At 71.4% G+C, this 450290-nt stretch carries 428 protein-coding genes, 4 tRNA genes, 5 pseudogenes and 1 riboswitch (1 of these 438 running past the window's edge); of the genes and pseudogenes, 163 read left to right on the top strand and 274 right to left on the bottom strand.

Going from position 1 to position 450290, the window contains the following annotated elements; all coding sequences use genetic code 11:
- A protein-coding gene (locus ACQUQD_RS24765; protein ID WP_428954320.1) for a bifunctional glycosyltransferase/CDP-glycerol:glycerophosphate glycerophosphotransferase crosses the window boundary here: on the top strand, positions 1-3353 show its 3' portion. It extends 112 nt beyond the left edge of the window; 3353 of the gene's 3465 nt are visible here — the last part of the coding sequence; its start codon lies off the left edge, out of view; the stop codon is at positions 3351-3353.
- Positions 3350-4897 (top strand): hypothetical protein, encoded by a 1548-nt coding sequence (locus tag ACQUQD_RS24760; protein WP_428954319.1) that lies wholly within the window; start codon positions 3350-3352, stop codon positions 4895-4897. The genes ACQUQD_RS24765 and ACQUQD_RS24760 overlap by 4 nt, the downstream gene beginning before the upstream one ends.
- Before the next feature lie 3 nt (positions 4898-4900).
- Here ACQUQD_RS24760 and ACQUQD_RS24755 read toward each other — a convergent pair whose 3' ends face one another.
- Positions 4901-5314, bottom strand: coding sequence for an organic hydroperoxide resistance protein (locus tag ACQUQD_RS24755; protein ID WP_428954318.1), 414 nt, complete (start codon positions 5312-5314; stop codon positions 4901-4903).
- Positions 5315-5446: 132 nt separating this feature from the next.
- On the opposite strand from ACQUQD_RS24755, the gene ACQUQD_RS24750 reads away from it, so the two are divergent.
- From ACQUQD_RS24750 to galE, 4 genes are all read left to right on the top strand, one after another.
- Positions 5447-5905 (top strand): MarR family winged helix-turn-helix transcriptional regulator, encoded by a 459-nt coding sequence (locus tag ACQUQD_RS24750; protein WP_428954317.1) that lies wholly within the window; start codon positions 5447-5449, stop codon positions 5903-5905.
- A 70-nt stretch (positions 5906-5975) separates the two neighbouring features.
- Positions 5976-7205 (top strand): glycosyltransferase 87 family protein, encoded by a 1230-nt coding sequence (locus tag ACQUQD_RS24745; RefSeq protein ID WP_428954316.1) that lies wholly within the window; start codon positions 5976-5978, stop codon positions 7203-7205.
- A 48-nt stretch (positions 7206-7253) separates the two neighbouring features.
- Positions 7254-8858, top strand: coding sequence for a glycosyltransferase family 2 protein (locus ACQUQD_RS24740; protein WP_428954315.1), 1605 nt, complete (start codon positions 7254-7256; stop codon positions 8856-8858).
- Between the two features lie 65 nt (positions 8859-8923).
- Positions 8924-9901, top strand: coding sequence for a UDP-glucose 4-epimerase GalE (gene galE / locus ACQUQD_RS24735; protein WP_428954314.1), 978 nt, complete (start codon positions 8924-8926; stop codon positions 9899-9901).
- A 77-nt stretch (positions 9902-9978) separates the two neighbouring features.
- On the opposite strand, the gene ACQUQD_RS24730 is transcribed toward galE, so the two are convergent.
- From ACQUQD_RS24730 to ACQUQD_RS24705, 6 genes are all read right to left on the bottom strand, one after another.
- Positions 9979-11379 carry a threonine/serine ThrE exporter family protein gene (locus tag ACQUQD_RS24730; protein ID WP_428954313.1) on the bottom strand — a complete coding sequence of 467 codons (1401 nt, stop codon included), beginning with the start codon at positions 11377-11379 and terminating at the stop codon, positions 9979-9981.
- A gap of 68 nt (positions 11380-11447) precedes the next feature.
- Positions 11448-12251: a phosphotransferase gene (locus tag ACQUQD_RS24725; protein ID WP_428954312.1), complete on the bottom strand. Its 804-nt coding sequence runs from the start codon at positions 12249-12251 to the stop codon at positions 11448-11450.
- Between the two features lies 1 nt (position 12252).
- On the bottom strand, positions 12253-12897 hold the full coding sequence (locus ACQUQD_RS24720; protein ID WP_428957645.1) for a LysE family translocator: 645 nt from the start codon (positions 12895-12897) through the stop codon (positions 12253-12255).
- 2 nt (positions 12898-12899) lie between these two features.
- Positions 12900-13718 (bottom strand): hypothetical protein, encoded by an 819-nt coding sequence (locus ACQUQD_RS24715; protein WP_428954311.1) that lies wholly within the window; start codon positions 13716-13718, stop codon positions 12900-12902.
- 288 nt (positions 13719-14006) lie between these two features.
- Positions 14007-14213: a DUF397 domain-containing protein gene (locus tag ACQUQD_RS24710; RefSeq protein WP_428954310.1), complete on the bottom strand. Its 207-nt coding sequence runs from the start codon at positions 14211-14213 to the stop codon at positions 14007-14009.
- Positions 14210-15016 (bottom strand): Scr1 family TA system antitoxin-like transcriptional regulator, encoded by an 807-nt coding sequence (locus ACQUQD_RS24705; RefSeq protein ID WP_428954309.1) that lies wholly within the window; start codon positions 15014-15016, stop codon positions 14210-14212. The genes ACQUQD_RS24710 and ACQUQD_RS24705 overlap by 4 nt, the downstream gene beginning before the upstream one ends.
- A 98-nt stretch (positions 15017-15114) precedes the next feature.
- On the opposite strand from ACQUQD_RS24705, the gene ACQUQD_RS24700 reads away from it, so the two are divergent.
- Positions 15115-15573, top strand: a complete 459-nt coding sequence (locus ACQUQD_RS24700; RefSeq protein ID WP_428954308.1) for an ATP-binding protein — start codon at positions 15115-15117, stop codon at positions 15571-15573.
- Here the strand turns inward: ACQUQD_RS24700 and ACQUQD_RS24695 are convergent.
- From ACQUQD_RS24695 to ACQUQD_RS24685, 3 genes are read right to left on the bottom strand one after another with little or no spacing between them, the layout of a single operon-like run.
- Positions 15570-15932: a hypothetical protein gene (locus ACQUQD_RS24695; RefSeq protein ID WP_428954307.1), complete on the bottom strand. Its 363-nt coding sequence runs from the start codon at positions 15930-15932 to the stop codon at positions 15570-15572. The genes ACQUQD_RS24700 and ACQUQD_RS24695 overlap by 4 nt on opposite strands.
- A 2-nt stretch (positions 15933-15934) precedes the next feature.
- Positions 15935-16627: a LuxR C-terminal-related transcriptional regulator gene (locus ACQUQD_RS24690; RefSeq protein WP_428954306.1), complete on the bottom strand. Its 693-nt coding sequence runs from the start codon at positions 16625-16627 to the stop codon at positions 15935-15937.
- Positions 16624-17919 carry a PspC domain-containing protein gene (locus ACQUQD_RS24685; protein WP_428954305.1) on the bottom strand — a complete coding sequence of 432 codons (1296 nt, stop codon included), beginning with the start codon at positions 17917-17919 and terminating at the stop codon, positions 16624-16626. The genes ACQUQD_RS24690 and ACQUQD_RS24685 overlap by 4 nt, the downstream gene beginning before the upstream one ends.
- A gap of 164 nt (positions 17920-18083) precedes the next feature.
- Here ACQUQD_RS24685 and ACQUQD_RS24680 point away from each other — a divergent pair, with 164 nt between their 5' ends.
- Both ACQUQD_RS24680 and ACQUQD_RS24675 read left to right on the top strand, forming a co-directional pair.
- The gene (locus ACQUQD_RS24680; RefSeq protein ID WP_428954304.1) at positions 18084-19382 is read left to right on the top strand and encodes a PspC domain-containing protein; all 1299 of its coding nucleotides are present in this window, start codon (positions 18084-18086) and stop codon (positions 19380-19382) included.
- Complete coding sequence (locus tag ACQUQD_RS24675) at positions 19372-19575, top strand: hypothetical protein (RefSeq protein WP_428954303.1); 204 nt, start codon at positions 19372-19374, stop codon at positions 19573-19575. Before ACQUQD_RS24680 ends, ACQUQD_RS24675 begins: the two co-directional genes overlap by 11 nt.
- A 366-nt stretch (positions 19576-19941) precedes the next feature.
- Here the strand turns inward: ACQUQD_RS24675 and ACQUQD_RS24670 are convergent, their stop codons facing one another.
- Both ACQUQD_RS24670 and ACQUQD_RS24665 read right to left on the bottom strand, forming a co-directional pair.
- Positions 19942-20454, bottom strand: a complete 513-nt coding sequence (locus ACQUQD_RS24670; protein WP_428954302.1) for a DoxX family protein — start codon at positions 20452-20454, stop codon at positions 19942-19944.
- 93 nt (positions 20455-20547) lie between these two features.
- A complete protein-coding gene (locus ACQUQD_RS24665) occupies positions 20548-21819 on the bottom strand; it encodes a hypothetical protein (protein ID WP_428954301.1) in 1272 nt (423 codons plus the stop codon).
- Positions 21820-21985: 166 nt separating this feature from the next.
- Here ACQUQD_RS24665 and ACQUQD_RS24660 point away from each other — a divergent pair, with 166 nt between their 5' ends.
- The gene (locus tag ACQUQD_RS24660) at positions 21986-22849 is read left to right on the top strand and encodes a DUF4429 domain-containing protein (protein ID WP_428954300.1); all 864 of its coding nucleotides are present in this window, start codon (positions 21986-21988) and stop codon (positions 22847-22849) included.
- A gap of 24 nt (positions 22850-22873) precedes the next feature.
- Here ACQUQD_RS24660 and ACQUQD_RS24655 read toward each other — a convergent pair whose 3' ends face one another.
- A complete protein-coding gene (locus ACQUQD_RS24655; protein WP_428954299.1) occupies positions 22874-23665 on the bottom strand; it encodes a class II aldolase/adducin family protein in 792 nt (263 codons plus the stop codon).
- Positions 23666-23783: 118 nt separating this feature from the next.
- On the opposite strand from ACQUQD_RS24655, the gene ACQUQD_RS24650 reads away from it, so the two are divergent.
- A complete protein-coding gene (locus ACQUQD_RS24650) occupies positions 23784-24272 on the top strand; it encodes a pyridoxamine 5'-phosphate oxidase family protein (protein WP_428954298.1) in 489 nt (162 codons plus the stop codon).
- A gap of 66 nt (positions 24273-24338) precedes the next feature.
- Here the strand turns inward: ACQUQD_RS24650 and guaA are convergent, their stop codons facing one another.
- Complete coding sequence (gene guaA / locus ACQUQD_RS24645; protein ID WP_428954297.1) at positions 24339-25919, bottom strand: glutamine-hydrolyzing GMP synthase; 1581 nt, start codon at positions 25917-25919, stop codon at positions 24339-24341.
- A 330-nt stretch (positions 25920-26249) separates the two neighbouring features.
- Between guaA and ACQUQD_RS24640 the strand changes: the two genes are divergently transcribed.
- Positions 26250-26537 (top strand): chorismate mutase, encoded by a 288-nt coding sequence (locus ACQUQD_RS24640; protein ID WP_428954296.1) that lies wholly within the window; start codon positions 26250-26252, stop codon positions 26535-26537.
- 523 nt (positions 26538-27060) lie between these two features.
- Here the strand turns inward: ACQUQD_RS24640 and ACQUQD_RS24635 are convergent.
- Positions 27061-27768 carry a hypothetical protein gene (locus tag ACQUQD_RS24635; RefSeq protein ID WP_428954295.1) on the bottom strand — a complete coding sequence of 236 codons (708 nt, stop codon included), beginning with the start codon at positions 27766-27768 and terminating at the stop codon, positions 27061-27063.
- 204 nt (positions 27769-27972) lie between these two features.
- Between ACQUQD_RS24635 and ACQUQD_RS24630 the strand changes: the two genes are divergently transcribed.
- Positions 27973-29040, top strand: a complete 1068-nt coding sequence (locus tag ACQUQD_RS24630; protein WP_428954294.1) for an LAETG motif-containing sortase-dependent surface protein — start codon at positions 27973-27975, stop codon at positions 29038-29040.
- Between the two features lie 76 nt (positions 29041-29116).
- Here the strand turns inward: ACQUQD_RS24630 and ACQUQD_RS24625 are convergent, their stop codons facing one another.
- The 9 genes from ACQUQD_RS24625 to ACQUQD_RS24585 all read right to left on the bottom strand — a co-directional run bounded on the left by ACQUQD_RS24625 (position 29117) and on the right by ACQUQD_RS24585 (position 46130).
- Positions 29117-30907: a GMC oxidoreductase gene (locus ACQUQD_RS24625; RefSeq protein WP_428954293.1), complete on the bottom strand. Its 1791-nt coding sequence runs from the start codon at positions 30905-30907 to the stop codon at positions 29117-29119.
- A gap of 63 nt (positions 30908-30970) precedes the next feature.
- Positions 30971-32605 (bottom strand): succinic semialdehyde dehydrogenase, encoded by a 1635-nt coding sequence (locus tag ACQUQD_RS24620; protein WP_428954292.1) that lies wholly within the window; start codon positions 32603-32605, stop codon positions 30971-30973.
- Positions 32606-32726: 121 nt separating this feature from the next.
- On the bottom strand, positions 32727-34412 hold the full coding sequence (locus ACQUQD_RS24615) for a serine/threonine-protein kinase (protein WP_428954291.1): 1686 nt from the start codon (positions 34410-34412) through the stop codon (positions 32727-32729).
- Between the two features lies 1 nt (position 34413).
- Entirely contained in the window at positions 34414-36078 is a 1665-nt protein-coding gene (locus tag ACQUQD_RS24610; protein WP_428954290.1) for a serine/threonine-protein kinase, read from the bottom strand.
- Between the two features lie 80 nt (positions 36079-36158).
- Complete coding sequence (locus ACQUQD_RS24605) at positions 36159-37727, bottom strand: serine/threonine-protein kinase (RefSeq protein ID WP_428954289.1); 1569 nt, start codon at positions 37725-37727, stop codon at positions 36159-36161.
- Between the two features lie 64 nt (positions 37728-37791).
- The gene (locus ACQUQD_RS24600) at positions 37792-39363 is read right to left on the bottom strand and encodes a protein kinase domain-containing protein (RefSeq protein ID WP_428954288.1); all 1572 of its coding nucleotides are present in this window, start codon (positions 39361-39363) and stop codon (positions 37792-37794) included.
- Positions 39364-39487: 124 nt separating this feature from the next.
- Entirely contained in the window at positions 39488-41824 is a 2337-nt protein-coding gene (locus ACQUQD_RS24595) for a protein kinase (protein WP_428954287.1), read from the bottom strand.
- 155 nt (positions 41825-41979) lie between these two features.
- Complete coding sequence (locus ACQUQD_RS24590; RefSeq protein ID WP_428954286.1) at positions 41980-44016, bottom strand: serine/threonine-protein kinase; 2037 nt, start codon at positions 44014-44016, stop codon at positions 41980-41982.
- A gap of 407 nt (positions 44017-44423) precedes the next feature.
- Positions 44424-46130, bottom strand: coding sequence for a glycerol-3-phosphate dehydrogenase/oxidase (locus tag ACQUQD_RS24585; RefSeq protein WP_428954285.1), 1707 nt, complete (start codon positions 46128-46130; stop codon positions 44424-44426).
- A 294-nt stretch (positions 46131-46424) separates the two neighbouring features.
- On the opposite strand from ACQUQD_RS24585, the gene ACQUQD_RS24580 reads away from it, so the two are divergent.
- The gene (locus ACQUQD_RS24580) at positions 46425-47678 is read left to right on the top strand and encodes a nucleotide sugar dehydrogenase (RefSeq protein ID WP_428954284.1); all 1254 of its coding nucleotides are present in this window, start codon (positions 46425-46427) and stop codon (positions 47676-47678) included.
- Positions 47679-47739: 61 nt separating this feature from the next.
- Positions 47740-48327: a hypothetical protein gene (locus tag ACQUQD_RS24575; RefSeq protein ID WP_428954283.1), complete on the top strand. Its 588-nt coding sequence runs from the start codon at positions 47740-47742 to the stop codon at positions 48325-48327.
- A 76-nt stretch (positions 48328-48403) separates the two neighbouring features.
- On the opposite strand, the gene ACQUQD_RS24570 is transcribed toward ACQUQD_RS24575, so the two are convergent.
- The 4 genes from ACQUQD_RS24570 to ACQUQD_RS24555 form a co-directional block, all read right to left on the bottom strand.
- Positions 48404-49528: a GuaB3 family IMP dehydrogenase-related protein gene (locus ACQUQD_RS24570; RefSeq protein WP_428954282.1), complete on the bottom strand. Its 1125-nt coding sequence runs from the start codon at positions 49526-49528 to the stop codon at positions 48404-48406.
- Positions 49529-49645: 117 nt separating this feature from the next.
- The gene (guaB, locus tag ACQUQD_RS24565) at positions 49646-51151 is read right to left on the bottom strand and encodes an IMP dehydrogenase (protein ID WP_428954281.1); all 1506 of its coding nucleotides are present in this window, start codon (positions 51149-51151) and stop codon (positions 49646-49648) included.
- A gap of 128 nt (positions 51152-51279) precedes the next feature.
- Positions 51280-51867, bottom strand: a complete 588-nt coding sequence (locus ACQUQD_RS24560; RefSeq protein WP_428954280.1) for a sigma-70 family RNA polymerase sigma factor — start codon at positions 51865-51867, stop codon at positions 51280-51282.
- Between the two features lie 285 nt (positions 51868-52152).
- On the bottom strand, positions 52153-52764 hold the full coding sequence (locus ACQUQD_RS24555; protein ID WP_003948568.1) for a response regulator transcription factor: 612 nt from the start codon (positions 52762-52764) through the stop codon (positions 52153-52155).
- Positions 52765-53145: 381 nt separating this feature from the next.
- On the opposite strand from ACQUQD_RS24555, the gene ACQUQD_RS24550 reads away from it, so the two are divergent.
- Positions 53146-53487 (top strand): WhiB family transcriptional regulator, encoded by a 342-nt coding sequence (locus tag ACQUQD_RS24550; RefSeq protein WP_428954279.1) that lies wholly within the window; start codon positions 53146-53148, stop codon positions 53485-53487.
- Between the two features lie 59 nt (positions 53488-53546).
- Here ACQUQD_RS24550 and ACQUQD_RS24545 read toward each other — a convergent pair whose 3' ends face one another.
- Positions 53547-54443 carry a LysR family transcriptional regulator gene (locus ACQUQD_RS24545; RefSeq protein WP_428954278.1) on the bottom strand — a complete coding sequence of 299 codons (897 nt, stop codon included), beginning with the start codon at positions 54441-54443 and terminating at the stop codon, positions 53547-53549.
- A gap of 81 nt (positions 54444-54524) precedes the next feature.
- On the opposite strand from ACQUQD_RS24545, the gene ACQUQD_RS24540 reads away from it, so the two are divergent.
- The 3 genes from ACQUQD_RS24540 to ACQUQD_RS24530 all read left to right on the top strand — a co-directional run bounded on the left by ACQUQD_RS24540 (position 54525) and on the right by ACQUQD_RS24530 (position 57638).
- Entirely contained in the window at positions 54525-55199 is a 675-nt protein-coding gene (locus ACQUQD_RS24540) for an MOSC domain-containing protein (protein WP_428954277.1), read from the top strand.
- Positions 55200-55293: 94 nt separating this feature from the next.
- Positions 55294-56844 carry a multicopper oxidase family protein gene (locus ACQUQD_RS24535; protein ID WP_428954276.1) on the top strand — a complete coding sequence of 517 codons (1551 nt, stop codon included), beginning with the start codon at positions 55294-55296 and terminating at the stop codon, positions 56842-56844.
- Positions 56845-56864: 20 nt separating this feature from the next.
- Positions 56865-57638, top strand: coding sequence for an SDR family NAD(P)-dependent oxidoreductase (locus tag ACQUQD_RS24530; protein WP_428954275.1), 774 nt, complete (start codon positions 56865-56867; stop codon positions 57636-57638).
- Between the two features lie 127 nt (positions 57639-57765).
- Here the strand turns inward: ACQUQD_RS24530 and groL (ACQUQD_RS24525) are convergent, their stop codons facing one another.
- A complete protein-coding gene (gene groL / locus ACQUQD_RS24525) occupies positions 57766-59388 on the bottom strand; it encodes a chaperonin GroEL (protein ID WP_428954274.1) in 1623 nt (540 codons plus the stop codon).
- A gap of 112 nt (positions 59389-59500) precedes the next feature.
- A complete protein-coding gene (gene groES / locus ACQUQD_RS24520; RefSeq protein WP_016434667.1) occupies positions 59501-59809 on the bottom strand; it encodes a co-chaperone GroES in 309 nt (102 codons plus the stop codon).
- Positions 59810-60177: 368 nt separating this feature from the next.
- On the opposite strand from groES, the gene ACQUQD_RS24515 reads away from it, so the two are divergent.
- Together ACQUQD_RS24515 and ACQUQD_RS24510 are read left to right on the top strand one after the other, a co-directional pair.
- Entirely contained in the window at positions 60178-60465 is a 288-nt protein-coding gene (locus ACQUQD_RS24515; protein ID WP_428954273.1) for a hypothetical protein, read from the top strand.
- Positions 60462-60797: a hypothetical protein gene (locus tag ACQUQD_RS24510; protein WP_428954272.1), complete on the top strand. Its 336-nt coding sequence runs from the start codon at positions 60462-60464 to the stop codon at positions 60795-60797. The genes ACQUQD_RS24515 and ACQUQD_RS24510 overlap by 4 nt, the downstream gene beginning before the upstream one ends.
- Here ACQUQD_RS24510 and ACQUQD_RS24505 read toward each other — a convergent pair.
- Together ACQUQD_RS24505 and ACQUQD_RS24500 are read right to left on the bottom strand one after the other, a co-directional pair.
- On the bottom strand, positions 60788-61663 hold the full coding sequence (locus ACQUQD_RS24505) for a polysaccharide deacetylase family protein (RefSeq protein WP_428954271.1): 876 nt from the start codon (positions 61661-61663) through the stop codon (positions 60788-60790). The two genes, ACQUQD_RS24510 and ACQUQD_RS24505, sit on opposite strands and share 10 nt — an antisense overlap.
- Positions 61660-62613: a polysaccharide deacetylase family protein gene (locus ACQUQD_RS24500; protein WP_428954270.1), complete on the bottom strand. Its 954-nt coding sequence runs from the start codon at positions 62611-62613 to the stop codon at positions 61660-61662. The genes ACQUQD_RS24505 and ACQUQD_RS24500 overlap by 4 nt, the downstream gene beginning before the upstream one ends.
- Positions 62614-62704: 91 nt before the next feature.
- On the opposite strand from ACQUQD_RS24500, the gene ACQUQD_RS24495 reads away from it, so the two are divergent.
- Positions 62705-63910, top strand: a complete 1206-nt coding sequence (locus tag ACQUQD_RS24495) for a class I SAM-dependent methyltransferase (RefSeq protein WP_428954269.1) — start codon at positions 62705-62707, stop codon at positions 63908-63910.
- 39 nt (positions 63911-63949) lie between these two features.
- Here the strand turns inward: ACQUQD_RS24495 and ACQUQD_RS24490 are convergent, their stop codons facing one another.
- Both ACQUQD_RS24490 and ACQUQD_RS24485 read right to left on the bottom strand, forming a co-directional pair.
- The gene (locus ACQUQD_RS24490) at positions 63950-65218 is read right to left on the bottom strand and encodes an RNA polymerase sigma factor (protein WP_428954268.1); all 1269 of its coding nucleotides are present in this window, start codon (positions 65216-65218) and stop codon (positions 63950-63952) included.
- A 40-nt stretch (positions 65219-65258) separates the two neighbouring features.
- Positions 65259-65615 carry a YciI family protein gene (locus ACQUQD_RS24485; RefSeq protein ID WP_428954267.1) on the bottom strand — a complete coding sequence of 119 codons (357 nt, stop codon included), beginning with the start codon at positions 65613-65615 and terminating at the stop codon, positions 65259-65261.
- 190 nt (positions 65616-65805) lie between these two features.
- Here ACQUQD_RS24485 and ACQUQD_RS24480 point away from each other — a divergent pair, with 190 nt between their 5' ends.
- Entirely contained in the window at positions 65806-66390 is a 585-nt protein-coding gene (locus tag ACQUQD_RS24480; RefSeq protein WP_428954266.1) for a class I SAM-dependent methyltransferase, read from the top strand.
- A 31-nt stretch (positions 66391-66421) separates the two neighbouring features.
- Here ACQUQD_RS24480 and ACQUQD_RS24475 read toward each other — a convergent pair whose 3' ends face one another.
- From ACQUQD_RS24475 to tsaB, 5 genes are all read right to left on the bottom strand, one after another.
- Positions 66422-67477 carry an LCP family protein gene (locus ACQUQD_RS24475; RefSeq protein WP_428954265.1) on the bottom strand — a complete coding sequence of 352 codons (1056 nt, stop codon included), beginning with the start codon at positions 67475-67477 and terminating at the stop codon, positions 66422-66424.
- Between the two features lie 107 nt (positions 67478-67584).
- Complete coding sequence (locus tag ACQUQD_RS24470; RefSeq protein ID WP_428954264.1) at positions 67585-67833, bottom strand: hypothetical protein; 249 nt, start codon at positions 67831-67833, stop codon at positions 67585-67587.
- The gene (gene tsaD, locus ACQUQD_RS24465) at positions 67830-68927 is read right to left on the bottom strand and encodes a tRNA (adenosine(37)-N6)-threonylcarbamoyltransferase complex transferase subunit TsaD (RefSeq protein ID WP_428954263.1); all 1098 of its coding nucleotides are present in this window, start codon (positions 68925-68927) and stop codon (positions 67830-67832) included. The genes ACQUQD_RS24470 and tsaD overlap by 4 nt, the downstream gene beginning before the upstream one ends.
- Positions 68920-69411: a ribosomal protein S18-alanine N-acetyltransferase gene (gene rimI / locus ACQUQD_RS24460; protein WP_428957644.1), complete on the bottom strand. Its 492-nt coding sequence runs from the start codon at positions 69409-69411 to the stop codon at positions 68920-68922. Before rimI ends, tsaD begins: the two co-directional genes overlap by 8 nt.
- Before the next feature lie 26 nt (positions 69412-69437).
- Positions 69438-70091, bottom strand: a complete 654-nt coding sequence (tsaB, locus tag ACQUQD_RS24455; protein ID WP_428954262.1) for a tRNA (adenosine(37)-N6)-threonylcarbamoyltransferase complex dimerization subunit type 1 TsaB — start codon at positions 70089-70091, stop codon at positions 69438-69440.
- A 115-nt stretch (positions 70092-70206) separates the two neighbouring features.
- On the opposite strand from tsaB, the gene ACQUQD_RS24450 reads away from it, so the two are divergent.
- A complete protein-coding gene (locus tag ACQUQD_RS24450) occupies positions 70207-70779 on the top strand; it encodes a hypothetical protein (RefSeq protein ID WP_428954261.1) in 573 nt (190 codons plus the stop codon).
- A 29-nt stretch (positions 70780-70808) separates the two neighbouring features.
- Here the strand turns inward: ACQUQD_RS24450 and ACQUQD_RS24445 are convergent, their stop codons facing one another.
- The 5 genes from ACQUQD_RS24445 to ACQUQD_RS24425 form a co-directional block, all read right to left on the bottom strand.
- Entirely contained in the window at positions 70809-70988 is a 180-nt protein-coding gene (locus ACQUQD_RS24445) for a hypothetical protein (protein ID WP_428954260.1), read from the bottom strand.
- Between the two features lie 126 nt (positions 70989-71114).
- On the bottom strand, positions 71115-71651 hold the full coding sequence (tsaE, locus tag ACQUQD_RS24440) for a tRNA (adenosine(37)-N6)-threonylcarbamoyltransferase complex ATPase subunit type 1 TsaE (protein WP_428954259.1): 537 nt from the start codon (positions 71649-71651) through the stop codon (positions 71115-71117).
- Positions 71614-72855, bottom strand: coding sequence for an alpha/beta fold hydrolase (locus ACQUQD_RS24435; RefSeq protein ID WP_428954258.1), 1242 nt, complete (start codon positions 72853-72855; stop codon positions 71614-71616). Before ACQUQD_RS24435 ends, tsaE begins: the two co-directional genes overlap by 38 nt.
- 48 nt (positions 72856-72903) lie before the next feature.
- On the bottom strand, positions 72904-74052 hold the full coding sequence (alr, locus tag ACQUQD_RS24430) for an alanine racemase (protein ID WP_428954257.1): 1149 nt from the start codon (positions 74050-74052) through the stop codon (positions 72904-72906).
- Positions 74053-74088: 36 nt separating this feature from the next.
- Positions 74089-75003: a L,D-transpeptidase family protein gene (locus tag ACQUQD_RS24425; protein WP_428954256.1), complete on the bottom strand. Its 915-nt coding sequence runs from the start codon at positions 75001-75003 to the stop codon at positions 74089-74091.
- A gap of 178 nt (positions 75004-75181) precedes the next feature.
- Here ACQUQD_RS24425 and ACQUQD_RS24420 point away from each other — a divergent pair, with 178 nt between their 5' ends.
- The 3 genes from ACQUQD_RS24420 to ACQUQD_RS24410 are packed head-to-tail and all read left to right on the top strand — an operon-like array spanning position 75182 to position 78043.
- Positions 75182-75763, top strand: a complete 582-nt coding sequence (locus tag ACQUQD_RS24420; RefSeq protein WP_428957643.1) for a TetR/AcrR family transcriptional regulator — start codon at positions 75182-75184, stop codon at positions 75761-75763.
- Complete coding sequence (locus ACQUQD_RS24415; protein ID WP_428954255.1) at positions 75760-76599, top strand: alpha/beta fold hydrolase; 840 nt, start codon at positions 75760-75762, stop codon at positions 76597-76599. The genes ACQUQD_RS24420 and ACQUQD_RS24415 overlap by 4 nt, the downstream gene beginning before the upstream one ends.
- Before the next feature lies 1 nt (position 76600).
- On the top strand, positions 76601-78043 hold the full coding sequence (locus tag ACQUQD_RS24410) for an NAD(P)H-hydrate dehydratase (protein ID WP_428954254.1): 1443 nt from the start codon (positions 76601-76603) through the stop codon (positions 78041-78043).
- Between the two features lie 265 nt (positions 78044-78308).
- On the opposite strand, the gene ACQUQD_RS24405 is transcribed toward ACQUQD_RS24410, so the two are convergent.
- The 3 genes from ACQUQD_RS24405 to ACQUQD_RS24395 are packed head-to-tail and all read right to left on the bottom strand — an operon-like array spanning position 78309 to position 80824.
- Entirely contained in the window at positions 78309-78680 is a 372-nt protein-coding gene (locus ACQUQD_RS24405) for a holo-ACP synthase (protein ID WP_428954253.1), read from the bottom strand.
- A 34-nt stretch (positions 78681-78714) separates the two neighbouring features.
- A complete protein-coding gene (glmS, locus tag ACQUQD_RS24400; protein ID WP_428954252.1) occupies positions 78715-80562 on the bottom strand; it encodes a glutamine--fructose-6-phosphate transaminase (isomerizing) in 1848 nt (615 codons plus the stop codon).
- A 10-nt stretch (positions 80563-80572) separates the two neighbouring features.
- Positions 80573-80824, bottom strand: a complete 252-nt coding sequence (locus tag ACQUQD_RS24395) for a hypothetical protein (protein WP_428954251.1) — start codon at positions 80822-80824, stop codon at positions 80573-80575.
- Between the two features lie 183 nt (positions 80825-81007).
- On the opposite strand from ACQUQD_RS24395, the gene coaA reads away from it, so the two are divergent.
- Positions 81008-82018 (top strand): type I pantothenate kinase, encoded by a 1011-nt coding sequence (gene coaA, locus ACQUQD_RS24390; RefSeq protein ID WP_428954250.1) that lies wholly within the window; start codon positions 81008-81010, stop codon positions 82016-82018.
- 20 nt (positions 82019-82038) lie between these two features.
- Complete coding sequence (locus tag ACQUQD_RS24385) at positions 82039-82989, top strand: DUF389 domain-containing protein (RefSeq protein WP_428954249.1); 951 nt, start codon at positions 82039-82041, stop codon at positions 82987-82989.
- Here ACQUQD_RS24385 and glmM read toward each other — a convergent pair.
- The 4 genes from glmM to ACQUQD_RS24365 all read right to left on the bottom strand — a co-directional run bounded on the left by glmM (position 82986) and on the right by ACQUQD_RS24365 (position 86850).
- A complete protein-coding gene (glmM, locus tag ACQUQD_RS24380; protein ID WP_428954248.1) occupies positions 82986-84344 on the bottom strand; it encodes a phosphoglucosamine mutase in 1359 nt (452 codons plus the stop codon). The genes ACQUQD_RS24385 and glmM overlap by 4 nt on opposite strands.
- 97 nt (positions 84345-84441) lie before the next feature.
- Complete coding sequence (gene rpsI, locus ACQUQD_RS24375; RefSeq protein ID WP_428954247.1) at positions 84442-84957, bottom strand: 30S ribosomal protein S9; 516 nt, start codon at positions 84955-84957, stop codon at positions 84442-84444.
- A gap of 44 nt (positions 84958-85001) precedes the next feature.
- On the bottom strand, positions 85002-85445 hold the full coding sequence (rplM, locus tag ACQUQD_RS24370; protein WP_428954246.1) for a 50S ribosomal protein L13: 444 nt from the start codon (positions 85443-85445) through the stop codon (positions 85002-85004).
- Between the two features lie 175 nt (positions 85446-85620).
- The gene (locus tag ACQUQD_RS24365; RefSeq protein ID WP_428954245.1) at positions 85621-86850 is read right to left on the bottom strand and encodes a glycosyltransferase family 87 protein; all 1230 of its coding nucleotides are present in this window, start codon (positions 86848-86850) and stop codon (positions 85621-85623) included.
- 75 nt (positions 86851-86925) lie between these two features.
- Between ACQUQD_RS24365 and ACQUQD_RS24360 the strand changes: the two genes are divergently transcribed.
- Positions 86926-87771, top strand: a complete 846-nt coding sequence (locus tag ACQUQD_RS24360; RefSeq protein ID WP_428954244.1) for a hypothetical protein — start codon at positions 86926-86928, stop codon at positions 87769-87771.
- On the opposite strand, the gene ACQUQD_RS24355 is transcribed toward ACQUQD_RS24360, so the two are convergent.
- From ACQUQD_RS24355 to rpsJ, 33 genes and pseudogenes are all read right to left on the bottom strand, one after another.
- Entirely contained in the window at positions 87725-88039 is a 315-nt protein-coding gene (locus ACQUQD_RS24355; protein WP_428954243.1) for a hypothetical protein, read from the bottom strand. The two genes, ACQUQD_RS24360 and ACQUQD_RS24355, sit on opposite strands and share 47 nt — an antisense overlap.
- 5 nt (positions 88040-88044) lie before the next feature.
- Positions 88045-88242: pseudogene (locus ACQUQD_RS24350) on the bottom strand (polyprenol monophosphomannose synthase); the annotation flags it as partial.
- Between the two features lie 75 nt (positions 88243-88317).
- Positions 88318-89172 carry a tRNA pseudouridine(38-40) synthase TruA gene (gene truA, locus ACQUQD_RS24345; protein ID WP_428954242.1) on the bottom strand — a complete coding sequence of 285 codons (855 nt, stop codon included), beginning with the start codon at positions 89170-89172 and terminating at the stop codon, positions 88318-88320.
- A gap of 87 nt (positions 89173-89259) precedes the next feature.
- Positions 89260-89757 carry a 50S ribosomal protein L17 gene (gene rplQ, locus ACQUQD_RS24340; protein WP_018528369.1) on the bottom strand — a complete coding sequence of 166 codons (498 nt, stop codon included), beginning with the start codon at positions 89755-89757 and terminating at the stop codon, positions 89260-89262.
- Positions 89758-89943: 186 nt separating this feature from the next.
- Positions 89944-90966 (bottom strand): DNA-directed RNA polymerase subunit alpha, encoded by a 1023-nt coding sequence (locus ACQUQD_RS24335; RefSeq protein WP_003966937.1) that lies wholly within the window; start codon positions 90964-90966, stop codon positions 89944-89946.
- A gap of 132 nt (positions 90967-91098) precedes the next feature.
- Entirely contained in the window at positions 91099-91503 is a 405-nt protein-coding gene (gene rpsK, locus ACQUQD_RS24330) for a 30S ribosomal protein S11 (RefSeq protein WP_003948617.1), read from the bottom strand.
- Positions 91504-91567: 64 nt separating this feature from the next.
- Positions 91568-91948, bottom strand: a complete 381-nt coding sequence (gene rpsM, locus ACQUQD_RS24325; RefSeq protein ID WP_428954241.1) for a 30S ribosomal protein S13 — start codon at positions 91946-91948, stop codon at positions 91568-91570.
- A gap of 212 nt (positions 91949-92160) precedes the next feature.
- Entirely contained in the window at positions 92161-92274 is a 114-nt protein-coding gene (rpmJ, locus tag ACQUQD_RS24320) for a 50S ribosomal protein L36 (protein WP_003974245.1), read from the bottom strand.
- Between the two features lie 59 nt (positions 92275-92333).
- On the bottom strand, positions 92334-92555 hold the full coding sequence (gene infA / locus ACQUQD_RS24315) for a translation initiation factor IF-1 (RefSeq protein WP_003948620.1): 222 nt from the start codon (positions 92553-92555) through the stop codon (positions 92334-92336).
- A gap of 152 nt (positions 92556-92707) precedes the next feature.
- On the bottom strand, positions 92708-93544 hold the full coding sequence (map, locus tag ACQUQD_RS24310) for a type I methionyl aminopeptidase (protein WP_428954240.1): 837 nt from the start codon (positions 93542-93544) through the stop codon (positions 92708-92710).
- A 130-nt stretch (positions 93545-93674) separates the two neighbouring features.
- Positions 93675-94322: an adenylate kinase gene (locus ACQUQD_RS24305; RefSeq protein WP_428954239.1), complete on the bottom strand. Its 648-nt coding sequence runs from the start codon at positions 94320-94322 to the stop codon at positions 93675-93677.
- The gene (secY, locus tag ACQUQD_RS24300; protein ID WP_428954238.1) at positions 94322-95635 is read right to left on the bottom strand and encodes a preprotein translocase subunit SecY; all 1314 of its coding nucleotides are present in this window, start codon (positions 95633-95635) and stop codon (positions 94322-94324) included. The genes ACQUQD_RS24305 and secY overlap by 1 nt, the downstream gene beginning before the upstream one ends.
- A gap of 235 nt (positions 95636-95870) precedes the next feature.
- Entirely contained in the window at positions 95871-96326 is a 456-nt protein-coding gene (rplO, locus tag ACQUQD_RS24295) for a 50S ribosomal protein L15 (RefSeq protein WP_093824865.1), read from the bottom strand.
- A 2-nt stretch (positions 96327-96328) separates the two neighbouring features.
- Positions 96329-96511, bottom strand: a complete 183-nt coding sequence (gene rpmD / locus ACQUQD_RS24290) for a 50S ribosomal protein L30 (RefSeq protein ID WP_005481207.1) — start codon at positions 96509-96511, stop codon at positions 96329-96331.
- Entirely contained in the window at positions 96511-97113 is a 603-nt protein-coding gene (gene rpsE / locus ACQUQD_RS24285) for a 30S ribosomal protein S5 (protein WP_221353022.1), read from the bottom strand. Before rpsE ends, rpmD begins: the two co-directional genes overlap by 1 nt.
- Positions 97114-97178: 65 nt before the next feature.
- On the bottom strand, positions 97179-97562 hold the full coding sequence (gene rplR, locus ACQUQD_RS24280; RefSeq protein WP_207824965.1) for a 50S ribosomal protein L18: 384 nt from the start codon (positions 97560-97562) through the stop codon (positions 97179-97181).
- A gap of 3 nt (positions 97563-97565) precedes the next feature.
- On the bottom strand, positions 97566-98105 hold the full coding sequence (gene rplF / locus ACQUQD_RS24275) for a 50S ribosomal protein L6 (protein WP_018528361.1): 540 nt from the start codon (positions 98103-98105) through the stop codon (positions 97566-97568).
- A gap of 24 nt (positions 98106-98129) precedes the next feature.
- Positions 98130-98528 carry a 30S ribosomal protein S8 gene (gene rpsH, locus ACQUQD_RS24270; protein ID WP_028812365.1) on the bottom strand — a complete coding sequence of 133 codons (399 nt, stop codon included), beginning with the start codon at positions 98526-98528 and terminating at the stop codon, positions 98130-98132.
- Between the two features lie 211 nt (positions 98529-98739).
- Positions 98740-98925 (bottom strand): type Z 30S ribosomal protein S14, encoded by a 186-nt coding sequence (locus tag ACQUQD_RS24265; RefSeq protein WP_003948630.1) that lies wholly within the window; start codon positions 98923-98925, stop codon positions 98740-98742.
- A 5-nt stretch (positions 98926-98930) separates the two neighbouring features.
- Positions 98931-99488: a 50S ribosomal protein L5 gene (gene rplE, locus ACQUQD_RS24260; protein ID WP_161304257.1), complete on the bottom strand. Its 558-nt coding sequence runs from the start codon at positions 99486-99488 to the stop codon at positions 98931-98933.
- Entirely contained in the window at positions 99488-99811 is a 324-nt protein-coding gene (gene rplX, locus ACQUQD_RS24255) for a 50S ribosomal protein L24 (protein WP_018543913.1), read from the bottom strand. Before rplX ends, rplE begins: the two co-directional genes overlap by 1 nt.
- Positions 99812-99813: 2 nt before the next feature.
- Positions 99814-100182 (bottom strand): 50S ribosomal protein L14, encoded by a 369-nt coding sequence (gene rplN, locus ACQUQD_RS24250; protein ID WP_003974257.1) that lies wholly within the window; start codon positions 100180-100182, stop codon positions 99814-99816.
- Between the two features lie 106 nt (positions 100183-100288).
- Entirely contained in the window at positions 100289-100573 is a 285-nt protein-coding gene (gene rpsQ / locus ACQUQD_RS24245) for a 30S ribosomal protein S17 (protein WP_428954237.1), read from the bottom strand.
- Positions 100573-100797, bottom strand: coding sequence for a 50S ribosomal protein L29 (gene rpmC / locus ACQUQD_RS24240; RefSeq protein WP_052580777.1), 225 nt, complete (start codon positions 100795-100797; stop codon positions 100573-100575). The genes rpsQ and rpmC overlap by 1 nt, the downstream gene beginning before the upstream one ends.
- Positions 100797-101216 (bottom strand): 50S ribosomal protein L16, encoded by a 420-nt coding sequence (gene rplP, locus ACQUQD_RS24235; protein ID WP_059424836.1) that lies wholly within the window; start codon positions 101214-101216, stop codon positions 100797-100799. Before rplP ends, rpmC begins: the two co-directional genes overlap by 1 nt.
- Positions 101217-101221: 5 nt before the next feature.
- A complete protein-coding gene (rpsC, locus tag ACQUQD_RS24230; protein WP_207824960.1) occupies positions 101222-102061 on the bottom strand; it encodes a 30S ribosomal protein S3 in 840 nt (279 codons plus the stop codon).
- Positions 102061-102408 carry a 50S ribosomal protein L22 gene (gene rplV, locus ACQUQD_RS24225; RefSeq protein WP_009997296.1) on the bottom strand — a complete coding sequence of 116 codons (348 nt, stop codon included), beginning with the start codon at positions 102406-102408 and terminating at the stop codon, positions 102061-102063. The genes rpsC and rplV overlap by 1 nt, the downstream gene beginning before the upstream one ends.
- Positions 102409-102450: 42 nt before the next feature.
- Positions 102451-102732 carry a 30S ribosomal protein S19 gene (rpsS, locus tag ACQUQD_RS24220; RefSeq protein WP_030788278.1) on the bottom strand — a complete coding sequence of 94 codons (282 nt, stop codon included), beginning with the start codon at positions 102730-102732 and terminating at the stop codon, positions 102451-102453.
- Between the two features lie 12 nt (positions 102733-102744).
- Positions 102745-103581 carry a 50S ribosomal protein L2 gene (rplB, locus tag ACQUQD_RS24215; protein ID WP_428954236.1) on the bottom strand — a complete coding sequence of 279 codons (837 nt, stop codon included), beginning with the start codon at positions 103579-103581 and terminating at the stop codon, positions 102745-102747.
- A gap of 39 nt (positions 103582-103620) precedes the next feature.
- A complete protein-coding gene (rplW, locus tag ACQUQD_RS24210; RefSeq protein WP_164304029.1) occupies positions 103621-104037 on the bottom strand; it encodes a 50S ribosomal protein L23 in 417 nt (138 codons plus the stop codon).
- Complete coding sequence (rplD, locus tag ACQUQD_RS24205; protein WP_338697305.1) at positions 104037-104690, bottom strand: 50S ribosomal protein L4; 654 nt, start codon at positions 104688-104690, stop codon at positions 104037-104039. The genes rplW and rplD overlap by 1 nt, the downstream gene beginning before the upstream one ends.
- 5 nt (positions 104691-104695) lie before the next feature.
- Entirely contained in the window at positions 104696-105340 is a 645-nt protein-coding gene (gene rplC, locus ACQUQD_RS24200) for a 50S ribosomal protein L3 (RefSeq protein ID WP_428954235.1), read from the bottom strand.
- Between the two features lie 18 nt (positions 105341-105358).
- Positions 105359-105667: a 30S ribosomal protein S10 gene (gene rpsJ / locus ACQUQD_RS24195; RefSeq protein WP_003948644.1), complete on the bottom strand. Its 309-nt coding sequence runs from the start codon at positions 105665-105667 to the stop codon at positions 105359-105361.
- 563 nt (positions 105668-106230) lie between these two features.
- Between rpsJ and ACQUQD_RS24190 the strand changes: the two genes are divergently transcribed.
- From ACQUQD_RS24190 to ACQUQD_RS24165, 6 genes are all read left to right on the top strand, one after another.
- On the top strand, positions 106231-106542 hold the full coding sequence (locus tag ACQUQD_RS24190) for a hypothetical protein (RefSeq protein ID WP_428954234.1): 312 nt from the start codon (positions 106231-106233) through the stop codon (positions 106540-106542).
- A complete protein-coding gene (locus tag ACQUQD_RS24185) occupies positions 106539-107270 on the top strand; it encodes a hypothetical protein (protein WP_428954233.1) in 732 nt (243 codons plus the stop codon). The genes ACQUQD_RS24190 and ACQUQD_RS24185 overlap by 4 nt, the downstream gene beginning before the upstream one ends.
- Before the next feature lie 28 nt (positions 107271-107298).
- A complete protein-coding gene (locus ACQUQD_RS24180; protein WP_428954232.1) occupies positions 107299-108813 on the top strand; it encodes a hypothetical protein in 1515 nt (504 codons plus the stop codon).
- A 39-nt stretch (positions 108814-108852) separates the two neighbouring features.
- Positions 108853-109371 (top strand): hypothetical protein, encoded by a 519-nt coding sequence (locus ACQUQD_RS24175; protein ID WP_428954231.1) that lies wholly within the window; start codon positions 108853-108855, stop codon positions 109369-109371.
- Positions 109372-109614: 243 nt separating this feature from the next.
- On the top strand, positions 109615-111588 hold the full coding sequence (locus tag ACQUQD_RS24170) for a PIG-L family deacetylase (protein ID WP_428954230.1): 1974 nt from the start codon (positions 109615-109617) through the stop codon (positions 111586-111588).
- Between the two features lie 55 nt (positions 111589-111643).
- Positions 111644-111958: a hypothetical protein gene (locus ACQUQD_RS24165; protein ID WP_428954229.1), complete on the top strand. Its 315-nt coding sequence runs from the start codon at positions 111644-111646 to the stop codon at positions 111956-111958.
- Between the two features lie 97 nt (positions 111959-112055).
- Here ACQUQD_RS24165 and tuf read toward each other — a convergent pair whose 3' ends face one another.
- From tuf to ACQUQD_RS24085, 16 genes are all read right to left on the bottom strand, one after another.
- The gene (gene tuf, locus ACQUQD_RS24160; protein WP_428954228.1) at positions 112056-113249 is read right to left on the bottom strand and encodes an elongation factor Tu; all 1194 of its coding nucleotides are present in this window, start codon (positions 113247-113249) and stop codon (positions 112056-112058) included.
- 153 nt (positions 113250-113402) lie between these two features.
- Entirely contained in the window at positions 113403-115529 is a 2127-nt protein-coding gene (fusA, locus tag ACQUQD_RS24155; protein ID WP_428954227.1) for an elongation factor G, read from the bottom strand.
- Positions 115530-115568: 39 nt separating this feature from the next.
- Positions 115569-116039 carry a 30S ribosomal protein S7 gene (rpsG, locus tag ACQUQD_RS24150; protein WP_428954226.1) on the bottom strand — a complete coding sequence of 157 codons (471 nt, stop codon included), beginning with the start codon at positions 116037-116039 and terminating at the stop codon, positions 115569-115571.
- Between the two features lie 2 nt (positions 116040-116041).
- A complete protein-coding gene (gene rpsL / locus ACQUQD_RS24145) occupies positions 116042-116413 on the bottom strand; it encodes a 30S ribosomal protein S12 (RefSeq protein WP_003948652.1) in 372 nt (123 codons plus the stop codon).
- A gap of 272 nt (positions 116414-116685) precedes the next feature.
- On the bottom strand, positions 116686-117162 hold the full coding sequence (locus ACQUQD_RS24140) for a DUF1707 and DUF4190 domain-containing protein (protein ID WP_428957642.1): 477 nt from the start codon (positions 117160-117162) through the stop codon (positions 116686-116688).
- A gap of 178 nt (positions 117163-117340) precedes the next feature.
- Positions 117341-121240: a DNA-directed RNA polymerase subunit beta' gene (locus tag ACQUQD_RS24135; protein WP_428954225.1), complete on the bottom strand. Its 3900-nt coding sequence runs from the start codon at positions 121238-121240 to the stop codon at positions 117341-117343.
- Between the two features lie 97 nt (positions 121241-121337).
- The gene (rpoB, locus tag ACQUQD_RS24130; RefSeq protein ID WP_428954224.1) at positions 121338-124823 is read right to left on the bottom strand and encodes a DNA-directed RNA polymerase subunit beta; all 3486 of its coding nucleotides are present in this window, start codon (positions 124821-124823) and stop codon (positions 121338-121340) included.
- Between the two features lie 586 nt (positions 124824-125409).
- A complete protein-coding gene (gene rplL / locus ACQUQD_RS24125) occupies positions 125410-125799 on the bottom strand; it encodes a 50S ribosomal protein L7/L12 (RefSeq protein WP_428954223.1) in 390 nt (129 codons plus the stop codon).
- 113 nt (positions 125800-125912) lie between these two features.
- Positions 125913-126443, bottom strand: a complete 531-nt coding sequence (gene rplJ, locus ACQUQD_RS24120; RefSeq protein ID WP_428954222.1) for a 50S ribosomal protein L10 — start codon at positions 126441-126443, stop codon at positions 125913-125915.
- 265 nt (positions 126444-126708) lie between these two features.
- On the bottom strand, positions 126709-127662 hold the full coding sequence (locus tag ACQUQD_RS24115) for a hypothetical protein (RefSeq protein WP_428954221.1): 954 nt from the start codon (positions 127660-127662) through the stop codon (positions 126709-126711).
- Between the two features lie 71 nt (positions 127663-127733).
- Complete coding sequence (locus ACQUQD_RS24110) at positions 127734-128417, bottom strand: hypothetical protein (RefSeq protein ID WP_428954220.1); 684 nt, start codon at positions 128415-128417, stop codon at positions 127734-127736.
- A gap of 129 nt (positions 128418-128546) precedes the next feature.
- Positions 128547-129278, bottom strand: coding sequence for a 50S ribosomal protein L1 (rplA, locus tag ACQUQD_RS24105; protein ID WP_428954219.1), 732 nt, complete (start codon positions 129276-129278; stop codon positions 128547-128549).
- Positions 129279-129355: 77 nt separating this feature from the next.
- Positions 129356-129790, bottom strand: a complete 435-nt coding sequence (rplK, locus tag ACQUQD_RS24100; RefSeq protein ID WP_016645192.1) for a 50S ribosomal protein L11 — start codon at positions 129788-129790, stop codon at positions 129356-129358.
- A 198-nt stretch (positions 129791-129988) separates the two neighbouring features.
- Complete coding sequence (gene nusG / locus ACQUQD_RS24095; protein WP_428954218.1) at positions 129989-130855, bottom strand: transcription termination/antitermination protein NusG; 867 nt, start codon at positions 130853-130855, stop codon at positions 129989-129991.
- Positions 130856-130932: 77 nt separating this feature from the next.
- On the bottom strand, positions 130933-131220 hold the full coding sequence (gene secE, locus ACQUQD_RS24090) for a preprotein translocase subunit SecE (protein ID WP_428954217.1): 288 nt from the start codon (positions 131218-131220) through the stop codon (positions 130933-130935).
- A 108-nt stretch (positions 131221-131328) separates the two neighbouring features.
- Positions 131329-131401, bottom strand: a tRNA-Trp gene (locus ACQUQD_RS24085).
- Positions 131402-131432: 31 nt separating this feature from the next.
- On the opposite strand from ACQUQD_RS24085, the gene ACQUQD_RS24080 reads away from it, so the two are divergent.
- Positions 131433-132851 (top strand): pyridoxal phosphate-dependent aminotransferase, encoded by a 1419-nt coding sequence (locus ACQUQD_RS24080; protein ID WP_428954216.1) that lies wholly within the window; start codon positions 131433-131435, stop codon positions 132849-132851.
- Between the two features lie 124 nt (positions 132852-132975).
- Complete coding sequence (locus ACQUQD_RS24075; RefSeq protein WP_428954215.1) at positions 132976-133998, top strand: adenosine deaminase; 1023 nt, start codon at positions 132976-132978, stop codon at positions 133996-133998.
- A 4-nt stretch (positions 133999-134002) separates the two neighbouring features.
- On the opposite strand, the gene ACQUQD_RS24070 is transcribed toward ACQUQD_RS24075, so the two are convergent.
- Positions 134003-134608, bottom strand: a complete 606-nt coding sequence (locus ACQUQD_RS24070) for a TetR/AcrR family transcriptional regulator (RefSeq protein ID WP_428954214.1) — start codon at positions 134606-134608, stop codon at positions 134003-134005.
- A 108-nt stretch (positions 134609-134716) separates the two neighbouring features.
- Here ACQUQD_RS24070 and ACQUQD_RS24065 point away from each other — a divergent pair, with 108 nt between their 5' ends.
- Complete coding sequence (locus ACQUQD_RS24065; protein ID WP_428954213.1) at positions 134717-135349, top strand: NAD(P)-dependent oxidoreductase; 633 nt, start codon at positions 134717-134719, stop codon at positions 135347-135349.
- Here the strand turns inward: ACQUQD_RS24065 and ACQUQD_RS24060 are convergent.
- The 10 genes from ACQUQD_RS24060 to ACQUQD_RS24015 all read right to left on the bottom strand — a co-directional run bounded on the left by ACQUQD_RS24060 (position 135346) and on the right by ACQUQD_RS24015 (position 141963).
- A complete protein-coding gene (locus ACQUQD_RS24060; protein WP_428954212.1) occupies positions 135346-136743 on the bottom strand; it encodes a tetratricopeptide repeat protein in 1398 nt (465 codons plus the stop codon). The two genes, ACQUQD_RS24065 and ACQUQD_RS24060, sit on opposite strands and share 4 nt — an antisense overlap.
- A 91-nt stretch (positions 136744-136834) precedes the next feature.
- A complete protein-coding gene (locus ACQUQD_RS24055) occupies positions 136835-137890 on the bottom strand; it encodes a UDP-N-acetylmuramate dehydrogenase (protein WP_428954211.1) in 1056 nt (351 codons plus the stop codon).
- Between the two features lie 59 nt (positions 137891-137949).
- Positions 137950-138330 carry a DUF3291 domain-containing protein gene (locus ACQUQD_RS24050; protein WP_428954210.1) on the bottom strand — a complete coding sequence of 127 codons (381 nt, stop codon included), beginning with the start codon at positions 138328-138330 and terminating at the stop codon, positions 137950-137952.
- A gap of 29 nt (positions 138331-138359) precedes the next feature.
- Positions 138360-139799 (bottom strand): DHA2 family efflux MFS transporter permease subunit, encoded by a 1440-nt coding sequence (locus tag ACQUQD_RS24045; RefSeq protein ID WP_428954209.1) that lies wholly within the window; start codon positions 139797-139799, stop codon positions 138360-138362.
- Positions 139800-139886: 87 nt separating this feature from the next.
- Positions 139887-140441 (bottom strand): TetR/AcrR family transcriptional regulator, encoded by a 555-nt coding sequence (locus ACQUQD_RS24040; protein ID WP_428954208.1) that lies wholly within the window; start codon positions 140439-140441, stop codon positions 139887-139889.
- A 115-nt stretch (positions 140442-140556) separates the two neighbouring features.
- The gene (locus tag ACQUQD_RS24035) at positions 140557-140985 is read right to left on the bottom strand and encodes a MaoC family dehydratase (RefSeq protein WP_428954207.1); all 429 of its coding nucleotides are present in this window, start codon (positions 140983-140985) and stop codon (positions 140557-140559) included.
- Positions 140986-140987: 2 nt separating this feature from the next.
- Positions 140988-141440 carry an FAS1-like dehydratase domain-containing protein gene (locus tag ACQUQD_RS24030; RefSeq protein WP_428954206.1) on the bottom strand — a complete coding sequence of 151 codons (453 nt, stop codon included), beginning with the start codon at positions 141438-141440 and terminating at the stop codon, positions 140988-140990.
- A gap of 76 nt (positions 141441-141516) precedes the next feature.
- On the bottom strand, positions 141517-141681 hold the full coding sequence (rpmG, locus tag ACQUQD_RS24025) for a 50S ribosomal protein L33 (RefSeq protein ID WP_004571794.1): 165 nt from the start codon (positions 141679-141681) through the stop codon (positions 141517-141519).
- A 90-nt stretch (positions 141682-141771) separates the two neighbouring features.
- Positions 141772-141844: transfer RNA gene (locus ACQUQD_RS24020), tRNA-Met, on the bottom strand.
- 46 nt (positions 141845-141890) lie between these two features.
- Positions 141891-141963: transfer RNA gene (locus ACQUQD_RS24015), tRNA-Thr, on the bottom strand.
- Positions 141964-142157: 194 nt separating this feature from the next.
- Here ACQUQD_RS24015 and ACQUQD_RS24010 point away from each other — a divergent pair.
- Complete coding sequence (locus ACQUQD_RS24010) at positions 142158-143420, top strand: amidohydrolase family protein (RefSeq protein ID WP_428954205.1); 1263 nt, start codon at positions 142158-142160, stop codon at positions 143418-143420.
- 145 nt (positions 143421-143565) lie between these two features.
- Here the strand turns inward: ACQUQD_RS24010 and ACQUQD_RS24005 are convergent, their stop codons facing one another.
- Positions 143566-144705: a hypothetical protein gene (locus tag ACQUQD_RS24005; protein WP_428954204.1), complete on the bottom strand. Its 1140-nt coding sequence runs from the start codon at positions 144703-144705 to the stop codon at positions 143566-143568.
- A gap of 65 nt (positions 144706-144770) precedes the next feature.
- Between ACQUQD_RS24005 and ACQUQD_RS24000 the strand changes: the two genes are divergently transcribed.
- Positions 144771-145427, top strand: a complete 657-nt coding sequence (locus ACQUQD_RS24000) for an SDR family oxidoreductase (RefSeq protein WP_428954203.1) — start codon at positions 144771-144773, stop codon at positions 145425-145427.
- 31 nt (positions 145428-145458) lie between these two features.
- On the opposite strand, the gene ACQUQD_RS23995 is transcribed toward ACQUQD_RS24000, so the two are convergent.
- Together ACQUQD_RS23995 and ACQUQD_RS23990 are read right to left on the bottom strand one after the other, a co-directional pair.
- Positions 145459-145695: a hypothetical protein gene (locus ACQUQD_RS23995; RefSeq protein WP_428954202.1), complete on the bottom strand. Its 237-nt coding sequence runs from the start codon at positions 145693-145695 to the stop codon at positions 145459-145461.
- A gap of 94 nt (positions 145696-145789) precedes the next feature.
- A complete protein-coding gene (locus ACQUQD_RS23990; protein ID WP_428954201.1) occupies positions 145790-147319 on the bottom strand; it encodes an MFS transporter in 1530 nt (509 codons plus the stop codon).
- A gap of 167 nt (positions 147320-147486) precedes the next feature.
- Here ACQUQD_RS23990 and ACQUQD_RS23985 point away from each other — a divergent pair, with 167 nt between their 5' ends.
- The gene (locus tag ACQUQD_RS23985) at positions 147487-148224 is read left to right on the top strand and encodes a TetR/AcrR family transcriptional regulator (RefSeq protein ID WP_428954200.1); all 738 of its coding nucleotides are present in this window, start codon (positions 147487-147489) and stop codon (positions 148222-148224) included.
- A 7-nt stretch (positions 148225-148231) separates the two neighbouring features.
- On the opposite strand, the gene ACQUQD_RS23980 is transcribed toward ACQUQD_RS23985, so the two are convergent.
- The 3 genes from ACQUQD_RS23980 to ACQUQD_RS23970 are packed head-to-tail and all read right to left on the bottom strand — an operon-like array spanning position 148232 to position 152130.
- Positions 148232-149488 carry an MFS transporter gene (locus ACQUQD_RS23980; RefSeq protein ID WP_428954199.1) on the bottom strand — a complete coding sequence of 419 codons (1257 nt, stop codon included), beginning with the start codon at positions 149486-149488 and terminating at the stop codon, positions 148232-148234.
- A gap of 3 nt (positions 149489-149491) precedes the next feature.
- Positions 149492-150085, bottom strand: coding sequence for a DUF5825 family protein (locus ACQUQD_RS23975; protein ID WP_428954198.1), 594 nt, complete (start codon positions 150083-150085; stop codon positions 149492-149494).
- On the bottom strand, positions 150082-152130 hold the full coding sequence (locus ACQUQD_RS23970) for a RiPP maturation radical SAM C-methyltransferase (protein ID WP_428954197.1): 2049 nt from the start codon (positions 152128-152130) through the stop codon (positions 150082-150084). Before ACQUQD_RS23970 ends, ACQUQD_RS23975 begins: the two co-directional genes overlap by 4 nt.
- A gap of 258 nt (positions 152131-152388) precedes the next feature.
- Between ACQUQD_RS23970 and ACQUQD_RS23965 the strand changes: the two genes are divergently transcribed.
- Complete coding sequence (locus ACQUQD_RS23965) at positions 152389-153144, top strand: nucleotidyltransferase domain-containing protein (protein ID WP_428954196.1); 756 nt, start codon at positions 152389-152391, stop codon at positions 153142-153144.
- A 55-nt stretch (positions 153145-153199) separates the two neighbouring features.
- On the opposite strand, the gene ACQUQD_RS23960 is transcribed toward ACQUQD_RS23965, so the two are convergent.
- Positions 153200-153281: transfer RNA gene (locus ACQUQD_RS23960), tRNA-Tyr, on the bottom strand.
- Positions 153282-153493: 212 nt separating this feature from the next.
- Here ACQUQD_RS23960 and ACQUQD_RS23955 point away from each other — a divergent pair.
- Positions 153494-153982, top strand: a complete 489-nt coding sequence (locus tag ACQUQD_RS23955) for a YajQ family cyclic di-GMP-binding protein (RefSeq protein WP_428954195.1) — start codon at positions 153494-153496, stop codon at positions 153980-153982.
- Positions 153983-154107: 125 nt separating this feature from the next.
- Here the strand turns inward: ACQUQD_RS23955 and ACQUQD_RS23950 are convergent, their stop codons facing one another.
- The 14 genes from ACQUQD_RS23950 to ACQUQD_RS23885 form a co-directional block, all read right to left on the bottom strand.
- A complete protein-coding gene (locus tag ACQUQD_RS23950) occupies positions 154108-154380 on the bottom strand; it encodes a GlsB/YeaQ/YmgE family stress response membrane protein (RefSeq protein ID WP_428954194.1) in 273 nt (90 codons plus the stop codon).
- A 339-nt stretch (positions 154381-154719) separates the two neighbouring features.
- A complete protein-coding gene (locus ACQUQD_RS23945; protein WP_428954193.1) occupies positions 154720-155112 on the bottom strand; it encodes a YccF domain-containing protein in 393 nt (130 codons plus the stop codon).
- Positions 155109-155972 carry a zinc metalloprotease HtpX gene (htpX, locus tag ACQUQD_RS23940; protein WP_428954192.1) on the bottom strand — a complete coding sequence of 288 codons (864 nt, stop codon included), beginning with the start codon at positions 155970-155972 and terminating at the stop codon, positions 155109-155111. The genes ACQUQD_RS23945 and htpX overlap by 4 nt, the downstream gene beginning before the upstream one ends.
- A 195-nt stretch (positions 155973-156167) precedes the next feature.
- The gene (gene mscL, locus ACQUQD_RS23935; RefSeq protein ID WP_428954191.1) at positions 156168-156626 is read right to left on the bottom strand and encodes a large conductance mechanosensitive channel protein MscL; all 459 of its coding nucleotides are present in this window, start codon (positions 156624-156626) and stop codon (positions 156168-156170) included.
- Between the two features lie 92 nt (positions 156627-156718).
- Positions 156719-158257 carry an NADH-quinone oxidoreductase subunit N gene (locus ACQUQD_RS23930; RefSeq protein ID WP_428954190.1) on the bottom strand — a complete coding sequence of 513 codons (1539 nt, stop codon included), beginning with the start codon at positions 158255-158257 and terminating at the stop codon, positions 156719-156721.
- A complete protein-coding gene (locus ACQUQD_RS23925) occupies positions 158254-159828 on the bottom strand; it encodes a complex I subunit 4 family protein (protein WP_428954189.1) in 1575 nt (524 codons plus the stop codon). The genes ACQUQD_RS23930 and ACQUQD_RS23925 overlap by 4 nt, the downstream gene beginning before the upstream one ends.
- A 6-nt stretch (positions 159829-159834) precedes the next feature.
- Complete coding sequence (locus tag ACQUQD_RS23920; RefSeq protein ID WP_428954188.1) at positions 159835-161853, bottom strand: NADH-quinone oxidoreductase subunit L; 2019 nt, start codon at positions 161851-161853, stop codon at positions 159835-159837.
- On the bottom strand, positions 161850-162242 hold the full coding sequence (nuoK, locus tag ACQUQD_RS23915; protein ID WP_428954187.1) for an NADH-quinone oxidoreductase subunit NuoK: 393 nt from the start codon (positions 162240-162242) through the stop codon (positions 161850-161852). Before nuoK (ACQUQD_RS23915) ends, ACQUQD_RS23920 begins: the two co-directional genes overlap by 4 nt.
- The gene (locus tag ACQUQD_RS23910) at positions 162242-162868 is read right to left on the bottom strand and encodes an NADH-quinone oxidoreductase subunit J family protein (protein ID WP_428954186.1); all 627 of its coding nucleotides are present in this window, start codon (positions 162866-162868) and stop codon (positions 162242-162244) included. Before ACQUQD_RS23910 ends, nuoK (ACQUQD_RS23915) begins: the two co-directional genes overlap by 1 nt.
- Positions 162865-163554 carry a 4Fe-4S binding protein gene (locus tag ACQUQD_RS23905; RefSeq protein WP_428954185.1) on the bottom strand — a complete coding sequence of 230 codons (690 nt, stop codon included), beginning with the start codon at positions 163552-163554 and terminating at the stop codon, positions 162865-162867. The genes ACQUQD_RS23910 and ACQUQD_RS23905 overlap by 4 nt, the downstream gene beginning before the upstream one ends.
- Positions 163554-164522, bottom strand: coding sequence for a complex I subunit 1/NuoH family protein (locus ACQUQD_RS23900; RefSeq protein WP_428954184.1), 969 nt, complete (start codon positions 164520-164522; stop codon positions 163554-163556). The genes ACQUQD_RS23905 and ACQUQD_RS23900 overlap by 1 nt, the downstream gene beginning before the upstream one ends.
- Positions 164519-165853 (bottom strand): NADH-quinone oxidoreductase subunit C, encoded by a 1335-nt coding sequence (locus ACQUQD_RS23895; RefSeq protein WP_428954183.1) that lies wholly within the window; start codon positions 165851-165853, stop codon positions 164519-164521. The genes ACQUQD_RS23900 and ACQUQD_RS23895 overlap by 4 nt, the downstream gene beginning before the upstream one ends.
- Entirely contained in the window at positions 165850-166467 is a 618-nt protein-coding gene (locus tag ACQUQD_RS23890) for an NADH-quinone oxidoreductase subunit B (protein WP_428954182.1), read from the bottom strand. The genes ACQUQD_RS23895 and ACQUQD_RS23890 overlap by 4 nt, the downstream gene beginning before the upstream one ends.
- Positions 166458-166880, bottom strand: coding sequence for an NADH-quinone oxidoreductase subunit A (locus ACQUQD_RS23885; protein ID WP_428954181.1), 423 nt, complete (start codon positions 166878-166880; stop codon positions 166458-166460). The genes ACQUQD_RS23890 and ACQUQD_RS23885 overlap by 10 nt, the downstream gene beginning before the upstream one ends.
- 194 nt (positions 166881-167074) lie before the next feature.
- On the opposite strand from ACQUQD_RS23885, the gene ACQUQD_RS23880 reads away from it, so the two are divergent.
- The 6 genes from ACQUQD_RS23880 to ACQUQD_RS23855 all read left to right on the top strand — a co-directional run bounded on the left by ACQUQD_RS23880 (position 167075) and on the right by ACQUQD_RS23855 (position 174450).
- The gene (locus ACQUQD_RS23880) at positions 167075-168262 is read left to right on the top strand and encodes a sensor histidine kinase (protein ID WP_428954180.1); all 1188 of its coding nucleotides are present in this window, start codon (positions 167075-167077) and stop codon (positions 168260-168262) included.
- A gap of 138 nt (positions 168263-168400) precedes the next feature.
- Positions 168401-169756, top strand: a complete 1356-nt coding sequence (locus ACQUQD_RS23875; RefSeq protein WP_428954179.1) for a sensor histidine kinase — start codon at positions 168401-168403, stop codon at positions 169754-169756.
- A 177-nt stretch (positions 169757-169933) separates the two neighbouring features.
- Positions 169934-170605, top strand: coding sequence for a LuxR C-terminal-related transcriptional regulator (locus ACQUQD_RS23870; protein ID WP_428954178.1), 672 nt, complete (start codon positions 169934-169936; stop codon positions 170603-170605).
- Between the two features lie 264 nt (positions 170606-170869).
- On the top strand, positions 170870-172816 hold the full coding sequence (locus tag ACQUQD_RS23865) for a 2-oxoacid:acceptor oxidoreductase subunit alpha (protein WP_428954177.1): 1947 nt from the start codon (positions 170870-170872) through the stop codon (positions 172814-172816).
- Positions 172809-173897, top strand: coding sequence for a 2-oxoacid:ferredoxin oxidoreductase subunit beta (locus tag ACQUQD_RS23860; RefSeq protein WP_428954176.1), 1089 nt, complete (start codon positions 172809-172811; stop codon positions 173895-173897). The genes ACQUQD_RS23865 and ACQUQD_RS23860 overlap by 8 nt, the downstream gene beginning before the upstream one ends.
- A 316-nt stretch (positions 173898-174213) precedes the next feature.
- Positions 174214-174450, top strand: coding sequence for a hypothetical protein (locus ACQUQD_RS23855; RefSeq protein ID WP_428954175.1), 237 nt, complete (start codon positions 174214-174216; stop codon positions 174448-174450).
- Positions 174451-174477: 27 nt separating this feature from the next.
- Here ACQUQD_RS23855 and ACQUQD_RS23850 read toward each other — a convergent pair whose 3' ends face one another.
- Both ACQUQD_RS23850 and ACQUQD_RS23845 read right to left on the bottom strand, forming a co-directional pair.
- Positions 174478-174987, bottom strand: a complete 510-nt coding sequence (locus ACQUQD_RS23850) for a DUF6082 family protein (RefSeq protein WP_428954174.1) — start codon at positions 174985-174987, stop codon at positions 174478-174480.
- A gap of 220 nt (positions 174988-175207) precedes the next feature.
- Positions 175208-175600 (bottom strand): winged helix-turn-helix transcriptional regulator, encoded by a 393-nt coding sequence (locus ACQUQD_RS23845; RefSeq protein WP_428954173.1) that lies wholly within the window; start codon positions 175598-175600, stop codon positions 175208-175210.
- A gap of 102 nt (positions 175601-175702) precedes the next feature.
- Between ACQUQD_RS23845 and ACQUQD_RS23840 the strand changes: the two genes are divergently transcribed.
- The 3 genes from ACQUQD_RS23840 to ACQUQD_RS23830 all read left to right on the top strand — a co-directional run bounded on the left by ACQUQD_RS23840 (position 175703) and on the right by ACQUQD_RS23830 (position 178206).
- Complete coding sequence (locus ACQUQD_RS23840) at positions 175703-176560, top strand: SDR family oxidoreductase (protein ID WP_428954172.1); 858 nt, start codon at positions 175703-175705, stop codon at positions 176558-176560.
- 192 nt (positions 176561-176752) lie between these two features.
- The gene (rarD, locus tag ACQUQD_RS23835) at positions 176753-177664 is read left to right on the top strand and encodes an EamA family transporter RarD (RefSeq protein ID WP_428957641.1); all 912 of its coding nucleotides are present in this window, start codon (positions 176753-176755) and stop codon (positions 177662-177664) included.
- Positions 177665-177756: 92 nt separating this feature from the next.
- Positions 177757-178206: a VOC family protein gene (locus ACQUQD_RS23830; RefSeq protein ID WP_428954171.1), complete on the top strand. Its 450-nt coding sequence runs from the start codon at positions 177757-177759 to the stop codon at positions 178204-178206.
- Positions 178207-178276: 70 nt separating this feature from the next.
- On the opposite strand, the gene ACQUQD_RS23825 is transcribed toward ACQUQD_RS23830, so the two are convergent.
- On the bottom strand, positions 178277-179122 hold the full coding sequence (locus ACQUQD_RS23825) for an oxidoreductase (RefSeq protein WP_428954170.1): 846 nt from the start codon (positions 179120-179122) through the stop codon (positions 178277-178279).
- 156 nt (positions 179123-179278) lie between these two features.
- Between ACQUQD_RS23825 and ACQUQD_RS23820 the strand changes: the two genes are divergently transcribed.
- From ACQUQD_RS23820 to ACQUQD_RS23810, 3 genes are all read left to right on the top strand, one after another.
- Entirely contained in the window at positions 179279-180196 is a 918-nt protein-coding gene (locus ACQUQD_RS23820) for a LysR substrate-binding domain-containing protein (RefSeq protein WP_428954169.1), read from the top strand.
- A gap of 472 nt (positions 180197-180668) precedes the next feature.
- Positions 180669-181610 carry a M28 family metallopeptidase gene (locus tag ACQUQD_RS23815; RefSeq protein ID WP_428954168.1) on the top strand — a complete coding sequence of 314 codons (942 nt, stop codon included), beginning with the start codon at positions 180669-180671 and terminating at the stop codon, positions 181608-181610.
- A 97-nt stretch (positions 181611-181707) separates the two neighbouring features.
- Positions 181708-182295 (top strand): flavodoxin family protein, encoded by a 588-nt coding sequence (locus tag ACQUQD_RS23810; protein ID WP_428954167.1) that lies wholly within the window; start codon positions 181708-181710, stop codon positions 182293-182295.
- Here the strand turns inward: ACQUQD_RS23810 and ACQUQD_RS23805 are convergent, their stop codons facing one another.
- The 4 genes from ACQUQD_RS23805 to ACQUQD_RS23790 all read right to left on the bottom strand — a co-directional run bounded on the left by ACQUQD_RS23805 (position 182296) and on the right by ACQUQD_RS23790 (position 186761).
- Positions 182296-183183, bottom strand: coding sequence for an ABC transporter permease (locus tag ACQUQD_RS23805; RefSeq protein WP_428954166.1), 888 nt, complete (start codon positions 183181-183183; stop codon positions 182296-182298).
- Positions 183170-184117, bottom strand: a complete 948-nt coding sequence (locus ACQUQD_RS23800; protein WP_428954165.1) for an ABC transporter ATP-binding protein — start codon at positions 184115-184117, stop codon at positions 183170-183172. The genes ACQUQD_RS23805 and ACQUQD_RS23800 overlap by 14 nt, the downstream gene beginning before the upstream one ends.
- An 80-nt stretch (positions 184118-184197) precedes the next feature.
- On the bottom strand, positions 184198-185397 hold the full coding sequence (locus tag ACQUQD_RS23795; protein WP_428954164.1) for a LolA family protein: 1200 nt from the start codon (positions 185395-185397) through the stop codon (positions 184198-184200).
- 353 nt (positions 185398-185750) lie between these two features.
- Positions 185751-186761 carry a polyprenyl synthetase family protein gene (locus ACQUQD_RS23790; protein WP_428954163.1) on the bottom strand — a complete coding sequence of 337 codons (1011 nt, stop codon included), beginning with the start codon at positions 186759-186761 and terminating at the stop codon, positions 185751-185753.
- 224 nt (positions 186762-186985) lie between these two features.
- On the opposite strand from ACQUQD_RS23790, the gene ACQUQD_RS23785 reads away from it, so the two are divergent.
- A complete protein-coding gene (locus tag ACQUQD_RS23785) occupies positions 186986-188488 on the top strand; it encodes a peptide MFS transporter (RefSeq protein WP_428954162.1) in 1503 nt (500 codons plus the stop codon).
- Between the two features lie 27 nt (positions 188489-188515).
- A complete protein-coding gene (locus ACQUQD_RS23780) occupies positions 188516-190519 on the top strand; it encodes a CocE/NonD family hydrolase (RefSeq protein ID WP_428954161.1) in 2004 nt (667 codons plus the stop codon).
- Between the two features lie 40 nt (positions 190520-190559).
- Here the strand turns inward: ACQUQD_RS23780 and ACQUQD_RS23775 are convergent, their stop codons facing one another.
- The 3 genes from ACQUQD_RS23775 to ACQUQD_RS23765 all read right to left on the bottom strand — a co-directional run bounded on the left by ACQUQD_RS23775 (position 190560) and on the right by ACQUQD_RS23765 (position 194155).
- Entirely contained in the window at positions 190560-191369 is an 810-nt protein-coding gene (locus ACQUQD_RS23775) for an HAD family hydrolase (RefSeq protein ID WP_428954160.1), read from the bottom strand.
- A 277-nt stretch (positions 191370-191646) separates the two neighbouring features.
- Positions 191647-192849, bottom strand: coding sequence for an FAD-dependent oxidoreductase (locus ACQUQD_RS23770; RefSeq protein WP_428954159.1), 1203 nt, complete (start codon positions 192847-192849; stop codon positions 191647-191649).
- Between the two features lie 55 nt (positions 192850-192904).
- Positions 192905-194155 carry an ATP-grasp domain-containing protein gene (locus tag ACQUQD_RS23765; RefSeq protein ID WP_428954158.1) on the bottom strand — a complete coding sequence of 417 codons (1251 nt, stop codon included), beginning with the start codon at positions 194153-194155 and terminating at the stop codon, positions 192905-192907.
- Positions 194156-194391: 236 nt separating this feature from the next.
- On the opposite strand from ACQUQD_RS23765, the gene fahA reads away from it, so the two are divergent.
- On the top strand, positions 194392-195630 hold the full coding sequence (fahA, locus tag ACQUQD_RS23760; RefSeq protein WP_428954157.1) for a fumarylacetoacetase: 1239 nt from the start codon (positions 194392-194394) through the stop codon (positions 195628-195630).
- Between the two features lie 161 nt (positions 195631-195791).
- Here fahA and recQ read toward each other — a convergent pair whose 3' ends face one another.
- Positions 195792-197747 (bottom strand): DNA helicase RecQ, encoded by a 1956-nt coding sequence (recQ, locus tag ACQUQD_RS23755; protein ID WP_428954156.1) that lies wholly within the window; start codon positions 197745-197747, stop codon positions 195792-195794.
- Positions 197748-197944: 197 nt separating this feature from the next.
- Between recQ and ACQUQD_RS23750 the strand changes: the two are divergent.
- Positions 197945-198302 (top strand): annotated as a pseudogene (locus ACQUQD_RS23750) (hypothetical protein).
- A gap of 65 nt (positions 198303-198367) precedes the next feature.
- On the opposite strand, the gene nuoN reads toward ACQUQD_RS23750, so the two are convergent.
- From nuoN to ACQUQD_RS23680, 14 genes are read right to left on the bottom strand one after another with little or no spacing between them, the layout of a single operon-like run.
- Positions 198368-200017 (bottom strand): NADH-quinone oxidoreductase subunit NuoN, encoded by a 1650-nt coding sequence (nuoN, locus tag ACQUQD_RS23745; protein WP_428954155.1) that lies wholly within the window; start codon positions 200015-200017, stop codon positions 198368-198370.
- Positions 200018-200037: 20 nt separating this feature from the next.
- A complete protein-coding gene (locus ACQUQD_RS23740) occupies positions 200038-201612 on the bottom strand; it encodes an NADH-quinone oxidoreductase subunit M (RefSeq protein ID WP_428954154.1) in 1575 nt (524 codons plus the stop codon).
- A gap of 5 nt (positions 201613-201617) precedes the next feature.
- Complete coding sequence (nuoL, locus tag ACQUQD_RS23735) at positions 201618-203519, bottom strand: NADH-quinone oxidoreductase subunit L (RefSeq protein WP_428954153.1); 1902 nt, start codon at positions 203517-203519, stop codon at positions 201618-201620.
- 16 nt (positions 203520-203535) lie between these two features.
- The gene (gene nuoK / locus ACQUQD_RS23730; protein WP_003974374.1) at positions 203536-203835 is read right to left on the bottom strand and encodes an NADH-quinone oxidoreductase subunit NuoK; all 300 of its coding nucleotides are present in this window, start codon (positions 203833-203835) and stop codon (positions 203536-203538) included.
- Complete coding sequence (locus ACQUQD_RS23725; RefSeq protein WP_428954152.1) at positions 203832-204668, bottom strand: NADH-quinone oxidoreductase subunit J; 837 nt, start codon at positions 204666-204668, stop codon at positions 203832-203834. Before ACQUQD_RS23725 ends, nuoK (ACQUQD_RS23730) begins: the two co-directional genes overlap by 4 nt.
- Complete coding sequence (nuoI, locus tag ACQUQD_RS23720; RefSeq protein ID WP_428954151.1) at positions 204665-205282, bottom strand: NADH-quinone oxidoreductase subunit NuoI; 618 nt, start codon at positions 205280-205282, stop codon at positions 204665-204667. Before nuoI ends, ACQUQD_RS23725 begins: the two co-directional genes overlap by 4 nt.
- Positions 205275-206645 (bottom strand): NADH-quinone oxidoreductase subunit NuoH, encoded by a 1371-nt coding sequence (nuoH, locus tag ACQUQD_RS23715; RefSeq protein ID WP_428957640.1) that lies wholly within the window; start codon positions 206643-206645, stop codon positions 205275-205277. Before nuoH ends, nuoI begins: the two co-directional genes overlap by 8 nt.
- Positions 206646-206656: 11 nt before the next feature.
- Positions 206657-209155, bottom strand: a complete 2499-nt coding sequence (locus ACQUQD_RS23710; protein WP_428954150.1) for an NADH-quinone oxidoreductase subunit G — start codon at positions 209153-209155, stop codon at positions 206657-206659.
- Positions 209152-210510, bottom strand: a complete 1359-nt coding sequence (nuoF, locus tag ACQUQD_RS23705; RefSeq protein ID WP_428954149.1) for an NADH-quinone oxidoreductase subunit NuoF — start codon at positions 210508-210510, stop codon at positions 209152-209154. The genes ACQUQD_RS23710 and nuoF overlap by 4 nt, the downstream gene beginning before the upstream one ends.
- On the bottom strand, positions 210510-211370 hold the full coding sequence (gene nuoE, locus ACQUQD_RS23700) for an NADH-quinone oxidoreductase subunit NuoE (RefSeq protein WP_428954148.1): 861 nt from the start codon (positions 211368-211370) through the stop codon (positions 210510-210512). The genes nuoF and nuoE overlap by 1 nt, the downstream gene beginning before the upstream one ends.
- The gene (locus ACQUQD_RS23695) at positions 211367-212689 is read right to left on the bottom strand and encodes an NADH-quinone oxidoreductase subunit D (RefSeq protein ID WP_428954147.1); all 1323 of its coding nucleotides are present in this window, start codon (positions 212687-212689) and stop codon (positions 211367-211369) included. The genes nuoE and ACQUQD_RS23695 overlap by 4 nt, the downstream gene beginning before the upstream one ends.
- On the bottom strand, positions 212689-213411 hold the full coding sequence (locus tag ACQUQD_RS23690; protein WP_428954146.1) for an NADH-quinone oxidoreductase subunit C: 723 nt from the start codon (positions 213409-213411) through the stop codon (positions 212689-212691). The genes ACQUQD_RS23695 and ACQUQD_RS23690 overlap by 1 nt, the downstream gene beginning before the upstream one ends.
- Entirely contained in the window at positions 213408-213962 is a 555-nt protein-coding gene (locus ACQUQD_RS23685; protein WP_006133126.1) for a NuoB/complex I 20 kDa subunit family protein, read from the bottom strand. The genes ACQUQD_RS23690 and ACQUQD_RS23685 overlap by 4 nt, the downstream gene beginning before the upstream one ends.
- Before the next feature lie 34 nt (positions 213963-213996).
- Positions 213997-214356 carry an NADH-quinone oxidoreductase subunit A gene (locus ACQUQD_RS23680; RefSeq protein ID WP_007383963.1) on the bottom strand — a complete coding sequence of 120 codons (360 nt, stop codon included), beginning with the start codon at positions 214354-214356 and terminating at the stop codon, positions 213997-213999.
- Positions 214357-215038: 682 nt separating this feature from the next.
- Here ACQUQD_RS23680 and ACQUQD_RS23675 point away from each other — a divergent pair.
- Positions 215039-215848: a C40 family peptidase gene (locus tag ACQUQD_RS23675; protein ID WP_428954145.1), complete on the top strand. Its 810-nt coding sequence runs from the start codon at positions 215039-215041 to the stop codon at positions 215846-215848.
- 146 nt (positions 215849-215994) lie between these two features.
- Here ACQUQD_RS23675 and ACQUQD_RS23670 read toward each other — a convergent pair whose 3' ends face one another.
- Positions 215995-216321 carry a putative quinol monooxygenase gene (locus tag ACQUQD_RS23670; protein WP_428954144.1) on the bottom strand — a complete coding sequence of 109 codons (327 nt, stop codon included), beginning with the start codon at positions 216319-216321 and terminating at the stop codon, positions 215995-215997.
- A gap of 85 nt (positions 216322-216406) precedes the next feature.
- Entirely contained in the window at positions 216407-217699 is a 1293-nt protein-coding gene (locus ACQUQD_RS23665; RefSeq protein WP_428954143.1) for a geranylgeranyl reductase family protein, read from the bottom strand.
- 97 nt (positions 217700-217796) lie between these two features.
- On the opposite strand from ACQUQD_RS23665, the gene ACQUQD_RS23660 reads away from it, so the two are divergent.
- Together ACQUQD_RS23660 and ACQUQD_RS23655 are read left to right on the top strand one after the other, a co-directional pair.
- Complete coding sequence (locus tag ACQUQD_RS23660) at positions 217797-218306, top strand: GNAT family N-acetyltransferase (RefSeq protein WP_428954142.1); 510 nt, start codon at positions 217797-217799, stop codon at positions 218304-218306.
- 120 nt (positions 218307-218426) lie between these two features.
- Positions 218427-218771 carry a PASTA domain-containing protein gene (locus ACQUQD_RS23655; RefSeq protein ID WP_428954141.1) on the top strand — a complete coding sequence of 115 codons (345 nt, stop codon included), beginning with the start codon at positions 218427-218429 and terminating at the stop codon, positions 218769-218771.
- On the opposite strand, the gene ACQUQD_RS23650 is transcribed toward ACQUQD_RS23655, so the two are convergent.
- The 8 genes from ACQUQD_RS23650 to ACQUQD_RS23615 all read right to left on the bottom strand — a co-directional run bounded on the left by ACQUQD_RS23650 (position 218755) and on the right by ACQUQD_RS23615 (position 227920).
- Complete coding sequence (locus ACQUQD_RS23650; RefSeq protein WP_428954140.1) at positions 218755-221118, bottom strand: zinc-ribbon domain-containing protein; 2364 nt, start codon at positions 221116-221118, stop codon at positions 218755-218757. The genes ACQUQD_RS23655 and ACQUQD_RS23650 overlap by 17 nt on opposite strands.
- A gap of 125 nt (positions 221119-221243) precedes the next feature.
- Entirely contained in the window at positions 221244-221933 is a 690-nt protein-coding gene (locus tag ACQUQD_RS23645; protein WP_428954139.1) for a demethylmenaquinone methyltransferase, read from the bottom strand.
- A 210-nt stretch (positions 221934-222143) separates the two neighbouring features.
- Positions 222144-222737, bottom strand: coding sequence for an imidazolonepropionase-like domain-containing protein (locus ACQUQD_RS23640; protein WP_428954138.1), 594 nt, complete (start codon positions 222735-222737; stop codon positions 222144-222146).
- 7 nt (positions 222738-222744) lie between these two features.
- Complete coding sequence (mqnC, locus tag ACQUQD_RS23635) at positions 222745-223944, bottom strand: cyclic dehypoxanthinyl futalosine synthase (RefSeq protein ID WP_428954137.1); 1200 nt, start codon at positions 223942-223944, stop codon at positions 222745-222747.
- 46 nt (positions 223945-223990) lie between these two features.
- Positions 223991-224668, bottom strand: coding sequence for a prepilin peptidase (locus ACQUQD_RS23630; protein ID WP_428954136.1), 678 nt, complete (start codon positions 224666-224668; stop codon positions 223991-223993).
- Positions 224669-224679: 11 nt separating this feature from the next.
- Positions 224680-225108, bottom strand: coding sequence for a hypothetical protein (locus ACQUQD_RS23625; RefSeq protein WP_428954135.1), 429 nt, complete (start codon positions 225106-225108; stop codon positions 224680-224682).
- A gap of 106 nt (positions 225109-225214) precedes the next feature.
- Positions 225215-226846, bottom strand: coding sequence for a protein kinase domain-containing protein (locus tag ACQUQD_RS23620; RefSeq protein WP_428954134.1), 1632 nt, complete (start codon positions 226844-226846; stop codon positions 225215-225217).
- A 180-nt stretch (positions 226847-227026) separates the two neighbouring features.
- Positions 227027-227920, bottom strand: coding sequence for a menaquinone biosynthetic enzyme MqnA/MqnD family protein (locus ACQUQD_RS23615; protein ID WP_428954133.1), 894 nt, complete (start codon positions 227918-227920; stop codon positions 227027-227029).
- A 271-nt stretch (positions 227921-228191) separates the two neighbouring features.
- On the opposite strand from ACQUQD_RS23615, the gene ACQUQD_RS23610 reads away from it, so the two are divergent.
- Positions 228192-228395 carry a cold-shock protein gene (locus ACQUQD_RS23610; RefSeq protein ID WP_003998944.1) on the top strand — a complete coding sequence of 68 codons (204 nt, stop codon included), beginning with the start codon at positions 228192-228194 and terminating at the stop codon, positions 228393-228395.
- A gap of 138 nt (positions 228396-228533) precedes the next feature.
- Here ACQUQD_RS23610 and ACQUQD_RS23605 read toward each other — a convergent pair whose 3' ends face one another.
- Positions 228534-229106, bottom strand: a complete 573-nt coding sequence (locus ACQUQD_RS23605) for a helix-turn-helix domain-containing protein (protein ID WP_428954132.1) — start codon at positions 229104-229106, stop codon at positions 228534-228536.
- An 83-nt stretch (positions 229107-229189) separates the two neighbouring features.
- Between ACQUQD_RS23605 and ACQUQD_RS23600 the strand changes: the two genes are divergently transcribed.
- Both ACQUQD_RS23600 and ACQUQD_RS23595 read left to right on the top strand, forming a co-directional pair.
- A complete protein-coding gene (locus tag ACQUQD_RS23600) occupies positions 229190-229918 on the top strand; it encodes an AzlC family ABC transporter permease (RefSeq protein WP_428954131.1) in 729 nt (242 codons plus the stop codon).
- Positions 229915-230229, top strand: a complete 315-nt coding sequence (locus ACQUQD_RS23595) for an AzlD domain-containing protein (protein ID WP_428954130.1) — start codon at positions 229915-229917, stop codon at positions 230227-230229. Before ACQUQD_RS23600 ends, ACQUQD_RS23595 begins: the two co-directional genes overlap by 4 nt.
- Positions 230230-230286: 57 nt before the next feature.
- Here ACQUQD_RS23595 and ACQUQD_RS23590 read toward each other — a convergent pair whose 3' ends face one another.
- A complete protein-coding gene (locus ACQUQD_RS23590) occupies positions 230287-231507 on the bottom strand; it encodes an MFS transporter (protein ID WP_428954129.1) in 1221 nt (406 codons plus the stop codon).
- Positions 231508-231618: 111 nt separating this feature from the next.
- Positions 231619-232113 (bottom strand): DUF2000 family protein, encoded by a 495-nt coding sequence (locus ACQUQD_RS23585; protein WP_428954128.1) that lies wholly within the window; start codon positions 232111-232113, stop codon positions 231619-231621.
- Here ACQUQD_RS23585 and ACQUQD_RS23580 point away from each other — a divergent pair.
- On the top strand, positions 232112-232951 hold the full coding sequence (locus tag ACQUQD_RS23580) for a helix-turn-helix domain-containing protein (protein WP_428954126.1): 840 nt from the start codon (positions 232112-232114) through the stop codon (positions 232949-232951). The two genes, ACQUQD_RS23585 and ACQUQD_RS23580, sit on opposite strands and share 2 nt — an antisense overlap.
- Before the next feature lie 7 nt (positions 232952-232958).
- On the opposite strand, the gene ACQUQD_RS23575 is transcribed toward ACQUQD_RS23580, so the two are convergent.
- On the bottom strand, positions 232959-234371 hold the full coding sequence (locus ACQUQD_RS23575) for an MFS transporter (protein WP_428954125.1): 1413 nt from the start codon (positions 234369-234371) through the stop codon (positions 232959-232961).
- Positions 234372-234593: 222 nt separating this feature from the next.
- Here ACQUQD_RS23575 and ACQUQD_RS23570 point away from each other — a divergent pair, with 222 nt between their 5' ends.
- Positions 234594-235463 carry a helix-turn-helix transcriptional regulator gene (locus ACQUQD_RS23570; RefSeq protein ID WP_428954124.1) on the top strand — a complete coding sequence of 290 codons (870 nt, stop codon included), beginning with the start codon at positions 234594-234596 and terminating at the stop codon, positions 235461-235463.
- Between the two features lie 31 nt (positions 235464-235494).
- Here ACQUQD_RS23570 and ACQUQD_RS23565 read toward each other — a convergent pair whose 3' ends face one another.
- Complete coding sequence (locus ACQUQD_RS23565; protein WP_428954123.1) at positions 235495-236796, bottom strand: acetyl-CoA C-acetyltransferase; 1302 nt, start codon at positions 236794-236796, stop codon at positions 235495-235497.
- A gap of 69 nt (positions 236797-236865) precedes the next feature.
- On the opposite strand from ACQUQD_RS23565, the gene ACQUQD_RS23560 reads away from it, so the two are divergent.
- Entirely contained in the window at positions 236866-238209 is a 1344-nt protein-coding gene (locus tag ACQUQD_RS23560; RefSeq protein ID WP_428954122.1) for a 3-oxoacyl-ACP reductase, read from the top strand.
- A gap of 65 nt (positions 238210-238274) precedes the next feature.
- The gene (locus ACQUQD_RS23555) at positions 238275-239159 is read left to right on the top strand and encodes a MaoC/PaaZ C-terminal domain-containing protein (RefSeq protein WP_428954121.1); all 885 of its coding nucleotides are present in this window, start codon (positions 238275-238277) and stop codon (positions 239157-239159) included.
- On the opposite strand, the gene ACQUQD_RS23550 is transcribed toward ACQUQD_RS23555, so the two are convergent.
- From ACQUQD_RS23550 to ACQUQD_RS23540, 3 genes are all read right to left on the bottom strand, one after another.
- Entirely contained in the window at positions 239156-239770 is a 615-nt protein-coding gene (locus tag ACQUQD_RS23550) for a TetR/AcrR family transcriptional regulator (protein ID WP_428954120.1), read from the bottom strand. The two genes, ACQUQD_RS23555 and ACQUQD_RS23550, sit on opposite strands and share 4 nt — an antisense overlap.
- Positions 239771-240021: 251 nt before the next feature.
- Positions 240022-241356 (bottom strand): dicarboxylate/amino acid:cation symporter, encoded by a 1335-nt coding sequence (locus ACQUQD_RS23545; RefSeq protein ID WP_428954119.1) that lies wholly within the window; start codon positions 241354-241356, stop codon positions 240022-240024.
- 378 nt (positions 241357-241734) lie between these two features.
- Positions 241735-242028 (bottom strand): DUF4229 domain-containing protein, encoded by a 294-nt coding sequence (locus tag ACQUQD_RS23540; protein WP_428954118.1) that lies wholly within the window; start codon positions 242026-242028, stop codon positions 241735-241737.
- A 98-nt stretch (positions 242029-242126) separates the two neighbouring features.
- Here ACQUQD_RS23540 and ACQUQD_RS23535 point away from each other — a divergent pair, with 98 nt between their 5' ends.
- Positions 242127-242648: an N-acetyltransferase family protein gene (locus ACQUQD_RS23535; protein ID WP_428954117.1), complete on the top strand. Its 522-nt coding sequence runs from the start codon at positions 242127-242129 to the stop codon at positions 242646-242648.
- Between the two features lie 104 nt (positions 242649-242752).
- On the opposite strand, the gene mqnE is transcribed toward ACQUQD_RS23535, so the two are convergent.
- A complete protein-coding gene (mqnE, locus tag ACQUQD_RS23530; protein WP_428954116.1) occupies positions 242753-243916 on the bottom strand; it encodes an aminofutalosine synthase MqnE in 1164 nt (387 codons plus the stop codon).
- A 71-nt stretch (positions 243917-243987) separates the two neighbouring features.
- Entirely contained in the window at positions 243988-244443 is a 456-nt protein-coding gene (locus tag ACQUQD_RS23525; RefSeq protein WP_164301061.1) for an Lrp/AsnC family transcriptional regulator, read from the bottom strand.
- A 140-nt stretch (positions 244444-244583) separates the two neighbouring features.
- On the opposite strand from ACQUQD_RS23525, the gene ACQUQD_RS23520 reads away from it, so the two are divergent.
- The gene (locus tag ACQUQD_RS23520; protein WP_428954115.1) at positions 244584-244718 is read left to right on the top strand and encodes a hypothetical protein; all 135 of its coding nucleotides are present in this window, start codon (positions 244584-244586) and stop codon (positions 244716-244718) included.
- On the opposite strand, the gene ACQUQD_RS23515 is transcribed toward ACQUQD_RS23520, so the two are convergent.
- Positions 244715-245395, bottom strand: a complete 681-nt coding sequence (locus tag ACQUQD_RS23515) for a UbiX family flavin prenyltransferase (protein WP_428954114.1) — start codon at positions 245393-245395, stop codon at positions 244715-244717. The two genes, ACQUQD_RS23520 and ACQUQD_RS23515, sit on opposite strands and share 4 nt — an antisense overlap.
- A 93-nt stretch (positions 245396-245488) precedes the next feature.
- Here ACQUQD_RS23515 and ACQUQD_RS23510 point away from each other — a divergent pair, with 93 nt between their 5' ends.
- Together ACQUQD_RS23510 and ACQUQD_RS23505 are read left to right on the top strand one after the other, a co-directional pair.
- Positions 245489-246106 carry a rhomboid family intramembrane serine protease gene (locus ACQUQD_RS23510; RefSeq protein ID WP_428954113.1) on the top strand — a complete coding sequence of 206 codons (618 nt, stop codon included), beginning with the start codon at positions 245489-245491 and terminating at the stop codon, positions 246104-246106.
- A 60-nt stretch (positions 246107-246166) separates the two neighbouring features.
- Complete coding sequence (locus ACQUQD_RS23505; protein ID WP_428954112.1) at positions 246167-246922, top strand: hypothetical protein; 756 nt, start codon at positions 246167-246169, stop codon at positions 246920-246922.
- Between the two features lie 36 nt (positions 246923-246958).
- Here the strand turns inward: ACQUQD_RS23505 and mqnP are convergent, their stop codons facing one another.
- Both mqnP and ACQUQD_RS23495 read right to left on the bottom strand, forming a co-directional pair.
- Complete coding sequence (gene mqnP, locus ACQUQD_RS23500; protein ID WP_428954111.1) at positions 246959-247864, bottom strand: menaquinone biosynthesis prenyltransferase MqnP; 906 nt, start codon at positions 247862-247864, stop codon at positions 246959-246961.
- Positions 247864-249315, bottom strand: coding sequence for a menaquinone biosynthesis decarboxylase (locus tag ACQUQD_RS23495; protein WP_428954110.1), 1452 nt, complete (start codon positions 249313-249315; stop codon positions 247864-247866). The genes mqnP and ACQUQD_RS23495 overlap by 1 nt, the downstream gene beginning before the upstream one ends.
- A 101-nt stretch (positions 249316-249416) precedes the next feature.
- Between ACQUQD_RS23495 and ACQUQD_RS23490 the strand changes: the two genes are divergently transcribed.
- The 7 genes and pseudogenes from ACQUQD_RS23490 to ACQUQD_RS23460 all read left to right on the top strand — a co-directional run bounded on the left by ACQUQD_RS23490 (position 249417) and on the right by ACQUQD_RS23460 (position 255820).
- On the top strand, positions 249417-249821 hold the full coding sequence (locus ACQUQD_RS23490; RefSeq protein ID WP_428954109.1) for a PLD nuclease N-terminal domain-containing protein: 405 nt from the start codon (positions 249417-249419) through the stop codon (positions 249819-249821).
- Positions 249822-249909: 88 nt separating this feature from the next.
- Positions 249910-251304: a purine-cytosine permease family protein gene (locus ACQUQD_RS23485; RefSeq protein WP_428954108.1), complete on the top strand. Its 1395-nt coding sequence runs from the start codon at positions 249910-249912 to the stop codon at positions 251302-251304.
- A 15-nt stretch (positions 251305-251319) separates the two neighbouring features.
- Positions 251320-251787, top strand: a complete 468-nt coding sequence (locus ACQUQD_RS23480; RefSeq protein WP_428954107.1) for a nucleoside deaminase — start codon at positions 251320-251322, stop codon at positions 251785-251787.
- Between the two features lie 93 nt (positions 251788-251880).
- A pseudogene (locus ACQUQD_RS23475) lies at positions 251881-252554 on the top strand (cytosine permease); the annotation flags it as partial.
- 280 nt (positions 252555-252834) lie between these two features.
- Positions 252835-253920: pseudogene (locus ACQUQD_RS23470) on the top strand (purine-cytosine permease family protein); the annotation flags it as partial.
- A 48-nt stretch (positions 253921-253968) separates the two neighbouring features.
- Positions 253969-254937 (top strand): quinone oxidoreductase family protein, encoded by a 969-nt coding sequence (locus tag ACQUQD_RS23465; RefSeq protein WP_428954106.1) that lies wholly within the window; start codon positions 253969-253971, stop codon positions 254935-254937.
- A gap of 289 nt (positions 254938-255226) precedes the next feature.
- Positions 255227-255820 carry a TetR/AcrR family transcriptional regulator gene (locus ACQUQD_RS23460; RefSeq protein WP_428954105.1) on the top strand — a complete coding sequence of 198 codons (594 nt, stop codon included), beginning with the start codon at positions 255227-255229 and terminating at the stop codon, positions 255818-255820.
- On the opposite strand, the gene ACQUQD_RS23455 is transcribed toward ACQUQD_RS23460, so the two are convergent.
- Complete coding sequence (locus tag ACQUQD_RS23455) at positions 255769-257049, bottom strand: PucR family transcriptional regulator (protein WP_428954104.1); 1281 nt, start codon at positions 257047-257049, stop codon at positions 255769-255771. The two genes, ACQUQD_RS23460 and ACQUQD_RS23455, sit on opposite strands and share 52 nt — an antisense overlap.
- Before the next feature lie 110 nt (positions 257050-257159).
- Here ACQUQD_RS23455 and ACQUQD_RS23450 point away from each other — a divergent pair, with 110 nt between their 5' ends.
- Positions 257160-258137 carry an isopenicillin N synthase family dioxygenase gene (locus ACQUQD_RS23450; protein WP_428954103.1) on the top strand — a complete coding sequence of 326 codons (978 nt, stop codon included), beginning with the start codon at positions 257160-257162 and terminating at the stop codon, positions 258135-258137.
- On the opposite strand, the gene ACQUQD_RS23445 is transcribed toward ACQUQD_RS23450, so the two are convergent.
- From ACQUQD_RS23445 to hemL, 8 genes are all read right to left on the bottom strand, one after another.
- Positions 258124-258630: an SRPBCC domain-containing protein gene (locus tag ACQUQD_RS23445; RefSeq protein WP_428954102.1), complete on the bottom strand. Its 507-nt coding sequence runs from the start codon at positions 258628-258630 to the stop codon at positions 258124-258126. The genes ACQUQD_RS23450 and ACQUQD_RS23445 overlap by 14 nt on opposite strands.
- Positions 258631-258756: 126 nt before the next feature.
- A complete protein-coding gene (gene ccsB / locus ACQUQD_RS23440; RefSeq protein ID WP_428954101.1) occupies positions 258757-259848 on the bottom strand; it encodes a c-type cytochrome biogenesis protein CcsB in 1092 nt (363 codons plus the stop codon).
- The gene (resB, locus tag ACQUQD_RS23435; protein WP_428954100.1) at positions 259845-261566 is read right to left on the bottom strand and encodes a cytochrome c biogenesis protein ResB; all 1722 of its coding nucleotides are present in this window, start codon (positions 261564-261566) and stop codon (positions 259845-259847) included. The genes ccsB and resB overlap by 4 nt, the downstream gene beginning before the upstream one ends.
- Positions 261567-261569: 3 nt before the next feature.
- Positions 261570-262334 (bottom strand): cytochrome c biogenesis CcdA family protein, encoded by a 765-nt coding sequence (locus ACQUQD_RS23430; protein WP_428954099.1) that lies wholly within the window; start codon positions 262332-262334, stop codon positions 261570-261572.
- Between the two features lie 6 nt (positions 262335-262340).
- Entirely contained in the window at positions 262341-262961 is a 621-nt protein-coding gene (locus ACQUQD_RS23425; RefSeq protein ID WP_428954098.1) for a TlpA family protein disulfide reductase, read from the bottom strand.
- A gap of 66 nt (positions 262962-263027) precedes the next feature.
- Positions 263028-264278, bottom strand: coding sequence for a hypothetical protein (locus tag ACQUQD_RS23420; protein WP_428954097.1), 1251 nt, complete (start codon positions 264276-264278; stop codon positions 263028-263030).
- A 164-nt stretch (positions 264279-264442) separates the two neighbouring features.
- Positions 264443-265150: a histidine phosphatase family protein gene (locus ACQUQD_RS23415; protein WP_428954096.1), complete on the bottom strand. Its 708-nt coding sequence runs from the start codon at positions 265148-265150 to the stop codon at positions 264443-264445.
- The gene (hemL, locus tag ACQUQD_RS23410; RefSeq protein WP_428954095.1) at positions 265147-266472 is read right to left on the bottom strand and encodes a glutamate-1-semialdehyde 2,1-aminomutase; all 1326 of its coding nucleotides are present in this window, start codon (positions 266470-266472) and stop codon (positions 265147-265149) included. The genes ACQUQD_RS23415 and hemL overlap by 4 nt, the downstream gene beginning before the upstream one ends.
- Before the next feature lie 250 nt (positions 266473-266722).
- On the opposite strand from hemL, the gene ACQUQD_RS23405 reads away from it, so the two are divergent.
- Both ACQUQD_RS23405 and ACQUQD_RS23400 read left to right on the top strand, forming a co-directional pair.
- Complete coding sequence (locus ACQUQD_RS23405; RefSeq protein ID WP_428954094.1) at positions 266723-267313, top strand: hypothetical protein; 591 nt, start codon at positions 266723-266725, stop codon at positions 267311-267313.
- A 149-nt stretch (positions 267314-267462) separates the two neighbouring features.
- The gene (locus ACQUQD_RS23400; protein WP_428954093.1) at positions 267463-270972 is read left to right on the top strand and encodes a glycosyltransferase; all 3510 of its coding nucleotides are present in this window, start codon (positions 267463-267465) and stop codon (positions 270970-270972) included.
- On the opposite strand, the gene ACQUQD_RS23395 is transcribed toward ACQUQD_RS23400, so the two are convergent.
- From ACQUQD_RS23395 to ACQUQD_RS23380, 4 genes are all read right to left on the bottom strand, one after another.
- Positions 270941-271639 carry a hypothetical protein gene (locus ACQUQD_RS23395; protein WP_428954092.1) on the bottom strand — a complete coding sequence of 233 codons (699 nt, stop codon included), beginning with the start codon at positions 271637-271639 and terminating at the stop codon, positions 270941-270943. The genes ACQUQD_RS23400 and ACQUQD_RS23395 overlap by 32 nt on opposite strands.
- A 161-nt stretch (positions 271640-271800) precedes the next feature.
- Positions 271801-272667, bottom strand: coding sequence for an LLM class flavin-dependent oxidoreductase (locus tag ACQUQD_RS23390; protein ID WP_428954091.1), 867 nt, complete (start codon positions 272665-272667; stop codon positions 271801-271803).
- 54 nt (positions 272668-272721) lie between these two features.
- The gene (locus tag ACQUQD_RS23385) at positions 272722-274179 is read right to left on the bottom strand and encodes a HAMP domain-containing sensor histidine kinase (protein WP_428954090.1); all 1458 of its coding nucleotides are present in this window, start codon (positions 274177-274179) and stop codon (positions 272722-272724) included.
- On the bottom strand, positions 274176-274904 hold the full coding sequence (locus tag ACQUQD_RS23380) for a response regulator transcription factor (RefSeq protein WP_428954089.1): 729 nt from the start codon (positions 274902-274904) through the stop codon (positions 274176-274178). Before ACQUQD_RS23380 ends, ACQUQD_RS23385 begins: the two co-directional genes overlap by 4 nt.
- 178 nt (positions 274905-275082) lie before the next feature.
- On the opposite strand from ACQUQD_RS23380, the gene ACQUQD_RS23375 reads away from it, so the two are divergent.
- The 3 genes from ACQUQD_RS23375 to ACQUQD_RS23365 all read left to right on the top strand — a co-directional run bounded on the left by ACQUQD_RS23375 (position 275083) and on the right by ACQUQD_RS23365 (position 278781).
- Positions 275083-276390: a glycosyltransferase family 4 protein gene (locus ACQUQD_RS23375; RefSeq protein ID WP_428954088.1), complete on the top strand. Its 1308-nt coding sequence runs from the start codon at positions 275083-275085 to the stop codon at positions 276388-276390.
- Between the two features lie 10 nt (positions 276391-276400).
- Positions 276401-277894 carry a hypothetical protein gene (locus tag ACQUQD_RS23370; protein WP_428954087.1) on the top strand — a complete coding sequence of 498 codons (1494 nt, stop codon included), beginning with the start codon at positions 276401-276403 and terminating at the stop codon, positions 277892-277894.
- A 92-nt stretch (positions 277895-277986) separates the two neighbouring features.
- Positions 277987-278781, top strand: a complete 795-nt coding sequence (locus ACQUQD_RS23365) for an SDR family oxidoreductase (RefSeq protein ID WP_428954086.1) — start codon at positions 277987-277989, stop codon at positions 278779-278781.
- 26 nt (positions 278782-278807) lie between these two features.
- Here ACQUQD_RS23365 and ACQUQD_RS23360 read toward each other — a convergent pair whose 3' ends face one another.
- From ACQUQD_RS23360 to ACQUQD_RS23350, 3 genes are all read right to left on the bottom strand, one after another.
- The gene (locus ACQUQD_RS23360; RefSeq protein WP_428954085.1) at positions 278808-279461 is read right to left on the bottom strand and encodes a CE1759 family FMN reductase; all 654 of its coding nucleotides are present in this window, start codon (positions 279459-279461) and stop codon (positions 278808-278810) included.
- Entirely contained in the window at positions 279458-280555 is a 1098-nt protein-coding gene (locus tag ACQUQD_RS23355) for an LLM class flavin-dependent oxidoreductase (RefSeq protein WP_428954084.1), read from the bottom strand. Before ACQUQD_RS23355 ends, ACQUQD_RS23360 begins: the two co-directional genes overlap by 4 nt.
- 181 nt (positions 280556-280736) lie before the next feature.
- On the bottom strand, positions 280737-281333 hold the full coding sequence (locus ACQUQD_RS23350; RefSeq protein WP_428954083.1) for a TIGR03086 family metal-binding protein: 597 nt from the start codon (positions 281331-281333) through the stop codon (positions 280737-280739).
- Between the two features lie 79 nt (positions 281334-281412).
- On the opposite strand from ACQUQD_RS23350, the gene ACQUQD_RS23345 reads away from it, so the two are divergent.
- The gene (locus tag ACQUQD_RS23345) at positions 281413-282240 is read left to right on the top strand and encodes an AraC family transcriptional regulator (protein ID WP_428954082.1); all 828 of its coding nucleotides are present in this window, start codon (positions 281413-281415) and stop codon (positions 282238-282240) included.
- Here the strand turns inward: ACQUQD_RS23345 and ACQUQD_RS23340 are convergent.
- Genes ACQUQD_RS23340 through ACQUQD_RS23325 form a run of 4 tightly spaced genes read right to left on the bottom strand, consistent with a single transcriptional unit; the run spans position 282237 to position 284010 of the window.
- Positions 282237-282668 carry a GNAT family N-acetyltransferase gene (locus ACQUQD_RS23340; protein ID WP_428954081.1) on the bottom strand — a complete coding sequence of 144 codons (432 nt, stop codon included), beginning with the start codon at positions 282666-282668 and terminating at the stop codon, positions 282237-282239. The two genes, ACQUQD_RS23345 and ACQUQD_RS23340, sit on opposite strands and share 4 nt — an antisense overlap.
- 20 nt (positions 282669-282688) lie before the next feature.
- Complete coding sequence (locus ACQUQD_RS23335; protein WP_428954080.1) at positions 282689-282862, bottom strand: hypothetical protein; 174 nt, start codon at positions 282860-282862, stop codon at positions 282689-282691.
- Complete coding sequence (locus ACQUQD_RS23330) at positions 282852-283619, bottom strand: SDR family NAD(P)-dependent oxidoreductase (RefSeq protein ID WP_428954079.1); 768 nt, start codon at positions 283617-283619, stop codon at positions 282852-282854. The genes ACQUQD_RS23335 and ACQUQD_RS23330 overlap by 11 nt, the downstream gene beginning before the upstream one ends.
- Before the next feature lie 55 nt (positions 283620-283674).
- Positions 283675-284010, bottom strand: a complete 336-nt coding sequence (locus ACQUQD_RS23325; RefSeq protein WP_428954078.1) for a YnfA family protein — start codon at positions 284008-284010, stop codon at positions 283675-283677.
- An 82-nt stretch (positions 284011-284092) separates the two neighbouring features.
- Between ACQUQD_RS23325 and ACQUQD_RS23320 the strand changes: the two genes are divergently transcribed.
- A complete protein-coding gene (locus ACQUQD_RS23320) occupies positions 284093-284548 on the top strand; it encodes a hypothetical protein (protein WP_428954077.1) in 456 nt (151 codons plus the stop codon).
- A gap of 31 nt (positions 284549-284579) precedes the next feature.
- On the opposite strand, the gene ACQUQD_RS23315 is transcribed toward ACQUQD_RS23320, so the two are convergent.
- Positions 284580-284996 (bottom strand): winged helix-turn-helix transcriptional regulator, encoded by a 417-nt coding sequence (locus ACQUQD_RS23315; RefSeq protein WP_428954076.1) that lies wholly within the window; start codon positions 284994-284996, stop codon positions 284580-284582.
- A 148-nt stretch (positions 284997-285144) separates the two neighbouring features.
- On the opposite strand from ACQUQD_RS23315, the gene ACQUQD_RS23310 reads away from it, so the two are divergent.
- On the top strand, positions 285145-286038 hold the full coding sequence (locus ACQUQD_RS23310) for an NADP-dependent oxidoreductase (protein ID WP_428954075.1): 894 nt from the start codon (positions 285145-285147) through the stop codon (positions 286036-286038).
- Positions 286039-286063: 25 nt separating this feature from the next.
- Positions 286064-286627 carry a hypothetical protein gene (locus tag ACQUQD_RS23305; protein ID WP_428954074.1) on the top strand — a complete coding sequence of 188 codons (564 nt, stop codon included), beginning with the start codon at positions 286064-286066 and terminating at the stop codon, positions 286625-286627.
- Positions 286628-286671: 44 nt separating this feature from the next.
- Here ACQUQD_RS23305 and ACQUQD_RS23300 read toward each other — a convergent pair whose 3' ends face one another.
- A complete protein-coding gene (locus ACQUQD_RS23300; protein WP_428954073.1) occupies positions 286672-287865 on the bottom strand; it encodes an RtcB family protein in 1194 nt (397 codons plus the stop codon).
- Between the two features lie 220 nt (positions 287866-288085).
- Here ACQUQD_RS23300 and ACQUQD_RS23295 point away from each other — a divergent pair, with 220 nt between their 5' ends.
- From ACQUQD_RS23295 to ACQUQD_RS23285, 3 genes are all read left to right on the top strand, one after another.
- Positions 288086-288916, top strand: a complete 831-nt coding sequence (locus tag ACQUQD_RS23295) for a DUF3558 domain-containing protein (RefSeq protein WP_428954072.1) — start codon at positions 288086-288088, stop codon at positions 288914-288916.
- Positions 288917-289074: 158 nt separating this feature from the next.
- Entirely contained in the window at positions 289075-289908 is an 834-nt protein-coding gene (locus tag ACQUQD_RS23290; RefSeq protein ID WP_428954071.1) for a DUF3558 domain-containing protein, read from the top strand.
- 132 nt (positions 289909-290040) lie between these two features.
- On the top strand, positions 290041-291327 hold the full coding sequence (locus ACQUQD_RS23285) for a DUF2637 domain-containing protein (protein ID WP_428954070.1): 1287 nt from the start codon (positions 290041-290043) through the stop codon (positions 291325-291327).
- Positions 291328-291398: 71 nt separating this feature from the next.
- On the opposite strand, the gene lysS is transcribed toward ACQUQD_RS23285, so the two are convergent.
- The gene (gene lysS, locus ACQUQD_RS23280; protein WP_428954069.1) at positions 291399-293141 is read right to left on the bottom strand and encodes a lysine--tRNA ligase; all 1743 of its coding nucleotides are present in this window, start codon (positions 293139-293141) and stop codon (positions 291399-291401) included.
- Between the two features lie 151 nt (positions 293142-293292).
- Here lysS and ACQUQD_RS23275 point away from each other — a divergent pair, with 151 nt between their 5' ends.
- Together ACQUQD_RS23275 and argS are read left to right on the top strand one after the other, a co-directional pair.
- Entirely contained in the window at positions 293293-295602 is a 2310-nt protein-coding gene (locus ACQUQD_RS23275) for a PA14 domain-containing protein (RefSeq protein WP_428954068.1), read from the top strand.
- Positions 295603-295714: 112 nt separating this feature from the next.
- Entirely contained in the window at positions 295715-297475 is a 1761-nt protein-coding gene (gene argS, locus ACQUQD_RS23270; RefSeq protein WP_428954067.1) for an arginine--tRNA ligase, read from the top strand.
- A 57-nt stretch (positions 297476-297532) separates the two neighbouring features.
- On the opposite strand, the gene ACQUQD_RS23265 is transcribed toward argS, so the two are convergent.
- From ACQUQD_RS23265 to ACQUQD_RS23255, 3 genes are all read right to left on the bottom strand, one after another.
- Complete coding sequence (locus tag ACQUQD_RS23265; protein ID WP_428954066.1) at positions 297533-298477, bottom strand: hypothetical protein; 945 nt, start codon at positions 298475-298477, stop codon at positions 297533-297535.
- A 153-nt stretch (positions 298478-298630) separates the two neighbouring features.
- Entirely contained in the window at positions 298631-299827 is a 1197-nt protein-coding gene (locus tag ACQUQD_RS23260; protein ID WP_428954065.1) for a PLP-dependent aminotransferase family protein, read from the bottom strand.
- Between the two features lie 115 nt (positions 299828-299942).
- A complete protein-coding gene (locus tag ACQUQD_RS23255; protein ID WP_428954064.1) occupies positions 299943-301232 on the bottom strand; it encodes a helix-turn-helix domain-containing protein in 1290 nt (429 codons plus the stop codon).
- A gap of 187 nt (positions 301233-301419) precedes the next feature.
- Between ACQUQD_RS23255 and ACQUQD_RS23250 the strand changes: the two genes are divergently transcribed.
- Complete coding sequence (locus tag ACQUQD_RS23250) at positions 301420-302163, top strand: DUF4232 domain-containing protein (protein WP_428954062.1); 744 nt, start codon at positions 301420-301422, stop codon at positions 302161-302163.
- Positions 302164-302209: 46 nt separating this feature from the next.
- On the top strand, positions 302210-302878 hold the full coding sequence (locus tag ACQUQD_RS23245) for a nucleoside/nucleotide kinase family protein (RefSeq protein ID WP_428954061.1): 669 nt from the start codon (positions 302210-302212) through the stop codon (positions 302876-302878).
- On the opposite strand, the gene ACQUQD_RS23240 is transcribed toward ACQUQD_RS23245, so the two are convergent.
- Positions 302850-303449 carry a TetR/AcrR family transcriptional regulator gene (locus ACQUQD_RS23240; protein ID WP_428954060.1) on the bottom strand — a complete coding sequence of 200 codons (600 nt, stop codon included), beginning with the start codon at positions 303447-303449 and terminating at the stop codon, positions 302850-302852. The genes ACQUQD_RS23245 and ACQUQD_RS23240 overlap by 29 nt on opposite strands.
- 115 nt (positions 303450-303564) lie before the next feature.
- Between ACQUQD_RS23240 and ACQUQD_RS23235 the strand changes: the two genes are divergently transcribed.
- Complete coding sequence (locus ACQUQD_RS23235; RefSeq protein ID WP_428954059.1) at positions 303565-305016, top strand: MFS transporter; 1452 nt, start codon at positions 303565-303567, stop codon at positions 305014-305016.
- Positions 305017-305065: 49 nt separating this feature from the next.
- Here ACQUQD_RS23235 and ACQUQD_RS23230 read toward each other — a convergent pair whose 3' ends face one another.
- Positions 305066-306640: a FadD3 family acyl-CoA ligase gene (locus ACQUQD_RS23230; RefSeq protein ID WP_428954058.1), complete on the bottom strand. Its 1575-nt coding sequence runs from the start codon at positions 306638-306640 to the stop codon at positions 305066-305068.
- Between the two features lie 92 nt (positions 306641-306732).
- Between ACQUQD_RS23230 and ACQUQD_RS23225 the strand changes: the two genes are divergently transcribed.
- The 3 genes from ACQUQD_RS23225 to ACQUQD_RS23215 are packed head-to-tail and all read left to right on the top strand — an operon-like array spanning position 306733 to position 309171.
- Positions 306733-307884: a lipid-transfer protein gene (locus tag ACQUQD_RS23225; protein ID WP_428954057.1), complete on the top strand. Its 1152-nt coding sequence runs from the start codon at positions 306733-306735 to the stop codon at positions 307882-307884.
- 58 nt (positions 307885-307942) lie between these two features.
- On the top strand, positions 307943-308401 hold the full coding sequence (locus tag ACQUQD_RS23220) for a Zn-ribbon domain-containing OB-fold protein (protein WP_428954056.1): 459 nt from the start codon (positions 307943-307945) through the stop codon (positions 308399-308401).
- Positions 308398-309171, top strand: coding sequence for an enoyl-CoA hydratase/isomerase family protein (locus ACQUQD_RS23215; protein ID WP_428954055.1), 774 nt, complete (start codon positions 308398-308400; stop codon positions 309169-309171). Before ACQUQD_RS23220 ends, ACQUQD_RS23215 begins: the two co-directional genes overlap by 4 nt.
- Positions 309172-309174: 3 nt before the next feature.
- Here ACQUQD_RS23215 and ACQUQD_RS23210 read toward each other — a convergent pair whose 3' ends face one another.
- The 3 genes from ACQUQD_RS23210 to ACQUQD_RS23200 all read right to left on the bottom strand — a co-directional run bounded on the left by ACQUQD_RS23210 (position 309175) and on the right by ACQUQD_RS23200 (position 313144).
- Positions 309175-309762: a hypothetical protein gene (locus ACQUQD_RS23210; protein WP_428957639.1), complete on the bottom strand. Its 588-nt coding sequence runs from the start codon at positions 309760-309762 to the stop codon at positions 309175-309177.
- 92 nt (positions 309763-309854) lie between these two features.
- Positions 309855-312218: a PQQ-binding-like beta-propeller repeat protein gene (locus ACQUQD_RS23205; protein ID WP_428954054.1), complete on the bottom strand. Its 2364-nt coding sequence runs from the start codon at positions 312216-312218 to the stop codon at positions 309855-309857.
- Positions 312219-312400: 182 nt separating this feature from the next.
- Positions 312401-313144: a VOC family protein gene (locus ACQUQD_RS23200; protein WP_428954053.1), complete on the bottom strand. Its 744-nt coding sequence runs from the start codon at positions 313142-313144 to the stop codon at positions 312401-312403.
- A gap of 207 nt (positions 313145-313351) precedes the next feature.
- On the opposite strand from ACQUQD_RS23200, the gene ACQUQD_RS23195 reads away from it, so the two are divergent.
- Positions 313352-313999, top strand: a complete 648-nt coding sequence (locus ACQUQD_RS23195) for a TetR family transcriptional regulator (protein WP_428954052.1) — start codon at positions 313352-313354, stop codon at positions 313997-313999.
- Positions 314000-314080: 81 nt separating this feature from the next.
- On the opposite strand, the gene ACQUQD_RS23190 is transcribed toward ACQUQD_RS23195, so the two are convergent.
- Together ACQUQD_RS23190 and ACQUQD_RS23185 are read right to left on the bottom strand one after the other, a co-directional pair.
- Entirely contained in the window at positions 314081-314560 is a 480-nt protein-coding gene (locus tag ACQUQD_RS23190) for a nitroreductase family deazaflavin-dependent oxidoreductase (RefSeq protein WP_428954051.1), read from the bottom strand.
- A complete protein-coding gene (locus ACQUQD_RS23185; RefSeq protein ID WP_428954050.1) occupies positions 314560-315753 on the bottom strand; it encodes an acyl-CoA dehydrogenase family protein in 1194 nt (397 codons plus the stop codon). The genes ACQUQD_RS23190 and ACQUQD_RS23185 overlap by 1 nt, the downstream gene beginning before the upstream one ends.
- Positions 315754-315858: 105 nt before the next feature.
- Here ACQUQD_RS23185 and ACQUQD_RS23180 point away from each other — a divergent pair, with 105 nt between their 5' ends.
- From ACQUQD_RS23180 to ACQUQD_RS23170, 3 genes are all read left to right on the top strand, one after another.
- Entirely contained in the window at positions 315859-317028 is a 1170-nt protein-coding gene (locus ACQUQD_RS23180; RefSeq protein ID WP_428954049.1) for a thiolase C-terminal domain-containing protein, read from the top strand.
- A 258-nt stretch (positions 317029-317286) separates the two neighbouring features.
- Positions 317287-317943, top strand: coding sequence for a pyridoxine/pyridoxamine 5'-phosphate oxidase (locus ACQUQD_RS23175; RefSeq protein ID WP_428957638.1), 657 nt, complete (start codon positions 317287-317289; stop codon positions 317941-317943).
- Positions 317934-318098, top strand: a complete 165-nt coding sequence (locus tag ACQUQD_RS23170) for a hypothetical protein (RefSeq protein ID WP_428954048.1) — start codon at positions 317934-317936, stop codon at positions 318096-318098. Before ACQUQD_RS23175 ends, ACQUQD_RS23170 begins: the two co-directional genes overlap by 10 nt.
- Positions 318099-318203: 105 nt before the next feature.
- On the opposite strand, the gene ACQUQD_RS23165 is transcribed toward ACQUQD_RS23170, so the two are convergent.
- Genes ACQUQD_RS23165 through ACQUQD_RS23155 form a run of 3 tightly spaced genes read right to left on the bottom strand, consistent with a single transcriptional unit; the run spans position 318204 to position 319253 of the window.
- Positions 318204-318338 (bottom strand): hypothetical protein, encoded by a 135-nt coding sequence (locus ACQUQD_RS23165; protein WP_428954047.1) that lies wholly within the window; start codon positions 318336-318338, stop codon positions 318204-318206.
- A gap of 40 nt (positions 318339-318378) precedes the next feature.
- A complete protein-coding gene (locus ACQUQD_RS23160) occupies positions 318379-318804 on the bottom strand; it encodes a Zn-ribbon domain-containing OB-fold protein (RefSeq protein WP_428954046.1) in 426 nt (141 codons plus the stop codon).
- Positions 318801-319253 carry a DoxX family protein gene (locus tag ACQUQD_RS23155; protein WP_428954045.1) on the bottom strand — a complete coding sequence of 151 codons (453 nt, stop codon included), beginning with the start codon at positions 319251-319253 and terminating at the stop codon, positions 318801-318803. The genes ACQUQD_RS23160 and ACQUQD_RS23155 overlap by 4 nt, the downstream gene beginning before the upstream one ends.
- Before the next feature lie 177 nt (positions 319254-319430).
- On the opposite strand from ACQUQD_RS23155, the gene ACQUQD_RS23150 reads away from it, so the two are divergent.
- From ACQUQD_RS23150 to ACQUQD_RS23130, 5 genes are all read left to right on the top strand, one after another.
- Positions 319431-320600: a flavin-containing monooxygenase gene (locus ACQUQD_RS23150; protein WP_428954044.1), complete on the top strand. Its 1170-nt coding sequence runs from the start codon at positions 319431-319433 to the stop codon at positions 320598-320600.
- 315 nt (positions 320601-320915) lie between these two features.
- Complete coding sequence (locus ACQUQD_RS23145) at positions 320916-322457, top strand: flavin monoamine oxidase family protein (protein WP_428954043.1); 1542 nt, start codon at positions 320916-320918, stop codon at positions 322455-322457.
- Between the two features lie 214 nt (positions 322458-322671).
- Positions 322672-324894 (top strand): acetate--CoA ligase family protein, encoded by a 2223-nt coding sequence (locus tag ACQUQD_RS23140; RefSeq protein ID WP_428954042.1) that lies wholly within the window; start codon positions 322672-322674, stop codon positions 324892-324894.
- Positions 324895-324931: 37 nt separating this feature from the next.
- Positions 324932-325765: an enoyl-CoA hydratase/isomerase family protein gene (locus ACQUQD_RS23135; RefSeq protein WP_428954041.1), complete on the top strand. Its 834-nt coding sequence runs from the start codon at positions 324932-324934 to the stop codon at positions 325763-325765.
- 72 nt (positions 325766-325837) lie between these two features.
- Positions 325838-326458, top strand: a complete 621-nt coding sequence (locus tag ACQUQD_RS23130) for a flavin reductase family protein (RefSeq protein WP_428954040.1) — start codon at positions 325838-325840, stop codon at positions 326456-326458.
- Between the two features lie 7 nt (positions 326459-326465).
- On the opposite strand, the gene ACQUQD_RS23125 is transcribed toward ACQUQD_RS23130, so the two are convergent.
- Both ACQUQD_RS23125 and ACQUQD_RS23120 read right to left on the bottom strand, forming a co-directional pair.
- The gene (locus ACQUQD_RS23125) at positions 326466-327053 is read right to left on the bottom strand and encodes a hypothetical protein (RefSeq protein WP_428954039.1); all 588 of its coding nucleotides are present in this window, start codon (positions 327051-327053) and stop codon (positions 326466-326468) included.
- Between the two features lie 45 nt (positions 327054-327098).
- On the bottom strand, positions 327099-328415 hold the full coding sequence (locus tag ACQUQD_RS23120) for an MFS transporter (protein WP_428954038.1): 1317 nt from the start codon (positions 328413-328415) through the stop codon (positions 327099-327101).
- A gap of 71 nt (positions 328416-328486) precedes the next feature.
- Here ACQUQD_RS23120 and ACQUQD_RS23115 point away from each other — a divergent pair, with 71 nt between their 5' ends.
- Entirely contained in the window at positions 328487-329464 is a 978-nt protein-coding gene (locus ACQUQD_RS23115) for a GlxA family transcriptional regulator (protein WP_428954037.1), read from the top strand.
- 151 nt (positions 329465-329615) lie between these two features.
- On the opposite strand, the gene ACQUQD_RS23110 is transcribed toward ACQUQD_RS23115, so the two are convergent.
- From ACQUQD_RS23110 to ACQUQD_RS23100, 3 genes are all read right to left on the bottom strand, one after another.
- A complete protein-coding gene (locus ACQUQD_RS23110) occupies positions 329616-330665 on the bottom strand; it encodes an alcohol dehydrogenase catalytic domain-containing protein (RefSeq protein WP_428954036.1) in 1050 nt (349 codons plus the stop codon).
- Positions 330666-330677: 12 nt separating this feature from the next.
- Positions 330678-331868, bottom strand: coding sequence for an acyl-CoA dehydrogenase family protein (locus ACQUQD_RS23105; protein WP_428954035.1), 1191 nt, complete (start codon positions 331866-331868; stop codon positions 330678-330680).
- Positions 331869-331945: 77 nt separating this feature from the next.
- Positions 331946-332857 (bottom strand): SDR family oxidoreductase, encoded by a 912-nt coding sequence (locus ACQUQD_RS23100; RefSeq protein WP_428954034.1) that lies wholly within the window; start codon positions 332855-332857, stop codon positions 331946-331948.
- Between the two features lie 101 nt (positions 332858-332958).
- Between ACQUQD_RS23100 and ACQUQD_RS23095 the strand changes: the two genes are divergently transcribed.
- A complete protein-coding gene (locus ACQUQD_RS23095) occupies positions 332959-333885 on the top strand; it encodes a cyclase family protein (RefSeq protein ID WP_428954033.1) in 927 nt (308 codons plus the stop codon).
- Positions 333886-334210: 325 nt separating this feature from the next.
- Here ACQUQD_RS23095 and ACQUQD_RS23090 read toward each other — a convergent pair whose 3' ends face one another.
- The 4 genes from ACQUQD_RS23090 to ACQUQD_RS23075 form a co-directional block, all read right to left on the bottom strand.
- Entirely contained in the window at positions 334211-334672 is a 462-nt protein-coding gene (locus ACQUQD_RS23090; protein ID WP_428954032.1) for an ATP-binding protein, read from the bottom strand.
- A gap of 432 nt (positions 334673-335104) precedes the next feature.
- Positions 335105-335965, bottom strand: a complete 861-nt coding sequence (locus ACQUQD_RS23085) for an acyl-CoA dehydrogenase family protein (RefSeq protein WP_428954031.1) — start codon at positions 335963-335965, stop codon at positions 335105-335107.
- Positions 335966-335967: 2 nt separating this feature from the next.
- Positions 335968-337149 carry an acyl-CoA dehydrogenase family protein gene (locus ACQUQD_RS23080; protein WP_428954030.1) on the bottom strand — a complete coding sequence of 394 codons (1182 nt, stop codon included), beginning with the start codon at positions 337147-337149 and terminating at the stop codon, positions 335968-335970.
- Positions 337150-337159: 10 nt separating this feature from the next.
- Positions 337160-338362, bottom strand: a complete 1203-nt coding sequence (locus ACQUQD_RS23075; protein WP_428954029.1) for an amidohydrolase family protein — start codon at positions 338360-338362, stop codon at positions 337160-337162.
- Between the two features lie 147 nt (positions 338363-338509).
- Between ACQUQD_RS23075 and ACQUQD_RS23070 the strand changes: the two genes are divergently transcribed.
- Positions 338510-340057, top strand: coding sequence for a class I adenylate-forming enzyme family protein (locus ACQUQD_RS23070; protein ID WP_428954028.1), 1548 nt, complete (start codon positions 338510-338512; stop codon positions 340055-340057).
- Positions 340058-340078: 21 nt separating this feature from the next.
- On the opposite strand, the gene ACQUQD_RS23065 is transcribed toward ACQUQD_RS23070, so the two are convergent.
- Both ACQUQD_RS23065 and ACQUQD_RS23060 read right to left on the bottom strand, forming a co-directional pair.
- Positions 340079-340576 carry an EF-hand domain-containing protein gene (locus tag ACQUQD_RS23065; RefSeq protein ID WP_428954027.1) on the bottom strand — a complete coding sequence of 166 codons (498 nt, stop codon included), beginning with the start codon at positions 340574-340576 and terminating at the stop codon, positions 340079-340081.
- A gap of 174 nt (positions 340577-340750) precedes the next feature.
- Positions 340751-341125 (bottom strand): STAS domain-containing protein, encoded by a 375-nt coding sequence (locus ACQUQD_RS23060; RefSeq protein WP_428954026.1) that lies wholly within the window; start codon positions 341123-341125, stop codon positions 340751-340753.
- 311 nt (positions 341126-341436) lie between these two features.
- Here ACQUQD_RS23060 and ACQUQD_RS23055 point away from each other — a divergent pair, with 311 nt between their 5' ends.
- Positions 341437-342009, top strand: a complete 573-nt coding sequence (locus ACQUQD_RS23055) for a sigma-70 family RNA polymerase sigma factor (protein WP_428954025.1) — start codon at positions 341437-341439, stop codon at positions 342007-342009.
- The gene (locus tag ACQUQD_RS23050) at positions 342006-343289 is read left to right on the top strand and encodes an MDMPI N domain containing protein (RefSeq protein ID WP_428954024.1); all 1284 of its coding nucleotides are present in this window, start codon (positions 342006-342008) and stop codon (positions 343287-343289) included. The genes ACQUQD_RS23055 and ACQUQD_RS23050 overlap by 4 nt, the downstream gene beginning before the upstream one ends.
- Positions 343290-343544: 255 nt before the next feature.
- Here the strand turns inward: ACQUQD_RS23050 and purU are convergent, their stop codons facing one another.
- The gene (gene purU / locus ACQUQD_RS23045; RefSeq protein ID WP_428954023.1) at positions 343545-344423 is read right to left on the bottom strand and encodes a formyltetrahydrofolate deformylase; all 879 of its coding nucleotides are present in this window, start codon (positions 344421-344423) and stop codon (positions 343545-343547) included.
- A gap of 56 nt (positions 344424-344479) precedes the next feature.
- Positions 344480-344980: an SCO4402 family protein gene (locus ACQUQD_RS23040; protein WP_428954022.1), complete on the bottom strand. Its 501-nt coding sequence runs from the start codon at positions 344978-344980 to the stop codon at positions 344480-344482.
- A 117-nt stretch (positions 344981-345097) separates the two neighbouring features.
- On the opposite strand from ACQUQD_RS23040, the gene ACQUQD_RS23035 reads away from it, so the two are divergent.
- Positions 345098-346366, top strand: a complete 1269-nt coding sequence (locus ACQUQD_RS23035; RefSeq protein ID WP_428954021.1) for an ABC transporter substrate-binding protein — start codon at positions 345098-345100, stop codon at positions 346364-346366.
- Between the two features lie 34 nt (positions 346367-346400).
- Here ACQUQD_RS23035 and ACQUQD_RS23030 read toward each other — a convergent pair whose 3' ends face one another.
- Positions 346401-347852, bottom strand: coding sequence for a hypothetical protein (locus tag ACQUQD_RS23030; RefSeq protein WP_428954020.1), 1452 nt, complete (start codon positions 347850-347852; stop codon positions 346401-346403).
- A gap of 166 nt (positions 347853-348018) precedes the next feature.
- Positions 348019-349407, bottom strand: coding sequence for a transcriptional regulator (locus ACQUQD_RS23025; protein ID WP_428954019.1), 1389 nt, complete (start codon positions 349405-349407; stop codon positions 348019-348021).
- A gap of 303 nt (positions 349408-349710) precedes the next feature.
- Between ACQUQD_RS23025 and ACQUQD_RS23020 the strand changes: the two genes are divergently transcribed.
- The 4 genes from ACQUQD_RS23020 to ACQUQD_RS23005 all read left to right on the top strand — a co-directional run bounded on the left by ACQUQD_RS23020 (position 349711) and on the right by ACQUQD_RS23005 (position 354812).
- Positions 349711-350397, top strand: coding sequence for a bifunctional DNA primase/polymerase (locus ACQUQD_RS23020; protein WP_428954018.1), 687 nt, complete (start codon positions 349711-349713; stop codon positions 350395-350397).
- A gap of 80 nt (positions 350398-350477) precedes the next feature.
- On the top strand, positions 350478-351260 hold the full coding sequence (locus ACQUQD_RS23015) for an ABC transporter ATP-binding protein (RefSeq protein ID WP_428954017.1): 783 nt from the start codon (positions 350478-350480) through the stop codon (positions 351258-351260).
- Positions 351257-352840 carry a transporter gene (locus tag ACQUQD_RS23010; RefSeq protein ID WP_428954016.1) on the top strand — a complete coding sequence of 528 codons (1584 nt, stop codon included), beginning with the start codon at positions 351257-351259 and terminating at the stop codon, positions 352838-352840. The genes ACQUQD_RS23015 and ACQUQD_RS23010 overlap by 4 nt, the downstream gene beginning before the upstream one ends.
- 580 nt (positions 352841-353420) lie before the next feature.
- Complete coding sequence (locus ACQUQD_RS23005) at positions 353421-354812, top strand: PAS domain-containing protein (protein ID WP_428954015.1); 1392 nt, start codon at positions 353421-353423, stop codon at positions 354810-354812.
- A gap of 11 nt (positions 354813-354823) precedes the next feature.
- Here ACQUQD_RS23005 and ACQUQD_RS23000 read toward each other — a convergent pair whose 3' ends face one another.
- Positions 354824-355588, bottom strand: coding sequence for an SIS domain-containing protein (locus ACQUQD_RS23000; protein WP_428954014.1), 765 nt, complete (start codon positions 355586-355588; stop codon positions 354824-354826).
- Positions 355589-355801: 213 nt separating this feature from the next.
- Between ACQUQD_RS23000 and ACQUQD_RS22995 the strand changes: the two genes are divergently transcribed.
- The 3 genes from ACQUQD_RS22995 (at position 355802) to ACQUQD_RS22985 (ending at position 358099) form a co-directional block, all read left to right on the top strand.
- Positions 355802-356494: a metal-dependent transcriptional regulator gene (locus ACQUQD_RS22995; RefSeq protein ID WP_428954013.1), complete on the top strand. Its 693-nt coding sequence runs from the start codon at positions 355802-355804 to the stop codon at positions 356492-356494.
- A 490-nt stretch (positions 356495-356984) separates the two neighbouring features.
- Positions 356985-357848 carry an alpha/beta fold hydrolase gene (locus ACQUQD_RS22990; protein WP_428954012.1) on the top strand — a complete coding sequence of 288 codons (864 nt, stop codon included), beginning with the start codon at positions 356985-356987 and terminating at the stop codon, positions 357846-357848.
- A gap of 122 nt (positions 357849-357970) precedes the next feature.
- A complete protein-coding gene (locus ACQUQD_RS22985) occupies positions 357971-358099 on the top strand; it encodes a hypothetical protein (protein WP_428954011.1) in 129 nt (42 codons plus the stop codon).
- Here the strand turns inward: ACQUQD_RS22985 and pdxH are convergent.
- Positions 358089-358727 carry a pyridoxamine 5'-phosphate oxidase gene (pdxH, locus tag ACQUQD_RS22980; RefSeq protein WP_428957637.1) on the bottom strand — a complete coding sequence of 213 codons (639 nt, stop codon included), beginning with the start codon at positions 358725-358727 and terminating at the stop codon, positions 358089-358091. The two genes, ACQUQD_RS22985 and pdxH, sit on opposite strands and share 11 nt — an antisense overlap.
- A gap of 330 nt (positions 358728-359057) precedes the next feature.
- On the opposite strand from pdxH, the gene ACQUQD_RS22975 reads away from it, so the two are divergent.
- Entirely contained in the window at positions 359058-360170 is a 1113-nt protein-coding gene (locus tag ACQUQD_RS22975) for a citrate synthase 2 (protein WP_428954010.1), read from the top strand.
- A gap of 131 nt (positions 360171-360301) precedes the next feature.
- On the opposite strand, the gene ACQUQD_RS22970 is transcribed toward ACQUQD_RS22975, so the two are convergent.
- The 10 genes and pseudogenes from ACQUQD_RS22970 to ACQUQD_RS22925 form a co-directional block, all read right to left on the bottom strand.
- The gene (locus ACQUQD_RS22970) at positions 360302-360895 is read right to left on the bottom strand and encodes a TetR/AcrR family transcriptional regulator (RefSeq protein ID WP_428954009.1); all 594 of its coding nucleotides are present in this window, start codon (positions 360893-360895) and stop codon (positions 360302-360304) included.
- Positions 360883-361635 (bottom strand): enoyl-CoA hydratase family protein, encoded by a 753-nt coding sequence (locus ACQUQD_RS22965; protein ID WP_428954008.1) that lies wholly within the window; start codon positions 361633-361635, stop codon positions 360883-360885. Before ACQUQD_RS22965 ends, ACQUQD_RS22970 begins: the two co-directional genes overlap by 13 nt.
- A complete protein-coding gene (locus ACQUQD_RS22960) occupies positions 361635-363197 on the bottom strand; it encodes a 4-coumarate--CoA ligase family protein (protein WP_428957636.1) in 1563 nt (520 codons plus the stop codon). The genes ACQUQD_RS22965 and ACQUQD_RS22960 overlap by 1 nt, the downstream gene beginning before the upstream one ends.
- Before the next feature lie 36 nt (positions 363198-363233).
- Positions 363234-364406: an acyl-CoA dehydrogenase family protein gene (locus tag ACQUQD_RS22955; protein WP_428954007.1), complete on the bottom strand. Its 1173-nt coding sequence runs from the start codon at positions 364404-364406 to the stop codon at positions 363234-363236.
- The gene (locus ACQUQD_RS22950) at positions 364403-366268 is read right to left on the bottom strand and encodes an acetyl/propionyl/methylcrotonyl-CoA carboxylase subunit alpha (protein WP_428954006.1); all 1866 of its coding nucleotides are present in this window, start codon (positions 366266-366268) and stop codon (positions 364403-364405) included. Before ACQUQD_RS22950 ends, ACQUQD_RS22955 begins: the two co-directional genes overlap by 4 nt.
- An 8-nt stretch (positions 366269-366276) precedes the next feature.
- A complete protein-coding gene (locus ACQUQD_RS22945; RefSeq protein WP_428954005.1) occupies positions 366277-367875 on the bottom strand; it encodes an acyl-CoA carboxylase subunit beta in 1599 nt (532 codons plus the stop codon).
- Complete coding sequence (locus tag ACQUQD_RS22940) at positions 367872-369521, bottom strand: acyclic terpene utilization AtuA family protein (protein ID WP_428957635.1); 1650 nt, start codon at positions 369519-369521, stop codon at positions 367872-367874. Before ACQUQD_RS22940 ends, ACQUQD_RS22945 begins: the two co-directional genes overlap by 4 nt.
- A gap of 59 nt (positions 369522-369580) precedes the next feature.
- Positions 369581-370393, bottom strand: coding sequence for a TIGR03084 family metal-binding protein (locus tag ACQUQD_RS22935; protein WP_428954004.1), 813 nt, complete (start codon positions 370391-370393; stop codon positions 369581-369583).
- A gap of 66 nt (positions 370394-370459) precedes the next feature.
- Positions 370460-370774 (bottom strand): annotated as a pseudogene (locus ACQUQD_RS22930) (MerR family DNA-binding protein); the annotation flags it as partial.
- A gap of 117 nt (positions 370775-370891) precedes the next feature.
- A complete protein-coding gene (locus ACQUQD_RS22925; RefSeq protein ID WP_428957634.1) occupies positions 370892-371812 on the bottom strand; it encodes an EamA family transporter in 921 nt (306 codons plus the stop codon).
- A 176-nt stretch (positions 371813-371988) separates the two neighbouring features.
- On the opposite strand from ACQUQD_RS22925, the gene ACQUQD_RS22920 reads away from it, so the two are divergent.
- On the top strand, positions 371989-372897 hold the full coding sequence (locus tag ACQUQD_RS22920) for a LysR family transcriptional regulator (protein WP_428954003.1): 909 nt from the start codon (positions 371989-371991) through the stop codon (positions 372895-372897).
- Here ACQUQD_RS22920 and ACQUQD_RS22915 read toward each other — a convergent pair.
- Entirely contained in the window at positions 372887-375766 is a 2880-nt protein-coding gene (locus tag ACQUQD_RS22915; RefSeq protein WP_428954002.1) for an FAD-binding and (Fe-S)-binding domain-containing protein, read from the bottom strand. The genes ACQUQD_RS22920 and ACQUQD_RS22915 overlap by 11 nt on opposite strands.
- A 189-nt stretch (positions 375767-375955) precedes the next feature.
- Between ACQUQD_RS22915 and ACQUQD_RS22910 the strand changes: the two genes are divergently transcribed.
- Both ACQUQD_RS22910 and serC read left to right on the top strand, forming a co-directional pair.
- Positions 375956-377236: a cytochrome P450 family protein gene (locus ACQUQD_RS22910; protein WP_428954001.1), complete on the top strand. Its 1281-nt coding sequence runs from the start codon at positions 375956-375958 to the stop codon at positions 377234-377236.
- 87 nt (positions 377237-377323) lie between these two features.
- Entirely contained in the window at positions 377324-378442 is a 1119-nt protein-coding gene (serC, locus tag ACQUQD_RS22905) for a phosphoserine transaminase (RefSeq protein WP_428954000.1), read from the top strand.
- A gap of 127 nt (positions 378443-378569) precedes the next feature.
- Here serC and ACQUQD_RS22900 read toward each other — a convergent pair whose 3' ends face one another.
- Positions 378570-379574: a WD40 repeat domain-containing protein gene (locus ACQUQD_RS22900; RefSeq protein ID WP_428953999.1), complete on the bottom strand. Its 1005-nt coding sequence runs from the start codon at positions 379572-379574 to the stop codon at positions 378570-378572.
- A gap of 68 nt (positions 379575-379642) precedes the next feature.
- Here ACQUQD_RS22900 and ACQUQD_RS22895 point away from each other — a divergent pair, with 68 nt between their 5' ends.
- A complete protein-coding gene (locus ACQUQD_RS22895; protein ID WP_428953998.1) occupies positions 379643-380311 on the top strand; it encodes a GDSL-type esterase/lipase family protein in 669 nt (222 codons plus the stop codon).
- On the opposite strand, the gene ACQUQD_RS22890 is transcribed toward ACQUQD_RS22895, so the two are convergent.
- Positions 380292-381185 (bottom strand): MBL fold metallo-hydrolase, encoded by an 894-nt coding sequence (locus ACQUQD_RS22890; RefSeq protein ID WP_428953997.1) that lies wholly within the window; start codon positions 381183-381185, stop codon positions 380292-380294. The two genes, ACQUQD_RS22895 and ACQUQD_RS22890, sit on opposite strands and share 20 nt — an antisense overlap.
- A 115-nt stretch (positions 381186-381300) precedes the next feature.
- On the opposite strand from ACQUQD_RS22890, the gene ACQUQD_RS22885 reads away from it, so the two are divergent.
- From ACQUQD_RS22885 to ACQUQD_RS22875, 3 genes are all read left to right on the top strand, one after another.
- Complete coding sequence (locus ACQUQD_RS22885) at positions 381301-382233, top strand: AraC family transcriptional regulator (protein ID WP_428953996.1); 933 nt, start codon at positions 381301-381303, stop codon at positions 382231-382233.
- Positions 382234-382321: 88 nt separating this feature from the next.
- Positions 382322-382900, top strand: coding sequence for a Uma2 family endonuclease (locus ACQUQD_RS22880; protein ID WP_428953995.1), 579 nt, complete (start codon positions 382322-382324; stop codon positions 382898-382900).
- Between the two features lie 46 nt (positions 382901-382946).
- Positions 382947-383936: an aldo/keto reductase gene (locus ACQUQD_RS22875; protein ID WP_428953994.1), complete on the top strand. Its 990-nt coding sequence runs from the start codon at positions 382947-382949 to the stop codon at positions 383934-383936.
- A 132-nt stretch (positions 383937-384068) separates the two neighbouring features.
- Here the strand turns inward: ACQUQD_RS22875 and thpR are convergent, their stop codons facing one another.
- The 3 genes from thpR to ACQUQD_RS22860 form a co-directional block, all read right to left on the bottom strand.
- Positions 384069-384626 carry an RNA 2',3'-cyclic phosphodiesterase gene (thpR, locus tag ACQUQD_RS22870; RefSeq protein WP_428953993.1) on the bottom strand — a complete coding sequence of 186 codons (558 nt, stop codon included), beginning with the start codon at positions 384624-384626 and terminating at the stop codon, positions 384069-384071.
- Between the two features lie 70 nt (positions 384627-384696).
- Positions 384697-386046, bottom strand: coding sequence for an MFS transporter (locus ACQUQD_RS22865; protein ID WP_428953992.1), 1350 nt, complete (start codon positions 386044-386046; stop codon positions 384697-384699).
- A gap of 43 nt (positions 386047-386089) precedes the next feature.
- Complete coding sequence (locus ACQUQD_RS22860; protein ID WP_428953991.1) at positions 386090-386527, bottom strand: MarR family winged helix-turn-helix transcriptional regulator; 438 nt, start codon at positions 386525-386527, stop codon at positions 386090-386092.
- Between the two features lie 154 nt (positions 386528-386681).
- Here ACQUQD_RS22860 and ACQUQD_RS22855 point away from each other — a divergent pair, with 154 nt between their 5' ends.
- Positions 386682-386864, top strand: coding sequence for a ribbon-helix-helix protein, CopG family (locus ACQUQD_RS22855; protein ID WP_428953990.1), 183 nt, complete (start codon positions 386682-386684; stop codon positions 386862-386864).
- 19 nt (positions 386865-386883) lie between these two features.
- Here the strand turns inward: ACQUQD_RS22855 and ACQUQD_RS22850 are convergent, their stop codons facing one another.
- Positions 386884-388332: an NCS2 family permease gene (locus tag ACQUQD_RS22850; RefSeq protein ID WP_428953989.1), complete on the bottom strand. Its 1449-nt coding sequence runs from the start codon at positions 388330-388332 to the stop codon at positions 386884-386886.
- A gap of 255 nt (positions 388333-388587) precedes the next feature.
- Here ACQUQD_RS22850 and ACQUQD_RS22845 point away from each other — a divergent pair, with 255 nt between their 5' ends.
- Positions 388588-388851 carry a DUF2530 domain-containing protein gene (locus ACQUQD_RS22845; RefSeq protein ID WP_428953988.1) on the top strand — a complete coding sequence of 88 codons (264 nt, stop codon included), beginning with the start codon at positions 388588-388590 and terminating at the stop codon, positions 388849-388851.
- A 101-nt stretch (positions 388852-388952) separates the two neighbouring features.
- Positions 388953-391352 carry an HAD-IC family P-type ATPase gene (locus ACQUQD_RS22840; protein ID WP_428953987.1) on the top strand — a complete coding sequence of 800 codons (2400 nt, stop codon included), beginning with the start codon at positions 388953-388955 and terminating at the stop codon, positions 391350-391352.
- Between the two features lie 7 nt (positions 391353-391359).
- On the opposite strand, the gene ACQUQD_RS22835 is transcribed toward ACQUQD_RS22840, so the two are convergent.
- The 4 genes from ACQUQD_RS22835 to ACQUQD_RS22820 form a co-directional block, all read right to left on the bottom strand.
- Complete coding sequence (locus ACQUQD_RS22835; RefSeq protein ID WP_428953986.1) at positions 391360-391722, bottom strand: hypothetical protein; 363 nt, start codon at positions 391720-391722, stop codon at positions 391360-391362.
- 389 nt (positions 391723-392111) lie between these two features.
- Positions 392112-393002, bottom strand: a complete 891-nt coding sequence (locus tag ACQUQD_RS22830; protein ID WP_428953985.1) for a DUF5707 domain-containing protein — start codon at positions 393000-393002, stop codon at positions 392112-392114.
- A 161-nt stretch (positions 393003-393163) separates the two neighbouring features.
- Positions 393164-396259 carry a sacsin N-terminal ATP-binding-like domain-containing protein gene (locus tag ACQUQD_RS22825; protein ID WP_428957633.1) on the bottom strand — a complete coding sequence of 1032 codons (3096 nt, stop codon included), beginning with the start codon at positions 396257-396259 and terminating at the stop codon, positions 393164-393166.
- A gap of 223 nt (positions 396260-396482) precedes the next feature.
- A complete protein-coding gene (locus ACQUQD_RS22820) occupies positions 396483-397409 on the bottom strand; it encodes a DUF3027 domain-containing protein (RefSeq protein ID WP_428953984.1) in 927 nt (308 codons plus the stop codon).
- A gap of 380 nt (positions 397410-397789) precedes the next feature.
- Between ACQUQD_RS22820 and ACQUQD_RS22815 the strand changes: the two genes are divergently transcribed.
- The 4 genes from ACQUQD_RS22815 to ACQUQD_RS22800 all read left to right on the top strand — a co-directional run bounded on the left by ACQUQD_RS22815 (position 397790) and on the right by ACQUQD_RS22800 (position 401466).
- Positions 397790-399130 carry an MFS transporter gene (locus ACQUQD_RS22815; protein ID WP_428957632.1) on the top strand — a complete coding sequence of 447 codons (1341 nt, stop codon included), beginning with the start codon at positions 397790-397792 and terminating at the stop codon, positions 399128-399130.
- A gap of 346 nt (positions 399131-399476) precedes the next feature.
- On the top strand, positions 399477-399953 hold the full coding sequence (locus ACQUQD_RS22810; protein ID WP_428953983.1) for a DUF2771 domain-containing protein: 477 nt from the start codon (positions 399477-399479) through the stop codon (positions 399951-399953).
- Complete coding sequence (locus ACQUQD_RS22805; RefSeq protein ID WP_428953982.1) at positions 399923-400615, top strand: futalosine hydrolase; 693 nt, start codon at positions 399923-399925, stop codon at positions 400613-400615. Before ACQUQD_RS22810 ends, ACQUQD_RS22805 begins: the two co-directional genes overlap by 31 nt.
- Complete coding sequence (locus ACQUQD_RS22800) at positions 400612-401466, top strand: 1,4-dihydroxy-6-naphthoate synthase (RefSeq protein WP_428953981.1); 855 nt, start codon at positions 400612-400614, stop codon at positions 401464-401466. Before ACQUQD_RS22805 ends, ACQUQD_RS22800 begins: the two co-directional genes overlap by 4 nt.
- 12 nt (positions 401467-401478) lie before the next feature.
- Here ACQUQD_RS22800 and ACQUQD_RS22795 read toward each other — a convergent pair whose 3' ends face one another.
- On the bottom strand, positions 401479-401862 hold the full coding sequence (locus ACQUQD_RS22795) for a cold-shock protein (RefSeq protein WP_338697769.1): 384 nt from the start codon (positions 401860-401862) through the stop codon (positions 401479-401481).
- Positions 401863-402015: 153 nt separating this feature from the next.
- On the opposite strand from ACQUQD_RS22795, the gene ACQUQD_RS22790 reads away from it, so the two are divergent.
- The gene (locus tag ACQUQD_RS22790; protein ID WP_428953980.1) at positions 402016-402273 is read left to right on the top strand and encodes a hypothetical protein; all 258 of its coding nucleotides are present in this window, start codon (positions 402016-402018) and stop codon (positions 402271-402273) included.
- Here the strand turns inward: ACQUQD_RS22790 and ACQUQD_RS22785 are convergent.
- Entirely contained in the window at positions 402246-402911 is a 666-nt protein-coding gene (locus tag ACQUQD_RS22785; protein ID WP_428953979.1) for an HAD family hydrolase, read from the bottom strand. The genes ACQUQD_RS22790 and ACQUQD_RS22785 overlap by 28 nt on opposite strands.
- A 74-nt stretch (positions 402912-402985) precedes the next feature.
- Here ACQUQD_RS22785 and ACQUQD_RS22780 point away from each other — a divergent pair, with 74 nt between their 5' ends.
- The 4 genes from ACQUQD_RS22780 to ACQUQD_RS22765 all read left to right on the top strand — a co-directional run bounded on the left by ACQUQD_RS22780 (position 402986) and on the right by ACQUQD_RS22765 (position 407150).
- A complete protein-coding gene (locus tag ACQUQD_RS22780; protein ID WP_428953978.1) occupies positions 402986-403990 on the top strand; it encodes a FecCD family ABC transporter permease in 1005 nt (334 codons plus the stop codon).
- Positions 403987-405057 (top strand): FecCD family ABC transporter permease, encoded by a 1071-nt coding sequence (locus tag ACQUQD_RS22775; RefSeq protein ID WP_428953977.1) that lies wholly within the window; start codon positions 403987-403989, stop codon positions 405055-405057. Before ACQUQD_RS22780 ends, ACQUQD_RS22775 begins: the two co-directional genes overlap by 4 nt.
- On the top strand, positions 405054-405848 hold the full coding sequence (locus tag ACQUQD_RS22770) for an ABC transporter ATP-binding protein (protein ID WP_428953976.1): 795 nt from the start codon (positions 405054-405056) through the stop codon (positions 405846-405848). The genes ACQUQD_RS22775 and ACQUQD_RS22770 overlap by 4 nt, the downstream gene beginning before the upstream one ends.
- 324 nt (positions 405849-406172) lie before the next feature.
- On the top strand, positions 406173-407150 hold the full coding sequence (locus ACQUQD_RS22765; protein WP_428953975.1) for an ABC transporter substrate-binding protein: 978 nt from the start codon (positions 406173-406175) through the stop codon (positions 407148-407150).
- A 68-nt stretch (positions 407151-407218) separates the two neighbouring features.
- Here ACQUQD_RS22765 and ACQUQD_RS22760 read toward each other — a convergent pair whose 3' ends face one another.
- A complete protein-coding gene (locus tag ACQUQD_RS22760) occupies positions 407219-408292 on the bottom strand; it encodes a hypothetical protein (protein WP_428953974.1) in 1074 nt (357 codons plus the stop codon).
- A 156-nt stretch (positions 408293-408448) separates the two neighbouring features.
- Between ACQUQD_RS22760 and ACQUQD_RS22755 the strand changes: the two genes are divergently transcribed.
- Together ACQUQD_RS22755 and ACQUQD_RS22750 are read left to right on the top strand one after the other, a co-directional pair.
- Positions 408449-410887 carry a helicase-associated domain-containing protein gene (locus ACQUQD_RS22755; protein ID WP_428953973.1) on the top strand — a complete coding sequence of 813 codons (2439 nt, stop codon included), beginning with the start codon at positions 408449-408451 and terminating at the stop codon, positions 410885-410887.
- Positions 410888-410990: 103 nt separating this feature from the next.
- Positions 410991-412634 (top strand): DNA repair helicase XPB, encoded by a 1644-nt coding sequence (locus ACQUQD_RS22750; protein WP_428953972.1) that lies wholly within the window; start codon positions 410991-410993, stop codon positions 412632-412634.
- On the opposite strand, the gene ACQUQD_RS22745 is transcribed toward ACQUQD_RS22750, so the two are convergent.
- Both ACQUQD_RS22745 and ACQUQD_RS22740 read right to left on the bottom strand, forming a co-directional pair.
- Entirely contained in the window at positions 412586-413725 is a 1140-nt protein-coding gene (locus tag ACQUQD_RS22745; RefSeq protein WP_428953971.1) for a glycosyltransferase 87 family protein, read from the bottom strand. The genes ACQUQD_RS22750 and ACQUQD_RS22745 overlap by 49 nt on opposite strands.
- A gap of 93 nt (positions 413726-413818) precedes the next feature.
- Positions 413819-416080, bottom strand: coding sequence for a heavy metal translocating P-type ATPase (locus ACQUQD_RS22740; protein ID WP_428953970.1), 2262 nt, complete (start codon positions 416078-416080; stop codon positions 413819-413821).
- 168 nt (positions 416081-416248) lie between these two features.
- On the opposite strand from ACQUQD_RS22740, the gene ACQUQD_RS22735 reads away from it, so the two are divergent.
- Entirely contained in the window at positions 416249-417121 is an 873-nt protein-coding gene (locus ACQUQD_RS22735; protein WP_428953969.1) for a hypothetical protein, read from the top strand.
- A 66-nt stretch (positions 417122-417187) separates the two neighbouring features.
- Positions 417188-417892 carry a copper homeostasis protein CutC gene (locus tag ACQUQD_RS22730; RefSeq protein ID WP_428953968.1) on the top strand — a complete coding sequence of 235 codons (705 nt, stop codon included), beginning with the start codon at positions 417188-417190 and terminating at the stop codon, positions 417890-417892.
- 68 nt (positions 417893-417960) lie between these two features.
- Here ACQUQD_RS22730 and ACQUQD_RS22725 read toward each other — a convergent pair whose 3' ends face one another.
- Both ACQUQD_RS22725 and ACQUQD_RS22720 read right to left on the bottom strand, forming a co-directional pair.
- Entirely contained in the window at positions 417961-418671 is a 711-nt protein-coding gene (locus ACQUQD_RS22725; RefSeq protein ID WP_428953967.1) for a MerR family DNA-binding transcriptional regulator, read from the bottom strand.
- 7 nt (positions 418672-418678) lie between these two features.
- Positions 418679-420655 carry a HelD family protein gene (locus ACQUQD_RS22720; RefSeq protein ID WP_428957631.1) on the bottom strand — a complete coding sequence of 659 codons (1977 nt, stop codon included), beginning with the start codon at positions 420653-420655 and terminating at the stop codon, positions 418679-418681.
- Positions 420656-421020: 365 nt separating this feature from the next.
- Between ACQUQD_RS22720 and ACQUQD_RS22715 the strand changes: the two genes are divergently transcribed.
- A complete protein-coding gene (locus ACQUQD_RS22715) occupies positions 421021-421209 on the top strand; it encodes a hypothetical protein (RefSeq protein ID WP_428953966.1) in 189 nt (62 codons plus the stop codon).
- Between the two features lie 54 nt (positions 421210-421263).
- Here the strand turns inward: ACQUQD_RS22715 and ACQUQD_RS22710 are convergent, their stop codons facing one another.
- On the bottom strand, positions 421264-421938 hold the full coding sequence (locus ACQUQD_RS22710) for a maleylpyruvate isomerase family mycothiol-dependent enzyme (protein WP_428953965.1): 675 nt from the start codon (positions 421936-421938) through the stop codon (positions 421264-421266).
- Positions 421939-421968: 30 nt separating this feature from the next.
- Between ACQUQD_RS22710 and ACQUQD_RS22705 the strand changes: the two genes are divergently transcribed.
- From ACQUQD_RS22705 to ACQUQD_RS22690, 4 genes are all read left to right on the top strand, one after another.
- Complete coding sequence (locus tag ACQUQD_RS22705) at positions 421969-422622, top strand: HD domain-containing protein (RefSeq protein WP_428953964.1); 654 nt, start codon at positions 421969-421971, stop codon at positions 422620-422622.
- An 86-nt stretch (positions 422623-422708) separates the two neighbouring features.
- A complete protein-coding gene (locus ACQUQD_RS22700; protein WP_428957630.1) occupies positions 422709-423926 on the top strand; it encodes a Cmx/CmrA family chloramphenicol efflux MFS transporter in 1218 nt (405 codons plus the stop codon).
- A 100-nt stretch (positions 423927-424026) separates the two neighbouring features.
- Positions 424027-424404 carry a Pepco domain-containing protein gene (locus ACQUQD_RS22695; protein WP_428953963.1) on the top strand — a complete coding sequence of 126 codons (378 nt, stop codon included), beginning with the start codon at positions 424027-424029 and terminating at the stop codon, positions 424402-424404.
- 18 nt (positions 424405-424422) lie between these two features.
- Positions 424423-429159: an HD domain-containing protein gene (locus tag ACQUQD_RS22690; RefSeq protein WP_428953962.1), complete on the top strand. Its 4737-nt coding sequence runs from the start codon at positions 424423-424425 to the stop codon at positions 429157-429159.
- Here ACQUQD_RS22690 and ACQUQD_RS22685 read toward each other — a convergent pair.
- Both ACQUQD_RS22685 and ACQUQD_RS22680 read right to left on the bottom strand, forming a co-directional pair.
- Positions 429110-429382 carry a DUF4031 domain-containing protein gene (locus ACQUQD_RS22685; RefSeq protein WP_428953961.1) on the bottom strand — a complete coding sequence of 91 codons (273 nt, stop codon included), beginning with the start codon at positions 429380-429382 and terminating at the stop codon, positions 429110-429112. The genes ACQUQD_RS22690 and ACQUQD_RS22685 overlap by 50 nt on opposite strands.
- Positions 429379-429759 carry a hypothetical protein gene (locus ACQUQD_RS22680; protein WP_428953960.1) on the bottom strand — a complete coding sequence of 127 codons (381 nt, stop codon included), beginning with the start codon at positions 429757-429759 and terminating at the stop codon, positions 429379-429381. The genes ACQUQD_RS22685 and ACQUQD_RS22680 overlap by 4 nt, the downstream gene beginning before the upstream one ends.
- Before the next feature lie 109 nt (positions 429760-429868).
- On the opposite strand from ACQUQD_RS22680, the gene ACQUQD_RS22675 reads away from it, so the two are divergent.
- The 3 genes from ACQUQD_RS22675 (at position 429869) to ACQUQD_RS22665 (ending at position 433636) form a co-directional block, all read left to right on the top strand.
- Positions 429869-430798, top strand: a complete 930-nt coding sequence (locus ACQUQD_RS22675) for a MurR/RpiR family transcriptional regulator (protein ID WP_428953959.1) — start codon at positions 429869-429871, stop codon at positions 430796-430798.
- Positions 430799-431096: 298 nt separating this feature from the next.
- Positions 431097-432074: an N-acetylmuramic acid 6-phosphate etherase gene (gene murQ, locus ACQUQD_RS22670; RefSeq protein ID WP_428953958.1), complete on the top strand. Its 978-nt coding sequence runs from the start codon at positions 431097-431099 to the stop codon at positions 432072-432074.
- Positions 432075-432121: 47 nt separating this feature from the next.
- The gene (locus ACQUQD_RS22665) at positions 432122-433636 is read left to right on the top strand and encodes a PTS transporter subunit EIIC (protein ID WP_428953957.1); all 1515 of its coding nucleotides are present in this window, start codon (positions 432122-432124) and stop codon (positions 433634-433636) included.
- A gap of 89 nt (positions 433637-433725) precedes the next feature.
- On the opposite strand, the gene ACQUQD_RS22660 is transcribed toward ACQUQD_RS22665, so the two are convergent.
- Positions 433726-434775: a hypothetical protein gene (locus tag ACQUQD_RS22660; protein WP_428953956.1), complete on the bottom strand. Its 1050-nt coding sequence runs from the start codon at positions 434773-434775 to the stop codon at positions 433726-433728.
- A 64-nt stretch (positions 434776-434839) separates the two neighbouring features.
- On the opposite strand from ACQUQD_RS22660, the gene ACQUQD_RS22655 reads away from it, so the two are divergent.
- Both ACQUQD_RS22655 and ACQUQD_RS22650 read left to right on the top strand, forming a co-directional pair.
- Positions 434840-435016, top strand: coding sequence for a hypothetical protein (locus ACQUQD_RS22655; protein ID WP_428953955.1), 177 nt, complete (start codon positions 434840-434842; stop codon positions 435014-435016).
- 135 nt (positions 435017-435151) lie between these two features.
- Positions 435152-435439 carry a hypothetical protein gene (locus tag ACQUQD_RS22650; RefSeq protein WP_428953954.1) on the top strand — a complete coding sequence of 96 codons (288 nt, stop codon included), beginning with the start codon at positions 435152-435154 and terminating at the stop codon, positions 435437-435439.
- Here the strand turns inward: ACQUQD_RS22650 and ACQUQD_RS22645 are convergent.
- The 5 genes from ACQUQD_RS22645 to thrC form a co-directional block, all read right to left on the bottom strand.
- Positions 435418-436152: a DUF6215 domain-containing protein gene (locus ACQUQD_RS22645; RefSeq protein ID WP_428953953.1), complete on the bottom strand. Its 735-nt coding sequence runs from the start codon at positions 436150-436152 to the stop codon at positions 435418-435420. The two genes, ACQUQD_RS22650 and ACQUQD_RS22645, sit on opposite strands and share 22 nt — an antisense overlap.
- A gap of 189 nt (positions 436153-436341) precedes the next feature.
- Positions 436342-437967 carry a chaperonin GroEL gene (groL, locus tag ACQUQD_RS22640; RefSeq protein ID WP_428953952.1) on the bottom strand — a complete coding sequence of 542 codons (1626 nt, stop codon included), beginning with the start codon at positions 437965-437967 and terminating at the stop codon, positions 436342-436344.
- Positions 437968-438275: 308 nt separating this feature from the next.
- Complete coding sequence (locus ACQUQD_RS22635; RefSeq protein ID WP_005486335.1) at positions 438276-438482, bottom strand: cold-shock protein; 207 nt, start codon at positions 438480-438482, stop codon at positions 438276-438278.
- Positions 438483-438914: 432 nt separating this feature from the next.
- The gene (locus ACQUQD_RS22630; RefSeq protein ID WP_428953951.1) at positions 438915-439190 is read right to left on the bottom strand and encodes a MoaD/ThiS family protein; all 276 of its coding nucleotides are present in this window, start codon (positions 439188-439190) and stop codon (positions 438915-438917) included.
- A 38-nt stretch (positions 439191-439228) separates the two neighbouring features.
- Positions 439229-440527 carry a threonine synthase gene (gene thrC, locus ACQUQD_RS22625; protein WP_428953950.1) on the bottom strand — a complete coding sequence of 433 codons (1299 nt, stop codon included), beginning with the start codon at positions 440525-440527 and terminating at the stop codon, positions 439229-439231.
- 18 nt (positions 440528-440545) lie between these two features.
- Positions 440546-440701, bottom strand: a riboswitch (SAM riboswitch).
- 179 nt (positions 440702-440880) lie between these two features.
- Here thrC and ACQUQD_RS22620 point away from each other — a divergent pair.
- The 3 genes from ACQUQD_RS22620 (at position 440881) to ACQUQD_RS22610 (ending at position 445456) form a co-directional block, all read left to right on the top strand.
- Positions 440881-441828, top strand: a complete 948-nt coding sequence (locus ACQUQD_RS22620; protein ID WP_428953949.1) for a glucosyl-3-phosphoglycerate synthase — start codon at positions 440881-440883, stop codon at positions 441826-441828.
- A 38-nt stretch (positions 441829-441866) separates the two neighbouring features.
- Positions 441867-443984 (top strand): DUF11 domain-containing protein, encoded by a 2118-nt coding sequence (locus tag ACQUQD_RS22615; RefSeq protein WP_428953948.1) that lies wholly within the window; start codon positions 441867-441869, stop codon positions 443982-443984.
- An 89-nt stretch (positions 443985-444073) separates the two neighbouring features.
- Entirely contained in the window at positions 444074-445456 is a 1383-nt protein-coding gene (locus tag ACQUQD_RS22610; RefSeq protein WP_428953947.1) for an alpha,alpha-trehalose-phosphate synthase (UDP-forming), read from the top strand.
- A 58-nt stretch (positions 445457-445514) separates the two neighbouring features.
- Here ACQUQD_RS22610 and otsB read toward each other — a convergent pair whose 3' ends face one another.
- Genes otsB through ACQUQD_RS22595 form a run of 3 tightly spaced genes read right to left on the bottom strand, consistent with a single transcriptional unit; the run spans position 445515 to position 447888 of the window.
- On the bottom strand, positions 445515-446369 hold the full coding sequence (gene otsB, locus ACQUQD_RS22605; protein ID WP_428953946.1) for a trehalose-phosphatase: 855 nt from the start codon (positions 446367-446369) through the stop codon (positions 445515-445517).
- A 54-nt stretch (positions 446370-446423) separates the two neighbouring features.
- Positions 446424-446660, bottom strand: a complete 237-nt coding sequence (locus ACQUQD_RS22600; protein ID WP_428953945.1) for a DUF3263 domain-containing protein — start codon at positions 446658-446660, stop codon at positions 446424-446426.
- A gap of 10 nt (positions 446661-446670) precedes the next feature.
- Positions 446671-447888, bottom strand: coding sequence for an ABC transporter substrate-binding protein (locus ACQUQD_RS22595; protein ID WP_428957629.1), 1218 nt, complete (start codon positions 447886-447888; stop codon positions 446671-446673).
- 227 nt (positions 447889-448115) lie between these two features.
- On the opposite strand from ACQUQD_RS22595, the gene ACQUQD_RS22590 reads away from it, so the two are divergent.
- Together ACQUQD_RS22590 and nagA are read left to right on the top strand one after the other, a co-directional pair.
- On the top strand, positions 448116-449084 hold the full coding sequence (locus ACQUQD_RS22590) for an ROK family protein (protein WP_428953944.1): 969 nt from the start codon (positions 448116-448118) through the stop codon (positions 449082-449084).
- Positions 449084-450229 (top strand): N-acetylglucosamine-6-phosphate deacetylase, encoded by a 1146-nt coding sequence (gene nagA, locus ACQUQD_RS22585; protein WP_428953943.1) that lies wholly within the window; start codon positions 449084-449086, stop codon positions 450227-450229. The genes ACQUQD_RS22590 and nagA overlap by 1 nt, the downstream gene beginning before the upstream one ends.
- Positions 450230-450290 lie beyond the last annotated feature (61 nt).

Below are 450290 nucleotides of genomic sequence, written 5' to 3'. Positions count from 1 at the left end.
TCGAGGTGGTCCTCGTGGACGACGGGTCCACCGACGACAGCCCGCGGATCGCCCGCGCCTTCGCGGCCCGCGACCCCCGCTTCCGCTACGTCCGGCAGGACAACGCCGGGCTGAGCGCCGCCCGCAACACCGGCGTGCGGCACGCCGACCCGGCCGCCGTGTACCTCACGTTCGTCGACAGCGACGACGTCGTGCCGCACGACGCGTACGAGCGGATGATCGCCAGCCTGCAGCGCACCGGCTCCGACTTCGCGACCGGCAACGTGTGGCGGCTGAACGAGCGCGGCCGGCAGCAGGCCTGGCAGTACAAGTGGCTGACGCGGCGGCGCGAGCGGACCCACATCACCCGCGACCGGCAGCTCCTGTCCGACCGGGTCGCCTGGAACAAGGTGTTCCGCCGCGCGTTCTGGGACAGGCACGCATTCACCTTCCCCGAGGGGAAGTTGTACGAGGACACGCCCGTCATGATCCCGGCGCACTTCCTCGCCGAGTCCGTCGACGTGCTCGACGACCACGTCTACTACTGGCGGGTGCGCGAGGGCTCCATCACCCGGCGGCGCACCGACGTGAAGGGCGTCCGCGACCGGATCGCGGCCTGCGACCACGTCAGCCGCTTCCTCGCCGAGCGCTTCCCCGACCGGCCCGAACTGAAGAGGACGTACGACACGTCCTGCCTGCGGGACGACTTCGTGTACTTCCTCGACGGGCTGCCGATGGGCGGGCCCGAGTACCGGCAGGCGTTCTGCGACGACACGGCGGCGTTCCTGCGCCGCGCGGACCCGGCGGTCGCCGACGGCCTCCCCCTCGACCTGCGGGTGAAGTGGCATCTCGTGCGCGAGCGCCGTCTGGACGACCTGGTGCGCCTGCTCTCCTTCGAGCGCCGCAACGGCACCGCCTTCCAGGTCCGCGGATCGCTGCGGCGCAGCGCCGCCTACCCGGGCCTGACCCGGCTGCCCGAGCGGCTCGTGAAGGTCGGCAAGCGCGAGATGCCGGTGGTGGCGCGGGTCCGCGAGACGGTGTGGGGCACCGACGGGAAGCTGCGCGTCAGCGGCTACGCGTACGTGAAGAACCTGGCGGCCGACCGGCCCGGCCACTCGGTGAGGACGGGTCTGCTCAAGGCGGCGGGCAGCCGTACGCAGCTGCGGCGGGTGCCGACCCGCACCGTCCCGGACCCGCTGGCCACCGCCGACTCCGGTCAGGAGCTGCACAGTTACGACCACTCCGGGTTCACCATGACGATCGACCCGGAGAAGCTGAAGGTGAAGGGGCGGTGGCGGCCCGGCACCTGGAACCTGGGCGTCGTGGTCGCCGGGCACGGGCAGCTGCGCCGGGCGGCGCTGCGCGCGCTCGACGGTTCGGCGCAGCAGCACCTGGTGCGCGACCTCGGCGACGGGGCGCGGCTGGTCCTCGGCTACGCCAAGGGGCGGCTCGTGCTGAAGGTGGTGGAGTACGCGGCGCTCGCCGACGACCACCGCGCCGAGGACGGCGCCATGGTGCTGGCGGGCCGTCTGCGCGGCGGCGTCGAGCCGCGCACCCTGCGCCTGACCCACAAGCACTCGGGCACCGAGTGCGCGTACCCGGTGACGTGCGCGGGCGGCCGGTTCCTGGTGCGGGTGCCGCTCGCCGACCTGGCGGCGGTGGAGCAGCCGCCGCACCGCGCGCCCAAGGAGGTCGAGCCCGCGCACGGCGACCGCTGGCAGGTGAACTTCGTCCTGCCCGACGGGAAGTCGCGTTCGGTGGCGGCGGCGCTCGATCTGCCGCCGGGCCGGTACGCGGCCGGGGGGCGCGAGCTGTGCGCGTCCGCCAACGACCAGGGCCAGCTCGTGGTCGAGCTGACCCGGCAGCCGGTCGCCGACCTGGTGAGCTGGGCCGGCGACGGCTCGTTCGTCGTGGAGGGCACGGCCTGCGAAGCCTCGTGGCAGCGGCCGGAGTTCGTGCTGCGGCACAGCTCGACCAACGAGGAGGTCAGCACGCCCGCCGAGCACGACAGGGACCGCTTCCGGGCGGTCGTCGCGCCCTCGGAGCTGTTGGAGGGGCGCTGGTACGCGTTCCTGCGGGAGGCCGAGGACCGGCTCGGCGACGGGGTCCCGGTACGGGTCCTGACGTCGGTCGGCACCGAGCTGCCGCGCCACCGCCCCTCCTCTGAGAGGGAGTTCACGCTGGACCGGCGCTTCGGCGACCGGCTGCTCGTGGAGGCGGGCCCCTCTCTCTCCCCCGCCGACCGCGGCCCTTACCGCCGCCACCGGCTGCGCACCGTGCACTATCCGGCCCAGCGGCAGCTCCCGCTGCGCGACGCGGTCCTGTACGTCGACGGGGACTCGCCGCGCGCGGTCCACGCGGAGCTGGTGCGGCGCGGCGCGGACGTCGAGCACCTGTGGGTGACGCGTGACGGCCGCACCCGGGTGCCGGAGTCGGCGCGCGGTGTCGAGGAGTTCTCGGCCGACTGGTACGCGGCCCTGGCGCGCTGCCGCCGGATCGTCACCGCCCATCAGCTGCCCGACTTCTTCGAGCGCCGGGCGGGCCAGACGGTCGTGCAGACCTGGGACGGCACCCCGCTCAAGCGGATCGGTGCCGACCTCACCGACACCCTGTACGCCGACCACGACCATCTGGCGCTGCTGCCGAAGCTGGCTCGCCAGTGGGACGTCCTGGCCGTGCCGTCCCGCTGGTCGGCCCCGCACCTGTCGCGCGCCCTCGCCTACGACGGGGAGGTCCTGCAGGCCGGCTCGCCGCGCAACGACATCCTGTTCGGCGCGCCCGCCGACCGCGCGGAGCGGGCCGGGCGGCTGCGCCGCGACCTCGGCATCGACGCGGACAAGCGGATCGTGCTCTACGCGCCGACGTACCGCGACCACCTCGCGCACTCCCCGGGCCGCTTCCGCCACGAGCCGGCCTTCGACTTCGCGGCGGCCGAACGCGAACTCGCCGCGGATCACGTGCTGCTGGTCCGCAAGCACCCGCAGGCGACGGGCCGCCTCACCGGAGCGCGTGCCCCGTTCGTCCGGGACGTCACGGACCATCCCAGCGCGGCCGAGCTGCTGCTGCTCGCCGACGTGCTGGTGACGGACTACTCGTCGCTGATGTTCGACTTCGCGCACACCGGCCGCCCGATGCTCTTCCACACCTACGACCTCGACCACTACCGGGACACGGTGCGCGGCTTCTACCTCGACTTCGAGGACCACGCGCCGGGCCCGCTGCTGTCCTCCACCGACGACGTCGTGTCCGCGCTGCGGGAGTTGGACACGCTCACGGACCGGCACGCGGCCGCGTACGAGGCGTTCCGCTCGGCGTTCTGCGACCTGGACGACGGGCGCGCGGCGGAGCGGGTGGCGGAACGGCTGATGCGATGACCGTCCCGGTCCTCACCCGGCGGGTGGTGCGCGGCGCGACCGCCCTGCGGGGCGGCCGCTTCTGGCGCCCCACGCCGTTCTTCGTCGTCGGCGGCCTGTTCTGGCTGGTGATGACGCTGGCGTACTGGCGGGTGCCGATGTGCTGCGACTTCGGCCAGCACGCGGCGGTCGTCGAACGGCTCAGGGCGTCCCTGCTCCACCCCCGCCACCCCATGGCGGACCTGCCGGGCGCGGGCAGCCCCTACTACTCCCCGTACGCGGTCGCGGAGGGCGCCTTCGCCCGGCTGACGGGCCTGGCGGGCTGGGAGGTCGTGAAGCTGGCGGGCCCGCTGAACCTGCTGGTGCTGCTGACCGGCCTGAACCGCTTCGTGCGCGGCCTGACGTCCCGCCAGTGGGCGCCGGTGCTGGCCCTGCTCGCGATGACCCTGCTGTGGGGCACGCGGACGGCCTGGTGGAGCGGTTACCTCGGCCTGATGTCGATGACGGGCAATCTCGGCTACCCGTCGACGTGCGCGATCGGCCTGGCGTTCTGGGCGTGGGCGTGGACGGGCCGGCTGCGGCCGGGCGGTTCGTGGTGGGGGTACGCGGGGCTGGGGGCCCTGGTGGGCGTCATCCTGCTGATCCACCCGATCTCATCGGTGGCGGCGGTGATCGGAGTGGCGGGGATCGGACTGGCCAGGGGCGCGGGGAAGTGCGCGACCAACCCCCACTCAGCCGCACCCGGAACACTCGCCAGATGGACAGCGGCGGGACTGGCCGCGACGGCGGTCACCCTGGTCTGGCCCTACTACGACGTCCTGTCCCTGGTCGGAGACACCCGCGTGGACGCGATCCACCAGCAGCTCTACACCGACCTGCCGGGCCGGTTCTGGCTGGCCCTCATCGGCCTGCCGGTGCTGTGGCGACGGTTCCGCCGCGACCGTCTGGACCCGCTCGCCCTGATGTTCGCGCTCGACGTCCTGGTGGTCGCCTACGGCTGGGCGACCGGCCATTACACGTACGGCCGGATCATGGGCCTGGCCCTGGTCCCGCTCCAGTTCTCCCTGGCGATCGCGCTGGCGGCGCCCCGCCCCTGGACGTGGCCCCGGCGCGCCCTGGGCGCGATCACCGCGGCGGGCGCGGCGCTCGGCTTCCTCACGGTGCAGGGCGGCGCGGTCGTGCCGTGGGGTCTGCCCCAGCCGTTGATGTGGCCGACGTACACCTGGGCGGCGCAGCACGTGCCGCCCGGTGACGTGGTGCTGACGAACGACTCCCGGGCGGCCCGTTCGCTGCCCGGGTTCGGCCCGAACCTGCTCGCGCCGCCCTGGCCGGACCCGTCCCTGGACGAGCGGGAGCGGCAGCGGCGCCTGGCCTCCGTGCGCGCGTACCTCTCCCCCGGCTCGACCCGCTCGGAGCGGACGGCGATCGCCCGGCGCTACGGCGTGCACTGGCTGCTGCTCGACAAGAACCAGAGGCTGCCCGCGGAGGCGGTGGTGGTGGCGTGGAGCCCCCGGACCGGCGAGGTGCTCGCGCGGGTCAACGGGGGCTCGCCCAGGCTGCGTTGAGCCTTACTCGACGACGAGCTCGACGTCGATGTTGCCGCGGGTCGCGTTCGAGTACGGGCACACCTGGTGGGCCTGCTCGACGAGCTTGCGGCCGGTCTCGGCGTCGACCGAGTCGGGCAGCTCGACGCGGAGCACGACCGCGAGGCCGAAGCCCTCGCCCTGCTTGCCGATGGAGACCTCGGCGGTGACGGCCGCGTCGGCGACGTCGACCTTGGCGGAGCGGCCGACCAGCCCGAGCGCGCTGCCGAAACAGGCCGCGTAACCGGCGGCGAAGAGCTGCTCCGGGTTGGAGCCCTGGCCGTTGCCGCCCATCGCCGTGGGGATGCCGAGCTGGAGGTCGATCACACCGTCGGAGGAGACGGCGCGTCCGTCGCGTCCGTGGGTGGCGGTGGCGACGGCGGTGTAGATGGCGTCCATGGGAAGACCCTGCCTCTCGAATGACCTGGGGCGTTCATGACCTGCTGCGCGCAGGAACAACAACAGGACCCAGTAGAGCACGCAATTCAATTGTGCACAACTCAATCGCGTGGGGTCGGCTACCCTGGACCCATGACCACCACCGGGAACCACGAGGACTATCTGCTGCTCGACCGGCAGATCTGCTTCTCACTGAACGCGGCGTCGCGCGCGTTCGGCGGCGTCTACCGCACCCTCCTCAAGGACCTCGGTCTCACCTATCCCCAGTACCTGGTCATGCTGGCCCTCTGGGAGGACGGCGAGCTCCCGGTCAAGCGCCTCGGCGAGCGGCTGCGCCTCGACTCGGGCACGCTCTCGCCACTGCTCAAGCGCCTGGAGGCGAACGGCCTCGTGCGTCGCGAGCGCAGCGCGCGGGACGAGCGCTCGGTGAACGTGACGCTCACGGAGGCGGGCGCCGCGCTGCGGGAGCGCGCGGTGGAGGTCCCGGTCAGGATCGCGCAGGCGACGGGCTTCGAGCTGGAGGAGATCGAGGACCTGCGGGAGCGCCTGAACCGGCTGACCGAGGCACTGGACCGCTCGGCGCTCGACTAGCCCCCTCCAGGACCCGGGGCGCGACGCAGATGCGAGACAGACGCCGATACGGGACATACGCTCCCGAATCGTGACAGTCGACACGCAGAACCGCCCGACCGCCCTCGCCCCGGTCCATGCCACCTGGGTCCGCCCGAGCCGGACCGCCCGCGTCGCCCTCCCCGTCACCTGGCTGCTCACCCGCGCCGCGATGCTCCTGCTGCTCGTCCGGGACGACGCGCACCCGCTCGGGGTCGGCGGCGTCGCCCGCGAGGTCCACGGGCTGTACGCGCGGTGGGCCGCGACGCTCGCCCACGGCTCGTTCCCGGCCGGCGACCCGATGTGGCAGTACCCGCCGGGAGCGGGACCGGTGCTCCTCGCGCCCGGTCTGCTGCCGGGCCTGACGTACTTCCAGGCGTTCGTGGCGCTCACCCTCGCCGCGGACGCGCTCGTCACGTACGTGCTGGTGCGCGGCGACCGCGACCCGCGCGGCGGCTGGCTCTGGACGGCGGGCCTCCCTCTGCTCCTGCACATCCCGCTCGCCCGCTACGACGTCCAGGTCACCGCGCTCGCCGTCCTCGCGCTGCTCGCCGTCCACGAGGCGCCCCGCCTCTCCGGGGCCCTCGCCGCGGTCGGCGCCCTGGTGAAGGTGTGGCCCGCGCTGACCCTGCTGGGCGCGCCGCGGGGCCGTACGACACGGGAGGCGTGGGGCGCGGCCCTCGCCGCCGGGGCCGCGCTGCTGCTGGTGCTGGCGGTGGCCTTCCGCTCGCCGTTCTCGTTCCTGGGCGGGCAGGGCGGGCGCGGGGTGCAGATCGAGTCGCTCGGCGGGACGCTGCTCGCGTTCGCGCGGCTCGCCGGATGGCCGGGCCAGGTCCGCTACCAGTACGGGGCGATGGAGTTCGTCGGGCCGCACGTGGGGATCGTCGCGGGCGCCTCGCTCGCGCTGACGGCCGCGGCCTTCGGGCTGCTGCTGTGGTGGCGGGTGCGGGCCCGGCAGTACTCGGCGGCGACGCCGTACGACGCCGCGCTGTGCGCCGTGCTGATGTTCACCGTCACCAGCCGGGTGATCAGCCCGCAGTACCTGATCTGGCTGCTCGGCCTCTCCGCGGTCTGCCTCACCTCGCGCCGGACCACCCAGCGCACGGTCGCGCTGCTGGTCCTCGCGGCGGCGGCGGTGAGCGCGCTCGCGTACCCGGTGCTGTACGAGGACGTGATGGCCGGGACATGGACGGGCGTCGCCGTGATGACGGTGCGCAACGCCCTTCTCCTCGGAGGGGTTTTCGTGTCGTTCCGTTCCCTTTGGAGGGCCACAAAAGAGTAAAAGTTCCGGCTTACCGGACAATTACCTGAAACCCCTAAGATTCCCCCTGTGAACGTCCCGCACTCCCCGGCCCCCACCGTCTCGGTGGTCGTCATCGGTTACGACGACGCCGCCCATGTCTCCGACGCGGTGCGCTCCGCTCTCGCGCAGGGGCCGGCGGTGCGCGAGGTGATCGCGGTCGACGACTGCTCCACGGACGGCAGCGGCGCCCTGCTCGACTCGCTCGCCGCCCACGAGCCGCGGCTGACCGTGGTGCACCGCGAGGTCAACAGCGGCGGCTGCGGCACGCCCCGCAACGACGGGATCGCCCGCGCCTCCTCCTCGTACGTGATGTTCCTCGACAGCGACGACGTGCTGCCGCCGGGCGCGGTGGACGCGCTGCTCGGCGCGGCCGTGACGCACGACGCGCAGGTCGCCGCCGGGCTGTGCGTCCGGCGCGAGATCCCGTCCGGGCACGAGACGCCCTGGCAGCCGGAGCTCTACGCGAAGCCGTCCGTGGTCGTCCATCCGACCCGGCGCCCGCGCCTCGTCCACGACACGCTCTGCGTCAACAAGCTGTACCGCACGGATTTCCTGCGCGCGCACGCGATCCGTTTCCCGGACGGCCGGTTCGTCTACGAGGACTTCGTGTTCACGGCGCGCGTGCTCGCCGCGGCCCCGCGCATGGCGCTGGTCCCCGACCGGGTCTACGTGTGGCACGTGCGCCGCGCCGCCGAGAGGCTCTCGCTCTCCCTTGACCGGTCCGGCATCGACAACTGGCAGGCCCGCCTCGACGCCCACCGCCAGGCCGTCGACATCCTCCTCGGCGCCTCGCAGAAGCGTCTCGCCCGGGCGGCGCGCTCCGCCTTCCTCGACCATTCCTTGCGGATGTACGCGCGCGAACTCGATCTGCGCGGGCCCGAGTACCGCGCCGAGTGGTGGACCCGGACCCGCGCCCATCTGGAGTCCTTCGACACCGCCGACTTCGAGGCGGCGCCGGCCCCGGGCCGCGTCGTCGGCCGTGTCGTCCTCGCCTCTCCGACACCCCGCGACCTGCCCCGCGTCAAGGAGGTCGCCTCCCGTCCGGCGCGGCTGCTCCCGCCGTACGCGCGTGCCGCCGACGGCACGCCCGTCTGGTCGTCGGACCTGCCCCAGGTCACCCTGGAGCATCTGCTGCACCGCCCGATGAGCCTGCTGCCGCTGGCCGTCGACGGCGAGCTGCGGCCGAGCGCCCGCGGCACCCGGCTCCGGCTCCGGCTGCACGAGCTGTACGGGCGGGTCGCGGACGCGGGGCCGCGCACGGTCGACGTGGAGCTGGTCGACCGGCGGCGCGGCACGGTCCTGCAGCGCCGCACGGCGGCCTTCACGGCGCTGTCCGAGGACGAGATGTGGGTGGCGGCGGTCCGGCTCGACCTGTCCGCGCTCGGCCGCCCCGGCACCTGCGACATCCGGCTCCGGCTGCACTTCGCGGACGGCAGCCACCGGGACACCACGGCGCACGCCGTCCGCGGCCGCCGCCTGCTGCGCCGTGCCGTGGTGCCGAGCCGCCGCCACGGGGTGCTGCTCGCCCAGCCGTACGCCACCCACTCCGGCGCCCTCGCGCTGCGCACGGCGCCGGGGCTGCGCGGGGTGGCGTCGGTGGTGCGGCGCCGGGCGGCCCGGCTGCTTCACTGACTTCCGGGCCGCGGGCTCCGGGGGTGCACGTTCACCGCTTTCGACGACGAGGGGACCTCACCGACATGACCTGGCTGATCACCGGCGGGGCCGGCTACATCGGCGCGCACGTGGTGCACGCGCTGCGCGCGGCGGGCGAGAGCGCCGTCGTCTACGACGACCTGTCCACGGGCGTGGCCGAGCGGGTCCCGTCCGATGTGCCGCTGGTGACCGCCTCGACGCTGGACCGCGCCGCGCTGGACCGCACGCTCGCCGGGCACGCGGTCACCGGCGTCATCCATCTGGCGGCGAAGAAGCAGGTCGGCGAGTCGGTGGAGCGGCCGCTGCACTACTACCGCGAGAACGTCGAGGGCCTGCGGGTCCTGCTGGAGGCGGTGACGGCGGCCGGTGTGCGCTCCTTCGTGTTCTCGTCGTCGGCCGCGGTGTACGGCATGCCGGACGTGGAGCTGGTCACCGAGGACACCCCGTGCGTGCCCATGTCCCCCTACGGCGAGACGAAGCTGGCGGGCGAGTGGCTGGTCCGGGCGACGGGCCGCGCCACGGGCCTGGCGACGGCGTCCCTGCGCTACTTCAACGTGGCCGGGGCGGCCTCCCCCGAACTCGCCGACACCGGCGTCTTCAACCTCGTCCCGATGGTCTTCGAGAAGCTGACCGCGGGCGAGGCGCCTTGTGTCTTCGGCGACGACTACCCCACCCCGGACGGCACCTGCGTCCGCGACTACATCCACGTCGCCGATCTGGCCGAGGCCCACGTCGCGGCGGCGCACCGCCTGGCCGGCGCGGCACCCGGCACCGGCCTGACCCTCAACATCGGCCGCGGCGTCGGCGTCTCGGTCCGCGAGATGATCGACCTCATCAACGAGGAGACGGGCCACGCCCTGGCCCCCGAGGTCACCCCGCGCCGCCCCGGCGACCCGGCGCGGGTCGTGGCGTCGGCGGACCGGATCGCGACGGAGCTGGGCTGGACCGCGAAGCGGGACGTGCGGGAGATGGTGGCGTCGGCCTGGGCGGGCTGGCCCGAATCAAGCCCCTCCGGCGATTGAGGAGCGGGGTCCGGGGCAGAGCCCCGAGGCCTCAGCCCGATCGCCGGGCCACGGTTCACAGGACCCCGCACAGACCCTCACCCCCGCCCAGGCGCACCCCCACGAACCCTCCGCACCAGCTGGCCGACCTCCCCCGAAAGCCCCACCCCCACCGCCAACGCCAGTGTCACCGCGGCGACATTGACCAGCCCCCCGACCCCCAGGGTCGTCCGCCCGGAGGCCAGCGCGCTGAGGGCGACGTAGAGCGCCCCGCCCGGCAGCAGCGGGGCGATCCCGGGGACGACGAGCGGCAGCGCCGACTCGCGGCGGCGCCGGGCCACCCAGTGCCCGGCACCGCCGACCACGGCCGCCACCAGCGCCGTACCGACCAGCGACGAGAATCCCAGCGCCCGGAACTCGACCGCCACCACGAACGCGCCGAGCCCGAGCGCCGCCGCGGGCAGCCAGTCGCGGCGCGGCGTACGGGCCCGCGCCGCCACGGCCACCGCGAACACGACGGCGCCCGCGGCGGGCGATCCGAGGTAATCGACCCGCGCGGCGGACGGCACGATCGGCACCCCGAACCCCAGCAGATCGCCCACCCCGAGCACCACCACGACCCCCGTGACGACCGCGGCGAACACGAGCAGCGCGTCGGAGAGCCGCCCCAGCGCGGTCAGATAGTGCCCGGTCAGCGCGTCCTGCACGGCGCTCACGAACGTCACCGTGGGCAGCAGCCCGAGCACCCCCGCCACCACGATGGCCTGCACGGCGAACGGCGGCGCGCTCCCGCTGACGGCCAGCGCGAGCGCGGCGGCCGGCATCGACGCGACGGCGTACCGGTAGAACGCGGGCACCCCGTGCCGCGCCAGCCACCCGCACAGCTGCGCGCCGAGCAGCCCGGCCACGAACGAGCACAGCGAGGTGAGCGGCCCGCCGCCGAAGACGACGGCGGCGCCTGCGGCCACGGCACCGGTCTGCACCGGCACCCGCCACCGCGCCCACCGCCCGCGCTCCGCGGGCGCGTCGAGGATCCGCGCGGTCCGCGCCCGCGCCTCCTCCAGGGAGAGCTGCCGCGCGCTGATGTCGTCCACAAGGCTGTGGATACGGCTGAGGGTCCGGAAGTCGGTCGCGTGCTTGCGGATGACGCGGCTCGCGTGCAGCGGCGTGAGCTCGCCGGGCGCGTACCCGGACAGCGACACGGAGGCGAGGGTGACGCTCGGCTCGCAGTAGCTGAGTCCGTACGTCTCGGCGGTGACCAGCATCCCGGCGACCGCCTCCTCGGCGGAGGCACCGTACGACAACAGCGCCTCCCCGAGCCGGATCGCGAGATCGGCGACGCGCGCCCCGTAGGCCTCCATGTCGGCCCGCCCGTCATCGTGCAGCAGCTCACCGCCGTACCCGTAACTCCGGGTCGGTTCGAGCCCCCGCAATCGCGGCAGGGCCTGCGTCAGCCAGGGAGGGGTGGGCGGGGTGCTGGTCTCGGGCCTCACAGACATATAGATGGAGCGTAACGGACATAACGCCCATTTGGCCTATCGGTCCGGAGTCGTCACCGGGCGCGCGCTCACCGCGTCAGCGCCGCCTCGAACTCCCCGCGTCTGCTTGCCTGCCACTCCTGCAGCCGGTCCCAGCCGGACCAGCCGCCGCGCTGTGCCAGTGCGGCGGTGAAGGCCGGGTCGCCGGCCGTCACCCGGCGGGCGACGAAGGCGCGGCAGACCGTGGTGGCCTGTTCGATGACGGTGGGGAGGGCGGCGCGGTCGGCGGCCGGGAGGCCGTAGGCGTCGGCGAGGACGGTCAGGCGTGCCGCCACGTCGAGGCCTTCCGGGTAGGTCCCGGCGGCCGAGAGCGGGTCGCGCATCGGGATCCAGTAGCGGGCCGTCATGGCGACGTCCCAGACCGGGCGGCCGGGCGCCGCCGCGTCGAAGTCGATGAGGGCGACCGCGTGGCCGTCCCGGAAGACGACGTTCTCGGGGCAGACGTCGTTGTGGCAGAGGACGGGTCCGCCCGCCGGGTCGGCGAAGTCGCGGGACCAGTCGGCGTCCGCGGGGATCTCCGTCGCCGCGTCGTGCATCCGGCGCAGCAGCACGCCGACCGACCGCAGCGCGTCGTCGGTCATCGCCCAGGCCGGGAAGGGCGGCAGCGCGACATCCCCTGGTACGTACGTGAGTTGCTCGCGCCGCCCGTCCGCGCCGCGGCCCACGGGGAGCGGCGCCCCGTCGAAGCCCCGGCGCCGCAGCGCGGCGAGGTGGGCGTGCAACGCGTCCGCGTGCGGGGGCGCCGGGCGGTCCACGACCTGGCCCCGCCGGTACACGGCCCCCGCGTTGGCCAGGCCCCCGGCGAGCGGCTCCACGTCCTCGGGCGCGGCCACGTCAGTCCTTCCGGCCCGTGACGGCCACCGTGACGCCGAGCCCCACCATCGCGAGGCCGCCCGTCCCGCCGACCATCGCGAGCCGTCGCGGCGAGCGCGCGAACCAGGACCGGGCCGTCGACGCCACCAGGCCCCACAGGCTGTCCGAGGTGATCGCGATGGCGTTGAAGACCAGCCCCAGCAGCAGCATCTGCAGCGTGGCGTGCCCGGCCTCGCGGTCGACGAACTGGGGCAGGACCGCCGCGAAGAAGACGATCGTCTTGGGGTTGGCGACCCCGACGGCGAATCCTTCCCCGAGGGTGCGCAGGGTTCCGGTGTGCCGGGTGTCGTCCTCGGCCTCGAACGCGGCGCGCAGCGAGCCCCGTTGCCGTATCGCCTTGATCCCCAGGTGGATCAGGTACGCGGCACCCAACAGCTTCAGCGTGGTGAAGACGACGATCGAGCGCTCCACGATCGTCCCGACGCCGAGCGCCACGGCGACGACGAGGACGTACGCCCCGAGGGTGTTGCCCGCGACGGTCGTGAGCGCCGCGCGCCGCCCCTGGGCGAGGGCGCGGCCGACGACGAACAGGACGCTGGGTCCCGGGATCACGATGAGGAGGAAGGACATCGCCGCGAAGGCGAGCAGGCGGTCGGTCGACAGCAGAGTCATGGACCCCATGGAGCCACGAACCCGTTCGCGGCTCCACTCATATTCCGTGCCCCTGCCGCCCGCCGCGGACGGCAGGACCGGCACAGGCCGTCCGGGACCGCCTCCGGGCGGCCGGGCACGCCGCAGTCCGTGCACTCGACGAGGTTGCGGGCCCGGGTGACGGGAGGCGCGTCCGGTACGGACCGCACGGCGCGTTCCGGGGGCAGCTTGTCGCGCAGCCGGTGGGCGACGAACGCGCGCGGCGACTGGACCACGTCCGGCAGCCCTGCCGTCAGCGCCCGGGTGAGCAGGTACGGGTCCGGGTCCCGGGCGAGCCAGGTGGCGGCGAGCCCTTCGAGGGCGGCGCAGTCCGCGGCGGAGAGGACCAGGCGCGGCTCACGGAGGCCGAGCCGGGCGAGTGTGCGGTACGCGTCGGAGCGGGCGGGCGGCGCCTCGGGGGCGGCCGGGGGTTCGGGGTCCGCGTCGGGTACGTCACCGTCGAGATGGCGCGTCCACCACTCGTTGCTCCGTGCGGTACGCGACCAGTACGTGCGGAACACCCACCGGGTCACCCCGTCCGGCCCCGCGTCCGCGCGGCGGCGTACGCGGCGCAGGTGTCCGGCGGCGGAGAGTTCGTTGAGCGCCGAGCGGACCGCCATCTGACCGTAGAGGGGCTGGGCCTTCGCGAGGGTCTTGGCGTCCATCGCGGCGTTCTCGGGCAGCGCGTCGATGAACCCGGCCAAGTAGCGGGCGCGGAGCGGGAGGTGCGCGAAGGAGTCCCGGCGGAGGGGGTCCTGGTCCGGGGTGCGGCGTTTCCCGTATCCCGGGTTGGCCATGGGATGTGCGGGGGACGGCAGGGCGGGGCTAAGGTCGGCAGTAGCCACGAGATCGCTCGATTCGATCTTGGAGGTCAGACCCCGGCGGGTGTTCGCAGCACTCGACCGGGGTCGTTTGTTGCCGCGAACGCTAGAGGGTCGCGACCCTCCGTCGCAAGCCGGTCACGAAAAGTCATCTCCACTGGCAGCGGCGGCAGTTGGACCGCCACGCAAGGGAGGGCGGGAGGGTGGGTCAAGACCCCACCACCCATTCCTTGAAAGCGCGGCTCGGCTCTTGCGGCTCGAAGCTCAGGTGGTGCGGGCGTGCGCGATGAAGGCCGTCCAGGCGGGTGCGGCCGCGGTGAACGTCGGGCCCTGGGGGCCTAGCTTCGAGTCGCGGATGTGGATGGCTCGGGGGGCAGCTTCTGCGCAGGCGACGTCGAGAGCGACTTCGAGGCACTCTCCGCCCTGACTGTCGCTGTAGCTGGACTTGATCCACGTCAGACGGGCGCTCACGGGGCCTCCGCCACCTTTCTGATGAACTCGGCCGAATCCTCGGGGCTCAGAGCGTGCATCCGGATCATGCCATGGGCACGGGTGAGCGAACTGACCTTGTCCGCACCGGCGTACAGCGTGCTCGTCTCCGGGCCTTCCACGTACGCGTAGTGCTCATGGTCGACCGTCTCCAGCAGCGCGATGGCCCCGTTGAGCGCGACACCGTACGCCCTCCCGAACGGCAGCACCTGAATCGAGACGTTCCGCAACTCCCCGACTTTCAGGAGATGCTGAAGCTGTTGCCTCATGACGTCACATCCGCCCACCGCCGTTCGCAGCGCCGCCTCGAACACCACGAAGCTGAACATGACGCCCGTACGCGCAGCCAGCGCCTCCTGCCGCCTGAGGCGTCCAGTGACGCGCTCCTCGACCGTCTCGTCATCCAGCGGTGGGGAGCTGGCGCCGATCAGCGCCTTCGCGTACTCCCTCGCCTGCAGCAGCCCAGGAATGAGCAGAGGCTGGTAGAAGCTGACGGCGATGGCGTCCTTCTCCAGCGCCATGTACTCCTGCGAGCGCTGCGGATGCGGCTCCGGTTTCAGGTACTCCTGCGCGGCGACGATCTTCCCGCCGGCTCCGCACAACTGGTCCGCGACCTGGAGCAGTCGCAGAGTGGGCTTGCGGCGGCCGTTCTCCATGGACTTGACGTACTCACAGCCGTACCCGGCCTCCCTGGCCAGGGCCTCGCGCGCCACACCGGCCTCGGTGCGCCACAGCTTGATCTGACTGCCGCAGTAGCGCCATGCGAGATTCGCGTCATTCGACATCGGCACGCATCCTCCACCGGGGGCCACGACGGGTACAACTACCCGTTGTACCCGCGCCGTTACTCCTGAGGCTACTCGGCGACCGGAACGGTAGGGGCATGCAGACGACAGGCCGCCCCGCGACGGCCCTCCCCCAGGACATCGAATGGCGCCTGCCGCGTCACGCCCGCAGTGTCGGGCGCGTACGGAAGCTCTTCCGGGAACAGGCCGCGTCCTGGGCGCTGCCCGAAGACATCAAGGATGCCGCCGAGCTGCTGCTGAGCGAGCTGGCGACGAACGCGTACCGGCACGCGAAGGTGCCGGGGCGGGAGATCCGGGCGCGGGCGGTACTGGACCGGGAGGGCGGCCGGCTGCGCCTCATCGTGACGGACGCCGACGGGACTCCCCCGGCGCCGCTGCCCCAAGCGCCCGCCCCCGGAGCCGAGTCGGGGAGGGGCCTCGCGCTCGTCGAGGCGCTGGCGGACACCTGGGGCTCGGAGCCGCGTCCGTGCGGGCCCGGCAAGACGGTGTGGTGCGAACTCCGCCTGGACCAGGGCCCTTCGACGACCGGCACCTAGTGGGAGCTGTGCCCGCACATGCCTTCTTCCAGCTCGTGGATGTCCCGGTCGCCGGAGGCCACACAGGTCCAGCGGACCGGATCCTCGTACTCCCAGCTGGTGGGGTCGGCGAGGAGAGCGTCCAGGTCCTTGCCCGTCACCTCTTCGCTGGTGTGGTCAGCGGGCCACTCGTCGGACTGGAACACCTTGATGAAGCCGAGGCGCTGCCAGCAGGTGATGAGGCGGGTGAAACGCGGGATGTGCGTCCTCCACTCCTCCTCGTCCTCCGTGTCGGACCAGTCGGCGAGCAGGGCCCAGAGGTCCGCCCCCTCCCCTCCGTTGATGAAGAGGCAGTACTCGTCGTCCGCCCACTCCTTCACCGTCAGACCAGGCGGCGCGCGGTCGCCCACCGCGTCAGCTCGTGCCGGTTCGACAGCTGGAGCTTCCGCAGGACCGCCGAGACGTGCGACTCGACCGTCTTCACGGAGATGAAGAGCTGCTTCGCGATCTCCTTGTAGGCGTAACCGCGGGCGATCAGGCGGAGCACCTCCCGCTCGCGCTGCGTGAGGCGGTCCAGGTCCTCGTCGACCGGCGGCGCGTCCGTCGAGGCGAAGGCGTCGAGGACGAAACCGGCGAGGCGCGGCGAGAACACCGCGTCGCCCTCCTGGACACGGAAGATGGAGTTCACGAGGTCCGTGCCGGTGATCGTCTTGGTGACGTAGCCGCGCGCGCCTCCCCTGATCACGCCGATGACGTCCTCCGCCGCGTCCGAGACGGACAGGGCGAGGAAGCGGACCGGGTTCTCCGCGTCGGCCATCATCTGGGCGCTGCGGCGCAGGACTTCGACCCCGCCGCCGCCCGGGAGGTGGACGTCCAGCAGGACGACCTCCGGGCGGGTCGCCGTGATGACGGTGACGGCCTGGTCGACGTCGGCCGCCTCGCCGACGACCTCGACCCCCGTCTCGTCGGTGCGGCCGATCTCCGCCTGGACGCCCGTGCGGAACATCCGGTGGTCGTCGACCAGGACCACGCGGACGTGCCGGCCCGGACCGGTTTCCTCGATCGGTTCCGTCATGACGTCTTCTCCGCCCTCTTCATGGTCAGTTCGACCTCGGTGCCGCCGTCCGGGACCGCCCGCAGCCGGGCCGTCCCGCCGTTGCGCTCCATCCGGCCGATGATCGATTCTCTTACGCCCATGCGGTCCGCGGGGATCGCGTCGAGATCGAAGCCGGGGCCCCGGTCCCGTACGGACACGAACACCTCGTCCCCCTCGACCTCCGCGAAGACCTGGACCGCGCCGCCCTCGCCACCGTACTTGGCGGCGTTCACCATCGCTTCCCTCGCGGCCTGCATCTGTGCGCTCAGGCCGTCGTCGAGCGGGCAGTCGCCGACGACCACGACCTCCAGGGGGACGCCGTGCTTGTCCTCGACCTCGGCCGCGTTGCGCTTGACCGCCTCGGCGACCGTCTCGGGCTCCTGCGGGTTCTCGGCGGCGGCCGGCTTGTAGAGCCAGGCGCGCAGGTCGCGTTCCTGGGCGCGGGCCAGGCGGCGCACCTCCGCGGGGCTGTCGGCGTTGCGCTGGATCAGGGTGAGGGTGTGCAGGACCGAGTCGTGGACGTGGGCGGCGACCTCGGCGCGCTCCTGGGCGCGGATGCGCATCAGGCGTTCCTCGGACAGGTCCTGCGTCATCCGGATCAGGTAGGGGCCGGACAGCAGCGCGATGCCGACCAGGACCGCCAGCGCAGCCTGGAGGATCGAGCCGAGGTGCTCGGTGGCGCCCTGCGTGACGAAGATGCCGGTGACGCCCGCGCCGACGAGCACGACGCCCGCGGCGGAGCGGGCCAGGCTCAGGGTGCGCTTGCGGCGGCCGACCTCGGCCCAGCGGGCCCGGCGCGCGTTGTCGGCCTGGCGCCACACGAGGGCGACGCCCGCGCCGACCAGGACCGTGGGGATCAGGTATGCCTTGGTGTTGCCGGTGAGGTTCACGTTCTGCACGAAGATCATCGCGACGACGACCATCAGCAGCAGCGCGAGGATCTGTCCTTTGTCGGGGCGGCGCGCGACCAGCCTGCGGCGCCCGTCGGAGGACGTCTCGGTGGTGAGGACGGACGGCCGGTCGGTGCCGACGCCGCCGACGCCCAGCGGCACGAAGAACCAGAACGCCGCGTAGAGCAGCGCCCCGAGCCCGTCGGCCATGAACAGGCCCACGAAGACCAGCCGCACCCAGATCACCGGCAGGCCGAGATGCCCGGCGAGCCCCCGCGCGACCCCGCCCAGCCAGCGTCCGTCGCTGCTGCGGTAGAGCTTGCGCGGCGGCCGCGGGTCTCGCGCGTCTTCGCTGAGAGGGACGGTCGCTGCTTCCGGCATGCCACCGATCGTCACACGGCGGACCAGGTCCGGGCATCAGGGTCGGCCCCGGATACGCCCCTGATCTCCGGGCCGGTACGGGGACGGGTGTCAGGGACGATCTCAGGGTCCGGCCAGGGTCGTCCCGACTGCCGCCGGGGGCGCGGGCCCGTCACCATGGACGTATGACCGAGCAGCCTCACGACGCGGTGCCCACCGCCGAGAAGGAACCGCCCGCCCCGCTGCGCCGTTTCCGCAGGGACCGGCGGCACAAGACGCTGGGCGGCGTGTGCGCGGGCCTGGGCCGGCACTGCGACATGGACCCGGTGATCTTCCGGATCGGCCTGTCGGTGCTCGCCGTGACCGGCGGCGTCGGCCTGATCTTCTACGGCTTCGCCTGGCTCTTCGTCCCGTACGACGACGAGGACGAGAACGAGTTCCGCAAGCTGCTCACCGGGCGGGTCGACGGGCCTGGGCTCGCCGCCATCGTCACCGCGCTGGTCGGCTGCGGCGTCTTCCTGTCGATGCTGAACAACGGCGGGGCGCTCACCTTCGCCGCCGTCCTCGCGCTGCTGCTCGCGGGCGCCGGCTACTGGTCGCAGCAGCGCCGCACCGCCGACCCCGACCCCGTCGCCGCGCAGGCCGTGGCCGACGCCCCGCCGGAGGCGCAGGCGCCGCCGGTGTCCCCGGCCCCGTCCTGGTGGCGCGACCCGATCGTCAAGGACGGCACGTACGTCGGCGGCACCGGCTACTTCTGGGGCCCGGCCGGCAGCGAGGACCTCGCGGCGGAACGGGCCGGGGCGCACCGCACCGCGGCCGGACGGCGGCCCGCCGCGCCGCCGCGGCCGCCCGGGCCCCGGGGCATCGGCGCCCTCACGTTCCTGGCGGCGCTCGTCGCGGGCGCCATCGGCACCGGCGCGTCCTGGGAGTCCCGCACGTTCAGCGCCAGCCTGCAGACCGGGCTCGCCTGCGCGCTCGGCGTCTTCGGTCTCGGCATCGCGATCAGCGCGTTCCGCGGGCGGACCGGGGCGGGCTCGATCGTCCTCGCCGTGATCACAGCGGGCCTGCTCGCCGCGTCGGCCGCGCTGCCGTCGAACATCAGCACCGAGTGGGTCCGCACGGACTGGACCCCGGCGAGCGCGGCGGACGTGCGGCCGCACTACGAACTGGGCTCGGGGGTGGGCACGCTGGACCTGTCGAAGGTGGACGTGGCCGCGGGCGAGACGCTGGCCACGCACGTGGAGGTCGGGGCGGGGCGGGCGAAGGTCGTGCTGCCGAAGAACGACACGGTGAAACTGCGCATCGAGGTCGGCGTCGGGGACGTCCGGCTGCCCGGCGACGCGTCGGACGACGTGGACGTGCAGCCCGACATCGAGAAGACGGTCACGCTCGAACCGCCGGCCGGCACGAAGGCCTCCGGCGGTGTGCTGGAGCTGAATCTCGAGGTCGGTCTCGGACAGGCGGAGGTGTCCCGTGCGGCATGACTTCCATCCCGGGCGGCTGATCGCGGGCCTGGCGCTCATCGTGACGGCCGTCGTGTACTTCGGCGACGCGGGGGGTGTGTGGGACACGCCGTGGTTCATCGTGGTCCCGCTGGTGTGCGGGGGGCTGGGGCTGGCGGGGGCGGTGGGGACGGTGACCCGGGCGGTCCGCCTACGACGGGGCCGAACCGGCTGACCCTCCCCGTCGCCGGCCGCGCCCACGCATCTGCCGAGCAGCGCAGATCTGGCGCCTGCGAGCCGGTGGGACTCCTCGCGCAGTTCCCCGCGCCCCTGGAGGCTGCGGCTTCGCCGCGCCTCCCCCTACGAGACGCGCCCCTGAGATGGCGCACGCAGTGCGCATCTCAGGGGCGCGGGGAACTGCGCGAGAAGCCCCACCGAACCCGCACCCGCCAACGCACCACCAACCCGGCAGACGAAAAGGCACGAGGCCGCCGCAGGCAGGCCTCTCAGGGGCGCGGGGAACTGCGCGAGAAACCCCACCGAACCCGCACCCGCCAACGCACCATCAACGCGGCAGACGAGAAGGCACGACCGCCCCGGGTCAGTCCAGTTTCCGGCCCCGCCACCACGCGTCCACGGACCACACCGCCGCCCCGGCCAGAACCAACGGCAGCCACGCCATCAGGTAGGCCAGATCGTTGCCCAGGTAATACGGCTCGGTCGCCCAGCTCACCGTCAGCCACAGGCTCAGCGAGATCAGCGCACCCCCGACCGCCGCAATACGCGCCAGAAGCCCGAGCAGCGTCCCGATCCCGACCGCCAGCTCGCCGAAGGCAATCGCGTAGCCGAAGCCCGTCGGCGACTTCAGGGCGAGATCGACGAGCCCCGGGATCGCGGAGATGTCGCGCACCCCGCGCATCTGGTCCCCGATGGACCCGGCCCCGCTCGCCTTGAAGAACGCGCTGTCGGTGAGCTTGTCGAACGCCGCGTAGATGAAGGTGACACCGAGGAAGACACGCAGCGGGACGAGGGCGTAACGCTGCGCGGTCTCGCGCCAGCCCCCGCCTCCCCGGACGTAACTGGTGTGCAGATCCGATCTCATCCCGTGCGCCATAGCTGATCCGCCGCCTCTCGCGCCTGGTGCCCTTTACCCGACCATACGTACGAGACGGCGCCCCGGCTCAGTTCCGCGGCCGATCAGCCGGTTTCAGTCCATGACGTCGATGGCGCAGCTGTTCGTCTCGACGCCCGTCGCGGTGATCACCTGCACATCGACCCGGCCGGGCTCGACGTCCACCGGGACCGGCACCGTCAGCAGCGCGTCCGTGGGGTTGGTGAAGCCGCCGGGGACGGGCACGAGCGGCACATGGACGTGCACGGCGCCGATGCGCACGGCGACCCGGGCCAGCTGGTCGGCGGTGCCCGCGCCCGGCGGCACGAACCCGGCACCGCGGATCTCGATGTCGTCGCCGGTGCGGATCGGCGCGTCCAGGTCACCGGGCTCGCGGGCCCGCACGACGGAGAGGACGACCGGGCGGCCGCCCTCCGCGTACTTGCCGCACAGGTACGTCGCCGCCGACACCGCCACCAGGACGGCGAGGCCCCACGGCAGGTCGGGCAGCTGGTCGGGGCGGCGGGCGAGGCGGGCCGCGGCCCACACGAGCGCGGCCGCGCACACGGCGACGTACTGGATGTCGGTGAAACTGCCGCGCCCGGAGTCGTCGGTGAGCAGGTCGGCGGCGCGGGGGCGGGCGGCGCGCACCTTCTGCAGGCGCTGGGCGAGCACCCGCACCCCGATGACCCGGCGCACCAGCACCGCGACCGCGCACACCACGGCCAGCACGGTCAGCAGGCCCGCGCCACGGGCGAGTTCGAGCCCTTCGATGAGGTCGTCGCGGGCCGCCGGGCCGGACGCCGAGGCCAGCTCACCGGCCAGCACCAGTACCGAGTAGACCGCGAACAGCACCACGGAGCCCGCCACCGCGCGCGACGTCGACAGCCGGTTGTCCTCGCCGATCACCGGCGCGAGAACACCGCCGCGGGTCCGGTGCACGGACGCGGCGCCGCTCAGCAGCCCGCCGGCCACGACCGCGGCGACGAGACCCGCCGTGCGCGCGGCGCTCCAGCCCGCGCCGATCGCGGTGAGCGCCTGGACGAGCAGCAGCACCCCGACGCCGCCCCACACCACGTACAGGGTGCGCGGCCACAGCCCGGCGAGCCAGACGGCACCCTCCTCGCGGCCCCGGTCGGCGACCGCCCTGGCGGACTGGGTCAGTTCGTCGGAGATCCACTGCCGGGAGGCCCCGGCCGAGTGCGCGACAGCGGGCGGCAGACCGCCGCCGGACGCCAACTCGTCGCGCTTCGCGAGGAATTCGGCCACAGCCTTGCGGTGCCCCGCGCGCGCCCCGTGCGGGCAGTCGCCGCACGTGCACCCGCCCCCGTGCGTGCCCTGCCCCTGCCGCGCTTCCTGCACCGCCACCGCGACGCCCCCGCCCTCAGCCTCTGTCCCGCCCGTGAACTTCCTTGCGATGAAAGGGAATTGTGCCCCACACGGCGCATGCTCCGGCGCACGGGTCCGGCCCCGGAGAGTGAACGGCATTCGTCCGCATTGACCGGAGTGTTGACGACGCTGCGAGAATTTCCGTATGGCCGAGATCATCCAGCGTGACGGGACCTGGGCCTTCGACGGGACCACCGTCCGCATCACCCCAGGTCTGCACCGCACCGTGGCCCTGCTGCGGCAGACGTACGGCGAGATCAGCGTGCCGCTCACGGCCGTCTCCGGAGTCGCCTACGAGCCCGAGCGCAGGCGCGGCCGGCTCCGCCTCACCCTGCGCGAGGCCGCCGACCCGCTGCTCCAGGCCACCGGCGGCCGCCTCCCGGACCCCGCCGACCCCTACCGGCTCGCGGTCGACGCGGACCGCTCCGGGGTCGCCGAGTACATCGCCGAGGAGATCCGCCAGGCGCTGCTGCTCGAACAGCTCCCGGACGGACCCGCCGAGTCGTACCTCGTGTCGGGCCCCGCGGTCCCGGTCTCCGTCCGCTCCAGCGACGGCACCGTCTCCTTCGACGGCAGCCGGGTCCGGATCGACTGGAGCGACACCTCGGACCGGGTGAAGCGGGCGACGGGCCCGCGCGTCATCGCGCTCGGCGACCTCGACGGCGTCGACTGGGTCCCCAACTCCGGTTACGAGGACGGGGTGCTGCGCTTCGTCCTGAAGGGCTCGGCGTACGCGAAACTGCCGCCGGAGAAGGACCCGTACGCCCTCGACCTGTGGGGCAACGCCCGCAAGGACCTGCTCACGGCCCTCGTCGCGGCCGCCGTCACGGCCCGCCTGCCGCACCCCTCGACGCCGCCGGGCACCGCGGAGCGGTCGGCGACGCGCCACCCGGACCACGACGTCCTCCTGCGCCGCCTGCGGGAGCTGGGCGAGCTGCACCGGCAGGGCGTGCTCACGGACGACGAGTTCCTGATGACGAAAGGGGTCGTGCTGCGCGACTTCCGGTAGCGGGGAGCCGCGCCCGGCGAGCGGCTACGCCAGCAGATCCGGCTCGCTGCGCGTGATGTCCTGCCACAGGGACTGGTAGTTGATCCATGCCACGAGGTCCCCGCCCGTCCGGTCCCGCGTCGCGACGGCCTGCCGCCGGTCGATCAGGACGGGCCGCCCGGCCGCCCGCGCCGCGAGCTGCACCTGGCAGCACCGCTCCAGGGCGATGAACCACCAGGCCGCCGCGTCCACCGAGTCGCCGACGGTCAGTACACCGTGATTGCGCAGGACCAGCGCCTTGTACGCGCCCAGCGCGACGGCGATCCGCTTGCCCTCCCCCGCGTCGACGGAGACCCCCGTGTACTCGTCGAGCAGCGCGTGGTCCTCGTAGAAGGCGCAGGCCTCCTGGGTGATCGGCTCGATCAGCTCGCCGAGCGCGGACAGCGCGCGCCCGTACGTGGCATGGCAGTGCGCCACGGCGACCAGCTCGGGCCGGGCCCGGTGCACCTCGGCGTGCACCGTGAACGCGGCCTGGTTGACGTGATGGCGGCCCTCGACGACCTGCCCGTCCCCGTTGGCCAGCACGAGGTCCCCGACGGTGATGTGCCGGAAGGGCATCCCGAACGGGTTCACCCAGTAGCAGTCCTCGAACTCCGGGTCCCGGGCGGTGATGTGCCCCGACACCCCGTCCTCGTACCCGAGCCGCCCGAAGATGCGCAGGGCGCCCGCGAGCCGCTCCTTGCGGTGGCGCCGCTCGTCGGCCGGGTTCGTGTGCACCGGGGGCATCGCGAACTGCAGCTGGTCGGGAGGTATCGGGGCGGGGTTCTGCGTCGACATGCAGCGGAAGGTACCTCCGGGGCGGCGAAGGCGACAGAGGTCCGCTGTGAAGAGAATGCGGCGAAACGCCCGTGGATACCCGACAGGAGATGACGGGTATGGGCGCCACACTCGACGCATGACGTCGAACGTGACCTCCTGGGCAACCTTCACCGCCGCCGAGCCGGACCTCGCCAAGACCGTCGAGGAGCGCTTCGGCCGGCACACCCACCATGTCCTCGCGACCCTGCGCAAGGACGGCTCGCCCCGCACCTCCGGGCTCGAAGTGCGCTTCCTGGACGGCGAGTTCTGGCTCGGCATGATGCCGGGCTCGCTCAAGGCCCGCGACCTGCTGCGCGACCCGCGCTGCACGGTCCAGGCCAACCCGGGCGACGGCACGACGATGGACGGCGGCGACGTCCGGATCAGCGGCCGCGCCCGCCTCGTCGAGGACCCGGCGGACATCGCCCGGTACACCGGCCAGGTCCAGGTGCCGAACCCGGACGACTTCCACCTGTTCCGCGTCGAGCCCACCGAGGTCACCCGGACCTCGATCGAGGACGACACGTACCTCGTCGTGCAGGTGTGGAAGCCGGGCGAGGCCGTACGCACGATGAAGCGGACGTGACGGGCCCGGACGTGCGAAAGTGCCGCCCACCCGGAGGCGGACGGCACTCTCACCGGACTGTGGGGACTACTCCCACTCGATGGTGCCCGGCGGCTTCGACGTCACGTCGAGCACGACGCGGTTGACGTCCGCCACCTCGTTCGTGATCCGCGTCGAGATCTTCGCGAGCACCTCGTACGGCATCCGCGTCCAGTCCGCCGTCATGGCGTCCTCGGACGAGACCGGGCGCAGCACGATCGGGTGGCCGTAGGTGCGGCCGTCGCCCTGGACGCCGACCGAGCGGACGTCCGCGAGCAGGACCACCGGGCACTGCCAGATCTCACGGTCCAGGCCGGCCGCGGTCAGCTCCTCGCGGGCGATGGCGTCGGCCTCGCGCAGCAGGTCCAGGCGCTCCTTGGTGACCTCGCCGACGATCCGGATACCGAGGCCCGGGCCGGGGAACGGCTGGCGCTGGACGATCTCGTCCGGCAGGCCCAGCTCGGCGCCGACCATGCGGACCTCGTCCTTGAACAGCTTGCGCAGCGGCTCGACGAGCTGGAACTCGATGTCGTCGGGGAGCCCGCCGACGTTGTGGTGCGACTTGATGTTCGCGGTGCCGGTGCCGCCGCCGGACTCGACGACGTCCGGGTAGAGCGTGCCCTGCACGAGGAAGGCGACCTCGGGGCCGTTCTCCTGGAGGATCTCCAGCTGGGCCTGCTCGAAGACGCGGATGAACTCACGGCCGATGATCTTGCGCTTGGTCTCCGGGTCGGAGACCCCGGCCAGGGCGGTCAGGAACCGCTCGCTGGCGTCGACGACCTTCAGGTTCGCGCCGGTAGCGGCGACGAAGTCCTTCTCGACCTGCTCGGTCTCGCCCTTGCGCATCAGGCCGTGGTCGACGTACACGCAGGTCAGCTGCGAACCGATGGCCTTCTGGACCAGGGCCGCGGCCACCGCCGAGTCGACGCCGCCGGACAGACCGCAGATGGCGCGCTTGTCGCCGACCTGCTCGCGGATCGCGGCGACCTGCTCCTCGATCACGTTGCCGGTCGTCCAGTCGGGCTTGAGGCCCGCGCCGCGGTACAGGAAGTGCTCCAGCACCTGCTGGCCGTGCGTGGAGTGCATCACCTCGGGGTGGTACTGGACCCCGTACAGCTTCTTCTCGTCGTTCTCGAAGGCGGCGACCGGGACGACCTCGGTGGACGCGGTCACGGTGAAGCCCTCGGGGGCGGCGGAGCAGGCGTCGCCGTGCGACATCCACACCGGCTGCTCGGCCGGGGTGCCCTCGAAGAGGGTCGAGTCGGCCTTGGAGACGGCGAGCGGGGTGCGGCCGTACTCGCGGGCGCCGGTGTTGTCGACGGTGCCGCCGAGGGCCGTCGCCATCAGCTGGAAGCCGTAGCACATACCGAAGACGGGGACACCCGCCTCGAAGATCGCGCGGTCCAGGCGCGGGGCGCCCTCCGCGTAGACCGACGAGGGGCCGCCGGAGAGGATGATCGCCGCCGGGTTCTTGGCGAGCATCTCCTCGACCGGCATGGTCGACGGGACGATCTCGCTGTAGACCCGGGCCTCACGGACTCGGCGGGCGATGAGCTGGGCGTACTGCGCACCGAAGTCGACGACCAGGACGGTGTCGGGGGCGGCGGCAGCGGAAGTCGCTGATGACACGGGTTGCCTTCCGGCGGCTTAGCAGGGGGTCGTACCGGTGATTCTACCGGCTCGGCCGGGCCGCCCTTCAGGCCACGGGGCTCGACCCCGGACCCCGCTCCTCGATCGCCAAGGGGGCGTGAAGGTGCCGCGCTATACTCGGGGCCATGTTCTCGCAGACGACCTTCGTCTTTACCTATGGCAGCCGGCCCGCCGGATGCCATGGTGGTGCTGCTTGAGCTACTGACAAGCGACTTCCCAGGCGCCCCGGGCCGACAAGGCCCGGGGCGTCTGGCGTTTCCGGGTCCTGCCGATCCGGGGCTCCCGACACCGACCGTGAGGAGCCCCACCATGACCGCCACCACCACCGAGCAGACCGGCGCCCGCACCCCCGAGGCCGCCGACGTGATCACCGGCGCCCGCGAGCGCATCGACGCCCTCGACGACCGGATCATCGGCCTCGTCCAGGAACGCATGGCCGTCTCCGCCGTCGTGCAGGAGGCACGCATCGCCTCCGGCGGGCGGCGCGTGAACCTCTCCCGCGAGATGGAGGTGCTCGGCCACTACAGCGACGCCCTCGGCAAGCCCGGCACCTCGCTCGCGATGACGCTGCTCGAACTGTGCCGGGGCCGGATCTGACCCCGCCCGACCGACGCCGTATCCGAGTTCGAATCCGCACTCACCCGTACGGCGCGTGACCGGTCGGCGCGGGCTTCGTTGGTCCCGGTGTCCGTGCCAGCCAGGGGCGGGCCGAACAAAACCACGCGTGGCTTCGCTGGAGCGATGAGACGTCACGGTCACGCCGTACGTCGTGGGACCTCGCTTCAGTGCAGTGACCGGACGGCAGGGGACAGCAGCCCGGTCACCCAAGAGAACGGTCGGTCCCGGGGACGCCCGGGGCCGGCCGGCCTCCCGGCTTCCTCCCTCCCCGGCATCGAGCACGATGCGCAGGAAACCCCACACCTGCGCGTCACGTCCCCTGCTCACCCAGTGAACCGACCACCACGGCCGCACAAGAGCCAGCGGCGCTACCCCCCGGCGCCGCTCCGCGGCACCGACGCTGCCCTGACGTCGGAGCCGACACCGAAGGGCCCCGCAGATCCGTCCTGCGGGGCCCTTCGCCCATGCCGCTGCCCATACGGCAGATCGTCCTGATGTCTCGTCAGGATGCTTTGTTCGCGGTCGACTTCTCCAGCTTGGCCAGCTGCGCCCGGATGATCTCTCCCGGGACCTCGGCCTGCTTCGCGTCCAGGATGTTCATGGCGTAGAAGGAGGCGACGGTGGAGCCGGTGCGCACGACCGTGTACGTCATCGGGATCGTCTCGCCGTCGATCTTTCCGGTCATCTCGTACGAGACGGCCTCGTCGCCCAGGTCGGGCGCCTTGCGGGGCTTGACGCCGCTGTACTTGTAGCCCGTGTGCTCGTACGCCTCGCACTTCTCGCTCGCCGTGCGCAGCCCCGCGAGCACCTTCTTGGCGTCCGCCTCCTCGTGCGCGAGCAGGCCCAGCTGGATCACCGTGGTGTCCGTCTCGGTGAGGCTGGTCACCGACCGGGCCACGATGGCGGCGGCGTCCGGCTCGGTGCCGAGCAGGAACAGATCGGCGATCGGCTGGCAGGCGGCCGGCTTCGCGGGCACGCTCACCTCGGCGATGTCGCCCTTGCCCAGGGCGCCGACGCGGTAGCCCTTCACATCCGCCTCGGTGATCACGGCCTGCTTCAACTGTGCCTCACTGAGCGGCTTCAGCGCGGCCTTCGCGGCGGGCCTGTCCGCGCTCTTGGCGTCGTCCGCTCCCGAACCGCACGCCGCCGTGGCCGCGAGTGCCGCCGTCGCACAGACACCGGCCAGCACGCGCCCCAGACCTGACTTCATGTTCGTTCCCCACCCCATGTGTACGCGGGCGCGTCCGCCCATCCGGTCGCACCGAGCCGCAATCAAAGCCCGGACCTGCGGTGTTTGCCAGCCCTTTAAGCCCGCCGCGCGTAACGATCAGGGATCGGCACACCGGCTGGTGATCCACTTCACATAAAGATCCTGTGAGAACCCGGACAACCATTACCGGCCATCACGGGTCACATGTGCAGAACCGACGGCCACACCCGCGACCGCCACCGCGGCGGCCTCCACTCCGCACCGATCGAGGTCCTGATGAAGCTTCGCCGCGCACTGGTGACGGCGGCCGCGACGGCCGCCATTGCCCCGATCGCGCTCCTGTCCGCGCCGGCCGCGTTCGCGGACGAGACGCCGAGCACCACCCCCGGAGCCGTGGAGACGACCCCGTCGTCCACCGAGGCCACGCCGGGCGAGACGCCCCCGACGACCACGCCGGCCCCGGCCGAGACCGAGACCGTCCCGGCGCCCGAGACCTCCTCGCCGTCGACCGACACGACCACGACGCCGCCGGCCGTCACGACCACGCCGCCGAGCGAGACGACCGAGCCGGGCGACGAGCCGGGCGACGACGAGTGCACCGACTACGAGGACAGCCCCGGCACCCTCGCCGAGCTGCGCGGTCTGCCGTCGAAGGTCGTGGCCGGCTCGGGCTGGCACGGCTTCACGTTCCGCGTCTCGAACTACACCGGCAAGGCCTTCGAGTCGGTCTCCGCGGAGCTGTACGCCTTCGCGTACGCCTACGACGAGGACACCACGGAGATCACCCGCTTCGTGCACGTCCAGTGGTTCGACGGGTCCGCCTGGAAGGACATCGACACCAGCATCGAGAGCGAGGACTACCTGCCGTTCGCCGACGCGGGCGCCCTCGCGCCGGGCGAGCACGCCGACATCAAGCTGCGCCTCAAGGTGGACGCCAAGGCCCCCACCGGGATCGGCGGCTCGATGGCCTTCGCCACCAGCGTGGACGCGGACGGCGTCTGCGGCTTCAGCGTCCCCGAGGACCAGGAGTACCGCTTCGAGATCCTGGCCGCGGACAGCGAGCCGGGCAAGGTCCCGCCGGCCAAGCCCGAGCCGAAGCCCAGCAACACCCCGGCCCCGCAGTCCAGCAGCACCCCGCTCGCCGGCTCGCTCGCCTCGACCGGTGCCGACTCGATGCTGCCGACCGTCGGCCTCGTCGGCGGTGTCGCCGTCCTCGCCGGTGCCGGTGTCGTCTACTCCGTGCGTCGCCGCTCGGTGAGCGACGAGGCGTAAGCGCCCCGCACGTCTCGCGAGAAGGACCCGCACTCGGAGGGGGGTGCGGGTCCTTTCGCGTGCAACTGCCGTACGGCTACTGCTCCTTGGGCGGCACCGCCGGTATGCCCAGGAACGGCAGCTTCAGCGCGCCGAACGCCTCCGCCGGGACCGCCGGGCTCTTCGGCTCGACGGGCGCGAGCCGCGTGTACACCGTGCCGATCTCCGGACGCGGGTCCTCCTCGCCCTTGTTCGGCCAGTACGACATCGCGCGCTCGGCCTGCGCCGTGATCGTCAGCGACGGGTTCACGCCCAGGTTCGCGGAGACCGCGGCGCCGTCGACGACGGAGATGCCCGGGTGGCCGTAGACCCGGTGGTACGGGTCGATCACACCGGTCTCGGCGCTGTCGCCGATGGGGCAGCCGCCGAGGAAGTGCGCGGTCAGCGGGGTGCCCATCAGCTCGCCGACGTTCGACCCCGCGAAGCCGTTGATCTCGGCGGCGATCGCGGACGCGCCGCGCGAGGCCGCCTCGATCTGCTTGGGGTTGGGGGCGCCGTGCCCCTGCTCGGCGGTGAGCAGCCCCTTGCCGACACCGTCCGGCTTCAGGTACGTGGTCAGCGAGTTGTCCAGGGACTGCATGACCAGGCCGATGATGGTCCGCTCCGACCAGCGGCGGTTGGACAGCGAGCGGGCCAGCAGCGTCGGGTGCTTGGCCACGTTCGCCAGCCACCCGGCGACCCTGGACGAGCCCTCCGCGTACGGCACTTGGAGGATGGACATGCCGCCCATCGCGTTCGAGCCCTTGCCGTAGCGGACCGGCTCGATGTGCGTGTCCGCGTCCGGGTGGATCGACGAGGTGATCGCGACACCCTTGGTGAAGTCGGCCTTCGCGGTGCCGTGCCGCTTGCGGTAGCGCCGGTCGGTCGTCTGCGCACCCACCAGAGCCTCGGAGTTGGTGCGGGTCAGCTCCCCCAGCCGCTTGGACAGATACGGGAGTTGGCCACTGGCCTTCATCCGGTGCAGCAGCGTCTGCGTGCCGTACGTGCCCGCCGCGACGACGACCTTGCCGGCCGTGAAGACGCGCCCGGCCGACTTCTTCTTGTCGGTGGGCAGCGTCGAGACCGCGTACCCGCCCTGCGAGTCGTCGGTCACGGAGACCACGGTCGTCATCGGGTGGACGACCGCGCCCGCCTTCTCGGCGAGGTACAGATAGTTCTCGTTGAGGGTGTTCTTCGCGCCGTGCCGGCAGCCCGTCATGCACTCGCCGCACTCGGTGCACGCCTTGCGCGCCGGGCCCGCGCCCCCGAAGTACGGGTCCTCGACCTGCTGTCCCGGCCGGGCCCTGGTGGTCCCGTCGGCGTCGTCACCGTCGCCGAAGAAGACGCCGACCGGCGCCATGTGGAAGGTGTCGCCGATGCCCATGGACTGGGCGGCCGCCTTCAGATGGACGTCGGCCGGGGTCATCGTCGGGTTGAGCCGCACGCCCAGCATGCGCCGCGCCTGGTCGTAGTACGGCTTCAGCTCCTCCTCCCAGTCCGTGATGTCCTTCCACTGCGGGTCCTCGAAGAAGGGCTTCGGCGGTACGTAGAGGGTGTTGGCGTAGTTCAGCGAGCCGCCGCCGACCCCGGCACCGGCCAGGACCATGACGTTGCCCAGCAGGTGGATGCGCTGGATCCCGTACATGCCGAGCCGGGGCGCCCACAGATAGTTCTTCACGTCCCAGGAGTTCTTGGGCAGCGTGCCCGGCGCGAACCGGCGGCCCGCCTCCAGGACGCCGACCCGGTAGCCCTTCTCGGTCAGGCGCAGAGCGGTGACGCTGCCGCCGAACCCGGAGCCGATGACCAGGACGTCGTAGTCGTACGCGGGGCCGTCTTCGCCCATCGCCATTGATGGTTCTCCCTGTGTGCGTGTGCGGGCTGTGGGTGGCTGGTCGCGCGGTTCCCCGCGCTCCTAGCGCAGCCGGAACTTCTTCATCACGCTCAGGCTGGTGGACATGAACTTCGCGTACTTCTCGTCGTCCATCCCGAACGACGGCGCCATCGGCATCACCCGCTGGTGCGCCACCGTCTGCGCCTCGGTGTACTTGAGGATGCCCTCGGAGCCGTGGCGGCGGCCGAGCCCGGACTCCTTCATGCCGCCCATGGGCGCCTGCACGCTGCCGTACGCGGGCGCGTAGCCCTCGTTGATGTTCACGGTGCCGGTGCGCAGCCGGGCCGCGACCTCGTGGCCGCGCTTGGCGTCCTTCGTCCACACCGACGAATTGAGTCCGTACGGCGTCGAGTTGGCCAGCGCGATGACCTCGTCCTCGTCGCTGAAGCGGTAGATGGACACGACCGGGCCGAAGGTCTCCTCGGTGCAGACCGCCATCGGCGCCTCCACCCCGTCCAGGATGGTCGGCTCGAAGAAGTACGGGCCGATGTCGGGGCGCGCGACACCACCGGCGACGAGCGTGGCGCCCTTCGCGACGGCCTCCTCGACGTGCCGGGACACGGTCGTCAGCTGCCGCTCGCCCACGAGCGAGCCCATGTCGGCGCCGTACGCGAGGGACTTGCCGAGCCGCATCGCCTTGGTGCGGGCGGCGAACCGCGCCACGAAGGCGTCGGCGACCGACTCGTGGACGTACAACCGCTCGATGGAGATGCACAGTTGGCCCGCCGAGGAGAAGCAGGCCCGCACCGCGCCGGCCGCCGCCTTCTCCACGTCGGCGTCCTTGAGCACCAGCATGGCGTTCTTGCCGCCGAGTTCGAGGGACACGCCGACCAGGCGGGCGGCGGCGCCCTGCGCGACCTCGCGGCCCGTACGGGTGGAGCCGGTGAACGAGACGTAGTCGGCGTGCTTGACCAACTCGGGCCCCACGACCGGGCCTTCGCCGAGGACGACCTGGAAGACCTCGGCGGGCAGCCCCGCCTCGATGAGCAGGTCCCGCGCCCACAGGGCGGTCAGGCACGTCTCCGTGTCGGGCTTCATGACGACGGCGTTGCCCGCGACGAAGGCGGGGAGCGCGTCGCCGACGGACAGCTCCAGCGGGTAGTTCCAGGGCGCGATCTGGCCGACGACGCCGCGCGGCTGGCGCAGCTCGGTCACCTTGGTGAGCGTCGGGACGGCGCCGGTGTGCCGCTTGGGCTTCAGGTACGCGGGGGCCTTGCGGCCGTAGTGCCGGGCCGCGACGGCGACGGCCTGCACCTCCTCGTGGGCGTGCAGGCGGGCCTTGCCGGTCTCCAGCTGGATCAGGTCGAGCACCTCGGCCTGCCGGGCGAGGACCAGGTCGTGGAAGCGCAGCAGCACGGCGGCCCGCTGCCGCGCCGGCGTCTTCGCCCAGACCTCCTGGGCGGCGCGGGCCCGCTCGAAGGCGCTCGCCACGTCCTCGGGCGTCGACTCCGGCAGGTCGGCCAGCTTCTCACCGGTGAAGGGCGTGTGGTTCGCCGTCCGCCCCGAACCGACCACGCCCCGGGTGAGCTGGGCGACCAGCTCGGGCGTGACCACGTCGGAAGCCGTGCGCGCGCCCTCGGGGGCGGCGGCCTGCGGATTCGTACCGGTCTTCGCTGCGGTCTCTGCGTTCTCGGGGGTGGCCTGCGACTCCGTCATGTGGGGGAGGGTATGCCGAAGCCGACGCTTTCGGTACCCATCAGTAATCGGCTTTCACCGAGTACACACACTGCGCCAGTGATCGCTGGCAGCAAAGCCGCTGATCAGCGGCTTTGTCGGCCTACCCGCTGCTCTCCTCGCCGCCGGAGAAGTCTTTGCCGAGTTCGATCCGATCCCGCGCCTGCTTGAACAGCGTGGTGCCCTGCTTCTCGTGCGCCTTCACGCCCTTCGGCATGCTCACGGCCAGGTCGTAGCGGGCGTGCTCGTCGACGACGTACAGGTGCATCTCCCGCTCGACATAGCTCCCGTCCGCGTTCGTGAACGTGACGTCGAGCTGGGCGGCGTCCTTGCCGTGGAAGCTGGTCCTGGTGACCGTCCGGTGGATGTCGCTGTAGCCCTTGTCGTCGTAGGAGTCGCCGACGCCGGTCGCCCAGGCGAGCGCCGTCGAGCCGCCCGCGGTGACGGCCCAGCGCTTCAGGCTCAGCGTCACGTCGCTCTTGGGGTCGGTGTACTGGACGCCGTCGTCGGACGGGTCGTGGTAGACGTCGGTGAGTTCGTCCGGGACGGAGATCAGGGCGCGGAGCCCGGACTCCTTGCGGACGGTCCAGCCCTCGTCCGACGCGGACGGGGAGACGGGCCGGGTGGGCGTCGCCCCGCCGCTCCAGGTCTCGCTCCCGCCCTTGCCCTCGCCGTGCGGGACGCTCGGGTCACCGCCCGCCCCCTCGCTCAGCGACGTACCGAGCCAGACCCCGCCGCCGACCATCAGCGCCCCGACGACCGCGGCGATCACCAGGGCGGGGCCGCGCCGCGCGCCGCGCCGCTTCGCCCCCGACTCCGCGCCGCCCTCGGGTTCCGCGACGGTCCCGGTCCCCGGACGCCCGGTGAGCCGCACCGTGCCCACGTCGTCGCCCAGCTCCCGCAGCCCGGCGGGGTCCTGCGCGGGCACGTCGCCGAACGGTTCGGGCAGCGGCCGCCCGGACACCGCGGCGTCGAGCCCCGCCTCGGCCACCGCCGCGTCCGGCCGCCCCGCCGGGTCCTTGACCAGCAGCCGGTCGATCAACGGCCGCAGCGCGCCCGCCCGTTCGGGCACGGGCGGATCGGCGGAGAGGATCGCGGCGAGCGTGGACTCCAGCGTCGTACGGCGGAACGGCGACCAGCCCTCCACGGCCGCGTACAGCAGAACCCCCAGCGACCACAGGTCACTTGCCGGTCCGGCGCCGTCGCCCGACATCCGCTCGGGCGCGATGCACTCCAGCGAGCCGACGAACTCGCCGCTGACCGTGAGCGACTCCTCGCCCTGGATGTGCGCGATGCCGAAGTCGGTGAGCACGACCCGGCCGTGCGGGCCGAGCAGCACGTTCGCCGGTTTCACGTCGCGGTGCACGATGCCCTTGGCGTGCGCGGCCCGCAGCGCGCCGAGGACGGCGAGCCCGATGCGGGCCGCTTCCTGCGGGGCCAGCGGGCCGCGCTTGAGCACCTCGTGCAGCGACTCGCCCCGCACCAGCTCCATGACGATCCACGGCAGTTGGTCCTCCAGGACCACGTCGTGAATGGCGACCGCGGACGGGTGCTCGACCCGCGCCGCGGCCCGTGCCTCCCGGTGCAGCCGCGCGTAGGCGCGCCGCTGGGACTCGCCGTGCGGGTCGCCGGGCAGCCGCGGCTGCTTCACCGCGACGTCCCGCCCGACGAGTTCGTCGACGGCACGCCACACGGTGCCCATGCCGCCGGCGCCGATCCGCTCGACGAGCCGGTACCGGCCGCCCACCAGACGGCCCGCTCCGGTGTCCGTTCCCCCGTGACCGCTCACTTCAGAGGTTCTCGATGTCCAGGTTGGCGACGGCGGTCTCCGCGACCTCGCGTCCGCGCTCGGTGAAGTCGCCCTTGGCCGGATAGTCGATCCAGAGCTGGTACATGTCGCCCTTCGAGGTCTTGAAGTAGAAGACCTTGGCCTCGCGCGGCTTGACGGCGTCGGAGTCCGAGTCGTCGACGTAGGTGATCGTGTTCTCGGCGGAGGCCTTGTCCCGGTACGTGGTCTCGGCGGTCCTGCTCGTCGGCTCCGGCTTGTCCGCCATGCCGGTGGCGTCGCCCTTGTTGATCTCCTCCGAGTCCTTGTTGGCCTGCGCGCTCGCCGAGCTGGCGATCTCGTTCAGCGAGTCCTCGGACTTCTTCTTGAGGTTGAGCGTGATGGAGACGGCGTAGCTCGGATCGGTGTACGAGACCCAGTGCCTGGTCCTGTCGATGCTGTTGTCCGCCTCGGCGCGGACGTACGACGCCGGCGTCCCGAACGAGGCGCCCAGCAGCTTCGCCTCATCCTGCTGCTTCCACCCGTCGGGCAGCGGCCCCGCGAACGGGTTCGCGATCACCAGGTACGCCGCGACCGCCGCGGCCACGACGCCCGCGCCGATCCCGGTCAACGCCTTGCGGCCGAGCCGGAACCCGCCCTGGCCGGAGCCGGTCCGCACGACCTGCGTGGGCGGCTGGACGGGCGGCTCGGCGGCGCGCTCCAGCAGGGCGCGGACCTGCGCGGCGTTCGGCCGGCGCGCCGGATCCTTCTGCAGCAGCCCGTTGATGGCGTCGGCCAGCGGGCCCTGCGCGGAGGCGGGCGCGGCCGGGGTCGCGTTCAGCACGGACTGGAGCGTCGCGGGGGTGTTGGTGCGGCGGAACGGCGAGACGCCCTCCGTCGCCGCGTACAGGACGACGCCCAGCGACCACAGGTCGGAGGCGGGGCCCGGCCGCTGCCCCAACACCCGCTCCGGCGCGATGAACTCGGGCGAACCGACGAAGCCGCCGGTGTCCGTCAGGTTCGTCTCGCCCTCGATCTGGGCGATGCCGAAGTCGGTGAGGACCACCCGGTCGTGCCGGCCGAGCATGACGTTGTCCGGCTTCACGTCGCGGTGCAGGATCCCGGCGGCATGCGCGGCCTCCAGGGCGCCGAGCACCTCGAGGCCGACGCGGGCGGCGTCCCGCACGCCGAGTGTGCCCTCCTGGAGCGCGGCGCCGAGCGAGCGGCCCTGTACGAACTCCATGACGATCCACGGCTGGCCGTCCTCGACGGCGACGTCATGGACGTTCACCACCGCCGGGTGGTCGAGCCGGGCCGCGGCCCGCGCCTCGCGCCGCATCCGCTCGAAGACGGTGGCCCGCTCCCGGTCCGGCAGATGGTCGGGCACCCGGGGTTCCTTGACGGCGACCTCACGGTCCACCGTCTCGTCCTTGGCCCGCCACACGGTGCCCATGCCGCCGTGCCCGAGCTTGCTCAGCAGCCGGTAGCGCCCGGCCACCAGCCGCCCGGCGCCCGGGTCCGACTGCGGCGGCACGGCCTGCGCGGGCTCCGGCCGGGGCTGCTGCTGCGGAGTGGTGCGGGCGTACGGGTTCCCCTCGTGCGGCACGTGCGCGGGCCCCGGCCGCGGCGGCTGCAGCCCGAAGCTGGTTGGTTCGTTCGGGCCGTAAGAGGCTCCCCCGTTGTCACTCATGGACCCATGACTACCGCGAGGCACGCCCCCGGTTCCACTCAGGTCACGGACTTGTGACCGCGCTGATGCCTCACCTGCCGTCATTCCGTCGCAGATGGGGCGAACGTGTCGACGGCGGCGTCGAAGTACGCGCGTGCCTGATCGATTCTGCCGACCGGCCCCGACACCCACACGTCGTACATCCGGCGGCCCTCCCGCCAGCACAGATCGAGGGTGTGCCGGGCGCCCTCGGCCGCGCTGAACCCGTTCCAGGTGAACTCCCACAGCGCGGCGTCGTGCCCGTCGTGCGAGGTGTCGGTGACCTTCCCGTCCCGGTAACCGGGGTTGGTGCGCGGCCCGTCGGCGGCCGCCCGCCGCTGCGCCGCGCCGGGCCCGCCGGCCGGCACCGCGGAGAGCTTGATCCCGATGCGGAAGGTCCTGCCCGGCGACGTGTAGAGCACCCGCGGCCCGTCGAGCGAGCGCGTGAACCCCTCCGGCACCGCGAGGCTGAACCCCTTCCGGTCCGCCACGGTCCGGTACCCGGGCGGCGCGGTGGGGGTGCGGGTCTCCTGCCGGGTGACGGTGACGGTCGGGGTGGGCGAAGGGGACGCCGTCGCGGTGCGGGACACACCGGGCGCCGAACTCGTCGGCCCCGAGGGAGCGTTGTCGTCCCGGTGGGCCAGGAGCAGCGCCACGGCGAGCGCGGCCCCGGCGAGCGCCGCGACGAGCGCCGCCGCCACGAGCAGCACCCGCGTGGAGATCCTTCGACCGCGCAAGCCCGGCACCTCGCGCCGGATCGGCGCGTACGGCATCCGCGACAGGGCGGGCCGCGGGGTCGTGCCCGTGGCGAGGTACGCGAGCAGCAGCCGCTCGGCCTCGTCGAGCCCCATCCGCCGGGCGGGCTCGCGCTCCAGCAGGCCCCGGATCACCGGGAGCAGCGGGGCGGCCTCGGCGGGCGGGCGCACCTCCTCGTACACGACGGCGTGCAGGATGCCGCCCAACGAGTCGCGGCGGAACGGGGATTCGCCGCTCAGCGCGGCACACAGCAGCGCCCCGAGCGACCACAGGTCGGCGCCCGCGCCGGCCCGGTCCCCCGCCATCCGCTCCGGCGCGGTGTACTCCGGCGATCCGACGAAGCCGCCGGTCTCGGTGAGCGTGGTGGCGCCCTCGACCTGCGCGATCCCGAAGTCGGTGAGCACGACGCGGCCGGTGCCCGGCTCCAGCAGGACGTTCGCGGGCTTGAGGTCGCGGTGCAGCACCCCGGCGGCGTGCGCCACCCGTAGCGCGGCGAGCAGCGCGAGCCCGATCCGCGCGGCCTCGACGGCGTCGACGGGCCCGTCCCGGGCCGTCCGGTCGGCGAGCGAGCCGCCGCCGATCAACTCCATGACGATGCAGGGGTGTTCGTCGTGCAGCACCACGTCGTGCACGACGATGATGTTCGGGTGCCGCAGCCGGGCGACGGCCCGCGCCTCGCGCAGCATCCGCTCGCGCTGCTGGCGCGCCTCGTCCTCGGAGAGCGTCTCGTCGACCCCGAGTTCCTTGACAGCGACCTGTCGCGCGAGCAATGTGTCGGAGGCCCGCCAGACGACCCCCATGCCGCCCCGCCCGATCCTGGCCTCCAGCCGGTAACGGCCGCCGACCACCCGGACGTTGCCCCCCTCGGTCCCCATGCGCCCCATCATGCCGCACGGTTGCGGGCGGTAGTCCTCCGGTTCCGGTCAGCTCTTTCAGGCCTTAAGCGGGCTGCCAGCCCCGCAGAATCGCGTCGAACTGTTCCCGCGCGCCGTCCCAGTCCGCGGCCGGCACGGACAGATAGATCGCGTACTCCCTCCCGTCGGCGGCCCGGTAGGTCTGCTCGATGGCGTGCCGCGGACCGGACGTCGCGTCCTGCGTCCCGGCGGTCCAGGTGAACTCCCACAGCGACCCCGGCCGGCCCCGGAACATGTTCGACTGCAACGCCACCCGCTTGTAGTGCGGCAGCTTGGGCTGCAGCCCCTGCTCCAGCTCCAGCTGGTGCTGGTAGGAGTCCGGCCACTCGGAGCCCTGGTCGATGGCGATGCGGACGAACCGCTGGCCGCCGTCGGGCGTGTAGTCGATCTGCGAGCCGTCCTGCTGCCGCTTCCATCCGGGCGGCAGCTTCAGGCTGAAGCCCTCGACGTCGTCGTACGGCACCCAGTTGTCGGGAATGGCGCCGGACTTACCCCCGGACCCGGACCCCTGCTGGCCCCCGGTGTTCTGCTGTGCCGAGTCGCCGCTGCCGGCGTCCCGGTGGTCGACGTAGTACATCGCCCCGGCCGCGCCGCCGCCCCCGACGAGCAGGGCCGCGACCACGACACCCAGCACCCGGGGCCAGCGCCGCCGGGGCCCCAGGACGACCGGCGGCTGCGCGGGCGGCGCCACCGACGTGGCCGTCTCCGGGCGCGGGGCCGGCGGGGGCGTCGGCGTCGGTACGTGGACCTGGGTCGGCACATACGCCTGCGCCGCGCTGGACCGCCGGCCCTCCGCGGCCTCGGCGAGCATCATCTCGGCCTCGTCGGCGCTGGGCCGGGTGGCCGGGTCCTTGCGCAGCAGCGCGCTGATGACCGGCCCCATCGCCCCGGCGTGCTCCAGGGGTTCGGGCTCGTCCTCGACGACCGCCTGCATGGTGCTCAGCGGCGAGGTGCGCCGGAACGGCGAGATCCCCTCGATGGCCGTGTACAGGGTGGCGCCGAGCGCCCACAGGTCGGAGGCGGGCCCGGGCTCGGAGCCGCTGACCCGCTCCGGGGCGAGGTAGTCGACGGACCCGACGATCTCGCCGGTCCGCGTGATGGTCGAGTCGCCCTCCAGCTGCGCGATGCCGAAGTCGGTCAGCTTGACCTGCCCGTTGCGGGCGAGCAGGACGTTGCCCGGCTTCACGTCGCGGTGCAGCACCCCGGCGTTGTGCGCGGCGCGCAGCGCCCGCAGCGTCCACAGGCCGATGCGGGCGGCCTCGGCGGGCACGATACGGCCGTGCTCCTTGACGGCGTCGGCCAGCGAGGGCCCCTCGACCAGCTCCATGACGATCCACGGCCGGTCGTCGTGCTCCAGCACGTCGTGCACGGTCACGCACGCGGGGTGATTGATCCGCGCGGCGGCCCGCGCCTCCGTCTGCGTTCGGGCGAGCAGCACCGCACGATCGGCTTCGGCGACCCACTGAGCGGCCGTCAACTCCTTCACCGCGACGGCCCGGTGCAGCACTTCGTCATGGGCGCGCCACACGCGGCCCATGCCGCCGCGTCCGATCGATTCACCGAGCCGGTAGCGGCCCGCGAGGAGCTGGCCCTGCATCTGATTCACGTTCCCCCGCAAAGGTCTTGACGGGGCCACACTAGGGAGCGGGCGACACTCAAGGAACAGGCGGGGTGCCATGGAAACAGCACTGTGACGCGCGTCGCGTCCGAAACCTCCCGGTTCAGCCGCCGTACTGGTAGGTGGACGACGCCTGTTCGTACAGCCGCGTCACCTCGTCGCGCTCCGCCTCCGGACCCCGGACCTGCACGACGTGGTACTTCCCGCCGACGACCATGGCCAGATTCCGCACGTACACCTCGCGCCCGTCGGAGCCCTGCCAGGTGAACTGCCCCTCGGCCATGGACCGCCCGCCGACGTCGATGGTCTTCATGCCGCTGGAGGTCGCCCAGGTCGAGTCGCGGAACGGCTGCAGCTCGCGCTCGTCCTCCCGCTGGTACTTCATGGGGTCACTGCCGTACGAGGACGTGGAGTCCCGCCCGGGGACGAGCAGCAGCTCGAACTTCCCGTGGGTGTAGAGGACCTGCCCCCGGCCGTTCTTCCCCTGCCGCTGCCAGCCCTTGGCGACGGCGACCTCGAAGCCCTCGGGGTCCTTGCGGAGGGTGAACCCTGCGGCAACATCGGACTGCGGCTGTGTGCTGGACGGGGTGGAACTGCTCTTGCCGTCCGGCGTCTTCGAGGCGTCCGGGGCCGACGGCCTGCCGTCGCCCTTCCCGTCCGCCGCGGACGGGGAGCGCTCGGGCGCCTCGCCCACCGAGTTGGCGTTCTCCTGCGCGCCCTCGCCGGGCTCGGCCTTCGGCATGAACACCATCGCGTACGCCACCGCGCCGACGAGCCCGACCAGGACCAGCACGACCAGCCACCGGCCCAGCGACCTGGGCCCGCGCTCGCGCCGCTCCCTCGGTGCCCGCTGCGGCCTGGACGCCCGCTGCGGCCTGGACGCCCGCTGCGGCTTCGGCGCCCGCTCGGCGCGGCCCCGCTTGTGCCTCGCGTGACCGGCGGCCGCGGCACGACGCCTGCGGACCAGCTCGCCGCGGCGGCGCACGACGGGCAGCCGGGCGGCGTCGAACGGGGGCGCGGGCACCACGTTCGCCCCGGCCTCCGGCTCGGGCGCGGAGCGCACCAACGACCGCAGCCAGCCGCGCAGTTCCTCGAAGTCGAGCCGCTCGGTGGGGTCCTGCCGCAGCAGCGACTCGACGACGGGCCGCAGCGGCCCGCACTCCTCGGCGAACGCGGGCGGCTCGGCGCACACCATCTGCACGAGCTCCGGCGTGGACTCCTCCGGGTAGGGCGCGTGCCCCTGCACGGCCCGGAAGAGCAGGGCCCCCAGGGCCCACAGATCGGTGGCGGGCCCCACCGGAGCGGCCAACTGCCAGCTCTCCTGCACGGGATAGGCCTGCTCGGGCGCCCACCGCTCGGTGACGGGCCCGACCACGGTCATCCGCACCTGCCGGGCCCGCTCGGCGGCGACCCCGCCCAATTGGCGGCCGTCCGCGGCGGCTGCGTCCCGGGATTCGGCTCCGGCCGGCGCCTCTCCAGCCCCTCCGGCGCTTTTGGGGCGGAGCTCCGAGTCCTCGGCGCCGGGGATCAGCTCGTTCCACCGGGTCGGCCGCACCCCGGTGTCCACGGCGGCCTCGACAGAGCGCCCGGGCCGGGGCGCGGCCCCGTGCCAGGACTCCCCCACCCCGTACGGATCATCGATACGTCCCCCGGCGGCGGCCGCCCGCGCTCCCGCCCGGTACGCGGCGATCGCCCCGGCCCGAGCGGCCCGGTAGTCCCCGGGGTCCGGTGCGGCGGCGGGCGCGGGCACCGGCGCGGACTGCGAGGGCGGCGGCGCCGCGGCCGGCTGCGGCGCGGCGCTCCCGGTGCCCGACCCGAACCCGTCCTCGTCCTCCGGCGACCGGGGCGGCCGGGGGTCGTACCCGCACAGGGCCTCCTCGGCGGCCCCGGCGGCCAGCCCGGTCAGCACGATCCGCCCGTCGTCGCAGACCAGCACGGTCCGGGCGGTGATGTTCCGGTGCACCCACCCGTGCGCGTGCAGCGCCCGGAGCGCGGTCAGCACGTCGGAGGCGACCTCGGCGGCCCGGTACGGGCTCAGCGGCGCCTCGGCCAGCACCGAGGCCAGCGGCCGCGCCCGGACGGCCTCGCTCACGACCCACAGCGACCCGCCCTCGGCGAACACGTCGAAGACCTGGTCGAGCCGGGGATGGTCGGGTATCTGCGCGGCGGCCTGGGCGGCCTCTATGGCCCGCGCCACGGCGGGCTCGGCGGACCCCCGGGCGGCGGCCGCCCCGGGCCGGAACCCCTCCGGCAGCCCGTCCGCGTCGAGCACCTCGGCCTCGACGGTCTCCGGCAGCGGCACCTGCCGGACGAGGACTTCCTGACCGCTGTAGGTGTCGAAGGCGCGGGTCTCGGCGGACTCGGCGGACTCGTACGCGTCAGAGGACGGAACGGGCAGCCGGTACCGGTCGGCGAGCACCCGTCCCGCGTACTCGTCCACGACGACACCCCCTGCTCCACCCGGCGGTCAAATCCGTTCGTTCTGTGCCCAGTTGTACGCACTGTCGCGTCACGACGCCTCCTGATACGGCTGCGTACGGTCCGCAAGCACTCACGATACGTGCCGAACGGCTCCGGAGTTGAGGACTTGGGTTTTCAACTCTTGGGCTTGAAGGACTCCGTGAACGTCTTCCAGGTCGCCTTGCGCTTCGCCCCGTCCCAGCCGGCGTCCTTCGCGGTGTACATCAGCGCATACCCCTGCGAGCCGTTCACCACGAACCCCCGGTCTATCGAGCGGTACTTGGTGCCCCCGTCGACATAGGTGAACTCCCAGTCGGCCGTGTTCCAGCCGCGGTAGTCCACCGCGGCTATGCGTATGCGGTCGTACTGGGAGCGGCGCATGTAGTTCTCCTGGCTGCGCCAGTCCGCGACCGGGTCGGACTTCGGCGTGCTGGTCCAGCCGACCAGCAGCTTCTGTCCGTCGGGGCCGGTGAAGCGCGCCCCGGCGGCGCTGGTGGAGCCGTACTTCCACCCCTTGGGGAGATCGATCGAGAAGCCCTGGGAGTGCTTGTACGGGGTGGCCGAGGTGTCGGCGCCGGAGCCGGAGTCGTCATTGCCGGGCGAGGCGCCCTGGCCGGGGTCGGACGAGCCGCCCTCGTTCTCGTCCGGCTCGTTCTCGTCGGGCTCGTTCTCGTCCGGCTCGTCCTCGCCGGACCCCTTGCCCTGCTCCTGCCCCTGGGCCTCTTCCCCGCCCTTGCCCGTGTCCTTGCCGCCGGACCCGGTGGACCCGGCGGACGAGGCCTTGTCGCCGCCGTTCTTGGCGCCGCCGCCGTTGCCGTCACCGCCGTTGAGGGAGACGGCCAGGACGACACCGATGACGACGAGCGCGACGACGGCCGCGATGATCGCGAGGGTGCGGCGCGGCACGACATCGGTGATCGACGCCTTGCCGGCCGGGGTGCGCGGCGGTCCCCCGGGCTGCGCCGGGATCCGGCCGGACGCCACCGGCGCCGAGGCGGAGGCGGCGGACCCGGCGGGCTTCTCCCGGGCGGCCGTGGCGGCGGCCGCCGCCTTGCGCACCGACTTGAGGGCGCCGCGCAGCTTCTCCGCGGCCTCCTCGCTCCGGGCGGCGACGGACGAACCGGCCTTGCCCGCGGGCTTGTCGAGGGGCGGCGCGGGCGGCAGCGGCACGACCTTGGTGGCCTCGACCGGCTCCGGCTCGGCGACCGCCTTGGGCGCGGGCGCGTGGATGACGTCGTTCAGCAGCGCCCGGGCGCCCGCGTCGTCGAGCCGCTGCGCGGGGTCCTTGGCGAGCAGTCCGTAGATGACCTGCTCCAGCGCCCCGGCGTTCTTGGGCGGATCGACCGGCTCGGTCATCACCGCGGTCAGCGTGGCGATCGCCGACCCCTTGTCGTACGGGGGCACGCCCTCGACGGCGGCGTACAGCAGACCGCCCAGCGACCACATGTCGGCGGCGGGACCGGGCTTGTGCCCGCGGGCGCGCTCGGGCGAGATGTAGGAGGGCGCGCCGACGAGCATGCCGGTGGAGGTGATCGAGGGGTCGCCCTCCACCTGGGCGATGCCGAAGTCGGTCAGCACGACCCGCCCGTCCTCGGCGATCAGCACGTTGGACGGCTTCACGTCGCGGTGCAGGATGCCTTCCCGGTGGGCCGAGCGCAGCACGTCGAGGACGGCGAGCCCGACCTCGGCGGCGCGCCGCGGTTCGAGGAGTCCGTCCTCGCGGATGGCCTCGGCGAGCGACTTGCCCTCGACGAGCTCCATGACGATCCACGGCCGGTCGTCCTCGTCGACGACGTCGAAGACGGTGACGGCGCCGTTGTTGCGGATCCGGGCGATCGCCTTCGCCTCACGCAGCGTGCGCGTGATGAGGCGTCGCTTCTCCTCCTCGTCGATGCTCGACGGGAAGCGCAGCTCCTTGACCGCGACCGTGCGTCCGAGGGTCTCGTCCTTGGCCCGCCACACGGTGCCCATGCCGCCGCGGCCGAGCACGTCGCCGAGGCGGTACCGCCCGGCGAGCAGCCGGCCGGTCGCATCCTGGCCGGAAGCGGACTTGCCACCGGTGGACGACGCCTCGTCCGGGCCGTCGTGAACGTCCTGTGCGTCCTGCAAGGACGAGTCCTGACGAGCGCTCTTGTCCTGACGGGCCTCGCCCGCCCGCTCCGACTCCGACATGCGTCCCCTCTGCAACCCGCCCTGACAGAGCCTTCATTGTCCCTCACGCGACGACCGCCCTACGCCCAGGGTCGGTCCTCCGGCACCCTTGCCGAGAACGTCCCGAAGGGACCGTCATGCCCGTACTCCGGACACTCCCGGCCATTCCTCCGGCCGTGGCTCTGCTCTGCCTGGATCCGGGCAGCACGCCACCCGTTGATCCTTCTGTGAAGGTCACTCTTCCGCTGCTCGTCACCAAGAGCAAGGCCCGGGGGAAGCCCTGCTGACCACTGGCGATCCCCCAACTGACAACGGAACAGCGCCTCGACCCCGCCCCCGCGCACGGCAACCCGGACGCGGCGGGCGCCCCGGCTCCCGAACACCGTGTGCCGGGAGCCGAGTTGTGCGCCACGCGAACGGCGGACCGCCTACAGCGGCGCGATGTCCGGCGCCCCCAGCCGGGCCGCGTCGGCCGTGAGGTCGTCGGGCTGCAACTGCGACTCCCGCTCCGCCTCGACCCGCTTCTCGTAGTGCTCGACCTCGCGCTCCACCTGGTCCTTGTCCCAGCCGAGCACCGGAGCCATCAGTTCGGCGGCCTCCCGGGCGGACCGCGTCCCCCGGTCGAAGGTCTCGATGGAGATCCGGGTCCGCCGGGTCAGCACGTCGTCGAGATGCCGCGCCCCTTCGTGCGACGCCGCGTACACGACCTCGGCCCGCAGATAGTCCTCGGCTCCGCCCAGCGGCGCCCCGAGACCGGGATCCGCGGTGATCAGCTCCAGCACTTCCTGGGCCAGCGCCCCGTACCGGTTGAGCAGGTGCTCCACCCGCACCACATGCAGCCCGGTGCGCGCGGCGATCCTGGCCCGCGCGTTCCACAGCGCCCGGTACCCCTCGGCGCCCACCAGCGGCACGTCCTCGGTCACGCACTCGGCGACCCGCTGGTCGAGCGCGTGCACCGCCTCGTCCACGGCGTCCTTCGCCATGACCCGGTACGTCGTGTACTTGCCGCCGGCGACCACGACGAGCCCGGGCACGGGGTGCGCGACGGTGTGCTCCCGCGACAGCTTGCTGGTGGCGTCGGACTCCCCGGCGAGCAGCGGCCGCAGACCGGCGTAGACGCCCTGCACGTCGTCCCGCGAGAGCGGCACGCCGAGCACGGAGTTCACATGTTCCAGCAGGTAGTCGATGTCGGCGCTGGACGCCGCCGGATGGGCCTTGTCGAGGTCCCACTCGGTGTCCGTGGTCCCCACGATCCAGTGCCGGCCCCACGGGATCACGAACAGCACGCTCTTCTCGGTCCGCAGGATGAGCCCGGTGGTGGAGTTGATCCGGTCCTTCGGCACGACGAGGTGGATGCCCTTGGAGGCGCGCACGTGGAACTGGCCGCGCTCGCCCACCATGGCCTGCGTGTCGTCGGTCCACACCCCGGTCGCGTTGACGACCTGCTTGGCGCGGATCTCGTACTCGCCGCCGCCCTCCACGTCCTGCACCCGCGCGCCGACGACCCGCTCGCCCTCGCGGAGGAAGCCGGTGACCCGCGCCCGGTTGGCGGCCTTCGCGCCGTACATGGCGGCGGTCCGCACCAGGGTCGCCACGTACCGCGCGTCGTCCATCTGCGCGTCGTAGTACTGCAGGGCGCCGACCAGCGCGTCCTTCTTCAGGCAGGGCGCGACCCGCAGCGCGTGGCGCCGCGACAGATGCCGGTGCATCGGCAGCCCGCGCCCGTGTCCGCGGGCCATCGACATGGCGTCGTAGAGGGCGACACCCGATCCCGCGTACAGCCGCTCCCACCCCTTGTGCTGCAAGGGGTACAGGAAGGGCACGGGCTTCACGAGGTGCGGTGCGAGCCGCTCGATCAGCAGGCCCCGCTCCTTCAGCGCCTCCCGTACGAGCGCGAAGTCCAGCATCTCCAGATACCGCAGCCCGCCGTGGATCAGCTTGCTGGACCGGCTCGACGTGCCCGAGGCCCAGTCCCGCGCCTCGACGATCCCGGTGGACAGGCCCCGGGTCACCGCGTCCAGCGCGGTTCCCGCACCGACCACCCCGGCGCCCACGACAAGAATGTCCAGCTCGCCCTCGGCCATGGCCGCGAGCGCCTCCGCGCGCTGCTCGGGTCCCAGTGTCGCTGCCTTCACTGCTGCCTCCCGCTGTCGTCGGCGCCGGCCTCACCGGCAGGTGTACCCGGGCTCGCGGGACGCAAGCAGGGGCACCGAATGCGGCATGTTCCCGATTCTGGCCCTCCCGCCCGATTCCGGCCACCACGAAGCCGCCCCGGCAACACTCCCTAACCCATGGCGGCGCAATGCCGCATATCGGTCATATTTACTCCTAGTCTGACATTGCGCTCGCCCGTCCTGTCCACAGGGCTTGCACACTCGTCCCGCCCCGGCTAGAAGCCGGGTTCGCCTCCGGGAAGGACGGCAAACGCCATGCCCGCAGACCTCGCCGTCGTCGGCCTCGGCCACCTCGGCCTGCCGCTCGCCCAGGCCGCCGTCGCCGCAAGGATCGCGACCGTCGGCCACGACCCGGCCCGCGCCCAGGACCTCGCCGCGGGCCGCCTCCCCGGCGACGGCGACGACGCGGCCCTGACCGCCGCCGACGTCCGCCGGATGCTCGCCGGCGGCTTCCGCCCCACCGCGAACCCCGCCGAACTGGGCCGCGTCCGCACCGCCGTCATCTGCGCGCCCACCCCGCCCGGGGCGGACGGCACCCCGTCCCTCCACCCCGTCATCGAGGCGACCCGCACCCTGGCCGCCCACCTGCGCCCGCACACCACGGTGATCATCGAGTCACCGGTCCCGCCGGGCACCACGGAGACCGTCCTGCTCCCCCTCCTCGAAGAGGGCTCGGGCCTGCGCGCGGGCCGCGACTTCCACCTGGCCCACGCCCCCGGCCGCCTCGACCCCGGCAACCGCACCCAGCCCTACGCGGCGATCCCCAAGGTCATCGGCGGCCACACCCCCGCCTGCACCGAGTCGGCGGCGACCTTCTACAGCCGCCTCACCGACAAGGTCGTCCGCGCCCGCGGCCCCCGGGAGGCGGAGACGGTCCACCTCCTGGAGACGAACTACCGCCACGTCAACATCGCCCTGGTCAACGAGATGGCCGTCCTCTGCCACGACCTCGGCGTCGACCTCTGGGACGTCATCCGCTGCGCCGAGACCAAGCCCTTCGGCTTCCAGGCCTTCCGCCCGGGCCCCGGCGTCGGCGGCCACGCCCTCCCCCAGGACCTGACCTCGCCCCACCTGCCCACCCGCCCGCTGCGCATGGTGGAACTGGCCCGCCAGGTCAACGACCACATGCCGGCGTACGTCGTCCAGCGCGCGGCCACGCTCCTCAACGAGCACGGCAAGTCGGCCCGCGGCGCCCGCGTCCTGCTCCTCGGCATCACGTACAAGCCCGACCTCGCCGACCAACAGGCCGCCCCCGCCCAGGAGATCGCCACCCGCCTCATGCAACTGGGCGCCGCGGTCAGCTACCACGACCCGTACGTCCCGTCCTGGAACGTGCTGGACCGCCCGGTCCCGCGCGCCGACTCCCTCTACGAGGCCGCGGCCGACGCCGACCTGACGATCCTGCTCCAGCACCACCGCACGTACGACCTCCAGGGCCTCGCGGTGAAGGCCCAGCTCCTCCTGGACACCAGAGGAGCGACTCCGGCGGGCGCGGCCCACCGGCTCTGACTGCTACTGTGCGGCCCCTCTGCGCACACACGTGCCAGCGTTCACACTTCAGGGGGACCGCATGACCCAGCCGCCGCAGCCACATCCGCAGGACGGAAACCCGTACGCCCAGCAGCAGCCCCCGGCGCCGCAGCCGGGCTACGGCTACCCGCAGCAGCAGCCGCCCCAGGGCCAGCAGCCGTACGCCCCGTTCCCGCAGCAGCAGGGCCATCCCGGCGGCTTCGCGCCCCCGATGCCGCCGGCCCGCAGCGGGAACGCCGCCCTCGGCATCGTCGCCGCCGTGGTCCTGGCCCTCGTCACGGCCTGGATCTACGGCGCCGTCATGAAGGCCACCGAGCACGAGATCGGCTACGCGGCCGTGGCGGTCGGCGCCGTCATCGGCTTCGCCGCGGGCAAGATCGGCGGCCGCAACCAGGTCCTGCCGTTCGTCTGCGCGGTGCTGGCGCTCGGCGCGGTGTACCTGGGCCAGCTCACCGGGTACGCGATGGCCATCGCCGAGATCGGGAACGTCTCGTTCATCGACATCCTCACCGACCACTTCGGCGACCTCAACGAGGGCTGGAAGCACGAGGCCGACTTCCTGACGTACCTCTTCCTCGTCATCGGCGCCGTCGCCGCGTTCGGCAGCTCGAAGAAGGCGGCCCTCTGACCGAGGCCGCACACGAAAAGGGGTGGGGCCCCGCCGATCCGGCGGGGCCCCACCCCTTTCCTGCTACGACACAGCGTCAGCGCCGGTGCTGGGAGTCGGCCACCGTGACCTCGACCCGCTGGAACTCCTTGAGCTCGCTGTAGCCCGTCGTGGCCATGGCCCGCTTCAGCGCGCCGAAGATGTTCATCGAGCCGTCGGGCGTGTGCGACGGTCCGGTCAGGACCTCTTCCGTGGTGCCCACGGTCCCGAGGTCGACCTTCTTGCCGCGCGGCACGTCCTCGTGGACGGCCTCCATGCCCCAGTGGTGACCGCGGCCGGGCGCGTCCGTGGCGCGGGCCAGCGGCGAGCCCATCATGACGGCGTCGGCACCGCACGCGATGGCCTTGGGCAGGTCACCGGACCAGCCCACGCCACCGTCGGCGATGACGTGCACGTACCGGCCGCCGGACTCGTCCATGTAGTCCCGGCGCGCGGCGGCGACATCGGCGACCGCGGTGGCCATCGGCACCTGGATGCCCAGCACGTTCCGCGTCGTGTGGGCGGCGCCGCCGCCGAACCCGACGAGCACACCGGCGGCGCCGGTCCGCATCAGGTGCAGCGCGGCGGTGTACGTGGCGCAGCCGCCGACGATCACCGGCACGTCGAGCTCGTAGATGAACTGCTTCAGGTTCAGCGGCTCGGCGGCACCCGACACGTGCTCGGCGGACACGGTGGTGCCCCGGATCACGAAGATGTCGACGCCCGCGTCCACCACGGCCTTGGAGAACTCGGCGGTGCGCTGCGGCGAGAGCGCGGCGGCGGTGACGACACCGGAGTCGCGCACCTCCTTGATGCGCTGCCCGATCAGGTCGGCCTGGATGGGAGCGGAGTAGATCTCCTGCAGACGCCGCGTGGCGACATCCGCGTCCAGCTCGGCGATCTCGTCGAGCAGCGGCTGCGGGTCCTCGTACCGGGTCCACAGACCTTCGAGGTTCAGTACGCCGAGGCCACCCAGCTCACCGATGCGGATCGCGGTCGCCGGCGAGACGACGGAGTCCATGGGAGCGGCCAGGAACGGCAGCTCGAACCGATAGGCATCGATCTGCCAGGCGATCGAGACCTCCTTCGGGTCGCGGGTGCGCCGACTCGGCACGACGGCGATGTCGTCGAAGGCGTACGCGCGGCGGCCGCGCTTGCCGCGCCCGATCTCGATCTCAGTCACGTTGTGTGGGCCTTTCCCTCTTGGTCTGCCTGTCCAGTATCCCCGACACACGAGTGAGGGGCGGCCCCAGGCAATCCCGGGGCCGCCCCTCACCGCATGGCCTGCGGCTACCGGCGACTACTTACGGCTGTAGTTCGGCGCCTCGACCGTCATCTGGATGTCGTGCGGGTGGCTCTCCTTGAGACCCGCCGACGTGATGCGCACGAAGCGGCCGTTCTCCTGCAGCTCCGGCACGGTCCGCCCGCCGACGTAGAACATCGACTGGCGCAGACCACCGGTGAGCTGGTGCACCACGGAGGCCAGCGGGCCCCGGTACGGGACCTGCCCCTCGATGCCCTCGGGAATCAGCGCGTCGTCGGAGGCGACGCCCTCCTGGAAGTACCGGTCCTTGGAGAAGGACTTGCGGTCGCCGCGCGTCTGCATGGCGCCGAGCGACCCCATGCCCCGGTACGACTTGAACTGCTTGCCGTTGATGAACAGCAGCTCGCCCGGCGACTCCTCGCAGCCCGCGAGCAGCGAGCCGAGCATCACGGTGTCGGCACCGGCGACGAGCGCCTTGGCGATGTCACCGGAGTACTGCAGACCGCCGTCGCCGATGACCGGGACCCCGGCCTCCTTCGCGGCGAGCGAGGCCTCGTAGATGGCGGTGACCTGCGGGACGCCGATACCGGCGACGACGCGCGTGGTGCAGATGGAGCCCGGTCCGACGCCGACCTTGATGCCGTCGACACCGGCGTCGATCAGCGACTTGGCGCCGTCCCGCGTCGCGATGTTGCCGCCGATGACGTCGACGCCGCTCGCGTTGGACTTGATCTTGGCGACCATGTCGCCGACGAGCCGCGAGTGCCCGTGCGCGGTGTCGACGACGATGAAGTCGACGCCCGCCTCGACCAGCGCCTGCGCGCGCTCGAAGGAGTCACCGGCCACGCCGACCGCCGCACCGACGAGCAGCCGGCCCCCGGCGTCCTTCGCCGCGTTCGGGTACTTCTCCGCCTTCACGAAGTCCTTGACGGTGATGAGCCCCTTGAGCACACCGGCGTCGTCGACCAGCGGAAGCTTCTCGATCTTGTGGCGGCGCAGCAGCTCCATGGCGTCGACGCCGGAGATGCCGACCTTGCCGGTCACCAGCGGCATCGGCGTCATGACCTCGCGCACCTGACGGCTGCGGTCGGACTCGAAGGCCATGTCGCGGTTGGTGACGATGCCCAGCAGCTTGCCCGCCGGGTCGGTCACCGGGACGCCGGAGATACGGAACTTGGCGCAAATCGCATCGGCCTCGGCGAGCGTCGCGTCCGGGTGCACCGTGATCGGGTCGGTCACCATGCCGGACTCGGAGCGCTTCACGAGGTCGACCTGGTTGGCCTGGTCGGCGATGGAGAGGTTGCGGTGCAGCACACCGACACCGCCCTGCCGCGCCATGGCGATCGCCATCCGCGACTCGGTGACCTTGTCCATCGCGGCGGACAGCAGCGGGATGTTGACCCGCACGTTCTTCGATACGTACGAGGCGGTGTCGATCTGGTCGGGCGCCATGTCCGACGAGCCCGGCAGCAGCAGCACGTCGTCGTAGGTCAGCCCGAGTGTCGCGAATTTCTCGGGCACTCCGTCGACGTTTGCAGTCATGACACCTTCCCCAAATGGCCTTGATCGGTGCGGATGTCCATGCTAACGGGAACAAGACGTGTCTCATTCCACGATCAAGATCATCGGCCTTATTTGTACGTTCGCACGTACCCGGCCCCGCCCCTGTGCTACTGCTCGGCGAGCGCCCGCAGGCGGCTCAGCGCCCGGTGCTGCGCGACGCGCACGGCTCCGGGTGACATCCCCAACATCTGCCCGGTCTCCTCGGCGGTGAGGCCGACGGCGATCCGCAGGAGCAGCAGCTCCCGCTGGTTCTCCGGCAGGTTGGCGAGCAGCTTCTTGGCCCAGGCGGCGTCACTGCTCAGCAGCGCCCGCTCCTCGGGCCCGAGGGAATCGTCCGGCCGCTCCGGCATCTCGTCGGACGGCACGGCCGTCGAACCGGGGCCGCGCATGGCCGCGCGCTGCAGATCGGCGACCTTGTGAGCGGCGATGGCGAAGACGAACGCCTCGAAGGGCCGCCCGGTGTCCTTGTAGCGCGGCAGCGCGAGCAGCACCGCGACACAGACTTCCTGGGCCAGGTCCTCCACGAAGTGCCGCGCGTCACCCGGAAGCCGGGACAGCCGCGTGCGGCAGTAGCGGATGGCCAGGGGATGGACGTGCGCGAGCAGATCGTGCGTGGCCTGCTCGTCACCGTCGACGGCGCGGCCGACGAGCGTACCGATGACCCCTTGCGGGGTCACTGCCTCGTCGTCGCGCATCGGTCCATGGTGCCTTGCCGACACCTGGTCCGTGGCACCGTGCCCTTGGTTGTGCACCGAAGCGTTATGAGCAGGTGCGCCGGAACTCATCTCCTGCGCCCTCCCCTCTCGCTGACCCTGCTCGCCCGACTCGTCGTCCCCGAGGAACTCCACACCTCAAGGATGCGGCATCACTCGCGAAGCGTCGAAAAGCCGCGGCGCGGCGGGCTGGATCGGTGCCCCTAGCAGCCCCGTCCGTCCGGTGACGGACGGGGTTCAGGGTCCCCCCGCGCTGGCGCACCGGTCCTAGCGCACCAGGCCCCAGCGGAAGCCGAGCGCCACGGCGTGCGCACGGTCCGAGGCGCCGAGCTTCTTGAACAGACGTCGTGCGTGCGTCTTGACCGTGTCCTCGGAGAGGAACAGCTCGCGCCCGATCTCGGCGTTGGACCGGCCGTGGCTCATGCCCTCGAGCACCTGGATCTCCCGCGCGGTGAGGGTGGGCGCGGCACCCATCTCGGCCGAGCGCAGTCTGCGCGGGGCGAGCCGCCAGGTCGGGTCGGCGAGCGCCTGCGTCACGGTGGCCCGCAGCTCGGCGCGCGAGGCGTCCTTGTGCAGGTATCCGCGGGCGCCGGCGGCGACCGCGAGCGCGACCCCGTCCAGGTCCTCGGCCACGGTGAGCATGATGATGCGCGCACCGGGGTCGGCGGACAGCAGCCGCCGAACGGTCTCGACGCCGCCCAGACCGGGCATGCGTACGTCCATCAGAATCAGGTCCGAGCGATCGGCGCCCCAGCGGCGGAGGACTTCCTCGCCGTTGGCCGCGGTCGTCACGCGCTCGACGCCGGGCACGGTCGCGACCGCGCGGCGGAGCGCCTCTCGGGCAAGCGGGGAGTCGTCGCAGACGAGGACGGATGTCATGACCGTCCTCCGCAGCTGATGCGCGTCACCTTGGGCCTCCAGGCTGGTACGAATCGTCACCTGTGCGGTCGACGCTCTCGGACAGATGCCCGAGCGCTTGTTGTTTCAACCGCCTCCGCACTCTCAACGACGGTCACTCGAAAGAGTTACGGGTCGGACGGCCTAGTTCGGCACTCTACGTGAGGGGCCGCACACAGCCGAGATGGCGCAACGGACCCTCAAGGATTCATCACAAGCTATGCCCCATTTAGCGGCTTTTCTTCCCTTTTGCTGGTGTCTGTAGCTAGATTCTCAATGAGTCATATTTTCATCTCCTTAGACAGTAGATGTACGGTCATGGGCACCGTATCCGCGTCACAACGGCTACAAGGGGACAACGCAATGGCAGATTTCTCCCGCCTTCCCGGACCGAACGCAGATCTCTGGGACTGGCAGCTCCTCGCGGCCTGCCGCGGGGTCGACAGCTCGCTCTTCTTCCACCCGGAGGGCGAGCGAGGAGCGGCGCGCAGCGCCCGCGAGAACTCGGCCAAAGAGGTCTGCATGAGGTGCCCGGTGCGCGCGGAGTGCGCTGCTCACGCCCTACAAGTGCGCGAGCCGTACGGCGTGTGGGGAGGGCTCACCGAGGACGAGCGCGAAGAGCTGATGGGACGGGCCCGCAACCGGCTCGTCACGGCGTCGACAGCGGGGGGCGCAGCGGCCACGGCTGCCGCCGCACGCAATTGAAGGAACGTTTCTGCTGACGCGGCGGCCGCGGGCGCACTCGGGCGGGCCCGCGCCCGTGCTCAGCGCGTGGCGGCCTTCGCCAGATGGTCGAGGGTCGCGGCGACCGCCGGCACCTGGGCCAGATCGGGCAGTGTCAGCGCGACGATCTCGCGCTGCACGGCCGGTTCAACGGTTACTGTCCGTGCACCCTTGGGGCGAACGGACTCGATGGCCAGTTCGGGCAGCACGGCAACACCGAGCCCCGCGCCGACCAGGCCGACCACCGCCGGATAGTCGTCCGTGGCGAAGTCGATGCGCGGCGCGAACCCGGCGCCCCGGCACACCTCGACCAGCTGGCGGCGGCAGCGCGGACACCCCGCGATCCAGGGGTCGTCGGCGAATGCGTCGATGGTCACCGAGCCCGCCTCCGCGAGCCGGTGCCCTTCGGGGACCAGGCCCACGAGCCGGTCGGCGAGCAGGGGACGGACGACGAGGTCGTCCCACTCCTGCGCCGCGTGCGCGCCTTCGTACCGGAAGGCGAGGGCCACGTCGCAGTCGCCCTCGCGCAGCATCTCCACCGAGCGCGGGGGCTCCGCCTCCACCAGGGACACCCGGGTGCCCGGGTGTTCGGCACGCAGGGCGGCCAGGGCCGTCGGGACCAGCGTCGAACTGCCGCTGGGGAACGAGACGAGGCGGACGCGGCCGGCGCGCAGGCCCGCGATCGCGGCGACCTCCTCCTCGGCGGCGGTGAGCCCGGCGAGGATGCCCGCCGCGTGCCGGACGAGGGCCTCGCCGGCCTGGGTCAGGCGCATCTCGCGGCCGGTGCGGATGAGGAGCGGGGTGCCCGCCGAGGTCTCCAGGGCCTTCATCTGCTGGCTGACCGCGGGCTGGGTGCAGCCCAGCTCGCGGGCGGCCGCCGAGAAGGACCCGGTGGCGGCCACGGCGCGCAGGACACGGAGATGACGGGCCTCGATCATGCCCCAAGCATAAGCGGAGCTTGGAGATCGCGCCGATTAATGCATGGCGACTTTGGTCACGGGTCTCGTAACGTCGGTGTCATGAGACTTCTGTCGCTGAACCTGGGCCGGCCCGAGACCGTCGAGTACACCGATCAGCCCGAGGGCGTGACCGGCATCGACAAGCAGCCGGTCGACGGGCCCGTGCGGGTCACCGCGCCCGGCCCCAAGGGGACCGGCGGCAGCGGCCTCGCCGGGGACGCCGTGTGCGACAAGCGGCACCACGGCGGGAACGACCAGGCGGTGTACGCGTTCGCGCGCGAGGACCTGGACGCGTGGGAGGCCACCCTCGGCCGGGCGCTGCCCAGCGGGTCCTTCGGGGAGAACCTCACCACCGAGGGCGTCGACATCACGGGCGCCAAGGTCGGCGAGCGCTGGCGGATCGGCCCCGACCTGCTGCTGGAGGTGACCTCCAGCCGGATCCCGTGCCGGACCTTCCAGGGGCACCTGGGCGAGAAGGGCTGGGTCAAGCGGTACACGCAGGACCGCAGGCCCGGCGCGTACCTGCGGGTGATCGAGCCCGGTGAGATCCGGGCCGGGGACCCGATCGAGGTCGTGCACCGGCCCGACCACGAGGTGACCGTCGCCTTCGTGTTCCGCGCGGTGACCACCGAGCGCGAGCTGCTGCCGCGGGTGCTCGCCGCCGGGGACGCGCTGCGCCCCGAGGAGCTGAAGGCCGCGCGGGCGTACGTCGAGAAGTACGGCTCGTCCGCGTAGGGGGGAACCCTGGTGGCGTACGGGGGTTGAGTCGGGGGGCGCGTCAGGGGCCGCCCCCGATGTGCCGCGGCGGGGCCGGCGGGACGCTCGACGCATGACCCGAGCTGCCGGAAAGTCCCGCCTCAAGCGCGTCCTCGTCGCCCTCGGCGCGTTCGTCACCGTCCTCGTCCTCGCGGTCGGCGGCGGTGTGCTGTGGCTCTGGAACGACGCGCGGGTGAGCACCGTCGGCACGACGGACTTCCGCAACGAGCTGGCGGTGCCGCCGCTCGCCGCGTCCCGGCTGGACGAGAGGAGCGGCCGTCGCGTCTTCGACCTGCGGATGCGGGCGGGCGAGAAGGAGTTCGAGCCCGGCCGCACGACCAGGACGTGGGGCTTCAACGGCGACTACCTGGGTCCCACGCTGCGCGCGAAGCGCGGCGAGAAGGTCGAGGTCCGTGTCCACAACGGGCTCGACGAGCCCTCCACCGTGCACTGGCACGGCATGCATCTGCCCGCCCGGATGGACGGCGGCCCGCACCGGATGACCGGGCCGGGCGAGGAGTGGACGCCCCGCTGGACCGTCGACCAGCCCGCCGCGACGCTCTGGTACCACCCGCATCCGCACGGGCGGACGGAGCGGCACGTGCAGCGCGGGCTCGCCGGGATGTTCCTGCTCGACGACGAGAGGAGCGCGCGGCTCGCGCTGCCGAAGACGTACGGCGTGGACGATCTGCCGGTGATCGTGCAGGACGTGAAGTTCGACGGGGCGGCCTTCGACCACGGGCACAAGATGATGCGGTCCGTCGGCTTCCTCGGCGACCGCACCATGGTGAACGGCACCCTCGATCCGTACCGGGTCGTGCGTGACGAGCGGGTACGGCTGCGGCTGCTGAACGCGTCCACGGCCCGGACGTACGACTTCGGGTTCTCGGACGGGCGGGGCTTCGCGCTCGTCGGGACGGACGGCGGTCTGCTGGAGCGGCCCGCGGCGATGCAGCGGGTACGGCTGTCGCCGGGTGAGCGGGCCGAGGTCGTGGTGCGGATGGAGCCGGGTGAGCGCACGGTGCTGCGCAGTGACGCGCACGACGGCTACGGGGACGCGTGGCAGCGCCGGTTCGGCGGCGGGGACGACTCGTTCGACGTACTGCAGCTGCGGGCGGCGGGCACCCTGCGACCGTCCCCCGAAGTGCCGCACGTCCTGGGCGAGTTGGAGCTCCCGGAGGCCGCCGACGCGGTGCGTTCGCGCTCCTTCGACCTGAAGATGAGCGGGATCAACGGGCGGGCGATGGCCATGGACCGCGTCGACGAGATCGTCACGCGCGGCAGCACCGAGGTGTGGACCGTGCACAACGGCAACGGGATGCCGCACAACTTCCATGTCCACGATGTGCAGTTCAGGGTGCTGGAGATCAACGGCGGGACGCCGCCGCCCGAGCTGCGCGGGCGCAAGGACACGGTGTTCCTGCCGAACGGGACGACGGTCAAGCTGGCGCTGCGGTTCGACGGAGGGCCCGATTTCGCCGATCCGGACGTCCCGTTCATGTACCACTGCCATCTGCTGTACCACGAGGACGGCGGGATGATGGGGCAGTTCGTGGTCGTCGACAAGGGGCAGCGGGCACACACCCCGGCCGGAGCAGGACCCGGTGATCACGAGCACCACTGAACCGTCACTAACCTTGGCCCATGACTACGGCACTGATCACGGGATCCACCGCGGGCATCGGCGCCGCGTTCGCCCGGCGCCTCGCCGCCGACGGCCACAACCTGGTGCTCGTCGCGCGCGACACCAAGCGGCTTCAGGAGCAGGCGACCGAACTGCACGACCGGCACGGCATCGAGGCCGAGGTACTGACGGCCGACCTCGCCACGGACGAGGGCATCGCGGCGGTCGAGGAGCGGCTGAAGGACCGTAAGGCCGCGGTCGATCTGCTCGTCAACAACGCCGGGTTCGGCAACAAGGGCCGCTACCTGGAAGTCCCCATGGCCGACGAGCTGACCATGCTGAAGGTGCACTGCGAGGCGGTGCTGCGGCTGACGTCGGCGGCGACGGAGGTGATGCGCGAGCGCGGCCGCGGCGGCGTGATCAACGTCGCGTCGGTCGCGGCGTTCGTGCCGCGCGGCACGTACGGGGCGTCGAAGGCGTGGGTCGTGCAGTTCACCCAGGGCGCGGCGAAGGACCTGGCGGGCAGCGGGGTACGGCTGATGGCGCTGTGCCCGGGCTTCGTCCGTACGGAGTTCCACCAGCGGGCCGGGATGGGCACGGGCAACATCCCGAAGTGGATGTGGCTGGACGCCGACAAGCTGGTGGCGGCGGCGCTCACCGATCTGTCCCGCGGCAGGTCCCTGTCGATCCCGGATCCGCGGTACAAGGCGCTGATGGGCGTGGTGAAGGTGACGCCGCGCGCGCTGCTGGGCGGGATCACGTCGAAGACGGGGCGCAAGTACGGGCCGCAGTAGTCGCCGGGTGCGGGTCCGCTGTGGCCGGTCGCGCCGTTCCCGTCGAAACCGCATCAGGAAAACGCCGAGGCCCGGCTCCCTGCGACAGGGAGCCGGGCCTCGGTTCAGGTCAGCTCGGCGGAGCGCCTCAGTGCGAGTGACCGTGGCCGTGACCGGCCTCGGGCTCCTCCTCGGCCGGCTTCTCGACGACCAGGGTCTCGGTCGTCAGGAGCAGGGAGGCGATGGACGCGGCGTTCTCCAGGGCGGAGCGCGTGACCTTGACCGGGTCGATGACGCCGGCCTTGACCAGGTCGCCGTACTCACCGGTCGCGGCGTTGTAGCCGGAGCCCTTCTCGAGCTCGGCGACCTTGGAGACGATCACGTAGCCCTCGAGGCCCGCGTTCTCGGCGATCCAGCGCAGCGGCTCGACGGCGGCGCGGCGGACGACGGCGACACCGGTGGCCTCGTCGCCCTCCTTGCCGAGGGAGCCCTCCAGGACCTTGACGGCGTGGACGAGCGCGGAGCCACCACCGGAGACGATGCCCTCCTCGACCGCGGCGCGGGTCGCGGAGATGGCGTCCTCCAGACGGTGCTTCTTCTCCTTGAGCTCGACCTCGGTCGCGGCACCGACCTTGATGACGCAGACGCCGCCGGCGAGCTTCGCGAGGCGCTCCTGGAGCTTCTCGCGGTCCCAGTCGGAGTCCGTGTTCTCGATCTCGGCCTTGATCTGGTTGACGCGGCCGTCGACGTCGGCCTTGTTGCCGCCACCGTCGACGATCGTGGTGTCGTCCTTGGTGATGGTCACGCGGCGCGCGGAGCCGAGGACGTCCAGACCGGCCTGGTCGAGCTTGAGGCCGACCTCTTCGGCGATGACGGTGGCACCGGTGAGGGTGGCCATGTCCTGGAGCATCGCCTTGCGGCGGTCACCGAAGCCGGGGGCCTTCACGGCGACGGCGTTGAACGTGCCGCGGATCTTGTTCACGACCAGGGTCGACAGGGCCTCGCCCTCGACGTCCTCGGCGATGATCAGCAGCGGCTTCGAGCCACCGGCCTGGATGACCTTCTCCAGGAGCGGGAGCAGGTCCTGGATGGACCCGATCTTGCCCTGGTGGATCAGGATGTACGGGTCGTCGAGGACGGCCTCCATACGCTCCTGGTCGGTGACGAAGTACGGGGACAGGTAGCCCTTGTCGAAGGCCATGCCCTCGGTGAAGTCGAGCTCCAGGCCGAAGGTGTTGGACTCCTCGACGGTGATGACACCGTCCTTGCCGACCTTGTCCATCGCCTCGGCGATGAGCTCGCCGACCTGGGCGTCCTGGGCGGACAGACCGGCGACGGCGGCGATGTCGGACTTCTCGTCGATCGGGCGGGCGGTCGCGAGGAGGTCCTCGGACACGGCCTTCACCGCGGCGTCGATGCCCTTCTTCAGGGCGGCCGGGGAGGCGCCGGCGGCGACGTTGCGCAGGCCTTCCTTGACGAGGGCCTGGGCCAGCACGGTGGCGGTGGTCGTACCGTCACCCGCGATGTCGTTGGTCTTGGTCGCCACCTCCTTCACCAGCTGGGCGCCGAGGTTCTCGTACGGGTCCTCGACCTCGACCTCACGGGCGATGGTCACACCGTCGTTGGTGATGGTGGGGGCGCCGAACTTCTTGTCGATGACGACGTTGCGGCCCTTGGGGCCGATCGTCACCTTGACCGTGTCGGCAAGCTTGTTGACGCCGCGCTCGAGGGCGCGACGGGCGTCCTCGTCGAACTTCAGGATCTTCGCCATGGGAGCGGTTCAGCCCTCTCGAAAACTGGAGTAATGACACTGCGCCCCTCGCCGCCCGGCTTGAGCAGGGTGACCAGGGGCGCAGCTCTTCAAAGCATTCGCTTCGAGGTGATTACTTCTCGACGATCGCGAGCACGTCGCGAGCCGAGAGGACGAGGTACTCCTCGCCGTTGTACTTGACCTCGGTGCCGCCGTACTTGCTGTACAGCACGATGTCGCCGGTCTTCACGTCGAGCGGCAGGCGCTCGCCGTTCTCGAAGCGGCCCGGGCCCACGGCGAGGACGACGCCCTCCTGGGGCTTCTCCTTCGCGGTGTCCGGGATGACCAGGCCAGAGGCCGTGGTCTGCTCGGCGTCGAGCGGCTGGACCACAATGCGGTCCTCGAGCGGCTTGATGGCAACCTTGGAGCTGGCGGTCGTCACGATCCGACCTCCCCCTTCGGAGATCTCACGGGGTTAACTGTCTGAGGTGGCGACCAGGTGGATCCGTCGTCGCGGGTGCCGGACCTGCCCGTCGCTGTTGGCACTCTCCGGTGGGGAGTGCCAGAGCCGAGACTATGACCGCGATTAGCACTCGGTCAAGCGGACTGCTAATCGGCTCCGGCGCGGCGGGGGATTTCGAACGGAGCTGCGCCCCGATCCGGCCATGCGCCGCGGGGGATTCCCCGCGTTGCCGAGTGCGGCTCCGCCGTGACCGCTCGCGCCGTTCCCCGCGCTCCTTCGGGGCACGGGTCGGTCTCGATTGGGGAACGCGGGCGGTGGAGTCGCCGGTTCCGTACGAGGGTGCGGGCATGGCCGGTCAGCATCGCAAATCCCTCGTGGGCGACATCGCCCTGGCTGTCTTCGTGCTGTTCGTGGACGCGCTCGCGTACGCCGTCACCACGATCTGGCAGTTCGCCGCCCACGTCCGCCCCGCCCAGGAGGCGTGGTCGTGGACCTACCTGGGTCTCGCCGTCCTGATCGCGGCGTCGGCCTTCGCCTTCGGCGGGCGCGCGGGGCTGCCGGTCACCGCGGGGGCGCAGCTCCTCGCGGGCGCCTTCCTGGGCCTCGCGGCACTGGCCCGGCTGGCCTCGGCGTGAGCGCGCAGGCGCGGCAGGACGACGACGCGTTCACCGGTGGCTGCGTGGTGGCCTTCGTGGTGTTCCTGGAGATCGGCTACGCCCTGCTCGCGGGCTTCTCCCTGATGCTGCACGGGATGGCCCGGTCGTCCTACGACCCGAAGTCGGGGGGCCCGCCGCCGGCCACGGACTGGACCGAGGTGTGGTGGTGGGGCGGCGGCGCCGCCATGACCCTGCTGTTCGGCGCCGCGCTGCTGTGGCTGCGGCGCCCGTACGCCGGCGCGGTCCAGCTGTTCGCCGCCGCCTGGACGGTGACCCTGGCGGTCGCCGCCTGGCAGCGGGCTCAGACGTAGTCCTCCAGCCGTCCCACGGTGAACCCCTGCTCCTGGATGCGCCGCAGCATCCGCGTCGTCATCTCGGTCAGCGTCGTGCCCTTGAGGTCGGACGGGCCGCGGAAGTGGGTCAGGATGATGTCGCCGGGGCGCAGGCGGTCGCCGTCGGCGTAGCGCAGGTCGTTGATCTGCATCGAGGCGCGCCACAGGACGATCGCGTCGATGCCGCACGCGCCGGCCGCCCGCAGCGTGTCCGCGTCGTAGTTGCCGTAGGGCGGGCGGAGCAGGCGCGGGGCGGTGCCGAAGCGGCCCTTGAGGCGGTCCTGCTGGCCGCAGATCTCCGCGTGCTGCTCCACGTAGCCGAGGCCGGGCAGGAAGGGGTGCGTGAGGGTGTGGTTCTCCACCCCCGCGCCGAGCGCCCGCAGTTGGCCGAAGTGGTCGTAGCCGGGGCCCGCGACGGAGTGCGTGAGGAACATCGAGATCGGCAGCCGCAGGTCACGGACCATGTCGACGAAGCGGGAGTCCTTCTCCGCGCCGTCGTCGAAGGTGAGGAAGACGACCTTGTCCTTGGTCGGGACGCGGTCGATGACCGGGGGGACCTTTCCCGGCGCCCGGGGCGGGAGCACCCGCTGGGCGGGGGGTCCCGGCGCCGGGGCCAGCGGGGCCGGCAGGCCCCAGCGGCGATGGGCGCCCGGGGCCGCCGGGCCTGCGGCGCCGGCCGCCGGACGCGGATGGTGCCGGACCTTCTGCGCGGCCTTCCTGCCCATCCGCTCGATCGGGTCGACGGACTGCGCGCACCCGGTGAGCAGCGCGGCGGCCAGGGCGCAGGCGATGGCCCGCCGCACCCCGGCCGCCCGAACGGCCGCCCCCGCCCAGGGAGTTGTCACAGGTAGTCCTCCAGGCGGGCCACCGCGTACCCCTTGTCGGTGACGTACTTCAGGAACTTGCGGATCATGTCGGGCATGGTGCCCTTCCAGTCCGAGCGTCCCCGGAAATGCGTGAGGATGATGTCGCCCGGATGGATGTCCCGGTCCCACTCGCGGTAGTCCATCCGGTCCACGAACGCCTCGGCGTTCCAGATCGGCGCGTACGTGATGCCACAGGCCTTGGCGGCCTTCAGGGTGTCCTGGTTGTAGTTGCCGAACGGGGGCCGGAAGAGGGTGGGCCGCTTGCCGTACTTCTTCTCGATGACGTCCTGCATGCCGCAGATCTCGTGCTTCTGCCGCGCGTAGGACAGGCCCGGCAGGTACGGGTGGTGCAGCGTGTGGTTGTTGAGGGTGACACCCAGGCTCTGGGCCCGCTTGAAGTAGGCGTAGTCGGGCTTGACCTCGGCATCGGTCAGGAAGGCCGTGTACGGGATCTTGAGGTCGCTCATCATCTTCAGGAACTGCGGGTCCTTGTCGGCCCCGTCGTCGATGGTGAGGAAGACGACCTTGTCCTTGGTGGGGATCGTGGTGAAGACGGGGGGCAGGCCGAGCTCGGCCTGGTCGTCGACCTCGAAGCCCTTGCGCGGCTTGATGACGGGCTTCTTCGCGGGCGGCTTCGGCGCGGCGAGCGGCACCTTCGCCACGCCCCAGCGCCTGGCCGCGGCGGCCCGCTGCGCCTGCTGGACCTTGAGCTTGGTGGCGTACGAGTCGAGGGCGCGGGCCGGCGGCGCGTTCAGGCCCTGCTGCCCGGGCGCCGGCCGCACCGCCTCGCCGCCCGAACCGGAGGCACAGCCGGTGGCCAGCGCGGCGGCGGCGAGAGCGGCGGCCGTGACGCGGAACGCCGCCCGCTTCCCGGGTCGCGCGGGGGTCACCTTTGCGGCGGTTTCTTCGTTTTGTCGTACTAGTTGCATGGCGCCGGATCTTTGCAGCTCAAGGCCCTGATCAGGGGCCGACACCGCCGCCGGGCGCGCACCGTCCTCCGACTGGCCCACAATGGGCCGGGTGAGCTCCTTCTCGACCCCCGACGACTTCTCCGCCCTCCTGTCCCCCGAGGGCCGGGCCCTGCTCGAAGAACTGCGCGACCACGACCCGGCGCAGGAGCTCGCGCTCGCCACCCGGCTGCGCCGCGAGCACCCGGCGGCGCTCGTCTCGGCGGCGCTCGCCCAGGCCCGGCTGCGGCAGCGCGCGGTGGCGAAGTTCGGGCCCGAGGACGCGGCCCGCATGTACTTCACGGCGAACGGGGTCGAGCAGGCGACCCGGACCGGCGTCGCCACGCACCGGGCCGAGTCCTTCCGGGCCCTCGGCGTCCGGTCCGTCGCCGACCTGTGCTGCGGCATCGGCGGCGACGCGATCGCGCTGGCCCGCGCGGGGATCGCGGTGCTCGCCGTCGACCGGGACCCGGGGACGTGCGCCGTGGCCCGGGCCAACGCCGAGGCGCTCGGGCTCGCCGGCCTCATCGAGGTGCGCGAGGCGGATGTGACACAGGTCGACACCTCCGCGTACGACGCCGTGTTCGTGGACCCCGCGCGCCGCTCCACGAAGCGGGGGCGCATCTTCGACCCCGAGGCCTACTCCCCTCCGCTGTCCTGGGCCGTCACCGCCGCGCTCTCGGCCCCGCGCGCCGCGCTGAAGATCGCCCCCGGCATCCCGCACGAGGCGATCCCGGCCGAGGCCGACGCCGAGTGGATCTCGGACCGGGGTGACGTGAAGGAGGCCGTGCTGTGGTTCGGCACGGAGCCCGGGAGAATGCGGGCCACTCTGCTCCCCGGGCCGCGGGAGCTGGCCGGGAGCGGGCTGCCGGACCCCGAAGTGCGTGCCGTGGGGCGGTACTTGTACGAACCCGACGGCGCCGTCATCCGCGCGCATCTCGTCGCCGAGGTGGCGAAGGAGGTCGGCGGCGGGCTCATCGACGAGACCATCGCGTACGTCACCGCGGACGAGCTGCACCCGACGCCGTACGCCACCGCGTACGAGATCACCGACCGGCTTCCCTTCAACGTGAAGAAGTTGAAGGCGCTGCTGCGGGAGCGGGAGGTCGGGGTGCTGACCGTGAAGAAGCGCGGGTCGGCCGTCGAGCCGGAGGAACTGCGGCGCAAGGCGATGCCGAAGCCCTTCGGGAAGCGGGCGGCGACGGTGTTCCTGACCCGCGTCGCCGGGGCCCCCACCATGCTGGTGGGGCAGCCGGGAACGAGCCCCTCCGGCGAATGAGGAGCGGGTCCGGGCCAGAGCCCCCGCGCCCGCAGCGGATCAGCCGTCGGCACGGCCGAGCAAGAACTCCCGCTCCCGTTCGTTGCGGGCCAGCCCGGCCGCCCGCAGGAACTCCGCCCGCGCCTCCTCCCCCCGCCCCAGCCGCTCCAGCAGATCGCCCCGCACACTCGGCAACAAGTGGTAGTCCCGCAGCGCCGGTTCACCGGCGATCGCGTCCACGATCGCCAGTCCCGCCGCCGGGCCCTGTGCCATGGACACCGCCACCGCCCGGTTCAGCTCGACCACCGGTGACGGGGCGCGGACCGCGAGGAGGGCGTAGAGGGCCGCGATCTGGGCCCAGTCGGTCTCCTCGTACGCGTGGGCCCGGGCGTGGCACGCGGCGATCGCGGCCTGCAGCGCGTACGGGCCGGGACCGCCGGAGGCCGCCGCGTCCGCCCGGCCGAGCGCGGCGAACCCGCGCCGGATCAGCGTCATGTCCCAGCGCGACCGGTTCTGGTCCTTGAGCAGCACGGGCCCCCCGTCGGCCGCCGTCCGGGCGGCCGCGCGGGAGGACTGCAGCTCCAACAGGGCCGCCAGACCGTGCACTTCGGGCTCCTTGGGCATCAGCGACTGGAGCACCCGGGCCAGCCGCAGCGCGTCCTCGCACAGCCCCGGCCGCAGATGGTCCTCCCCGGCCGTGGCCGCGTACCCCTCGTTGAAGATGAGGTAGATGACCTCCAGGACCGAGCCGAGCCGGGCCTCGCGGTCGGGGCCGTAGGGCACCTCGAAGGCGACGTTGCGGGTGGCGAGGGTGCGCTTGGCGCGGACGATGCGCTGGGCCACGGTCGGCTCGGGGGCGAGGACCGCGCGGGCGATCTCGGCGGTGGTCAGACCGCCGAGCAGGCGCAGCGTGAGCGCGACCCGGGCCTCGGCGGACAGCACCGGGTGGCAGCTCATGAAGACGAGGCGCAGCAGGTCGTCGTCGATGTCGTCCGGGTCGGCGGCGGCCGGTGCCTCGTACGCGAACTCCGTCGCCCGGCCGACCTCTTCGAGCTTGCGCGCGTAGTTCTCGCGGCGGCGCACCAGGTCGACGGCGCGGCGCCTGGCGACGGCGGTGAGCCAGGCGCCGGGGCGGTCCGGGACGCCGGTGTCCGGCCACTGCTCCAGGGCGGCGACCAGCGCGTCCTGCGCCAGCTCCTCCGCTATGCCGACGTCGCGCACGACGCGGGTGACGGCGGCGATGATGCGCGGCGCCTCCATGCGGAAGACCGTCTCGATGGCGCGGGTCGCGGCGGCGTCCGGGCGGGCCGTGGAGCGTTGCTCTGTCACAGCCCACCATCAGACACCGGCCGGGGCCCGCGGCCAAGGCTCAGCCGCCGACGATCTCCCGGACCTCGGAGGTGACGGTCCAGTGCTCCTCGTGGACCCGCAGGAACCGCTTGGTCCACTCCAGGACCTCGGCCTCGTCCTTCGCCTGGATGATCGCGTAGCCGCCGATGACCTCCTTGGACTCGGTGAAGGGGCCGTCGGTGACGGTGATGTCGCCCTTCTCGTAGTGCACGCGCTTGCCCTGCGCGGTCGGCGCCAGACCCGCCGTGTCGAGCAGCACGCCGGCCTTCGTCATCTCCTCGATGAGCGCGCCCATGCGCTGCATGAGCTCGTCGCTGGGGCCCTCGGCGGGGGCGTTGTTCTCGTCGATGCGGACCATCGTCAGGTAGCGGGGCATCGTCTTCTCCTCGTGGTGAACGGGTGGCCGCTGCCGGCCTCTCACCCTTGCGTCGAACAGGGGACGGCCGGATCGACACGGCCGCCGGATTTCTTCGAAGATTCTTTTCGGCCGTACGTTCCCGCAGGCCGGCGGGGTTGTCCAGGGCGCTTACGCCCCGCTCACCCCCGGCCTGCCAGGGTGCTCCCCCATGCCGTTCGACCACAACGACCACTACCACCGCCTGCTGCTGCGCCATCTGCCCCCGCGCGGCGGCACCGCGCTCGACGCCGGCTGCGGCACGGGCCGCTTCGCGCGCCGCCTCGTCGCGCACGGCTACCGGGTCGACGCGCTCGACGCGGACCCGGCGACGCTGGCCGCGGCGGAGGCGACCGGCGGCGGCCCGCGCTACCGCCTGGCGGACGCCGCCACGACCGCCCTGCCGACGGCCCACTACGACGTGATCGCCTGCCTGGCCGGCCTCCACCACATGCCGTTCGACACGGTGACCCGCTTCCGCGACGCCCTCGCGCCCGGCGGCCGCCTCCTCGTCCTCGGCTGCTCCGCGGGTGCCACGCCCCGGGACCTGGCCGCGGTCCCGGCGAACGCGGTGGCCCGGGCCGCGGTGTACGGCGCCGAGCGCGTCCGCGGCGTCCGCACACGCCCGCCCGGGGCCCCGGTCCGGCAGCCGGAGATGACACTGCCGCAGATCCGCACGGAGTCGGCCCGCCTGCTGCCCGGCAGCGAGGTGCGTCAACTGCTGTTCTGGCGGTACCTGTTGACGTACACGCACTGACGCACGCGGGCAGATCCGTACGGGACGGCCCTCAGCGCAGCGACTCCCACAGCTTCCCCGCCTCCGGCTCGTCCGCCACCACCCGGTTCACGTCCGACGGCGCGCGCACGACCGGCATCATCACCGTCTTCACGGAGTCGGCCGGCAGATCGCCCAGACTGCGTGCCAGGCCGGTCAGTTCGGAGAGCGAGTCGAGTCCGGTGTCCGCGGTGAGGCTGCCGGTGGCCGCGTCGGCGACGTTGTAGAGGCGGGCCGGATCGGTCAGCAGGCCGCTGTCCGAGACCTGGCCCATCAGCGACTTCACCAGCTGCTGCTGGAGCTTGATGCGGCCCAGGTCGCTGCCGCCGCCGACGCCGTACCGGGTGCGCGCGAAGGCGAGCGCGTCCTTGCCGTCGAGGTGGTGGTGGCCCGCCTCCAGGTGCAGCCGGCTGCGGTCGTCGTCGATGTCCTCGGTCGTCGTGACGTTCACCCCGCCGAGCGCGTCGACGAGCTTCGCGAAGCCCGCGAAGTCGATCTCCAGATAGTGGTCCATGCGCACCCCGGTGAGGTGCTCGACGGTCTTCACCGCGCAGACCGGACCGCCCACCGCATAGGCGCTGTTGAACATGACGTTGTACGCGACCGAGGTCGTGCCGCCGGACTCCGTCGGGCAGGAGGGGCGCTCGACGAGGGTGTCGCGGGGGATGCTCACCACCGTCGCCTCGGTGCGGCCGGCGTCGAGGTGCACGACCATCGCGGTGTCGGAGCGGGCCCCGCCGCTGTCGCCGCCGCCGAGCGCCTTGTTCGCCTTGCCGGTCCGGGAATCGGAGCCCAGGACCAGGATGTTGAGGACGCCCCTCTCGACCGGCTCGACCGGCTCGACCGACGGCGACGCCGACGCCGACGCGGACTCTGTGGGCGAGGCGACGGCCACCGGCTTGGCCGGGCGGTCGTCGCCGAGGGCACTGTCGATGTCGACGCTGCGTATGTTGTGGTCGAAGTGCCAGTAGAGCCACCCCGCGCCCGCCCCGCCGAGCACGAGGACGCAGCCGACGGCGATCGCCACCACCTTCACCGCACGCGCACGGAACCGTTTCTGCTCAGTCACAGAGGGAACATAAGTCCGAATTATTACAGCGGTAAACCAGTTGGCACGCGATTTCGGAAATCTTCAGTCAGTTCTCAGACTCTCCCGCCCGCCCGCCGGGCCGTGCGTCAGGCCGTCTCGAACCGCCACCGGTGCACCGCGCGCGTCACCAACTCGGCGTCGGGCTCGGGGAGTTCGGGCAGCTCGGCGTCGAACTCCGCGTCCCACCAGGTGATCACGAGGACCCGGTCGGCGGGCGCCCGGAACGTCTCGCGACGCTCCGGCTCCCGCTCCAGGCCCTGCGCCTTCGCCCAGGCCAGCAGCTCCTCGCCGTGGCCCTCGACGGCCCGGGCCTCCCACATCAGCGCGACGGTCACGAGTAGAGGTTCTCCTTGCTGACCTCGTGCACGTGATCGTGGCCGTGGTCGTGGCCGGGCACGTGCGGCTCCGTCACCGGCAGCGAGGAGTCCGCCGACAGGTCCCAGGACGACGGCTGCCGGTTCCTGGCCACCATCTCGGCGCCCAGCGCGGCGACCATCGCGCCGTTGTCCGTGCACAGCTTGGGGCGCGGCACGCGCAGCCGGATCCCGGCCCGCTCGCAGCGCTCCTCGGCCAGCGCCCGCAGCCGCGAGTTGGCGGCCACCCCGCCGCCGATCATGAGGTGGTCGACGCCCTCGTCCTTGCAGGCCCGCACCGCCTTGCGGGTCAGCACGTCGACGACGGCCTCCTGGAAGGACGCCGACACGTCGCGCACCGGCACGTCCTCGCCGGCTGCCCGCTTGGCCTCGATCCAGCGGGCCACGGCGGTCTTCAGGCCGGAGAAGGAGAAGTCGTACGCGGGGTCGCGCGGCCCGGTGAGCCCGCGGGGGAAGGAGATGGCGTTCGGATCGCCCTCCTTGGCGTACCGGTCGATGACGGGGCCGCCCGGGAAGCCGAGGTTCAGCACCCGCGCGATCTTGTCGAAGGCCTCGCCGGCCGCGTCGTCGATGGTCGCGCCGAGGGGCCGTACGTCCGAGGTGATGTCGGTGGACAGCAGCAGCGACGAGTGACCGCCGGAGACGAGCAGCGCCATCGTCGGCTCGGGCAGCGAGCCGTGCTCCAGCTGGTCGACGCAGATGTGCGAGGCGAGGTGGTTGACGCCGTAGAGCGGCTTGCCGAGCGCGTACGCGTACGCCTTCGCGGCCGAGACGCCGACGAGCAGCGCACCGGCGAGGCCGGGCCCGGCGGTGACGGAGATCCCGTCGAGGTCCTTCGCGGTGACGCCCGCGTCCTTCAGGGCGCGCTGGATCGTCGGGACCATCGCCTCCAGGTGCGCGCGGGAGGCGACCTCGGGCACGACGCCGCCGTAGCGGGCGTGCTCGTCGACGCTGGAGGCGACGGCGTCGGCGAGCAGCGTGGTGCCGCGGACGATGCCGACGCCGGTCTCGTCGCAGGAGGTCTCGATGCCGAGGACGAGCGGTTCGTCAGCCATGGTTCTTCTCTTCACTCACGGTGTTGGTGTTCAGGCGCATCACGAGGGCGTCCACGTTGCCGGGCTGGTAGTAGCCGCGGCGGAAGCCGATCGGTTCGAAGCCGAAGCGCTCGTAGAGCCGCTGCGCGCGCGTGTTGTCGACGCGTACTTCGAGCAGCACCTCGGCGGCCTCGAAGGCGGTGGCGTGCCGCAGGAGCTCGGTGAGCAGCCGGGCGCCGAGCCCGGTGCCCCAGTGGTCGCGGGCGACGGCGATGGTCTGCACGTCGGCCCCCTCGGCGGAGCCGCCGTCGGACGCGGTCCCGGAGGCGGCGAGCCCGCCGTACCCGACGAGCCGGTCGCCGTCGTACGCGACGACGTAGCGCCGCGTCGAACCGACCCCGCGCGCGTGCGCGAGCTCGGACCAGAACATGCCGCGCGACCAGGCGTCGTCCGGGAAGAGGTCCTTCTCCAGGGCGAGCACGGGATCGATGTCCCACCAGCGCATCTCGCGCAGTTCGGCCGTCACGGTGGTCACTTGGGGGTGACCACCTTGTAGTTCTTGGGGACCTGGGCGTCGGGGCGGCGCAGGTACAGCGGCCGGGGCTCCAGGAGCTCCTCGCCCGCGGCCAGCTTCTCGGCGGCCAGGGCGGCGAGCGCGGCGGCGGACACGTGCTCGGGGCCGCGCGGGTCCGCGAAGGTGTCGGGGTAGAGCAGCGCGCCCGCGCCGACCGCGGGCAGTCCGGCGACGGCTTCGGCGATGTCGGCGGGCCGGTCGACGGCGGCCTCGGTGACCCGGGTGCGCGGGTTGTCGAAGCGCGCCCAGTACACCTCCTTGCGCCGCGCGTCGGTGGCGACCACGAAGGGGCCCTCGACGTCGGCGGCGTACGCGAGGCCGTCCAGCGTGCACACGCCGTGCACGGGGACGCCGAGCGCGAGCCCGAAGGTGTCGGCGGTCATCAGGCCGACGCGCAGTCCGGTGTACGGTCCCGGGCCCACGCCCACGACGATCCCGGTCACGGCGTCGAGCTTCACCCCGGCCTCGGCGAGCACCCGGTCGACGGCGGGCAGCAGCAGCTCCCCGTGTCTGCGGGCGTCGACCTGACTCGACTCGGCGACGGGGGCCGTGCCGTCGTGCAGGGCGACGGTGACGGCAGGGGTGGCGGTATCCAGGGCGAGCAGCAGCACGCAAACAGCCTACGGCTCCGCGGAGCCGGACACGTCCGCCCTCCGGCAACCCGGGCCCGCCGGGCCCCTGCTGCTAACGTCACTCAGAGCCGTCACTGGCGTCGTACATGCGTACATGAGAGGCAGGCACCTGGTGGCACGGAGCAGCACCGGATTCGTGACCGCGCTGACCGCGGGAGCGCTCGCCGTGGTCGGCTTCCTCACGTACCAGGCCTCGGCGAACGCACCGTCCCACCTCGGCAAGCCGAAGGACGGCACCTCCCCCTCCTCGACGGCGTCCCGCTCCCCCAAGGACAAGGCCGACCCGACGGCGCTGCCCGCGCAGTCCGGGGCCGGCGAACGCGTCGTCTACGCGCTGGGCTCCGACCGGGTCTGGCTGGTCGGGGCGAACGGCAAGGCGCAGCGCACGTACAAGGTGACGCCCGGCACGGTGGACCCGGCGCCCGGCAAGTACGCGGTGACCTCCCGCTCCGGGACGATCACCGGCACCGACGGGGTGCCGATCGAGCACGTCGTGCGGTTCGCGAACACGGGCGGGGTCGCGGTCGGGTTCAGCGCGGCCGTCGACGGTTCCACGCCGGAGCCGGACCCCTCGAAGCAGACCGGCGGCATCCGGGAGTCGCGGGCGGACGGCAAGGCGATGTGGGAGTTCGCGACGTTCGGCCGGAAGATCGTCGTCGTTCCGTAGCCACCGCCCGCGCGGGCCGGTCGGGCGGATCAGGCCGCGTCGGCGGGCCGCTCCCGCGGCACGGACACCGGGACCTCCGCGGCCGGCGGGGTGGAGACCGCCCTGGCCGCCGCGCACGACGCCAGCAGTTCGCTCATCGACACCTCGCGCGCCCGGTCACGCCCCGCGACCGGCGCAGCACACCGCACGTCACGTTCTGAAGCCGACATGGACGCCTCCCGAGCAGACGTGGTTAGGTAAACCTAACCAGGGCCGGTCTCCATGTGACCACGCCGAACGGGCGTCGCGCAACATTTTGCCGACGCCCTGTCGGGAACGTTCGGGGAACGTGCGGATCAGCCGCCGAGCGAGCCCAGGTCCGCCTCGGCCCAGCGGCCGCCGATGCCGTTCAGCGTCACGACGCGCACCTCGTCCGTGGTGTCGCCCGTCGCCCGGTCGATGAGCACGTGCAGCCGGTCGTCGGCGAGCTCCTCGACCTTGCCGTCGCCCCACTCCACGACCACCACCGAGTCCGGCAGGGACACGTCGAGGTCGAGGTCCTCCATCTCGTCGAGGCCGCCGCCGAGCCGGTACGCGTCGACGTGCACCAGGGCGGGCCCCTCGCCGAGCGGCGGGTGCACGCGGGCGATCACGAACGTGGGCGAGGTCACCGCGCCGCGCACGCCGAGCCCCTCGCCGAGCCCGCGGGTCAGCGTCGTCTTGCCCGCGCCCAGCTCGCCGGTGAGCATGACGAGGTCGCCGGGGCGCAGTTGCTTGGCCAGGGTCAGGCCCAACTCCCGCATCTCGTCCGGGGAGTTGACGGTGACCGTGACGGTCGTGACGGGGGTGGCGGGATCAGCCGCCGGGCTGTGCGGTGCTGCCGGTGTCTCCATGGCTCCCCACGGTAGCGGCTGCGCCCAGCACTCCGGCGCGGGCCAGCAGGTCCGCGAGGCGGTCCGTGACGGCCTCCGGGTGCTCCAGCATCACCAGATGCCCGGCGTCGGGCACCAGCACGAACTCGGCGTCCGGCAGCACCGCCGCGATCGCCTCGCTGTGCTCGCTCGGCGTCACGAGGTCCTGCTCCCCGGCCAGCACCAGGACCGGCAGCTCCGCGAAACGCTTCAGGGCGTCCGCCTTGTCGTGGTCCTGGAACGCCGGGTAGAACTCGGCGACCACGTCGATCGGCGTGCCCTCGATCATCCGCTCGGCGAACCGGGCGACCGACGGGTCCACGTCGCGCGTCGCGAACGAGTACCGCTTGATGATCCCGGCGAACAGGTCCGCCGTCGCGCGCCGCCCCTTCTCGACGAGGTCGGCCCGCTGCCCCAGCACCTTCAGCACGCCGGGCAGCACCCGCCGCACCGCGTTCACCCCGGCCACCGGCAGTCCGTAGTTGACCTCGCCGAGCCTGCCCGACGACGTGCCCACCAAGGCCACCCCGACGACGCGGTCGCGGACCAGCTCGGGGTACCGGTCGGCCAGCGCCATGACGGTCATGCCGCCCATGGAATGGCCGACGAGCACGATCGGGCCCTCGGGCGCCGCCGCGTCGAGGACCGCCTTGAGGTCGTCGCCGAGCCGGTCGATGGAGACGGGCGTGCCGTCCCCCGTCCGCACGTCCTGCTCCATGCCGCGCCCGGAGCGGCCGTGGCTGCGCTGGTCCCAGTACACGCAGCGCACGACACCGCGCAGGGCCGCGCGCTGGAAGTGCCAGGAGTCCTGGTTGAGGCAGTAGCCGTGGCTGAAGACGACGGTGACCGGGGCCGGGGTCCTGCGGCCGAACAGGCGGCGCCTGCGCGTGCCCGTGCCGCTGTCCGGCTCGACCTCGTCGACCTCGTAGTACAGCTCCGTGCCGTCGGCGGCGCGGGCCCGGCCGGGGACGCCGCGCAGCGAGCCGTAGGGGCCGGACGCGTCGAGGGCCAGCCGGGCCTTGCGGCGCATGCCCCGCCCGACCGTCAGCCGCTCGATGGCGACACCGGCGGCGGCGCCCGCGGCGACCACGCCTATCGCGGCACCGGCGAGACCGGCCCGTCGCCAGCTCGCCGAAGCCGCGGCTTCGGCGACGGCCGCCGTGGCCTGTGCGCTGCTCTCGCTCACGTGCCGCTCCTCCTACGGGATGCCGTTCGGTGTCTCAGGTCGTCCGGGTCATTCTTCGTCCACGTACACGCGCGGAACTCGAGAACCGATGCGCGTCACGATCTCGTACGCGATGGTGCCCGACGCGGCCGCCCAGTCCTCGGCGGTCGGCTCGCCCGCGTCGCCGGGGCCGAACAGCACCGCCTCGTCGCCCGCGGCCGGCTCGTCGCCGCCGAGGTCGACGACGAACTGGTCCATCGCGACCCGCCCGGCGACCGTGCGCCGCTTGCCGCCGATCAGGACCGGGCCGGTGCCGGAGGCGTGCCGCGGGATGCCGTCCGCGTAGCCGAGCGGGACCAGTCCGAGGGTGGTCGCGCCCGGCGTGACGTAGTGATGCCCGTAACTGACGCCGAGTCCACCCGGCGCGTGCTTCACCAGCGCGAGCGACGCCTTGAGGGACATCACGGGGCGCAGCCCGAAGTCGGCGGGCGTGCCCAGCTGCGGACTCGGCGAGATGCCGTACATCGCGATGCCGGGACGGACGAGGTCGAAGTGGGTCTCGGGGAGGGTGAGCGTGCCCGGCGAGTTGGCGATGTGCCGCACTTCCGGGGTGACGCCCTGCTCCTGCGCGTACCCGACCATCTCGCGGAAGCAGGTCAGCTGCGCCGCGATGGACGGGTGGCCCGGCTCGTCGGCGCAGGCGAAGTGCGACCACAGGCCGGTGACCGTGACGAGGCCGGCGGCCTGCGCGGCGAGCGCCTCGCGGACCAGCTCGGGCCAGTCGGCGGGCAGGCACCCGCCCCGCCCGAGCCCGGTGTCGGCCTTCAGCTGGATCCGGGCGGGGCGCCCCAAGTCGCGTGCGGCGTCCGTGACTTCCCGCAGGGCCCACAGGCCGCTCACCGACATGTCCAGGTCGGCCTCGATGCCCTCGCGCCAGGGCCCGCCGGGCACCCACAGCCAGCACATGATGCGGCCGGGCAGCCCGGCGGCGCGCAGGTCCAGGGCCTCCTCGGCGGTGGCGGTGCCGATCCAGTCGGCGCCCGCCTCCTTGGCGGCGCGGGCCACCGGGATCATGCCGTGCCCGTACGCGTCCGCCTTGACGACGGCCATGAACGCGGCCCCCGGCGCATGGGCGCGCAGGGACCGCACATTGGCCTTCAGTGCGCCGAGGTCGATCTCGGCGCGGGCGCGGAGCGGGGCAGTCACGTTCTCGTTCATCGTGCGCCCAGTCTCTCAGAGCTCTCCGACAAGCCCTCAGGTACCGGGCTTTCGTCCCCACACGTAAACCCGGTCGTTCTTCTTCAGAACGCCCCACAGCTTCTTGGCGTCGGCGAGCCGCATGTTCACGCAGCCGCGCGAGCCGGGCGGGTTGTGGACATTGCCGTAGATGGCGTGGAAGGCCTGCCCGCCGCTGAAGAACTGGCTGTACGGCATGGGGGTGTTGTAGATCGACGACCAGTGGTTCTTGTGCTTCCAGTAGACCTTGTGCCAGCCGGTGCGGGTCACGTACCCGGCGCGCCCGCTGCGGATCGGGACGGGGCCGAAGACGATCTTCTTGCCCTTGCTGACCCACATCAGCTGGCGCGGCAGGTCGACGCAGGCGAGGCGGTACGCGCGCGTGGGGCACTTCTTCGCCGCGTTCGGGTTCTTGCGGGCGGACAGCCACTGCATCCGGGCCCAGGTGACGGGCCCGGCGTAGCCGATGTTCGGGCGGATGCCCTGCTTGGTCTGGAAGGCGCGGACGGCCTTGCAGTCGGCGGGCGACTGCTTGCCGTCGACCTTGAGCTTCAGCCACCGCTCGACCTGCCGCTGGTGGCTGCCGGTCTTCTTCGTACAGGTGGCGGCCGCGGGCGCGCCGAGGCTCCCCGGCGCCGCCTGCACCTCGCTCGGCGGCACGTACTCGATGAGGTCGTCGGCCGCGGCGGGCGGCGCGGCGGGCTCGATCGCGTCCTCGGCGGCGCTCGGCCGGTACACGTGCGGCGCCAGGGTCTGGTCCGGGGTGTCCTGCTGCCAGGGCTGGGACGGTGCGGGCCGGATGCCGGGGACGAGCGCCGGGGCGGGGGCCGCCGGCCGGGGCGGTTCCGGGTCCGCGAAGGCCGGGCCGGCCGGCAGGACGGCGGCGAGGGCGAGCAGCGCGGCGAGGCCGCCGCGCACGGTGGGGCTGGTCATGGGCCGAGGGAATCCGGCCGGGCGCCGGATCAGGGGCCGCCGCGCGGCGAGGTCACCCGAAAATCCGTTGATCAGCCCAGTCCGCCTAGGTACCGTAAGCAAAAACCTAGGGGCCCTAGGAAAAGGGTCCGCGGGGAAGACGGGGAAGAAGAGCGGAAGAGGAGTTGAGTCGCCCATGATGGCCAGGGCAGGCCTGACCAGGGAGCGGGTGGTGGCGGCCGCCGCCGACCTCGCGGACGCCGTCGGCTTCGAGCACATCACCGTCGCGGCGCTCGCCCGCGGCTTCGGCGTGAAGGACGCGAGCCTGTACGCCCACGTCAGGAGCCTCTCCGACCTGCGCACCGGGGTCGCGATCCTGGCCGGTCTCGATCTCGCCGACCGGATCGCGGACGCGCTCGCGGGCCGGGCGGGCCGCGACGCGCTCATCGCCTTCGCGGACGCCTACCGCGACTTCGCCCTCGCCCACCCCGGCCGGTACGCGGCCACCCAGCGCCAGGAGCTGGACCCGTCGGTGTACGACGACCACCCGGGCCTGCGCCGCAATCTCACCTGCACGTACGCGCTGCTCCAGGGCTACGACCTGGCCGAGCCCGACCTGACCGACGCGGGCCGGCTGCTGCGCAGCACGTTCCACGGCTTCGTCAGCCTCGAACTCGCGGGCGGCTTCCGGCACGAGCGCGAGGCGGCCGCGAGCTGGGCGCGCGCCGTGCGGGCCCTGCATGTCGCGCTCACCGACTGGCCCGAAGGGGACGACAGTTGATCACCGCACACCGGCTCCGCGTACCCGGCGCGACGCTGTACCACGAAACCCGGGGCGAGGGCCCGCCGCTCCTGCTGCTGCCCGGCGCGGGCGGTGACGCGGCGGCCCTCGACCCGGTCGCCGACGCGCTGTCCGGCACCTTCACCGTCCTCACGCACGACCCGCGCGGATACTCGCGCAGCACGCTGGACGGCCCCCGCGCCGAGCAGCGGGTCGACGTCCACGCGGACGACGCCCTGCGCCTGCTGGACGCGGTCGCGCCCGGCGAACCGGCCTACGTGGCGGGGGCGTCCAGCGGCGCGATCGTCACCCTCGACCTACTGGCCCGCCACCCGGAGCGGCTGCGCCGGGTCCTCGCGCACGAGCCGCCGTCGTGGAGCGTGCTGCCGGACGCGGCCGAGCAGCTGGCCTTCTTCCAGGAGGTGCACGACACGCTCGTCGCCGAGGGGCTGGCGGCGGCCGGCGAGCGCTTTTTGAAGGGCGTGGGACCGGTACTGCTGCCGCGGCCGCGGCGTGACGGCGACTCGGTCGCGCCGCGCGCCCGGGAGGCGGCGGAGCGCATGCTGGCGAACGCGCCGCTGGCGATCCGGTTCGAGCACCGCAGCTTCGCGGCGTACGTCCCCGATCCCGACGCCCTCGCGGCCGTCTCGGACCGGCTGGTCCTGGCGGCGGGCACAGCGACGCGGGGCCATCTCCCGTACCGCCCGGCGGCGCTGCTGGCCGGCCGGCTCGGTCTGGACCTGGCGGATTTCCCCGGTGCGCACAACGGCTGGTCCACCCACCCCGCCGAGACGGCCGACCTGCTCCGCGCCCACCTCCTGGGGGACACTCGGTGACATGCGCACTGCCTACGACGTGGAGACGATCAGGGCCGCCGAACGCGCGCTGATGGCGCGGCTGCCCGACGGAGCACTGATGCAGCGGGCGGCAGCGGGCCTCGCCGCGGCCTGCGCGGACCTGCTCGGCAAGGTGTACGGAGCGCGGGTCGCCCTGCTGGCCGGCTCCGGGGACAACGGCGGCGACGCCCTGTACGCGGGCGCCCGCCTGGCCCGGCGCGGCGCGGGCGTGACGGCCCTGCTGCTGTCGCCGGAGCGGGCGCACGCGGGCGGCCTCGCGGCGCTGCGGGCGGCGGGCGGCTCGGTGCTCGACGGGGAGTCCGGCGCAGCCGTGGACGCGGTGTCCCGGGCCGACCTGGTCATGGACGGCATCGTGGGCATCGGCGGCAAGGGCGGCCTGCGCCCGCGCGCGGCCCGGCTGGCCGCGGCGGCGACGGAGTCGGGGGGCACGGTCGTGGCCGTGGACCTGCCCAGCGGGGTCGACGCGGACACGGGCGAGGTGCGCGGCGAGGCCGTGCGGGCGGACGTGACGGTCACGTTCGGCGCGTACAAGCCGGGGCTGCTCGTCGACCCGGCGCACGCGTACGCGGGGGCGCTCCGCCTGGTCGACATCGGCCTCGAACTCCCCGCGAAGGAAGCCGAGTTGGAGGCTCTCCAGTACGACGACACGGCGCGGCTGCTGCCCCGGCCCACCGGTGAGAGCGACAAGTACCGGCGGGGCGTGGTCGGGATCGTCGCGGGCTCGGCCCGCTACCCGGGGGCGGCCGTCCTGGCCGTGGCCGGGGCGCTGCACGGCGGCGCGGGCGCGGTCCGCTACGTCGGCCCGGCCGCGGACGCGGTCCTGGCCCGCTTCCCGGAGACCCTGGTGTCGGCGGGCCCCCCGGCCAAGGCGGGCCGGGTCCAGGCGTGGGTGATCGGGCCGGGCCTGGGCGACGACACGGCGGGACTTTCGGACGTCCTGGCGTCCGACGTGCCGGTACTGATCGACGCGGACGGCCTGCGCCTGGCGGACGCGGCGACGGTCCGCGCCCGCACCGCCCCGACGCTCCTGACCCCGCACGCCGGCGAGGCTGCGGCGCTGCTGGGCTCCGCCCGGGACCAGGTCGAGGAGCAACGCCTCTTTTCCGTACGGGAGTTGGCGGCGCGGTACGGGGCGACGGTGCTGCTGAAGGGCTCGACGACGCTGATCGCGTCGCCGGAGGGCGGACCGGTGCGGGTGAATCCGACGGGTACGCCGTGGCTGGCCACCGCGGGCAGCGGCGACGTCCTGTCCGGCCTGACGGGCTCCCTCCTCTCCGCCGGCCTCCACCCCGCGGAGGCGGCCTCGGTGGGCGCCTATCTGCACGGCTTGGCCGCGCGGCATGCGGCGCAGGGGGCGCCCGTGTCTGCGCAGGACGTGGCGTCGGCGGTACCCGTGGTGTGGCGGGACGTCATGGGGGCCTAGCCGTTCGTTGCCGTCCGTTGCCGTTCGTTGCCGACTGCGGGCCGGTGGGGGCTGGTCGCGCAGTTCCCCGCGCCCCTGAGATGCGCACTGCGTGCGGCACCTCATCGATGAGGCAGCAGCGAAGCTGCATGCCTCAGGGGCGCGGGGCTGCATAGATCAGCGGCTCCGTCGCGGGGCGCGACCCGCCACGACGAAGCCCGCACCCGGCACCGCACACCACACCCCGACGGCGCCCGGCCGGACCCGCGCCCGGCCCCCGCCCCGCCTATCCCTCGGCCACAACCACCGCGGACGCGACCCCCGCGTCATGGCTCAGCGACACATGAAACCCGGTGACACCCAGCGCCGCCGCCCGCGCAGCCACCGTCCCGGTCACCCGGAACCGCGGCTGCCCCGTCTCCTCGACCCACACCTCCGCGTCGGTCCACCGCAGCCCGCCCGGCGCGCCGAGCGCCTTCGCGATGGCCTCCTTCGCCGCGAACCGCGCGGCGAGCGACGCGACCCCGCGCCGCTCGCCGCCGGGCAGCAGCAGCTCGCCCGGCAGGAACAGCCGTTCGGCCATCCCCGGCGTCCGCTCCAGCGACGCCGCGAACCGCTCGATCTCGGCCACGTCGATACCGACCCCGATGATGCTCATGCCGAGCACCTTAGAGCGACCGGCCGGGACCGGCTCACTCCACCGTCACGGACTTCGCCAGGTTCCGCGGCTGATCCACCTCGTTGCCCCGCGCCGTCGCCAGCTCGCACGCGAACACCTGCAGCGGCACCGTCGCGACCAGCGGCTGCAGCAGCGTCGGCGTGACCGGTACCCGGACCAGGTGGTCGGCGTAGGGCACGACGGCCTCGTCGCCCTCCTCCGCGATCACGATGGTCCGCGCCCCGCGCGCCCTGATCTCCTGGATGTTCGACACGATCTTGTCGTGGAGCACCGACCGTCCCCGCGGCGAAGGCACCACCACGACCACCGGCATGCCCTCCTCGATGAGGGCGATCGGCCCGTGCTTCAGCTCACCGGCCGCGAAGCCCTCGGCGTGCATGTACGCCAGTTCCTTGAGCTTCAGGGCGCCTTCCAGAGCCACCGGGTATCCGACGTGCCGCCCCAGGAACAGCACGGTGTCGTGCCCGGCCAGCGAACGCGCCAGCTCCCGCACCGGCTCCATGGTCTCCAGGACCCGTTCGACCTCCTCGCCGATGCGGGACAGGTCCCGTACGACGGCGAGGATCTCGTCGGCCCACTTGGTGCCGCGCACCTGGCCGAGATACAGCGCGACCAGATAGCAGGCCACCAGCTGCGTCAGGAACGCCTTCGTCGACGCGACCGCGACCTCGGGACCGGCGTGCGTGTACAGCACCGCGTCCGACTCGCGCGGGATCGTCGAACCGTTCGTGTTGCAGATGGCGAGGACCGTGGCGCCCTGCTCGCGCGCGTGCCGCAGCGCCATCAGGGTGTCCATCGTCTCGCCGGACTGCGAGATCGCGATGACCAGCGAGCGGGCGTCCAGGATCGGGTCCCGGTAGCGGAACTCGCTGGCCAGCTCCACCTCGCACGGGATCCGCGTCCAGTGCTCGATGGCGTACTTGGCGATCAGGCCCGCGTGGAAGGCCGTGCCGCACGCCACGATGACGACCTTGTCGACCATCTTCAGGACCTGCGGCGGGATGCGCAGCTCGTCCAGCGTCAGCTGGCCCTCCGCGCCGATCCGCCCGAGCAGCGTGTCGGCGACGGCCTTCGGCTGCTCGGCGATCTCCTTGAGCATGAAGTAGTCGTAGCCGCCCTTCTCGGCGGCGGAGGCGTCCCAGTCGACGTGGTAGTGCCGCACGTCCGCGGCCCGCCCGTCGAAGTCGGTGACGACGACACCGTCCCGGCGCAGCTCCACGACCTGGTCCTGGCCCAGCTCGATCGCGGAGCGGGTGTGCGCGATGAAGGCCGCCACGTCCGAGGCGAGGAACGCCTCGCCCTCCCCCACGCCCACCACCAGCGGCGAGTTCCGGCGCGCGCCCACGACCACGTCCGGGGCGTCCGCATGCGCCGCGACGAGCGTGAACGCGCCTTCCAGGCGCCGGCACACCAGTCTCATCGCCTCGGCGAGGTCCGCACACACCGAGTACTCCTCGGCCAGCAGATGCGCCACGACCTCGGTGTCCGTCTCGGAGGACAGGACATGGCCCCGCTCGGCCAGCTCGGCCCGCAGCGCCGCGAAGTTCTCGATGATGCCGTTGTGGACGACGGCGACCCGGCCCGCGTTGTCCAGATGCGGGTGCGCGTTGGCGTCCGTGGGGCCGCCGTGGGTGGCCCAGCGGGTGTGCCCGATACCGGTGGCGCCGGCCGGCAGCGGCCGGTCCACGAGTTCCTTCTCCAGATTGGCGAGCTTCCCGGCCTTCTTCGCGGAAGCGAGCGAGCCGTCCGCGAGCACGGCCACACCGGCCGAGTCGTAGCCCCGGTACTCCAACCGCTTCAGCCCCGCCAGGACGACGTCGAGAGCCGACTGTGAACCTACGTAACCCACGATTCCGCACATGAAGCGCAGCCTAGGGCCGGTTTTCGCGCCCCCACAGGAGCCGGTCCCGCGCGTCCTGCACGAGCCCCAGGTACTCGACCTCCTCGCAGCGCGGCTTGCTGCCCATCTCGTAGAAGTCGAGGCAGTCGTCGAGGTCCTCGCCGATGTCCTCGTCGGGCAGCTCCAGCGCCAGCTCACTGCGGACGTGGCCGGCCCAGTCGTCGGGGTCCTGCGCGGCGCCGGTCCGCCGTCGCACGAAGCCGGGCACGCGAAGTAAGGACATCACGGTTCCCCTCCCGCCCCGCGGAGGCGGCTCTGCCCCACGGGTCTGGGGACCGTACCGCCGCCTCCACCGCAGGTCCATACCTGTGCACGAGCCGTGACGAGCCGCGGGAGGCGGGGCGGGCGCTGCGCCGCGTGACGCACCCCACCCCCCGCCCCGTCCGTACAGCCGTAACAATGGACTGTGATCTCTCCGGTCTCCGAGCCCCTGCACTCGACCTCCCGGAGCGCCCACCGGCACAAGCCGGAGGCGACTCCCTACGTCGACCTCACCCGCACCGAGTGGAGCGCCCTGCGTGACAAGACGCCCCTGCCGCTGACCGCCGAGGAGGTGGAGCAGCTCCGCGGCCTCGGCGATGTGATCGACCTCGACGAGGTCCGCGACATCTACCTGCCGCTCTCCCGCCTTCTGAACCTGTACGTCGGCGCGACCGACGGCCTGCGCAGCGCCGTGAACACCTTCCTCGGCGACACCGTCCAGAAGGCCTCCCAGTCCGGCACCCCCTTCGTCATAGGGGTCGCGGGCTCGGTGGCGGTCGGCAAGTCGACGGTCGCCCGCCTCCTGCAGGCCCTGCTCTCCCGCTGGCCCGAGCACCCGCGCGTCGAGCGCGTCACCACCGACGGCTTCCTGCTGCCGACCAAGGAGCTGGAGGCCCGCGGCCTGATGTCGCGCAAGGGCTTCCCCGAGTCGTACGACCGCCGGGCCCTGACCCGCTTCGTCGCCGACATCAAGGCGGGCAAGGACGAGGTGACGGCCCCCGTCTACTCGCACCTGATCTACGACATCGTGCCGGACCAGAAGCTCACGGTCCGCCGCCCCGACATCCTCATCGTCGAGGGCATCAACGTGCTGCAGCCCGCCCTGCCCGGCAAGGACGGCCGCACCCGCGTCGGTCTCGCCGACTACTTCGACTTCAGCGTGTACGTGGACGCGCGCGCCGAGGACATCGAGCGCTGGTACCTCAACCGCTTCCGCAAGCTGCGCGCGACCGCCTTCCAGGACCCGTCGTCGTACTTCCGCAAGTACACGCAGGTGTCCGAGGAGGAGGCACTCGACTACGCGCGCACGACCTGGCGCACCATCAACAAGGTGAACCTGCTGGAGAACGTGGCGCCCACCCGCGGCCGCGCGGGCCTCGTCATCCAGAAGGGCCCCGACCACAAGGTGCAGCGGCTGCGGCTCCGCAAACTCTGAGAGCCCGTTACCGTACGCGCATGCTGCATCTGCGACTGATCACCCCGGCCGACACGACGGACGACGTGGTGGACCTGATCGAGAAGACGGTCGGCACCACGCACGTCACGGTGCTGCCGGGTGCGGCCCGGGTCCCGGCGGGCGATGTCGTCACCTGCGACGTCGCCCGCGAGGCGGGGGACGAACTCCTCGGCGCGCTGCGCGGTCTCGGCCTCGACCGGACCGGGTCGATCGCCGTCGAGAACATCGATCTGTCGCTGTCCGAACGGGCCGACAAGGCCGAGGACGACGCCCCGGGCGAGGGTGCGGACGCGGTGCTGTGGGAGCAGCTGACGGACGCCACCCACGAGGAGTCGACGCTCTCGGTGACCTACGTGGCCTTCATGGTGATCGCCACCATGATCGCGGCCTGCGGCGTCGTGCTCGACAACGCCATTCTGATCGTCGGCGCCATGGCCGTCGGCCCCGACTTCGGCCCGGTGGCCGGGGTGTGCACGTCGCTGGTCCGCCGGGCACCGCGGCTGGCCGCCCGCTCCCTGACCGCGCTCCTGGTGGGGTTCGCGGCGGCGATGGTGGTGACGGCCGGGTTCAGCTGGTTCATGGACGCGGTGGGGCTGTTCAGCGATGAACTGCTGCAGGGCGACCGGCGCCCCAACACCAGCTTCATCTACAACCCGGACTGGTTCTCGTTCGTCGTCGCGGTCCTCGCGGGCGCCGCGGGCACCCTCTCGCTCACCTCGGCGAAGTCCGGCGCGCTGGTCGGTGTCGCCATCTCGGTGACGACGGTCCCCGCCGCGGCGAACGCGGCGGTCGCCTTCAGCTACAGCGAGTACCGGCAGGCCTGGGGCTCGACGGAACAGCTCCTGCTGAACCTGCTGGGGATCGTCCTCGCGGGCACCCTGACGCTCCTCGCCCAGAAGCTGTTCTGGGCGAGGACGCGGGTGACGCCGCGGACGAGCCGGCGCCCTTAGCCGAGCGCCGACTTCACGACGTCGGCGAGGCGTCCGGCGACGGTCCGGGCCTGCTCGATGTCGGCGGCCTCGACCATCACGCGCACCAGCGGCTCGGTGCCGGAGGAACGCAGCAGCACCCGCCCGGTCTCGCCCAGCTCACGCTCGGCGTCGGCCACGGCCGCGGTCAGCTCGGGCGAGGTGGTGACCCGGGACTTGTCGACGTCCGGCACGTTGATGAGCACCTGCGGGAGCCGCTCCATGACGGACGCGAGGTCCTTGAGGCTCCGGCCGGTCTGCGCGACGCGCGCCGCGAGCAGCAGCCCGGTCAGCGTGCCGTCACCGGTCGTCGCGTGGTCGAGCACGATGACGTGCCCGGACTGCTCACCGCCCAGCGCGTAGCCGTGCTGCTTCATGGACTCCAGGACGTACCGGTCGCCGACCGCGGTCTGCACGAACGTGATGCCCGCGCGCTCCATGGCCAGCTTGAAGCCGAGGTTCGACATGACGGTCGCGACAACGGTGTCCTTCCGCAGGGCACCACGCTCGCTCATCGCGAGGGCGAGGACGGCCATGATCTGGTCGCCGTCGACCTCGGACCCGGTGTGGTCCACGGCCAGGCACCGGTCGGCGTCGCCGTCGTGCGCGATGCCGAAGTCGGCCTTGTGCTCGACGACGGCGGCCTTCAGCAGGTCGAGGTGGGTCGAGCCGCAGCCGTCGTTGATGTTGAGCCCGTCCGGCTCGGCGCCGATCGTGACGACCTCGGCACCGGCGCGCGTGAACGCCTCCGGCGAGACACGGGACGCGGCGCCGTGCGCCTCGTCGAGGACGATCCGCAGACCCTCCAGCCGGTTGGGCAGGACACCGACGAGGTGGGCGACGTACTGGTCGAGCCCTTCGTCGTACGACTTCACGCGGCCGACGCCGGCCCCGGTCGGACGGTCCCACGGCGCACCGGTGCGGTGCTGCTCGTAGACGTCCTCGATGCGGTCCTCCAGGGCGTCGTCGAGCTTGTGGCCGCCGCGCGCGAGGAACTTGATGCCGTTGTCCGGCATGGCGTTGTGGCTCGCGGAGAGCATCACGCCGAGGTCGGCTCCCAGCGCACTGGTGAGATACGCCACCGCGGGGGTGGGCAGCACACCGACGCGCAGGACGTCGACGCCCGCGCTGGCCAGACCCGCGACGACCGCGGCCTCCAGGAACTCGCCCGAAGCACGCGGGTCACGGCCGACGACCGCCACCGGACGGTGCCCCTCGAAGCTGCCCGCCTCACCGAGCACATGCGCCGCGGCAACCGAGAGACCGAGCGCCAGCTCGGCCGTGAGATCCGCGTTGGCGACACCGCGCACGCCGTCCGTGCCGAAGAGTCGTCCCACTTGTGTCCTCCGAACTTCAAGTCGTCCATAAGCCGAACGCCCCGGCGGCACGGAAGGTGCCGCCGGGGCGAACGGGAAAAACAAGCAGGCAGCAGATTTAGCGCTTGCTGTACTGCGGGGCCTTGCGGGCCTTCTTGAGACCGGCCTTCTTGCGCTCGACCGCACGGTCGTCACGCTTGAGGTAACCGGCCTTCTTGAGCGCCGGACGGTTGTTGTCCACGTCGGCCTCGTTCAGCGCGCGGGCCACGCCCAGGCGCAGGGCGCCGGCCTGACCGGAGACGCCGCCACCCGAGATGCGGGCGATGACGTCGTAGCGGCCGTCGAGCTCGAGCACCTTGAAGGGCTCGTTGACTTCCTGCTGGTGGACCTTGTTCGGGAAGTAGTCCTCGAGCGTGCGCCCGTTGACCTTCCACTTGCCGGTGCCGGGCACGATGCGAACGCGCGCGATGGCGTTCTTGCGACGGCCCAGGCCGGCGGCCGGCTGCGGGTCACCGAAGCGGGCGGGGTTGGACTCCGAGGTGTACTCGCCCTCGACGGGCGCGTCCGACTCGGTGGTGTAGCTCTCGACGTCCACGATCTCTTCGACCGGCGTCTCAGGGGTGGTCTCGGCCACGATGCTCCTCAGATTCTTTTCTGTCTTTGGGGGTGTGGCCGGAACTACTGCGCGACCTGGGTGATCTCGAACGGCACCGGCTGCTGGGCAGCGTGCGGGTGCTGGTCGCCCGAGTAGACCTTCAGCTTCGAGAGCATCTGACGGCCGAGCGAGTTCTTCGGGAGCATGCCCTTGATGGCCTTCTCGACGGCCTTCTCCGGGGTCTTCGCGAGAAGCTCGTCGTAGCGGACGGAACGCAGACCACCCGGGTAACCGGAGTGGCGGTACGCCATCTTCTGGGTCTTCTTGTTGCCGGACAGGTGAACCTTGTCGGCGTTGATGATGACGACGAAGTCGCCCATGTCCATGTGCGGGGCATAGGTCGGCTTGTGCTTGCCACGGAGGAGGTTCGCAGCAGTGGTTGCCAGACGGCCCAGGACGATGTCCTGCGCGTCGATGACGTGCCACTGGCGAGTCACATCGCCGGGCTTAGGGCTGTACGTACGCACTTAGCAGCCTTCTTCTTCAGTGGATGGGTGCTGAAAATGGCATCACTGAAGCGATCGTGCAGCTGGGGACGACAGTGCCGGGTTCAGCGCCCGTATGCCGCCCACTGGTAACTGCTCCAGGGAACCCGTGCAAGGGCCTCTCACATGAGAATGAGCAAGCCGATACACATAACGACTAGGCAGAATACCCGCGGCGCCCCGGATGGGTCAAAACGCTGTCCGACCTCGACTCCGGGACCGTGGTCCGCCCGGTCACTTCCAGCCTAACGGCCCGCCGGAGCGAACAGCTCCGTGCGACCGTGACGGCCAGCACACACAGCGTCGCGCAGTCGAGGAAGGCCCTGCGCACTCCCGTGTCGAGGTACGGCCAGGAAAGGCCGGGCAGCTGCGGCAGCAGCGCCGCCCAGAGCCAGGGGGCACGGGCGGCGGCGCCCGCCTCCAGAGCCCCGGCCAGCAGCAGGGGCACGACGACCAGGAGGTAGTGGTCGTAGCTGGGCCGGGAGACGAGAAAGGCCGAGAGCATCAGCATCACGGCGGTCTCGGACACCCGCCGCGCCCCCGCGTCCCCCCTCCTCCAGCGCCGCCACGCGCACCACACCCCGGCCGCCGCCCCCGCCGCGGCGAGCGCCGTCGCCGCGGCCGCCGGGACGCCGAGCCGCGCGAGGACCGCCCCGGGCGAGGCCTCGTAGAGCCGTACGAAGCCGTCGTCGCCGCGCAGCAGGAAGGGCAGGGTGCGGGTGAAGAAGCCGGCCGGGTCCGGCATCGCCAGGGCCGCGGCCGCCGAGGCGCCCGCGGGCACGAGGACCAGGGCCGCGAGCCCCCGCCACTGCCGTGCGAGGACGAAGAGGAGGGCGACCGGGGCGAGCAGCGGTTTGAGCGCGAGGGCCGCACCGAGCACGACGCCCGCCGCGAGCCAGCGCCCCCTGGCGGCGAGCAGCAGGGCCCAGGGCAGCGCGGCGACGGCCGTCACCGTCCAGTTCCCGAGGGCGACCAGGTGCGCGAAGGGCGCGAAGCCGACGGCGAGCGCGAGCAGCCCGTACGCGGCGAACCGGCTGCGCCACGGCACCCCGTGCACCCGCAGGGCGCCCGCCCAGCCGGCTACGAGGCCGCCCGTCACGAGCACCGGAACGGCCAGGCGCAGCACGGCGGTTGGCGTCAGGGCCTGCGGCACGGCGGCGAGCACGGCGCTCGGGAAGTAGAGGAAGTGCCGGTCGGCGTACGGGGATCCGCCGTCCAGCCACACCCGGGCGGCGCGCACGACGATCCCGTTGTCCATGCCGCCGCCGGGCGCCTTGAGCGCGACGTGAGCGGCGAGCACGGCGAGCACGACGCACAGAGCGGCCCGGACGGAACGGGGCGCGGGCCGCAACAACCAACTGGTTAGGGGCGATTTGGCGGCTTTCATGCGGTTTACGTTAGGTGGTGCCGGACCGCATCAGGCGTATCCCCCGCCCCATCCGGGCCGTCTAAGATGCGCCCCATGAGTTTCGGGCAGGGGGGACCCCAGTGGGGGTCCGGTGACAGCGGGGGCGCTCCGGACTGGGCGGCACTCGCCGAGGCCTCAGAGGCACGGGCGCGCAAGAAGCGCTGGATGATGATCGGCGGCGCCGTCGTCGCCACGCTCGCCGTCGGGTCGGTCGTGGCCTGGGGCATCGTCTCCGCCAACAAGAACAGCACGGCCGGGAACAAGCCGTCCGACCAGCTGCCGAGCACCGCGGACATCCCCAGCGAGGGGAAGACGCCGGGCCCCTCCTTCGCGGAGACGACCCCGCCGCCGCCGCTCGACCCGAACGACTTCATCGACAGCGCGGCCAAGGACAAGGCGCCGCTCACCGCCGACACCCTGTACCCCGGCAAGACGCTCACCTTCGGCGGCCAGGTGTACAGGAAGGGCGCGACGGCCCGGACGACGGACTGCTCCTCGGTGGGCACCAAGGGCCTGCCCGGCGTCCTGAAGAAGAACGGCTGCACCCAGGTCATCCGCGCGACCTACTACAAGGGCGGCTCCGCGGTCACCATCGGCGTCGCGGTCTTCGACACGAAGGCGGCGGCGACCCGGGCCAAGGAGCAGTACGACTTCGACGGCGCGATCGTCTCCCTGCCCGGCTCCGGCGTGCCCACGTTCTGCCGCACGACGGTGTGCCGCCAGACCGCGAACTCCGTCGGCCGCTACGCGTACTTCACCAACGGCGGCCGCACCAACGGCACGGACGCCACCAAGCAGGACACCACGGTGTACAACCTGGGCGACGACCTCCAGGAGTTCACGTTCCAGCAGATCAAACGACGCGGCGAGGCGCAGGCCTCGGCGGCGGCGACGCGCTGACCGGGCGGAGCGTCAGCGTCTCCTCCACCGACTCGACGAATCCCGCCGTGTCGAAGCCGTGGCGGGCCACCGGCACCTGCGGCGCCCTCTTGAACACCCAGGTGCGGTACGACCAGAAGCGGAACAGGGTCGCGACGCCGATGCCGGTGAACTTATTGAACGCCGCGAGGTTCACGACGATGCCGCACAGGCCGACCACGCCGAACTTGGCGATCTCGGCGTACAGCCTGCTCACCGCGGACGGGGCGCCACCGTGCCTGCCGCTCACCGCCCTCACACCCCGCGGTATCGGCGGCGCAGCCGCAACGGGATCACCGCGGACTCGATCTGCGTACCGAGGCTCATCTTGGAGACGCCCTCGGTCCGCTCCTCGAACCGGATCGGGATCTCGACGACCTCGCACCCCCCGCGCACGGCCTTGTACTTGAGCTCCACCTGGAAGCTGTAGCCCGCGCTGTCCAGCGACTGCAAACGCGTGTTACCTGAGGGTTTCGTCTCTTCTCGCCCCAGCCGTACAACCATCGCCCCGTTTCGGCTCTCTGCGCCTCAGCAGCAGCCCGCCCCGGGAAGCGTCCGCTTGTTCCGCGCTTCCTTGTTCCGCGCGGCCAGCAACTCATCGGCGGGATAGCCGACTTCCTCCAGCGTCAGCCCGTGCGGCCGCACCACGTGCACGGCGGAATCCCGCACTCCGGCGGCCAGCACCTTCCCCGGCCAGTCGGCGCCGCGGTGCCCGTCGCCCACGAACAACAGCGCCCCGATCAGCGAACGCACCATGTTGTGGCAGAACGCGTCGGCCCGCACGGTCGCGGTGATGATCCCGTCGTCCCCGCGCACGAGGCTCAGCGCCTGCAGGGTCCGGATGGTCGTGGCCCCTTCGCGCCGCTTGCAGTACGCGGCGAAGTCGTGCTCCCCCAGCAGCCGCTCGGCCGCCTCGTTCATGGCGTCGACGTCCAACGGCCAGTCGTGCCACAGCACATGCCCCCGCAGCAGCGGATCGACCCCGCCCGGGTGATCGGTCACGCGGTACGCGTACCGCCGCCAGACCGCCGAGAACCGGGCGTTGAACCCGCTCGGCGCCTCGGCCACCGACCACACCCGCACATCCTTCGGCAGCCGCCCGGCGAGCCGCTTCAGCAGCTTCTCCCGGTGCTCCTCCCACACGCTCTCCGGCAGATCGACGTGCGAGACCTGCCCGCGCGCGTGCACCCCGGCATCCGTCCGCCCCGCCACGGTCAGCTCGTACGTCTGCGCGGACCGCGTCACGGTCCGCAGCGCGTCCTCGATCTCCCCCTGGACGGTCCGCCGCCCGCCGGCCTGCTTGGCCCACCCGGAGAAGTCGGTCCCGTCGTACGACAGGTCGAGCCGTACGCGCACGAACCCGTCCGCCACTTCGTCACTCACACCCAGTTCCTTTCCACACCCACGCGAACGCGAAAGCGGGCCCGCCCGAAGGGGCGGACCCGCTCACACAACACTCGAGGCAGAGCCTCAGGCGTCCTTGGACTCCTCGGCGGCCTCGGCCGGCTTGGCGTCCTCGACGACCTCGGCGGCCGGAGCGGCAGCCTCGGCGTCCTTGGCGGCACGCTTGGTGGCGGCCTCGGCCTCACCAGTGGCCTGCTGCGCGACCGTCAGGGCCTCGACCAGCTCGATGACAGCCATGGGCGCGTTGTCGCCACGACGGTTACCGATCTTGGTGATACGGGTGTAACCACCCGGACGGTTCTCGTAGCGCGGGGCGATCTCGGTGAAGAGCGTGTGGACGACGCTCTTGTCCGTGATGACCGTGAGCACCTGACGGCGGTTGTGAAGGTCGCCCTTCTTCGCCTTGGTGACCAGACGCTCCGCGTACGGGCGCAGACGACGGGCCTTGGCCTCGGTCGTCGTGATCTTGCCGTGCTCGAAGAGCGACTTCGCGAGGTTCGCGAGGAGCAGCTTCTCGTGCGCGGCGCTGCCGCCCAGACGGGCACCCTTGGTGGGCTTCGGCATGGTGTTTCTCCTAGGTGTCTGCCCCGGCCGTATCAGGTACCGAGGTCAGTGTCCGAGCGAGCAGGTTTGCCCGTCGGAGACCCCGCGCCCCAAAAAAAGGGGCGCGGGGAGGTGTCTGTCTGCGGCTCCGCCGCGTGGGCGCGACCAGCCGAAGCCGGCCCGCAGCCGAGATCGAACAGCGAGCTCTTAGTACTGCTCGGTCTCGACGAAGCCCGCGTCCGCGTCGTCGTCGGCGCCGAAGGCGTCGGCGGCAGCGGTCGGGTCGAACCCGGGAGGCGAGTCCTTCAGCGCGAGGCCCATACCGGCCAGCTTCGCCTTGACCTCGTCGATCGACTTCGCACCGAAGTTGCGGATGTCGAGCAGGTCCGCCTCGGAACGGGCCACGAGCTCACCCACGGAGTGGATGCCCTCGCGCTTGAGGCAGTTGTACGACCGAACGGTGAGCTCGAGCTCCTCGATCGGCAGCGCCAGGTCGGCAGCCAGGGCGGCGTCCGTCGGGGACGGACCCATGTCGATGCCCTCGGCGTCGATGTTCAGCTCGCGGGCGAGACCGAACAGCTCGACCAGCGTCTTACCGGCCGACGCCATGGCGTCACGCGGACGCATGGCCTGCTTGGTCTCGACGTCGACGATCAGCTTGTCGAAGTCGGTGCGCTGCTCGACACGCGTGGCCTCGACCTTGTACGTGACCTTGAGGACCGGCGAGTAGATCGAGTCGACCGGGATGCGCCCGATCTCCTGACCGACCTGCTTGTTCTGCACGGCGGAGACGTAGCCGCGACCGCGCTCGACGGTCAGCTCCATCTCCAGCTTGCCCTTGCCGTTCAGCGTGGCGAGGACCAGGTCGGGGTTGTGCACCTCGACACCGGCCGGCGGCGCGATGTCGGCGGCGGTGACCAGACCCGGGCCCTGCTTGCGCAGGTACATCACGACGGGCTCGTCGTGCTCCGAGGAGACGACCAGCTGCTTGATGTTGAGGATCAGGTCGGTGACGTCTTCCTTGACGCCCGGCACGGTGGTGAACTCGTGCAGGACACCGTCGATCCGGATCGACGTGACGGCCGCACCCGGGATCGAGGACAGAAGGGTCCGGCGGAGCGAGTTGCCGAGGGTGTAACCGAAGCCCGGCTCCAGCGGCTCGATCACGAACCGGGAGCGGAACTCGTCGACGACCTCTTCGGTCAACGAGGGACGCTGAGCGATCAGCATGAAGTGATTCCTTCAGTCAGGGGCACCCACTATTTGATGCCCTGAGGTAGTACAAGGGTACGGGCGGCACGACCCGAAAGAGCCGTACCGCCCGAAAACCTCAGACCAAGCGGCCTGCGTTACTGACCGAGATCAGACGCGGCGACGCTTGGGGGGACGGCAGCCGTTGTGCGGGGTCGGCGTGACGTCCTGGATCGAGCCGACCTCGAGGCCGGTCGCCTGCAGGGAGCGGATGGCGGTCTCACGACCGGAACCCGGGCCCTTGACGAAGACGTCGACCTTGCGCATGCCGTGCTCCTGCGCGCGACGGGCGGCCGACTCGGCAGCCATCTGCGCGGCGAACGGCGTGGACTTGCGCGAGCCCTTGAAGCCGACGTGGCCGGCGGAGGCCCACGAGATCACGTTGCCGGTCGGGTCCGTGATGGACACGATCGTGTTGTTGAACGTGCTCTTGATGTGAGCGTGCCCGTGGGCGACGTTCTTCTTTTCCTTGCGGCGCACCTTCTTGGCAGCGCCCTGACGACCCTTGGGGGGCATGTCGTTCTCCTACGGGAGGTGGTCGGTCCTACAGCGAAGACCGCTGGTGAGCGTCCGCTGAGGACTACTTCTTGCCCGGCTTCTTCTTACCGGCGATGGCGCGACGCGGGCCCTTGCGGGTACGAGCGTTCGTGCTGGTGCGCTGACCGCGGACCGGCAGACCACGACGGTGGCGCAGACCCTGGTAGCAGCCGATCTCGACCTTGCGGCGGATGTCGGCCTGGATCTCGCGACGGAGGTCACCCTCGGTCTGGAAGTTCTGGTCCACGTACTCGCGGATCTTGACGAGGTCTTCCTCGCTCAGGTCGCGAACACGGATGTTGCGGTCGATACCGGCGGCGTCCAGCGTCTGCTGGGCGCGCGTACGCCCGATGCCGAACACGTAGGTGAGGGCGACCTCGATGCGCTTGTCGCGCGGGAGGTCAACGCCTTCAACGCGTGCCATTCATGGCTCCTGTTTATCTTCGGAGGTCTGCAGCAGAGCCGCTCCCGGCCGCCGTTCCCTTTGTGCTCAAAGAGTCGGTACGCGCCAGGTCCCCGGCCTCCGACCGAAGGTGTCGCCACGGTGGAAACCACCGCCGGCGGGCCCTGCATATGTACTCAATGTGTTGCGTGCGTCGCGCGAAACTCTGCGAACGAACTGCAGTAAGTCGTGCGTCAGCCCTGGCGCTGCTTGTGGCGCGGGTTGTCGCAGATCACCATGACCCGACCGTGACGGCGGATCACCCTGCACTTGTCGCAGATCTTCTTGACGCTCGGCTTGACCTTCATGGGTGAGGTTCTCCGGGTCAGTTGCCGGCAGCCCGCGGGAAGCGGGACTTGGGCAAGATCTACTTGTACCGGTAGACGATCCGGCCACGCGTCAGGTCGTACGGAGACAACTCCACCACGACCCGGTCGTCAGGGAGGATACGGATGTAGTGCATACGCATCTTGCCGCTGATGTGAGCCAGGACCTGGTGGCCGTTCTGGAGCTCCACCTTGAACATGGCGTTCGGAAGAGACTCGACGACAGTGCCTTCGATCTCGATGGCACCTTGCTTCTTGGCCACGCTTCGCCCTTCGAATCGACTACCTTGATCGACTCCCGATTCGCATGCGGACATGCAGATACACGAGAGCCGACGAGTCAGTCTACGTCAGTACCCCCGGAAAGACGAATCCGAGAATTCTGCCCTATCCGGGAGATCACTAAGCCCCCGAATCAGCCCAACGGGTCAGGAGCCGCCGTCACGCCCAGCTCCGCCAGCTTCGCCCTGCCGCCATCCGGAGCAGTCAGCACCAGCGGACCCTCCTCCGTCAGCGCCACCGAGTGCTCCCAGTGCGAGGACCAGGTGCCGTCCGTGGTGATGACCGTCCAGTCGTCCTCCAGGACCTCGGTCCTGGGAGTGCCGAGGGAGACCATGGGCTCGATGGCCAGGCAGAAGCCGGGGACGAGCTTGGGGCCCTTGCCGCGGCGGCGCTCGACGTAGTTCAGCAGGTGCGGGTCCATGTGCATCTCGGTACCGATGCCGTGGCCGCCGTAGTCCTCGACGATCCCGTACTTGCCGCCGCCCGGCTTGGGCTGGCGGCGGATGTACGTCTCGATCGCGCGGGAGATGTCCACCAGCCGGTTGCCCGCCTTCATCGCGGCGATCCCGGCCCACATCGACTCCTCGGTCACCCGGGACAGCTCGATGAGCTCCGGAGCGTGACCGGAACCGACGAACGCGGTGTACGCGGCGTCCCCGTGCCAGCCGTCGATGATCGCGCCCGCGTCGATGGAGATGATGTCGCCGTCCTCGAGCACGACCTTGTCGCTCGGGATGCCGTGCACCACCACCTCGTTCTTCGAGGTGCAGATCGTGGCGGGGAAGCCGCCGTACCCCAGGAAGTTCGGCTTCGCCCCGTGCTCGGCGATGACCTTGCGGGCGACCTCGTCCAGGTCCTTGGTCGTCGCGCCCGGCACGGCCGCCTCACGGGTCGCGGCGTGGATCGCCGCGACGACAAGCCCCGCCTCCCGCATCTTGCGAATCTGGTCGGGGGTCTTGATCTGCACCATGAGGGCCTGCGCTCTCCGTCATCCGGCCGGTAAGGCAACTGTGGAACACCTGGGACTACACAACAACACTAAGGCCGCGGCCCCCCAGTCGGGGAACCGCGGCCTCAGGTACGTACGGAATGCGGCGGGACTAGCGCCCCAGGGCCTCCATGGCCCGTGCCGTGACCTCTTCCACCTTGCCGAGCGCGGAGATCGTCTTCACGAGCCCCTGCTCCCGGTAGTAGTCGATGATCGGCTCGGTCTGCGTGTGGTAGACCTCGAGCCGCTTGCGCACGGTCTCTTCCTTGTCGTCGTCGCGCTGGTACAGCTCGCCGCCGCAGACGTCACAGACGCCCTCGGTCTCGGGCTGCTTGTACGCGACGTGGAACACGTGCGCCGATTCGTTACGGCAGATGCGGCGGCCGGCGATGCGCTTGACCACCTCGTCCTCGGGGACCTCCAGGTCCAGGACCGCGTCCAGCTTCACGTCGTCGGCCTTGAGGGCGACGTCGAGCGCCTCGGCCTGCGAGACGTTGCGGGGGAAGCCGTCGAGCAGGAAGCCGTTCACGGCGTCCGGCTGCTCCATGCGGTCCTTGGCCATCCCGATGGTGACCTCGTCCGGAACCAGCTGACCGGCGTCCATGTAGGACTTCGCCTGCTTGCCCAGCTCCGTGCCCTGGCTGATGTTGGCACGGAAGAGGTCGCCCGTGGAGATGTGCGGGATCGACAGGTTCTGGGCAAGGAACGCGGCCTGCGTTCCCTTGCCGGCACCAGGCGGCCCGACGAGGACGATTCGCATCAGCGGAGGAACCCTTCGTAATTGCGCTGCTGGAGCTGGCTCTCGATCTGCTTCACCGTCTCCAGACCAACACCCACGATGATCAGGATGCTGGTGCCGCCGAACGGGAAGTTCTGGTTTGCCCCGAAACCAACCAACGCCATCGTCGGTACGAGAGCGATCAGACCCAAGTACAGCGAACCCGGCCAGGTGATCCGGTTGAGCACGTACGAGAGGTACTCAGCGGTCGGTCGGCCAGCCCGGATGCCCGGGATGAAGCCACCATACTTCTTCATGTTGTCCGCGACTTCCTCGGGGTTGAACGAGATCGCCACGTAGAAGAAGGCGAAGAACACGATCAGGAGGAAGTACGTAACGATGTAGATCGGGTGATTTCCCTTGGTCAGGTGGTCGTCGATCCACAGCTTCCACGACGAGTCACCACCCGCGAACTGGGCGACGAGGGCCGGGATGTACAGCAGCGACGAGGCGAAGATGACAGGGATCACACCCGCCTGGTTCACCTTGAGCGGGATGTACGTGGACGTGCCGCCGTAGGAACGACGGCCGATCATGCGCTTCGCGTACTGCACCGGGATACGGCGCTGGGCCTGCTCGACGAAGACCACCAGGCCGACCATGACCAGGCCGACGAGGATGACGGTGCCGAACTCGATCCAGCCGTCGGCCAGCGAGCCCGACTCCTTGATGGCCCACAGGGCGGACGGGAAGGTCGCGGCGATCGAGATGAACATCAGGATCGACATGCCGTTGCCGATGCCGCGGTCGGTGATCAGCTCGCCGAGCCACATCATCACGCAGGTACCGGCGGTCATCGTGATGACCATCGTGATGGTGATGAAGATCGACTGGTCCGGCACGATCTGGCTCGCGACGGGGCAGCCCTGGAAGAGGGCGCCGGTGCGGGCGGTGGCGACCAGGCCCGTGCCCTGAAGGATGGCGAGCGCCACGGTCAGGTAGCGGGTGTACTGCGTGATCTTCGCCGTACCCGCCTGACCCTCCTTCTTGAGGGCTTCGAGGCGCGGGATCACCACGGTGAGCAGCTGCAGAATGATGCTCGCGGTGATGTACGGCATGATGCCGAGCGCGAAGACCGTGATCTGCAGCAGCGCGCCACCGCTGAACATGTTGACCAGCCCGAAGAGACCGGTGCTGGAGTTGGCCACATCCATGCACGTCTGGACGTTCGAGTAATCCACACCGGGGATCGGGATATGCGCGCCGAGCCGGTAGATCACGATGATGCCCAGCGTGAAGAGCAGCTTCTTGCGCAGGTCGGGCGTCTTGAACGCCCGGGCGAACGCGGTGAGCACGGTGCCTCCTGCGACCCCCGCGCGCGTGCGTAGAGGTGACGGTCTTGAGGATTCGACGAATGGGTAACGGTCAAAGTCCGGGATTGGTGCCGGGGGCACACAACTAGCCCGGAAATTAACAGCGGACGCCACCTTACCGGCGTACCCGCCCCCCTAGGAACGACCAACCGGGGATACCCCATTTGTGGGGTATCCCCGGTCGGGATCGCTCATGTCATCGAGACGGCGTCTGAGATCAGACGAGCTCGGTGACCGTACCGCCGGCGGCGGTGATCTTCTCCTTGGCGGAGCCGGAGACGGCGTCGACCGTCACCTGCAGCGCCACGGAGATCTCGCCCTGGCCCAGGACCTTGACGAGGCTGTTCTTGCGCACGGCACCCTTGGCCACCAGGCCCTCGACCGTGACCTCGCCACCCTCGGGGTAGAGCGAAGCCAGCTTGTCCAGGTTCACGACCTGGAACTCGGTCTTGAACGGGTTCTTGAAGCCCTTGAGCTTCGGAAGACGCATGTGGAGGGGCATCTGGCCACCCTCGAAGCGCTCCGGAACCTGGTAACGGGCCTTCGTGCCCTTGGTACCACGACCGGCCGTCTTACCCTTCGACGCCTCACCACGACCGACACGGGTCTTGGCGGTCTTGGCGCCGGGGGCCGGACGGAGGTTGTGGATCTTGAGCGGGTTGTTCTCCGCCATGATCAGTCGACCTCCTCGACCGTCACGAGGTGGCGGACGGTGTGCACCATGCCGCGGAACTCGGGGCGGTCCTCCTTGACGACCTGCGTGTTGATGCCCTTGAGACCAAGGGAGCGCAGGGTGTCACGGTGGTTCTGCTTGCTGCCGATGTACGACTTCGTCTGCGTGATCTTGAGCTGCGCCATTACGCACCAGCCCCGGCACGCGCCCGGAGAAGAGCCGCGGGAGCAACGTCCTCGAGGGGCAGACCACGGCGAGCCGCGATCTCCTCGGGGCGCTGCAGACCCTTCAGGGCCTCCACGGTCGCGTGCACGATGTTGATCGCGTTCGACGAACCGAGCGACTTCGACAGGATGTCGTGAACGCCGGCGCACTCGAGCACTGCACGCACCGGGCCACCGGCGATAACACCGGTACCGGGGGAAGCAGGCTTGAGCAGGACGACGCCCGCGGCCTTCTCGCCCGTGATCGGGTGCGGGATGGTGCCCTGGATACGGGGGACCTTGAAGAAGTGCTTCTTGGCCTCCTCAACACCCTTGGCGATGGCGGCCGGCACCTCCTTGGCCTTGCCGTAACCGACACCTACGGTGCCGTCACCGTCGCCCACCACGACGAGCGCGGTGAAGCTGAAGCGACGACCACCCTTGACAACCTTGGCGACACGGTTGATCGCGACAACGCGCTCAACGTATGCGGTCTTCTCGGCGGCAGCGCCACCGTCGCGACCCTTCCGGTCCCGCCGCTCGCCGCCACCGGCACCGCTTCCGCGGCGCTGGGGTCCAGCCATTGGAATTACCTCTCTCTTTTTCCGCTAGCTACGCAGCGTGCAAAAGCCACTGCGTGGCGGGCGACTCAGAACTTGAGTCCGGCTTCGCGGGCGGCGTCCGCCAGGGCGGCGATGCGCCCGGCGTACTGGTTACCACCACGGTCGAACACGACGGCCTCGACACCGGCAGCCTTGGCGCGCTCGGCAACCAGGGCACCGACCGACTTGGCCTGCGCGGACTTGTCGCCCTCGCCGCCACGGATCGAGCTGTCCAGGGTGGACGCCGACGCGAGGGTGTGACCCTTCACGTCGTCGATCACCTGGGCCACGATGTTGCGGTTCGAGCGCGTCACGACCAGGCGCGGACGCTCAGCCGTACCCGAGATGTGCTTACGGATACGGATGTGGCGCCGCTTGATGGCAGCACGCTTGTAAGCGTCGCCCTTAGCGATCTTCTGACCGTATGCCATGGCTTACTTACCCGCCTTTCCGACCTTGCGGCGGATGACTTCGCCTTCGTACTTGACGCCCTTGGCCTTGTACGGGTCGGGCTTGCGCAGCTTGCGGATGTTGGCCGCAACCTCGCCGACCTTCTGCTTGTCGATGCCCTCGACCGAGAACTTGGTCGCCGATTCGACCTTGAACGAGATGCCCTCGGGCGCCTCGACCAGGATCGGGTGGCTGTAGCCGAGCGAGAACTCCAGGTTGGAGCCCTTCGCCAGGACGCGGTAACCGACACCGCTGATCTCGAGCTTCTTCACGTAACCCGTGGTCACGCCGGTGATCATGTTCGCCACCAGCGTGCGGGACAGGCCGTGCAGGGCCTTGTTCTGACGCTCGTCGTTGGGGCGGGTGACGTTCAGGACGCCGTCCTCACCCTTGGCGATGTCGATCGGCGCGACGATGGTGTGGCTCAGGGTGCCCTTGGAACCCTTCACCGTGACCGTGCGGCCATCGATGGTGACGTCCACGCCGGCGGGAACCGTGATGGGGAGCTTGCCAATACGCGACATAGCTGTTTCCTCCGTTCCCTTCCGCTACCAGACGTAGGCGAGGACTTCCCCACCCACGCCCTTCTTGCCTGCCTGCTGGCCGGTCAGGAGACCGTGCGACGTGGAGATGATCGCCACGCCGAGGCCGCCGAGAACCTTCGGCAGGTTGGTGGACTTCGCGTAAACGCGCAGACCCGGCTTGGAGATGCGCTTGATGCCGGCGATCGAACGCTCACGGTTCGGGCCGAACTTCAGCTCCAGGACGAGGGACTTGCCGACCTCGGCGTCCTCGACCTTCCAGCCGGTGATGAAACCCTCCTGCTGGAGGATCTCCGCGATGTGCGACTTGATCTTGCTGTGCGGCATGGCCACGGTGTCGTGGTATGCCGAGTTCGCGTTCCGCAGACGCGTAAGCATGTCTGCGATCGGATCAGTCATGGTCATGAATTGGCCTTCGGCCTCTCTCGCCGGGGTTTCCTGTATGCGCCATCCCTCTCCCCACACAGGGGCGGGACGGGTGCGGCGCGGGGACCTACGGCGTAGTAAGTCGGTCAGGGCGGCAGAAGCGCCCAACCCTCCTAGCGTAAGCCATGAGAGCTGGGGCCTCTGCCGACCCTTTGCTTACCGAGAGATCCGGGTCATCCCAACTGGGGGATTACCAGGAGCTCTTGGTCACGCCCGGCAGCTCGCCACGGTGAGCCATCTCACGAAGGCACACGCGGCACAGGCCGAACTTGCGGTACACGGAGTGCGGGCGGCCACAACGCTGGCAGCGGGTGTAGCCACGCACACCGAACTTGGGCTTACGAGCAGCCTTGGCAATAAGAGCCTTCTTCGCCATCTCGCTTACGCCTCCTTGAACGGGAAGCCGAGGTGACGAAGGAGCGCGCGGCCCTCAGCGTCGTTGGTCGCCGTGGTGACCACGGTGATGTCCATACCCCGGACGCGGTCGATCTTGTCCTGGTCGATCTCGTGGAACATGACCTGCTCGGTGAGACCGAAGGTGTAGTTGCCACGGCCGTCGAACTGCTTGGGGGACAGACCACGGAAGTCGCGGATGCGCGGGAGCGCGAGCGACAGGGTGCGGTCCAGGAACTCCCACATGCGGTCGCCACGGAGCGTGACGTGGGCACCGATCGGCTGGCCCTCGCGCAGCTTGAACTGCGCGATGGACTTACGGGCCTTGGTGATGGCCGGCTTCTGACCCGTGATGGTGGTCAGGTCGCGGACGGCACCGTCCATGAGCTTCGAGTCACGCGCAGCGTCACCGACACCCATGTTGACCACGATCTTGACCAGACCGGGGATCTGCATGACGTTCTCGTACGAGAACTCCTCCTGCAGCTTGCCCTTGATCTCGTCGCGGTACTTCTGCTTCAGACGCGGGTTCGTGGTGGTAGTCATCAGATGTCCTCACCCGTCCGCTTGGCAACGCGGATCTTGTTGCCCTCGTCGTCGAAGCGGTAACCGACGCGCGTGACGACCTTGTTGCCGTCCTTCTCCACGACCAGCTGGACGTTGGAAACGTGGATCGGGGCCTCGGTGGTCACAATGCCGCCGGCCTGCGAGCCGGAAGCCGTGGGACCGGCCTTGGTGTGCTTCTTGACCCGGTTGACACCCTCGACCAGGACACGCTCGTCGCGCGGGTAAGCGGCAATGACCTTGCCCTGCTTGCCCTTGTCCTTGCCGGTGATGACCTGGACCAGGTCACCCTTCTTGATCTTCATGCTTACAGCACCTCCGGCGCGAGCGAGATGATCTTCATGAACTTCTTCTCGCGCAGCTCACGGCCCACCGGGCCGAAGATACGGGTGCCGCGAGGGTCGCCGTCGTTCTTCAGAATGACGGCGGCGTTCTCGTCGAAGCGGATGTACGAGCCGTCCGGACGGCGGCGCTCCTTGACGGTGCGAACGATGACGGCCTTGACGACGTCACCCTTCTTCACGTTGCCACCGGGGATCGCGTCCTTGACGGTGGCGACGATGACGTCACCGATGCCCGCGTAGCGGCGACCCGAGCCACCGAGAACACGGATGGTGAGGATTTCCTTCGCACCCGTGTTGTCGGCGACGCGAAGTCGCGACTCCTGCTGGATCACGTCTATCTCCTGTTTGTCTGCCGGTTCCCGGCAGGGGCTCGCCTCTTACGAGGCAGGCCCCTGCCGAGCCTGGCGGAACGAACCCTGAGGGATACCCCTCAGAGAATTACTTGGCCTTCTCGAGGATCTCGACGATGCGCCAGCGCTTGGTCGCCGACAGCGGACGCGTCTCCATCAGGAGGACGCGGTCGCCGACGCCGGCAGCGTTCTGCTCGTCGTGCGCCTTGAGCTTGTTCGTACGGCGGATGACCTTGCCGTACAGCGCGTGCTTGACGCGGTCCTCGACGGCGACGACGACGGTCTTGTCCATCTTGTCGCTGACGACGAGACCCTCACGGGTCTTGCGGAAACCGCGCGCCTCAGTGTTCTCAGTCACGTTCTTCTCGCTCATCAGGCGTTCTCCACCGTCTCGATGCCGAGCTCACGCTCACGCATGAGGGTGTAGATCCGGGCGATGTCCTTGCGGACGGCCTTGAGCCGGCCGTGGTTCTCGAGCTGACCCGTCGCCGCCTGGAAGCGGAGGTTGAACAGCTCTTCCTTGGCCTCGCGGAGCTTGCCGACAAGCTCCTCGTTGCCCAGCTCGCGCAGCTCGGACGCCTTGGTACCGGTCGACATCACGCTTCACCTGCCTCGCGCTTGACGATCTTGCACTTCATCGGCAGCTTGTGGGCCGCGCGAGTCAGCGCCTCACGCGCGATCTTCTCGTTGGGGTACGACAGCTCGAACATCACGCGTCCGGGCTTGACGTTGGCGACCCACCACTCCGGGGAACCCTTACCGGAACCCATGCGGGTCTCGGCAGGCTTCTTGGTGAGGGGGCGGTCCGGGTAGATGTTGATCCAGACCTTGCCGCCACGCTTGATGTGACGCGTCATGGCGATACGAGCGGCCTCGATCTGACGGTTCGTCACGTACGCCGGGGTGAGGGCCTGAATGCCGTACTCACCGAACGCAACCTGCGTGCCACCCTTGGACATACCGCTGCGCTTCGGGTGGTGCTGCTTGCGGTGCTTGACCCTACGGGGGATCAGCATTTCGGTCAGGCCTCCGTTCCGGTGCTCTCAGCAGCCGGAGCGGCAGCGGCGGGAGCGTCGGCCTTGGGGGCCTCGGCAGCCGGCGCGGACTGCTGCTGCGGCTTGCGACCGCGACCGCCACGCTCGCCACCACGGCCACCACGGGCCGGGCGGTCGTTGCCGCCACGGGCCGGACGGTTGCCGGCGCGGGCTGCGGCGTTCTCGGCGCGAACCTCGGCGATGTTCTTGACGTCGCCCTTGTAGATCCAGACCTTCACACCGATGCGGCCGAAGGTCGTCTTGGCCTCGAAGAAGCCGTAGTCCACGTTGGCGCGGAGCGTGTGCAGGGGCACACGGCCCTCGCGGTAGAACTCCGAACGGGACATCTCGGCACCGCCGAGACGACCGCCACACTGGATCTTGATGCCCTTGGCGCCCGCCTTCATCGCCGACTGCATGCTCTTACGCATGGCGCGACGGAAGGAGACGCGGGAGGACAGCTGCTCCGCGACGGCCTGGGCCACGAGCTGAGCGTCCGTCTCGGGGTTCTTGACCTCGAGGATGTTCAGCTGGACCTGCTTGCCCGTGAGCTTCTCGAGGTCACCGCGGATGCGGTCGGCCTCGGCGCCACGGCGGCCGATGACGATGCCGGGACGAGCGGTGTGGATGTCCACCCGCACGCGGTCACGGGTGCGCTCGATCTCCACCTTCGAGATGCCGGCGCGCTCCATGCCGGACGTCATCATCCGACGGATGGCGACGTCTTCCTTGACGTAGTCCTTGTACAGCTTGTCGGCGTACCAACGCGACTTGAAGTCGGTCGTGACACCGAGCCGGAACCCGTGCGGGTTTACCTTCTGGCCCATTACCGGGTTCCTTCCTTGCTGCTGACGACCACGGTGATGTGGCTGGTCCGCTTACGGATCCGGTAGGCACGGCCCTGGGCACGCGGACGGAACCGCTTCAGGGTCGGGCCCTCGTCCACGTACGCCTCGCTGATGACCAGCGTGGAGGCGTCGGTGTGGTCGTAGTTGTGCGCGGCGTTGGCAATGGCGCTGTCCAGCACCTTGCCGACCGGCACGCTCGCGGCCTGCGGGGCGAATCGCAGGACCGCCTGAGCCTCCGTGGCATCCATGCCACGGATGAGGTCCACCACGCGGCGGGCCTTCATGGGCGTGACGCGGATGTACCGCGCCTGGGCCCTGGCTTCCATGGTTGTCCCTTCGGTGTTAGTCATAGTCGATTCCACCCCGCCTTAGCGGCGCTTCGACTTCCGGTCGTCCTTGACGTGACCCCGGAAGGTGCGCGTCGGCGAGAACTCGCCGAGCTTGTGGCCGACCATCGACTCGGTGACGAACACCGGGATGTGGGTCTTGCCGTTGTGCACCGCGATCGTGTGGCCCAGCATGCTGGGGATGATCATCGAGCGGCGGGACCAGGTCTTGATGACGTTCTTGGTACCGGCTTCGTTCTGAGCGTCCACCTTCTTTACGAGGTGTCCGTCGACGAAGGGTCCCTTCTTGAGACTGCGCGGCATCTAAACCCGCTCCTAGCGCTTCTTGTTCGTCTTGCGGCGGCGGACGATGTACTTGTTCGAAGCCTTCTTCGGCGAACGAGTACGACCCTCCTTCTGACCCCACGGCGAGACCGGGTGGCGACCACCGGAAGTCTTGCCTTCACCACCACCGTGCGGGTGGTCAACCGGGTTCATCGCCACACCGCGAACGGTCGGACGGACGCCGAGCCAGCGCTTGCGGCCGGCCTTGCCCCAGTTGATGTTCGACTGCTCGGCGTTGCCGACCTCGCCGATCGTGGCGCGGCAGCGCACGTCGACCAGACGGATCTCACCGGACGGCATACGAAGGTGGGCCATCGAGCCCTCCTTCGCGAGCAGCTGCACGGAGGCACCGGCGGAGCGGGCGAACTTGGCGCCGCCGCCCGGACGGAGCTCGATCGCGTGGATCGTGGTACCGACCGGGATGTTGCGCAGCGCAAGGTTGTTGCCCGGCTTGATGTCGGCCGCGGGGCCGTTCTCAACCCGGTCACCCTGCGACAGGCCACGCGGAGCGATGATGTAGCGCTTCTCGCCGTCTGCGTAGTGCAGAAGCGCGATGCGCGCGGTGCGGTTCGGGTCGTACTCGATGTGCGCGACCTTCGCCGGCACGCCGTCCTTGTCGTGACGACGGAAGTCGATCACGCGGTAGGCGCGCTTGTGTCCGCCACCCTGGTGGCGAACGGTCACACGACCGGCGTTGTTACGGCCGCCCTTGCTGTGCAGCGGGCGGACCAGCGACTTCTCCGGCGTGGACCGCGTGACCTCGACGAAGTCGGCGACGCTGGAGCCGCGACGGCCCGGCGTAGTCGGCTTGTACTTGCGGATTCCCATTTCTCAGTCCTCGTCCGATATTCGGACCAGGGCGCTCCGTTAGGAGGCCTGGCCGAAGATGTCGATACGGTCGCCCTCAACGAGGGTCACGATCGCGCGCTTGGTGTTCGCACGCTGGCCGAAGCCGGTGCGGGTCCGCTTGCGCTTGCCCTGACGGTTGATCGTGTTGACCCCGGAGACCTTGACCGAGAAGACCGCCTCGACGGCCTGCTTGATCTGGGTCTTGTTGGCACGCGGGTCGACGATGAAGGTGTACTTGCCCTCGTCGAGGAGCGCGTAGCTCTTCTCCGAGACGACCGGCTTGACGAGGACGTCACGGGGGTCCGTGAAGCTCTTGCTCAGCGGCGTCTCAACGGTGTTCTTGCCCTCGGTGGCGTGGCGCTTCGCCTTGGCGACGCGCGCGGCCTTGGCGGCCTTGGCGGCCTTCGAGGCGATGCTCGGGTGACGCGTAGCCATCAGGCTTCGCTCCCTTCGGTGTCAGCGGCCTTGGGGCCAGACACGAAGGACTCGAAAGCGGCCTGGGTGAAGACCACGTCGTCCGAGACGAGAACGTCGTACGTGTTCAGCTGGCCCGGCTCCAGGATGTGGACCTGGGGCAGGTTGCGAGCGGAGAGCAGCGAGGCCTCGTCGGCACGGTCGATCACGAGGAGCAGGTTCTTGCGCTCCGAGATCTTGCCGAGCAGCGACTTGGCGGCCTTCGTGGAGACTCCGCCGTCGACCACGCCGGTGACGACGTGGATGCGAGCGTTGCGGGCCCGGTCGGTGAGGGCGTGGCGCAGGGCCGCGGCCTTCATCTTCTTCGGGGTCCGCTGCGAGTAGTCACGCGGCGTGGGGCCGTGGACGACGCCACCGCCGGCGAACTGCGGCGCACGGGTCGAACCCTGGCGCGCGCGGCCGGTGCCCTTCTGGCGGTAAGGCTTCTTACCGCCACCACGGACCTCGCCACGGCGCTTGACCTTGTGCGTGCCCTGACGGGCGGCAGCCAGCTGCGCGACGACGACCTGGTGAAGCAGCGGAACGCTGATCTTCTCCACGTCGAAGATCTCGGCCGGGAGCTCAACGGTCCCGGTCTTGTCGCCGGAGGGCGACAGAATGTCAATGGTGCTCATAGTCCTCAGGCCCCCTTGGCCGCGGTGCGGACCAGGACGAGGCCGCCGTTCGGACCAGGAACCGCGCCCTTGATGAGGAGCAGGCCCTTCTCCGCGTCAACGGCGTGAACGGTCAGGTTCTGGGTGGTGACCCGCTCGTTGCCCATACGGCCCGCCATGCGGAGGCCCTTGAACACACGACCCGGGGTGGCGCAGCCACCGATCGAGCCCGGCGAGCGGTGCTTGCGCTGGGTGCCGTGACCGGCGCCGAGGCCCTTGAAGTTGTGACGCTTCATGACACCGGCGAAGCCCTTGCCCTTGCTCTTGCCGGTCACGTCCACCTTGACGCCGGACTCGAAGGTCTCAGCGGTGATCTCCTGGCCGAGGGTGTACTCGCTGGCGTCAGCGGTACGGATCTCGACGAGGTGACGACGGGGGGTGACGTCGGCCTTGGCGAAGTGGCCCTTGAGGGGCTTGTTCACCTTGCGCGGGTCGATCTCGCCGAACGCGATCTGGACGGACTCGTAGCCGTCGGCGTCGTTCGTGCGGACCTGGGTCACGACGTTGGGGCCGGCCTTGACGACGGTGACCGGAACAACACGGTTGTTCTCGTCCCACACCTGCGTCATGCCGAGCTTCTCGCCCAGGATGCCCTTGATCTGCTTAGCCATCTCTCAGATCACCGGCCCTCAGAGCTTGATCTCGATGTCGACACCGGCCGGGAGGTCGAGTCGCATCAGGGAGTCAACGGTCTTGGGCGTCGGGTCGAGGATGTCGATCAGGCGCTTGTGCGTGCGCATCTCGAAGTGCTCGCGCGAGTCCTTGTACTTGTGCGGCGACTTGATGACGCAGTACACGTTCTTCTCGGTAGGCAGCGGCACCGGGCCCGCGACCGACGCACCAGTGCGAGTCACCGTCTCGACGATCTTCTTCGCCGAGGAGTCGATGACCTCGTGGTCGTAGGCCTTGAGCCGGATGCGGATCTTCTGTCCCGCCATGGCTACTTAGTAGTCCTGTCTCTCGTAACGCTCTGGAACCCGGGGGTCCTGTTTCACACTTCCTCCGACCCACGCGGTCGGGCGTGTCGCAGTCCCGCTGACAGAAATATCCGTACGGATTTCCCTGCTAAGGGGGCTGCGGCCCGAGGCCGCATGTACCGGGGGAAGAAACCCACCGGGTGCCTGGCAGAGGGACCGCACCGCACTTCCCGGAAGATTCCCGTACGTCCGCCCCAGCGCTGCCGCAAGCGACAGATAAGGCGACGAGTACTGTGGGACTCGCTTCCGGTCCTCCCGGCGGGAGGCGCGCAGCATCGGCACTCAACCGAGCAACCCCGACAGTCTGCCATACGGGGCATGTCCGGGGCCAATCGAGCCGTAGAGATTACCCCCTGTGTGACTGAGGTCAAACCCTCGGCAGCGTCCGCCGTCGCGGACGGCGTGCCGGTGGACGTCTCGTGGCCGCTTCGTGCGGGCCACGTGACGCTTGCCGAGGCCCTTGGCATTGCCACGTATCCCGTGTGAAAGAGTCGCAGGACCGCAGATCACAGGGGGTCAAGGCCATGTCCGGCCACTGCAAGGCCGAGTTCGAAGCACTCGCCGGGCTCATCACCGATCTCAGCACGTGTGCCGACGGCATGCGTTCCGCGATGCGCGAGCTGAAGGACATCGGCCCCAAGGGGTCCGGGTACGACGACCTGGAAGACGCCTGCGACGACTTCCAGGACAAGTGGGGCTACGGGATCAAGCTGATCGCCGACGCCACCGGCGGGATCACCGACAAGGTGGCCAAGGCCGGCAAGGAGTTCCAGCACCTGGAGGACCTGGTCCGCAAGAAGGTCGAGGCCGTCGAGGCCAAGGACGCCCACCGGTGACGACAGCGCCCGAGACCGGCCACGGACCGGCCTTCCGCTTCGAGGTGCAGCCCGAGTTCCACGAGATCCCGCTCGGCCTCGACGCCGACGCCGCGGCCCTCGACGAGCGGCTGCGGCAGTTCGCCCGTGACTACTGGGGCGAGGGCGAGGAGCGGGAGCCACTGCGCAGGCTGACCGCCGTCCTGTACGGCGTCACCGCGCAGGACCTCACGGCGGGCGGCGCGGTCTACAGCGCCCTGGGCATCTTCCCCATCGGCGGCACCGCGGACGGATCCGAGCCGCCCGAGCGCATCAGCCGCGCCACGCTCACCGTCAGCGTGCGGGACCTGGAGAACCCGGATCCGCACATCAGCGCCGCCGGGATCGCCGAGGTCCTGGACAAGTCCGCCGAGAGCGGCGAGGTCCAGTCGATCGTGCTGCCCGCCGGGCCCGCGGTCGTGCACATCGCGGGCACACGCGCCGTGTGGGACCTGCCGACGCCGTCCGAGGAGCCCGATGGCGCCGCCGGCCCCGGCGAGCAGGAGCGCTTCTTCGTACGCATCGAGATCTGGCTGCCGTTCCCCGACGAGGACCGGCTGCTGCTCCTGTGCCTGAGCACGCCGGACACCCAGGATCTCTTCCACTACCAGGCGGTCCTCGCGGACATCGCCGACACGATCGCCTTCGGGGAGCAGGCACCGGCGTCCGCCGAGGCCGGCGCCGCGCACTCCCCCCTCGCCGCGTACTGACCGCGCAGCGTCAGCAGAGGACACCTCCATGACCACGCAGACCTACGACGCACTCGGCTTCGACCCGGCCCCGGGAGTGCCCGCTTCCGTGCAGAAGCTGGTCGCCTCGCTGGAGACGGCGGGCAAGCGGCTGGGGGACGCGCACGGGACGCTGTCCAAGCTGGGGAAGGGGAACGCCGCCTGGGAGGGCGTGGCCGCCGAGGCCTTCACCAAGAAGCTCGGCGATCTGCCCAAGTACCTTGCGGACGGCCACAGTTCGGTGGCGGACGCCACGCATGCGCTGAACGGCTGGCACACCCGGCTGACGGAGTTCCAGACCCTCGCGGGCCGCTACGAGCGCGAGGCCGAGGCGGCCCGGCGCACCCTCACGGAGGCACAGGGCAACCCCGACCTCAAGCTGGCGGGCAGGACCTTCGACACCGATGCGGCCCTGCACGACGCACAGCGGCGCCTGGACCACGCGACGCGGCGGGTGAACGAGGCGCAGGGCGACCTCGACGCCGTCATCAAGAAGGCCCGGTCCCTCCTGGAGCACCACGACGAGGCGGCCCGCGCCGCGGCCCGCGTCATCCGCGAGGCGGCCGGCATCGCGCCCGACCAGAGCCTGCTCGACAAGTTCGTGGACACGCTCAAGGACATCGGCAACAAGATCAAGGAGATCGCCGGCGACATCTGGAAGTGGATCCAGAAGCACGCGGACACGATCTACAAGATCGGCGACTGGCTGGGGTACGCGAGCGCGGCCTGCGACGTACTGGCGGTGGTCTTCTCGGAGACCGTCATCGGCGCGGCCGTCTTCGAGGGCATCGGCATGGCACTCAACGGCGGAGCGCTGGCCTTCCACGCGCTCGGGTGGGCCGCCGGTTCGAAGAAGGGGAACTGGACCGACATCGGCCTGGACATCATCGGCTTCGTCCCGTTCGGCGATCTCGCCCGCGCCGGGAAGGTCGCCAAGGGTGCCTTCAAGGGCGTCAAGATCCCGACGAACCTGCTGGAGGCGGGTTCCAAGGCAGCCGACGCGTTCAAGCGCGCGGACGACATCGTCGCGGCGGTCGGCGGCAGCGCCACGCGCAGCGTCGAGCAGGCCGGGATGCGCTCCCTGGGCATCGTCGGCAACCGGATCGACGCGCTCAAGATCACGGCCGACACCTTCGGCGAGCGCTTCAAGGTCGCCGTCGCCAAGGAGTTCGGCGACAGCACCCTGTACCGCGCGGCCGCCGGGCGGCTCGGCGGCCCCCTCGACCAGGTCGTGCCCAAGCTCGTCGAGCACACGCCGCTGGGCCGGATCCCTGCCATCGCCGACTCGGTCAAGCCGATCGTGGACGACGCGGGGAACACGGTCCGGCACTACGTCGATCCCCGGTCGTGGACCGCGCGCGGCTACGAGGCGGTCACCGGGGCCAAGGGCCTGTACACCGAAGGCGCCCGACTGATCCATGAGAACGTCGAATACGGTTCCGAGAAGGTGCACGAAGGGCTCGACAGGGCGCGCGAGACAGCCGGTGAGCTGGTGGACGGCGTCAAGAGCCTGAACCCCTTCTGACGGGCGGGACCAGGGGCAGGACAGTGACAGGACAGTGAGATGAACGTTATGCACCCCGAACCGCAGGCCGGCGGCAGGGCCCCCAAGTCGCTCACGGCTGCGCGCGTGCGGTACACGATGCAGTGGCTGTGGTTCCCGCTGCTCTGGGCGCTGTGGCTGGTGCCCTGGCTGGTCCTGGTGTTCCTGTACTTCGTCTTCCTTCCCTTCACCTTCCTGTGGGACCTCGACCTGCCGGGCATGCCCGGCACCGGCCGCCGGTTCCGCTGGCGCCGTCGCATGTGGCTGAACCGCAAGCGGATGCGCCGGGAGTGCTCCGCCGACCTGCCCTGGCTGGAGGACCAGCTGCGGGCCCTGTTCGACAACCGGTCCCCGGTTCTCGAAGGCCGCCAGAGCAGCGGCACCACCTGGCGGCACCGCGACGGCCGCATCGAGGTCGACGACAGCCACTACCGGCAGCTGGGTGTGGCACGCGCCGTCCAGATCGCCCAGGAGAACGGCTACGAGGCCGATGTGAGGGACGCACCGACGTGGCTGGTGTTCCGCTACCGCGGCGCCTGACTGGCTCGTCCCCGCCGCGTACATGGCCCTGCGGGCGTCCGGCGAGTGGCCGCCGACGCGCTGATCCCCGTCCGGGTGAACAGAACATGTACGCGCATGGAACCTGATCCCCATGGCGACCCTCTAGCCAGGTGAACAACCTGAACAGAGGCGAGCGCCCCACCCACCGCTGCCTCCACAGCGGACGGAGTGAGCGCCCCCGTGCGGAACCCACCTGCGACAGCCCTGCCCGGAATACGTGGAATGTCGCGCCGTGGGCTCCTGGCCGGCGGCGCCGCGCTCGCCGCCGCCGGCGCACTCACCGCCTGCTCCCGCACCGCCCCCGCTCCCCCGCCGCACACCACCGCCCCCTCCCCCGCGACCGGCCTCCCCGCCGCCCAGGCCGAGCGCGCCCTGCTGCTCCAGGTCCTCGCCCACCCCGACGACGACCTGTACTTCATGAACCCGGACACGCAGCACGCGCTCGACGCGGGCACCCCGCTGGTCTGCGTGTACGTCACGGCCGGCGAGGCCGACGGCATGAACAAGACGCCGGCCGACCGCGCCCCCGCCCCGAACAAGGCCGCCTACTCCGCGGCCCGCCACCAGGGCCTGCGCCAGTCGTACGCGACCCAGCTCGGCCTGCCCGTCTTCACCCGCTGGAACACCACCGTCACCCGCTTCCGGAACGGATTCCAGGCCGAGGTCAGCACCCTCGAACACCGGGGCCGCCGCGTCGAGTTGGTCCATCTCGACCTCGCGATGCACACCCCGGCCGGGCACATGGGCGTACCCGCTCTGTGGCGCGACCGCGGCCTGCTCCTGCGCACCCTCGTCCCGGAGGGGTCACCCCTGCGCACGGTCCAGACGTACGACTACGAGTCCCTGATCGGGGTCCTCGTCGAGCTGTACGAGCGCTACCGCCCCACCCTCGTGCAGACCCTCGACCCGGACCCCGACATCCAGCTGAGCGACCGGATCACCCAGATCCGCGACAGCGAGCAGCCCGGCTACTCCGATCACGCCGACCACACCGCCGTCGCCTGCTTCAGCTGGGCCGCGCTGATCCGCTGGGCGCAGACGGCCAAGGGCGGCCCGCCCGCGTTCGTGGCCACCGCGTTCCGCGGCTACTACAACCACCACTGGCCGAAGAACCTCCCGCCGCAGGTACTCGACCAGAAGGCCGCGCACCTGATCCCGTACGGCGCCGCCCCCGACTGGCAGTGCGGCAACCCGGCGGGCTGCGGCGACTACAACGTCGGCGGCGACCGCCCCCTCACCAACCGCAAGGGCTGGGTCCGCGCCACCCACTACCGCTACCCCGGCCCCCGCCTGGCCCTCGCGCAGAACGCCGACGGGCGGGTCACCGCGTACGGCGTGCTCGGCCTGCGCGCGGTCCGCTACGACGAGCGGGACGGGGCGGCCGGGGGGTTCGGCGCCCCCGCCGACCTCGGCGGCGGCCCGCTCGCCCCCGTGCTCGGCAGCGCCACGCTCCCCGACGGCCGCCACCTGGTGTTCGGCCTGCGGCTCGCCGCGATCGAGGGCAGGGGCGCGCCAGATGTGCGCGAGATCGTGGTCCTGGAGCAGCGCGGCCCGCGCAGATACGGCCCCTGGACCAGCCTCGGCAACCCGGAGAGCGACGCCGACCGCGGCCGCCGCACAGGCGTCCCCGTGGCGGTCACCGCCCCCGACGGCCGCGTCCACCTCTTCGTGCGCAACGCGGACCAGGGCATCAGCACCCGCGTCCGCGACACGGCGGGCACCTGGTCGCCCTGGCGCGACCTCGGCGGCGGCCCGGTCCAGGACGGCCTCACGGCGGTCGTCGGCGACGACGGGCAGGTGCACGTCTACGCCCCCGGCCACTACACCGTCCACCACTGGACCCCGGACGGCCCCGACCCGCTCACCGGCCTGCCCACCCCCGCGGACGCGATAGCCGCGGCGGGCAGCCGCCTCTACTTCCGCCCGCCCGCTTCCGACCGGCTGCTGTCCCCGGGCGGCCCGGCCGTGCACTTCCCCGGCTACGGCCCGGTGACGGCCGCCGGCCCCTACCTCCTCGGCCGCGACACCACCGGCCGCGTCCAGCTCCTCCACGCCGGCCGCATCACCCGCCCGGCCACCGCCCCGGTCACCCTGGACGGCCCGACCCTGACCACGAGCAGCCGCGGCCCCACAGCCGCGGGCCTGTCCCCGGACGCCCGACCGTGGCTGTGGCGACCGGCACAGGCGAAGGCCTGACCCCTCTCCCCGGAACACGGGCCACGGACCACGGACCACGGGCCGCACTGGCCCGATGCCCGACCTCTCCCCCGAGCCCGACGACATCGGCTGCGTCCGCACGGTCCTCGCCGTCCCGCTGACCCTCCTCACCCTGCCCGCCGCCTGGTTCTGCTGGACGGCCCTGACGATCCGCCCCGGATACCCCGAGGACGACGACGCCTACCGCGGCATCGAGGCCTCCTGCCTGGTCACCGTCTTTCTCGCCGGCGCGGCCGCCCTGCTGTGGCTTCTGCCCTCGGTGCGCCGCGTCCTGGGGTGGCCCTGGGTGGCCCCGGCCGCGGTGCTGCTGGTGGTCGCCGTGGTGCGCTGGGTGACCGTCCCCCAGTAGATGCGCGCATGCGAAAGGGCCCGTACGACCGAAGTCGTACGGGCCCTTTCGGAGCTCTAGGAGCTACCAGGCATCAAGCCCAACAGGCAAGCGGAGCTTACTTGTTGATCTTGGTGACCTGGCCGGCGCCCACGGTCCGGCCACCCTCACGGATGGCGAACTTCAGGCCCTCTTCCATGGCGACGGGCTGGATGAGCTCAACGGTCATCTCAGTGTTGTCACCCGGCATGACCATCTCGGTGCCCTCGGGGAGGGTCACGACGCCGGTCACGTCCGTGGTACGGAAGTAGAACTGCGGGCGGTAGTTGTTGAAGAACGGGGTGTGACGGCCACCCTCGTCCTTCGACAGGATGTACGCCTGCGCCTCGAACTCGGTGTGCGGCGTGACCGAACCCGGCTTGATGATGACCTGGCCGCGCTCGACGTCCTCGCGCTTGATGCCACGGAGGAGGAGACCGACGTTCTCACCGGCCTGGCCCTCGTCGAGCAGCTTGCGGAACATCTCGATGCCGGTGACCGTGGTGGTGGTCTTCTCGGTCTTGATGCCGATGATGTCGACGGTCTCGTTGACCTTGAGGATACCGCGCTCGATACGACCGGTGACGACGGTGCCACGACCGGTGATCGTGAAGACGTCCTCGATCGGCATCAGGAACGGCTTGTCGACGTCGCGCTCGGGCTCCGGGATGGACTCGTCCACGGCCTTCATGAGCTCGAGGACCGAGTTGCCCCACTCCTTGTCGCCCTCGAGGGCCTTCAGAGCGGAGACCTTGACGACCGGAACGTCGTCGCCCGGGAACTCGTACTCGGAGAGGAGCTCACGGACCTCGAGCTCGACGAGCTCCAGGATCTCCTCGTCGTCCACCATGTCGGCCTTGTTCAGGGCGACAACGATGTACGGAACGCCGACCTGGCGGGCCAGGAGCACGTGCTCCTTGGTCTGCGGCATCGGGCCGTCGGTGGCGGCGACCACGAGGATGGCGCCGTCCATCTGCGCGGCACCCGTGATCATGTTCTTGATGTAGTCCGCGTGACCGGGGCAGTCGACGTGCGCGTAGTGACGCGTCTCCGTCTGGTACTCGACGTGCGCGATCGAGATGGTGATACCGCGCTGGCGCTCCTCAGGAGCCTTGTCGATCTGGTCGAACGCCGAGGCCTCGTTGAGCTCCGGGTACGCGTCGTGCAGCACCTTGGTAATGGCGGCCGTGAGGGTCGTCTTACCGTGGTCAATGTGACCGATGGTGCCGATGTTGACGTGCGGCTTAGTCCGCTCGAACTTCGCCTTCGCCACTGGGTCCTCCTGTGGAGTGGTTCTGTACGCCTTGCTTCATCGGCGCCAGGTGATCTTTGCTGGAAAGCCCGGGCCCCGGGGCATTTCACGACGGTTGCCGCGAAATACCCCGAGAGACTCCGGAGTCAAGCCTAAAGCGTGAACTCGAGTGAGTTACTCGCCCTTGGCCTTCGCGATGATCTCCTCGGCGACGTTCCGCGGAACCTCGGCGTAGGAGTCGAACTGCATTGAGTAGCTTGCGCGACCCGACGTCTTGCTGCGGAGGTCGCCGACGTAGCCGAACATCTCCGAGAGGGGCACGAGGCCCTTCACGACGCGAGCGCCGCTGCGCTCCTCCATGGCCTGGATCTGGCCACGGCGGGAGTTGATGTCACCGATGACGTCACCCATGTAGTCCTCGGGCGTGGTGACCTCGACGGCCATCATCGGCTCGAGCAGCACGGGCTTCGCCTGACGCGCGGCCTCCTTGAAGGCCTGCGAACCGGCGATCTTGAACGCGAGCTCGGAGGAGTCGACCTCGTGGTAGGCACCGTCGAGAAGCGTGACGCGGACGCCCGTCATCTCGTAGCCGGCCAGGATGCCGAACTGCATGGCCTCCTGCGCACCGGCGTCCACCGACGGGATGTACTCCCGCGGGATACGGCCACCGGTGACCTTGTTCACGAACTCGTACGACGCCTCGCCGCCCTCGATGGGCTCGATCGCGATCTGCACCTTGGCGAACTGACCGGTACCACCGGTCTGCTTCTTGTGGGTGAAGTCCACGCGCTCGACGGCCCGACGGATCGTCTCGCGGTACGCGACCTGCGGCTTGCCGACGTTCGCCTCGACGCGGAACTCGCGCTTCATGCGGTCGACGAGCACCTCGAGGTGAAGCTCGCCCATACCACCGATGATGGTCTGGCCGGTCTCCTCGTCCGAGTGAACCTGGAAGGAGGGGTCCTCCTCCGAGAGACGCTGGATGGCGACACCCAGCTTCTCCTGGTCACCCTTGGACTTCGGCTCAATGGCGACCTGGATGACAGGCGCCGGGAAGTCCATGGACTCCAGGATGACCTGCTGCTTGTCGTCACAGAGCGTCTCGCCCGTGGTGGTCTGCTTCAGACCCATGACGGCGACGATGTCACCGGCGCCCACCGACTCGATCTCCTCACGCTTGTTCGCGTGCATGCGGTAGATCTTGCCGATGCGCTCCTTCTTGCCCTTGACGGGGTTCAGCACCGCGGTGCCGGACTCCAGGCGGCCCGAGTAGACCCGGACGAAGGTGAGCTTGCCCAGGTGCGGGTCGCTCATGATCTTGAACGCGAGGGCAGCCAGCGGCTCGTCGTCCGACGGCTTGCGCTTGACGACGACCTCGGGGTCCTTGACGTCGTGGCCCTCGATGGCCTCGACGTCGAGCGGGGTCGGCAGGTAGCGCACGACGGCGTCGAGCAGGGGCTGAACGCCCTTGTTCTTGAACGCGGTGCCGCAGAACACGGGGGTGACGGTGGTGTCGCCGCCCTTGCCGGAGGCGATGGTGATGCGACGCACGGCCGCGTACAGCTGCTCCACGGTGGGCTCGGTGCCCTCCAGGAACAGCTCCATCATCTCTTCGTCGTTCTCCGCGACGGCCTCGAGCAGCTTGCCGCGGTACTCCTCGGCAGCCTCGGTGTGCGTGGCGGGGATGTCGACGATGTCGTACGCCTCGCCCTTCGCGGCCTCGGCCGACCAGACGAACGCCTTCATCGTGACGAGGTCGACGACACCCTGGAAGTCGGCCTCGGCACCGATGGGCAGCTGCATGACCAGCGGGGTCGCACCGAGGCGGTCGACGATCATGTCGACGCAGCGGTGGAACTCGGCACCGGTACGGTCCAGCTTGTTCACGAAGCAGATGCGCGGCACGCCGTAACGGTCGGCCTGACGCCACACCGTCTCGGACTGCGGCTCAACGCCGGCGACGCCGTCGAACACCGTCACAGCACCATCGAGAACACGCAGGGAGCGCTCCACCTCAACGGTGAAGTCGACGTGCCCAGGCGTGTCGATGATGTTGATCGTGTAGTCGTCGTTCTCGAGCGGCCAGTGACAGGTGGTGGCAGCAGAGGTGATCGTGATGCCACGCTCCTGCTCCTGCTCCATCCAGTCCATCGTGGCAGCGCCGTCGTGGACCTCACCGATCTTGTACGAGACACCGGTGTAGAACAGGATCCGCTCGGTCGTCGTCGTCTTGCCCGCGTCGATGTGAGCCATGATCCCGATGTTGCGGACCTTGGCCAGGTCAAGTGAAGTGGTAGCCATAAGGCTTCAGTCTTCTCTCGGTCTCGATGTGGGTAGCGACTACCAGCGGTAGTGCGCGAAGGCCTTGTTGGACTCGGCCATCTTGTGCGTGTCCTCGCGCTTCTTCACGGCAGCGCCGAGGCCGTTGGAGGCGTCGAGCAGCTCGTTCATCAGACGCTCGGTCATCGTCTTCTCGCGACGGGCGCGGGAGTAACCGACGAGCCAGCGGAGCGCGAGGGTGCTGGCGCGGCCGGGCTTGACCTCGACCGGAACCTGGTAGGTCGCGCCACCGACACGGCGGGACTTGACCTCGAGGGTCGGCTTGATGTTCTCGAGCGCGCGCTTCAGCGTGATGACCGGGTCGGCGCCCGACTTCTCACGCAGGCCCTCCATGGCGCCGTACACGATGCGCTCGGCGGTGGAGCGCTTGCCGTTCAGCAGCACCTTGTTGATGAGGGAGGTCACCAGAGGAGAACCGTAGACCGGGTCGATGATGACCGGGCGCTTCGGGGCGGGGCCCTTACGAGGCATTCTTACTTCTCCTTCTTGGCGCCGTAGCGGCTGCGGGCCTGCTTGCGGTTCTTGACACCCTGGGTGTCGAGCGAACCGCGGATGATCTTGTAACGAACACCGGGCAGGTCCTTCACACGGCCGCCACGCACGAGCACGATGGAGTGCTCCTGCAGGTTGTGTCCCTCACCCGGAATGTAGGCCGTGACCTCGATGCCGCTGGTCAGACGCACACGCGCGACCTTACGGAGGGCCGAGTTCGGCTTCTTCGGGGTGGTCGTGAACACACGCGTGCAGACGCCACGGCGCTGGGGCGAACCCTCGAGTGCGGGCGTCTTGTTCTTCTCGACCTTGTCCTGCCGGCCCTTCCGGACCAGCTGCTGGATCGTAGGCACTACTTCTCCGGTTTCTGTGTGCCGAGTAGTAAAGCTAACCTGGAACGTTGCCGACCCACGCGGTCGGGTGTGTCGAATACTGCAGACCCCCGCTCGAAGGCGGGAAGGCGGCAGATTGCGGTGGCCTTGATCGGAATCGATCGGGACTCGCCGTGCGGCTGAAGACACGCACACGAGCCCAGGCACACCCCAGGCACAAGGTCTGAGCGTACCTATCTCATACGCTGCGGTCAAAACAAATGCCCCGCAGCCGGGACACGCCGGACGCCTGCTCAGGCGCCCGAGGAGCTCGCCATCGCGATCACGAACGTGAGGAACAGCACCCAGCCCGCGATCGAGAGCCAGCCGAGCACCAGCCCGGCCACGGCCATACCGTCGCCCTGCTCCCCGCTCCGCTTGATCTCGCCGCGGGCCATGTGCCCGAGGATCACCGCGGGAAGCCCGGTCAGACCCCCCGAGAAGAACGTCGACACCCCGCACACCAGCGCCCCGATGGCCTTGCCGTTGGTCGGCACGGGCAGCGGCGGAGCCGGCAGGAACGTCCGCGGCACCGGCGGCATCAGCTGCGGCTGCTGCGGTACGGGCCCCTGCGGAAGATCGGCGACGAGAACGCTCAGCTCCCCCACGGTGCGCGCCTGATACGCCCGCTCGACCCGCTTCTCGTACTCCCCCTGCGGCAGCCGCCCCTCGGCGAACCCGGCCCGCAGCACGTCCACGGCGCGCTCCCGGTCGGCGTGCGCGGCCAGCATCGACGGCTGCTGACCGTGCTGCGGCGGCCACGGCGCCGGCTGCCACGAAGAATTCGACACGAGACCACTCCCCCGGGACCCGGACACGTTGTGCCCTCCATCATGCGTCAACGCGCCGCAGGGCGGCCACCCCGGCATTCCCCGGGATGACCGCCCTGCGGTTCAAGCAGCTGCTCGCTTACTGGTTGTACGGACCGTAGTCGTAGTCCTCCAGCGGAACGGCCTGGCCGGAGCCGGTGCCGAACGGCGAGTAGTCGATGTCGTCGTAGCCGACGGCCGAGTACATCGCGGCCTTGGCCTCCTCGGTGGGCTCCACCCGGATGTTGCGGTAGCGGGACAGACCCGTACCGGCCGGGATGAGCTTACCGATGATGACGTTCTCCTTGAGGCCGATGAGGCTGTCGGACTTGGCGTTGATCGCCGCATCCGTCAGGACTCGGGTCGTCTCCTGGAAGGAGGCGGCCGACAGCCAGGACTCCGTCGCCAGCGAGGCCTTGGTGATACCCATCAGCTGCGGACGGCCGGAGGCGGGGTGACCGCCCTCGGTGACCACACGACGGTTCTCGGTCTCGAACTTCGAGCGCTCGACGAGCTCGCCCGGCAGCAGCTCCGCGTCGCCGGACTCGATGATCGTCACGCGGCGCAGCATCTGCCGGATGATGATCTCGATGTGCTTGTCGTGGATCGACACACCCTGCGAGTTGTAGACCTTCTGGACCTCGCCGACCAGGTGGACCTGGACCGCGCGCTGACCAAGAATGCGCAGCACGTCGTGCGGGTTGGTGGCACCCACGGTCAGCTTCTGGCCGACCTCGACGTGGTCGCCCTCGCCCACGAGCAGACGGGCACGCTTCGAGATCGGGAACGCCGTCTCGTCGCTGCCGTCGTCCGGGGTGACGACGAGCTTCTTGGTCTTCTCGGTCTCCTCGATGCGGACACGGCCCGCGGCCTCGGAGATCGGGGCGACACCCTTCGGCGTACGAGCCTCGAAGAGCTCGACGACACGGGGCAGACCCTGGGTGATGTCGTCACCGGCCACACCACCGGTGTGGAAGGTACGCATCGTCAGCTGGGTACCGGGCTCACCGATGGACTGGGCGGCGATGATGCCGACCGCCTCACCGATGTCGACCAGCTTGCCGGTGGCCAGCGAGCGGCCGTAGCAGAAGGCACAGGTGCCGACCGCCGACTCGCAGGTGAGCACCGAGCGGGTCTTGACGACCTCGACACCGTGCGCGACCAGCGCGTCGATGAGCACGTCGCCCAGGTCGACGTTGGCCGGCGCGATGACCTTGCCGTCGACGACGATGTCCTCGGCGAGCATACGGGCGTACACGCTGGTCTCGACGTCGTCGGCCTTGCGCAGGACGCCGTCGGCGCCGCGCTCGGCGATCGTGAGCTTGAGGCCACGGTCGGTGCCGCAGTCCTCCTCGCGAATGATGACGTCCTGCGAGACGTCGACCAGACGACGGGTGAGGTAACCCGAGTCGGCGGTACGCAGAGCGGTGTCCGCCAGACCCTTACGAGCACCGTGCGTCGAGATGAAGTACTCCAGCACCGACAGGCCCTCACGGAAGGAGGCCTTGATCGGACGCGGGATCGTCTCGTTCTTGGCGTTCGACACCAGACCACGCATACCGGCGATCTGACGCATCTGCATCATGTTTCCTCGGGCACCCGAGTCAACCATCATGAAGATGGGGTTGGTCTTCGGGAAGTTCGCGTTCATCGCCTCGGCAACCTCGTTGGTCGCCTTGGTCCAGATCGCGATGAGCTCCTGAGTGCGCTCTTCCTTCGTGATGAGACCGCGCTCGTACTGCTTCTGGACCTTCTCGTCCTGCGCCTCGTAGCCCGCGACGATCTCCTTCTTCGCCTCGGGAACGACGACGTCGGAGATGGCCACGGTGACACCGGAACGGGTCGCCCAGAAGAAGCCCGCCGCCTTCAGGTTGTCGAGCGTCGCCGCCACGATGACCTTGGGGTAGCGCTCGGCCAGGTCGTTGACGATCTCGGAGAGCTGCTTCTTGCCCACCGAGTAGTCGACGAACGGGTAGTCCTCGGGCAGCAGCTCGTTGAAGAGCGCGCGGCCCAGGGACGTACGCAGCCGGAAGCTGTCGCCCGTCTGGTACTCGGGCTCGCCCTCCTCGGCAGCCGGCGGGGTCCAGCCGCGCGGCGGGATGGTGCCCACCGGGAAGCGGATGTCGATCTGCGACTGCAGCGCCAGCTCGCCGGCGTCGAACGCCATGATCGCCTCGGCCGTGGAGCCGAACGCGCGGCCCTCGCCCTTGGTGTCACGCAGCTCGCCGTCGGTGGTGAGGAAGAACAGACCGAGGACCATGTCCTGGGTCGGCATCGTCACCGGGCGGCCGTCGGCCGGCTTGAGGATGTTGTTCGAGGACAGCATCAGGATGCGGGCCTCGGCCTGCGCCTCCGCGGACAGCGGCAGGTGCACGGCCATCTGGTCACCGTCGAAGTCCGCGTTGAACGCGGTGCAGACGAGCGGGTGGATCTGGATGGCCTTGCCCTCGACCAGCTGCGGCTCGAAGGCCTGGATACCGAGGCGGTGCAGGGTGGGAGCACGGTTCAGCAGAACCGGGTGCTCGGCGATGACCTCTTCGAGGACGTCGTACACGACCGTGCGGCCGCGCTCCACCATGCGCTTGGCACTCTTGATGTTCTGCGCGTGGTTCAGGTCGACCAGACGCTTCATCACGAACGGCTTGAAGAGCTCCAGCGCCATGGCCTTGGGCAGACCGCACTGGTGCAGCTTCAGCTGCGGGCCGACGACGATGACGGAACGCGCCGAGTAGTCGACTCGCTTACCGAGCAGGTTCTGACGGAAACGACCCTGCTTGCCCTTCAGCATGTCGCTGAGGGACTTGAGCGGGCGGTTACCGGGACCGGTCACCGGGCGACCACGACGACCGTTGTCGAAGAGGGCGTCCACGGCCTCCTGGAGCATGCGCTTCTCGTTGTTCACGATGATCTCGGGCGCACCGAGGTCGAGAAGGCGCTTCAGGCGGTTGTTGCGGTTGATGACACGGCGGTACAGGTCGTTCAGGTCGGAGGTCGCGAAGCGGCCACCGTCCAGCTGCACCATCGGACGCAGGTCCGGCGGGATGACCGGCACGCAGTCGAGCACCATGCCCTTGGGGCTGTTGCTGGTCTGCAGGAACGCGGAGACGACCTTGAGGCGCTTGAGCGCACGGGTCTTCTTCTGGCCCTTGCCGGTACGGATGATCTCGCGGAGGCGCTCGGCCTCCTCCTCGAGGTCGAAGGACTCCAGGCGCTTCTGCAGCGCCGCGGCACCCATCGAACCGTCGAAGTACGTGCCGAAGCGGTCGCGCAGCTCGCGGTAGAGCAGCTCGTCGCCCTCGAGGTCCTGGACCTTGAGGTTCTTGAAGCGGCTCCACACCTCGTCGAGACGGTCGATCTCGCGCTGCGCACGGTCGCGCAGCTGCTTCATCTCACGCTCGGCGCCCTCGCGCACCTTGCGGCGCACGTCGGCCTTGGCACCCTCGGCCTCGAGCTCGGCCAGGTCGGTCTCGAGCTTCTTGGCCCGGCCTTCCAGGTCGGAGTCGCGACGGTTCTCGATCTGCTGACGCTCGACCTGGACGTGCGCCTCGAGGGAGGGCAGGTCGCGGGTACGGCGCTCCTCGTCGACGAACGTGATCATGTACGCCGCGAAGTAGATGACCTTCTCGAGGTCCTTGGGCGCCAGGTCCAGCAGGTAGCCGAGGCGCGACGGGACACCCTTGAAGTACCAGATGTGCGTGACGGGAGCGGCCAGCTCGATGTGGCCCATCCGCTCACGGCGCACCTTGGCGCGAGTCACCTCGACGCCGCAGCGCTCACAGATGATGCCCTTGAAGCGGACACGCTTGTACTTGCCGCAGTAGCACTCCCAGTCCCGGGTCGGACCGAAGATCTTCTCGCAGAAGAGTCCGTCCTTTTCGGGCTTGAGTGTGCGGTAGTTGATGGTCTCGGGCTTCTTGACCTCGCCGTGGCTCCACTGACGGATGTCGTCAGCGGTGGCCAGACCGATCCGGAGCTCATCGAAGAAGTTGACGTCGAGCACTATGCGTCAATCCCTCTCAGGGTTGTAAGTCTGTGGTCTGAAACGGGGGTCGCGGGGTCGGTAGGGGCCCATTCCTGGGCCCCTACCGGAACTCCCGTCAGACCTCTTCGACGCTGCTCGGCTCGCGCCGGGACAGGTCGATGCCGAGCTCCTCCGCAGCGCGGAAGACGTCCTCGTCGGTGTCGCGCATCTCGATGGACATGCCGTCCGAGGACAGCACCTCCACGTTGAGGCACAGGGACTGCATTTCCTTGATGAGCACCTTGAAGGACTCGGGAATGCCGGGCTCGGGGATGTTCTCGCCCTTGACGATGGCCTCGTAGACCTTCACGCGGCCGGTGACGTCGTCGGACTTGATGGTCAGCAGCTCCTGGAGGGCGTAAGCGGCGCCGTACGCCTCCAGCGCCCACACCTCCATCTCACCGAAGCGCTGGCCACCGAACTGGGCCTTACCACCCAGCGGCTGCTGGGTGATCATCGAGTACGGACCGGTCGACCGGGCGTGCAGCTTGTCGTCGACCAGGTGGTGGAGCTTGAGGATGTACATGTACCCGATGGAGATCGGGTCCGGGAACGGCTCGCCGGAGCGGCCGTCGAACAGCCTCGCCTTACCGGTCGGCTGCACCATGCGCTCGCCGTCGCGGTTCGGGATGGTGTGCTGCAGCAGACCCGCGAGCTCGTCCTCACGCGCACCGTCGAAGACCGGGGTGGCGACGTTCGTGCCCGGGGCGACCTGGTCGGCACCGATGGCCTGCAGGCGCTGCGCCCAGTCGTCCGCGAGGCCGGAGACGTCCCAGCCGCGGCTGGCGAGCCAGCCGAGGTGGATCTCCAGGACCTGTCCCGGGTTCATTCGGGACGGCACACCCAGCGGGTTCAGGATGATGTCGACCGGAGTTCCGTCCTCGAGGAACGGCATGTCCTCGATCGGAAGGATCTTCGAGATAACACCCTTGTTGCCGTGGCGGCCGGCGAGCTTGTCACCGTCCGTGATCTTGCGCTTCTGCGCCACGTAGACACGAACCAGCTGGTTCACGCCCGGCGGCAGCTCGTCGCCCTCTTCACGGTCGAAGACGCGGACGCCGATGACCTTGCCGATCTCACCGTGCGGCACCTTCAGGGAGGTGTCGCGCACCTCGCGCGCCTTCTCACCGAAGATCGCGCGGAGCAGGCGCTCCTCCGGGGTCAGCTCGGTCTCACCCTTGGGCGTGACCTTGCCGACGAGGATGTCGCCGGCGACGACCTCGGCACCGATCCGGATGATGCCGCGCTCGTCGAGGTCGGCGAGGACCTCCTCGGAGACGTTCGGGATGTCCCGGGTGATCTCCTCCGGGCCGAGCTTGGTGTCACGGGCGTCGACCTCGTGCTCCTCGATGTGGATCGAGGAGAGGACGTCGTCCTGCACGAGGCGCTGCGACAGGATGATCGCGTCCTCGTAGTTGTGACCCTCCCACGGCATGAACGCCACGAGCAGGTTCTTGCCGAGGGCCATCTCGCCCTCTTCGGTCGCGGGACCGTCGGCCAGGACCTGGCCCTCGATCACGCGGGCGCCCTCGTCCACGACAACCTTCTGGTTGACCGAGGTGCCCTGGTTCGACCGGGAGAACTTGTGCAGGCGGTACGTGGTGTACGTGCCGTCGTCGTTGGCGGTGGTGATGTAGTCCGCGGAGACCTCCTGGACCACACCGTCCTTCTCGGCCTTGAGCACGTCGCCGGCGTCGGTGGCGCAGCGGTACTCCATGCCGGTGCCGACGAGCGGCGCCTCGGACTTAATCAGCGGCACGGCCTGACGCATCATGTTCGCGCCCATGAGCGCGCGGTTGGCGTCGTCGTGCTCGAGGAACGGGATCATGGCGGTCGCGACCGACACCATCTGGCGCGGCGAGACGTCCATGTAGTCGACGTCGTCACCGGGGACGTAGTCGACCTCACCGCCACGACGGCGGACCAGGACGCGGGACTCCTCGAACCGGAACTCGTCGCTCAGCGGGGCGTTGGCCTGCGCGATGACGAAGCGGTCCTCCTCGTCGGCGGTCAGGTAGTCGACCTCGTCGCCGACGACACCGTCGGTGACCTTGCGGTACGGCGTCTCGATGAAGCCGAACGCGTTGATCCGGCCGTACGAGGCGAGCGAACCGATCAGACCGATGTTCGGGCCTTCGGGCGTCTCGATCGGGCACATGCGGCCGTAGTGCGACGGGTGAACGTCACGGACCTCGAAGCCGGCCCGCTCACGGGAGAGACCACCCGGGCCGAGGGCGTTCAGACGACGCTTGTGCGTCAGCCCCGACAGCGGGTTGTTCTGGTCCATGAACTGGGACAGCTGCGACGTACCGAAGAACTCCTTGATCGACGCCACGACCGGGCGAATGTTGATCAGGGTCTGCGGCGTGATCGCCTCGACGTCCTGGGTAGTCATGCGCTCGCGCACGACGCGCTCCATACGGGCGAGACCCGTACGGACCTGGTTCTGGATCAGCTCGCCGACGTTACGGATACGACGGTTGCCGAAGTGGTCGATGTCGTCGGTCTCGACGATGATCGAACGACCGGACTCGCCGACCGTCTCGGTCTCACCGGCGTGCAGCTTCACCAGGTACTTGATGGTGGCGATGACGTCGTCGGTGGTGAGCACGCCGGCGTCCAGCGGCTCGTCCGCGCCGAGCTTCTTGTTCACCTTGTAGCGGCCGACCTTCGCGAGGTCGTAGCGCTTCGGGTTGAAGTAGAGGTTCTCGAGCAGCGTCTGAGCGGCCTCACGGGTCGGGGGCTCGCCCGGACGCAGCTTGCGGTAGATGTCGAGCAGCGCGTCGTCCTGGCCCTGGGTGTGGTCCTTCTCCAGGGTGGCGCGCATGGACTCGTACTCGCCGAACTCCTCCAGGATCTGCTCGGTCGTCCAACCGAGAGCCTTGAGCAGGACGGTGACGGACTGCTTGCGCTTGCGGTCGATGCGCACACCGACCATGTCGCGCTTGTCGATCTCCATCTCCAGCCAGGCACCCCGGGACGGGATCACCTTGGCGGAGAAGATGTCCTTGTCGGACGTCTTGTCGATGGAGGAGTCGAAGTAGACACCCGGCGAACGGACCAGCTGGGACACCACGACACGCTCGGTGCCGTTGATGACGAAGGTGCCCTTGTTGGTCATGAGCGGGAAGTCGCCCATGAAGACCGTCTGGGACTTGATCTCGCCGGTCTCGTTGTTGGTGAACTCGGCGGTGACGAAGAGCGGGGCGGCGAAGGTGAAGTCGCGCTCCTTGCACTCGTCGATCGAGTTCTTCGGAGGCTCGAAGCGGTGGTCGCGGAACGTCAGAGACATCGACCCGGAGAAGTCCTCGATCGGGGAGATCTCCTCGAAGATCTCTTCCAGACCGGACTTGGTGGGGACGTTCTGTCCGCTTTCGAGAGCCGCCTCGACACGAGCCTTCCACGCGTCGTTGCCGAGCAGCCAGTCGAAGCTCTCGGTTTGCAGCGCAAGAAGGTTCGGAACCTCGAGGGGCTCCTTGATCTTTGCAAAGGAGATGCGCAGCGGGGCAGTGCTGGCGCCATTGTTCGTATTCGCGGTCGAGGCGTTGCGCGAGGCGGCCAAGAGGGGGTCCTTCCGAGGGCTCGGACTCACTACGCGCGTACCGGTCCCAAGCCGGGCAGAGAGACAGAATCCCGCCCGGCTCGGCCATAAGGCCAGGTCAGGGCTGGTTCAGTCCACTGTGCTCAAGCGAGGGCATGCCCCTGGTGACGGGCAGGGAGCAGCTAACAGGCAGCGCAAAGGGACAGTGTAGCCAGAAGGCCCACTGATGTCCAGTGCGGGTTTTTTGAGACCCTCGTTGTTCTCAACCGTTCACCGTCTGCGGCGTACCTTGTGCGCTGAGCGCACATCCTTACTGCCCTCTTCGTCGTCGATCCATGCCTCGGATCCGGATCGTTGTGACGACGCGTCCTGAGAATTGCGCGCTGCGTGCGGTTCGTCAAGGCCCCCTCTTGGCCGAACAGGAGTGGCCCCAGGCACAACGAAGATCACCATACTCTGCGGGACCAGCAGTGCAAGGCACCGTCGGCGCGCGAGCCAGCGAACGCCGAAGGGCGACCACCCAGTTGGGTGATCGCCCTTCGGTACGTCAGCGTTACAGCCCCCGGGGGAGCAGTTTCACCGAAGAAGAGTCAGCAGACTCGCGAGGTCACTTGACCTCGACGGAGGCGCCGGCGCCCTCGAGGGCCTCCTTGGCCTTCTCCGCGGCGTCCTTGGCGACCTTCTCGAGGACCGGCTTCGGGGTGCCGTCGACGAGGTCCTTGGCCTCCTTCAGACCCAGGGAGGTCAGCTCACGCACGACCTTGATGACCTGGATCTTCTTCTCGCCGGCGCCGGTGAGGATGACGTCGAACTCGTCCTGCTCCTCGGCGGCCTCAGCGGCACCGGCGCCACCAGCGGCACCCGGGGCGGCAACGGCGACGGCCGCGGCGGCGGTGACGTCGAACTTCTCCTCGAAGGCCTTCACGAACTCGGAGAGCTCGATGAGGGTCATCTCCTCGAACTGGGCGAGCAGGTCTTCCTGGCTGAGCTTCGCCATGATGGGCGATCCTTCCACTAATTCGGCTGGTGCCGGATGTACATGTGAGGCGGGCGTACGTTCGGCCCGCTACGACCTCCGCCTATGCGGCGAGGGTCAATGCGCGAGCCGAATTACTCGGCACCGCCCTGCTCGGCCTGCTTGGCACGAAGCGCCTCCGCGGTGCGGACGAACTTCGAGGGCAGCGCCTGGAAGAGCTGAGCAGCCTGGGACTGCTTGCCCTTGAAGGCACCGGCCAGCTTGCTGAGCAGAACCTCGCGGGACTCGAGGTCCGCAAGCTTCTTGATCTCGTCGGCGGACAGCGCCTTGCCGTCAAGGACACCGCCCTTGATGACGAGGTTGGGGTTGTCCTTGGCGAAGTCACGAAGACCCTTCGCCGACTCCACCGGGTCACCGGTGACGAAGGCAACCGCCGTCGGACCCGTGAAGAGGTCGTCCAGCGTGTTGATCCCGGCCTCGTTGGCCGCGATCTTGGTCAGCGTGTTCTTCACCACGGCGTACTCGGAGTTCTCACCGAGGGAGCGGCGCAGCTGCTTGAGCTGGGCCACGGTGAGACCCCGGTACTCGGTCAGCACGGCGGCGTTCGAGCTGCGGAACTTGTCCGTGAGCTCGGCTACCGCGGCAGCCTTGTCGGGCGTCGGCATAGAGCGTCGGCCTCCTTCCGGGTGATGAGGACCGCTCAGAAGGAGACTGGGAAAACGAAACGCCCCGGCGCAGGCGCACGGGGCGTGAGCTCGACCAGAATCCTGAACGGAGTCCGGGAGCACTTCCACAGTCACCTGCGCGGGTCGTCCGCAGTTACAGCGGATCCTTCGGCCACCGAACCCTCTTGCGAGCGCACGGCAACGACCAGCGGTCTTTGGCTTCTGTGGAAGGTTACGTGAAAGGTCCGGCGTCGAGCAAATCCGCTCAGACGCTGCCGTCCAGACCGGTGTCGGACGAGCCGGTGCCCGAGCCGGAGCCCGCCGCGGCGCCGATCTTCTTCAGCATGTCCATGAGGTCGAAGGTCTGACCGGCGGGCGGCACGTCGACCTTCACCGCGGCCCCGTAGTCGGAGTACCGCATCGACATGTCGACGGCGCCCTGGGAGCTGTCCATGGTGACGTCCATACGGACCGGCAGGTCGTCCTCGTTGACCCACAGCTCGGTGTCGTAGTCCTTGATGCCGGCCTTCTTGACGTTCTTCAGGAGCTCGCCGCGCTCGGACTTGCTGAGGAGCTTCAGCGAGTCGTTCTTCGCCATCATCTCGTCGACGGTCAGCTTGCCCTTGTAGTGCTGGGTCTTCGCGCCGTCGATCTCGGCGGAGCCGACGTGCTTGAGGTTCGGCGAGTCGAGCAGGAGGGCGATCTGCTGGGCCGGGTCCTGGTTCATGCTGTCGAGGCTGCCGGTCATCTGGCGCGTGAGCTTCTCGTCGCCGGACTGCTTCGCGACGGCGCCCAGGTCCATCTTCATCCAGCGCTTGCCGTCCATGTCCTTGGCCGCCGCGGCGCCCATGTCCATGTACATCACGTTGTCCTGCCAGACCATGCGGACGCTCTCGGGGGCGTCCGGGCCGCCGGCCGTGAGCGCGGAGCCGGTCATCGTCATATCCATGACGGTCGGGTCCCAGCCCATGGTGCCGGACATCTTCATGGTGCCGCCGGCGCCGAGTGCGGCCGGGGTCTTCATCGTCATCTCGACCTTGGCGGACTTGGCCTCCGCGGTCTTCTTGAACGCGGCCGTCAGCACCTGCGTCATCTGCGAGTGGGACTGCACCTGCTCGCTGCCGGCCTTGTCCGATCCACTCCCGCAGGCCACGGCCCCGGTACACAGCAGCGCGGTCGCGGCGGCTGCACCGACCGTGCGTCGTACGACAACAGTCATCTCGATCCCACCCCTTGGAACACGTGTACTAGGCGCACCATATCGGACGCCTCGGACAACGGGCCCGATTATCAACCGTCCCCCGTCACGTCCTCGAAGTCGACAGTGTCGTGCGTGGGCGGGCGCTCGGCGGCGGCCGAGGTGCCGTAGTCGCGGTAGTGGACGGTGCTGGTGAAGTCGCCCGCGCGCTGGGTGCGCCGCACCAGAAGGTGGCGGGCGTCGATCCAGACGTCGATGTGCTGCCCGTCGGAGGTGCCCCGGTAGTGGCTGGCCCGGGTGCCGCGCACGGTCTCCTCCCCCACCCTGCGGACGTCCTCCGCCGCGACGAGCGCCTTGAGGGAGTCGACCGGGGTGAGGTCGGTGCCGGCGTCGTACGGGTGCCGGATCCAGTGCCGGCCGCCCTGCCGCGCGGCGAACGCGTCGGTCATCCGCGTGTAGTAGGCGTCCGGCAGAAAGCGGGTCTGGGACGGGTCACCGCCCAACTTGCGGGTGGCGGAGGCCAGTTCACCGCCGGTGACGCGCACCGTGAGCGTGCCCTCGACGCCGTCGGACCAGCTGAGCGTGCCCGCGCTGCGGGAGGCGAGCCGGTCGCCGGTGCCCATCGTCGCGTCCACCCGCGCCGAGCCAGCGGCGGCGACCTTGTGCTGGGCGGTGCGCAGCGCGTCGACGGCGCCCGGGTCCCTGGTCCGCCCGTCGCAGGCCACGAGCAGCGCGCACGCCGCCGTGACGCCCAGGACGTGTCGTACGTACGTCATCCGCTCCCCCCGGTAGGTCACGGCGACGCTAGCGCAGGGCCGAGCCCGTACGAGGCGGAAAAGAGGAACGGGCCCCGCACCTCGGAAGGTGCGGGGCCCGTCGCCGACTTCAGCGAGCTAGGTAGCAGCTCAGACCGCGGCCGGGTCCTCCTCGACGAGGAGGTTGCGAGTGCGGTTCGGGTCGACCGGAACGCCGGGGCCGATCGTGGTGCTGATCGCGGCCTTCTTGATGTAGCGACCCTTGGCGGCGGACGGCTTCAGGCGGAGGATCTCCTCCAGGGCCGCGCCGTAGTTCTCCACCAGCTGGGTGTCGTCGAAGGACGCCTTGCCGATGATGAAGTGCAGGTTCGAGTGCTTGTCGACGCGGAACTCGATCTTGCCGCCCTTGATCTCGTTCACGGCCTTGGCCACGTCCGGGGTCACGGTGCCGGTCTTCGGGTTCGGCATGAGGCCACGGGGACCGAGCACGCGGCCGAGGCGGCCGACCTTGCCCATGAGGTCCGGGGTGGCGACGACGGCGTCGAACTCGTTCAGGCGGTTGCCCTTGGAGATCTCGTCGATGAGCTCGTCGGAGCCGACGATGTCGGCGCCAGCGGCTTCCGCGGCCGCAGCACGGTCACCGGTCGCGAAGACCAGGACCCGGGCGGTCTTGCCGGTGCCGTGCGGGAGGTTCACGGTGCCACGGACCATCTGGTCGGCCTTGCGCGGGTCAACGCCCAGGCGGAAGGCGACCTCGACGGTGCCGTCGAACTTCGACGCGGAGGTCTCCTTGGCGAGACGGACGGCCTCGAGCGGGGCGTAGAGCTTGTCCCGGTCGATCTTGGCGTCCGCAGCGCGGAGAGTCTTGCTGCGCTTGCTCACTACTGCTCCTGTGTGTTCTGAGGAGTCGTGGTCCGGGCCGAGCAGGCCCTTCCACGGTCTTTCCTACGGGGGTGAGGTCAGCCCTCGACCGTGATGCCCATGGAACGGGCGGTGCCGGCGATGATCTTGGACGCGGCGTCCAGGTCATTGGCGTTGAGGTCGGGCATCTTCGTGGTGGCGATCTCGCGGACCTGCGCCTCGGTGATCTTGGCGACCTTGGTCTTGTGCGGCTCGCCGGAGCCCTTCTCGACACCAGCGGCCTTGAGGATCATCTTCGCGGCCGGCGGGGTCTTGGTGATGAAGGTGAAGGAGCGGTCCTCGTAGACCGTGATCTCCACCGGGATGACCCAACCGCGCTGCGACTCGGTCGCGGCGTTGTAGGCCTTGCAGAACTCCATGATGTTGACGCCGTGCTGGCCCAGCGCGGGGCCGACCGGCGGAGCCGGGTTGGCGGCGCCGGCCTGGATCTGGAGCTTGATGAGCCCCGTGACCTTCTTCTTCTTGGGAGGCATGTGCTCTCTCTCCGGGTCTTAGTGAGAGTGTTCAGCCGCCACCCGTGCACGATGATCGTCCAGATCATCCGGATGGAGGCATACCGCACAACGATAACGGGTATCCATGCGCGGCTAAAAACCGAGCAGGTCAGACAGGCTTTTGAGAGCCCATCTGACCTGTTCGGAAGCTATGTGCCCAGAAGCTGCTAGGAGGTACTAGTTCTTCTGGATCTGGTCGAAGCTCAGCTCGACCGGGGTCTCGCGGCCGAAGATCTCGACGAGGCCCTTGACCTTCTTCGAGTCGGCGTTGATCTCGTTGATCGTGGCCTGCAGCGTCGCGAACGGGCCGTCGGTGACGGTGACCGAGTCGCCGACCTCGAAGTCCAGGACCTGGACCTCGACCTTGCGGGCCGGAGCCGGCTTGCCCTCGGCCTCGGCGGCCTCACGGGCGGCCTTCTCCTCGGCCTCCGGGGCGAGCATCTTGACGATCTCGTCCAGGGTCAGCGGGTACGGGTCGTAGGCGTTGCCCACGAAGCCGGTGACGCCGGGGGTGTTGCGGACGACGCCCCAGGACTCGTTCGTCAGATCCATGCGGACGAGAACGTAGCCGGGCAGCTTGTTCTGCCGGACGTTCTTGCGCTCGCCGTTCTTGATCTGGACGATCTCTTCCTCGGGGACCTCGGCCTGGTAGATGAACTCCTCGACGTTCAGCGAGACGGCACGCTGCTCGAGGTTGGCCTTCACGCGCTTCTCGTAGCCCGCGTACGTGTGGATGACGTACCACTCGCCGGGCAGGCCGCGCAGCTCGTCGCGGAGAGCAGTGATCGGGTCGACCTGCTCCTCGACGGCCTCTTCCGCCTCGACCTCGGCCTCGGCCTCGACGGCCTCGTCCTCGGCGTCGTCCACGTCGTTGCCGCCATCGGCCTCGACCTCGAGGGCCGCCTCTTCGGCGGGCTCACCGGCGGCGATGTCGGCAGCCTCGGCCTGGTCCGGGTCCTCGGCGTCCGCCGCCTCGACGATGTCGAGCTGGTCCTCCACGGACTCCGCCGACTCGATGGCGTCGTTCAGGTTCGGGTCAGACACGGTGGCTGCTTCTTCCTGGATACAAGGGGGTGGAACACGCGAAAGGGACGCCGGATACGGCGCCCTCCGCTTTCGGCTCAGCCGAAGATGTACTTGATGAGGTGGTTGAAGCCATAGTCAATCACGGTGACCAGACCGATCATGATGACAACGAACACGATCACCACTGTGGTGTACGTGGTGAGCTGGTTGCGAGTCGGCCAGACGACCTTGCGGAGCTCCGCGACGATCTGGCGGTAGAAGAGAGCGAGGCGGCCGAAGGGACCCTTCTTGCCGCGCTTGCCGCCCTTGCGGGCCTTCTTCTTGGACTCCGGCGCCTCATCCTGGGCATCAGGCATGTCGATGGAGCCCACGGCGTCCGTCACTCGTCCTCACCTGAATTCCGGGTCGTGGCCGTGCCGCGCCCGGTTGAGCCGCACGGCGGTGCATTGCAGTACGTACATGCGCACACATCCTGGCGAAGGTGTGTGTAGCAGGGCCGGAGGGACTTGAACCCCCAACCGCTGGTTTTGGAGACCAGTGCTCTACCAATTGAGCTACGACCCTTTGTTTCCCCCAACGTACCGCATCCGCCCAGATGCACGGAGTGCGCTTGGAAGGAGCGGCCGGTGAAGGCCAACGAGCAGTGAGTGTACGTGCTTCGCGGCCCTCCGTCGAACAGATCGGGATCTCCAGTGGATCAACAACGGATCGGACGGTCTTGGAAACCCGTGTGCCGGGCGGGTTTCGGGTCTGGAACGATGGGGTTATGAGCGCTGCAACTCCTTCCCCGTCCTCTGGCTCCTCCCCCACGGAGCGCCGGGTCTCGGCCCGCATCGGCTCCATCTCCGAGTCCGCGACCCTCGCCGTCGACGCCAAGGCCAAGGCCCTGAAGGCCGCCGGGCGTCCGGTGATCGGCTTCGGCGCCGGTGAGCCCGACTTCCCGACGCCCGACTATGTGGTCGAGGCGGCCATCGAGGCCTGCAAGAACCCGAAGTTCCACCGCTACACGCCGGCCGGCGGTCTTCCCGAGCTGAAGGCCGCGATCGCCGCGAAGACGCTGCGCGACTCCGGCTACGAGGTCGACGCCTCGCAGATCCTGGTGACGAACGGCGGCAAGCAGGCCATCTACGAGGCGTTCGCCGCGATCCTCGACCCGGGCGACGAGGTCATCGTCCCGGCGCCGTACTGGACCACGTACCCGGAGTCGATCCGTCTCGCGGGCGGCGTGCCGGTGGAGGTCGTGGCCGACGAGACCACGGGATACCGCGTCTCCGTCGAGCAGTTGGAGGCCGCGCGCACCGAGCGCACGAAGGTCGTCCTGTTCGTGTCGCCGTCGAACCCGACGGGCGCCGTGTACAGCGAGGCCGACGCCGAGGCCATCGGCCGCTGGGCCGTGGAGCACGGTCTGTGGGTCATGACGGACGAAATCTACGAGCACCTCGTCTACGGGGACGCGAAGTTCACGTCGCTGCCGGCGATCCTTCCCGAGCTGCGCGACAAGTGCATCGTGGTCAACGGTGTCGCGAAGACGTACGCGATGACCGGCTGGCGCGTGGGGTGGATCATCGGCCCGAAGGACATCGTGAAGGCCGCGACGAACCTGCAGTCGCACGCCACCTCGAACGTCTCCAACGTGGCGCAGGCGGCCGCGCTCGCCGCCGTGTCCGGCGATCTGACCGCCGTGGAGAAGATGCGCGAGGCCTTCGACCGGCGTCGTAAGACGATCGTGCGGATGCTCAACGAGATCGACGGCGTCGTCTGCCCGGAGCCGGAGGGCGCCTTCTACGCGTACCCGTCCGTGAAGGGGCTGCTCGGCAAGGAGATCCGCGGCAAGCGTCCGCAGGACTCCGTCGAGCTGGCCGCGCTCATCCTCGAAGAGGCCGAGGTCGCGGTCGTTCCCGGTGAGGCGTTCGGTACGCCGGGTTATCTGCGGCTTTCGTACGCGCTGGGTGACGAGGACCTGGTCGAGGGTGTCTCGCGCATCCAGAAGCTGCTGGCCGAGGCGCAGGACTGACGTTCTACGCGTCCTTGTGGGCGGGCCGTCTCCTTACGGAGGCGGCCCGTTTCTTCGTTCGGGCGAGACCCCGAAGGTGGAAAGCCGCTACCGGTACTACAGGTGTGTGCGGCAGGATCTTTGGATGGAGCGTGGAGGACGTGATGTACGTCAGTTGCCGAAAGCCCATCTGCACCTGCATTTCACCGGGTCGATGCGGCCCACGACGCTGCTCGAACTGGCCGACAAGTACGGCGTGCGGCTGCCCGATGCGCTGACCAGCGCCGAGCCGCCGAAACTGCGGGCCACGGACGAGCGCGGCTGGTTCCGTTTCCAGCGGCTCTACGATGCGGCGCGTTCCTGCCTGCGGGAGCCCGAGGACATCCAGCGGCTGGTGCGGGAGGCCGCGGAGGAGGACCTCGCGGACGGGTCCGGCTGGCTGGAGATCCAGGTCGACCCGACGTCGTACGCACCCCGCCTCGGCGGTCTGATCGCGGCCATGGAGGTCATCCTCGACGCCGTCGACAGCGCCTCGCGGGACACGGGGCTCGGGATGCGCGTGCTGGTCGCCGCCAACCGCATGAAGCATCCGCTGGACGCCCGGACGCTCGCGCGGCTCGCGGTGCGGTACGCGGACCGGGGCATCGTCGGGTTCGGGCTCTCCAACGACGAGCGGCGCGGGATGGCGCGGGACTTCGACCGGGCCTTCCACATCGCGCGGGAGGGCGGGCTGCTGTCCGCGCCGCACGGCGGCGAGCTCACCGGCCCGGCCTCGGTACGGGACTGCCTCGACGACCTGGACGCCACCCGGATCGGGCACGGGGTGCGGGCCGCCGAGGATCCCCGGCTCCTGAAGCGGCTCGCGGACCGGGGCGTGACGTGCGAGGTGTGCCCGGCCTCGAACGTGGCGCTCGGTGTCTACGAGAAGCCCGAGGACGTGCCGCTGCGCACGCTCTTCGAGGCCGGGGTGCCGATGGCGCTGGGCGCCGACGACCCGCTCCTGTTCGGCTCGCGCCTGGCCGCCCAGTACGACATCGCGCGCCGCCATCACGACTTCTCGGACGCCGAACTGGCCGAACTGGCCCGTCAGTCCGTACGCGGCTCGGCCGCCCCGGAAGGCGTCAAGGAGAAGCTTCTGAACGGGGTGCAGGAGTGGCTGGCCGCCTGATCCGTCAGGCGATGCCGGCGAGGAGGGTGCGCGCGACGCGGGCCGCGAAATCGTCCAGCGACTGCGGCGGCCGGCCTTCGGGGGACATGTCGTAGGCGAAGGCGCGCTGCGCGCAGGCACCCAGGAGGAGAGAGGCGGCCGCGTACGTGTCGGCGGACCGGCTGATGCGGCCCGCCTTCTGTTCGGCCCGCAAGTAGGTGTCCAGTCCCTGGATCGGCCGGTGCGGTCCGGTGCCCATCTCGCGCATGACCTCTTCGTGGCGGCGCTTGAGCTGGGGCTCCGCATACAGGGATGCGGCCATCGGGAACGTCTGCTCGTAGAAGAGGGCTGCTTCACGGGCGATGTCGGTGAGGTTCTCCTCGACCGTGCGGTCGGGGTTTCCCGCGCCTTCTGTGAGCAGGCGGCCGAGGAGTGAACCCAGCTTCGGGAGGCGCTCGTTGAGCACCGTCACGAAGAGTTCCTCTTTGTTGGCGAAGTACTTGTAGAGCGCCGCTTCGGAGCAATCCGCCGCTTTGGCGATCTGCTTGGTGGTGGTGCGGGCGAGACCGATGTTCAGCATGAGGTCGTGGGCGGCATCGACGATGCGGACCCGGGCCGGTTTCTGGTCCATGCAGGCTCCAACCAAGCTTGACGCAGGGGTGAGTACTCACTCACCCTAAGGGCAAGCAGGGGTGAGTGAGTACTCACCCACCATGAGATGCGCATCTGGAGGTACGCCATGAAGCTCACGGTTTTCGGCGCGACCGGCGGCATCGGACAGGAGATCGTCAAGCAGTCTCTGGCGGCCGGGCACGAGGTCACGGCGGTGGTGCGGGACCCGGCGCGGTTCGCGGTCACCGGCGAGCGCCTGGAGGTGTTCCGCGGCGATCTCACGGACCCCGGGTCGCTGCGTGCGGCGGTCACGGGCCGCGACGCGGTGCTCTCCGGCCTCGGCCCGCGCAAGCGCTCCGACGCGGGGATCGCGACGGAGCTGACGCGGTCGGTCCTGAAGGCGATGGAGGCGGAGGGAGTGCGCCGGCTCGTCGTGGTCAGCGCGGGCCCGGTCGGCCCGGAGCCCGCGGACTCGCCGCTGCCCGACCGCGTGATGCTGAAGATGATCGGCTCGATCCTCAAGGGCGTCTACGCCGATCTGGCCGCCATGGAGGACGAGTTGGCGCGCAGCGCGACGGACTGGACCTCGGTGCGCCCGCCGCGCCTGCAGGACAAGCCGCTGTCGGGCTCGTACCGGCGGGTCGTGGGCGGCTTCCCGCGCTCGGGCCGCTTCATAGGCCGCGCGGACGTGGCGCACGCGATGCTGGCGGCGGTGGACGACCCGGCGACGGTGAAGCAGGGGATCGGGGTGGCCTACTAGACGGCCCCGGGCGTGGCGGGGCGCAGGGTCGCCCGGCGCAGTTCCCGTGCGGCCTTCGCGAACGCCTCGTGGCCGACGGGGCCACCGCCCGTCATCACGACGCCGACGCTGCCCTTGTCGATCCAGGCGCAGGCCGTCACCGTGGTGGCGAACTGCTGGTAGGCCATGCACTCCAGCCGCCCTCCGAACGCCCCGGGGTCGGCCGCCCAACGGGACTCCACGGTGCTGCCCGCTTCCTCCACCGCCTCCCGCATGCCCGCATACAGGTCGTCGGGCTCCTCGGCGTGGAGGTCGCCGGTGGCCCCGTAGATCGCGACGGCGAAGCCGGAATCCTCGTCCCTGTAGATGCCCGAAAACGCCTCGGCGCCCCTGGGCAGCGAAAGGGACGACAAGTAGGAGTCGAGGTAGTCGCCGATGGGGTTCTCGGTCGCCAGCGGCATCCCACGGAAGGACTGCGGTACGGCGGCCGCGTAGTGCGGGTAGTCGGTGGCCCGCGTGTACTGCCACCCGAGGGACGCGGTGAACGACCCCGCCACGACGACGAGCGCGAGGAGCAGTGCCGCCCGCTCGCGCGGTGTCGGCAGCGGAACGTCGGGCGCGCCGGGGGCGGGCAGCGCGTACCCGGCGGGGACGCGTTGTTCCGCGCGCCGGCGCGCACCCCGCAGGACGGACTGTTCCCGCAGGACGGGGATCAGCGCCAGGAACGCCCACAGGCAGTGGTACCCGGGCAGGGCCAGGGCGGGTACGGCGAGCAGCCAGGCCCCGACCAGGGTGCACAGCACGAGAGCGGTCCGGTAGGGCGCGCGCAGCGTCACGCAGACGAGGCCCTCCGACGACAGCGCGTCGAGCGTCTCCGCGCGCACCACGAGGCGCCGGTCGTGCGGCCACGCCTCGGCCGCCTCCCGGGCCCGGGAGGCCGCGTCGCGGAGGTCCGTGCCGCCGGTCAGGGCCACTCTGGCGTCGTGCCGCTGGACGTGCGCCATGGACGGTTGCCGGGATCCCGGACCGCGCCCGCTCTCGATCCCCAGTGCCTGCGGCGACCCCGGGGCCAGCTCGCGCAGCCGGTCCGCCGCCTGCCGCCCTCGCGCCCGGCGCCCCGGCTGCTCCATGACGTCCCCGGCGAGGCCGAACTCGGCGTACGCGGCGAGCAGGTCGAGGTCGTCGGGGAAGGCGTCGAGCCCGGCCCGGTAGGCGCGCTCCGCCGCGGCGTCGTGGCCGTCGTCGTCCTCGGCCACGTGGGCGCGGCCGAGGACCGCGTAGAGGCCCGCGTGCGGCCCGTGCGCGTCGAGCCCCGCCTGCGCCTCGTCGCGCGCCTGCCGCAACTCCCCCGCGCTCAGCAGCGATTGCGCGCGTTCGTACGCGGGCAGCACGGACTGCCCGTCGTTCTCCTGCATCTGTGGTCCCCACCCCTGATGTACGTGTCGATCGGCTCGACGCCGTCACTATCAGGGGCGAGGACCCCCAAGGTCAATGAAGAATTGCAGCTCAGAGGCTTACGCCGACGGTCACCGGCTCATTGACCAGCGTCACCCCGAAGGCCTCCTGGACGCCCGCCACGACCTCGCGGGCCAGGGCGAGGAGATCCTCGGTGGTGGCCTCGCCGCGGTTGGTGAGAGCGAGGGTGTGCTTGGTGGAGATGCGGGCCGGGCCGGTGCCGTACCCCTTGGTGAAGCCCGCCTTGTCGATGAGCCAGGCCGCCGAGGTCTTCGTCAGCCCGTCACCCGCCGGGAACGCGGGCGCCTTCACGTCGGGCCCCAGGCGCTCGGCCACGCGCGCGTGGAAGGCGGAGGTCTCCGCATCCGTAAGGATCGGGTTGGTGAAGAACGAACCGGCCGACCAGGTGTCGTGGTCCTCCGGGTCGAGCACCATGCCCTTTCCTGCGCGCAGCTTCAGGACGGTCTCGCGCGCGGTGGCGGCGGGGACGCGGTCGCCCGCCTCGACACCGAGGGTGCGGGCGGTCTCGGGGTACTTGATCGGCGCGCTCAGGCCGTTCGCGTCCTCCAGCTCGAAGCGCACCCGCAGCACTACATAGCGGTCGGGTTCGGCCTTGAAACGGCTGTGGCGGTACGAGAAGGCGCACTCGGCGTTCGGGATGGTGACCGTCTCGCCCGCCCGCCGGTCGTAGGCGACCACTTCGGTGATCGTGGCGGAGACCTCCTGGCCGTACGCCCCCACGTTCTGGATCGGCGTCGCGCCCGCGGAGCCGGGGATCCCGGCGAGGCACTCGATGCCCGCGAGGCCCGCCTCGACGGTGCGGGCCACGGCGTCGGTCCACACCTCGCCGGCCGCCAACTCCAGCTTCGTGCCGTCGAGTTCGAAACCCTTGGTGGCGATGCGCAGGGCGGTGCCCGCGAAGCCCTGGTCGCCGATGACGAGGTTGCTGCCGCCGCCGACGACGAGCAGCGGGGTGCCGGTGGCGTCGGCCTCGCGCACGGCGTCGATCACCTCGGCGTCGGTCGTCGCGGTGAGCAGCCGGGCGGCGGGGCCGCCGAGCCGGAAGGTGGTCAGGGGGGCGAGGGGGGCGTCGTGGAGTTCCTGCACGCGCACCAGGGTACGAGAACGGCCCCGCCGCTCGGGCGGGGCCGCTGTCGTGCCGGGCGTCACTGGAAACGCCGCAGGGTGTCCTTCCAGTCGGGTGGCAGCTCGTCGGTGGACGCCTTCCATGTGAGGAACTTCGCGTCCCGCATCTGTCCGCGCAGCCCGGCCGCGACCGGCCCGTGCGGCGCGGAGGCCGCGAAGTCCTTGAGGGCCTCGGGCGACTCCCAGGCGGACAGGGTCCAGAAGGTGCGCCGGAGAGGCGCCGCCTTCAAGGTGGCCCCGTAGGCGCCGGGAGCCCGGCCCACCTGGCGCCAGACCGTGGGCGTACGGAGGAAGAACCTCAGGGCGCCCCACAGGGTGCGGGTCTCGAAGCGGGAGGCGAAGACGACGACCTCCGCGCGCGTGGGCGGCGTGTTCGGGGCGGTCCAGGGCAGGGTCGGCATGGCGTGCTCCCTTCCGGTGCGGACAGGCGTCAGGCGTTTTCCAGAACGGGGGCCGGCTCGGCGGCGTCCTGCACTACATCTGTCGTGGGCTGTCGGCGCGGGATGAGCAGAGTGGCGAGACCGGCCAGGGCCACGACCGCGGAACCCACCCACAGTGCGGGCTCGATGCCGTTCACGAACTGCTGCGCGGAGCCGTAGCCGCCCTGCGCCGAGAAGATCGACGACATGACCGCGATGCCGAGCGCTCCGCCGACCTCGCGCAGGGCGTTGTTGGAGCCGGACGCGATGCCCTGCTCCTGCGGCCGGACGCTGGACATGACCAGGGCGGAGGCCGGGGCGAAGAACAGGGCCATCCCGATGCCGCTGATGATCAGGGCCGGCAGCTGGGCCGCGTACGAGACGTCGGCGGCGACCACGGCCCCGAACCAGCCGAGCCCGACGGCCTGCAGGAACAGGCCCGCGGCGGCGACCGGGCGGCCGCCGATCCGGTCGGACAGGTACCCGGCGATCGGCGCCACCAGCATCGGCATGCCGGTCCAGGGCAGCATCCTCAGGCCCGCCTCGGTCGGCGAGTAGCCGAGCACTCCCTGCATGAACTGGCTGAGCAGGAAGATCGAGCCGAACATCCCGAAGAACATCAGCAGGCTCGCGGCGTTGATCCCCGAGAAGGCGCGGGACCGGAAGAGCCGCATGGGAAGCATGGGGTTCTTGCTGCGGATGCCGTGGTGGACGAACCCGCCGAGCAGCGCGACCCCCGCGAACATGCTGAGCAGGACGACGGGGTTGGACCACCCCTCCATGGGCGCACGCACCAGGGCGTACACGATGCCGAAGAGACCACCGCTGGCGAGCAGGGTGCCCGCGACGTCGAGGGGCGCGCCGGAGCCGTACGACTCGTTCAGGCGGAGCCGGGCGAGGGGCAGCAGGGCCAGGCCCAGCGGGACGTTCAGCCAGAAGATCCAGTGCCAGGAGATGTGCTCGGTGAGGCTGCCGCCGATGAGCGGCCCGGAGGCGACGGCGAGGCCGTTGACCGCGCCCCAGATGCCGTACGCCATCCCGCGCTTGGCGGCCGGTACGGCCACGGTCAGCAGGGTCAGCGTCAGCGGCATCATGATCGCGGCACCGACGCCCTGGACCGCGCGGGCCGCGATCAGCGATTCGATACCGGGGGCCATGGCCGCGGCGGCGGAGGCCCCGGTGAACACGGTGAGTCCGACGAGGAAGAGCCGGCGGCGGCCGAACCGGTCACCGAGCGCCGCGCCGAACATCAGCAGTACGGCGAAGGTGAGCGTGTAGGCGCTGACCGTCCACTCCAGGTCGTCGAGGGCGCCGCCCAGGTCCTCGCGGATGGACGGCAGGGCCGTGGTGACGACCAGGTTGTCGAGGGCCGCCATGAATCCGGCGACGCTGGTGATGACGAGGGCCCAGACGGCACCCCCGCGCTGTGGTGTTGCGGTCCGCTGTGACATTGCTTCCCCTTGAGATCCCTGGGTTAGTTATTGATTACTAACTTTTGCGGGTACAAAAGTGCGCACCCCCGTGGCACTGATGCTGCACTACTTGGGCTGCACCGACTCGTAGAAGCCGGCCCAGACCCGGTGATCGGGCCGAAAACCCATCGAGACCAGGACATTGACCAGCATTCCGTAGGCGAGGAACTGCGTGGTCTCGTCCACCTCCGCACCCAGCGCCAGCTGGGCGGTGTCGTACATCTCCATCCAGCCGGCCCGAAGCGTCTCGCCGAACTCCCGGTCGCCGGCCGCTTCCGCGGAGGCCACCGCGACGTACATCTGCATCTGCATGAGCAGGATGTCCGGGTCGTCGGCGATGAGCGCCTGATAGGCAGCGCCCATCGCATGGAGGGCCGCTTCGCCCTCAAGGCCCTCCGACGCCTGCCGGAACAGCTCGGTGGTCTGCTCGCAGCAACGCCGGGCGGCCGCAAGGAAGATGGCCTCCTTGCCCGGGAAGAGGCGGAAGAGATACGGCTGCGAGACACCCACCCGCTTGGCGATCGCCTCGGTGGACGTGCCCTTGTAACCGCCGCGGGCGAACTCGATCATCGCCGCCCGCACGACGCTCTCGCGTCGCTCCTCCGCGCTCATCCTGACCATGCGACTAAGTTAGTGGCCAATCACTACCCAAGTCAAGTCCTGAACGTGGCCAAGGACACACGTAAGGGACGCCCTCCCAGAGGACGCCCCTTACGCACAGCTACATAGGCGGCGATCAGACGAGCTGTACGACCGCCCGCGACATCCCGAGCACCTTCTGGCCCGCGCTCGTGGCGGTCAGGTCGACCCGCACGCGGTTGTCGTCGAGCTTGGCCGCGACCTTGGCGCTGACCTCGACCTCGGCGCCCTTGTCGTCGTTCGGCACGACGACCGGCTTGGTGAAGCGCACGCCGTACTCGACGACGGCGGCCGGGTCGCCGGTCCAGTCGGTCACGACGCGGATCGCCTCGGCCATGGTGAACATGCCGTGCGCGATCACGTCCGGCAGACCGACCTCGACCGCGAACTTCTCGTTCCAGTGGATCGGATTGAAGTCCCCGGAGGCGCCCGCGTACTGGACGAGCGTGGCGCGCGTCACGGGGAAGGTCTGCGCCGGCAGTTCGGTGCCGACCTCGACCTCCGCGTACTTGATGGCCGTCGCCATGATCAGGCCTCCTCTGCGGCGCGCGAGACGAGCTTGGTCCAGGCGGTCACGACGTGCTCGCCGGCCTCGTCGTGGACCTCACCGCGGACGTCGATGATGTCGTTGCCCGCGAGCGACTTGATGGCCTCGATCGTCGAGGTGACGGCCAGCCTGTCGCCCGCGCGCACCGGGCGCGTGTAGGCGAACTTCTGGTCGCCGTGCACGACGCGGCTGTAGTCGAGCCCCAGCTCCGGGTCGTGGACGACGTCACCGGCGGCCTTGAAGGTGATCGCGAACACAAAGGTGGGCGGGGCGATCACATCGGAGTGGCCGAGCTCCTGAGCGGCCTCACGGTCGACGTAGGCAGGGTTGGCGTCCCCCACCGCCTCGGCGAACTCGCGGATCTTCTCCCGGCCGACCTCGTACGGGGCGGTGGGCGGGTAGGTCCGCCCCACGAAGGACTGGTCGAGCGCCATGGACTCGGCACCTCCTGGGTGTGTCAACGACACGAGGCCGCCCCCTGACGGGGACGGCCTCGTGTACGAGCCTGATTTATCGCGTTTCGCGGTGCGCGGTGTGCGCGTTGCAACGCGGGCAGTGCTTCTTCATCTCAAGACGGTCCGGGTCGTTACGCCGGTTCTTCTTGGTGATGTAGTTCCGCTCCTTGCACTCCACGCAGGCCAGCGTGATCTTCGGGCGGACGTCGGTGGCAGCCACGTGAGTGCTCCTTGACGAACGGATGGGACGGGTTTAACGCATAAAAGAGTAGCCGATCGAAGGACCGACCCCACAATCGGCTACTGTCAGTAGCGGTGACCGGACTTGAACCGGTGACACAGCGATTATGAGCCGCTTGCTCTACCGACTGAGCTACACCGCTGTGATGCGATGACCCCTCACCCGAAGGTGAGGGAACTTCACACCAGAGCCCCAATGCGGAATCGAACCGCAGACCTTCTCCTTACCATGGAGACGCTCTACCGACTGAGCTATTGGGGCGAGCGATGAAGACATTACACGGTCGCGCGCCGATCGCCCAAATCCGTTTCGGGTGATCAGCGCAGGCGCCTCACGGACCCCATCTGTACGACTAATTCGGCTTCCCCGAAGCTCCGTCACCGCCGCCCTAGGCTCGGTCCCACCTGCGTGATCTTGTCCGCAGCACGAGCCCTCGACGAGCCCTCTGGAGCGCGATGCCCGACAGTCCGCCGCAGCAGCCCCCCTCCCCCGGCTCCCCGGACGACGCACCCGACGGCTCCGGCCTGTTGCTGTGCGGTGCCAGGCTCACCGACGGCAGGACCGTGGACGTGCGGCTGGGCAACGGGCGTATCGAGGCGGTCGGCACGGCCGGCAGCCTCACGGCCCACACCTCACGCGCGGACCTCTCGGGATACCTCCTGCTGCCCGCCCCGGCGGAGCCGCACGCGCACGGCGACACCGCCCTGTCCGCGGACAGTGAGGGGCCTCTCTCGTACGACGCCGAGGAGGTCCAGCGCCGGGCCACGGAGTCCGCCCTGCTGCAACTCGGGCACGGAGCCACCGCGTTGCGCTCCCATGTGCGGATCGGCGACATGGAGGGGCTCGGTTCCATGGAGGCCGCCTTGAAGGCGCGGCGGTCGCTGATGGGGCTCGCGGATCTGCGGACGGTGGCGATGCCCCGGCTGCTCACCGGGCTCGCCGGGGCGAACGGGCTCGCGATGCTCAGGGACGCCGTGAAGATGGGCGCCTCTGTAGTGGGCGGCTGCCCCGACCTGGACCCCGACCCAACGGGCTATGTGGAAGCGGTACTTGAGGTCGCCGCCGAACACGGCTGCCCGGTGGACCTGCACACGGACGGGGCCGACCCGGCGCGGCTGGGACGGCTCGCGGCGGCGGCCGGCGGGCTGCGCTCCACGGTCGTCGTGGGACCGCTGGGCGGGCTCGCGCGGGTGCCGGGCGAAGCGGCGCGGCGTGCCGTCGACCGGCTCGCGGCGGCCGGGGTGACGGTGGTGTGCCTGCCGCAGGGCGGCTGTGCGGGGGTGGACGGCCGCGAGGTGGCGCCGGTGCGGTTGCTGCGGGCGGCCGGGGTGCGGGTGGCCGCGGGCAGCGGGGCCCTGCGGGACGTGTCGAACCCGGTGGGCCGCGGCGATCCGCTGGAGGCCGCGTACTTGCTGGCCTCGCGGCACGGAATGCGGGCCGAGGACGCCTACGCGGCGGTGAGTTCGGTGGCCAGGACGGCGCTGGCGCTGCCTGAGGTGCGCCTGGAGGCGGGCTTCCCCGCGGAGCTGCTCGCGGTACGGGGCGAGACGCTGGCGGGGGCGCTGTCGCTCGCGTACAGCCGGATCGTCGTGCACCGGGGGCGGGTGGTGGCCCGGACCAGCGCGGTGCGGGAGTACTGCGACTCGGCGGCGGCGGTCGCGCTGGATCTGCCGCGCCAGGGACGGGCCGCGAAGCACGGGGGCGGCGGCCCGGCCTGAGCGTGCGCACGCGCGCGCAGAGGCGAATCAGCCGCTACGCGCCCGGAGACGTCGTATCAGCCGCTACGCGCGCGTGGATCCCGGCGGAGCCGGTCGTACCCGCAGACGTTCGTCAGGGGCCTTCGAAGGGCACCGAGAGGGCCGCTCAGAAGTCCTCGTCCATCGGGTCGAAGGAGTCCGAGCCCGTCTCGCCGATCCCGAACAGGCCGCCCAACATGAGGCTGTCCGCCGGGACTTCCCTGGCGCCGGCCGGGGCCTTCACGTCGCTCGCCTCGCCGAACTTCACGTACATCGGGACCTTCACGCCCTGTGCGTCGTCCGCGAGGGTGGCGACGTCCATGGAGACGCGGGTCAGGGCGCCGTCCTTGATGGCGAAGTCGACGGCCACCTTCTTGTTGGGGGCGTCCTTCAGGTCCTTCTCGGTGGGCAGTTCGGCGCCTTCGGGCAGTTCGTCGGCGAGCGGGCGCAGCTTGTCGAACATGTCCGTCAGGAGCGCGCGGAAGGGCGCCTTGGCGGTGACGTGGTCGGTGCCGTCCTTGCTGCCCTTGTCCGTGAAGGTCACGTTGTGCTCGAGAGCGCTTCGTACGGCCTTCATGATCTTCTTCTGGGTGCCGGCGTCCAGAGAGTCGGCCGTGGAGCCCTTGGGCGTCTCCTTCTTGCCGGCCTTTCCGCTCTCCTCGAAGCCCTTGACGAGGTCGTCGGTCCTGAACTTGACCCACTTGCCGTCGATGACGTCCTTGGCCATCTCGCCCTCCTCCCCCGGAGGCAGCTCAGGCAGCTCGTCGGCGGTGGGCGCCGGGAAGCCCGCGAGTCCGGAGAAGGCCTTCATGTCCATGCGGTAGTACGTGTGGTCGCCGATCAGGCGGTACTCGGCGAGGGTGCCGTCGGGGCCGGTCACCTTCAGGCCCGCGCCGACGATGTCCTTGGCGCCGGAGTCGGCCAGCGGCTTCTTGGACCGTACGGAGAAGCTGATGCGGGACCTCGTGAGCGCCTTGGCCATCTCGGGCGGCAGGGTCTCGCCGTCCGTATCGCCCGCAAGCTTCGTCAGGGCCGCCGGTGCCGCGTCGAGGCCCAACTCCAGTGACAGGGAATTCCGTTCGCCGAGCCGGTCCGCGGCACGGTCGATCTTCTGGGCGGCGGTGAGGTTCTCCACGGTGCCGCAGGCGGCTGTGGTGGCGAGCAGCAGGGCCGTGCAGCCCGCCGCGGTGAGGGTGGTGGTACGTATGACGCTGATGACTGGCTCCCCATGAGGTCCGCGGGCCGGAAAGATGCCGCGGTACCCCATGTGACCCACGAGCCGCGGACATGGTTGCGCGGTGAACCGTCGTTGCCCGGCGTACGGTCGGAAGCATGCGCATTGTCATTGCTGGGGGTCATGGTCAGATCGCACTGCGGCTGGAGCGGCTGTTGTCCGCGCGCGGTGACGAGGTGGCGGGGATCATCCGCAAGGCCGAGCAGGGCGACGACCTGCGTGCGGCCGGTGCGGAGCCGGTCCTGTGCGACTTGGAATCGGCGTCCGTGGAGGAGGTCGCCGCGCATCTCCAGGGCGCGGGCGCGGCCGTCTTCGCGGCGGGCGCCGGCCCGGGCAGCAGCACCGACCGCAAGGACACCGTGGACCGGGACGCCGCCGTGCTGTTCGCGGAGGCGGCGGAGCGGGCCGGGGTGCGCCGGTACGTCGTGGTGTCGTCGATGGGCGCGGACGCCGCGCACCAGGGCGACGACGTCTTCGACGTGTACCTGCGCGCCAAGGGCGCGGCCGACGACGACGTACGCCGCCGGACCGGCCTGGACTGGACGATCCTGCGGCCCGGGGCCCTGACGAACGACGCGGGCACCGGACTCGTCCGTCTGGAGGCCTCGACGGGGCGTGGCGCGGTGCCGCGCGACGACGTGGCCGCGGTCCTCGCCGAGCTGGTGGACACGCCCGCCACGGCCGGGCTGACGCTCGAGCTGGTCTCCGGTTCGGCGCCGGTGTCGGTGGCCGTGAAGTCGGTCGCGGGGAACTGATCCCCGTACGGGCGCGTACCCGTCAGCGGGCTCAGAACAGGGGCAGCTGGCCCGGCACGTGCGGGACCGCGTACCCGTCGAGCGCGTCCTGCACCGCGCCGAGCTGGGCCTGACGGCGGGAGCCGGGGCAGGAGACCAGCTCTCCCGCGGCGCGGGCGCCCGGCGGGTCGTGGCGGGCGAAGCGGCCACCGACGACGGCGATGTCGCGGCGGCACTCGGGGCAGTTCCGGCGGCGGGAGGCTGAGGACACGGTCGACGTGGATGACATGGGTTCAGTCTGCGTCGAGATCGCCACGGGTACACGGTGAAACCCCCTCAGGAGCGTCCCTGAGGGGGGTTCGCCATGTGCCCGGCCCTCCGGGTCAGGCGGCGGTCACCATGGACTGCGCGTCGTCGGCCGGGGCCGTGGCCGGGGTCTCCTTGCCGCCCCTGATCAGGCAGAGGGCGACGATCGCGGCGCCGACCACCCCGGCCGCGCCGGCCAGGAAGCTGGCGGACATCGCGGTGGTGAACGCCTCGCGGGCCGCTGCGGCCAGGCCCTTGTCGGCGTTCGCGGCGGCCATGCCCAGGGCGTCGGAGACGGAGCGGCGGGCCGGGGCGGGGGCCGCGTCGGACATCGCGCCGGTGTAGCTGTGGGACAGGACCGCGCCGAGGACCGCGACACCGAGAGCGGCGCCGGCCTGCTGGATGGTGTCGTTGAGGGCGGAGCCGACACCGGCGTGCTCACCCGGCACGGCGCCCATCAGGGCGGCGATCGTGGCCGGCATCGCGAGTCCGCCACCGGCGCCCATCAGGGTCATGGCCGCGGCGAGCGTCCAGAAGCCGGCGTCCGGCGAGATGGTGGACAGGACCGCGAATCCACCGGCCGTGACGAGGAGGCCGCCGACGGCGAGCGTCCGGTTGCCGATCTTCTTGGCGAGGCCGGCGCCGACCCCGTTGAACAGGAGCGCGGCGAGGGCGAGCGGGGTGAACGCGAGACCCGTCTCGGACGGCGTGTAGCCCATGACGAACTGCAGGTACTGGGTGAGGACCAGCATCAGGCCGCCGTTGGCGAAGGTCAGCAGGACGAGCGAGAAGCTGGCGCCGGTGAAGACGCGGTTGCGGAACAGGGCGAGCGGGACCATCGGGGACTCGGCGCGCAGCTCCCAGAAGGCGAAGCCGATGACGGCGGCGACGGTGACGGCCAGCGAGACGACGGTGCCGGGGTGGCTCAGGCCGCCCTTGGGGAACTCGTTGATGGTCCACACGAGGGCGGTCATGCCGATCACCGACAGGACCATGCCGATCGGGTCGGCCTTGCGCCACGGGCCCTTGGACTCGGGCATCAGGACGAGCGCGGCGACGATGGCGAGCGCGGCGATCGGGATGTTGATCAGGAAGACGGCGCCCCACCAGAAGTGCGCGATCAGCGCGCCGCCGAGGACCGGACCGCCGACGAGACCGATCATGGCGACGGCGCTCCAGGCGGCGATGGCCCTGGGCCGCTCGTCCTCGTCGAAGACCGTGATGAGGATGGAGAGCGTGCTCGGCATGATCAGCGCGCCGCCGACGCCCATGAGGACGCGGGCCCCGATCAGCTGTCCGGGATTGTCGGCGACGGTCGCCACCAGTGATGCCGCTCCGAAGAGCGCGAGCCCGATGACCATCACCTTCCGGCGGCCGAAGCGGTCGGAGAGGCTGCCCGAGGTGAGCAGCAGGCCGGCGAAGACCAGCATGTAGGACTCGATGATCCACTGCAGGTCCTGGGCGCTCGCCCCGAGGTCCTCCGCGATGGGCGGGACGGCGACGGTGAGCACCATGTTGTCGATGACCAGCACCAGGGTGCTGAGGCAGAGCACGATCAGGATCAGCCACCGGCGCGGGTTACGTGCCTTCTCTGTCGCCGTTTCCATCTGAAACCCCTCCGAAAAGATTCCCCGAGGAAAGCGCCGTACGGCGTTCCCAACACCGAACACTGTACGGCGACCGCACACTGTTCGCAAGGGGCGCACGTTGTGCGCCCCACGGGATACCCTCAAGGCGACGAGCGAGGACGACGAGCGACAGAGGAGCCGCACCCATGGCGCCCAAGGGGCAGGAACTGCCGTCCGTGTGGACGCGTACCGATCGCAAGCGACGCGAGCAGCCCGCGCTGAGCAGGGACCAGATCGTGGTGGAGGCCGTCCGCCTGCTCGACGAGGAGGGGCTGGAGGCGCTGAGCATGCGCAAGCTCGGCACGCGGCTGAACGCGGGCGCGACCTCCCTCTACACGCACGTCTCGAACAAGGACGAGCTGATCGAGCTGGTCGTCGACGCGATCTACGAAGAGGTCACGGTGCCCGCCCTGGAGCCGGGCGGCGACTGGCGCGCGGCGGTGATCGAGTGCGCGCGGAGCCTGCGCGCGATGATCCTGCGTCACCCCTGGACGGCGTCGGTCTTCGGGCAGGTGGGCCTCGCCTACCTGGGCCCGAACATGATGCGGCTCTTCGAGGAGATGCTCATCCTCTTCGAGAAGGCGGGTTTCACGCTCGAGGACGGTGACAACGCGTCGAGCGCGATCTTCTCGTACGCCGTCGGCATGGCCACCAGTGAAGCGGCGTGGCTGTCGATGGTCGCGCGCAGCGGCAAGTCCGAGCAGGAGTGGGTGGATCACCTGCTGCCCGCCGCGGAGCGCGCGGTGCAGGACTACCCGCGCCTCAAGGAGCGGTACGAGGCGCAGCGGCGGGTGCCGGTGGACGACTCCCGCAAGGACAAGTTCGCCGACGGGCTCGACTGCCTGCTCGACGGGCTCGAGGTGCGGCGCACGCGCGGGGCGTGACCACCGCTCAGATCGGGCTCGGCACGTCCTTCGCCGGTTCCTCCGTGGCGCTGCGCACGGGCGCCCAGAGCGTCGCCGCCGAGACGAGCGCGACCGCAGCTGAGCCCAGCAGCACGGGCACGTTGCCGAACCAGGCGGCCAGTGCGCCGCCGGCGAGCGCCCCGACCGGAACCGTCGCCAGGAGCACGGCCTGGACCAGCCCCGCGACACGGCCCCGCATGTCCGCCGGGGTGACCTGTTGCTGCGTCGTCGTCATGGAGATCATCCAGACGGTGCCGGAGAGCCCGTACGTCACCTGATAAGCGAGCAGCAGCACGATGCCGGCGCCCAGCGAGGCGGACGGGATCAGGAACACCGCGGCGCCCGCCACCAGTCCGCACACCTGAGTGGCCCGCCACAGACCCGCGCGGCGCGCGAACCGGCCGGCGAGGAGCGCGCCCGCGATCGTGGCCGCACTGTAGACGGCATAGGTGGCACCCAATTGCCAAGCACTGAGGGCCAGTTCCCGAGCCGCGTAGAAGACGTAGAGGGCGGTGGCGGCGCCGCTGCCGAGGTTGAGGCCCGCGCCGGACAGCACCATGCGGCGCAGCCGTGGCTGGGCGCGGACGACGCCGAGACCTGAGCGCAGCGCTTCCAGCGGGGGACGCGCGACCTGCTTCACCCGTGCGTTCAGGGCGGCGGGCAGCGCGAGAACGAGCAGCGCCTCCAGGGCGTAGGCCGCGCTGCCCGCGAGCAGGGCCGGCGCCGGCCCCACGAGCCCGACGAGGATGCCGCCGAGGGCGGGGCCGCCGATCTGTCCGCTCGTACGGGCCGCTGTCAGCGCGGAGTTGGCGCCGAGCAGCCGGCCGGGCTCGACGACGCGCGGCAGCGCCGCCTGGAGCGCTACCGAGAGCGTGAAGGTCAGGGCGCCGGAGACGACGGCGACGACGTACAGGTACCCACGGGCCAGGTGCCCTGCCGCGTCCGCGAGCGGGACCGAGCCGACGACCAGGGCCTGCGCCGCGGTGACCGCGACGAGCAGGTTCCGCAGCCGCACCCGGTCGACCAGAACCCCGGCCAGCGGGCTCAGCACGGCGCCCGGGAGATAGGTCAGCGCGAGGAGCGCCGCCGCGCCGAACGGGCCCGCGCCCAGGCCCGTCACGGCCAGCAGCGCCAGCGCCAGGGTCGTGATCTGCCGTCCCAGGGAACTGGCGATCTGCTCGCCGCACAGCAGGGCGAACGGACGGTGCCGCCACAGCGGGGCACCGGCCGCGGCCGCGGTCACCCGTCAGATCCCCGTGCAGGGCACGGGCCAGCGGCGCAGTCGGGGCGGCAGCGCCACTGCCCATCCGTCGACGACGAGCGCGAGCCGCTCGTCCGCGAGAAGTCCGGCCGCCTCCTGGTGGACGGGGGCGAGCGCGTCGAGCGGCGTGGCCTCGTGCAGCGCGTCGAAGGCGGCCAGCAGATCGGGGTGGTCGAGCGTGAACCGGGCCGAGGCCGGGCGCTCTCTGCGGTCCATGACGGTGATGAAGTCGGGGCCGCGGCGGTGGTAGAGCATTCCGTAGGCGTGACCGGCCCGCCACTCCGTCAACTCAGCTGATTCTTCGGGGTGTTCGGCGGGCGGGGGCAGATGGCGCAGGATGCGGACGTCATACGTATAAGGTCCGGCCCCGCCGGCGGGGCGTACGGCGTCATACGTAACACGCAACCCGTGGCTCAGGCAGGTGCGCAGGAACTGGACCGCCTGCGTGGTGGCGCGGCCGTCACCGCACAGCGGCAGCGGTTCGGTCACGTGGACGTCGGCGCCGGTTCCGACGCCCGTGAGGCGGTGGGCCACGGTCGTGGGCAGAGCGGGGGCCGAGGTGCCGGTCAGGGCGGTCATCCGGCCACCGCCTGCGGTGCGGGCTGCTTGGCGGGAGCGGCGTCTTTGTCTGTGCTGGGGTCTGTGTCGGCGTCGGCGCCAGCGCCAGCGCCTGGACAGGCACCGGTATCCGCACTCGTGTCCGCAGCGGTGTCGCCATCGGTACCCGCGTCGCCGGCACCGGCATCCGCACCGGCGTCGCGGTCGATGCGGATCGGTACGGCCCGGGTCGGCAGGGACACATACGTGCGGCCGTCGCGGAAGAGCAGGCCGAGCGCGAGTGCCTCGGCGAGCCACTCCCCCACCTCCTCGGCGGACACCTCGTGCCGGTCGGCGGTGAGCTTCCGGTGGAGGGCGGGCTCGGTACGGCCGTCCTCCAGGTGGCGCAGGGCCGCGGCCTGCCAGCCGTTGAACCAGTAGGTGCGCGGGGGCCAGCCGTGGCGCCGGTCGTGCACCAGAAGGGCGTCCCCGTCCTCGCCCGTCACCTCCATGACGAGGGTCGACACGTCGTGCCCGGCCCGCCACTGCGCGACGGCCCGCAACAGACGCTGCTCGACGTCCCCGCCGATGCCCGCGTCCTCGGTGTCGAACAGGTAGACCAGATCGGCCAGTTCCTCTTCGGGCAGCTCGTAGACGTGCTGGTACATCTCTGCGGGGCGGCGCTTGCCGAAGCCGAGGGCCGGGTTCGTGAAGTGCGGGCTGAACCGCTCCAGTTGGATGCGGTGGGCGCCGCCGGGCGGCTGGAGGTGGACGAGCGCCGGCATCTGCTCGAGCACGCGCGCGTAGTCCTCGGCCGTCTCGCCCGGGAACCCGTACAGGTAGTTCCAGGTGCAGGTGATCGCGTGGTTGTCGAACTCGCGCAGCGTACGGATGTTGCGGGCGCCGGTGACGCCCTTGTCCATGAGGTCGAGGACGCGGTCGCTGAGGCTCTCGATGCCGGGCTGGAGGAGGACGGCCCCGGCGTCGCTCAGCAGGGCGATCTGCTCCCGGCTGAGGTTGGACTTCACTTCGTAGTGCATCCGCAGGTCCCAGCCGCTCTCGGCGGCGCGCGGCAGGAAGTCCTTGAAGTACGCCATGTCGATGATGTTGTCGACGGTGACGACGTCGAGGATGCGGTGGCGGCGCACGAGCCGGTCGATCTCGCTCCACAGCCGCTCGCCGGGCTTGGCCCGGAAGGCCATGGCGGTGCCGTTGAGGCCGCAGAACGTGCAGTGGTGCTTCTCGCCCCACCAGCAGCCGCGGGCCCCTTCGACGACCAGCTTCGGATAGACGTACTCGATGACCGGGGACGCCTCGATCTCCGCCTGCCACTGGTCGTAGTCGGGCGACGGTATGTCGGCGGGGGCCACGGTGCGGCGGGTTTCCGTGTTGGCGCGGGACACCTGGCTCCCGGCCTCGCCGTCCCACCAGCACAGGCCCGGTACGTCGTCGGGTGGTGTGCCCGCGTCGAGGTGGGCGAGGAGGGCCGGGAATGCGTACTCCCCTTCGCCGCGCACCACGTGGTCGACGTAGGGGTGATTGCGGTGCAGGGCGTGCCCCATGGGGCCGTCGCAGTTGCTGCCGCCGAAGACGACGGTCAACCGCGGGCGGCGGCGCTTGAGTTCCCGGGCGAGGGCGAGCGAGGGCACGTTCTGCATGAAGGTGCTGGTGAAACCGACGACGTCGGGGTCGTGGGCCAGCACCTCGTCGGCGCACCGGTCGATGTACTCGGCGGCGTGCACCCGCATGTCGGAGACCGTGGCGAGGGTGTCCCCGCACAGGTCACGGGCGCGCGCGTACGCGTCGAGCTGTGCGACGCCCCAGTCGTCGTCCTCGTACAGCACGCCGGAGAAGACCCAGTCGCCGAGCCCGTGGAAGATCGAGTCGCTGCCGATCGCCTCGTAGTCGCCGGGGCGCAGCCGGCCTCCGGAGCGTTCGAGCAGGAATTCCGCCCACCGCAGCGAGCCGTGGAACTCGCGCACCTCGTCGTCCGGGCGGACCTGCCGCAACAACTGATGCAGCAGGCCCACCTGGAGGGAGGGCAGATCGATCGGGTGCCAGGGCATGGTCACCAGCTGAACGCGCATTCCGCCCTCTTCTTGGTAGTTCAGCGGGTCGGCCGCTTCTCCATGACGGCCGGCCTGCGGTTGGTGCGCTCTTCCTCACGGATCACGGTCTTCTTGATCTCCATGCCGCCCCCTCGGACCCCCGGGCTCGAACACCCGTATGCAATAAGGCGGTTCACCCTAGAGCTGCACCATGCGTCACACAAGAGCACCCGTTGCACTCGGATTCCGGGCGAACAGGTGGACGGGACCGCGGGCCGACCGGTAGACCCGTACGACATGAGCGAGCAGGAGCCCCTCACGACCAGGCCCGACGCCACCACTCAGGAGACGTTGTCCGCGCAGGCCGTGCGGCTGCTCGCGGAGCACTGCCCGGACGCCCTGGGCGCCGTGCTCGGCGGCTCGGCCGGCCGGGGGCAGGCACGGCCGACCAGCGACCTCGACCTGGCGGTCCTGCTGCCCGGCTCGGCCTCCAGCCGCCGCGAGGTGATCCGCCACGAGGGGCGCCCGGCGGAGCTGTTCCTGCACACCCTCGACGACCTTCCCGGCGCCTTCGCGCGGGACCGCTCCCTGCGGCGGGGCACGCTCCTGTTCGTCTACGCCCAGGGCGTCCCGCTGCTCGACCCGCAGGGGCACGTGGCCCGGGCCCGGGCCAACGCCCGCGCGCTCCTCGCGGCGGGCCCGATCCCGCTGACCCCGGCCGAGCGGGAGCGCAGCCGCTACGTGCTGACCTGCTGGCTGGACGACCTGCTCGACACCCCGCGGGCCGAGCGGTACGAGCAGCTGGCGACCGCCGATCACCTCCTGCGTGAGGCAGCTCACCTGCTCACCGCGCACCACGGCGCCTGGACGGGCATCGGCCGCTGGCTCCCCCGCCGCCTGCTCACCGCCGACCCCGAACTCGGCGAGGCCCTCCTCCGCGGCCACCGCACGGTCGCGGAGCACGCCGACCCGGCACCCCTGGCGACCGCGGCGGAGAAGGTGCTGGAGCTGGCCGGGGGGCCGCTGCGGGAGGGGTACGTGCAGCTGCACTGAGCGGCCCCGGACACGAAGAAGCCCCCTCCGGAATCCGGAGGGGGCTTTCCCAGTGTGGCGGCGCCAGGATTCGAACCTGGGAAGGCTGAGCCGGCAGATTTACAGTCTGCTCCCTTTGGCCGCTCGGGCACACCGCCTGGGATTTGTCGCCTCGGGCCCCGCTGTGGGCGGTGCTCGGTGGCAACGACGTAAACAATACCCGATGCACAGGGGTGCTTCGCCACCCGATTGATCGACGGTGGCGGGCGGAGCGGTGGCTAGGCTTTGCATGCGGCGCAACGCCTCGGTGCGCGCCCGACCAGAACCCGATCGGAACCCGATCAGTCCCCGATACAAGGAGCCACAGGACATGGCCGACTCCAGTTTCGACATCGTCTCGAAGGTCGAGCGGCAGGAGGTCGACAACGCCCTCAACCAGGCCGCCAAGGAGATCTCGCAGCGCTACGACTTCAAGAACGTCGGCGCCTCCATCTCCTGGTCCGGCGAGAAGATCCTGATGGAGGCCAACTCCGAGGAGCGGGTCAAGGCCATCCTCGACGTCTTCCAGTCCAAGCTGATCAAGCGCGGCATCTCGCTGAAGTCGCTGGACGCCGGTGAGCCGCAGCTGTCCGGCAAGGAGTACAAGATCTTCGCCTCCATCGAGGAGGGCATCTCCCAGGAGAACGCCAAGAAGGTGGCGAAGATCATCCGCGACGAGGGCCCCAAGGGCATCAAGGCCCAGGTGCAGGGCGAGGAGCTGCGGGTCAGCTCAAAGAGCCGTGACGACCTGCAGGGCGTGATCGCGCTCCTGAAGGGCAAGGACTTCGACTTCGCACTGCAGTTCGTGAACTACCGGTAGACCTACTGGTCGTTGCTCGGGACGGCAGTTGCTTGAGCTGGTAGTTGCTTGGGTTTTCCCTCGCCTACGTAGACGAAGGGGCGGCACCCGACCGGGTGCCGCCCCTTCCCGCTGCCGGCTGCGGCTCAGCGGCGACTGCGGGAGTCGCCGAAGAAGATGCGGTAGGCGATCAGGAGGACGAGAGCGCCGCCGATGGCGGAGATCCATGTGGCGCTGTCGTAGAAGTCCTTGGTGATCGGGCGGTCGAGCCAGCGGGACGATATCCATCCGCCGATGAAGGCACCCGCGACGCCGATGAGCGTGGTGCCGATCAAGCCGCCCGGGTCGCGGCCCGGTAGCAGGAACTTGGCGATGGCACCGGCGAGCAGGCCAAGGATGATCCAGCTGATGATGCCCATGCCGTGTTCTACCTCTCCATGTATTTCTCATGTGCGCAGGTGCGCAACGTTGCCTCGTAGCACTGTTGCCCAGAAGGACGACAAGTAGGCCTGGCGTGGTTGCGACGGCTCTGTGAGGTGCGGCGCGCGACACGGACAGAGGCGCCCGTCCGCAGGGTGCGGAGGGGCGCCTGATGGAGCGATGGGGCGGGGTGCCTGCGGCCGTACCAGCGGCGTGTGCGGGCTCGGGGCGTGTCGAGGTGGGCGGCACACCTCTCGGGTCTCCGGAGGCGTCAGCGCGGCGTTCGGGCCCTCACGCTGTCGGGCTCCCCGGGCTCTGCGATGTCAGGCGGCCGCGCCTCAGCGTGCCGCGAACGGCTGGTCCGTGCTCACGATCTCGCGGCCCAGCGGCATCAACGACACAGGGATCAACTTGAAGTTGGCGATGCCGAACGGGATGCCGATGATCGTGACGCACAGGGCGATGCCGGTGAAGATGTGCGCCAGGGCGAGCCACCAGCCCGCGAGGACCAGCCACAACACGTTGCCGACGCAGGACGGCGCGCCCGCGTCCCTGCGCTCGACCGTCGTGTGCCCGAAGGGCCACAGGGCGTAGACGCCGATCCTGAACGCCGCGATGCCGAACGGGATGCCGATGATCGTGATGCAGAGCAGCACACCCGCGAGCAAGTAACCGAGGAACAGCCAGAAACCGCTCAGGACCAGCCAGATGACGTTCAGGATTGTCTTCACTGTTGGCGACCTGCCATCTGCTCGAGGCGGGCGATGCGCTCCGCCATGGGCGGGTGGGTGGAGAACATCTTCGACATCCCCTGACCGGGACGGAAGGGGTTGGCGATCATCATGTGGCTCGCCGTCTCGATACGCGGCTCGGGCGGCAGCGGGAGCTGCTTCGTACCGGCGTCGAGCTTGCGCAGCGCGCTGGCCAGGGCCAGCGGGTCCCCGGTCAGCTGGGCGCCCGAGGCATCCGCCTCGTACTCCCGGGATCGGCTGATGGCGAGCTGGATGAGGGAGGCGGCGAGCGGGCCCAGGATCATGATCAGGAGCATCCCGAAGATGCCGGGTCCGTCGTCGTCGTTCGAGCGGCCGACCGGGATCAGCCACGCGAAGTTGACCAGGAACATGATCACGGAGGCGAGGGCTCCGGCGACCGACGAGATCAGGATGTCGCGGTTGTAGACATGGCTGAGCTCGTGCCCGATGACGCCGCGCAGCTCGCGCTCGTCCAGGATGCGCAGGATTCCCTCGGTGCAGCACACCGCCGCGTTGCGCGGGTTGCGGCCCGTCGCGAACGCGTTCGGCGCCTCCGTCGGGGAGATGTACAGGCGCGGCATGGGCTGACGGGCCTGCGTGGAGAGCTCGCGCACCATGCGGTAGAGCGCGGGCGCCTCGAACTCGCTGACCGGGCGGGCACGCATCGCGCGCAGGGCCAGCTTGTCGCTGTTCCAGTACGCGTACGCGTTCGTCCCGATCGCGATGACCAGTCCGATGACGAGCCCCGTACGGCCGAAGAAGCTGCCGATGACGAGGATGAGGGCGGACAGTCCCCCAAGGAGTACGGCTGTCTTCAACCCGTTGTGCCGGCGGTGCACGGTACGTCCTCCTGATGGTGCGGCAGGGGAACCCACTGCTTGCTTTCTCGCTGCTTCCACTGGGCCCGCGGGTCGGTGCGGGTGACGGTGGTGTCTCCGTCCAGTGGACCCTCCCGTACTGGTCAACGCCAGACGAGCGGGACTAGTTCCCTTGTGCGCGCTCGGGGAGCGGGGTGCGCCGGTAGGCCGTACGGGTCAGCGCGGCTCGGGCAGCAGGCCGGCGATCTCCAGGGCCTTCTCGTCGGCCTTGACCTCGCTGGTGCAGTTCGGGCAGCGGGTGGCGATGCCGGGGATCTGGCTGAAGCAGCGGGGGCAGTCGCGCACGGCGGCCTTGATGTCGACGGGCTTGTTGCGGTCGGCGCGGGCCTGGAGCTTCACCATCGGCACGATGATCACGAAGTAGAGCACCGCGGCGGTGATCAGGAAGGCGATGCCGGCGTTGATGAGCTTGCCGTAGGGAAATTTGACGCCTTCGAGCGTGAAGTAGGCCTCTGAGTAGTTGCCGATGGAGCCGGTGGCCCAGCCGAGGAGGGGGGTGATGAACGCGGCGGTGAAGGCGGTCACAAGGGCCGTGAAGGCCGACCCTACGGCGAGGCCCACCGCCATGGAGACGATGTTGCCGCGAAGTATGAAGTCCTTGAAACCGGTCAGCACGCTGTTGCTCCTGGGAAGGGTGAGGGTGGGGGGAGTGCCTGTTTGAGGCGACCCAGAAACGTACCAAACCGGGGCTTTGGGAGTCTGCTGGGTCACGAGAACAGTCCACTGTCCACAAAGTGAAGGATCAATTGTGGAGCTCCGGAGAGGGCCGCTCCGATGACGGCCGTGAGGGCGATCGCGGCGGTCAGCGGCCAGGAGGCGCGGTACGCGGCCGGCTCGCCTTCAGGGGCGCGGAAGAGCGTCGCGGTCCACTGGAGGTAGTAGTAGAGCGCGATGACGACGTTCACGGCCATGACGACGGCGAGCCAGCCGAGGCCCGCGTCGACGGCGGCCGAGAAGACCGTGACCTTCGCGAAGAGCCCGATGATGCCCGGCGGCAGGCCCGCCAGGCACAGCAGGAAGAAGCCCAGGACGAGCGCCGCGAGCGGGCGCGAGGCGTACAGGCCGCGGTAGTCGCTGAGGCGGTTCAGCGGCTTCGTACGGGCGACGAGTCCGGCCACCGCGAAGGCGCCGAGGTTCACGGCGGCGTACATGAGGGCGTAGGCGAGGGTCGAGCCGATCGACTTCTGGGGGTCGTGGGAGTACGCGGCCGCGGCGATCGGCACCAGCAGGTAGCCGGCCTGGCCGACGGAGGACCAGGCGAGGAGTCGTACGGCGCTGTACGCGCGCGTGGCCTGCTGGCGCAGGGCCGCGACGTTGCCGATGGTCATCGTCAGCGCGGCGAGGACGGCGAGCGCCGGGCCCCACACGTCGGCGTACGACGGGAACGCGACGACCGTGACGAGGATCAGGCCGGAGAAGCCGACCGCCTTGCCGATGACGGACAAATAGGCGGCGATCGGCAGCGGCGCGCCTACATAGGTGTCGGGAACCCAGAAGTGGAACGGAACGGCGGCCGTCTTGAAGGCGAAGCCCACGAGGGTGAGGGCGACGCCCGCCTGGGCGAGGGTGTGGAACTGGCCGTCCACGTGGGTGAGTTCGGACGCGATCCTCGTGAGGTGCAGGCTGCCTGTGGTCGCGTAGACGAAGCTCACGCCGAGGAGTGTCACGGCGGTCGCGGTGACCGAGGACAGGAAGAACTTCAGGGCCGCGTCGGAGGACCGCCTGTCGTCACGCTTGATGCCCACGAGGGCGAAGGCGGGAAGCGAGGCGACCTCCAGGGCGACGACGAGCGTGGCGAGGTCGCGGGAGGCGGGCAGGAGGGCGGCACCGGCGGCGGAGGACAGGAGAAGGAACCAGAACTCGCCTTCGGGGAGCGGCTTGTTCGCGTTCTTCGCGTCCTTCAGGGTGCTGATCGAGAGCAGGGCGGTGAGCAGCGCGCCCGCGAGGACCAGGAACTGGACGACGAGCGTGAAGCGGTCCGCCGTGTAACTACAGGCGTCGTACGACGTGCTCGTGAGGCAGAACGTGGAGCGCTCGTCGCCGATCAGCGGGATCAGGGCGAGCGCGGCCGCGGCCAGGCCGGCGACGGAGATCCAGCCGAGCACCGGCTTGCGGCGCTCGCCCACGAACAGGTCGGCGACCAGGACGACGAGGGCGACGACCGCCGCGATCGTCGGCGGCGCGATCGCGACCCAGTCGACGGACTGGACGAGGGAGGCCACGGAGGGCGCGGCGACGGCGGTCACTGGAGGCCTCCTGCGAGGAGCTTCTGCACGGCCGGGTTCGTGAGGCCGAGCAGGGTGGCGGGCCACAGACCCGCGAGGACGGTGAGGGCGACGAGCGGGGTCCAGGCGGCGAACTCGTACCCCCGCACGTCGGCGACGGCCACGGCCTCCTCCCGGCGCGGGCCCATGCACACGCGGCGGACCACGATGAGCATGTACGCGGCGGTGAGCAGGGTGCCGAACGCGGCGATCGCCATGAACACGAGGAAGGCCGGGCGGCTGAGGGCCTCGGCGGGGCGGAACGCGCCGAACAGGGCGAGCATCTCGCCCCAGAACCCGGCGAGTCCGGGCAGTCCGAGCGAGGCGACGGCGGCGAACGCGAGCAGGCCGCCGAGGCGCGGTGCCTTGCCGTACAGGGCCATGCCGCCCTGCTCGGCGAGGGTGTCGAGGTCGCTGGTGCCGGCCCGGTCCTTGAGCGCGCCGACGAGGAAGAAGAGGAGGCCGGTGATGAGGCCGTGGGCGATGTTGGCGAACAGCGCGCCGTTCACGCCGGTCGGGCTCATCGTCGCGATGCCGAGGAGGACGAAGCCCATGTGGCCGACGGAGGAGTACGCGATGAGGCGCTTGAGGTCGCCCTTCGCACCCTGCTTGGCCAGGTTCAGGCAGGCCAGGGACCCGTAGATGATCCCGACGACGGCGAGGGCGGCGAGGTACGGCGCGAAGACCCGCATGCCGTCGGGGGCGATGGGGAGCAGGATCCGGACGAATCCGTACGTACCCATCTTCAGCAGGACGCCGGCGAGGAGGACCGAGCCGACGGTGGGGGCGGCGGTGTGCGCGTCCGGCAGCCAGCTGTGCAACGGCCACATCGGGGTCTTCACGGCGAGCCCGATCCCGATCGCCAGAACGGCGATGACCTGCACGGATGTACTCAGACCCCGGCCGTTGTCAGTGGCGAGTGCCATCATGTCGAACGTGCCCGACTTAACACCGATAAGGAGGAGTCCGAGCAGCATCACGACCGAGCCGAGCAGCGTGAAGAGGATGAACTTCCAGGCGGCCGCGGCCCGTTCGGCACCGCCCCAGCGGGCGATGAGGAAGTACATCGGGATGAGGACCATCTCGAACGCGAGGAAGAAGAGGAGGAGGTCCAGCACGGCGAAGGTCGCCAGCGTGCCCGATTCCAGGACGAGGATCAGGGCGACGAACGCCTTGGGCGAGGGGCCCGCGGGCATTTTGAAGTAGGAGTACAGCGCGCACAGGAACGTCAGCAGCGCCGTGAGCACCAGAAGGGGGAGGGAGATGCCGTCGATGCCCAGGTGGATACGTACGTCCAGCGCCGGGATCCAGCTGATGTCCGTCGTGGCCTGCATCCTCGACGGGTGGTCGTGGTCGAAGCCGAGCGCGAGGACGATCGCGGCGATGAGGATCGCGCCGGTCACGGTCACGCCGTGGCGGAGCACGGCCTGGTCGGGGGACTTCCCCTTCAGCCCGGGCGGGGCCGGGAGCAGGGCGAGGACGGCGCCGATGAGCGGGCCGACGACGATCAATGCGAGAAGGAACTGCATCACGGATTCGCTGATATCGATCACGGCTGCTCACGCTCCGGCGGTGGCGACGAGGACGACGGCGACCACCAGGACGACGGTGCCTGCGAGCAGTGCGCTGAGGTAGGTCTGCACGTTTCCGGTCTGGGCGCGGCGCACGGCCCAGCCCAGCACCTTGGGGGCTTCGGCCGCCGCGCGTACGTACGTGTCGACGACCGTGCGGTCGAGGAAGCGGACCAGTGCGGCCGCGGCCTGGACGGGACGGACGAAGAGCTTCGCGTAGACGGCGTCCAGGTGGAAGCCGACGGCGGCGTGCCGGTGCAGCGGGCCGAGCAGGAGACGGCCGGGGTCGGCCGGGTCGGGAGCCGCCGCGATGTCCCCGTAGGCGGGGGTGTGGCTGGCGATGGCCTCGGCCTCGACCAGGCCGCCGTCGCCGGACTCGGTGTCGACGGCGACCGCGCCCATCGGGATCCGGCGCGCGGCCATCGCGGTGGTGTGGCGCCAGGCCGCGTACGTGACCAGGCCGCCGACGAGCGCGAAGCCGGTGCCGAGGACGGAGGTGGTCAGCGTCGGGGTGAGGGAGCGGCCGTCGAGCCAGTCGGGCAGCACGCCCGTGGCCAGACCGAAGGCGAGGGAGGGGATCGCGAGGACCCACAGGACGGCGTTCATCACGGCCGGCTGCTTGCCGTGGTCGGGGGCCTCAGCTCCGCGGCCGTTGAAGGTGAGGAGCCACAGACGGGTCGCGTAGGCGGCGGTGAGCAGGGCTGTCACCAGGCCCGCGACGAGGACGATCCAGCCGGACGCGGCCGGGATGCCGTGCTCATGGCCGGTGGCCGTGTGCTCGGCGGAGCCCAGGACGGCCTCCTTGGAGAAGAAGCCGCTGAAGGGCGGGATCGCGGCGAGCGCGAGCAGCGCCACGGTCATCGTCCAGAAGGCGTCGGGCACGCGGTCGCGGAGGTTGCCCATGCGGGACATCGCGGCCAGGGAGTTGGTGCCGGCGGCGTGGATGATCACGCCCGCCGCGAGGAACAGCAGCGCCTTGAAGGCGCCGTGCGTGAGGAGGTGGAAGACGGCGGCGTCGCGGTCGCCGACGGCCAGGGCGCCGGTCATGTAGCCGAGCTGGCCGACCGTCGAGTACGCGAGGACGCGCTTGATGTCGTCCTGCGCGAGCGCGGCGAGGGCCGAGCCGGCCATGGTCACGGCGGCCATGACGGCGAGCACGATCATCGCTGCCCGGGAGGCGGCGAAGACCGGGAGGAGGCGGGCGACGAAGTAGACACCGGCGGCGACCATCGTCGCGGCGTGGATCAGCGCGGAGACGGGCGTGGGGCCCGCCATCGCGTCGGGCAGCCAGGTGTGCAGCGGGAACTGCGCCGACTTGCCCGCGGCGCCGGCGAGGAGCAGCAGGGCGATCAGGGTCGGGTGGTCGAGGCCGCCCTCGCTCGTGACCTTGCCCAGGATCGTCGTGATGCGGAAGGAGCCCGCGTCCGTGGCGAGCGCGAACAGGCCGATGAGGAAGGGGACGTCACCGAGTTTCGTGACCAGGAAGGCCTTGAGGGAGGCGGCCCGCGCCTCGGAGGTCTCCCAGTAGTGGCCGACGAGGAAGTACGAGCAGATGCCCATGACCTCCCAGCCGACGAGCAGCACGATCAGGTCGCCGGTGTAGACGACGAGGAGCATCGCGGAGGTGAACAGCGAGACGAGCGCCGCGTACGAGGGGTAGCGCGGGTCGTCGCGGAGATAGCCCGTCGAGTAGAGCTGGACGCAGGTCGCGACCAGGCCGACCAGGACGGCGACGAGGGCGGCGAAGCCGTCGATGTGCAGGGCGAGTTCGATCGGCACGGAGCCGGTCGGGGTGAGCTCGGTGTGCGCGTCGAGGGCCGCGGTGCCGTTGCCCGAGCCGCCGCCCTGCTGGACGGCGACGGCGACGGCCAGCACGAGGGCGGCCAGGGTCGGCAGGACGGCCAGCGGGCGGACGAAGCCGGGGGCGGTGCGGCCGAGGAGCAGGCCCGCGGCGGCGCCGAGGAACGGCAGGAGGGGGACGAGGACGGCGAGGGTCGTGGTGGTCACGCGGTGGCCTCGGCCTTCTTGTCCGCGACGTCGGCTGCCGCCGGGGTGGCGGAGGGATCGTGCGGGTCGTCGTCCGGGTCGTGGGGCTCGGCGGCGTCACGGAGCTTGTCGATGTCCGAGGTGCCGCGGTTGCGGTAGACGGCCAGGACGATCGCCAGGCCGATGCCGATCTCGGCGGCGGCGATGGCGATGGTGAACAGGGTCAGGGCCTGCCCGGAGTGCAGGGCGTCGCGCAGCCAGACGTCGAAGGCGACGAGGTTCAGGTTGACGGCGTTGAGCATCAGCTCGACCGACATCAGGACGAGGATCGCGTTGCGGCGGGCCAGGACTCCGTAGAGGCCCGTGCAGAAGAGGAGGGAGGAGAGGACGGTGGGATAGGCGAGATGCATCAGCGGTTGCCCTCCCGGCCGGTGACGGCAGCCGCGGCGGTTTCGTCGGCCTCGGCCGCGTTCTTCTTGCGGGACAGGACGATCGCGCCGACCAGGGCCGCCAGCAGGAGGACCGAGAGGGCCTCGAAGGGCAGTACCCAGTGGCGGAACAGGACGGAGCCGGTCACCGCCGTGTTGCCCTGGGCGGCGCCGTCCAGATCGATCCAGGTCGTGCGGAAGGCGTCGACGACGACCCAGACCAGGGCGGCCGCGGAGGCGACGGCCACGGCGAGGGCGGCCCAGCGGTTGGGGCTGTCCGCGTCCGGTGACCGGCCGATGGGGGCGCGGGTCAGCATCAGTCCGAACAGGAGGAGGACCACGACGGAACCGACGTAGATGAGGACCTGCACCCAGGCGATGAACTCCGCGGTGAGCAGGAGGTACTCGACGGCGAGGCCACCGAGGGCGACGACCAGCCACAGGGCGGCGTGCACCAGCTGCTTCGTGGTGACGGTGACGATCGCGGCGCCGAAGGTGACCAGTCCGACGAGGAGGAAGGCGATCTCGACGCCCGTCGGGGAGAGGAACCCGTGGCTCTCGGCGGCCGTGGTGACGGCTGCCGATGCCGCCGATACGGCGGGGGTCATGAGGACGTCTCCTTTCCGGGGCCGTCGGATCCGGGACTGGCGGGTCCGGGGCCGTCAGATCCGGGACGGGCCGGTCCGGGGCCGTCAGATCCAGGACGGACCGGTCCGGGGCCGTCGGACGCGGCGGGTGCGGAAGCAGTCGGCTCCGCGTCCGCCGCGGCCTGGGCCGCCGCCAGTTTCTCCGCCGCCTTGCGGGCCGCCGCGAGTTCCTTGGGCTCCTCGGCCGCCGGGTCCAGGGCCGGCGGGGAGGGCACCGTCCACATCCACTCGCGGAGCTTGTCGCGCTCGTGGGTGAGGTCGCGGATGTCCGTCTCGGCGTACTCGAACTCCGGGGACCAGAACAGCGCGTCGAAGGGGCACACCTCGATGCAGATACCGCAGTACATGCAGAGGGAGAAGTCGATGGCGAAACGGTCGAGGACGTTGCGGCTGCGCTCGCGGCCGCCGGGGGCGGCGGGCGGGACCGTCTCCTTGTGGGAGTCGATGTAGATGCACCAGTCGGGGCACTCGCGGGCGCACAGCATGCAGACCGTGCAGTTCTCCTCGAACAGGCCGATCACGCCGCGGGTACGGGGCGGGAGTTCGGGCTGGGCGTCGGGGTACTGCTCGGTGACGGTCTTCTTCGTCATCGTCCGCAGGGTGACGGCGAGGCCCTTGGCGAGGCCACTGCCAGGGATCGGGGGCACTAGTTGATCGCCACCTTCACGATTCCGGTGAGCGCGATCTGCGCGAGGGCGAGCGGGATGAGCGTGGTCCAGGCGAGTTTCTGGAGCTGGTCCTCGCGCAGGCGGGGGTACGAGACGCGCAGCCAGATCACGACGAAGGCGAGGACCGCGGTCTTGAGGAGGGTCCAGACCCAGCCGAGCCCGTCCGCGCCCCACGGACCGTGCCAGCCGCCCAGGAACAGGACCGTGGTCAGGCCGCACAGGACGACGATGCCCGCGTACTCGGCGAGCAGGAACAGGGCGAAGCGCAGGCCCGTGTACTCGGTGTACGCGCCGAAGATGATCTCGGAGTCGGCGACCGGCATGTCGAAGGGCGGGCGCTGGAGCTCGGCGAGGCCCGCCACGAAGAAGACCAGGGCACCGACGATCTGCCAGGGCAGCCACCACCACTCGAACGCGTCGAGGATGCCGGGAAGCGAGACCGTGCCCGCGGCCATCGCGACCGAGGCGGCGGCGAGCAGCATCGGAAGTTCGTACGCGAGCAGCTGTGCGGCGGTGCGCAGACCGCCGAGGAGGGAGAACTTGTTGGCGCTCGCCCAGCCCGCCATCAGCGAGCCGAGCACGCCGACACCCATCACCGCGAGCACGAAGAAGATGCCCGCGTCGACGACCTGGCCGACCGCGCCGTCGCCGGGTCCGACGGGGATCGCCAGCAGCACGAGGAGGTACGGGAGCAGGGCGACGGCGGGGGCGAGCTGGAAGACACGGCGGTCGGCGTCGGCCGGGACCACGTCCTCCTTCTGCGCGAACTTGACGCCGTCGGCGACGAGTTGGGCCCAGCCGTGGAAGCCGCCCGCGTACATGGGGCCGAGCCGGCCCTGCATGTGGGCCATGACCTTGTGCTCGGTCTGGCCGACGACCAGGGGCAGCACCAGGAAGGCGACGAAGACGACGACGAGGCGCAGGGCGACGTCGAGAGCGTCGTTCACTGCGTGCCTCCGTTGTCGGTCGTGTCGTCGGGCCGGGGTTCGGGTTCCGGCTGGGGTTCGGGTTCCGGCTGGGGTTCGGGTTCCGGCTCTGGCTGGGGTTCGGGTTCCGGCCGGGGGTCGGGTCGAGCTTCCGGTCCGGGTGACGCCTTCGGACCGGACTCGGTCTTCGGGCCGGACTCGGCCCCCGGACCAGACTCGGCCCCCGGACCGGACTCGGTCTCCGGACCAGACTCGGTCCCCGGACCAGACGTGGTCTCCGGACCGGACTCGGTCCCCGGACCAGACTCGCCCTTCGCACCGGACTCGATCGTCGACCCGGACTCGCCCTTCGGGCCGGACTCGGCCTTCGGCTCCTCGTCGAACGCCGGCTTGGCGTGGTGCCAGGGCGCGTCGCTGGACCGCGCCTTCGGCGCCGCCGCACCTGGCTCCGCCGCACCGGACTCCGTCGGGCCGGACGGCTTGGCCGACTCGGGCGGCTCGGCCGGCTCGGGCGACCCGGCTGCCGGGCGCTGCGATGCCGACCCCTGGGACGCGCTCCGGGACCGCCGCGCCGGGCGCGCCGGTGCCGCCGGGCTCCCCGGAGCAGCCGGGGTCTCAGCGGCGGCCGGAGCAGATGCCGTCTGGCTCGCGGAGCCGTCGCTCGCCGAGCGGGTCCGTCGGGCCGGACGCTCACCCGGGGCCGCCGGTCCGGCACCCCCCGCACGCCCCGCGGCACCCGCACCGGCAGCGCGCGCACCCCGTGCCGGACGCGCCGGAGCGGGTGGCAACTGGCCCTTCAGCGGACCCCATTCGTTCGGGTCGGGCACACCGGGCGGCAGCATCTGGCGCCGCTTCGGCCCGCCGTGCTCGGACTCCCCCGGCTCCTTGGCGCCGGGCCAGGCCTTCGCGACGCGCGCCGCGAGCACGAAGTCCTTGCGCAGCGGATGCCCCTCGAAGCTGTCGGGCAGCAGCAGGGGAACCAGGTGCGGGTGGCCTTCGAAGCCGATGCCGAACATCTCGTGCGTCTCGCGCTCGTGCCAGGCCGCGCCCGCGTACACGCCGACCGCGGACGCGAGGACCGGCGCGGAGTGCGGCACGGTCGTACGGAGCAGCAGCCGCCGCACCGACCCGGGCCCCACGGCCGCGATGTGCGCGCACACGCGGAAGCCGGTGTCCGGTTCGTCGACGGCGCTCAGCCAGTCGAAGTACGTGCACCCGAGGCGCGTACGGGCCGTCTCCAGGGCGGGGATCCAGGAGGCGGCCGGGACGTCGACCGTCAGCAGGTCGTACGCCTCCTCGACCGTGGCCTCGGCGCCGAACAGGTCCTCGACGGGGTCCGGCAGCCAGCTCATCGGTCACCGCCCACGGCGGGCGGCTGGACGAGACCGCTGCTCAGCGCCGCCGCGGAGGGGCGCCCGGCGGCCGCGTCGGCGGAGGCGTAGCGCTCCCCCAGCGACTCGCGGGCGATCTTCTCCTGGAGCTTGAGGATGCCCTGGAGCAGCGCCTCCGGGCGGGGCGGGCACCCGGGCACGTACACGTCGACGGGGATGATCTGGTCGACGCCCTTGGTCACCGAGTACGAGTCCCAGTAGGGGCCGCCGCAGTTGGAGCAGGCGCCGAAGGAGATGACGTACTTCGGCTCGGGCATCTGCTCGTACAGGCGCTTCACGGCCGGGGCCATCTTGTCCGTGACCGTGCCGGAGACGACCATCAGGTCGGCCTGGCGGGGCCCCGGTGCGAACGGGATGACGCCGAGCCGGATGAAGTCGTGCCGGGCCATGGACGCGGCGATGAACTCGATGGCGCAGCAGGCGAGGCCGAAGTTGAAGACCCACAAGCTGTAGCGGCGGCCCCAGTTCAGGACCACCTTCATCGGCTCGGGGGCCAGGCGCGAGAGCACGCCAAGCCGCTTCGGCTCCGGGAGGAGAACAGGCACGGGCTCGGGGGTCACGCGGCTCACGTCCATGTAAGGACGCCCTTCTTGTATGCGTACAGCAGGCCCACGGCGAGGAAGCCGAGGAAGATGAACATCTCGACGAGCGTCGTCGCGCCATAGCCCGGCGCGGCGAAGACCGTCGCCCAGGGGAAGAGGAAGATCGAGTCGACCGCGAAGATCACGTAGAGGAAGGCGTACACGTAGTAGCGGACCTGGGTGTGTGCCCAGCCCTCGCCGACGGGGTCGACGCCGCATTCGTACGTGAGGAGTTTCTCCGGGGTGGGGACCACCGGGCGGAGCAGCCGTCCCGCGCCGAAGGCCACGGCGACGAACAGCACGCCGACGACGGCGAGCAGCCCGACCACCGAGTACGACTGGAAATAGTCGTCGGCATAGCCGTGGGAGGTGTCCGCCGCGATGACGGTCACGGTCGGTCCCGTCACGTCTGTCGCCCCTCGCGTGTTCGTGTTCGACGATCTGTACGCACGGGAGTCTAGGGCCTGTTAAAGAGACGGTAAGCCTCCCGGTCCGGCCTGCGGGACGGGGAATGCGGTGTACGGGGTGGGGTTATCCCCCGTTCGTCCCGGCCGGTCCACCTCATGGCGCCGCGCGCCGCGCGCAGGGCACCCTTTCGCTTATGACCGACCCACTCCACGCTCCCGCGGTCGCCGGCGACGACCGTCCGGCGCTGCCGCCGCCGCGTTTCGCGTACGACAGACACACCTGGAAGGAGATCTCCTTCCTTCTGACCAGCTTTCCGCTCGCCGTTGTCGGGTTCGTGTACGCGCTCACGATGCTGGCGACCGGGGCCGGCCTGACCGTCACCGTGATCGGGCTGCCGCTGATCGCGGCCGGGCTGACCGGCGCGCGGCTGCTCGGCCGGGCGGAGCGGGCGCGGGCCCGGAAGCTGCTCGGGGTGCGCATCGAGGAGCCGAGCCGGCTGCCGCGCCGCGAGGGGGACGGCTTCTTCGGCTGGCTGTGGAACGGGCTGAAGGACCCGGTGGGCTGGCGCGCGGTGCTCTACGAGCTGATCCGGCTGCCGTGGGGCGTGCTGACCTTCGTCGTGACGCTGACCAGCTTGTTCGTGCTGTGGCCGGTGCTGCCGTTCATCGCGCGCGGGCTGACCAACGCGGACCGGGCGATGGTGCGCGCCCTGCTGTCGCCGTCCGACGAGCTGGAGCGGCGCATCGCGGAGCTGGAGTCGGACCGGGGTGTCGTGGTCGACACGGCGGCGGCCGACCTGCGGCGCATCGAGCGTGATCTGCACGACGGCGCGCAGGCCCGTCTGGTCAATCTGGCGATGGGGCTCGGCCTCGCCAAGGAGAAGCTGCTCGAGGATCCGGAGGCGGCGGCCGCCATGGTCGGCGAGGCGCACGGTGAAGTGAAGCTCGCGCTGCAGGAGCTGCGCGACCTGGCCCGCGGCATCCATCCGGCGGTGCTCACCGACCGCGGCCTGGACGCGGCCCTGTCCTCGGTGGCCTCGCGCTGCACGGTCCCGGTGAAGGTGACGGCCGATCTCCCGGCGCGGCCCGCCGAGGCGATCGAGGGCATCGCGTACTTCACGGTCTCCGAGCTGCTGCAGAACATCAGCAAGCACAGCCGGGCCACCCAGGCCACGGTCGACGTGTGGCGCGCGGAGGACCGGCTGCTGATCCAGGTCCGGGACGACGGGCAGGGCGGTGCCAGCCTCGACAAGGGCACCGGCATGTCGGGGCTCGCGGAGCGGCTCGGCGCGGTCGACGGCCTGTTCGTCGTGGACTCGCCGGACGGCGGCGGAACGACGGTCACGGCCGAGCTGCCCTGGCGCGACCGCCACCAGCAGTAGGCGACCGCACCCAGCAGTAGCCCCCAGGGGTAGGGAAAACCCCCGGTCGAAGACGCCGACCCGCCGCATGGCCCCGGGCCGCGCCCCCGAGGAGCCTGGACACGGAGCAGCCACCCCGAGCAGAAACGGACGACACCCATGGCCACGCAGCAGTACGGATACCGCGGCGAGTACTCGTACGACGACGGGCCCCGGCCGCGGCGGCGCGGGCTCGGCCGTCTGCCGGCCGGGCTGCGGGCGCCCGTCGAGGGCCGGGCCTGGCGGGAGTTCGGGTATCAGCTGCTGAGCCTGCCGATCGCCATCGCCGCGTTCACCTGGTCGGTGACGATGATGTCGCTCGGCGCGGGCCTGCTCGTCACGTTCATCGGGGTGCCGGTGCTCGCGGCGGCGCTGGCCGGGGCGCGCGGGTTCGGGGCCCTGGAGCGGGCGCGGGCGCGGGGCCTGCTGGGTGTGGAGGTCGGTTCGCCGGAGCCGGTGCGGCCGCGCACGGGCGGGCCGCTGGCGTGGATGGGCGCGACGCTCAAGAGCGGTGTCTCGTGGCGTCATCTGCTCTACACGGTGCTGCATTTCCCGTGGGCGACGTTCGCGTTCTCCGTCGCCGTCACGTTCTGGGTGACGGGCTGGACGCTGCTGACGTACCCGCTGTGGCAGTGGGTCTTCCCGATGTACGCGGGCCAGGACGGTCTGCAGCTGTACGGCGACGAGTCGCACTCCGTGTACCTGAACAACCCCTTCGAGATCACACTGACCGCGCTGGTCGGCCTGCTCGTGACGCTGGCGACGCCGTGGGTGATCCGCGCGCTGACGACGGTGGACCGGCTGCTGGTCACCGGGCTGCTCGGCCCGTCGCGGCTCGCGTCGCGCGTGGTGGAGCTGGAGTCGGACCGGGGCGTCGTGGTCGACACGGCGGCGGCCGACCTGCGGCGCATCGAGCGCGACCTGCACGACGGCGCGCAGGCCCGTCTGGTCAACCTGGCCATGGACCTGGGCCTCGCCAAGGAGAAGCTGACCGAGGACCCGCAGGCGGCGGCGCGGATGGTCGGCGAGGCGCACGGCGAGGTGAAGACGGCCCTGCAGGAGCTGCGCGACCTGGCCCGCGGCATCCATCCGGCGGTGCTCACCGACCGCGGCCTGGACGCGGCCCTGTCCTCGGTGGCCTCGCGCTGCACGGTCCCGGTGGCGGTGGAGGTGGACCTGAAGGAACGCCCCGCGCCCGCCATCGAGGGCATCGCCTACTTCACGGTCTCCGAGCTGCTGCAGAACATCAGCAAGCACAGCCGGGCCACCCGGGCCACGGTCGACGTGTGGCGCACGCGCGACCGCCTGATGCTCCAGGTGTCCGACAACGGGGTCGGCGGAGCAGCCGCTTCCGCCGGTTCGGGCCTCGCGGGCCTGACCGAGCGCCTCGACGCGGTCGACGGCATCCTCCTGGTCGACTCCCCGCCGGCCGGCCCGACCCGGGTCACGGCGGAACTGCCGTGGCGGCGGGCGTGACAGCCCCCTGAAGGACCTGAAGGTGCCGCCTTCAACGATTTCCGGCCGCGCCCCGCGGGGATCCACCCCTATTCCCGCCGTGCAGGCGCACCCCGGACCGGATCCTGGAATGCTGGACCCGTCAGAACTGGCCTCCGTGCACAGGTGCGCGGAGGCACTGGGGGGGGGCCGGAAAACATGGAGGACAGGGTGCGGGTGGTCATCGCCGAGGATTCAGTGCTGCTCAGGGAGGGCCTGACCCGGTTGCTGACCGACCGCGGGCACGAGGTGGTCGCCGGTGTCGGCGACGGGGACGCGCTGGTCAAGACGATCACCGATCTGGGGGCGCAGGACGAGCTGCCGGACGTGGTCGTCGCGGACGTCCGGATGCCGCCCACACACACGGACGAGGGCGTGCGCGCCGCGGTGCAGCTGCGCGGACGGTTCCCCGGACTCGGGGTCCTGGTCCTTTCGCAGTACGTGGAGGAGCAGTACGCCACCGAGCTGCTGGCCGGGTCGAGCCACGGTGTGGGCTATCTGCTCAAGGACCGGGTGGCCGAGGTGCGGGAGTTCGTGGACGCGGTCGTCCGGGTCGCCGAGGGGGGCACGGCGCTCGACCCGGAAGTGGTCGCGCAGCTGCTCGGGCGCAGCCGCAAGCAGGACGTGCTCGCCAACCTCACGCCGCGCGAGCGGGAGGTCCTCGGCCTGATGGCGGAGGGGCGGACGAACTCGGCGATCGCCCGGCAGCTCGTGGTGAGCGACGGCGCGGTCGAGAAGCACGTGAGCAACATCTTCCTGAAACTGGGCCTGTCCCCGAGTGACGGGGATCACCGACGCGTTCTGGCCGTCCTGACCTATCTGAATTCCTGACCACCTGACACCCTGTCAGATACGACGGCGGATCGGTCACTGGACCCAGAACCAAAGAACGAGTACAGAGCGTCTTCCAGATCGCTCGAGTACGGCTCCGGGGGGCTGGCGAATCATGGCAGAACGGGACGACATGCCGTCTCATTTTCGGGTCCATCACGCGAACGCTCAAAGGAAGGCACCCCTTACAGACGTAGGGTGGGACCGGGGAAGGCCGGCGGGACGGCCCTGCCCGAACAGCCGCCTCGAGGGAGGTCCAGTTCAGTGACCAGCCAGGTCAGTAGCCCAGCCGAGCAGGCCGACGGGGCCGACAGCGCAGTGGTCGGGGAGCAGCGCACGGCCGCGGGTGGATCGAGCAAGGACGTACGGCGTCTGGACCGGGTGATCATCCGGTTCGCGGGAGACTCCGGTGACGGTATGCAGCTGACGGGTGACCGTTTCACCTCGGAGACGGCGTCGTTCGGCAACGATCTGTCCACCCTGCCGAACTTTCCGGCCGAGATCCGGGCCCCCGCGGGCACGCTGCCGGGTGTCTCCTCGTTCCAGCTGCACTTCGCCGACCACGACATCCTCACGCCCGGCGACGCGCCGAACGTGCTGGTGGCGATGAACCCGGCGGCGCTGAAGGCGAACATCGCGGATGTGCCGCGCGGCGCGGAGATCATCGTCAACACGGACGAGTTCACCAAACGGGCGATGGCCAAGGTGGGTTACACGGTCTCGCCGCTGGAGGACGGCTCGCTGGACGGCTACCACGTGCATCCGGTGCCGCTGACGACGCTGACGGTGGAGGCGCTCAAGGAGTTCGAGCTGTCCCGCAAGGAGGCGGAACGCTCGAAGAACATGTTCGCGCTCGGACTGCTGTCGTGGATGTACCACCGGCCGACCGAGGGCACGGAGCGGTTCCTGAAGGCCAAGTTCGCCAAGAAGCCCGAGATCATGAAGGCCAACCTGGCCGCTTTCCACGCGGGTTGGAACTTCGGCGAGACCACCGAGGACTTCGCGGTCTCCTACGAGGTCGCCCCGGCCGCCACCGCGTTCCCGACCGGCACCTACCGCAACATCTCCGGGAACCTGGCCCTCTCGTACGGGCTGATCGCCGCCTCGCAACAGGCGGATCTTCCGCTGTACCTGGGCTCGTACCCGATCACTCCGGCCTCGGACATCCTGCACGAGCTGTCCAAGCACAAGAACTTCGGCGTGCGCACCTTCCAGGCCGAGGACGAGATCGCCGGGATCGGCGCGGCGCTGGGCGCGGCGTTCGGCGGCAGCCTGGCGGTGACGACCACGTCCGGGCCGGGTGTGGCGCTGAAGTCGGAGACGATCGGTCTCGCGGTGAGTCTCGAACTGCCGCTGCTGGTGGTCGACATCCAGCGCGGCGGCCCCTCGACGGGGCTGCCGACCAAGACCGAGCAGGCCGACCTGTTGCAGGCGATGTACGGGCGCAACGGTGAGGCGCCGGTGCCGGTCGTCGCCCCGTGCACCCCGGCCGACTGCTTCGACGCCGCGCTGGAGGCGGCCCGGATCGCGGTCACCTACCGCACCCCGGTCCTGCTGCTGTCCGACGGCTACCTGGCCAACGGCTCCGAGCCGTGGCGTATCCCGGAGGTCGACGAACTCCCGGACCTGCGCACCCAGTTCGCGACGGGCCCCAACCACACGCTGGACGACGGCACCGAGGTGTTCTGGCCGTACAAGCGCGACCCGCAGACCCTCGCGCGGCCGTGGGCGATCCCGGGCACCCCGGGCCTCGAACACCGCATCGGCGGCATCGAGAAGCAGGACGGCACGGGCAACATCTCCTACGACCCGGCCAACCACGACTTCATGGTCCGCACCCGCCAGGCCAAGATCGACGGCATCCAGGTCCCCGACATCGACGTCGACGACCCGAGCGGCAGCGCCACCACCCTGGTCCTGGGCTGGGGTTCCACCTACGGTCCGATCACCGCGGCGGTGCGCCGCCTGCGCGGTGCGGGCGAGCGGATCGCGCAGGCCCATCTGCGCCACCTCAACCCCTTCCCGCGGAATCTGGGCGAGGTCCTGGGGCGTTACGACAAGGTGGTGATCCCCGAGATGAACCTCGGTCAGCTCGCCACGCTCATCCGGGCCAGGTATCTGGTGGACGCCCACAGCTACAACCAGGTCAACGGAATGCCGTTCAAGGCCGAACAGCTCGCCACGGCTCTCAAGGAGGCCATCGATGGCTGAGACGACGACCACGGAGGAGACCGGGGGCGGCGCGGAGACGCTTCTCTCGCTCGTCCCCAAGGCCGAGGCCAAGCAGTCCATGAAGGACTTCAAGTCCGATCAGGAAGTGCGCTGGTGCCCCGGCTGCGGTGACTACGCCATCCTCGCCGCCGTACAGGGCTTCATGCCCGAACTCGGCCTGGCGAAGGAGAACATCGTCTTCGTCTCCGGCATCGGCTGCTCCTCCCGCTTCCCGTACTACATGAACACCTACGGGATGCACTCCATCCACGGCCGTGCTCCCGCCATCGCCACCGGCCTCGCCTCCTCCCGCCGCGACCTGTCCGTCTGGGTCGTCACGGGCGACGGCGACGCGCTCTCCATCGGCGGCAACCACCTCATCCACGCCCTGCGCCGCAACGTGAACCTGAAGATCCTCCTCTTCAACAACAGGATCTACGGCCTCACCAAGGGCCAGTACTCCCCCACCTCGGAGGTCGGCAAGATCACCAAGTCGACGCCGATGGGGTCGCTGGACGCGCCCTTCAATCCGGTGTCCCTGGCGATCGGCGCCGAGGCCTCCTTCGTGGCCCGCACCGTCGACTCCGACCGCAAGCACCTCACCGAGGTCCTGCGCCAGGCCGCGGACCACCCCGGCACCGCGCTGGTGGAGATCTACCAGAACTGCAACATCTTCAACGACGGCGCCTTCGAGGTCCTCAAGGACAAGCAGCAGGCCGAGGAGGCCGTCATCCGCCTGGAGCACGGGCGGCCGATCACCTTCGGCACCGACGACTCCAAGGGCGTCGTCCGCGACCCGGCCACCGGCGATCTCACGATCGTCCCCGTCACGGACGACAACCGGGCCGACATCCTGGTCCACGACGCGCACGCCGCGTCCCCGACCACGGCCTTCGCCCTCTCCCGCCTCGCCGACCCCGACACGCTCCACCACACCCCGATCGGCGTCCTGCGCAGCGTCGAACGGCCCGTCTACGACACACAGATGGCCGACCAGCTGGACACCGCCATCGAACAGAACGGCAAGGGCGACCTGGGTGCGCTGCTCGCGGGCGGCGACACCTGGACCGTCGTCGGCTGACGCCGGCGGACACGGCGCGGGGCCCGGACACCACTCGGTGTCCGGGCCCCGCGCTGTTGCACTGAACAGTGGGCCCCGCGGACCGTTGCGGCCAATTCACCCGAAAGAGTGAATTAGCAGGGTATCCAAGAGGGCAACGACACGTAGCGCTATGGTCACGTTCTGGCATTTCGCCGCCCGGCAGGCGCCCGCGCGGCACAGGATAAGGGTCCGGTTCGCCGTGCGGCGTTCGGCCCAGCGGCCGTTTTGCCTGTACGCGATCGGTCGGGGCAAGGTCAGCACCCAAGTCGTCGTGCAGTCCGGAGGGTTCCCCGAAGTGAAGATCGTTCGTCGCATCGGCGACGCACCACGCCTCAGGGGCTGCGCTTCGGGCGAGAGCTGCCCGGACGTCTTCGAGCTGAGCGACACGAATTTCGCGGTCATCGGTACCGATGCGACCGAGTCCTTCCGGGGCCGCCTCCCGGGCGGCGTCACGCTCGGTCCCGGGGAGCGCCTCGTCGTGGTCACCCGCGCGACCCTCGTGAGCGCCAAGCGGGACCTGCCGGACGCCTAGGGCCTGTCCGGCAGGCAGCAGCCCGCGTCAGGCCTGGTCCACGGGCGCGTCCGAGCGCACGATCCACCACTCGTCGGGGTCGGTGGCGAGTTCTTCCATGATGTGGTTCAGCGCCTCCCCGACACGCGCGTCCAGCGAGTCGGGGGCCAGGCTGAGCCGGTGTTCCGCGGTGCGCTCCCAGTAGAGCTGGAAGAACCGGTTGCGGCACAGGATGCGCAGATGGCCGATGAACTCGTCCCAGCAGAACGCGTCCACCCGGTACGCCAGCAGCAGCACCGAGTACTCCCGGTTCGCCCACAGCATCAGCCGCCGCTCCCGGTCCGACAGGTCCGGCAGCGTGCTCAGCGCCGCCGCGAGATCGGGATCGTCGATCGCACGGTCCAACTGATCGAGGAACAGGGCGTGCTGGCGGAGCACGTTCGCCCGGCTGATCTCCTCGACGAGCCGCTCCAGGAGCTCGTCCCGGCGGCGACGGCGGCCGAGCCCGGCCCTCAGCCGGGACCCGACCCCTCGCAGAGGCGATGTCAGTGTGGCCATGTCGAAGAGACCCCCCGGTCGGCGCAGCGGGCGGAGCGTGCCACCTCCAGGGTGCCGAGCCGGTGCGGGCAGCGCGGGAGGCGGACAGGGGGCGCACAGATGGATGGCGGGTTTGGTGTAGACCGGCGCCCTATCGGGTGTGTGCCCCTTATGTGCCGTGGGCATGCCGGGCCGAACGGCCCTGGCCCGCTCACATCACTTGACCGCAGGGCCAGTTACGTCAGGTGGACGACCCGGATGCCCGGACCTCGTCGTACCTTTGTCGGGCCTCGGTCACGTCGGCCATGCGCCGGTCCGTCCAGTCGGCGAGCGAGCGCACCTGGGCCGCCGCCTCCCGGCCGAGCCCGGTGAGCGAGTAGTCGACGCGCGGCGGGATCACGGGCCGGGCCTCGCGGTGCACGACGCCGTCACGCTCCAGGGTCTGCAGGGTCTGGGTGAGCATCTTCTCGCTGACGCCGCCGATCGTGCGGCGCAGCTCGCTGAACCGGTAGGAGCGCTCCTCCAGGGCGAGGAGGACCAGGACGCCCCACCGGCTCGTGACGTGTTCGAGGACCAGGCGCTGCGGGCAGAGCCCCTCGCCGGCCGTCCAGTCACTGATCTTACTTACTCCCATGCCAGTACCTTACTTCAAAGTGGGTACTTACGAATCCACAGCGCGTGTCCTACGGTGAGTGAAGAACCCCGGAAGAACCCCCCACTCAAGGAGATTTCCGTCATGAGCCTCGTCATCACCGGAGCCACCGGGCACCTCGGCCGTCTCGTCGTCGAGGGGCTGCTCGCCGCGGGCGTCCCGGCCGGGGAGATCGCCGCCGTCGTCCGCGACAAGGAGAAGGCGGCCGGCCTCGCCGCCCGCGGCGTCGAGCTGCGCGTCGCCGACTACAGCGCGCCCGAGACGCTCGCCGGCGCCTTCCGCTCCGGCGACAAGGTGCTGCTGATCTCCGGCAGCGAGGTCGGGCAGCGGGTCGCCCAGCACCAGGCCGTCATCGACGCCGCGAAGGCCGCGGGCGTGGCCTCGCTCGCGTACACCGGCGTGCTCGGCGGCCCCGACGCCGACTTCGCGCTGGCCGACGAGCACAAGGTCACCGAGCAGGCGATCCTCGACTCCGGCCTGCCGTACACGTTCCTGCGCAACGGCTGGTACCACGAGAACTACACCGAGAACCTGGCCCCGGTCCTGGAGCACGGCGCCGTCCTCGCCTCCGCCGGCGAGGGCCGCGTCGCCTCCGCCTCGCGCGCCGACTACGCCGCGGCCGCCGTCGCCGTCCTGACGAGCGAGGGCCACGAGGGCACGGCGTACGAGCTCAGCGGCGATGTCGCCTGGTCGCTCGCCGAGTACGCCGCCGAGGTCGCCGAGCAGTCCGGCAAGGAGATCGTCTACCGCGCCGTGACGCCCGAGGAGAACCGCGAGGTGCTGCTCGGCGCCGGGCTGCCCGCCCCCTTCGCCGACATCCTCGTGGGCGTCGACACCGCCATCGAGCAGGGCCTGCTCGCCCGCCGCAGCGGGGACCTCGCCCGCCTCATCGGCCGCCCCACGACACCGCTCGCCGACGCCGTCGCCGCGGCGCTGAAGTAGCCGCCCCCGCCGTCAGGACCGTATGGCGATACGGGCATGACACGCACGGCCCCGCGGCGCTACCTTGCTAGGTGGCCGCCGTGGGGCTGCCGGGTGTCATGAGGAGGGTCCGTGCGGGACGGGGCGGCAGGAGAGCCGGGTCGGGGGAACGAGGGGCGCACGGGGCTCCTCAACGGTTTCGCGGCGTACGGGATGTGGGGCCTCGTGCCCCTGTTCTGGCCGCTGCTCAAGCCCGCCGGGTCGGTGGAGATCCTGGCCCACCGGATGGTGTGGTCGCTGGTGTTCGTGGGCGTCGCGCTGCTCTTCGTACGGAAGTGGGGCTGGGCGCGCGAGCTGCTGCGGCAGCCGAAGCGGCTCGGGCTCGTCGCCGTCGCCGCGGCCGTCATCACGGTCAACTGGGGCGTCTACATCTGGTCCGTGAACTCCGGGCACGTCGTCGAGGCCTCACTCGGCTACTTCATCAACCCCCTCGTCTCCATCGCGCTCGGCGTGCTGCTGCTCAAGGAGCGGCTGCGGCCCGCGCAGTGGACGGCCGTCGGGGTCGGACTGCTCGCGGTGCTCGTGCTCGCGATCGGGTACGGGCAGCCGCCCTGGATCTCGCTGGTCCTCGCGTTCAGCTTCGGCACCTACGGGCTGGTGAAGAAGAAGGTGAACCTGAGCGGCCTGGAATCACTGGCCGCCGAGACCGCCGTCCAGTTCCTGCCCGCGCTCGCCTACCTGCTGTGGCTCGCCGCGCAGGGCCGCTCCACCTTCGGCACGGAGGGCCCCGGGCACGCGGCGCTGCTCGCGTCGACCGGCGTGGTCACGGCCATCCCCCTGGTGTGCTTCGGGGCGGCCGCGATCCGGGTGCCCCTGTCGACGCTCGGACTGTTGCAGTACCTCGCGCCCGTCTTCCAGTTCGTGCTCGGGATCGTCTACTTCCACGAGGCCATGCCGGCCGAGCGGTGGGCCGGGTTCGGCCTGGTGTGGCTGGCGCTGGTGGTGCTGACCTGGGACGCGCTGCGCTCGGCGCGGGCCGGGCGGATCGCGCTGGCCCGGGCCGAGATCGCCGCCGCCGGGGTCGCGCCGGAGGCCGGTCCGGTGCAGCGGGAGTCGGCCGTCTGAGCCCGCCCGGATCCGGCTGCCGCGCGCGGCAGCCCCGCGACTCTCCCCCGAGTAGGACGCCGTACGGCCTACTCGCGCTCTATAACTGGGCCATGACCCTTGACTGGAAGCTCGTCGTCGACGCCGCCGATCCGCATGCGCAGGCCGAGTTCTGGGCCGCCGCGCTCGGATACGAGATCGAGGACAACGCCGCACTGATCGAGCAGCTGCTCGGCCTCGGGGCGGTGACCGAGGCCGAGACCGTCGAGCGGTGGGGGCGGCGGGCCTTCCGGGACCTGGTCGCCGCCCGGCACCCGGACGACCCGGTCGACGGGCGGACCGGGACCGGGCTCGGACGGCGGATCCTGTTCCAGCGGGTGCCGGAGGCGAAGACCGTCAAGAACCGGCTGCACATCGACGTGCACGCCGGGCCGGAGCGCCGCGAGGACGAGTCCGCGCGGCTGACCGGCCTCGGCGCGAAGGTGCTGCGGTCCGTGGACACCCAGGGCGGCCAGTGGCTGGTGATGGCCGACCCGGAGGGGAACGAGTTCTGCCTCCAGTGACCCCACCCCTGATCCGGACCTGAACCGGCCCTGACCCGGCCCTGACCCGCCCCGGGCCGTCCTGCCGCCCCTACGCGTCGAAGTCCGTGCCCCGCGAGACCTTCTCCCACTCGGTGAGCTCGGCCCGCACCGCGTCCAGGTGCCCGACGAGGAAGTCCACCGCGTCGCCGCCGAGGGCGAGGCGCAGCGGGGTCCTCTCCGCGTCCAGGGCGAGGCGGATCGCCGCGGCCGCCTTCGCCGGGTCGCCGGGCTGGGTGCCGGCGCCGCCCCGGACCATCGAGCGGGTGACGCCGACCTTGTCCGCGTACGCCGGGTTCTCCGCGGAGAAGTAGGCGGCGCCCTGGGCGAACAGGTTCGTGCGGAACGCGCCGGGCTCCACGATGAGCACCTTGATGCCGAACGGGGTCACCTCGTCGGCCAGCCCCTCCGACAGCTGCTCCAGGGCCGCCTTCGTCGCGCTGTACGCGGAGAACCCGGCGAAGGACAGCTGCCCGCCGAAGCTGCTGATGTTCACGATCGAGCCGCTGCGCCGCTCGCGCATGTGCGGCAGCAGCGCCCGGGTCAGCCGGGCCGGGCCGAACACGTGCAGCTCGAACAGGTCCCGCAGTTCGGTGTCCGTGGTCTCCTCGAACGCGCCGACCTGGGTGCGGCCCGCGTTGTTCACCAGCACGTCCACCCGGCCGTAGCGGGCCAGGACGTCGGCGGCCACCGCGTCGATCCGCTCGCCGTCGGTGACGTCCAGGGCGATCGCCTCCACCTGGTCGGGGTGCGCCGCCACCAGGTCGGCGAGGCCCTCGGGGCGGCGGGCCGTGCCGATCACCGTGTCCCCGGCGGCGATCGCGGCCTCCGCGAGGGCTCGTCCGAAGCCGCTGGTAGCGCCCGTGATCAGCCAGACCTGTGCGTTGTTCCCCGTCATGTTCCCGTCTCCTTCGGTGCGCTCGGTTTGGTTCGGTTGGTTCGGTTGGTTCGGTTCGGTTCGGTCAAGTGCCTTGTCTTGCTGCCCCGTTGGCGTGTTCCATCCTTCGCCGAGCGGCCGGTCCGCGTCCAAGACCCGCTGTGATAGCCATGAGTTATGGACGTCCATGGGCGCGATCTGCGCTACTTCGCCGCGGTCGCCGAGGAGTTGAACTTCACGCGGGCCGCCGAGCGGCTGTACGTGTCGCAGCCCGCGCTGAGCAAGCAGATACGGATGCTGGAGCGGCAGCTCGGCGCGGAGCTGTTCGTCCGGGACCGGCGGGCGGTGCGGCTGACCGGGGTGGGGGCCGCGCTGCTGCCGCACGCCCGCGGGGTGCTGGCCGCCTGGGAGGCCGCTGAGGAGGCCGTGGCGCGGGCCCGGGACGCCGAGCGCGACACCCTGGTGATCGGCATGTCCACCAGCCCGGGACGCGGACTGCTGCCCGCTCTGCGGGCCCGGCTCGCCGCCCGGCACCCGGCCGCGCGGCCCGTGCTGCGGCAGGTCAACTGGGGTGATCCCACTGCGGGGCTGGCGGACGGCAGCGCGGATGTCGCCTTCGTCTGGCTGCCGCTGCCGGACGGCGAGCGGTACCGGTACGCGGTCGTGGCGAGCGAGCCGCGGCTCGTGGCGCTGCCGCGCGACCATCCGCTCGCGGTGCGGGCCGCGGCCGACCCGGAGGGGGCGGTGGACTTCGCCGATCTGCTCGGTGAGCCGTTCCTCGCGCTGCCGCCGGAAGCGGGTTCCCTGCGGGACTACTGGCTGGCGCTGGACTCGCGGGAGGGGCGTGCGCCGCTGATCGGCGGGGTGGTGGCCAGCGCGGAGGAGACCCATGAGGCGGTGGCGGCGGGGCTCGGCGTGGTCCTCCTCGCCACGGGGAACGCTCCGCTGGTGGTGCGGGACGAGGTGGTCGCCGCGCCGGTTCGGGGGGTTACGCCGTCGCGGCTGGCGGTGGCGGCGCGGGTGGATGATGAACGGCCCTTGGTGCGGGCGTACTTGGCGGCGGCCGGGCGGGTGGCTTCCGGGGCGATGGACTGAGGCAAGGCCGGGCTGGGCGGGGCTGGGTGCGCCGTCCGTTGTGGGGTGGGGTGGGGCCGCGCCGGCGTACCTCCTCGGCCGGATGGGTCTCGTCGCCTCCGTACGCCGTAGGCGCGTCATCCGGCGCTGAGTTCCCGCGGTGTCCTGCGGGGGCACCCCGACACGTCCCCTCCCGCCGGCTTGCGGCCTCCGCCCGGTGGGGCTTCCGACGCCACCGCCTTGGGCAGTCTGCCGCCTGGGGCGGCAGGGTGGGCAAGACGGCAGCCCCGCGCCGGGCCACCGTTCGAGCAGCCCGGTGTTCGTTCCGGACACATGCTCCGGTCGGCGTTCGCCTCATCGTGCGACCTCAGGGAAAAGGTGCCCGGATTACGAACAGGGCTGACCGGATTACGCTCTTGACGGTGCGTCAGCACACCAGGACCATCGGGCCACCTCAATCCCCTTACCCACCGGAGAACCAGGAGCCCCCCACATGGCCCTGCACCCCATACGCGTGCGGCTCGCCACCGCCGCCCTGCTGACCACCGCCGCCCTCGTCACCACGGGCGCCACCGCCGACGCGACCCCCTCGGTCGCCGCCGCGCCCGACATCCCCGTGGCCTCGGTCAAGGCCCACCTCACCCAGCTCCAGTCCATCGCCACGGCCAACGGCGGCAACCGCGCCCACGGCCGCCCCGGCTACAAGGCCTCCCTCGACTACGTGAAGGGCAAGCTGGACGCGGCCGGATTCACCACCTCCGTCAAGCAGTTCACGTCCGGCGGCCGCACCGGCTACAACCTGGTCGCCGACTGGCCCGGCGGCGACACGAACCAGGTCGTCATGGCCGGCGCCCACCTCGACAGCGTCACGGCGGGCCCCGGCATCAACGACAACGGCTCGGGCTCCGCCGCGGTCCTGGAGACCGCGCTCGCCGTCTCGCGCGCCCAGCTCAAGCCGACGAAGCATCTGCGGTTCGGCTGGTGGGGCGCCGAGGAGCTCGGCATGGTCGGCTCCCGGAACTACGTCAGCTCCCTGACGACCGCCGACCGTTCGAAGATCTCGGCCTACCTGAACTTCGACATGATCGGCTCGCCCAACCCCGGCTACTTCGTGTACGACGACAACGCGGCCCTGGAGAAGGTCTTCAAGGACTTCTACGCGGGCCTGGGCGTCCCCACCGAGATCGAGACCGAGGGCGACGGCCGCTCGGACCACGCCCCGTTCAAGAACGCGGGCATCCCGGTCGGCGGCCTGTTCAGCGGCGCCGACTACACGAAGACCGCGGCCCAGGCCCAGAAGTGGGGCGGCACCGCGGGCAAGCGGTTCGACGCCTGCTACCACTCGTCCTGCGACACGACGGCGAACATCAGCGACACCGCGCTCGACCGCAACAGCGACGCCATCGCCTACGCCGTGTGGCAGCTGGCCGGATAGCCCGCGCGGCACCCGCCGCGGCTCCCCTGGTGCGACTTACTTGCGTGTGCATATACTGCATGCGCAAGTAAGTCGTGCCCGTGTCCCAGGGGGAATCATGACCACCCGCACTTTCCTGTTCGTGCTCGGCAGCAGCCGCCCGGACGGCAACACCGAGATCCTCGCGCGCACGGCAGCCGAGCAGCTGCCCCCGGACGTCGGGCAGACCTGGATCGACCTGGCCGAGCACCCGCTCCCCGACTTCGAGGACCTGCGCCACGACAGCGACCACGTCCGGCCGCAGGGGGACGACGTCGCGCTGCTGCTCGACGCCACCCTCGCCGCTACCGACATCGTCATCGCGTCGCCGCTGTACTGGTACTCGGTCTCCGCCTCCACCAAGCGCTACCTCGACTACTGGTCGGGCTGGCTGCGCACCCCCGGCATCGACTTCAAGGCCACCCTCGCCGGGCGCACCCTGTGGGGCGTCACCGCGCTCGCGCACGAGGAGGAGGTCGTCGCGGACCCGCTGGTCGGCACGCTGCACCACTCGGCCGCGTACATGGGCATGCGCTTCGGCGGCGTCCTGCTCGGCAACGGCAGCAAGCCCGGTGACGTACGGAAGGACGAGAGCGCCCTGGCCCGCGCCAAGACCTTCTTCGCGCAGGAGGCGCCGCTCGCCAGGTTCCCGTACGAGGAGCGGTAGTCACGCCGTGACGTCCTTCGCCGTGAAGCGCGCCCAGGCCGCCGAACCGAAGACCGCCGCGTACAGCGCCTGGAGTTCGAGGTTCTTCGTCAGGTCGTCCCAGTAGATCGGGTCGCGCATCAGGTCGGCGAAGGACAGCCAGTGGTGCGAGAAGAAGTACGGCTGGATCGCGTGCAGTTGGGGGATCTGGTCCAGGATCTGGATCGTGATCAGGAGCCCCACCGTGGTCGCCATCGCCGCGATGCCGCTGTTGGTGAGAGTGGAGACGAAGAGGCCGAGGGCGGCCATGCCGACGAGGGACGCCGCCACGGTGAGGGCGATGAGGAACGCCCGCCACAGGCCCTCGCCGAAGCCGATCCGCGTCCCGGAGATGGTGACGACGTCGCCGAGCGGGAAGAGGACCGCCCCGGTGATCAGCGCCGAGGCGGCGACGACCAGTGTCGCCACGAGGCAGAACGCCATGGTCGTCGCGTACTTGGTGAGCAGCAGGCGGGTGCGGCCCGCGGGGGCCACCAGGAGATAGCGCAGGGTGCCCGCGCTCGCCTCGCCGGCCACCGCGTCGCCCGCGATGACGCCGACCGCCATGGGGAGGAAGAACGGGAGGGTCGCCGCCAGGGCCGTGAAGACGAGGAACAGGCCGTTGTTGGTGATCTGCGCGATGAACGCCGGGCCGCCGCCGCCCTCGGGCCCTCCCCCGCCGAGCGACGAGCCGTCGCCCGTCTCGATCTTCACGGCGACGCCGATGAGCACCGGGACGGCCGCGAGGACCCCGAGCAGCGCGAGCGTGCGCCAGCGGCGGAACGTCGTGGTCAGCTCGCTGCGCAGCAAGCCGAGGGTCCACAGCGGCCGGGCGCGCGGGGCGGTGCGTACCGCTTCAGCCTGCGACATCGAAACCCTCTCCGGTCAGGGCGACGAACGCGTCCTCCAGGGACGCCCGTTCCACACCGAAGCCGCGGACGCGGACGCCCGCGGTGACCAGCGCCGCGTTCAGGTCCGCCAAGTCCGTTTCGGAAGGCGGAGGTTCGGCCGTCACCCGGTCGTCGGCCGATTCGACGACCGTGATGCCGTGTTCCTTGAGCACGCGGGCCGCGTCGCCCGGGTCGGGGGTGGTGACGGTCAGCTTCCCCCGTGCGCCCGCGGCCAGTTCGGTGACCGGGCCCTGCGTGATCAGGCGGCCCTGCGCCATCACCGCGGCGTGCGTGCAGACCTGCTCGATCTCGTCGAGGAGGTGGGAGGAGAGGAAGACCGTGGTGCCGTCGGAGGCCAGCTCCCGCACCAGCGTTCTGATCTCGCGCATGCCCTGCGGGTCGAGGCCGTTCGTCGGCTCGTCGAGGACCAGCAGACGGCGCGGCTGGAGCAGGGCCGCGGCCAGGCCGAGACGCTGCTTCATGCCGAGTGAGTACGCCTTCGCCTTCTTGGCCGCCGCGGCCGTCAGGCCCACCCGGTCCAGGGCCTGCGCGACCCGCGCCGTGCGGGTGCGCGGGTCGGCGGTGGGGTCCGCGGAGTCGTAGCGCAGCAGGTTGTCGCGGCCGTTCAGGAAGCCGTACAGCGCCGGGCCCTCGATGAGCGCGCCCACCTGCGGCAGCACGGCGCGGGCGGCGCGGGGCATCGGCCGGCCCAGCACCCGGGCGGCGCCCGCCGTCGGTTCGATCAGGCCCATCAGCATGCGGATGGTGGTGGTCTTGCCCGACCCGTTCGGCCCGAGGAAGCCGAAGACGGCGCCCTGCGGAACGGTGAGGCTGAGCCGGTCGACCGCGAGCTGGCCGCCGCGGTACCGCTTGGTGAGCTCCCGGGTCTCGATCGCCGGGTCCCTCGGCTGCATCGGCTTCCTCGCCCTCCCGCCGTCGCGGAGAGGGGGCGGTGCGCACCGCCCCCTCTCCGGAGATCACTACTGCCGCCCGGTCAGCCCGCGTCGGCCGCCTTCACCAGCGCGTCCTTGGTGACCGCCCCGGCATAGACCTTCCCGTCCTCGGTGATCAGCACGTTCACCAGGCGGGTCGAGTACACGGTGCCGGACCCGAACTTCCCCGTCACCTTGTCGCCCAGGGAGTCGAGGAACTTCTGCGCGTCGGCCGGCATGCCGCCCGGCGCGGAGCCCGACGCCAGGCCCGCGGCGCCCGAGTCGCCCGGCAGCTTCAGCTCGGCGACCGAGGTCCAGCCCTTGCCGATGACGTTCAGTCCGTCCACACCGTCGGCCTGGCCCGCGTCGGGCCTGGCACCGTGGCCCTGGCGGTCCCGCGCGGCCTGCTCGTCGGCCTCGGTGACCTTGGTGCCCTTCGACGGCTTGAAGTCGAAGGTGGAGGCGGCCGGCCGGCCGAAGTCGACCTTGGTGAAGCCCGCGTCGACGACGGCCGCGCCGCCGCTCGCCGGGGTCAGGGTGAACTTCAGCGGCGTACCGGTCTTCGCGTCCACCGCGATCGTGACCGCGCCGACCGTCGAGCCGGACTGCTTGGGCTTGATCTGCAGCCGGTACGCGTCGCGGCCCGCGATCTGCGCCGTGCCGTCGACGGTGAACGACGTGGTGTCGCCGGACGCCTCGATGATCTTGTCGGTGAGTTCCTTGGGCGTGACGGGCACCTCGCGGCCCTGCTTCTTCGCGCGGTCGCCGGCGGGCCGGGTGTCCTTGGCGTGGTACGCCTCGTCCGACGCGCTGTCGTAGGCCCACACGTCCGCGCCGTTGTGGATCAGGCTGTACTCGGACGCGTCGTCCAGGATCGACAGCTTCTGCCGGTCCTGGCCGTCCGCCGCGACGCGCAGCGTGTGCGTACCGGAGGCGAGCTCGGTCAGCTTCGCCTGCGGGTCGGCCGAGGACGAGCCCTTGTCCCCGCCGGTGAGGCCCGAAGCCGCGCCGCCCAGCGACGGCAGGCCCAGATCCGTGTGGATCTTCACGGTGCCGGACAGCTGCTCGGTGTCCGACGCGGCGATCTTCTCGATGAGTTCCTGGGCGGTGATCTTCGGGAGATCCGGGTCGCCGGAGTCGGCGAGCGCCGGGACGAGCCCGATCGTCGCCGCGGCCACCCCCACCACGGCGACCGGGACCGCGTAGCGGGTCACCTTGCGGCGCACGGCGCTCTGGCTGTCTTCGGATTCGTACGGTGCCATGTCTGTTGCCCTACCTCCGTGTTCGGCGGCGGCTTACCGTCCTGTGCACTCGTCCACTCTGCGTCCACCCCAAGCCGCCATTCTCACCCGAATTGGTCAGGAGTGGTGTACTCAATCTGACCAAACCGGCCACGGGGAAGCGTCAGACCGCGGGATCAACTCCGCGTACGCCTACGGGATGACATGAGGGAGCGGTCCCGGGCCCGACCCGTAGGGGGTGGGACCGGGCCGGACACGGATCAGCGGGGAACACGCCTGGCCGGGGCGAGGAAGCCCCGGACAGCCGATATGACCTGCATCACATTTTCGGTACGGCGCCGAGAGCCCCGGCCGCGAGCGCCGGTCCGGGCAGGTCACCCGGCGCGGTGCACCACCGCGTCGCAGAGCTCCACCAGCGCCGACTTCGCCTCGCACTCCGGGAGCGGGGCGAGGGCGGCGCGGGCGTCCTCGGCGTAGCGCACGGTGTCGCGGCGGGCCTGCTCCAGGGCCGGGTGGGCGCGCAGCCGGGAGATCGCCTCGGCGAGCCGCTCGTCGTCCGCGAGGTCCGAGTCGAGGAGCTCGACCAGGGCCTGGTCCTCGGGCAGGCCGAGCAGCCGGGCGCGCTCGCGCAGTCGCAGCACCGGCAGCGTGGGGATGCCCTCGCGCAGGTCCGTGCCGGGCGTCTTGCCGGACTCGTGCGAGTCGGAGGCGATGTCGAGCACGTCGTCGGCGAGCTGGAAGGCGACGCCGAGCCGCTCCCCGTACTGGGTGAGCACGTCCACGACCGTCTCGTCGGCGCCGGACATCATGGCGCCGAAGCGGCAGGCCACGGCGATGAGGGAGCCGGTCTTGCCGCTGAGCACGTCCAGGTAGTGGTCGACGGGGTCGCGGCCGTCGGCCGGGCCCGCCGTCTCCAGGATCTGGCCGGTGACCAGGCGCTCGAACGCCTCCGCCTGGATGCGCACGGCATCCGGGCCGAGGTCGGCCAGGATGTGCGAGGCGCGGGCGAAGAGGAAGTCGCCGGTCAGGACCGCGACGGAGTTGCCCCAGCGCTGATTGGCGCTCTCCACGCCGCGGCGCACGTCGGCCTCGTCCATCACGTCGTCGTGGTAGAGCGTCGCGAGGTGGGTGAGCTCGACGACGACGGCGGAGGGCACGATGCCCGGCGCGTACGGGTCGCCGAACTGGGCGGCGAGCGTCACGAGCAGCGGCCGGAAGCGCTTGCCCCCGGCCCGCACCAGGTGCTGGGCGGCCTCCGTGATGAAGGGGACCTCGCTCTTGGTCGCTTCGAGCAGGCCCTCCTCGACAGCCGTCAAACCAGCCTGGACATCGGCTTCGAGAGCCTGGTCCCGCACGCTAAGACCGAAAGTCCCGACGACGGTCACGAGAGGTTCTCCTGTCTGCTGACGATCACGACGCTCACATGGCGAACTCGGTCGATCATTCGGTCGATGACACGGTTTGTCGATGTGTCGCTGCCATCACTCAAGTCAGCGTATCCGGTCGCGTTTCGATCACAGGGGGCGCCTGCCCGGACAACCCAGCCCGGGCGCCTCCGAGACACCCCCGGTATGTTCTTGATCAGCCAATACGACCGGGAGTACGCACTTTGTCCCGCACAGCCACCGACGCCGACCCCGCGGCCGAGCCGCCGCCGGGCGACGACACCGCCTTCTTCGGGCAGCCCCGCGGCCTGCTGACCCTGTCGGGCCTGGAGGTCTGGGAACGCTTCTCGTTCCTCGGCATGCAGGCCATTCTCGTCCTGTTCTTCGCCGATACCGTCGCACACGGCGGCATGGGCATGGACCCCGGCACGGCGGCATCGGTCTCGGCGGCGTACGGAACCCTCGTCTACCTGGTCTCCGTCGCCGGCGGCTGGCTCGCCGACCGGATCCTCGGCTCGTACCGCGCCGTCCTGTGGGGCGGCATCCTCATCGCCTGCGGCCACTACTCGATGGCGGTGCCCACGGCGACCATGACCTGGGTCGGCCTCGGCCTGATCAGCGCCGGCACCGGCCTGCTCAAGCCGAACGTGGCCTCCATGGTCGGCAAGCTGTACCGCACCGACGACCAGCGCCGCGACGCCGGCTTCGCGCTGTACTACATGGGCATCAACATCGGCGCGTTCGCCGGCCCGCTGATCACCGGCTGGCTCGGTGACCACAAGGGCTGGCACTGGGGCTTCTCGGCGGCCGCGGTCGGCATGACCCTCGGCCTGATCCAGTACGTCGCCGGGCGGCGTCACCTGGCCGGGCGCAAGCACGCCGCCGAGTACGCGCTGCCGCCCGAGGGAATGCGCCGGGCGATCCGCACGATCGTCCTGGGCGCGGTCGTGGTGGCGGCGCTCGCGGCCCTGCTGGCCTCGGTCGGCTGGCTGACGATGGACCGCTTCGTCGACTGCCTCACGGTCATCTCGGTGGTCGCGCCGGTCGTGTACTTCACGGTGATGTTCCGCAGCCCGCGCGTCACGGCCGAGGAGCGCGGCCGGCTGCGCCCCTACCTGGTCCTGTTCGTCGCCTCCGTGGCCTTCAACTTCATCCTCTTCCAGGCCTACTCGACGATGATGCTGCTGGCCTCGACGAACGCCGAGACGACCATCTTCGGCTTCCACTTCCCGGCCAGCTGGTACGCCTCCGCGCTCGGCGCCTTCGAGGTCGCCCTGGCGCCCGTGGTGGCCGGTGTCTGGGCGCGGATGGGCCCGCGCCAGCCGCACGCCTCCAACAAGATCGCGCTCGGCGTGATCCTCGGCGGCCTGTCGTTCCTCCTGATGGTCCTGCCGACCTCGGGCCACGGCGACGACACGTACAAGATGGCCGTCTGGTGGATCGTCGGCTCCTACCTGCTGCTCGGTCTCGGCGACATCCTCGTGGAGACGTCGGGCATGTCGGCGACGACCAAGCTCGCCCCGAAGGCCTTCGCCAGCCAGACCATGTCGCTCTGGTTCCTGTCGCTCGCCCTCGCCAACGGCATCCAGGCACAGACCGTGAAGCTCTACGGCGAGGTCTCCAACCCCGCCTACTTCGGCGTCAACGGCGCGATCGCCGTCGCGGTCGGTGTCGCCGTCATCGCCCTGGCGCCGTGGCTGCGCCGCACCATGCACCCCGTTCACTGAGCCCACCGAGGCCATCGAGGTTTTCCCATGAGCACTCCGAAGATCCGGACGACATTCCCGTACGGGACCACCCGCGAGGACATCCGCGTACCCCTCTCCGACGGGACGACGCTCTTCGCGCGCGTCTGGCGCCCCGTGACCGACGAGCCGGTCCCGGTCCTCCTCGAGTACCTCCCGTACCGCCTCTCCGACTGGACGGCGCCGCGCGACTGGCAGCGCCACCCCTGGTACGCGGGCCACGGCTACGCCTCCGTGCGCGTGGACGTGCGCGGGCACGGCAACAGCGAGGGCATGCCCGGCGACGAGTACGACGCGCAGGAGCTCGCGGACGGCGTCGAGGTCGTCAACTGGCTGGCCGAACAGCCCTGGTCGTCCGGCAAGGTCGGCATGTTCGGCATCTCCTGGGGCGGCTTCAACTCCCTCCAGATCGCGGCCCTCGCGCCCGAGCCGCTCAAGGCGATCATCACGGTCTGCTCCGCCGACGACCGCTATGACAACGACGTGCACTACATGGGTGGTTCCGTCCTCGCCGTGGACATGCACGCGTGGGCGGCGACCATGCTCGCGTTCGTGTCGCGGCCGCCGGACCCGCAGTTCGTCGGCGACCGCTGGCGCGAGATGTGGGTGGACCGCCTGGAGGCCGTCGAGCCGTTCATCCACACCTGGCTGGGCCACCAGACCCGCGACGACTACTGGCGGCACGGCAGTGTCTGCGAGGACTACTCGGCCATCAAGGCGGGCGTCCTCGCGGTGGGCGGCTGGCACGACCCGTACCGCGACACCGTGCTCAGGCTGATGGAGCACCTGCCGGACGACCAGGCGCGCGGGATCATCGGCCCCTGGTCGCACCAGTACCCGGACCGCGGCCTGCCGCCGGGCCCGGCGATCGGCTTCCTCCAGGAGACGCTGCGCTGGTGGGACCACTGGCTCAAGGGCGAGGACACGGGCGTGATGGCCGAGCCCAAGCTCCGCTCCTGGATCAGCGATTCTCACCCGCCGGCGACGGTGTACGAGGAGCTGCCGGGCCGCTGGGTCGGCGACCCGTCCTGGCCCTCCCCGCATGTCTCGCCGGTCTCGTACGCGCTCCAGGGCGCGCCGGTGCTCGTCCGCTCGCCGCAGCAGACGGGGCTGGACGCGGGCCGCTTCTTCCCGTTCGGGAACGACGCGGACCTGCCGCCGGACCAGCGCGACGAGGACGCGAAGTCGGCCTGCTTCGAGTTCGAAGTACCGTCGGACGTGCGGGTGCTGGGGCGTCCGCGTGTGACGGCGCGGATCACCTGCGGCGTGCCCCGGGGCCAGGTCGTGGCCCGGCTGTGCGACATCGCGCCGGACGGCTCCTCGACGCTGGTCACCCGGGGCGTGCTCAACCTGTCGTCGCGGCACGGCCGGGCGGCGTCGGTGCCCTGGCTGCCCGGCACCACCGAGGACGTCACGTTCGAACTGAACGGCATCGGCCACACCTTCCCCGCCGGGCACCGCATCCGGCTCGCGGTGTCCTCGGCGTACTGGCCCTGGATCTGGCCCCAGCCCGGCTCGGCGTCCGGCTTCACGCTCGACCCGGTGGGCAGCTCCCTCGAACTGCCGGTGCGCTCCGGCGACCTGGGCGGCGCCGTGTCCTTCGGCGAGCCCGAGCAGTCCGAGCCGCTGGGCGTGGTGTACCCCGCGTCACTGGACGAACAGCGCCCGGAGCGGCTGGTCGTACGGGACGTGGCCAAGGGCGAGTGGAAGCTGGAGGTCGACCCCCGGTACGGCGGTACGCGCGTCTATCCCGACGGCCTCGAATTCACCGAGGACGCGCTGGAGACCTACGTCGTCCAGGAGGACGACCCGCTCTCGGCCCGCACCCGCTCCGACTGGTCGATCCGGCTGCACCGGCCGGAACTGGCGTGGGACGCGACGGTGGAGACCCGGTCCGAGATCTCCTGCACGGAGAGCGAGTTCGTCACGTCCAGCGAGGTGGTGTGCCGGGACGGCGGCGAGGTGGTGTTCCACCGGACGTGGGAGAAGCGGATTCCGCGGACGGCGGGGTAGCGGTTCGGGGGGCGGGTACGCCCCGCCCCCCCCCTCTCGCTCAGCCTCCGAACAGCCGCTCAAGAACGACGGCCACCCCGTCCGCCTCGTTCGACCCGGTCACCTCGTCCGCCACCGCCTTCAGCTCGGGATGCGCGTTCTCCATCGCCACCCCGCGCCCCGCCCACCCGAACATCGGCACATCGTTCGGCATGTCACCGAAGGCGACGGTGTCGTCGGGCCCGACGCCGAGCCGCTCGGCGGCGAGTCCGAGTCCGGTCGCCTTCGTCACGCCGCGCGGCTGGAGTTCGACCGTGCCGGGGCCCGACATCGTGACGGTGGCCAGCGGGCCGACCGCGGCCCGCGCCACGGCCGCCAACTCGTCGTCCGTCAGGGCCGGGTGACGCAGCAGCACCTTGCTGATGGGCCGCGCCCACAGATCGGCGCGGCGGTGCACCCGGACGGCCGGCAGCGTGGGGTGCGGCATCAGGTACTGCGGCTCGATGAGGGTCAGCCCGTCCACGCCGTCCTGGTCGACGGCCGCGTGGACCTGGCCGACCTCCGCCTCGATCTTCCCGATCGCCTGCTCGGCCAGTTCCCGGTCGAGCGTCAGCGACCACAGCAGCCGGTCGCCCACGGCGTCGTACAGCTGCGCCCCCTGCGCGCACACGGCGAGACCGGTGGCGCCGCCGAGGTCGTCGAGCAGCGGTTTGACGCGGGGCGCGGGGCGGCCCGTCGCCACGATGTGCCGGGCACCGGCCGCGGCGGCTGTCGCCAGGGCGTCCCGGGTGCGGTCGGAGACCGTGTCGTCGCCGCGCAGCAGCGTTCCGTCCAGGTCCGTGGCGATGAGGGCATATGCGGGTGCGGCCATGATCCGAAGAATACGGACCAGCGGCCCCAACGACCCGTCGAGTACCGGCCGTGTGGGGTGTGTGTGGTAATGCGTCGGCGCCGCCGCGTTCCCCGAGTGCGCGCCACGCCGACCGGGCCGTGAACGCCCCGACGTCACCGGCCGCGAGCAGGAGCGGCAGCGTCCGGGCGCGTCCCGCGACGGGATCCGAGGCCGCGCCGAACCGGCCCCGCACGCCCGAGGCGCGCGGGAACCCGGGTGCGGACCCACCCCCACGGCGGCCCGCACCCGGGACCGGTCACCCGTGGGCCGCCGCCAGATGCCGGGCCAGCCGCGGCGACGCGAACTCGGTGCCGCACACGAACCGCATCACCGGCCCGTACGACGACCCGCCGAGCATGCCCGTGAAGTAGAGCCCGGGGACCGACGACACGTACCCGGCGCCGAGGCGCGGTGTGCCCCGGCTCACGGCGATCCGGGTGCGCAGCCCGTCGCCCAGGAACGGCATCGCGGCCAGGTCCACCCGATAGCCCGTCGCCGCGATCACATGGTCCGCGGACAGCTCCTCGCGGCGGTCGCCGTGCGTGCGGACGGCGAGGACGGGCGCCCCGTCCGACACCGTCGCCCCCTCGACGGAGGCGACCTCCCGCACCGCCACCTTGCCCTCGAACCGCTCGCGCAGCCACCACGCGCCGAGCGGTCCGAGCACCCGCCGGACGAGGAAGTGCCGCGCCTGCGGTGGCAGTTGGCGGTACTGGTGCGGGTAGTACGTGAGCGCGTACAGCGACCAGGCCCGGCCGAACGGCGTCTCCGGGCGGAACCTCGGCTGGCCCCACGGCGGCGCCCCGAACCGCACCCGGCCCGTGCCGCGCGCCACCACCCGCACGCTCGCCCCGGCCTCCGCCGCGAGCACCGCCGTCTCCAGGGCGGACTGGCCCGCCCCGACGACGATCAGCTCCTGGCCGGCGAACCGCGACAGGTCGTGGTGCTGGGCGCTGTGCGAGAGCGGGCCGCTGGGCGCGGGCCCGTCGGGCGCGGCCGCGGCGAGCTCGCGCGGCAGGTGTTCCAGGCCCGACAGACCGGTGGCGACGACCACGGCACGCGCCGTGAACTGCTCCCCCGAGTCGAGCTTCAGCTCGAAGCCCGCGCCGCTGTGCCGGTCGACGGAGACGACGCGGACCCGCTCCAGGTCGGGCACCAGCTTCTCCTGGAACCACTCCCCGTAGGCGACGAACGTCTCCGCGGAGATCAGGTCCACGTCGGTGACGAGGCGCTTGATGCCGGCCGCGTCGCAGTAGTCGACCAGGTCGTGGCCGCGCTGCGGCGCGTCGATGTTCGACGCGGACGGCACGGACTTGAGGATCATGCCTTCGGGCATGTGTGAGCGCCAGCTCACCATGGGATCGCCGAAGACCCTGACGGGGATGCCGCGCGCCCGCAGATGGGCGGCGGTGGACAGGCCGTAGGGGCCCGCCCCGATGACAGCTACCGGATGGATCACGAAGTCCCTCCCCAGGACGACGCAGCGTCACTTACTTCGTGCCGGCCCCCGCGGATCAGGCGGGCGAACCGGACGTGCTGCCACGGCGGTTGGTCCGCCACAGCTGATAGAGATGCCGCGCCCCCGGCCGTACGAAGCGGGCGAGCATCGTGAGGAACGGCAGTGGATCGTCGGCCGCCCACCACGCCAGCTCCGTGCCGCTCGCGCGGGACGGGGCGTGCGGGGTCGTGTAACCACTGCGCCGGTACGCGAGCAGGGCCGGCAGGTCGATGTTCTCCACGACATACCGGTGCCCCGCCCGCTGCTCCCCCTCCGGGACGTCACGGCCGGTGAGGTGGAGGTGGAGGGCGCGCACGACGTCGACGCCCGCCTCGTTCTCGAACAGGCGGAACTGGGCGCCCATCCGCGGATTGAAGTCGAGCAGCTTGTACTGTCCGTCGCGCCGGTCGAAGCGCAGGTCGAGGTCGACGATGCCGGTGAAGCCGATCTGCTTGATGAAACGCGCGGCGATGTCCGCGAGTTCCGGATTGTCGACGACGTACGCGTTCGCCGTCATGCCCGCGTGCGGCGGCCACGAGCGGACCTTGACCCCGGTGAACATCGCGCGGGGCGTGGAGTCCTGGTCGAAGTACGCGTGCACGATCCAGTCCTCGGCGTCCTCGCGCGGCAGGTACTCCTGCAGGATCACGCCGGGCCGCTCGCCCCAGTCCCGGGCGAGCGCCCGCAGGCCGTCGGGGGTGGCGATCCTCGTCGTCCCGTTCACCGCCGGGCTGCTGCGGCGGGTGAACGCCTCCCGGTTCTTCGCGACGACCGGGAAGCGCGCCTTCTTCGCGAACTCCTCGATGTCCGCGCGGCTCTTCGGGAACGCGGCCGCCGGCGACGGGATCCCGTGCTCCACGCACAGCTCGTGCAGCCCCTGCTTACTGGCCAGCCGGCGCGGCAACTCCCGCTCCACACGCGGGAAGAGATACCCCGCCCCGGCGAGCGGGTCCTGGTGCTCGGCGATGAGGACGGCCGCTTCCTCGTCCGTCGGGATCAGCACGGTGGGCCGCCCGATGCGGCGCGCGATGCGCAGCAGCCCGTCGACGAGGCGCCCCGGCTCCTCGGCCCCGGTGGTCCGCCAGGGAAAGGCCCGGCGCAGATGGCGCGAGGCGGCCGCGGGCGTGTACCGGTCCTCGGTGATCGCGTACATGGGCACACCGAGGCGGCCCAGGCTGCGGATGGCTCCCACCCCTCCGTGGTGCAGCGGATAGTCGCCGAACTTGACGATGAGGCCCGGCACGTCGCGGTCGACGACGAAAGGCACACCCCCGGCACCGCTTCGAGCACTCCCGGCACTCCTGGCCACGGGTCCCCCCACGTGTCCTGTCCCCCTTAGGACCCGGCCCCACCCCGTCCGCGCCCACCGGACATAGACGCTAAGCCGGAACCGACCACTCCATCAACGGGTCATTCGGACATTGCGAACTCTTTAGGCACTGCCCGAACCGGCTTCTCCCACGTAACGTGAGCCGCACTCGATGGAAAGTGAGGCAGGTAGGCATGGCTGGCACGCCCGAGCACACCCCGCTCGACCTCCCCGAAGGCGACCCCTTCGGCCCGCACAACCTTCCCTACGGGATCTTCTCCGAGGGCGCCGACGGCGAACGCCGGGTCGGAGTCCGTCTCGGCGACCACGTCCTCGACGCGGGCGCGGCGGCAGCGGCCCTCGGCTCCCCCTACGTCTCGCTCCTGGCCCGGCCGACCCTCAACCCGCTGCTGGCGGCGGGCCGTACGGCCTGGTCCGACGTGCGCCGCGCGCTGACCGCCTGGCTGACGGTGCCCGCCCACCGGGAGACCGTCCTGCCCCTCCTGCACCCGCTCTCCTCGGTCACCCTGCACCTCCCCTTCGAGGTCGCCGACTACGTCGACTTCTACGCCTCCGAGAACCACGCCTCGAACCTCGGCCGGCTCTTCCGCCCCGACGAGGAGCCGCTGAAGCCCAACTGGAAGCATCTGCCGGTGGGTTACCACGGCCGGTCCGGCACCGTGGTGGTCTCCGGGACCGATGTGGTGCGCCCGTCCGGCCAGCGCAAGGGCCCGGCCGACCCGGCACCGGTCTTCGGCCCCTCCGTCCGCCTCGACATCGAGACGGAGGTCGGTTACGTCGTCGGGGCTCCCTCCGCGCAGGGCACCGCCGTGCCGCTGTCCTCGTACCGGGACCACGTCTTCGGTCTCTGCCTGCTCAACGACTGGTCGGCGCGCGACATCCAGGCCTGGGAGACGGTTCCGCTCGGCCCGCACCTCGGCAAGTCCTTCGCGACCTCGATCTCGGCGTGGATCACGCCGCTGGAGGCGCTGGACGCGGCCCGCGTCCCGGCCCCGGAGCGCACGTACCCGCTGCTGCCGTACCTGGACGACTCCGACCCCGCGGACGACCCGGCGGGCTACGACCTGCGGATCACGGTCTCCCTCAACGGCCATGTCATCTCGGAGCCCCCCTTCTCCGGCATGTACTGGACCGGCGCCCAGATGCTGGCCCATATGACGGTCAACGGCGCCTCCCTGCGCACCGGCGACCTCTACGGCTCCGGCACGATCAGCGGCACCGAGGACAACGAGCGCGGCTCGCTCATCGAGATCACCTGGAACGGGCAGCACCCCCTCGAACTCCCCGACGGCAAGCGGGGCTTCCTGGAGGACGGCGACGTGGTGACCCTCTCCGCCTGGGCCCCCGGCCCGCACGGCACCAAGGTGGGCCTCGGCGACGTCACGGGCAGGATCACGGCAGCGCCCCACTAGAAGCGCGGGGAACTGCGCGAGCGACGACGACGGCGCAGCACCCGCCGACGGATCAGTGACCGGCAACGGCGCCGAGGCGGGCGCCCCCGGCGCGGGCGGCACCTCTCACCGCCGCCCGCGCCACAGCGCCGCCGCTCACCGCCACACCGCCGGAGGCCCCGTCACCAGTCGATGTCGTCCGGCTCGGGCCCGAAGTCCGGCTCCGGCCCGAAGTCTCCCTCCCCCTCCTGCGCCCCCGGACCGGACCCGGCATCGGCACCCGCACCGGCACCCGCATCGCCCCCGTCCAGCGCGGCCAGCGCCGCAAGCACCCCCTCGCCCCACGTCGCCAGCTTCTTCTCGCCGACGCCGCCGATCGTGCCCAACTGCCCGAGGGACGTGGGCCGCTGGACCGCGATCTCCTTGAGCGTCGCGTCGTGGAAGATGACGTACGCCGGGACCCCGTTCTCCTTCGCCTGTGCTCCGCGCCAGGCCCGCAGCGCCTCGAAGACGGGCATCAGCTCCTCGGGCAGATCGGCCGCCGGCGACTTGGCCCTGCGCTCACGCGCGGTGGAGCGCGACGCCGCCTTCGGGGCCTCCTTGCGCAGCCGCACCTCCCGCTGCCGCCCGAGCACGGTCCCGCTCTCCTCGGTGAGCACCAGCGTCCCGTACTCGCCCTCGACCGCGATGAGGGACTGGGCGAGCAACTGCCGCACCACGCCCCGCCATTCGTTCTCGGTCAGGTCCTCGCCGATGCCGAAGACGGAGAGCTGGTCGTGGTCGAACTGGATGACCTTCGCGGTGCGCTTGCCCAGCAGGATGTCGATGATCTGGCCCGCGCCGAACTTCTGCCCCCGCTCCCGCTGCAGCCGCACCACCGTGGACAGGATCTTCTGGGCGGCGACGGTGCCGTCCCAGGTCTCGGGCGGGGTCAGGCAGGTGTCGCAGTTGCCGCAGGAGCCGGGCGCCTCCTGCCCGAAGTACGTCAGGAGCTGGGCGCGGCGGCACTGCGCCGTCTCGCACAGCGCCAGCATCGAGTCGAGATGGGACGACGCCCGGCGCCGGAACGCCTCGTCGCCCTCCCCCATGTTGATCAGCTTCCGCTGCTGGACGACGTCCTGCAGCCCGTACGCCATCCAGGCCGTGGACGGCATTCCGTCGCGCCCGGCACGGCCGGTCTCCTGGTAGTACCCCTCGACGGACTTCGGCAGGTCCAGGTGGGCGACGAACCGGACGTCGGGCTTGTCGATGCCCATGCCGAACGCGATGGTCGCGCAGACGACGAGGCCCTCCTCGCGCAGGAACCGGGACTGGTGCGCCGCGCGCGTGCCCGCGTCGAGGCCCGCGTGGTACGGCACGGCGTCGATCCCGTTCCGGCAGAGGAACTCTGCGGTCGCCTCCACCGACTTGCGCGACAGGCAGTACACGATGCCCGCGTCGCCCTCGTGCTCCTGCTTGAGGAAGGAGAGCAGCTGCTTCTTCGGGTCGGCCTTGCCGACGATCCGGTACTGGATGTTGGGCCGGTCGAAGCTCGCCACGAAGTGCTTGGCGTCCGGCATGCCCAGGCGCTGGGTGATCTCCTGGTGCGTGGCGTGCGTCGCCGTCGCGGTGAGCGCGATGCGCGGCACGTCGGGCCAGCGCTGGCCGAGCACCGACAGCGCCAGATAGTCGGGGCGGAAGTCGTGGCCCCACTGCGCGACACAGTGCGCCTCGTCGATGGCGAAGACCGAGATCCTGCCGCGGGACAGCAGGTCGAGGGTGTTGTCGAGACGCAGCCGCTCCGGCGCCAGGTAGAGCAGGTCCAGCTCGCCCGCGAGGAACTCGGCCTCGACGGTGCGCCGCTCGTCGAAGTCCTGCGTCGAGTTCATGAACCCGGCGCGCACCCCGAGCGCGCGCAGCGCGTCCACCTGGTCCTGCATCAGCGCGATCAGCGGCGAGACGACCACACCGGTGCCCGGCCTGACCAGGGCCGGGATCTGGTAGCAGAGCGACTTGCCGCCACCGGTCGGCATGAGGACGACGGAGTCCCCGCCCGCGACCACGTGCTCGATGATCGCTTCCTGCTCACCCCGGAAGGCGTCGTACCCGAAGACGCGGTGGAGCGTGGTGAGTGCCTCGCTCCCGGTCACCTCGCTCATACCCAGTCCCGTCCTGCCGATCTCGACTTCCCCCGCAACGATAGGGGTCCGGACCGACAGCCCGAGACTTATCCACAACAGACCCTGTGGATAACTTCCTCACAGTCAGAGAGTCGTTCACACGTCCGTGGGAGACCAGATCATTACCGAGCGTCAGCCTGAGAGCTCCGGCGAGACTCCGTCCCGTGGGAGCACCGCTGGGCATCGAACCGAAGGCGTCCACGCCTACCTGGCCGATGCCGCCCGAGGGCGGCTACACCGCCGACGACCTGGACCGGCTTCCGAATCTCCCGCCGCACACGGAATTGATCGACGGGAGCCTGGTCTTCGCGACTCCGCAGACCGTGCTTCACACGCGCACCATCGACTTCTTCGATGGGCAGTTGCAGTCCGTGGCACCGGCGCAGTTCGGCCGTCGTCCACGCCTTCGAGCGGGAGCCCACCACCGGCGTCTACGTCAGCGTCGGGATCTTCCGCGAGCGCATGAAGGCGGACGCGCCCTTCCCCGTGGACCTGGACCTCATGGCGATCAAGGCCCGGCGCGACAGGGACTGAGACCCCGGACATGCGGAAGCCCGGCTCCCCACGAGGGGCCGGGCTTCCGTGGATCCGTATGCGGCCTACCGGACGAAGACGCTCGCCTGACCCGCCAGATCCAGGAAGTACTGCGGCGCGAGGCCGAGCACGATCGTCACCGCGACGCCCACCGCGATCGTCGTCATGGTCAGCGGCGAGGGCACGGCGACGGTCGGGCCGTCCGCCTTCGGCTCGCTGAAGAACATCAGGACGATCACGCGGATGTAGAAGAACGCGGCGATGGCCGACGACACCACACCGACCACGACGAGCGCACCCGCGCCGCCCTCGGCCGCGGCCTTGAACACCGCGAACTTCCCCGCGAACCCGGAGGTCAGCGGGATACCGGCGAAGGCGAGCAGGAAGATCGCGAAGACCGCCGCGACCAGCGGCGAGCGCCGGCCGAGCCCCGCCCACTTCGACAGGTGCGTCGCCTCGCCGCCCGCGTCGCGCACCAGCGTCACCACGGCGAAGGCGCCGATCGTGACGAAGGAGTACGCGCCCAGGTAGAAGAGGACCGACGAGACGCCGTCCGGGCTGGTGGCGATGACACCGGCCAGGATGAAGCCGGCGTGCGCGATCGACGAGTAGGCGAGGAGCCGCTTGATGTCGGTCTGTGTGATCGCGACGATCGCGCCCGCGAGCATCGTGACGATGGCGACGGCCCACATGACCGGCCGCCAGTCCCAGCGCAGCCCCGGCAGGACCACGTACAGGAGCCGGAGCAGCGCACCGAACGCCGCGACCTTCGTGGCCGCCGCCATGAAGCCGGTGACCGGCGTCGGGGCGCCCTGGTAGACGTCCGGGGTCCACATGTGGAACGGCACGGCGCCGACCTTGAACAGCAGGCCCATCACCACGAGTGCCATGCCGATGAGCAGCAGCGCGTCGTTGCCCATCGTGTCGGCGAGGGCCGGGTCGATGTTCTGCACCGAGCCGTCGGCGACGCTCGCGATGGTGGCGTACGAGACGGAGCCCGCGTAGCCGTACAGCAGCGCGATGCCGAACAGCGTGAAGGCCGAGGCGAACGCGCCGAGCAGGAAGTACTTGACCGCGGCCTCCTGCGACACGAGCCGCTTGCGGCGGGCCACGGCGCACAGCAGGTACAGCGGCAGGGAGAAGACCTCCAGGGCGATGAACAGCGTCAGCAGATCGTTCGCCGCGGGGAAGACCAGCATGCCGCCGATGGCGAAGAGCGCCAGCGGGAACACCTCGGTGGTGGTGAACCCGGCCTTCACGGCGGCCTTTTCGCTGTCGCTGCCGGGGACGGACGCGGCCTGCGCGGCGAACGAGTCGACGCGGTTGCCGTGCGCCTCCGGGTCGAGCCGCCGCTCCGCGAACGTGAAGATCGACACCAACCCGGCCAGCAGGATGGTCCCTTGGAGGAAGAGCGCCGGGCCGTCGACGGCGATCGCGCCCATGGCCGCGATGTGCGCCTTCGTCGTGCCGTACCCGCCGGCCGCCAGTGCCACGACCGCCGCGAAGGCGGCCGCGAGGGCGACGACGGACAGGAAGACCTGTACGTAGTAGCGGGACCGGCGCGGCACGAAGGCCTCGACCAGGATCCCCAGGACGGCGGCACCGATGACGATCAAGGTCGGGGACAATTGCCCGTATTCGATCTTCGGTGCGTCGATCTTGGAGATCGGATCGGCCGCCGTTGTCCACAGGCTGTGGACAGCTGGCGCGCTCACCAGATCACTCATGTGTGAACTCACTTGTGAGCCGCCTCCACTTCCGGCTTCGGGTCCTTCTTCTGGACGTCGGACATGGTGTGCTTGACCGCCGGGTTCACCAGCTCGGTGAGCGGCTTCGGGTACACACCGAGGAAGATCAGTACCCCGATCAGCGGGACCACGACCGCGAGTTCACGCACGCGCAGGTCGGCGATGCCCTCGTTCGACGGCTTCACCGGGCCGGTCATGGTGCGCTGGTAGAGGACCAGCGTGTAGAGCGCGGCCAGGACGATGCCGAAGGTCGCGATGATGCCGATCACCGGGTAGCGCGTGAACGTGCCGACCAGGACCAGGAATTCACTCACGAAGGGCGCGAGGCCCGGCAGGGACAGCGTGGCGAGACCACCGATGAGGAACGTGCCGGCGAGCACCGGCGCGACCTTCTGCACACCGCCGTAGTCCGCGATGAGGCGCGAGCCGCGCCGGGAGATCAGGAATCCGGCGACCAGCATCAACGCGGCCGTCGAAATACCGTGGTTGACCATGTAGAGCGTCGCGCCGGACTGGCCCTGGCTGGTCATCGCGAAGATGCCCAGGATGATGAAGCCGAAGTGCGAGATCGACGCGTACGCCACCAGGCGCTTGATGTCGCGCTGGCCGACCGCGAGCAGCGCTCCGTACACGATGCTGATGAGCGCCAGTACGAGAATGACCGGCGTCGCCCACTTGCTCGCCTCCGGGAACAGCTGGAGGCAGAAGCGGAGCATCGCGAAGGTGCCGACCTTGTCGACAACTGCCGTGATCAGTACGGCGACCGGGGCCGTGGCCTCGCCCATCGCGTTCGGCAGCCAGGTGTGCAGCGGCCACAGCGGGGCCTTCACCGCGAAGGCGAAGAAGAACCCGAGGAAGAGCAGCCGCTCGGTGTTGGTCGCCATGTCGAGCGAGCCGTTGGCCCGCGCGGCCGCGATCTCCTGGAGCGAGAAGTTCCCCGCGACCACGTAGAGACCGATCACGGCCGCCAGCATGATGAGACCGCCGACGAGGTTGTAGAGGAGGAACTTGACCGCGGCGTACGAACGCTGGGTCGCGGCCTCCTTCTCGCCGTGCGGGCCCGCACGGTCCCCGAAGCCGCCGATGAGGAAGTACATCGGGATGAGCATGGCTTCGAAGAAGATGTAGAAGAGGAAGACGTCGGTGGCCTCGAAGGAGATGATCACCATCGCCTCGACCAGCAGGATCAGGGCGAAGAAGCCCTGGGTCGGACGCCACCGGCTGTTGCCGGTCTCCTGCGGGTCCGCGTCGTGCCAGCCGGCCAGGATCACGAACGGGATCAGCAGCGCGGTCAGCGCGACGAGCGCGACCCCGATGCCGTCCACACCCAGCTCGTACCGGACCCCGAAGTCCGCGATCCACGCGTGGGATTCCGTGAGTTGGTAGCGGGCGCCGTCCGGATCGAAGCGGACCGCCACCACGGCCGCGACCACCAGCGTCGCGAGCGAGAAGAGCAGCGCGAGCCACTTGGCCGCGGTGCGCTGCTTCGCCGGCACGGCGGCCGTGGCGATCGCGCCCACGGCCGGAAGCACCGCCGTCGCTGTCAGCAGAGGAAAGGACATCGGTATCAGACCGCCCTCATCAGCAGGGTCGCGGCGACGATGACCGCCGCACCGCCGAACATCGAGACGGCGTACGAGCGCACGTAGCCGTTCTGGAGCTTGCGCAGCCGGCCGGAGAGGCCGCCCACGGAAGCGGCCGTCCCGTTGACCACCCCGTCGACCAGGGTGTGGTCGACGTACACCAGCGAGCGCGTGAGGTGCTCGCCGCCGCGTACGAGGACGACGTGGTTGAAGTCGTCCTGGAGCAGGTCGCGCCGGGCGGCGCGGGTGAGCAGCGAGCCGCGCGGGGCGAGCACCGGCACCTCGCGGCGCCCGTACTGGAGCCAGGCGATGGCCACACCGATCACCAGGGCCACCATGGTGGCTCCGGTGACCGCGGCCGCGCTGATCGGCGGGTGACCGTGCTCGTGGCCGGTGACCGGCTCCAGCCAGTTCAGGAAGCGGTCGCCGATCGAGAAGAACCCACCGGCGAAGACCGAGCCGACGGCGAGCACGATCATCGGGATCGTCATGGACGACGGGGACTCGTGCGGGTGCGGCTCGTGGCCTTCGGCGTCGGGCTGCCAGCGCTTCTCACCGAAGAAGGTCATGATCATCACGCGGGTCATGTAGAACGCGGTGATGGCCGCGCCGAGCAGGGCGACGGAGCCGAGGATCCAGCCTTCCGTCCCGCCCTTCGCGAACGCCGCCTCGATGATCTTGTCCTTGGAGAAGAAGCCGGACAGGCCCGGGAAGCCGATGATGGCGAGGTACCCGAGGCCGAACGTCACGAAGGTGACCGGCATGTACTTCCGCAGAGCGCCGTACTTGCGCATGTCCACCTCGTCGTTCATGCCGTGCATGACCGAACCGGCGCCGAGGAAGAGCCCGGCCTTGAAGAAGCCGTGCGTCACCAGATGCATGATCGCGAAGACGTAGCCGATGGGGCCGAGGCCCGCGGCGAGCACCATGTAGCCGATCTGCGACATCGTCGAGCCCGCGAGGGCCTTCTTGATGTCGTCCTTCGCGCAACCGACGATCGCACCGAACATCAGCGTGACCGCGCCGACGATCGTGACGACGAGCTGCGCGTCGGGCGCCGCGTTGAAGATCGCGCCGGAGCGGACGATCAGGTAGACACCCGCGGTCACCATGGTCGCGGCGTGGATGAGGGCCGAGACCGGGGTCGGGCCCTCCATCGCGTCGCCGAGCCAGGACTGCAGCGGCACCTGCGCCGACTTGCCGCACGCGGCGAGCAGCAGCATCAGGCCGATCGCGGTGAGCTTGCCCTCGGAGGTGTCACCGACGCTGTCGAGCACCGGCTTGAAGGCGAACGTGCCGAACGTCGTGAACATCAGCATGATCGCGATCGACAGGCCCATGTCGCCGACGCGGTTGACCAGGAACGCCTTCTTCGCGGCGGTGGCCGCGCTCGGCTTGTGCTGCCAGAAGCCGATGAGGAGGTACGAGGCGAGGCCCACGCCTTCCCAGCCGACGTACAGCAGCAGGTAGTTGTCGGCGATGACCAGCAGGAGCATCGCCGCGACGAACAGGTTCAGGTAGCCGAAGAAGCGGCGGCGCCGCTCGTCGTGCTCCATGTACCCGATCGAGTAGATGTGGATCAGCGTGCCGACACCGGAGATCAGCAGCACGAACGTCATCGACAGCTGGTCCAGCTGGAAGGCGACGTCCGCCTGGAAGCCCTCGACGGGGATCCAGCTGAACAGGTACTGGCTGAACGTGCGGTCCTCCGGGCTCTTGCCGAGCATGTCGGAGAAGAGCACGAGGGCGATCACGAAGGAGACGGCCGCGAGCAGCGTGCCGAGCAGATGCCCCACCCGGTCCAACGCCCGCCCGCCGCACAGCAGTACGGCCGCTCCGAGCAGGGGCGCCGCTACCAGCAGCGCAATCAAGTTCTCTGCATTCATGGTGGTTCGCGACCCCTTACAGCTTCATCAGGCTGGCGTCGTCGACCGAGGCCGAGTGGCGGGAACGGAACAGCGACACGATGATCGCGAGCCCGACCACGACCTCCGCGGCGGCGACGACCATCGTGAAGAACGCGATGATCTGGCCGTCGAGATTGCCGTGCATCCGGGAGAACGCGACGAACGCGAGGTTGCACGCGTTCAGCATCAGCTCGATGCACATGAACACCACGATCGCGTTCCGCCTGATGAGCACGCCGGTGGCACCGATCGTGAACAACAGGGCGGCGAGATACAGGTAGTTGACCGGGTTCACTTCGACGCCTCCTCTGCCTGCGCAGCGTGGTCGAGGTCCGTGCGCTCCAGGCGCTCGGCGGAACGCTGCTCCAGGGCCTTGAGGTCGTTCAGCGCCTCACCGGAGACGTCCCGGATCTGGCCGCGCTCGCGCAGCGTCTGCATCACCGTGAGCTCCGAGGGGGTGCCGTCGGGCAGCAGGCCGGCGATGTCCACCGCGTTGTGCCGGGCGTAGACGCCGGGGGCGGGCAGCGGCGGCAGGTGCTTGCCCTCGCGCACCCGCTGCTCGGCGAGCTCCCGCTGGGTCTTGGCCCGCTCGGTGCGCTCGCGGTGCGTGAGCACCATGGCGCCGATGGCGGCCGTGATCAGCAGGGCGCCGGTGATCTCGAAGGCGAAGACGTACTTGGTGAAGATCAGGGTCGCCAGGCCCTCGACGTTCCCGTTCGCGTTCGCCTTGCCGAGGCCGTTGAACTGCTTCAGCGACGCGTTCCCGATCCCCGCGATCAGCAGGACCCCGAAGCCGAGCCCGCACAGGGCGGCCAGCCAGCGCTGCCCCTTGATGGTCTCCTTCAGGGAGTCCGCCGCGGTGACGCCGACGAGCATGACCACGAACAGGAAGAGCATCATGATCGCGCCCGTGTAGACGACGATCTGCACGATGCCCAGGAAGTACGCCCCGTTGGCCAGGTAGAACACCGCGAGGATGATCATGGTCCCGGCCAGGCACAGGGCACTGTGCACGGCCTTCTTCATCAGGATCGTGCACAGCGCGCCGATGACGGCGACCGTGCCGAGGACCCAGAACTGGAACGCCTCACCGGTGGAGGTGGAGTAGGCGGCGAGCTGCGCGCTCATGCCTCCACCTCCTCGGCCTCGACGGCCTCCGAGGGCTTCTCGCCCTTGGAGACGGCCACTTGGCGCTCGGTGCCCGGCGCGGCCTCCGTGACGAGACCCCGGTAGTAGTCCTGCTCGTCCATGCCCGGGAAGATCGAGTGCGGGCTGTCGACCATGCCCTCGTCGAGGCCGGCGAGCAGCTGCTCCTTGGTGTAGATCAGGTTGGCGCGGCTGCTGTCGGCCAGCTCGAACTCGTTCGTCATCGTGAGCGCGCGCGTGGGGCACGCCTCGATGCACAGGCCGCACAGGATGCAGCGGGCGTAGTTGATCTGGTAGACGCGGCCGTAGCGCTCACCCGGGGAGTAGCGCTCCTCCTCGGTGTTGTCCGCGCCCTCCACGTAGATGGCGTCCGCCGGGCAGGCCCAGGCGCACAGCTCGCAGCCGACGCACTTCTCCAGGCCGTCCGGATGGCGGTTGAGCTGGTGCCTGCCGTGGAAGCGGGGAGCGGTGGTCTTCTGCTCCTCCGGGTACTGCTCGGTCAGCCGCTTCTTGAACATGGCCTTGAAGGTCACGCCGAAGCCGGCGACGGGGTTCATGAACCCGGGCTTGGTGTCCTTCTCGTTCTCGTCAGCCATCGGACGCCTCCTTTCCGTCACGAGATCCGCCAAGTGATTCGTCACTCGCAGTATCGGGGCCACCACTGACAATCAACTCCCGCTCATGGCGCGGGCGTCGGCGCGGCACGGGCTGCAGCGTCTGTCCGGGCAGCGGCGGCACGGGGAATCCGCCCGCCATCGGGTCGAAGGCGGCCGGTTCGTCCGCCGCGCCCTGCTTGGCCCCCCGGTCGCGGAAGATGTCCACGACGAACGACAGCAGCAGGAGCACGAGGATGGCGCCGCCGACGTACAGGGCGATGGTGGCGAAGTCGTAGTTCTCGTTGCGCAGGGTCCGCACCGTCGCCACGAGCATCAGCCACACCACGGAGACCGGGATGAGGACCTTCCAGCCGAGCTTCATCAGCTGGTCGTAGCGCACCCGCGGCAGCGTGCCGCGCAGCCAGATGAAGAAGAACAGCAGCAGCTGGACCTTGACGACGAACCAGAGCAGCGGCCACCAGCCGTGGTTCGCGCCCTCCCAGAACGTGGAGATCGGCCACGGTGCGCGCCAGCCGCCCAGGAAGAGCGTCACGGACACCGCCGAGACCGTCACCATGTTCACGTACTCGGCGAGCATGAACATCGCGAACTTGATCGACGAGTACTCGGTGTTGAAGCCGCCGACGAGGTCGCCCTCGGACTCCGGCATGTCGAACGGAGCGCGGTTCGTCTCCCCGACCATCGTCACGATGTAGATCAGGAACGAGACCGGCAGCAGCACGATGTACCAGCGGTCGTGCTGCTGGGCGACGATCTCCGACGTCGACATCGAGCCCGAGTACAGGAACACCGAGGCGAACGCGGCGCCCATCGCGATCTCGTACGAGATCATCTGCGCGCAGGACCGCAGACCGCCGAGCAGCGGGTACGTGGAGCCGGACGACCAGCCGGCCAGCACGATGCCGTAGATGCCGACGGAGGCGACCGCGAGGATGTAGAGCATCGCGATCGGCAGGTCCGTCAGCTGCATCGCCGTACGGTGGCCGAAGATCGAGATCTCGTTGCCGGACGGGCCGAACGGGATCACGGCGATCGCCATGAAGGCGGGGATCGCGGCGACGATCGGCGCAAGGATGTAGACCACCTTGTCCGCGCGCTTGACGATCACGTCTTCCTTGAGCATCAGCTTGATGCCGTCGGCGAGCGACTGGAGCATGCCCCAGGGGCCGTGCCGGTTCGGGCCGATGCGCAGCTGCATCCAGGCGACGACCTTGCGCTCCCACACGATGGAGAACAGCACGGTCACCATCAGGAAGGCGAAGCAGAACACCGCCTTGATGAGGACCAGCCACCACGGGTCGGTACCGAACATCGACAGGTCTTCGAGTGCCACTGGGCTCAGTGCCGTGGGGCTCATGACTGCACCTCCGGGGCCTCGGCGGCGGCCGGGCCGATCTTCACCAGGTCGCCGGGGACGGCACCGGTGTCCGAAGCGACGCCCCCGCCCGCGGAGTTGAGCGGCAGCCACACCACGCGGTCCGGCATCTGCGTCACCTGGAGCGGCAGCGCGATCGCGCCCGCGGGCCCGGTGACGGCCAGCACGTCGCCGTGCTTGACCCCCACCTCGGCGGCCGTGGCCGCGGACACGCGCGCGTGGGCGGTGTGCCGCGTCCCGGCGAGCGCGTCGTCGCCGTCCTGGAGACGGCCCTGGTCGAGCAGCAGCCGGTGTCCGGCGAGCACGGCCTCACCGGAGGCCGGGCGCGGCAACTGCGCGCCCGTCTCCAGCGGTTCGGTCGCGTGCGGCCCGTCCCAGTTGCCCAGGCGGTCCAGCTCCCCGCGCGCGGCGCGCAGATCGGGCAGCCCCAGGTGGACGTCCATGGCGTCGGCCAGCATCTGCAGCACCCGCCCGTCGGTCGGGGCGACGCGGCGCGTCATCTGGTCGGGCTTGAGCGCGGCCTCGAACATCCGGGCCCGGCCCTCCCAGTTGAGGAACGTGCCCGCCTTCTCGGCGACCGCGGCCACCGGAAGCACGACGTCCGCGTGCTCGGTGACCTCGCTGGGCCGCTGCTCCAGGGAGACCAGGAACCCGACCTCGTGAAGCGCTTCACGCGCGCGTGCCGGGTTCGGCAGGTCGGCGACCTCGACGCCCGCGACGACGAGGGCCTGCAGCTCGCCGGTGACGGCGGACTCCACGATCTGGCCGGTGTCCCGCCCGTGACGGTGCGGCAGCGCGGCCACACCCCAGGCGGCGGCGACCTCGTCCCGCGCGCGCGGGTCGGTGGCCGGACGTCCGCCCGGCAGCAGCGACGGCAGCGCGCCGGCCTCGATCGCGCCGCGCTCACCGGCGCGGCGCGGGATCCACACCAGCTCGGCGCCGGTCGCGGACGCGGCCCGTACGGCCGCGGTGAGTCCGCCCGCGACGGCCGCGAGCCGTTCGCCGACGACGAGCACGGCGCCCTCGGTGCGCAGCGCCTCCGCCGCGACCGCTCCGCCGTCCTCCAGGCCGACGCCGGAGGCGAGCGCGTCCAGCCACTCGGGCTCGGTGCCGGGCGCGGCGGGCAGCAGCGTGCCGCCCGCCTTCTCCAGGCCGCGCGTCGCGTGCGTGGCGAGCGAGAAGACCCGCTGGCCGTGTCCCCGCCAGGCCTTGCGGAGCTTGAGGAAGACGCCGGGCGCCTCCTCCTCCGACTCGAAGCCGACCAGAAGGACCGCGGGGGCCTTCTCCAGCTTCTTGTACGTGACTCCGCTGCCGTCCAGATCACGGCCGCGGCCCGCGACGCGCGCGGCGAGGAAGTCGGCCTCCTCACCGCTGTGCACGCGCGCGCGGAAGTCGATGTCGTTCGTGTCGAGGGCGACGCGCGTGAACTTGCTGTACGCGTAGGCGTCCTCGACGGTCAGCCGGCCTCCGGTGAGGACACCGGCCCGGCCGCGCGCCGCGCCGAGCCCGCGCGCGGCGGTCTCCAGGGCCTCGGGCCAGGACGCGGGCCGCAGTTCGCCGGAGTCGGCGTCACGGACCAGGGGCGTCGTCAGCCGGTCCGGCTTCTGCGCGTACCGGAAGCCGAACCTGCCCTTGTCGCAGATCCACTCCTCGTTGACCTCGGGGTCGTTGGCCGCGAGGCGGCGCATGACCTTGCCGCGCCGGTGGTCGGTGCGCGTCGCGCAGCCGCCGGAGCAGTGCTCGCACACCGACGGCGACGAGACGAGGTCGAAGGGGCGGGAGCGGAACCGGTACGCCGCCGAGGTGAGCGCGCCCACCGGGCAGATCTGGATGGTGTTCCCGGAGAAGTACGACTCGAAGGGGTCGCCCTCGCCCGTACCGACCTGCTGGAGCGCGCCGCGCTCGATCAGCTCGATCATCGGGTCGCCCGCGATCTGGTTCGAGAACCGGGTGCAGCGCGCGCACAGCACGCACCGCTCACGGTCGAGCAGCACCTGCGTGGAGATCGGCACCGGCTTCTCGTAGGTGCGCTTCTTGCCCTCGAAGCGCGAGTCGGCCTGTCCGTGCGACATGGCCTGGTTCTGCAGCGGACACTCGCCGCCCTTGTCGCAGACCGGGCAGTCCAGCGGGTGGTTGATGAGCAGCAGCTCCATCACGCCGCGTTGCGCCTTCTCGGCGACGGGCGAGGAGAGCTGGCTCTTGACCACCATGCCGTCGGTGCAGGTGATGGTGCAGGACGCCATCGGCTTGCGCTGGCCCTCCACCTCCACGATGCACTGGCGGCAGGCGCCGGCCGGGTCGAGGAGCGGGTGGTCGCAGAAGCGGGGGATCTCGATCCCCAGCAACTCGGCGGCCCGGATGACGAGCGTCCCCTTGGGGACGCTGATCTCGATGCCGTCGATGGTGAGGGTGACCAGGTCCTCCGGCGGAACCGCCGCCTCGCCGCCCCCGGAGGGAGCGCTGGTGGTCACAGTCATGCGTTCACCTCCGTGCGGTGCTGATCGGCCCACACCGTGGCGCGGGCCGGATCGAAGGGGCAGCCCTTGCCCGTGATGTGCTGCTCGTACTCCTCGCGGAAGTACTTGAGCGAGGAGAAGATCGGCGAGGCGGCGCCGTCGCCGAGGGCGCAGAACGACTTGCCGTTGATGTTGTCGGCGATGTCGTTCAGCTTGTCGAGGTCCTCCATGGCGCCCTTGCCGGCCTCGATGTCGCGCAGCAACTGCACGAGCCAGTACGTCCCTTCGCGGCACGGCGTGCACTTGCCGCAGGACTCGTGGGCGTAGAACTCGGTCCACCGCGTGACCGCCCGCACCACGCAGGTCGTCTCGTCGAAGCACTGCAGCGCCTTGGTGCCGAGCATCGATCCGGCGGCGCCGACACCCTCGTAGTCGAGGGGCACGTCGAGGTGCTCGTCGGTGAACATCGGCGTCGAACTGCCGCCGGGCGTCCAGAACTTGAGCCGGTGGCCGGGGCGGATGCCGCCGCTCATGTCGAGCAGCTGGCGCAGCGTGATGCCGAGCGGGGCCTCGTACTGTCCGGGCGAGGCGACGTGGCCGCTGAGCGAGTACAGCGTGAAGCCCGGGGACTTCTCGCTGCCCATCGACTTGAACCAGTCCTTGCCGCGATTCAGGATCGCGGGAACCGACGCGATGGACTCGACGTTGTTCACGACAGTGGGGCACGCGTAGAGGCCCGCGACCGCCGGGAAGGGAGGACGCAGTCGCGGCTGGCCACGACGGCCCTCGAGCGAGTCCAGGAGTGCGGTCTCCTCACCACAGATGTACGCGCCTGCGCCGGCGTGCACGGTGAGTTCAAGGTTGAGACCGGACCCGAGGACGTTCTGCCCGAGGTACCCCGCGGCGTAGGCCTCGCGCACGGCCTCGTGCAAGCGCCGCAGTACGGGGACCACTTCACCGCGCAAGTAGATGAACGCGTGCTCCGAACGGATCGCGTAACACGCGATCACGATGCCCTCGATGAGGCTGTGCGGGTTCGCGAAGAGGAGCGGGATGTCCTTGCAGGTCCCCGGCTCCGATTCGTCGGCGTTGACAACAAGATAGTGAGGCTTGCCGTCTCCCTGCGGGATGAACTGCCACTTCATCCCGGTCGGGAACCCGGCACCACCACGCCCGCGGAGCCCCGCGTCCTTCACATACGCGATCAGGTCGTCCGGCGACATCGCGAGGGCCTTGCGCAGCCCCTCGTACCCCTCATGCCGGCGATACACATCCAAAGACCAGGACTTGTCCTCGTCCCAGAAGGCCGACAGGACCGGTGAGAGCAGCTTCTCCGGGCTGGTGTCGTTGTTGTCGATCTCGGCTGCCAAGGTCATCACTCCCCCTCCTCGGCGGCGGGACCGGCTGGGTGGTCCGGGTCCGAGGCCGATGTGTCCTGCGGCGCGTCGTGCGAACTGAGGTGCTCGGCGGGCGACGGGTCGTGGGGCTGTGCGCCCTCGGCCCCCGCCGCGCGCGGGTGGACCACGCGCGCGGGCGAGGTCTCGCCCTTGGCCAGGCGCAGCCCGATCAGGGAGGCCGGGCCCGCGCTGCCGCTCGCCTCGACGGCGCCCTCGCGCTCGTCGGGGAAGCCGGCCAGGATCCGCGCGGTCTCCTTGAAGGTGCACAGCGGGGCGCCGCGGGTGGGTGACACCTGCGCTCCCGCGCGCAGGTCGTCGACGAGCCGCGTGGCGGACTCGGGCGTCTGGTTGTCGAAGAACTCCCAGTTGACCATCACGACGGGGGCGAAGTCGCAGGCCGCGTTGCACTCGATGTGCTCCAGCGTGACCTTGCCGTCGTCCGTGGTGCCGTTGTTGCCGACGCCGAGGTGCTCCTGGAGCGTCTCGAAGATGGCGTCGCCGCCCATGACGGCGCACAGCGTGTTGGTGCAGACGCCGACCTGGTAGTCGCCGCTCGGCTTCCTTCGGTACATCGTGTAGAAGGTCGCGACGGCGGTGACCTCGGCCGTGGTCAGGTCGAGCATGTCCGCGCAGAACTGCATGCCGGTGCGCGTGACATGCCCCTCCTCCGCCTGCACGAGGTGCAGCATCGGCAGGAGCGCCGAGCGGGAGTCGGGGTAGCGGGCGATGATCTCGCGCGCGTCCGCCGCCAGACGGGCCCGGACATCGTCCGGGTAACCGGGCGCGGGCAGTTGGGGCATGCCCAGGCTGACGCCCTGCTCCGAAGAACTGGTGGTCACCGGTCGACGCCTCCCATCACGGGGTCGATGGACGCGACAGCGACGATGACGTCGGCGACCTGGCCGCCCTCGCACATCGCGGCCATCGCCTGCAGGTTGGTGAAGGACGGGTCACGGAAGTGGACCCGGAAGGGGCGGGTGCCGCCGTCGGACACGGCGTGCACACCGAGCTCCCCCTTGGGCGACTCCACGGCGGCGTACGCCTGTCCCGGCGGGACGCGGAAGCCCTCGGTCACCAGCTTGAAGTGGTGGATGAGGGCCTCCATGGAGGTGCCCATGATGTTCTTGATGTGGTCGAGCGAGTTGCCGAGACCGTCCGGCCCGAGGGCCAGCTGCGCGGGCCAGGCGATCTTCTTGTCGCCGACCATGACCGGGCCCGGCTCCAGCCGGTCCAGGCACTGCTCGACGATCCGCACCGACTGGCGCATCTCCTCCAGGCGGATCAGGAAGCGCCCGTAGGAGTCGCAGGTGTCGGCGGTCGGGATCTCGAAGTCGTAGTTCTCGTATCCGCAGTACGGCTGCGCCTTGCGCAGGTCGTGCGGCAGACCGGCGGAGCGCAGGATCGGCCCGGTGGCGCCGAGGGCCATGCAGCCCGCGAGGTCGAGGTAGCCGACGTCCTGCATGCGGGCCTTGAAGATGGGGTTCCCGGTGGCGAGCTTGTCGTACTCGGGAAGGTTCTTCTTCATCTTCTTCACGAACTCGCGCAGCTGGTCCACCGCGCCGGGCGGCAGGTCCTGGGCGAGTCCGCCGGGCCGGATGTACGCGTGGTTCATCCGCAGGCCGGTGATCAACTCGTAGATATCGAGAATGAGTTCACGATCACGAAAGCCGTAGATCATGATCGTGGTCGCGCCGAGCTCCATGCCGCCGGTGGCGATCGCCACCAGGTGCGAGGACATCCGGTTCAGCTCCATCAGGAGGACCCGGATGATGCTGGCGCGGTCGGGGATGTCGTTCTCGATGCCGAGGAGCTTCTCGACGGCGAGGCAGTACGCCGCCTCGTTGTAGAACGGCGTCAGGTAGTCCATGCGCGTCACGAACGTGGTGCCCTGCGTCCACGTGCGGTACTCGAGGTTCTTCTCGATACCGGTGTGCAGATAACCGATTCCGCAGCGCGCCTCGGTGACCGTCTCGCCGTCGATCTCCAGGATCAGGCGCAGCACGCCGTGCGTGGACGGGTGCTGGGGCCCCATGTTGACGATGATGCGCTCGTCGTCGGACTTCACCGCGGACTGGACGACCTCGTCCCAGTCGCCACCGGTGACCGTGTACACGGTGCCTTCGGTGGTCGCGCGCGGAGTTGCGTGGGGAGTAGTCATCAGCTGTACGACCTCCGCTGGTCCGGAGCCGGGATCTGGGCGCCCTTGTACTCGACGGCGATGCCGCCGAGGGGATAGTCCTTGCGCTGCGGGAAGCCCTGCCAGTCGTCCGGCATCATGATCCGCGTCAGCGCGGGGTGACCGTCGAAGACGATGCCGAAGAAGTCGTACGCCTCGCGCTCGTGCCAGTCGTTCGTCGGGTACACGGCGACCAGGGACGGGACGTGCGGGTCCGCGTCCGGCATCGAGACCTCCAGGCGGATCAGCCGGTTGTGGGTGATCGACCGCAGGTGGTAGACGGCGTGCAGCTCGCGGCCCTTGTCGCCGGGGTAGTTCACACCGGAGACGCCGGTGCACAGCTCGAACCGCAGGGCCGGGTCGTCGCGCAGCGTCCGGGCCACCCGGACCAGGTACTCGCGCTCGATGTGGAAGGTGATCTCGTCGCGGTCGACGACCGTCCTGTCGATGGCGTTGCCGGGGACCAGGCCCTGTTCCTCCAGGGCGCCCTCCAGCTCGTCGGCGACCTCGTCGAACCAGCCGCCGTAGGGGCGGGCGGTCTCGCCGGGCAGCCGGACCGAGCGGACGAGTCCGCCGTAGCCGGAGGTGTCGCCGCCGTTGTCGGCGCCGAACATGCCGCGCTGGACGCGGATCTCCTCGCCCGCCCCGCCCCGTTGTTCCGGCAGTCCCGCACCGCCGGACCCGTTCAACTGCTCGTCACTCACCGAAGCAGCCCCTTCATCTCGATCGTCGGGAGCGCCTTGAGCGCCGCTTCCTCCGCCTCACGGGCCGCCTCCTCGGCGTTCACGCCGAGCTTGGAGGACTGGATCTTCTGATGGAGCTTGAGAATCGCGTCCATCAGCATCTCGGGCCGGGGCGGACAGCCGGGCAGATAGATGTCGACCGGGACGACGTGGTCGACGCCCTGCACGATCGCGTAGTTGTTGAACATCCCGCCGGACGAGGCGCAGACACCCATGGAGATGACCCACTTGGGGTTGGGCATCTGGTCGTAGACCTGCCGCAGGACGGGCGCCATCTTCTGGCTCACCCGGCCCGCGACGATCATCAGGTCCGCCTGGCGGGGCGACCCGCGGAACACCTCCATGCCGAACCGCGCCAGGTCGTAGCGCCCCGCGCCCGTCGTCATCATCTCGATGGCGCAGCACGCGAGTCCGAACGTGGCCGGAAAGACGGATGACTTGCGCACCCAGCCGGCGGCCTGCTCGACGGTGGTCAGAAGGAATCCGCTCGGCAGCTTTTCTTCGAGTCCCATTGGTCTGTGGCTCCCGGTCTCCCCTATACGGGGCTCAGTCCCATTCCAGGCCGCCGCGCCGCCATACGTACGCGTACGCGACGAAGACGGTGAGCACGAAGAGCAGCATCTCCACGAGCCCGAACACCCCCAGGGCGTCGAACGTGACGGCCCAGGGGTAGAGGAAGACGATCTCGATGTCGAAGACGATGAAGAGCATCGCCGTCAGGTAGTACTTGATGGGGAAGCGCCCGCCGCCGGCCGGCGTGGGGGTCGGCTCGATGCCGCACTCGTACGCTTCGAGCTTGGCCCGGTTGTACCGCTTTGGACCGATAAGCGTGGCCATGACCACGGAGAAGATCGCAAAGCCTGCCCCGAGGGCTCCCAGTACGAGGATGGGCGCATACGCGTTCACCGCTCCTCGCTCCTCTCAGTCGGCGCTGACTGCTGGCGGTTGCACGGGCTCGCGGCCCACTCCCCCTGCAAACGGTCGAAGATCGCTTACATGTGAAGCAGGTCACAAGCCCAACTTGCCCCGCATCCTATGCCCGGTGCTCTGTGATCTGCGACACGGGGTACGCCAACTACTTTGTGATCTCCACCACCTGACGAAGGATCATGAAGTCGGATGAGCGGTGATCTTCACACGCGAAGCACCTGAGTGATCACCAGAGGTGACAACTTGCCTCGTCATCGCTGGTAGAGGGCTCGTCGCACTATCAAGAGGTGCACTTCGCAAGCAAATTGGCGCTGGACACGGGTGGCTGATAGTGGACCCTGTTCACACATCAGGGGGAGCGGTGTGGACGGATGTGGACGCGACGGCTCCCCCTAGGGGGTTGATGTGACCTGCGTCACGGGTCAAGTAACGTCCCGGAAACCGGGCTTGGCCAACGGTGTCAACGAGTGGTAGGCGTCGGGCAATTCGGGCGTATTGCGGAAACACCGTGATCACAGCCTCGATCAAGGTTGTCCGGATTGCCCCTTACGGCGTCAATAAGGGCCGCCGCGCCCGGGATTCACGCCACGACTACACAACTGTGGCGCACCACACGTTTCTTGATGGGAACCGTGAAGCCCTGATACCGGTTGTTCTCATGTCCCACACCGCTCACATACCCAGCCACCGGAAGCCCCGCCGCAGCGCCTCGAAGATGGCCCTGCGCGCCGGAGTTACCGGTGGCGTCCTCAGCACCCTCGCCGTGGCTGGTGCGTCCGGTGCGGCGAGCGCTGCCGAGCCGGTCACCCAGACCATCGAGCTCCCCACGCTCACCACCGACCTGTCCTCGCAGGTCGCCCAGTCCGCGGACGCCACCCAGCAGGCCGCGGCCAACTACCAGCTCCAGGCCGAGCGTGACGAGGCCTTCGCCAAGGCCGCCGACCAGGCCAAGAAGGACCAGGTCAAGGCGGAGAAGAAGGCGGAGGCCAAGAAGAAGGCCGAGGCCGCCGCCAAGGCGAAGGCCGAGCGCGAGGCCGCCGCGCAGGCCGCCTCCCGCTCCAGCGAGCGCACGACGCTGTCCACCGCCTCCACGACCGCGGCCGCCCCGGCCAGCGGCTCCGTCGGCGCCGTGGTCAGCTTCCTGAAGGCCCAGCTCGGCGACGCGTACGTGATGGGCGGCACGGGCCCCAGCTCCTGGGACTGCTCCGGCCTCGTCCAGGCCGCGTTCAAGCAGGCCGGCGTGGACCTGCCGCGCACCTCGCAGGCCCAGTCGACCGCCGGTACCGCGGTCTCCCTGTCCAGCGTCCAGGTCGGCGACATCCTCTACTGGGGCGGCGCGGGCTCGGCGTACCACGTCGGCGTCTACATCGGTAACGGCCAGTACCTGGACGCCGCCAACCCCTCCAAGGGCGTTGTCATCCAGGACCTGTCCGGCTACCCGGCGAGCGGCGCGGTCCGCGTCCTGTGACGTCCCCGCACGCCTGAGGGTCTCCCTCTTCTGACACACGAAGGCCGCCGCACCCCGAGGGGTGCGGCGGCCTTCGTGTGTCGTCCGCGCGGCGTCAGGCGGCCCTGCCGACGTTGCCCGCAGGCGCGTCACAGGGGCATCACAGCTCAGCCCTGCGGGGCGAGCTCCCCCATCGGGCCCCAGCCCTCGTTCGGGATGTCGGCGTTGATGATCTCGGGGGTGGTGGCGATCAGCGGCGCCATGGCGGCGAGCCCGGCCTTGAAGTGGTCGGACCCGACGTGCGCGGCGCCGGCGTCGCCGTCCCGGAACCCTTCGAGCAGCACGAACTGGTTCGGGTCCTCGACACTGCGCGACCAGTCGAAGAAGAGGTTGCCCTCCTCGGCGCGGGTCGCGGCGGTGAACGCGGCGGTCTTCTCCAGCCAGGAGTCGGCGTGCTCGGGGCGGGCGGTGAACTTCACGGCGATGAAAATCATGGCTCCACCCTGCCCGCGGCCGGGCGCCCCGGCCAAATCGGACCTGGCGGGCGGCGATACGCGCCGCCGCCCGCGCCCGCCGGGCTCACGCCTTCGGCGCGACCTTGGTCAGCCCGTTGATGATGCGGTCCATCGCGTCGCCGCCGGTCGGGTCCGTCAGGTTCGCGAGCATCTTCAGCGTGAACTTCATCAGGACCGGGTGGGTCAGACCCCGCTGCGTCGCGATCTTCATGACCTTCGGGTTGCCGATCACCTTCACGAAGGCGCGGCCCAGCGTGTAGTAGCCGCCGTACGTGTCCTTCAGCACCTTCGGGTAGCGCTGCAGGGCCAGTTCGCGCTGGGCGTCGGTGGCGCGGGCGTGGGCCTGCACGATGACGTCGGCGGCGATCTGCCCGGACTCCATGGCGTACGCGATGCCCTCGCCGTTGAACGGGTTGACCAGGCCGCCCGCGTCACCGACCAGGAGCAGGCCCTTGGTGTAGTGCGGCTGGCGGTTGAAGGCCATGGGGAGGGCGGCGCCGCGGATCGGCGTCGTCATGTTCTCCGGGGTGTAGCCCCAGTCCTCCGGCATCGACGCGCACCAGGCCTTGAGGACCTCGCGCCAGTCCAGCTCGCGGAACGCCTTGGAGGAGTTGAGGATGCCGAGGCCGACGTTGGACGTGCCGTCGCCCATGCCGAAGATCCAGCCGTAGCCGGGCAGCAGGCGGTCCTCGCCGGGGCCGCGCCGGTCCCACAGCTCCAGCCAGGACTCCAGGTAGTCGTCGTCGTGGCGGGGCGACTCGAAGTACGTGCGCACCGCGACGCCCATCGGCCGGTCCTCGCGCCGGTGCAGGCCCATCGCCAGCGACAGCCGCGTGGAGTTGCCGTCGGCCGCGACGACGAGCGGGGCGTGGAAGGTGACGGCGGTCTTCTCGTCGCCGAGCTTGGCGTGCACGCCGGTGATGCGGCCGGTGCGGTCGTCGACGATCGGGGCGCCCACGTTGCACTGCTCGTACAGCCGCGCGCCCGCCTTCTGGGCCTGGCGGGCGAGCTGCTCGTCGAAGTCGTCGCGCTTGCGGACCAGCCCGTAGTCCGGGTACGAGGCGAGGTCGGGCCAGTCCAGCTGGAGGCGGACGCCGCCGCCGATGATGCGCAGGCCCTTGTTGCGCAGCCAGCCCGCCTCCTCGGAGATGTCGATGCCCATGGAGACGAGCTGCTTGGTGGCGCGCGGGGTGAGGCCGTCGCCGCAGACCTTCTCACGGGGGAACGCGGTCTTCTCCAGGAGCAGGACGTCGAGCCCCGCCTTGGCGAGGTAGTAGGCGGTCGTCGAACCGGCCGGCCCGGCCCCGACGACGATCACGTCTGCGCTGTACTCGGAGAGGGTCTTGGGTTCGGTCACGGCGGGTTCTCCCCAAGGCTCGAAAAGGGTGTGCCGTGCGGCACGGACATGGGCAGTCTATTCAGCGGTACCGATCACCCAGCCGAAGGGCCAGCCCATGAGTCGAGTCCTGCCCGCCGTGGATCTGCGCGTCCCCACTCACGAGGACGCCTTCGCCTGGCACCGGGTGTTCGACGACCCGGACGTCATGGAGTTCCTCGGCGGCCGGGCCGCGGCGTCCGAGCTGTCGGTCCATCACGAGGCGACGGCCCGCCAGCGCATGCACGACGCGGAGCTCGGCTTCTGCCTGTGGTCGCTGCTCGACGAGGAGGGCGACGTCATCGGGTTCACCGGCGCGCAGCCCTGGCGGCACGCCTGGGGGCCCGTCGGCGAGATCGAGATCGGCTGGCGGCTGGGCCGCGCGTACTGGGGCAGGGGCTATGCGACGGCCGCCGCGCTCGCCACCCTGGACCGGCTGCGGGCCGCGGGGATCGGCAGCGTCGTCGCGATGGTCGACGCGCTCAACGAGCGTTCGATCGCGGTGACCCGCCGTCTGGACATGACCCGGGCGGAGACGTTCGTGACGCCCACCGGCCGTCAGGGCCACTGCTTCCGGCTGGAGTTGTAGCGGTCACCCGCAGCTGCGCCGGCCGGCCGGAGCGGTGTCGGTGTCGGTGTCGGTGTCGGTGTCGGTACGAGCCGTTTCGCGCGGCGCCCCGCGGAGCTACCCTTCCGGTACCTCCTGGGGGTGACCTCTGTGCACATACCACCCAAGAAGCCGCCGGAAGTCCGGGTGCCGAAGCTGGTCGGTCTGATGGCGGTCGACGCGCGCAGCGCGGCCGAGCAGCACGGTGTGCGGCTCGCGACTCCCGACCGGCCCGACTTCCCGCTCCCGACCGTCGACTACGTGGTGCGCCAGTATCCGCTGCCCGGCGCGGAGGTCCCCCGGGACGCCGCGGTCACCATCTGGTTCGACCTGGGTGAGGGCGAGGGCGGCGGGGGCGTGCGCGTGCCCCGCGAGCCGGGCCCGCGGGGCGGTGGCATGCGCCGTGAACTGGACGAACCGGCCGAGCCGTTCAGTCCGTGTCCGTGAGACGCCAGGAGTCGAGGCCGACCCGGTAGGTGTCCGCCAGGTCGGGCCAGACGTCCTCCTTGCCGGTCAGGAAGATCGTGTACTCGGTGCCGTCGGCGGCGATGTACGACTGGTCGATGCCGTGGATCGTCTGCCCGGCCTCGTTCTCGTACGTGTACTCCCACAGGGCGCCCTCCGCGCCCTGGAAGGTGTTCGTCTCCAGACGGATGCGCCGGTAGTCCGTCTTCTTCCCGTCCTCCTTGAGGTGCTTCTCCATGGCGAGCAGGTTGCCGTGCGAGGTGTAGCCCGCGTCCGGGATGACGCCGACGATGTACTTCTCCATGCCGGTGCTGCCCGCGTACGTGATCTGGCTGCCGTTCGCGACGCCGACGCGGTCCCACACGTCCGGGATGACGAAGGAGAAGCCCTTCTCGTCGAAGACCTGGTGGTAGCCGCTCGGCACGTCGGGCAGGTCGGTGGGCGCGGCGGTGTCCGGGCTCGCGCTCACCGCGTCGGAGGTCGCGGACGACGGCGAGGGTGCCGGTGAGGCGGCCGGCCCCTGGGACTCCTCGGTCCGGGCCGCGACCGGCTTGTCGTCCTTGCCGCCCTTCGAGCCGTCGCCGTCGTCCTGGAGCAGCAGGACACCGGCCGCGGCGCCGCCCCCGATGACGAACGCGCCGACGATGGTGCCGACCCAGACGCCGACGCGCCGCTTCGGCTCCGGTGCGCCCGGCGGCAGCGGGCCGAGGTGGACGGCGCCCGGCCCGTACGCCGCCGGGGCCTGGCCCGGCATCGTGGGCAGCGGCGCCGCGTCGAACACGGGGGCCTGACCGTACGCCGCCGGGGCCTGGCCGAACACCGGTGCCTGGCCGGGCAGGGCCGGGACCGGCGCGGGCACGATCCCCGTCCCGACCCCGAACAGCTGCATCAGGTACGGCACGAGGAACGCGGCGCCGCCGATCCACAGCAGCCCGAACAGCAGCGCGTCCGGCACGCTCAGGCCGAGTTCGATCCGGCCCGTTCCGCTGCCGAAAAAGTCGAGGTCCCCGGCGAACTCCGCGCCGGCGCCGCCGACTGCGGCGAGCAGCAGGAAGAGGCCGAAGAAGAGCCCCGCGGACAGGAGTTGCTCGCGCCGGTCGAGCGAGCGGCGGGCGGTGAGGACGCCGACGACCAGGGCGCAGACCAGCCCGAGGGCGAGGGCGTAGACGAGCGCCCCGGAGCCGAGTTCGTCGCCGAGCCGGGACAGGCCGAAGGACTCCTTCTCGTATCCGCCGCTGCCGAACGACGACGAACCGCGGCCCTCGATCTGCAGCGGCGCGCCCCAGCACAGGCCGAGCACGGCGAGGGCGAGGTTGGGCAGCAGCATCAGGATCGCGCCGAGCGCCGCCGCGGCCGAGCCGTCGAAGTCGGAGGAGTCGGCGACGTCGGACGGGCTGGTGCCGCCGTCCTCGCCGAAGACCGCGAGCCCGATCCAGCCGAGGACCGCGGCGATCAGCAGCACCCACCCCATGGCGCGCACGGCCGTGCCGAAGGCCCGCACCGTCATGCGCACGCCGGGCCGCGCGGCGGCGACCCGGTGCTTCAGATCGTCGCCGTACAGCACGCCCCCGGCGACGGCGAGCGCGAGCAGCAGCGTCCACAGCGCGGTGAGGAACGGCGCCGTGGACAGCGAGACGTCCTGGATGTCCGGCTGCCCGATCAGCCCGAGCACCAGCGTCGCGCCGGTCACCAACAGGGCGACGCGTACGGCCGCCTCCAGCCCTGCGGTGCCGGCGGCCGCGCCGTCCGCGCCGTTCTGTGCACCGGGCACGGTCCGCGCGTACAGGCGGGTGCGCAGGATCCGTACGGCGATGACGAGCGCCACGATCCACACCACGGTCACCAGGAGCGGGATCACCGAGAGCGACGCGGTGCCGGAGGAGCCGGAGTCGTAGCCGCCGTACATCGATCCGCCGGAGCTGCCGCCGGAGATCTCCAGGCTGCCGCCGAGGCCCTGGAGCAGGGAGGCCAGCGCGATGCGCATCCGGTCCGCGAAGCCGACGACGACGTGGTCGGAGTCCTGCCCGTAGGACGGAACGGCGAAGGCGAACGCGGCGATCAGCAGCAGCCCGACCGGCCACAGCGCGGCCTGCGCCGCCCCGGCCCAGTCGCCGCGCAGAGCGCGTCCGAAGAACTGCCCGGCGGCCGAGGGCTGAGCGGGGCCCGGGGCGTAGGCGGGCGGCGGCGGTGGGGCGGGGGCGGCGGCCGGCGGGGGTGGCGCGGCGGGGACGGGCGGGGCTGCGGCCGCGGTCCGTTCACGCCCGCATCTCATGCAGAAGCGGGCCTCTTCGGGAGCCTCGGCTCCACAGTGCGGGCAGAACGACGGCATCGGGAAGCTCCGTGATGATCCGGGGACGACCGGGTGACGCACCGTCACCGGGTGTCACCACGTACTCAACGGACTCATCTTTCCCGTGGCGTGGTTCCCGTCAACTTCAATACGGGGAACGGGACTTACTTGATACCGCGGTGCAGCGCGACGATGCCGCCGGTGAGGTCGCGCCAGGCCACCTTCTGCCAGCCCGCGCCCTGGAGGCGGGTGGCCAGCTCCGGCTGGGTGGGCCAGCTGCGGATCGACTCGGCGAGGTAGACGTAGGCGTCCGGGTTCGAGGAGACGGCCCGCGCGACCGGCGGCAGCGCGCGCATCAGGTACTCGGTGTAGACCGTGCGGAACGGGGCCCACGTCGGGTGGCTGAACTCGCAGATGACGACGCGGCCGCCCGGCTTGGTGACCCGGTACAGCTCGCGCAGCGCCTGGTCGGTGTCCTGGATGTTGCGCAGCCCGAAGGAGATCGTCACGGCGTCGAACGTGTCGTCCTTGAACGGCAGCTTCGTGCCGTCGCCCGCCGTGAACGGCATCCACGGGTGGCGCTGCTTGCCGACCCGGAGCATGCCGAGGGAGAAGTCGCAGGGCACGACGTAGGCGCCGGCCTGCGCGAACGGCTGCGAGGACGTGGCCGTGCCGGCGGCGAGGTCGAGGATCTTCTGCGCCGGGCGCGCGTCGACCGCCTTGGCGACCTCCTTGCGCCACAGCCGGGCCTGTCCCAGGGACAGCACGTCGTTGGTGAGGTCGTACTTCTCCGCCACGTCGTCGAACATGGAGGCGACTTCGTGGGGCTGCTTGTCCAAGGATGCGCGGGTCACGCCTCCCATTGTGGCAGGGCGGGGCCCGGGTCCGGGTGACCGGGATACGTCTGCCGGCGGCGCTCTCGTCGCCGGGGGCGGGTTCGGTGGGGCCGGTCGTGCGGTACCCCGCGCCCGTTGAAGACCGGCTGCGTCTGCCCGGTCGCTGAATCGTCGCGAACTGACAGCCGGTGGGCCCGCTTCGCGCAGTTCCCCGCGCCCCTGGGGTGCTCAGCGTCCCCGGTACACCAGGCGTCCGCCGATCACCGTTGCCACGCAGGTGGACGCGCCGCGCCGGACCAGGTCCGCGCGGTCCTCCACGTCGAACACGGCGAACCGGGCCGGGCCGCCCTCGGCGAGAGCGGGCAGGAGCACCAGCGGCTTCGGGGACAGGGAGACGGGGCCGGGGAGACCGTCCGGGCGGGCGGCGAAGACCAGGCCCGAGCGCTGCGCCACCTCCAGGACCGGCTTGGCCCGCAGCTCCCCGGCGAGGGCCACCGTGCCGTGCGCGAACAGCCGCTGCACACCGCGCCGCGCGCTGGGCCCGAGCAGCGCGGGGTCCGCCCGGAAGATCTCCCGGGCGCGCTCCCCGCCGATCGGGGCGGAGCCGTACGTGTCGGCCTCGCGCGGATCGGGGTGGTACGTGTGCTCCAGGATCTCCGGACCGTACGGGTTGAGCAGCCCCGGCGTGAGGATGCCGGGCCAGCGCCGCACCCGCGCCTGCGGATGTGCGGCGGCCAGCTCCTCGTACGGGCCGAGCGCCTTGACCAGTTCGCCCTCGACGAGGACGGACGAGCCGTCGGCGACGGTGTGAAGTGTCAGCAACGCAGGCTCAGTTGGTGGCCACGAGCTTGAGCTCGGGGTGGGCCGTGCCGCCGTCGATCGCGGTGGACGAGATGTGCGACATGACGCGCTCGTCGACCGGGTCGTTCGCCGGGTCGTCGTGCACGACGAGGTGCTCGTACGTCGTGGCGCGCTGGGCGGGGACGCGGCCGGCCTTGCGGATCAGCTCGATGATCTCCATGCGGTTCGAGCGGTGCTTGGCACCGGCCGAGGAGACGACGTTCTCCTCCAGCATGATCGAGCCGAGGTCGTCGGCGCCGTAGTGGAGCGACAGCTGGCCGACCTCCTTGCCGGTCGTCAGCCACGAACCCTGGATGTGCTGGACGTTGTCCAGGAAGATCCGGGCGATCGCGATCATCCGCAGGTACTCGAAGAGCGTGGCCTGCGTGCGGCCCTTGAGGTGGTTGTTCTCCGGCTGGTACGTGTACGGGATGAAGGCCCGGAAGCCGCCCGTCCGGTCCTGTACGTCGCGGATCATGCGCAGGTGCTCGATGCGCTCGGCGTTCGTCTCGCCGGTGCCCATGAGCATGGTGGAGGTCGACTCGACGCCCAGGTTGTGGGCGGCCTCCATGATCTCCAGCCAGCGCTCGCCGGACTCCTTCAGCGGGGCGATGGCCTTGCGCGGACGCTCCGGGAGCAGCTCGGCACCGGCACCGGCGAAGGAGTCGAGCCCGGCGGTGTGGATCCGCTGGATCGCCTCCTCGACCGACACCTTCGAGATACGGGCCATGTGCTCGACCTCGGAGGCGCCCAGGCTGTGGATGACCAGCTCGGGGTACGCCTTCTTGATCGCGGAGAAGTGCTCCTCGTAGTACTCCACGCCGTAGTCCGGGTGGTGTCCGCCCTGGAACATGATCTGGGTGCCGCCCAGCTCGATCGTCTCCGCGCAGCGGCGCAGGATGTCGTCGAGGTCGCGGGACCAGCCCTTCTTGGTGTCCTTCGGGGCCGCGTAGAAGGCGCAGAACTTGCACGCCGTGACGCACACGTTCGTGTAGTTGATGTTCCGCTCGATGATGTACGTCGCGATGTGCTCGATCCCGGCGTACTTGCGGCGGCGGATCGCGTCGGCGGCGGCGCCGAGCGCGTGCAGCGGGGCGTCCCGGTACAGCTCGACGGCCTCTTCCGGGGTGATGCGCCCACCGGCGGCGGCACGGTCGAGGACGGACTGCAGTGCGGCCTTCTCGGTCACCGGGCGTGCCCCTTTCAGAGGTGTAGAGCTGAATTCTCAGCGTACGTCAGGCCGCCGTGGCCCCCAGCAGAACCCCCGCGAACGCCCCCACGATCATGAACGGCCCGAACGGGATCTCGGTCCTGCGCCCCGCACGCCGGGTCAGGACCAGGACGGTGGCGTACAGCCCGTTCAGCAGCACACCCGCGAACGCCCCGAGGAACAGCACGCCCCACCCGTACCAGCCGAGCGCCGCCCCGAGCCCGAGCGCCAGCTTCACGTCCCCGAACCCCATGCCCTTCGGATGGATCAGCAGGAGCAGCAGGTATCCGCCGCCCAGGCCGACGGCTCCGAGCAGTGAGCCACGCCACGACCCGCCCGGGTCCGGCAGCAGCGCGGCGCCACCGAGCGCGGCCACGGCGAGCCCGGCCAGCGGGAAGGTGAGCACGTCCGGCAGCCGGTGCACGGCGAAGTCGACGGTGCCGAGCAGCACGCACAGCGGCGCGAGCAGCAGCCAGGCGCCGAGCTCGGGCCGGGTCCCGGTGGCCGCGGCGAGCAGGGCGCAGGCCCCGGCGGTGACGGCGCCGAGCACCGGGGCGGAGGGACCCGGCCGAGCCCCCAGCCAGCCCCGGGCCGCGCGCCACGGCTGCTCCGGCTCGACGGAGAGACGGTACGCGGGGCGCGGCAGCAGGGCCCCGGCGGCGGCGCCCCACAGGGCGGCGATCGCGGCCAGTGACCCGTCCATGGCGGCTGTCACTAGTAATACGGGTTGTAGAACTTGCCGCTGTAACAGGTGGCCTGCACGCTCGATCCCAGGACGTTGTCCACCTGAACCCTGGCACTCACGATGCCGTTGGTGTGCGAGGCCGACGGCGTCCAGGTCTTCGACGAGTTGTACCCGTCGTGGTTCTCGTGCCAGGAGTAGTTGTAGCTGGCTCCCGTGCCGGTGGTGATGTTGATGCGCACACGGACCCAGGCGCCGTCCTTGTCGGCGTCCTTGACTCCGAACGTCGTGTTCATCGACGTCTTGCCGGTGAAGGAGGGGGCTGCCAATACCCCCACCGCCCCGCCGTCGGACGTCGTACACGACTTGACCGCGGTTGCGGCCCCAGCCGGTGCGACCCCCAGTCCGACCGCGCTCACCACGGCCGCCGCCCCCACGATCGCGACACGAACCGCTCTCATGACATCCCCCTCACGTCAGGTCACCTCAGACCTCTCCAGAGGCCCGACGAGGGGTGATCCTAGAGACGTTCAATCACTAGCGTGTTCGGTTGAGGGAACTTGCCGCTCAGTCCGTCCGGCTCAGCCGGGCCTTCGGGCTGCCGGCCTTGGGGTCGTCCGAAGTGAACCGGAGCGCCTTGCCGTCCGGGCGCAGATGTACGGGGTGAGGGGACTGAATGCACTGCCCCTCGTTCCCCTTCTTGCCGCGGCCGACAGCCGTGAGTTCCTTGTCGGTCACCGATTTCAGAGTGAGCACGTCGACGCAGACGCCACCGAGAGCGTCCGTCTGTGTCACCGTCCCGACGGCCTCCCCCGGCGAGGCCTGATGGATGACGATGTCGAAGGTACCTCCCGGCAGAGGCTGACCAAGGCTCTCCACCGTGCCCTGCCCCTGCCAGGAACCCACGTAGAACGTCGGCACGGCGCCGGCACCCGAGTCCGAAGCCGAAGCCGAGACGGTCGGCCGCGCCCCGGCCGCATGGCCGCTCCGATCGTCGCTCCCGGAGTCCGGCAGCATGTTCACCACGATCGCCCCGCCCAGCGCGACCACCGCGAACGCTCCGGCCACGGCCAGTGCGACCGAGCAACTCACCTTGCGGCCGCGGCCGTTCTCGGTCGCCGGGGTCGACGCCGCCATCACCGACAGCGACAGCCGGCCCGGCCTGGCGTCCTCCGTGGTGGGCTCGGTGCGCGGCTGCGGTACGGCGGAGGCGTATGACGGGTCGGGCGGTCCGAAGACGCCCGGGGCGCCGCCGCCCGTGACCGCCGGGCTGCTGAAGCCGACCGGGCCGGTGGCGGGAGTGGCGCCCTCCAGGTCCAGGAGTTGCACAGCGCTGCGCGAGACCTGCTCGACCAGTGCCCCCGGCAGCCAGCCCGCCGCGACCAGGCGGGACGCGCCCTCGGGGGCCAAACGCCGGGCAACTTCCTCGGGGGCGGGTCGAGCGGACGCCTCCTTCGCCAGGCAGGCGGCGACAATGTCCCGCAACTCACCCGACAGTCCGTCCAGTTCGGGCTCCTCGTGGACGACCTTGTAGAGGAGCGCGGCCGACGAGTCGCCGGGGAAGGGGGACTCCCCCGTCGCCGCGTACGCGAGCACCGCGCCGAGCGAGAAGACGTCCGCGGCGCCCGTGACGCCCTTGCCGAGGATCTGCTCCGGCGCCATGTAGCCGGGCGAGCCGATGGAGACGCCGGTCGACGTGAGCGAGGCCGTGCCGTCGGTGGCGCGGGCGATGCCGAAATCGATGAGCCGCGGTCCGTCCACGGTCAGCAGCACGTTGGAGGGCTTCACGTCCCGGTGCACGAGCCCCAGGCCGTGCACCGCCGCCAGCGCTTCCGCGAGGCCCGCGCCCAGCACCCGTACGGAGTGCTCGGGCAGCGCCGTACCGGCACCGGCGGCCTGCGCGAGCGAGGGCCCCGCGACATACCCCGTCGCCACCCACGGCACCCGCGCCGTCGGGTCTGCGTCGAGCACCGGCGCGGTCCACGCCCCGCCGACCCGGCGGGCCGCCTCCACCTCGCGCCGGAACCGCGCCCGGAACTCCTCGTCGAGCGCGAAGTGGGGATGCACCACCTTGACGGCGACGGTCCGCCCGCCGGCGCTGCGGCCCAGGTACACCCGGCCCATGCCCCCGTGCCCGAGCCGGCCGAGCAGCCGGTAGGGACCCACCGTCGTCGGTTCGTCGGCCTCAAGCGGCTGCATCCCGTGGACCTCCCCCGAGCTCTCCCCACACCACGCACGTGCCCCAGCAGGGTAGTCCCGCGGCATGAATGTCGCGTGTTCACCTTGATTTCATGCCGGACCCACGGAATTCGGCAAGCGCGTTCATGGGAATTCCCTCGCGCACGCACAGCCGAATTCCGTGCGATTCCGGCAAAGGGATCAGCGTGCGAGGAGTTCCACGGCCACGTCGGCGGGAAATCCGGTGGTCGGACCGACCCGTCGCGCGAACTCCGTGACGCCTTCCAGCTGCGCCGAACCGAACCGGAAGTCGAGCGTCGTGAAGTACTCCTCCAGAACGTTCTCGTCGAAGACCTCCCAGCGGGCCGCCTGCTCGGCGACCTTGGTGACCTCTTCCAGCGACACGTCCCGCGACGCCAGGAACGCCTCGTGGACCTGGCGGGTGATGGCCGGCTCCCGCGCGGCGTAGTCCTTGCGCGCGGCCCACACGGCGAAGACGAACGGCAGCCCCGTCCACTCCTTCCACATGGCGCCCAGGTCGTGCACCTGCAGCCCGAGCCGCGGGGCGTCGTGCAGGTTGGCCCGCAGCGCCGCGTCGCCGATGAGCACGGCGGCCTCCGCGTCCTGCATCATCAGACCGAGGTCGGGCGGGCAGGTGTAGTAGTCCGGCTGTACGCCCACGCGCTCGGCCAGCAGCAGCTGGGCGAGCCTGACCGACGTACGCGACGTGGAACCGAGCGCCACCCGCCGCCCGTCGAGCCGGTCGAGGGGCACCTGCGACACGATCACGCAGGACATCACGGGGCCGTCGCAGCCGACGGCCAGATCGGGGAAGGCGACCAGCTGGTCGGCGGCCTTCAGGAACTCGACCAGGGTGATCGGACCGATGTCCAGGTCGCCCTGCACCAGCTGCTCACTGAGCTTCTCCGGGGTGTCCTTCGTGAGCTCGAAGTCGAGGAGCGATCCCGTCCTGGCGAGGCCCCAGTAGAGGGGCATGCAGTTCAGGAACTGGATGTGGCCTACGCGCGGCCGGGTGCGCCGCGCGGCCTGAGAGATCTCGGGAGAATTGTCCACATCGGCGAGGCTAGACCCCATGAGGTACGGTGCATGCTCCGGGTCGGCGCGGGGCGCCGGTCAACCCGTCTCAGGCCTCCGTCAAACCTCCGGGTGACGTGATCTTGCCCTCTATTGCATTCGGCTGCCTACGTGCTAGGCTCGCCGCAAGTTGCAGTTTGGTTTCCCTTGCAGTACAGAGCCTGCGGAGCATGTGACCGCGGGCTCTCGTCGTTTTCAGACTTTTGCAGTTGTTCGCAAGCGCATTTGCAGGTTCTGGAGCAGGGCGACCCTTTGGCCCATAGGAGGGCTTATGGCTACCGGAACCGTGAAGTGGTTCAACGCTGAAAAGGGCTTTGGCTTCATCGCCCAGGAAGGCGGCGGCCCGGACGTCTTCGTCCACTACTCCGCGATCAACGCTAGCGGCTTCCGCTCCCTCGAGGAGAACCAGGCCGTCAGCTTCGACGTCACGCAGGGCCCGAAGGGTCCGCAGGCGGAGAACGTCACCCCCGTCTGATCGTTCGCGATCGCACGGCACGTGCCGTGATCTGATCCGGAACCTAGAGCAGTACCCAAGGAGCCCCGCTCCCCGCCGACTTCGTCGACCGGGTGAGACGGGGCTCCTGCCTTTGCGTACGGACCCTCGAAGGCCGGCTCAGGAGTGCTGCATCACCAGGACGCAGGTGGTGCCCGGCTCCAGGGCTTCACAGACGTGCGGCAGGTCGCCGCGGTAGGCGAGGTAGTCACCGGGGGCGAGTTCGACCGGTGCGTCGCGGGGGCCCGCGCGCAGGCGTCCGGTGCCGACGACGATGTGCTCGACGGTGCCGGGCATGTGCGGCTCGGACTCGCGTACGGAGCCCGGCTCGACGGCCACGTGGTAGATGTCGCGGCGAGCCCCGGGCGGGCTCGCGGAGAGCAGGGTGGCGGCGTAGTCGGCCCGCTCGGAGGGAACCGCCGGGCCCTGGCCGGCCCGGATCACCTGGACCGCCGGCGCGGCCGGGTCGACGAGCGCGCTGAAGGGGACGTCCAGGGCGACCCCGAGCGCCCAGAGCGTCTCCACGCTGGGCTTGCCGTTCGCCGCTTCCAGTTGGGACAGCGTGGACTTGGCGATGCCCGCCCGTTTGGCCAGCTCGGAGAGGGAGAGGCCGGCGCGGGTGCGTTCACGGCGCAGCGCGGCGGCGATCCGGTCGAGCGGCAGGCCGCCCCCTGACGCGTCCGGTTTCGGCATGACCTCTCCAGTCCTCTCGTTCGCTGTGGCGACCCTATCGTTCGGCTTGACGAACGCCCAGCCGTCCGCGCATGCTCACTCTCATGCGTTCGCTACACCGAACAGTAAGCCTGACAGGCCGAACGAGCCGTGCGGGCCGGCCGGCCTGGTCGGGTGCGCTGGACCGTGGCCTGCTCCGGGACATCGCCCTCGTCTGCCTCGCCGACGCCGTCGTCGGTGTCTCGTTCGGGGCCGTCGCCGTCGCGAGCGGGCTGCCCGTGTGGCTTCCGGTGGTGATGTCGCTGCTCGTCTTCGCGGGATCGGCGCAGTTCAGTGCCGTGGGGGTGTTCGCCGCGGGGGGCGGACCCGTCGCCGCGGCCGCGACCGGCCTGCTCCTCAACACCCGTACCGCCGCCTTCAGTCTCGCCGTCGCCGACGCGCTCGGCCGCTCCTGGCCCGCGCGGCTGCTGGGCGCGCATCTCGTGACCGACGAGACGGCGGCGTTCGTCCTCGCCCAGAGCGATCCGGCGCGGCGCCGGACCGCCTTCTGGATATCGGGCGTCGGCCTGTTCGCGGCCTGGAACGCGAGCGTGCTCGTAGGGGCCCTCGCCGGTTCCGCGCTCGGGGACACCGACCGGTTCGGGCTCGACGCCGCCTTCCCCGCGGTGCTGCTCGCCCTGGTGCTGCCCGCGCTGCGGGAGGAGCGCGGGTTGCGACGGTCCGCCGCGGCCGGGGCCGTCGTCGCGGTCGCCGCCACTCCTTTCCTGCCCGCCGGTGTGCCCGTGCTGCTCGCGCTCGGCGGGCTGCTGGTCCGGCTCCGGAGGCCCGCGTGAACCCTCAGCTCATCGCCGTCCTCGCCCTCGCCGCCGGAACCTACGTCTTCCGGCTGGCCGGCCCCGCACTCCAGGGGCGGATCGAACTTCCCCCGTCCGTACGCGAGTTGCTGACCACCGGCGCCACGGTCCTGCTGGTCGCGCTGCTCGCCACCGGGGCCCTGACGGCGGGTCACGGGTTCGCCGGGTGGGCCCGTCCCGCCGGTGTGCTGGTCGGCGGGGTGCTCGCGTGGCGGCGGGCACCCTTCGCCGTGGTGGTCGTGGCCGCGGCCGCGGTGACGGGACTGCTGCGGCTGGCGGGACTGCCCTAGGACCTGCCGCGGAGCGCGTACGCCACATCGCCCAGGACCTGCCGCAGAGCGCGTACGTCACAGGACCGGCACCGCCGCGTCCGTCCGGCCGCGCTCGGCCCACCGCGCCGCCGGGCCCATCGCCGCGCCCGCCGCCAGGAACACCGCCCCGAGCACCAGCCATCCGGGCACGCCCCACGTCACCAGGAGCGCCGTCAGGACGAGGGGGCCGACGGTGCGGGCGAGCGGGACACCCGTGCCGAAGAAGCCCTGGTACTGGCCGACCCGGCCGGCCGGGGCCAGCGCGAACGCCAGGTGCCAGGAACCGGCCGACTGCTGCATCTCGCCCACGAGTTGGAGGACCGAGGCGAGGACCAAGGCGGCCGCCGCGCCCCACGGACCCAGGCCGCCCGCGGCCGAGGCGGCGAACACCGCGCACGACGCCAGCATCACCGCTCCGGAGCGGCGTACGGCCCGGGTCGCGGAACGCACCCCGTCGGCGCCGACGCCCCGCGCCATCCGGACCTGGAACGCCGTCACACCAAGGGTGTTGAGCACGAACAGCGCCGACACCAGCCAGCCCGGGGCGGCCGTGTGCGCCACGATCCACAGCGGCACGGCGAGCGAGAGCAGCGGCATGCGCAGCAGGAGAACGGCGTTGAGCAGCGTCACGGCGGCATAGGGCCGGTCGCGCAGCACCGCGAGGCGCGGCTCGCTCGCGGCGGGCGCCGGGACCGGTGGGACGGCGGGCAGCCGGCCGAGGACCAGCGCGCAGACGGCGAACCCTGCGCCGTCGAGCGCGAACACCGCGAGATAGCCGGCGGGGGTGTCGTGCTGCAGGGCCAGGCCGCCGACGCCCGCCCCGACCGCCAGGCCCGCGTTGAGCGTCGACTGCAGCCGTGCCAGGACGCCGGTGCGCTCGTCCGGCTCGACGAGGCCCGCGAGCAGCGCCTGCCGGGCCGCGGCGAGCCCGCACTGCGCGACGGCGTACGCGACGACCGCGAGCAGGAACGCCGGGTACGAGCGGATCACCAGGAAGGACAGCACCGCCGCGGCCGTGGCCAGGGCCAGCAGGACGGAGGCGCCGCGCGGGCCGCGCCGGTCCGCGAGCGCGCCGAGCGGCACTCCGGCGACGGCGCCGACCGCCCATGCCAGGGTGAGGGCGAGGCCGATCTGGGTGGCGGAGAGGCCGACGACGCGGGTGAAGTAGAGCGCGGACGTCACGTAATAGGCGCCGTCCCCGACGGAGTTGGCGAGCTGGGCGGCAGCGAGGGCTCGGACGTGCGATCTGCTGGGCATGGGTCGAAGGTAGGCCTGAATGGCCCAGTGGAAGTAGGCCATTTACCGGCTCTCCCACTGGGCCAATTCAAGGGCTGAGTCGCTGGGCCACGCCCCGGGTTCACAGCACGGTCAGCCGTGCATGCGCGCGCCCTTCAGGGCCTTGTCCACGGCGTTGCGCGGCCCGTACACGGCGATGCCGACCAGGTCCAGATCGGCGGTGGGGACGGCGCGTACGGCCGCCCGGTTGTCGGTGTCGTTGCCGGTGGCGAACAGGTCGGCGGTGAACACGGCGCGCGGCAGGCCACGCTGGAGCGCGCGGCCGTGCGCGGCGGTCAGCACCTCCTTGCCGCCCTCGAAGACCAGCACCGGCTGGCGGAACATCGGCAGGTACGGGGTGTCGTCGGCGTCGATGTACGGCTCCCCGACCACCTCGGGAAGCTGGGTGCCGAGGCCGCTCACGAGGAACGCCGTCACATTGAGCCGCTGCCAGGTCTCCAGGTCGTCCCGGAGCAGCACGGCGATCTTGGTGTCGAAACGGACGGGGCGCTGGTCGGCAGAGGTCTGTGTGCTCATGCCTTGAGACTGCCGACCGGCATGCGGTCCGGTCTTGTACGTTTTTTGCATGGCGGCCGGCGGCGCACGGACCGGGGAGTCCGAGCAGATCACCGCGTGGCGCCCCGGGGTGAAGGGCGTCACGGAGGTCTTCCATGCCCACTTCACGCGGCACGCCTATCCGATGCACGTGCACGACACCTGGACGCTGCTGATCGTCGACGAGGGCGCCGTCCGCTACGACCTGGAGCGGCACGAGCACGGCACCCCGCTCGGCACCGTCTCGCTGCTGCCCCCGCAGGTCCCGCACAACGGCTCGGCGGCCACCCCGCTCGGTTTCCGCAAGCGGGTGCTGTACCTGGAGGCGGGCGGCGGACCGCTGGACGAGTCGTTCATCGGGCCCGCCGTGGACACCCCCGACCTCGCGGACCCGCTGCTGCGGCACCGCATCAGCCAGCTCCACACCGCCCTCGCGCACCCCGGTGACGAGCTGGAGGCGGCGGCCCGGCTGACGTTCGTCGGGGAGCGGCTCCGCGCACGGCTGCGGCCCCGGCTCGCCGAGGAGACGCGCCCGGGCCCCGACCGCCGGGTGGCGACCGCACTGCGCGAACTGCTCGACGCCCGCCTCGTCGAGGGCGTCGACCTGGCCGAGGCAGCGGGCCTGGTGCACGCCCACCCGGCGCATCTGGTGCGCTCGTTCGGGGCGGCGTACGGGATCGCGCCGCACCAGTACCTGATGGCCCGCCGGGTGGACCGGGCCCGCCGCCTGCTCCTCGACGGACGGTCCCCCGGCGAGGTGGCCGCGGACTGCGGCTTCTACGACCAGTCGCATCTGACCCGGCACTTCAAGCGGGTGGTGGGGGTGCCGCCGGGGCGGTACGCGCGGGGCAGGATCCCGCCGGCTCCGTAGGCGCGGGTCACACCGGTTCGGCGCCCTTGCGCGGGAGCATGACCCGGCTCAGCAGCGCGGTGGCGGCCAGCAGCGCTCCCGCCACCACCAGGCTGGCCCGCATCCCGCCCAGGGAGAAGCCGGTCTCGCCAGAGCCCGCGATCAGGGCTCCGAACAGGGCCACGGCGAGGGCGCCGCCGGTCTGGCGCAGGGCGTTGAGGAGGCCGGACGCGGTGCCGACGCGGGGGCCGGGGACCGCGTCCATCAGCATCGCGGTGACCGCGGGGATCGCGAACGCGCCGCCGAGGCCGGTCGGGACCAGGAGCACGAGGAGCAGCCGGACCGGAGTGTGCGCGGTCAGCGGCAGCAGGGCGAACATGGCGACGGCCAGGACGAGTTGGCCGAGGACGATGACCGGGCGGCGGCCGAAGCGTTCGGCCATGCGCGGCGAGACGAGGTTCGTGGCGGTGATGATCGCCGCCAGCGGCACGAACACCAGGCCCGCCGCCGTCGCGGACATCCCGCGCAACTGCTGCAGGTACAGGCCGAGCAGGAAGACGACACCGTAGAAGCCGACGTTGACGGCGAACCCGACCGCCAGGGACACCGACACCGTGCGCGTCCGCAGCATGCTCAGCGGGACCATGGGGGCGCGGTGGCGCTTCTCCGTCACGTAGAAGGCGACGGCGCTGAGGACGGCCACCGCGAGCGCGGCGAGCACCGGGGCCGACGTCCAGCCGGTGTGACCGCCCTCGATGACCGCGAAGGTGAGGCCCGCGAGCGCGAGGACGGCGGTGACCTGGCCGGGGATGTCGAGGGGTGCCGGACGGCGCGGCGACGGGGCGACCTTCGTCAGCAGGGCCAGCACGGCCGCGCCGACGGGCAGGTTGAGGAAGAAGACCGCGCGCCAGCCGACGTGTTCGGTCAGGACGCCGCCGAGCACCGGGCCCGCCGCCATCGACACCGAGCCGCCGACCGTCCACAGGGCCACGGCCCGCGCCCGGCGCCGCGCGTCGTCGTACGCCTGCCGGATCAGCGCGAGCGAGGCCGGCATCAGCAGCGCCGCCGCCCCGCCCTGCGCGACACGGGCCGCGATCAGCGCGCCGAGGCTCGGGGCCAGGGCGCAGGCCAGCGAGGCGGCCGTGAACAGGGCGGTGCCGAGGGCATAGGCGCGGCGCGCGCCCGTCCGGTCGCAGAGCGCGCCGGCCGACAGCATCAGACCGGCGAACATCAGCGTGTACGCGTCGGCCACCCACTGCAGACCGGTCATGCCGCTGTGCAGCGTGGACCGGATGGCGGGCAGGGCGATGTTCACCGCCGAGACGTCGATGGTGATGACGGCGAAGCCGAGCAGCGCGGCCAGGAGGGCGGCGGTGCCGCCGCCCCGGCGGGGCGCTTCGGCGGCCGGTGCCGTGACGGGGTTACGGACGGGAGTGGTCACGCTGTCCTCCTGGAGCGGGGCGTCGAGGTGCGGGTGGGCGGAGGAGGCGGGCCGCGGCCCTGTGACATGCACTCCCTGGGCCCGGTCCCCCCGGCCACCCGCAACGGGCTCCACTCTGCGGCCGCCGCCCGGACGGTGGCAGGCCGCGTTCCACCGGGGTGCCGCGTTCCTGGCCCTGACACGGCCCCCCACCCCGCTGACCGGCCGTGGACAATGGAACGCATGGCTGAGACCACGGAACTGGGCAGGTATCTGCGGGCCCGACGAGCGCAGGTCGCCCCCACCGACGTGGGCCTGCCCGCGGGCACCGGGCTGCGCCGCACCCCGGGTCTGCGCCGCGAGGAACTGGCGACGCTCGCCGGGGTGAGCGTCGACTACTACACGCGCCTGGAGCGGGGCCGCGAGACCAACCCGTCGACCGCGGTGATCGACGCCATCGGCCGCGCCCTGCGGCTGCGCGGCGACGCCCACGAGCGTCTTCACGACCTGGCCGAGCTGGCCTCGGGCCGGCTCACCGTGCCGCACCCCACGACGGACGACACGGTCCGCGACTCGGTGCTGCAGATGCTGGAGGCGCTGCGCCCGATGCCCGCGTACGTGGTGAGCCGGTACAGCTACATGCTGGCCGCGAACCCGGCGGGCCGCCGCCTGCTGCCGGGCATGTGGGACCTGCCGCCCGAGAAGCGCAACGTGACCCGCTACCTCTTCCTGCACCCCGCGGGCCGCACGCTCTACGTGCCGTGGGAGCGGACCGTCGCCCAGTCGGTGGCGCATCTGCGCGCGGTGGGCGGCGCCGATCCGGACGACCCGAGGATGGCCGCGCTGGTCGGTGAACTCCTGCTCAAATCACCGGAGTTCGCGAGCATGTGGGACCGGTACGAGGTGCAGGAGCGGGGCGGGGGCACCAAGACGTTCGACCATCCCAAGGTCGGCGGGATGACTCTCACGTTCGAGGTGATGCAGCTGGCGCGCACGGGCGGCCAGCGCCTGGTGGCCTACCAGGCGCCGACCGGCTCCCCGGACGAAACGGCGATGCTCAAGCTGGACCCGGCCCACTCAAGCGCCGCCGGTTCAAGCCCCTCCGGCGCTTGAGGAGCGGGGTCCGGGCGGAGCCCCGTGCCCTTCAGGCCCGCTCCAGAACGGCCGTGACCCCCTGCCCACCCGCGGCACAGATCGAGATCAGCCCCCGCCCCGAACCCCCACGCTCCGCAAGCAGCTTGGCCAGCGTCGCAACGATCCGAGCCCCCGTCGCGGCGAAGGGATGCCCGGTGGCCAGCGACGACCCGGCCACATTCAGCCGCTCCCGGTCGACCGGCGCAAGCCCCTGCTTCTCCCACGCGGCCAGCGTCGCGAGAACCTGGGACGCGAACGCCTCGTGCACCTCGACGAGGTCGAAGTCCTCGATCCCGAGCCCGGCCCGCTCCAGCATCCGCGGCACGGCGTGGGCGGGCGCCATGAGCAGCCCGTCCCCGCCGCCCCCGGTGACGTCCCCGCCCACGAAGTCCACGGCAGCGGTCTCGTACGCGGTCAGGTACGCCAGCGGTTCCAGTCCGCGCGCCGCCGCCCACTCCTCGCTCGCGAGCAGCACCACGGCCGCGCCGTCGGTCAGCGGCGTCGAGTTCCCGGCCGTCATCGTCGGGTTCGGGTCCTTCACCCCGAACACCGGCTTCAGCGTGGCGAGTTTCTCGACGGTCGACCCGGGCCGCAGGTTCTGGTCCCGCTCAAGTCCCCGGTAGGGAACGACGAGTTCACCGAACAGTCCGCGGTCGTACGCCGCCGCGAGCCGCTGGTGACTGGTGGCGGCCAGCACGTCCTGCGCCTCGCGCCCGATGCCCCACTCGCGGGCCGTGACGGCGGCGTGCTCGCCCATCGACAGGCCGGTGCGCGGCTCGGCGTTGCGCGGGATGTCGGGCACGAGGTGCCCCGGCCTGATCCGGGCGAGCGCCTTCATCCGGGCCCCCGCCGACTTCGCGCGGCGCGCCGCCAGAAGGATCTTGCGCAGCTCGTCGTTCACGCCGAGCGGCGCGTCGCTCGCGGTGTCGGAGCCACCCGCGATCGCGCTCTCCGTCTGGCCGAGCGCGATCTTGTTGGCGGCGGCGATCACGGCCTGCAGCCCGGTGCCGCAGGCCTGCTGGATGTCGTACGCGGGCGTGCGCGCGTCCAGCATCGAACCGAGCACGGTCTCCCGGGCCAGGTTGAAGTCCCGGCTGTGCTTGAGCACGGCGCCGGCCACGAACTCGCCGACGGCGCCGGGCTCGTGGAGCTTGAAGCGGCCGACGACGCCGTCGAGCGCCGCGGTCAGCATCTCCTGGTTGGAGGCCGTCGCGTACGGGCCGTCGGAGCGCGCGAACGGGATGCGGCTGCCGCCGATGACGGCGACTCGGCGGGGCGGTGCCGGGGTTTTGGCGGTTTTCGCGGAGACCATCTCGACAACTCCTGACTACTGAGTAACCTTACTCTGAAGTAAATTTACGACCGAGCAGGGAGTTGGACAATGGCCGACCGCTATCTGAACTTCACCGGCACGGCCCCCGGCCGCTTCCTCACCCGGCGCCTCGGCCTTCCGCAGCCCGCGCCGCTGCGCCGCTGGAGCGCTGAACACCCCCACTTCACCGGGCAGTTGCTGCACTTCACGGCGGGCACGTCCGCGTACCGCAAGGAGCTGTCGGAGATCCTGAGCCGCACCGGGCTCGACGTCCGCGGCTCCCTCTCGGGCACGGACACGGACCGCCCCGTCGGCGTCGTCGTGGACGCGACCGCCGTCACCGGCCTGGACGCGCTCGCCGAGGTGCACGCCGCGCTGCACCCGGTCGTCCGCTCCGTCGCGGCGAACGGACGCGTGATCGTGCTCGGGGCGCCGCCGTCCGCCGACGACCACCACCAGGCCGCCGTCCAGCAGGGCCTGGAAGGATTCGTGCGCTCGCTCGGCAAGGAGATCGGCCGCGGCCGCACCGTGAACCTGGTCCGCGTCGCGGGACCGGTGACGGCCGCCGAGTCGACCCTGCGCTTCCTGCTCTCGCCCCGGTCCGCGTACATCAGCGGCCAGGTCCTCGCGGTCGGCGCCGAGGCGGCGGAGTCCACGGCGCCGGACGACTGGGAGCAGCCGCTCGCCGGGCGCACCGCCCTGATCACCGGCGCCGCACGCGGGATCGGCGAGGCCGTCGCCACGACCCTCGCCCGCGACGGGGCCCAGGTCGTCCTGCTCGACGTGCCGTCCGCCGAGGCCGACCTCGCGAAGGTCGCGGAGCGGCTCGGCGGGCGGGCGCTGCCGCTGGACATCACGGCCGACGACGCGGGTGAGCGCATCGCCGCGTTCACCGCCGACTCCGACGGGCTCGACGTCCTCGTCCACAACGCGGGCATCACGCGTGACCGCCGCCTGGCCAACATGCCCGCCGAGCGCTGGAGTTCGGTCCTCGACGTCAACCTCGCGAGCGTCCTGGGCACGACGGACACCCTCCTGAAGGCGGGGGCCGTGCGGCGCGGCGGCAGCATCGTCGCCACCGCGTCCATCGCGGGTATCGCCGGCAACACCGGGCAGACCAACTACGCCGCGAGCAAGGCCGGCATCGTCGGCCTCGTCCGCTCGCTCGCGCCGCGGGCCCTCGCCGAGCACGGCGTCACGGTGAACGCGGTGGCCCCCGGCTTCATCGAGACGAAGATGACGGCGGCCGTCCCGCTGTTCATCCGGGAGGCCGGACGCCGGATGAACTCCCTCGGCCAGGGCGGGCTCCCGGTGGACGTCGCGGAGACCACGGCATGGTTCGCCTCGCCCGGCTCCGGGGCGGTGAACGGCCAGGTGGTCAGGGTGTGCGGGCAGAGCCTGCTGGGCGCCTGACGGCGACGGCCGGTCCCCGCCGGTCCCGCACCCCGTCACCCCCGCCCTCTCCCCCAGGACCTGACATGACCGACCCCCGCACCGTCACCCTCGCCGCCACCCCGTCCCTCCTGCCCCACATGGCCCGAGGCGCTCTCCTGTCGCCCCTGAAGCGGCCCCGCCCGGACGCCCCGCTGCCCGCCACCCGGCTCGTGCAGCCCGCGCTCCAGGTCTCACAGACCCACCTCGCCGCCTACGAACGCGTCTGCGCCTTCGCCACCGGCCGGGCCGAGCTGCCCGTCACCTATCCGCACATCCTCGGATTCCCGCTCGCCATGCGGCTGATGTCCGAGCGCGCCTTCCCGCTGCCGCTGCTCGGCCTCGTCCACACCTCGATCGACATCACCCAGCGCCGCGACCTGCGCCCCACGGACACCTACCATCTGTCCGTCCAGGTAAGGGAGTTGGCCCCGCACCGGCGCGGTACGGAGGCCACCGTCGTCACCGAGCTGCGCACGGCCGCCGACGCCGAGGCCGACCCGGTGTGGCAGTCGGCGAGCACGTACCTGGCCCGGCACAAGACGCCCGCGGACCCGAACCCGCCCGCCCCGGAACCGTCCGCCTCGCAACCGTCCGCACCGCTGCCCCCGCTCAGCGAATGGCGCCTGAGCGCCGACCTCGGCCGCCGCTACGCCGCCGCGTCCGGCGACCGCAACCCCATCCACCTGCACCCGCTCACGGCCCGCCTCTTCGGCTTCCCCCGCGCCATCGCCCACGGCATGTGGACGGTCTCCCGCTGCCTGGCCGAATTCGGCGCGAGCGGGCCCGTACAGGTCCACGCGCGGTTCAAGGCGCCGGTGCTGCTGCCGGGCACGGTGACGTACGCGGCGAAGGGCACCGCCTTCGAGCTGCGGGCCGCGCGCGGCGACCGGGTGCACGTCACCGGCGAGGTCCGGGAGGCCGCCCGCTAACGGACGGACCAGCGCCGCCCCTCCATCAGGTTCCCCAGGCCCGACCACGCGAAGTTCATCATCGTCGCGGCGGCCTCCTTCGCGGAGACGGACGGGTCGGTGTTGGCCCACCCGGCGAGCGCCTCCGCCGCCCCGACCAGGGCCTGGGCGAGCCCGGCGACCTCCCGCTCGCCCGGCGCGGGGTCCCCGTGCGCCTCCCGCGCCGCCGCCGCGATCAGGGACGTCACGAAGGCGACGATCTCCTCCCGCATCGCCCCGACCTCCGCGACGAACGGCTCCCCGCCCGACCGCGCCTGGCTGTGCAGCACCGCCCACCCGTCGGGGCGCTCGGCGGTGTGCGTGTAGAAGGCGGTGAGCCCGTCCCACAGCTGCCGGTCGGCGGCCACATCGGTGCGCACCCCGGCGCGGACGGCGGCGATCAGCGCGCCCGCCTCCCGCCGGATGCAGGCGGTGAACAGGTCCTCCTTCGAGTTCAGGTACAGGTACACCAACGGCTTCGACACACCGGCGAGTTCGGCGATCTCGTCCATCGACGCGGCCCGGTACCCGCGCTCCCCGAACACCCGCACCGCGGCGTCCAGCATCTGCCGCTCCCGCTCGGCCCGTGGCATACGTCCACGGGCCTTCGGCCTCGCCGGACCGGGCGAGGCCCCGTCCTGCCGCGCCACCCCGGACTTCACGTCGCCGCCCACCCCAGCCGCCTTTCCTCCACACGTTCTGCACCGCTCACCCTACGCAGCGCGGTGCGCCCCGCCCCAGTTCGGGAGGGTGCCCGAGTACCCGGTCCGGGCCCGGACACGGCAGTGCCCCGCCCCCGGGGTCCGGGAGCGGGGCAGCGTGCCGGCGTACGAGCCGGGGGACGTCAGGCGGCGGCGGGCACGGCCACCGACTGCGGCTCGTCCACCGGGGAGGAGGACGCGTTGTCGTAGGCCTCGTGGTCGAGGATCTTCTCGCGGGCGGAGACGATCACCGGGACGAGGGCCTGGCCCGCGACGTTCGTGGCCGTCCGCATCATGTCCAGGATCGGGTCGATCGCCAGGAGCAGGCCGACGCCCTCCATCGGGAGGCCGAGCGTGGACAGGGTCAGGGTCAGCATGACCGTGGCGCCCGTCAGACCGGCCGTGGCGGCGGAGCCGACCACCGACACGAACGCGATGAGCAGGTAGTCGCCGATGCTCAGGTCGATGTCGAAGATCTGCGCGACGAAGATCGCGGCGATCGCCGGGTAGATCGCGGCGCAGCCGTCCATCTTGGTCGTGGCGCCGAACGGCACGGAGAAGGAGGCGTACTCCTTCGGGACGCCGAGGCGCTCGGTGACCTTCTGGGTCAGCGGCATGGTGCCGACCGAGGAGCGGGAGACGAAGGCGAGCTGGATCGCGGGCCAGGCGCCCTTGAAGAACTGCAGCGGGTTCAGCTTGGCGACGGTCGCGAGGAGCAGCGGGTAGACGCCGAACATCACCAGGGCGCAGCCGATGTAGATGTCGGCGGTGAAGGTCGCGTACTTGCTGATGAGGTCCCAGCCGTACGTGGCGATCGCGTAGCCGATGAGGCCGATGGTGCCGATCGGGGCGAGCTTGATGACCCACCACAGGGCCTTCTGGAGGAGCTCGAGGATCGACTCGGAGAGCGTCAGGATCGGCTTGGCCTTCTCGCCGATCTGGAGGATGGCGATGCCGGCGACGGCGGCCATGAAGACGATCTGCAGGACGTTCAGCTCGGTGAAGGGCGTGATGACGTCGGTCGGGACGATGCCCGTGAGGAAGTCGATCCAGGAGCCCGCGTGGTCCGGCTTGGCGCCGTCCTTCGGGGTCAGGCCGGTGCCCGAGCCCGGGTTGGTGAGCAGGCCGATGGCGAGGCCGATGGCGACCGCGATCAGCGACGTGATCATGAACCAGAGGAGGGTGCGGGAGGCGAGCCGCGCCGCGTTGTTGACCTTCCGGAGGTTCGTGATCGACACGAGGATCGCGAAGAAGACGAGCGGGGCCACGGCCAGCTTCAGGAGCTGGATGAAGATGCCGCCGACCTTCTCGAGCGTGGTGACGAGCCAGGAGACGTCCTGGCTGCGGGCGAGCCAGCCGAGCAGCACACCGAGGACGAGGCCGCCCAGGATCTGCGCCCAGAACGGGATCTTCGGTATGCGGAAGCCGGACTTCGGATCAGCCGGCGTCGCGTCGGCGGGGGTGGTGTTCGCGGACACGGAGACACTCCAGTGAGGGCGCGCGGGGACAAGGCGGGGAGTACGGGACGTACTGGAGCGGCGACCGTGAGATGAGGTCAGCGGCGCCGCTGCATCGGGCCGGAGGAGAACCGGCTGTCGCGTCAGGCGCGACAGGCCGCGGACATGCAGCGGCAGAGATCGACATGCAGGCGCGCCACGAGCGGGACGCTCATGGCAGTACGGTGCGCGGCTGATGTCTTCATGTCAGGAACGTTAACACCGGTGCTTTGAGAACATCAAAGGGGTTCTTTGGGGAATCTGCGAAGCACGTATGCCCCTTAAGCCGTATTTACCTTGAAAACGCAGGCACCCCCGGCACCTGAGCGGTGCCGGGGGCGGAGACGTCTGTGACGTAACTTACGCGCCGTGGGCGCGGGCGGCGTCGTCCGCCTCGTCCTCCATGGAGCGGTTCGCGTCCATGGTGGCCTTCGCGCGGTCCACGCGGGCGACGATCTTCTCGGAGGCCCGGTCGCGCTCGCCGCGCAGCAGCACGAAGCTGAGGGGCGCGGAGATGACCAGGGCGAGCAGTGCGATCCACAGGTAGTTGGATCCGCCCAGACCGCGCGGAACGAGGCCGGTGGCGACGAGACCCCAGACGACGAGGAAGCAGCCCACGAAGATCCCGAGGCGCATCAGCGTGTAGCGGAGCATCTCAATCCACTCTTCCGTTGCGAAATGGTCCCCCCAGTGAAGCACGGGCCCGGGGGCCCCTGTTGAGCGGTCCCTTCTGTAATGGGTACGGTCGGCTTATGCCGCTTACCTTCACCCTCGACCCGTCGATCGATCCGGCCCTGCGCGACGGCGTCCTCGCCCTGTGGGCGGACGTCTCGAACGCCGGCGGGGCCGTCGGATTCGTCCCGCCCGTCACTGCCGACGACATCCGCCCCGAGCTGGTGAAGCACCTGGCCGGGATGGCCGAGGGCCGCACCCGGCTGCTGGTCGGCCACGACGAGGACGGCGCGGTCGCGGCGACGGCGTTCCTGGTCCACAACCCGCACCGCCTCATGCGGCATCACCTGTGGCTCTACACCGTGATGGTGCATCCCAGACACCAGGGCAGGGGATACGGCCGGGCCCTCATGTCGGCCGCGGAGCGGACCGCGCGCGGTTTCGACGGCATCGAGGCGCTGCGGCTGACGTGCCGCGGCGGCACCGGGGCGGACGCCTTCTATGCGGCGTGCGGCTACAAGGAGGTCGGCCGGGTACCGGGGGCGATCCGGGTCGCCCCGGGGGACGACCGGGACGACATCCACATGATGCTGGCCATCTGAAGCCCCCCGGCGATTGAGCAGAGGGATCCGGGGGCGGAGCCCCGTGGCCTGTGCGAAAGCCCCGGTCCACAGGAGAACCGGGGCGCGGACGCACGCGGCCGGCCTCAGACCCGCATCGGCTGCGGAGCGTCCCGGCGGGCCGGGTCCGGGCCGTCGTACTCGCGGATGATCTCGTACCGCGTGTTGCGCTCGACGGGCTTGAACCCGGCGTCGCGGATGAGGTCGAGCAGGTCCTCGCGGGTCAGCTTGTTCGGCGTGCCGTAGTTGTCCGCGTCGTGCGTGATCTTGTACTCGACGACCGAGCCGTCCATGTCGTCGGCGCCGTGCTGGAGCGCGAGCTGCGTGGTCTGCAGGCCGTGCATGACCCAGAAGCACTTCACGTGCGGCACGTTGTCGAAGAGGAGACGGGAGACCGCGAAGGTCTTCAGCGACTCGGCGCCGGTCGCCATGGTGGTGCGCGCCTGGAGGCGGTTCCTGACCTTGCCGTCCTTCATGTCGACGAAGTCGTGCTGGTAGCGCAGCGGGATGAAGACCTGGAACCCGCCGGTCTCGTCCTGCAGTTCACGCAGGCGCAGCACGTGGTCGACGCGGTGGCGCGGCTCCTCGATGTGCCCGTAGAGCATGGTGCTCGGGGTCTTGAGGCCCTTCTCGTGCGCCAGGCGGTGGATGCGCGACCAGTCCTCCCAGTGGGTCTCGTGGTCGACGATGTGCTGGCGGATCTCCCAGTCGAAGATCTCGGCGCCGCCGCCGGTCAGCGACTCCAGACCGGCCTCGATCAGCTCGTCGAGGATGTCGGACGCCGACAGGCCCGAGATCTTCTCGAAGTGGTGGATCTCGGTCGCCGTGAACGCCTTGAGCCCGACGTCCGGCAGCGCCTCCTTGAGGGCCTTCAGGGAGCGCGGGTAGTAGCGCCACGGAAGGTTCGGGTGCAGGCCGTTCACGATGTGCAGCTCGGTGAGGTGCTCCGACTCCATCGCCTTGGCGAGCTTGACGGCTTCCTCGATGCGCATCGTGTACGCGTCCTTCTCGCCCGGCTTGCGCTGGAACGAGCAGTAGGCGCACGAGGCGGTGCAGACGTTGGTCATGTTGAGGTGCCTGTTCACGTTGAAGTGAACGACATCCCCGTTCTTCCTTGTCCGCACCTCATGGGCGAGGCCGCCGAGCCAGGCCAGGTCGTCCGACTCGTAGAGCGCGATGCCGTCCTCGCGGGACAGCCGCTCACCGTCCCTGACCTTCTGCTCCAGCTCGCGCTTGAGCCCTGCGTCCATGCCCGTACCTCTCCTCACCAACAAGACCCGTAAGTCCGCTCCACCGTACGCCCCCGTACCGACACCGCCGCTCACACCTCTTCGGGCAGCTCCCCGACCCGGTTCTCCCACTTGGTGGAGAGCACGATCGTGGTGCGCGTACGGGAGACGCCCTTGGTGCCGCTGAGGCGGCGGATCGTCTTCTCCAGGCCGTCGACGTCGCCGATCCGCACCTTGAGCATGTAGGAGTCGTCGCCCGCGATGAACCAGCAGTCCTCGATCTCGTGCAGGTCCTTCAGGCGGCGCGCGACGTCCTCGTGGTCGGCGGCGTCGGAGAGCGAGATGCCGATGAGGGCGGTGACGCCGAGGCCCAGCGAGGCGGAGTCGACGGTGGCGCGGTAGCCGGTGATGACACCGGCCGCTTCGAGCCGATTGATGCGGTCCGTCACGCTCGGCCCGGACAGGCCGACGAGACGGCCCAACTCCGCATACGAGGCGCGGCCGTTCTCGCGCAGGGCCTGGATGAGCTGCCTGTCCACGGCGTCCATAGGTCCAAAGCCTTTCATTATTCAGCGTTGACGCGAGTTTACGTGTAGAATCTAAGGCATGCGGGGGCGACACCCCGCAAGATCTAAAGCTCAGTCACCGGATCAGCGAAGATCCATCGATTTTCAGGAGTGTTGTCACCGTGTTCACGATCGAGATGGCGTACGCCCGCATGCGCGAGATGCAGGCGGCGGCCGATCGTTCCCGTGTCCACCAGTCCGCCACCACCGAGCGCCGCGCGGCCAAGAAGCACGCCGCCCGCACCAAGAAGCGCTAGCGCTCACGAGAGCCTCCCCCCAGCTCTCCCTCCCATCGGCGGTACAGCGTGTGCGGCACTCCGGCCGCGTCCAGCGCCCGCCCCGCGACGAAGTCCACCAGATCCTGGATGTGCGTCGCCCCCGCGTAGAACGCCGGCGAGGCGGGCAGCACGACCGCGCCCGCCTCGTCCAGCGTGACCAGGTGCTTGAGCGTCTGCCCGTTGAGCGGCGTCTCCCGTACCGCGACCACCAGCCTGCGCCCCTCCTTGAGCGTCACGCTCGCCGCGCGCTGGAGCAGGTCCTTCGACAGGCCGAGGGCCACCCCCGCCACGCACGCCGTCGAGGCGGGCACGATGATCATCCCCTTGACCGGGTACGAGCCCGAGGACGGCCCCGCCGCGAGATCACCGGCGGGCCAGTGCCGTACGCCGCTCAGATCGACGCCGCCGAACGTGCCCGGCTTGCCGTCGGCCCCGCGCGCCAGCCACTCCCCGAGATCCTCGCGCCAGTGCGCGTCCCGGAACGCGATGCCCGTCTCGTCGAGCAGAGTGAGCCGCGAGGCCCGCGAGACGACCAGGTCCACGGCCTCGCCCGCGGCGAGCAGCGCCCGCACGACGGAGGCGGCGTACGGGGTTCCTGACGCGCCGGACACCCCGACGACCCAGGGGGTGCGGCTGCTTGAGTTGACGTGCTCCACACCACGAGCCTATCCGGCGGCCCACAATGGGAACTTGAGCAGGGGCAGTGGTCGTTGGGTCCGTGACAGGCGGGCCCAGGGGTGGGGGCTGAGATGACGGACAACGCGACACAGAGATGGTCGACGCGCGATCGGGCGCTGACCGCCGGAAAGCTGATGGCCGGCTGGGTGGCCCTGCTGTGGCTGCTGGAGGCGGTCGACACGGCCTCGGGCCATGCCCTCGACCGCTTCGGCATACAGCCGCGCGACCCGTCGGAGCTCGTCGACGTGGTCCCGGCCTCCTTCATCCACTTCGGCTTCGACCACGTCGCGGCGAACTCGATCCCGCTGCTGGTCCTCGGCTTCGTCGCGGCGCTCTCCGGCATCCGCCGCTTCCTGCTGGCCTGCGCCCTGATCGTCGTCGCCGACGGGCTCGGGGTCTGGCTGGTGGCGCCCGCCCACTCGAACACGGCGGGCGCGTCGGGCCTGATCTTCGGCCTGTTCGGCTTCGTGGTGCTCAGCGGCTTCGTGGAGCGCAGACCGCTCGGCATCGCCGTCGGCCTGCTGATCGCCGCGTACTGGGGCACGACGATCCTCGCGGGCCTGTCCCCGGCGAACCAGGGCGTCAGCTGGCAGGGCCATCTGATCGGCCTCGTCGCGGGCGTGGCGGCGGCGTTCCTGCTGCGCAGACCCCAGCCGACCCGGGAGCCCCGGCAGCCCTGGCAGGCCTGAGTACGCGTCTGAGTACACGGACTCATGCGGCGGGCACCCCCGCCGCAGCACAGTCGGCACATGAAGGCCCGATACCTGCTGATGTGCGGGGCGGCCGTCGTCGTCGCCCTCGTCCTGGTCTACGCGCTCGATGTCCCCGCCGACATCGTGCTCCTCGTCGGCATCGGAGCGCTGTGTCTGCTGTGGCTGGTGCTGCTGCTCACCGTGCCCTGGAATCTCTACTTCCGGGCCCGTGCCGTGGTGCACGAGGCCGCCGTCAGCCGTGAGAAGGGGATGACCGTCCCCGCGGACCGGGACGCGGAAGCCGCCCGGATCGCCACCGTGATGCTGCGCACGGCGATCGGCGCGCACCTGGTCACGGCGGCCGTCGCGGTGCTCGCCGCCTGGACCACCGGCCGCACGGCGGGCTACTGGTTCGCGGGCGGCTGTCTGCTCAGCACGCTGTTCCGTCCCGCCGGCGCCTACTTCGGCGCGCTGCTGCACCGCCTGCGCACGCTCTCCACGGAGGTGCGCCACCCGCGCGACGACGTGGTCGAGCTGCGGAGCACGCTCGACGCGCTGCTGCGGAGCGCGGCCGTGCAGGAACGCAAGACCGAGGAGATGTACGTCGACGTCGGACGGCTGCGCACCGCCCTCGACTCCGTCGGGCTGTCCGCGCACGAGCGCGCGGAGCGGACGGACCGCCGCGTCGAGCTGATGAGCCGGGAGTTCGAGTCGGTGGTCGACCGGATGACGGACAACCGGGAGATCATCAGCGGGCTCAAGGCGTTCCTGCGCCTGATCCGGGCCGACGGCACCACAGAACAGATCGTCTGACGGTGCCGCAGGCCCGGCGCGAATGGCGTGTCCGGCCTAGACGGTCAGGCCCCGCACCAGCAGGTCCAGCAGCGCGCACACGAACAGCGCGATCCCGATGAACCCGTTGACCTGGAAGAACGCCCGGTTGAGGCGGGACAGGTCGTGGGGCTTGACGATCGTGTGCTCGTAGAGGAAGGCGCCCGCGACGATGACCAGGCCGACCCAGAAGAACGTTCCGGCGCCGGTGGCCAGCGCGTACCAGACGAACAGGGCCGTCGTCAGGGTGTGGCAGACGCGGGCGCCCCGGATGGCGGCCGGGATGCCGAAGCGGGCCGGGACCGACATGACGCCGACCTCGCGGTCGGTCTCCACGTCCTGGCACGCGTAGATCAGGTCGAAGCCGCCGATCCAGATGCCGACGGCGAGGCCGAGGATCACCGCGTCCCACGACCAGGAGCCGGTGATCGCGATCCACGCGCCGATCGGGCCCATCGCCTGGGCGAGACCGAGGATGGCCTGCGGGAAGTTCGTGAACCGCTTGCCGTACGGGTAGACGACCATCGGGATCACCGCGATGGGGGCCAGCGCCAGACAGAGCGGGTTCAGCAGCGCGGCCGACGCCAGGAAGACGACCAGCGCGATCAGCGCGCCCGTCCAGGCCGACTTCACCGAGACCGCGCCCGTGACGAGCTCGCGGTGGGCGGTGCGCGGGTTACGGGCGTCGATCTCGCGGTCGATGATCCGGTTCGCCGCCATCGCGAAGGTGCGCAGGCCCACCATGCAGATGGTGACCAGGAGCAGCCGGCCCCAGTGGATGTTCTTGTCCGTCTCGAACATCGCGGTCAGCGCCGCGATGTAGGCGAAGGGCAGCGCGAACACCGAGTGCTCGATCATGACCAGGCGCAGGAAGGCCTTGGTCCGGCCCGGCTGCTGCGGGATCGCGGCGGATGCTGAGCTCACTAGAGTCCGTACTCCTTCCAGCGGCGGTCCACGAGGGCCGCCGTTCGGGGATCGGAGACGACCATCTCGGGCCAGCCGCCGTCCCGCGTATAGCCCTCCTCGGGCAACTTCCTCGTCGCGTCGATACCCGCCTTGCCGCCCCAGAACTGCTGGTAGGAGGCGTGGTCGAGGTGGTCGACGGGGCCCTCGGCGACGACGAGGTCGCGGGCGTAGTCCGTGTTGCCGAGGGCCCGCCACGAGACTTCATGAAGGTCGTGGACGTCGCAATCGGAGTCGACGACGACGATCAGCTTGGTCAGCGACATCATGTGCGCGCCCCAGATCGCGTGCATGACCTTCTGGGCGTGCTTCGGGTACTTCTTGTCGATCGAGACGATCGCACAGTTGTGGAAGCCGCCCGACTCCGGCAGGTGGTAGTCGACGATGTCCGGGACGATCACCTTGAGCAGCGGCAGGAAGAAGCGCTCCGTGGCGCGGCCGAGCGGGCCGTCCTCCGTCGGCGGGCGGCCGACGACGATCGACTGGAGCAGCGGGCGCTTGCGCATCGTGACGCAGTCGATCTTCAGCGCCGGGAAGGGCTCCTGCGGCGTGTAGAAGCCGGTGTGGTCGCCGAAGGGTCCCTCCGGCAGCATCTCGCCGGGCTCCAGCCAGCCCTCGATGACGACCTCGGCGTTGGCCGGGACCTGGAGCGGGACCGTCTTGCAGTCGACCATCTCGACGCGCTTGCCCTGGATGAACCCGGCCAGCATGTACTCGTCCATGTCGCCGGGCAGCGGCGCCGTCGACGCGTACGTGACGGCCGGCGGGCAGCCGAAGGCGATGGCGACGGGCAGCTTCTCGCCCTTGCGGGCGGCCACCTGGTAGTGGTTCCGGCTGTCCTTGTGGATCTGCCAGTGCATGCCGATGGTGCGCTTGTCGTGGCGCTGCAGGCGGTACAGGCCCAGGTTGCGCACGCCGGACTCGGGGTCCTTGGTGTGGGTCAGGCCCAGGTTGAAGAAGGAGCCGCCGTCCTCGGGCCAGGTGAACAGCGCGGGGAGCCGGTCGAGGTCGACGTCGTCGCCGGTGAGGACGACCTCCTGCACGGGCGCGTCCTTGACCTTGCGCGGCGGCACATGGGTCATCGCGCCGAGCTTGCCGAACGCCTCGCGGATGCCGACGAAGCCCTGCGGCAGTTCCGGCTTGAGCAGGCCGCCGATCTTCTCGCTGATGTCGTTGTACGACTTCAGGCCGAGCGCCTTGAGCAGCCGCCGGTCGGTGCCGTACACGTTCATCGCGAGGGGCATCGACGAGCCCTTCACGTTCTCGAAGAGCAGAGCCGGGCCGCCTGCCTTGTTCACCCGGTCGACGATCTCACCGACCTCCAGGTACGGGTCGACCTCGGCCTTGATGCGCTTGAGGTCGCCCTCGCGCTCCAGCGCCCGGAGCAGGGAGCGCAGATCGTCGTAAGCCATGCGATCCAGTATCCGGCACCGGCTAACCTGGCCCGGTCACCGGGGGCCTTCACCCCGCCGCTACGTCACTGTGCGCACCGCTCTTGGGGGATCGCGACACCATGCTCCGCTACCTGCCGTTCCTGCTGGTCCTGGCGCTGTGGATCTACGCGTTCATCGACTGTCTGAACACCCCCGAGGAGGAGGTGCGCGGCCTGCCGAAGGTGGTGTGGGTCATCATCATCCTGCTCTTCGGCGAGGTCCTCGTCGGCCCCGTCGCCTGGCTGGTGGCGGGCAAGAAGCGGCCCGCCCCCGCCGGCGGCGCCACCCCCGCAGAGTGGAACCGCGACCGCAGGACGCAGTTCGTCGCGCCGGACGACAACCCGGAGTTCCTCCAGTCCCTCAAGGAGGACGCCGCGCCCTCCAAGGACGGGAAGGACGAGGCGCTCCTCAAGGACTGGGAGGCGGACCTGCGCCGCCGCGAGGAGGAGCTGCGCCGCCGCGAGGGCGAGCAGGACAAGGACTGAGGACCCCGGGCCCCTCGGGGCGCGGGACGCGCGTGCCGCACACTGGATGCGGAACACCCCCCTCCGCCACCCGCACCCCGTGAAGGCCATGTCCAGACCCACGCATGCCCCGGCGCCCGACGTCGCCACCGGTCCCGAGAAGCTCATCGCCGTCGAGGAGCACGGGGCCGACCCCGTACCCGCCGACCGGCGGCACGGCAGTCCCCGTCAGCTGCTGTGGACGTGGGCCTCACCCCAGGTCGGTTTCGCGACCGTCTTCATCGGGGTGCTGTCGGTCTCCGCGTTCGGCCTGGGCTTCTGGCAGGCGGTCGCCGCCCTCGTGCTCGGCGCCGGGCTCGGCTCGCTGGCGCACGGGCTGCTCTCCACGGACGGGCCGCGGTTCGGCGTCCCGCAGATGGTGATCGGCCGGCTCTCCTTCGGCTACCGGGGCAACGCCCTGCCGTCCGGGGTCAACGCGCTGGTGTCGGGCGTCGGCTGGTTCGCCGTGAACAGCGTCGGCGGCGCCTTCGCCCTCAACTCCCTCACCGGGCTGCCGCCGCTGCCCAGCCTGCTGATCCTGGTCGTCCTGGAGATCGTCATCGGGTACGTGGGGCACGACCTGGTGCACCGCTTCGAGCGGTACGCGTTCCCGGTGCTCGCCGTGATCTTCCTGCTCGCCGGGGTGTGGATCTTCAAGGGTGCCGACGTTGCCGGCCCTGGTGCGGGCGGCGGGTTCGGCGGTTTCATGCTCGCCTTCAGCGCCGTCTTCGGCTTCACGGCGGGCTGGAACCCGTGCGCCGCCGACTACGCCCGCTATCTGCCCGCCGGCACCCCGCGCCGGGCCACCGCCTGGTACTCGGGCCTCGGCCTGTTCGTGTCGGTCGCCGTCGTCTCCGTGATCGGCGCGGCCTCGGGCACGCTCGCGGCGCCCGCCGGGGCCAGCCCCACCGACGCGTTCACCGGCCAGCTCCCGGGCTGGCTCGGCGACCTCACCCTCGTCGCGATCATCCTCGGCGCGATGGCCGCCTCCACCCTGAACGTCTACTCGGCGGCCGTCTCCATCTCCTCGCTGTCGCTGCCGCTGCCGAGCTGGCTGGGCCGCGCCTCGCTCGTCGCGCTGGTCGGCGCGATCGGCACCGCCGCCGGCTGGGCCTCGCTCGCCGACGCCGGGCACGCCTTCGAGAACTTCCTGCTCGTCATCGCGTACTGGATCGCGCCCTGGCTCGGCGTCGTCCTGATGGAGCACTGGCTGCGCGCCCTGCCGGACGAGGCGCTCGCCCCGCGCCTCCAGGACCGCTCGTTCGGCAACCCGGCGGGCCTGATCGCGCTGCTCGTCGGCGTGGCCGTGTCGGTGCCGCTGTTCTCCAACCAGACCGTGTTCGTCGGCCTGGTGCCGCACGTCTGGCCCGGCGTCGGCGATCTGACCTGCCCGGTCGGCTTCGCGCTCGGCGCGCTCCTCTTCGCGCTGCTGCGGCGGCGCGACTCCCTCACCCCGTCCGCGTAGAAAGGCTCGTACGTCATGGAACTCGATCTCGCCCGCACCTGGCTCGCCACCGCAGTCGAGGAGGCGAAGGCCTCTCTCGCCGAGGGCGGCATCCCGATCGGCGGCGCCCTGTACTCGGCCGACGGCAAGGTCCTCGGCCGCGGTCACAACCGGCGTGTGCAGGACGCGGACCCGTCGGTGCACGGCGAGACCGACGCGTTCCGCAACGCCGGACGGCAGCGCTCGTACAAGGGCACCACGATGGTGACCACGCTCAGCCCCTGCTGGTACTGCTCGGGCCTGGTGCGGCAGTTCGGCATCTCCCGCGTGATCATCGGCGAGGCCCGCACCTTCCACGGCGGGCACGACTGGCTGGCCGAGCACGGCGTCGAGATCGTGCTCCTTGACGATCCCGAGTGCGTCGGCATGATGGAGGACTTCATCGCCGCGAAGCCGGAACTGTGGCACGAAGACATCGGGGACATCGGGGACCTCGGCGAGTAGCCGGCCGGCGTACAGGCTGTACGTCGTCACGCCCCCTGAAACGGACACCGCGCCCCTGGGCGGCGCCCGCCGCCGCCCGGACACTCAGGGGGCATGACGACCGCCTCCCCCAGCAGCACCAGCGCCGCTCCGCCCGCCCCCGCGTACGGCGACAAGGTCATCGCCGTCGAGGCGGCGGGGTCCGAGCCGATCCCCGAGGCCGAACGGCACGGCAGTCCACGGCAGTTGCTGTGGACCTGGGCCTCGCCCAACATCGAGTTCGCGACCGTCTACATCGGCGTGATCTCGGTCCTCTTCTTCGGTCTGAGTTTCTGGCAGGCCGCCGCGGCGCTGCTGCTCGGCACCGCGCTCGGCGCGCTGACGCAGGGGATCCTCTCGCTGGACGGGCCGCGGTTCGGCGTCCCGCAGATGGCGATCGGGCGGCTCGCCTTCGGGTACCGGGGCAACGCGCTGCCCTCGACGGTCAACGCGCTGGTGGCGGGCGTCGGCTGGTTCGCCGTGAACAGCGTCAGCGCCGCCTTCGCGCTCAACACCCTCACGGGGCTGCGCCCCCTGCCCTCCCTCCTCCTGGTCGTCGCGGCCGAGATCGCGATCGGCTTCATCGGCCACAACTTCGTGCACGCCTTCGAGAAGTACGCGTTCCCGGCCCTCGCGGTGGTGTTCCTGCTGGCGGGTGTGTGGACCTTCGGGAAGGCCGATCTCTCGGCGCCGGGCGGGGCGGCATCGGCGGTTTCCTCCTCGCGTTCAGCTCGGCGTGGGGCTACGCGCTCTGCACGCCATTCCATTCCATTCCATTCCATTCCATTCCATTCCAAAAAAAAAAAAAAAATTCCATTCCATTCCATTCCATTCCATTCCAAAAAAAAAAAAAAAAAAAAAAAAAAAAAAAAAAAAAAAAAAAAAAAAAAAAAAAAAAAAAAAAAAAAAAAAAAAAAAAAAAAAAAAAAAAAAAAAAAAAAAAAAAAAAAAAAAAAAAAAAAAAAAAAAAAAAAAAAAAAAAAAAAAAAAAAAAAAAAAAAAAAAAAAAAAAAAAAAAAAAAAAAAAAGATCGGGCGGCTCGCCTTCGGGTACCGGGGCAACGCGCTGCCCTCGACGGTCAACGCGCTGGTGGCGGGCGTCGGCTGGTTCGCCGTGAACAGCGTCAGCGCCGCCTTCGCGCTCAACACCCTCACGGGGCTGCGCCCCCTGCCCTCCCTCCTCCTGGTCGTCGCGGCCGAGATCGCGATCGGCTTCATCGGCCACAACTTCGTGCACGCCTTCGAGAAGTACGCGTTCCCGGCCCTCGCGGTGGTGTTCCTGCTGGCGGGTGTGTGGACCTTCGGGAAGGCCGATCTCTCGGCGCCGGGCGGCGGGGGCGGCATCGGCGGTTTCCTCCTCGCGTTCAGCTCGGCGTGGGGCTACGCGGCGGGCTGGAACCCGAACGCCTCGGACTACTCGCGCTATCTGCCGCGCACGGCGAACCGGCTGCGCACGGTCGCCTACCCGGCGCTCGGTCTGTTCCTCTCGGTGTCGGCGGTGTCCTTGACCGGGGCGGCCTCCGCGACGATCGCGGCGCCCGCGAGCGCGACCCCGACGGCCGCGTTCACCGGCCATCTCCCGTCCTGGCTGGCCCACTTGGTGCTGCTCGCCATCATCCTGGGCGCGGTCTCGGCGAACGCCCTCAACATCTACTCGTCCGCCATGTCGGTCACCTCGCTCGGCCTGCGGCTGCCGTCCTGGCTGGGACGCAGCACGCTCGTGGTGGTCTCGGGCACGGCGGGGACGGCGGCGGCCTGGTCGTCGCTGGCGGACGCGGGCCACGCGTACGAGGCGTTCCTGCTGGTGATCGCCTACTGGATCGGGCCGTGGCTGGGCGTCGTCCTCATGGAGCGGTGGCGCTCGGCGAGGACCCCCGACACCGAACTGGCGGGACGCCTGACGAACCCCGGTTTCGCCAACTGGCCCGGATTCACCGCCCTGTTGGTGGGCGTCGCGGTGTCCGTACCGCTCTTCTCGAACCAGGAGAAGTACGTCGGATGGGCGCCCGGGCGCTGGCCCGCGCTCGGCGACGTGACGTGCGTGGCCGGGTTCGTGGTGAGCGCCGCCGTGTACGCGATCACTTGCCGGGTGTTCGCTTCCCGTCGTACAGTCTGAGCACGGCTGTTCGTCGCCCGACGAACACTCTGACGGGAGGCGTGCGCCATGCGTGCGGTGCGGTTCGGCGAGTACGGCGGCCCCGAGGTCCTGACGACGGCGGACGTGGACGTCCCCGAGCCGGGGCCCGGGCAGGTGACCGTCGACGTGGCGTACGCCGGGGTGAACTTCGCCGACCTCAAGGCACGTTCCGAGGGCTACCGGGTGGCGGCGCTGCCGTTCGTCCCCGGCCTGGAGATGTCGGGCCGGATCCGCGCCCTGGGCCCCGGGGTCGAGAGGCTCACCGTCGGCCAGGAGGTGGCCGCGCTCACCGAGGGCGGGACGTACGCGGAGGTGGCCGTCGCCGACGCCGTCACCGTCTTCCCGCTGCCGGCCGGGCTCTCCCTGCGCACGGCCGCGACGCTGCCGACCGTGCTGCCGACGGCGTACGCCCTGCTGCACGCGGTGGGGCGGCTGCGGGCCGGCGAGAGCGTCCTCGTGCAGGGCGCGGCGGGTGGGGTCGGCACGGTGGCCGGGCAGCTGGCGCGGGCCGCGGGCGCCGGGGCCGTGTACGGGGTGGTGTCGAGTGCGGCCAAGGCCGAGTACGCCCGTAAGCACGGGTACGACGAGGTGGTCCTGGCCGACGGGTTCGGCTCCTCCCTCAGGGAGTTGACCGGTGGCCGGGGTGTCGATCTGGCGCTCGACCCGGTCGGCGGCGACACGTTCCGCGAGACGCTCGGGGCGCTGGCGGTGTTCGGCCGGGCCGTCTCCTTCGGCAACGCCTCGTCCGCCCCGGCCTGGCAGGCGGGCCAGGCCGAGCTGTACCCGACGGCGCTGTCGGTGGGCGGCTTCTCGATCCTCACCCTGGCGAAGACGGCGCCCGCCGAGCTGCGGGCCCTCGCGGAGCGGGCCTTCGCGGTCCCCGGCGTGGAGCTCCCCGTCACCGGCGAGTTCGCCCTGTCGCAGGCCGCGGAGGCCCATCGGGTGATGGGGTCGCGGACCAGCACGGGGAAGCTGTTGCTGCGGGTGGCGGCCTGAGGACCTGGAGACGGGCGGCGCGGGTGTCCCCTCCGGCACCCGCGCCGCGCCGGAGTGACGAACTCCCCTGTTCCTTCGCCCAGTTCGGCCGCCGTCGAGCGGTCCCCTGTGCCGCTCGACGGCCTCGGCCGACATGGACCCGGAGCCCGCCCCTGTGCGGCGCGGAAGGTATCGGGTGTTCGGACACGGTGATCAGTGTGACCCGTACAGGCCAAGAACTGGAGTGATTTTCTAGAATCTGAATACAGAAACCACGAACGGAACTCGGTGTTCTACGCTGGCTGTCACCATGAGCCCCAAGCAGCAGCGCGGCGCGGAGACAGCCGACCGCCTCCTCGACTCCGCCTTGCTCCTGTACGCCGACGCGGGCGAGCAGGGCATCACGGTGAGCGCCCTGACGACGGCGAGCGGAGTCAGTCCCGGCAGCCTGTACCACCACTTCGGCAGCGTCGACGGGCTGATGAACGCGCTGCTGATGCGCTGGCTGGGCCGTCTCGTGGGCGAGTTGGGCGGCGCCGTCACCCGCGCACGCAGCGCCCGCACCGGTGTCCGCGCCCTGGCCCGGACCTATCTGGCGTTCATCAAGGAACACCCGGACGCGGCACGGCTGTTGCACTCCTCGCGCGCCGACCAGCTGGCCATGGCCGAGGCCCGGCAGCTGCGGGACGCACAGGAGGCCCGGCTGTCGCCGCTGACCGGCTGGATCCGGCGGCACGTCGCGTCGGGCGAGATCGCCCCGCTGCCCGACGCCCTGGTCGAGTCGCTGATCCTCGGCCCGGTCATCGGGGTCGCGCGCAGCTGGCTCGCCGGGGTCGGCGACATCGACCTCGATCAGGCCGCGCGGGTCCTGCCCGACAGGATCTGGCGCTCACTCACGCCCTGAGCCCCCGCCGCGCCCTGGTCCCGGGCCGTCACCACGCGCAGCGCGCAGGCCGCCGTGAGCAGCTCGCCGAGCGGCTCCGGGTCCCCGACCTCGAGCCCGAGCAGCGACTCGATGCGCTCCAGGCGCTGGTAGAGGGACTGCCGGCCGATGTGCAGCAGCGCGGCCGTGCGCGTGGGACTGCAGCCGTGCCGCAGATGCACCTCCAGGGTGCGCACCAGGTCGCCGCCGTGCGTCGCCTGCCACTTCAGGAGCGGGCGAAGGACCTGGTCGGCGAGCCGGGTCAGCCGCTCCCGGTTGGCCTCGACGCCGCCGCGTGTCAGCTCCCGCTCCAGCGCCAGGGCCCGCGCCGAGGTCACCAACGGGCCCTCGCCGTAGGCCGGTTCGGCCGCGGGCACCGTCAGGGCCAGCTCCAGCGTCGTCCGGGCCGCGCGCAGGGTGTCGCTCCAGCGCAGCCAGCCGTCGTCCGCGCCCACGGCCGGGCCGACCGCGACGGTGAGCCCGGGTCCGGCCACCGCGCGGAAGGCGGCCTGCACCGCCCGGACCGCGTCGCGGCCGGGCGGCGGCACGGCCAGCGCCAGTACGTCGCCGGGGAACGCCGCGCGCAGCGCGCCGCGGCCCGCGGCCCGCTCCACCGCCGCGAGCGCCGCGCCGTGCGGGCCGTGCACCGAGACGCCGACGAGCCGCGCGCCGGGGCCGGGCCGGAATCCGGCGAGCGCCGAACGGGCCGCCACCTCGGGCTGGTTGAGGGCCCCGCGGTCGACGAGGTCGGCGAGCAGCGCGGCCCCGTGGTCGGCGGCCCGGGGCAGCGCCGTCGCACGGGAGGCGAGACCGTGCGTGACGATGGCCCGGTTGGCGGCCTCCGCGATCCGCACGAACGGCACGACGCGCCGCAGCGCCACCAGGGGAAAGCCCAGCTCCCGCGCCGAGTCCACCACTTCGCGCGGCATCCGCTCCAGCGACCGGCCCACCTCCACGGCGAGCCCGGCCGCGCCCCGGGCCGTCAGCTCCCGCACGTACCGCCGCAGCGCCCCCGCGTCGGCGCCGAGGAACGCGAACCCGTTCGTGAGGAGCAGCTCCCCGCCGTCCAGGAAGTTCGCGCCCTCGTACACCTCGCTGGAGTGCACCCAGCGCACCGGCCGGTCAAGGCCCGACTCCCCCGCGAGGAGTTCGGGCGAGGCGTCGGCGACGACGTCGAGGTCCAGGATCTCGCGGAGCGTGAGAGCGGGCACGGGGCCTCCCGGGGCGCGCGGAGCGGCGGACATTCCGTCGGGGTGAGGGCTGCCCGGAGAGTACGGTGCGCACGTTGCCCCGGTGTTTCCGCGCCGCGAGAGTGGACGGCATGACCGCTTCCCCGGGTACGCCCCGCATCCCCACCATCGATCTGCGGCCCTGGCTGTCCGGCGACCGCGAGGCCCGCGCCGAGATCGCCGCGACCGTCGACGCCGCCCTGCGCACCGCGGGGTTCCTGCTGGTCACCGGCCACGGCGTGGACCCGGCGCTGCGGACCCGGATCCGGGACGCGGCCCGCGCCTTCTTCCGGCGGCCCGCGTCCGTGAAGGAGCCGTACGCGGTGAAGGTGGGCGGCCGCGGCTGGCTGGGCCCCGGCGCCGAGGCCAACGGGTACGCGGAGGGCACCGAGACACCGCCCGACCTGAAGGAGTCCCTCTCCTTCGCCACCGCCACGGCCTTCGACGACCCGGCGGTGCACGCCGAGTGGTCCGGCGAGAACGTCTTCCCCGCCGAGTCGCCCGAGCTGCGCGACCTCGTCGAGACGTACCTGGCGGCGATGCGGACCCTCTCCGACCAGCTGCTCGAACTCCTCGCCGTCGCCCTGGACGAGCCCGCCGACTTCTTCACCCGCCACACCACGCGCCCCACCTGGGGCTTCAACATCAACTGGTACCCGGGCACGGAGGTCGTCGGCGCACCGGAGCCCGGCCAGTTCCGCATCGGCCCGCACACCGACTTCGGCACGGTCACCGTGCTCGACCGGCAGGCCGGCAAGGGCGGGCTCCAGGTCTTCACCGACGAGGGCGGCTGGGAGGACGCGCCCTACGACCCGGCGGCGTTCACCATCAACATCGGCGATCTGATGGCGCGCTGGACGGGCGACCGCTGGCGCTCCGGGCGCCACCGCGTCCTGCCGCCCCCGGCGGACGCGCCCGCCGAGGAGCTGATGTCGCTCGTCTACTTCTACGAGTGCGACCCGTGCACGACCGTCGAGCCGGTGCCCGCGCCGAAGGGGCGGGTCGCGTACGAGCCCGTCGACAGCCACGTGTACCTGCGCGGCAAGCTGGACGCGATCACGGTCGGCTGACGTACGCGTCCCGGAGCCGCTGCCAGCGGTCGGGCGTCCATGCCGCCCAGCCGTCCGGGGTCATGGGCCGCCCGTCCAGCGCGTCGCGCAGGCACAGGAAGTGGTCGTGCCAGCCGGCCAGGCAGTCCAGGCGCAGCGCGTCGTCGCCGTCGAACTCGTTCGTGAAGCGCAGCGTCGTGTCCGGCTCCAGGTGGAACCGCATCCGGCCGTGCAGCCCGTCGAGGGTGTACTCCGCGACGCGCTCCACGTCCCAGGCGGTGACCCGGCCCCGGTGCGCGCCGCCGCCGTTGAGCCAGCGCAGGGTGACGGCGCCGCCGAGCCGGGGCTCCAGCGCGTCGGCTGCCGCGAGCCATCCGGCCAGGCCGTCCGGGGTGGCGACGGCCCGCCACACCGCTTCGACGGGGTGGGGCAGGTCCAGCGTGAAATGCAGGGTGCGGGTGGTGCCTTCGGTGCGGCTGGTGCCGGGCTCGATGGTGGTGTCGTCGTCGGTCATGGCTCCAGCGTTGCGCATGCGGTGCGGCGCGGCGGGCTTTGCCGGGGGTGTCGGAGTACGGCGAAGGCCGGCTCCCCCGGCGTGGATCGGGGGGAACCGGCCTCGTGGGCGGACCGTCGCCTGCGGCTACACCCCGGCGTAGGAGTGCTTGCCGGTGACGAAGATGTTCACGCCGTAGTAGTTGAACAGCCAGCAGCCGAAGGCGATCAGCGCCAGGTAGGCGGCCTTGCGGCCCTTCCAGCCGGCGGTCGCGCGGGCGTGCAGGTAGCAGGCGTAGGCGACCCAGGTGATGAACGACCAGGTCTCCTTGGGGTCCCAGCCCCAGTAGCGGCCCCACGCGTCGCCGGCCCAGATGGCGCCCGCGATGATCGTGAACGTCCACAGCGGGAAGACCGCCGCGTTGACGCGGTAGGAGAACTTGTCGAGGGACTGCGAGGCGGGCAGCCGCTCCATGACGGACGTCGCGAACCGGCCGGGCTTGCCGCCGTTCGCGAGCTTGTTCTCGTAGGAGTCCTTGAAGAGGTACAGGATCGTGCCGACCGCGCCGACGTAGAAGACCGCGCCGCAGAAGATCGCCGTCGAGACGTGGATGTACAGCCAGTACGAGTGAAGAGCGGGAACCAACTGGTCGCTGGCGGTGTACAAGACAGTGACAGCGAGGCCGAGGTCGAGGAGGACCGTGGTGACCAGGGGCAGGCCGAGCCAGCGGACGTTCTTCTTCAGCGCGAGCAGCGCGAGGTACACGCCGACGGCGACGGTGGAGAAGGTGATGTTGAACTCGTACATGTTGCCCCACGGGGCGCGCTCCACGGAGAGCGCGCGGGTGAGGACACCGCCGAATTCGACGAGGAAGCCGAGCGCCGTGAGAGAGATGGCGATACGGCCGTAGAGGTCGCCCTGCTCGTCACCGCCGGAGGCGCCGGGCCCGTCCGGTACGTCGCGGGCGCCCGCGGCGGCCCGGGTGACGACCTGCGGGCGCTCCAGGACGGCGGTGCCCCCGTTCTTCTGCTTGACCTGGATCTTCACCGAGGAGGCGGCCCCGGCCTCCTCGCCCTTGCCGGTGAGGGCGGCGGCGGTGCGGCCGACCTTGCTGCGGCTGCCGAAGATCCACTCGGCCATGTTCGCGAAGAACGCCAGCAGGTACACGGCCATGGACGAGTAGATGAGGACGTTACTGGTGTGCGCCAGGTTCTCGTTGGTTGCGGCGGCGAGAGTCACTTCTCAGCCCCTTCGGCGGCAGGAACAGCGGTGGGTGTTTCGGAGGAAGACTCGGAATGCTCGGGAGGTTCGGGGGCGCTGGGCGCCTCGGTGTGCAGCAGGCCCACCAGATCGCCCAGTTCCTCGGGGAGCTTCGCGGACTCGCTGCGGCCGAGACCGGCCATCTCGACGACGGTCACCCCGTCGGGGCCTTCGACGGCACGGACCCAGACGCGGCGGCGCTGGATGAACAGCGAGCCGGCCAGGCCGAAGATCGCGGCGACGGCACCGCCGAGCGCCCAGGTGTCACCGGGCTGGTGGGAGATCTGGAAGGTGACCCATTCCTTGATGTCCTTGTCGAAGGTGATGGAGCCCGCCCCGTTCGGGAGCTTCATCGTCTCGCCCGGCAGCAGACGCGCCTTCAGCGCCTTGCCCTTGGAGTCCTTGAACTGCTTGAGATGGGAGCTGTCCAGTTGGTACACGTTCTGCGGCAGGCCCGCGTCCACGCCGAGGTCGCCGTGCGAGGCGTTGAGCGCGAGGACGGGGAAGTCGAGCGCCGGGAACTGGGAGAACATCGTGCCCTTGCCCGCGCCCGCGAACGTCGGCACGAACCAGGCGTTGAAGCCGAGCTGTTCCTTCTCGCCCTTGGCGTTGCGGTAGCCGTCCATCACCTTGATCGCGCCCTGCGACGAGATGTTGGAGTCGAGGGGCAGCATCGGCACGGACTGCTGCGAGACGACCTTGCCCTTGCCGTCGCGGACGGTGACGCCGACGGCGTAGCCGTGACCGTTGAGGAAGATCTTGGTGCCGTCGATGTCCAGCGGGTGGTTGGACTTGATCGACGTCTTCTTGGTCCTGCCGTCGGAGCCCTCGCTGTAGCTGACGTCGGCGCGGAAGGTGCGGGGGGTGCCCTTCTCCGGGCCGGTGCGCGCGTAGGTCGCGGTGAACTTGTCGAGCGTGAAGCTGAACGGCGACAGGTCGCGGTCGCTGTCGAAGAGGTTGCCGGACTTGAAGTCGTCGTACTGCGGGAGCACGTTGGAGAATCCGTCGCCCTCGACGACGAGCTTGCCGCCCTCGAACTTGAAGAGCTGGCCCCAGGCGAAGGCGATCAGCATCACGATCAGCGCCAGGTGGAAGGCCAGGTTGCCGACCTCGCGCAGATAGCCCTTCTCGGCGGCCACCGCGTCGCCCGCGAGGTGGGCGCGGTAGCGGCGCTTCTTGAGGATCGTGAGGGCGGCGGCGCGCACCTGCTCGGGGTCGGCCTCGGAGCGCCACGTCGCGTACGCGGGCAGCCGGGTCAGGCGCTTGGGGGCGCCCGGCGGCCGGCCGCGGAGCTGGCCGACGAACTGCCAGGTGCGCGGGATGATGCAGCCGATGAGCGAGACGAACAGCAGGATGTAGATCGCGGAGAACCACACCGAGCTGTAGACGTGGAAGAGGCCGAGCTTCTCGTAGATCGGCCCGAGCGTGGTGTGCGCCTTCTGGAAGTCGGTGACCTTGAGCGGGTCCGTGCCGGACTGCGGGATCAGCGAGCCGGGGATCGCGCCGAGCGACAGCAGGAACAGCAGGATCAGGGCGACCCGCATCGAGGTGAGCTGCCGCCAGAACCAGCGGACCCAGCCGATGACGCCGAGCTTGGGCAGGTTCGGGGAGCGGTCCTCCAGGGGCGCCGTGCTCAGCTGGGCCGCGGCCTCCTGCTCCGTCGGCTCCGAGCTTTCCGGGGCGTTCGTCTTGCTCATAGGTCAGATTCCCACCTGGAAGCCGGTGGACCAGGTCCGCATCTGCCCCACGAGGGCGTCCCACGCGCCCGTGAGGAGAAGGATCCCGGTCAGGATCATCATGATGCCGCCGATGCGCATCACCCACGTGTAGTGCTGCTTGACCCAGCTGAACGCGCCGAGTGCCTTGCGGAAGGCGATGGCGGCGAGCACGAAGGGCAGGCCGAGGCCCAGGCAGTAGGCGACCATCAGTATGGCCCCGCGTCCGGCGCTCCCCTGGTTGATGGCCAGAGTGTTCACCGAGGCGAGCGTGGGGCCGATGCACGGGGTCCAGCCGATGCCGAACAGGGCGCCCAGCAGCGGGGCCCCGGCGAGACCGGTCACGGGCCGCTTGTGGAAGCGGAACTCACGCTGGGTCATCCAGGGCATCAGGCCCAGGAAGAAGATCCCCATGAGGACCATGAGGACACCGAGGACCTTGGTCAGGATGTCCTGGTAGTCGAGGAGCGTGGACCCGAAGTAGCCGAACAGGGCGCCGCCGGAGACGAACACGGCGGTGAACCCGAGGACGAACAGGCCGGCGCCGGCCGCCATCCGGCCGCGCTTCTGCTCCATGAGGTCGGTGCCGGTGATCCCGGTCACGTAGGAGAGGTAGCCGGGGACGAGCGGCAGCACGCAGGGCGAGAAGAAGGAGACGAGTCCGCCGATGAGCGCGATCGGGACGGCGAGGAGGAGCGCGCCGTCCGTGACGGTGTCACCGGCGGCGAGAGTGACGAGGGAGGAGCTCACCGTCGCTCACTTCTCCGCGACGACCGGGTCGACCAGCTCGCGCAGGCTGGACTCGCTGAGCGGCTTCAGCGAGCGTGCGGCGATCTTCCCGTCCCGGTCGACGACGATCGTGGACGGGATGGCCTGCGGGTTGAGCGTGCCCTTCTCGAACTTCAGGAGCAGCTTGCCGGTCGGGTCGTAGAAGCTCGGGTAGGTGACCTTGAAGCTCTTCTCGAACTCCTTGGCCGGGCTGGTGCTGGTGTCCCGGGTGTTGATGCCGATGAACTGGACGCCCTTGTCCTCGGTGGCCTTGGCGACCTTCACGAAGTTCGGCGCCTCGGCGCGGCAGGGCGGGCACCAGGAGCCCCAGACGTTCAGCACGACGACCTTGCCCTTGTAGTCGGCGAGGTCGATGCGCTTGCCCTCCAGGTCCTCGCCGGTCAGGTCGGGGGCGTTGTGCCGCTCGCCCTTCTTGACCGTGGCGACGCCTGCGGAGCTGGTCACGAAGTTGGTGTTGCCGCCGCCGCCGGAGGTGCCACCGGAGCCGCACGCCGTCAGCGCGAGGGCCAGGATGGCGGCTCCTACGGTCAGCTGGGCGGCGCGGCGCGTGGTCGCGGAGTTGCGCGGGGCGCGGCAGGCGGCACTCATGTGAAAAGTTTCGCATGTCTGTTTAGGGGATCTTCCGCACCCCCCTCAAGGAGGGAAAATCCCATTTCAGGAGGGGTTTGCCGACGTCTTCGCGAGGAAGTTCCGCCAGCCTTCGGCGGGGCGCTGGCCGACGTCGAGCGTCCGGAGCTTCGCGAGCACCTGCGGGTCCTGCGCGTCCATCCAGTCGACGTACTGCCGGAAGGAGACGAGGCGGACGTCGCTGTGCTTCTCGGCGGTCGCGGCGATGTGCTTGAGCGCTTCCTCGACGGCGTCCATGTAGATGCCGCCGTTCCACTGCTCGAAGTGGTTGCCGATGAAGAACGGCGCCCGGTTCGTCTCGTACGCCCGCTTGAAGCCGGAGATGTACGCCTCGGTGGACTGCTTGCGCCAGCCCGGATAGTTGTACGAGGGCGCGTTCGTGGAGTTCAGGGACTGGTTGGCCAGCATGTTGTAGTCCATCGACAGGACCTCGAAGCTGCGTCCCGGGAACGGGATGGCCTGCAGCGGCAGGTCCCACACCCCCTGCTTCTTGTCCGGCCAGCGCTGCCGGCCGCCGGGCGAGGACGCGTCGTAGCGCCAGCCGAGCTCGCGGGCGGTGGGCAGCAGGCTGCTCTGGCCGAGCAGACAGGGCGTGCGGCCGCCGACGAGTTCCTTGTCGTAGTCGAAGGGCAGCGAGGGCAGGTCGTGCCAGCCCGTGTTCGTCCGCCACTGCTTCACGAAGGACTTGGCCTGGTCGATCTCGCTGCGCCACTGCGCGGACGTCCAGTTGGCGACGGTGCCGGTGCCGGCACAGAAGTGCCCGTTGAAGTGCGTGCCGATCTCGTGCCCGTCGAGCCAGGCCCGGCGCGTGTACTTGAGCGTCTCCTTGATGTGGTCATCGGTGAGGTAGCCGATGTCGGAGGCGCCGACCGCGTTGTTCGGCCCGTGGTAGAGCCGCTTCTTCGACTCGGGCAGCAGATACAGGCCCGACAGGAAGAAGGTCATGTGCGCGCCGTGGTCCTCGGCGAGCTTGAGGAAGCGCGGGAAGAGGCCGTTGCCGACTTCGCCCGCGCCGTCCCAGGAGAAGATCACGAACTGCGGCGGCTTCTGCCCCGGTTCGAGCCGCTCGGGCGCGGCGGGCTGGTGCGGCTGCTTGCCGGTGTACGAGGTCGAGCCGTCCCCGATGGGCTGGTCGGCCGGCCGCTTCGGCGCGCCCGGGTGGCCCTGCTTGCCGGGCGAGACAGTCGGAGCGTGGCCCGATCCGCACCCGGCGAGCGCCACAGCGGCCGCTGCCCCGGCTCCCAGGCCGATAAGTCCCCTACGACTGACATCCCGCATTCCGTCCCCATTCCTCGCACCGTGCACCCATTCACGATGGGCACCCGGTTAGAGGGCGCGACGAACACGCGGGTTCCGATGAGTCGTGGGTATTTGCGGTGGTTTGGTGGGGGAGAAGTGAAGGCCGCCGGTTGACGGCGGCCTCCACCCCGGGCCCGTGGGGCTCAGGCGCCGAACGCCTTGCCGCCGCCCTGACCGCTCTTCACCGGCTTGGCCCCCGCGAGGAGATGGGCCGGGACGAGATCGCGCGCGGGCTCGGTGTAGCCGACCGAGACGATCTTGTCGCCCCGGTACGTGAACGTGGTCAGCGAGGCGAGCGTGCACTGCCGCTTGCGCGGGTCGTGCCACAGCCGCCGCTTCTCGACGAAGCTGCGCACGATCCAGATCGGCAGCTGGTGGCTGACGCACACCGCCTCGTGGCCGCGCGCCGCGTCCTTGGCGGCGTCCAGCGCGCCCATCATCCGTACGACCTGCTCAACGTAGGGCTCGCCCCACGACGGCTTGAACGGGTTGACGAGGTGCTTCCAGTTCTCCGGGTTCTTCAGCGCGCCGTCGCCGACGCCGAAGGTCTTGCCCTGGAAGACGTTGCCCGCCTCGATCAGCCGCTCGTCGCTGCCCAGGTCCAGGCCGTGCGCCTTGGCGATCGGCGTCGCCGTCTCCTGCGCCCGCTCCAGCGGGGAGGCGACGACATGCGTGACGTCGCGGGAGGACAGGTGCTCGGCGACCCGGTCGGCCATCTGCCGCCCCAGCTCGGAGAGGTGGTAGTCGGGCAGCCGCCCGTACAGGATCCCCTCCGGGTTGTGCACCTCACCGTGACGCATGAGGTGGACGACGGTGACGTCGCTGTCGGACTTGGGGGACGTGGTGCTCATGCCGTGGCCTCCGCAGCCGCGCGCGCGGCAGCCGGGAGCGCGGCGGCGATGCGCTCGACCGCCCGCTCGTCGTGGGCGGTCGAGACGAACCAGGATTCGAAGGCCGACGGCGGGAGGTACACGCCCTGCGCCAGCATCGAGTGGAAGAAGCCGGTGAAGCGGAAGGACTCCTGCGCCTTGGCGTCGTCGTAGTTCCGTACCTCGTCCTCGGTGAAGAAGACGGAGAACATGTTGGAGGCGTTCTGCACGCGGTGCGCGACGCCCTCCTTGGTGAGCGCCTCGGTGACGAGGGCGCGCAGCTGCTCGCTGACCGCGTCGACGACTCCGTACGCGGCGTCGTCGAGCAGGCGCAGCTGGGCGAGACCGGCCGCGGTGGCGATCGGGTTCCCGGACAGGGTGCCCGCCTGGTAGACCGGGCCGGCCGGGGCGAGGTATGCCATGACGTCGGCACGCCCGCCGAACGCGGCGGCCGGGAAGCCGCCGCCCATGACCTTGCCGAAGGTCATCAGGTCGGGCACCACACCGTCGACACCGAACCAGCCGGCCTTCGACGTACGGAAGCCGGTCATCACCTCGTCGGAGATGTACAGCGCGCCGTTCTCCTGGCACACCGCCTTCAGCCCGGCGTTGAAGCCGTCGCGCGGCGGCACGACGCCCATGTTGCCGGGCGAGGCCTCGGTGATGACACAGGCGATCTCGCCGGGATGCGCGGCGAACGCGGCACGCACGGCCTCGATGTCGTTGTACGGCAGGACGATCGTGTCGCCGGCCTGGGCGCCGGTGACACCCGGGGTGTCCGGCAGGCCGAAGGTGGCGACGCCGGAGCCGGCGGCGGCGAGCAGAGCGTCGACGTGCCCGTGGTAGCAGCCGGCGAACTTGATCACCTTGGCGCGGCCGGTGAAGCCGCGGGCGAGCCGGATCGCGGACATGGTCGCCTCGGTGCCGGAGGACACCAGGCGCACCTGCTCGACCGGGGCGATCCGGTCGACGATCTCCTCGGCGAGCGCGACCTCGCCCTCACCCGGCGTACCGAAGGAGGTGCCGCGGGCGACGGCCTCCTGCACGGCCGCGATGACCTCGGGGTGGGAATGGCCGAGGATCATCGGCCCCCACGAGCACACGAGGTCGACGTACTCGCGTCCGTCGGCGTCCGTCAGATACGGACCGGTACCGGACACCATGAAACGGGGCGTACCGCCCACGGCTCGGAACGCGCGCACCGGAGAGTTCACGCCACCGGGCGTGACCACGGCCGCACGGTCGAAGAGCCCCTGCGAAACGGGTGCCTCATAGGGATAGGGGGTGTAGTTCGCCTCTGCCATGCCTCTCAGCGTACGGCCCGCTTCCCGAGGCCCCCTCGCGCGGACCCCGGGCGCCCTAGACTCGGGCTGTCAGGAAGCTGTACTGCATCTGTACGGCGCCGGGGGCCGACCACTCGCGCAGTTGTTTCACTCGGACGTTTCGGCGGGTGACCGTGGGGGAGGTCACTGACACGATGATCGGGTTGCGCGTCGGCGGTCGCGCGGCCTAGAAAAGGGCCTGGCGCCCTGAGAACAGCAGTCGGGTGGAGATATGCATCGCGGTGGCGGCGGACTGGGTGAGGGGACCGACGACCTGGGCCCCCGGCGTGCCCGGCGGGGGAAGCACCGGCGCGAGAGTCACGACGACACGGCGGCACGGGTCCAGAGAGCGACAGGCGGCGGGGACAGCGGGAATGGTGGCCGGGTGGGGGTGACGTACAAGTACTTCGGCGCGCCCGACGGCGCGACGGCGGCCCGCGTCCCGATCTCCATGCGTCCCGAGGAGCTCGGCGGCGACGAGCTGGGCATGGGCGGCATGTTCACCAAGATCAAGCCGGAGACGATGGCCGCGATGGTCCTCACCGGCATCGAGGGCATACCCCTGCACAAGGTCCCCCCGCTGGAGCTCGTCGTCCTGCACCCCGACTACGCGGTCGTGAAGCTGCCGATGACGGTCGTCGACCCGCTGCGCGGGGTCGGCGAGGAGTCCGTCGGCGCCGCGGCGTTCATCTGGTCCACGGTCCCCGACCGCGGCGGCCCGCGCGACGCGTTCAACGTGTACCAGCTCCTGCACGAGTGGCAGGACTTCTCGCACCGGCTGCACGAGGCGGGGCACCAGCCCTACTGCCTGGTCTGGCCGTGACCGCGAGGGCCACAGCGCGGAACCCGTGATGCCCCCGCGGAAGTCGAGCGCGTCCGGGTCACCCACCCCTCTCCGGCACTGACGGGAACCGAAACACTCCCGTCGGGCACTGTGCAGATCGTACGATCGACACGAGGCGAGGGGGGCCCGTGGACATTTCCCAGGTGCGCAATCCATACAACTACCGGCACCCCGTGCGTGACGCCGCCACCTTCGCCGGGCGCTCCGAAGAAGCGGCCGCCATCGAAGAAGAGCTGAGTCAGGCCCAAGTCGGCATGCCGTCGATCTGTGTCGTCCTGCACGGCCGGCGGGCAGCAGGCAAGACGAGTCTTCTCTATGCCGCCGAGCGGATGGCCACCACACGCGGGCTGACCACAGCGCGGGTGGAACTGATCGAGGGCGATGGCGAGCCGATCGCCTTCTTCCGCAAAATCTACGAGGAACTGGTGCTGGCCGTCCTGGCGGAGGCCGACCGTGCGGGCAATCCGGTCGACTTCGACGTAGCAGCGGTGCGCCGTGTCATGGCAGGCGTGGCGGACGCCTCGACCGTGCCCCCGCTGCAATTCCCGGAGGCGATCGCGCTCGCCGGCGCCGAGGGCCGTGTGCCGGACACAGCGCTCCGCGACGATCTCTCCTTCTTCATCGATCTCCTCGGCCACCCGATCGCGCTGCTCGTGGACGAGGCACAACTGATCGCCGACGACAGCCGATCCCTGTCCGTCCTGCGCTTCCTCACCACGCGGGTCGACGGACTGGTCCTCGTGCTCGCAGGTACGTCCGGGCTGATCGAGCGCATCAAAGAGGTGCACTCGCAGATTCTCCGGCAGTTCAGGGAGATCGAGGTCAAAGGCTTCGTCGAGGAGACGGACGTCGAGGAGTGTGTGGCGCGTCCGCTGCGGAACGCCGGACTCTACGGCGGCCTGCTCTCCGCCAACCTGGTGTCTTCACTGAGACGACTCACCGATGGCAACCCCTACGCGATTCAGTTGTACTGCCACGAGATGTTCGCCCGAATGCAGCGCGGCCTCACGCAGTACATGGAGCTCAGCCCCGAAGTCCTCGCAGGGATCAAATTCCGTATGGAGCGGGGTGATCGCGACGTCCTCGACCGTCCGCTGATCCGCGCGGTACGAGCAATGAGCCGGAACGAGCTCATCGCCTTCAACGTGCTCACATCGGCCCTGGGACACGCGACGCCCGACGAGGCCTGGTTCGCTTACGGCATGGTCGGGCGGCCGGAGATCACATACGAGGAATTCACTCAGTGCAGGCAGTCCCTCGTCGATCAGGGCATCCTCAAGGATGAGGACACCGTCACGCTGGCCGACGACTCGGAGTTGTTCGACGAGGTCTACTGCCGACTCTGGTCGGCCGAAACTCTCGGGACCCCTCGGCACTCGCAGGCCATCAGCCAGGCCAGCGTGCGGGCCATGCTGCTCAACAGGCTCCTCGGCCTGCTCCACGACATCGTGGACATCCATCCTGCGCGCATCTTCCCGACGTGCTGCTACCAGTTCAGCGCCAAGCATCTGGAAGCGAGCCTGAACGCTCTGGAGAAACTGCCCGACGCCGGGCCGGACTCCATCCCGGAGATCGATTTCCTCCACTACTCGATCCTCAACGCGGGTGAGCCTCAGGCTCTCGACATCACCACGGTGACCTGCACCTACCAGAACCACACCGTGGAGCGATGGCTCTGCACCCCGGACACCGACGGCTTCTCACTGTCCGAGACGGACTTTTTCCGGGCAGCAGTCGACCAGGTGGCGGCACTCGGTGGCACGCTCACTGCCGAGCCCGTACGCGTACCGCTGCGGACGTGGCCGGCGGAGAACTGGTTCCTGAAGGCGACAGGGCGGCTTCGGTCCGAGCTGGCGATCAACCACCGCACGGCCGCGATGAACGCCTATCGAGCGGGCGATGTGGCCCGTGCGCGGGCCCGCTTCCAGTCCTCGTTCGACCTGGAGCCGGACTGGGACGCCGCCAACTGCCTGATGTACCTGAGTGTGGCCACGGGGCACGAGGACGCGCTCGCTTGGTCCCGCAGAGCGCTGAGTCTCGCCGACGACGCGTACGCCCGTGCGCTGTGTCACTACAACGCCGCCATGGCCCACCTCACCGGCGGCGACCGGGACGAAGCGGCCGCGGAACTCTCGCGAGCCGCAGCGGAGTTGGCCCCCATATCGCTACGCAACCACCTCCTCGGCTTCCTGCTCCTGCCCTCCGCCGACGGCGGCACGACCTTGCACGAGGAGACGGACGTCGACCTGGTCGAGGCGGTGCAGCGGGCCAGCGCCATCATCGGCGTCACGTCCACGCCATCGCCGGATCCGGATCACAGCCAGAACAGTGAGCACGGATCACGGATGCCACCAGCAGAGGCACCTGCTCAGCGGTCGGCCGAGGAGGAGCGCGCCACGACGACACGTCCGGGCCAGGGCCCTGTGGTGCTCTCCGTCGCCACCGAGTGGGCCTCCGCCAACGGCGGACTGAGCACGTTCAACCGCGATCTGTGTCGGGCACTGGCCGCCGCCGGAGCCCGGGTCTTCTGTGTCGTGCTTCACGCGACCGCTGCGGAGCACGACGCGGCCGAGGAGGCCAACGTCACGCTGCTTCCCAGGCCCGTCAGGCCGGGAGAATCCGAGGACGTACGCCTCAGCAGCCGTCCGAATCTGCCCGACGGGGTGTCGCCCGACCTCATTCTCGGCCACGGCCGGATCACCGGACCCGCCGCGCAGAAGCTGGCCGAGGACTTCTATCCCACCGCCCGCCGTCTGCATTTCCTGCACATGGCCCCGGACACCATCGAGTGGTACAAGCCCGACCGCACCAATGACGCGGCCCTGCGTGCCGAGGACCGCACCCGCATCGAAAGGCGGTTGGGCAGAAGCGCGCACCGGGTCTTCGCTGTCGGTCCCAGACTGCACCAGGAGTTCCTCGCCGAGTTCAGAACCTCGGTCGGCAAGCCTCCCCAGAGAATAGATCCGGGGTTCGACTCACCGGAACCGGATGTCGACAGGGCTCCACCCCCGGGAAGCCCCTCACGTGTACTGCTCCTGGGCCGCGTCGACGACGCACAGCTCAAGGGCCTCGACCTCGCCGCAGCAGCCTGCGCCCAGGCCGACGACTGGCTGCGTGCGGAAGGTGTCCGGCGCGGCATACGACTCCTCGTACGTGGCGCTCCTGTCACAGATGCGGACCGGGCCCGGACACAGATGCGTCGGGTACACCCTCAGCTGGACACTGTGATCCGGGTCTACACCGCGGAGCAGGACCGTATCGACGACGACCTGGACAGCGCCTCCTTGGTCCTCATGCCGTCTCGGCAGGAGGGCTTCGGGCTCGTCGGCCTCGAGGCCATCACACGGGGAATCCCGGTCCTGGTCAGCTCGGAGAGCGGGCTGGCGGATCTCCTGCATGAGACTCTCGGACCTGAGCACGCCGGACAGTTCGTGGTCGAGGTGTCGGGCGACGAAGCCAAGGACACGCAGGCGTGGGCTCGCGCCGTCTGGCGCAGCCTGACGAACCGTGCCGCCGCCTTCGACCAGGCTGCGCACCTGCGTACCCTCCTCGCCGAGCGAATACGGTGGGCGCAGGCAGCTGAAGTGGTCCTCATGGAAGCGCCGCTCAGCCGAACTGAGCTCTCGTCACAGCCCTGAAGGCGGCGTCGGACACCTCCCGCTCCAGTTCTGCCCGGTGGTGCTCGTAGGTTCCGATGCCTGAGACCCGGACAAGGAGACAGAAGCGCTCCACCGATCTCAGCCGCTTCGCCACCTGCGCATACTCACGACGCAGGAAGTGGATCGCGGCGAGGTTCGCCACGGAACTCTGTCCGGACACGAGGAACACGGGCCCGGTGGACTCGGCAGGAGTGAACTTCGCGACGAGCGCGTACTCCTGATTGCCTCGGTCGAACAGGAACTTCTCCCCGCCGACTTCGATGGCCACGGAGTCGGGCCGCGTGTCGTCGTAAGGATGAACGGTCACCCCGGGCAGATGCGTGGCCAGGTGTCCCCCCGTACGGGGATTGGAGTCGCCGGACGGGCCACCGACGCAGAACTCCGTCCGATTGCCGTTGCCTCCGCGGAAGGTACCGGGCTCCAGCTCGACATGGCATCCCAACTCACTGGCGAGAAGGGCCAGTTCCATTGCGGCTCGGACATCCCGGTAATGCGCGCTGCCGGGCGAGTTGTACTTGCTGCCCAGCACCATCAGGCAGGTCTGCCCGGGTCGTACGCCGAAGAAGGCCGCCTGCCGGTTCACGACCCGCAGTCGTTTCGCCCGTGCCCGGAGCCAGACGAACGCAGCGCCGAGCAGACTGGTCACCAGCCCCAAGGCTATGTTCGCGAGTGCCGACTGAATCGTGTCCCCCTTCAGCAGAATCTTCGCGGAGCCATTCTCACAGGCAGCCCAGCTCATCACCAGACCGGCAAGCGCCCGCCCTTGCACGGTGCAGACACCCGGTCCACGACATCGCCGCCATGGGGTCACAGCCGCGGGGGCCCCGCCTCGACGCGTCGCAGCACGGCCTCGTACGAGTCGACGGTGCCGCCGGTCTGCAGTTGCCGCTCGTCCCACCAGGTGGCGCCCGCGTCGGCGAGCGGGCCGATGAGGTCGAGGGCCCCGGCCTTGCCGGACGGGCTGACGCCGCCGACGACGATCTCGAAGGGGGCGTCGGGGGCCTCCCGGTGCTCCGTCACGTACGCGACGGCCTCCGCCAGTTCGTCGGGGCGCGGCGGGACACCGTGCAGGGCGGTGGTGAACAGCGGGACGGCGCCGTCCCAGCGGGCCGCGCGGCGCATGGGGCGGCGGTGCGGCCAGAAGCCGCCGATCCACACCGGCGGGCGCGGCCGCTGGACGGTGGCGGGCAGCAGGGCCGTCTCGTGCACGCGGTAGTGGGCGCCGTCGTGGTCGACGCGCTCGCCGGTCCAGTACCGGGTGAGCAACTCCAGTGATTCGTCGAGCCGTTCGGCGTGCACGACCCGGTCGACGGTGTCGCCGAAGCTGCCGTACTCGTCGTCGGCGGGCCCGCCCAGCCCCGCGCCGAGGATCACCCGGCCGCCGCTGAGCGCGTCCAACGTGGCGACCTGGCGGGCGAGTTGCTCGGGCCGGTAGCGGGGCACGGCTGCCACGAGCGGGCCCACCTTCAGCCGCGACGTGGCGAGCGCGGCCGCGGTGAGCAGCATCCACGGGTCGCCGAACGGCTTGCCGCGCTGCTCCCGCTTGTCGTGCACGACGTGGTCCCACACGAACAGGCCGTCCCAGCCCGCCTGTTCGGCGGCGACGGCCGTGCGGGCGACGGTGCGGGCGTCGGCGAAGTCACCGAAGTTCGGGATGTTGATCGAGAAGCGCATGGACGGCATGCTGCCGGGCCCGGGCGGGGGCGGCCAGTGAATTGACGGCGCGGGTCAGTCACCGCACCCGGCGGGCCGGCCGGCCCCCTTCACCGTGAACCCGATCACCGCTCCCCCGCCCGCCCGTCGCGCCGCGAACGGCACCCCGTCGTGCCCGGCCGCGACCTCCCGCACGATCGACAGGCCGAGGCCCGAGCCGGGCAGGCTGCGGGCCGCGGGGGCCCGGTAGAAGCGGTCGAAGACGCGGTCCATGTCGCCCTCGTCGAGGCCGGGGCCGCGGTCCAGGACCTCCACGCGAACGCCGCCGGAGGTCCGGGTGACGGCGATCTCGATGGGGGCGGTGCCTGCCGCGTCGAACTTGGCGGCGTTCTCCACGAGGTTGGTCAGGGCCCGCTGGAGCTGGGCGGGGCGGCCCGCGATGGCCGTGTCGCCCTCGGCGCGGACGGTGACGGTGCGCCCGGTGCGGCGGCGGGCCAGTGCCGCGACGTCCTCGGCGGTCTCCGCCAGGGCCACCTCCACGACCGGTTCGTCGTCCTCCTTGCCGGCCGCGAGGTCCACCAGCTCATTGACCAGGTCGGTCAGTTCGCGGGACTCCTCGGCCAGGTCGGCGACGAGTTCCTCGCGGGCCGCGGGCGGCAGTTCCTCGATGCGGCGCAGCAGCGAGATGTTCGTCCGCAGCGAGGTCAGCGGCGTACGGAGTTCGTGGCCCGCGTCCTGGACGAGGCGCCGCTGGTCCTCCACGGAGCGGGCCAGGCGGCCCAGCATCCGGTCGAAGGAGCGGCCCAGGCTGCCCACCTCGTCGCCGCCCGCCACCGGCACCGCGACATCGAGCCGGCCGGTGGACGCGACGACCTCGGCGGTCTCCGCGAGACGTACGAGGCGGGAGGTGATGCGACGCGCCAGCCACCAGCCGAACAGGCCCGCGGCGACCACGACCGCCCCAGCGAACAGCACCGTCCGCTTCTGCAGCTCCCGCAGCAGGTCCTCGGTGTCGCTGAACTCCTGCGCGACCTGCACCGCCCCGCGCCCGCCGCCGAGCGCGACGGTGGCCATGCGGTACGCGTCGTCGTGGATCTCCACGTCGTCGTCCTCGACGACCGTGCCGGCGGCGGTCGCGTCCGCGGTGCGGCGGGCCGCTGTGTCGACCGGGAGGGCCGGGTTGCCCCGGTCCAGGACCGCGCCGCGCGGACCGAGGACCTGCACGACGGTCCCGGCCGGGCGGGTCAGGTCGTCGCGCGGGCCGTCGTGGTCCGGGTCGCCCGAGGTGAAGTCGCCGGGGGCGAGCCGCTGCCGGCCCACCTGCTGGCGCAGATCGTGGACGACCTCGCCGAAGACGGCCTGCTGGTCGACGCGGACGAGCCGCGCCGCCGCGTCGTAGGACAGGAATCCGACCAGGGCGGTCACGCCCGCGGCGACCGCCGCGAAGGAGACGGCCAGTTTGGCGCGCAGGCTCTGGGGGGTGCGCCGGTGCCGTGCGGATGCGGATGCGTGCCCGGCGGCGCTCGGGCTCACCCTTCCCTCAGGACGTAGCCCACGCCCCGCACCGTGTGGATCAGCGGCACCCCGTCCGGCTCGTCGACCTTCCTGCGCAGGTAGCCGACGTAGACGGCCAGGTTCTTCGAGCCGGGCCCGAAGTCGTAGCCCCAGATGCGGTCGTAGATCGTGGCGTGGTCGAGGACGATGCCGCAGTTGCGGGCGAGCAGTTCCAGCAGGTCGAACTCGGTGCGGGTCAGCTCCAGCTCGCGCGGGCCGCGCCAGGCGCGCCGGGCACCCGGGTCGATCCGCAGATCGGCGGCGGTGACCTGGCCGCCGTCGGCGGGTCCGGCCGCGGGTTCGGCCGGGGCCGCGCGGCGCAGCAGGGCCCGCAGCCGCGCGAAGACCTCCTCCACGTCGAACGGCTTCACCACGTAGTCGTCGGCGCCCGCGTCCAGGCCCGCGATCCGGTCCGGCGTCTCCACCAGCGCGGTCAGCATCAGGATCGGCGTGCGGTCGCCCTCGGCGCGCAGCACCCGGCAGACCTGCAGGCCGTCGATGCCCGGCATCATCACGTCGAGCACGAGGACGTCGGGCGTCGCCCGGTGCGCGGCGGCGATCGCCTCGACGCCGTCGGCGACGGCCGTGACGACGTAGCCCTCCAGGGTCAGGGCGCGCGCCAGGGCGTTGCGGATCGCGCGGTCGTCCTCGGCGAGCAGCACGGTGGGAGCGGGCGGCGAAGAGGCGGGGGCAGATTGCGGCACGCTGCCCAGTGTGCCCCCGCCACCTGGGCGCATCGCCCGATCGGGCGTCGGCCAAAGGGCTTCTTACCCGCCTCTCACCCGGCGCGGAACAGCGGCTTACCTGCTCCCAGCACGCTGTGCCGGTACATCCAGGGATGTGCGGGCCCGCACCGGTCGCCCGCCGGGGAAGGCACTACGTATGAAGATCGTGTTCCTGCTGCACAACGTGTACGCCGTCGGCGGCACGGTGCGCACCACGCTCAACCTCGCCGCCGCGCTCGTGGAGCACGGCGGCCACGAGGTGGAGATCGTGTCGATGTCGCGGCACCGCGAGAACCCCCGGTTCGCGGTGGACCCGCGGATCACGCTCGTCCCGCTCGTGGACACGCGGGCGGGCTGCGACGACAGCCGGCGGCCCGAGTACGGGGAGCCGTCAAGGGACTTCCCGGCCGCCGAGAAGCGGTACAAGCAGTACACGCTCCTGCACGATCTGCGGGTCCGCGCCTACCTGGAGGAACGCTGCGCCGCGGACGTCGTCGTCGGCACCCGGCCCGGCATCAACGTCTACCTCGCACTGTGGGGGCCGCGGCGGGCGCTGCGCATCGGGCAGGAGCACCTGCGGCACGACGCGCACGGCAAGAAGCTGCGCACGGTCCTCGGCCGGCACTACCGGGCCCTGGACGCGGTCGTGACGGTGACCGAGGCGGACGCGGCGGTGTACCGGGCGCGGATGCCGCTGCCGGGGGTGCGGGTGGAAGCCGTGCCGAACATCGTGCCGCCGGCCCGTGTCCCGCCCTCCGACGGCACCTCGAAGATCATCGCGGCGGCGGGGCGGCTCGTCCCCGGCAAGCGCTACGACCTGCTCCTGGAGGCGTTCGCGGCGGTGGCCGCGCAGGAGCCGGACTGGGAGCTGCGGATCTACGGCGGCGGCGCGCAGGAACCGCATCTGAGGGCCCTGGTCGGCGGCCTCGGGCTGACCGGCCGGGCCCGGCTCATGGGCACGGTGTCGCCGATCGAGCCGGAGTTCGCCAGGGCGTCGCTCGTGGTGAGCGCGTCGGACGCCGAGTCGTTCGGGATGACGCTGGTCGAGGCGATGCGCTGCGGGGTGCCGGTGATCTCCACGGACGCGCCGCTGGGGCCCGCCGAGATCGTCACGGACGGCGTCGACGGACGCCTGGTCCCGGTCGGTGACGCGCGGGCCCTCGCCGAGGCGATGGCCGGGCTGATCGAGGACGAGGCGGGCCGCAAGGAGATGGGCGCGGCGGCGCTCGCCTCGGCCGGACGCTTCGACCCGGCGCCCATTGTGGCGCGATATGACCGCCTTTTCACGGAACTTCGGGCGTCACGCCGTCGTCGTGCATGGCAACGGTTCCGCGCCCGGGCCGCCAACCGGGCCCACAGAATGGTCCGTTCGGTACGCCGTGCGCGGCCGGGCGGTCCAGGGGGGACACCGCATGACCGCCGACGCCGTCGTGCCCATGGCACCGCACAGCCCACAAACCCCTAGGACGCGCGCGATGCCGACCAAGCCGACCGCGCCACCGGGGTCCTCGACGGCCCCCGGGCTCCGGTGGCGGCCCGTCTCCCGCTCCGGCCCCGGCGGCGACGCCTGGCTCGGCATCGTCGCCGCCCTCTACTGCATCACCCAACTCGCCGTTGTCGTGACCCAGTTGGGGCACGGTCTCGGCTGGGACGAGTCGGTGTACGTGTCGCAGTACGACCCCCGCAACCCGGCCGTCTTCTTCAGCGCGCCGCGCTCGCGCGGCACGAGTCTGCTGACGGCGCCGCTCGTCGCGGTGACCGGCTCGACGGTCGTGCTCCGCATCGCCCTGGCCGTGCTGTCGTCGGCCGCGCTGTACGCCGCGTTCCGGGTGTGGCGGCCCCTGGTCGGGGCCCGTACGACGGCGTTCGCCGCGCTGCTGTTCGCCGGGCTGTGGATCTCGGTGCTGTCCGGCGCGATGGCCATGCCCAACCTGTGGGTGGCGTTCGGCGCGGTCGGCGCCGTGGGCTGGTTCCTGCGGGACAAGGACCGCGGCGCGGGCTGGTGGCTGGCCGGCTGCGTCGCGGCGGTGGCGCTGTTCCGGGCGTCGGACGTGGTGTGGCTGGGCGGGCCGCTGGCCGTCGCCGCCCTGCTCACCCGCGAGCGGCGGCGCACCCTGCCGTTCCTCGCGGCGGGCCTGGTGGTGGGGCTCGCCCAGTGGATCGTCGAGGCGTACCTGCGCTGGGGCGGGGTCCGCGAGCGGCTGCGCGTGTCCAGCGCCACCGAGGGCGACATGGGCCTGCACCTGAACCTGGACACCGCCTGGCGCTCCGTGAACGGCCCGCTGCTGTGCCGCCCGTGCACGGCGGGCGTCCCGGACCAGCCCGGACTCGCCCTGTGGTGGCTGGCGCTGCCGCTGCTGGCCGCGGCCGCGGTGTACGTCTCCCTCCGCGAGCGCCGCCCCGCCCCGACCGTCCTGCCGGTGATCTGCGCCGCCGCGATGGCGGTCCCGTACCTGCTGCTCATCGGCTACTCGGCGCCGCGCTTCCTGCTGCCCTCGTACGCGCTGCTGTCCCTGCCGGTGGCGGTGCTGGTGCGCCGGCTGCGCCGTCGGCGGCCCCTCACGATCGCGGCGGCCGTGCTCGTCGCGCTCCAGCTCACCTCGCAGTACCTCGTGCTGGAGCGCGAGGTCGCCTCGACGGGGCGGACCGACGCCCGCTACGTCGCGGCGGCGCGGGGCCTGCACGCGATGGGCGTGACACCGCCCTGCCTGGTCACGGGCCCGCGCGCGCTGCCCATCGGCTACGCGGCGGGCTGCGCGTCGGCGCAGACGAAGGGCAACAACCGCTCGACGACCCGCGCCGGCCTGCTGGACCGCGCCGCCCGGGTGCCCACGGCGATCCTCACCGAGACCGGCGCACGGCCGCCGCAGTACGCCCGCGACTGGACCCCGTACGAACTGCCGCACACCGGCGGCTGGACGGCGTGGAAGGCGCCGGTGCCGTACCGGCCGCAACTGCTGGGGCCGTAGGGCCCGTCCGGCGGATCTCGTCGCGGGCACGGGGTCCGGCACGCACGCACAAATCCGTTGCCCGGGCCGCGGCCGACGGGAAGGATCGCCCGATGACCTTCACCCCGGCGCCCGGCGCCCGTCCCGGCACCCCGTCCCGCCCCGTCGCCCTGGTCACCGGTGTCGGCCGCACCGTCGGCATCGGTGCGGGCGTCGCGCGGCAGCTCGCCGCGTCCGGGTGGGACATCGCCTTCACCCACTGGACGCCCTACGACGCACGCATGGCCTGGGGCGCCGAGCCGGACGCGACCGCGACGATCACCGAGTCCCTCGCGAAGAGCGGCGCGGCGGTCGCCGCCGTCGAGGCCGACCTCGCCGATCCCGCGGCCCCCGCCCGGGTCTTCGACGAGGCGCAGACCCGTCTCGGCGGGCCGGTCACGGCGCTGGTGATGTGCCACTGCGAGTCGGTGGACTCCGGCCTGCTCGACACCACGGTCGACAGCTTCGACAGGCATGTCGCGGTGAACGCGCGCGCCTCCTGGCTGCTGATCCGCGAGTACGGCCGCCGCTTCACCGGCACCCCGGGGACGGGCCGCATCGTCGCTCTCACCAGCGACCACACGGCGGGCAACCTCCCCTACGGCGCGAGCAAGGGCGCCCTGGACCGCATCACCCAGGCCGCCGCCCACGAGCTCGCCCACCTCGGAGTGACCGCCAATGTCGTCAACCCGGGCCCGGTGGACACCGGCTGGATGACCGGCGAACTGCGGGACCGCATCCGCGACGCGACGCCGCTCGGCCGCCTGGGCACCCCGCAGGACACCGCCCACCTGGTCGACTTCCTGTGCTCCCCGCAGGGGCAGTGGGTCAACGGCCAGCTGCTGCAGAGCAACGGCGGTCTCGCGTAGCCCCTGCCCCTCGGCGCTACCCGGCGCTACTCGGCCCGCAGCGCGGCGAGCCGCTGCTCGAACGGCACCACCTCGAAACCGTCCGCCGGGTCCACCGACGTGATCGCCCCCGTCAGCGAGCGGGGCGCGATCGCGGCGGCCGTGTCGACGTCCGGCGCGGCGTCCGCGGCGGCCGGCGCCATGAAGCGGGCCAGCTCGCCGCCCGCGCGGGCGATCCGCCGGTCGAGGCCCTCGTCGCCCCAGTCCTCCGACGCCGCGTACACGGCGGTCGGCAGGACGAGCGCGCGCAGGTAGGTGAAGAGCGGGCGCAGGGCGTGCTCGGTGACCAGGGAGTGCCGGGCGGTGCCGCCGGTGGCGCCGACGAGCACCGGCTTCCCGGTCAGCGCGTCCTTGTCGATGACGTCGAAGAACGACTTGAACAGTCCGCTGTACGACGCCGCGAACACCGGCGTCACGGCGATCAGGCCGTCCGCGGCGGCCACCGCGTCGAGCGCGGCGGCCAGCCGGGCGGGCGGGAACCCGGTGACGAAGTGCTGGGCGATCTCCGTCGCCAGGTCCCGCAGTTCGATCACCTCGACCTCGGCGTCGACGCGCCCCGCCGTCGCGGCGGCGAGCCGGTCGGCGAGCAGCCGCGTGGACGAGGGCGAGCTCAGCCCTGCCGATACGACGACGAGCTTCACTTCGCACTCCCTTCAGGGACATCGGACTGGGCGGCGACGCGGGCCGCGTGGGTCGGCGCGTCCGGGACGTTCGCCGGGCGCTGGTTCGCGAACTCCTTGCGCAGCACCGGCACGACCTCCTCGCCGAGCAGGTCGAGCTGCTCCAGGACCGTCTTGAGCGGCAGGCCCGCGTGGTCCATCAGGAACAGCTGGCGCTGGTAGTCCCCCACGTAGTCACGGAAGGACAGGGTCCGCTCGATGACCTCCTGCGGCGAGCCGACGGTCAGCGGCGTCTGGGAGGTGAACTCCTCCAGCGACGGGCCGTGGCCGTAGACCGGCGCGTTGTCGAAGTACGGACGGAACTCGCGCACCGCGTCCTGCGAGTTCTTCCGCATGAAGACCTGGCCGCCGAGACCGACGATGGCCTGCTCGGGGGTGCCGTGCCCGTAGTGGGCGTAGCGCTGGCGGTACAGGTTCACCATCTGCTTGGTGTGGCTGGCGGGCCAGAAGATGTTGTTGTGGAAGAAGCCGTCGCCGTAGTACGCGGCCTGCTCGGCGATCTCCGGGGAGCGGATGGAGCCGTGCCAGACGAACGGCGCGACGCCGTCCAGCGGGCGCGGGGTCGAGGTGAAGGACTGCAGCGGCGTGCGGAACTTGCCCTTCCAGGTGACGACGTCCTCGTCCCACAGGCGGCGCAGCAGCGCGTAGTTCTCGATCGCGAGGTCGATGCCGTCGCGGATGTCCTTGCCGAACCAGGGGTAGACCGGGCCGGTGTTGCCGCGGCCCATCATCACGTCGACGCGGCCCTCGGCGACGTGCTGGAGCATCGCGAAGTCCTCGGCGATCTTCACCGGGTCGTTCGTCGTGATCAGCGTCGTGGAGGTGGACAGGATCAGGTTCTCGGTGCGCGCGGCGATGTAGCCGAGCATCGTCGTGGGCGAGGAGGGGACGAACGGCGGGTTGTGGTGCTCACCGGTGGCGAAGACGTCGAGGCCGACCTCCTCGGCCTTCTGCGCGATGGCGAGCATCGCCTTGATGCGCTCGTGCTCGCTGGGCGTCCGGCCCGTCGTCGGGTCGGTCGTGACATCGCCGACGGTGAAGATCCCGAACTGCATGCTGCTCACCCTCCCGGGTTGTTGATTGTTCAACTATACCCCGGAACGGTGAGCGCGGGCCGGCTATTCCCGGTGGTCGGGAAGCGCCCGCGGCCTGACCATCGCGTCGCGGGCCGCGGGCCGGTGGGCCGCAGACGCCCCACGACAAGATCAGGCAGACGACGAGGCGAGACCCGCGCCCCTACGGGACGGCCACGTACGGGTCACGGCCCGTCGCCGCCAGGAGCCGGAAGAAGGGCGGAGCCTGCTCGCCGACCTCCACCGGGGCCCCGAACACGCCCATCTCCTTGGCCGTCGGCCCCAGCTCCGCCACCGCGTCCGCGAGCGGACCCACGACCTGCGGCGCCACCTCGTACGCCTGGCCCGTGGCCCGCGCCAGATCCCACGCGTGCACGGTCAGATCCAGCAGCGCCATCGCACCGACCAGCCGCGCCGGCATCTTCATCGCGCCGCTCACCCCGTCCTCCGCGCCCGGCGCCGACCACGCCGCCACCAGCGCCTGCGCCTCCCCCGCGAACCGCTCCCGCCAGTCCGCACCCCGCCCCACCCGGTCCGGCGTCGACGTGAAGTCGGAGTCCTCCTTCACAGCCAGCTTCTGGAACTCCACGACCACCTGGAACAGATGGTTCACCAGGCCCTTCACGTCGTACTCCGCGCACGGGGTGGGCCCGGCCAGCGCCCCGTCACCGATACCGGCCACGACCGGCACGGCCCGCGCCGCCGACAGCCCCATCAGCTCACCGATCCCGTACGCCTTCTCCTGCTCCTGTGCGTCCATGACCCGACCGTACGAGCCCGCCGCCCCGCACCTCTTGAACAAACGCGACGCTGTCGGTGCCCCGCCGTACGATCCCGGCATGGACCGGGACCCGTCCGCACCCCACCAGGACACCCGCGGGATCGTCGACCCGTCCGCACTGCTCAGCGCCGTGCGGTTCCGGCGGCACGAGCCCGCACAGGCGCTGCGCCCGTACGTGGAGAACTACTGGTTCATCGACTGGGACCTGCCCGCGCCCTACGCCTCGCACGTCGTCCCGCACCCGTCCGTGAACCTCACGTTCCAGTGGGACCAGGACGACACGGGGACAGCGCAGCCGTACGGCGAGCTCACCGGCGTCTTCGCGCCGGGGCTGTACACCCGCAAGATCGGCGGCCGCGGCCGGGTGTGCGGGGCCAAGTTCTGGCCGGGATCGTTCCGGCCGTTCGTGCCGGACGTGCCGGTCGCCGACTGGACCGGACGCGTCCTGCCGTACGAGGACGTGTTCCCGCCCACCGACGTGACCGCCGTCGTCTCCCCCGCCGAGGACCGGGACCGGGTCGCCGCCCTCGACACCTACCTGCTGTCCTTCGCCCCCGCACGCCCCGACCCGCAGGCCGAGCTCGCGCGCGGCCTCGTCGCCCGGATCCGCGCCGAGCGCGACGTGCGCCGCGTCGCCGACCTCGCACGGACCGAACGGATGTCGGTGCGCTCACTGCAACGGCTGTTCACCGCATACGTCGGCGTCAGCCCCAAATGGTGCATCCTGCGCTACCGCATCCACGAGGCCGTCGAGGCGGCCGGCACCCGCACCGGCGTCGACTGGGCCGGCCTGGCCGCCGACCTCGGCTACGCGGACCAGGCCCACCTCGTCCGCGACTTCACCGCGACGGTCGGCGTCCCGCCCACCGCGTACCCGACCGGCTAACCCAGCTTCTTGCGGAAGTGGAACGACGTGATCGCCATGCGCTCCCGCAGATAGAACCGGTGCGCGTCCGTGCGCTGCGTCCCCGAGTCCAGATCCAGCTGCGTGCAGCCCAGCCGCACGGCCCGCTCCTCCAGGTGCGCGAGGAGCGCCCGGCCCACCCCGCCCGACCGCGCCGCCCCCGACGTCACCAGGTCGTCGACGTACAGCTTGCGCAGCGCACTGGTGTTGACGAGCACGCGCCACCCGGCGACACCGACACACGCCCCGTCATCCGCATAAGCGGCACTGAACCGCAGCCCCTGCCCGTGCCCCTCGGCGTACACCTCGCCGAACAGCTCCTCGGTCAGATGCGGGCGCAGCTCGCGCAGCACCGGCAGCACTTCGGACGCCAGGCGCGCGTCCCCGGGTTCAAGGTCGACGATCTTCATGCCGGAACTCTACGGCCGCCCTACTGGGCGTGCTTGATCGCGTAGATCATCACGAACGCCACGAGGTGGATACCGAAGAGGAAGTAGCCCAGGTACCACCACATGTACCGCTCGCCCTTCTTCTCCTGGGCGAGCCGCCGCTCGTCGTACTCCCGCTGCAACGCGTCCAGGGGATCCGGCGCGTCACCGCTCACGGTGGACCTTGGTGTTGGAGGCCTGGGCACGCGGCCGGACCACCAGCAGATCGATGTTCACATGACTGGGCCGGGTCACCGCCCAGGTGATCGTCTCCGCGACATCGTCCGCCGTCAGCGGCTCGGCGACACCCGCGTACACCTTCGCCGCCTTCTCCGCGTCCCCGCCGAACCGGGTCAGCGCGAACTCGTCCGTCTTCACCATGCCGGGCGCCACCTCGATCACCCGCACCGGCGTGCCCACGATCTCCAGACGCAGCGTCTCCGCGAGCACGTGCTCGGCGTGCTTCGCGGCCACGTACCCGCCGCCCCCCTCGTACGTACCGTGCCCCGCGGTCGAGGACAGAACGACGACCGTACCGTCGCCCGACGCGGTCAGCGCCGGCAGCAGGGCCTGGGTGACGTTCAGCGTGCCGATGACGTTCGTCTCGTACATCTGCCGCCACTGCTCCGGGTCACCGGACGCCACCGGGTCCGCACCGAGCGCCCCGCCCGCGTTGTTCACCAGCACCCCGACCGTCTTGAACGCCGTCGCGAACTCGTCCACGGCCGCCCGGTCGGTGATGTCCAGGGCGTACGCCGCGGCCTGGTGCCCGGCCGCGTTGATCTCCTCCGCCAGCGCCTCGATGCGGTCCTTGCGGCGGGCCGTCAGCACCACCCGGTACCCGGCCGCGGCCAGCTGCCGCGCGGTCGCGGCACCGATACCGCTGCTGGCACCCGTGACGACGGCGATGCGGGATGCGGCTGCGGGGGCCATGGGCTGCTCCTCGTACGTACGTGTGGTCGCTTCCGGCCCAGGATAGGCCGCCGCCTCAGTCACCCCGGGGCGCGTACATGATCACAGCCATCCCGGCCAGACAGATCAGCGCGCCGACCACGTCCCAGCGGGTCGGCCGGTACCCGTCCGCGACCACGCCCCACGCGATCGAACCCGCCACGAACACCCCGCCGTACGCCGCCAGGATCCGCCCGAACTCGGCATCCGGCTGCAGCGTCGCCACGAACCCGTACAGACCGAGCGCGATCACCCCCGCCCCGATCCACACCCACCCGCGGTGCTCCCGCACCCCCTGCCACACCAGCCACGCACCGCCGATCTCGAACAGGGCAGCGAGCACGAACAACGACACGGAACGGGCGACGAGCATGGGCCACAGGGTGTCACGTACGTGTCGCGGGACCCCTCACGTGGGATAGATCGGCCGCTCGCCCCTTCGTCCGGAGGTCCCCATGCAGCTCGCGCTCGCCCCCACGGCCCTGGCCCTGGCCGCCGCCCTCGCGGCACCCGCAGACGACCCGGCCCCCGAGGCCGACCTCGCCTACCACGGCCGCGTCACCATGACCGGCGGCCACGTCACCATCGCCCTCACCCCGCAGAACCACGGCCCCTTCGACGTGCCCGACGCCACCGTGCGCCTCGCCTGGTCCAGCCCGCTGGCCGACACCCAGACCCTGCCCGACGGCTGCCTGCGCAGCGCCCCGCGCACCGTCTCCTGCCGCACCGGAGCCCTGCCCGCCGCCGCGCACGGCACCCCGCTCACCGTCCGGATCCGGCTCGCCGACACGCCCAGCGAGGTCACCGTCCGGATCGACACCACCTGGAGCGGCGGACCCGCCGACCACAACCCGGACAACGACCGGCACCAGGTCCTGGTCCTCGACACCGGCGACACCTACTACTTCTGACGCTGCTCCTGCCTCTGACGCTTCCGAACGCTCACCCGACGGCCGCCGCATCCTCGTCGTACCGCTCGCGCGCCACCGCCACCTCGTCCATGTGCGACTCCGCCCAGTCCTTCACCGCGAGCAGCAGACCGCTCAGACTCCGGCCCAGCTCCGTCAGTTCGTAATCGACCCGCACCGGCACCGACGGCGTCACACTCCGCGCCACGATGCCGTCGCGCTCCAGCGCCCGCAGTGTCTGCGTCAGCATCTTCTGACTCACGCCCGCGATCTTCCGGCCGAGATCCGAGTACCGCATCGGCCCGTCGTGCCCGGCGAGCGCGCTGACGACCAGGCTCACCCACTTGTCGCTCAGCCGCGCCAGCAGCTGATTGGTCGGGCACTCCCGCAAGAACGCGTCGTACGCGAACCGCGCCCGCTCGCGGCGCTGCGCCGCCGTCATCGTCGCCATGACACTCCGCCCCTGCGCACTTCCCGGTGACGTACGCACCTCCAGGTACGTACTTACCAAAAGAGAGTAACACTCCCTAGGGTCATGACAACGAAATCGAAAGCACCTCACACCCACACCAACTCACCTGAAAAACAATGGAGTTGTCATGCGAGCAGCAGTAGTGACGTCGTTCGGCGGCCCGGAAGCGGTCGAGATCGCGGACGTCGAGCGACCCGAACCGGCCGCCGGCCAGATCCGGATCAAGGTCGCCGCCGCCGCCCTCAACCCGGTCGACGCGGGCGTGCGCGCCGGAGCCTTCGGCGGCGCCGGCCAGCAGCTCGGTCTCGGCTGGGACGTCGCCGGAACCGTCGACGCGGCGGACGCGGCCACCGGCCGGCACCCCGGCGACCAGGTCGTCGCCCTCCTCCACGGCATCGCCAAGCCCCTTGGCACACACGCCGATTACGTGGTCGTCGACGCGTCGGCGACGGCCCCGGCCCCGACCTCCGTGGACCTGCCGCACGCCGCCACGCTCCCCCTCAACACCCTCACCGCGGCCCAGGCACTCGACCAACTCGCCCTCAAGGAAGGCCAGTCCCTCCTCGTCACCGGCGCGGCGGGCGCGGTCGGCGGCTACGCGATCCAGCTCGCCGCCCACCAGGGCATCCAGGTCACGGCCTACGCGGGCGAGGCCGACGAGGCACTGACCCGCACCCTGGGCGCGACCGGCTTCGTACCGCGCGGCCAGACACCGCCCACCCCCTTCGACGCCGTCCTCGACGCGGCCGTACTCGGCACCGAGGCCCTGGCCTGGGTCCGCGACGGCGGCGCCTACATCGGCGTCATCCCCGGAACCGCACCGGCCCCGGAACGCGGGGTGCGCACCGCCGCCGTCGAGGTGGCCGCGGACGGCAAGCGCCTCGCGGAACTCGTCCGCCTGACCGACGAGGGCGTCCTGACCCCGCGCATCGCGGAGACGTACCCCCTCACCGACGCACCAAAGGCCCACGCCAGGCTGGCCGAGGGTGGAGTGCGGGGCCGCCTGGTGCTGATCCCCTGATCGCTCGCCCCTCCTGGGCTGCTCCTTGGAGGCGCGCACCAAGCTCAACGAGCTCGGGCTGCCGTACGGACGGAAATCCAAACGGATCACGCCGCCGCGAGACGTCCCCTTCTCACGCCGCGACTATCTGCGGGGCGTGATCGACGCGGACGGCTCGGTCGGCTACACCAAACAGGGGCTGCCGTTCATCTCGCTCACGACAGCGAGCACTGCCATCGCCGCCTACTTCTGCTTCTACGCCAAGAAGATCACGGGCGCCTCACGGCATCCAAGCCGCAATCAGCGGGACGGGATCTACAACGTCATGTACTGGAAAGAGGCGTCCCAAGAACTGGCAGCGCACTTCTACTATCCAGTCCGCCTTGCTCGGGAGCGGAAAGAGGCAGCAGCGACATCCCTGCGCGACTGGGTGCGCCCGGCCGGCATGAAGTCCTCGCCGAACCGGCGTCGCTGGAAGGAGTGGGAGGACCGAGCGCTGCTCAGGCACAACAACCCCACCAGCGCCGCCGAAGAACTGGGCCGTTCCCTCCAGAGCTGCAGCTTGCGTCTCTGGCGACTGCGCACGGGGCAGGTACCGATGCCGCAATAGCCAGAAGGGCCCGAGCCGCCAACGGCTCGGGCCCTTCCATCCGTTCAGCCCTTCACACAGACGACCTGCTTCAGCTTCGCCACGACCTCCACCAGGTCCCGCTGCTGGTCGATGACCTGCTCGATCGGCTTGTACGCGCCCGGGATCTCGTCCACGACGCCGGAGTCCTTACGGCACTCCACGCCCCGCGTCTGCTCCTCCAGGTCGCGCGTCGAGAACCGCTTCTTCGCCGCGTTCCGGCTCATCTTCCGGCCCGCGCCGTGCGACGCGGAGTTGAAGGACGCCGCGTTGCCGAGACCCTTCACGATGTACGAACCCGTCCCCATGGAGCCCGGGATGATCCCGTACTCGCCCGAACCCGCGCGGATCGCTCCCTTACGGGTGACCAGCAGGTCCATGCCGTCGTAGCGCTCTTCGCTGACGTAGTTGTGGTGAGCACTTATCTCGGGCTCGAAGGTGACCTTCGCCTTCTTGAACTCTCGCCGGACAACGTCCTTCGAGAGCGCCATCATGATCGACCGGTTGTACTTGGCGTACTCCTGTGCCCAGTACAGGTCGTTGCGGTAGGCCGCCATCTGCGGCGTGTCCGCCACGAAGACCGCCAGGTCCCGGTCGACCAGACCCTGATTGTGGGGCAGGCCCTGCGCGACCCCGATGTGGTGGTCCGCAAGTTCCTTGCCGATGTTCCGGGAGCCCGAGTGCAACATGATCCATACAGAATCGGACGTATCTACACAGAGTTCCCAAAAGTGATTTCCCGACCCAAGTGTCCCCATCTGCCGCACAGCCCGCCCCTCCCGGAACTTCACGGACTCGGCAACCCCGTCGAACCGCCCCCAGAAGTCGTCCCAGCCGCCCGTGGCGAACCCGTGCAGCCGACCCGGGTCGACGGGGTCGTCATGCATTCCCCGGCCCACCGGAATCGCCTGCTCGATCTTCGACCGCAGCCGCGACAGGTCCCCCGGCAGGTCGTTCGCCGTGAGCGACGTCTTCACCGCGCTCATCCCGCAGCCGATGTCGACCCCGACCGCCGCCGGGCACACCGCTCCCTGCATCGCGATCACCGAGCCGACCGTCGCGCCCTTGCCGTAGTGGACGTCCGGCATGACGGCGAGGCCCTTGATCCAGGGGAGGGTCGCCACGTTGCGGAGCTGCTGCATCGCGGCGTCCTCGACGGAGGCGGGGTCCGCCCACATCCGGATGGGCACCTTGGCGCCGGATACCTCTACATACGACATGAAATCCCCCGAAAATCGGCCTGGCTCAAGCAACTGGACTAGATGGATCAACTGGATTTATTGGACGTGAAGTTGGATAGCGCAAATACCGGAGCCAAGGTCGACGAAAGGGATGCCGGACCAGCGTCCACGGCGGTGCGTGCGATAGACATTGTCGTCACTGGTGGCCCTGTCGCGGCAACCGATTAACCAGGCGTAACCCGCCGAGAGGAGCCTTACGGTGCAGCGGAAGTCGTACGCGTACGTACCCGGCGTCGCCGTGCTCCTGACGGCGTTGCTCACCGGGTGCAGCGGGAGCTCCGGTTCCGACAGCGGCGTGGACGACTCCAAGCCGGGCGAGGTGAGCTCCTCGGCGTCGTCGGCGCAGCCCGGCAGGTACCGGACGCTGCCGGAGCCGTGCAGTCAGCCCGATCAGGCGATCCTGGACAAGATGCTCCCGGGTATCGCGAAGCTGCCGGACGAGCGGCAGCGGGAGAAGGCGTACGAGGGCACGGCGACGTCCACCTATGACACGGACCGGCGCGCGGGGTGCGGGTGGAAGGACGATTCGGCGCTGGGCGGCACGCACCGGCTGACGCTGGATTTCGAGCGGGTGGTGTCGTACGACGCGGCGGTCAGTGACGACTCGAGCGCTGAGGGTGTGTTCGCCGCGAAGCAGGAGCGTGCCGATCTGCCGGCTCCGTCGTCGACGGGGTCCGCGGCGGAGCCGGAGGGTTCGGACGCGGCGCAGGATTCGGGTGCTCCGAAGGACGGGCCGAGCGGGGCGGCGGTCTCGTCGTCCGCCTCGCCGTCGTCGTCGGTGTCGCCGTCGGAGCTGCAGCCGCGGACGCTGGACGGGCTCGGCGACGAGGCGTTCGTCGATGATGCGCTGTCGGGTCCTTCGGCGTCCCGGAGCCGGACGGTGACTGTGGTGTTCCGCACGTCGAACGCGTTGGTGACTGTCCAGTACATGGCGCAGCCGGGGGCGCCCGGTGAGGTGCCGGACAGCAAGGAAATGCAGGACACGGCGCTGGAACTGGCGCAGAAGCTGGTCGGGAAGTTCGGCGAGTAGGGCGGGTCGGGGGGCCGTCGCGGCTGTGGGGAAGTCGAGGCGTGCGGGTCGGCCACGGCGTACGGTGGCCCATCGGGCCCGGGTTCGTGGTGGCTGTGTGAAGAAGAGCCGCTGTGTTTCCGGGACCGTGCTTCTGTCAGCGTCCTAGTGAAGGAACCATGCACCGTCCGACCAAGCGACTCACCCGCACTCTTGTCTGCGCAGCCGCCGTGCCGGCGGTCCTCGTCGTAGCCGGCTGTTCGTCCGGCTCGGGTTCCGACTCCGGTGACGGGGCGAAGAAGGGGTCGGAGGCGAAGGCGTCCGCCTCGACCGCGAAGGACGCGGCGAAGAAGGTGGCGCCGGCGACGTACAAGGCGTTGCCGCAGGCGTGCTCGGCGATCTCGAAGAAGACGCTGGGCGATCTGGTGCCGAAGGGTGACAGCAAGGCGGGTGCGTCGGACGACGAGTCGACACGGGCGAGCTGTTCGTGGTCGAGCCTGGAGAACAATGGGGTCAAGGGGTCCCAGTTCCGTTGGCTGAATGTCTCGATGGTCCGTTTCGACTCGGATGTGAACCGGGGCAGCGGTGACAAGCTGGCGTCGGCGTACTACGCGAAGCAGGTCAAGGACGCGCAGGCGACGGAGGGCGCGAAGAGCGTGAAGACGTCGCCGGTGTCGGGTACGGGTGACGAGGCGACGCTGGTGCGCTTCGACAGCACGTACAAGGAGAAGAAGAAGGACGTCACGTCCAAGCAGCAGACGGTCGTCTCGCGCGTGGACAACGTGGTGGTGACGGTCAACTACAACGGTTCGGGGCTCGCGGGCGAGAAGACGCCGGACGCGGACGGGCTGTCGAAGGACGCGGAGAAGGCGGCGAAGGAGGCCGTGGCTTCGCTCGCGGATTCGGCGCGGAGCGGTTCGCCGTCGGCGTCGCAGTCGTCCTCGGGGAAGCCGAAGGCTTCCGCGTCGGCTTCCAGGAAGGCGTCTTCGAAGGACGACGCGAAGGACAAGTAGTCGCTGTTTCCCCGTGGTTTGAGGAGCCCGGCCCCTTTTGGGTGCCGGGCTCCTGGCGTACCGGCACGCGGTCCTCCGCATGCATGTGCCAGTCTGTTGGGCGCAACATGCCGAACTGGGAGGGGAACTGGAGTGGCCGCGCCACTGAAGTTGACACGGACGCACCGGATACTCGTGGGCCTGGTCGTCGCCGGGGCAGTGATCATCGCTGGGATCGGTTTCGCCGGTTCGTACGCGGCTGTGCGTGAGCTGGCTCTCAAGAAGGGCTTCGGGAACTTCAGTTATGTCTTCCCGATCGGTATCGACGCCGGTATCTGTGTGCTGCTCGCGCTGGACCTGCTGCTGACGTGGATCCGGATCCCGTTCCCGCTGCTGCGTCAGACGGCGTGGCTGCTGACGGCGGCGACGATCGCGTTCAACGGTGCGGCGGCGTGGCCGGACCCGTTGGGCACGGGGATGCACGCCGTGATCCCGATTCTGTTCGTGGTCGCGGTGGAGGCGGCGCGGCATGCGATCGGGCGGATCGCTGACATCACGGCGGACAAGCACATGGAGGGCGTGCGCATCACGCGCTGGCTGCTGTCTCCGGTGCCGACGTTCCTGTTGTGGCGGCGGATGAAGCTGTGGGAGCTGCGGTCGTACGACGCGGTGATCAAGCTGGAGCAGGAGCGGTTGGTGTATCAGGCGCGGCTGCGGTCGCGGTTCGGGCGGGCGTGGCGGCGTAAGGCTCCGGTGGAGTCGCTGATGCCGTTGCGGCTGGCGCGGTACGGGGTGCCGTTGGCGGAGACGGCTCCGTCGGGTCTGGCGGCGGCCGGGATCGAGCCGCAGTTGCTGCCGCCGAAGCCGGTGGCCCCGGAGCTGGAGCGGTCGGCGCCGGTGGCGCCTGTTGCGCCGGTCGCGCCGACCGCTCCGGTGGAGGCGCCGGTGGAGGCGTCGGCGGAGGCTGTCGAGGAGGCTCCGAGCCAGTGGTTCGCGACGCCGCCGCAGGCGCAGCAGTATCAGGGCGGTTACGACCCGACGTACGTCCCGGAGCAGGAGCATCAGGGCTGGTACGAGGATCAGCCGCAGCAGATCCCGGTGCCGCGGCCGCGGGCTGCGGAGCCCGAGCCGGTGCCGGAGCAGGGTTTCGTGGAGCCGGAGTTCGTGGAGCCGGAGTTCCCGGTGCCGAACGGGGCCGGTGGGACGCGTCCGCTGGGTGAGGGCATCCAGGAGGTGGAGGCTGCGGCGCCGACCGAGGAGGATCTGTACCGGGTCTACCGGCAGGCCATACAGGGCGAGGGTGTGCCGTCGCCGGGGAGGTTCGCCGCGGACGTGGAGGATTCGTTCGGCCTCCGGCTCCAGCCGCGGGACGTGAACCGCTACGCCGAGCAGTTCGAGGCCCGCTACAACGCGGAGCTGATGGAGGACCACATCGCCTGAGAACCTGAGGACAGGCCCGAAGGGGCGGCACCGGGATTCCGGTGCCGCCCCTTCGGTTCTGTGTGTGCCGCTCAGGCGCCGAGCAGCTTGCGGACGCGGTCCGCGCCGACGGCGAGCAGCAGCGTGGGCAGGCGCGGGCCGGTGTCGCGGCCGACCAGCAGGTGGTAGAGCAGCGCGAAGAACGAGCGCTGGGCGGTCTTGATCTCCGGCGGCAGTTCCTTGGCGGTGGCGTCGGCAGGGAAGCCGGCCTGCACCTTGGGGACGCCGTAGACGTGGTGGGTCAGACCGTCGAGCGACCAGTGCTCGTCGAGGCCTTCGAGGAGGAGGCGGATCGATTCGCGGGACGGCTCGTCGAGGGCGGCCAGCGCTTCCGTGTCCGGTTCGGTCCGCACGATGGTGCGCGATTCGGCGGGCACGTACTTGGTGATCCAGGCCTCGGCCTTGTCGAGGCGGGGGCGGACCGTGGCGAGGTCGGTGACCGGGTTCTCCGGGTCGAGCTCGGCGAGGATGCGCAGGGTCTGCTCGGCGTCCCCGGCGGTGACGTCGGCGACGGAGGCGAGCGTGCGGTACGGCAGCGGGCGTTCGGTGCGCGGCAGTTCGCCGGCAGCGGTGCCGACGGCGCGGTGGTAGGCGGCCGCGTCCGCGGGCAGGACGCTGTCGTCGGCGACCTTGGCGGCGAGCTTGTCCCACTCGTCGTAGAGCCGCTGGATCTCCTGGTCGAAGGCGATCTTGAACGACTGGTTGGGGCGGCGGCGGGCGTAGAGCCAGCGCAGGATCTGCGGCTCCATGATCTCCAGCGCGTCGCCCGGGGTCGGGACCCCGCCCTTGGACGAGGACATCTTGGCCATGCCGCTGATACCGACGAAGGCGTACATCGGGCCGATGGGCTGCTCGCCGCCGAAGATGCCGACGATCTGGCCGCCGACCTGGAAGGACGAGCCGGGGGACGAGTGGTCGACGCCGGACGGCTCGAAGATGACGCCTTCGTAGGCCCAGCGCATCGGCCAGTCGACCTTCCAGACCAGCTTGCCGCGGTTGAACTCGGTCAGCCGGACGGTCTCGGTGAAGCCGTCGAGGGTGCAGGTGTAGGACAGCTCGGTCGTCTCGTCGTCGTACGAGGTGACGGTGGTGAGGTCCTTGCCGCACTCGCCGCAGAACGGCTTGTACGGGTAGTAGCCGCCGGTGCCGCCACTGCCGTCGTCCTCGGACGCGGCGCCGGAGCCCTCGGCGGCCTCCAGTTCGGCCTCGTCCTGCGGCTTCTGCTGCTTCTTGGCGGGGGCCTTCTTGGTGCGGTACTGGTCGAGGATCGCGTCGATGTCGCCGCGGTGCTTCATGGCGTGCAGGATCTGCTCGCGGTAGGTGCCCGCCGTGTACTGCGCGGTCTGGCTGATGCCGTCGAACTCGACGCCCATCGCGCCGAGCGCCTCGACCATGGCGGCCTTGAAGTGCTCGGCCCAGTTCGGGTAGGCGGAGCCGGCCGGGGCGGGGACGGAGGTGAGCGGCTTGCCGATGTGCTCGGCCCAGGACGCGTCGGTGCCGGGCACGCCGTTCGGGACCTTGCGGTAGCGGTCGAAGTCGTCCCAGGAGATCAGGTGCCTGACCTCGTGGCCGCGGCGGCGGATCTCGTCGGCGACCAGGTGCGGGGTCATGACCTCGCGCAGGTTGCCCAGGTGGATCGGGCCGGAGGGGGACAGGCCGGAGGCGACGACGACCGGTTTGCCCGGGGCGCGGCGCTCCGACTCGGCGATGACCTCGTCCGCGTATCGCGACACCCAGTCGGCGTGCTGGGCGCTCTGAGCGCTGCTGTCAGCCACGGTCGGCACGTCCTTCTTTCCTCGTTCTTCTCAGACCTGGTTCCGTCGTGCGCCGACGGGCCCGCCGCCCATTGTCACCCGCGACGGTTCCTGCCGGAAAACGGATAGGTCCGCCGTACAACCTCAGGGGCCCCACGCGTGTCCTCACACCGTGATCACAGACAGATTCCGTGCAGGGCTGCGCCTGGGGGCCGCCGGCCTTGCGATGGCCCTGCCGTCGGCCTGCGTCCTCCTCGCGGCGCCCTCCGCCGCGGCCGCCGTGACCTGCGGCGACACCACTTTCAAGCGGACGTTCTACACGAATACCTCGTTCTCCGGCACGCCGAAGAAGACGGACTGCGACACCACCGTCGACCAGAAGTGGACCGGCGCGCCGCTCTCCGGGATGGCCACGAACAACTTCTCCGTCCGCTGGTCGCTCACCCGCGACTTCGGTTCGGGCGGCTGCTTCACCTACCGCCTCGCCGGTACGGACGGCCTGCGGCTGTACGTGGACGGCGTGCGCAAGGTGAACAAGTGGACGAACACCGGTGACGCCGGCAACAGCGTGCCGGGCACGTTCTGCATCGGCTCGGGCAGCCACACCGTCCGCGTCGACCACGCGAACTGGACGGGCCTGTCCCGGGTGAAGTTCACCTGGCCGGCCTCGTCCGACAGCAAGGCGCCGCTCGCGCCGACCGGCATCAAGGCCACGTACGACACGGCGACCGGCAAGGCGAACGCGAGCTGGACCAAGAACCGCGAGCTGGACATCGCCCACTACCGGGTCCTGGTGGAGACCGCCACGACCGGGGTGTCGCGCTGGACGACGACCGGCACCAGCACGTCGTACACGCTGCCGAAGGACGGCCAGAAGTACCGGTTCTGCGTCCAGGCCGTCGACAAGTGGACGAACTACGGCGCCACCGCCTGCGGGCCGTGGGTCACCCCGCCGGACACGACGGCCCCGGCGGTACCGTACGTGGGTGCCTCGGACGTCTCGGTCTCCACGGTCCAGGGCGCGCCGCGCGTCAACGTCTGGCTGGGCCAGGTGCAGGCGTCCGACGGCCCCGTCTTCACGCTGTGGCGCGCCACGGCCGCGGCGGGCCCGTTCGTCAAGGTCGCCACCATGGATCTGCGCAAGACGCCGGGTGAGCAGTACCTGTACGACGAGACGCCCGCCGAGAAGCAGACGTACTACTACGCGGCGACGGCCACCGACGCGGCCGGCAACACCTCGGCGCGCACCACGCCCGTCGCGGTGACCACGCCGGACACGACGGCGCCGGGCGCGGTGACGGGCCTCACGGCCAAGGCGGACACCGACAAGGTCGAGCTGACGTGGAGCGCGCCGTCCGACGACGCCGTGCGCTGGCAGGTGTACGGCGCCGACGGCAGCGCGAGCCCGGCCCTGCTGGGCACCGCCACGGCCGCCGAGTACCGCGACACCACGGCGAAGCCGGGCGTCACCCGTACGTACACCGTGTACGCCGTCGACGCGGCCGGGCACCGCTCCGCCGGGGTGAGGACCACCTCCCGCCGGCAGGTGGCGCCGGCCCTGCCCGTGTACCTGCGCCCGGACGCGGACGGCCGGCCGGAGCTGCGCTTCAGGGTGGCGGCGGACAACGATCACAGCGGCGGCTTCCGGGTCTACTCCGGCACCGCCGTCTCCACGGTCCGCACCACGCTGCGCGCCTGCGAGCCGAAGGAGATCCTCAGCACCTCCGCGTTCGTCGAGTACGGCTGCCTCCTCACCGACTTCGGCGGCTCGTCGGACCGGTATGTCACCGTGCTCGCGGTGGCCGCGAACGGCGTGACCTCGACCGATTTCAAGGCCGTGCGGTACGAGGACACCACCGCGCCGCCCGTGCCGGCGGGCTTCACCGCCACCTCCGAGCCGTGGGGCACGGCCCTGCGCTGGGACGCCTCCACGGCCGCCGACATCCGCTCGTACTGGCTGCGCGCGGGCCGTCCGGAGACGGTCGACGGGGTGCGGACCTGCGGGTCCGGCAACACCGAGGTCCTGAAGGGCGGTGTCACGTCCTTCCAGGACACGTCGGGCCTGCCGGACGGCGAGGAGCGCTGCTGGGAACTGCGCGCGGTCGACGGTGCGAACAACTACACCGAGGCCGTCACCGTCTACGCGACCGAGCAGGACAGCCGGCCCGCCGAGGCGACCGCGCCGGGCTCCCCGGTGGCCGGTTTCGACGCCACGGCGAACGCCGGTGACGTGGCCCTGAACTGGGACACGCTCGACGGCGCCACGGGCTACCGGGTCTACCGCTGGGACCGGGCCGCGGGCGCGTACGAGCGCATCGCCGAGGGCGCGCTGGAGAACCCGAACGCGGAGCAGTTCCGGCACTACCGTGACGAGCACGCCCCGGCCGGTACCACCGCCTACTACCGCGTGAGCGCGGTGTACGCGGACGGCACCGAGTCGGCTCCGGCGCTCGCGGCCGTGGCGCTGGCGCCCGCGCCCTGACGCACCGGCCACCGGGGGCGGGCGGGAATCCATGCGACCGCCCGTCCGCCCCCGTGGGAGACTGGAGGCGTTTTCTCCTCCTGACTCCTACGAGCGGAACGGCATCTACTCCATGGCCTCGGTCACGTCCCTCACGTCCTCCGTCAACCAGCGTCTCGCCGACGCCCTCAGCGCCGCCCTCCCCGAGGCCGGTGCGGGCGCGGACCCGCTGCTGCGACGTAGCGACCGGGCCGACTACCAGGCCAACGGGATCCTGGCCCTCGCCAAGAAGGCGAAGGCGAACCCGCGGGAGCTGGCCACCCAGGTCGTCGAGAAGATCGTCAGCGGCGATCTTCTCGCCGACGTCGAGGTCTCCGGCCCCGGCTTCCTGAACGTCACGGTCACCGACCGGGCGATCACCGAGACGCTCGCGGCCCGCGCCGCCGACGGCGACCGGCTCGGTGTGCCGCTGAAGGAGCAGCCGGGCGTCACGGTCATCGACTACGCCCAGCCGAACGTGGCGAAGGAGATGCACGTCGGCCACCTGCGCTCGGCGGTCATCGGTGACGCGCTGCGCGGCATGCTCGACTTCACCGGCGAGCAGACGATCGGCCGGCACCACATCGGGGACTGGGGCACCCAGTTCGGCATGCTCATCCAGTACCTGATCGAGAACCCGGACGAGCTGGCCCCGGCCGACGAGGTCGACGGCGAGCAGGCCATGTCGAACCTGAACCGGATCTACAAGGCCTCCCGTGCGGTCTTCGACGCGGACGAGGAGTTCAAGGAGCGGGCCCGCAAGCGGGTCGTCGCGCTGCAGTCCGGGGACAAGGAGACCCTCGACCTGTGGCAGCGGTTCGTGGACGAGTCGAAGGTCTACTTCTACTCGGTCTTCGAGAAGCTCGACATGGAGATCCGCGACGACGAGATCGTCGGCGAGTCCGCGTACAACGACATGATGGCCGAGACCGCGCGGATGCTGGAGGAGTCGGGCGTCGCCGTCCGCTCCGAGGGCGCGCTCGTCGTCTTCTTCGACGACATCAAGGGCAAGGACGACCAGCCGGTGCCGCTGATCGTGCAGAAGAAGGACGGCGGCTTCGGCTACGCGGCGTCCGACCTCTCCGCGATCCGCAACCGCGTCGTCGACCTGCACGCCACGTCGCTGATCTACGTCGTGGACGTACGCCAGTCGCTGCACTTCAAGATGGTCTTCGAGACGGCCCGCCGGGCGGGCTGGCTGAGCGACGACGTCACGGCCCACAACATGGGCTACGGCACGGTGCTCGGCGCGGACGGCAAGCCGTTCAAGACGCGTGAGGGCGAGACGGTGCGCCTGGAGGACCTGCTGGACGAGGCCGTGCAGCGGGCCGCCGAGGTCGTCCGGGAGAAGGCGATGGACCTCACCGAGGACGAGATCCAGGAGCGGGCCGCGCAGGTCGGCATCGGCGCGGTGAAGTACGCGGACCTGTCGACGTCGGCGAACCGGGACTACAAGTTCGATCTGGACCAGATGGTGTCGCTGAACGGCGACACGAGCGTGTACCTGCAGTACGCGTACGCCCGTATCCAGTCGATCCTGCGCAAGGCGGGCGAGACGCGTCCCGCCGCGCACCCGGAGGTCGCGCTCGCCCCGGCGGAGCGGTCCCTGGGCCTGCACCTGGACGCGTTCGGCGACCTGGTCTACGAGGCGGCGGCCGAGTACGCCCCGCACAAGCTGGCCGCGTACCTGTACCAGCTGGCCTCGCTGTACACGTCGTTCTACGACAAGTGCCCGGTGCTGAAGGCCGACACGGCGGAGCAGGTGGAGAACCGTCTGTTCCTGTGCGACCTGACGGCCCGGACGCTCCACCAGGGCATGGCCCTGCTGGGCATCCGGACCCCCGAGAAGCTCTGACGCGCGGTCCGAGGGCCCCGGCACGAGACCGTGCCGGGGCCTTCGGCGTGCTCGGGCTCAGGCGTAGTAGTGGATGGTCCCGCGCAGGGCGGAGGTACCGCCCTCACAGTGCTGGACGTAGGTCGCGGCGAACGCCCGCACGGTGCCGTCGTCGCCGCGCGTCAGCTTGGTGACGGTCAGTTCGCCGGTGCTCTGGTTGCAGCCGCGGCCGTTGCCGAAGACGTCGAGTCCGGCGACGCCGGGGCCGTGGGAGCGCTCGGTGCGGTAGGTGGTGCCTGCGGTGAGCTGTTCGCCGTCGGGCGGGGTGATGAGCGCCGTCCAGTCCTCGCGCTTGCCCGAGACGGAGTACTGCACGCCGTCGCCGTAGCCGGACAGGCCGAAGGTGCTGGTCGCGCCGGTGTGCGTCTGGGCCGCGCCCTGGCCGATGTAGTCGTCGGCGTCGCTGGTGTACGCGTACGACAGCGGGTAGGCCCGGTACTTGACCGTGCCCTTCAGCGCGGGCGCGTCGGCGCGCTCGCAGTGCTGGGTGTACGTGGCGTCCAGGAGGGTGATCGCGCCGGAGTCGTCCGTCGCGATCTGGTTGACCGAGAACTGGCCGTAGACCTCGTTGCAGCCGCGCCCGTCGCCGGAGACGTCCAGGCCCGGCGAGCGGCCGGTGCGGAACGGGGCGCGCTCGGCGTTGCGGTAGACGCCGGGGTGGAGCTTCTCGCCGGTGGGAGCGGCGAGTTCGACGTCCCACCAGGTGGTGTCGGTCGAGACGCGGAAGCGGACGTACTCGGCAGATCCCCCCGCCGTGACGGTGGCGTTCTGCGGCGTGAACGACGCCGAGGCGCCGCCGCCGATGTAGTCACCGGCCTGGCTGGTGTAGCTGTACTTCGTGATCGCGACCGGTGCCGCGGCGGCGCTCGCGGGTGCGGCGAGGGCCGTGGTGAGGCCGATCGTCGTGGCGAGTCCGGCGAGCAGACCGGCCAGTGTGCGGCGCCATCCTGTGCGTCTGGGCACGGATGCCTCCCCCTTCACATGCGTACGGGTACCCCCGGTGGGCACCCACGCCTCACGTAATCACGAACACACGATCGATTTCATGAACTCTCTTGGAATTTGGCGGGACTTGACCCAGTCACGCCTCGCCCAGGGCGTCTGGCGGGGGCCCCTTCATGAGCGCAGGGCACGCCCCAGTCGGCGCAGCCCCTCCGCGATCTCCTCCGGCGTCTGTGTCACGTAGCAGAGCCGGAGGGTGCGGGGGTCGGGTGCGCCGGCGTAGAACGGTGCGCCGGGGACGTAGGCGACTTCTTGCTCAACCGCCTTGCTCAGCAGGGCGGTTGTGTCGTTTCCGGGGCTGTCGGGCAGCCGGGCCCACAGGAACATGCCGCCTTCGGGGCGGGTCCAGGTGGAGCCGTCGGGGAGGGCGTCGGGCAGGCCCGCGAGCATCGCGTCGCGGCGGGTGCCGTACTGCTCGGCGACCTTCGTGACGTGCGCGTCGAGGTCCCGGGTTGCCAAGTACCGTGCGGCGGCGAGCTGGTTGACGGTCGGGGTGTGCAGGTCGGCGGCCTGCTTGGCGACGGCGCAGGCGCGGCGGAGTTCCTTCGGCGCCCGCAGCCAGCCCAGGCGCAGGCCGGGCGCCATGACCTTGGAGAACGAGCCGAGGAGCACGGTGCGGTCGCGGGCGCCTTCGTACGTGGCGATCCAGGGCACGCGCTCGCCCTCGAAGCGGAGTTCGCCGTACGGGTCGTCCTCGACGATCCACAGTCCGCGGCGGGCCGCGACCTCGGCGACGGCGGCGCGGCGGGCGGCCGGCAGGGTGCGGCCGGTGGGGTTCTGGAAGGTGGGGACGGTGTAGAGGAGCTTGGGGCGGTGTTCGGCGGCGAGGGCGTCGAGGGCCTCGGGGTCGAGCCCGTCGTCGTCGCAGGGGACGCCGACGACGCGGGCGCCGGCGAAGCCGAAGGACTGAAGTGCCGCCAGATAGCAGGGGCTTTCGACGAGGACGGTGTCGCCCGGGTCGAGCAGGGCCGTCGCCAGGAGCGAGAGGGCCTGCTGCGAGCCGGTGGTGACGAGGAGGTCGTCGGCGGCGGTCGGCAGGCCGCGGGCCGTCGTGCGGTCGGCGAGCGCCTCGCGCAGGGCGGGTTCGCCCTCGGTGGTGGAGTACTGCAGGGCGCGGCCCGGATCGTGGGTGAGGACGTCGTCGAAGGCGGCCGCGATGCCGTCGGTGTCGAAGAGTTCGGGTGCGGGGAGGCCGCCCGCGAAGTTGATGAACGCGGGCCGGGCCGTCACCGCCAGGATGTCCCGGATCGGGGAGCCCCCGGTGGCGGTGACGCGGGCGGCGAGCGGGGCGGGTGGCACGGTGGCGGTCATGGTGCGGCGGATTCCTTCCCGGCGGACGGCTTTCCGCGACCTTAAAGAGGTCCGTGCCCTGTGCACATACCGTTTTCGCGATCCGGACAGGGCGGACAGGCCGGTCCGGGTCCGGCTACTGCTGTTCCACGCGCTCGGTCCATTCGCCGCCGCCCAGCGGATAGTCGTAGCCGGGGCGGCCGGTGTCGGCGCTGGTGCGGAACGAGGTGCCGTCGTTGTCGATGCGCACGGTGCCGCGGCGGTCGCCGCTGGACCACTCCAGGCTCAGGTTCCAGCGGACGTCGTGGGCCTTGGTGTGCGCGGTGACGTAGAAGACCTCGGGGTCGGACTCGCTGACCTTGTACGGGAAGTCGCGCTGCCCGTTCTTGACACCGGCGGCCGGGTTCGCGGCGTCCAGGTTCACGTCGAACGACTTCGTCTCGACGCCGCCGCCGCAGCCGACGCCCATCGAGTAGTCGTTCCAGGCGAGCGGGGCGCCGGTGCTGACGACGTTGACGTGCAGGGCCTCCAGGACGACCGTGTCGGCGCCGGTGCCCTGCACGGTGAGGGCGAGGCGCTGCTCGCCGGAGGAGACCGCGCCGTACGCGGCGGCCCAGCGCGCGGCGCCCTGCTCGTCCGCGGGCGGGCCGACCTGGGCCGGTTCGCTGTCGACGAGGAAGTGCTGGCTGCACGGGCTGTCGTAGACGTAGGGGCGGGTGGCGACGGTGAGCGGGGTGCCGGTGGCGCCGCCGGTGGAGCGGGAGGGTGTGCCCGGGGCGGACGGGGCGGTGCTGTCCTCGGCCGGGGCGGACCTCGACGCGCTCGCGGAGCCGGACGGTGACGGGGTACGGGACGCGTGCCGTTCTCCGCCGGCGCCCGGGTCGGCCGGGGAGGTCGCGCCGACGGCCTGTTCGTCGCTGCCCCCGCCGCCGGAGGGCAGCTTCACGGCGAGGGCGACGGCGCCGAGGACGGCGGCCGCGGCGACGGCGGCGATGAGGGCGGTGCGTTTGCGGCGGGCCCGGGGTTCGGGGGCGCCGGGCAGATCGCGGGGCGCGTCGGCGTCGCTCTCCGGAGCGCCGGGAGCGGGTGCCGGTGTGACGGCGGCCGCCCCGGCTCCCTCGTCGGCGGCGTCACCGCCGCCGTCCGGGGCCGCTCCCGCCCGGCGCCCTCGCGCCGCGTCCGCCAGGATCCAGCGGCGGTGCAGTTCGACGAGTTCCTGCGGCCTCGCCCGGCACAGCCGCGCGAGGCGTTCCACCGGGGCGTAGTCGGCCGGTACCGCCGTGCCGTTGCAGTAGCGGTGCAGCGTCGACGTGCTCAGGTGCAAGCGCTTGGCGAGTGTCCCGTAGCTGAGCCCCGAGCGGTCCTTCAGCTCGCGCAGCAGCGTCGCGAAACCGTCCCCGGCGCCTTCCGCAGAGTCCCCTGACACCCGTTCCTCCACTCCCCCGTGTCCCACCCGAGCGTTCCAGGCGGCCTGCGTTCTCCCTGCTCAGAGCCCGTTTCGGCGTTCCAGCGTCCCGAACTGCCCGTGGATCGTGGCGGCTGGGACGGATCACCGCACAAGCTCTTGCCATCCAAGCACCACACCCACCGCAGCACCGAAGGGGATCTCCCGCATGTCCAGCATCCGTACCCGCCGTGTCCGCCGTGCCCGTCTCGCCACCGCCGCCGCGGGCGTCGCACTCGCCGCGTTCTCGCTGACCGCGTGCGACGACGGTTCGGGCGTCAAGGACGAGGGCCCGTCGGCGTCGGCCGGGGCCAGCAGGTCCGCCGACCCGGCCGGTTCCGCCTCCGCCTCCGCCGCGTCGGACGCGAAGCCCGGCCCGGCCGATGCGCGGCCCGCCGCCTCGAAGCCCGCGGTCTCCAAGCCCGGCGACGCGAAGCCGGACGCGTCGAAGCCCGCCGCGTCGAAGCCCGCGGCCTCCGGCAAGCGGGCCGTGTGCGACGGCTCCCGCACCAGGACGACGGCCGCGCCGGTCAACCGCCCGGTGAACCACATGCTCCTCACGGTCACCAACACCGGGTCCACGCTCTGCGACCTGTACTACTACCCGGCGGTGAAGTTCGGCGAGGCGCAGTCCGTGCCGCCGGTGATCGAGGACTCCCGGCCGCAGGCCGTGGTCACCCTCGCGCCCGGCGAGTCCGGCTACGCGGGCGTCGCCCTGTCCGCGACGGACGGCAGTGGCTCCAACGGCTACACGGCGAAGTCTCTCTCGGTGTACTTCGCGGGCCGCGGCGGCCTGTCCGGCCACGACGGCCCGGCCGCGCACCCGGCCCTCCCGGCCAAGGGCGTCTACCTCGACGACTCGGTCGAGGTCACGTACTGGCAGTCGTCGATGGACGACGCCCTGTCCTGGTGACGGGACCGCTTGGAGCGGGCCCGGCGGACCTGAGAGGCTCGGGCCCATGCCCTCTCCGTACGTCGATGAACTGGCCGCCCGCGCACGGACCCTGGCCGCGTCGGGCCCCCGCCGTGTCCTCGGCGTCGCGGGGCCGCCCGGCGCCGGGAAGTCCACGCTCGCCGAGGCGCTCGTGCGGGCCCTGGACGGTGTGGCCGCGCTCGTACCGATGGACGGCTTCCATCTCGCCGACGCCGAACTGGCCCGGCTGGGACGGGCGGACCGCAAGGGCGCGCCCGACACGTTCGACGCGTACGGGTACGCGGCGCTGCTCGCGCGGCTGCGGGCGCCGGAGCACGGCGAGACGGTGTACGCGCCGTCCTTCGAGCGGGCGTGGGAGCAGCCGGTGGCGGGGGCGCTGCCGGTGCCGCCGGACGTCCCGCTGATCGTGACCGAGGGCAATTACCTGCTGCTGGACGAGGAGCCGTGGTCCACGGCGGTGCGGCCGCTGCTCGACGAGGTGTGGTGGGTGGCCGTGGACGACGGGGTGCGGGTGGAGCGGCTCGTCGCGCGCCATGTCGCCTTCGGCAAGTCCCCGTCGTTCGCCCGCGACTGGGTGCTGCGCTCGGACGAGGCGAACGCCCGCCGCGTCGCTCCCGGCCGGGACCGGGCCGATCTGGTCGTGGACCTGGACGCCGGGCGCCTGGTCACGCCAGGGCGGGCCAGCCGCGCCTGAAGTGCTCGAACGCGGCGGCCAGCGAGTCCCGCGGCGCCGGGTCGGTGGCGACGAGATCCGGCAGTTCCAGGACGTAGCGCGCCAGGATGCGCAGCGAGACGTCACCGGCGTCCTGGTCCGTCTCCTCGGCGACGACCCGGGCCAGCGCGCCCTCGCAGTTCACCCACAGGGTGCGGGCGTAGCGGCGCAGCGCGGGCGTGTTGACCACGAGGTCCAGCCTGCGCCGGAACTCGTTGTCGAGGTCGTCGGAGAACATGCCGCGCCCGGCCATGAACGAGTGCAGCGCGTCGAGGACGGACACCCCCTCCCCGCGCTCGCGCACCGCCCGCTCCAGTGACGCCTGCCGCTCCTCGCTGTCGCCGAGGATGAGCGCTTCCTTCCCGCCGGGGAAGTGCGCGAACAGCGTGGTCAGCGCGGTGTCGGCGGCGGCCGCGATCTCGGCCACCTTCACGTCGTCGTAGCCACGCTCCAGGAACAGGCTCAGGGCCGCGTCGGACAGCGCCTTGCGGGTGGCCGCCTTCTTCCGCTCCCGACGGCCCGGGGCCGCCGCCTTCGCTTGCGTCTGCGTCATGGCCCCAGCATACCCAGAGCTCCCCTAGTCACTTCAAAGTCGTAGCGATTGCGTTTTCGTAGTCACTATGTTTTTCTGAGATGGAGGCCGTCACACCACCCGGAAGGAGCCCGCCATGACGTCCACGACCAACCCCGCGGAGACGACGGGGGCGGGATCTCCCACGACCCCCGCCGCCACGCTCTCCAAGGCCGCCTTCTGGGTGGTCCTCGCGCTCGTCCTGCTGGCCGACGCGCTCGACATGATCGATTCCACGGTCACCAACATCGCGGCGCCCACGATCGTCGGCGACATCGGCGGCGGCGAGGCCCTGATCAAGTGGCTCGGCTCGTCCTACGCGCTCGCCATGGGCGTGCTCCTGGTGATCGGCGGCCGGCTCGGCGACAAGTTCGGCCAGCGCCGCCTCTTCCTCGTCGGCATGACGGGCTTCACGCTCGCCTCCGCCGTCTGCGGACTCTCCCCCGACCCGGCGCTGCTGATCGTGGCGCGCGTGCTCCAGGGCGCCTTCGGCGCGCTGCTCATCCCGCAGGGCATGGCGATCATGGCCCGGAACTTCTCGCGGGAGCAGATGGGCAAGGCGTTCAACCTGTTCGGCCCGCTGCTCGGCCTGTCCACGGTGGGCGGCCCGATCCTCGCCGGGTTCCTCATCGACGCCGATGTCGCCGGGCTGTCCTGGCGCCCGGTCTTCCTGATCAACCTGGTCCTCGGCACCCTCGGCGTCCTCGCGGCGGCGAAGCTGCTGCCGCACGACGAGGGCGACCGCTCGGTGACGGTCGACGGGCGCGGCTCCGCGCTGCTGGCCGTGACCATGTTCGGCCTGATGCTGGGCCTCATCGAAGGCTCCACGAACGGCTGGGGCGTCCTGTCGATCGGCTCGCTCCTCGTCGGCGCCGTGTTCCTCGCGCTGTTCGCCCGCCGCCAGCGCACCGCCCCCGAACCCCTGATCAAGCCGTCCCTGTTCCACAACAAGGGCTTCACCTCGGGCCTGTTCGTCGGGCTGCTCTACTTCGCCGTGACGTCCGGCCTGCTCTACGTGATCTCCCTCTTCATGCAGCAGGGCCTCGGCGCGAGCCCCGCCGACGCCTCGCTCGGCCTGCTCCCCCTCGCCCTCGGCATCATCGTCGCGGCGTTCGCGAGCATGGGCGGCCTGACCAAGAAGCTCGGCCGGAACCTGATCGCGGCCGGCATGCTGCTGTCCCTCGCGGGCGGCGGCTGGCTGCTCGCCCTGGTCCTCGCGCAGGGCACCTCGCTGTCCCTGTGGGCGATGGCCCCGGCCGTCTTCGTGACCGGCCTCGGCATGGGCTGCTGCTTCGGCACGATCTTCGACATCGCGATCGGTGACGTGTCCGGCGACGAGGCGGGCAGCGCGAGCGGCTCCCTGACCGCGGTCCAGCAGCTGGCCAACGGCCTCGGCTCGGCCGTCGTCACCACGGTCTACTTCCACACCGGCGCCCCCGCCCACGCCATGACCGTCTCGCTGATCGTGGTCCTGGCCGTCACCGCGGCCTGCCTCCCGGCCCTGCGACTGCTGCCCCGCCGCGCCCCCGAGGAGCCGCACGGCCACTGAGGCCGGGCGCGACCGACGGCCGCGGGGCCGGGCCCGGGCCCGGCCCCGCTCAAGCCCCCCGCCGCAGCTCCCGCTTCACCACCTTCCCGCTCGCGTTCCGCGGCAGCTCCGTGACGAACTCGACGGAGCGCGGCACCTTGAAGTTCGCCATCTCGCGCCGGGCCCACGCGATCAGGTCGTCGCCGGTGAGCACCGTGTCCCGGCGCCGCACCACGTACGCCCTGCCCACCTCACCGAGCCGCCCGTCCGGCACGCCCACCACCGCGACGTCGGCGACGCCCGGGTGCAGGCCCAGCAGCTGCTCTATCTCCGCCGGGTACGCGTTGAAGCCGCCGACGATGAACATGTCCTTGATGCGGTCGGTGATCCGGAGATAGCCGTCGGCGTCCATCACCCCGACGTCGCCCGTGCGCAGCCAGCCGTCCGCCGTGACCGCCTCCGCTGTCGCGGCCGGGTCCTCGAAGTACTCCCGCATGACGTTGAACCCGCGGACCAGGACCTCCCCGGGTTCGCCCGGCCCGGCCGACTCCACGCGGACCTCGGTGCCGGGGATGGCCCGCCCCGAGGTCTCCGCGATCAGCTCGGCCGGGTCGCCGCGCCGGCACATCGTGACGATGCCGCTGGCCTCCGACAGCCCGTACGCGGTGAGCACCGTGTCGATGTGCAGTTCGCCGCGCAACCGCTCGACCAGCCGCAACGGCACCACGGCCGCCCCCGTCACGACGAGCCGCAGCGCCGACAGGTCGTGGGCGTCGCGGCCCGGATGGTCGAGCAGGGACTGGTGCAGGGTGGGCGGGCCGGGGAGGACGGAGATGCGTTCGGCCGCGATGTTGGCCAGGGCCGTGTCCACGTTGAAGACGGGCTGCGGGACCATCGTCGCGCCGCGCATCAGGCAGGCGATGATCCCCGCTTTGTAGCCGAAGGTGTGGAAGAAGGGGTTCACGATCAGATAGCGGTCGCCCTCGCGCAGCCCGGCCAGCTCCGACCAGATCTCGTAGCCGCGCAGCGTCTGCAGGTGGGTGATGACCGCGCCCTTGGGCCGCCCGGTCGTGCCGGACGTGAAGATGATGTCCGACGGCCAGGAGGGGGCGATCGTGGCGGAGCGCTCCCGCACCTCCTGCCCCGTCACCTCGTCCCCGGCCGCCAGGAACTCCTTCCACGTGCGGTATCCGGGCACGTCGGGCGCGCTGTCGCCGAGCACCACCACCTGTTCCAGGCAGGGCAGTTCGGCCCCGGCCTGGTGCGCGCGGCGCAGTGAGGCCACGTACGACGTGCCGAGGAAGGTGCCGGTGACGAAGAGGAGCCGGGCCCGGGAGCGGGCCAGGATGTCGGCGGCCTCGGTGCCCTTGAAGCGGGTGTTGAGGGGGACGAGGACGGCGCCCGCGGTCACCGCGCCGAGCGCCGAGACGATCCAGTCGAGGGTGTTCGGGGCCCAGATCGCGACGCGGTCGCCGGGCTCGACACCGGTGGCCAGACAGGCCGCGGCGGCCCGCTCCACCCGCTCGCCGAGCTCCGCGTACGTGATCCGGGTGCGCCCGTCGACGACCGCCTCCCGGCCGCCGTGCCGCTCGGCCGCGTCCCGCACCAGCTCCGGGATCGTTCCCCACTCGCCATCCGTACGCATCGAACGACCTCCCACAACGGCATAGCTGACTATCCGTCAGATTAGCTGTAGCCTGACGCGCTGTCAGTACAGGGATCCAGGTGGGGGTGCCCATGTCGGGACTCAAGGACGCGACAGCGATCGTCGGCATAGGTCAGACGGCGTTCGCCAGACAACTCCCGGAATCCGAGAAGACGTTGGCGTGCCGGGCGATCCTCGCCGCACTCGACGACGCGGGCATCGCCCCGTCCGAGGTCGACGCCTTCGCCTCGTACACGATGGAGGAGACGGACGAGGTCGAGATCGCCAAGGCGATCGGCGCCGGCGATGTCACCCACTTCAGCAAGGTCGGCTACGGCGGCGGCGGTTCCTGCGCGACCGTCGCCCATCTCGCCTCCGCGATCGCCACCGGACAGGCGAGCGTCGGCATCGCCTGGCGCTCGCGCAAACGGGGCAGCGGGCCACGCCCGTGGAAGAACACCACCGTCCAACTGCCCACGCCCGCCCAGTGGACCCGGCCGTTCGGGCTGCTGCGCCCCGCCGACGAGATCGGCATGCTGGCCCGCCGCTACATGCACGAGTACGGCGCGACCCGCGACCACCTCTTCAACGTCGCGCTGGCCTGCCGCAACCGGGCCAACCAGAACCCGGCCGCGATGATGTACGAGCGCCCCCTCACCCGGGACATGTATATGACGGCCCGCTGGATCAGCGAGCCGCTCTGCCTGTTCGACAACTGCCTGGAGACGGACGGCGCGCTGGCCTGCGTCGTCGTCTCCGCCGAGCGGGCCCGTGACTGCCGCCAGAAGCCGGTCTACGTCCACTCCGCCGCCCAGGGCCTGCCCGCCCAGCACCACGGCATGGTCAACTACTGGAACGACGACCCGCTCACCGGCCCCGCCTGGACGGCGGCCCGCCACCTGTGGAAGAACTCCGACCTCGCCCCCGAGGACGTCGACGTCGCCCAGATCTACGACGCGTTCACCCCGCTCATCCCGCTCTCCCTGGAGGGCTACGGCTTCTGCGGGCGCGGCGAGGGCGGCGCGTTCACCGAGGGCGGCGCCCTGGAGATCGGCGGACGGCTGCCGATCAACACCGGCGGCGGCGGCCTCTCGGAGGCGTACGTCCACGGATTCAACCTGATCAACGAGGGCGTGAAGCAGCTGCGGGGCGTCAGCACGGCTCAAGTCCCGGACGCGGCCACGTGCCTGGTGACGGCCGGCGAGGGAGTACCCACGTCGGCACTGCTGCTCCGAGCCGCCTAGGGGCGCGGGGAACTGCGTGAGCAACCACCCGCGATCCGCACCCCGAAAGGAACAGACCATGGCAGACGCACCCGAGAGCGCAGCCCTCCTGACCCCCACCCCCGACGACGACGGCGCCCCCTTCTGGGACTACGCCGCCCAGCACGAACTCCGCGTCCAGGCCTGCGCCGACCCCGAGTGCGCACAACTCCGTTTCCCGCCACGGCCGTGCTGCCCCCACTGCCAGTCCTTCGACAGCGAATGGCGCAGGATGAGCGGCCACGGAAAGATCTGGTCGTACGTCGTCCCGCACCCCCCGCTGCTCCCGGCCTACGCCGCCCAGGCCCCCTACAACGCGATCATCGTCGAACTCGCGGACGCGCCGCAGATCCGCCTCGTCGGCAACCTGGTCGCCTCCGCCGACGCCCGCCTCGACTCGGTCGACCCCGAGCGCCTCCGGATCGGGGCCCGCGTCCAGGTCGTCTTCGCGCAGGTCGACGGCGTCACCCTGCCCCGCTGGGTGCTGGAGCGGCCATGACCCTGCGCACGGAGACCGACAAGGAGACCGGGGTGGCCGTGGTCACCCTGGACCGCCCGCACCGCCACAACGCCATCGACGCGGCGACGGCCGTCGAACTGGCCGAGGTCTGGCGGCAGTTCCGCTTCGACGACGGCGTACGGGCGATCGTCCTGACCGGCGCCGGCGAGCGCGCGTTCTGCACCGGCATCGACCGCGACACGGACGTCCCCCAGCCGAACTCCCCGTTCTCGATGGACGATCCGCTCCTCACCATCGGCCCGAAGGCCAACGACCTGTGGAAGCCGGTGATCGCCGCGGTGCGGGGCATGGCCTGCGGCGGAGCGTTCTACCTGCTGGGCGAGGCCGAGTTCGTGATCGCGGACGAGACGGCCACGTTCTTCGACCCGCACACCACGTACGGCATGGTCTGCGCGTACGAGTCCGTGCACCTGGCGCAGCGCATGCCGCCCGGCGAAGTGGCGCGGCTCGCACTGATGGGGTCGGCGGAGCGGATGTCCGCGCACCGGGCGCACCAGACGGGCCTGGTCAGCGAAGTCACCCCGCCGGGCGGCGCGTTGGAGGCGGCCGTGCGGTGCGCGGGCACGATCGCCTCGTACCCGACGGAGGCGGTGCAGGGCACGGTGCGGGCGGTGTGGGCGGCCACGGAGCCGTCCCGGGCCCACGCCTTCGCGCAGGCCCCGCATCTGATCGCCCTCGGGAACCTGCCGCCGCAGCGGCAGGCGGGGCTCTTCAACTCCCGTACGGCCGGGGACTTCCGGGTGCGGTAGCCGTCAGGTCTGCGGGAGCGCCTCGGGGTCGACGTCGCAGTGGTCCACCCGGGCGGCCAGGGCGTCGCCGCCGACCGGCACCTTCGTGGTCACCTTGCCCTTCGCGACCACCTTGACCTCGTGGAACAGCGCGTTCACCGTGCCGCCGCTCGCGTCCAGGAAGGAGACGTGGACGTCGAACCGTACGGACCTGCTGTTGGGGTTGCGGATCTCGACGGTGGCGTACGGCGTCTTCGCGTCGGCGCACGTGATCAGGCGCGCGGTGCCGTCCTGCAGGGTCCTGCCGCTGCCGGTCGCGGACGACGTCGGCGTGGAACGGTAGTGGGGCCGCCGCGTGTAGCTGCTGCCGCCCGACGAGGACCCCGACGAGCCGCTGCCGTACACGTCGTCATCGTCGTCGTACGTCGAGCCGGACGTGCCCCCGGACGTCGACGAGTGCGACGAACTGTCGTGGCTCTGCGAGGAGCTGCTGCACCCGCCCCCGCCGCTGCTGTGTCCCCGTGAGTGCCCGTGCCCGCGGCCGGTGGAGAAGCCCGTCAGGGCCAGGACCACTATGCCGGCGAGTGCCGTCAGTTTGATTCCCCGTTTCATCACGCCGGGGACCCTACCCACCGCACCGCGGCGGGCACGCACGCGGTGCGGCGTCTGTTGCGAGAGCCGGACACTTGTGACCGCGGGACCGCCTAACGGCTGGTCCCCGTCCCCTTCTCCGCGTCCAGGGCGTACACGCAGCGGTCCTTGCTGCACGCGTACACGACGCCGTCCCGCACGACCGGCGTCCCGGTGATCTCGCCGCCCGTGGCGAGCTTCCACCGCAGCCGCCCGTCGTCCGCCTTCAGCGTGTACAGCAGGTGGTCCGTCGAACCGAAGTGCACCCGCCCGTCGGCGACCACCGGCGAGCCGACGATCTCCCCGCCGGCCTGGAAGCGCCACTTCGGCGTGCCCGTGACGGCGTCCAGGGTGTACAGGCCCTGGCCGCTGCCGACGTGCACGTGGCCGTGCGAGACGAGCACCGGGTCGATCGTCGCGGGCCGCGGCTCCGTCGCGATGCGCCAGCGGTCGCGGCCGTCCGTGGCGTCGAGCGCGTACACGGTGCCGAGGTGGTCGGCGAGGTACACGCCGCCGCCGGCCACCGCGGGGCCGGGCGCGTACGCGGGCGGGCAGAGGAACACCGCGGGCGCCTCGAAGTGCCAGCGGACGTGCCCGGAGCCGGCCTCGACGGCCAGCACGCGGGTGCCCGCGGAGATGTACACGTAGCCGTCGGGCGCCGGGGTCAGCCGGACCGGGACGCCGCCGCAGGACGCCGCGTCGCCGATCGGGTACGACCAGCGCTCCTCACCCGTACGGGCCTCCAGGGCGCGCAGCCGCGCGTCCTGCCACACGTACACCGTGCCGTCGTGGACGACGGGTCCCGCCTCGGGCGCCTCGAAGTCGGTCTGGCAGCCGGTGATCTCCCAGAGCAGGTCGCCGTTGGCGGCCTCGCGGGCCTGGACGCCGCCGCCGCGGGTGGCGGTGACGACGGTGCCGCGGTCGGCCTGCAGGGCGTACACCCACGCGTCGGTGCCGAGGCGCCACAGGTCGCCGCCGTCGCGGGCGTCGAGCGCCCACAGGGTCGGGCCGTCGGAGGCGTGGACGCGGCCGTCGGCCACCGCCATGGACCAGGCGACGTCGCGGGTCTTGAAGCGGCGCCGCCCGGTGGCCACGTCGAGCGCGTGGACCTCGAAGGACGTGACGTAGACCAGGTCACCGGCGACGGTCGGTGTGCCCCACACGTCGTTCGACATCCGGAACCGCCAGGGCCGCCAGGCGGTGGCCTCGGCCTGCGCGGGCACGGGCACGACGGGGTCCGTCGACCCGTTCACGGCGGGCGCGGCGGCCTTGGACCGGGACCAGGACGCGACCAGGCCCGACTCGGCGGGCGGCGCCTTCACTGCGGCGGCCCGCGCGTCGGCGACCCGCGGTCCCGGCCCGATCGGCACCTGCGCCCCGGCCAGGTGGACCGGGCCGTCGGCGGCGCCGAGGCCCGTCCCGGCCACGACCGGCGAAGGGCGCCAGCCGTCGGTCGACACGGGGGCCGGCGGCTGCGGCGGCATCGCGGGCACCGGGGCGCCGTGCCCCGGGGTCCGGGCGGTCGGCGGCTTCACGGTGGGGCGGCCGCCGCGGCGCGACTCGATCAGCGCGACGGACCGCTCGGGCAGCCACGCCGACGCCGTACCGCTGTCGTCGCTGCCGGAGCCGAACAGGTGCGGCGCGAGCTGGGACTGCAGGTCGGCGGGCGAGGGCCGCAGCGCCGCCTCCATCTGCATGCACGACTCGATGAGCGACCGCAGCTCCTGCGGCAGTCCCTCCAGGTCGGGGCCCTCGCGCAGCAGCATGAAGACCGTCTCGACGGGGTTCGCGCCGTGGAACGGGGCGTGCCCGGTGGCGGCGAACACGAGCGTCGAGCCGAGCGAGAAGACGTCCGAGGCGCCGGTGACGCTGCGGGAGTCCTTCGCCTGCTCGGGCGACATGTACGCGGGGGTGCCCACGGCCACGTTCGTCATGGTCAGGCGGGTGTTGGAGACGCCGGACGCGATACCGAAGTCGATGACGCGCGGGCCGTCCTCGACGACCAGCACGTTCGACGGCTTGAGGTCGCGGTGGACCAGGCCCGCGCCGTGGATGGACTGCAGGGCCTCGGCGACGCCCGCCGCGAGCCAGCGCACCGCCTGGGCCGGCAGCGGCCCGCACTCATTCACTATTTCCTCGAGGGAGGGCGCCGGGACGTACGCGGTGGCCAGCCAGGGCACGGCCGCGCGCGGATCGGCGTCGACGACCGCGGCCGTGTAGAAGCCGGACACCGCCCGGGCCGCCTCGACCTCGCGCGTGAAGCGCACCCGGAACAGCTGGTCCTCGGCCAGTTCCGTACGCACCGTCTTGATGGCCACGCGCCGGCCGGACGCCGAGCGTGCCAGATAGACCAGACCCATGCCGCCCGCGCCGAGCCGTCCCAGGACCTCGAACGGACCGATCCGCCTCGGATCGTGCTGCGTCAGCTGATCCACCACTTGCCTGCCACCTCCCCGTGCGATGCCGGAACCCCCGGGTTCCAGGTCCACCGCACATACGGCCCCCGTCAGCGTCTCACCACCGCAGCGCTACGGCGGCACGCACCCTGATTCTTCCTGCCGGAGGCGCTGGTGGCGAACCCGGGGGCATATCGGGGTGTCATGGGGTGTCCCGGACTCCCTCAGGCGGAGCACACCGCGAAATCCGCACCCTGGTCGTCGGTGAGGACCGCGATCCGGCCGTACGGGGTGTCGTGCGGCCCCACCCGGACGCGGCCGCCGAGCCGGACCGCCTCCGCGCAGGTGCCGGGCAGGTCGGCCGTGCCGAAGTGCAGGAGGAAGCGGGCGGGGCTGCCGGTGGCCCGGCGCAGTCCCGCCGCGGGCCCGGTCCTGGCGGCGGCCGTCCGGCTCCCGGACCGCCAGATCCGCAGGTCGGGGTCGCCCCGGCCGTCAGCCGGGTAGCCGAACACCGCCGTATAGAAGGAGTCGCTGCGGGCCGCTTGCGGAGTCTCCAGTTCCGCGCGGCAGAGCGTCCCCGGCTCCCCCGTACGCTCGAACCCCTGGTGGCTGCCCGCCTGCCACAGCCCGAACGGCGCGCCCTCGGGCCCCGCGGCGAGCGCGACGGTGGCCACGGCGCCGTCGGAGACCGGCCCCGAGACGAGGCGCCCGCCGGCCGCGGTGACCTTCTCGGCGGCCGCGTAGGCGTCCCGCACCGCGAAGTGCACGGTCCAGCCCGGGCCGCCCGGGGCCAGCGCGGCGACCGCCCGGTCCTCGCTGTAGGCCGCCGTGTAGAAGCCGCTCCGGGCGCCCGCCCCCTCGTCGAAGGTCCACCCGAAGAGATAGCCGTAGAACCGCTTGCCCGCCTCGACGTCGGGCAGGCGGGCGTCGGCCCAGCACGGGGCGCCCTCGGGGTAGTCCGGGTACATGGAGCAACGCTAGCCAGGGCGGCCGCGGCCCCGTGGTTGAGATTCGAACGTCTGGCCAATTCCAGCCCCTGGGCCACCGCCTTTGTCCGGCGGCCGGTCCGGTCCGCGGCCCGGTCCGCGGCCTTGCCCACGGCCCTGTTCCGGGGCCCCAACCCCATTTGCAGTCGGTCAGATCGCGCTCCGATCACCCCTCGGTAAGCTGACGGCATGACAGGACAAGTACGTACCGTCGACGGCCGTGTGGCCGGACGGCGTGGTCAGGCAACACGTCAGAAGCTGCTCGAATGCCTCGGCGAGATGCTCAGCTCCTCGCCCTACCGGGACGTCAAAGTCATTGATGTGGCCCGAAAGGCGGGCACTTCGCCCGCGACGTTCTACCAGTACTTCCCGGACGTCGAGGGCGCCGTCCTGGAGATCGCCGAGCAAATGGCGGCCGAGGGTGCCGGGTTGACCGAGCTCGTCGCCGACCGCTCGTGGGTCGGCAAGGCCGGCTGGGCCACCTCCCAGGAACTCGTGGACGGGTTCCTGGAGTTCTGGCGGCGCAATGACGCGATCCTGCGGGTCGTCGACCTCGGTGCGGCCGAGGGCGACAAGCGGTTCTACAAGCTGCGCATGAAGATTCTGAACTCGGTGAACAACTCCCTTGCGGACGCGGTCAAGGAGCTCCAGGACAAGGGCAAGGTCGACAAGGACGTGAGCCCGGCGGCGGTGGCCGGTTCGCTGGTCGCGATGCTCGCGGCGGTCGCCTCGCACCAGAAGGGCTTCCAGAGCTGGGGCGTCAAGCAGGCCGAACTCAAGCCGAATCTCGCGCTGTTGGTCCATCTGGGCGTGACCGGAAAGAAGCCGACGAAGTAGCACTCATTCGCTCCTGGTCCTGTCGTACGGCGGCGGTTCGCGTGTTCAGCGTGAGCCGCCGCCGTTGCAGTTGGACCCCTCTCAGGCCCGCCTCTCCAGCCGGAACAGCCGGATCTCCCGGTCCACCCGCTCCTGGTACGCGGCGTACGGCGGCCAGAACTTCAGCGCCGCGGCCCACGCCTCTTCCCGCTCGGGGGAGTTGAGCAGCCGGGCCGTCACCGGGATGTCCGCGCCGCGCCAGCTGATGTCGGCGTCGGGGTGCGCCAGCAGGTTCGCCGTCCAGGCCGGATGCCCCGGACGCCCGAAGTTCGACCCGATCAGCAGCCAGGTCCCCGCCTTCTCCTCCGGCATGCAGGCGAGCGGGGTACGCCGTACGATCCCGCTCCTCGCTCCGCGCACACTCAGCACCACACCCGGCAGCATCTGGGCGCTGAGCAGGACTTTTCCCCGGGTGAGGCGGTGGACGGCGCGGTCGAGGGCGGGGATGACGTGCGGGGCGACGCGGGCGAAGGCCCTGGTCGAGGAGACCTTCTGGACGAGCCGGACACCGGGCGGGGCCATCAGGCGCTCACCTCCGCCGGCCGCGCGAACACCCCGGCCGCCTGCGCCGCGCGCGCCCGCAGCAGATGCACGGGCCCGAAGAGCAGCTCGTCGCCGGTCGCCCGCTTCAGGTAGAGATGCGCGTCGTGCTCCCAGGTGAAGCCGATGCCGCCGTGCAGCTGGACGGCCTCGGCCGCGGCGGTGCGCAGCGCCTCCAGGGCCTGGGCGAGCGCGAGCCCGCCGATGCGCTCGCCGCCCTGGACGCCCGCGGCCCAGGCGGCGTAGTACGCGGCCGACCGCGCCGCCTGCACCTGTACGTACACGTCCGAGAGCCGGTGCTTGACCGCCTGGAAGGACCCGACGGGCCGCCCGAACTGCTCGCGTTCCTTGACGTACTCGACCGTCCGCTCCAGGGCCCGGTCCGCGGCGCCGACGGCCTCGGCGGCGAGCAGGGTGGCCGCGGTGTCGCCGGTGGCGGCGAGTGCGGCCGACACGTCGGCGTCCGCGCCGCCCAGCAACTCGCCGGGCACGTCGCGCAGTTCGACGCGTGCCTGCGGCCGTGTCTCGTCGAGGGCCGTCTGGCGGGTGCGTACGAGCCCGGGGGCGTCGGCGCGCACCAGGAACAGCAGGGTCCGGGAGCGGGCGAAGCCGCCGGTGTGCGCGGCGACGAGGAGGAGCCCGGCGCCGTGCCCGTCGAGCACCTGCTCGGCCTGCCCGTAGAGCCGCCAGCCGGTGTCCTGCCGGGTGGCCTGCACCCCGCCCGCGCGGCCGCCGCCCGCCCAGTCGCCCGCGTTGTCGGCGACGAGGCCGAGGGCGGTGGCGAGCCCGGTGCCCGGTACGGCGAGGGCCGCGGTCAGCTGCCCGGCGGCGATCTTCGGCAGCAGTGCCGCCCGCTGCTCCGCGGCGCCCAGGGCCGCGATCAGCGGGGCGGCGAGGCCGCAGGTGGCGAACAGCGGCGTCGGCGCGAGCACCCGCCCCAACTCCTCGACGGCGAGCGCCAGTTCGGTGACGGACGCACCGACGCCGCCCTCGCTCTCGGGCAGGGCGAGCCCCGGCAGCCCGAGGTCCGCGCCGAGACTGCCCCACAGGGCCGGGTCATGACCGGCCGGGGTGCGGGTGGCGGCCTTGACGTCGTCCGGGGTGCAGCGTTTGGTGGTGAGTTCCCGCAGGGTACGACGCATCTCCTGCTGTTCCTCGGTGAACCTGGCGTCCATGCGAGCCCCTTTCTGACGGGTCGTCATATTAGGGCGGGGGGCCTCGTATGCCCAGAGGCGGGCGCACCCATTACGCAGGCCACGATCTGATGTACCGTCAGATCCATGACTGGCCCCCACCGTAAGGCCGCCATCACGGGCATCGCCCTCTCCGACTGCGGCCGCGTCGACGAAGCCACCCCCTACGCCCTGCACGCCCAGGCCGCGCGTCGCGCGCTCGCCGACGCCGGGCTGACCCCGGACGTCGTCGACGGGTTCGCGAGCGCGGGCCTCGGCACGCTCGCTCCCGTCGAGGTCGCCGAGTACCTGGGGCTCAAGCCCCGCTGGGTCGACTCCACCTCGGTCGGCGGCTCGACCTGGGAGGTGATGGCCGCGCACGCGGCGGACGCCATCGCCGCCGGGCACGCCCGCGCCGTCCTGCTGGTCTACGGCTCGACGGCCCGCGCCGACATCAAGGCCAGGCGCCGCACGTCGAACCTGTCGTTCGGCGCGCGCGGCCCGCTCCAGTTCGAGGTCCCCTACGGGCACACGCTCATCGCCAAGTACGCGATGGCGGCCCGCCGTCACATGCACGAGTACGGCACGACGCTGGAGCAGCTGGCCCAGGTCGCCGTCCAGGCCCGCCGGAACGCCTCCCGCAACCCGGGCGCGATGTTCCGCGACCCGATCACCGTCGACGACGTGCTCGACGGGCCGATGATCGCCGACCCGTTCACCAAACTGCACTGCTGCATACGCTCCGACGGCGGCGCCGCCGTGCTCATGGTGGCCGAGGACCTGGTGCCCGACTGCGCCAAGTCGCCCGTCTGGGTGCTGGGTTCGGGCGAGTACGTGTCCCACACGACCATGTCGGAGTGGGACGACTTCACGGTCTCCCCTGCGGCGGTGAGCGGACGGCTCGCCTTCGAGCGGGCCGGGGTGCGGCCGGACGAGATCGACATCGCCGAGATCTACGACGCGTTCACGTACATGACGCTCGTGACGCTGGAGGACCTCGGGTTCTGCGGCAAGGGGGAAGGCGGCGCCTTCGTCGAGAAGGGCCGGCTGCGGCACGACGGCGAGCTGCCGACGAACACCGACGGCGGCGGTCTCTCCGCCCAGCACCCGGGCATGCGCGGCCTGTTCCTGCTCGTCGAGGCCGTGCGCCAGCTGCGCGGCGAGGCGGGCGGCCACCAGGTGCACCGCGCGGACGGCTCCCCGCCCGCGCTCGCGGTGGCGTCCGGGACCGGCGGCTGGTTCTGCTCGGCGGGCACGGTGGTGCTGGGGCGGGAGTGAGACCGCGCGCCGAGGCGGAACCGTTGTCCCCGGATCCTGGGACGCTCCTGCCGAGTGCGGAGTTACCCGCAGGGCGACTACGCCCTCGGCTCCCTCGGCGGCGCGGCGGCCCGCCCCGTCCGGGGCGGGCGCAGCACGGACGGTGCCCGGACGACGCCCGGCAGCGTGGCCGCCCTGACCCGCACCTGCGCGCCCGGGAACGGCCCCCGCCCGCGGTGCGCCGTCCGGGACGCCCCGCCCACCGGCGACAATCGGCGCATGGAAGCCGACCTGGAAACCCTGCTGAGGTCCCTGCGCGTCTGGGACACCGAGCTGCCCGCCTTCGACCCCGGGGCCGCGCCCGAGGCTCCGCTGCCGCTGTTCGTCGAGTGGTTCGCGGCGGCCGTGGCGGCCGGGCAGCCCGAGCCGCACACCCCGTCCCTGGCCACCACGGACGCCGAGGGCCGCGCCGACGTCCGTACGGTGATGCTGCACGGCGCCGACGCGGACGGCTGGCACTTCGCCTCGCACGCGGGCAGCGCCAAGGGCCGCCAGCTGGCCGCCCGCCCGTACGCGGCGCTCGGGTTCTACTGGCCGGCGCAGGGCCGCCAGGTCCGGCTGCGCGGCCCCGTCCGCACGGCTCCCGCGGAGGTCGCGCAGGCCGATCTGCACGCCCGCTCGACCGGCGCGCTCGCCTCGGCGCTGGTCGGTCACCAGAGTGAACTGCTGCCGTCCCAGGACGCGCTGGTCCGCGCGTCCGAGGAGGCCTGGAAGCGGGCGACGCGCGAGCCGGACGCGACGGTCGCGTCGTGGACGGTGTACGAACTGGATCCGGAGGAGGTCGAGTTCTTCCAGGGCGACGAGCGGCGACGGCACGTGCGGCTCAAGTACCGCCGCCAGGAGGACGGTTGGGTCAAGGAGCTGTTGTGGCCGTGAAGGTCCACGTCCCGAAGTCGCGCACCGGGCAGCAGCCCGGGCGCTGGTGGAGCGCGTTGCTCGTCGGGTTGGCGAGGTCCGTGCAGAGCAGCACCTCCCGCGCCCCCGCGTCGAGCGCGGCGCGGCTCACCGCGGCCGTGACGGCGGCCGCGTAGCCGTGGCCGCGCAGTTCCTCGGGCGCGTGGACGGGCGGCGCGCACCGGGCCGGCCGCCCTGCGGTTGACGCCCGCCAGGAAGACGGGCGTCCCGTCGGCGGCCTCTCAGAGCGTGAAGCCCCCGTAGGCGAGTCGGCCGTCGGCCAGGGCGCGGGCGAACTCCGCGCCGGGCGCCTCGCCGATGGCCCGCCGGAACCCCTGCCGGCCTCCCGCGTCCCGGGACGTCGATGCCGTGGTCATCCGGCCATGATCGCGAGGGGCCTTGCGGCCCGCAGCCGGATCACCCGGTGCCCGCGGGCCGGAACACGGGCACGGCGAACCCGTCCTCGCGGAACGCGACCTCCAGTGCCATCCCCACCCGCAGCCGGTCCTCCGCGCAGTCCACGACCTCCGTCATCATCCGCGGCCCCTCGGCGAGATCGACGACGGCGGCGACGTACGGAGTGCGGGCGCCGAACGGCGGCAGGTCGTTGCGGTGCACGACGGACCACGTGTAGAGCACGGCCCGCCCGCTCGCGTCCCGCCAGCGCACGTCCTCGCTCCAGCAGGACGGGCAGAACTCGCGCGGGTAGTGATGGTCCCGCCCGCAGCCGTCGCAGTGCCGCAGCAGCAGCCTGCCCTCGGCGGCGGCGTCCCAGTAGGGCCGGGTGAAGGCGTCGGGCTCGGGCACGTCGAAACGGACGCCCGCGGCCTGGGAACCGGTCATCGGAACAGTCCGATCGCGTGGTCGAGGGACCAGGTCTGCCAGGACATGGCGAACAGCGCGACCAGCGAGATCAGCGCCATCATCGCGTTCTGCCCCTGCTCGGCCCAGTCGTGGATCATGAGCGTGAGGTACAGGAGGTTGAGCAGCAGGCCGCCGACCAGCGCGACCGGGGTGAGCAGGCCGACGACCAGGCCGAGCCCGAGGGCGAGTTCGGCGTACACGACGACGTAGGCCATGGCTTTCGGCCGGGGCTTCACGACGACCTCGAACCCGCTGCGCACCGCGTTCCACCGGTGCTTGGCAGCGACGTCCGCGGCCCAGGCGATGCCGGTGCCGCGCTCGAACCAGCCCTTCTTGTCCTTGTGCCGCCAGCTCTCCAGCCACCACAGGCCGAGCCCGATGCGCAGCACGGCGAGCCACTCGGCGCCGCTGAGCCCTATCGCGTCCATGTCTTCTCATCCATGCGCTGCAGCCGCCTCCCACTCGGTTTCTGACGGTACGTCAGTTCAGCGCATCCGGCGCCGACTCCGCAAGGGGCAGGGCGGCCGCCCGCTCCGTGATCGATTCGCAATCGAATTCGACCTTGACCGCGACCCATCAAGAGATGGCCGGATTACGCTCCGCTCATGAGCGACCCCAACCCCACACCGGCCCGCAGCCACGAGCGCCCGCCGGTGTACGTCGTCGGCGGCGGCCCCGGCGGACTCGCCGCGGCCGCGGGCCTGAAGGCGCACGGCGTCCGGGCCGTCGTCCTGGAGAAGTCCGACCGGGTCGGCGCCTCCTGGCGCGGCCACTACGACCGCCTCCACCTGCACACCACGCGCCGCCTCTCGGCCCTGCCCGGCCTGCCGATGCCGCGCCGCTTCGGCCGCTGGGTCTCCCGCGACAACGTCGTGCGCTACCTGGAGAAGTACGCGGAGTACCACGACCTCGAAGTCGTCACCGGCGTCGAGGTCACCCGCGTCGACCGCGCGCCCGACGGCGCCGGATGGGTGCTGCGGGCCAGCGGCGGACGAGAGCTGACGGCCACTGCGGTCGTCGTCGCCACCGGCTACAACCACACCCCGCGCCTGCCGGACTGGCCCGGCACCGTCTCGTTCACCGGGCAGCTGCTGCACGCGAGCGAGTACCGCTCCCCCGCTCCCTACGCCGGCCGGGACGTCCTCGTCGTCGGCGTCGGCAACACCGGGGCCGAGATCGCCGTCGACCTGACCGAGGGCGGCGCCGCGCGGGTCCGGCTCGCGGTGCGCACCGCCCCGCACATCGTGCGCCGCTCCACGCTGGGCTGGCCGGCCCAGCTCACCGGCATCCTCTGCCGCCGCCTCCCGGTGCGGCTGGTCGACCGGCTGGCCGTCCCCCTCGGCAAGCTGAGCGTGCCGGACCTGACGGCGCAGGGCCTGCCGCGCCCCGGGACGGGCCTGTACTCGCGGGTGCGCGAGGGATCCATCCCGGTGCAGGACGTCGGCCTCATCGACGCGGTGCGCTCGGGCAAGGTCGAACCCGTCGCGGCGGTCGAGTCCTTCGACGGCGCGGACGTCGTCCTGTCCGACGGCACCCGCCTGACCCCCGACACGGTGATCGCGGCGACCGGATACCGCCAGGGCCTGGAACCCCTGGTCGGCCACCTCGACGTCCTCGACCCCGCCACGGGCCGCCCCCGCCCCCACGGCACCCGCACACTGCCCTCGGCCCCGGGCCTGTACTTCACGGGCTACACGAACCCCATCTCCGGCATGTTCCGCGAAATGGCCCTGGACGCGGACCGCATCGGCAAGGCGGTGGCGAAGGGAGCGTGAGAGACGAGGGGGCAGGGACTTCGCCCCGCAGGGGGCAGGGGGGGGCGAAGCCCCCAAGGGGCGCGAGGAACTGCGCGCCCAGCCCCCACCAACCGTCACCCGACAACGCCCCCCAGGGGGCAAAGGGGCGCAGCCCCCAAGGGGCGCGGGGAACTGCGCGCCCAGCCACAACACACCCGCACCCGACCGGCAACCGAGCGGGGTCCGGGGGCGCAGCCCCCGTGTCCGAGCGACGCCCCGCACCAGTTCCGGCCACGTAAGGACAACCACCACCGCACAGCCCAGCGCGACACCGAGCGAAACGGAGTACGACGCATGGCAAGCGAAAGACACCCGCTCAACCCGCCGAACACCCCCCTCACCCGCCGCCGCGCCCTCATGGGCGGCGCCGCGGCCACCACCCTCCTCGCAACAGGCACCGGCACCGCCCACGCCGCAGAGACCCGCGACACAGCGGCCCGCGCCGCAGAGACCCGCACGGTGGACGTCGCCATCGTGGGCGCGGGCCTCGCGGGCCTCACCACGGCCCGGGACCTCACGGCGGCCGGCACGTCGGTCCTGGTCCTGGAGGCCAGGGACCGGGTGGGCGGCCGCGTCCTCAACATCCCGCTCCCGAGCGGCGGCACCACGGAGGGCGGCGGCGAGTTCATCGGCCCGACCCAGGACCGCATCAAGGCCCTCGCGGACTCCCTCGGCGTCGAGACGTTCCCGACGTACAACACCGGCAAGAACGTCCTGCACAAGGACGGCAGGCGCACCCCGTACGCGACCGACGGCCTCCTCGGCTCCGTCCCGCCCATCGACGCGGCCGGCCTCGCCAACGCCGCCGCCGTCCAGGCCCTGCTCGACGACATGGCCAAGAAGGTCCCGGTGAACGCCCCGTGGACCGCGGAGAAGGCCGAGGAGTGGGACCGCCAGACCTTCGAGACGTGGCTGCGCGCCAACGCGGTGATCCCCTCGGCCCGCTTCCTGTTCGACGTCGCGTGCACCTCGGTCTTCTCCGCCGAACCCCGCGAACTCTCCCTCCTCTTCGTCCTGTTCTACATAGCCGCGGCCGGCAACGAGTCCACCCCCGGCACCTTCGAGCGCCTCACGGAGACCGCGGACGGCGCCCAGGCCACCCGCTTCGTGGGCGGCTCCCAGCAGGTCCCGCTGAAACTGGCGGCGAAGCTCGGCGCCGACCGTGTCCGGCTGAGCGCGCCCGTGCGCCGCATCGCCCGCGGGGCCGACGGCCGCTACACCGTCACCGCCGACGGCATCACGGTCACCGCCCGCCGCGTCGTGGTCGCCGTACCGCCGCCGCTCGCGGCCCGCATCGACTTCGACCCGCTGCTCCCGGCCGCCCGCGACCAGCTCTCGCAGCGGCTGCCGATGGGCTCGATCGGCAAGGCGATCGCGGTGTACGCGACGCCGTTCTGGCGGGCCGACGGGCTCAACGGCCAAGTCGTCAGCGACACCGGCGTCGTCCGCTCCACCTTCGACAACTCGCCGCCCGACGCCGCGTACGGCGCCCTGATGGGGTTCATCGAGGCGGACGAGATGCGCGCGTACGACGGCAGGCCGGAGGCGGAGGTGAAGGCGGCGGTCCTGAAGGACTACGTCAGGTACTTCGGCGACAAGGCCGCCGCCCCCACCGGCTTCGTCCTCCAGCGCTGGGACAACGAGGGCTTCACCCGCGGCGGCCCCGTCGCCTACGCCCCGCCCGGCGTTCTCACCCGGTACGGCGCCGCGCTGCGCGAGCCGGTGGGCGGCATCCACTGGGCCGGCACGGAGAGCTCCGCCTACTGGAACGGGTACATGGACGGGGCCGTGCGCTCCGGGGAACGGGTGGCGCGGGAGGTCGTCGCCGCCCTGTGACACTGCCGGGTGCATGCCGGACCCGGCGTGCACCCGCCCCGTTCCGACCGGGCCCGCAGCGGGCAGAAGGAGAGCACCGGCACCGCACCTGCGGCACACCACCACCGCACCCGCCCCAGTCTTTGCGTGCAGCACTGTTCCTGACGGAGCGTCAGTTCAGTAATCTGACTGTGCGTCAGTTATTTCTGGAGGCCTACAGGAGCGGGGCGGACCGATGCTTGGATCGACGTACGGCACCCTGACCACCGACTCCCGCCGGGCCCGCGTGATCGCCTGCGGCGAGCAGCCGGGTCCGGCCGTGCACGGCCGGACCGGCGCCGACGAACGGGACGTCAGCGGACGGCCGCTGCACTCCGACGTACCGGACCTGGACCGGTTCTTCCGGCCCGAGTCCGTGGCCGTCGTCGGGGCTTCGGACGCCGAGGGGCGGCCCAACACCGGCATCACACGGCAGCTGATGAGCTGGGCGGAACGGGTCGGCGCGCGCCTGTATCCCGTACACCCGACGCGGAAGTCGGTGTTCGGGCTCGCGTGCTCCCCGTCCGTCGCCGATCTCCCGGAACAGGTCGATCTGGCCGTCCTGCTGGTCGCCGATCCGCTGCCGGTCATCGAGCAACTGGCGGACACCAAGGTGAAGTTCGCCGTCGCCTTCGCCTCCGGGTTCGCCGAGACCGGCGGCGAGGGCGCGGCCGCGCAGGAACGCCTCGCGGCGGCCGTCGAGCGCTCGGGCCTGCGGCTGCTGGGCCCGAACACCAACCTCAACGCCTTCGAGCGGTTCCGCGACGACCTCGACGGCCCGGCCGTCGCGCTCATCACCCAGTCCGGCCACCAGGGCCGCCCGGTCTTCTCCCTCCAGGAGCTGGGCATCCGGCTCTCGCACTGGGCGCCGACGGGCAACGAGGCCGACCTGGAGACCGCGGACTTCATCTCGTACTTCGCGCAGCGCCCGGAGGTCGGCGCCATCGCCTGCTACGTCGAGGGACTCAAGGACGGGCGGTCCTTCCTGCTCGCCGCCGACCGGGCCGCGCGCGAGGGCGTCCCCGTCGTCGCCGTGAAGGTGGGCCGGACCGAGACCGGCGCGCGCACCGCCGCCTCGCACACCGGGAAGCTGACCGGCGCGGACACCGTGGTGGACGCGGCGATGCGGCAGTTCGGCGTGATCCGCGTCGACGGGCTCGACGAACTCCAGGACACCGCGGCCCTGCTGGCGCGGGCGAAGCCGCCACAGGCGGACGGCGTCGTCGTGTACTCCATATCCGGCGGCACCGGCGCCCACTTCTCGGACCTGGCGACGGCGGCGGGCCTGACCCTGCCCACCCTGCCCGAGGCCAAGCAGGCCGAGCTGCACCAGTGGATCCCCGACTACCTGAACGTCGCCAACCCCGTCGACAACGGCGGGCACCCGGTCGGCGACTGGCGCGGCCGGAAGATCATCGACGCGATCCTCGCCGACCCCTCCGTCGGGGTGCTGATCTGTCCGATCACCGGGCCCTTCCCGCCGATGAGCGACAAGCTGGCGCAGGACCTGGTGGACGCGGCCGAGCGGACGGACAAGCTGGTGTGCGTGGTGTGGGGCTCGCCGGTCGGCACCGAGGCCGCGTACCGCGAGACGCTGCTCGGCTCCTCCCGGGTGGCCACCTTCCGCACCTTCGCCAACTGCATCACCGCCGTCCGCGCCTATCTCGACCACCACCGCTTCACCGCTTCCTACCGCTCGCCCTTCGACGAGGCACCGCGCACCCCGTCGCCCTCCTTCCGCAAGGCGCAGGCCCTGATGCGCCCCGGCAAGCAGCTGAGCGAGCACGCGGCGAAGCAGCTGCTGCGGGCGTACGGCATCCGCGTACCGCGCGAGCAGCTGGTGACCAGCGCGGCCGCCGCGGTGCGCGCCGCGTCGCAGGTCGGCTACCCGGTCGTCATGAAGGCGTCCGCGCCGCAGCTCGCCCACAAGTCCGAACTCGGCCTGGTGAAGGTCGGCCTGACGTCCGCGAGCCAGGTCAGGGACGCCTATCGCGAGCTCGTCGACATCGCCCGCTACGAGGACATCGACCTCGACGGCGTCCTGGTGTGCCAGATGGTCGAGCGGGGGGTGGAGATGGTCGTCGGGGTCACGCACGACGACCTGTTCGGCGCGACCGTGACCGTCGGCCTCGGCGGCGTGCTCGTCGAGGTCCTGCGGGACACCGCCGTGTGCGTGCCGCCCTTCGGCGAGGACCGGGCCCGCGCCGCCCTCGACGAACTGCGCGGCCGCGCCCTGCTCGACGGGGTCAGGGGGGCGCCCCCGGCCGACATCGACGCACTGGTCGAAGTGGTCCTGCGCGTCCAGCGCATGGCGCTCGAACTGGGCGACGAGCTCGCCGAGCTGGACATCAACCCGCTGATGGTGCTGCCGCGCGGCCAGGGCGCCGTCGCCCTCGACGCGCTGGCCGTCTGCCGCTGACCCGCACCCGCACTCGCCCCCGCATCGGAGCTCCCCCATGACACACCCCTCCCCCGAGGAGTCCGCACCCCCCGCGAACTCCCTGGATTCATTGGTACTCCACGCCACTGACAACGCCGTCTCGTGGATCACCCTGAACCGCCCCGAAGCCATGAACGCCGTCACCTGGGACCAGCGCGAACGCCTCATCGAGCTGCTCGCCGCCGCGTCGGCGGACCCCGGCGTGCGCGCCGTCGTCCTCACCGCGACCGGCAAGGGCTTCTGCGCGGGCGCGGATCTGCGCGGGGCGCCCGCCACCGGGGAACGGATCGCGGGCGACGTGGCCCGCACCATCAGGCTGGGCGCCCAGCGCCTGATCTCCGCGGTCCTGGACTGCGAGAAGCCGGTGATCGCGGCGGTCAACGGCACGGCGGCGGGCATCGGCGCGCACCTCGCCCTCGCCTGCGACCTGGTCCTGGCGGCGGAGTCGGCCCGCTTCATCGAGGTGTTCGTCCGCCGGGGCCTGGTCCCCGACGGCGGCGGCGCCTATCTGCTGCCCCGCCTGATCGGCCCGCAGCGCGCGAAGGAGCTGATGTTCTTCGGCGACGCGCTGCCCGCCGCCGACGCGGCACGCCTCGGCCTGGTCAACAGGGTCGTACCGGACGCCGAGTTGGCGAAGACGGCCCGGGACTGGGCCGAACGCCTCGCGGCCGGCCCGACCCGCGCCCTGGCCCTCACCAAGCAGCTGGTGAACGCGTCCCTGGACACGGACCGCGCCACCGCGTTCGCCGCGGAGGCGACGGCCCAGGAGCTGAACATGACCACGCACGACGCGAACGAGGGCGTCGCCGGGTTCGTGGAGCGCCGCCACCCGGAGTTCCGCGGCCGCTGACGGACCGCGGGCGGGCAGCCGAGGGCCCACCGGCCCTTCCAATCTGACGGGTAGTCAGCTTCACTGGAGGGCATGATGGGACACGCAGGGATGGCGGCCACCGTCGTCCGGTACCTCAGGTCGGTCGGCGCCCCCAGCACGGCGGGGCCCGTGGAGGCACTGCCCCGCCCCGAGCTGCGGGCCGTCCGCGACGACGAGCGCGCGCCCGTCGACGCGGCCGAGTTCCGCCGCGTGCTGGGGACCTTCCCGACCGGCGTCACCGTGGTCACGGCCCCGCCGAGCGCGCCGGACGAGGGGCCCGCGGGGTTCGCCTGCCAGTCCTTCTCCTCGCTCTCCCTCGACCCGCCGCTGATCGCGTTCATGGTGGCGCGCACCTCGACGACGTGGCCGCGGATCGCCCGGGCGGGCGTGTTCTGCGTGAACGTACTGGGCGCCGAACAGGGCGAGCTGTGCCGGGCGTTCGCCGTGAGCGGGGCCGACAAGTTCGCGGGCGTGACGCACGAGCCGTCACCGGTGTCCGGCTCGCCCCGCATCGACGGGGCCGCGGCATGGATCGACTGCGCGGTCCACACCGTCCACACCGGCGGCGACCACCTGATCGTCGTCGGCCGGGTCACGGCCCTCGGAACCCACGCCGACGAACCGCGCCCGCTCCTCTTCCACCGGGGCCGCTTCGCTCGGCTCGGCGACTGAGCGCCGCTCACCCCAGGGCGTACGTCACGGCTCCCGTCACCAGGATGCCGACGCAGCCCAGTACGCCGACCCCCAGGGTCTTGCCGAACAGGGCCACGGGACGCCCCGTCTCGGCGCGCCGCAGCGCGAGATGGCCGAGCAGCGCCGGCGGCAGCATGATCACGAAGAGCAGGAGCGCCGACGGCGCCCAGGTGTCCGGAGTGAACCAGTCCTCCGCATCGACGGGCATGTCCGCGGTGTCCTGCGGGCCCGCCAGGATCCTCAGCAGGATCCACGGCCCGAGCGCGGGCACCAGCCACAGGGCCGTCCCCAGCACCGCCCACGGCCAGGACGTACGCCCCGTGAGGCGCCGCCCCGCCCACCGGGCGAGCAGCAGCGACGGCAGGACGTAGACCCCGGCGAACACGGCGGCGGCCACCGCGCCCAGCCCCGCGCAGAGCAGCAGGGTGACGACGAGGTCGCTCATCGCCCACCCCGTGTCACGGACGAACGCCACGGCGACCAGCACCGCGCCCTCCGCCCACAGCCCGGCAGCGGCCACCAGGTACGCCTGGAACCCGCCCCCGTTCGCCCGCCCGACCGTACTCGCACTCATCAATCGGCCCCCCTCGCCGACCATCATGCTCCGCCCCCGGGCCGGTCAGTGCGCGAGGGCCACCGGAGCCACCGCGCCCCGCCGCCGGATCACCAGCACCATCAGCGCGGCCACCGCGCACAGCGCGCCCGACGCGTACCAGATCACGTCGTACGAGCCGAAGACGTCCCGCGCCACACCGCCCAGGAAGGCCACGACCGCGGCCCCCACCTGGTGCGAGGCGAGCACCCAGCCGAAGACGATGGCACTGTCCTCGCCGTAGTGCTCGCGGCACAGGGCGATGGTCGGCGGCACGGTGGCGACCCAGTCGAGCCCGTAGAACACGATGAAGAAGACCATCGGCGGGTGCACGTTCGGCGCGAGCAGGACCGGCAGGAACAGCAGGGACACCCCGCGCAGCGCGTAGTAGACGGCCAGCAGCCGGCGCGCCTCGAACCGGTCGGTGAACCAGCCGGACGCCACCGTCCCGACCACGTCGAAGACGCCGATGACCGCGAGCAGCGAGGCGGCGGCCGGGACCGGCATGCCGTGGTCGTGGGCGGCGGGCACGAAGTGCGTCTTGACGAGCCCGTTCGTGGAGGCGCCGCAGATCGCGAACGATCCGGCCAGCAGCCAGAACGGCCCGGTGCGGGCCGCCTTGGCCAGCACGGTGACCGCCCGCCGGGCGGCCCCGGTCACCGGTGCCGGCTTGGGCACGAACTCCTCGGCCCCGTAGGGCGCCACCCCCACGTCGGCGGGGTGGTCGCGCAGCAGCAGCCACACGAACGGCACGACGGAGAGCGCGGCGAGCGAGACCGTGACCGCGGCGGGCCGCCACTGGTGCTCCTCGACGATCCAGGCGAGCAGCGGCAGGAAGATCAGCTGTCCGGAGGCGCCGGCCGCGGTCAGCAGGCCCGTGACGAGACCGCGGCGGGCGACGAACCACCGGTTGGTGACCGTGGCCGCGAACGCGAGCGCCATCGACCCGCTGCCGAGCCCGACCAGCACCCCCCAGTACAGGACGAGCTGCCAGGCGGCCGTCATCCACACGGTGAGCAGCGATCCCAGCGAGATGACGAGGAGGGCGACGGTGACGACCTTGCGTATCCCGAAGCGGTCCATCAGCGCGGCGGCGAACGGGGCGGTGATCCCGTACAGCGCGAGATTCACGGACACGGCGAACCCGATGGTCCCCCGCGACCAGCCGAAGCCGGTGTCCGGGTCGTGCAGCGGCTCGATGAGCAGTCCGGGCAGCGAGGCGAAGGCCGCGGCGCCGATGATCGTCACGAAGGTGACCGCCGCGACGGCCCAGGCGCGGTGCGGGCGTCTGCGGCCGGTGGCGGGTCCGGTACGGGGAGCGGGGTGCTGCGTCTGCGTCGTCACACCAGAGAGGTTCCGGCAGCCGGCCCGCCCGATCGAGTGGCCCGAATGCCATTGTTCGTTAGGATCGGGCCATGGGTCCTCAGCCGCACCGTGTCGCCGTGCTCGCCCTCGACGGGGTCATCCCGTTCGAACTGGGCATCCCGCAGCGCATCTTCGGCCGGGCACGGGACGCGGCGGGACAACCGCTCTACTCCGTCCTGACCTGCGCGGTCCGCGAGCCGGGGCCGATCCGCACCGACGCGGACTTCGCGATCCTGGTGGAGCACGGCCCCCAGGCACTGGCCAGCGCGGACACCGTGATCGTCCCGGCCTCGTACGAACTGGGCCCGGTCTACGAGGAGGGCCGCCTCTCCCCCGACCTGGCCGAGGCCTTCGCCCACATCCGCCCCGGTACGCGCCTGGTCTCGATCTGCACCGGCAGCTGGGTGCTGGCCGCGGCCGGGCACCTGGACGGACGCCCCGCGACCACGCACTGGGCGGACGCGGCGGCCTTCCAGCGGATGTTCCCGTCCGTCCGGGTGGACGCGGAGGTCCTCTTCATCGACGACGGCGACGTCCTGACCTCCGCCGGGGTCGCCGCCGGCATCGACCTGTGCCTGCACATCGTGCGCCGCGACCACGGCGCGGCCGTCGCCAACGACGTGGCCCGCCGCACGGTCGTCCCGCCGCACCGCGACGGCGGCCAGGCACAGTTCATCCGACGCCCGGTACCCGAGCCGCAGCTGGCGACCACGACGGCGGCCCGCGCCTGGGCCCTGGCCCACCTCCACGAGCCGATCCAGCTCCGCGACATGGCCGAGCAGGAATCCATGTCCGTCCGCACCTTCACGCGCCGCTTCCGTGAAGAGGTCGGCATCAGCCCCGGCCAGTGGCTCACCCAGCAACGCGTGGAGCGTGCCCGCCATCTCCTGGAGACCTCGGCCCTCTCCATCGACAAGGTCGCCCGCGACGCGGGCTTCGGCACGGCCCAGTCCATGCGGCAGCATCTCCAGTCGGCCCTGGGAGTAACCCCCACGACCTACCGCCGAACGTTCCGCTCCGCGAGCTGACCCGTTCCGGGCCGCGCCATCTTCTGAGGCCGGTTGTCCTGTTGCCCCGCGCCGCAGCCCAGCCCCGGGGCTCCGCCCCGGCCCCCGCTCCTCAATCGCCGGAGGGGCTTGATCCGCCAGACGGCCACCCTCCCTTCAAGGCGCACCACCCCTAAAACGTCAGCACCCCCCGAGCAACCCGCCCAGCCTCCGCGTCCTCGACCGCCTTCCCGAACTCCTCCACCGGATAGGTCCGCGTCACCAACTCGTCCAGCAACAACCGCCCCTCCCCGTACAGATCCGCGTACAGCCGAATGTCCCGCTGCGGCCGCGACGCCCCGTACCGGCACCCGAGCACCGACTTGTCCAGGAACAGCTGGGCCGGCACGAACGACGCCTCCGCATCGGCCGCCGGCATCCCGAGCAGCACCGCCTGCCCGTGCCGGTCCAGCAGATCGATCGCGGCCCGCACCAGCTCCACCCGCCCCACGCACTCGAAGACGTGGTCGGCCCCGTCCGGCAGCACCCCCCGCACCGCCCCCACGTCCGTCAGGAACTCCGTGGCCCCGAACTCCCGGGCCACCCCTTCCTTCCCCGGGTTCGCATCGACGGCCACCACCTTCAACGCCCCGGCGAGACGCGCCCCTTGCAGCACGTTCAACCCCACCCCACCCGTCCCGATGACGACGACCGAGTCCCCCCGATCGACCCGGGCCCGGTTCAGCACCGCCCCGACCCCGGTCAACACCCCGCACCCGATCAACGCCGCGGACGTCAGCGGAATCTCCTTCGGGATCTTCACGGCCTGCACGGCCTTCACCACGGTCCGCTCCGCGAAGGCGGAATTCGCGGCGAACTGGAACACCGGCTCCCCGCCCCGCGAGAACGGCCGCCCCGGCATCCCGATCGCCTTGCGGCACATCGTCGGCCGACCCCGGTCGCACTCGGCGCAGGCCCCGCAGTTGGCGAGCGTGGACAGCGCCACATGGTCCCCCGGGACGACATGCGTCACCCCGGCCCCCACGGCCTCCACGACCCCGGCCCCCTCGTGCCCGAGCACCACGGGCCGCGGGAACGGAATGGTCCCGTCGATCACGGAGAGGTCGGAGTGGCACAAGCCGGCCGCGGCGATCCCGACGAGCACCTCCCCGGGCCCCGGGTCCCGTATCTCCAGATCGTCGACGACAACAGCCTGCCGCCCGTCGAACAGAACACCCCTCATGACACCTACGCCTCATTCCCTGGGCAGGCCGAGCACCCGCTCGGCGATGATGGTGCGCTGGATCTCGTCCGAGCCGCCGTAGATGGTGTCGGCCCGGCTGAACAGGAACAGCCGCTGCTGCTCGTCGAGTTGGTACGGGTCCTCGGCGGACCAGTCCCCCGGCCCCACCGCGGCGCCGGCCCCCCGCACGCTCAGCGCGACCTCTCCGAGCCGCTGATGCCACCCGCCCCACAGCAGCTTGGCGACGCTCGGCGCACCGGGCCCGACCGCGTCCGCCGCCCCGCCCAGCGTCCGCAACGCGTTGAACCGCATGGTGCGCAGCTCGGCCCAGAGCCGCACGATCCGCTCGGCGATCACCGGATCGTCCAGGGCGCCGGTGTCCCGGGCGTCCCGCACGACCCTGCGCAGTTCCTCCTCGAAGCCGATCTGCTGGGCCAGCGTCGACACCCCCCGCTCGAACCCGAGCAGACCCATCGCGACGCGCCATCCCCCGCCGGTCTCACCGACGACGTCCCGCGCCACGGCCCCGTCGAAGAAGACCTCGTTGAACTCGCTCGTCCCGGTGAGCTGCCGGATCGGCCGTACGTCGATGCGCCCCGGCTGGTCCATCGGCACCAGCAGGAACGACAGCCCCCGGTGCCGCACGGACCCGGCCTCCGTGCGCGCGAGCACGAAGCACCAGTCCGCCTCATGGGCCAGTGACGTCCACACCTTCTGCCCGGTGACCCGCCACCGCCCGTCCCGGTCCCGCTCGGCGGCGGTCCGCAGCGAGGCGAGGTCCGACCCGGCGCCCGGCTCGCTGTAGCCCTGGCACCACAGCTCCTCGCCGCGCGCGATGGGCGGCAGGAACCGCTGCCGCTGCTCCGCGCTTCCGTAGGCGAGCAAGGTGGGGGCGAGCAGGTTCTCCCCGATGTGCCCGTACCGCCCGGGGGCCCGCACGCGCGCGTACTCCTCGGCCCAGACGACCTGCTGGGTGACACCGGCGACGCGATTGCCGTACGAGCCGTCGCCCCACCCGAGCCCGATCCACCCCCCGCTCCCCAGCTCCCGCTCCCAGGCGCGCCGTTCGCTCGCCCCTTCATGCTCACTGCCGGGGCCGCCCCGCCCGACGGCCCCCGCGAACCGCCCGACGAGATGCTCCTCCAGCCATTCCCTGGCCTCACGCCGAAACGCGTCGTCCTCAGCGCCGAACCCGAACTCCACGCGACCACCGCCCACTTGAGAGTTGCCCGCTCACCGACCCGGCGCCGGACCCGGCCACCGGCCCGCCCCCGGCCCGGCTACTGATTGGGACGCTCCTTGGCCGCGGCGGCCCGCGCCATCTCCTCCAGCACCGCGAGCATCGGCATGGGATCGGTCCCGACGGTCCCGGGCAGAAAGTCGGCGATCCGCTCCGGCGTCCACGGCCCGTCCGCGTACCCGGCGCGCAGCTCCCGCGGCTGGGCCCAGACGGCGATCTTCGGCCCGGCGACCGTGTACACCTGGCCGGTGATCTTCTCCGCGCGGGCCCGCTCGCTCAGCAGGTAGACGACCAGGGCCGCGACGTCCTCCGGCTCCCCGATCTCCTTGAGCTCCATCGGCACGTTCGCCGACATCCGGGTCCGGGCGACGGGCGCGACGGCGTTGGCGGTCACCCCGTACTTGTGCAGGCCCAGTGCGGCGCTGCGCACCAGCGAGATGATCCCGCCCTTGGCGGCGCTGTAGTTGGCCTGGGCGACGGAGCCCTGATGATTGCCGCTGGTGAATCCGACCAGGGTCCCCGAGCCCTGCTTGCGCATGACGGCGGAGGCCGCCCGGAACACCGTGAACGTGCCCTTCAGATGGGTGGCGACCACCGGGTCCCACTCCTCCTCGGACATGTTGAAGAGCATCCGCTCCCGCAGGATCCCGGCGACGCACACCACCCCGTCGAGCCGGCCGAACTCCTCCACGGCCGCGTCCACGATCCGCTGCCCGCCGGCCATGGTGGACACGTCGTCCGCGACGGCCACGGCGGCTCCGCCCGCGGCCTCGATCTCCTTCACCACGCCCAGCGCCACCTCGGACGTGGGCTCGCCGCCCTCGACGGACACCCCGTAGTCGTTGACGACGACCTTCGCGCCCTCGGCGGCGCACGCGAGCGCCACGGCGCGCCCGATGCCACGCCCCGCCCCCGTCACGGCGACGACCTTGCCTGCCAAGAAGTTCCCCACGCCCGGCCCCTTCCCGCGGTTTCTGACGACCCGTTAGATTCTGCTCAGGTTCGGATTCTACGACCCGTCAGATACCGGAACACAAGACCCGGGAGGACCCGATGCCGCTGCCCGCCGAGTTCCACGACATCGCCAAACGCGTGAACAACTGGGGGCGTTGGGGTCAGGCCGACGAGATCGGCACCCTGAACCTGGTCACGGACGAGGTGGTCCGGGCGGCGGCGGCAGAGGTCCGCACGGGCCGCCGCGTCCCCCTGGCGCTGCCCCTCAAGGAGGACGGCGTGCAGTCGGGCATGATCCCCGGCCGCATCAACCCGCTCCACACCATGGTGCAGATCAACCAGGAGATCTTCGGCCCGGACACCGTCGCGTGCAGCGACGACGCGGTGACGATGGGCCTGCAGGCGGCCACCCACTGGGACGCCCTCACCCACGTCTCGCACTCGGGCCGCCTCTACAACGGCCGCCCGGCGGACACCATCACGGCACACGGCGGCGCCGAGTTCAGCGGCATCGACAAGGCCCCGTACATCGTCTCGCGCGGCGTACTGCTCGACGTGGCGGCGGCCAAGGGCCTGGACCGGCTGCCCGGCGACCACGCCGTGACCCCCCAAGACCTGGACGAGGCGGCCGAGTTCGGCCGCGTCGAGGTGCACCCGGGAGACATCGTCCTGGTCCGCACCGGCCAGATCCAGGTGTACCTGGCCGGCGACAAGCACGCGTACGGCTACCCGTCACCGGGCCTGTCGGTGCGCACCCCGGAGTGGTTCCACGCCCGTGACGTGGCGGCGGTCGCGAACGACACCCTGACCTTCGAGATCTTCCCGCCGGAGATCGAGAACCTGTGGCTCCCGGTGCACGCGCTGGACCTCGTGGAGATGGGCATGCTGCAGGGTCAGAACTGGAATCTGGAATCCCTGTCCACAGCCTGTGGAGAAGAAGGCCGCTACACGTTCCTGCTCTCGGCGATGCCCGAGCCCTTCAGGGGTGCGACCGGCACCCCGGTGGCCCCGGTGGCGGTGCTCTGAACCCCGGCCCGGAGCGAAGCCCCGGGGTGCAGGCCCCCTACCGGTGCGCGGCCGCGTCCCCCGCCCGCAAGGACGGACCGCGGGCCGCACCCGGCACCTCTTTTCCCGCACCCCAAGGGCAACGACCCGTATGCGCCGAGGGCCCCCGTCACAAGGGCCCTCGACGTCCCCTCGCAGCGAATCGCTGACCACAAGCGTGACCAAACGGACACCCAGCGTCAACTCCGGTACGGGTATTTGCCGTTAATGCGCAGAATATTCGAGCGCGCACGGAAGCACTGGACAGGTGCGGACCCGGCGCATCTTCCCAGGGGCCCCACAGGGGTCACACCGCCTCGAAGGCCACTCCGTCATGGACGGCCACTCCGCCCGCACCCGCGGCGGCACAGCGGTCGATCTCGCACCAGATGGCCTTGCCCGCGCCCTCGGGCCGCCAGCCCCAGCGGTCGGCCAGCCCGTCGACGAGCTCCAGACCGCGTCCGTTCGTCTCGTCGCCGTCCGCGTGCCGGGGCGTCGGCGGACGGGTGCTGGAGTCCGCCACCTCCACGCGCACGGTGCCCGGACACCGCTCCTGGACGGCGGGCAGGACCATGCGCAGCACCGCCGGACGGCCGGTGTGCACCACGGCGTTGGTGACCAGTTCGGAGACGAGCAGGATCAGCGTCTCGGCAAGCGGCTCGTCGGCGTCTATCCCCGAACCGGCGAGGCGCGAACGCACCCACCTCCGGGCCCGGCCCACTTCCGCGGGGTCGGCCCCGACCTCCAGCTGAACCTGAAGCACCTGCACCGCTCACACCATCCGAACCGGCGGACACGTCGCCTCGCGCCACTGACCATCCTGGCCACTGCCAAGGATCACGGACCGTGATCCCCTTGCTGCACAGCATGGTTGACGTACAGTCACCCCAACAAGCGCTTCGGGCATATTCCAGCGCGAAGGAGTACGCGTGCGGCATACTGTGCGACGCGTCCTGCGGGGGGTCGAACAGGCGGGCGTGACGCCCCGCCCTGCGCTGCGAGCGGCGCACATCCCCGATCCCGGGGCCGCCTCGGAGGCAGCACCGGCACCATCGCCCGGGCTCAGCACCACTCGCATCTGCCACAAGGTACCGGAGCCGGACGCCGACTCCGCGCCGTGACGAGCCCCGCGAAGGACACAACCCGATATCGACGTACGGTCACTGTCCGTGCACCCTTCCTCATGGCCTGCGCCGCGCGCTCACAGAGCGGCGGCGAGCACCTCCTCGGCGGCCCGCGCCGAGCCGCCCAACTCGGCACTCACCCAGGCCCGCTTCAGATGCAGATGAACGTCCGCCTCCCAGGTGAAACCCATGCCACCGTGCACCTGGAGGCAGTCACGGGCCCCCTGCGCGGCGGCCTCGTCGGCGAGCAGTTCGGCGGCGGCGAGCTCGACCGGGTCCCCGGTGACGGCGGCGGCGTAGACGGCGGCGCGGGCCACCTCGACCCGTACGAGCATCTCGGCACACAGGTGCTTGACGGCCTGGAACGCTCCGACGGGCTGACCGAACTGCTCGCGTTCCCGGGCGTGTTGGACGGCCATCTCAAGGGTGCGGCCGGCCGACCCGAGCTGCTGTGCGGCGAACAGGAGGGTGGCCCCGGGCGGAGGCGGCGGCCCCTCGCCCGGCACCCGGTGCAGGGGCGTGAGCGGGTCGACCGACGTGAGGGGCTCGGCGCCCGTCACCTCCCCGCGCACCACGTCGGCCTCGTCCAGCCAGGGCACGAGCCCGCCGAACGGCTGCGTCACGACCACCTCGCCCGCCGCGGCGCCCGGCACCTGCCCGGCCGCGAGGAACGTGGCCACAAGAGGCCCCGGCACCAGCGCCCGCCCGCACTCCTCGAAGACCACCACGGCCTCCGGCAGGCCGAGCCCGACGCCGCCCGACGCCTCCGGCAGGCACAGCGAGAACAGGCCCGCCGCGCCGAGCTCCCGCCACAGCGCCCGGTCGACCACGGGCCGCCGCACCGCCTCGCGCAGCGCGTCCCGCCCGAACCGCCCGGCGAGCAGCTCCCGGATGCCGTCCCGCAACGCCCGCTGTTCCGCTGTCAGTTGGAAGTGCACGCTCAGCGCCCTCCTCTACCTTTCGTACCCTTCGAACCGTTCATGCTCTTCGCACCCTTCGGCAGTCCCAGAATGCGTTCGGCGACGATGTTGCGCTGGATCTGCGACGTACCGGCCGCGATCGTGTACGACAGCGACGACAGCCGGTCCAGGGTCCACTCCTGGCCGGTGTCCAGCGCCCCGGCACCGCCGAGGACCCGGGCCGCGACGTCGTACAGCCGCTGCCGCGCGTGCGAGTACCGCAGCTTGAACACGGACCCGCCCACCCCGGGCACCCCGCCGCTCGCCTGCGCCTCGCTGACGTTCCACTGCGTGAGCCGCCACAGCGCGCTGAACTCGGCGGAGAGCAGCGCGAGTTCGCGGCGCAGCACGGCGTCGTCCCAGCGGCCGCTCTTGCGCGCGTGGGCCGCCAGCTCGCCGAGGACGCGGCGGCAGGCGACGACCTCGCCGACGAAGGCGGTACCGCGCTCGAAGGACAGCGTCACCATCGTGACGCGCCAGCCGTCGTTCTCGTCCCCGACGCGATTGCCGACCGGCACCCGTACGTCGTCGAGGAACATCTCCGCGAACTCCGTCGACCCGGCGAGCGTGCGCAGCGGGCGCACCGTGATCCCCGGAGTGTCCATCGGCATGGCGAGCCAGGTGATGCCGCGGTGCTTGGGGGCGTCCGGGTCGGTCCTGACGAGGAGTTCGCACCAGTCGGCGACCTCGGCGTGCGAGGTCCAGATCTTCGAGCCGTTGATCACGTACGAGTCGCCGTCGCGCACCGCGCGGGTGCGCAGCGCCGCCAGGTCGGACCCGGCGTCCGGCTCGCTGAACCCCTGGCACCACACCTCGTCGCCGCGCAGGACCGGCGTCAGCCAGCGGTCCCGCTGCGCGGCGCTGCCCTCGGCGGCGATGGTGGGCCCCGCGTGCAGCAGGCCGACGAAGTTGGCGCCCACGTACGGCGCGCCGGCCCGCTCCGTCTCCTCCAGGAAGATGAGCCGGGTGGTCGGCGAGGCGTCCCAGTGGACGTCCCCGTACCCGGCGTCGTGGAGCCTGCGCTGCCAGCCCGTGTCGTAGGCCCGGCGCCCCGGCCAGTCGCCGGGCGACGGCTTCGCCGGAAGCGTGGGCAGCTCGGCCGCGAGCCACTCCCGCAGCCGGGCCCGGAACGCCTCTTCCTCGTCGGTGTACGTGAGGTCCATCCGCCCGCCCCTACTCGGCGCGCTCGTCTAGGTCGAGGCCGAGCATGCGGATGGCGTTGCCGCGCATCAGCTTGTGGATCGTCTCGTCGTCGAGGCCCTTCACGTGGTCGAGGGCGACCTCCTTGGTGTTCGGGAAGGTCGAGTCGACGTGCGGGTAGTCGGTCTCGAAGGTGGCGTTGTCGCGCCCGACCACGTCCAGTGAGGCGACGCCGTGCTTGTCGCGGAAGAAGCAGCAGAAGATCTGCCGGTAGTAGTACGTCGACGGGGGCTCGGGGACGATGTCCTTGACCCCGCCCCAGGCGCGGTGCTCCTCCCACACGTCGTCGGCGCGCTCCAGGGCGTACGGGATCCAGCCCATCTGCCCCTCGCTGTAGGCCAGTTTGAGCGTCGGGAACTTCACCAGGACGCCGCTGAACAGGAAGTCCATCATCGACGCCATCGCGTTGTTGAAGCTGAGCGAGGCCTGCACGGCGGGCGGTGCGTCGGGGGAGGCGGCCGGCATCTGGGAGGAGGACCCGATGTGCATGTTCACGACGGTGCCGGTCTCCTGGCAGACCGCGAAGAACGGGTCCCAGTACCCGGAGTGGATGGACGGCAGGCCGAGGTGGGTGGGGATCTCGGAGAACGTCACGGCGCGTACGCCGCGCGCCGCGTTGCGCCGGATCTCGGCGACGGCGAGGTCGATGTCCCACAGCGGGATGATGCACAGCGGGATGAGGCGGCCGCCGCTGTCGCCGCACCACTCGTCGACCATCCAGTCGTTGTAGGCGCGCACACAGGCGAGGGCGACCTCCTTGTCGTGCGCCTCGGCGAAGGTCTGGCCGCAAAAGCGCGGGAAGGTCGGGAAGCAGAGGCTGGCCTCGACGTGGTTGAGGTCCATGTCCGCCAGGCGGGCCTTGGGGTCCCAGCAGCCGCGCCGCATCTCCGCGCGGGTGATGCCCTCCAGGGTCATGTCGTCCCGGTCGAAGCCGACGGCGGCGATGTTGCGCTTGTACGGGAACTTGAGGTCCTCGTAGATCCACCAGTCGGTGGGCGGCCCGTCGGGGTCCATGGTGATCTGGTACTTGCCCGCCACGTAGGCGAGTTCGCCGATCCCGGCGGTGAGCGGCTTCGGCCCGCGGTCGCGGTACTTCGCCGGCAGCCAGGTCTCGAAGAGATGGGCCGGTTCGATCACATGGTCGTCGACGCTGACGATGCGCGGCAGTTCCGTCATGAGTGCTGAGCCCCTCCGCGATATCTGATGACCCGTCAGATGCAGGCTATCCCCGCACCCCTGGACCGACAAGAAGCACGGACTTACGCTCTCATCGGATTCTGACGATCCGTCAGTTCGGCTGGACACTCGATGGGGGTCACGGCAATGACGCAGAGCACCGCACACGCCCTGGGCGCGTCCCGCACGCTCTGGGAGCTGGTCGAGCGCCGCGCCGCGCTCACCCCCGGCCACCCGGTCCTCCTCCAGGGTGAACGGACGCTGACCTTCGGCCAGTTGCGCGACCGGGCCGAGCGGGTGGCGGCCGGCCTGTACGAGAAGGGGGTCCGCCCGGGGTCGGTGGTCGCCTGGCAGCTGCCCACCCGGATCGAGACGGCCCTGCTCACCTTCGCGCTGGCCCGCCTCGGCGCGGTCCAGACCCCGGTCATCCCGTTCTACCGGGACCGCGAGGTCGGCTTCGCGCTGCGGGAGTCCAAGGCCGACTTCTTCGCGACACCGGGCGTGTGGCGCGGCTTCGACCACACGGAGATGGCCCGCCGGCTCGGCGCCCGCGGCGTCTTCGAGGCGTACGAGGACGCGGACCTGCCGGACGGCGACCCGGCCGTGCTGCCCGCCCCGCCCTCCTCGGGCACGTCCGTGCGCTGGATCTACTGGACGTCGGGCACCACCTCCGACCCCAAGGGCGTGCTGCACACGGACCGTTCACTGATCGCGGGCGGCTCGTGCCTGGCCCACGCGCTGCACCTGTCGGAGTCGGACGTCGGCTCGATGGCGTTCCCGTACGCGCACATCGCCGGGCCCGACTACACGGTGATGCTGCTCCTTTACGGGTTCCCGGCGGTGATGTTCGAGCAGTTCGCGCTGCCGGACGCGCTGGACGAGTACCGGCGGCACGGGGTGACGGTGGCGGGCGGGTCGACGGCGTTCTACTCCATGTTCCTGGCGGAGCAGCGCAAGGACCCCGGGCACAAGGTGATCCCGACCCTGCGACTCCTCGCGGGCGGCGGGGCGCCGAAGCCGCCCGAGGTGTACCACTCCGTGGTGCGCGAGATGGACGTCCAGCTCACCCACGGCTACGGCATGACCGAGGTGCCGATGATCACGATGGGGGCGCCGGACGACACGGCGCAGAACCTGGCGACGACCGAGGGCCGGCCGCCCGAGGGCATGGAGATCCGGATCGTGGACGGGGACGGCAAGCGGGTTCCCGCCGGGGTCGACGGCGAGGTCCGGCTGCGCGGGGAGGCGGTCTGCCAGGGGTACCTGGACCCGCGCCAGAGCGCCGACGCCTTCGACGCGGACGGCTTCCTGATCACCGGCGACCTGGGCCACGTGCTGCCCACCGGCCACCTGGTCCTCACCGGCCGGGCCAAGGACATCATCATCCGCAAGGGCGAGAACATCTCGGCCAAGGAGATCGAGGACCTGCTGCACGAACACCCCGCGGTCCAGGACGCGGCGGTCATCGGCCTGCCGGACGCGGAGCGCGGGGAGCGGGTCTGCGCGGTCCTCGAACTCCGCCCGAGGGCCGGCCGGCCGGCCCTGGACGCGATCACGTCGTACCTGCGCGCACAGGGCCTGTCCACGTTCAAGCTCCCCGAGCAGCTGGAGGTCCTGGACGCCCTCCCCCGCAACGACACCCTCCGCAAGGTCCTCAAGTACAAGCTGCGGGAGCGGTATGCGGAGCGGCGGTGAGGGCCGCGGGCCCGGGCGGGCTCACTCCGGGACGGTGAAGTACCGCGCGAACCCCTGGACGACCTCTTCCTCCGAGATCCGCCCGTCCCCGTCGGTGTCGAGGGCCGCGACCGCCCCCGAGGCGATCCCGGCCTCGACGCCCAGCGCCTTCAACACCCGTTCCGCGGCGGCTGTTCTGAGCCCGTCCCCGTCCCCGTCGGCCACCGCGATCGCGGCGCGCAGGAAGGGCCGCGCGATCTCGGCGAACCGCTCCGGGCTGTCCCGCAGCCGCTTCACGGCCCCGGTCACGAACTCGCCCCGGGTGACCCGCTGGTCGCCGTCCACGTCCGCGATCCCGGCCATGCCCTGCCAGAACGCCTCCGCCCCGGCGAACAGGGCCTGCCCCTTGTCGCAGCGGGCCGTGGTGTCGAACTCGGCGAGCAGCGCCTTCGCCGCGGCGTAGAAGTCCTCGCGGTCGATGTAGCCGTTGCCGTCCTGGTCGAAGCCGGCGAACCGGGTCGCGATCCTCCGCTCGTCCATGCTCATGGGCCGCCTCTCGCATCGGTGAGTCCTACGCCTGGGAGCGTACGTCGGGCCGGGGCACCGGGTGCCAAAAGTGAAGGGGTTGTGTCAGGACCGCAGGAATTCCGGGACAGGGATGTGCCCCTGTCATGTCCCGGGGACCGGGTCCGTCCGTCCCGCGCCGGCCGCAGGTCAGGCCGACATCGGCGCCGCGTCGTCGTCGACCGCGGCCGCCACGTCCGGGTACACCTCGAAGAGGCGGCGCACGCCGAGGGCGCCGAGCACCCGGTTCACGTGCGAGCCGTCGACCGCGCCCTGCGCCGGCAGGATCAGCCGCAGCCGGCCCTGGCAGGAACGCATCAGCCGGCGGGACGCGATCAGCACGCCGACACCGCTGGAGTCGCAGAACAGCACGTCGGAGAGGTCGAGCACGAGACTGCGGCGGCCGTCGGCGACCGCCTCGTGGACCTGCTGGCGCAGCGCGGGGGACGTCACGAGGTCCATCTCGCCCGACACGCGTACGACGGCCCAGTCGCCCCGCCCCGACTCGGTCACTCTGAGCGTCACGCTCCCCGCCTCCTCTCCCTGGCCGATCCGGAATCCGGTCTTACGTTTGCACTGCGCGGCTGCCCGGCCGCGACGCGCTGAAACACCCCCGCAGGCCTATCACATATGGCCTGGTTAAAGCCGGGCCGGTCAGATCCGGACCGTTGCGGACAGGGAGTTCGGGCCCGATCACGCACCGGACAGCACCGTTCTTTATCACCAGCTGCCGTATCGGGGCGCACAATGCGTCAAAGGAGCGTCCGTTGTCGGCACCGCGGACTACATTCGAGTATCAGGCAAGAGCAGTACGGGCAGTTCGGTGAGGGGGCCTCATGCCCAAGGACACTCCGTCCCGCTGGGACCGGAGGATGCAGCAGCGCCTCGCGCACGGCGAGGCCGCCGCGCTCGGCGAGCTGTACGACCGCTTCGCGTCTTTGGTGCACGGGCTCGCCCACCGCGTCCTGGACGACGAGGACGCCGCCGACCAGATCACCCGCGAGGTCTTCACCCGCATCTGGGAGAGCCCCGAGGCGTACGACCCCAAGCAGGGACCGCTGCGCTCCTTCATCGCCACGCTCGCGCATCAGCAGGCCGTCCAGCGGCTGCGCCAGACCGAGTCCGCCGCCCTCGTGCGCACCGGCCTCGGCACCACCGAGGACCTGGAGCGCAAGGTGCGCCGCGCCTCCGCCGCGGCCCGCGCCGACTACATCGTGACGTCGATGCCCGCCCCGCTGCGCGCCGCCCTGGAGCTCGCGTACTTCCAGCGCCGCGACTACCGCCAGACCGCCGCCGACCTCGGCGTCACCGAGGACGAGGCACGCCGCCGCCTCCGCCTCGGCCTGCAACTGCTGTCCACGGCCCACGACAGCGGCACACCTCCCGGGCGGTACGGGAGGCCGGCATGAGCGGGACACACGGCCCGGACCGCTTCGATCCGTACGGGGACGGGCCGGAGGACGGACACGGCAGCGGCGGCGCGGCGGACGCCCTGCGGATACCGACACCGCGCGTCTCCGTCGAGGACACCGGGCACCCGCTGCCCGAGTTCACCCTGCCCGAGCCCCTCGTCCTGGAGCACCGCGTCCTCAAGTCGCTGCTCGGCGCCTGGGCCCTCGCGGCCTGCTCGCCCGAGGAGTCCGCGGCCGTCGAGGACCACCTGGGCGACTGCGGCACCTGCGCGGAGGAGGCGCTGCGGCTGCGCGACGCCGTCGGCCTGCTGCACGCCGAGGAGTCCCTCGACCTCGACCCGATGCTGCGCGCCCGCGTCCTGGAGGGCTGCCTCACCCGGCGCCCGGCCCGCATCCCGGTCCCCGCCTGGGCCACGCCGTACGACGCGGAGACCGCGCGCCTGGACGCGCTGCTCCAGGACATCGGCGACGGCGAGTGGCACGCACCGGTGCGGCTGCGCTGGTACGAGCAGGAGGAGCACGTCAGCCGCAGGACCACGGTCGCCGGGGTGATCGCCCATCTCACCAGCGTCGACGGCCTGATCGCCCGCGCCCTCGGCCTCGACGACCCGCTCGGCGCGCCCGCGCGCGACGGCATCGGGCCGGCCGCGCGCACGGAGGCGTACTGGAAGGCGTCCCACTTCCCGCCGACCGGCGCCGTGCGCGCGCCCTGGCGGGACCAGTCGCACGCCCTGATCCGCACCGTCTCCTTCGCCGGGACCGACACGGCGGACACCGACGGCTCGGGACAACTCCCCGTCTCGTACGGCGACTTCGAGCTCGCCCTGCGCGACGCCATGATCGACCGGGCCTTCGAGTGCTGGATCCACGCGGGTGACATCGCCGACGCGGTGGACTATCCCTACGAGCCGCCCGCCCCGCGCCATCTCAACCGCATGATCGACCTCGCCGCCCGGATGCTGCCCGTCTCCCTCGCGGCCCGCCGCCGCACCGGCCTGGCGGCCCCGGCGCTCGAACCGGTCGCGTCCGGTGCGCCCGGCCGCAGTCTGCGCCTGGAGGTCGAGGGGGCGGGCGGCGGCGAGTGGCTGATCGCCCTCGACTCCCCCGCGAGCGGCTCCGCCGAGCGGGAGGTGGCCCATGTCGCCCTGGACGGGGTCGAGTTCTGCCGTCTCGCCGCGGGGCATGTGTCGCCGGACGAGGCGGCCGCGGGGCAGGTCGGCGACCGTCAGGCGATCCGCGATGTGCTCTCGGCGACGGCGGCGCTGAGCCGGATGTAGCTGGAGAGGGACGTCCCCTCATCTGCCCGGCTGCGGCCCGCCGCCGAGTGCGCGTTTCGTCGTGGCGGGTCGCGCAGTTCCCCGCGCCCCTGGAGCATGCGGCTTCGCCGCGCCTCCATCGGGAGACTTCGTGCAGCATCTCCGGCCCGAGATGGCGCACGCAGTGCGCATCTCAGGGGCGCGGGGAACTGCGCGAGAAGCCCCACCGGCCCGCAGCCGACTCGAAGCCCCGGGCCCGCGGCCCGCGACGACCCCCTAGGCGAACACGACCGTCCGCCGCCCGTTCAGCAGAATCCGCCGCTCCGCATGCCACTTGACGGCCCGCGCCAGCGCCTGGCACTCGACGTCCCGGCCGATCGCGACCAGCTGGTCCGGAGTGACGTCGTGGCCGACGCGCTCGACCTCCTGCTCGATGATCGGCCCCTCGTCGAGGTCGGCGGTCACATAGTGCGCGGTCGCCCCGATCAGCTTCACACCCCGGGCATGCGCCTGGTGATACGGCTTCGCGCCCTTGAAGCTCGGCAGGAACGAGTGGTGGATGTTGATGATCCGCCCGCTCAGCTGCTTGCACAGGTCGTCCGACAGCACCTGCATGTACCGGGCGAGAACGACGAGCTCGACGCCCTCCGCGCGGACCAGTTCGAGGACCTGCGCCTCTGCGTCGGCCTTCGTCTCCTTGGTCACCGGGATGTGGTGGAAGGGGATGTCGTACGTGCCGACCAGCTCGGCGAACTCCGTGTGGTTGGAGACCACGGCGGCGATGTCGACGGGCAGCGCGCCGATCCGCGCCCGGAAGAGCAGGTCGTTCAGGCAGTGCCCGAACTTGCTGACCATCAGGATGATCTTCATCCGGTCCGAGGCCCGGTGGATCTGCCAGTCCATCCGGAACGAGTCCCCGATGGCGGCGAAGCTGGCGCGCAGCTTCTCCACGGTGACGGGGGTGTCCGCGCTGAAGTGGACGCGCATGAAGAACAGTCCCGTGTCGTGGTCACCGAACTGCTGGCTGTCCTCGATGTTGCAGCCGGTCATGAAGAGGTAGCTCGACACGGCGTGCACGATGCCCTGCTTGTCGGGGCAGGAGAGGGTGAGGACGTACTGCTCGGGGCCGGTGACAGGTGCGGACTGCGCGTTCATGGGCCAAGGGTCCCACAACCGCCCCGCACCACGAGGAGGCGTCCCGGGGAACGGACTCAGGCCGCCCGCGTCATGATCCGCAGCACTTCGAGGGTCCGGGGCGCGGTGTCGGGATCCTCGCCGTCACTCGTGGCGAGCCTCACATGCGCGTCCCGCGCCGCCCGCACGGCCTCCGGCCACCCCGGATCGTCCAGATAGGCGGAGACGGGCGCGTCCGGCCCGACCTGGTGCATGATCCGCAGCACCCGCAGCACGGCGGTGTCGACGAGGGACGCCTCCTGCGAGTCGCGGAAGATCGTTCCGACGTACTTCTCGGCGGACCAGTTGTCCAGCCAGGTGTCCTCGACGAGGCGGTAGACGGCGTCGGTCACGTCCCCGTACCCGTCCACACCGGCGAGCCAAACGTTTCGCTGGAACGACGGGTCGGAGAGCATGTGCAGCGCGGAGCGCACATTGCTGCGCCAGCGCCACCACGGCATGTCGTTGAGTGGCATGGCGTCCATCTTTGTGGAGCGACGGCCGCGGCGGGAAGAGTTCTCCGAGCTTTGCACGGTCATCGATCGTACGTCCCGCCCTCCGGCACCCCGACCGCCCCCCGTAATTCACCTCCGCGTCACCACACGTCGACCGCGGGTCACTCGGTGGTTCGGGATGCGGCGGAATCGTGCACGTCCATGACCGGCTGGCGCCACACCACCACCAAGACCACCGTCCGCATCGCTGCCGCCGTCACCGGCGCGGCCCTGGTGACCGGCTGCGGACTGGTCCCCGGGGCCACGGGGGACTCCGGGGACCGGACGGTCACCGTGATGACCTGGGCCCCGGAGAAGACGGACGCGACGAACATGCCGGGCATGCCCGCGATGGCCCGGGCGTACGCGCGCTGGGTGAACGCGCACGGCGGCATCGGCGGCCGCACGCTGCGGGTGCTCACCTGCAACGACCGCAACGACAGCGTGGGCGCCGCGAAGTGCGCCCACTCCGCCGTCGACCAGGGCGCCGTCGCCGTGGTCGGCTCCTACAGCCAGCACGGCCGGGTGTTCCTGTCGCCGCTGGAGGCCGCCGGCATCCCCTACATCGGGGGCTACGGCGTGACCGACGCCGAGTTCACCAGCCCGCTGTCCTACCCGGTCAACGGCGGCCAGGCCGCCCTGCTCGCGGGCAACGGCCAGCAGCTCGCCGCGAGCTGCGACCGCACCGTCCTGATCCGCCCCGACACCGTCGCGGGCGACGATCTCCCGGCCCTGCTCAACACCGGCCTCGCCCTGCGCGACCGCCCCGCCGCCGTCGACCTGCGCGCCGCGGAGGACTCCACCGACTACGACGGCCAGGCCCGGCAGGCGCTGACCACGGCGAGCGCGGACCCGCTCGGCGAGGGCTGCGTCGCGGCGGTGCTCGGGGACCGCACGGACACGTTCTTCGACTCGTTCCGGCGGCTGCGCACCGCATACCCGGCGGTGCGCACGGCGACCGTCCTCGGCAGCGTCGACCAGTCCGTCATCAACCGCACCGGCGGCGCGCACAGCCCGTACGAGGGGGCGTACGTCACCGGCTGGTACCCGACCGCCGACGACGCGCGCTGGAACCCCATGCGCAAGGCCATCAACGAGCAGGCCTTCGGCGACAACCGGATCGACCCGGCCGACGCGGGCGTGCAGACCACCTGGATCGCGTACACCGTGCTGAAGCAGGTCGTCGAGTCGCTCGGCGACGGCGACGTGACCGCCCGCACCGTCCGCATCGCCCTCGACAACGGCATGAAAGTCACGACGGGCGGCCTCACGCCCCCGCTGCGCTGGGGCTACGACCACATGTCCGCGGCCGGCGAGTTCCCCCGCCTGGTCAACGCCCGGGTCACCTACCAGAAGGTCCAGCAGGGCCGTCTCGTCGCGACCCGCAAGGCCCAGGTGGACGTGACGGACACGCTGGCGAAGGCGCCCTGACCGGGCGCCCCGCCCCGCATCCGCCGGACCGGCCCTAGAGCTGCACGGCCGTCCGCTGGGTCAGCCCGTACTTCGAGGCGATCGCGTTCCACAGCTTGGCGGCCTTCGTCTTCTGGGTGGAGGCCGTCACGCTGGACTGATCGCCCGCGTGGCGCTGCGGCGTCACCTTGGCCCGCCCCTTGTGGCACCCCTTCTTCCCGCCGACCTGGTCGCCCCACGCCGCGTAGTGGGTGTCCGCCGACGCGGACGCCTTCCACGCCTGGGTGAGGGCGTCCTTCAGCGCGGCGTTGTCGGGCAGCTTGTCCACGGCGATGCCGTTGAGGCGCGTCACGAGGCCGTTGCGCTGGGTCGCGGCGTCCCGCAGGGCCTTGGAGGACGCCGGGAGCTCCTTGCAGGCGCCGATGTTGGCGACGGCCCCGACCACGGCCTCACGGCTGTTGTTGGAGTCGGCGAGGAGCTTGTCGAGGGCGACGGCCTGCGCCTTGACCGGGTCGGCGGCCTGCGACGACTGGTCCGAGGGCGCGGGCGAGGAGTTCGAGACCGGCTTGGTCGTGTCGCCCTTGTCGTCGTCCCCGCCGCCGCTGAGCAGCGCGCCCGCGCCGATCCCCACGACGAGGATGCCGACACCGACGGCCGCGATCAGCGGCACCTTCGAACCGGTGCGGGACTTGCGGCGCGGCGGCTGCGGCTCGTACGCCTGCTGCTGGGGCGGGACCTGCGGGCCGCGCCCGCCCGGGGCGTGCGGGGCGTGCGGGGCCTGCTGGGCGTGCTGCTCAAAGCGCGGCATCTGCTGCGTCGACGCGGCCGGACCCTCGGGCTCCGTACGGAAGAGGGCGTCGAACTCGGCAGGCGGCTGCCGCTCGCCCGGCGCACCGGGGCGGATGTCATAGGGAGCGCCCTGCGGCTCCGCCGGTACCGGCGGGATGTACTGGGTCGCCTCGCTGTCCGGGCCCCCCGGCACCGCGTCGGGCAGCGCGCCCGGCATCGGCTGCTGCGGCGCACGGCCGAGGTACTGCGTGGCGTCGGCCGCCGGCGCCTCGGGCGGCAGCGGGGCCGCGTGCTGCTGAGGCGGGGCGACCGGGGCTATGTACTGCGTGGCGTCCCCGTCGAAGGAACCGGCGGCGTACGGGGCGTCGTAGGAGCCGCCGTGCGAGCCGTCGTAGCCGGTGGGCGCGGCGGGCGGCAGCGGCGCGGCGCCGTGCTGGGGCTGCGCCGGTATCTGGGGCGGCAGCGGAGCGGCGCCCGCCTGGGGCTGCGCGCTCTGCCCGCCCCACTCGTACGTCGGCATCGGCCCGGCGGCCTGCGCCTGCTGGGACTCGGGCCCCCACGGCTGGCCCCACGGGGCCGCGCCCGCGGGTCCTGCCTGGTCGCCGAACGTGCCCGGCAACAAGGGCTCACCGCCGTCGGCGGGCAGCACGACGCCTTCGTGCGCCTGCCGTGCCGCCGGAAGATGCGGATCTTCACCCTGTCCGCGCTGCTGGGTCACCGGGACTCCTACGTATGGGGGACCTTCGGAATCGTCGGCTCACGCTACCGGGTCCCCGTACGCCCGTGCTACGCACCTCAAATCCCGGAAGCCTCCCCCGCGACGGGAGTAACAAAACAAGCCGGTCGCACGCTGATAAGACGAACCGGCGGCGAACCGGCCCCGGCTACGCCGCCTGCAGCTCCACCCGCGCCCCGAACTCCCGCACCACGGACTCCTCCCGGAACGGTTCGAGCCGGTCCCTGAAGTCCTCCAGGTACTCCGCGCCCCGGTTCGAGCGCAGCGTGCCCAGCAGCTCCACGGCCCGAAGTCCCGTATGGCAGGCCTGTTCCACCTCGCGCTGCTGCACCTGCGCCGTGGCCAGCAGGACGAGCCCGATGGCGCGACGCCTGGCCCGCGACTCCGGGTGCCCGTCGAGCGACTCCTGCGCGCACCTCGCCGCGTCCCGCGACTGGCCCAGGTCCCGGTGGCAGTGCGCGAGTTCATCGGCCAGATAGGCGTGGTCGAAATGGCCGATCCACACCGGGTCGTCGCCGGAGTCGGCCCGCCCGTCGGCCCGCTCCATCGCGGCAACGGCCTTGCTGGACGCGGCCTGTGCGGCCACGGCGTCCCCGAGGAGCGCGTGGCCGCGCGCCTCGGCGGCGTGGAACATCGCCTCCGCGCGCGGCGTCACCCGACCGCGCGCCCCCTCCTGGGCGGCGCGCGCCAGTTGGGCGATCTCGCGCGGGGTGCCGAGCTGCGCCGCCAAGTGACTCATGGACGCGGCCAGTACGTACCCGCCGTAGCCGCGGTCCCCGGCCGCCTGGGCCAGCCTGAGCGCCTGGATGTAGTAGCGCTGGGCGAGACCCGGCTGCCCGGTGTCGACCGCCATGTACCCGGCGAGCTCCGTCAACCGCGCGACGGCGGCGAACAGTTCACGCCCCACGGACTCCCGGTACGACCCGGCGAGCAGCCCGCTGACCACGCTGTTCAGGTAGTGCACCACCACCGGGCGCACATGGCCGCTGCCGTACTGGTGGTCCAGGTCGGTCAGCGCCTGCGTCATCGCCCGCACGGCCGCCACGTCGGACATCCCGACGCGTGGTCCCGCGGCACGCGCGACCTGCGAGTCGGGCACCGAGATCAGCCAGTCCCGGCTCGGCTCGACCAGCGCCGACGACGCGACGGACGACCCGGACAGGAAGTCCCTGCGCCCGACGTCGCTCCGCCACAGCTCGCAGACCTGCTCGATGGCGCCGAGCACGGTCGGCGAGAACTGCAGCCCGACCCCGGAGGCCAGGTTCTTCCCGTTGGCCATGCCGATCTCGTCGATCGTCACGGTGCGGCCGAGTTTCCGGCCGAGGGCCTCGGCGATGATGCCGGGCGCCCGGCCGCGTGGCTGCTGCCCGCGCAGCCAGCGCGCCACCGACGTCTTGTCGTAGCGCAGATCGAGACCGTGTTCCGCTCCGCACATGTTGACCCGGCGTGCCAGGCCCGCGTTCGAGCAGCCCGCCTCCTGGATGAGCGCCTGTAGACGTTCGTTGGGCTGTCGCGCGACGAGTGGCCGTGCGGCCATGGCGTACCCCCTGCTGTGCCCGTCTCCCGGTGCCCGGCTGCCGATCACAGCCGGGTATTGGATCACTGCCCGGCGGAGAAACGGAAGATGCGCCACAAACGGGTATCAAACCGTGCACATGGCGTGGCGGCGCCTCTTCCCCGGTCTCCCCCTCGTTCCCTCACCGCACTACCCACGCCCCGCTGCCGCCTCGCCCGCGCGCCCCCGCCCGTGCATCCATGCGCCCCACATGCGGGAACGATGCTCCCGCGCCGCCCTTGCGTGCGCCCGTAACCCCAGATGGCGCAGGTAGTTGAGAACGTCGTGGAAGAGACCATCGCAGGCACCTCGGACGTCACCTCACCCGTCGCAGCTGCCGGACAGATCCCCCAGCAGCGCGGCGAATCCCTCCTCGAAACGGCCGTGCGCTACGCGGAAGAGCGGCACTGGGACGTGTTCCCCGGCACCTGGCTGGAGTTCGACGACGGCGTCCAGCGCTGCTCGTGCGGCGACGACCGGTGCACGGCGCCCGGCGCCCACCCCGCGCGCCCCGACTGGGCCACGCAGGCGACCGGCAGCGCGACCGTGGCCCGCCGCCTGTGGTCGAAGCAGCCCAAGGCGTCGATCCTGCTCCCCACGGGCCGTACGTTCGACGCGATCGACGTGCCGGAGACCGCCGGGTTCCTCGCGCTGGCCCGCATGGAACGCATGGAGCTCACCCTCGGCCCCGTCACCTGCACCCCGGACCGGCGCATGCAGTTCTTCGTGCTGCCCGGCGCCACCCTCAAGGTCCCCGACCTGGTCCGGAAGCTGGGCTGGCCGCCGGCCTCCCTCGATCTGGTGGCGCTCGGCGAGGGCGGGTACGTCGCCGCGCCCCCGACCCGCTTCGGCAGCCAGGGCGCGGCCCAGTGGGCGTGCCGCCCCACCGCCGCGAACCGCTGGCTGCCGGACGCCGAGGAGCTGATCTCCCCGCTGGCGTACGCGTGCGGCCGCGAAGGGCGCCGCAAGTAGCGCCTCGCCTCCCCGGCCCCGGCTCCCGGCCGACGTATCGTGCGCAGACGCACGACGACGCCGACGAAGGGCGGACCCAGTTGACCCCGGCCGAGGAACCAGCAGCCGTACGCGTACACGACCTGTGGAAGTCCTTCGGCCGGCAGACCGCGGTCGCCGGCATCGAACTGGCCCTTCCCGCGGGCAGGTTCATCGGACTCGTCGGCCCGAACGGGGCCGGCAAGACCACCACCCTGTCCATGGTCACCGGACTGCTCCGGCCCGACCGTGGCACCGTGCACGTCGCGGGCCACGACGTCTGGGCCGACCCGGCCGAGGTCAAGGCCCGCATCGGCGTGCTGCCGGAGGGCCTGCGCCTCTTCGAGCGCCTCTCGGGGCATGAACTCCTCGCGTACACGGGCAGGTTGCGCGGTCTGCCCGGCGCGGAGGTCGACAAGCGTGCCGCGCAGCTCCTGGACGTGCTCGACCTCTCCTCGGCCCAGCACAAACTGGTCGTCGACTACTCGACCGGCATGCGCAAGAAGATCGGCCTCGCCGCGGCCCTCCTCCACAACCCCGAAGTCCTCTTCCTGGACGAGCCGTTCGAGGGCGTCGACCCGGTCTCCGCCCAGACCATCCGCGGCGTCCTGGAACGCTTCACCCGGGCCGGGGCCACGGTCGTCTTCTCCTCGCACGTGATGGAGCTGGTGGAATCGCTGTGCGACTGGGTCGCCGTGATGGCCGCGGGCCGCATCCGGGCACACGGGACGCTCGCGGAGGTGAAGGGCGACGCGGCGTCGCTGCAGGAGGCGTTCCTGGAGCTCGTCGGGGCGAACGGGCGGGACGGCGGCGGCTCCCTGGACTGGCTGGGCGGCGAGCGATGACACCGACCCGGGTGCTCGTCCAGCTCAAACTGGCCCTGCTGCGCAACGGGTTGCGGCAGTCCGCCGGGCGCCGCGCCGCGTACATCGCCTCGGTCCTCGTCGTCCTGCTGATCGCCGCGCTCCAGCTCCTCGGCCTCGTCCTCCTGCACGGGAACACGCACGCCGCCACCGTCGGCGTCCTCCTCACGGCGCTGCTCGCGCTCGGCTGGGCGGTGCTCCCCCTGTTCTTCCCCAGCGGCGACGAGACCCTCGACCCGACCCGCCTCGTGATGCTGCCGCTGCGCCCCGATCCGCTGGTGCGCGGGCTGCTCGTGGCCTCGCTCGTCGGCATCGGCCCGCTGTTCACGCTCTGCCTCGCGGGCGGCGCGGGGTACGCCGTCGCGCACGGGGCCGCGGCCGCGGTCGTCGCCGTGTTCGCGGTCCCCCTCACCGTCCTCACCTGCGTCGCTCTCGCCCGGGCCGTCGCCGCCGCCAACATCCGGCTGCTCACCAGCCGCAAGGGCCGCGATCTCGCCGTCCTCAGCGGCCTCGTCGTCGCGATCGGCGCCCAGCTCGTCAACTTCGGTGCGCAGCGGCTCGGTTCGGCGGGCGGGGTGGGGGCGCTCGACCCCGTCGCGGACGTGCTGCGCTGGGTGCCGCCCGCGTCGGCGATCGGCGCGGTCGACGCGGCCGGCGACGGCGCGTACGGGACGGCCGCGGTCCGACTGGCGCTCTGCCTGGCGGGGTTGGCCGCGGTGCTCGGCGTCTGGCGGCGGGCCCTGACCCGGCTGATGACGTCCCCGGACGGCTCGACGCTGCAGGCCGCGGAGCCCGGCCGGCGCGGGCCGCGCCGCACGAGCGGCCGCCGCCTGCTGCCCGCCGGGCGCACCGGCACCGTCATGGAACGCAGCCTGCGCTACGTGTGGCGCGACCCGAAGACGAAGGCCGCCTGGATCACGTCCCTCGCCATCGGCCTGATCGTCCCGGTCTTCAACGCCCTCCAGGGCACCGGCTCCGTCTACTTCGCGTGCTTCGCGTCCGGCATGCTCGGTATCCAGATGTACAACCAGTTCGGGCAGGACACCTCCGCCTTCTGGATGGTGGCGATGACGATCGCCTCGCCCCGTGACGCGTACGTCGAACTGCGGGCCCGCGCCCTGGCGCTGCTCCTGATCACCCTCCCGTACGCCACGCTGGTCACCGTGATCACCACGGCGATGCTCGGCGCCTGGGCGGACCTCCCGGAGGTGCTGGGTCTCTCCTTCGCGCTGCTGGGCGCGATGCTCGCGACGGGCGCCTGGTCCTCGGCCCGCTTCCCGTACTCGATCCCGCAGGAGGGCTACAAGAACGTCGCCCCGGGACAGGCCGGCCTCGCCTGGATCTCCATCTTCGGCGGCATGGTCGCCGCGGCCCTGCTCTGCGCCCCCGTCCTCGCGCTCACGATCACCCTGCACGCGACGGGCGCCGACTCCTGGTCCTGGATCCTGCTCCCGGTCGGCGCGGCCTACGGCGCGGCGGCGACGCTTTTCGGCCTGCGCCTGGCGGCCCCGCGCACGGCGGCGCGGCTGCCGGAGATCCTGGCGGCGGTCAGCAAGGGTTAGGCCCCGTCCGGGCCCTGGAACGCAGACGACCCGCGAGCCGTGGTTCCTCCCGTACGAGACGGTCGGAAGCCGGCCGGACGTACCGGCAGCTCGCGGGTCGGGTGACTGCTTGGGAATAGGGCCGGCTGCACGCACAACTCACGTGCGGGTCCGGCGCCGAATTCGAGACGCGACGACGGGCCGCTAGCCCGCAGTCACCTCAGACGTCCGGCGTGCATACATGCTCCGAACCACCTCCTCTCCTCTGTGTCCCCCAGCCTAGGAACCGATGGGACAGCTCTCAACCGCTTTTTCGAGACCTTGGGAAAACCAGCCCTCACACCCCGGCCACCCCGTCGATCGCCTCCCGCAACAGATCGGCGTGGCCGCGGCCAAGGGTGAGGGCGGAGCTGGGGATCGCGGGGTGCCGGGACAGGGCGGCCGTCGGGGGTGGTGGTCAGAGGGGGCATGCTGGACCGGTGCGCTTATCGGATTCCGTAAAGTTGACCGAACTCCGTGTGGGATGCGTCACGTTCGAGTTGAATGATCTGAAGGAGTACGAAGGCGTCGTCGCGCCGACACAGCCTGCAGGGGGTGCCAGGTGAGTGCTTCCCGGCGTAGTGGGACCACCGATGCGCTCGGGCCCGACGAGCCCGAGCGTGACGGGCCGGACGGGGCCGATCTGTTGGCCGCGCTGCTGGACGGCATGGATGCCGCCCTGTGCGCCTTCGATGCCGACGGGCTCGTGACCCATTGGAACCGGGAGGCCGAGCGGATCCTGGGCTGGTCGGCGGAGGAGGCCGTGGGCCGCAGCGGGTTCGCCGGGTGGGCCGTGCGGTCCGCCGACGCGGACGAGGTGCAGGGACGGCTGCTGGCCGCGATGCACGCCCCGGGGCGGCAGGTGAACGAGTTCGCGCTGGTCACCAAGGAGGGCGGGCGGGTTCTCGTCCGTACGCAGTCGGCCGCCGTGCGGGGTCCCGACGGGAAGCCCGCCGGGGTGTACTGCGCCTTCAGCGAGGTGCACGCGCAGATCGACCTGGAGCGGTCCATCGCGTTGAGCGAGGCCCTGTTCGAGGACGCCGCGTGGGGCGTGGTCCTGGTCGACGCCGACCTGCGGCCCGCCGTGGTGAACGCGCACGCCGCGCGGGCCCTGGGCTCCGGCCGCACCGCCGTACTGGGCCGCCCGCTGGGCGAGTTGATCTCCCAGGGCGTGGAGGAGCTGGAGAGCGCCCTCGCCCACGTGCTGGCGGAGGGCGCGCCGCCGTCGCCCATGGAGGTGTGGGTGACGCTGCGGCTGCCGGAGGGGCGGCAGGAGCGCAGATGCTGGCGGAGCGGCTTCGTACGGCTGGCCTCGCCGCTGACCGAGGAGCCGGTACCGCTGGGCGTCGGCTGGCTGTTCCAGGACGTGACCGAGGCCAAGCAGACCGAGCAGGAGGCCGCGCAGCTCCGTTTCCGGTCGCACCAGTTGCACCGCGCGGCGCGGGCCGCCGCCGAGTGCGAGGATCCGGCCGAGGCGGCGACCGTGCACCTGGACTTCGCGCTGGCCGGGTTCGCCGACCACGCCGTGATCGACCTGCTGGTGAGCGAGGAGCCGGTGCGGCTGGTGCGGGCGGCCGCCACGCCGTCGGGCGCGCCGGGGCCGAGCCTGCTCGTGACCCGGGGCGCGCTGCCGGTCCGGTACGCGGAGGGGCATCCGGCGCTCCAGTGCGTGGACCGGGCCGGTTCCGTGCGGGCCGGTGTCCCGCAGGCGGGCGGTCCCGGGGCCGCGGAATGGGCGTCGGCCCGGCAGTGGCCGGAGGGGACCGTGTACGCGCTGTGCGCGGTGCTGCGCAGCCGGGGGCGGACGCTGGGCGTGGTGACGTTCCTGCGCGGGACGAGCCGGGCCCGGTTCGAGCGCGGGGACGCCATGTACGCGGAGAGCGTGGCCGTACGGATCGCCGCCGCGGTGGACCTGGCCTCCGCGGGCCCGCCCGGGGGCGCCGGCCCGCGCTGACCGGGGCCGGGTCAGTACTGGTAGAAGATGCGGTCGCCGTACTCCGCGAAGACCTTGGCGTTCCAGTCGTGGCCGCCGTCCACGTTGCCCGAGCGGAGCAGGGGCGGCTGGACGCCGCGGTCGGCGAGGGACGTGGCGCAGGTGGCCAGCGTCGCCTGCATCAGGGCGCTGGTGGTGATCGTGGAGGCCGAGGCGAAGGGGGCGTCGACGCCGTCGTGGGTGAGCTCCGCGTCGCCCACCTCGATCTTCGAGTCGAGGACGATGTCGCAGTGGTCGCGCAGGTACGTGCCGGAGACGTGGCGGGACTTCGGGGCGTCGGGCCCGCCCGCGTACGCGAGGGAGGTCACGCCGATGACCTTCAGGCCGAGCGCCCGGGCGTTCATCGCCATCTCGACGGGCAGGGCGTTGCGCCCGGAGAGGGAGATGATGACGAGGGCGTCGCCCGCCTTGGCGGGGCTGGAGTCCAGGACCGCCGCCGCCAGGCCGTCGACCCGCTCCAGGGCCGAGCCGAGCGTGGCCGGCATGACGTCCACGCCGACGGCGCCGGGGACGGCCAGCAGGTTCATCAGGGCCAGGCTGCCGGCGCGGTAGACGACGTCCTGCGCGGCGAGCGAGGAGTGGCCCGCGCCGAAGGCGAAGAGGCGGCCGCCCGCGACGACGGTGTCGGCCAGCAGGGTGCCGGCCGCGGTGATGTTCTCCAGCTCCTCGTCGCGGACCCGCTGCAGGCGGCCGATCGCGGCGTCGAGGTACTGCGCGGCCAGCTTGCTCTCGCTCATCGGCGTAGCCCCTTGAGTCGTGGTGTCGCGGATCACGGTGCGGTCTGGACCAGGGCCGTGTCAATACGCTTCCGGGCCCTGTCGGGCCATGGTTTCCCCGGCGCGGGACGGTTGTCAGCGCTATGCGTCAGAATTGGGGGCAGGGCCAGCGCACGAGCGACGCGGCGAGCCAGCGGAGCCGCTGCGGAGCAGAGAGCTACACGAGGGGCACGTATGTCCGGACTGATCGACACCACGGAGATGTACCTCCGCACCATCCTCGAGCTGGAAGAGGAAGGTGTGGTCCCCATGCGCGCCCGGATCGCCGAGCGGCTCGACCAGAGCGGCCCGACGGTCAGCCAGACCGTGGCCCGTATGGAGCGGGACGGCCTGGTGGCCGTCGCCGCCGACCGGCACCTGGAGCTGACCGACGAGGGGCGCCGGCTCGCCACCCGCGTGATGCGCAAGCACCGGCTCGCCGAGTGCCTGCTGGTCGACGTGATCGGCCTGGAGTGGGAGCAGGTGCACGCGGAGGCGTGCCGCTGGGAGCACGTGATGAGCGAGGCCGTGGAGCGGCGGGTCCTGGAGCTGCTGCGGCACCCGACGGAGTCGCCGTACGGGAACCCCATCCCGGGCCTGGAGGAGCTGGGCGAGAAGGACGGGGCGGACCCGTTCCTGGACGAGGGCATGGTCTCGCTCGCCGACCTGGACGCGGGGGCGGACGGCAAGACGGTCGTCGTACGGCGCATCGGCGAGCCGATCCAGACGGACGCGCAGCTGATGTACACGCTGCGCCGGGCGGGCGTGCAGCCCGGTTCGGTGGTCAGCGTCACGCAGTCGCCGGGCGGCGTCCTGGTGGGCAGCAGCGGGGAAGCGGCGGAGCTGGAGGCGGACATCGCCTCGCACGTCTTCGTGGCCAAGCGCTGATCCCGGCACCCCGCCGTCAACTGCCGTGATGTGCGGGGCAGTTGGTTTGCTTTCGTGCGCGCGACACGTTCGTACAGAAAGCCAGATTCCCTGTGCGGAATCGCAGCGGCCGGACGCTCCGCGTGCCAGGCTGTCGCGTGAGGCATATGACCGGAGGGGGGCAGGTATGGACCTGCCGTTCGGGACACGGCACGGCCGGGGGGCGCGGGGGCCGATCGCAGCGGAGGGCCCCGGCGCCTTACGGCGCCGGGGCCTGTCCTCCCCTGTTCTGACCCGGAGCCCCGAGCTCCCAGGGTCATCCCCTCCGGACCGATTTCCCCGAGCGGTCCGCCTCCCGAGAAAGAGATCCCCTCGGCGGCGCCGGTCATTCCTTGAGCGTTGTCACTCAAACGAGGGGTGTTACCGAAGAGCGCCACGCTTTCGAATAAAGGTTCGATAGCGTGCGCGGGTACGCGACTGCAGGCGCGACCACGAGGGGGTGCCAGGGCCTATGGCGCGGCGCATCGACGTGACCGGAGCGGGCGGGGTCCGCCTGGCCGCCTGGGAGTTCGCCGACCCGCCCAAGACGGGCGAGGCCGGGCGCACCCCCGGAGTCCTGTTACTGCACGGCCTGATGGGCCGGGCGTCCCATTGGGCCGGCACCACGCGCTGGCTCGCCGAGCGGCACCGGGCGGTCGCCCTGGACCAGCGCGGGCACGGTCAGAGCGACAAGCCCCCGCAGGGGCCGTTCGACCGGGAGGCGTACGTGCTGGACGCGGAGGCGGCGCTGGTGCAGCTGGGCCTGGAGCCCGCCGTCCTCATCGGGCACTCCATGGGGGCGCTCACGGCCTGGCAGCTCGCCGCCCGCAGACCCGATCTCGTCCGCGGACTGGTCATCTGCGACATGCGGGCCTCGGCGCTCGGCGCCGCCTCCCAGCGGGAGTGGGAGGACTGGTTCAAGGCCTGGCCGCTGCCGTTCGCCACGCTCGCGGACGTCCGCAAGTGGTTCGGCGAGGACGACCCCTGGGTGGAGCGGCCCAATCCGTCGCGCGGCGAGTTCTACGCCGAGGTGATGACCGAGACCCCGGACGGCTGGCGGCCGGTGTTCTCCCGGCGCCAGATGCTCCAGGCGCGCTCGACGTGGGTGTACGACGCGCACTGGGAGGAGCTGGCCGCCGTGCAGTGCCCGACGCTCGTGCTGCGCGGGCTCGACGGGCAGCTGGGGCGGGCGGAGGCGCAGGAGATGGTGCGGGTGCTGCCGCGGGGCGAGTACGCGGAGGTGGCCGACGCCGGGCATCTCGTCCACTACGACCAGCCGGACGCGTGGCGCGCGGCGATCGAGCCGTTCCTCGACGGGGTCCTGGCCGAGCTCTAGGCGGGCCGGGGCGCCCTTTCGCCGTGGAACCTTCGGGTTCGGCGGCGGATGCGGGTTGCGTCGTGGCCGGTCGCGCAGTTCCCCGCGCCCCTGAAGGCATGCGCTGGACGCAGCCTTCTCCGATGGAGACGGCGCACGAAGTGGGCCTCTCCAGGGGCGCGGGGAACTGCGCGACCAGCCCCCACCGGACCCGCACCCGCCGGCACACCCCGCACGCCTACGGCGAAAGCGCAGCGCTCGTCACGGGCTGAGCCGCTCGACGCGCCAGACGCCGGGCCCGGCACAGACGAAGCGGAGCCGGTCGTGCAGACGGTTCTCGCGGCCCTGCCAGAACTCCACCGTCTCGGGGACGACCCGGAAGCCACCCCAGTGCGGCGGCACGGGAACCTCCGCGCCCTCCGGACAGCGCCGGACCAATTCCTCGTACGCCGCGTCCAGTTCGCCCCGCGACGCGATCACGGAGGACTGCGCGCTGGCCCAGGCGCCCAGCTGGGACCCGTGCGGCCGCGAGTGGAAGTACTCCTCCGTCTCCCGCCGGGAGGTACGCGCCGCCGTCCCGGTGACGAGGACCTGACGGCTCATCGGGTGCCAGGGGAACAGCAGCCCGATGTGCGGGTTCGCGGCGAGGTCCCGGGCCTTGCGGGAGCCGTAGTTGGTGTAGAAGACGAAGCCCTCGTCGTCGTACGACTTCAGCAGCACCGTGCGGGAGCTGGGCCGCCCCTCGGCGTCGGCCGTGGAGACGACCATCGCGTTCGGCTCGGCGAGCGGGGAGCCGGGGGCCGCCGCCTGCTTGAACCAGCGCGTGAACTGTTCCATCGGGTGCGCGGCGAGATCGGACTCCAGGAGCCCGCCGTCGCGGGTGCGGTACTGCTCCCGCATGGCGGCGGGATCGGGTTCGGCACCGGGCGCTGATTCGACGTCGTCGTGGGCGGTCACGGCGTCATCCTGCCGTACGGGCGATGGCCGCGAGACGCCGAACGGACACGCACGGAGTGAAACATGGCACTGAGTGCCGCGAACTCTCGCCATCTGTGGCACCGAGGGTTATCTTCCTGGTGCCGAAACGATGCCGAAACGGTCCGCCTGCCGGTTGGGTGACCGCGTGCCGTACGGGGCATCACGGGTGTGACCGACCCGGAGCGCGAGTCCTGTGCGACCGCGCATCCGTCACTCATGCAGCACAGTCCACGCATCAAGAGGAGCCGCCTGATGTCCGACTTCGACCCCGGCTTTGTACCTGGCCTCGAGGGAGTCGTCGCCTTCGAGACGGAGATCGCCGAACCGGACAAGGAGGGCGGCGCCCTGCGGTACCGGGGCGTCGACATCGAGGATCTCGTCGGCCACGTGTCGTTCGGGAACGTCTGGGGGCTGCTGGTCGACGGCGCCTTCAACCCGGGCCTGCCGCCGGCCGAGCCGTTCCCGATCCCCGTCCACTCCGGGGACATCCGCGTCGACGTGCAGTCGGCGCTCGCCATGCTCGCGCCCGTCTGGGGCCTCAAGCCGCTGCTCGACATCGACGAGAAGCAGGCCCGTGACGACCTCGCCCGCGCCGCCGTCATGGCCCTGTCCTACGTCGCGCAGTCCGCGCGCGGGCAGGGCCTGCCGATGGTGCCGCAGAGCGAGATCGACAAGGCGCAGTCCGTCGTCGAACGGTTCATGATCCGCTGGCGCGGGGAGCCGGACCCCAAGCACGTCGCGGCCGTCGACGCGTACTGGACCTCCGCCGCCGAGCACGGCATGAACGCCTCCACGTTCACCGCCCGCGTCATCGCCTCGACCGGCGCGGACGTCGCCGCGGCGCTGTCCGGTGCCGTCGGCGCCATGTCCGGGCCGCTGCACGGCGGCGCGCCCTCCCGCGTCCTCGGCATGATCGAGGAGATCGAGCGGACCGGGGACGCCGACGCGTACGTCCGCAAGGCGCTCGACAAGGGCGAGCGGCTGATGGGCTTCGGGCACCGGGTGTACCGCGCCGAGGACCCGCGTGCGCGGGTGCTGCGCCGGACGGCCCGGGAACTGGGCGCCCCGCGGTTCGAGGTGGCCGAGGCGCTGGAGAAGGCGGCGCTGGCCGAGCTGCACGCGCGGCGGCCCGACCGGGTGCTCGCCACGAACGTGGAGTTCTGGGCGGCGATCGTGCTCGACTTCGCCGAGGTGCCGGCCCATATGTTCACGTCCATGTTCACGTGTGCCCGTACGGCGGGATGGTCGGCGCATGTGCTGGAGCAGAAGCGGACGGGGCGGCTTGTGCGTCCCTCGGCGCGTTATGTGGGACCGGCGTCCCGTCCGCCCCAGGACATCGAGGGCTACGCCGACATCGCCCAATAGCCCGGGAGTCTGCGACCGTTCGCGACTGCGGGTTCGTCGTGGCCGGTCGCGCGGTTCCCCGCACCCCCGCAGATGCGCACTCCGTGCGCCATCTCAGGGGCGCGGGGAACTCACCCGAGCGACGGCCCCGCTCAGCCCAGCACCCGCTCCACGATCCCGCCCCACTCGGAGACGACCCGCTCCCGCCGCGCCCTGTCGTCCGTCAGCAGATTCGCCAGCCCGAGGCCGCGCGCCATGTCCAGCAGCCCCTGCACGGTCTCCCGCACCCCGGGCACGGACTCGTCCGCGTCCAGCAGCTCGACGGCGATGCGGTGCGTCTCGCGGCCGACCCGGGCCTCCAGTTCGGCGACCCGGTCGCTCAGCTGGGGCTCGTGCGACGCGGCGACCCACAGGTGCAGGGCCGCCCGGAACAGCGGCCCGGTGTAGAGGTCGACCAGGGCCGCGACCGCCTCGGAGCGGCCCTGCGGGCGCAGGCCCCGCAGCGCGACCGAGCGTTCCTCGGCGACGTACTCGACGGCGGCCGTGAACAGGTCCTCGCGGGTCGGGAAGTGGTGCTGGGCCGCGCCCCGCGAGACCCCGGCGTGTTCGGCGACGACGGACACCGTGGAGCCGGACCAGCCGCGTTCGGCCAGGCACGCCACCGCCGATTCCAGGAGCTTCTGCCGGGTGGCGCGCGAGCGGTCCTGCTTCGGTGCCGTCACGGCACGTGGGGTCACAACACCCATGCGGGGTCCCGTCGTTCGAGAAAGGCCGTCATCCCTTCGTGAGCCTGCGCGGAGCCGAACAGCCGCGCCGACAGCCCGGTGAGCGCCCGCGCGTCCCGGTCGAAGGCTTCCAGGACCTTAACCGTGAGCAGCTTCTTCGTCTCGGCCAGGCCCTGCGGGGAGGCCCTGCGCAGCCCGTCGAGGACCGGTTCCAGTACGCCGTCCACGTCCTCGTCCGGCGCCGAGGCCACCGTCACGAGCCCGATCCGCGAGGCCTCGGCCGCGTCGAACCTCTCCCCCGTCAGGTAGTAGCGGGCCACCGCGCGCGGGTCCAGACGCGGCAGCAGCGGCAGGGAGATCACTGCGGGGGCGACGCCGATGCGTACCTCCGTGAAGGCGAAGGTCGACGCCGCCGAGGCCGCGGCGATGTCGCAGGCGCCGAGCAGCCCGAGGCCGCCCGCCCTGACGTGTCCGTCGACCCGGGCCACCACCGGCTTGGGCAGCTCGACGAGCCGGCGGAGCAGGCCCACCAGCGCGTCCGGGTCGGGCGGATCACGCAGATCGGCGCCCGCGCTGAACGTGGTGCCGGTGTGGGTGAGGACCACGGCGCGTACGTCGTGGTCCTTCCCGGCCCGGGCGAGCCGCTCGGCGAGTTCGCCGACGAGGGCCGAGGACAGGGCATTGCGGTTGGCGGGCGAGTCCAGGGTGAGCGTGGTGACGCCGCGGGTGTGGGCGTAGTGGACGAGATTGCCGGCCGGCATCAGCTCTCCCTCAGTTGGCGGCGCAGGATCTTCCCGGAGGCCGCGCGCGGCACCCCGTCGATGAACGCGACGCGGCGGATCTTCTTGTACGGGGCGACGCGCTCGGCGACGTACGCCGTCACGTCCGTCTCGCTCAGGGCGGGGTCGGCGCGCACCACGAACGCCTTCGGGATCTCGTTGCCGTCGTCGTCGAGGACGCCGATGACCGCCGCGTCCGCGATGCCGTCGTGGGTGAGGAGCACCGCTTCCAGCTCGGCGGGGGCGACCTGGAAGCCCTTGTACTTGATGAGTTCCTTGACGCGGTCGACGACGAACAGCCAGCCGTCGCCGTCGACCTCGCCGACGTCCCCGGTGTGCACCCAGCCGTCGCGGTCGATCATGTCGACGGTGGCCTGGGGGCGGCCGAGGTAGCCCTTCATGACCTGCGGGCCGCGGATGAGGATCTCGCCGGGTTCGCCGGGGGCGGCGTCCTTCGCCGGGTCGTCCAGGGACAGCAGCCGCATCTCGGTCGACGCGATCAGCTTGCCGACGGTGCCCGGCGGCGGGTTCTCGGCCGCCAGGGGGACGACGTGCGTACCGGGCGAGAGTTCCGTCATGCCGTAGGCCTGGCCGACGGGCGGCAGGCCGAGGCGGCGCGAGCAGGCCTGCGCGAGGTCGGCGTCCAGGGGCGCCGCCGCGCTGATGATGTACCGCAGCGACGACAGGTCGTAGCCCTCGACGGCCGGGTGTTTGGCGAGGGCGAGGACGATCGGCGGGGCCACGTACAGCGCGTCGATGCGGTGCTTCTCGATCGCGGCGAGGAACGTGTCGAGGTCGAAGCGGGGCAGGACGACCACGGTCGCGCCCTGTCGCAGCGGGGCGTTCATGAGGGCGGTCAGGCCGTAGATGTGGAAGAACGGCAGGACCGCGAGGACGCGCTCGCCCTGGTGGGTCGGGATCAGGGGTTCCAGCTGGGCGAGGTTCGTGGCGATGTTGCGGTGGGTGAGCATGACGCCCTTGGGGACGCCGGTGGTGCCCGAGGAGTACGGCAGCGCCGCCACGTCCTCGGCCGGGTCGATCGCGACGGCCGGCTCGGGAGCGTCCGTGGCGAGCATGTCGAGCAGCGAGCGGTGGCCGCTGTCGCCCGGCGGGTCACAGACGAAGATCTCCCGTACGCCGCCCGCGATGCCGGCCGCGGCCCGGGCCGCCTCCAGCAGCGGGGTGACGGTGACGATCCAGCTCGCGGCGGAGTCCCGCAGCTGCTTCGCGAACTCCTCGGGCGTGGCCAGCGGATGGACCGTCGTCACGGAGGCGCCCGCGCGGGTGGCGCCGTAGAACGCCACCGGGTAGGCGACCGTGTTGGGGCTGTGCAGGGCCACGACGTCGCCCTTGCGGACGCCCGCCCCGGCGAGCCCGGCGGCCACTCTGCGATGGAACTGGTCGAGCTGGGCGTACGTGATCGTCGTGCCGGCCACCGCGTCGACGAGGGCGGGGGCGTCGCCGCGGGCGGCGGCACCCCCGAGCACGGCGTCGTGAATGGGCTCGTCGACGACGGCTGCGTCCTCGTACTCACTCCGGAACACCATGCTGAACTCCTCTTCGAAGAAGGGCAGTTGTGCTCAGTACGACTTGGGCAGACCCAGGGTCTGGTGGGACACGTAGTTGAGGATCATCTCCCGGCTCACCGGGGCGATGCGCGCCACGCGTGATCCGGTGATGAGGGAGGCGAGGCCGAACTCGCGGGTGAGGCCGTTGCCGCCGAGTGTGTGCACGGCCTGGTCGACGGCGCGCACGCAGGCCTCGGCGGCCGCGTACTTGGCCATGTTGGCGGCCTCGCCGGCGCCGATGTCGTCGCCCTCGTCGTACAGGCGGGCCGCCTTCTGCATCATCAGGCGGGCCAGTTCCAGTTCGATGTGGACCTGGGCGAGGGGGTGGGCGATGGCCTGGTGGGCGCCGATGGGGTCCTTCCACACGGTGCGCTCGCGGGCGTATCCGACGGCGCGGGCGAGCGCGAAGCGGCCCATGCCGATGGCGAACGCGGCGGTCATCACGCGCTCCGGGTTGAGCCCGGCGAACAGCTGGAGCAGGCCCGCGTCCTCGTCACCCACGAGAGCGTCGGCGGGTAGCCGCACGTCGTCAAGGGTCAGTTCGAACTGCTTCTCCGGAGCCTGGAGTTCCATGTCGATCTGCCGGCGCTCGAAGCCGGGCGTGTCCCGCGGGACGATGAACAGGCAGGGCTTGAGCCGGCCGGTGCGGGCGTCGGAGGTGCGGCCCACGATGAGGGTGGCGTCGGCGATGTCGACGCCGGATATGAACACCTTGCGGCCGGTCAGCACCCACGAGCCGTCGTCGTCCTTGCGGGCGGTGGTGGTGATCCGGTGCGAGTTGGATCCGGCGTCGGGTTCGGTGATGCCGAAGGCCATGGTGCGGCTGCCGTCGGCGAGCCCCGGCAGCCAGGCCCGCTTCTGCTCCTCGGTGCCGAACCGGGAGATCACGGTGCCGCAGATCGCGGGCGACACGACCATCATCAGCAGGGGCGAGCCGGCGGCCCCCAACTCCTCCAACACGATGGAGAGTTCGCTGATTCCGCCGCCTCCTCCCCCGTACTCCTCCGGGAGGTTGACGCCGAGGTAGCCGAGCTTGGCGGCCTCGGCCCACAGTTCCTCGGGGTGGCCCTCGGCGGCGGTGACCCGGGTCATGTAGTCGCGGCCGAACCGCTTGCCGAGCGCCGAGACGGCCGCGCGCAGCGCCTGGTGCTCTTCGGTTTCGAGAACGACTCGGTCAGTGCTCATGCGGGCGTTTCCTCCACGACTACGGCCAACAGGGAACCCACCTCGACCTGGCGGCCGACGGCGGCGTGCAGGGCGGTGAGCGTTCCGGAGGCGGGAGCGGTGATGCGGTGCTCCATCTTCATGGCCTCCAGCCAGATCAGGGGCTGTCCGGCGGTGACGGCGGCGCCCTCGGCGAGCCCTTCGGCGACGCGGACGACGGTGCCGGGCATCGGGGCGAGCAGCGAGCCGGGGACGCGCTGCTCGCTCGGGTCGGTGAACCGGGGCAGGGCGGTGAGGGCGACGCCGTTCACGTACACCCGGTCCCCGTAGGCGGCGACGGCGAACTTCTTCTGTACGCCGCCCACGTCGAGGACCACCCGGTCCGGTGCGGCGTGCACGACGCGTACGCCCGCGTCGTCGTCCGCGGTCAGGCCGTCACGGGTGTGCCGGTAGCGGACCTCGTGCTCGGTGCCGTCCGGTTCGGTGCGGTAGCGCTTGGTCTGGGGCCGCGCGGGGACGTTGCGGAAGCCGCCGAAGCGCGAGTGCCCGCGGGCCTGGGCGAGAGCGGCGGCCAGCGGCGCGTACGGGTCCGGCTCCGGGGCCGTCAGCTCGGCGAGGTGCCGCTCGTAGAACCCGGTGTCCATGCGCCCGTCGGTGAACTCGGGGTGGTGCAGGGAGCGGACGAGCAGGTCCCGGTTGGTCACCGGGCCGTGCACCTCGGCGCGCTCCAGGGCCCCGGCGAGGGCGCGGACGGCGGCGGCGCGGGTGGGCGCGTGCGCGACGACCTTGGCGAGCATGGCGTCGTAGTGCACGCCGATGGTGTCGCCGTCGGTGTACCCGGTGTCGAGCCGCACGCTCCCGGGGACGGACAGCCGGTGCAGGGTTCCGGTCTGCGGGGCGAACCCGGCGGCCGGGGCCTCGGCGTACAGGCGGGCCTCGACGGCGTGCCCGCGCGGCGCCGGAGGCTCGGAGTCGAGCGGCTCGCCCTCGGCGACCCGCAGCTGCAGCGCGACGAGGTCGAGCCCGAACACGGCCTCGGTGACGGGGTGTTCGACCTGGAGCCGGGTGTTCATCTCCAGGAAGTGCGCGGTGTCACCGGCCACGAGGAACTCGACGGTCCCGGCACCCACGTACCCGGTGGCCCGCACGGCCCGCTCGGCCAACTCATGGACATCAGAGCTAAGTTCGGGGGTGAGACCCGGCGCGGGCGCCTCCTCGATCACCTTCTGATGGCGGCGCTGCAGCGAGCAGTCGCGGGTGCCGAGCTGCCACACGGTGCCGTGCGCGTCGGCGAGGACCTGCACCTCGACGTGCCGCCCGCCCTCGACGTACGGCTCGACGAACACCTCGCCGTCCCCGAAGGCGGACAGCGCCTCGGCCCCCGCGGCCGCCAGCTCTTCCTTCAGGTCGGCCAGTCGCCGTACGACCCGCATGCCGCGTCCGCCGCCGCCGGCGGCGGCCTTCACGAGGACCGGCAGGTCCGCCTCGGTGACGTCACCGAGCGGCGCGATGCCCATCAGTTCCTTGGCGCGGGTCTTGGACGCCATGGCCTCGATCGCCTCGGGCGGCGGCCCGATCCAGACGAGCCCGGCGTCGGTGACGGCCCGCGCGAAGTCGGCGTTCTCGGACAGGAAGCCGTAGCCGGGGTGGACGGCGTCGGCGCCCGCGTCCAGGGCGGCCTTCACGACGAGGTCGGCGCGCAGGTACGTGTCGGCGGGGGTGGCGCCCGGGAGCCGTACGGCGAGGTCCGCCGCGCGCACGTGCAGCGCGTCCGCGTCCGGGTCCGAGTGCACGGCGACCGTACGAATGCCCAGGTCACGGCAGGTACGGAAGACACGGCAGGCGATCTCGCCGCGGTTGGCGACGAGCACACTGGTGATCATTTGGCCCCTCACATCCGGAAGACGCCGAAGCCGCCGCGGGCGCCCTCGTACGGTGCGGTGTGGATCGCGGACAGGCAGATGCCGAGGACGGTGCGGGTGTCGCGCGGGTCGATGACCCCGTCGTCGTAGAGCCGCCCGGACAGGAACATCGGCAGCGACTCCGACTCGATCTGCTGCTCCACCATGGCGCGCAGCGCGGCGTCCGCGTCGTCGTCGTACGGCTGCCCCTTCGCGGCGGCGGACTGGCGGGCCACGATCGACAGGACGCCCGCGAGCTGCTGCGGGCCCATGACGGCGGACTTGGCGCTGGGCCAGGCGAACAGGAAGCGGGGGTCGTAGGCCCGCCCGCACATCCCGTAGTGCCCGGCCCCGTACGAGGCGCCCATCAGCACCGACAGGTGCGGGACGCGGGAGTTGGAGACCGCGTTGATCATCATCGAGCCGTGCTTGATGATGCCGCCCTGCTCGTACTCCTTGCCGACCATGTAGCCGGTGGTGTTGTGGAGGAAGAGGAGGGGGATGTCGCGCTGGTTGGCGAGCTGGATGAACTGGGCGGCCTTCTGCGACTCCTCGCTGAACAGCACGCCCTGGGCGTTGGCGAGGACGCCGACGGGATAGCCGTGCAGGGCGGCCCATCCGGTGACGAGGCTGGACCCGTACAGCGGCTTGAACTCGTCGAAGTCGGAGCCGTCGACGATCCGGGCGATGACCTCGCGCGGGTCGAACGGCACCTTCAGGTCCTCGGGCACGATCCCGAGCAGCTCCTCGGGGTCGTACTTGGGCGGCTCCACAAGCTGTGGATCGCCGTACGCCTTACGGTGGTTGAGGCGGGCGACGACGCGGCGGGCCTGCCGGATCGCGTCCTGCTCGTCGTGGGCGAAGTAGTCGGCGAGGCCGGAGGTGCGGGCGTGCATCTCGGCGCCGCCCAGCGACTCGTCGTCGCTCTCCTCGCCGGTGGCCATCTTCACCAGCGGCGGCCCGCCGAGGAACACCTTCGCCTTCTCCTTGACCATGATCACGTGGTCGGACATGCCGGGGATGTAGGCGCCGCCGGCCGTGGAGTTGCCGAAGACGACGGCGACGGTCGGGATGCCGGCGGCGGACAGCCGGGTGATGTCGCGGAAGATGGCGCCGCCCGGGATGAAGATCTCCTTCTGGGACGGCAGATCGGCGCCGCCGGACTCGACGAGGGAGATGCAGGGCAGCCGGTTGGCGTACGCGATCTCGTTGGCGCGCAGGGCCTTCTTCAGGGACCAGGGGTTGCTGGCGCCGCCGCGTACGGTCGGGTCGTTCGCGGTGATCAGGCACTCCACGCCCTCGACGACCCCGATCCCGGTGACGAGGGAGGCGCCCACGGTGTAGTCGCTGCCCCAGGCGGCGAGCGGCGACAGCTCCAGGAAGGGCGTGTCGGGGTCGAGGAGAAGCTCGATGCGTTCGCGGGCGAGCAACTTGCCGCGCCCGCGGTGCCGTTGGACGTACTTCTCGCCGCCACCGGCCAGCGCCTTCGCGTGCTCGGTGTCGAGTGCGGTCAGCTTGTCGAGGAGGGCGGCGCGATGGGCGGCGTAGTCGTCGGACCGGGTGTCCAGGGCGCTGGCCAGGACGGTCACAGCAGAGCCTCCGGTATGTCGAGGTGGCGGGAGCGCAGCCATTCGCCGAGGCCCTTGGCCTGCGGGTCGAAGCGGGCCTGCGCGGCGACGCCCTCGCCGAGGATGGACTCGACGGTGAAGTTCAGGGCGCGGAGGTTCGGGAGCACGTGCCGGGTGACAGGCAAGTCAGCTGTCTCCGGCAGGAGTTGGCGCAGCACGTCGACGGTGAGGGTGTGGGCGAGCCAGCGCCACGCGTCGTCGCTGTCCGCCCAGATGCCGATGTTGGCGTCGCCGCCCTTGTCGCCGCTGCGGGCCCCGGCGACGAGCCCGAGGGGCGCGCGGCGGGTGGGCCCGGCGGGCAGCGGCTCGGGCAGGGCGGGCTCGTCGACGGGGGCCGGGGCCCGGGTGGGACCTTCGTGCGGCGGGACGACGTGCCGCACGCCGTCCGGGAGAACGGCGACGTGCGGGACGTCGCCGCGCTCGACGAACGCGGCCTCGAAGACGCCGTACGGGGAGCCCTTGCCGGGCGGGGCGGTGACGTGGAAGCCGGGGTAGGAGCCGAGGGCCAGCTCCACGGCGGCGCCGCTCAGCGCCCGCCCGACGGCGTTCTGGTCCTGGTCGCGCACGACGAGCCGCAGCAGGGCGCTCGCGGTCTCCTCGGTGCCGGCGTCGGGCCGGTCGGTCCGCGCCAGCTCCCACCGCACCTGCTCGGGACGGGACGCGGCGCGCCCGAAGGCGTCGTCCATCTGCTGCCGGACGAGGGCGGCCTTGGCGTCGATGTCGAGCCCGGTGAGCACGAACACGACCTCGTTGCGGAATCCGCCGAGCCGGTTCAGGCCGACCTTCAGGGTGGGCGGCGGCGCCTCGCCGCGTACGCCGTGGACACGGACCCGGTCGGGGCCCTGCTGTTCCAGATGGACGGAGTCGAGCCGGGCGGTGACGTCGGGCCCCGCGTACCGGGCGCCCCCGGTCTCGTACAGCAGCTGGGCGGTGACGGTGCCGGTGTCGACGAGGCCGCCGGTGCCGAGGTGCTTGGTGACGACGGCGGACCCGTCCTCGTGGATCTCGGCGAGGGGGAACCCGGGACGGGCCAGCCGGTCCGCGTGCCGGGCGAATCGGGAGTAGTTCCCGCCGGTCGCCTGCGTCCCGCACTCCAGGACGTGCCCGGCGACGACGGCCCCGGCCAGCCGGTCGTACGCGGCCCGGCCCTCGTAGCCCCAGCCGAAGTGCCAGGCGGCGGGACCGCTGACGAGCGCGGCGTCGGTGACGCGGCCGGTGACCACGATGTCGGCGCCGGCCTCCAGGCAGGCGGTGATGCCGGCGCCGCCGAGGTAGGCGTTGGCGGTGAGGGCGCCGGGGAAGCGGCCGGTGCCGAGCAGGTCGTCGCCCTCGACGTGGGCGACCCGCACGGGGATGCCCAGCTTGGCACTCAACTCCCGCACGGCGGAGGCGAGTCCAGCGGGGTTGAGCCCTCCGGCGTTCGCCACGATCCTGGTGCCGCGCTCGACGGCGAGCCCGAGGCACTCCTCCAGCTGCCGCAGGAAGGTACGGGCATAGCCGCGCCCCGGGTCCTTGAGCCGGTCGCGGCCCAGGATCAGCATGGTCAGCTCGGCGAGATAGTCGCCGGTGAGGACGTCGAGCGGCCCGTCGCTCAGCATCTCCCTCATGGCGTCGAAACGGTCGCCGTAGAACCCGGAGGCGTTGCCTATCCGCAGCGGCGCCCGGCTCACTCGGCGCCCCCCTCGGACTCGCGGCCCTTGGCCTCGCGGCCCTTGCCGGGCGGCCCGGCGAAGGCCTGCGCGATGTCGAGCCAGCGGTCGGCGTCGGGGCCCTCGGCGCGTACGGCGAGGTCGGCGCGGTGGGCGCGCTGGGTGACGAGCAGGCAGAAGTCGAGGGCGGGCCCGGTGACGCGCTGCGCGGCGTCCTCGGGTCCGTACGTCCACACCTGACCGTCCGCTGCGACGAGTTCGACGCGGAACTCGGAGTCGGGGGCCCGCATTCCGTGCACGGCGAAGGCGAAGTTCCGGGCGCGGACGCCGATCCGGGCGACGTGCCGCAGCCGACTGGTGGGCGGGCGCTCGACGCCGAGCGCGTCGGCGACGTCCTGCCCGTGGGCCCAGGTCTCCATGAGCCGCCCGGTCGCCATGGACGCGGCCGACATGGGCGGCCCGTACCAGGGGAACTTGGTCCCACCGGCGGCGGCGCTCCGCAGCACCTCCTGCAGCTCCTCGCGCCCCTGCCGCCAGCGCGCGAGCAGCACGCCGGGCTCCTGGGCGGCGCCCTCATCGGCCCCGTCGTCGACGAACGCCTCCGGAGCGGCGATCGCCTTCTCGACCTCACCGGCGAACGCCTCGGCGTCACTCATGGCGAGCAGCGCGGCCCGGTCCGTCCAGGCGAGGTGGGCGATCTGGTGGGCGACGGTCCAGCGGGGCGCGGGCGTGGCCAGCCGCCACCGCCCGGGCTCCAACTCGGCCACGAGCCGGTCGAGTTCCTCACTCTCGTCCCGCAAGTCGTCGTACACGGACAGCGGTTCGGACACGGTGCGCTCCCTGGGGGCACGGCGGTGTGCGGCGTGCTGGGAGCATGGCAGCGCCACCAGAAACAATCAAGCGTGCTTGCATGAAAAATTCGGGGGCCGCGGCCGGTCCCGGCGAGGGGCGGGCAGCGGTCCGGGCGGACTCAGCGGGGCAGCGGCCCGCTGGCCGGAGGCCCGGAGCGGGCATCCGGTGTCGACGCGGCCGACCAGTTCGGCGCGCAGGGAGGCGAGTTCGGCGATCCGCGCGTCGACGACGCGGATCTTCTCCCGGAACAGCTCGGACAGCGCCGCCGCGCTGTCGGCGGCGTCCCGCAGCTCCCGGCCCGTGCGGGCGATCTCGGCGAGCGAGAACCCGAGGGCCTGCGCGGTGCGGACGTACTGCAGCCGGCGACCACCACGCCTGCCCCTCGCCGTGAGGACGGGACGTGCGGGGCGGCCGCGCTCACCGGCCGCCCGGGCGCGGCGCCGACCGCCGTCGTCACGGCCGCGGACCGATCGGCCTCACTTCCGCTTGCGCCGCCCCACCTGCGTCCGCACCGCCCCCATGCTCGCCGCGATGACGAGGGCGATCGCGAGGGCCTGGATCCAGGAGAGGGCCTGGCTCAGGACGAGGAAGCCGGCGAGGGCCGCGATGGCCGGTTCGAGGCTCATCATCACGGCGAACGTGGACGCGGGCAGGCGGCGCAGCGCGATGAGTTCGAGGGTGTAGGGCAGCACCGAGGAGAGGATCGCGACCGCCGCGCCGAGGCCGACCGTCACCGGGTCGAGGAGCCGGCCGCCCGCCTCCGCGACGCCCAGCGGCAGGCAGAGGACCGCGGCGACGGCCATCGCCAGCGCCAGGCCGTCCGCCTGCGGGAAGCGGCGGCCGGTGCGGGCGCTGAAGATGATGTACGCCGCCCACATGCCGCCCGCCGCGAGCGCGCAGACCACGCCGACCGGGTCCAGCCCGCCGAGGCCGTCCCCCGCGCCGCCGAGCAGGAAGACGCCGCACAGGGCCAGGCCCGCCCACAGGATGTTGATCGCGCGGCGCGAGGCGAGCACGGAGAGGGTGAGGGGGCCGAGCACCTCGAAGGTGACGGCGAGACCGAGCGGGATGCGGGCCGCGGCCTGGTAGAAGATCAGGTTCATGCCGCCCATGGCGATGCCGAAGGCCACGACCGTGCCCCAGTCGGCCCGGGAGTGCCCGCGCAGCCGGGGCCGGCAGACCAGCAGGAGCACCAGCGCCGCCACCACCAGGCGCAGCGTCACGACACCGACGGGGCCCGTGCGCGGCATCAGGCTCACCGCGAGCGCACCGCCGAACTGCACCGACACACAGCCGGCGAGCACCAGACCGACCGGGCCGAGCGCGCCCCGGCGCCCCGTGTCCGCCGGCGCGGCGGCGTCGCCGTCGCTCCCGACGAGGACGGCGGCGTCCGGCACGGGCAACTGCTGCTGTTCGGTGCGCGAGCCGCTCACAGTGCCTCGCCCCTTTCCTCGGCCCGGAAGGTCATGGCCCCCACCCTTGAGTTCATTATGTTGGACTTGGATGTCCACCGTACTGCACTGCGCGCCGCGCGTGAACCTCCACGCTAGAACCGCCGGGCACGCCCCGTGAAATGCCTTGTGCGCTCCGGTTATGCTCCGCGGACATGAGCCGGGACCACGCCATCGAACTGCGTCACCTGCACTGCTTCCTCGCGATCGCCGAGGAGGGCGGCGTGACCAGGGCCGCCGCCCGGCTGCACCTGACCCAGCCCGCCGTCTCCCGCACCCTCGCCGCCCTGGAGACCGCGCTCGGCGTCCGCCTCGTCGACCGCTCCACCCACCATCTCGCCCTCACCCCCGAGGGCCACGCGTTCCGCGAGAAGGCGGCCGTCGCCGTCGCCGCGTTCGAGGACGCGCTCGCCTCCGCCCGCACCCCGCACCGGCCGCTGCGCCTCGGCCACGCCTGGTCCGCGGCCGGGGAGTACACGACGCCCCTGCTGCGCCGCTGGCGCCGGGCGCACCCGGACGTACCGCTGGAGCTGCTGCGCATCGACGACCGCACGGCCGGACTCACCCGCGGCGCCGTCGACGTCGCCCTGCTGCGCGGCCCCGTCACGGCACCCGGCCTCGTCGTCGAACTCCTGCACAGGGAGCCCCGGGTGGCCGCGCTGCCCTCCGACAGCCCCCTCGCCCGGCGCCCCTCCCTCGCCCTCGACGACCTCCGCGACCAGGTCATCGCCCTGAACACGGTCTCCGGCACGACCGCCCTCGACCTGTGGCCGCCGGCCTCCCGGCCCACCGCGACGCTGCCGGTCGCCAACACGGACGACTGGCTCGCCGCGATCGCCGCCGACCAGGCGGTCGGCATCACCTCGACCGCCACCGTACGGATGCACCCGCATCCCGGCGTCGTCTACGTGCCGCTGACGGACGCCCCGGCCCTCCCCGTCCACCTCGCCCGGCGCGAGGGCCCGGGCCACCCGTCCGCCCCCGCCCTGATCGCCCTCGCCCACGAGGTGACGCGGGGCGCTACTCCCTGACCGGGCCGGGCCGCGTCAGTCCGTCCGCCAGCACCTCCGCGAGATGGCGGGCCCGCACCCCCGCCAGCTGCTCCACCTGCGTCCGGCACGAGAACCCGTCGGCCAGCACCAGCGCCCCGTCCCCGGCCGCCCGGACCGCAGGCAGCAGCGACTCCTCCGCGCAGGCCACCGACACCTCGTAATGCCCCTCCTCGAAGCCGAAGTTGCCCGCGAGACCGCAGCACCCGCCACTCAGCTCGCCGTCCAGACCGGCCCGTTCCCGCAGCCGCCGCTCCGCCGCGTCGCCGAGCACCGCGTGCTGATGGCAGTGCGTCTGGCCCACGACCGGCCGGTCGATCCGGGGCGGTGTCCAGTCGGGCGCGAACCGTTCCAGCGCCTCGGCGAAAGTGACCACCCGCTCGGCGAGCAGCCGCGCCCGCGGATCGTCCGCCAGCAGCTCCGGCAGGTCGGTGCGGAGCGCGGCCGCGCACGACGGCTCCAGGACGACGACCGGCTGTCCACCCCCGTCACCGAGCAGCGGTTCCAGCAGGTCGAGGGTGCGGCGCTGCACGGCGCGGGCCCGGTCCAGCTGCCCGGTGGACACATACGTCAGCCCGCAGCAGACCCGGCCGCGCACCACCGGCGTCCGCCCGTACGTCCGCGTCGGCGGCAGCACCACGGACAGCCCGGCCGCCTCCAGGACACGGACCGCGGCCTGCGCCACCTGCGGCGCCAGATGGTCGGTGAACGTGTCCGGCCACAGCACCACCTCGGGCCCGCCCCCGCCGGTCCGCGCGGCCGCGAACCGCCGCCCGAGCCCCCGGTGCCAGGCCCCGCTGAACGACCCGTGCCGCATCCGGGGGATGCTCCGCTCCCGCGCGATCCCTCCGACCCGCTTCGCCAGCGACGCCACCACCTGCTTCCCGGAGAGGTAGTTGACGATCCCGGCCGTCCGCGTCCGTTCGACCAGGCGGAGCCAGCGCGGCAGCCAGCCCATCGCGTAGTGCGCCATCGGGCGGCGCCTGCCCTCGTAGTGGTGGTGCAGGAACTCCGCTTTGTACGTGGCCATGTCGACGCCCACCGGGCAGTCGCTCCTGCACCCCTTGCAGGACAGACAGAGATCGAGCGCGTCGCGCACCTCCTCGGAGCGCCAGCCGTCCGTGACGACCTCGCCGGCCAGCATCTCGTGCAGCAGCCGGGCCCGCCCGCGCGTGGAGTGCGTCTCGTCGCCGGTGGCCCGGAAGGACGGGCACATCACGCCGCTGCCCGAACCAGCCGTCTCCGTGCGGCACTTGGCGACCCCGACACAGCGGCGCACGGCGGCCGAGAAGTCCCCGCCGTCGTGCGGGTAGCCGAACGCGACGTCCACGGGCCCGCGCGGCAGCACGGCGAACCGCAGGTTCTCGTCGAGCCGCGCGGGCCGCACCAGCATCCCGGGGTTCAGCACGTCCGCCGGGTCCCACACGCCCTTGACCCGCTCGAAGAGGCCGACGAGTTCGTCGCCGTACATCGTCGGCAGCAGCTCGGCCCGCGCCTGCCCGTCCCCGTGCTCCCCGGACAGCGAGCCGCCGTGCGCGGCGACGAGCACGGCGAGCTCCTCGGAGAAGCGGCGGAACCGCCCGATGCCCGCCTCCGTGAGCAGGTCGAAATCGATGCGTACGTGGATGCAGCCGTCGCCGAAGTGCCCGTACGGGGTCCCGCGCAGCCCGTGCTCGCGCAGCAGCCCCCTGAACTCCCGCAGATACGCGCCCAGTCGGGCGGGCGGCACGGCACAGTCCTCCCAGCCCGGCCATGCCTCGCTGCCGTCCGGCATCCGCGTCGCCGTCCCGCTGGCGTCCTCCCTGATCCGCCACAGCGCCCGCTGCCCGGCCGGGTCGTCGACCACCAGCGCGTCCACGACGTCCGCGGCCCGCACGATCCGGTCGGCCGCGGCCCGCGCCTCGCCGGGCGTCGCGCCCCCGGTCTCCACGAACAGCCAGGCGCCGCCCTTCGGCAGGCCCGAGTCCGCCGGTACGAGGTCGGCGGCCATCCCCTCGACGGTCAGCGGCCCGTGCGGCAGCAGGCCCGCGGCGGCCTCCGCGGCCGCGCTCTCGTCCGCGTAGGCGAGGACGGCGAGGGCCCTGGCGCGCGGCGCCCGGACGAGCTTCACCGTCGCCTCGGTGACGAGGCCGAGGGTGCCCTCGGTGCCGCAGAAGAAACGGGCCAGGTCGGTGCCGTGCTCGGGCAGCAGCGCGTCGACGGCGTACCCGGAGATCCGGCGGGGCAGCCCGGCGAACGGCGCGAACCCGGTGCGGACGAGCCCCAACTCCCGCTCGACCAGAGCCTGGAGACCGTCCGGCGCGCCGCCGCCCCAGCCCTGCCCGAGGCGGTACGTCCCCGTGCCCGCGACGACGTCGAGGGCGGCCACGCTGTCGGCGGTCGTGCCCCAGGCCACCGAGTGCGAGCCGCAGGAGTTGTTGCCGATCATGCCGCCGATCGTGCAGCGGCCGTGCGTGGAGGGGTCGGGGCCGAAGCGCAGGCCGTGCGGGGCGGCGGCGTCCTGGAGCCGGTCGAGGACGACGCCCGGCTGGACGCGGGCCGTGCGGGTCTCGGGGTCGACGTCGAGGATCCGGTTCATGTGGCGGGTGAAGTCGAGGACGACGCCCGTGCCGGTCGCCTGCCCGGCGATGGAGGTGCCGCCGCCTCTGCCCACGACCGGCACCCCGCGGCGCCGGCACACCTCCAGGGCGGCGGCCACGTCGTCCCGGTCCCGGGGCGCCACCACCCCGACCGGCACCCGCCGGTAGTTGGACGCGTCCATCGTGTGGAGGGCCCGCGCCGTGACGGAGAGATCGACGCCGCCGCGCACGGATGCCCGCAGTTCCCGTTCCAGGCCGTCCAGATCATCCATACCGTCCAGGATGCAGTCACCGGGTGTCCCCCGCGCCACCACGCATCCCACAGCACTGCCCGCCTTGCACCGATCCGGTCAAAAAACTCCCCCGAACGATCACCAACTCTCCTATAGTGACGGCGACTTGATCACAGACTGTCCCGGCCGCGCCCGGGCCACCGCCCCCGACCGCTCCTGGAGAGCCTCGTGACGACACCCCCGGCACCCCCGGCGACCTGCCCCCACCACGGCTCCGGCCGCATCGCCCTCGACCCGTTCGTCTCCGACCTGGACGGCGAGAGCGCCCGGCTGCGCGCGGCGGGTCCGCTGGCCGAGGTCGAGCTGCCGGGCGGCGTCCCGGTGTGGGCGGTCACCCACCACGCGGAGGCCCGCGCGCTCCTCACCGACAAGCGGCTGGTGAAGGACATCGAGGTGTGGGGCGCCTGGCGGCGCGGCGAGATACCCGCCGACTGGCCGCTGATCGGCCTGGCCAACCCGGGCCGGTCCATGCTCACCGTGGACGGCGAGGACCACCGCAGGATGCGCGCCCTGGTCGCCCAGGCGCTCACCGTGCGGCGCGTGGAGCGGATGCGCGAGCGCATCACCGAGCTGACCACGGGCCTCCTGGACGAGCTGCCCGCGGACGGCGGGGTCGTCGACCTGAAGGCCGCGTTCGCCTACCCGCTGCCCATGTACGTGATCAGCGACCTGATGGGCATCGACGAGGCGGACCACCCCCGCCTGAAGGTCCTGTTCGACAAGTTCTTCTCCACGCAGACCCCGCCGCACGAGGTCGTCGCCACCCTCGGCGAACTCGCCGCGATGATGGGCGCCGTGGTCGCCGCCCGCCGCGCCGAGCCCGGCGACGACCTGACCAGCGCCCTGATCCAGGCCTCCGAGGACGGCGACCACCTGACCGACGCGGAGATCGTCTCCACGCTCCAGCTGATGGTCGCCGCGGGACACGAGACGACGATCTCGCTCATCGTCAACGCGGTGGTCAACCTCTGTGCCCACCCCGACCAGCTCGCCCTCGTCCTGTCCGGCGGCGCGACCTGGGAGCAGGTGGTCGAGGAGACGCTGCGCCACTCGACCCCCACCTCCCACGTCCTGATCCGCTTCGCCACCGAGGACGTGACCGTCGGCGAGAAGACGATCCGGCAGGGCGACGCCCTGATCGTGTCCTACGCGGCGATCGGCCGGGACGAGCAGGCGCACGGCCCCACGGCCGATGCCTTCGACATCACCCGCACCTCGGCCAACCGGCACATCGCCTTCGGCCACGGCCCGCACGTCTGCCCCGGCGCCGCGCTCTCCCGCCTCGAGGCCGGAGTGGCGCTGCCCGCCCTGTACGCCCGCTTCCCGGACCTGCGCCTCGCGGTGGAGCCCGGAGAGCTGCGCCACAAGCCGGTCGTGACCCAGAACGACCTGTACGAGCTGCCGGTACGGCTGACCGCTCCCGAGGTGACGCCGCGGCCCGTCCCGTAGATCACCACAAGTCCACGGGCCGGAGAAGTCGTCTCATCGAACGGACGGGTTTCCGTCCGGTTTCTCCGAGGGGATACCCTCCGGCTCGTGGCTGAGATCCAGATTCCCGCTGACATCAAGCCCGCCGACGGACGTTTCGGCGCTGGCCCCTCCAAGGTGCGCACGGAGGCGTTGGACGCCCTGGCCGCCACCGGTACCTCCCTGCTCGGCACCTCCCACCGCCAGGCCCCGGTCAAGAACCTGGTCGGCCGCGTCCGCGAGGGCGTGAAGGACCTGTTCCAGCTCCCCGAGGGCTACGAGGTCATCCTCGGCAACGGCGGCTCCACCGCCTTCTGGGACGTGGCGACGCACGGCCTGATCGAGAACAAGTCGCAGCACCTGAACTTCGGCGAGTTCTCCTCCAAGTTCGCCAAGGCCTCCAAGCTGGCCCCGTGGCTGGCCGAGCCGACCGTCATCTCCTCCGACCCGGGCACGCACCCCGAGGCGAAGGCCGAGGCCGGCGTCGACGTGTACGGCCTGACCCACAACGAGACCTCGACCGGTGTCGCCGCCCCCATCAAGCGCGTCGCCGGCGCCGACGAGGGCGCGCTCGTCCTGGTCGACGCCACGTCCGGCGCGGGCGGCCTGCCGGTCGACATCGCCGAGACGGACGTCTACTACTTCGCGCCGCAGAAGTCCTTCGCCTCCGACGGCGGCCTGTGGATCGGCGTGTTCTCCCCGGCCGCGATCGAGCGCGCCGAGCGGATCCACGCGTCGGGCCGGCACGTCCCGGAGTTCTTCTCGCTGCCCACGGCGATCGACAACTCCCGCAAGAACCAGACGTACAACACCCCCGCGCTCGCCACGCTCTTCCTGCTCGCCGAGCAGCTGGACTGGATCAACGGGCAGGGCGGTCTCGCCTGGTCGACGGCGCGCACGAAGGACTCCTCGACGCGGCTGTACAGCTGGGCCGAGGAGTCGAAGCACGCGACGCCGTTCGTGACGGACGCGGCCAAGCGGTCGCAGGTCATCGGCACGATCGACTTCTCCGACGACATCGACGCCGCCGCCGTCGCGAAGGTGCTGCGCGCCAACGGGATCGTCGACACCGAGCCGTACCGGAAGCTGGGCCGCAACCAGCTCCGCGTCGCCATGTTCCCGGCGATCGACCCGGCGGACGTGCAGGCCCTGACCGCCTGCATCGACTACGTCATCGGGCAGCTCTGACGCTCCCGTCCGCATAGCGGCTGACACCTCGCGGGGGTCTGCGCACCGGCTGTGGCCGGTCCGCAGACCCCCGCGCCGCTGAGGCGGGCTCCGCGCAAGAAGCCCCACCGGCCCGCGATCAGCTACCTCACCGCTGCTTGGGCCGCCGCAGCAGCCGCCCGATCCCCAGTACGGCGATGAGCACGACGGCGGCCCCGACGGCCCCGGCCTTGCCGGTGAACCCGCCGTCACCGTCGTCACCGGCCGAACTCGCCCCCGAGCCGCCGGAGTCGCCGCCCCCGTCCGCGCCCTCGACCTCCACGGGCTCCACGGAGCTGCCGCGCCCCTCGCTGCCGTAGAGGAGGGTCTTCCCGTCCAGGGTGTACGTCACCGACTCGCCCTGCGCCTGCATCGGCACGCTCAACTGGCCCTGCCGCTCGGGCTTCCCGTCGTTCCAGGAGTACGCGATGCCGCCGAAGTAGCCGCGCAGCGCGAGCTGTTTCCCGTCGGGCGAGAACGCGCCGTCGGTCACCCACAGGTCGATGTCGGCGACGCGCTTGAAGACGTTCGTGGCGGAGGAGTCCAGCGGGTCGGGGCCCTCGTACAGGCCGCCGCCGTCCTCGCCCTTCTCGACGATGTACACGCGGCCGGTCTTCGGATGGACCATCATCGCCTCGGCGTTGCGCGGCCCGTCCGCGTACTTCACCACGTACTGCGTCGCGCGCACGGTCTGGTCGCGCAGTTCCTTCGGCTCGGGCAGCTTGTAGATCCACACGTGGTCCCACTTGCCGCCGAGGTTGTCCCCGATGTCCGCGACGTAGAGGTCTCCGTCGGGCCCGACGGAGATCGCCTCGACGTCGCGCGGGGCGCCGACCCCGGTGAGGGTGAGCGTGGCGACGGTCTTCCCGGTCCGCCCGTCGACCGCGAACAGGTACGCCCCGTCGTCGCTGTCATTGTGCGTCCAGTAGACGCCGGGGTGGGCACGGGAGGCCGCGAGGCCACTGGACTCGGTGATCCGGGGGTCCTGGAGGGTGAACCCGTCGGAGCCGGCCGGCCGCGCGTCGGCGAGGGCGGGACCGGCCGCCGGCCCGAACAGCAGCACGGCGGCGGCCGCGACCCCACCCACACGCGACGACGCCTTGTACGAACGCATGCCCCCAGCTTGCCAGGCGTGTTCGGTCTCACACGCACGCGGCCACGGCGATCGACGATGATGAGCGGATGCTCAGGTTCATGTTCGTCGGCGACTCGATGACGATCGGCAGCGCGGGCGAACACACCTGGCGCCACCGCATCTGGCGGCACCTGTGCGCCACCGGCACCGACTGCACCGTCGTCGGCCCCCGCACCGCCCTGCACGGCGGCACCCACGACTACGCGGATCCGGACTTCCCGCAGCACCACCTCGCGGGCTGGGGAGAGGGCTGGCAGCACATGGCACCGGCGATCGCGGCCGCGGTCACCGAGTCCCGGGCCGACGTCCTCCTGGTCTCCCTCGGCCTGATCGACCTCGGCTTCTACACGAACGCCGAGCAGACGGCGCACAACGTACGCCGCTTCGTCGCCGAGGCCCGCTCGGCCAACCCGGCCCTGCGCATGGTCGCGCTCCCCGTGATCCCGAACATCCGCGCCGAGTCCGACGCCCCCTTCGCGGCGCAGGTGGCCCACTTCAACACCCTGCTGGCGAAGGCGGTCGCGGACCTCGGCGAGCCCCGCTCACCGCTGCTGCTGGCCTCGGTCCCGGAGTCGTACGACATCCACACGGACACCTACGACGGCACGCACCCGAACGCGTCCGGCGAGCACAAGCTCGCCGCGGCGTTCGCGGACGCCCTGCACCAGGCCTGGGGCATCGGGGGCCCGTACCGCCTCACACCCGCCACCGGCTGACCCCGAACCCGCTCCCCTGCCGCCGGATCTCCGCCGCCCCCGGCCCGGGGAAGTGCGCCGGGATCACCAGCTCGTGCTCGTCGGCGGCGCGCTGGAGCACCCGGACGCGGCTGGCGGCCGACGCCGGCCGGTCCACGCACATCGCGCTGCTGCACGTGGGCGCGAGGAACTGGGCCGGGCTGTGCAGCAGGTCGCCCACGAAGACGGCCCGGTCGGTGCCCGACGCCAGACGCAGCACCGACGACCCCGGGGTGTGCCCGGGCGCGGGCTCCAGGACCAGCCGGGAGTCGATGCGGTGCGAGCCCTCCCAGAGCACGGCCTGCCCCGCCTCGACGACCGGCGCGACACTGTCCGCGAACAGGAAGCGGTGGTTGTCGTGCGCCGTGCGCGCCGCGCCGCCCGGGCCGAAGTAGTCGTGGTCGGCGCGGGGCACGAGATACGTGGCGTTCGGGAACGTCGGCACCCAACGGCCGCCCTCGTCACGGGTGTTCCAGCCCACGTGGTCGGCGTGCACATGGGTGTTGACGACGACGTCCACGTCCTCGGGCCGCACGCCCGCCCGGGCCAGCCGGTCCAGGAAGTCCGTGTCGAGCCCGGAGAAGTGCGGTGTGCCGGGCCGCTCGCGGCCGTTGCCGGCACCCGGGTCGACCACGACGGTGCGGCCCCCGCTGCGCAGCACCCACGCCTGTACGGCGGCCAGCACGGCGCCGCTGTCCGGGTCCTGGAAGTCGGGGGCGAGCCACTTCTCGTGGGCGTGCCAGGTGTCCTCGATGCCGGGGAACAGGTCGGCCGGCGCACCGAAGGGGCCGCGCACCTCCACGACCTTGACGATCTCGACGTCGCCGAGCGTGATGCGTTCGAAGTCGGTGTCCATGCCTCCACGCTAGGAACCCGGGACGAGCGTTTCCATGCGCCAGGGGCTCGCTTCGATACGCGATCGGCTCATCCTGCGCGTCACGGTCCGCCGCGATCCGCCTACGCTGGACCGCATGGACGTGGTCAGCGACGCGATCGCCGCCGTGCGGACGGGCAGCCCGTCCGCCAACCGGCTCCGGGTGAGCGGGAGTTGGTGCGTACGCCTGGAGCCGTACGAGGGCGCCGGGTTCCATGTGGCCCTCGCCGGCGGCTGCTGGCTGCTGCCCGACGGCGGGGCGCCGCTCACCCTGCGCCCCGGTGACGCCGTGCTGCTGCCGCACGGCGCGGGCCATGTCCTGGCGGACGCCCCGGCGGACCCGGCCGCGGTCGCCCGCGCCCTGCCCTTCGACGCCCTGCCCGGCATCCCTCCCGACGTCCCGCCGGCGGACAGCGCCGACGCGGTGGAGCTGCTGTGCGGCAAGTACCGCCTCGACCGCAGCCGCACCCACCCGCTCCTCGCCGAGCTGCCGGACGTCGTGCACCTGCCGCACGACGACCACTCACAGCCCGAACTCCGTTCGGCCATCGACCTGTTGAGCCGGGAAGTGGTCACCGCCCGGCCCGGCTCCTGCGCGGCCGTGCCGAGCCTGCTCGACCTGCTCCTCGTCTACATGATCCGCGCCTGGACCGCGGGCCCTGCGGCCGGTTCCGACGCCCGCTGGCCGCACGCCCTCGCCGACCCGGTGGTGACCGAGGCACTGCGCCTGCTGCACGGCGACCCCGCCCACGGCTGGACCGCCGACCGTCTGGCGGCGCGCGCGGGCGTCTCCCGCGCGACGCTCAACCGCCGCTTCACGGCGCTGGTGGGCCGGCCCCCGATGACGTATCTGACGTGGTGGCGGATGACCCGCGCGGCGACCCTCCTGCGCGCCGCCGACACCCCGCTGGACTCCGTCGCCCGCGAGGTCGGCTACGGCTCCCCGTACGCCCTCTCGCACGCGTTCCGCCGGGAGTTCGGGGTGACGCCGGGGCGGTACCGGACGGCTGTTCGGGTTCCGGCGGGCTGAGGGCACAGGCGTGTGACCGGGACACTCTGCGTATCGTTGTACTGCGCGGTCCCCTCCATGCGCGGGGTGGCCGGGGAGGAGCGCCACGATGACCGCCGAGGCAATCGACAGGATCGACATGGCGACGGTGAACGAGCAGATCTTGGACGAGATGTTCGCCCAGATGACCATCCCCGAGGGCTACAAGGCAGAGATCGTCGAGGGAATCGTCTACATGTCGCCGCAGAGGGACACGCGCTGGGAGGTCATCCTGGACATCGTCGAGCAGTTGAGGACCAAGTACCCGCGCAAGCGCGTCAAGTCCGATGTCCGCATCGACTATCCCGGCCACCTCAACGGCTTCGCCACCGACGTGACTCTCGTGTCCGAGTCCGCCGAGAAGAACGCCAAGGGCCTGTGGCTCTGGCAGGACGTCGTCTTCGTCGCCGAGGTCATCTCCAAGGGCACCGGCACCAACGACTACGGCCCCAAGAAGTCCGCCTACGCGACCGCCGAGGTCCCCGTCTACCTGGTCGCCGACCCGTACCAAGGCAAGTGCCACCTCTACGCGCAGCCCAAGGACGGCGACTACCTCACCGAGACCACGGTCACCTTCGGCACGGAGGTCGACATGACGAACACCCCCGTCGGCCTGACCCTCGGCACCGCCGAGTTCCCCCGCGACTGACGGCCCACTTGCCTAGAGCGCACTCCACGTCATTGGCTGTACAGCCATGAAGTACACGCAGCTCGGACGCACAGGACTCAAGGTCAGCCGGCTCGTCCTCGGCACCATGAACTTCGGTCCGCAGACCGACGAGGCCGCCAGCCACGGCATCATGGACGCGGCGCTGGCCAGCGGCATCAACTACTTCGACACCGCCAACGTGTACGGCTGGGGCGAGAACAAGGGCCGCACCGAGGAGATCATCGGCACCTGGTTCGCCCAGGGCGGCGGCCGCCGCGACAAGACCGTCCTCGCCACCAAGGTCTACGGGAACATGGCGGGCGACGGAGACGTCTGGCCCAACCACGACCGGCTCAGCGCGGTGAACATCCGCCGCGCGGTCGACGCCAGCCTCAAGCGGCTGCAGACCGATTACATCGACATCTACCAGTTCCACCACATCGACCGCCGGACCCCGTTCGAGGAGATCTGGCAGGCGATCGACGTCCTCGTCCAGCAGGGCAAGATCCTGTACGCCGGTTCGTCGAACTTCCCCGGCTACAAGATCGCCCAGGCCAACGAGACGGCGAAGGCGCACGGCCGCGTCGGCCTCGTCAGCGAGCAGTGCCTCTACAACCTCGCCGAGCGCCGCGCCGAGATGGAGGTCATCCCGGCCGCGCAGGACTACGGCCTCGGGGTCATCCCGTGGTCCCCGCTGCACGGCGGGCTGCTCGGCGGCGTCCTCAAGAAGGAGTCCGAGGGCAAGCGCCGCAAGGACGGCCGCAGCGCGAACGCCCTGGAGAACACCAAGGTGCGCGACCAGGTCCAGGCGTACGAGGACCTGCTCGACAAGCACGGCATCGAGCCCGGCGAGGCCGCCCTGGCCTGGCTGCTGACCCGCCCCGGCGTCACGGGCCCGATCGTCGGCCCGCGCACCCAGGAGCAGCTGGACTCGGCGCTGCGCGCGGTCGAGCTGGAGCTGAGCGAAGAGGTCCTGACCGGGCTCGACGAGATCTTCCCGGGTCCGGGTCCGTCCCCGGAGGCCTTCGCCTGGTAGGCGGGCGAACCGCGTGCGCGGCGGCCGTGGGTGCTACTTTCCGACGGCCGCCGCGACAGCCACCACGACGAACATCAGCACCAGCACACCGGCCATGATCCGGTTCCGCGTCTTCGGGTCCACGTACCGAGCCTAACGCGCCCCCGTGAGCTCCCAGCAGCCGACCTTCTCGTACCGCGGCTGCTCCCCCGGCACCCCCGACGTCGGCAGATGGCTGCGGACGAGGGCGAGCTCGCGCACGGTCCAGGGCGTGCCGGCGAAGCCGTCGAGCGCCGCGACGTACGGCCCGAAGTCATGGGCCCGCCTGCTGCGGGCCAGCGTCAGATGCGGCCGGTAGCGGCGGTGCTCCCCCGGCAGCCCGGCCTTCGTGCCCGCCGCCTCGGCCCGCTCGGCCAGCCGCCGCAGCACGGCCACGTCCCCGCGCACCCCCGCCCACAGCGCCCGCCCGCCGAAGTGGCCGCCGCCGCCCAGCGCGAGCCCGAACTCCCCGGTGCGCGCGGCGGCCCGCGCCAGCCGCCGCGCCAGCTCGGGCACGGTCTCCCCGGGCACCTCCCCGTAGAACGCGAGCGTGAGGTGCCAGCCGTCCCGGCCGGTCCAGCGCAGGCCGTCCCGGCCCGCCAACCGGTCCACCGCACGGCCCAGTTCGGCGACGACGGGGTCCGGTGGCAGCACCGCTGCGAAAAGCCTCACGGTTCCAGTCTCGCGTACGGCGAAGGGCCGGACGGGGACACCGTCCGGCCCTTCGCCGTGGAGCTCCGGCTCACGCCACCGCGGCCAGCTGCTGCGGCTCGCGCGGCACGAACTGCAGATGGCGCTCGCCGCGCCGCAGGTCGACCTTGAGGCGCAGGTTCGCCGCGCGGGCCAGCATCAGGCCGACGCCGACCGCCGCCGCGGCGCAGATCACACCGCCGAGCATGAAGCTGACGCGCACCCCGTACTGGTCGGCGAGCCAGCCGAAGAGCGGCCCGCCCAGCGGGGTGCCGCCGGTGAACACCATCATGAACAGCGACATGACGCGGCCGCGCATCTCCGGATCCGTGCCCATCTGGACCGTGGAGTTGGCCGTCACGTTGACCGTGAGGCCGAGGATGCCGAGCAGCACGATCAGCGGGGCGAACGCCCAGACACCCGGCGCCCACGCGGCCAGGATCTCCAGCGCGCCGAAGCCGATCGCCGCGCCGACCAGGACCCTGAGGCGGGTCGAGCGGCGGCGGGCGGCGAGCAGCGCGCCGGCCAGCGAGCCGATCGCCATGAGCGTGTTGAACAGGCCGTACTGGCCGACCCCGCCGTGGAACACGTCGTCGGCGTACGCGCTCAGCCAGATCGGGAAGTTGAAGCCGAACGTGCCGACGAATCCGACGAGCACGATCGGCCAGATCAGCTCGGGGTGCCGCGACACGTACCGCAGTCCTTCGCGCAGCTGTCCCTTGCCGCGCGGGGTGCGCTTGATGTGGTGCAGTTCCTTGGTGCGCATCAGCATCAGGCCGGTGAGCGGGGCGAGGAACGACAGGCCGTTGGCGAGGAACGCCCAGCCGGGGCCGACGGCCGCGGTCAGCGCGGAGGCGACGGCGGGGCCGATGAGGCGGGCGGACTGGAAGTTCGCCGAGTTCAGGGACACCGCGTTGCGGACCTGGTCCGGGCCGACCATCTCGGAGACGAACGACTGCCGGGTCGGGTTGTCGACGACGGTGACCAGGCCGGTGAAGAAGGCGGCGACGTAGACGTGCCAGACCTGTACGTGGCCGGAGAGCGTGAGCGCGGCCAGGAACAGGCCCGACAGGCTCATCGCGCCCTGGGTGCAGAAGAGCAGGTTCCGCTTGGCGAAACGGTCGGCGATCACACCGCCGTACAGCCCGAAGAGCAGCATCGGCAGGAACTGCATCGCGGTGGTGACACCGACGGCGGCGGAGGAGCCCGTGATGGACAGGACCAGCCAGTCCTGGGTGATGCGGGCCATCCAGGTGCCGGTGTTGGAGATGACGGCCCCGGTCGCGAAGAGGCGGTAGTTGCGCACCTTCAGGCTCGCGAACATCGAGGTCTTGTGGGGGCGGGCGGGGGTGTCGTGGGCCGTTGGTGCGGGGGCGGAGTCTGCTCCGGATCCCGTACTCAAAGTGGGTTCGCCTCCTCGGCGGTCGTCTGGGTCAGAGGCCTTCTCAGAGATGGGCGAGCTTCTCCAGGACGGGTGCGGCCGCGCGCAGCTTGGCCCACTCGTCCTCGTCGAGACCGACGGCGAGATCGGCCAGCCACGCGTTCCGCTTGCGGCGGGACTCGGCGAGCATGGCCTCGGCCTGCTCGGTCGACGTGACGACCTTCTGCCTGCGGTCCTCGGGGTGAGGCTCCAGCCTGACCAGTCCCTTGGCTTCCAGGAGCGCGACGATGCGGGTCATCGACGGCGGCTGGACGTGCTCCTTGCGGGCCAGCTCGCCCGGGGTCGCCGAGCCGCATCCGGCAAGGGTGCCGAGCACCGACATCTCGGTGGGGCTCAGCGATTCGTCGACCCGCTGGTGCTTGAGTCGGCGCGACAGGCGCATCACGGCGGAGCGCAGAGAGTTCACGGCGGCTACGTCATCGCCATGGGAGAGGTCCGGCATGTTCGTTAGCGTAACTCATTACTGTGTCTAACGACTACTCGATAAGCGCAGGCTGCCCGTGATCCGTGCCACCGAACCGCTTCATCACCCATACGAGTGAGTCGATTCCAGAAAGTGACACGCCGAAGGCCGCCACGCCGCGACCCTGTTCCGTATGGGATCGACTGTGCTCAGCCTGCGGATAGACGGTGAGCTGCTCGACCGGCTCAAGGAGCATGCCGCCAAAAGGGGAATGAGCGTCCAGGACTATGTGGTCCGGACGCTCATTCGAGACGACTTCGACGAACGGTTCGCGACGGCCGTCGAGGAGACGGAGAGGTTCTACGGGGCGGCGTGAGCCGCCCCGCACCACCGGATCACGTCAGGCCGAGCGCCGGCATCAGGTAGTAGAAGGCGAAGACCGCCGCGACCGCGTACATGGCGGCCGGCACCTCCTTGGCCCGGCCCGCGACCACGCGCAGCACGGTGAAGGTGATGAAGCCCATGCCGATGCCGTTCGTGATCGAGTACGTGAACGGCATCATCAGCATCGTCACGAACGCCGGGATGGCGATCGTCCAGTCGTCCCAGTCGATGGCGCGGATGCCGCCCGACAGGATCAGGAAGCCGACCGCGAGCAGCGCGGGGGTGGCCGCCTGGGACGGGACCATCGTGGCGATCGGCGTGAGGAACAGCGCGACCGCGAAGAGGCCGCCGGTGACGACGTTGGCGAGACCGGTGCGGGCGCCCTCGCCGACACCGGCCGTGGACTCCACGAAGCAGGTGGTGGCCGAGGAGGACGAGGCGCCGCCGGCGGCGACGGCGATGCCGTCGATGAACAGGACCTTGTTCATGCCGGGCATCTGACCGTTCTCGTCGGTCAGGTGCGCCTCGTCGCTGATGCCCATGATCGTGCCCATGGCGTCGAAGAAGCACGACAGCAGCACGGTGAAGACGAAGAGGACGCCGGTCAGGATGCCGACCTTCTCGAAGCCGCCGAACAGGCTGACCTCGCCGACCAGGCCGAAGTCCGGGGTGGAGACGGGGTTGCCGGGCCACTTCGGGGTGGTCAGACCCCAGGACGGCACCTTGGCGACGGCGTCGATGATCACCGCGGCGACGGTCATCACGACGATCGAGATCAGGATCGCGCCCGGCACCTTGCGCACGAGCAGCGCCAGGGTCAGCAGCACGCCGAGGACGAAGACCAGGACCGGCCAGCCGTTGAGGTGGCCGTCGGCGCCGAGCTGCAGCGGCACCGTGGTGTGCGCGGCGTCCGGGATGCGCGAGACGAAGCCGGAGTCGACGAGACCGATCAGCATGATGAACAGGCCGATACCGATGGCGATGCCCTTGCGCAGGCCGAGCGGCACGGCGTTCATCACGCGCTCGCGCAGACCGGTGGCGACCAGGAGCATCACCACGAAGCCGGCGAGGACGACCATGCCCATCGCGTCCGGCCACGACATGCGCGGCGCGAGCTGCAGGGCGACGACGGTGTTCACGCCGAGGCCGGCGGCGAGCGCGATCGGCACGTTGCCGATGACACCCATGAGCAGCGTGGTGAAGGCGGCGGTCAGCGCGGTCGCGGTGACCAGCTGGCCGTTGTCGAGCTGGTGCCCGTACATGTCCTTCGCGCTGCCGAGGATGATCGGGTTCAGCACGATGATGTAGGCCATCGCGAAGAACGTGGCGAAGCCGCCACGGATCTCACGGGGGACCGTCGAGCCGCGCTCGGAGATCTTGAAGTACCGGTCGAGGCCGTTCTTCGGGGTCGAGGGCGGCTGATCGTTGGCATCGACCGGGGCGGTGGCCGAAGTGGACATGGATGACCTCAGCGGTATTCAGGAGAGCGGCTTCTGCGGGCAAGAACGTGATCGAGTCTGATCCTCGCGTGATCACCAGCGGGTTTCCCCGATGTTTCCGCTGGTGTTTCGTACGAACAGAAGTAGCCAGACTCAGGCGGTTTCAGTATGAACATATGAGGCCGAAATCGCTATCTCCGCGCGTAGACCCTTGGTGCGCAAGGGGAGTACGGGGTTGCGGGGCCGATCGTTTCCGGCTCCTCGTAAGCTGTGCACATGGCCGCATCTCTTTCGGGATCCCCGAAGCACGAGGCACCGGAACCCCTTGAGGGGCCCGTGGTCGCCACCATCACCGGCGGCACGATCCTGTGGTTCGTCCTCTTCCTCGTCCAGTTGCCGTTCTACGGCTGGTTCGAGGACCGCGGGACGACCTGGTGGGTGTGGACCTGTCTGGCGGGAGCCGGGCTCGGCCTCATCGGGATCTGGTACGTCCGCAAGCGCGACGCGGCGATCAAGCGAGCGGCGGCGAGCGCCCCGTAGGGGACGCCCGTACAACCCTCGGAGCACGGGCCTCCTCCCCTGGTCGGATCTTTCGCCCACCCGACGGGTGAACCCCCCAAATCGCCCGTACTGTCGTTCCCATGACCCATATCGACGCGGGCGCCGAACTGGACCCGGTGCACCCGGTACCGGTGCCGGAACGGGCGACGGGCCTCACCACCTCCCAGGTCGCGGAGCGCGTGAGCCGCGGCGAGGTCAACGACGTACCGGTGCGCAGCTCGCGCTCGCTGACGGAGATCGTCCGCGCCAACGTCTTCACCCGCTTCAACGCGATCATCGGCGTGCTCTGGCTGATCATGCTGTTCGTCGCGCCGATCCAGGACAGCCTCTTCGGCTTCGTGATCCTCGCCAACACCGGCATCGGCATCGTTCAGGAGTGGCGGGCCAAGAAGACCCTGGACTCGCTCGCCGTGATCGGCGAGGCGAAGCCGACGGTGCGGCGCGACGGAGTGGCCGCCGAGATCTCCACCTCCGAGATCGTGCTCGGCGACCTCATCGAGATCGGCCCCGGCGACAAGATCGTGGTGGACGGCGCGTGCGTCGAGGCCGACGGCCTGGAGATCGACGAGTCGCTGCTGACCGGTGAGGCCGACCCGGTCGTGAAGCAGCCCGGCGACGCGGTCATGTCGGGGTCGTTCGTGGTCGCGGGCGGCGGCGCGTTCACCGCGACGAAGGTGGGACGCGAGGCGTACGCGGCCCAGCTCGCCGAGGAGGCCAGCCGGTTCACCCTCGTCCAGTCCGAGCTGCGCTCCGGCATCTCCACCATCCTCAAGTACGTGCAGTGGATGATGATCCCGACCGCGATCGGCCTGGTCATCAGCCAGCTCGTCGTCAAGGAGCACAACTTCAAGGACTCGATCGCGCGCACGGTCGGCGGCATCGTGCCGATGGTCCCCGAAGGGCTGGTCCTGCTCACCTCCGTGGCCTTCGCGATCGGCGTCATCCGGCTCGGCCGCAAGCAGTGCCTCGTCCAGGAACTCCCCGCCATCGAGGGCCTGGCCCGCATCGACACCGTCTGTCTCGACAAGACGGGCACGCTCACCGAGGGCGGCATGGACGTGGCCGAGCTGCGCCCGCTCGGCGGCGCCGACGAGACGTACGTACGCAAGGTCCTCGGCGCCCTCGGCGAGTCCGACCCGCGGCCCAACGCCTCGCTCCAGGCCATCATCGACGCCTACCCGGACAGCGAGGACTGGCGCTGCACGCAGGCGCTGCCGTTCTCCTCGGCCCGCAAGTACAGCGGCGCCGCCTTCAGCGAGGGCGACGGGACGGGCAGCGCGTGGCTGCTCGGCGCGCCCGACGTGCTGCTGCCCGCCGGCGACCCGGCCCTCGCCGAGATCGAGGAGCTCAACCAGCAGGGCCTGCGCGTGCTGCTGCTCGCCCGCGTCACCAGAGACCTGGAGGACCCGCGGGTCAAGGAGGACGCCGGGCCGGCCGCGCTCGTCGTCCTGGAACAGCGCCTTCGCCCCGACGCCGCCGACACCCTGCGCTACTTCGCCGAGCAGGACGTCAAGGCCAAGGTCATCTCCGGCGACAACGCCGTCTCCGTGGGCGCGGTGGCCGGCAAGCTCGGCCTGAGCGGCGCGGAGAACACCGTCGACGCCCGGACCCTGCCCACCGACCAGGCGGAGATGGCCGACGCGCTCGACGAGGGCACGGTGTTCGGCCGGGTCACCCCGCAGCAGAAGCGGGACATGGTCGCGGCTCTCCAGTCGCACGGGCACACCGTCGCGATGACGGGCGACGGCGTGAACGACGTGCTCGCGCTCAAGGACGCCGACATCGGCGTCTCGATGGGCTCGGGCTCGGAGGCGACCCGGGCCGTCGCCCAGATCGTGCTGCTCAACAACAGCTTCGCGACGCTGCCCTCGGTCGTCGCGGAGGGCCGCCGCGTCATCGGCAACATCACGCGCGTGGCGACGCTGTTCCTGGTGAAGACCGTCTACTCGGTGCTGCTCGCGCTGCTCGTGGTCTGCTTCCAGGTCGAGTACCCGTTCCTGCCCCGGCACCTGACGCTGCTGTCGACCCTGACGATCGGCATCCCGGCGTTCTTCCTGGCCCTCGCGCCCAACAAGGAGCGGGCCAAGCCGCACTTCGTACGGCGGGTGATGCGGTACGCGATCCCGGGCGGGGTCGTCGCGGGGCTCGCCACGTTCGTGATGTACATGATCGCCCGGCACTTCTACACGGGCTCGGGCTCGCTGGGCGCGGAGACCAGTTCGGCGACGCTGACGCTGTTCCTGATCTCGATGTGGGTGCTTGCCATCGTCGCCCGCCCCTACACGTGGTGGCGGTTGTGCCTGGTGGCGGCGATGGGCCTCGCGTTCCTGCTGGTCCTGGTCGTGCCGTGGCTGCAGGACTTCTTCGCGCTGAAGCTGGTGGGTACCGCCATGCCGTGGACGGCGGTGGGCGTCGCGGCGGTGGCGGCGGTCGTCCTCGAATTCCTGTGGAAGTGGGTCGACCGCCGCTTTCCGGCGTGACCTCGGCTCAGAGCCAGCCCTTCTTGCGGACGAACCCGAAGGTCGCGAGGGCCGTCAGCAGCACCGTGCCGACCAGGATCGGCAGGGCGTAGAAGTTGTCGAAGCCGTACTCGTCGAGGTGGGCGAAGTTGGCTCCGGGGATGGCCGCGAAGGTCGACGGGATGACGAACATCAGCGTCATCGCCGTGAGCCTGCGGTTCTCGACCGTGGACGTCACCTGCTCCTCGGTCAGCGTGTTGAGCCGCTCCATGTCCCGGTTGAAGTCCCGCAGTTCGTCGCGGATCTCGGTGAGCAGGGCGATGGTCTGCGGGGTGCCGGCGGCGCCGTCCAGGGCCCGGTTCAGGTCGCGGGTGCCGGTGTTCGTGGTCATGGGTTCTTCTCTCTTCTGCGGCCGTCTCTGCGCACACGGGCATGACGGAGCGTCACGTACCGGCGGTGAGCGCACACGAGGGTGCGGCGGTCACGGCACGACGCGGGTACGCCTACGGGTGAGGTGACGCGGAGGGGTGTGGGGAAAAGCGCGACGACGTGCGGCTACGGACTCAGATCGAGCCGGAGGTCGAGGCGACGCGGTGCTGCAAAACAGTGCAACTCGGACTGTGGTCCATGGCGGATCGCCTCCTCTCGGCCGGTCGTGCGGCGTTCAGATCGCGCCTCACACGCTAACAGTGGTCCTACGGCCCCCAGGGGGGCGAAAAGTCCCGCGGCCCCGGGACGAAGGTCCCGGGGCCGCGGTCAGGGCGAGCGGAGCGCGTGCGCTCAGTTCACGTCGACGAAGTCGCTGGTCGACGTGACCGCCGGGGTGGTGGAGGTGCCGGCGAACTTGTAACGGAAGTAGCCGTCCGCGGACGCGGTGACCGTGGTCTTCAGGTTGCCCTTGGAGTCCGAGGTCACCGTCTTGACGTTCGAGTACGTGCTGGAGGTCTTCTTGCGGTACTGGAGCGTCACCTTCTGCTGGGTGTAGCCCGCGTACTTGCCGGTGTCCCAGTTGGCGCGGGACAGCAGGCCGGTGACCGTGATGGTCCTGCCCTTCTTGACCGGCTCGGGGGCGGCGTTGGTGGTGAGCTTGGAGTAGCGCTTGGTGCTGTAGGACTTGACCTTCTCGCGGATCGAGTAGTCGTAGTCCTTGGCCTGCACGGCCGCCATGACCTTCCAGGAGCCGGCGTCCGTGTTGTACAGGTCGTACGGGTCGACGGTGAAGCTCAGCGTGCAGGTCGACGTGGTGGAGTTGACCGTCTTGCAGGTGGTGGCGCCGTCGGCCTCGTTCTGCAGGGCACCGGTGTTGGAGGACTCCAGGTCCGTGCCGTGGTACACGAGCGCGTACCCGGAGGTGTTGTTGATGCCGGAGTCGTCCGTGGCGGTGAAGGTCACCTTGAAGTTGGCCTTGGCCGAGACGCCGAGGACGACGTCCGTGCCGCCGTGGACGACGACGTTCGAGATGGCGGTGTCGCCGTACTGGTCGTCGTTGCCGGAGGTGGCGGCGAACGTGGAGGCACGCGAAGCGGCGTGAGCGGCCTTGAAACCGGAGTTCACGTGGTCGGCGGCTGCGGTCAACGAGTTGTTGCCGTCCGCCTGCGCCGGGACGGCGAACGCGGTGAGGGCCAGGGCGCCGGAAACCGTCACGGCGGCCGCGGTGGCACGTATGCGCATGTGTTCCCCATTGGTGGAGAAGGGACCCGCGGTACTGGTGCTGTCACGCGGGCCCAAGTGGTCTAGGGGTCTGTTGACCCGCCAGATAGACCCGTGACCCGCGTGACTGGTTGTACGCCAGGTGAGAATTTTGTGATTGATTGACGAAGATCGGGTGCGGCTCAGTCGAACCAGCGGTCCCGCGCCAACTCCTGGGTGCGCGAAGGGTCTTCCAGGAGCGCCGCCACCTCGAACCGCCGCGGCCACTGCCCCGCCGCCCACGCGAGCCCCGCGGCGACCCCCTCCAGCGTCGCCGCGTGCACGGTGCCGTCGGGGCTGCGGCGCCAGTCGACCTCGGTCCCGGCGACGTACAGCTCCTCGTGCTCGACGTACGAGGCCGGGGTCGCGGCCCCGAGCAGCGTGCGCACGGAGTCGGGCACGGGGTGCTCGGCCCCCTCGGAACCGGTGATCTCGGCGTCCACGGCCTCGCTCAGGCGCCGCACCTGGAACAGCTCGGCGAGATGCGCGGCCCCGGACGGTGCGACGGGCAGCAGCGGGCGCCCGGCGGCGAGCGGGATCAGGTCGGGGGCGTCGGCGACGAGGGCGTCCGCCGCGTCCACGACGGTGACCTCGCCGTCGACGACGGCCCGCAGGTCGTCGGGCAGGGTGACCTGTTCGGGGTCGAGCGCGGCCAGCTTGCCGTACAGCGCGTGCAGTTGGGCCGCGCCCACCGGCCGCTCCGGGTCGGCGAGCCGATCCAGGAGCTCGGCGGCGCCGCCGGGCTCGTCGAGCAGCGCGGCCGCCGAGGTCCGCACGCCGAGGGCGCGCAGCACCTGCTCGTCGTCGAACCCGGCGGCGTCGGCGGCCTCGTACAGGCCGACGAGCAGCGGGTCGCCGCCTTCGGCGCGCAGACCGGCCGGCCGGCGGCCGTCCAGGACCGGATTGCCGCGCAGCCACCACGCCGTGTACGGGCGGACGAGCTCGTGGGTGCCGTCGGGCAGCAGGATCCGCACGGGCTGGGTGAGGGCGTCGCGCAGCGGGGGCCGCGAGAGCAGCGCGAGGGCCTGCGGCCACCGCTCCTCGTCCACCAGGTCCAGATCGCGTACGGCGACCAGCTCGGTGGCGACCGGCGGCACCGGGGTGTCGGGCAGCCGGTCCAGGACGTCCTCGCACCACACGTCGACGGCGTCGAGCAGACCCGCGTCGTCGGGCTCGGGGTAGTCGCTGTCGCGCGGGTCGAGTTCGTCGGGGTCGAGGACCACGTCGGTGGCGCGGACCAGGGCGAAGGTCGCGAGCACCCCGCAGGCGGCGAGCGGCTGCTCGCCCCACCGCTCGGCCAGCTCCTCGTCCGCGCAGGGCAGTTCGCCCTCGCGCAGGACGGACGCCAGGGGGCTGCCGGGGAGCACCAGTTCGGCGGCCGGGGCGAGCTCGCCGGTCTCGTCGGGCAGGGCGAGGGCGCCGAGCCACGGTTCGTCGCCGACGTCGAGGTGGGCGTCGCGCACCAGGGTGAGCACGACGTCCGCCAGCTCGTCGGCATCGAGCGTGCCTTCGTCGTCCCAGGCGGGCTCGTCGTCCAGGGACGCGGCGACGGCCGCCCGCAGCTGAGGCGTCGTCAGGACGGCGCGCGGCGTGGCGGGCAGTGCGCCCAGCTTCTCCAGGAGCGGGTGGGCGGCGTCGGCGTGGGCCACCTTGAGGCCGAGCCGGGCGAGGGCGTCGCCGGGCACCGCCGACGCCTCGGCGGCCGGCAGCAGCACCTGGCGCGGCCCGATGACGGTCCGGCCCCCGGCGAGCGGCACGGGCAGCCCGCTGAGCCGGTCGGGGTCGACCCCGGCGAGGGAGTCGTAGAGCCGCCGCCACCAGCCGGGGTCCTTCTCCAGGCCGGCCAGCCGGTCGATCGCCTCGGTCAGCGGGACGCGGGCGACGCCCAGCGTGCGCAGCTCCACGCGCCGTTCCAGCCCGGCGGGCAGCAGGCCGGTCAGCACGTCGGCGAGGACGCGCACGGTGTCGGCCCCGACGCCCTCGACGACCTCGGCGTCCCGCGGCTTGAGGGCGGCGGGCCGGTCGTCGTCATCGGAGGCGGGCGCCAGCGCCGGAGGCAGGAAGGCGGTGCGGGGCAGCCGTTCCAGGATCGCGGCCCGCAGCGCCCCGTCCAGCTCGCTCTTGCCGAGCGGGCCGGGCACGAGGTCGAGGATGCCGGGGCCCACGGGCCGCCAGTCGCCGAGCAGTTCGGTGTACGCGTCGGCGGCGCGCTCGGTGAGGAACCCGGTGAGCGGGCCCGGCGCGACGTGCCGCCGGGCGGTGTCCAGCGGGAACGAGGCGATGAGCAGCGCGGGCACGCCGAGGGCCTCGTCGCTCGGCGTGGGGGCGTGCAGCACGGGCGCGCTGCGCGGACTGCTCGGGGCGCCGTCGTCGTCGACCGGCACGGCCCAGGTGACGGACCAGTGGGGGCGCAGCCGCTCCTCGACGGGCCGGTCGGCGAGCAGGTCGGGGGTGAGGGCGCCGGTCCGGGTGACGGTGCGCCAGCGCAGCTCGGCGGGCTCGCGGGCGTCGTCCGAGATCACCGTGTACGCGTCCGTGGTGCGGCGGCGCAGCACGCGCGTCCCGGCGTCCGTGGTGACCGTGACCTCGGCGAGGCCGGGCAGGGCGAGCAGCAGCGTGTCGTCGACGTCGTCGAGGAGGCGGGCGGCGAGCGCCTCGGCGGCCTGGTCGCGCAGCGGCAGGATGACGACGGTGTCGTACCCGTCGGGCGCCTGGCCCTCGGCCGCGAACGGCAGCCGCAGCAGCGGTACGTGGCCGTCCCGGCGGCGCAGTTCGTCGCCGAGGCCGGGGCTGTGCCGGGCCACCTCGGCGGCGGCGATGCGCGCCTCGCCGAGCGACCAGCGCACGCCGCCGGTCCGCCCGACGACGGCGGGCTCGTCGGACACGGCGAGCACGGCGGCGAACCCGACGCCGAACCGGCCCACGGCGGTGCCGGAGTCCTCCCGCTTGGCGGAGGCCCGCAGGGTGGACAGCGACTCGACACCGGTGGCGTCCAGCGGGGCGCCGGTGTTCGCGGCGGCCAGCACGCCGTCCCGCAGGGTGAGCGCGAGCCGGCCCCCGGCCCCCGCGCGAGCGGCGGCGTCGGCGGCGTTCTGGGCCAGCTCGACGACGAGCCGGTCACGGTAGCCGCCGAGGGCGAGGTCCTCCTCGGCGTTCGCGTCCTCCCGGAACCGGGCCGCGCTCCCGGTCCATGCGTCCAGCACGCCGCGCCGCAGCCTGGCGGTGCCGAACGGGTCCATGCCCTCGGGTGCCGGCCCCACGATCTTGCTGACGCTCACGGGTGTCTCCTCCGGGCGGCTGTTGTCGGTCGGCCCGCACGGTATCGCGGCCACGGATCTGCCTCGCGAGCACCGTCGCCGGGTACGGGTCCGGTGGGGGCTGGCCGCGCGGGGAACTGCGCGAGCGGCCACGACGCAACCGGTACCCGCCTACGAAGCAGTCACCCGGCAGACGAGTGGGCGGCTACGAGTGACCCAGATCGTCCGCGCCCTCGGCCGGGGCCACGGTCACCGACCCCGCATCGGCGTCCGGCCGCAACGGAAGCGCATCGACCAGGGTCTCGTCGATCACGGGCGCGGCCGGCCGCGGAGGCTTCGGCATGACCGCGGCCTCCGAATGGCCGCCGCAGCCGTACGACAGGGACACGACCCGCCCGTCGGCCGGCGAGAACTCGTTCGCGCACACGCCGAAGGCCTGGCCGAGGGAGCCGCCGATCGGGGAGAGGAACCCGCACGAGACACAGGTGGCCGGGGCCGCCTGCGCCATCGGGGTCTTCGCGCCGAAGGACTCCTCCCAGCGGTCGGCCGCGACGTGCAGGCCGTAGCGCGACAGGACGCGCGCCCGGCGCATGCCCAGCTCCTCCGCGACCGCCGCGATCGACCCGCGGGACGGCACGACGGGCAGATCGGAGACCGGCCCCTCGGTCACCTCGACGTCCTCGGCCTCGACCAGCTCGGCCATCTCCTCGGAGACCGGCGCGTTCGGCGGCGGCGCGTCCTCGCCGGAGTAGCCCGGCTCCAGACGGAGGTCGTCGGCCTCGGTGGGCAGAAGATCGCCGGGTCCCAGGTCGCCGGGGCGCAGCCGCTCGCTCCACGGCACCCACTCGGGGGCCAGCAGGGCGTCCGGGCCCGGCAGGAGCACCGTCTCGTCGAGGGTGACGTACTTGGCGCGCGAGGCCCGGGCCACGGTCACGGCCCAGCGCCAGCCGCGGTAGCCGAACTCCTTGCACTCGAAGAGGTGCGTGACGACGCGGTCGCCCTCGACCACCGTCTCGACGTGCTCGCCGACCACACCGGGCGCGGCGGCCTCCTCGGCCGCGGTCCGGGCGAGATCGACCGCCTCGGCGCACAGGCGGTCAGGGGTGCGGCTTCGCGTTGTCGCTGCGCTCACAGGTATCGCTTCTCTCCTACGCCGTCTCACGAGTGCGCCATCCTGTGTGCGGGAGCGCGGACGGAGCGGACCGGAGGGCCGCGTCGACGTCCGCACCCGACGTTCCGGGCGCACCTACGCCATCCATTCTGCGGGATGGCCGAGAGGCGCGCGGCCGATAACAACCGCCGCGGGCGCGCTACGCACGCTACCTCGTCCGGCGCCCCGCGCCCACACCGACGTACGAGCCGCACCTGACGCGAAAGCCGACCCGCGTACCCATATCGGCACTAGTACGCCCGTTCAAGGGGCACTATGACTGGGTGGCTACCGCAAGGTCGTCGTCCGGTTCGTCGCGTGCGACGGGAGCGTCGGCGTACGCACAGAGCGGTTCGGGCCCGGTGCGCGGGGCCGTCCGCTCGGTCGGGCGTGCCCTGCACCTGCCGTTCACGGGCACGGCGCGCGGTATCCGAAAAGTGACCCACGCGCACGGCGCGGGCGAGTCGGGCCTCGGAAAACTCATCGAACTCCACGCGGTGAACGGCGCCGGCGACGTCATGATCACCGTCGCCCTCGCCTCGACGGTCTTCTTCTCCGTGCCGACGGACGAGGCGCGCGGGCGGGTCGCCCTGTACCTGGCCATCACGATGGCGCCCTTCACCCTCCTCGCCCCGGTCATCGGCCCGCTCCTGGACCGGCTGCCGCACGGGCGGCGGGCCGCGATGGCCGGTTCGATGCTGGCCCGGGCGCTGCTCGCGCTGGTCCTGTCGGGCGCGGTGGTGAGCGGCGGCATCGAGCTGTACCCGGCCGCGCTCGGCGTCCTCGTCGCCTCCAAGGCGTACGGAGTCGTCCGCTCGGCGGTCGTGCCGCGGCTGCTCCCACCCCGCTTCTCCCTGGTCAAAGCCAATTCCCGGGTCACCCTGGGCGGTCTGCTCGCCACCGGGGCCGCCGCGCCGGTCGGCGCGGGCCTGCAGCTGCTCGGGCCGCGCTGGCCCCTCTACGGCGCCTTCGTGATCTTCATGGCGGGAATGTTCCTGTCGATCTCGCTGCCGCCCAAGGTCGACTCCGCCAAGGGCGAGAGCAAGGCCCTGCTCGCCGCCGACGAGGCGCATCTGCACGGCCCCGTGAAGAAGCAGCGCAGGCCCGGCCTGCGCACCGTGGGCACGGCGGTCACCCACGCCCTCGCCGCGAACGCCACGCTGCGCTGTCTGTCCGGGTTCCTGATCTTCTTCCTGGCGTTCCTGCTGCGGGAGCACCCGCTGACCGGGCAGAGCGCGGCCATGTCGCTCGGCCTGGTGGGCGTGTCGGCCGGGGCGGGGAACGCGCTGGGCACGGCCGTCGGGGCGTGGCTGAAAGCGCGGGCGCCCGAGGTCATCATCGTGACCGTGGTGGCCGTGGTGCTCGGCGCCGCGATCACCTCCGCGATCTTCTTCGGGGCGTTCATGACGGCGTGTCTCGCGGCGGTCGCCGGTTTCGCCCAGGCCCTGGCGAAGCTTTCGCTGGACGCGACGATCCAGCGGGACGTGCCGGAGGCCGTGCGGACGTCCGCGTTCGCCCGCTCGGAGACGCTGTTGCAGATGGCGTGGGTGGTGGGCGGTGCGATCGGGATCGCGCTGCCGTTGAACGGGACGTTGGGGCTTTCGGTGGCGGCGGGCATCGTGGCGGTGGGATGGGCGTCGACGGTGCGGGGTCTTCTCTGGGCCGCGCGTCGAGGGGGGCCCGCGCGCACGCGAGTGGCTTAGCGCCTGCCGGGTCTCCGTGCGGTGCCGGGTGCGGGTCCCGTCGTGGCTGGTCGCGCAGTTCCCCGCGCCCCTGAGATGCGCACTTCGTGCGCCATCTCAGGGCGGAGATGGCGCATCTCTTGATGGAGGCGCGGCGAAGCCGCAGGCCTCCAGGGGCGCGGGGAACTGCGCGAGCAACCACCCACTCACCGTCAGCCGCCAACCGGGGACCGGGGACGCGAGGAACCGCGCGAGAAGCCCCGCCGGACCCGTACCCGGCAATGCGAGCGCAGCGCCCCGGCGCCCCGGCCACGCCGACGGACCACCCACCCCGAGACGTACCGGCGGCGCCCGATAGCCTTCGCCCATGACCTCCCAGCGTTTCGTAGTGCGCCACAGGCGCACCGTGGCCGCCGTCGGTGCCGTCGGCGCCGGACTGCTCGTCCTCTCCGCCTGCGACAAGCCGACCCCGCTGGCCACCGTCACGGTGGGCCGCGACACGGTGAACTCCGAGGCCTCCTGCTACAACGACGGCAAGGCGCTCAAGCCGACGTCGCTCGAGGGCTGCCTGAAGGACAAGGACGCCAAGTCCATCAAGGTCGACCCCGACGAGACGGTCCGCATCGGCGTCGACCCGGAGATCGCGGACAAGGGCTGGACGATCCTGATGAACGGTCAGCCGCTGACCGACTCCAGCAAGAAGACGTACCGCACGGTCCCGGGCAGCGTGTTCTTCAACCAGCAGTACGGCGCCACCGGCGGCTCCACCACCGTGACGATCCTGCAGGGCGGCGACTCCAAGGCGTACGGCCTGTGGTCGTTCAAGCTCAAGAAGGACTCCTGACGGACACCGGCACCCGCGTACTGATCGCCACCGCGGTCCCGGCCGAACGGGACGCGGTGGCGCGGGCACTGCCCGCCCACCCGGCGGTCGACGTCGTCGCCGTGGGCGTGGGCCCCGCGGCCGCCGCGGCCGGCACCGCCACGGCCCTCACCAAGGCCGAACTGACCGGCCGCCCGTACACACTGGTCGTCTCCGCCGGCATCGGCGGCGGTTTCGCCACCCCGCCCGGCACGGTCCTGATCGCCGACGCGATCACCGTGGCCGACCTCGGCGCCGAGACCCCCGAGGGCTTCCTGCCGGTCACCGAACTCGGCTTCGGCACCGTCACCCACCGTCCGCCGGCTTCCCTCGTACGAGACCTCGCCGCGGCCACCTCCGCCACCGTCGGCACCGTGCTCACCGTCTCCACGGTGACCGGCACCGCCGACCGCGCCGCGCTGCTCGCCCAGCGCCACCCCGGCGCCGTCGCCGAGGCGATGGAAGGATTCGGGGTCGCCGAGGCCGCCGCCGCGCACGACGTGCCCGTGGCCGAGATACGCGCCGTCTCCAACGCCGTCGGGCCCCGCGACCGCGCCGCCTGGCGCATCGGTGACGCGCTCGCCGCGCTCACCGACGCGTTCAGGAAGTCGGCGCCCGTACTGGAGAGTTGGAAGAACACATGACTGACACGACGCGCATCGCCTTCTCGCCCTGCCCGAACGACACCTTCGTCTTCGACGCCTGGGCCCACGGCCGCGTCCCCGGCGCCCCCGCGCTCGACGTGACCTTCGCGGACATCGACATCACCAACGGCGTCGCCGAGCGCCGCGAGGACGCGTACGACGTCCTCAAGGTCAGCTACGCGGTCCTGCCGTACGTCCTCGACGACTACGCGCTGCTGCCGTGCGGCGGCGCGCTGGGCCGCGGCTGCGGCCCGCTGGTCCTCACCCGGGAGCCGGGCGTGGACCTCTCCGACAAGCGGGTCGCGGTGCCGAGCGAGACCTCGACCGCGTACCTCCTGTTCCGCCTGTGGGCGGCGGACACGGTCCCCGGCGGCGGCGTCGGCGAGATCGTCGTCATGCCGTTCCACGAGATCATGCCCGCGGTGCGCGACGGGAAGATCGACGCCGGGCTCGTCATCCACGAGGCCCGCTTCACGTACCAGAACTACGGCCTGCACAAGCTGGCCGACATGGGCGAGCACTGGGAGGCCACGACCGGCCTGCCGATCCCGCTCGGCGCGATCATCGCGCGGCGCGATCTGGGCGCCGAGAAGCTGACGGCGTACGCGGAGGCCGTCCGCACCTCGGTCCGGATGGCCTGGGACGATCCGGAGGCCTCGCGCCCGTACGTCATGGCGCACGCCCAGGAGATGGACCCGGCCGTCGCCGACCAGCACATCGGGCTGTACGTCAACGAGTTCACCGCCGACCTCGGCGAGGACGGCTACGCGGCGATCCGGGGCCTGCTGACCCGGGCGGCGGCCGAGGGCCTGGTCCCGGCCCTCGCCCCGGACGCCCTCGCCTTCCCGTAGGACGGCGGCGGCTCAGACGTCCAGCTGATCGGCCACCGCGCGCAGCAGACCGGCGATCTTCGCGCCGGCGGCCTTGTCGGGGTAGCGGCCGCGCTCCAGCATCGGCGTGATGTTCTCCAGCAGCGTCGTCAAGTCCTGGACGATGGAAGCCAGTTCGTCCGGCTTGCGGCGCTGCGCCGCGGCGACGGACGGGGTCGGGTCGAGGATCGTGACGGAGAGCGCCTGGTCGCCGCGCTGGCCGGCGACCACCCCGAACTCGACGCGCTGGCCGGGCTTGAGGGCGTCGACACCAGCGGGAAGTACGGAGGAATGCACGAAGACGTCACCGCCGTCGTCGCGGGAGAGGAAGCCGAAGCCCTTCTCGCTGTTGAACCACTTGACCTTGCCGGTAGGCACGTGAAGTCCTCGTCCTCGTCACTGAAAGAAAACGCTCTGGATAGCAGTACAGCGGGTCGTGGTACGACCCGCCGCCCCCAAGACTATGGGTCCCGGGGCCGCTGACAAGACGTCGCCGAATTGTTCCTTCGGGCTGGGAACTACCCTGGCTGGGTGCGCGACAAAACCCAAGTCAATTCCCGGGCGACCGAGGCGGGGCCCGGCGACGGCCTCGTGAAAGCGGGCGGCATCGTCTTCATCGTGGGGGCGATCGCCACCCTCGTCACGGTGGCCCCGCTGTTTCTCGGCACCGACCCGTTCCCGCCGCTCGCCTATGCGGTCTGCATGCTGATGGGCGTCGGTTTTCTGCTGGCCGCGGCCGGCGTGGTCCGCGGCATCTCGGCTCAGCGCCGGGCGGCGCGCTCCACGTAGCTCTCCAGCCAGGCCGGGAACGCGGTCAGGTCCGGCAGCACCACGTCGGCGCCCGCCGCCTTCAGCTCGTCGGCGTCGCAGGGCCCGGTCGTGACGCCGACGGAGAACGCGTCCGCGGTGCGCGCGCCGCGGACGTCGCCGATGTGGTCGCCGACGTAGACGCTCGCGCCGTGCTCGCGCAGCGCCTCCGCCTTGCCCTCGGCCCACAGGTTGCCGACGACGACGTCCGCGTCGATGCCCAGGTGGTCGAGGTGGAGCTTCGCGTTCGGCTCGTACTTGGCGGTGACGACCATCGTGCGGCCGCCCGCGGCGCGCACGGCGGCCATCGCCTCGTGGACGCCCGGCATGGGCAGGGTGGGCTCGATGGCGTATGTGGGATACATCTCACGGTAGAGATCGGCCATCGCCGGGACCCGCTCCGGCGGGCACCAGTTGGCCAGCTCGTCGACGAGCGGCGGCCCCAGACGCGTGACGACCAGATCCGCGTCGACGTACAGGCCGGTCTGCTCGGACAGGGCCACCCAGGTCGCCCGGATACCGGGACGCGAGTCGATCAGCGTCATGTCGAGGTCGAAGCCGACGGTGGGTCCGGTGGGTCCAGGGCGATCGGTGTCTATGAGGGCAGCCATGGGGGCCATTGTGCCCCGGCATACGATGACCCCGCACAGCTCGCACTTAGCCAAGCCTTACCAAGCCCATGCATCGGAGCCCCATGCCTGTCAGACGCCGTGACGTCAGGGTCCTCGCGATCGTGGCCGCGGCCGTGGCGCTGGCCCTCGCGGTGCTGCTCAGCCTTGCGGTGGGCGCACGCGCGATCGCGCCGTCCGCCGTGTTCGACGCCCTGCTGCACGGCGGTCACAGCGACGCCGCCGAGGTGATCCGAGGTCTGCGGCTGCCGCGTACGGTCATCGGCCTGATGGTCGGCGCGGCCCTCGCGCTGGCCGGCACGGTCCTGCAGGGCATCACCCGCAACCCGATCGCCGACCCGGGCATCCTCGGCATCAGCCAGGGCGCGTCGGTCGGCGTGGTCCTCGCCCTCGCGTACCTGGGCATCCACACCCTCACCGGCTACGTGTGGTTCGCGTTCGCCGGGGCGGGCCTCGCCTCGGTCGCCGTCTACGCGATCGCGTCCAGCGGCAGAGGCGGCGCGACCCCCATGAAGCTGGCCCTGGGCGGCGCCGCGATCAACGCGCTCCTGGTCTCGGTCACGACCGCGATCCTCACCACCAAGGCCTCGGCGCTCGACGAGTTCCGGTTCTGGCAGGTGGGTTCGCTCTCCGGCCGCGACGCGGACCTGGTCGGCCAGGTCTGGCCGTTCCTCCTCGTCGGCACGGTGCTGGTCCTCTCGGTGGCCCGCGGTCTGGACGCGCTGGCGCTCGGCGAGGACGTGGCGAAGGGCCTCGGGCAGCGGGTGGCGACGGTACGGATCGTCGGCGGCCTGGGCGCGACGGTCCTCACCGGGGTCGGCGTCGCCGCGGCCGGCCCGATCGCCTTCATCGGCCTGGCCGTCCCGCACATCGCCCGCGCCCTGGTCGGCTCGGACCACCGCTGGCTGCTGCCGATGGCGGCGCTCACGGGCCCGGTGATGCTGCTGGTCTCCGACACGGTCGGCCGGGTGGTCTTCCCGCCGAGCGAGGTGCCCGCGGGCGTGATGACGGCACTGATCGGCGTCCCGTTCCTCGTCACACTCGTCCGCAGGAAGGCGGTACCCGCATGAGCGCCACACTCACCCGTGTCCGCCCGTCCGGCTACACGCTCGTCCGCGCGGGCCGGGCCCGCTTCCTCCTGCACCGCAGGGCGGCGGCGGTGGCGGCGATCCTGACGATCGCGCTGGCCGCGAGCTGCGTGGCGTACCTGTGCGTGGGCGAGACGTTCACGAGCCCCGCCGAGGTCTTCAAGGTCCTCACGGGGCAGCCGTCGCCGGACGAACTCGTCGTGGGCACCCTCCGGGAGCCCCGCATGGTGGTCGGCCTGCTGGTCGGCGCGGCGTTCGGCGTGGCCGGGGCGCTCATCCAGACGGTGGCGCGCAACCCCCTGGCCAGCCCGGACATCATCGGCATCAGCCAGGGCGCGAGCGCGGTGACGGTGGCGGCGATGACGTTCGGCCTCACCTCGTACGCGTTCCTCCCCTACGTCTCCGTGGCCGGCGGAGTCGTCGCCGCGGCCCTGGTCTACGTCTTCGCGTGGCGCGGCGGCCTGCACGCCACCCGCTTCGTCCTGATCGGCATCGGCTTCGCGATCGCCCTGCGCTCGATCACCACGCTGTTCATGACGAAGGGCGACTACCTGGTCGCCCAGCAGGCCCAGATCTGGATGACGGGCTCCCTCAACGGCCGCGGCTGGCCGGAGGCCCAGCCGCTCGCCTGGATCCTGCTGATCCTGGCCCCGTTCGTCGCCTGGGCGGCACGGGCGCAGCGCACGGTCACGATGGACGACGACACGGCGACGGCCCTCGGCATCCGGCTCGGCCGGGTGCGCCTGGGCCTGGTGGCACTCGGCGTGATCCTCGCGTCCGTGGCGACCGGGGCGGCGGGCCCGGTGGACTTCGTGGCGCTCCTTGCCCCCCAGATCGCCCGCCGTCTGACCCGCACGGCACAGATCCCGCTGCTCTGCTCGGCCCTCCTGGGGGCGGTGATCATCGTCGTGGCCGACCTCCTGGCGCGCCGCCTCTTCTCCCCCACGGAACTCCCGGTCGGCGTCCTCACGGCGGCCGTCGGCGCCCCGTACCTGATCTGGCTGATCGTCCGCAGCCGCACCGTCCGCCCTTCCGGAGGCACCGCATGAGCCGGCTCTCGGCCCGCGATCTGACGCTCGCCTACGAGGACCGCACCGTGGTGCACGACCTCGACCTGACGGTGCCCGACGGCCGCGTCACGGTCATCGTCGGCCCGAACGCCTGCGGCAAGTCGACGACCCTCCGGGCCCTCGGCCGCCTCCTCAAGCCGGCCGGCGGCTCGGTCCTCCTGGACGGCAAGGCCCTGACGGACCTGCCCACCAAGAAGATCGCCCAGCAGATCGGCCTGCTCCCCCAGTCGCCCACGGCCCCCGAGGCGATCACGGTCGCCGACCTCGTGTCACGCGGCCGCCAGCCCCACCAGAGCTGGTGGCAGCAGTGGTCGGACGCGGACGAGAAGGCGGTCACCGAGGCGATGCGCCGCACCGACGTCGCGACCCTCGCGGACCGCAACGTGGACGAGCTCTCGGGCGGCCAGCGCCAGCGCGTCTGGATCGCGATGGCCCTCGCCCAGGAGACGGACATCCTCCTCCTCGACGAGCCCACCACCTTCCTGGACATCTCGCACCAGGTCGAAGTCCTCGACCTGGTAAGGCAGTTGAACCACGACAAGGGCCGTACCATCGCCCTCGTCCTGCACGACCTGAACCAGGCGGCCCGCTACGCCGACCACCTGGTCGCCATGAAGGAGGGCCGCATCGTCGCCGAGGGAGCCCCGGCGGAGATCGTCACGGCGGATCTGGTCAAGGAGGTCTTCGGCCTGGACTGCGTAGTGGTCCCCGACCCGGTGACGGGTTCCCCCCTGGTGGTCCCGGGCCGCCCCTGGAGCGCCACGGGTTGAGGGTCAGCCGTTAGGACGCCCCGCGCTGCACCCCAGCCCCGGGGCTCCGCTCCTCAATCGCCGGAGGGGCTTGATTGGTGTACTCGCGTACGAGACGGGAGGGGCCGGTCTGGGTATGTGCGCGCGCAGCACAGCTCACGCGGTGACGAAGCCCGAAGCAACCGGCGAGGCCATCAAGATGGCGAGCACGGACATGCCCAGGGCGGCCCCGCACCCACCCACACACCTGTCGGAGACAACGGAAAGCCGCCAACCGAAGCCCAGACGGCCACCCTCCCTTCAAAGCGCACCGCCCACGAACGCCCCCGCACCGAAAGGCAACACATGAGCGCCTCCCTCACCCGCCGCGGCCCCCTCGTAGGCACCCTCGCCCTGGCCCTGACCCTGACAGCGGCCTGCAGCTCCAACGACTCCGGCTCGCCCGATTCCGCCTCCAGCACCGCAGGCACCGGCACGCACACCGTCAGAACCGCCATGGGCGACGTCAAGGTCAAGAACACCCCGAAGCGCGTGGTCGTCCTCGACACCGCCGAACTCGACTCGGCGATCACCCTCGGCGTCCACCCCGTGGGCGCCACCCGCGCCGGCGCCGAACAGTCCTTCCTCTCCTACCTCCCGAAGTCGCAGACCACCGGCATCACCGAGGTGGGCGAGATCGCGAACGCCAACCTGGAGAAGATCGCGGGCCTCAAGCCCGACCTCATCCTCAGCAACAAGGTCCGCGACGGCGGGCGTTACCAGCAGCTCAGCGCCATCGCCCCCACGGTCCTCACGGAGTCGACCGGCTACCCCTGGAAGCAGAACTTCCTCACCCACGCCGACGCCCTCGGCAAAAAGGCCGAGGCCAGGACCGTGATCAAGAAGTACGAGACGCACGCGGCGGCCGTCACGAAAGCACTCGGCGGAAAGACGAAGGCAGCCGCCACGGACGTGAACGTGGTCCGCTTCGTCGAGGGCGCCGACATCCGCATCTACGGCAAGCAGAACTACATCGGCACGATCCTGGCCGACGTCGGTCTGGGCCGCCCGGCGATCACCGACAAGGCCAAGGACGGGTTCTCGTACGACGTCAGCCCGGAACAGATCGACAAGGCGGACGCGGACGTCATCTTCACGTCGACGTACGGCAATCCGGGCAAGGCGAAGGTCACGCAGACCACGACGAGCGGCCTGTGGCGGGGACTCAGGGCGGTCAGGGACGACAGGGTGTTCCAGGTGGACGACGAGCTGTGGATCCAGGGCATCGGCTACACGGCGGCGAACAAGATCCTGGCGGAACTCCGGTCGGACCTGACGAACTGACCCCGCACCGGCACCTCTGACCGGCGCCCCTAACCGGCACGCGCACCGGCCCCCCGCACCACCACACCTCACATGCGGCTGCGCTGCGATCGCCACACCAGATACAACGCGGAGGCGATCGCGGCACAGCGCAGCACCCACGGCCAGGTCTCCCCGAGCGCCCCGCTCATCCGCCCGTCGGGAATCGGCGCGCCCCAGCGCCCTTCCGTGCGTCCCCACAGCCAGACGATGCCGCCCACCACGGCGAGGCCCGGCAGACCGAACACGGCCCACTTCTTCTGCCCGATCGTCAGCCGCCGGGACAGATAGACGACGGCCCAGCCGATGAGCAGCGCGAGAACGTTGCCGAGAACGGCACCGGCGACGAGGGCGACGGCGGCGAGGAGCAGCAGGGGGTTGGTCCAGCCCGCGACAGGGGCGACCCGCGGCACGAACCGCCGCGCCCCCCGCCCCCGGCCCGCCTCGGCCTCGGCACCGCTCCCGTCACCCTCCGCGTCTCCCGCGCCCGCACCCGTACCCGCCCCCGCCTCACCAGGACCGGACGGCTTGCGCAGATCGGGCCCCCCGCCCCGCGAAGAGGACCGCGGGGGCGAGCCCGGCGGCGGCTTGAGGATGTCGGGGATCTCCACGCCGCCCACGAACCCCGGCACCGTGTCCGTGTCGGCGAGCGACCCCGCTCCTCCGGCACCGATCCGCCACCAGTCGTCCTCCCCGCCGGACGCCCCGAGTTCATCGGTCCCGGCGAGATGCGGCGGCGACGGCGCGCCGGAGTCGTCGCGGGCGGGCTCGTCACGGGCGGGATCGCGCCGGGGCCGCGGCACGATCCGCCGCAGCCCGCCGCCCTTGGGAGCGCGCTGCTCGGGCAACGGCCGGGTCAGCGGCGCCGCCGGGTCGGCGGCGGCCCCGCCCGCCCCGCCCTCTTGGGCCCCGCTGACTATCCGGTCGGGGCTGCCGAGCCGGTCCAGGATGCGGCGCACGGCGGCCGGGCTGTCGACGGTGACCCGGGCGCGGCGCCGGTCGATCTCGCCGCGCAGCTCCGTCACCAGCCGCATCCGGGTCGCCGACGGCAGCTGCCGCTGCTGGGCCAGGTCTCCGACCCGGCTCAGATAGTCGAAGACGAGCTGATCACTCTCGATCCCCACGAAGTCCCCTCCGGGGTGGCGCAGTTGACACCCCGACGGTACAGCGCCCCGGAGGGGCGCGGGGAACTGTGCGACCAGCCACGACAGAACGTCCACCCGGCAACGCACGGCGGCAGGCAGGACGGAAGCCGGAGAACGCCCGCTACCGTGGGTCAGATGAGCCCCAGCGAGCAGACCCCGGCGGCGGCCACCACGGCCCCCCGTTCCCTGGCGGAAGCCCTCCGCTCCCGGGACGACGCGTCCCTGGCCCGTCTCCTGCGGGCCCGCCCGGATCTGCTCGGCCCGGTTCCGAACGACCTGACCCAGCTGGCCACCCGGGCCGGCACGCGGGCCTCGGTGGTCCGCGCCCTGGACCGCTTGGACCGGTTCACGCAGCAGGTGGCGCAGGCGCTCTCGGTGGCCCCGGAACCGGCGACGTACGCGGCGCTGCTCGGTCTGCTGCCGGGCGAGGAGGCGGAGCGGGCGCTGCCGGGCGCCGTGGCGACGCTGCGCGAGCAGGCCCTGCTGTGGGGCGGGGACGACCAGCTCCGCCTCGTCCGTACGGCCCGCGAGCTGCTGGCGCCGGGACCGCAGCACCCGTCCCCCACGGGGCTGGGCCCGACGGTCGCCGAGGCCACGGCAGGGATCTCGCCGACCCGTCTGCAGGAGATCGTCGCCGCGGCCGGGCTGGCGTCGACGCACGACCCGGTGTCGGCGGTGGCGGCGCTCACGGAGCTGTTCACCACGCCCGCGCGCATGTCGGCGCTCCTCGACGAGGCGCCGGCCGAGTCCATCGACGTACTGAGCCGCCTGGTGTGGGGGCCGCCGTACGGGCAGGTGACGGCCCAGCCGGCGGCGCATCTGCGCTGGCTGCTCGACCGCGGTCTGCTGCTGCCGACCGCGCCCGGCACGGTGGTGCTGCCGCGCGAGGCGGCGCTGCACCTGCGCGGCGGCCGGGCGCACCGCGAGCTGGAGCCCGTGGCGCCCGAGGTGCGGGAGAAGGCGCCGCACCGTCCACAGGTTGTGGACGCCGCGGCGGCGGCGCAGGCGTACACGGCGCTCGCGACGGTCGAGGAGCTGCTGAAGGACTGGGACGAGGGCGGGCCCGCGGTGCTGCGGGCGGGCGGCCTGAGCGTGCGGGACCTCAAGCGCACGGCGGCGGCCCTCGACACGACGGAGCCGCAGGCCGCCTTCTGGGTCGAACTCGCCTACGCCGCGGGCCTGCTGGCGTCGGACGGCGAGGCCGACGAGCGGTACGCGGCGACGCCCGCGTACGACGAGTGGCTGGAGCGGCCGCCGGCCGAGCGGTGGACGCGGCTCGCGGCGGCGTGGCTGGCGGCGACGCGCACGGCGGGCGTGGTCGGCGGCCGGGACAGCAAGGACCGGGCGCTGTCGGCGCTGGGCCCGCACCTGGACCGCTCGGCGGCGCCCGAGGTCCGCCACCGGGTCCTGACGCTGCTGTCGGACCTGCCGGAGGGCACGGCGCCCGACCCGGAGTCGGTCGTGGCCCGGCTGACCTGGGAGCGGCCCTCGCCCGCCGCCCGGGACCTGCGCACGCGGCTGGCCCGCTGGACCCTGTCCGAGGCGGAGTCGCTCGGGCTGACGGGCCGCGGGGCGCTGTCGGGGCACGGCCGCGCGCTGCTCACGGTGCAGGACCTGACGCCTGCCGAGCGCGCCGCGGCGACGCTGAAGGCGGAGAAGCTCATCGCCCCGCTGCTGCCGGAACCCCTGGACCACCTCCTGCTCCAGGCGGACCTGACGGCGGTGGCCCCCGGCCCCCTGGAGCGTCCGCTCGCGGACGCCCTGTCGGTGCTGGCCGACGTCGAGTCGAAGGGCGGCGCGACGGTGTACCGGTTCACGCCGGGCTCGGTGCGGCGCGCACTCGACGCGGGCCGCACCGCGTCCGACCTGCACGCCTTCCTCACCCAGCACTCGCGCACGCCGGTCCCCCAGCCCCTGACCTACCTCATCGACGACGTGGCCCGCCGCCACGGCCATCTGCGGATCGGCGCGGCCTCCGCGTACGTCCGCTGCGACGACGACGCCCTGATGGGCGAGATCCTCGCGGACAGGCGGGCGGCGCCGCTGCGGCTTCGCCGGCTCGCGCCGACGGTCCTCGCGGCCCAGGTGGACCCGGGCACGCTCCTGGAGGGCCTGCGCTCGATGGGGTTCGCGCCGGCCGCGGAGACGCCCGAGGGCGATGTCCTGATCACCCGCGCCCATGCGCACCGCACCCCGCCGCGCACGGCTCCGGAGCCGGTCCCGGACGGGCCGCCGCTGCCCGACGGCACGCTCCTCGACGCCGCGATCCGGGCGATCCGGGCGGGCGACATGGCGGCGACGACCCCGCGCAGAACGGCGCCCGCCCACCCCGGCGGCGGCGAACTGCCCCGCACGGCGGCCGCCGAGACCCTCGCCACGATGCAGGCCGCGGTACTCACCGGCGACACCCTGTGGATCGGTTACGTGAACGCGGAGGGCGCCGCCAGCCAGCGCGTCATCGCCCCCATCCGCGTCGAGGGCGGCTTCGTGACGGCGTACGACCACACGGCCGACGAGGTGCGGACGTATCCGCTGCACCGGGTGACGGGCGTGGCGGAGCTCTCCGAGCAGTAGAGGAGCGGCGGACGCGACCTGAGTCACTCCGCGCACCGCGCGGCATGCGGCACACTGGACGTTTGGCCACACCGGGCCAGGGCCAGCAGAAAGGGTGCCGCGCGTGAACGGTCCACTCATCGTCCAGTCGGACAAGACCCTGCTCCTCGAGGTCGACCACGAGCAGGCCGACGACTGCCGCCGGGCGATCGCGCCGTTCGCCGAGCTGGAGCGGGCGCCGGAGCACATCCACACGTACCGGCTGACGCCGCTGGGGCTGTGGAACGCGCGGGCGGCCGGCCACGACGCGGAGCAGGTCGTGGACGCGCTCGTGCAGTACAGCCGCTACCCGGTGCCGCACGCGCTGCTGGTCGACATCGCCGAGACGATGGACCGCTACGGCCGGCTGACGCTGTCCAAGCACCCGGCGCACGGCCTGGTGCTGACGACCACGGACCGCCCGGTGCTGGAGGAGATCCTGCGCTCCAAGCGGGTGCAGCCGCTGGTCGGCGCCCGGATCGACGCGGACACCGTGGCCGTGCACCCCTCCGAGCGCGGCCAGATCAAGCAGACGCTGCTGAAGCTGGGCTGGCCGGCCGAGGACCTCGCCGGGTACGTCGACGGCGAGGCGCACCCGATCGAGCTGGCGGAGGACGGCTGGTCGCTGCGCCCGTACCAGAAGCAGGCCGTCGAGGGCTTCTGGCACGGTGGGTCCGGCGTCGTCGTGCTCCCCTGCGGCGCGGGCAAGACGCTCGTCGGCGCGGGCGCGATGGCACAGGCCAAGGCCACCACGCTGATCCTCGTCACGAACACGGTGTCGGCCCGGCAGTGGAAGCACGAGCTGGTGAAGCGGACGTCGCTGACCGAGGACGAGATCGGCGAGTACAGCGGTACGAAGAAGGAGATCCGCCCGGTCACCATCGCCACGTACCAGGTGCTGACGACGAAGCGGAAGGGTGTCTACCCGCACCTGGAGCTGTTCGACTCCCGGGACTGGGGCCTCGTCGTCTACGACGAGGTGCACCTGCTGCCCGCGCCGGTCTTCAAGTTCACCGCCGACCTGCAGGCGCGCCGCCGTCTCGGCCTGACCGCGACCCTGGTCCGGGAGGACGGCCGTGAGTCGGACGTCTTCTCGCTCATCGGCCCCAAGCGGTTCGACGCGCCGTGGAAGGAGATCGAGGCGCAGGGGTACATCGCCCCGGCGGACTGTGTCGAGGTCCGGGTCAACCTCACCGACTCCGAGCGGCTCGCGTACGCCACCGCCGAGGCCGAGGAGAAGTACCGCTTCTGCGCGACGACGGCGACGAAGCGCAAGGTCACCGAGGCGCTGGTGAAGAAGCACGCGGGTGAGCAGACCCTCGTCATCGGCCAGTACATCGACCAGCTCGACGAGCTGGGCGCCCACCTGGACGCCCCGGTCATCAAGGGCGAGACGACGAACGCGGTGCGCGAGAAGCTGTTCGACCAGTTCCGGGAGGGCGAGCTCTCCGTCCTCGTCGTGTCGAAGGTCGCGAACTTCTCCATCGACCTGCCGGAGGCGACGGTCGCCATCCAGGTCTCGGGCACGTTCGGCTCGCGGCAGGAGGAGGCGCAGCGCCTCGGCCGTGTCCTGCGCCCGAAGGCGGACGGGCACAAGGCCCGCTTCTACTCGGTCGTCGCCCGCGACACGATCGACCAGGACTTCGCGGCGCACCGCCAGCGGTTCCTGGCCGAGCAGGGCTACGCGTACCGGATCGTGGACGCGGACGAGCTGCTCGCCGAGGGCTGACGCAGCGCCACGACGACGAGAGCCAGGCCGAGCAGCGGGTACGGGGACGCCAACGGCTGCTGCCACCAGGCGAGTTGCAGGTCCAGGTCGCCCTGGTGGGGCAGCAGCCACATGGTGCGGGCGGTGAAGAGCAGCGCGACGGCCGCGGTCGTACGTCGATGGCCCGCCGCCCACGTCAGCGCCAGCAGCGGGACGCACCACACCCAGTGGTGGGACCAGCTGATGGGTGAGACGAGGAGCGCGGTGAACGCGGTGAGGGCGATGCCGTGCGCCTCGGTGCGGGCGCGCGCGGCCGCGTACAGTCCGGCCAGCGCGACGAGGACCGCGGGGACGGCCCACAGCGCGCCGGGTTCGGTGGTGTGCAGCGCGCGGTCGATCAGGCCCTGCAGCGACTGGTTGTCGACGATCCACGCCTTGCCGACGCGCCCGGTCTCGTAGAGCCGCCGCGTCCAGAACTCCCAGCTGGCGTACGGGAGTACGAGCGCGCCCAGCGCCACGGTGCCGGCGCAGCCCGCCGCCGCGCAGGCCGCTTCGCGGCGGCGGCCGGTCAGCAGCAGGTACACGATGAAGACGGCCGGGGTGAGCTTGATGCCGGTCGCGATGCCGAGCGCGACGCCCTTGCCGCGGGCGCCGTTGCGCCGGGTCAGGTCCCACAGGACGAGGCACGCCAGGGCGAGGTTGATCTGCCCGAACAGGACGGTCTGGAAGACGGGTTCGAGCCAGAGCGCTCCGCTGGTGAGCAGGGCGGTCCCGGCCCGCGTCGTCTTCAGGCCCGCCAGGCGGCAGGAGAGGTGGACCAGGACGGCGATGAGCCCGATGTTGCCGAGGAGGAAGGCGGCCTTGAGGGCGGGCAGGGGGAGCCAGGTGGTCGGGATGAAGAGGAGTGCGGCGAACGGGGGGTAGGTGGCGGGGAGTTGCCACGCCGTGACCGTGAACCCGTAGAGGTCGCCGCCGCCGGCTGCCGCCGCGGCGCCCTCGGCCCGGTAGACGAGGACGTCGGACATGGGGGCGTGCTGGGCGGCGCAGAGGGTGAGCAGGGCGATGACGGAGAGGCCGAGCAGAAGGGGGGCGGCGACTTTGCGCAAGCTCATGATCACGGTGAGCAACCATAAGTCAAGCCCCTCCGGCTGCTGAGGAGCGGGGTCCGGGCAGAACCCCGCGTCCTCGGCGCCGTTGCCGCTGGACTAGAAGCCCGCCCGGAAGCGGCGCAGGCGGAGACTGTTGCCGACCACGAACACCGACGAGAAGGCCATCGCCGCGCCCGCGATCATCGGGTTCAACAGCCCCGCCGCGGCGAGCGGGAGCGCCGCCACGTTGTAGGCGAACGCCCAGAACAGGTTGGACCGGATCGTGCCGAGCGTCCGGCGCGACAACCGGATCGCGTCGGCCGCCGACCGCAGGTCACCGCGGACGAGGGTGAGGTCACCGGCCTCGATCGCCGCATCCGTCCCCGTCCCCATCGCCAGCCCCAGATCGGCCTGCGCCAGCGCCGCCGCGTCGTTGACGCCGTCGCCGACCATGGCGACCGAACGCCCCTCGCCCTGGAGGCGCTTGACGACGTCGACCTTGTCCTGGGGCAGCACCTCGGCGACGACGTCGTCCGGCGCGATACCGACCTCCGCCGCGACGGAGCGGGCCACCGCCTCGTTGTCCCCGGTCAGCAGCACCGGGCGCAGGCCGAGCGCACGCAGCCGGCGGACCGCGTCGGGGCTGGTCTCCTTCACGGCGTCGGCGACCTCCAGGACGGCGCGGGCCTCGCCGTCCCAGGCCACGGCGATCGCCGTACGCCCGGCGGCCTCGGCCGCGGACTTGGCGCGGGCCAGCCCGGCGGGCAGGCGGATCTCCCAGCCGGCGAGCAGCTGTTCGCGGCCGGCCAGGACGGCGTGGCCGTCGACGATGCCCTGGACGCCGAGTCCGGGGATGTTCGTGAAGTCCTCGGGGGTGGGGAGCTCGCCCACCCGGGCCGCCGCGCCGGCGGCCACGGCCTGTGCGATCGGGTGCTCGGAGGCATGCTCCAACGCGCCTGCCAGGCGGAGCACTTCGGCCTCCGAGGTGGCCTGCGCCGGGTGCGTGGCGAGGAGTGTCATCCGCCCTGTGGTCACGGTGCCGGTCTTGTCGAGGACGATCGTGTCGACCGCGCGGGTGCTCTCCAGGACCTCGGGGCCCTTGATGAGGATGCCGAGCTGGGCGCCGCGGCCGGTGCCGGCCATGAGCGCGGTGGGCGTGGCCAGGCCGAGCGCGCACGGGCAGGCGATGATCAGCACGGCGACGGCGGCGGTGAACGCGGCCGTCCAGCCCGCGCCGTTGCCGAGCCAGAAGCCGAGCGTGGCGACGGCCAGGGCGATGACGACCGGTACGAACACGGCGGAGATCCGGTCCGCGAGCCGCTGGGCCGCGGCCTTGCCGTTCTGCGCGTCCTCGACGAGCTTCGCCATCCGGGCGAGCTGGGTGTCGGCGCCGACCCGGGTGGCCTCGACGACGAGCCGCCCGCCGACGTTCAGCGTGGCCCCGGTGACGGTGTCGCCGACCGCGACCTCGACCGGCACGGACTCGCCGGTGAGCATGGAGGCGTCCACGGCGGACGACCCCTCGACGACCGCGCCGTCGGTGGCGATCTTCTCGCCCGGGCGGACGAGGAAGCGGTCGCCGGTCCTCAACTCGCTCACGGGGACGGTCTCTTCGCGGCGTCCGTCGCCCCGGAGGACGGTGACGTCCTTGGCGCCGAGCTCGAGCAGCGCCTTGAGCGCGGCGCCCGCCTTCCGCTTGGAGCGGGCCTCGAAGTAGCGGCCCGCGAGGATGAAGGCGGTGACGCCCGCCGCGGCCTCCAGATAGATGTTCCCGGCGCCGTCGCCGCGGGTGATGGTCAGCTCGAAGGGGTGCGTCATGCCGGGCTCGCCGGCCGTGCCGAAGAACAGCGCCCACAGCGACCACAGGAACGCCGCCGACGTACCGACCGAGATCAGGGTGTCCATCGTCGCGGCGCCGTGCCGCGCGTTCGTGACGGCCGCCTTGTGGAAGGGCCAGGCCGCGTACGTCACGACGGGCGCGGCCAGCGTGAGCGAGAGCCACTGCCAGTACGTGAACTGGAGGGCCGGGATCATCGCCATCGCGACGACGGGCGCGGCGAGGACGACCGCGGTGATCAGGCGCTGGCGCAGGGGACGCAGTTCGTCGCCGGCGCCGCCGGCGCCTTCGGGCGTGTCCTCCCGGGCGGGCGCGGGCTCCTGCGCCGTGTAACCGGTGGCCTCGACGGTCGCGATCAGGTCCGCGACCCCGACCCCTTGCGCGTACGAGACCTTCGCCTTCTCGGTCGCGTAGTTGACGGTCGCCTCGACGCCGTCCATCCGGTTCAGCTTCTTCTCGATGCGGGCGGCGCACGAGGCGCAGGTCATGCCGCCGATGGCGAGCTCCACCTGCGCGGGTGGGGCGACGGTCTGCGCCGGCATGGTGCCTCCTGAGTGACGGGTACCCGGGGCGGGTACCCCGTGATGTGATCCAGTTATACCCCTGGGGGGTATCAATCGCAAGGGCGGCAAGACTTGACTTGATACCCCCCAGGGGTATCGTCGTGATGGCGGGAACGACGACCGCCCCGCCGACCCGAGGAGCCCGCCATGCACGCAGGACTGAAGATCGCCGCCTTCGCCGCCGCGGCCGCCGCCACGTTCGGGACCGCGTACGGGGTGGGTGCCGGGGTGGACCCCGTCGTCGCCGGGACCGAGAAGCGGCCGGCCGCACACGACGAGCACGACGAGCACGGCGACGCCTCCGCCGCCCCGGCCGCGGACACCACCCCCGGCGGGCTCCAGGTCTCCGAGCGCGGCTACACGCTCGACCTGGAGCGGGACCGGCTCCGGGACCGGACCGGCGAGCTGCGCTTCACCATCCGTGAGGACAGCACCGGCAAGCCCGTGACCTCGTACAAGAAGGAGCACGGCAAGGAGCTGCACCTGATCGTCGCCTCGCGCGACCTGACCGCGTACCGGCATCTGCATCCGGTCCGCGGCGCCGACGGCACCTGGTCGACGCCCGTCTCGCTGCCGAAGGCGGGCGACTACCGGGTCTTCGCCGACTTCACCCCGCGCGGCGAGCAGGAGGGGCTCACGCTCGGCGCGGGCCTCGGGGTCGCCGGGCGGTACGCGCCGGCCCCGCTGCCCGGGCACGCGGAGACGGCACGGGTGGACGGCTACGAGGTCCGGGTCGAGGGCGGGCTGCGGCCGGGCGCGGCGAGCGAGCTGACCCTGAGCGTCCGCAGGAACGGCCGGCCGGTCACCGATCTGGAGCCGTACCTCGGCGCGTACGGGCACTTGGTCGCGCTGCGCTCCGGCGATCTCGCGTACCTTCACGTTCACCCGCACGACGGCAGGCCGGGGCCGGAGGTTTCCTTCACCGCGACGGCGCCGAGCGCGGGGACGTACCGGCTCTTCCTGGACTTCAAGCACGACGGGGTGGTCAGGACGGCTGCGTTCACGGTGCACGCGGCGTAGGCTGGGCAGGACATTGGACTAGACCTATCGCCGGGGCCCCGGGTAGGTCGTCGCGACAGGAGCCTCATGAGCAAGCGTGCAGTCCTGGAGGTGATCGCCCTCGACACCGTGGACGCGATCGCCGCTCAGGCCGGGGGTGCGGACCGCCTGGAGCTGGTCACCGACATGGCGGCGGACGGGCTGACGCCGTCGGTGGAGACGTTCGCGGCGATCCGCGCCGCCGTGGGGATCCGGCTGCGCGTGATGCTCCGCCTCGCGGACGGCTTCTCGGCGGGCGACTCCGCGCAGGTGGACGCTCTGGTGGCGGCCGCGCGGGAGCTGCGGGCCGCGGGTGCGGACGAGTTCGTGCTCGGGTTCCTGGACGAGCACGGCGGGCCGGACCTCGCCGCAGTCGAGCGGCTCGTGGCGGAGCTGGACGGATGCCGGTGGACGTTCCACCGGGCCGTCGACCGGGCCGCGGACCGGGACGCTCTGCGCAAGCAGCTGGCGGATCTGCCGGGGCTCGACACGTATCTGACGGCAGGCTCCGCGGAGGGGGTCGACGCGGGCCTCGACGTCCTCGTGGCCGAGGCCGCGCGGACGGTGGCCCGGGAGCCGGGGTACGAGCAGCAGATCCTGGTCGGCGGCGGGCTCCGCCTGGAGCATGTGCCGGGGCTGCGGGCCGCCGGGGTCTCGGCGTTCCACATCGGCGGGGCGTCGCGTCCCGACGGGTGGGACGGGCCGGTTTCCGCGGACGCGGTACGGGTGTGGCGCGAGGCCCTGGACGCCTGACGCGTCCGGCACCTCGTTCGTCGGGGCTGCACCCCTGGCGCCGCGCCGGGCGACCCTTGTGAGCTTGGTCAACTCTCCTCTTCTTGCAGTGAGTTGAGGTAGGCGTCCAGGTGGCCCGACGCGTGGAGCATCAGGCGGGTGCGGGTCGTGAGGGTCCGGGATCGGGTGTCCAGGGCCGCGCGGAGCGCCTCGCTGTCGCCGGTCGTGCGCAGCTCGTCGAGGACCGGGGCGATCTGCGCGAACAGATAGTGGCTCGCCCGCAGCGTGTGGACGATGCGGGCGTCGCGGACCTCGGCGGGGCCGAACAGGCGGTACCCGGTGGCGTGCTGACGGCGGGGCCGGAGCAGGCCCGCCGCCTCCCACACACGCAGCGCCGACGTCCGTACGCCGACGAGCCGCGCCACGTCACCGATCCGCAGATCGTCCGGCACGCCGCGGGGTCCGCCGTCGCCCGCCAGCACCGCCAGCGCCTCCCGCGTCGCCGCCAGCGCGCGCCGCCGCTCGTGCGCGGCCGCGTGCGCCGCGTCCACCGCGGCCAGCGCGCCCGGCTCGTCACCGGCCCGCACCGCCCGCATCACGTCCTGCGCGACGGCGCCCCCGTACCCCGCCGCGAGCGCGCGATAGGTGAGCAGGGCCCTGCGGTGCACGTCCCCGAAGACGCGATAGCCGGATTCCGTGCGCGGCACGTCCGGGAGCACGCCCAGGTCCTCGTAATTGCGGATCTGCTGGGTGGAGACACCGGCGAGGCGGGCCAGGTCGACCGTGCGGAGCCGTGCCACGACGTACCTATCGGGCCGACGGCGCGAGCTGCTCCGGCAGCGGTGTCGTATGCACCACCACCAGGCCCGACACCGCCCGGGTCAGCGCGACGTACAGCCGGCGCAGGCCGGTCCGTTCGTCCGGCTCGCCGTTCACCACCGCGGCCGGCTCGTCGAGGACCACGTAGTCGTACTCCAGGCCCTTCGCCAGCGACGCCGGCACCAGGGTGAGCCGCGACTCGGCCGTGGTCTCCTCGCCCGGGGCGAGGTACGTGAGGCCGGCCGCCGTCAGCTGCGCCGCCAGTTCGCCGCACCGCGCGTCCGCCGCGATCAGACCCACCGAGCCCTCGTTCTCCAGCGCCAGCACGCACGCGGCGACGACATCCGCCGGCCCCGCCCCGGCCCGCACCTCGAACGCCCCGGGGTTCTCCCGCACGGACCGCACCGGGGCGAGCCCGGGCGCGATGGACGGCAGCAGCCGCGACGCGTACGTGATGACGTCCGTCGGCACGCGGAAACCGGCCGTCAGCTCCTCCACCACCGCGTCTGGCTTGCCGAGATGGGCCAGCGCCTCGTGCCAGCTGCGCGTCGCCCACGGCGTCGTGCCCTGCGCGAGGTCCCCGAGCACGGTCACGGAACCGGTCGTCGCGCGCCGCCCCACCGCCCGGTACTGCATCGGCGACAGGTCCTGCGCCTCGTCGAGGACGACGTGTCCGAGCGAGTGCGTGCGCGCGACGAGATCCGCCGCCTCGTCGATCAGCACGGCGTCCGCGACGGACCACTTGGCCGACTTGACGCTGCGCGCCGGCTTCGCCCACAGCACGGCCTTCTGCTCCTGCTCGTCGAGCAGCCCCTCCGCGTGCTCCGCGAGGAAGTCCGCGTCGGACAGCAGCCGCAGCACCAGCTTGGCCGGGTCGACGGCCGGCCAGACCGCCTTGACCACCGCCTTCACCGCGGCATTGCGCGCGACCGCGTCCTGCACCCGGTCGTCCGGGGCCTCGCCCGCCCGCTCCATCTGGACGAGCACGGCGTGCGCGATGCGCTGCGGCAGGGCGTCGCGCGCGGCCCCGTACCGCATGTCGCGCTCCATCAACTCCCGCACGATGTCTTCCAGTTCGTACGAGGCGACGCGCCAGCGGCGGGACCCGCGCACCACCACGACGCCCTCCGTCGGCGGGGTGATGTGCGAGCGCAGCGCCCGCCGCACCACCTCGGCCATCCGGGCGTCGCCCTTGACCAGGGCGGCCTCGGCGCTGTCGGTGCCGCGCACCTCCACCAGCGCGACGAGGTCCTCGACCGTCGCCTGCTTGACCTCCAACTCACCGAGCGCGGGCAGCACTTGCTCGATGTAGTGCAGGAACGACTTGTTGGGTCCGATGACGAGCGTGCCGGTGCGGGCGAGCCGCTCGCGGTGCGCGTAGAGGAGGTACGCGACCCGGTGCAGGCCGACGGCGGTCTTCCCGGTGCCGGGCCCGCCCTGCACGCACACCGACCCGGCGAGGCCGCTGCGCACGATCTCGTCCTGCTCGGGCTGGATGGTGGCGACGATGTCGCGCATCGGGCCGACGCGCGGCCGCTCGATCTCCTGCTGGAGCAGCTTGCTGGTCTGCTCGGCCTCGGCCGGGTCGGACAGGTGCTCGTCCTCGTACGCGGTGAGCTCGCCGCCGGTGTAACCGAACCGGCGGCGCAGCGCGACGTCCAGCGGGTCCTTCTTCGAGGCCCGGTAGAAGGGCTGGGACACCGGTGCGCGCCAGTCGATGACCATCGGGTCGCCGTCGGCGTCGTGCACGTGCCGCCGCCCGATGTAGAACCGCTCGCCGTCGGCGCCCTCGGCGAGGTCGACGCCCGGCGCGTGCAGGTAGTCGAGCCGGCCGAAGAACAGCGGCGTGTGGCTGAGGTCGGCGAGCGCCTTGATCCGCTCGTCGATCTGGCGCTGCAGCACCTCGGCGTTGACCCAGTTGGCGGTGACGTCGCGGATGTCGAGCGCCTGCGCGTCCTCGCGCATGGCGCGCAGCGCGGCCCGGGACGAGACGAGGTGTGCGCGCTCGCGGTCGAGCGGTGACGTCGAGGGTGCGGGCGTGGGCGACGTTGACGGGCTCACGGGGTAGTGCCTCCGGCTCCAGGTACGCGTACGCGACGGGGTCCGGCCGGTTTCCGACCGGTCGGCGGCGCTCCGGCTTCAGCGATCACGGCGAAGGGAGGCGGGCAGGACGCGCGAGTGTACGGGACAGACGCGTGCCCGTGCCAACGGATTTTCCGCGCCGGGGGCGCCCACCGGGGACGCCTAAGGGTCGGGGTCCCTCCTGAGTCGTACGCGGATTACTCCCCGGGGCCGATGTGCACGTATCGCCCGAATCGCATCCTGGAGACATGAGTGCAGCGACCTTCACCCCGGCCCCGTCCGGCGCCACCGCGGCGACCGGAGCGCACCACCCGCACCGCGTCGGGAACGCGGTGCGGATGATCAGAGTCTTCGCCGCGGCGGCGTTCAGCGTCGTCGTGCTGGGCGACACCGACAGCTCTCTGTACCGCGAAGCGGGCGTCGTCACACGTCACTGACCCGGGGCTCCGCCCCGGACCCTGCTCCTCGGGCGCCGGAGGGGCTGGGTCTCCTCACCCGAACAGATTGAGCTCGGCCTCCTCGACCCCGGCCAGCTCGTAGCGCGCCCCCGCCAACGGCCGGCCCGCGTACAACCGCACCAGCGTCGCCGCGTCCCCGATGTACCGCGCGGGCGGCGCCTCGCCTCCCACGGCGCCGAGCACGAGCGGCGTGTCGAGGTCGTCCACGTCGGCGTGGAGCGCGACGTGCTCCCGCTCCCGGCTGATCCGGACCAGCAGGTCCAGCGCCGTCGGCAGCCGGTCCCCCGCGTAGGCCCCGGGCTCACCGAGGGCGTCCCGTACGTCCCCGGCATGGACCCACTCCCCCAGGGCGACGCCGTCGAGCGCCCCGCCCGCCCCGGCGATGGCCGCGCCCGCCTCGGTCATCCCGCGCTCCAGCTCGTCCAGCACCTCCTCGTGGGACCAGCCCGCCCGCTCGGCGATGTCGCGGTCGTTGCACTCGGGGCTGAACACACCCGGCTCGAAGCGGCCCACCACGACCCGGGTCAGCGCGGCCGAACAGTGCGCGAGGACATGCCGCACGGTCCATCCCGGACATGCGGTCGGCAGGTCGAAATCGGTGTCGGGCCGACCTCTCAACAGGGGTACCAGGGCGTCCCGTTCAGCCTCCAGGAGCCGCCCAGGCAGCTCGGGGTCGCGTGCGTTGTCCCGTACGGCGTCTGCAGTCATGGCCCCACCGTAGGGGGCTAGGCTCTCGGTATGACGCCGGAGCACGAGGATCCGCAGAACCTGCGCGAGCGCTGGGCCCGCGCCCTGCGGGCGACGACCGAGGCCCCGGGCACCGACCCGTACCCGTACGCGGACAACCTCCTGGCCCGCTGGTCCGAGCCGCAGCGCAAGTACCACACGACCACCCACCTCACGGCGGTCCTCGACCACCTCGACGTACTGGCGGAGCACGCGGCGGATCCGGCGCTGGTACGGCTGGCCGCCTGGTTCCACGACGCCGTGTACCGCCCGGACCGCTCCGAGAACGAGGAGCGCTCCGCGGTGCTGGCCGAGCGCGCCCTGCGCGAGGCGGGACTGCCCGAGGCCCGGGTCGCGGAGGTCGCCCGGCTGGTCCGGCTCACCGTCACCCACGACCCGGCCGACGGCGACACGAACGGCGAGGCCCTGTGCGACGCCGACCTGGCGATCCTGGCCGCGCCGCCGGAGACGTACGCCGCCTACACCAGGGCGGTCCGCGAGGAGTACGCCTTCGTCCCCGACGAGGCGTTCCGCACCGGCCGGGCCGCGGTCCTGCGCCAACTCCTCGAACTGCCCCGGCTGTTCCGCACGCCGTACGGGACGGCGCACTGGGAGTCCGGGGCGCGCGACAACCTCACGACGGAGCTGGCCCTGCTGGCTCCCTGAGAAGAACCTCCGGGAAACGGCGGCCGGGAATGCCACCACCGCAGCCCCGGTTGACCCCTTACATGCCGCCGAATCCCACCACCCGCATGCCCCTCGCCGTCTACATCCTCGGCCTCAGCGTCTTCGCGCTCGGCACGAGCGAGTTCATGCTCTCCGGGCTGCTCCCGGCGGTCGCCGACGACATGGACGTCACGATCCCGCAGGCGGGCCTGCTGATCTCGGCGTTCGCGATCGGCATGGTGGTCGGCGCCCCGCTGCTCGCCGTGGCGACGCTGCGCCTGCCCCGCCGCACCACGCTGATCACCCTCATCTCGCTGTTCGGCCTGGGGCAGGTGGCGGGCGCGCTCGCCCCGTCGTACGCGATCCTGTTCGCCTCGCGGGTCGTCTCGGCGCTCGCCTGCGCCGGTTTCTGGGCGGTGGGCGCGGCGGTCGCCATCGCGATGGTGCCGGTGAACCAGCGGGCCCGCGCGATGGCGGTGATGATCGGCGGCCTGTCGATCGCGAACGTGCTGGGCGTCCCGGCCGGCGCCTTCCTCGGTGACGGGCTCGGCTGGCGCGCGGCGTTCTGGGCGGTGGGCGCGGCCTCGGCGATCGCCCTCGTCGGCATCGTGACGCTCGTCCCGAAGATCCCGCTCCCGGCCGAACGACCGCAGCTGAAGCGCGAGTTGTCGATCTACCGGGACCGTCAGGTGTGGCTGTCCGTCGCCGTCACCGCGCTCGCCGCGGGCGGCGTGTTCTGCGCGTTCAGCTATCTCTCGCCGCTCCTGACGGACGTCGCGGGGCTGCCGGAGGGCTGGGTGCCGCTGGTGCTCGCCCTGTTCGGCATCGGCGCGCTGGTCGGCACGACGGTCGGCGGCCGGATCGCGGACGCGCACCTCTTCGGGGTGCTGCTGACCGGCATCACGGCGTCGACCGTCTTCCTGGCCGCGCTCGCCCTGCTCGGCCACCTGGAGATCGCCGCGGTGGCCCTGTCGTTCCTGCTGGGCCTGTCCGCCTTCTACACGGCCCCGGCACTCAACGCCCGGATGTTCAACGTCGCGGGCGCGGCCCCCACCCTGGCCGGCGCCACCACGACCGCCGCGTTCAACCTCGGCAACACGGGCGGCCCCTGGCTCGGCGGCACGGTCATCGACGCCGGCCTCGGCTACCCGGCCACCGCCTGGGCGGGCGGCGCGATGACGGCGCTGGCGCTGGCGCTGACGGCGGTGTCGCTGCGGCTGCACCGGCGGACGGCGTCGAAGGTGGTGACGGGGTCGTCGGCGGAGAAGTCCGATACCGCTACCGTCCAACCCTCACACACCTGACGAACAAGCCTGTATAGATCTAGAGTTGACCCTCTTCCGGTCATCATCTGGTCATTCGATCCGGTGGGTGACAACGCGGGCAGTGGGACGAGGGGGCACAGTGACAGAGCGCGTGGGCATGTCGGCGGACCCGATCGAGGGCATCGTCGAGGAGCAGACCCTCCCCTTCTGGGTATCGGTCACCGACGACGATGACGATGCCGCCGGGCCAGTCAGCGATTCGATGGGGCTACTGAGCCGTGACCACGACGCCGCGTTGCGTGCCATCCCGCTGGGCCCACTGCGCAAAAACCTCACGGACGTCGTCGACAAGCTACAGGAAGTGTTCAAGGAGGTCGCCGAGCACAGCACGACGTTGCCGCTCGCGGAGGCACAGCTCTCCTTCCAAGTGAGCAAAAGCGGTTCCGTCCAGCTCATCGGCACAGGCCAGGTCCAGGCCACCCGTGGTCTCACCCTGACGTTCAAGATTCCCTCCTGATCCGGCAGGTGCTCGTACATGCCTCAGCACAAGGCGCTCCTCATCGGCGCCTGCGAGTACGACGACCGGCGCATCGCCGATCTCCCTTTCATCAGGGACGACCTGCAGCGGATGAAGGAGGTTCTGCTCGGGCGGGGCTTCCAGTCAGCCGAGATCGTGGAGAGCAAGCGCGGAATCACGCCCAACACGGTGCACGGCCAAGTACGTAGATTCCTGCTGGAGGCACGCCCGGGCGACACCCTGTTCATCCTGCTGAGCGGGCACGGACAGCGTTTCGATGGCAAGGACTATCTGATCCCCGAGGACGCCACGTTCGACGTCCAGCCGTTTGCGGCCAGCTGTATCGAGATCGGCTGGCAGAAGGAGCTCGAGGAATCGCGCGCTGACCGTGTCGTCTTCCTCATCGACGCCTGCCGTGAAGGCTTGTCTCTCGACACCAAAGGGAGCACGGGCCTGCAGCCCTGGTCGCGTCGGAAGATCGCCGACACACTCCGTCGGAGGGTCGCATACGTCTACGCCTGTTCGGCCGGTCAACTTGCATTGTTTGTAAGGGAGTCGGACAGCGCGCTCTCCGGAACCGATGTCGTCACACAGCCGGGTGAGTCCTTCAGCCTGTTCTCCCGCGCTATGTCCGATGTTGTCTCCGAAGCTCCGCATGCACTCCCCTTACAAGAGTTCTTCCAGAACACCCAGCAGAGACTCGACGAACTGCACCGCATCTACGGAAAAGCGGGTTCGCCCCAACAGATCAAGGTGGTCTGCGAATCAGGAACGGGTGAGCAACATTTCCCCTTGCTGCCGGGACCCGCGCTACGCACCGAGACGCACCCTTGGGTTCGTTCGACACTCAAGCACCCCATCTGGCGCCGGACTCCACCGGGAGCCGCAACAGAAGCTGTGCAGGAGCTCAGCGGTGTACTTGCCGAGCGCCTCGCCGCAAGCTACGTCGCAGCCACGGACGCACTGCACGACGACCCATGGCACGACGTCGAGTTGGCCGAGCGCATCCACACCAGGCTCGGATTCCTGACCGGTCTGCTATCCGACAAGGTTCAGTTGTCGGCGTCCGAGGCAGCGCTCACTGTGCTTCTACCGGTCGTGGAGCAGACGTTCTGGGCGCAGGAAGCGGCACGGCGGCGTGGTGTCCTGGATCCGCATAGGGGGGCGCCAGGCCCCGATGTCGACCCGTTCGAGAAGTTCGTCCACCGCTTCCCCCGGCTCAGACGCAGGCTCCGCACCCTGGCGCAGGTCAACGTCCAGAACGGCGCACCGGAGCGGATCCGTTGGTGGCTGTTCCACCGCTGGCTGATTCAGCAGCCTGAGCTGTACTCGGCTGAATACCTCAAGCCTCTCGTCGGAGATGTCATCACCGCCCCGGGACATCCACGCTGGACCTCCGACGCACTCTCCGCTGAACGCCTGATGCAGTTCCTGCAAGCCCACCGCGTGGCTCCTTTCGCGCTGCCCCACGACAGCACTTCGCACAGGAGTTCCGCACTCCCCGAAGAGCACGACGTCATTGCCGCCAGCAGCGATGACGAGCAGGTGGTACACGGCCCTCTGGTCGCAGCTCTCACCAAGGCGGCATACGCCATGGCCATTGATCCGGTCGACCTGCCCGAGATCGTCGTGGAGCACATCGGCATCTACGACAGTGTGGATCTCGACGAACTCCTCAATACCGTCAGAGGTTCCGACTGGCGCACCTCGGGCTCCGGCCGTTCCCTGAACGCCGTGTGCCGACACCCGGCCGTTCAGATCGCGCTGCGTGAGCACGCCGCCCGGGTTGACGCACTGCTGCGGGACATCAACGGCGCGAAGAACCCCGCTCTCGTTCCGCTCACCACTCTGCCGCCGTACGCGGACGGTGGCAGAGTGCGCCTGGGAGGTTCGACGCCGGAAGGGCTCTCGGACGGCATCCGCTTCCAGCTCGCCGAAGACCGGGTCCAAGAACTCCTCATGGGTGAAGAACTCTACGGCGACCGTGAACTGGCGGTTCGGGAGCTGTATCAGAACGCTCTGGACGCGGTGCGCTACGCCGACTGCCGCACTGAGTTCCTGCGCCGTACCGACAGAGCGGACGTGCCCTTCGACGGGCTCATCAAATTCGTCCAAGGGGTGAGCGAGGACGGCCGTCCCTACCTCGAGTGCCAGGACAACGGCATCGGTATGGGAATCACCGAACTGAGCAGTGTGTTCTCTCAGGGTGGTGCCCGTTTCATCGATCTGCCCGAGTACATCGAGGAGAAGGCCGCCTGGGCAGAACTGAGCGATCCGAGGATCGAGCTTCATCCCAATTCGCGTTTCGGTATCGGCGTGCTGAGCTACTTCATGCTCGCCGACGAGATCGTCGTACGTACCTGCCGGATGGGACGTGACGGCCGCCCCGGCCGGCAGCTCCAGGTCACCATCGCAGGTCCCGGAAACCTTTTCCGTGTCGAGGACCTCGGCCTCGGCCAGGAGACCGGCACGACCGTCCGGCTCCTGTTGTCTCAACAGACCAAGCTCATCTCTTGTGTGGAGACGCTGGAACGTCTGTTGTGGGTCGCGCCCTATCGGACAACAGCCAAGCACGGTGCACGTGAGTACGAATGGGCGCCGGGCGAGTTGTCACAGGCGGCCTTAGAGCAGGAATTCGTGGGCCGTACCGGCGGATCGGACACCCCAGTCTTCCTCGCTTCATCCGACCCGGACATCTGGTGGGTCGATCACTGGGGGCAGGTACTGTCGGACGGTCTCCACGCGTCGCCCGACGACAGCCTGTCCGAGCATCCGCCCTACGGCATCATCGTCAATCTGCACGGGCCCGATCAGCCCGAACTGAGTGTGGACCGCAAAAACATCCGCGCCTTCAGCGGCCGACGGGTCAAGGAGCGCATGATCGCAGCCGTCACGTCCCTCTGCGCACCGGGCCAGCCGCTGCCTACTCCTGCCTGGCTTGGCTACGTGAGCGAGTCGGCCTTGGCATTCGCCGACATGGTCGCTACCCACGCGGAGCGCGTGCGGCTACCGTGGCAACTGGGCGGAACGAGTCTGCCGTACAACGCGATCGGATTCTTCCCTCCCGATGTCGATCTACTGCCGGTGGTCACCGGTGAGTACCCCGAGAGCAAACGCAAACACGCCTCCTCCCTTCTGAGCATGATTCCGGAACCCCTGCTGCACTGGCGTCTGCTGTCGCTGTACCGAGCCGGTCTGGGAAGGACTCCCGGTGTGGATCTCACACTTAGCGAACCGGAAGAACGGGACAGTCTCACTGCTCGCCCGTCCGACCTGGCCCTTCTCGCCGACCATTCCGGCAGCTTCCCTGCGTGGAACATACTCGCCGAACGATGGCTAAGGGGTCCTCAAGCGGGAGATCTCTACCGAGGAAAGCCCTCACAGGCTCTCATCGACACCGGTGTGATCAGCGTGGACATTCTGTTCCCGTGGTGGGACCTCGAACAGCCCTGCACGTTTACCGATGTCATGGATCGCGTCGACACGACGGGCCTGCCCGCGGCAGAAGTCGGTGCCCGTCTGACGACCCTCGGCTATCAAGTGGAGCCACTGCTCGGCTGCGCCGCAGCGGCACCCGAGGACGCTCCGCTTCTGCGACCGCTCGGAAACCTCTCCGGCTGGCTCAGTCCGGGAAGTAGCTTGTCCGCTGCTCAAGTGAGTCTGAGCGCGATACTGGCCGGTCTTCCCGCGTCCCGAGCCGCCGCACGCCTACGGGAGCTGGGCTTCACAGTGCCGCGTTGCCCGGACCGCGACACCTGGAGCGACGAGGAGCACGTCGTGCTGAAGGTACTTTGGCAGACGTGCTCCACGCCGCCTGCACCTGAAGACGCAGCTGACGTCCCGCTCGCGCACTTGGTAGCAGCCGCGCACGCCACCGGCTACTCGCTGGCAAGCATCGCTGAACTGCTGGATGGCCTTGGCTTCACCGTCCCCGTGCAATCCGCAGATCAGCTCACCCTTACCGACGACGATCGGGCGCTCCTGTCGTACGAGGAACAGTGCCCCTTCCCCGACCGCATAGTTCCGCTGCAGTATGTTGCAGCGGTGGCCCACCGGAGCAAACGGTCGGCACCCGAAGTGACCGCCAGACTCGGCGAGCTGGGCTTTGAAGTGCCAGCCGTAACGGCGGACGACGTACTGCCCTCGTGGGAGGAGATCGCGTTAACTGGCGCCGGTCTGCAATTGAAGAAAGACAGACCGCTGTACCTCAACGACATCATCCGTCGCCGCAGCGGGGACTCCTCCCTCCAACAGACCGCGTCCCGGCTGACATCTCTCGGGTACACCTGCGCCGTCGCGCCGGAGATCCTTGCCCAGTTGGAAGACGAGGACGACGCGGACTGGCGTCTCCACGCCCGGCTCGCTCGTCTGCCGTCCAGGGGCCCCGTCCCCTCAGCAGCCCTCTACGCAGTCGCCGATCACATCGGACGTCCCTGGCACCCCGAGGGGGTGGCCGAGTCCCTGACAGCCCTCGGATTCGATGTGGCGCGCCCGGATGAGGTCGAGCTGAGGCTGCGCCTGACCCAGTGGGAGCTGGCCCAGTCCTTCAGCCCCAGTGAACCGACGCACTTCACCGGCACTCCCGATGATCCGCCCCTGCCGTTGGCGGCGCTGGTCTCCACAGCGGCCTCGCTGTGCCTGCCCCTGCACGAAGTAGCGTGCAGGGCAAGCGATCTTGGGATGCGCCACGCCGCGGAAAACTGGTTCAGCCGGCGGCCCGAGGGTGCTTCGGCCGCCTCAGCCCCGCGTCCGTGATCCTGCGCACGAGTTCCTTCGAGCCGATCTCGACAGCCCCGGCCCGCACCGCGTCCCCGTAGCGGTGCGAGGGGATGTCGTAGTGATCGCGTTCGAAGGCGCGCGGCGGCACCCCCAACCCCTCGGCGAACAGGTGGAGTTCGGCGAACGAGACATCGCTGACCAGGTGCGACCACATGCGGCCGTGACCGGGCCAGTTCGGCGGGTCGATATAGACCGTCACCCGGTCACCGTGCCCAGCGACCCCACCGCCGCCACCACGACCCCCGCCTCCGAGCACACCCAGTGCGGGTCGGCGCCCAGCTCCGGCTCGACGTCCAGCGCGTGCGGGCCGCCGGTGCCCGCCTCCGGGCCGCACACGGGGCACACCGGCCAGCGTCCGTGCCGCTCCAGGATCCCGTCCTGCACGTCCTGCGCGACGAGCCCGGTGACGAACTCGACGCCCTGCGGCCACTGCTCGACCCACCAGCGGCGCGAGGTGATCGACTCCTCGACGAGCGAGACGACGTCCGCGTCGGCGACGTCGACCGCCTTGAGATCCGCGAGCACGAGCGCGCGGGCCGCGTGCAGGGCCTGCTCCAGGGGGCTGATGGTGTCCATGGATGCCATTGTGCGCCCGGCCGCCGGTTGCGCGTGAGCCGTGTGTGAGCCGCACGACAGAGCCGAAGGACCCTTGACCCGCCACCGTTCCGAAAATATCTTTCAGAACGTGAGCAATGACGTGAAGGAAAGTTTCTCCAGCGACGCGCCGCCGGCCCCCGCGGCCCTCGCGGCCAAGGTGCGCACCCTCGCGCCCTCGATGACCCGCTCCATGCAGCGGGTCGCCGAGGCCGTCGCCGCCGACCCGGCCGGCTGCGCCGCCCTCACGGTCACCGGCCTCGCCGAGCTCACCGGCACGAGCGAGGCGACGGTGGTCCGCACCGCCCGCATCCTCGGCTACCCCGGCTACCGGGACCTGCGCCTCGCGCTCGCCGGGCTCGCCGCCCAGCAGCAGTCGGGCCGCGCCCCCGCCGTCACCGCCGACATCGCCGTCGACGACCCGATCGCCGACGTCGTCGCCAAGCTCGCCTACGACGAACAGCAGACCCTCGCCGACACCGCGGCCGGGCTCGACACCGTGCAGCTCGGCGCCGCCGTGAACGCGCTGGCCGGCGCCCGCCGCGTCGACGTGTACGGCGTCGGCGCCTCCGGCCTCGTCGCCCAGGACCTCGCGCAGAAGCTGCTGCGCATCGGCCAGATCGCCCACGCGCACTCCGACCCGCACCTGGCGATCACGAACGCGGTGACGCTGCGCTCCGGCGACGTCGCCGTCTCCATCACGCACTCCGGCGCCACCGGCGACGTGATCGAGCCGCTGCGGGTCGCCTTCGAGCACGGCGCGACGACCATCGCGATCACCGGCCGCCCCGACGGCCCGGTCTCGCAGTACGCCGACCACATACTGACCACCTCCATCGCCCGCGAGAGCGAGCTGCGCCCGGCCGCGATGTCGTCCCGCACGAGCCAGCTGCTCGTCGTGGACTGCCTGTTCGTGGGTGTCGCGCAGCGCTCGTACGAGACCGCGGCCCCGGCCCTGTCGGCCTCGTACGAGGCGCTCGCGCACCGCCACCGGGCCGCTCCGCGGGGAGCCAGATCATGAACCCGGCGCGCCACTGCCCCGGTCCCTCCCGTCTCCGGTCGGCCGCGGCCCGGTGGGGGCCGGCCGCGCAGTTCCCCGCGCCCCTGAGATGCGCACTGCGTGCGCCATCCGAAGGGGCGCGTGAAGCGCGCCCTCGTGGGGCTGCGGCGAAGCCGCACGCTCCAGGGGCGCGGGGAACTGCGCGAGCAACCCCCACTCGCCGCCCGCCGGCGACGAGACAGCACACGGCAGACGCCACCCCGTGAACCGCCACCCGCACCCGCACCCGCCCCCGCCGCACCGGAAAGAGCCCCCGAACATGACCACCACTGACGCCGCCGACACCACCCCCGCCGCAGAAGGCGACTACAGCGAACTCCGTGCCCAGCTGGCCACCCTCACCACCGAGGCGTTCCGGCCCGAGCTCGCCGAGATCGACCAGCAGTCCACCCTGGAGATCGCGAAGATCATGAACGGCGAGGACGCCTCCGTCCCCACCGCCGTCGCGGCCCAGCTGCCGCGGATCGCCGCCGCGATCGACGGCACCGCCGAGCGCATGGCGCGCGGCGGCCGGCTGATCTACGCGGGCGCCGGCACGGCCGGGCGGCTCGGTGTGCTGGACGCGTCGGAGTGCCCGCCCACCTTCAACACGGACCCGGGCGAGGTCGTCGGCCTGATCGCGGGCGGCCCGTCGGCGATGGTCACCGCGGTCGAGGGCGCCGAGGACTCCAAGGACCTGGCCGCCGAGGACCTGGCCGCGCTGAACCTGACGGAGAACGACGTCGTGGTCGGCATCTCCGCCTCCGGCCGCACCCCGTACGCGATCGGCGCCGTCGAGCACGCGAAGAAGACGTACGGCGCGCTGACCGTCGGCCTGTCCTGCAACGCGGACAGCGCCCTGGCCGCCGCCGCGGACCACGGCATCGAGGTCGTCGTCGGCCCGGAGCTCCTCACCGGCTCCACCCGGCTGAAGGCGGGCACGGCCCAGAAGCTCGTCCTCAACATGCTGTCGACGATCACCATGATCCGGCTCGGCAAGACGTACGGGAACCTCATGGTCGACGTACGCGCGTCGAACGAGAAGCTGCGGGCCCGCTCCCGCCGCATCGTCTCCCTGGCCACCGGCGCCGACGACGACGCCATCGAGGCCGCGCTCGCCGCGACGGACGGCGAGGTGAAGAACGCGATCCTCGTCGTGCTCGGCGAGGTCGACGGGCCGACGGCGGCCCGGCTGCTCGCCGACTCCGACGGCCATCTGCGTGCCGCGCTCGCGGCGGCCGCCCGCACCACCCCCTGACCCCCGTACACCCCCAGCACCACCCGCACAGCAAGGCAGCACGCACCATGGCTGAGAACAAGAACCGCGACGTGGCGGCCTCGATCCTCCCGCTTGTCGGCGGCGCCGCGAACGTCACTTCCGTAGTCCACTGCATGACCCGGCTCCGGCTGGGCCTGGCAGACCGTTCGCTCGTCCAGGACGAGGCGCTGAAGGCACTGCCCGATGTCATGGGCGTGGTCGAGGACGAGACCTACCAGATCGTCCTCGGCCCGGGGAAGGTCGCCCGGGTCACCCCCGAGTTCGAGGCGCTCGTCGAGGAGGGGAAGGCGGCCGCTCCCGAGCCGCACGTGGTCACGGCGGACGAACTGGCCGCCCAGGGCGCCGAGTTGAGGGCGGCGCAGAAGGCGAAGAACGCCACGCCGTTCAAGCTCTTCCTGCGCCGCATCGCCAACATCTTCGTGCCGCTGATCCCGGCCCTGATCGGCTGCGGCATCATCGCCGGCATCAACGGCCTGCTGATCAACCTGGAGTGGCTGCCCGGCATCACCCCGGCCCTCGCCGCGATCGCCTCCGGCTTCATGGCGCTCATCGCCGTCTTCGTCGGCTACAACACGGCGAAGGAGTTCGGCGGCACCCCGATCCTCGGCGGCGCGGTCGCCGCGATCATCGTGTACGCGGGCGTCGCGAACATCTCGGCGTTCGGCCAGAAGCTCTCCCCCGGCCAGGGCGGCGTCCTCGGCGCGCTGGGCGCGGCGGTCCTCGCCGTCTACATCGAGAAGTGGTGCCGCACGTGGGTGCCCGAGGCGATCGACGTCCTGGTCACCCCCACCCTCACGGTCCTGATCTCCGGCCTGGTCACGATCTTCGGCCTGATGTACGTCGCCGGTGAGATCTCCACCGGCATCGGCACGGCGGCCAACTGGCTCCTGGACAACACCGGCGCGTTCGCCGGCCTGGTCCTCGGCGGCCTCTTCCTGCCGCTGGTCATGCTGGGCCTGCACCAGGCCCTCATCCCGATCCACACCACGCTGATCGAGCAGCAGGGCTACACGGTCCTGCTCCCGATCCTGGCGATGGCGGGCGCCGGCCAGGTCGGCTGCGCGATCGCGGTCTTCAAGCGCCTCAAGCACAACAAGTCGATCCGCACCACCATCAAGTCGGCGCTCCCCGCAGGCTTCCTGGGTGTCGGCGAACCCCTCATCTACGGTGTCTCGCTCCCGCTGGGCCGCCCGTTCATCACGGCGTGCGTCGGCGGCGCGGCGGGCGGCGCGTTCATCGGCTTCTTCTCGATGATCGGCGACAAGGTCGGCTCGACGGCCATCGGCCCGTCCGGCTGGGCGCTGTTCCCCCTCCTCGACGGCAACAAGGGTCTGGGCACCACGATCGCCGTCTACGGCGGCGGCCTGCTGGTCGGCTACGTCGTCGGCTTCCTCGCGACGTACTTCTTCGGCTTCAGCAAGCAGATGCTGGTGGAGCTGAACGCGGACTCCCAGGAGACAACCCCGGGCGGGTCCCCGGCGGCCCGCGCCGAGCAGACACCGGCCGGCCCGGCACAGCCGAAGGAACCGGCGAAGATCTGACACCTCGCGTACGAGGAGGGGCGGCATCCCGAGGTCACGGGGTGCCGCCCCTCCTCGTACCCGTCCGCCACCGGGGCCCGGCGGCGGCCTCACACCGCGACGACGGCCCCGTACTCCTTGAACGCCCGTAGGACCAGGGCCAGTTGACGGGGCTCGGCACCGAGCCGTACCTCGCTCCCGTCCGCCCCGTCCGTGAACACGGCGACGTACCAGCCGCGCGACACCGTCTCCCCGTCGCCGGCCCGTACCCGGCGTATCTCCGTCAGCCGCAGCTGCCCGACCGGCACGTCCCGGGCCGCGAACCGGCCCGGCCCGCCGTGCGGCACCACGGCCGCCGGCTGCCCGCCGCCCAGGACGAGGTGCGTGCCGAAACCGTCCGGGTTGTACGCGGTGTCGTCCAGGAAGGCGGCCCGCACGAACACCTCCCGGTCGTCCGGCGGGGGCGGCGCCGCCCCGAAGTCCGCCGGGGCCCACAGCCGCGCCGCCCGCCATATCGGCACGCACAGCGCCCCGGTGACCACGAGACCCACGTACAGGGCGGGCTCCTGCCACAGCGTCGTCGGGCGGAAGTAGCTCAGGGGGATCAGCCAGGCCGCGCTGAGCACCGCCAGCACCACGAACCCCACCGGCGAGGGCCGCACCTCGTCGTGCGGCCGCCGCCGGAACCGGAACCGCAGCGCCGCCACCGCCGCCACGCCCGCCCCGGCGCAGCCGAGCGCCACCACCGCCGCAGCGACCTCGCCGCCGTCCGGCACGGCCAGGTCGGCCGTGTGCCCGGCCCCCGTCACCTGGCGCACCTTCCGCTGCCAGTAGACGAGTTCGACCCGCTGTCCCGGCTGGAAGGCGGCGGCGTCATCGCTGGAGACATTGAGCCGCCCGAACGGCTTGCCGTCCCGGAAGTACAGCCAGCTGTCCCCGCCCGACCTGCTGTGCCCCACCACGGTCCGCCCGACGACGGCGGGCTCCCGGAACCGGCACCCGGCCGACTCCGCGAAGGGCGCACCGGCCCGGCACGGCCCGGCCGCCTTCCAGGCCCGCTCCTCGGCAACCGTCCCCGACACCTTCGTGGCCACCGCCCCCGCAGCGGCCGCCAGCACCACGGCCACCAACAGCAGCCATCCGAATCCCCTCCGCACCACCCGCGCCATCCTGAGCTCCCCCCGCTCCGCTCTTCGCCCGCAACTCCCGTACCAGAATGCCCTCATGGATGATGACCGCGTCTTCATACGCAGCGGTGGGGGCACCAGCCGCTCCGTCCACAACCCGCGCAACCCCATCGGACTGGCCCTGGTCACCGGCTGGCTGCTGTTCGCGGCGCCGACCACTGAGTCACCGCCCGCGGCACCGACACGGGCTTCTGCCTCCACGCCTACGCCCTGAGCAGCCCGAAGACGCGGGGCTACGACGCCCTGGACTTCATCGTCGACGACGGTGTCCGCCCCACCGCCGGCTGAGCGCCGCCGCCCGCCCCGCGCTCCACATGCGACCGCGCCCGCCCTCCCGCATCCTGGCCCCATGGCTGAGAGCACCCTTTCCAAGATCTCCTGGACCGAGTTCCGCCCCGACCAGCGGCGGCTGGCCACCGGCGCCGCGCTGACCGGCATCGGCATGCTCACCGCCGCCGCGGGCATCGGCGTACTGGTCTACGAGCTGGCGCGCGCGGGCCGCACCTGGACCGGCAGCTGGGACGTCCCGCCCGCCGAGCTGGCGCAGCGCGCGTTCCGGCAGGCCCAGACGGCGGCGACGAGCGCGTCCCGGGCGGGCCGTGACGCGTGGGCCAGTTACGAGGAGGGCGCGTCCTGAGGCAGCGTCGTCCCTGAGTCGAAGCCGGGGACCACCGGGAGCACGTGCTCCGCGACCTCGAGGAGCACGGTCCGGTCCGGGTAGCCGCCGCCGTTGCGCCACACCGCCAGCTCGTAGGAGCCGCCGCGGTTCTTCGGGTCGAGCGCCACGGTGAGCGCCTCGGCCGGTACCCCCTGCGTGCTCTCGGCGTCCGAGCCGTCGAGCCGGAAGCGGATGCCCAGGGTCTGCGTCGAGTAGAAGACCGCGGCGCGGCGCAACACCTTCTGCGCGTGCACGTCACGGCCGAGGAACGCCACGGACTCCGCGTCCACCGGCAGCTTGTCGTACGTCGCCGAGAGCGTCACCGTGTACGTCTCGAACTCGATCCGCGCCGACCGGTACGGGATCTTGCTGCTGCCCGAGCCGATCGACCCGTCGCCGCTGCCGCTCGCGCTCTTGGGGACCTCGCCGGGCGTCCCCAGCCAGGTGGCGAGCTCGCTCTGGTTCAGCGCCTTGCACAGCTGGGCCCCGTACACCCGGCCGGCCGCCTTGTCGCCCTTCTCCGGCGCCCCGCCCGAGCAGGCGGCGGCCTCCGGCGCACCGCCCTGGTCGGACGCCGAGTCCCGCGCGATCGCCCAGAACCCCACGGCGAGCGCCCCCACCAGCGCGACGGCCGAGATGGCCTGCCCCCACGCGTTCATGCTCTTCTCCGGCACACCGTCACTGTCGGCCATGTCCCCCACCTGCCGTGATTGCGCACTACTCCCCAGTACGCGCCCGGGGACAGTAACCCGTGACGATCAAGGGGACAAGAGGATTCCTGTGCGGAACCCGGGAACGGGGAAACGCCCGAGGGCGGCACCCCCTCGTGAAGAGGAGATGCCGCCCTCGGGACGAACAGACCGGCTGAACCGTGAGACGGCTCAGAAGTCCATGTCACCGCCCGGCATGCCGCCCGGAGCGCCCGCGGCAGCGGCCTTCTCCGGCTTGTCGGCGATGACGGCCTCGGTGGTGAGGAACAGCGCGGCGATCGACGCGGCGTTCTGCAGCGCGGAGCGCGTCACCTTGGCCGGGTCGAGGATGCCCTCGGCGATCATGTCGACGTACTCGCCCGTGGCGGCGTTCAGACCGTGGCCGACGGCCAGGTTCCGCACCTTCTCCACGACGACGCCACCCTCGAGACCACCGTTGACGGCGATCTGCTTGAGCGGGGCCTCCAGGGCGAGCTTCACGGCGTTGGCGCCGGTCGCCTCGTCACCCTCGAGCTCCAGCTTCTCGAAGACCGCGGAGGCCTGCAGCAGGGCCACGCCACCACCGGCGACGATGCCCTCCTCGACGGCCGCCTTCGCGTTGCGAACGGCGTCCTCGATGCGGTGCTTGCGCTCCTTGAGCTCGACCTCGGTCGCGGCACCGGCCTTGATGACCGCAACACCGCCGGCGAGCTTCGCCAGGCGCTCCTGCAGCTTCTCGCGGTCGTAGTCGCTGTCCGAGTTCTCGATCTCGGCACGGATCTGGTTGACGCGGCCCTGGACCTGGTCGCTGTCACCGGAGCCGTCGACGATCGTCGTCTCGTCCTTGGTGATGACGACCTTGCGGGCGCGGCCGAGCAGGTCGAGACCGGCGTTCTCCAGCTTGAGGCCGACCTCCTCGGAGATGACGGTGCCACCGGTGAGGATGGCGATGTCGCCGAGCATGGCCTTGCGGCGGTCACCGAAGCCCGGGGCCTTGACGGCGACGGACTTGAAGGTGCCACGGATCTTGTTGACGACCAGGGTCGACAGGGCCTCGCCCTCGACGTCCTCGGCGATGATCAGCAGCGGCTTGCCGGACTGCATGACCTTCTCGAGCAGCGGAAGGAGGTCCTTCACGTTGCCGATCTTCGAGTTGACGATGAGGATGTACGGGTCGTCGAGCGACGCCTCCATACGCTCCATGTCGGTGGCGAAGTACGCCGAGATGTAGCCCTTGTCGAAGCGCATACCCTCGGTGAGCTCCAGCTCCAGACCGAAGGTCTGGGACTCCTCGACGGTGATGACGCCTTCCTTGCCGACCTTGTCCATGGCCTCGGCGATGAGCTCGCCGATCTGGGTGTCGGCGGCGGAGATGGAGGCCGTGGAAGCGATCTGCTCCTTGGTCTCGACATCCTTGGCCTGCTCAAGGAGAGCGGCGGAGACGGCCTCGACGGCCTTCTCGATGCCCCGCTTGAGGGCCATCGGGTTGGCACCGGCGGCCACGTTGCGCAGACCCTCGCGCACCAGGGCCTGGGCCAGGACGGTCGCGGTCGTCGTGCCGTCACCGGCGACGTCGTCCGTCTTCTTCGCGACCTCCTTGACCAGCTCGGCGCCGATCTTCTCGTACGGGTCCTCGAGCTCGATCTCCTTGGCGATGGACACACCATCGTTGGTGATCGTGGGGGCGCCCCACTTCTTCTCGAGGACGACGTTGCGACCCTTGGGGCCCAGGGTCACCTTGACGGCGTCGGCGAGCTGGTTCATGCCGCGCTCGAGGCCGCGCCGTGCCTCCTCGTCGAACGCGATGATCTTGGCCATGTGAAGTGGTCCTCCCGGACGGGGTGGAAACGCAAACGGACCGTGCTGGTGCCCGCGACGGACGGCCCTTGAGCCTTGTGGTTCCTTGCCCCACCCGGCTCCCGGACCTCACCGACCCGATCCAAGTTCTGTCACTCTCACTCGGAGAGTGCTAACGCCAATGATTAGCACTCGACCCCTGCGAGTGCAAGCGGCTACCACAGATCCCCGACGCCCGCCCCCGGTGCCCGCACAGCACGAAGGGCCCGTACCCCCTGGCGGGGACACGGACCCTTCGCTCGTACGAAGCCTGTCAGTCGTGACGCGCTTCAGCCGGCGGCCAGGCGGACCATGTCGGCCTGCGGCCCCTTCTGGCCCTGCGAGATCTCGAATTCCACTCGCTGACCCTCTTCGAGGGTGCGGTAGCCGTCCATCTGAATCGCGCTGTAGTGGACGAATACATCCGCACCACCGTCGACCGCGATGAAGCCGTACCCCTTCTCCGCGTTGAACCACTTGACGGTGCCCTGAGCCATGCCTAACTCCCCTATTACTGGCCCTTGCGCGAGACCGCACTTCGCGGTCCCGGGTCAGACCTCACTCCCCAAAGGGTTTGGGGGTGTGCGCCGGAACGCGTCGACCGCGGCTGAATGTATCTGCCCAACTGCCGTCTGCAACAGGTCAATCGGACGAGAATTCTGGGCGCCCACGATCGGGGAAACCGGGCCAACTCACCGGATCCCAGGGCAAGTCGGGCCGCACAAATGCCATAAAGAGCTCGAAAGGGCCGGGCACTTTGGCTGCTTCTTGTCGCGGTTCGGGCGAGAACTCATATGCGCCCGTCATGCACCGGGCGGCAGAAGGAAGCGGCTTCCCCAACTGTACCGCGCTCAACCATGCAGAATTGCCCCCTCCGCTTCTCTCGCGGAGGGGGCAATTCACGTAACTCTGCGTGGAACAGGGAAAGATCAGCCGCCGGCGACGGCGGGAATGATCGAGACCCCGGCGCCGTCCGGCGTCGCCGTCTCCAGCCCCTGCTCGAAGCGGACGTCGTCGTCGTTCACGTAGACGTTCACGAAGCGGCGCAGCTTGCCCTGGTCGTCGAGGACGCGGGCGGCGATCCCGGTGTGGTTCTTCTCCAGGTCGGTGATGACATCGGCGAGCGTGGCGCCCTCGGCGCTCACCTCGGCCTGGCCGCCGGTGTAGGTACGGAGAATGGTGGGGATCCGGACGTTGACGCTCATGATGGGTGACTCCCGTTGCTGCTGGGTCGGATGGTGGCTCAGTGGGCGGAGAGACCGGCGTCGCGGAACGCCTCCAGGCTCGGCCGGATCGTCGCGGTCGCCTGCGATGAATCGGCGACGGCGTCGAGCGTCTTGAGCCCGTCACCCGTGTTCAGCACGACCGTGGTCAGGGACGGGTCGATCAGCCCGGCCTCGATGAGCTTCTTGGTGACACCGAGCGTCACGCCGCCCGCCGTCTCCGCGAAGATGCCCTCCGTCTGCGCGAGCAGCTTGATCGCCTCGACGACCTGCTCGTCGTTCACGTCCTCCACGGCACCGCCCGTGCGGCGCGCGATGTCCAGGACGTACGGCCCGTCGGCCGGGTTGCCGATGGCCAGCGACTTGGCGATGGTGTTCGGCTTCTGCGGGCGCACCACGTCGTGGCCGCCCTTGTACGCGACCGAGACCGGGGAGCAGCCCTCGGCCTGGGCGCCGAAGAGCTTGTACGGCTTGTCCTCGACGAGGCCGAGCTTGATCAGCTCCTGCAGCCCCTTGTCGATCTTCGTGAACTGCGAGCCGGACGCGATCGGGATGACCAGCTGGTCGGGCAGCTGCCAGCCGAGCTGCTCGCAGATCTCGTACGCGAGCGTCTTGGAGCCCTCGCCGTAGTACGGGCGCAGGTTCACGTTCACGAAGCCCCAGCCCTCGCCCAGCGGGTCGCCGATGAGCTCGGAGCAGAAACGGTTCACGTCGTCGTAGTTGCCCTCGATGGCGACGAGGTCACCGCCGTAGACACCGGCCATGACGACCTTGCCCTGCTCCAGGTCGTGCGGGATGAACACGCAGGAGCGGAAGCCGGCGCGGGCGGCCGCGGCGCCGACGGCGCCGGCCAGGTTGCCGGTGGAGGAGCAGGACAGCGTGGTGAAGCCGAAGGCGCGGGCGGCCTCGATGGCCTGCGCGACGACCCGGTCCTTGAAGGAGTGCGTGGGGTTGCCGGAGTCGTCCTTGACGAACAACCTGCCCTGCTCGACGCCGAGTTCACGGGCGAGGTTGTCGGCCTTGACCAGCTTGGTCCAGCCCGGGTTCAGGTTCGGCTTCTCGGCGACGTCGGCCGGGACGGGCAGCAGCGGGGCGTAGCGCCAGACGTTGGCCGGGCCCGCCTCGATCTGCTTGCGGAGTGCCTCGGGGTCGCCGACGGGCAGGTCGTACGCGACTTCCAGAGGCCCGAAACACTCGGCGCAGGCGAAGATCGGTCCGAGCGGGAACGTGGTGCCGCACTCGCGGCAGGAGAGGCCGGACGCGGGGCCGAGGTCGACGGTGTTCGCGGCGGTCGTGGTGGCGACAGTCTGTACAGCCATGAGAGGCGAGGCCCTTTCTCCTCATCTTCCTCGCGGCGCATCTCGCCACGAGACGGATTTGGCACCTTCCCTAGCCGGGAGCCTCGCGACGTCGACGATGACAGTCGTACGAGACCGGCTGGAGGGTTGCCGGGGCTTCAACGGGCCGTATCCCTCTGCCCCTCTGGATGAGCGGTATTCGATTGTGTGTCGCGCCCTGATACGCGCTGACACCGGGCGGCGACCCCGACATGCGATGGTCACCGGCCTTGTTCAAGACTGTAACCGACGGCCTGGACCCTTGAGATAGTCGTCCGAACCGCGAGATGGATCACATCGACCGATACCGCCCCGCCGATAAGGAGCCGCAGACCGTGCTGGAAGAAGTCGAGCGCTGGCTTGAGCGGCGCTCCTGGTCCGTGGCCGACCGCTCGTTGCACCAGCTCATCGCCGCGAAGCGCGCGTCCGGCCAGACGGTGAGCGTGGTGCTGCCCGCGCTCGACGAGGAGGAGACGGTCGGGGAGATCGTCGCCGTGATCCGGCGTGAGCTGATGACGGAGGCGGTGCCGCTCGTCGACGAGCTGGTGGTGGTGGACTCCGGGTCCACGGACCGCACCTCCGAGGTCGCCGCGGCGGCCGGGGCCCGCGTCGTGCACCGGGACACGGTCCTGCCGCGGATCCCGGTGCGGCCCGGCAAGGGCGAGGTGCTATGGCGTTCACTTTTCGTGACGTCCGGCGACATCGTGTGTTTCGTCGACGCGGACCTCAAGGAGTTCTCGGCGGACTTCGTCTCCGGGATCGTCGGGCCGCTGCTGACCGACCCGGGCGTGGCCTTCGTGAAGGCGATGTACGACCGTCCGCTGGGCGGGGCCGCCGGGCAGGGCGGCCGTGTCACGGAGCTGATGGCGCGCCCGATCCTCAATCTGCACTGGCCCCGGCTGGCCGGATTCGTCCAGCCGCTGGGCGGCGAGTACGCGGCCCGCAGGTCGCTGCTGGAGCGACTGCCGTTCCCCGTCGGGTACGGCGTGGAGCTCGGGCTGCTCGTGGACGCCCTGCACACCGTGGGCCTGGACGCGCTGGCCCAGGTCGACGTGGGGGTGCGCAAGCACCGGCACCAGGACGGGCAGGCGCTCGGGCGGATGGCCGCCGCGATCTACCGCACGGCGCAGCTGCGGCTGGCCCGCGGGCATCTGGTGCGGCCCGTGCTCACCCAGTTCGAGCGCGGGGAGGGCGGCTTCGAGCCGCGGACGTACGAGGTGGACACGGAGGAGCGTCCCCCGATGACCGAAATCAGTGAGTACGCGGAGCGTCGCGTCGCATAGCCACTGAGTGATGATGCTTTTTGCCTACATTGCCGCTTATGTGGCTTAGACACGCAAGAAGCAACCGGCGGCTCACAGGCGCCGCCACCCGCCTCGCCGGGACCCTCGCCGCCACGGCCACGGCCGCCGCGACCCTCGTCGCAGCGGCCGTTCCGGCCTCGGCGGTGGTGGTCGAACCCTTCGCCAAGCGGTACGAGGAAGCCCTCTACGGCGACTTCATCACGCTCGGCAACACCGTGATGCGGTGCCCGACCACGCCCGCGGACGACGCGGCGCGCTGCCGGTCCGCGCAGGCGGGCACGAGCACCGAGAACAACAACCAGTTCGACATGCAGTACACGGACACGGCCGGGCTGTCCTCGACGGTCGTCAACTCCTCCACCGGCAAGGTGACGATCCCGCCGGGCGCCACCGTCGCCTACGCCCGCCTCTTCTGGGGCGGCAACGACGGCACGTACAAGCTGGGCCGCAACCAGATCGCGCGCTGCGACACCGCCGGCCCGGCCACCTCCCCGGCCGGTGAACCGCTCACCACGCGGCCCGTGGTGAGGATCGGCGCCGGCGCCGAGACGCCCGCCACCGTGCAGAACGCGGTGCGCACCCCGGCCGAGGTCGGCGGCCCGCACTACTACACCGCCGAGTCCGACATCACCTCGCTGTTCTCCGGCGTCACGACCGGCACCGAGGTGCCGGTCGCGGTCGGCAACGTCTGGGCCCCGACCGGCAAGGGCTGCGTCGGCGGCTGGTCGCTGACCGTCGTCTACAAGTACGACGCACCGAACGCCCAGTACGCGCCCACGCGCCGCAACGTCTACGTGTACGGCGGCCACGTGGTCCAGCAGTCCAAGGACCCCGACACCACGATCGACATCGACGGCTTCTACCGGGCGGGCGGCGGCGACGTGCGCGCCAGCGTCACCGCGTACGAGGGCGACGCGAACGTGGCGGGCGACCAGTTCCTGGTCAACGGGCAGCAGATCGCCGAGGCCGACGGCAGCGGCACCAACAACTTCTTCAACAGCAAGGCCGACGGCTGCGACCAGCCCTGCGACCGCAACAACTTCAGCATCGACGCCAAGGACGTGACGATCCCGTCCAGCGCGCTGCCACCGGGCTCCACCTCGGCCGGCCTGACGTTCCGCACCAAGGGCGACACCTACGTGCCCTCGGCGCTCGCCTTCTCCGTGCCGGTACCCGACCTGGAGGTCAAGAAGAGCGCCGCGCCGAGCAAGGTCGCGCCGGGCGGCAAGGTGACGTACACGATCACCGCGAAGAACATCGGCGAGGTCGACTACCCGGGCGCCCAGCTCAGCGACGACCTCGGTGACGTGCTGGACGACGCCGACTACAACGGCGACGCCAAGGCCAGCCTGGGCCAGGTCACGTACGCGAGCCCGAAGCTGAACTGGCGCGGCGACGTGCCCGCCGGGCAGACCGCGACGATCACCTACAGCGCCACGCTCCACGACCCGCTCGACGGCGACGGCAAGCTCACCAACAACGTGACCGCCGACACCCCGCGCACCAACTGCGAGGAGGACTCGCAGGACCCGAACTGCGGCTTCACGCCGGTCATCGAGAAGCCGACGCCGCCCACGACGCCCCCGACGACACCGCCGGGCCCCACCCCGCACCTGGAGATCGTCAACCGGCCGGCGACCCCGACCGCTCCCCCGTGCGCCACGGTCCGCGACACCATCACCCTGCGCAACAGCAGCGGGACCCCGCGCCGGAACGCCGCGATCTCCTGGCCCACGAAGGGCGCCGTCGGCACCCCGACCGCCTCGGCCGGCACGGTCACCAAGAAGGGCTCGGCCTTCCACTGGACCGGCACCGTGCCCGCCCACGGCAAGGTCGTCATCAAGGAGAACGTCAAGGTCTCCTGCACGCCCGGCGCGGTCACCGTGATCCCGGTGACCGGTGAGGTGCCGAACACCACCTGCTCGGCCCGCGCGCGCGGCGGCGACGACCCGTGCACCGCGGTCATCGTCACCAAGCGGCAGCAGGCCCGGCCGACGCCGCCGCACCCGACCGGCCCCGAGCTGGCCGAGACGGGCGCCGACAGCTCGCAGGCGCTGCTGTACGGAGGGCTCGCCGTCTCGCTGTGCGGGCTCGGCGCGCTGATCCTCGCGGCGGTGCGCGGCCGCAAGGACTGACCTGCCGCTGAGGGCGTTGTATACGGCCGGACCCCTGACGGGGTCCGGCCGTACGTTTGAACGCTTCCGGGCCGGGCTAGCGTGCCCCTATGGCTTCCACTCTTGGTGCTGCTGAGGTTCTCGTCGCGTCCAACCGCGGCCCCGTCTCGTACGCCGTCGGCGACGACGGAACGATCGAGGCGAAGCGCGGCGGGGGCGGTCTGGTGTCCGCGCTCAGCGTCGTCGACGACAAGCTGTGGGTGTGCGCGGCGCTCGGCGACGGCGACCGGGAGGCGGTCCGGCGCGGGGTCGCCGAACCGGGTGTGCGGATGCTGGACATCGACGCCGGCGTGCACGCGGACGCGTACAACGGGATCGCGAACTCGGTGCTGTGGTTCGTGCACCACATGCTCTACCAGACGCCTCTGGAGCCGTCGTTCGGCCCGGAGTTCCGTCGGCAGTGGGCGTCGTACGAGGCGTACAACCGGGCGTTCGCCGAGGCCCTCGCCGAGGAGGCCGCGCCGGGCGCGACGGTGGTGGTGCAGGACTACCACCTGGCACTGGTGCCGGGCATGCTCCGCGAGCTCCGCGACGACCTGCGGATCGGGCACTTCTCGCACACGCCCTGGGCGCCCGTCGACTACTTCCGGATGCTGCCCGACGACATCGCCGAGCAGCTCCTGAACGGGATGCTCGGCGCGGACCGGCTGGCCTTCCTGACCCGGCGCTGGGCGGACGCGTTCACCGAGTGCTGTACGCGGATCCTCGGGGGCACGTCGGGGACGCGGATCGGGGTGCACGGGCTCGGCGCCGACGCCGACTTCCTGCGGGAGCGCGCCCACCGGCCCGATGTCGAGGAGCGGCTCGCCGCGCTGCGGGAGCAGGTGGGCGCGGACCGCAAGGTGATCGTCCGGGTCGACCGGACCGAGCTGTCGAAGAACATCGTGCGCGGGCTGCGCGCCTACGAGCTGCTGCTCGAGACCCGTCCCGAGCTGCGGGAGAAGGTCGTGCACGTCGCGTTCGCGTACCCCTCGCGCCAGGACCTCGCGGTGTACCGCGACTACACGGACGAGGTCTCCCGCGTCGCCGAGTCGATCAACTCCCGCTTCGGCACCGAGGGTTGGACGCCGGTCGTGCTGCACGTCAAGGACGACTTCGCGCGCTCGCTCGCGGCGTACCGGCTCGCGGACGTGGCCCTCGTCAACCCGATCCGCGACGGCATGAACCTCGTCGCGAAGGAGGTACCGGTCGTCTGCGACGACGGTTGCGTGCTGGTGCTGTCCCGGGAGGCGGGGGCGTTCGAGGAACTGGGCGAGGACGCGCTGGTCGTCAACCCGTACGACGTGACCGGGACGTCCGCGGCGCTCGCCGCGGCGCTCGCCATGCCGGAGGGGGAGCGGGCGGAGCGAACGAAACGGCTGGCTGCCGCCGGGACCGCGCTGCCCCCCGGGCAGTGGTTCCTGGATCAGCTGGAGGCGCTGCGTCAGGACTGAGGTTCTGGGCTGTGTCGCCGGGTGCGGGTGAGTGGGGCCGCACCCGGCGACGAGACGGTCACCCGGCGGACGAGGACGCCACGGCCCCGAGCCACCCGAGCAGGCCCACCACCTCAGGCGGGCCGTCGAGCACCAGGTCCGCCCGCTCCGCCAGCTCGGCGATCACCGTGTCCGCCGCCACCAGCACCCCGGGCATCCCGTCGGACCGCAACTTCTCCACCGCCGCGAACGCGGGCAGGTCACCCAGGTCGTCACCCGCGTACAGGACGGACTCCGCGCCGACCTCACGGACGTACTCGGTGAGCGCCGCCCCCTTGTCGACGCCGGGCGGGCGCAGTTCCAGGACCATCCGGCCCGGCTCCACCATCAGCCCGTGCCGCGCGGCGAGCGCGGTCAGCGGTGCGCGCAGGGTCTCGAACGCGCCCTGGGGGTCGCTCGCGCGCCGCGTGTGGACCGCGACGGCCCGGCCCTTCTCCTCGACGTACGTGTCGTGCCACAGCCCGGACTCCGCGAGGACGCCCGGGAGTTCGGAGCGCACCGCGGCGACCCCGGGGTGCGGCGCGGGGGCCCGTACGGTGCCGGTGACCGCGTCCCAGCGCTCGGCGCCGTAGTGCCCGAGGACGACGAGGTGCTCCAGGCCGGGCACCCCCGCGAAGCCGCCGTGCCGGACCGCGACCCCGGCGGGCCGCCCGGTGATGACGGCGACGGAGGCGACCCGGGGCGCCAGCGCGGCGAGGGCCGGTACGGCGTCGGGGTGCGCGCGGGCCTGCTCGGGGTCGGGGACGATCGGGGCCAGGGTCCCGTCGAAGTCGACGGCGACGACCGCCCGGGAGGGCCGGGCGACAATAGCGGCCAGGCCGTCGCGCCCGGCGGAGGTGGTCGGGGTCCAGAGGTCGTCCTGGGGGCTCACCATGCGACCGACCTTAGCCGCGGCACGGCCGTCCTGGGGGCGTGGGGAACCCCGGTCTCACCGCTCCCGGCGCCTGCTGTCGCGGACCCGCCGCAACCGGTTCACGGTCACCGGCGCGTGCTCCAGCGCCCGGGGATCGTCGAGCAGCGCGTTCAGCACCTGGTAGTAGCGCACCGGCGCCAGGTCGAGCTCCTCGCGGATGGCCCGCTCCTTGGCGCCCGGCGACTCCCAGCCGCGCCCTTCGAACGCGAGCACCGCGCGCTCGCGTTCGCCCAGGCCGGGAAGGTCGTCCATGCCCGCCACGCTACTCGGCGGATTCGGCGGCCGCCGCCTGGTTCTGGATCCGGCCGAGCACGGCGCCCGGGCTGGTGTTCGCGGTGAGCGCGGAGCCGATCTGGTCCTTGATGTCGGCGCTGACCGAGGCCCAGGACGTCTTGCCGACCGGGTAGATCTCGGAGTTGGTGAGGCTGGCCAGGAACGGCCAGAGCTTCTTGTCCTCCTGGGCGTCGGACATGGTCTCGGAGGCGCTGTTGGTGACCGGCAGCAGGTCGTACTCGCGGGAGAAGTCCAGGACGTTCTTCTCGCTGTAGACGTAGTTGAGGAACTCGCCGACCTGCTTGCTGTGGCCGTTCTGCTTGAACGCCATCATCCAGTCGGCGACGCCCATCGTGGACCTGGCCGGGCCGTTCGGCCCCGGCAGCTGCACGGTGCCGTAGTCGACACCCTGCTTCGCGGCCATGCGCATCAGTGTGGGGTGGCCGTTGAGCATGCCGACCTCGCCCTTGGCGAACGCGGCGAAGGCGGTGGCCCGGTTGAGCTTGCCGGGCGCGGTGGGGCCGGTCAGGCCCTTGCCGACGAGGTCGTTCTTCAGCCAGTCGAACGTCGCGACGTTCTGCTTGGAGTCGATGGTGTACGAGCCGACGTCGTCGGTGTAGCCGGCGCCGCCGCTCAGCATCCAGATCATGGTCTCGGCCTGGGCCTCCTCGCGGCCCAGCGGCAGCGCGTACGGGATCTTCACCCCGGCCGCCTTGAGCGCCTTGGCGTCGGCCTCCAGCTGCGCCCAGGTGGTGGGCGGCGTGATGCCGGCGTCCTTGAAGAGCTTCTTGTTGTAGAACAGCAGCCGCGTGGAGGAGGCGAACGGCATGCCGTACTGGGTGCCGTCGACCTTGCCCGCGTCGGCGAGCTGCGACAGGTAGTCGGCCTGGGTGGGCACGTCGAGCAGATCGCTGACCGGGTACAGCTTCCCGGCCGCGGCGTAGTCGGCGTACGCGCCGATCTGTGCCATGTCCGGGGCGTGGCCGGCGTCGACCATGCTCTTGACCTTGGCGTCGACGTCGTTCCACGAGTAGACGTCGACGTCGACCTTGATGTCGGGGTGGTCCTTCTCGAAGGCGGCGGCGAGCTTGTCCCAGTACTTCTGGGAGCTGTTGGCCGACGAGTCGCCGTAGTCGGCGGCGACCAGTTTCAGCGTGACGTCGCCGCCGGAGCCCGTTCCCCCGCAGGCGGTGAGCGTGCCCGCCATGCCCAGCGCGGCCGCTGCCGCTATCAGACCGGTGATGTGCCGCTGCACCGCTGTTCCCACCCTCGTATGTGTGTCACGCGTGACGTCGCGGGTCCCCGGGGATCCCCCGGGACCGAACCCTAAGGTCTACACCACCTGGATCTCACTTCGGCAACAGGGCGGTATCTGCGCAAGATCCATGCGAGTGGACTAGACCTCTCACGGGTGTACGCGCGAGACTGTTCCCCGTGAGACATGTCATCGCCCTCGACGTGGGCGGCACCGGGATGAAGGCCGCCCTGGTCGGGGCGGACGGCACGCTGCTGCATCAGGCGCGCCGGGCGACGGAGCGCGAGCGGGGGCCCGAGGCGGTCGTCGAGACCATACTCGGCTTCGCCGCCGAGCTGCGCGCGTACGGCGAGAAGCACCTCGGCGAGCCCGCGGTGGCGGCCGGCGTCGCGGTGCCCGGCGTCGTCGACGAGGGAGCCGGCATCGCCCTGTTCGCCGCCAATCTCGGCTGGCGCGACGTGCCGATGCGGGCCCTGCTGAGCGAGCGGCTCGGCGCCATCCCGGTCGCGCTCGGCCACGACGTGCGCACCGGCGGGCTCGGCGAGGGCCGGCTCGGCGCCGGCAAGGACGCCGACCGCTTCCTGTTCATGCCGCTCGGCACCGGTATCGCGGGCGCCATCGGCATCGACGGCCGGATCGAGCCCGGCGCGCACGGCTCGGCCGGCGAGATCGGCCATGTCGTCGTCCGGCCCGGCGGGGTGCCCTGCGGCTGCGGTCAGCGCGGCTGCCTGGAGCGGTACGCCTCGGCGTCCGCCGTCACCCTGGCCTGGCAGGCCGCGAGCGGCGACGAGAAGGCCACCGCGGCGGACTGCGCGCGGGCCGTCGACGCCGGGGACCCGCGGGCGGTGCAGGTCTGGCAGGACGCCGTGGACGCGCTCGCCGACGGACTCGTCATGGCGCTCACTCTGCTGGACCCGCGCACCCTGATCATCGGTGGCGGTCTCGCCGAGGCCGGGGAAACCTTGTTCACACCCCTGCGGGCGGCGGTCGCGGAGCGCGTGACGTTCCAGTCGCTCCCCACGATCGTCCCGGCCGTCCTCGGGGACACCGCCGGATGCCTGGGCGCGGGGCTGCTCGCCTGGGACCTTCTCGCCGCCGAGACCGAAGACAACAAGGACGACCCGACCAACACGGAGGTAACCGCCTGATGGCCACAGCAAAGGTGCTCGCCGGTGCCCAGGTGGTGCTGCCCACCGGGACCGTCCCCGACGGACGCGTCATCGTCGACGGCACGAAGATCGCCGGGAGCGCTCCCGGCGACGCCGGGGTCGTCGACCTCTCCGGCCACTGGGTGGTGCCCGGCTTCGTCGACATGCACAACCACGGCGGCGGCGGCGCGTCCTTCACCTCCGGCACGGTCGACGAGATCCTCAAGGGCATCCACACCCACCGCCTGCACGGCACGACGACGGTCGTCCCGTCGTTCGTGACGGGCGAGACGGACTTCCTCACGCAGCGCGCGGGCCTGCTGTCCGAGCTGGCCGAGCAGGGCGAGATCGCGGGCATCCACTTCGAGGGCCCGTTCATCTCGCCGTGCCGCAAGGGCGCCCACGACGAGACGCTGCTGCGCGACCCGGACCCGGCCGAGGTGCGCAAGCTGGTCGACGCGGCCCGCGGCAGGGCGAAGATGGTCACCCTCGCCACCGAGCTGCCCGGCGGCATCGACTCCGTCCGCATGCTCGCCGAGCAGGGCGTGATCGCCGCGATCGGGCACACCGACGCGACGTACGAGCAGACGGTGGAGGCCATCGACGCGGGCGCCACCGTCGCCACGCACCTCTTCAACGCGATGCCCGCCCTCGGCCACCGCGCGCCCGGCCCGATCGCGGCGCTCCTGGAGGACGAGCGGATCACCGTCGAGCTGATCAACGACGGCACGCATCTGCACCCGGCCGCCCTGGAGCTCGCCTTCCACCACAAGGGCGGCGAGAAGGTCGCCTTCATCACCGACGCGATGGACGCGGCCGGCTTCGGCGACGGCCGCTACATGCTCGGCCCGATGGAGGTCGAGGTGAAGGACAGCGTGGCGCGGCTCGTCGAGGGCGGCTCCATCGCGGGCTCGACGCTGACCCTGGACCGCGCGTTCAAGCGCGCCGCCACCGTCGACCGCCTCCCGGTCGAGGACATCGTCCGGGCGATCTCGGCCAACCCGGCCGCACTCCTCGGAATCTACGACAAGGTGGGCTCCCTGGAGCCCGGCAAGGACGCCGATCTCGTGGTCCTGGACGCGGAGTTCGAGCTCAAGGGCGTCATGCGCAAGGGCGAGTGGCTCGTCGAGCCCGAACTGGGCTGATACGCCCGACAGTTGAAGGGGCGGTTGGTCCGAGGGCTGGGCCAACCGCCTTGACTTTGGC

The organism is Streptomyces sp. cg35 (genome assembly GCF_050410835.1).
GTDB lineage: Bacteria > Actinomycetota > Actinomycetes > Streptomycetales > Streptomycetaceae > Streptomyces.
This window is presented reverse-complemented; position numbering and strand designations above follow the sequence as displayed.

Coding starts and splice junctions, on each gene's coding strand:
- ACQUQD_RS24760 (WP_428954319.1), top strand. CDS start 3,350: ATGACCGTCCCGGTCCTCACCCGGCGGGTGGTGCGCGGCGCGACCGCC.
- ACQUQD_RS24755 (WP_428954318.1), bottom strand. CDS start 5,314: ATGGACGCCATCTACACCGCCGTCGCCACCGCCACCCACGGACGCGAC.
- ACQUQD_RS24750 (WP_428954317.1), top strand. CDS start 5,447: ATGACCACCACCGGGAACCACGAGGACTATCTGCTGCTCGACCGGCAG.
- galE (WP_428954314.1), top strand. CDS start 8,924: ATGACCTGGCTGATCACCGGCGGGGCCGGCTACATCGGCGCGCACGTG.
- ACQUQD_RS24730 (WP_428954313.1), bottom strand. CDS start 11,379: ATGTCTGTGAGGCCCGAGACCAGCACCCCGCCCACCCCTCCCTGGCTG.
- ACQUQD_RS24715 (WP_428954311.1), bottom strand. CDS start 13,718: ATGGCCAACCCGGGATACGGGAAACGCCGCACCCCGGACCAGGACCCC.
- ACQUQD_RS24705 (WP_428954309.1), bottom strand. CDS start 15,016: ATGTCGAATGACGCGAATCTCGCATGGCGCTACTGCGGCAGTCAGATC.
- ACQUQD_RS24700 (WP_428954308.1), top strand. CDS start 15,115: ATGCAGACGACAGGCCGCCCCGCGACGGCCCTCCCCCAGGACATCGAA.
- ACQUQD_RS24690 (WP_428954306.1), bottom strand. CDS start 16,627: ATGACGGAACCGATCGAGGAAACCGGTCCGGGCCGGCACGTCCGCGTG.
- ACQUQD_RS24685 (WP_428954305.1), bottom strand. CDS start 17,919: ATGCCGGAAGCAGCGACCGTCCCTCTCAGCGAAGACGCGCGAGACCCG.
- ACQUQD_RS24680 (WP_428954304.1), top strand. CDS start 18,084: ATGACCGAGCAGCCTCACGACGCGGTGCCCACCGCCGAGAAGGAACCG.
- ACQUQD_RS24670 (WP_428954302.1), bottom strand. CDS start 20,454: ATGGCGCACGGGATGAGATCGGATCTGCACACCAGTTACGTCCGGGGA.
- ACQUQD_RS24660 (WP_428954300.1), top strand. CDS start 21,986: ATGGCCGAGATCATCCAGCGTGACGGGACCTGGGCCTTCGACGGGACC.
- ACQUQD_RS24655 (WP_428954299.1), bottom strand. CDS start 23,665: ATGTCGACGCAGAACCCCGCCCCGATACCTCCCGACCAGCTGCAGTTC.
- ACQUQD_RS24650 (WP_428954298.1), top strand. CDS start 23,784: ATGACGTCGAACGTGACCTCCTGGGCAACCTTCACCGCCGCCGAGCCG.
- ACQUQD_RS24640 (WP_428954296.1), top strand. CDS start 26,250: ATGACCGCCACCACCACCGAGCAGACCGGCGCCCGCACCCCCGAGGCC.
- ACQUQD_RS24635 (WP_428954295.1), bottom strand. CDS start 27,768: ATGAAGTCAGGTCTGGGGCGCGTGCTGGCCGGTGTCTGTGCGACGGCG.
- ACQUQD_RS24630 (WP_428954294.1), top strand. CDS start 27,973: ATGTGCAGAACCGACGGCCACACCCGCGACCGCCACCGCGGCGGCCTC.
- ACQUQD_RS24625 (WP_428954293.1), bottom strand. CDS start 30,907: ATGGCGATGGGCGAAGACGGCCCCGCGTACGACTACGACGTCCTGGTC.
- ACQUQD_RS24620 (WP_428954292.1), bottom strand. CDS start 32,605: ATGACGGAGTCGCAGGCCACCCCCGAGAACGCAGAGACCGCAGCGAAG.
- ACQUQD_RS24610 (WP_428954290.1), bottom strand. CDS start 36,078: ATGAGTGACAACGGGGGAGCCTCTTACGGCCCGAACGAACCAACCAGC.
- ACQUQD_RS24605 (WP_428954289.1), bottom strand. CDS start 37,727: ATGGGGACCGAGGGGGGCAACGTCCGGGTGGTCGGCGGCCGTTACCGG.
- ACQUQD_RS24600 (WP_428954288.1), bottom strand. CDS start 39,363: ATGCAGGGCCAGCTCCTCGCGGGCCGCTACCGGCTCGGTGAATCGATC.
- ACQUQD_RS24590 (WP_428954286.1), bottom strand. CDS start 44,016: ATGTCGGAGTCGGAGCGGGCGGGCGAGGCCCGTCAGGACAAGAGCGCT.
- ACQUQD_RS24580 (WP_428954284.1), top strand. CDS start 46,425: ATGCCCGCAGACCTCGCCGTCGTCGGCCTCGGCCACCTCGGCCTGCCG.
- ACQUQD_RS24575 (WP_428954283.1), top strand. CDS start 47,740: ATGACCCAGCCGCCGCAGCCACATCCGCAGGACGGAAACCCGTACGCC.
- guaB (WP_428954281.1), bottom strand. CDS start 51,151: ATGACTGCAAACGTCGACGGAGTGCCCGAGAAATTCGCGACACTCGGG.
- ACQUQD_RS24560 (WP_428954280.1), bottom strand. CDS start 51,867: ATGCGCGACGACGAGGCAGTGACCCCGCAAGGGGTCATCGGTACGCTC.
- ACQUQD_RS24555 (WP_003948568.1), bottom strand. CDS start 52,764: ATGACATCCGTCCTCGTCTGCGACGACTCCCCGCTTGCCCGAGAGGCG.
- ACQUQD_RS24550 (WP_428954279.1), top strand. CDS start 53,146: ATGGCAGATTTCTCCCGCCTTCCCGGACCGAACGCAGATCTCTGGGAC.
- ACQUQD_RS24545 (WP_428954278.1), bottom strand. CDS start 54,443: ATGATCGAGGCCCGTCATCTCCGTGTCCTGCGCGCCGTGGCCGCCACC.
- ACQUQD_RS24540 (WP_428954277.1), top strand. CDS start 54,525: ATGAGACTTCTGTCGCTGAACCTGGGCCGGCCCGAGACCGTCGAGTAC.
- ACQUQD_RS24535 (WP_428954276.1), top strand. CDS start 55,294: ATGACCCGAGCTGCCGGAAAGTCCCGCCTCAAGCGCGTCCTCGTCGCC.
- ACQUQD_RS24530 (WP_428954275.1), top strand. CDS start 56,865: ATGACTACGGCACTGATCACGGGATCCACCGCGGGCATCGGCGCCGCG.
- groL (WP_428954274.1), bottom strand. CDS start 59,388: ATGGCGAAGATCCTGAAGTTCGACGAGGACGCCCGTCGCGCCCTCGAG.
- ACQUQD_RS24515 (WP_428954273.1), top strand. CDS start 60,178: ATGGCCGGTCAGCATCGCAAATCCCTCGTGGGCGACATCGCCCTGGCT.
- ACQUQD_RS24500 (WP_428954270.1), bottom strand. CDS start 62,613: ATGCAACTAGTACGACAAAACGAAGAAACCGCCGCAAAGGTGACCCCC.
- ACQUQD_RS24485 (WP_428954267.1), bottom strand. CDS start 65,615: ATGCCCCGCTACCTGACGATGGTCCGCATCGACGAGAACAACGCCCCC.
- ACQUQD_RS24480 (WP_428954266.1), top strand. CDS start 65,806: ATGCCGTTCGACCACAACGACCACTACCACCGCCTGCTGCTGCGCCAT.
- tsaD (WP_428954263.1), bottom strand. CDS start 68,927: ATGGCTGACGAACCGCTCGTCCTCGGCATCGAGACCTCCTGCGACGAG.
- rimI (WP_428957644.1), bottom strand. CDS start 69,411: ATGCGCTGGTGGGACATCGATCCCGTGCTCGCCCTGGAGAAGGACCTC.
- ACQUQD_RS24450 (WP_428954261.1), top strand. CDS start 70,207: ATGAGAGGCAGGCACCTGGTGGCACGGAGCAGCACCGGATTCGTGACC.
- ACQUQD_RS24445 (WP_428954260.1), bottom strand. CDS start 70,988: ATGTCGGCTTCAGAACGTGACGTGCGGTGTGCTGCGCCGGTCGCGGGG.
- tsaE (WP_428954259.1), bottom strand. CDS start 71,651: ATGGAGACACCGGCAGCACCGCACAGCCCGGCGGCTGATCCCGCCACC.
- alr (WP_428954257.1), bottom strand. CDS start 74,052: ATGAACGAGAACGTGACTGCCCCGCTCCGCGCCCGCGCCGAGATCGAC.
- ACQUQD_RS24425 (WP_428954256.1), bottom strand. CDS start 75,003: ATGACCAGCCCCACCGTGCGCGGCGGCCTCGCCGCGCTGCTCGCCCTC.
- ACQUQD_RS24420 (WP_428957643.1), top strand. CDS start 75,182: ATGGCCAGGGCAGGCCTGACCAGGGAGCGGGTGGTGGCGGCCGCCGCC.
- ACQUQD_RS24410 (WP_428954254.1), top strand. CDS start 76,601: ATGCGCACTGCCTACGACGTGGAGACGATCAGGGCCGCCGAACGCGCG.
- ACQUQD_RS24405 (WP_428954253.1), bottom strand. CDS start 78,680: ATGAGCATCATCGGGGTCGGTATCGACGTGGCCGAGATCGAGCGGTTC.
- glmS (WP_428954252.1), bottom strand. CDS start 80,562: ATGTGCGGAATCGTGGGTTACGTAGGTTCACAGTCGGCTCTCGACGTC.
- ACQUQD_RS24395 (WP_428954251.1), bottom strand. CDS start 80,824: ATGTCCTTACTTCGCGTGCCCGGCTTCGTGCGACGGCGGACCGGCGCC.
- ACQUQD_RS24385 (WP_428954249.1), top strand. CDS start 82,039: ATGCTGCATCTGCGACTGATCACCCCGGCCGACACGACGGACGACGTG.
- ACQUQD_RS24365 (WP_428954245.1), bottom strand. CDS start 86,850: ATGAAAGCCGCCAAATCGCCCCTAACCAGTTGGTTGTTGCGGCCCGCG.
- ACQUQD_RS24360 (WP_428954244.1), top strand. CDS start 86,926: ATGAGTTTCGGGCAGGGGGGACCCCAGTGGGGGTCCGGTGACAGCGGG.
- rplQ (WP_018528369.1), bottom strand. CDS start 89,757: ATGCCGAAGCCCACCAAGGGTGCCCGTCTGGGCGGCAGCGCCGCGCAC.
- ACQUQD_RS24335 (WP_003966937.1), bottom strand. CDS start 90,966: ATGCTGATCGCTCAGCGTCCCTCGTTGACCGAAGAGGTCGTCGACGAG.
- rpsK (WP_003948617.1), bottom strand. CDS start 91,503: ATGCCCCCCAAGGGTCGTCAGGGCGCTGCCAAGAAGGTGCGCCGCAAG.
- rpsM (WP_428954241.1), bottom strand. CDS start 91,948: ATGGCACGCGTTGAAGGCGTTGACCTCCCGCGCGACAAGCGCATCGAG.
- rpmJ (WP_003974245.1), bottom strand. CDS start 92,274: ATGAAGGTCAAGCCGAGCGTCAAGAAGATCTGCGACAAGTGCAGGGTG.
- map (WP_428954240.1), bottom strand. CDS start 93,544: ATGGTGCAGATCAAGACCCCCGACCAGATTCGCAAGATGCGGGAGGCG.
- ACQUQD_RS24305 (WP_428954239.1), bottom strand. CDS start 94,322: ATGCGAATCGTCCTCGTCGGGCCGCCTGGTGCCGGCAAGGGAACGCAG.
- rplO (WP_093824865.1), bottom strand. CDS start 96,326: ATGGCGGAGAACAACCCGCTCAAGATCCACAACCTCCGTCCGGCCCCC.
- rpmD (WP_005481207.1), bottom strand. CDS start 96,511: ATGGCGCAGCTCAAGATCACGCAGACGAAGTCGTACATCGGCAGCAAG.
- rpsE (WP_221353022.1), bottom strand. CDS start 97,113: ATGGCTGGACCCCAGCGCCGCGGAAGCGGTGCCGGTGGCGGCGAGCGG.
- rplR (WP_207824965.1), bottom strand. CDS start 97,562: ATGGCATACGGTCAGAAGATCGCTAAGGGCGACGCTTACAAGCGTGCT.
- rplF (WP_018528361.1), bottom strand. CDS start 98,105: ATGTCGCGTATTGGCAAGCTCCCCATCACGGTTCCCGCCGGCGTGGAC.
- rpsH (WP_028812365.1), bottom strand. CDS start 98,528: ATGACCATGACTGATCCGATCGCAGACATGCTTACGCGTCTGCGGAAC.
- ACQUQD_RS24265 (WP_003948630.1), bottom strand. CDS start 98,925: ATGGCGAAGAAGGCTCTTATTGCCAAGGCTGCTCGTAAGCCCAAGTTC.
- rplE (WP_161304257.1), bottom strand. CDS start 99,488: ATGACTACCACCACGAACCCGCGTCTGAAGCAGAAGTACCGCGACGAG.
- rplX (WP_018543913.1), bottom strand. CDS start 99,811: ATGAAGATCAAGAAGGGTGACCTGGTCCAGGTCATCACCGGCAAGGAC.
- rpsQ (WP_428954237.1), bottom strand. CDS start 100,573: ATGAGCGAGAAGAACGTGACTGAGAACACTGAGGCGCGCGGTTTCCGC.
- rpmC (WP_052580777.1), bottom strand. CDS start 100,797: ATGTCGACCGGTACCAAGGCGTCCGAGCTGCGCGAGCTGGGCAACGAG.
- rplP (WP_059424836.1), bottom strand. CDS start 101,216: ATGCTGATCCCCCGTAGGGTCAAGCACCGCAAGCAGCACCACCCGAAG.
- rpsC (WP_207824960.1), bottom strand. CDS start 102,061: ATGGGCCAGAAGGTAAACCCGCACGGGTTCCGGCTCGGTGTCACGACC.
- rplV (WP_009997296.1), bottom strand. CDS start 102,408: ATGGAAGCCAGGGCCCAGGCGCGGTACATCCGCGTCACGCCCATGAAG.
- rpsS (WP_030788278.1), bottom strand. CDS start 102,732: ATGCCGCGCAGTCTCAAGAAGGGACCCTTCGTCGACGGACACCTCGTA.
- rplB (WP_428954236.1), bottom strand. CDS start 103,581: ATGGGAATCCGCAAGTACAAGCCGACTACGCCGGGCCGTCGCGGCTCC.
- rplW (WP_164304029.1), bottom strand. CDS start 104,037: ATGGCTACGCGTCACCCGAGCATCGCCTCGAAGGCCGCCAAGGCCGCC.
- rplD (WP_338697305.1), bottom strand. CDS start 104,690: ATGAGCACCATTGACATTCTGTCGCCCTCCGGCGACAAGACCGGGACC.
- rplC (WP_428954235.1), bottom strand. CDS start 105,340: ATGGCTAAGCAGATCAAGGGCATCCTGGGCGAGAAGCTCGGCATGACG.
- rpsJ (WP_003948644.1), bottom strand. CDS start 105,667: ATGGCGGGACAGAAGATCCGCATCCGGCTCAAGGCCTACGACCACGAG.
- ACQUQD_RS24190 (WP_428954234.1), top strand. CDS start 106,231: ATGTCCGGCCACTGCAAGGCCGAGTTCGAAGCACTCGCCGGGCTCATC.
- ACQUQD_RS24180 (WP_428954232.1), top strand. CDS start 107,299: ATGACCACGCAGACCTACGACGCACTCGGCTTCGACCCGGCCCCGGGA.
- ACQUQD_RS24175 (WP_428954231.1), top strand. CDS start 108,853: ATGAACGTTATGCACCCCGAACCGCAGGCCGGCGGCAGGGCCCCCAAG.
- ACQUQD_RS24170 (WP_428954230.1), top strand. CDS start 109,615: ATGTCGCGCCGTGGGCTCCTGGCCGGCGGCGCCGCGCTCGCCGCCGCC.
- ACQUQD_RS24165 (WP_428954229.1), top strand. CDS start 111,644: ATGCCCGACCTCTCCCCCGAGCCCGACGACATCGGCTGCGTCCGCACG.
- fusA (WP_428954227.1), bottom strand. CDS start 115,529: ATGGCTACCACTTCACTTGACCTGGCCAAGGTCCGCAACATCGGGATC.
- rpsG (WP_428954226.1), bottom strand. CDS start 116,039: ATGCCTCGTAAGGGCCCCGCCCCGAAGCGCCCGGTCATCATCGACCCG.
- ACQUQD_RS24140 (WP_428957642.1), bottom strand. CDS start 117,162: ATGCTGGCCGCGCACGCCGACCGGGAGCGCGCCGTGGACGTGCTGCGG.
- rplL (WP_428954223.1), bottom strand. CDS start 125,799: ATGGCGAAGCTCAGCCAGGAAGACCTGCTCGCCCAGTTCGAGGAGATG.
- rplJ (WP_428954222.1), bottom strand. CDS start 126,443: ATGCCGACGCCCGACAAGGCTGCCGCGGTAGCCGAGCTCACGGACAAG.
- ACQUQD_RS24115 (WP_428954221.1), bottom strand. CDS start 127,662: ATGACTGTTGTCGTACGACGCACGGTCGGTGCAGCCGCCGCGACCGCG.
- ACQUQD_RS24110 (WP_428954220.1), bottom strand. CDS start 128,417: ATGACGTACGTACGACACGTCCTGGGCGTCACGGCGGCGTGCGCGCTG.
- rplK (WP_016645192.1), bottom strand. CDS start 129,790: ATGCCTCCCAAGAAGAAGAAGGTCACGGGGCTCATCAAGCTCCAGATC.
- ACQUQD_RS24080 (WP_428954216.1), top strand. CDS start 131,433: ATGCACGGAGTGCGCTTGGAAGGAGCGGCCGGTGAAGGCCAACGAGCA.
- ACQUQD_RS24075 (WP_428954215.1), top strand. CDS start 132,976: ATGGAGCGTGGAGGACGTGATGTACGTCAGTTGCCGAAAGCCCATCTG.
- ACQUQD_RS24070 (WP_428954214.1), bottom strand. CDS start 134,608: ATGGACCAGAAACCGGCCCGGGTCCGCATCGTCGATGCCGCCCACGAC.
- ACQUQD_RS24065 (WP_428954213.1), top strand. CDS start 134,717: ATGAAGCTCACGGTTTTCGGCGCGACCGGCGGCATCGGACAGGAGATC.
- ACQUQD_RS24060 (WP_428954212.1), bottom strand. CDS start 136,743: ATGCAGGAGAACGACGGGCAGTCCGTGCTGCCCGCGTACGAACGCGCG.
- ACQUQD_RS24050 (WP_428954210.1), bottom strand. CDS start 138,330: ATGCCGACCCTGCCCTGGACCGCCCCGAACACGCCGCCCACGCGCGCG.
- ACQUQD_RS24045 (WP_428954209.1), bottom strand. CDS start 139,799: ATGTCACAGCGGACCGCAACACCACAGCGCGGGGGTGCCGTCTGGGCC.
- ACQUQD_RS24040 (WP_428954208.1), bottom strand. CDS start 140,441: ATGGTCAGGATGAGCGCGGAGGAGCGACGCGAGAGCGTCGTGCGGGCG.
- ACQUQD_RS24035 (WP_428954207.1), bottom strand. CDS start 140,985: ATGGCGACGGCCATCAAGTACGCGGAGGTCGAGGTCGGCACCGAACTG.
- ACQUQD_RS24030 (WP_428954206.1), bottom strand. CDS start 141,440: ATGGCGCTCGACCAGTCCTTCGTGGGGCGGACCTACCCGCCCACCGCC.
- ACQUQD_RS24010 (WP_428954205.1), top strand. CDS start 142,158: ATGCCCGACAGTCCGCCGCAGCAGCCCCCCTCCCCCGGCTCCCCGGAC.
- ACQUQD_RS24005 (WP_428954204.1), bottom strand. CDS start 144,705: ATGGGGTACCGCGGCATCTTTCCGGCCCGCGGACCTCATGGGGAGCCA.
- ACQUQD_RS24000 (WP_428954203.1), top strand. CDS start 144,771: ATGCGCATTGTCATTGCTGGGGGTCATGGTCAGATCGCACTGCGGCTG.
- ACQUQD_RS23995 (WP_428954202.1), bottom strand. CDS start 145,695: ATGTCATCCACGTCGACCGTGTCCTCAGCCTCCCGCCGCCGGAACTGC.
- ACQUQD_RS23990 (WP_428954201.1), bottom strand. CDS start 147,319: ATGGAAACGGCGACAGAGAAGGCACGTAACCCGCGCCGGTGGCTGATC.
- ACQUQD_RS23985 (WP_428954200.1), top strand. CDS start 147,487: ATGGCGCCCAAGGGGCAGGAACTGCCGTCCGTGTGGACGCGTACCGAT.
- ACQUQD_RS23975 (WP_428954198.1), bottom strand. CDS start 150,085: ATGACCGCCCTGACCGGCACCTCGGCCCCCGCTCTGCCCACGACCGTG.
- ACQUQD_RS23970 (WP_428954197.1), bottom strand. CDS start 152,130: ATGCGCGTTCAGCTGGTGACCATGCCCTGGCACCCGATCGATCTGCCC.
- ACQUQD_RS23965 (WP_428954196.1), top strand. CDS start 152,389: ATGAGCGAGCAGGAGCCCCTCACGACCAGGCCCGACGCCACCACTCAG.
- ACQUQD_RS23955 (WP_428954195.1), top strand. CDS start 153,494: ATGGCCGACTCCAGTTTCGACATCGTCTCGAAGGTCGAGCGGCAGGAG.
- ACQUQD_RS23950 (WP_428954194.1), bottom strand. CDS start 154,380: ATGGGCATCATCAGCTGGATCATCCTTGGCCTGCTCGCCGGTGCCATC.
- nuoK (WP_428954187.1), bottom strand. CDS start 162,242: ATGCATCTCGCCTATCCCACCGTCCTCTCCTCCCTCCTCTTCTGCACG.
- ACQUQD_RS23910 (WP_428954186.1), bottom strand. CDS start 162,868: ATGACCCCCGCCGTATCGGCGGCATCGGCAGCCGTCACCACGGCCGCC.
- ACQUQD_RS23895 (WP_428954183.1), bottom strand. CDS start 165,853: ATGAGCTGGCTGCCGGACCCCGTCGAGGACCTGTTCGGCGCCGAGGCC.
- ACQUQD_RS23890 (WP_428954182.1), bottom strand. CDS start 166,467: ATGGACGTGAGCCGCGTGACCCCCGAGCCCGTGCCTGTTCTCCTCCCG.
- ACQUQD_RS23880 (WP_428954180.1), top strand. CDS start 167,075: ATGACCGACCCACTCCACGCTCCCGCGGTCGCCGGCGACGACCGTCCG.
- ACQUQD_RS23875 (WP_428954179.1), top strand. CDS start 168,401: ATGGCCACGCAGCAGTACGGATACCGCGGCGAGTACTCGTACGACGAC.
- ACQUQD_RS23870 (WP_428954178.1), top strand. CDS start 169,934: ATGGAGGACAGGGTGCGGGTGGTCATCGCCGAGGATTCAGTGCTGCTC.
- ACQUQD_RS23860 (WP_428954176.1), top strand. CDS start 172,809: ATGGCTGAGACGACGACCACGGAGGAGACCGGGGGCGGCGCGGAGACG.
- ACQUQD_RS23850 (WP_428954174.1), bottom strand. CDS start 174,987: ATGGCCACACTGACATCGCCTCTGCGAGGGGTCGGGTCCCGGCTGAGG.
- ACQUQD_RS23845 (WP_428954173.1), bottom strand. CDS start 175,600: ATGGGAGTAAGTAAGATCAGTGACTGGACGGCCGGCGAGGGGCTCTGC.
- ACQUQD_RS23840 (WP_428954172.1), top strand. CDS start 175,703: ATGAGCCTCGTCATCACCGGAGCCACCGGGCACCTCGGCCGTCTCGTC.
- rarD (WP_428957641.1), top strand. CDS start 176,753: ATGTGGGGCCTCGTGCCCCTGTTCTGGCCGCTGCTCAAGCCCGCCGGG.
- ACQUQD_RS23830 (WP_428954171.1), top strand. CDS start 177,757: ATGACCCTTGACTGGAAGCTCGTCGTCGACGCCGCCGATCCGCATGCG.
- ACQUQD_RS23825 (WP_428954170.1), bottom strand. CDS start 179,122: ATGACGGGGAACAACGCACAGGTCTGGCTGATCACGGGCGCTACCAGC.
- ACQUQD_RS23820 (WP_428954169.1), top strand. CDS start 179,279: ATGGACGTCCATGGGCGCGATCTGCGCTACTTCGCCGCGGTCGCCGAG.
- ACQUQD_RS23815 (WP_428954168.1), top strand. CDS start 180,669: ATGGCCCTGCACCCCATACGCGTGCGGCTCGCCACCGCCGCCCTGCTG.
- ACQUQD_RS23810 (WP_428954167.1), top strand. CDS start 181,708: ATGACCACCCGCACTTTCCTGTTCGTGCTCGGCAGCAGCCGCCCGGAC.
- ACQUQD_RS23805 (WP_428954166.1), bottom strand. CDS start 183,183: ATGTCGCAGGCTGAAGCGGTACGCACCGCCCCGCGCGCCCGGCCGCTG.
- ACQUQD_RS23800 (WP_428954165.1), bottom strand. CDS start 184,117: ATGCAGCCGAGGGACCCGGCGATCGAGACCCGGGAGCTCACCAAGCGG.
- ACQUQD_RS23795 (WP_428954164.1), bottom strand. CDS start 185,397: ATGGCACCGTACGAATCCGAAGACAGCCAGAGCGCCGTGCGCCGCAAG.
- ACQUQD_RS23780 (WP_428954161.1), top strand. CDS start 188,516: ATGAGCACTCCGAAGATCCGGACGACATTCCCGTACGGGACCACCCGC.
- ACQUQD_RS23775 (WP_428954160.1), bottom strand. CDS start 191,369: ATGGCCGCACCCGCATATGCCCTCATCGCCACGGACCTGGACGGAACG.
- fahA (WP_428954157.1), top strand. CDS start 194,392: ATGGCTGGCACGCCCGAGCACACCCCGCTCGACCTCCCCGAAGGCGAC.
- recQ (WP_428954156.1), bottom strand. CDS start 197,747: ATGAGCGAGGTGACCGGGAGCGAGGCACTCACCACGCTCCACCGCGTC.
- ACQUQD_RS23740 (WP_428954154.1), bottom strand. CDS start 201,612: ATGTCCTTTCCTCTGCTGACAGCGACGGCGGTGCTTCCGGCCGTGGGC.
- nuoL (WP_428954153.1), bottom strand. CDS start 203,519: ATGAATGCAGAGAACTTGATTGCGCTGCTGGTAGCGGCGCCCCTGCTC.
- ACQUQD_RS23725 (WP_428954152.1), bottom strand. CDS start 204,668: ATGAGCGCGCAGCTCGCCGCCTACTCCACCTCCACCGGTGAGGCGTTC.
- nuoI (WP_428954151.1), bottom strand. CDS start 205,282: ATGGCTGACGAGAACGAGAAGGACACCAAGCCCGGGTTCATGAACCCC.
- ACQUQD_RS23710 (WP_428954150.1), bottom strand. CDS start 209,155: ATGACTGTGACCACCAGCGCTCCCTCCGGGGGCGGCGAGGCGGCGGTT.
- nuoF (WP_428954149.1), bottom strand. CDS start 210,510: ATGACCTTGGCAGCCGAGATCGACAACAACGACACCAGCCCGGAGAAG.
- ACQUQD_RS23695 (WP_428954147.1), bottom strand. CDS start 212,689: ATGACTACTCCCCACGCAACTCCGCGCGCGACCACCGAAGGCACCGTG.
- ACQUQD_RS23685 (WP_006133126.1), bottom strand. CDS start 213,962: ATGGGACTCGAAGAAAAGCTGCCGAGCGGATTCCTTCTGACCACCGTC.
- ACQUQD_RS23675 (WP_428954145.1), top strand. CDS start 215,039: ATGTCCCACACCGCTCACATACCCAGCCACCGGAAGCCCCGCCGCAGC.
- ACQUQD_RS23670 (WP_428954144.1), bottom strand. CDS start 216,321: ATGATTTTCATCGCCGTGAAGTTCACCGCCCGCCCCGAGCACGCCGAC.
- ACQUQD_RS23660 (WP_428954142.1), top strand. CDS start 217,797: ATGAGTCGAGTCCTGCCCGCCGTGGATCTGCGCGTCCCCACTCACGAG.
- ACQUQD_RS23650 (WP_428954140.1), bottom strand. CDS start 221,118: ATGCCGTCGTTCTGCCCGCACTGTGGAGCCGAGGCTCCCGAAGAGGCC.
- ACQUQD_RS23630 (WP_428954136.1), bottom strand. CDS start 224,668: ATGGACGGGTCACTGGCCGCGATCGCCGCCCTGTGGGGCGCCGCCGCC.
- ACQUQD_RS23625 (WP_428954135.1), bottom strand. CDS start 225,108: ATGAGAGCGGTTCGTGTCGCGATCGTGGGGGCGGCGGCCGTGGTGAGC.
- ACQUQD_RS23620 (WP_428954134.1), bottom strand. CDS start 226,846: ATGCAGCCGCTTGAGGCCGACGAACCGACGACGGTGGGTCCCTACCGG.
- ACQUQD_RS23615 (WP_428954133.1), bottom strand. CDS start 227,920: ATGGGGTCTAGCCTCGCCGATGTGGACAATTCTCCCGAGATCTCTCAG.
- ACQUQD_RS23610 (WP_003998944.1), top strand. CDS start 228,192: ATGGCTACCGGAACCGTGAAGTGGTTCAACGCTGAAAAGGGCTTTGGC.
- ACQUQD_RS23605 (WP_428954132.1), bottom strand. CDS start 229,106: ATGCCGAAACCGGACGCGTCAGGGGGCGGCCTGCCGCTCGACCGGATC.
- ACQUQD_RS23600 (WP_428954131.1), top strand. CDS start 229,190: ATGCGTTCGCTACACCGAACAGTAAGCCTGACAGGCCGAACGAGCCGT.
- ACQUQD_RS23590 (WP_428954129.1), bottom strand. CDS start 231,507: ATGCCCAGCAGATCGCACGTCCGAGCCCTCGCTGCCGCCCAGCTCGCC.
- ACQUQD_RS23580 (WP_428954126.1), top strand. CDS start 232,112: ATGGCGGCCGGCGGCGCACGGACCGGGGAGTCCGAGCAGATCACCGCG.
- ACQUQD_RS23585 (WP_428954128.1), bottom strand. CDS start 232,113: ATGCAAAAAACGTACAAGACCGGACCGCATGCCGGTCGGCAGTCTCAA.
- ACQUQD_RS23570 (WP_428954124.1), top strand. CDS start 234,594: ATGGCTGAGACCACGGAACTGGGCAGGTATCTGCGGGCCCGACGAGCG.
- ACQUQD_RS23565 (WP_428954123.1), bottom strand. CDS start 236,796: ATGGTCTCCGCGAAAACCGCCAAAACCCCGGCACCGCCCCGCCGAGTC.
- ACQUQD_RS23560 (WP_428954122.1), top strand. CDS start 236,866: ATGGCCGACCGCTATCTGAACTTCACCGGCACGGCCCCCGGCCGCTTC.
- ACQUQD_RS23555 (WP_428954121.1), top strand. CDS start 238,275: ATGACCGACCCCCGCACCGTCACCCTCGCCGCCACCCCGTCCCTCCTG.
- ACQUQD_RS23550 (WP_428954120.1), bottom strand. CDS start 239,770: ATGCCACGGGCCGAGCGGGAGCGGCAGATGCTGGACGCCGCGGTGCGG.
- ACQUQD_RS23540 (WP_428954118.1), bottom strand. CDS start 242,028: ATGCTCCGCTACACGCTGATGCGCCTCGGGATCTTCGTGGGCTGCTTC.
- ACQUQD_RS23535 (WP_428954117.1), top strand. CDS start 242,127: ATGCCGCTTACCTTCACCCTCGACCCGTCGATCGATCCGGCCCTGCGC.
- mqnE (WP_428954116.1), bottom strand. CDS start 243,916: ATGGACGCAGGGCTCAAGCGCGAGCTGGAGCAGAAGGTCAGGGACGGT.
- ACQUQD_RS23525 (WP_164301061.1), bottom strand. CDS start 244,443: ATGGACGCCGTGGACAGGCAGCTCATCCAGGCCCTGCGCGAGAACGGC.
- ACQUQD_RS23510 (WP_428954113.1), top strand. CDS start 245,489: ATGACGGACAACGCGACACAGAGATGGTCGACGCGCGATCGGGCGCTG.
- ACQUQD_RS23505 (WP_428954112.1), top strand. CDS start 246,167: ATGAAGGCCCGATACCTGCTGATGTGCGGGGCGGCCGTCGTCGTCGCC.
- ACQUQD_RS23495 (WP_428954110.1), bottom strand. CDS start 249,315: ATGGCTTACGACGATCTGCGCTCCCTGCTCCGGGCGCTGGAGCGCGAG.
- ACQUQD_RS23490 (WP_428954109.1), top strand. CDS start 249,417: ATGCTCCGCTACCTGCCGTTCCTGCTGGTCCTGGCGCTGTGGATCTAC.
- ACQUQD_RS23485 (WP_428954108.1), top strand. CDS start 249,910: ATGTCCAGACCCACGCATGCCCCGGCGCCCGACGTCGCCACCGGTCCC.
- ACQUQD_RS23480 (WP_428954107.1), top strand. CDS start 251,320: ATGGAACTCGATCTCGCCCGCACCTGGCTCGCCACCGCAGTCGAGGAG.
- ACQUQD_RS23465 (WP_428954106.1), top strand. CDS start 253,969: ATGCGTGCGGTGCGGTTCGGCGAGTACGGCGGCCCCGAGGTCCTGACG.
- ACQUQD_RS23460 (WP_428954105.1), top strand. CDS start 255,227: ATGAGCCCCAAGCAGCAGCGCGGCGCGGAGACAGCCGACCGCCTCCTC.
- ACQUQD_RS23450 (WP_428954103.1), top strand. CDS start 257,160: ATGACCGCTTCCCCGGGTACGCCCCGCATCCCCACCATCGATCTGCGG.
- ACQUQD_RS23445 (WP_428954102.1), bottom strand. CDS start 258,630: ATGACCGACGACGACACCACCATCGAGCCCGGCACCAGCCGCACCGAA.
- resB (WP_428954100.1), bottom strand. CDS start 261,566: ATGAGCAAGACGAACGCCCCGGAAAGCTCGGAGCCGACGGAGCAGGAG.
- ACQUQD_RS23425 (WP_428954098.1), bottom strand. CDS start 262,961: ATGAGTGCCGCCTGCCGCGCCCCGCGCAACTCCGCGACCACGCGCCGC.
- ACQUQD_RS23420 (WP_428954097.1), bottom strand. CDS start 264,278: ATGCGGGATGTCAGTCGTAGGGGACTTATCGGCCTGGGAGCCGGGGCA.
- ACQUQD_RS23415 (WP_428954096.1), bottom strand. CDS start 265,150: ATGAGCACCACGTCCCCCAAGTCCGACAGCGACGTCACCGTCGTCCAC.
- hemL (WP_428954095.1), bottom strand. CDS start 266,472: ATGGCAGAGGCGAACTACACCCCCTATCCCTATGAGGCACCCGTTTCG.
- ACQUQD_RS23405 (WP_428954094.1), top strand. CDS start 266,723: ATGCATCGCGGTGGCGGCGGACTGGGTGAGGGGACCGACGACCTGGGC.
- ACQUQD_RS23390 (WP_428954091.1), bottom strand. CDS start 272,667: ATGCGCTTCTCGATCAACATCCCGAACTTCGGTGACTTCGCCGACGCC.
- ACQUQD_RS23375 (WP_428954088.1), top strand. CDS start 275,083: ATGAAGATCGTGTTCCTGCTGCACAACGTGTACGCCGTCGGCGGCACG.
- ACQUQD_RS23370 (WP_428954087.1), top strand. CDS start 276,401: ATGCCGACCAAGCCGACCGCGCCACCGGGGTCCTCGACGGCCCCCGGG.
- ACQUQD_RS23365 (WP_428954086.1), top strand. CDS start 277,987: ATGACCTTCACCCCGGCGCCCGGCGCCCGTCCCGGCACCCCGTCCCGC.
- ACQUQD_RS23355 (WP_428954084.1), bottom strand. CDS start 280,555: ATGCAGTTCGGGATCTTCACCGTCGGCGATGTCACGACCGACCCGACG.
- ACQUQD_RS23350 (WP_428954083.1), bottom strand. CDS start 281,333: ATGGACGCACAGGAGCAGGAGAAGGCGTACGGGATCGGTGAGCTGATG.
- ACQUQD_RS23345 (WP_428954082.1), top strand. CDS start 281,413: ATGGACCGGGACCCGTCCGCACCCCACCAGGACACCCGCGGGATCGTC.
- ACQUQD_RS23340 (WP_428954081.1), bottom strand. CDS start 282,668: ATGAAGATCGTCGACCTTGAACCCGGGGACGCGCGCCTGGCGTCCGAA.
- ACQUQD_RS23330 (WP_428954079.1), bottom strand. CDS start 283,619: ATGGCCCCCGCAGCCGCATCCCGCATCGCCGTCGTCACGGGTGCCAGC.
- ACQUQD_RS23325 (WP_428954078.1), bottom strand. CDS start 284,010: ATGCTCGTCGCCCGTTCCGTGTCGTTGTTCGTGCTCGCTGCCCTGTTC.
- ACQUQD_RS23320 (WP_428954077.1), top strand. CDS start 284,093: ATGCAGCTCGCGCTCGCCCCCACGGCCCTGGCCCTGGCCGCCGCCCTC.
- ACQUQD_RS23315 (WP_428954076.1), bottom strand. CDS start 284,996: ATGGCGACGATGACGGCGGCGCAGCGCCGCGAGCGGGCGCGGTTCGCG.
- ACQUQD_RS23310 (WP_428954075.1), top strand. CDS start 285,145: ATGCGAGCAGCAGTAGTGACGTCGTTCGGCGGCCCGGAAGCGGTCGAG.
- ACQUQD_RS23300 (WP_428954073.1), bottom strand. CDS start 287,865: ATGTCGTATGTAGAGGTATCCGGCGCCAAGGTGCCCATCCGGATGTGG.
- ACQUQD_RS23290 (WP_428954071.1), top strand. CDS start 289,075: ATGCACCGTCCGACCAAGCGACTCACCCGCACTCTTGTCTGCGCAGCC.
- argS (WP_428954067.1), top strand. CDS start 295,715: ATGGCCTCGGTCACGTCCCTCACGTCCTCCGTCAACCAGCGTCTCGCC.
- ACQUQD_RS23260 (WP_428954065.1), bottom strand. CDS start 299,827: ATGACCGCCACCGTGCCACCCGCCCCGCTCGCCGCCCGCGTCACCGCC.
- ACQUQD_RS23250 (WP_428954062.1), top strand. CDS start 301,420: ATGTCCAGCATCCGTACCCGCCGTGTCCGCCGTGCCCGTCTCGCCACC.
- ACQUQD_RS23245 (WP_428954061.1), top strand. CDS start 302,210: ATGCCCTCTCCGTACGTCGATGAACTGGCCGCCCGCGCACGGACCCTG.
- ACQUQD_RS23240 (WP_428954060.1), bottom strand. CDS start 303,449: ATGACGCAGACGCAAGCGAAGGCGGCGGCCCCGGGCCGTCGGGAGCGG.
- ACQUQD_RS23235 (WP_428954059.1), top strand. CDS start 303,565: ATGACGTCCACGACCAACCCCGCGGAGACGACGGGGGCGGGATCTCCC.
- ACQUQD_RS23230 (WP_428954058.1), bottom strand. CDS start 306,640: ATGCGTACGGATGGCGAGTGGGGAACGATCCCGGAGCTGGTGCGGGAC.
- ACQUQD_RS23225 (WP_428954057.1), top strand. CDS start 306,733: ATGTCGGGACTCAAGGACGCGACAGCGATCGTCGGCATAGGTCAGACG.
- ACQUQD_RS23220 (WP_428954056.1), top strand. CDS start 307,943: ATGGCAGACGCACCCGAGAGCGCAGCCCTCCTGACCCCCACCCCCGAC.
- ACQUQD_RS23215 (WP_428954055.1), top strand. CDS start 308,398: ATGACCCTGCGCACGGAGACCGACAAGGAGACCGGGGTGGCCGTGGTC.
- ACQUQD_RS23210 (WP_428957639.1), bottom strand. CDS start 309,762: ATGAAACGGGGAATCAAACTGACGGCACTCGCCGGCATAGTGGTCCTG.
- ACQUQD_RS23200 (WP_428954053.1), bottom strand. CDS start 313,144: ATGTACCCGGACTACCCCGAGGGCGCCCCGTGCTGGGCCGACGCCCGC.
- ACQUQD_RS23195 (WP_428954052.1), top strand. CDS start 313,352: ATGACAGGACAAGTACGTACCGTCGACGGCCGTGTGGCCGGACGGCGT.
- ACQUQD_RS23190 (WP_428954051.1), bottom strand. CDS start 314,560: ATGGCCCCGCCCGGTGTCCGGCTCGTCCAGAAGGTCTCCTCGACCAGG.
- ACQUQD_RS23185 (WP_428954050.1), bottom strand. CDS start 315,753: ATGGACGCCAGGTTCACCGAGGAACAGCAGGAGATGCGTCGTACCCTG.
- ACQUQD_RS23180 (WP_428954049.1), top strand. CDS start 315,859: ATGACTGGCCCCCACCGTAAGGCCGCCATCACGGGCATCGCCCTCTCC.
- ACQUQD_RS23175 (WP_428957638.1), top strand. CDS start 317,287: ATGGAAGCCGACCTGGAAACCCTGCTGAGGTCCCTGCGCGTCTGGGAC.
- ACQUQD_RS23165 (WP_428954047.1), bottom strand. CDS start 318,338: ATGACCACGGCATCGACGTCCCGGGACGCGGGAGGCCGGCAGGGGTTC.
- ACQUQD_RS23160 (WP_428954046.1), bottom strand. CDS start 318,804: ATGACCGGTTCCCAGGCCGCGGGCGTCCGTTTCGACGTGCCCGAGCCC.
- ACQUQD_RS23155 (WP_428954045.1), bottom strand. CDS start 319,253: ATGGACGCGATAGGGCTCAGCGGCGCCGAGTGGCTCGCCGTGCTGCGC.
- ACQUQD_RS23150 (WP_428954044.1), top strand. CDS start 319,431: ATGAGCGACCCCAACCCCACACCGGCCCGCAGCCACGAGCGCCCGCCG.
- ACQUQD_RS23145 (WP_428954043.1), top strand. CDS start 320,916: ATGGCAAGCGAAAGACACCCGCTCAACCCGCCGAACACCCCCCTCACC.
- ACQUQD_RS23140 (WP_428954042.1), top strand. CDS start 322,672: ATGCTTGGATCGACGTACGGCACCCTGACCACCGACTCCCGCCGGGCC.
- ACQUQD_RS23135 (WP_428954041.1), top strand. CDS start 324,932: ATGACACACCCCTCCCCCGAGGAGTCCGCACCCCCCGCGAACTCCCTG.
- ACQUQD_RS23130 (WP_428954040.1), top strand. CDS start 325,838: ATGATGGGACACGCAGGGATGGCGGCCACCGTCGTCCGGTACCTCAGG.
- ACQUQD_RS23125 (WP_428954039.1), bottom strand. CDS start 327,053: ATGAGTGCGAGTACGGTCGGGCGGGCGAACGGGGGCGGGTTCCAGGCG.
- ACQUQD_RS23115 (WP_428954037.1), top strand. CDS start 328,487: ATGGGTCCTCAGCCGCACCGTGTCGCCGTGCTCGCCCTCGACGGGGTC.
- ACQUQD_RS23110 (WP_428954036.1), bottom strand. CDS start 330,665: ATGAGGGGTGTTCTGTTCGACGGGCGGCAGGCTGTTGTCGTCGACGAT.
- ACQUQD_RS23095 (WP_428954033.1), top strand. CDS start 332,959: ATGCCGCTGCCCGCCGAGTTCCACGACATCGCCAAACGCGTGAACAAC.
- ACQUQD_RS23080 (WP_428954030.1), bottom strand. CDS start 337,149: ATGGACCTCACGTACACCGACGAGGAAGAGGCGTTCCGGGCCCGGCTG.
- ACQUQD_RS23075 (WP_428954029.1), bottom strand. CDS start 338,362: ATGACGGAACTGCCGCGCATCGTCAGCGTCGACGACCATGTGATCGAA.
- ACQUQD_RS23070 (WP_428954028.1), top strand. CDS start 338,510: ATGACGCAGAGCACCGCACACGCCCTGGGCGCGTCCCGCACGCTCTGG.
- ACQUQD_RS23065 (WP_428954027.1), bottom strand. CDS start 340,576: ATGGACGAGCGGAGGATCGCGACCCGGTTCGCCGGCTTCGACCAGGAC.
- ACQUQD_RS23055 (WP_428954025.1), top strand. CDS start 341,437: ATGCCCAAGGACACTCCGTCCCGCTGGGACCGGAGGATGCAGCAGCGC.
- ACQUQD_RS23050 (WP_428954024.1), top strand. CDS start 342,006: ATGAGCGGGACACACGGCCCGGACCGCTTCGATCCGTACGGGGACGGG.
- purU (WP_428954023.1), bottom strand. CDS start 344,423: ATGAACGCGCAGTCCGCACCTGTCACCGGCCCCGAGCAGTACGTCCTC.
- ACQUQD_RS23040 (WP_428954022.1), bottom strand. CDS start 344,980: ATGACCGTGCAAAGCTCGGAGAACTCTTCCCGCCGCGGCCGTCGCTCC.
- ACQUQD_RS23035 (WP_428954021.1), top strand. CDS start 345,098: ATGACCGGCTGGCGCCACACCACCACCAAGACCACCGTCCGCATCGCT.
- ACQUQD_RS23025 (WP_428954019.1), bottom strand. CDS start 349,407: ATGGCCGCACGGCCACTCGTCGCGCGACAGCCCAACGAACGTCTACAG.
- ACQUQD_RS23010 (WP_428954016.1), top strand. CDS start 351,257: ATGACACCGACCCGGGTGCTCGTCCAGCTCAAACTGGCCCTGCTGCGC.
- ACQUQD_RS23000 (WP_428954014.1), bottom strand. CDS start 355,588: ATGAGCGAGAGCAAGCTGGCCGCGCAGTACCTCGACGCCGCGATCGGC.
- ACQUQD_RS22995 (WP_428954013.1), top strand. CDS start 355,802: ATGTCCGGACTGATCGACACCACGGAGATGTACCTCCGCACCATCCTC.
- ACQUQD_RS22990 (WP_428954012.1), top strand. CDS start 356,985: ATGGCGCGGCGCATCGACGTGACCGGAGCGGGCGGGGTCCGCCTGGCC.
- ACQUQD_RS22985 (WP_428954011.1), top strand. CDS start 357,971: ATGGAGACGGCGCACGAAGTGGGCCTCTCCAGGGGCGCGGGGAACTGC.
- pdxH (WP_428957637.1), bottom strand. CDS start 358,727: ATGCGGGAGCAGTACCGCACCCGCGACGGCGGGCTCCTGGAGTCCGAT.
- ACQUQD_RS22975 (WP_428954010.1), top strand. CDS start 359,058: ATGTCCGACTTCGACCCCGGCTTTGTACCTGGCCTCGAGGGAGTCGTC.
- ACQUQD_RS22970 (WP_428954009.1), bottom strand. CDS start 360,895: ATGGGTGTTGTGACCCCACGTGCCGTGACGGCACCGAAGCAGGACCGC.
- ACQUQD_RS22965 (WP_428954008.1), bottom strand. CDS start 361,635: ATGCCGGCCGGCAATCTCGTCCACTACGCCCACACCCGCGGCGTCACC.
- ACQUQD_RS22955 (WP_428954007.1), bottom strand. CDS start 364,406: ATGAGCACTGACCGAGTCGTTCTCGAAACCGAAGAGCACCAGGCGCTG.
- ACQUQD_RS22950 (WP_428954006.1), bottom strand. CDS start 366,268: ATGATCACCAGTGTGCTCGTCGCCAACCGCGGCGAGATCGCCTGCCGT.
- ACQUQD_RS22940 (WP_428957635.1), bottom strand. CDS start 369,521: ATGAGGGAGATGCTGAGCGACGGGCCGCTCGACGTCCTCACCGGCGAC.
- ACQUQD_RS22920 (WP_428954003.1), top strand. CDS start 371,989: ATGCCTTGTGCGCTCCGGTTATGCTCCGCGGACATGAGCCGGGACCAC.
- ACQUQD_RS22915 (WP_428954002.1), bottom strand. CDS start 375,766: ATGGATGATCTGGACGGCCTGGAACGGGAACTGCGGGCATCCGTGCGC.
- ACQUQD_RS22900 (WP_428953999.1), bottom strand. CDS start 379,574: ATGCGTTCGTACAAGGCGTCGTCGCGTGTGGGTGGGGTCGCGGCCGCC.
- ACQUQD_RS22895 (WP_428953998.1), top strand. CDS start 379,643: ATGCTCAGGTTCATGTTCGTCGGCGACTCGATGACGATCGGCAGCGCG.
- ACQUQD_RS22890 (WP_428953997.1), bottom strand. CDS start 381,185: ATGGACACCGACTTCGAACGCATCACGCTCGGCGACGTCGAGATCGTC.
- ACQUQD_RS22885 (WP_428953996.1), top strand. CDS start 381,301: ATGGACGTGGTCAGCGACGCGATCGCCGCCGTGCGGACGGGCAGCCCG.
- ACQUQD_RS22880 (WP_428953995.1), top strand. CDS start 382,322: ATGACCGCCGAGGCAATCGACAGGATCGACATGGCGACGGTGAACGAG.
- ACQUQD_RS22875 (WP_428953994.1), top strand. CDS start 382,947: ATGAAGTACACGCAGCTCGGACGCACAGGACTCAAGGTCAGCCGGCTC.
- ACQUQD_RS22860 (WP_428953991.1), bottom strand. CDS start 386,527: ATGCCGGACCTCTCCCATGGCGATGACGTAGCCGCCGTGAACTCTCTG.
- ACQUQD_RS22855 (WP_428953990.1), top strand. CDS start 386,682: ATGGGATCGACTGTGCTCAGCCTGCGGATAGACGGTGAGCTGCTCGAC.
- ACQUQD_RS22850 (WP_428953989.1), bottom strand. CDS start 388,332: ATGTCCACTTCGGCCACCGCCCCGGTCGATGCCAACGATCAGCCGCCC.
- ACQUQD_RS22845 (WP_428953988.1), top strand. CDS start 388,588: ATGGCCGCATCTCTTTCGGGATCCCCGAAGCACGAGGCACCGGAACCC.
- ACQUQD_RS22840 (WP_428953987.1), top strand. CDS start 388,953: ATGACCCATATCGACGCGGGCGCCGAACTGGACCCGGTGCACCCGGTA.
- ACQUQD_RS22835 (WP_428953986.1), bottom strand. CDS start 391,722: ATGACCACGAACACCGGCACCCGCGACCTGAACCGGGCCCTGGACGGC.
- ACQUQD_RS22830 (WP_428953985.1), bottom strand. CDS start 393,002: ATGCGCATACGTGCCACCGCGGCCGCCGTGACGGTTTCCGGCGCCCTG.
- ACQUQD_RS22825 (WP_428957633.1), bottom strand. CDS start 396,259: ATGGACCCGTTCGGCACCGCCAGGCTGCGGCGCGGCGTGCTGGACGCA.
- ACQUQD_RS22810 (WP_428953983.1), top strand. CDS start 399,477: ATGACCTCCCAGCGTTTCGTAGTGCGCCACAGGCGCACCGTGGCCGCC.
- ACQUQD_RS22800 (WP_428953981.1), top strand. CDS start 400,612: ATGACTGACACGACGCGCATCGCCTTCTCGCCCTGCCCGAACGACACC.
- ACQUQD_RS22785 (WP_428953979.1), bottom strand. CDS start 402,911: ATGGCCCCCATGGCTGCCCTCATAGACACCGATCGCCCTGGACCCACC.
- ACQUQD_RS22780 (WP_428953978.1), top strand. CDS start 402,986: ATGCCTGTCAGACGCCGTGACGTCAGGGTCCTCGCGATCGTGGCCGCG.
- ACQUQD_RS22775 (WP_428953977.1), top strand. CDS start 403,987: ATGAGCGCCACACTCACCCGTGTCCGCCCGTCCGGCTACACGCTCGTC.
- ACQUQD_RS22770 (WP_428953976.1), top strand. CDS start 405,054: ATGAGCCGGCTCTCGGCCCGCGATCTGACGCTCGCCTACGAGGACCGC.
- ACQUQD_RS22765 (WP_428953975.1), top strand. CDS start 406,173: ATGAGCGCCTCCCTCACCCGCCGCGGCCCCCTCGTAGGCACCCTCGCC.
- ACQUQD_RS22755 (WP_428953973.1), top strand. CDS start 408,449: ATGAGCCCCAGCGAGCAGACCCCGGCGGCGGCCACCACGGCCCCCCGT.
- ACQUQD_RS22745 (WP_428953971.1), bottom strand. CDS start 413,725: ATGAGCTTGCGCAAAGTCGCCGCCCCCCTTCTGCTCGGCCTCTCCGTC.
- ACQUQD_RS22740 (WP_428953970.1), bottom strand. CDS start 416,080: ATGCCGGCGCAGACCGTCGCCCCACCCGCGCAGGTGGAGCTCGCCATC.
- ACQUQD_RS22735 (WP_428953969.1), top strand. CDS start 416,249: ATGCACGCAGGACTGAAGATCGCCGCCTTCGCCGCCGCGGCCGCCGCC.
- ACQUQD_RS22730 (WP_428953968.1), top strand. CDS start 417,188: ATGAGCAAGCGTGCAGTCCTGGAGGTGATCGCCCTCGACACCGTGGAC.
- ACQUQD_RS22720 (WP_428957631.1), bottom strand. CDS start 420,655: ATGCGCGAGGACGCGCAGGCGCTCGACATCCGCGACGTCACCGCCAAC.
- ACQUQD_RS22715 (WP_428953966.1), top strand. CDS start 421,021: ATGAGTGCAGCGACCTTCACCCCGGCCCCGTCCGGCGCCACCGCGGCG.
- ACQUQD_RS22710 (WP_428953965.1), bottom strand. CDS start 421,938: ATGACTGCAGACGCCGTACGGGACAACGCACGCGACCCCGAGCTGCCT.
- ACQUQD_RS22705 (WP_428953964.1), top strand. CDS start 421,969: ATGACGCCGGAGCACGAGGATCCGCAGAACCTGCGCGAGCGCTGGGCC.
- ACQUQD_RS22700 (WP_428957630.1), top strand. CDS start 422,709: ATGCCCCTCGCCGTCTACATCCTCGGCCTCAGCGTCTTCGCGCTCGGC.
- ACQUQD_RS22690 (WP_428953962.1), top strand. CDS start 424,423: ATGCCTCAGCACAAGGCGCTCCTCATCGGCGCCTGCGAGTACGACGAC.
- ACQUQD_RS22680 (WP_428953960.1), bottom strand. CDS start 429,759: ATGGACACCATCAGCCCCCTGGAGCAGGCCCTGCACGCGGCCCGCGCG.
- murQ (WP_428953958.1), top strand. CDS start 431,097: ATGACCACCACTGACGCCGCCGACACCACCCCCGCCGCAGAAGGCGAC.
- ACQUQD_RS22665 (WP_428953957.1), top strand. CDS start 432,122: ATGGCTGAGAACAAGAACCGCGACGTGGCGGCCTCGATCCTCCCGCTT.
- ACQUQD_RS22655 (WP_428953955.1), top strand. CDS start 434,840: ATGGATGATGACCGCGTCTTCATACGCAGCGGTGGGGGCACCAGCCGC.
- ACQUQD_RS22650 (WP_428953954.1), top strand. CDS start 435,152: ATGGCTGAGAGCACCCTTTCCAAGATCTCCTGGACCGAGTTCCGCCCC.
- ACQUQD_RS22645 (WP_428953953.1), bottom strand. CDS start 436,152: ATGGCCGACAGTGACGGTGTGCCGGAGAAGAGCATGAACGCGTGGGGG.
- groL (WP_428953952.1), bottom strand. CDS start 437,967: ATGGCCAAGATCATCGCGTTCGACGAGGAGGCACGGCGCGGCCTCGAG.
- ACQUQD_RS22635 (WP_005486335.1), bottom strand. CDS start 438,482: ATGGCTCAGGGCACCGTCAAGTGGTTCAACGCGGAGAAGGGGTACGGC.
- ACQUQD_RS22630 (WP_428953951.1), bottom strand. CDS start 439,190: ATGAGCGTCAACGTCCGGATCCCCACCATTCTCCGTACCTACACCGGC.
- thrC (WP_428953950.1), bottom strand. CDS start 440,527: ATGGCTGTACAGACTGTCGCCACCACGACCGCCGCGAACACCGTCGAC.
- ACQUQD_RS22615 (WP_428953948.1), top strand. CDS start 441,867: ATGTGGCTTAGACACGCAAGAAGCAACCGGCGGCTCACAGGCGCCGCC.
- ACQUQD_RS22610 (WP_428953947.1), top strand. CDS start 444,074: ATGGCTTCCACTCTTGGTGCTGCTGAGGTTCTCGTCGCGTCCAACCGC.
- otsB (WP_428953946.1), bottom strand. CDS start 446,369: ATGGTGAGCCCCCAGGACGACCTCTGGACCCCGACCACCTCCGCCGGG.
- ACQUQD_RS22600 (WP_428953945.1), bottom strand. CDS start 446,660: ATGGACGACCTTCCCGGCCTGGGCGAACGCGAGCGCGCGGTGCTCGCG.
- ACQUQD_RS22595 (WP_428957629.1), bottom strand. CDS start 447,888: ATGGCGGGCACGCTCACCGCCTGCGGGGGAACGGGCTCCGGCGGCGAC.
- nagA (WP_428953943.1), top strand. CDS start 449,084: ATGGCCACAGCAAAGGTGCTCGCCGGTGCCCAGGTGGTGCTGCCCACC.